This window comes from Sinorhizobium sp. CCBAU 05631 (assembly GCF_002288505.1).
GTDB lineage: Bacteria > Pseudomonadota > Alphaproteobacteria > Rhizobiales > Rhizobiaceae > Sinorhizobium > Sinorhizobium fredii_C.
This window is the reverse complement of sequence record NZ_CP023063.1, coordinates 113324-572821: the sequence shown is the minus strand read 5'-3', so window position 1 is coordinate 572821 and position 459498 is coordinate 113324. Positions and strand designations below refer to the sequence as shown.

General features: G+C 63.1%; 406 protein-coding genes, 6 tRNA genes, 11 pseudogenes and 1 riboswitch (2 of these 424 only partly in view). Of the genes and pseudogenes, 166 read left to right on the top strand and 257 right to left on the bottom strand.

The window, feature by feature from the left end; translation table 11 throughout:
* Positions 1 to 713 carry the 5' end (the start) of a DUF1217 domain-containing protein gene (locus tag SS05631_RS02690; RefSeq protein WP_037413335.1) on the bottom strand. Its footprint begins 1597 nt before the window's first position, so only the first 713 of its 2310 coding nucleotides appear in the window; its start codon is at positions 711 to 713; the stop codon falls past the left edge of the window.
* Positions 714 to 1027: 314 nt separating this feature from the next.
* Here SS05631_RS02690 and SS05631_RS02685 point away from each other — a divergent pair, with 314 nt between their 5' ends.
* The gene (locus SS05631_RS02685; protein ID WP_037413373.1) at positions 1028 to 1594 is read left to right on the top strand and encodes a DUF6101 family protein; all 567 of its coding nucleotides are present in this window, start codon (positions 1028 to 1030) and stop codon (positions 1592 to 1594) included.
* Between the two features lie 326 nt (positions 1595 to 1920).
* Here SS05631_RS02685 and ubiA read toward each other — a convergent pair whose 3' ends face one another.
* Both ubiA and SS05631_RS02675 read right to left on the bottom strand, forming a co-directional pair.
* Positions 1921 to 2880, bottom strand: coding sequence for a 4-hydroxybenzoate octaprenyltransferase (gene ubiA / locus SS05631_RS02680; RefSeq protein ID WP_037413334.1), 960 nt, complete (start codon positions 2878 to 2880; stop codon positions 1921 to 1923).
* A 57-nt stretch (positions 2881 to 2937) separates the two neighbouring features.
* A complete protein-coding gene (locus tag SS05631_RS02675; protein ID WP_037413333.1) occupies positions 2938 to 3750 on the bottom strand; it encodes a helix-turn-helix transcriptional regulator in 813 nt (270 codons plus the stop codon).
* Positions 3751 to 3860: 110 nt separating this feature from the next.
* Here SS05631_RS02675 and SS05631_RS02670 point away from each other — a divergent pair, with 110 nt between their 5' ends.
* The 5 genes from SS05631_RS02670 (at position 3861) to SS05631_RS02650 (ending at position 10529) form a co-directional block, all read left to right on the top strand.
* Complete coding sequence (locus SS05631_RS02670) at positions 3861 to 5054, top strand: MFS transporter (RefSeq protein ID WP_037413332.1); 1194 nt, start codon at positions 3861 to 3863, stop codon at positions 5052 to 5054.
* 105 nt (positions 5055 to 5159) lie between these two features.
* Positions 5160 to 6200 (top strand): spermidine/putrescine ABC transporter substrate-binding protein, encoded by a 1041-nt coding sequence (locus tag SS05631_RS02665; protein WP_037413331.1) that lies wholly within the window; start codon positions 5160 to 5162, stop codon positions 6198 to 6200.
* A complete protein-coding gene (locus tag SS05631_RS02660; RefSeq protein WP_037413329.1) occupies positions 6197 to 8587 on the top strand; it encodes a bifunctional diguanylate cyclase/phosphodiesterase in 2391 nt (796 codons plus the stop codon). Before SS05631_RS02665 ends, SS05631_RS02660 begins: the two co-directional genes overlap by 4 nt.
* A gap of 89 nt (positions 8588 to 8676) precedes the next feature.
* On the top strand, positions 8677 to 9948 hold the full coding sequence (gene purD, locus SS05631_RS02655) for a phosphoribosylamine--glycine ligase (protein ID WP_095677917.1): 1272 nt from the start codon (positions 8677 to 8679) through the stop codon (positions 9946 to 9948).
* A 101-nt stretch (positions 9949 to 10049) separates the two neighbouring features.
* A complete protein-coding gene (locus tag SS05631_RS02650; protein WP_037413326.1) occupies positions 10050 to 10529 on the top strand; it encodes a plant virulence effector HPE1-like domain-containing protein in 480 nt (159 codons plus the stop codon).
* A gap of 110 nt (positions 10530 to 10639) precedes the next feature.
* On the opposite strand, the gene SS05631_RS02645 is transcribed toward SS05631_RS02650, so the two are convergent.
* The 7 genes from SS05631_RS02645 to SS05631_RS02610 all read right to left on the bottom strand — a co-directional run bounded on the left by SS05631_RS02645 (position 10640) and on the right by SS05631_RS02610 (position 17949).
* On the bottom strand, positions 10640 to 11146 hold the full coding sequence (locus SS05631_RS02645; protein WP_037413325.1) for a DUF523 domain-containing protein: 507 nt from the start codon (positions 11144 to 11146) through the stop codon (positions 10640 to 10642).
* Positions 11147 to 11170: 24 nt separating this feature from the next.
* On the bottom strand, positions 11171 to 11683 hold the full coding sequence (locus tag SS05631_RS02640; protein WP_244412088.1) for a LysE family transporter: 513 nt from the start codon (positions 11681 to 11683) through the stop codon (positions 11171 to 11173).
* Positions 11684 to 11788: 105 nt separating this feature from the next.
* Positions 11789 to 12166 carry a cupin domain-containing protein gene (locus SS05631_RS02630; RefSeq protein ID WP_037413323.1) on the bottom strand — a complete coding sequence of 126 codons (378 nt, stop codon included), beginning with the start codon at positions 12164 to 12166 and terminating at the stop codon, positions 11789 to 11791.
* Positions 12167 to 12242: 76 nt separating this feature from the next.
* Complete coding sequence (locus SS05631_RS02625) at positions 12243 to 13166, bottom strand: AraC family transcriptional regulator (RefSeq protein ID WP_348225554.1); 924 nt, start codon at positions 13164 to 13166, stop codon at positions 12243 to 12245.
* A 20-nt stretch (positions 13167 to 13186) separates the two neighbouring features.
* Positions 13187 to 15352 carry a glycine--tRNA ligase subunit beta gene (gene glyS, locus SS05631_RS02620; protein WP_037413322.1) on the bottom strand — a complete coding sequence of 722 codons (2166 nt, stop codon included), beginning with the start codon at positions 15350 to 15352 and terminating at the stop codon, positions 13187 to 13189.
* An 89-nt stretch (positions 15353 to 15441) separates the two neighbouring features.
* The gene (locus SS05631_RS02615; RefSeq protein WP_037413321.1) at positions 15442 to 17376 is read right to left on the bottom strand and encodes a DUF2207 domain-containing protein; all 1935 of its coding nucleotides are present in this window, start codon (positions 17374 to 17376) and stop codon (positions 15442 to 15444) included.
* A gap of 24 nt (positions 17377 to 17400) precedes the next feature.
* Positions 17401 to 17949 carry a LemA family protein gene (locus SS05631_RS02610; protein WP_037413320.1) on the bottom strand — a complete coding sequence of 183 codons (549 nt, stop codon included), beginning with the start codon at positions 17947 to 17949 and terminating at the stop codon, positions 17401 to 17403.
* 294 nt (positions 17950 to 18243) lie between these two features.
* Between SS05631_RS02610 and SS05631_RS02605 the strand changes: the two genes are divergently transcribed.
* Positions 18244 to 18525, top strand: a complete 282-nt coding sequence (locus SS05631_RS02605) for a hypothetical protein (protein WP_037413318.1) — start codon at positions 18244 to 18246, stop codon at positions 18523 to 18525.
* Here SS05631_RS02605 and SS05631_RS02600 read toward each other — a convergent pair whose 3' ends face one another.
* The 5 genes from SS05631_RS02600 to SS05631_RS02580 form a co-directional block, all read right to left on the bottom strand.
* On the bottom strand, positions 18526 to 19488 hold the full coding sequence (locus SS05631_RS02600; RefSeq protein WP_037413317.1) for a glycine--tRNA ligase subunit alpha: 963 nt from the start codon (positions 19486 to 19488) through the stop codon (positions 18526 to 18528).
* Positions 19489 to 19596: 108 nt separating this feature from the next.
* Positions 19597 to 19788: a hypothetical protein gene (locus SS05631_RS02595; RefSeq protein ID WP_037413316.1), complete on the bottom strand. Its 192-nt coding sequence runs from the start codon at positions 19786 to 19788 to the stop codon at positions 19597 to 19599.
* A 107-nt stretch (positions 19789 to 19895) separates the two neighbouring features.
* Complete coding sequence (locus SS05631_RS02590; protein ID WP_037413314.1) at positions 19896 to 20762, bottom strand: S49 family peptidase; 867 nt, start codon at positions 20760 to 20762, stop codon at positions 19896 to 19898.
* 78 nt (positions 20763 to 20840) lie between these two features.
* A complete protein-coding gene (locus tag SS05631_RS02585; RefSeq protein ID WP_037413312.1) occupies positions 20841 to 21623 on the bottom strand; it encodes a tRNA1(Val) (adenine(37)-N6)-methyltransferase in 783 nt (260 codons plus the stop codon).
* A 49-nt stretch (positions 21624 to 21672) separates the two neighbouring features.
* A complete protein-coding gene (locus SS05631_RS02580) occupies positions 21673 to 21894 on the bottom strand; it encodes a DUF2007 domain-containing protein (protein WP_037413311.1) in 222 nt (73 codons plus the stop codon).
* A gap of 111 nt (positions 21895 to 22005) precedes the next feature.
* Between SS05631_RS02580 and SS05631_RS02575 the strand changes: the two genes are divergently transcribed.
* The 4 genes from SS05631_RS02575 (at position 22006) to moaB (ending at position 26480) form a co-directional block, all read left to right on the top strand.
* Positions 22006 to 23022, top strand: coding sequence for a polyprenyl synthetase family protein (locus SS05631_RS02575; RefSeq protein ID WP_037413309.1), 1017 nt, complete (start codon positions 22006 to 22008; stop codon positions 23020 to 23022).
* A 164-nt stretch (positions 23023 to 23186) separates the two neighbouring features.
* Entirely contained in the window at positions 23187 to 25019 is a 1833-nt protein-coding gene (locus tag SS05631_RS02570; protein ID WP_037413308.1) for a tetratricopeptide repeat protein, read from the top strand.
* Between the two features lie 4 nt (positions 25020 to 25023).
* Positions 25024 to 25935, top strand: a complete 912-nt coding sequence (locus SS05631_RS02565; RefSeq protein WP_095677916.1) for a 4-(cytidine 5'-diphospho)-2-C-methyl-D-erythritol kinase — start codon at positions 25024 to 25026, stop codon at positions 25933 to 25935.
* Between the two features lie 2 nt (positions 25936 to 25937).
* Positions 25938 to 26480, top strand: a complete 543-nt coding sequence (moaB, locus tag SS05631_RS02560; RefSeq protein ID WP_037413305.1) for a molybdenum cofactor biosynthesis protein B — start codon at positions 25938 to 25940, stop codon at positions 26478 to 26480.
* A gap of 282 nt (positions 26481 to 26762) precedes the next feature.
* On the opposite strand, the gene SS05631_RS02555 is transcribed toward moaB, so the two are convergent.
* Entirely contained in the window at positions 26763 to 27299 is a 537-nt protein-coding gene (locus SS05631_RS02555) for a glycosyl transferase (RefSeq protein ID WP_037413304.1), read from the bottom strand.
* Positions 27300 to 27472: 173 nt separating this feature from the next.
* Between SS05631_RS02555 and SS05631_RS02550 the strand changes: the two genes are divergently transcribed.
* Both SS05631_RS02550 and SS05631_RS02545 read left to right on the top strand, forming a co-directional pair.
* A complete protein-coding gene (locus SS05631_RS02550) occupies positions 27473 to 28630 on the top strand; it encodes a PA0069 family radical SAM protein (RefSeq protein ID WP_037413303.1) in 1158 nt (385 codons plus the stop codon).
* Positions 28631 to 28907: 277 nt separating this feature from the next.
* Entirely contained in the window at positions 28908 to 29606 is a 699-nt protein-coding gene (locus SS05631_RS02545) for a ribonuclease HII (RefSeq protein ID WP_037413302.1), read from the top strand.
* An 85-nt stretch (positions 29607 to 29691) separates the two neighbouring features.
* Here the strand turns inward: SS05631_RS02545 and SS05631_RS02540 are convergent, their stop codons facing one another.
* The 12 genes from SS05631_RS02540 to SS05631_RS02480 all read right to left on the bottom strand — a co-directional run bounded on the left by SS05631_RS02540 (position 29692) and on the right by SS05631_RS02480 (position 41559).
* Entirely contained in the window at positions 29692 to 30177 is a 486-nt protein-coding gene (locus tag SS05631_RS02540) for a F0F1 ATP synthase subunit B (RefSeq protein ID WP_037413301.1), read from the bottom strand.
* Positions 30178 to 30190: 13 nt separating this feature from the next.
* Positions 30191 to 30808, bottom strand: a complete 618-nt coding sequence (locus SS05631_RS02535) for a F0F1 ATP synthase subunit B (protein ID WP_037413300.1) — start codon at positions 30806 to 30808, stop codon at positions 30191 to 30193.
* A gap of 75 nt (positions 30809 to 30883) precedes the next feature.
* On the bottom strand, positions 30884 to 31111 hold the full coding sequence (locus SS05631_RS02530) for a F0F1 ATP synthase subunit C (protein ID WP_026612986.1): 228 nt from the start codon (positions 31109 to 31111) through the stop codon (positions 30884 to 30886).
* Between the two features lie 84 nt (positions 31112 to 31195).
* A complete protein-coding gene (locus tag SS05631_RS02525) occupies positions 31196 to 31948 on the bottom strand; it encodes a F0F1 ATP synthase subunit A (RefSeq protein ID WP_037413299.1) in 753 nt (250 codons plus the stop codon).
* Between the two features lie 59 nt (positions 31949 to 32007).
* Positions 32008 to 32367, bottom strand: a complete 360-nt coding sequence (locus SS05631_RS02520) for an AtpZ/AtpI family protein (protein ID WP_037413371.1) — start codon at positions 32365 to 32367, stop codon at positions 32008 to 32010.
* 288 nt (positions 32368 to 32655) lie between these two features.
* Complete coding sequence (locus tag SS05631_RS02515; protein ID WP_037413370.1) at positions 32656 to 33834, bottom strand: cell wall hydrolase; 1179 nt, start codon at positions 33832 to 33834, stop codon at positions 32656 to 32658.
* A 196-nt stretch (positions 33835 to 34030) separates the two neighbouring features.
* On the bottom strand, positions 34031 to 35932 hold the full coding sequence (locus SS05631_RS02510) for a potassium transporter Kup (protein WP_037413297.1): 1902 nt from the start codon (positions 35930 to 35932) through the stop codon (positions 34031 to 34033).
* 17 nt (positions 35933 to 35949) lie between these two features.
* On the bottom strand, positions 35950 to 36927 hold the full coding sequence (locus SS05631_RS02505) for a magnesium transporter CorA family protein (RefSeq protein WP_037413296.1): 978 nt from the start codon (positions 36925 to 36927) through the stop codon (positions 35950 to 35952).
* Between the two features lie 346 nt (positions 36928 to 37273).
* Positions 37274 to 38431, bottom strand: a complete 1158-nt coding sequence (locus SS05631_RS02495; protein ID WP_037413295.1) for an Mrp/NBP35 family ATP-binding protein — start codon at positions 38429 to 38431, stop codon at positions 37274 to 37276.
* Positions 38432 to 38891: 460 nt separating this feature from the next.
* Positions 38892 to 39647, bottom strand: coding sequence for a LuxR family transcriptional regulator (locus SS05631_RS02490; protein WP_086022718.1), 756 nt, complete (start codon positions 39645 to 39647; stop codon positions 38892 to 38894).
* A 155-nt stretch (positions 39648 to 39802) separates the two neighbouring features.
* The gene (locus tag SS05631_RS02485; RefSeq protein ID WP_037413292.1) at positions 39803 to 40543 is read right to left on the bottom strand and encodes an autoinducer binding domain-containing protein; all 741 of its coding nucleotides are present in this window, start codon (positions 40541 to 40543) and stop codon (positions 39803 to 39805) included.
* 203 nt (positions 40544 to 40746) lie between these two features.
* Entirely contained in the window at positions 40747 to 41559 is an 813-nt protein-coding gene (locus SS05631_RS02480) for an IclR family transcriptional regulator (RefSeq protein ID WP_037413291.1), read from the bottom strand.
* A gap of 124 nt (positions 41560 to 41683) precedes the next feature.
* On the opposite strand from SS05631_RS02480, the gene SS05631_RS02475 reads away from it, so the two are divergent.
* From SS05631_RS02475 to SS05631_RS02450, 6 genes are all read left to right on the top strand, one after another.
* Positions 41684 to 42454, top strand: a complete 771-nt coding sequence (locus tag SS05631_RS02475; protein WP_095677915.1) for an SDR family oxidoreductase — start codon at positions 41684 to 41686, stop codon at positions 42452 to 42454.
* Positions 42454 to 43371, top strand: coding sequence for a 2-dehydro-3-deoxygalactonokinase (locus SS05631_RS02470; RefSeq protein ID WP_037413289.1), 918 nt, complete (start codon positions 42454 to 42456; stop codon positions 43369 to 43371). The genes SS05631_RS02475 and SS05631_RS02470 overlap by 1 nt, the downstream gene beginning before the upstream one ends.
* Positions 43372 to 43385: 14 nt before the next feature.
* Complete coding sequence (locus SS05631_RS02465) at positions 43386 to 44024, top strand: 2-dehydro-3-deoxy-6-phosphogalactonate aldolase (RefSeq protein WP_037413288.1); 639 nt, start codon at positions 43386 to 43388, stop codon at positions 44022 to 44024.
* Positions 44021 to 44908 (top strand): SMP-30/gluconolactonase/LRE family protein, encoded by an 888-nt coding sequence (locus SS05631_RS02460; RefSeq protein WP_037413287.1) that lies wholly within the window; start codon positions 44021 to 44023, stop codon positions 44906 to 44908. The genes SS05631_RS02465 and SS05631_RS02460 overlap by 4 nt, the downstream gene beginning before the upstream one ends.
* 106 nt (positions 44909 to 45014) lie before the next feature.
* Entirely contained in the window at positions 45015 to 46739 is a 1725-nt protein-coding gene (locus SS05631_RS02455; RefSeq protein WP_037413285.1) for an IlvD/Edd family dehydratase, read from the top strand.
* 291 nt (positions 46740 to 47030) lie between these two features.
* Positions 47031 to 47654: a PRC-barrel domain-containing protein gene (locus SS05631_RS02450; RefSeq protein WP_037413283.1), complete on the top strand. Its 624-nt coding sequence runs from the start codon at positions 47031 to 47033 to the stop codon at positions 47652 to 47654.
* A 76-nt stretch (positions 47655 to 47730) separates the two neighbouring features.
* Here the strand turns inward: SS05631_RS02450 and SS05631_RS02445 are convergent, their stop codons facing one another.
* The gene (locus tag SS05631_RS02445; protein ID WP_037413282.1) at positions 47731 to 49272 is read right to left on the bottom strand and encodes a trimethylamine methyltransferase family protein; all 1542 of its coding nucleotides are present in this window, start codon (positions 49270 to 49272) and stop codon (positions 47731 to 47733) included.
* Positions 49273 to 49362: 90 nt separating this feature from the next.
* Here SS05631_RS02445 and SS05631_RS02440 point away from each other — a divergent pair, with 90 nt between their 5' ends.
* Positions 49363 to 50328, top strand: a complete 966-nt coding sequence (locus tag SS05631_RS02440; protein ID WP_037413281.1) for a LysR substrate-binding domain-containing protein — start codon at positions 49363 to 49365, stop codon at positions 50326 to 50328.
* On the opposite strand, the gene SS05631_RS02435 is transcribed toward SS05631_RS02440, so the two are convergent.
* On the bottom strand, positions 50304 to 51641 hold the full coding sequence (locus SS05631_RS02435; RefSeq protein ID WP_037413280.1) for an EAL domain-containing protein: 1338 nt from the start codon (positions 51639 to 51641) through the stop codon (positions 50304 to 50306). The genes SS05631_RS02440 and SS05631_RS02435 overlap by 25 nt on opposite strands.
* Before the next feature lie 311 nt (positions 51642 to 51952).
* Positions 51953 to 53677 (bottom strand): response regulator, encoded by a 1725-nt coding sequence (locus SS05631_RS02430; protein WP_037413279.1) that lies wholly within the window; start codon positions 53675 to 53677, stop codon positions 51953 to 51955.
* Between the two features lie 341 nt (positions 53678 to 54018).
* On the opposite strand from SS05631_RS02430, the gene mutL reads away from it, so the two are divergent.
* Complete coding sequence (mutL, locus tag SS05631_RS02425; protein WP_037413278.1) at positions 54019 to 55836, top strand: DNA mismatch repair endonuclease MutL; 1818 nt, start codon at positions 54019 to 54021, stop codon at positions 55834 to 55836.
* A 106-nt stretch (positions 55837 to 55942) separates the two neighbouring features.
* Entirely contained in the window at positions 55943 to 56176 is a 234-nt protein-coding gene (locus SS05631_RS02420) for a DUF2093 domain-containing protein (protein ID WP_037413276.1), read from the top strand.
* A gap of 5 nt (positions 56177 to 56181) precedes the next feature.
* On the opposite strand, the gene lpxK is transcribed toward SS05631_RS02420, so the two are convergent.
* The 6 genes from lpxK to SS05631_RS02390 all read right to left on the bottom strand — a co-directional run bounded on the left by lpxK (position 56182) and on the right by SS05631_RS02390 (position 61953).
* Complete coding sequence (gene lpxK, locus SS05631_RS02415; protein ID WP_037413275.1) at positions 56182 to 57228, bottom strand: tetraacyldisaccharide 4'-kinase; 1047 nt, start codon at positions 57226 to 57228, stop codon at positions 56182 to 56184.
* Between the two features lie 134 nt (positions 57229 to 57362).
* A complete protein-coding gene (locus SS05631_RS02410; RefSeq protein WP_037413274.1) occupies positions 57363 to 58067 on the bottom strand; it encodes an HAD family hydrolase in 705 nt (234 codons plus the stop codon).
* A gap of 14 nt (positions 58068 to 58081) precedes the next feature.
* On the bottom strand, positions 58082 to 59395 hold the full coding sequence (gene waaA, locus SS05631_RS02405) for a lipid IV(A) 3-deoxy-D-manno-octulosonic acid transferase (protein WP_037413273.1): 1314 nt from the start codon (positions 59393 to 59395) through the stop codon (positions 58082 to 58084).
* Positions 59396 to 59428: 33 nt separating this feature from the next.
* A complete protein-coding gene (locus tag SS05631_RS02400; protein WP_037413271.1) occupies positions 59429 to 59665 on the bottom strand; it encodes a DUF4170 domain-containing protein in 237 nt (78 codons plus the stop codon).
* A 58-nt stretch (positions 59666 to 59723) separates the two neighbouring features.
* Complete coding sequence (locus SS05631_RS02395) at positions 59724 to 60542, bottom strand: 3'(2'),5'-bisphosphate nucleotidase CysQ (protein WP_037413270.1); 819 nt, start codon at positions 60540 to 60542, stop codon at positions 59724 to 59726.
* Between the two features lie 64 nt (positions 60543 to 60606).
* A complete protein-coding gene (locus SS05631_RS02390) occupies positions 60607 to 61953 on the bottom strand; it encodes a TldD/PmbA family protein (protein WP_037413269.1) in 1347 nt (448 codons plus the stop codon).
* 152 nt (positions 61954 to 62105) lie between these two features.
* On the opposite strand from SS05631_RS02390, the gene SS05631_RS02385 reads away from it, so the two are divergent.
* Positions 62106 to 63962, top strand: a complete 1857-nt coding sequence (locus SS05631_RS02385; protein ID WP_037413268.1) for a monovalent cation:proton antiporter-2 (CPA2) family protein — start codon at positions 62106 to 62108, stop codon at positions 63960 to 63962.
* 27 nt (positions 63963 to 63989) lie between these two features.
* Here the strand turns inward: SS05631_RS02385 and SS05631_RS02380 are convergent, their stop codons facing one another.
* From SS05631_RS02380 to SS05631_RS02370, 3 genes are all read right to left on the bottom strand, one after another.
* Positions 63990 to 64874: a patatin-like phospholipase family protein gene (locus SS05631_RS02380; protein WP_037413267.1), complete on the bottom strand. Its 885-nt coding sequence runs from the start codon at positions 64872 to 64874 to the stop codon at positions 63990 to 63992.
* Positions 64875 to 64956: 82 nt separating this feature from the next.
* A complete protein-coding gene (rsmD, locus tag SS05631_RS02375) occupies positions 64957 to 65517 on the bottom strand; it encodes a 16S rRNA (guanine(966)-N(2))-methyltransferase RsmD (RefSeq protein WP_037413266.1) in 561 nt (186 codons plus the stop codon).
* A 6-nt stretch (positions 65518 to 65523) separates the two neighbouring features.
* Positions 65524 to 67365, bottom strand: a complete 1842-nt coding sequence (locus SS05631_RS02370) for a pseudouridine synthase (protein ID WP_037413265.1) — start codon at positions 67363 to 67365, stop codon at positions 65524 to 65526.
* A 72-nt stretch (positions 67366 to 67437) separates the two neighbouring features.
* Between SS05631_RS02370 and SS05631_RS02365 the strand changes: the two genes are divergently transcribed.
* Positions 67438 to 67887, top strand: coding sequence for a nucleoside deaminase (locus SS05631_RS02365; RefSeq protein WP_037413264.1), 450 nt, complete (start codon positions 67438 to 67440; stop codon positions 67885 to 67887).
* Positions 67888 to 67896: 9 nt separating this feature from the next.
* On the opposite strand, the gene SS05631_RS02360 is transcribed toward SS05631_RS02365, so the two are convergent.
* From SS05631_RS02360 to SS05631_RS02330, 7 genes are all read right to left on the bottom strand, one after another.
* The gene (locus SS05631_RS02360) at positions 67897 to 68376 is read right to left on the bottom strand and encodes a GNAT family N-acetyltransferase (RefSeq protein WP_037379067.1); all 480 of its coding nucleotides are present in this window, start codon (positions 68374 to 68376) and stop codon (positions 67897 to 67899) included.
* Positions 68377 to 68379: 3 nt separating this feature from the next.
* Positions 68380 to 69000, bottom strand: coding sequence for a hypothetical protein (locus SS05631_RS02355; protein WP_037413263.1), 621 nt, complete (start codon positions 68998 to 69000; stop codon positions 68380 to 68382).
* 132 nt (positions 69001 to 69132) lie between these two features.
* On the bottom strand, positions 69133 to 72042 hold the full coding sequence (gene ileS, locus SS05631_RS02350) for an isoleucine--tRNA ligase (protein WP_037413369.1): 2910 nt from the start codon (positions 72040 to 72042) through the stop codon (positions 69133 to 69135).
* A gap of 271 nt (positions 72043 to 72313) precedes the next feature.
* A complete protein-coding gene (locus tag SS05631_RS02345) occupies positions 72314 to 73297 on the bottom strand; it encodes a bifunctional riboflavin kinase/FAD synthetase (protein WP_037413262.1) in 984 nt (327 codons plus the stop codon).
* Positions 73298 to 73310: 13 nt separating this feature from the next.
* On the bottom strand, positions 73311 to 74159 hold the full coding sequence (locus SS05631_RS02340) for a TIGR01459 family HAD-type hydrolase (RefSeq protein WP_037413260.1): 849 nt from the start codon (positions 74157 to 74159) through the stop codon (positions 73311 to 73313).
* 118 nt (positions 74160 to 74277) lie between these two features.
* Entirely contained in the window at positions 74278 to 75636 is a 1359-nt protein-coding gene (gene chrA, locus SS05631_RS02335; RefSeq protein WP_037413259.1) for a chromate efflux transporter, read from the bottom strand.
* A complete protein-coding gene (locus SS05631_RS02330; RefSeq protein ID WP_037413258.1) occupies positions 75633 to 76460 on the bottom strand; it encodes a sulfurtransferase/chromate resistance protein in 828 nt (275 codons plus the stop codon). Before SS05631_RS02330 ends, chrA begins: the two co-directional genes overlap by 4 nt.
* Positions 76461 to 76725: 265 nt before the next feature.
* On the opposite strand from SS05631_RS02330, the gene groES reads away from it, so the two are divergent.
* The gene (gene groES, locus SS05631_RS02325; RefSeq protein ID WP_012706990.1) at positions 76726 to 77022 is read left to right on the top strand and encodes a co-chaperone GroES; all 297 of its coding nucleotides are present in this window, start codon (positions 76726 to 76728) and stop codon (positions 77020 to 77022) included.
* A 74-nt stretch (positions 77023 to 77096) separates the two neighbouring features.
* Entirely contained in the window at positions 77097 to 78734 is a 1638-nt protein-coding gene (groL, locus tag SS05631_RS02320; RefSeq protein WP_037413255.1) for a chaperonin GroEL, read from the top strand.
* A gap of 477 nt (positions 78735 to 79211) precedes the next feature.
* Here the strand turns inward: groL and SS05631_RS02305 are convergent, their stop codons facing one another.
* The 6 genes from SS05631_RS02305 to hisS all read right to left on the bottom strand — a co-directional run bounded on the left by SS05631_RS02305 (position 79212) and on the right by hisS (position 87781).
* Positions 79212 to 82007: an EAL domain-containing protein gene (locus SS05631_RS02305; protein ID WP_037413253.1), complete on the bottom strand. Its 2796-nt coding sequence runs from the start codon at positions 82005 to 82007 to the stop codon at positions 79212 to 79214.
* A gap of 268 nt (positions 82008 to 82275) precedes the next feature.
* Positions 82276 to 83493, bottom strand: a complete 1218-nt coding sequence (locus tag SS05631_RS02300) for an FAD-dependent oxidoreductase (protein ID WP_037413368.1) — start codon at positions 83491 to 83493, stop codon at positions 82276 to 82278.
* A 122-nt stretch (positions 83494 to 83615) separates the two neighbouring features.
* A complete protein-coding gene (locus SS05631_RS02295; protein WP_037413252.1) occupies positions 83616 to 84323 on the bottom strand; it encodes a glutathione binding-like protein in 708 nt (235 codons plus the stop codon).
* A 109-nt stretch (positions 84324 to 84432) separates the two neighbouring features.
* Positions 84433 to 85128, bottom strand: coding sequence for an ATP phosphoribosyltransferase (gene hisG, locus SS05631_RS02290; protein WP_037413250.1), 696 nt, complete (start codon positions 85126 to 85128; stop codon positions 84433 to 84435).
* Complete coding sequence (locus tag SS05631_RS02285) at positions 85125 to 86267, bottom strand: ATP phosphoribosyltransferase regulatory subunit (RefSeq protein ID WP_037413249.1); 1143 nt, start codon at positions 86265 to 86267, stop codon at positions 85125 to 85127. Before SS05631_RS02285 ends, hisG begins: the two co-directional genes overlap by 4 nt.
* A complete protein-coding gene (gene hisS / locus SS05631_RS02280; protein ID WP_037413367.1) occupies positions 86267 to 87781 on the bottom strand; it encodes a histidine--tRNA ligase in 1515 nt (504 codons plus the stop codon). The genes SS05631_RS02285 and hisS overlap by 1 nt, the downstream gene beginning before the upstream one ends.
* Positions 87782 to 88024: 243 nt before the next feature.
* Between hisS and SS05631_RS02275 the strand changes: the two genes are divergently transcribed.
* Together SS05631_RS02275 and SS05631_RS02265 are read left to right on the top strand one after the other, a co-directional pair.
* The gene (locus SS05631_RS02275; RefSeq protein WP_037413248.1) at positions 88025 to 88450 is read left to right on the top strand and encodes a hypothetical protein; all 426 of its coding nucleotides are present in this window, start codon (positions 88025 to 88027) and stop codon (positions 88448 to 88450) included.
* A 534-nt stretch (positions 88451 to 88984) separates the two neighbouring features.
* Complete coding sequence (locus tag SS05631_RS02265) at positions 88985 to 89353, top strand: DUF305 domain-containing protein (protein ID WP_037413246.1); 369 nt, start codon at positions 88985 to 88987, stop codon at positions 89351 to 89353.
* 37 nt (positions 89354 to 89390) lie between these two features.
* Here SS05631_RS02265 and SS05631_RS02260 read toward each other — a convergent pair whose 3' ends face one another.
* Entirely contained in the window at positions 89391 to 90038 is a 648-nt protein-coding gene (locus SS05631_RS02260) for a DNA-3-methyladenine glycosylase I (RefSeq protein WP_037413245.1), read from the bottom strand.
* 220 nt (positions 90039 to 90258) lie between these two features.
* Here SS05631_RS02260 and SS05631_RS02255 point away from each other — a divergent pair, with 220 nt between their 5' ends.
* Both SS05631_RS02255 and SS05631_RS02250 read left to right on the top strand, forming a co-directional pair.
* The gene (locus SS05631_RS02255; protein WP_037413243.1) at positions 90259 to 91005 is read left to right on the top strand and encodes a L,D-transpeptidase; all 747 of its coding nucleotides are present in this window, start codon (positions 90259 to 90261) and stop codon (positions 91003 to 91005) included.
* Between the two features lie 192 nt (positions 91006 to 91197).
* Entirely contained in the window at positions 91198 to 91893 is a 696-nt protein-coding gene (locus SS05631_RS02250; RefSeq protein WP_037413242.1) for a L,D-transpeptidase, read from the top strand.
* A gap of 212 nt (positions 91894 to 92105) precedes the next feature.
* On the opposite strand, the gene SS05631_RS30865 is transcribed toward SS05631_RS02250, so the two are convergent.
* The 5 genes from SS05631_RS30865 to SS05631_RS02230 all read right to left on the bottom strand — a co-directional run bounded on the left by SS05631_RS30865 (position 92106) and on the right by SS05631_RS02230 (position 97282).
* Entirely contained in the window at positions 92106 to 92258 is a 153-nt protein-coding gene (locus SS05631_RS30865) for a hypothetical protein (RefSeq protein WP_157213144.1), read from the bottom strand.
* Between the two features lie 600 nt (positions 92259 to 92858).
* Positions 92859 to 94151 carry a glycolate oxidase subunit GlcF gene (gene glcF / locus SS05631_RS02245; protein ID WP_037413240.1) on the bottom strand — a complete coding sequence of 431 codons (1293 nt, stop codon included), beginning with the start codon at positions 94149 to 94151 and terminating at the stop codon, positions 92859 to 92861.
* 56 nt (positions 94152 to 94207) lie between these two features.
* The gene (locus SS05631_RS02240) at positions 94208 to 94588 is read right to left on the bottom strand and encodes a membrane protein (RefSeq protein WP_037413239.1); all 381 of its coding nucleotides are present in this window, start codon (positions 94586 to 94588) and stop codon (positions 94208 to 94210) included.
* A gap of 46 nt (positions 94589 to 94634) precedes the next feature.
* Positions 94635 to 95846 (bottom strand): glycolate oxidase subunit GlcE, encoded by a 1212-nt coding sequence (glcE, locus tag SS05631_RS02235; RefSeq protein ID WP_037413238.1) that lies wholly within the window; start codon positions 95844 to 95846, stop codon positions 94635 to 94637.
* Positions 95843 to 97282 (bottom strand): FAD-linked oxidase C-terminal domain-containing protein, encoded by a 1440-nt coding sequence (locus SS05631_RS02230; protein ID WP_095677914.1) that lies wholly within the window; start codon positions 97280 to 97282, stop codon positions 95843 to 95845. The genes glcE and SS05631_RS02230 overlap by 4 nt, the downstream gene beginning before the upstream one ends.
* Positions 97283 to 97516: 234 nt before the next feature.
* On the opposite strand from SS05631_RS02230, the gene SS05631_RS02225 reads away from it, so the two are divergent.
* Positions 97517 to 98413: a LysR family transcriptional regulator gene (locus tag SS05631_RS02225; RefSeq protein ID WP_037413234.1), complete on the top strand. Its 897-nt coding sequence runs from the start codon at positions 97517 to 97519 to the stop codon at positions 98411 to 98413.
* Positions 98414 to 98430: 17 nt separating this feature from the next.
* Here SS05631_RS02225 and SS05631_RS02220 read toward each other — a convergent pair whose 3' ends face one another.
* The gene (locus SS05631_RS02220) at positions 98431 to 99705 is read right to left on the bottom strand and encodes a DUF3422 family protein (protein WP_037413235.1); all 1275 of its coding nucleotides are present in this window, start codon (positions 99703 to 99705) and stop codon (positions 98431 to 98433) included.
* 195 nt (positions 99706 to 99900) lie between these two features.
* Here SS05631_RS02220 and SS05631_RS02215 point away from each other — a divergent pair, with 195 nt between their 5' ends.
* The 6 genes from SS05631_RS02215 (at position 99901) to SS05631_RS02190 (ending at position 106360) form a co-directional block, all read left to right on the top strand.
* Positions 99901 to 100692, top strand: coding sequence for a FadR/GntR family transcriptional regulator (locus SS05631_RS02215; protein WP_037413232.1), 792 nt, complete (start codon positions 99901 to 99903; stop codon positions 100690 to 100692).
* A gap of 263 nt (positions 100693 to 100955) precedes the next feature.
* Entirely contained in the window at positions 100956 to 101462 is a 507-nt protein-coding gene (locus SS05631_RS02210) for an NUDIX hydrolase (protein WP_037413231.1), read from the top strand.
* Between the two features lie 200 nt (positions 101463 to 101662).
* A complete protein-coding gene (locus SS05631_RS02205) occupies positions 101663 to 103171 on the top strand; it encodes an inorganic phosphate transporter (RefSeq protein ID WP_037413229.1) in 1509 nt (502 codons plus the stop codon).
* Positions 103172 to 103181: 10 nt separating this feature from the next.
* Positions 103182 to 103919, top strand: coding sequence for a 16S rRNA (uracil(1498)-N(3))-methyltransferase (locus SS05631_RS02200; RefSeq protein WP_037413228.1), 738 nt, complete (start codon positions 103182 to 103184; stop codon positions 103917 to 103919).
* Between the two features lie 146 nt (positions 103920 to 104065).
* On the top strand, positions 104066 to 105439 hold the full coding sequence (locus tag SS05631_RS02195) for a glutamate--cysteine ligase (protein ID WP_037413227.1): 1374 nt from the start codon (positions 104066 to 104068) through the stop codon (positions 105437 to 105439).
* Between the two features lie 102 nt (positions 105440 to 105541).
* Positions 105542 to 106360, top strand: coding sequence for a DUF937 domain-containing protein (locus tag SS05631_RS02190; RefSeq protein ID WP_037413225.1), 819 nt, complete (start codon positions 105542 to 105544; stop codon positions 106358 to 106360).
* 372 nt (positions 106361 to 106732) lie between these two features.
* On the opposite strand, the gene SS05631_RS02185 is transcribed toward SS05631_RS02190, so the two are convergent.
* A complete protein-coding gene (locus SS05631_RS02185) occupies positions 106733 to 107029 on the bottom strand; it encodes a DUF1127 domain-containing protein (RefSeq protein WP_037413223.1) in 297 nt (98 codons plus the stop codon).
* A 207-nt stretch (positions 107030 to 107236) separates the two neighbouring features.
* On the opposite strand from SS05631_RS02185, the gene SS05631_RS02180 reads away from it, so the two are divergent.
* The gene (locus tag SS05631_RS02180) at positions 107237 to 108187 is read left to right on the top strand and encodes a LysR substrate-binding domain-containing protein (RefSeq protein WP_037413222.1); all 951 of its coding nucleotides are present in this window, start codon (positions 107237 to 107239) and stop codon (positions 108185 to 108187) included.
* A gap of 66 nt (positions 108188 to 108253) precedes the next feature.
* Positions 108254 to 109165: a hydrogen peroxide-inducible genes activator OxyR gene (gene oxyR / locus SS05631_RS02175; protein WP_037413220.1), complete on the top strand. Its 912-nt coding sequence runs from the start codon at positions 108254 to 108256 to the stop codon at positions 109163 to 109165.
* Between the two features lie 42 nt (positions 109166 to 109207).
* Here oxyR and SS05631_RS02170 read toward each other — a convergent pair whose 3' ends face one another.
* The 5 genes and pseudogenes from SS05631_RS02170 to SS05631_RS02150 all read right to left on the bottom strand — a co-directional run bounded on the left by SS05631_RS02170 (position 109208) and on the right by SS05631_RS02150 (position 114581).
* Entirely contained in the window at positions 109208 to 110083 is an 876-nt protein-coding gene (locus tag SS05631_RS02170; protein ID WP_095677913.1) for a dienelactone hydrolase family protein, read from the bottom strand.
* A gap of 121 nt (positions 110084 to 110204) precedes the next feature.
* A pseudogene (gene adhP, locus SS05631_RS02165) lies at positions 110205 to 111229 on the bottom strand (alcohol dehydrogenase AdhP).
* 196 nt (positions 111230 to 111425) lie between these two features.
* Positions 111426 to 111842, bottom strand: coding sequence for an MAPEG family protein (locus SS05631_RS02160; protein WP_037413206.1), 417 nt, complete (start codon positions 111840 to 111842; stop codon positions 111426 to 111428).
* A 78-nt stretch (positions 111843 to 111920) separates the two neighbouring features.
* Entirely contained in the window at positions 111921 to 113423 is a 1503-nt protein-coding gene (gene guaB / locus SS05631_RS02155) for an IMP dehydrogenase (RefSeq protein ID WP_037413216.1), read from the bottom strand.
* A gap of 190 nt (positions 113424 to 113613) precedes the next feature.
* A pseudogene (locus tag SS05631_RS02150) lies at positions 113614 to 114581 on the bottom strand (MBL fold metallo-hydrolase).
* A gap of 172 nt (positions 114582 to 114753) precedes the next feature.
* On the opposite strand from SS05631_RS02150, the gene SS05631_RS02145 reads away from it, so the two are divergent.
* Positions 114754 to 116163 carry a DHA2 family efflux MFS transporter permease subunit gene (locus SS05631_RS02145; protein WP_037413203.1) on the top strand — a complete coding sequence of 470 codons (1410 nt, stop codon included), beginning with the start codon at positions 114754 to 114756 and terminating at the stop codon, positions 116161 to 116163.
* Between the two features lie 89 nt (positions 116164 to 116252).
* Here the strand turns inward: SS05631_RS02145 and SS05631_RS02140 are convergent, their stop codons facing one another.
* The 3 genes from SS05631_RS02140 to SS05631_RS02130 are packed head-to-tail and all read right to left on the bottom strand — an operon-like array spanning position 116253 to position 118929.
* The gene (locus SS05631_RS02140) at positions 116253 to 116636 is read right to left on the bottom strand and encodes a VOC family protein (protein WP_037413201.1); all 384 of its coding nucleotides are present in this window, start codon (positions 116634 to 116636) and stop codon (positions 116253 to 116255) included.
* 2 nt (positions 116637 to 116638) lie between these two features.
* Positions 116639 to 117376, bottom strand: a complete 738-nt coding sequence (locus SS05631_RS02135; RefSeq protein WP_037413199.1) for an RlmE family RNA methyltransferase — start codon at positions 117374 to 117376, stop codon at positions 116639 to 116641.
* Positions 117373 to 118929, bottom strand: a complete 1557-nt coding sequence (locus tag SS05631_RS02130; RefSeq protein ID WP_172900162.1) for a Ppx/GppA phosphatase family protein — start codon at positions 118927 to 118929, stop codon at positions 117373 to 117375. Before SS05631_RS02130 ends, SS05631_RS02135 begins: the two co-directional genes overlap by 4 nt.
* Positions 118930 to 119225: 296 nt before the next feature.
* Here SS05631_RS02130 and SS05631_RS02125 point away from each other — a divergent pair.
* From SS05631_RS02125 to SS05631_RS02105, 5 genes are all read left to right on the top strand, one after another.
* Positions 119226 to 119299: transfer RNA gene (locus SS05631_RS02125), tRNA-Gln, on the top strand.
* Between the two features lie 65 nt (positions 119300 to 119364).
* Positions 119365 to 119688 (top strand): Rha family transcriptional regulator, encoded by a 324-nt coding sequence (locus SS05631_RS02120; protein WP_157213142.1) that lies wholly within the window; start codon positions 119365 to 119367, stop codon positions 119686 to 119688.
* Positions 119689 to 119822: 134 nt separating this feature from the next.
* Complete coding sequence (locus tag SS05631_RS02115; RefSeq protein ID WP_037413195.1) at positions 119823 to 120059, top strand: hypothetical protein; 237 nt, start codon at positions 119823 to 119825, stop codon at positions 120057 to 120059.
* Between the two features lie 544 nt (positions 120060 to 120603).
* Entirely contained in the window at positions 120604 to 121530 is a 927-nt protein-coding gene (locus tag SS05631_RS02110) for a ParB N-terminal domain-containing protein (protein ID WP_037413193.1), read from the top strand.
* A gap of 288 nt (positions 121531 to 121818) precedes the next feature.
* Entirely contained in the window at positions 121819 to 122187 is a 369-nt protein-coding gene (locus tag SS05631_RS02105; RefSeq protein WP_083853815.1) for a Bro-N domain-containing protein, read from the top strand.
* Here the strand turns inward: SS05631_RS02105 and SS05631_RS30860 are convergent.
* On the bottom strand, positions 122104 to 122391 hold the full coding sequence (locus tag SS05631_RS30860; RefSeq protein WP_050988146.1) for a hypothetical protein: 288 nt from the start codon (positions 122389 to 122391) through the stop codon (positions 122104 to 122106). The two genes, SS05631_RS02105 and SS05631_RS30860, sit on opposite strands and share 84 nt — an antisense overlap.
* A gap of 220 nt (positions 122392 to 122611) precedes the next feature.
* On the opposite strand from SS05631_RS30860, the gene SS05631_RS02100 reads away from it, so the two are divergent.
* Entirely contained in the window at positions 122612 to 123244 is a 633-nt protein-coding gene (locus tag SS05631_RS02100) for a recombinase family protein (protein ID WP_037413191.1), read from the top strand.
* Between the two features lie 105 nt (positions 123245 to 123349).
* Here the strand turns inward: SS05631_RS02100 and SS05631_RS02095 are convergent, their stop codons facing one another.
* From SS05631_RS02095 to SS05631_RS02085, 3 genes are all read right to left on the bottom strand, one after another.
* Positions 123350 to 124339: a DUF4062 domain-containing protein gene (locus SS05631_RS02095; protein WP_014327431.1), complete on the bottom strand. Its 990-nt coding sequence runs from the start codon at positions 124337 to 124339 to the stop codon at positions 123350 to 123352.
* 100 nt (positions 124340 to 124439) lie between these two features.
* Positions 124440 to 125462: a hypothetical protein gene (locus SS05631_RS02090; RefSeq protein WP_157213141.1), complete on the bottom strand. Its 1023-nt coding sequence runs from the start codon at positions 125460 to 125462 to the stop codon at positions 124440 to 124442.
* Positions 125463 to 125778: 316 nt separating this feature from the next.
* Positions 125779 to 127182 carry a DUF6538 domain-containing protein gene (locus tag SS05631_RS02085; protein WP_037413185.1) on the bottom strand — a complete coding sequence of 468 codons (1404 nt, stop codon included), beginning with the start codon at positions 127180 to 127182 and terminating at the stop codon, positions 125779 to 125781.
* Positions 127183 to 127376: 194 nt separating this feature from the next.
* Here SS05631_RS02085 and SS05631_RS02080 point away from each other — a divergent pair, with 194 nt between their 5' ends.
* The 6 genes from SS05631_RS02080 (at position 127377) to SS05631_RS02055 (ending at position 131159) form a co-directional block, all read left to right on the top strand.
* A complete protein-coding gene (locus SS05631_RS02080) occupies positions 127377 to 127547 on the top strand; it encodes a hypothetical protein (RefSeq protein ID WP_157213140.1) in 171 nt (56 codons plus the stop codon).
* Positions 127548 to 127888: 341 nt separating this feature from the next.
* The gene (locus tag SS05631_RS30855; RefSeq protein ID WP_141471723.1) at positions 127889 to 128086 is read left to right on the top strand and encodes a hypothetical protein; all 198 of its coding nucleotides are present in this window, start codon (positions 127889 to 127891) and stop codon (positions 128084 to 128086) included.
* A 671-nt stretch (positions 128087 to 128757) separates the two neighbouring features.
* Entirely contained in the window at positions 128758 to 129003 is a 246-nt protein-coding gene (locus SS05631_RS02070) for a hypothetical protein (RefSeq protein ID WP_037413178.1), read from the top strand.
* 282 nt (positions 129004 to 129285) lie between these two features.
* On the top strand, positions 129286 to 129495 hold the full coding sequence (locus tag SS05631_RS02065; protein WP_037413176.1) for a cold-shock protein: 210 nt from the start codon (positions 129286 to 129288) through the stop codon (positions 129493 to 129495).
* A 174-nt stretch (positions 129496 to 129669) separates the two neighbouring features.
* Entirely contained in the window at positions 129670 to 130029 is a 360-nt protein-coding gene (locus SS05631_RS02060; RefSeq protein WP_037413174.1) for a DUF6481 family protein, read from the top strand.
* Between the two features lie 86 nt (positions 130030 to 130115).
* Entirely contained in the window at positions 130116 to 131159 is a 1044-nt protein-coding gene (locus tag SS05631_RS02055) for a fatty acid desaturase (RefSeq protein WP_037413172.1), read from the top strand.
* Positions 131160 to 131265: 106 nt separating this feature from the next.
* Here the strand turns inward: SS05631_RS02055 and SS05631_RS02050 are convergent, their stop codons facing one another.
* The 4 genes from SS05631_RS02050 to SS05631_RS02030 form a co-directional block, all read right to left on the bottom strand.
* Positions 131266 to 131937: a hypothetical protein gene (locus tag SS05631_RS02050; protein WP_157213139.1), complete on the bottom strand. Its 672-nt coding sequence runs from the start codon at positions 131935 to 131937 to the stop codon at positions 131266 to 131268.
* Positions 131938 to 132256: 319 nt separating this feature from the next.
* Positions 132257 to 132550: a hypothetical protein gene (locus tag SS05631_RS02045; RefSeq protein ID WP_037413170.1), complete on the bottom strand. Its 294-nt coding sequence runs from the start codon at positions 132548 to 132550 to the stop codon at positions 132257 to 132259.
* Positions 132551 to 132860: 310 nt separating this feature from the next.
* Positions 132861 to 133493 (bottom strand): PQQ-binding-like beta-propeller repeat protein, encoded by a 633-nt coding sequence (locus SS05631_RS02035; protein ID WP_037413166.1) that lies wholly within the window; start codon positions 133491 to 133493, stop codon positions 132861 to 132863.
* Between the two features lie 49 nt (positions 133494 to 133542).
* On the bottom strand, positions 133543 to 134760 hold the full coding sequence (locus tag SS05631_RS02030) for a hypothetical protein (RefSeq protein WP_037413163.1): 1218 nt from the start codon (positions 134758 to 134760) through the stop codon (positions 133543 to 133545).
* Positions 134761 to 134851: 91 nt separating this feature from the next.
* On the opposite strand from SS05631_RS02030, the gene SS05631_RS02025 reads away from it, so the two are divergent.
* Complete coding sequence (locus tag SS05631_RS02025) at positions 134852 to 135649, top strand: thioredoxin family protein (RefSeq protein ID WP_037413161.1); 798 nt, start codon at positions 134852 to 134854, stop codon at positions 135647 to 135649.
* Between the two features lie 33 nt (positions 135650 to 135682).
* Complete coding sequence (locus tag SS05631_RS02020; RefSeq protein WP_348225553.1) at positions 135683 to 135964, top strand: hypothetical protein; 282 nt, start codon at positions 135683 to 135685, stop codon at positions 135962 to 135964.
* A 209-nt stretch (positions 135965 to 136173) separates the two neighbouring features.
* Here SS05631_RS02020 and SS05631_RS02015 read toward each other — a convergent pair whose 3' ends face one another.
* From SS05631_RS02015 to SS05631_RS02005, 3 genes are all read right to left on the bottom strand, one after another.
* Complete coding sequence (locus SS05631_RS02015; RefSeq protein WP_037413156.1) at positions 136174 to 139131, bottom strand: calcium-binding protein; 2958 nt, start codon at positions 139129 to 139131, stop codon at positions 136174 to 136176.
* Positions 139132 to 139345: 214 nt separating this feature from the next.
* A complete protein-coding gene (locus SS05631_RS02010) occupies positions 139346 to 139711 on the bottom strand; it encodes a hypothetical protein (protein ID WP_037413154.1) in 366 nt (121 codons plus the stop codon).
* Positions 139712 to 139800: 89 nt separating this feature from the next.
* On the bottom strand, positions 139801 to 140940 hold the full coding sequence (locus SS05631_RS02005) for a fumarylacetoacetate hydrolase family protein (RefSeq protein WP_037413152.1): 1140 nt from the start codon (positions 140938 to 140940) through the stop codon (positions 139801 to 139803).
* Between the two features lie 296 nt (positions 140941 to 141236).
* Here SS05631_RS02005 and SS05631_RS02000 point away from each other — a divergent pair, with 296 nt between their 5' ends.
* Entirely contained in the window at positions 141237 to 141629 is a 393-nt protein-coding gene (locus tag SS05631_RS02000; protein ID WP_083853817.1) for a hypothetical protein, read from the top strand.
* Positions 141630 to 141745: 116 nt separating this feature from the next.
* Entirely contained in the window at positions 141746 to 142309 is a 564-nt protein-coding gene (locus SS05631_RS01995) for an MgtC/SapB family protein (RefSeq protein WP_037413149.1), read from the top strand.
* 56 nt (positions 142310 to 142365) lie between these two features.
* Here the strand turns inward: SS05631_RS01995 and SS05631_RS01990 are convergent, their stop codons facing one another.
* The 3 genes from SS05631_RS01990 to SS05631_RS01980 form a co-directional block, all read right to left on the bottom strand.
* The gene (locus SS05631_RS01990) at positions 142366 to 142605 is read right to left on the bottom strand and encodes a hypothetical protein (protein WP_037413148.1); all 240 of its coding nucleotides are present in this window, start codon (positions 142603 to 142605) and stop codon (positions 142366 to 142368) included.
* Between the two features lie 153 nt (positions 142606 to 142758).
* Positions 142759 to 144012 carry an FAD-binding oxidoreductase gene (locus SS05631_RS01985; RefSeq protein ID WP_037413146.1) on the bottom strand — a complete coding sequence of 418 codons (1254 nt, stop codon included), beginning with the start codon at positions 144010 to 144012 and terminating at the stop codon, positions 142759 to 142761.
* A 302-nt stretch (positions 144013 to 144314) separates the two neighbouring features.
* A complete protein-coding gene (locus SS05631_RS01980) occupies positions 144315 to 144479 on the bottom strand; it encodes a DUF1328 domain-containing protein (RefSeq protein WP_012706940.1) in 165 nt (54 codons plus the stop codon).
* Between the two features lie 271 nt (positions 144480 to 144750).
* Between SS05631_RS01980 and SS05631_RS32470 the strand changes: the two genes are divergently transcribed.
* Complete coding sequence (locus tag SS05631_RS32470; protein ID WP_272939094.1) at positions 144751 to 144882, top strand: hypothetical protein; 132 nt, start codon at positions 144751 to 144753, stop codon at positions 144880 to 144882.
* A gap of 341 nt (positions 144883 to 145223) precedes the next feature.
* Positions 145224 to 145475 (top strand): YMGG-like glycine zipper-containing protein, encoded by a 252-nt coding sequence (locus SS05631_RS01970; RefSeq protein ID WP_037378934.1) that lies wholly within the window; start codon positions 145224 to 145226, stop codon positions 145473 to 145475.
* 98 nt (positions 145476 to 145573) lie between these two features.
* Here the strand turns inward: SS05631_RS01970 and SS05631_RS01965 are convergent, their stop codons facing one another.
* Complete coding sequence (locus SS05631_RS01965) at positions 145574 to 145765, bottom strand: NepR family anti-sigma factor (RefSeq protein ID WP_037413138.1); 192 nt, start codon at positions 145763 to 145765, stop codon at positions 145574 to 145576.
* Positions 145766 to 145935: 170 nt separating this feature from the next.
* Between SS05631_RS01965 and SS05631_RS01960 the strand changes: the two genes are divergently transcribed.
* On the top strand, positions 145936 to 146733 hold the full coding sequence (locus SS05631_RS01960; RefSeq protein WP_037413136.1) for a response regulator: 798 nt from the start codon (positions 145936 to 145938) through the stop codon (positions 146731 to 146733).
* Positions 146734 to 146736: 3 nt separating this feature from the next.
* On the opposite strand, the gene SS05631_RS01955 is transcribed toward SS05631_RS01960, so the two are convergent.
* The 9 genes from SS05631_RS01955 to rirA all read right to left on the bottom strand — a co-directional run bounded on the left by SS05631_RS01955 (position 146737) and on the right by rirA (position 155008).
* Positions 146737 to 147864: an AI-2E family transporter gene (locus SS05631_RS01955; RefSeq protein WP_037413134.1), complete on the bottom strand. Its 1128-nt coding sequence runs from the start codon at positions 147862 to 147864 to the stop codon at positions 146737 to 146739.
* 106 nt (positions 147865 to 147970) lie between these two features.
* The gene (locus tag SS05631_RS01950; RefSeq protein ID WP_080605498.1) at positions 147971 to 148141 is read right to left on the bottom strand and encodes a hypothetical protein; all 171 of its coding nucleotides are present in this window, start codon (positions 148139 to 148141) and stop codon (positions 147971 to 147973) included.
* A gap of 154 nt (positions 148142 to 148295) precedes the next feature.
* Positions 148296 to 148640, bottom strand: a complete 345-nt coding sequence (locus tag SS05631_RS01945; protein WP_037413132.1) for a RidA family protein — start codon at positions 148638 to 148640, stop codon at positions 148296 to 148298.
* A 182-nt stretch (positions 148641 to 148822) separates the two neighbouring features.
* A complete protein-coding gene (locus SS05631_RS01940) occupies positions 148823 to 149650 on the bottom strand; it encodes a dipeptide ABC transporter ATP-binding protein (RefSeq protein ID WP_037413131.1) in 828 nt (275 codons plus the stop codon).
* Positions 149647 to 150501: an ABC transporter ATP-binding protein gene (locus tag SS05631_RS01935; RefSeq protein ID WP_083853813.1), complete on the bottom strand. Its 855-nt coding sequence runs from the start codon at positions 150499 to 150501 to the stop codon at positions 149647 to 149649. The genes SS05631_RS01940 and SS05631_RS01935 overlap by 4 nt, the downstream gene beginning before the upstream one ends.
* Before the next feature lies 1 nt (position 150502).
* Positions 150503 to 151411 (bottom strand): ABC transporter permease subunit, encoded by a 909-nt coding sequence (locus SS05631_RS01930; RefSeq protein WP_037413129.1) that lies wholly within the window; start codon positions 151409 to 151411, stop codon positions 150503 to 150505.
* 10 nt (positions 151412 to 151421) lie between these two features.
* A complete protein-coding gene (locus SS05631_RS01925) occupies positions 151422 to 152426 on the bottom strand; it encodes an ABC transporter permease subunit (RefSeq protein ID WP_037413126.1) in 1005 nt (334 codons plus the stop codon).
* Between the two features lie 108 nt (positions 152427 to 152534).
* On the bottom strand, positions 152535 to 154130 hold the full coding sequence (locus SS05631_RS01920) for an ABC transporter substrate-binding protein (protein ID WP_037413122.1): 1596 nt from the start codon (positions 154128 to 154130) through the stop codon (positions 152535 to 152537).
* A gap of 413 nt (positions 154131 to 154543) precedes the next feature.
* Positions 154544 to 155008, bottom strand: coding sequence for an iron-responsive transcriptional regulator RirA (gene rirA / locus SS05631_RS01915; protein WP_037413208.1), 465 nt, complete (start codon positions 155006 to 155008; stop codon positions 154544 to 154546).
* A 186-nt stretch (positions 155009 to 155194) separates the two neighbouring features.
* On the opposite strand from rirA, the gene SS05631_RS01910 reads away from it, so the two are divergent.
* The gene (locus tag SS05631_RS01910; protein ID WP_037413120.1) at positions 155195 to 156238 is read left to right on the top strand and encodes a Fe(3+) ABC transporter substrate-binding protein; all 1044 of its coding nucleotides are present in this window, start codon (positions 155195 to 155197) and stop codon (positions 156236 to 156238) included.
* Between the two features lie 318 nt (positions 156239 to 156556).
* Positions 156557 to 157027, top strand: coding sequence for an acyl-CoA thioesterase (locus tag SS05631_RS01905; protein ID WP_037413207.1), 471 nt, complete (start codon positions 156557 to 156559; stop codon positions 157025 to 157027).
* Here SS05631_RS01905 and SS05631_RS01900 read toward each other — a convergent pair.
* The 3 genes from SS05631_RS01900 to SS05631_RS01890 all read right to left on the bottom strand — a co-directional run bounded on the left by SS05631_RS01900 (position 157024) and on the right by SS05631_RS01890 (position 160885).
* Positions 157024 to 158079: a M48 family metalloprotease gene (locus SS05631_RS01900; protein ID WP_037413118.1), complete on the bottom strand. Its 1056-nt coding sequence runs from the start codon at positions 158077 to 158079 to the stop codon at positions 157024 to 157026. The two genes, SS05631_RS01905 and SS05631_RS01900, sit on opposite strands and share 4 nt — an antisense overlap.
* Positions 158069 to 159187: a YjgN family protein gene (locus SS05631_RS01895; protein ID WP_037413115.1), complete on the bottom strand. Its 1119-nt coding sequence runs from the start codon at positions 159185 to 159187 to the stop codon at positions 158069 to 158071. The genes SS05631_RS01900 and SS05631_RS01895 overlap by 11 nt, the downstream gene beginning before the upstream one ends.
* A 201-nt stretch (positions 159188 to 159388) precedes the next feature.
* Positions 159389 to 160885, bottom strand: a complete 1497-nt coding sequence (locus tag SS05631_RS01890; RefSeq protein WP_037413113.1) for a CoA-acylating methylmalonate-semialdehyde dehydrogenase — start codon at positions 160883 to 160885, stop codon at positions 159389 to 159391.
* 129 nt (positions 160886 to 161014) lie between these two features.
* Here SS05631_RS01890 and SS05631_RS01885 point away from each other — a divergent pair, with 129 nt between their 5' ends.
* A complete protein-coding gene (locus SS05631_RS01885) occupies positions 161015 to 161896 on the top strand; it encodes a LysR family transcriptional regulator (RefSeq protein WP_037413111.1) in 882 nt (293 codons plus the stop codon).
* Positions 161897 to 161970: 74 nt separating this feature from the next.
* Here SS05631_RS01885 and SS05631_RS01880 read toward each other — a convergent pair whose 3' ends face one another.
* From SS05631_RS01880 to SS05631_RS01860, 5 genes are all read right to left on the bottom strand, one after another.
* Positions 161971 to 163098, bottom strand: a complete 1128-nt coding sequence (locus tag SS05631_RS01880; RefSeq protein WP_095677911.1) for an S-(hydroxymethyl)glutathione dehydrogenase/class III alcohol dehydrogenase — start codon at positions 163096 to 163098, stop codon at positions 161971 to 161973.
* Positions 163099 to 163191: 93 nt separating this feature from the next.
* The gene (locus tag SS05631_RS01875) at positions 163192 to 164121 is read right to left on the bottom strand and encodes an electron transfer flavoprotein subunit alpha/FixB family protein (protein WP_095677910.1); all 930 of its coding nucleotides are present in this window, start codon (positions 164119 to 164121) and stop codon (positions 163192 to 163194) included.
* Positions 164122 to 164146: 25 nt separating this feature from the next.
* Positions 164147 to 164893, bottom strand: a complete 747-nt coding sequence (locus SS05631_RS01870) for an electron transfer flavoprotein subunit beta/FixA family protein (RefSeq protein WP_095677909.1) — start codon at positions 164891 to 164893, stop codon at positions 164147 to 164149.
* 43 nt (positions 164894 to 164936) lie between these two features.
* Positions 164937 to 165539 (bottom strand): dimethylsulfoniopropionate lyase, encoded by a 603-nt coding sequence (locus tag SS05631_RS01865; RefSeq protein WP_037424070.1) that lies wholly within the window; start codon positions 165537 to 165539, stop codon positions 164937 to 164939.
* A gap of 49 nt (positions 165540 to 165588) precedes the next feature.
* Positions 165589 to 167625, bottom strand: a complete 2037-nt coding sequence (locus SS05631_RS01860) for an NADH:flavin oxidoreductase (RefSeq protein ID WP_037424067.1) — start codon at positions 167623 to 167625, stop codon at positions 165589 to 165591.
* A gap of 146 nt (positions 167626 to 167771) precedes the next feature.
* Here SS05631_RS01860 and SS05631_RS01855 point away from each other — a divergent pair, with 146 nt between their 5' ends.
* The 7 genes and pseudogenes from SS05631_RS01855 to SS05631_RS01820 form a co-directional block, all read left to right on the top strand.
* The gene (locus SS05631_RS01855) at positions 167772 to 168401 is read left to right on the top strand and encodes a TetR/AcrR family transcriptional regulator (protein ID WP_037424064.1); all 630 of its coding nucleotides are present in this window, start codon (positions 167772 to 167774) and stop codon (positions 168399 to 168401) included.
* Between the two features lie 15 nt (positions 168402 to 168416).
* Complete coding sequence (locus SS05631_RS01850) at positions 168417 to 169211, top strand: pyrroline-5-carboxylate reductase dimerization domain-containing protein (protein ID WP_095677908.1); 795 nt, start codon at positions 168417 to 168419, stop codon at positions 169209 to 169211.
* A 69-nt stretch (positions 169212 to 169280) separates the two neighbouring features.
* The gene (locus SS05631_RS01845) at positions 169281 to 170282 is read left to right on the top strand and encodes an ABC transporter substrate-binding protein (RefSeq protein WP_037424058.1); all 1002 of its coding nucleotides are present in this window, start codon (positions 169281 to 169283) and stop codon (positions 170280 to 170282) included.
* A gap of 91 nt (positions 170283 to 170373) precedes the next feature.
* Positions 170374 to 171261 carry a proline/glycine betaine ABC transporter permease gene (locus tag SS05631_RS01840; RefSeq protein ID WP_037424114.1) on the top strand — a complete coding sequence of 296 codons (888 nt, stop codon included), beginning with the start codon at positions 170374 to 170376 and terminating at the stop codon, positions 171259 to 171261.
* Complete coding sequence (locus SS05631_RS01835) at positions 171254 to 172291, top strand: glycine betaine/L-proline ABC transporter ATP-binding protein (RefSeq protein WP_172900161.1); 1038 nt, start codon at positions 171254 to 171256, stop codon at positions 172289 to 172291. Before SS05631_RS01840 ends, SS05631_RS01835 begins: the two co-directional genes overlap by 8 nt.
* A gap of 231 nt (positions 172292 to 172522) precedes the next feature.
* Positions 172523 to 173524: an Ldh family oxidoreductase gene (locus SS05631_RS01825; protein ID WP_037424053.1), complete on the top strand. Its 1002-nt coding sequence runs from the start codon at positions 172523 to 172525 to the stop codon at positions 173522 to 173524.
* A gap of 23 nt (positions 173525 to 173547) precedes the next feature.
* Positions 173548 to 173901 (top strand): annotated as a pseudogene (locus SS05631_RS01820) (FCD domain-containing protein); the annotation flags it as partial.
* A gap of 46 nt (positions 173902 to 173947) precedes the next feature.
* Here the strand turns inward: SS05631_RS01820 and SS05631_RS01815 are convergent.
* A complete protein-coding gene (locus SS05631_RS01815) occupies positions 173948 to 175009 on the bottom strand; it encodes a hybrid-cluster NAD(P)-dependent oxidoreductase (protein ID WP_037424050.1) in 1062 nt (353 codons plus the stop codon).
* 4 nt (positions 175010 to 175013) lie between these two features.
* The gene (locus SS05631_RS01810) at positions 175014 to 176252 is read right to left on the bottom strand and encodes an aromatic ring-hydroxylating dioxygenase subunit alpha (RefSeq protein WP_037424047.1); all 1239 of its coding nucleotides are present in this window, start codon (positions 176250 to 176252) and stop codon (positions 175014 to 175016) included.
* A 148-nt stretch (positions 176253 to 176400) separates the two neighbouring features.
* Here SS05631_RS01810 and SS05631_RS01805 point away from each other — a divergent pair, with 148 nt between their 5' ends.
* Positions 176401 to 177279 (top strand): LysR substrate-binding domain-containing protein, encoded by an 879-nt coding sequence (locus SS05631_RS01805; RefSeq protein WP_037424044.1) that lies wholly within the window; start codon positions 176401 to 176403, stop codon positions 177277 to 177279.
* A 70-nt stretch (positions 177280 to 177349) separates the two neighbouring features.
* On the opposite strand, the gene SS05631_RS01800 is transcribed toward SS05631_RS01805, so the two are convergent.
* Together SS05631_RS01800 and SS05631_RS01790 are read right to left on the bottom strand one after the other, a co-directional pair.
* Positions 177350 to 177426, bottom strand: a tRNA-His gene (locus SS05631_RS01800).
* Between the two features lie 262 nt (positions 177427 to 177688).
* Entirely contained in the window at positions 177689 to 178135 is a 447-nt protein-coding gene (locus SS05631_RS01790) for a phasin (RefSeq protein WP_037424041.1), read from the bottom strand.
* A 232-nt stretch (positions 178136 to 178367) separates the two neighbouring features.
* Between SS05631_RS01790 and SS05631_RS01785 the strand changes: the two genes are divergently transcribed.
* Positions 178368 to 181760, top strand: coding sequence for a PAS domain S-box protein (locus SS05631_RS01785; RefSeq protein WP_037424039.1), 3393 nt, complete (start codon positions 178368 to 178370; stop codon positions 181758 to 181760).
* An 81-nt stretch (positions 181761 to 181841) separates the two neighbouring features.
* A complete protein-coding gene (locus SS05631_RS01780) occupies positions 181842 to 183524 on the top strand; it encodes an iron ABC transporter permease (RefSeq protein ID WP_037424037.1) in 1683 nt (560 codons plus the stop codon).
* A 266-nt stretch (positions 183525 to 183790) separates the two neighbouring features.
* On the opposite strand, the gene SS05631_RS01775 is transcribed toward SS05631_RS01780, so the two are convergent.
* A complete protein-coding gene (locus tag SS05631_RS01775; RefSeq protein WP_037424034.1) occupies positions 183791 to 185743 on the bottom strand; it encodes an acetoacetate--CoA ligase in 1953 nt (650 codons plus the stop codon).
* Positions 185744 to 185910: 167 nt separating this feature from the next.
* Here SS05631_RS01775 and SS05631_RS01770 point away from each other — a divergent pair, with 167 nt between their 5' ends.
* Positions 185911 to 187731, top strand: a complete 1821-nt coding sequence (locus tag SS05631_RS01770; protein ID WP_037424030.1) for an AsmA family protein — start codon at positions 185911 to 185913, stop codon at positions 187729 to 187731.
* A gap of 3 nt (positions 187732 to 187734) precedes the next feature.
* Here the strand turns inward: SS05631_RS01770 and SS05631_RS01765 are convergent, their stop codons facing one another.
* The 5 genes from SS05631_RS01765 to SS05631_RS01745 all read right to left on the bottom strand — a co-directional run bounded on the left by SS05631_RS01765 (position 187735) and on the right by SS05631_RS01745 (position 193547).
* Entirely contained in the window at positions 187735 to 188556 is an 822-nt protein-coding gene (locus tag SS05631_RS01765; protein WP_037424027.1) for an ABC transporter permease subunit, read from the bottom strand.
* Positions 188557 to 188559: 3 nt separating this feature from the next.
* Positions 188560 to 189471: an ABC transporter permease subunit gene (locus SS05631_RS01760; RefSeq protein ID WP_037424024.1), complete on the bottom strand. Its 912-nt coding sequence runs from the start codon at positions 189469 to 189471 to the stop codon at positions 188560 to 188562.
* Positions 189472 to 189475: 4 nt separating this feature from the next.
* Positions 189476 to 190618: an ABC transporter ATP-binding protein gene (locus SS05631_RS01755; RefSeq protein WP_037424111.1), complete on the bottom strand. Its 1143-nt coding sequence runs from the start codon at positions 190616 to 190618 to the stop codon at positions 189476 to 189478.
* Between the two features lie 121 nt (positions 190619 to 190739).
* Positions 190740 to 191834, bottom strand: coding sequence for a polyamine ABC transporter substrate-binding protein (locus SS05631_RS01750; protein WP_037424021.1), 1095 nt, complete (start codon positions 191832 to 191834; stop codon positions 190740 to 190742).
* 303 nt (positions 191835 to 192137) lie between these two features.
* On the bottom strand, positions 192138 to 193547 hold the full coding sequence (locus tag SS05631_RS01745; protein ID WP_037424017.1) for an XRE family transcriptional regulator: 1410 nt from the start codon (positions 193545 to 193547) through the stop codon (positions 192138 to 192140).
* 229 nt (positions 193548 to 193776) lie between these two features.
* On the opposite strand from SS05631_RS01745, the gene aceA reads away from it, so the two are divergent.
* A complete protein-coding gene (gene aceA / locus SS05631_RS01740; RefSeq protein ID WP_037424014.1) occupies positions 193777 to 195066 on the top strand; it encodes an isocitrate lyase in 1290 nt (429 codons plus the stop codon).
* A 140-nt stretch (positions 195067 to 195206) separates the two neighbouring features.
* Entirely contained in the window at positions 195207 to 195446 is a 240-nt protein-coding gene (locus tag SS05631_RS01735) for a hypothetical protein (RefSeq protein WP_037424011.1), read from the top strand.
* 180 nt (positions 195447 to 195626) lie between these two features.
* Here SS05631_RS01735 and SS05631_RS01730 read toward each other — a convergent pair whose 3' ends face one another.
* On the bottom strand, positions 195627 to 196502 hold the full coding sequence (locus tag SS05631_RS01730) for a LysR family transcriptional regulator (protein ID WP_037424009.1): 876 nt from the start codon (positions 196500 to 196502) through the stop codon (positions 195627 to 195629).
* 74 nt (positions 196503 to 196576) lie between these two features.
* Here SS05631_RS01730 and SS05631_RS01725 point away from each other — a divergent pair, with 74 nt between their 5' ends.
* Positions 196577 to 196783 carry a hypothetical protein gene (locus tag SS05631_RS01725; RefSeq protein ID WP_234820320.1) on the top strand — a complete coding sequence of 69 codons (207 nt, stop codon included), beginning with the start codon at positions 196577 to 196579 and terminating at the stop codon, positions 196781 to 196783.
* A gap of 88 nt (positions 196784 to 196871) precedes the next feature.
* Here SS05631_RS01725 and SS05631_RS01720 read toward each other — a convergent pair whose 3' ends face one another.
* The 3 genes from SS05631_RS01720 to SS05631_RS01710 form a co-directional block, all read right to left on the bottom strand.
* A complete protein-coding gene (locus SS05631_RS01720; protein ID WP_037424107.1) occupies positions 196872 to 199397 on the bottom strand; it encodes a HAMP domain-containing methyl-accepting chemotaxis protein in 2526 nt (841 codons plus the stop codon).
* A 337-nt stretch (positions 199398 to 199734) separates the two neighbouring features.
* Entirely contained in the window at positions 199735 to 199875 is a 141-nt protein-coding gene (locus tag SS05631_RS31285) for a hypothetical protein (RefSeq protein ID WP_086022794.1), read from the bottom strand.
* 225 nt (positions 199876 to 200100) lie between these two features.
* On the bottom strand, positions 200101 to 201285 hold the full coding sequence (locus tag SS05631_RS01710; RefSeq protein WP_037424007.1) for an NAD(P)/FAD-dependent oxidoreductase: 1185 nt from the start codon (positions 201283 to 201285) through the stop codon (positions 200101 to 200103).
* 225 nt (positions 201286 to 201510) lie between these two features.
* On the opposite strand from SS05631_RS01710, the gene SS05631_RS01705 reads away from it, so the two are divergent.
* The 5 genes from SS05631_RS01705 to edd all read left to right on the top strand — a co-directional run bounded on the left by SS05631_RS01705 (position 201511) and on the right by edd (position 208551).
* On the top strand, positions 201511 to 202947 hold the full coding sequence (locus SS05631_RS01705) for a glutamine synthetase family protein (protein WP_037424005.1): 1437 nt from the start codon (positions 201511 to 201513) through the stop codon (positions 202945 to 202947).
* A 16-nt stretch (positions 202948 to 202963) separates the two neighbouring features.
* Positions 202964 to 204250, top strand: a complete 1287-nt coding sequence (locus SS05631_RS01700) for an FAD-binding oxidoreductase (protein ID WP_037424002.1) — start codon at positions 202964 to 202966, stop codon at positions 204248 to 204250.
* 170 nt (positions 204251 to 204420) lie between these two features.
* Complete coding sequence (gene zwf, locus SS05631_RS01695) at positions 204421 to 205896, top strand: glucose-6-phosphate dehydrogenase (RefSeq protein ID WP_037423999.1); 1476 nt, start codon at positions 204421 to 204423, stop codon at positions 205894 to 205896.
* Between the two features lie 9 nt (positions 205897 to 205905).
* The gene (gene pgl, locus SS05631_RS01690; protein WP_037423996.1) at positions 205906 to 206604 is read left to right on the top strand and encodes a 6-phosphogluconolactonase; all 699 of its coding nucleotides are present in this window, start codon (positions 205906 to 205908) and stop codon (positions 206602 to 206604) included.
* Positions 206605 to 206730: 126 nt separating this feature from the next.
* Entirely contained in the window at positions 206731 to 208551 is a 1821-nt protein-coding gene (gene edd / locus SS05631_RS01685) for a phosphogluconate dehydratase (RefSeq protein WP_037423993.1), read from the top strand.
* A 39-nt stretch (positions 208552 to 208590) separates the two neighbouring features.
* On the opposite strand, the gene SS05631_RS01680 is transcribed toward edd, so the two are convergent.
* The 6 genes from SS05631_RS01680 to SS05631_RS01655 all read right to left on the bottom strand — a co-directional run bounded on the left by SS05631_RS01680 (position 208591) and on the right by SS05631_RS01655 (position 215812).
* Positions 208591 to 209001 carry a hypothetical protein gene (locus tag SS05631_RS01680; RefSeq protein ID WP_083854240.1) on the bottom strand — a complete coding sequence of 137 codons (411 nt, stop codon included), beginning with the start codon at positions 208999 to 209001 and terminating at the stop codon, positions 208591 to 208593.
* A 261-nt stretch (positions 209002 to 209262) separates the two neighbouring features.
* Positions 209263 to 210351, bottom strand: coding sequence for a sn-glycerol-3-phosphate ABC transporter ATP-binding protein UgpC (ugpC, locus tag SS05631_RS01675; RefSeq protein ID WP_037423990.1), 1089 nt, complete (start codon positions 210349 to 210351; stop codon positions 209263 to 209265).
* 19 nt (positions 210352 to 210370) lie between these two features.
* A complete protein-coding gene (locus SS05631_RS01670; protein ID WP_037423987.1) occupies positions 210371 to 212026 on the bottom strand; it encodes an alpha-amylase family glycosyl hydrolase in 1656 nt (551 codons plus the stop codon).
* Between the two features lie 28 nt (positions 212027 to 212054).
* The gene (locus tag SS05631_RS01665) at positions 212055 to 213203 is read right to left on the bottom strand and encodes a carbohydrate ABC transporter permease (protein ID WP_037423984.1); all 1149 of its coding nucleotides are present in this window, start codon (positions 213201 to 213203) and stop codon (positions 212055 to 212057) included.
* A 1-nt stretch (position 213204) separates the two neighbouring features.
* Positions 213205 to 214212 carry a sugar ABC transporter permease gene (locus tag SS05631_RS01660; RefSeq protein WP_037423981.1) on the bottom strand — a complete coding sequence of 336 codons (1008 nt, stop codon included), beginning with the start codon at positions 214210 to 214212 and terminating at the stop codon, positions 213205 to 213207.
* A gap of 241 nt (positions 214213 to 214453) precedes the next feature.
* Positions 214454 to 215812: an ABC transporter substrate-binding protein gene (locus SS05631_RS01655; RefSeq protein ID WP_037423978.1), complete on the bottom strand. Its 1359-nt coding sequence runs from the start codon at positions 215810 to 215812 to the stop codon at positions 214454 to 214456.
* Between the two features lie 297 nt (positions 215813 to 216109).
* On the opposite strand from SS05631_RS01655, the gene SS05631_RS01650 reads away from it, so the two are divergent.
* Entirely contained in the window at positions 216110 to 217141 is a 1032-nt protein-coding gene (locus SS05631_RS01650) for a substrate-binding domain-containing protein (RefSeq protein ID WP_095677905.1), read from the top strand.
* A gap of 15 nt (positions 217142 to 217156) precedes the next feature.
* Here the strand turns inward: SS05631_RS01650 and folD are convergent, their stop codons facing one another.
* Positions 217157 to 218056 carry a bifunctional methylenetetrahydrofolate dehydrogenase/methenyltetrahydrofolate cyclohydrolase FolD gene (gene folD / locus SS05631_RS01645; protein WP_037423972.1) on the bottom strand — a complete coding sequence of 300 codons (900 nt, stop codon included), beginning with the start codon at positions 218054 to 218056 and terminating at the stop codon, positions 217157 to 217159.
* 354 nt (positions 218057 to 218410) lie between these two features.
* Between folD and SS05631_RS01640 the strand changes: the two genes are divergently transcribed.
* Positions 218411 to 219394, top strand: a complete 984-nt coding sequence (locus SS05631_RS01640) for a glycosyltransferase (RefSeq protein ID WP_037424105.1) — start codon at positions 218411 to 218413, stop codon at positions 219392 to 219394.
* Between the two features lie 7 nt (positions 219395 to 219401).
* Here SS05631_RS01640 and SS05631_RS01635 read toward each other — a convergent pair whose 3' ends face one another.
* From SS05631_RS01635 to SS05631_RS01455, 37 genes are all read right to left on the bottom strand, one after another.
* Positions 219402 to 219968 carry a hypothetical protein gene (locus SS05631_RS01635; RefSeq protein ID WP_037423970.1) on the bottom strand — a complete coding sequence of 189 codons (567 nt, stop codon included), beginning with the start codon at positions 219966 to 219968 and terminating at the stop codon, positions 219402 to 219404.
* Positions 219968 to 220336, bottom strand: coding sequence for a hypothetical protein (locus SS05631_RS01630; protein WP_037423967.1), 369 nt, complete (start codon positions 220334 to 220336; stop codon positions 219968 to 219970). The genes SS05631_RS01635 and SS05631_RS01630 overlap by 1 nt, the downstream gene beginning before the upstream one ends.
* A gap of 67 nt (positions 220337 to 220403) precedes the next feature.
* Complete coding sequence (locus tag SS05631_RS01625) at positions 220404 to 220949, bottom strand: rod-binding protein (RefSeq protein ID WP_037423965.1); 546 nt, start codon at positions 220947 to 220949, stop codon at positions 220404 to 220406.
* 100 nt (positions 220950 to 221049) lie between these two features.
* Complete coding sequence (locus tag SS05631_RS01620; RefSeq protein ID WP_037423963.1) at positions 221050 to 221463, bottom strand: hypothetical protein; 414 nt, start codon at positions 221461 to 221463, stop codon at positions 221050 to 221052.
* 6 nt (positions 221464 to 221469) lie between these two features.
* A complete protein-coding gene (fliR, locus tag SS05631_RS01615; RefSeq protein WP_037423960.1) occupies positions 221470 to 222222 on the bottom strand; it encodes a flagellar biosynthetic protein FliR in 753 nt (250 codons plus the stop codon).
* Complete coding sequence (flhA, locus tag SS05631_RS01610) at positions 222219 to 224306, bottom strand: flagellar biosynthesis protein FlhA (RefSeq protein WP_037423958.1); 2088 nt, start codon at positions 224304 to 224306, stop codon at positions 222219 to 222221. Before flhA ends, fliR begins: the two co-directional genes overlap by 4 nt.
* A gap of 161 nt (positions 224307 to 224467) precedes the next feature.
* Positions 224468 to 224734 carry a flagellar biosynthesis protein FliQ gene (gene fliQ, locus SS05631_RS01605; RefSeq protein ID WP_037423956.1) on the bottom strand — a complete coding sequence of 89 codons (267 nt, stop codon included), beginning with the start codon at positions 224732 to 224734 and terminating at the stop codon, positions 224468 to 224470.
* Positions 224735 to 224891: 157 nt separating this feature from the next.
* Complete coding sequence (gene flgD, locus SS05631_RS01600; protein ID WP_037423953.1) at positions 224892 to 225332, bottom strand: flagellar hook assembly protein FlgD; 441 nt, start codon at positions 225330 to 225332, stop codon at positions 224892 to 224894.
* Entirely contained in the window at positions 225323 to 225772 is a 450-nt protein-coding gene (gene flbT, locus SS05631_RS01595; protein WP_012706881.1) for a flagellar biosynthesis repressor FlbT, read from the bottom strand. Before flbT ends, flgD begins: the two co-directional genes overlap by 10 nt.
* Entirely contained in the window at positions 225769 to 226116 is a 348-nt protein-coding gene (gene flaF, locus SS05631_RS01590) for a flagellar biosynthesis regulator FlaF (protein WP_014327358.1), read from the bottom strand. The genes flbT and flaF overlap by 4 nt, the downstream gene beginning before the upstream one ends.
* 37 nt (positions 226117 to 226153) lie before the next feature.
* Entirely contained in the window at positions 226154 to 227206 is a 1053-nt protein-coding gene (locus tag SS05631_RS01585; RefSeq protein ID WP_037423950.1) for a flagellar hook-associated family protein, read from the bottom strand.
* Positions 227207 to 227208: 2 nt separating this feature from the next.
* A complete protein-coding gene (flgK, locus tag SS05631_RS01580) occupies positions 227209 to 228639 on the bottom strand; it encodes a flagellar hook-associated protein FlgK (protein ID WP_037423947.1) in 1431 nt (476 codons plus the stop codon).
* A gap of 21 nt (positions 228640 to 228660) precedes the next feature.
* A complete protein-coding gene (locus SS05631_RS01575; protein ID WP_037423945.1) occupies positions 228661 to 229881 on the bottom strand; it encodes a flagellar hook protein FlgE in 1221 nt (406 codons plus the stop codon).
* 87 nt (positions 229882 to 229968) lie between these two features.
* Positions 229969 to 230640, bottom strand: a complete 672-nt coding sequence (locus tag SS05631_RS01570) for a response regulator transcription factor (protein ID WP_037423941.1) — start codon at positions 230638 to 230640, stop codon at positions 229969 to 229971.
* A 272-nt stretch (positions 230641 to 230912) separates the two neighbouring features.
* Positions 230913 to 231464, bottom strand: a complete 552-nt coding sequence (locus SS05631_RS01565) for a lytic transglycosylase domain-containing protein (RefSeq protein ID WP_037423938.1) — start codon at positions 231462 to 231464, stop codon at positions 230913 to 230915.
* Positions 231415 to 232896, bottom strand: a complete 1482-nt coding sequence (locus SS05631_RS01560; RefSeq protein ID WP_037423935.1) for a flagellar hook-length control protein FliK — start codon at positions 232894 to 232896, stop codon at positions 231415 to 231417. Before SS05631_RS01560 ends, SS05631_RS01565 begins: the two co-directional genes overlap by 50 nt.
* Positions 232893 to 234215, bottom strand: a complete 1323-nt coding sequence (motC, locus tag SS05631_RS01555; RefSeq protein ID WP_037423932.1) for a chemotaxis protein MotC — start codon at positions 234213 to 234215, stop codon at positions 232893 to 232895. Before motC ends, SS05631_RS01560 begins: the two co-directional genes overlap by 4 nt.
* A gap of 5 nt (positions 234216 to 234220) precedes the next feature.
* Positions 234221 to 235423, bottom strand: a complete 1203-nt coding sequence (locus SS05631_RS01550; protein ID WP_037423929.1) for a MotB family protein — start codon at positions 235421 to 235423, stop codon at positions 234221 to 234223.
* Positions 235420 to 236073: a hypothetical protein gene (locus tag SS05631_RS01545; protein WP_037423926.1), complete on the bottom strand. Its 654-nt coding sequence runs from the start codon at positions 236071 to 236073 to the stop codon at positions 235420 to 235422. Before SS05631_RS01545 ends, SS05631_RS01550 begins: the two co-directional genes overlap by 4 nt.
* Positions 236074 to 236445: 372 nt before the next feature.
* Positions 236446 to 237408 carry a flagellin gene (locus tag SS05631_RS01540; protein ID WP_037423923.1) on the bottom strand — a complete coding sequence of 321 codons (963 nt, stop codon included), beginning with the start codon at positions 237406 to 237408 and terminating at the stop codon, positions 236446 to 236448.
* Between the two features lie 302 nt (positions 237409 to 237710).
* On the bottom strand, positions 237711 to 238628 hold the full coding sequence (locus SS05631_RS01535; protein ID WP_037423920.1) for a flagellin: 918 nt from the start codon (positions 238626 to 238628) through the stop codon (positions 237711 to 237713).
* Positions 238629 to 238931: 303 nt separating this feature from the next.
* Positions 238932 to 239852 (bottom strand): flagellin, encoded by a 921-nt coding sequence (locus tag SS05631_RS01530; protein WP_037423917.1) that lies wholly within the window; start codon positions 239850 to 239852, stop codon positions 238932 to 238934.
* 248 nt (positions 239853 to 240100) lie between these two features.
* The gene (locus SS05631_RS01525; RefSeq protein WP_014761109.1) at positions 240101 to 241009 is read right to left on the bottom strand and encodes a flagellin; all 909 of its coding nucleotides are present in this window, start codon (positions 241007 to 241009) and stop codon (positions 240101 to 240103) included.
* Between the two features lie 283 nt (positions 241010 to 241292).
* Positions 241293 to 242030, bottom strand: a complete 738-nt coding sequence (gene fliP, locus SS05631_RS01520) for a flagellar type III secretion system pore protein FliP (RefSeq protein ID WP_037423914.1) — start codon at positions 242028 to 242030, stop codon at positions 241293 to 241295.
* A 7-nt stretch (positions 242031 to 242037) separates the two neighbouring features.
* Entirely contained in the window at positions 242038 to 242529 is a 492-nt protein-coding gene (locus tag SS05631_RS01515; RefSeq protein ID WP_037423911.1) for a flagellar basal body-associated FliL family protein, read from the bottom strand.
* 35 nt (positions 242530 to 242564) lie between these two features.
* Positions 242565 to 243275 carry a flagellar basal body L-ring protein FlgH gene (gene flgH / locus SS05631_RS01510; RefSeq protein ID WP_037423909.1) on the bottom strand — a complete coding sequence of 237 codons (711 nt, stop codon included), beginning with the start codon at positions 243273 to 243275 and terminating at the stop codon, positions 242565 to 242567.
* The gene (locus SS05631_RS01505) at positions 243272 to 243811 is read right to left on the bottom strand and encodes a MotE family protein (protein ID WP_037423907.1); all 540 of its coding nucleotides are present in this window, start codon (positions 243809 to 243811) and stop codon (positions 243272 to 243274) included. Before SS05631_RS01505 ends, flgH begins: the two co-directional genes overlap by 4 nt.
* Positions 243808 to 244923: a flagellar basal body P-ring protein FlgI gene (locus SS05631_RS01500; RefSeq protein WP_037423904.1), complete on the bottom strand. Its 1116-nt coding sequence runs from the start codon at positions 244921 to 244923 to the stop codon at positions 243808 to 243810. The genes SS05631_RS01505 and SS05631_RS01500 overlap by 4 nt, the downstream gene beginning before the upstream one ends.
* Positions 244920 to 245429, bottom strand: coding sequence for a flagellar basal body P-ring formation chaperone FlgA (flgA, locus tag SS05631_RS01495; RefSeq protein ID WP_083854238.1), 510 nt, complete (start codon positions 245427 to 245429; stop codon positions 244920 to 244922). Before flgA ends, SS05631_RS01500 begins: the two co-directional genes overlap by 4 nt.
* Before the next feature lie 17 nt (positions 245430 to 245446).
* On the bottom strand, positions 245447 to 246235 hold the full coding sequence (flgG, locus tag SS05631_RS01490) for a flagellar basal-body rod protein FlgG (RefSeq protein WP_014761102.1): 789 nt from the start codon (positions 246233 to 246235) through the stop codon (positions 245447 to 245449).
* A gap of 11 nt (positions 246236 to 246246) precedes the next feature.
* On the bottom strand, positions 246247 to 246582 hold the full coding sequence (locus SS05631_RS01485) for a flagellar hook-basal body complex protein FliE (RefSeq protein WP_037423901.1): 336 nt from the start codon (positions 246580 to 246582) through the stop codon (positions 246247 to 246249).
* Positions 246582 to 247001: a flagellar basal body rod protein FlgC gene (flgC, locus tag SS05631_RS01480; RefSeq protein WP_037423898.1), complete on the bottom strand. Its 420-nt coding sequence runs from the start codon at positions 246999 to 247001 to the stop codon at positions 246582 to 246584. The genes SS05631_RS01485 and flgC overlap by 1 nt, the downstream gene beginning before the upstream one ends.
* A 5-nt stretch (positions 247002 to 247006) precedes the next feature.
* Positions 247007 to 247387 (bottom strand): flagellar basal body rod protein FlgB, encoded by a 381-nt coding sequence (flgB, locus tag SS05631_RS01475; protein WP_037378607.1) that lies wholly within the window; start codon positions 247385 to 247387, stop codon positions 247007 to 247009.
* Between the two features lie 180 nt (positions 247388 to 247567).
* Entirely contained in the window at positions 247568 to 248119 is a 552-nt protein-coding gene (locus tag SS05631_RS01470) for a hypothetical protein (protein WP_037423895.1), read from the bottom strand.
* A gap of 2 nt (positions 248120 to 248121) precedes the next feature.
* Positions 248122 to 249522 carry a flagellar protein export ATPase FliI gene (gene fliI / locus SS05631_RS01465; RefSeq protein WP_050988341.1) on the bottom strand — a complete coding sequence of 467 codons (1401 nt, stop codon included), beginning with the start codon at positions 249520 to 249522 and terminating at the stop codon, positions 248122 to 248124.
* 71 nt (positions 249523 to 249593) lie between these two features.
* Positions 249594 to 250319, bottom strand: coding sequence for a flagellar basal-body rod protein FlgF (flgF, locus tag SS05631_RS01460; RefSeq protein ID WP_037423892.1), 726 nt, complete (start codon positions 250317 to 250319; stop codon positions 249594 to 249596).
* 1 nt (position 250320) lies between these two features.
* Complete coding sequence (locus SS05631_RS01455) at positions 250321 to 251100, bottom strand: DUF1217 domain-containing protein (RefSeq protein ID WP_037423889.1); 780 nt, start codon at positions 251098 to 251100, stop codon at positions 250321 to 250323.
* 182 nt (positions 251101 to 251282) lie between these two features.
* On the opposite strand from SS05631_RS01455, the gene motA reads away from it, so the two are divergent.
* The 6 genes from motA (at position 251283) to SS05631_RS01425 (ending at position 256514) form a co-directional block, all read left to right on the top strand.
* Positions 251283 to 252161: a flagellar motor stator protein MotA gene (motA, locus tag SS05631_RS01450; RefSeq protein ID WP_037378598.1), complete on the top strand. Its 879-nt coding sequence runs from the start codon at positions 251283 to 251285 to the stop codon at positions 252159 to 252161.
* Between the two features lie 5 nt (positions 252162 to 252166).
* Complete coding sequence (locus tag SS05631_RS01445; protein WP_037424100.1) at positions 252167 to 253114, top strand: FliM/FliN family flagellar motor switch protein; 948 nt, start codon at positions 252167 to 252169, stop codon at positions 253112 to 253114.
* Positions 253115 to 253168: 54 nt separating this feature from the next.
* Entirely contained in the window at positions 253169 to 253741 is a 573-nt protein-coding gene (gene fliN / locus SS05631_RS01440) for a flagellar motor switch protein FliN (protein ID WP_037423886.1), read from the top strand.
* Between the two features lie 27 nt (positions 253742 to 253768).
* On the top strand, positions 253769 to 254800 hold the full coding sequence (fliG, locus tag SS05631_RS01435; RefSeq protein WP_037423883.1) for a flagellar motor switch protein FliG: 1032 nt from the start codon (positions 253769 to 253771) through the stop codon (positions 254798 to 254800).
* Between the two features lie 188 nt (positions 254801 to 254988).
* Positions 254989 to 256071 (top strand): flagellar biosynthesis protein FlhB, encoded by a 1083-nt coding sequence (gene flhB / locus SS05631_RS01430; protein ID WP_037423880.1) that lies wholly within the window; start codon positions 254989 to 254991, stop codon positions 256069 to 256071.
* Positions 256068 to 256514, top strand: coding sequence for a hypothetical protein (locus SS05631_RS01425; RefSeq protein ID WP_037423877.1), 447 nt, complete (start codon positions 256068 to 256070; stop codon positions 256512 to 256514). The genes flhB and SS05631_RS01425 overlap by 4 nt, the downstream gene beginning before the upstream one ends.
* A gap of 197 nt (positions 256515 to 256711) precedes the next feature.
* On the opposite strand, the gene SS05631_RS01420 is transcribed toward SS05631_RS01425, so the two are convergent.
* From SS05631_RS01420 to SS05631_RS01325, 20 genes are all read right to left on the bottom strand, one after another.
* The gene (locus SS05631_RS01420; protein WP_037423875.1) at positions 256712 to 257452 is read right to left on the bottom strand and encodes a helix-turn-helix transcriptional regulator; all 741 of its coding nucleotides are present in this window, start codon (positions 257450 to 257452) and stop codon (positions 256712 to 256714) included.
* Between the two features lie 10 nt (positions 257453 to 257462).
* Positions 257463 to 258200 carry a helix-turn-helix transcriptional regulator gene (locus SS05631_RS01415; RefSeq protein WP_037423873.1) on the bottom strand — a complete coding sequence of 246 codons (738 nt, stop codon included), beginning with the start codon at positions 258198 to 258200 and terminating at the stop codon, positions 257463 to 257465.
* Between the two features lie 839 nt (positions 258201 to 259039).
* Positions 259040 to 260719, bottom strand: coding sequence for a flagellar basal-body MS-ring/collar protein FliF (gene fliF, locus SS05631_RS01410; RefSeq protein WP_037423872.1), 1680 nt, complete (start codon positions 260717 to 260719; stop codon positions 259040 to 259042).
* Positions 260720 to 260922: 203 nt separating this feature from the next.
* Positions 260923 to 261315, bottom strand: a complete 393-nt coding sequence (locus SS05631_RS01405) for a hypothetical protein (protein ID WP_037423870.1) — start codon at positions 261313 to 261315, stop codon at positions 260923 to 260925.
* A 61-nt stretch (positions 261316 to 261376) separates the two neighbouring features.
* Positions 261377 to 261931, bottom strand: coding sequence for a chemoreceptor glutamine deamidase CheD (gene cheD / locus SS05631_RS01400; RefSeq protein ID WP_037423868.1), 555 nt, complete (start codon positions 261929 to 261931; stop codon positions 261377 to 261379).
* Positions 261928 to 262317, bottom strand: a complete 390-nt coding sequence (locus SS05631_RS01395) for a response regulator (RefSeq protein ID WP_012706841.1) — start codon at positions 262315 to 262317, stop codon at positions 261928 to 261930. The genes cheD and SS05631_RS01395 overlap by 4 nt, the downstream gene beginning before the upstream one ends.
* Entirely contained in the window at positions 262317 to 263369 is a 1053-nt protein-coding gene (gene cheB / locus SS05631_RS01390; protein ID WP_037423866.1) for a protein-glutamate O-methylesterase CheB, read from the bottom strand. Before cheB ends, SS05631_RS01395 begins: the two co-directional genes overlap by 1 nt.
* Positions 263366 to 264274: a protein-glutamate O-methyltransferase gene (locus tag SS05631_RS01385; protein WP_037423864.1), complete on the bottom strand. Its 909-nt coding sequence runs from the start codon at positions 264272 to 264274 to the stop codon at positions 263366 to 263368. The genes cheB and SS05631_RS01385 overlap by 4 nt, the downstream gene beginning before the upstream one ends.
* Positions 264271 to 264738 (bottom strand): chemotaxis protein CheW, encoded by a 468-nt coding sequence (locus SS05631_RS01380; RefSeq protein ID WP_037423861.1) that lies wholly within the window; start codon positions 264736 to 264738, stop codon positions 264271 to 264273. Before SS05631_RS01380 ends, SS05631_RS01385 begins: the two co-directional genes overlap by 4 nt.
* Positions 264739 to 264742: 4 nt before the next feature.
* Positions 264743 to 267037, bottom strand: a complete 2295-nt coding sequence (locus SS05631_RS01375; RefSeq protein WP_037423858.1) for a chemotaxis protein CheA — start codon at positions 267035 to 267037, stop codon at positions 264743 to 264745.
* 19 nt (positions 267038 to 267056) lie between these two features.
* A complete protein-coding gene (locus SS05631_RS01370; protein ID WP_012706836.1) occupies positions 267057 to 267422 on the bottom strand; it encodes a response regulator in 366 nt (121 codons plus the stop codon).
* A 4-nt stretch (positions 267423 to 267426) separates the two neighbouring features.
* The gene (locus SS05631_RS01365; RefSeq protein ID WP_037423855.1) at positions 267427 to 267720 is read right to left on the bottom strand and encodes an STAS domain-containing protein; all 294 of its coding nucleotides are present in this window, start codon (positions 267718 to 267720) and stop codon (positions 267427 to 267429) included.
* A 30-nt stretch (positions 267721 to 267750) separates the two neighbouring features.
* A complete protein-coding gene (locus SS05631_RS01360; protein WP_037423852.1) occupies positions 267751 to 269358 on the bottom strand; it encodes a globin-coupled sensor protein in 1608 nt (535 codons plus the stop codon).
* Positions 269359 to 270006: 648 nt separating this feature from the next.
* Positions 270007 to 271404, bottom strand: coding sequence for an FGGY-family carbohydrate kinase (locus SS05631_RS01355; RefSeq protein ID WP_037423848.1), 1398 nt, complete (start codon positions 271402 to 271404; stop codon positions 270007 to 270009).
* A 1-nt stretch (position 271405) separates the two neighbouring features.
* Positions 271406 to 271720 carry an L-rhamnose mutarotase gene (gene rhaM / locus SS05631_RS01350; RefSeq protein ID WP_037423845.1) on the bottom strand — a complete coding sequence of 105 codons (315 nt, stop codon included), beginning with the start codon at positions 271718 to 271720 and terminating at the stop codon, positions 271406 to 271408.
* A gap of 10 nt (positions 271721 to 271730) precedes the next feature.
* Entirely contained in the window at positions 271731 to 272735 is a 1005-nt protein-coding gene (locus SS05631_RS01345; protein WP_037423842.1) for an ABC transporter permease, read from the bottom strand.
* On the bottom strand, positions 272735 to 273715 hold the full coding sequence (locus SS05631_RS01340) for an ABC transporter permease (RefSeq protein WP_037423839.1): 981 nt from the start codon (positions 273713 to 273715) through the stop codon (positions 272735 to 272737). Before SS05631_RS01340 ends, SS05631_RS01345 begins: the two co-directional genes overlap by 1 nt.
* Positions 273712 to 275223 (bottom strand): sugar ABC transporter ATP-binding protein, encoded by a 1512-nt coding sequence (locus SS05631_RS01335; protein ID WP_037423836.1) that lies wholly within the window; start codon positions 275221 to 275223, stop codon positions 273712 to 273714. The genes SS05631_RS01340 and SS05631_RS01335 overlap by 4 nt, the downstream gene beginning before the upstream one ends.
* Before the next feature lie 262 nt (positions 275224 to 275485).
* Positions 275486 to 276475, bottom strand: a complete 990-nt coding sequence (rhaS, locus tag SS05631_RS01330) for a rhamnose ABC transporter substrate-binding protein (RefSeq protein ID WP_037423833.1) — start codon at positions 276473 to 276475, stop codon at positions 275486 to 275488.
* A 124-nt stretch (positions 276476 to 276599) separates the two neighbouring features.
* On the bottom strand, positions 276600 to 277412 hold the full coding sequence (locus tag SS05631_RS01325) for a DeoR/GlpR family DNA-binding transcription regulator (protein WP_037423830.1): 813 nt from the start codon (positions 277410 to 277412) through the stop codon (positions 276600 to 276602).
* A gap of 199 nt (positions 277413 to 277611) precedes the next feature.
* On the opposite strand from SS05631_RS01325, the gene SS05631_RS01320 reads away from it, so the two are divergent.
* From SS05631_RS01320 to SS05631_RS01290, 6 genes are all read left to right on the top strand, one after another.
* Positions 277612 to 279711, top strand: a complete 2100-nt coding sequence (locus SS05631_RS01320) for a bifunctional rhamnulose-1-phosphate aldolase/short-chain dehydrogenase (RefSeq protein ID WP_037423827.1) — start codon at positions 277612 to 277614, stop codon at positions 279709 to 279711.
* 13 nt (positions 279712 to 279724) lie between these two features.
* Positions 279725 to 281017 carry an L-rhamnose catabolism isomerase gene (gene rhaI / locus SS05631_RS01315; RefSeq protein ID WP_037423824.1) on the top strand — a complete coding sequence of 431 codons (1293 nt, stop codon included), beginning with the start codon at positions 279725 to 279727 and terminating at the stop codon, positions 281015 to 281017.
* A gap of 152 nt (positions 281018 to 281169) precedes the next feature.
* On the top strand, positions 281170 to 281424 hold the full coding sequence (locus SS05631_RS01310) for a GlsB/YeaQ/YmgE family stress response membrane protein (RefSeq protein WP_037423821.1): 255 nt from the start codon (positions 281170 to 281172) through the stop codon (positions 281422 to 281424).
* A gap of 166 nt (positions 281425 to 281590) precedes the next feature.
* Positions 281591 to 281779, top strand: a complete 189-nt coding sequence (locus tag SS05631_RS01305) for a hypothetical protein (protein WP_037423818.1) — start codon at positions 281591 to 281593, stop codon at positions 281777 to 281779.
* Positions 281780 to 281858: 79 nt separating this feature from the next.
* Positions 281859 to 282320 carry a YbaK/EbsC family protein gene (locus SS05631_RS01300; RefSeq protein WP_037424097.1) on the top strand — a complete coding sequence of 154 codons (462 nt, stop codon included), beginning with the start codon at positions 281859 to 281861 and terminating at the stop codon, positions 282318 to 282320.
* 503 nt (positions 282321 to 282823) lie between these two features.
* Positions 282824 to 283810 carry a GlxA family transcriptional regulator gene (locus SS05631_RS01290; protein ID WP_244412290.1) on the top strand — a complete coding sequence of 329 codons (987 nt, stop codon included), beginning with the start codon at positions 282824 to 282826 and terminating at the stop codon, positions 283808 to 283810.
* A 10-nt stretch (positions 283811 to 283820) separates the two neighbouring features.
* On the opposite strand, the gene SS05631_RS01285 is transcribed toward SS05631_RS01290, so the two are convergent.
* From SS05631_RS01285 to SS05631_RS01270, 4 genes are all read right to left on the bottom strand, one after another.
* Positions 283821 to 290897, bottom strand: coding sequence for a hypothetical protein (locus SS05631_RS01285; RefSeq protein WP_037423810.1), 7077 nt, complete (start codon positions 290895 to 290897; stop codon positions 283821 to 283823).
* 398 nt (positions 290898 to 291295) lie between these two features.
* A complete protein-coding gene (gene glf / locus SS05631_RS01280) occupies positions 291296 to 292453 on the bottom strand; it encodes a UDP-galactopyranose mutase (RefSeq protein ID WP_037423806.1) in 1158 nt (385 codons plus the stop codon).
* 40 nt (positions 292454 to 292493) lie between these two features.
* The gene (locus SS05631_RS01275; RefSeq protein WP_037423803.1) at positions 292494 to 293747 is read right to left on the bottom strand and encodes a hypothetical protein; all 1254 of its coding nucleotides are present in this window, start codon (positions 293745 to 293747) and stop codon (positions 292494 to 292496) included.
* A gap of 30 nt (positions 293748 to 293777) precedes the next feature.
* On the bottom strand, positions 293778 to 295832 hold the full coding sequence (locus SS05631_RS01270; protein WP_037423800.1) for a hypothetical protein: 2055 nt from the start codon (positions 295830 to 295832) through the stop codon (positions 293778 to 293780).
* Between the two features lie 715 nt (positions 295833 to 296547).
* Between SS05631_RS01270 and SS05631_RS01265 the strand changes: the two genes are divergently transcribed.
* Positions 296548 to 301611: a hypothetical protein gene (locus SS05631_RS01265; protein WP_095677904.1), complete on the top strand. Its 5064-nt coding sequence runs from the start codon at positions 296548 to 296550 to the stop codon at positions 301609 to 301611.
* Positions 301612 to 301783: 172 nt separating this feature from the next.
* Here the strand turns inward: SS05631_RS01265 and SS05631_RS01260 are convergent, their stop codons facing one another.
* The gene (locus SS05631_RS01260) at positions 301784 to 302269 is read right to left on the bottom strand and encodes a BA14K family protein (RefSeq protein ID WP_037423794.1); all 486 of its coding nucleotides are present in this window, start codon (positions 302267 to 302269) and stop codon (positions 301784 to 301786) included.
* A gap of 417 nt (positions 302270 to 302686) precedes the next feature.
* Between SS05631_RS01260 and SS05631_RS01250 the strand changes: the two genes are divergently transcribed.
* Positions 302687 to 303133: a VOC family protein gene (locus SS05631_RS01250; RefSeq protein ID WP_037424093.1), complete on the top strand. Its 447-nt coding sequence runs from the start codon at positions 302687 to 302689 to the stop codon at positions 303131 to 303133.
* A 348-nt stretch (positions 303134 to 303481) separates the two neighbouring features.
* Positions 303482 to 304705, top strand: coding sequence for a bifunctional alpha/beta hydrolase/OsmC family protein (locus SS05631_RS01245; protein WP_037423792.1), 1224 nt, complete (start codon positions 303482 to 303484; stop codon positions 304703 to 304705).
* 186 nt (positions 304706 to 304891) lie between these two features.
* On the opposite strand, the gene SS05631_RS01240 is transcribed toward SS05631_RS01245, so the two are convergent.
* The 3 genes from SS05631_RS01240 to SS05631_RS01230 all read right to left on the bottom strand — a co-directional run bounded on the left by SS05631_RS01240 (position 304892) and on the right by SS05631_RS01230 (position 308663).
* A complete protein-coding gene (locus tag SS05631_RS01240) occupies positions 304892 to 306292 on the bottom strand; it encodes a carbohydrate ABC transporter permease (RefSeq protein ID WP_037423790.1) in 1401 nt (466 codons plus the stop codon).
* The gene (locus tag SS05631_RS01235) at positions 306289 to 307377 is read right to left on the bottom strand and encodes a sugar ABC transporter permease (protein WP_037423788.1); all 1089 of its coding nucleotides are present in this window, start codon (positions 307375 to 307377) and stop codon (positions 306289 to 306291) included. Before SS05631_RS01235 ends, SS05631_RS01240 begins: the two co-directional genes overlap by 4 nt.
* Before the next feature lie 62 nt (positions 307378 to 307439).
* Complete coding sequence (locus SS05631_RS01230) at positions 307440 to 308663, bottom strand: extracellular solute-binding protein (protein ID WP_037423786.1); 1224 nt, start codon at positions 308661 to 308663, stop codon at positions 307440 to 307442.
* Positions 308664 to 309060: 397 nt separating this feature from the next.
* Here SS05631_RS01230 and SS05631_RS01225 point away from each other — a divergent pair, with 397 nt between their 5' ends.
* The 5 genes from SS05631_RS01225 to SS05631_RS30845 all read left to right on the top strand — a co-directional run bounded on the left by SS05631_RS01225 (position 309061) and on the right by SS05631_RS30845 (position 313637).
* Entirely contained in the window at positions 309061 to 309897 is an 837-nt protein-coding gene (locus SS05631_RS01225; RefSeq protein ID WP_050988340.1) for a TIGR02587 family membrane protein, read from the top strand.
* Positions 309894 to 310340: a TIGR02588 family protein gene (locus SS05631_RS01220; protein WP_037423785.1), complete on the top strand. Its 447-nt coding sequence runs from the start codon at positions 309894 to 309896 to the stop codon at positions 310338 to 310340. The genes SS05631_RS01225 and SS05631_RS01220 overlap by 4 nt, the downstream gene beginning before the upstream one ends.
* A gap of 227 nt (positions 310341 to 310567) precedes the next feature.
* Entirely contained in the window at positions 310568 to 312361 is a 1794-nt protein-coding gene (locus SS05631_RS01215) for a cation:proton antiporter (RefSeq protein ID WP_037423782.1), read from the top strand.
* A 69-nt stretch (positions 312362 to 312430) separates the two neighbouring features.
* The gene (locus SS05631_RS01210) at positions 312431 to 313144 is read left to right on the top strand and encodes a DUF6065 family protein (protein ID WP_037423779.1); all 714 of its coding nucleotides are present in this window, start codon (positions 312431 to 312433) and stop codon (positions 313142 to 313144) included.
* 127 nt (positions 313145 to 313271) lie between these two features.
* Positions 313272 to 313637 carry a hypothetical protein gene (locus SS05631_RS30845; RefSeq protein WP_157213199.1) on the top strand — a complete coding sequence of 122 codons (366 nt, stop codon included), beginning with the start codon at positions 313272 to 313274 and terminating at the stop codon, positions 313635 to 313637.
* A 35-nt stretch (positions 313638 to 313672) separates the two neighbouring features.
* On the opposite strand, the gene SS05631_RS01200 is transcribed toward SS05631_RS30845, so the two are convergent.
* Entirely contained in the window at positions 313673 to 314467 is a 795-nt protein-coding gene (locus SS05631_RS01200) for an anti-sigma factor (RefSeq protein WP_037423776.1), read from the bottom strand.
* Positions 314464 to 315006: an RNA polymerase sigma factor gene (locus SS05631_RS01195; protein ID WP_037424086.1), complete on the bottom strand. Its 543-nt coding sequence runs from the start codon at positions 315004 to 315006 to the stop codon at positions 314464 to 314466. The genes SS05631_RS01200 and SS05631_RS01195 overlap by 4 nt, the downstream gene beginning before the upstream one ends.
* A 135-nt stretch (positions 315007 to 315141) precedes the next feature.
* On the opposite strand from SS05631_RS01195, the gene SS05631_RS01190 reads away from it, so the two are divergent.
* The 3 genes from SS05631_RS01190 (at position 315142) to SS05631_RS32600 (ending at position 317846) form a co-directional block, all read left to right on the top strand.
* On the top strand, positions 315142 to 316524 hold the full coding sequence (locus SS05631_RS01190; RefSeq protein ID WP_037423773.1) for a S8 family serine peptidase: 1383 nt from the start codon (positions 315142 to 315144) through the stop codon (positions 316522 to 316524).
* A gap of 799 nt (positions 316525 to 317323) precedes the next feature.
* Entirely contained in the window at positions 317324 to 317533 is a 210-nt protein-coding gene (locus tag SS05631_RS01180) for a cold-shock protein (protein WP_037378482.1), read from the top strand.
* Between the two features lie 58 nt (positions 317534 to 317591).
* Positions 317592 to 317846, top strand: coding sequence for a hypothetical protein (locus tag SS05631_RS32600; protein WP_037423767.1), 255 nt, complete (start codon positions 317592 to 317594; stop codon positions 317844 to 317846).
* Positions 317847 to 317913: 67 nt separating this feature from the next.
* On the opposite strand, the pseudogene SS05631_RS01170 reads toward SS05631_RS32600, so the two are convergent.
* Positions 317914 to 318411: pseudogene (locus SS05631_RS01170) on the bottom strand (DUF4334 domain-containing protein).
* A pseudogene (locus tag SS05631_RS31280) lies at positions 318368 to 318683 on the bottom strand (MBL fold metallo-hydrolase); the annotation flags it as partial. The pseudogenes SS05631_RS31280 and SS05631_RS01170, both read right to left, overlap by 44 nt.
* 244 nt (positions 318684 to 318927) lie before the next feature.
* Between SS05631_RS31280 and SS05631_RS01165 the strand changes: the two are divergent.
* On the top strand, positions 318928 to 319413 hold the full coding sequence (locus SS05631_RS01165; protein ID WP_037423764.1) for a GNAT family N-acetyltransferase: 486 nt from the start codon (positions 318928 to 318930) through the stop codon (positions 319411 to 319413).
* A gap of 297 nt (positions 319414 to 319710) precedes the next feature.
* On the opposite strand, the pseudogene SS05631_RS01160 reads toward SS05631_RS01165, so the two are convergent.
* Positions 319711 to 320003: pseudogene (locus tag SS05631_RS01160) on the bottom strand (acetyl-CoA C-acetyltransferase); the annotation flags it as partial.
* Positions 320004 to 320196: 193 nt separating this feature from the next.
* Between SS05631_RS01160 and SS05631_RS32595 the strand changes: the two are divergent.
* A pseudogene (locus tag SS05631_RS32595) lies at positions 320197 to 320274 on the top strand (transcriptional regulator); the annotation flags it as partial.
* A 337-nt stretch (positions 320275 to 320611) separates the two neighbouring features.
* Positions 320612 to 321922, top strand: coding sequence for a sorbosone dehydrogenase family protein (locus SS05631_RS01155; RefSeq protein WP_037423761.1), 1311 nt, complete (start codon positions 320612 to 320614; stop codon positions 321920 to 321922).
* 346 nt (positions 321923 to 322268) lie between these two features.
* Here the strand turns inward: SS05631_RS01155 and SS05631_RS01150 are convergent, their stop codons facing one another.
* The 4 genes and pseudogenes from SS05631_RS01150 to SS05631_RS01135 all read right to left on the bottom strand — a co-directional run bounded on the left by SS05631_RS01150 (position 322269) and on the right by SS05631_RS01135 (position 330852).
* Positions 322269 to 322985 carry a carbohydrate ABC transporter permease gene (locus SS05631_RS01150; protein WP_037423758.1) on the bottom strand — a complete coding sequence of 239 codons (717 nt, stop codon included), beginning with the start codon at positions 322983 to 322985 and terminating at the stop codon, positions 322269 to 322271.
* Positions 322982 to 323875, bottom strand: a pseudogene (locus SS05631_RS01145) (sugar ABC transporter permease). The gene SS05631_RS01150 and the pseudogene SS05631_RS01145 overlap by 4 nt, the downstream one beginning before the upstream one ends.
* Before the next feature lie 33 nt (positions 323876 to 323908).
* A complete protein-coding gene (locus SS05631_RS01140) occupies positions 323909 to 325138 on the bottom strand; it encodes a sugar ABC transporter substrate-binding protein (RefSeq protein ID WP_037423755.1) in 1230 nt (409 codons plus the stop codon).
* 176 nt (positions 325139 to 325314) lie between these two features.
* Complete coding sequence (locus SS05631_RS01135) at positions 325315 to 330852, bottom strand: trifunctional serine/threonine-protein kinase/ATP-binding protein/sensor histidine kinase (RefSeq protein ID WP_037424083.1); 5538 nt, start codon at positions 330850 to 330852, stop codon at positions 325315 to 325317.
* Positions 330853 to 331318: 466 nt separating this feature from the next.
* On the opposite strand from SS05631_RS01135, the gene SS05631_RS01125 reads away from it, so the two are divergent.
* The 14 genes and pseudogenes from SS05631_RS01125 to acpP all read left to right on the top strand — a co-directional run bounded on the left by SS05631_RS01125 (position 331319) and on the right by acpP (position 343756).
* Complete coding sequence (locus SS05631_RS01125) at positions 331319 to 331789, top strand: hypothetical protein (protein WP_037423752.1); 471 nt, start codon at positions 331319 to 331321, stop codon at positions 331787 to 331789.
* Between the two features lie 156 nt (positions 331790 to 331945).
* Positions 331946 to 332164, top strand: a pseudogene (locus tag SS05631_RS01120) (ATP-binding protein); the annotation flags it as partial.
* 248 nt (positions 332165 to 332412) lie between these two features.
* Positions 332413 to 333792, top strand: coding sequence for a hypothetical protein (locus SS05631_RS01115; RefSeq protein ID WP_037423750.1), 1380 nt, complete (start codon positions 332413 to 332415; stop codon positions 333790 to 333792).
* 382 nt (positions 333793 to 334174) lie between these two features.
* Positions 334175 to 334378, top strand: a complete 204-nt coding sequence (locus tag SS05631_RS01110) for a cold-shock protein (protein WP_037423747.1) — start codon at positions 334175 to 334177, stop codon at positions 334376 to 334378.
* A 1081-nt stretch (positions 334379 to 335459) separates the two neighbouring features.
* On the top strand, positions 335460 to 335879 hold the full coding sequence (locus SS05631_RS01105) for a CopG family transcriptional regulator (RefSeq protein ID WP_037423744.1): 420 nt from the start codon (positions 335460 to 335462) through the stop codon (positions 335877 to 335879).
* Between the two features lie 30 nt (positions 335880 to 335909).
* Positions 335910 to 337169 carry a PHB depolymerase family esterase gene (locus SS05631_RS01100; protein WP_037424077.1) on the top strand — a complete coding sequence of 420 codons (1260 nt, stop codon included), beginning with the start codon at positions 335910 to 335912 and terminating at the stop codon, positions 337167 to 337169.
* A gap of 329 nt (positions 337170 to 337498) precedes the next feature.
* Positions 337499 to 337813, top strand: coding sequence for a PepSY domain-containing protein (locus SS05631_RS01095; protein WP_037427789.1), 315 nt, complete (start codon positions 337499 to 337501; stop codon positions 337811 to 337813).
* Between the two features lie 36 nt (positions 337814 to 337849).
* Entirely contained in the window at positions 337850 to 338455 is a 606-nt protein-coding gene (locus SS05631_RS01090; protein ID WP_095677903.1) for a general stress protein, read from the top strand.
* A gap of 76 nt (positions 338456 to 338531) precedes the next feature.
* Entirely contained in the window at positions 338532 to 339323 is a 792-nt protein-coding gene (locus tag SS05631_RS01085; RefSeq protein ID WP_172900184.1) for an alpha/beta hydrolase, read from the top strand.
* A 202-nt stretch (positions 339324 to 339525) separates the two neighbouring features.
* Entirely contained in the window at positions 339526 to 340515 is a 990-nt protein-coding gene (locus SS05631_RS01080) for an AraC family transcriptional regulator (RefSeq protein ID WP_037425883.1), read from the top strand.
* Between the two features lie 59 nt (positions 340516 to 340574).
* The gene (locus SS05631_RS01075; RefSeq protein ID WP_037425885.1) at positions 340575 to 341783 is read left to right on the top strand and encodes an MFS transporter; all 1209 of its coding nucleotides are present in this window, start codon (positions 340575 to 340577) and stop codon (positions 341781 to 341783) included.
* Positions 341784 to 342429: 646 nt separating this feature from the next.
* Positions 342430 to 342735: a hypothetical protein gene (locus SS05631_RS01065; protein WP_037425886.1), complete on the top strand. Its 306-nt coding sequence runs from the start codon at positions 342430 to 342432 to the stop codon at positions 342733 to 342735.
* A 456-nt stretch (positions 342736 to 343191) separates the two neighbouring features.
* Complete coding sequence (locus SS05631_RS01060; protein ID WP_037425977.1) at positions 343192 to 343377, top strand: hypothetical protein; 186 nt, start codon at positions 343192 to 343194, stop codon at positions 343375 to 343377.
* A gap of 124 nt (positions 343378 to 343501) precedes the next feature.
* Complete coding sequence (acpP, locus tag SS05631_RS01055) at positions 343502 to 343756, top strand: acyl carrier protein (RefSeq protein ID WP_037425887.1); 255 nt, start codon at positions 343502 to 343504, stop codon at positions 343754 to 343756.
* 275 nt (positions 343757 to 344031) lie between these two features.
* Here acpP and SS05631_RS01050 read toward each other — a convergent pair.
* The 3 genes and pseudogenes from SS05631_RS01050 to SS05631_RS31745 form a co-directional block, all read right to left on the bottom strand.
* A pseudogene (locus SS05631_RS01050) lies at positions 344032 to 344232 on the bottom strand (hypothetical protein); the annotation flags it as partial.
* Positions 344233 to 344284: 52 nt separating this feature from the next.
* On the bottom strand, positions 344285 to 344725 hold the full coding sequence (locus SS05631_RS01045; protein ID WP_037425891.1) for a GcrA family cell cycle regulator: 441 nt from the start codon (positions 344723 to 344725) through the stop codon (positions 344285 to 344287).
* Positions 344722 to 344965 (bottom strand): annotated as a pseudogene (locus SS05631_RS31745) (hypothetical protein); the annotation flags it as partial. The pseudogene SS05631_RS31745 and the gene SS05631_RS01045, both read right to left, overlap by 4 nt.
* A gap of 188 nt (positions 344966 to 345153) precedes the next feature.
* On the opposite strand from SS05631_RS31745, the gene SS05631_RS01035 reads away from it, so the two are divergent.
* Positions 345154 to 345435 carry a hypothetical protein gene (locus SS05631_RS01035; protein WP_037425896.1) on the top strand — a complete coding sequence of 94 codons (282 nt, stop codon included), beginning with the start codon at positions 345154 to 345156 and terminating at the stop codon, positions 345433 to 345435.
* A 353-nt stretch (positions 345436 to 345788) separates the two neighbouring features.
* Here SS05631_RS01035 and SS05631_RS01030 read toward each other — a convergent pair.
* The 10 genes from SS05631_RS01030 to SS05631_RS00985 all read right to left on the bottom strand — a co-directional run bounded on the left by SS05631_RS01030 (position 345789) and on the right by SS05631_RS00985 (position 351900).
* Positions 345789 to 345864 (bottom strand) — tRNA-Phe (locus SS05631_RS01030).
* Between the two features lie 206 nt (positions 345865 to 346070).
* Positions 346071 to 346283 (bottom strand): DNA gyrase inhibitor YacG, encoded by a 213-nt coding sequence (gene yacG / locus SS05631_RS01025; RefSeq protein WP_037425901.1) that lies wholly within the window; start codon positions 346281 to 346283, stop codon positions 346071 to 346073.
* A gap of 6 nt (positions 346284 to 346289) precedes the next feature.
* On the bottom strand, positions 346290 to 346910 hold the full coding sequence (locus tag SS05631_RS01020; RefSeq protein WP_037425905.1) for a Maf-like protein: 621 nt from the start codon (positions 346908 to 346910) through the stop codon (positions 346290 to 346292).
* A gap of 41 nt (positions 346911 to 346951) precedes the next feature.
* On the bottom strand, positions 346952 to 347170 hold the full coding sequence (infA, locus tag SS05631_RS01015) for a translation initiation factor IF-1 (protein ID WP_014327290.1): 219 nt from the start codon (positions 347168 to 347170) through the stop codon (positions 346952 to 346954).
* A 178-nt stretch (positions 347171 to 347348) separates the two neighbouring features.
* Positions 347349 to 347810, bottom strand: a complete 462-nt coding sequence (locus SS05631_RS01010; protein WP_037425909.1) for a low molecular weight phosphatase family protein — start codon at positions 347808 to 347810, stop codon at positions 347349 to 347351.
* Between the two features lie 11 nt (positions 347811 to 347821).
* Entirely contained in the window at positions 347822 to 348298 is a 477-nt protein-coding gene (locus SS05631_RS01005) for a UPF0262 family protein (protein ID WP_037378456.1), read from the bottom strand.
* Entirely contained in the window at positions 348295 to 349599 is a 1305-nt protein-coding gene (hisD, locus tag SS05631_RS01000; protein WP_037425913.1) for a histidinol dehydrogenase, read from the bottom strand. The genes SS05631_RS01005 and hisD overlap by 4 nt, the downstream gene beginning before the upstream one ends.
* Positions 349600 to 349632: 33 nt before the next feature.
* Positions 349633 to 350073, bottom strand: coding sequence for a DUF2948 family protein (locus SS05631_RS00995; RefSeq protein ID WP_037425980.1), 441 nt, complete (start codon positions 350071 to 350073; stop codon positions 349633 to 349635).
* A 156-nt stretch (positions 350074 to 350229) separates the two neighbouring features.
* Positions 350230 to 351522 (bottom strand): UDP-N-acetylglucosamine 1-carboxyvinyltransferase, encoded by a 1293-nt coding sequence (gene murA, locus SS05631_RS00990; RefSeq protein WP_037425916.1) that lies wholly within the window; start codon positions 351520 to 351522, stop codon positions 350230 to 350232.
* Between the two features lie 159 nt (positions 351523 to 351681).
* Positions 351682 to 351900 (bottom strand): hypothetical protein, encoded by a 219-nt coding sequence (locus SS05631_RS00985; protein WP_037425919.1) that lies wholly within the window; start codon positions 351898 to 351900, stop codon positions 351682 to 351684.
* Between the two features lie 258 nt (positions 351901 to 352158).
* Here SS05631_RS00985 and SS05631_RS00980 point away from each other — a divergent pair.
* Positions 352159 to 352233, top strand: a tRNA-Thr gene (locus SS05631_RS00980).
* 598 nt (positions 352234 to 352831) lie between these two features.
* Positions 352832 to 353038, top strand: coding sequence for a hypothetical protein (locus tag SS05631_RS31740; protein ID WP_050988378.1), 207 nt, complete (start codon positions 352832 to 352834; stop codon positions 353036 to 353038).
* A gap of 164 nt (positions 353039 to 353202) precedes the next feature.
* Here the strand turns inward: SS05631_RS31740 and SS05631_RS00970 are convergent, their stop codons facing one another.
* Positions 353203 to 355467, bottom strand: a complete 2265-nt coding sequence (locus tag SS05631_RS00970) for a PBP1A family penicillin-binding protein (protein ID WP_037425921.1) — start codon at positions 355465 to 355467, stop codon at positions 353203 to 353205.
* Positions 355468 to 355712: 245 nt separating this feature from the next.
* Here SS05631_RS00970 and SS05631_RS00965 point away from each other — a divergent pair, with 245 nt between their 5' ends.
* Entirely contained in the window at positions 355713 to 355859 is a 147-nt protein-coding gene (locus tag SS05631_RS00965) for a hypothetical protein (RefSeq protein ID WP_083854307.1), read from the top strand.
* Positions 355860 to 356247: 388 nt separating this feature from the next.
* On the opposite strand, the gene SS05631_RS00960 is transcribed toward SS05631_RS00965, so the two are convergent.
* The 4 genes from SS05631_RS00960 to SS05631_RS00945 all read right to left on the bottom strand — a co-directional run bounded on the left by SS05631_RS00960 (position 356248) and on the right by SS05631_RS00945 (position 360104).
* Entirely contained in the window at positions 356248 to 356460 is a 213-nt protein-coding gene (locus SS05631_RS00960) for a hypothetical protein (RefSeq protein WP_037378445.1), read from the bottom strand.
* 264 nt (positions 356461 to 356724) lie between these two features.
* The gene (gene pncB / locus SS05631_RS00955) at positions 356725 to 358029 is read right to left on the bottom strand and encodes a nicotinate phosphoribosyltransferase (protein ID WP_037425925.1); all 1305 of its coding nucleotides are present in this window, start codon (positions 358027 to 358029) and stop codon (positions 356725 to 356727) included.
* A 66-nt stretch (positions 358030 to 358095) separates the two neighbouring features.
* Positions 358096 to 358695, bottom strand: coding sequence for a bifunctional nicotinamidase/pyrazinamidase (gene pncA / locus SS05631_RS00950; RefSeq protein WP_037425928.1), 600 nt, complete (start codon positions 358693 to 358695; stop codon positions 358096 to 358098).
* A 221-nt stretch (positions 358696 to 358916) separates the two neighbouring features.
* Positions 358917 to 360104 (bottom strand): polysaccharide biosynthesis/export family protein, encoded by a 1188-nt coding sequence (locus tag SS05631_RS00945; RefSeq protein WP_037425932.1) that lies wholly within the window; start codon positions 360102 to 360104, stop codon positions 358917 to 358919.
* Between the two features lie 404 nt (positions 360105 to 360508).
* Here SS05631_RS00945 and SS05631_RS00940 point away from each other — a divergent pair, with 404 nt between their 5' ends.
* From SS05631_RS00940 to SS05631_RS00920, 5 genes are all read left to right on the top strand, one after another.
* Positions 360509 to 368008, top strand: a complete 7500-nt coding sequence (locus SS05631_RS00940) for a type I polyketide synthase (RefSeq protein ID WP_095677901.1) — start codon at positions 360509 to 360511, stop codon at positions 368006 to 368008.
* Positions 368005 to 369420 carry an aminotransferase class I/II-fold pyridoxal phosphate-dependent enzyme gene (locus tag SS05631_RS00935; RefSeq protein ID WP_037425938.1) on the top strand — a complete coding sequence of 472 codons (1416 nt, stop codon included), beginning with the start codon at positions 368005 to 368007 and terminating at the stop codon, positions 369418 to 369420. Before SS05631_RS00940 ends, SS05631_RS00935 begins: the two co-directional genes overlap by 4 nt.
* Before the next feature lie 43 nt (positions 369421 to 369463).
* The gene (locus SS05631_RS00930; protein ID WP_037425941.1) at positions 369464 to 370267 is read left to right on the top strand and encodes an SDR family oxidoreductase; all 804 of its coding nucleotides are present in this window, start codon (positions 369464 to 369466) and stop codon (positions 370265 to 370267) included.
* 99 nt (positions 370268 to 370366) lie between these two features.
* Complete coding sequence (locus SS05631_RS00925; protein WP_037425943.1) at positions 370367 to 371962, top strand: LTA synthase family protein; 1596 nt, start codon at positions 370367 to 370369, stop codon at positions 371960 to 371962.
* A gap of 1 nt (position 371963) precedes the next feature.
* Entirely contained in the window at positions 371964 to 373295 is a 1332-nt protein-coding gene (locus SS05631_RS00920; RefSeq protein ID WP_037425946.1) for a capsule biosynthesis protein, read from the top strand.
* On the opposite strand, the gene SS05631_RS00915 is transcribed toward SS05631_RS00920, so the two are convergent.
* The 7 genes from SS05631_RS00915 to SS05631_RS00885 form a co-directional block, all read right to left on the bottom strand.
* Positions 373265 to 374275, bottom strand: a complete 1011-nt coding sequence (locus tag SS05631_RS00915; protein ID WP_037425947.1) for a KpsF/GutQ family sugar-phosphate isomerase — start codon at positions 374273 to 374275, stop codon at positions 373265 to 373267. The genes SS05631_RS00920 and SS05631_RS00915 overlap by 31 nt on opposite strands.
* 268 nt (positions 374276 to 374543) lie before the next feature.
* The gene (locus SS05631_RS00910; RefSeq protein WP_037425948.1) at positions 374544 to 374750 is read right to left on the bottom strand and encodes a hypothetical protein; all 207 of its coding nucleotides are present in this window, start codon (positions 374748 to 374750) and stop codon (positions 374544 to 374546) included.
* Between the two features lie 502 nt (positions 374751 to 375252).
* Positions 375253 to 377787: a protein translocase subunit SecD gene (secD, locus tag SS05631_RS00905; protein ID WP_037425951.1), complete on the bottom strand. Its 2535-nt coding sequence runs from the start codon at positions 377785 to 377787 to the stop codon at positions 375253 to 375255.
* A gap of 98 nt (positions 377788 to 377885) precedes the next feature.
* Positions 377886 to 378293, bottom strand: a complete 408-nt coding sequence (locus tag SS05631_RS00900; protein ID WP_037425953.1) for a hypothetical protein — start codon at positions 378291 to 378293, stop codon at positions 377886 to 377888.
* Positions 378294 to 378449: 156 nt separating this feature from the next.
* Positions 378450 to 380063: a 5-guanidino-2-oxopentanoate decarboxylase gene (locus tag SS05631_RS00895; protein WP_037425955.1), complete on the bottom strand. Its 1614-nt coding sequence runs from the start codon at positions 380061 to 380063 to the stop codon at positions 378450 to 378452.
* Positions 380060 to 381250, bottom strand: a complete 1191-nt coding sequence (locus SS05631_RS00890) for a pyridoxal phosphate-dependent aminotransferase (protein ID WP_037425957.1) — start codon at positions 381248 to 381250, stop codon at positions 380060 to 380062. Before SS05631_RS00890 ends, SS05631_RS00895 begins: the two co-directional genes overlap by 4 nt.
* Before the next feature lie 18 nt (positions 381251 to 381268).
* Positions 381269 to 381883: a TetR family transcriptional regulator C-terminal domain-containing protein gene (locus SS05631_RS00885; RefSeq protein WP_037425982.1), complete on the bottom strand. Its 615-nt coding sequence runs from the start codon at positions 381881 to 381883 to the stop codon at positions 381269 to 381271.
* A gap of 266 nt (positions 381884 to 382149) precedes the next feature.
* Between SS05631_RS00885 and SS05631_RS00880 the strand changes: the two genes are divergently transcribed.
* The 8 genes from SS05631_RS00880 (at position 382150) to SS05631_RS00845 (ending at position 389852) form a co-directional block, all read left to right on the top strand.
* Positions 382150 to 382923 carry an ABC transporter ATP-binding protein gene (locus tag SS05631_RS00880; protein WP_037425985.1) on the top strand — a complete coding sequence of 258 codons (774 nt, stop codon included), beginning with the start codon at positions 382150 to 382152 and terminating at the stop codon, positions 382921 to 382923.
* A gap of 36 nt (positions 382924 to 382959) precedes the next feature.
* Positions 382960 to 383742: a transporter substrate-binding domain-containing protein gene (locus SS05631_RS00875; protein ID WP_037425959.1), complete on the top strand. Its 783-nt coding sequence runs from the start codon at positions 382960 to 382962 to the stop codon at positions 383740 to 383742.
* 61 nt (positions 383743 to 383803) lie between these two features.
* A complete protein-coding gene (locus tag SS05631_RS00870) occupies positions 383804 to 384529 on the top strand; it encodes an ABC transporter permease (protein WP_037425961.1) in 726 nt (241 codons plus the stop codon).
* Positions 384526 to 385350 (top strand): ABC transporter permease, encoded by an 825-nt coding sequence (locus tag SS05631_RS00865; protein WP_037425963.1) that lies wholly within the window; start codon positions 384526 to 384528, stop codon positions 385348 to 385350. The genes SS05631_RS00870 and SS05631_RS00865 overlap by 4 nt, the downstream gene beginning before the upstream one ends.
* Before the next feature lies 1 nt (position 385351).
* Positions 385352 to 386521 carry a M20 aminoacylase family protein gene (locus SS05631_RS00860; RefSeq protein ID WP_037425965.1) on the top strand — a complete coding sequence of 390 codons (1170 nt, stop codon included), beginning with the start codon at positions 385352 to 385354 and terminating at the stop codon, positions 386519 to 386521.
* 267 nt (positions 386522 to 386788) lie between these two features.
* Entirely contained in the window at positions 386789 to 388204 is a 1416-nt protein-coding gene (locus tag SS05631_RS00855; protein ID WP_037425967.1) for a cytochrome ubiquinol oxidase subunit I, read from the top strand.
* A complete protein-coding gene (cydB, locus tag SS05631_RS00850; RefSeq protein ID WP_037425988.1) occupies positions 388194 to 389198 on the top strand; it encodes a cytochrome d ubiquinol oxidase subunit II in 1005 nt (334 codons plus the stop codon). Before SS05631_RS00855 ends, cydB begins: the two co-directional genes overlap by 11 nt.
* 348 nt (positions 389199 to 389546) lie before the next feature.
* The gene (locus SS05631_RS00845) at positions 389547 to 389852 is read left to right on the top strand and encodes a chorismate mutase family protein (RefSeq protein WP_037425973.1); all 306 of its coding nucleotides are present in this window, start codon (positions 389547 to 389549) and stop codon (positions 389850 to 389852) included.
* 12 nt (positions 389853 to 389864) lie between these two features.
* On the opposite strand, the gene galE is transcribed toward SS05631_RS00845, so the two are convergent.
* Positions 389865 to 390899 (bottom strand): UDP-glucose 4-epimerase GalE, encoded by a 1035-nt coding sequence (gene galE, locus SS05631_RS00840; protein ID WP_037425975.1) that lies wholly within the window; start codon positions 390897 to 390899, stop codon positions 389865 to 389867.
* A 255-nt stretch (positions 390900 to 391154) separates the two neighbouring features.
* Between galE and SS05631_RS00835 the strand changes: the two genes are divergently transcribed.
* Entirely contained in the window at positions 391155 to 392177 is a 1023-nt protein-coding gene (locus tag SS05631_RS00835) for an IS110 family transposase (protein WP_037427716.1), read from the top strand.
* Between the two features lie 249 nt (positions 392178 to 392426).
* On the opposite strand, the gene SS05631_RS00830 is transcribed toward SS05631_RS00835, so the two are convergent.
* Both SS05631_RS00830 and mscL read right to left on the bottom strand, forming a co-directional pair.
* Positions 392427 to 393593, bottom strand: coding sequence for a pyridoxal phosphate-dependent aminotransferase (locus tag SS05631_RS00830; protein WP_037420394.1), 1167 nt, complete (start codon positions 393591 to 393593; stop codon positions 392427 to 392429).
* A 106-nt stretch (positions 393594 to 393699) separates the two neighbouring features.
* Positions 393700 to 394128: a large conductance mechanosensitive channel protein MscL gene (gene mscL, locus SS05631_RS00825; RefSeq protein WP_037420397.1), complete on the bottom strand. Its 429-nt coding sequence runs from the start codon at positions 394126 to 394128 to the stop codon at positions 393700 to 393702.
* A 236-nt stretch (positions 394129 to 394364) separates the two neighbouring features.
* Here mscL and SS05631_RS00820 point away from each other — a divergent pair, with 236 nt between their 5' ends.
* Positions 394365 to 397871, top strand: a complete 3507-nt coding sequence (locus SS05631_RS00820) for a PAS domain-containing hybrid sensor histidine kinase/response regulator (RefSeq protein WP_037420400.1) — start codon at positions 394365 to 394367, stop codon at positions 397869 to 397871.
* Positions 397872 to 398075: 204 nt separating this feature from the next.
* Here SS05631_RS00820 and SS05631_RS00815 read toward each other — a convergent pair whose 3' ends face one another.
* Together SS05631_RS00815 and SS05631_RS00810 are read right to left on the bottom strand one after the other, a co-directional pair.
* Positions 398076 to 398723: a response regulator transcription factor gene (locus tag SS05631_RS00815; protein ID WP_037420404.1), complete on the bottom strand. Its 648-nt coding sequence runs from the start codon at positions 398721 to 398723 to the stop codon at positions 398076 to 398078.
* Positions 398724 to 398800: 77 nt separating this feature from the next.
* A complete protein-coding gene (locus SS05631_RS00810; RefSeq protein WP_037420407.1) occupies positions 398801 to 399232 on the bottom strand; it encodes a hypothetical protein in 432 nt (143 codons plus the stop codon).
* A gap of 119 nt (positions 399233 to 399351) precedes the next feature.
* Here SS05631_RS00810 and SS05631_RS00805 point away from each other — a divergent pair, with 119 nt between their 5' ends.
* Together SS05631_RS00805 and SS05631_RS00800 are read left to right on the top strand one after the other, a co-directional pair.
* Positions 399352 to 399699 (top strand): DUF952 domain-containing protein, encoded by a 348-nt coding sequence (locus SS05631_RS00805; protein WP_037420410.1) that lies wholly within the window; start codon positions 399352 to 399354, stop codon positions 399697 to 399699.
* The gene (locus SS05631_RS00800; protein ID WP_037420413.1) at positions 399696 to 400784 is read left to right on the top strand and encodes a quinone-dependent dihydroorotate dehydrogenase; all 1089 of its coding nucleotides are present in this window, start codon (positions 399696 to 399698) and stop codon (positions 400782 to 400784) included. Before SS05631_RS00805 ends, SS05631_RS00800 begins: the two co-directional genes overlap by 4 nt.
* Here SS05631_RS00800 and SS05631_RS00795 read toward each other — a convergent pair.
* The 3 genes from SS05631_RS00795 to SS05631_RS00785 are packed head-to-tail and all read right to left on the bottom strand — an operon-like array spanning position 400760 to position 402948.
* Positions 400760 to 402127, bottom strand: coding sequence for an MATE family efflux transporter (locus tag SS05631_RS00795; RefSeq protein ID WP_037420416.1), 1368 nt, complete (start codon positions 402125 to 402127; stop codon positions 400760 to 400762). The two genes, SS05631_RS00800 and SS05631_RS00795, sit on opposite strands and share 25 nt — an antisense overlap.
* Positions 402128 to 402175: 48 nt before the next feature.
* Positions 402176 to 402679 (bottom strand): CAP domain-containing protein, encoded by a 504-nt coding sequence (locus SS05631_RS00790; protein ID WP_037420419.1) that lies wholly within the window; start codon positions 402677 to 402679, stop codon positions 402176 to 402178.
* Between the two features lie 2 nt (positions 402680 to 402681).
* Positions 402682 to 402948, bottom strand: coding sequence for a DUF6460 domain-containing protein (locus tag SS05631_RS00785; protein WP_037420422.1), 267 nt, complete (start codon positions 402946 to 402948; stop codon positions 402682 to 402684).
* Positions 402949 to 403093: 145 nt separating this feature from the next.
* On the opposite strand from SS05631_RS00785, the gene SS05631_RS00780 reads away from it, so the two are divergent.
* The 4 genes from SS05631_RS00780 to pdeM all read left to right on the top strand — a co-directional run bounded on the left by SS05631_RS00780 (position 403094) and on the right by pdeM (position 408356).
* Complete coding sequence (locus tag SS05631_RS00780) at positions 403094 to 404032, top strand: class I SAM-dependent methyltransferase (protein ID WP_037420425.1); 939 nt, start codon at positions 403094 to 403096, stop codon at positions 404030 to 404032.
* Between the two features lie 104 nt (positions 404033 to 404136).
* Positions 404137 to 404772 (top strand): YitT family protein, encoded by a 636-nt coding sequence (locus SS05631_RS00775; RefSeq protein WP_037420429.1) that lies wholly within the window; start codon positions 404137 to 404139, stop codon positions 404770 to 404772.
* 72 nt (positions 404773 to 404844) lie between these two features.
* A complete protein-coding gene (locus SS05631_RS00770; protein WP_037420432.1) occupies positions 404845 to 407400 on the top strand; it encodes a ligase-associated DNA damage response DEXH box helicase in 2556 nt (851 codons plus the stop codon).
* A gap of 230 nt (positions 407401 to 407630) precedes the next feature.
* Positions 407631 to 408356: a ligase-associated DNA damage response endonuclease PdeM gene (gene pdeM, locus SS05631_RS00765; RefSeq protein ID WP_037420435.1), complete on the top strand. Its 726-nt coding sequence runs from the start codon at positions 407631 to 407633 to the stop codon at positions 408354 to 408356.
* A 62-nt stretch (positions 408357 to 408418) separates the two neighbouring features.
* Here the strand turns inward: pdeM and SS05631_RS00760 are convergent, their stop codons facing one another.
* From SS05631_RS00760 to SS05631_RS00745, 4 genes are all read right to left on the bottom strand, one after another.
* Positions 408419 to 408655: an Lrp/AsnC ligand binding domain-containing protein gene (locus SS05631_RS00760; protein WP_037420438.1), complete on the bottom strand. Its 237-nt coding sequence runs from the start codon at positions 408653 to 408655 to the stop codon at positions 408419 to 408421.
* 253 nt (positions 408656 to 408908) lie between these two features.
* A complete protein-coding gene (locus tag SS05631_RS00755; RefSeq protein ID WP_037420441.1) occupies positions 408909 to 409712 on the bottom strand; it encodes a TIGR02186 family protein in 804 nt (267 codons plus the stop codon).
* The gene (locus tag SS05631_RS00750; RefSeq protein ID WP_037420514.1) at positions 409712 to 410638 is read right to left on the bottom strand and encodes a sulfite exporter TauE/SafE family protein; all 927 of its coding nucleotides are present in this window, start codon (positions 410636 to 410638) and stop codon (positions 409712 to 409714) included. Before SS05631_RS00750 ends, SS05631_RS00755 begins: the two co-directional genes overlap by 1 nt.
* A 384-nt stretch (positions 410639 to 411022) precedes the next feature.
* Entirely contained in the window at positions 411023 to 414697 is a 3675-nt protein-coding gene (locus tag SS05631_RS00745) for a peptidoglycan-binding protein (RefSeq protein ID WP_037420517.1), read from the bottom strand.
* Positions 414698 to 415116: 419 nt separating this feature from the next.
* On the opposite strand from SS05631_RS00745, the gene SS05631_RS00740 reads away from it, so the two are divergent.
* From SS05631_RS00740 to SS05631_RS00720, 5 genes are all read left to right on the top strand, one after another.
* Positions 415117 to 416913 carry an acyl-CoA dehydrogenase C-terminal domain-containing protein gene (locus tag SS05631_RS00740; RefSeq protein ID WP_037420445.1) on the top strand — a complete coding sequence of 599 codons (1797 nt, stop codon included), beginning with the start codon at positions 415117 to 415119 and terminating at the stop codon, positions 416911 to 416913.
* A gap of 110 nt (positions 416914 to 417023) precedes the next feature.
* Positions 417024 to 418232, top strand: coding sequence for an acetyl-CoA C-acetyltransferase (locus tag SS05631_RS00735; RefSeq protein ID WP_037420451.1), 1209 nt, complete (start codon positions 417024 to 417026; stop codon positions 418230 to 418232).
* Between the two features lie 20 nt (positions 418233 to 418252).
* Positions 418253 to 420466 (top strand): FAD-dependent oxidoreductase, encoded by a 2214-nt coding sequence (locus SS05631_RS00730; RefSeq protein WP_037420454.1) that lies wholly within the window; start codon positions 418253 to 418255, stop codon positions 420464 to 420466.
* Positions 420467 to 420627: 161 nt separating this feature from the next.
* On the top strand, positions 420628 to 420924 hold the full coding sequence (locus tag SS05631_RS00725; RefSeq protein WP_037420456.1) for a hypothetical protein: 297 nt from the start codon (positions 420628 to 420630) through the stop codon (positions 420922 to 420924).
* Between the two features lie 247 nt (positions 420925 to 421171).
* Complete coding sequence (locus tag SS05631_RS00720) at positions 421172 to 421753, top strand: threonine transporter RhtB (protein WP_037420459.1); 582 nt, start codon at positions 421172 to 421174, stop codon at positions 421751 to 421753.
* Positions 421754 to 421765: 12 nt separating this feature from the next.
* On the opposite strand, the gene SS05631_RS00715 is transcribed toward SS05631_RS00720, so the two are convergent.
* On the bottom strand, positions 421766 to 422239 hold the full coding sequence (locus SS05631_RS00715; protein WP_037420461.1) for an SRPBCC family protein: 474 nt from the start codon (positions 422237 to 422239) through the stop codon (positions 421766 to 421768).
* 157 nt (positions 422240 to 422396) lie between these two features.
* Here SS05631_RS00715 and SS05631_RS00710 point away from each other — a divergent pair, with 157 nt between their 5' ends.
* The 5 genes from SS05631_RS00710 to SS05631_RS00690 all read left to right on the top strand — a co-directional run bounded on the left by SS05631_RS00710 (position 422397) and on the right by SS05631_RS00690 (position 425966).
* The gene (locus SS05631_RS00710; RefSeq protein ID WP_037420522.1) at positions 422397 to 422915 is read left to right on the top strand and encodes a helix-turn-helix domain-containing protein; all 519 of its coding nucleotides are present in this window, start codon (positions 422397 to 422399) and stop codon (positions 422913 to 422915) included.
* 162 nt (positions 422916 to 423077) lie between these two features.
* Positions 423078 to 423731, top strand: coding sequence for a helix-turn-helix transcriptional regulator (locus SS05631_RS00705; RefSeq protein ID WP_037420464.1), 654 nt, complete (start codon positions 423078 to 423080; stop codon positions 423729 to 423731).
* Positions 423732 to 423743: 12 nt separating this feature from the next.
* On the top strand, positions 423744 to 424607 hold the full coding sequence (locus tag SS05631_RS00700; protein ID WP_037420467.1) for a thermonuclease family protein: 864 nt from the start codon (positions 423744 to 423746) through the stop codon (positions 424605 to 424607).
* Positions 424608 to 425018, top strand: coding sequence for a tellurite resistance TerB family protein (locus SS05631_RS00695; RefSeq protein ID WP_037420470.1), 411 nt, complete (start codon positions 424608 to 424610; stop codon positions 425016 to 425018).
* 135 nt (positions 425019 to 425153) lie between these two features.
* Positions 425154 to 425966: a sterol desaturase family protein gene (locus SS05631_RS00690; RefSeq protein ID WP_037420473.1), complete on the top strand. Its 813-nt coding sequence runs from the start codon at positions 425154 to 425156 to the stop codon at positions 425964 to 425966.
* Between the two features lie 49 nt (positions 425967 to 426015).
* On the opposite strand, the gene SS05631_RS00685 is transcribed toward SS05631_RS00690, so the two are convergent.
* The 3 genes from SS05631_RS00685 to SS05631_RS00675 form a co-directional block, all read right to left on the bottom strand.
* Positions 426016 to 426867 carry a transporter substrate-binding domain-containing protein gene (locus SS05631_RS00685; RefSeq protein ID WP_037420525.1) on the bottom strand — a complete coding sequence of 284 codons (852 nt, stop codon included), beginning with the start codon at positions 426865 to 426867 and terminating at the stop codon, positions 426016 to 426018.
* A gap of 124 nt (positions 426868 to 426991) precedes the next feature.
* Positions 426992 to 427066: transfer RNA gene (locus SS05631_RS00680), tRNA-Gly, on the bottom strand.
* A gap of 94 nt (positions 427067 to 427160) precedes the next feature.
* On the bottom strand, positions 427161 to 428258 hold the full coding sequence (locus tag SS05631_RS00675) for a 2'-deoxycytidine 5'-triphosphate deaminase (RefSeq protein WP_037420476.1): 1098 nt from the start codon (positions 428256 to 428258) through the stop codon (positions 427161 to 427163).
* Between the two features lie 75 nt (positions 428259 to 428333).
* Positions 428334 to 428412, top strand: a riboswitch (SAM riboswitch).
* Positions 428413 to 428454: 42 nt separating this feature from the next.
* On the opposite strand from SS05631_RS00675, the gene SS05631_RS00670 reads away from it, so the two are divergent.
* Positions 428455 to 429639: an O-succinylhomoserine sulfhydrylase gene (locus SS05631_RS00670; protein ID WP_037420479.1), complete on the top strand. Its 1185-nt coding sequence runs from the start codon at positions 428455 to 428457 to the stop codon at positions 429637 to 429639.
* Between the two features lie 51 nt (positions 429640 to 429690).
* Here SS05631_RS00670 and SS05631_RS00665 read toward each other — a convergent pair whose 3' ends face one another.
* Positions 429691 to 430305 carry a CDP-alcohol phosphatidyltransferase family protein gene (locus tag SS05631_RS00665; RefSeq protein WP_037420482.1) on the bottom strand — a complete coding sequence of 205 codons (615 nt, stop codon included), beginning with the start codon at positions 430303 to 430305 and terminating at the stop codon, positions 429691 to 429693.
* 111 nt (positions 430306 to 430416) lie between these two features.
* Between SS05631_RS00665 and apaG the strand changes: the two genes are divergently transcribed.
* Positions 430417 to 430809, top strand: a complete 393-nt coding sequence (gene apaG / locus SS05631_RS00660; RefSeq protein ID WP_012706741.1) for a Co2+/Mg2+ efflux protein ApaG — start codon at positions 430417 to 430419, stop codon at positions 430807 to 430809.
* Between the two features lie 114 nt (positions 430810 to 430923).
* On the opposite strand, the gene SS05631_RS00655 is transcribed toward apaG, so the two are convergent.
* The 3 genes from SS05631_RS00655 to SS05631_RS00645 form a co-directional block, all read right to left on the bottom strand.
* Positions 430924 to 431919, bottom strand: a complete 996-nt coding sequence (locus SS05631_RS00655) for an Hsp33 family molecular chaperone (RefSeq protein ID WP_037420485.1) — start codon at positions 431917 to 431919, stop codon at positions 430924 to 430926.
* 404 nt (positions 431920 to 432323) lie between these two features.
* Positions 432324 to 433241, bottom strand: coding sequence for an ornithine carbamoyltransferase (gene argF / locus SS05631_RS00650; protein WP_037420488.1), 918 nt, complete (start codon positions 433239 to 433241; stop codon positions 432324 to 432326).
* A 49-nt stretch (positions 433242 to 433290) separates the two neighbouring features.
* Entirely contained in the window at positions 433291 to 434490 is a 1200-nt protein-coding gene (locus SS05631_RS00645; RefSeq protein ID WP_037420532.1) for an aspartate aminotransferase family protein, read from the bottom strand.
* A 414-nt stretch (positions 434491 to 434904) separates the two neighbouring features.
* Here SS05631_RS00645 and SS05631_RS00640 point away from each other — a divergent pair, with 414 nt between their 5' ends.
* Positions 434905 to 435423, top strand: coding sequence for a GcrA family cell cycle regulator (locus tag SS05631_RS00640; RefSeq protein WP_037378329.1), 519 nt, complete (start codon positions 434905 to 434907; stop codon positions 435421 to 435423).
* An 84-nt stretch (positions 435424 to 435507) separates the two neighbouring features.
* Here SS05631_RS00640 and phoB read toward each other — a convergent pair whose 3' ends face one another.
* From phoB to phoR, 7 genes are all read right to left on the bottom strand, one after another.
* Positions 435508 to 436191, bottom strand: coding sequence for a phosphate regulon transcriptional regulator PhoB (gene phoB, locus SS05631_RS00635; RefSeq protein ID WP_037420492.1), 684 nt, complete (start codon positions 436189 to 436191; stop codon positions 435508 to 435510).
* Positions 436192 to 436236: 45 nt separating this feature from the next.
* On the bottom strand, positions 436237 to 436950 hold the full coding sequence (gene phoU, locus SS05631_RS00630; protein WP_037420495.1) for a phosphate signaling complex protein PhoU: 714 nt from the start codon (positions 436948 to 436950) through the stop codon (positions 436237 to 436239).
* 46 nt (positions 436951 to 436996) lie between these two features.
* The gene (gene pstB / locus SS05631_RS00625; RefSeq protein ID WP_037420497.1) at positions 436997 to 437812 is read right to left on the bottom strand and encodes a phosphate ABC transporter ATP-binding protein PstB; all 816 of its coding nucleotides are present in this window, start codon (positions 437810 to 437812) and stop codon (positions 436997 to 436999) included.
* A gap of 13 nt (positions 437813 to 437825) precedes the next feature.
* Positions 437826 to 439148 (bottom strand): phosphate ABC transporter permease PstA, encoded by a 1323-nt coding sequence (gene pstA, locus SS05631_RS00620; RefSeq protein ID WP_037420500.1) that lies wholly within the window; start codon positions 439146 to 439148, stop codon positions 437826 to 437828.
* A complete protein-coding gene (gene pstC, locus SS05631_RS00615) occupies positions 439145 to 440629 on the bottom strand; it encodes a phosphate ABC transporter permease subunit PstC (RefSeq protein WP_037420503.1) in 1485 nt (494 codons plus the stop codon). Before pstC ends, pstA begins: the two co-directional genes overlap by 4 nt.
* A gap of 86 nt (positions 440630 to 440715) precedes the next feature.
* Positions 440716 to 441750: a substrate-binding domain-containing protein gene (locus SS05631_RS00610; RefSeq protein ID WP_037420506.1), complete on the bottom strand. Its 1035-nt coding sequence runs from the start codon at positions 441748 to 441750 to the stop codon at positions 440716 to 440718.
* 191 nt (positions 441751 to 441941) lie between these two features.
* Positions 441942 to 443204 carry a phosphate regulon sensor histidine kinase PhoR gene (gene phoR / locus SS05631_RS00605; RefSeq protein ID WP_037420509.1) on the bottom strand — a complete coding sequence of 421 codons (1263 nt, stop codon included), beginning with the start codon at positions 443202 to 443204 and terminating at the stop codon, positions 441942 to 441944.
* A 333-nt stretch (positions 443205 to 443537) separates the two neighbouring features.
* Between phoR and ppk2 the strand changes: the two genes are divergently transcribed.
* Positions 443538 to 444440 (top strand): polyphosphate kinase 2, encoded by a 903-nt coding sequence (gene ppk2 / locus SS05631_RS00600; RefSeq protein ID WP_037420512.1) that lies wholly within the window; start codon positions 443538 to 443540, stop codon positions 444438 to 444440.
* A gap of 18 nt (positions 444441 to 444458) precedes the next feature.
* On the opposite strand, the gene SS05631_RS00595 is transcribed toward ppk2, so the two are convergent.
* Positions 444459 to 445613, bottom strand: a complete 1155-nt coding sequence (locus SS05631_RS00595) for a biotin transporter BioY (RefSeq protein WP_095677900.1) — start codon at positions 445611 to 445613, stop codon at positions 444459 to 444461.
* Between the two features lie 270 nt (positions 445614 to 445883).
* Here SS05631_RS00595 and SS05631_RS00590 point away from each other — a divergent pair, with 270 nt between their 5' ends.
* Both SS05631_RS00590 and SS05631_RS00585 read left to right on the top strand, forming a co-directional pair.
* Complete coding sequence (locus tag SS05631_RS00590) at positions 445884 to 446894, top strand: nitronate monooxygenase family protein (protein ID WP_037420549.1); 1011 nt, start codon at positions 445884 to 445886, stop codon at positions 446892 to 446894.
* A 76-nt stretch (positions 446895 to 446970) separates the two neighbouring features.
* A tRNA-Thr gene (locus tag SS05631_RS00585) sits at positions 446971 to 447046 on the top strand.
* Between the two features lie 49 nt (positions 447047 to 447095).
* On the opposite strand, the gene SS05631_RS00580 is transcribed toward SS05631_RS00585, so the two are convergent.
* The 5 genes from SS05631_RS00580 to SS05631_RS00560 form a co-directional block, all read right to left on the bottom strand.
* Positions 447096 to 448037 carry a phosphatidate cytidylyltransferase gene (locus SS05631_RS00580; RefSeq protein ID WP_037420552.1) on the bottom strand — a complete coding sequence of 314 codons (942 nt, stop codon included), beginning with the start codon at positions 448035 to 448037 and terminating at the stop codon, positions 447096 to 447098.
* Between the two features lie 7 nt (positions 448038 to 448044).
* On the bottom strand, positions 448045 to 448656 hold the full coding sequence (locus tag SS05631_RS00575) for a lysophospholipid acyltransferase family protein (protein WP_037420555.1): 612 nt from the start codon (positions 448654 to 448656) through the stop codon (positions 448045 to 448047).
* The gene (locus SS05631_RS00570) at positions 448653 to 449318 is read right to left on the bottom strand and encodes a CDP-alcohol phosphatidyltransferase family protein (RefSeq protein ID WP_037420558.1); all 666 of its coding nucleotides are present in this window, start codon (positions 449316 to 449318) and stop codon (positions 448653 to 448655) included. Before SS05631_RS00570 ends, SS05631_RS00575 begins: the two co-directional genes overlap by 4 nt.
* 128 nt (positions 449319 to 449446) lie before the next feature.
* Complete coding sequence (locus SS05631_RS00565; protein ID WP_037420562.1) at positions 449447 to 452143, bottom strand: sensor histidine kinase KdpD; 2697 nt, start codon at positions 452141 to 452143, stop codon at positions 449447 to 449449.
* Between the two features lie 77 nt (positions 452144 to 452220).
* Positions 452221 to 453396, bottom strand: coding sequence for an AI-2E family transporter (locus SS05631_RS00560; RefSeq protein ID WP_095677899.1), 1176 nt, complete (start codon positions 453394 to 453396; stop codon positions 452221 to 452223).
* Between the two features lie 391 nt (positions 453397 to 453787).
* Here SS05631_RS00560 and SS05631_RS00555 point away from each other — a divergent pair, with 391 nt between their 5' ends.
* A complete protein-coding gene (locus SS05631_RS00555) occupies positions 453788 to 455488 on the top strand; it encodes a long-chain fatty acid--CoA ligase (RefSeq protein ID WP_050988274.1) in 1701 nt (566 codons plus the stop codon).
* 234 nt (positions 455489 to 455722) lie between these two features.
* On the top strand, positions 455723 to 457348 hold the full coding sequence (pgi, locus tag SS05631_RS00550) for a glucose-6-phosphate isomerase (RefSeq protein WP_037420568.1): 1626 nt from the start codon (positions 455723 to 455725) through the stop codon (positions 457346 to 457348).
* Between the two features lie 54 nt (positions 457349 to 457402).
* Here the strand turns inward: pgi and SS05631_RS00545 are convergent, their stop codons facing one another.
* The 3 genes from SS05631_RS00545 to pyrC all read right to left on the bottom strand — a co-directional run.
* Positions 457403 to 458329, bottom strand: coding sequence for a carbohydrate kinase (locus tag SS05631_RS00545; RefSeq protein ID WP_037420571.1), 927 nt, complete (start codon positions 458327 to 458329; stop codon positions 457403 to 457405).
* Positions 458330 to 458371: 42 nt separating this feature from the next.
* Entirely contained in the window at positions 458372 to 459070 is a 699-nt protein-coding gene (locus SS05631_RS00540; protein ID WP_037420573.1) for an orotate phosphoribosyltransferase, read from the bottom strand.
* A gap of 62 nt (positions 459071 to 459132) precedes the next feature.
* Positions 459133 to 459498: the 3' end of a dihydroorotase gene (gene pyrC, locus SS05631_RS00535; protein ID WP_037420575.1), read on the bottom strand. The gene runs 672 nt beyond the window's last position; 366 of the gene's 1038 nt are visible here — the last part of the coding sequence; its start codon lies beyond the right edge, outside the window; the stop codon is at positions 459133 to 459135.

The following is a 459498-nucleotide window of genomic DNA, read 5'->3' as shown; positions in this document are numbered from 1 at the left end:
GTTACCTTGCTCTCGAGCTCCGCCTCTTCCTCGTCGGTGAGGTCTCCCGCGGCCAACTGTGCTTCCGCCGCTGCCTTGGCGGTCTCGAGTTCAGTAAGCTTGGGAGCAATCACCGTATTCTCGTAGCTGCTCGCATCGCCGGAACTGCTGGAGAGGACGCTGCGGATCGTCTGGCGGGAGTAGGTGCTCTCATCGATGCCGAAAGCCGTGAAGATATAGGCTCTCAGCCGATCGTTGTTGAGGAGCTGATCGACGCTGGTGATCTTGTCGATCATGACGTAGTAGTAGCGGGTCTCCTCCTTCTGCGTCTCCGCGAGGTTGAGAATGCTCGTATCGTAGAGGCCGATGATCTCGTCGAGCTGTGCCTCGGTCTGCGACACGGCGGTCCCGCCGCTAAAGCTGTAGGCGAGAGCGAATTCTCGATAGCGATCGTCCGTCAAGCTGTTGGCGAAGCTGCTCGTGTCGGAGAGGTCGCTTTCGAGTACCTTTCGCATGAAGGCCACCGAATCGATCATGTCGCCGAGGCCAAATGCCGTCATCGCGTAGGAATAGAGCCGGTAGTCGTCGAGGAAGTCGTCGACCGAGCTCACATTGCCGATGTTGTCCTTGTAGTATTGCGTGTCGCGCGCGACGACCGTCTGCTCCGAGACGCGGCTCAGGCTGACCTTCATGTCCCGCGCGATGAGATTGTAGTCGAGATAGGTCGAAACCATGCGCGCTGCCCCGCCAGCAAGGATCGGGGACAGCCGGCACGCGACATCCCCGATGGTTATTCCGTCCGAAACTGGATCAAAAGGCTTGTGCGTGGCTTTTCGGCCGACCCGCAAAATCCCGGCGATTTCGTTGACGAAGGAGAAACCTTGCCGCCTCGGCTTTTGCTAACCATCGGGAGACGCAAAGTTTTTTTAACCGCGATTTTTAAGTCGTCCGGAAGAGCGGCCGCCTATCCTCCAGCCCATAGAGGACGAAAACGTCCCGAGAAGAAGACCGGGAACCGGCTCTCAAGGAAAACAAGGGCGAAATGAAAATGCGCAACACACTCTCTCAACCGGCGTGGGTAGGAAATACGCTGCGGCTCGATCCGAAGCGATTTCCGCAGCAGGCGACCTACGTGCTACGCGGCGATGTGGGCAATGTGAGCATCAGCCTCGACCAGCGTGGCGCTGTCCTGCGCAAGGTGCTACCATCCAGCGGCCTGCCCCTTTCGATCGCCTTGCCTGCGCGAGCTTTCAAGGGTGTCGCAGCGCGGGCCATCGACCACGGCGACGGGGAGGTAACTGTGACGCTCGAGCTTCATCACGACGATCCGGATCTTTGCATCCCGCTGCTCGTCGCGCATGATCTTTCTGATATCGCGGCCGACTGGCGTGCCTGGGCGGATGCCTATCGCATCCCAATGCTGATGGTCGAAGCTGATGGTGTCGCCCGGCCGCTGGAAGAACATCTCGGCGAAATCCGCACCGCGCCGGTAAAGCCGCGCCGGCGCCACTCCTTCTTTGCCGAGCGCCGGCCGCGCTTCCTCGTGCGCCGCTCCACCGGCAAGCTCGGCGTGCAGATGAAAATCGACGGCCGCGAGATCATCGCCAGGTCCTGACCGCCTATCTCCATCTCCAGTGCAAAAGCCTGCCAATCCCTGCGGCCGGCTTATGTTATCGCGGGAGAACGTACACGCGGCCGCGGCAAATGTTACGGTGGATACAGCGGTCTCGGCCTTCATCATGCCACAAGCGGCACATAGCCAAGGCAACGAATGAAGGAGATACCGATGCGCAAGCACCTGCTCGCCACCCTCGTCGCCCTTTGGGCCGCTCTTCGTACCCACATCGCGGCCAAGCGGCGCAAGGCGGACGCCGAAGCAAGTTGGGCGTGATCGCCCTATCCGTTGAACAAGATGTCCTCCGGGCCTTCCGGAGGATTTTTTCATATCAGACGCAGGAGAAGCGCCAGCATCAGCCCGGCAAAGATGATCAGCCCGACGACGCTGTTGAACTTGAAGAGGGCCAGGCACTGCTCAGGATCGTGAATGTTCAGCACCAGGATCTGGTAGGCGAGCATAACGGCCGCTACGACCAGTCCAGCAAAGGCGAAGAATCCCGCGCCGGCCGCCAGGAATGCGAAAACCATCAGGAGAACGGTCAAGGCGTAAAGCCCTATCAGCCAGGGCCGCGGATTGTCGCCGAAGCGGCGTGCGGTCGAGCGGACGCCGATCAGTGCATCATCCTCCCGGTCCTGATAGGCGTAGATCGTGTCATAGCCGATTGTCCAGGCGATTGCCGCGGCGTAGAGCAGGATGGCGGCGAAGGACAGCGAGCCGAATTCCGCCGACCAGCCCATGATGGCGCCCCAGGAAAAAGCCAGGCCGAGGAAGAATTGCGGCCAGTCGGTGAAGCGCTTGGCAAATGGATAGATTGCCACCAGGCCCAGCGAGGCGATGCCGAGAATGATCGTCAAGGCGTTGAACTGCAGCAGGATCACGAGGCCCACCACCGCCTGTAGCACCATGAAGACCTTCGCCTGGGCGCGCGTCACGCGTCCGGACGGCAGCGGCCGCGATCGGGTGCGCGCCACTTCCATATCGATCTCGTGATCGACGATGTCGTTATAGGTGCAGCCGGCGCCGCGCATGGCGATCGCCCCGGCGATGAACAGAAGGACGTGCAAGAGGAAGCGAGCCGTGGAGAAACTGCCGAGCGCGGTTGCGGCGCCGGCCGCGAGTGCCGCTGACCAGAGGCATGGCCACATCAGCAATTGCCAGCCGATCGGCCGGTCCCAGCGGGCGAGCTGCGCATAAGGCCAAAGCACCCGCGGCAGCACGCGGTAGACCCAGTTCTTCGACGGTGCATCGTGCACGCGGCCGGAATCGATGGATGAGCTGTTCATGGTCCCTGTTTGGCCCCGCTGAGCAAGCCGGTCAAGCGCCCGCATGATCCGTTGCAGTCAGGCATTACGGGCGCGCAGGTAAAGGCTCGGCGGTGCACCCAACATGCGGCGAAACATGGTAGTAAAGGCCGCGACGTTCTCATAGCCCGCATCGAGAGCGACGGTGGTGATCGGCTCGCCGTCGGCGATGCGCGGCAGCGAGGCGAAGATGCAGGCCTGCTGGCGCCAGGTAACGAAGCTGATGCCCGTCTCGCGACGGAAGAATCGCGTGAAGGAACGTCGGCTGATGCCGATGCTGTCGGCCCATTGATCGATATTGGCGGCCGCCGAAGGCGCCTCCAGGAATTTCCGACAGAGGCCGGCAAGGGCACGGTCCTGCGGAAAGGGCAGGCCCAGCGGCCGCTCGGCGAGGCGCGGTATTTCCTCGAGCAACAGCTCGACGATCAGCTGCTCCCGCCGTTGGGAGGATGTCTCGTTCTCGATCCGGACCAGTTCGTCGATGAGGCTGCCGGCCAAGGCCGACACCTCCAGCACCAGAGGCCGGCGCGCCCGGCTCATCGCCGCGATATAGATGGAATGCATCCGAACGTCGCTGACCATCTCGGCCGAGTGCTCCATCCCAGAAGGAATGAGCAGGGCATGGCCGGGAGGGATCATCCATCGCCCGTCAGCCGTGTGCACGAGGACCACGCCGGAGCGGGCCCACCAGAGCTGCGTGCGCGTGTGGCTGTGCGGAGGCACGAACAGCCCGCAGCCATAATCCTTGCCGATCGCCACCACCGGGGCATTCGCCATTTCTATCCACTCCAGACTCCTGAAGTGATCCATGTCCGGTAGTTCCGGCAGATGTCCTCTGTCGTATTTCGGCATTTGGCCCACTCGCGAAAGAATTCGACCAAATCACAAAAGCAGGCCAACAGCAAGACGTCTAGAGATGGAGGAAAAGGCTCCCGCAGCGAGCCACGCGGAAGGAACACCTCATGTCTTCGGTCACGGCTGGCAGCATCAATCCGGAAAAGACGGCCTTCTCCGTCATTCTTGCCGTCAGCTTCTGCCACATGCTGAACGACATCATGCAATCGCTGCTGACCGCGCTCTATCCGTTGCTCAAGGCCAACTACGCACTGGATTTCGTCCAGATCGGCCTCCTGACCTTCACGTTCCAGGTGACTGCCTCTATGCTGCAGCCGGCGGTCGGGATCGTCACCGACCGCTGGGCCCTCCCCTACACCTTGCCGGCTGCCATGCTGTCGACCTGTTCGGGCCTTCTCCTCCTCGGCCATGCCGATCACTTCTGGATGCTGCTGCTCGCGGCGAGCCTCATCGGCGTCGGTTCTGCGATCTTCCATCCCGAATCGTCGCGCGTCGCGCGGCTTGCCTCGGGTGGTCGCCACGGGCTGGCGCAATCGCTGTTCCAGGTCGGCGGCAATGCCGGCAGCGCGCTCGGCCCGCTCCTTGCCGCCTTCATCGTCCTGCCGTTCGGCCAGGGCAGCCTCGGCTGGTTCTCGATCGTCGCCATAACAGGCTTCTTCGTGCTGTCCTGGGTCAGCACCTGGTACGTGCGGCATCGCCGCTCGACCATGAGCCGTGCGGCGCCGAGCCGGACCCTGCCGCTGCCCAAGGCCCGGGTCCTCTGGACGGTCGCAATCCTCGTCCTGCTGACGGCGACCAAGAACGTCTATCTCGCCAGCGTCTCCAGCTATTTCACCTTCTTCGTCATCGAAAAGTTCGGCACCAGCGTGCAGCAGGCTCAACTGATGCTGTTCCTTTTCCTCGGATCCGCGGCGGCCGGGACCTTCCTCGGCGGACCGATCGGCGACCGCTACGGTGCCCGTTTCGTCATCTGGCTCTCGATCCTCGGCGTCATTCCCTTCGCGCTCATGCTGCCCTATGCGAACCTGTTCTGGACGGGCGTGCTCAGCGTGGTGATCGGCCTCGTCTTTTCGTCGGCCTTCTCTGCGATCGTCGTCTTCGCGCAGGAACTCGTTCCCGGCCGCGTCGGGCTCATCGCCGGCGTCTTCTTCGGTTTTGCCTTCGGCTTCGGCGGCATGGGTGCGGCGGTGCTCGGCATCTTCGCCGACAGCCATGGCATCGAATTCGTCTACAAGATCTGCTCCTACCTGCCGCTGCTCGGTATCTTCACGGTGTTGCTGCCGAAAATACCGTCTCGATAGTCGGCGCACCGCGAAGAGATGCATGGCTCGCGCTGCCCGTAAGCATTCCTAAATTATTGCCGGTTACCGTCTGCCAGTGGGGGTTGAAGGGCGAGGGGCCAAGGAATGAGAAGGCGCGCGGCTACATCCGTCTTCCTGGCGACGTTGCTTTGCGCGGCCGCAAGCCGCGCCGAAACGCTGAACCTGCTGATCTGGGAAGCCTATATCGACCAGGGTCTGATCGACCGCTGGACGCAGGAGACCGGTGTCGAAATCCGCCAGATCAATTTCGACAGCGACGATGCCCGCGACGAGATCCTCGCGGATCCCAGCAACAATGTCGATCTTGTCGTCGTCGATGAGAACGGTGCGCATCTTTTCGGCAAAAAGGGCGTGCTCGAGTTGCTTGATGAAGCAAATTTGCCCGCCCTCAAGGACTATGCGCCCAAGTGGCGCGATCGCTGCTCCGGACGCGGACTGCCCTATTTCTCTGGAACGGTCGGCATTCTCTATCGCTCCGACGTCATCGCACAGGCGCCGACCTCCTGGCAGGATATGATGCGGCCTGCAGTGTCGCTCAAGAAGCACATCGCGATGTTCGACGACCATACCGAACTCTTCGTGCCGCCTCTGATGCTGCTCGGCGCATCCATCAATGCGAGCGAAACGGGAACCTTGAAGGCCGCCTTCGATCTTCTGAAGGCACAGGCGCCGGCCGTGCTGACCTACGATTATGTCATCACCGCCATTCAGGACCAGGCGACGGGCAAAGAGATCCATATGGCACTCGGCTACAGCGGCGACCAGCACGTCCTCAACGACAAGGTCGGCACGCCGGGGTTGTGGCGTTATTCGGTCCCGAAGGAAGGGACGCTTTCCTGGCTCGACTGTGTTTCGGTCATGGCCAGTTCGCCTCGCAAGCAGCGTGCCCTGGAGTTCCTCGACTTCATCGGTTCGCCGGAAGGCGCCGCCGCCAACGCCGTTGCCTTGACGATGCCGACCACGAGCAGCGCGGCGTTGAAGATTCTGCCGGAAGCGATGCGCTCCGATCCGGAGATCTATCCGCCGGCCGCGACCCTGGCGAAGAGCCAGTACCAGCAGGAACTTTCCATCCCGTCGGTCCAGGCACGCCGACGCATCATCAGCACTCTGGCGAATTTTCAGTGACCCTCAGCAAGCGCGCACTTTTCCTCATCTTCCCCGTCGTGCTGCTCGGCTACATCCTCGCAGCGCTATCGGTCTATGTTGCCCAGGAGCGCTCCATTCAGGCGCTGGAGAAGGCGAAGCTCTCCCAACGGCTCGAGCACGCAGCCGCGGTTTTCCAGAACGAGGTTCAGCGCAGCAAGAGTTTTCTCAACGCGCTCCTGAACGGAGACGTTCTGCACCAGTTCGTCGCCGAGACCGACGAGCGATATCGCGTCACGGCGCTCGGGGCTCGCCTGCAGGAAAGCATCAAGTCGCTGTCGGAGGACCCGATAGCCTACATCTCCTTCGCCGTCCTCAACACCCGAAACGAGGCCGATTACTATTACGAGAATAGTTGGGATCCCTTTGCCGATATCGACGAGCCGCAGCGCGATCTTGCCAGGAGGTTGATCGCCGGCAAGCGGCTCAGCGACTTGACCTATCTTGAGCCCACCGGCGACAGGCCACGGATCGTCTATTCCCTCTTTGTCGACCCGGTCACCTTTGGTCGTCCCTTGCCGAGCAACAAGGCCAATGCATTGCTGATGCAGATCGCCATCCTGCCGGACCGGTTCCTGGCAATGCAGGCTGCTCTGAAGAAGGAGTATGGGGCCGACGTCGTTCTCCAGCCATGGCCGCTCGCCGCCACGGACAAGCTTTCAGCCAGCACGCCGCTCGGGACGCAGCTCTATGCCACGATCGTCGTTCCGGACGCCTATTTCGAGGCTCAAGTGTGGCGCCGAAAGGTGCTGCTTGCTTGCGGTGCTCTCGCCATGAGCCTAGTTTCGATCTTCCTGATCGTGCTGTTGATCAGACGTTTCATCACAGGACCGATCGCAAGCCTCGATGCGGACGTCACGGCGGTCATGGCCGGCGAGCGTGACGACATCAGGGACATGGACGAGGCGGGCGAGATCGGCCGGCTGACACACAATATCCGCGAGCTTCACAGCCAGTCCGCCCATTCCCTGCGTCTCGTGCAGCAAAGCTCATGGGCCGACACGCTCACCGGCATCAACAACCGCGGTCGCTTCAACACGCTTGCGGCCGGCGTCGTCGACCAAGTGATCGCTTCCGGCGAGAAGTGCAGCCTGCTGTTCATCGACATCGACAATTTCAAGTTCGTCAACGACAAGCACGGCCACGACGTCGGCGACGACCTGCTCAAGACGCTTGCTGGACGAATTGGGCAAACGGTGGAGACGATCACCCGGCGGAGACAGCTGGAGCCTGCGGTCCTCGCCCGCCTTTCCGGTGACGAATTTGCGGTTCTGGTGCGGTCGAACCCCGGCAAAGGCACCGTCCGGGAGATCTCGGACGCGATCCTGGCCCTCTTTGACGGAGGCTTCGAAGTTTCCGGAAAGCGCTATCCGGTGACGGCAAGCATCGGCGTGGCGATCTGCCCGGACGATGCGACCAACATCGCCGAATTGATCTCCAATGCAGATGCGGCCATGTACCAGGCGAAGTCCGGCAGCAGGAATCGCTCCTCCCGTTTCTCGCGTGCGCTCCACGACAAGCGTACACGGCTCCGCCAGATTCAGGAGGAACTGCGGGGGCTCAATCCCGACGAGCAATTCCATCTGGTCTACATGCCGATCGTCAACGTACGCGGCCAGGTCACCGGCTGTGAGGCGCTGCTGCGCTGGAACTCGCCCGTCCTCGGTGCCGTGACGCCCGACGAATTCGTACCGATCGCCGAAAGCTCCGGTCTTTTCACCAAGATCGATTGGTGGGTGATCGACAGGGCGATGTCCGACTGCCGCCAGTTGAAGGCCCTTTTCGGGCAAGACACGGTCGTGGCGATCAACATCTCTTCGGCGGAGCTGCATTCGCATGCGCTCGGCGACTATCTGTCGGATTGCGCAGCCCGCCATCAACTGGAAACGCGATCGATCGACATCGAACTCACCGAGACATTCGCAGTCAAGATCAGCGATCAGCTCCGGCAGAACATCGACGAGCTGCGCCACAAAGGCTTCCGCCTGTCGATCGACGACTTCGGTGCCGGCTACACCTCGATCCAACAGATCATCGACTACGCCGCGGATACGATCAAACTGGACCGGGCGCTGGTGACCAACCTTACGGCCTCGCACTCCCTTTCCGTGCTCAAGGCGGTGATCGCACTCTGCCATGCCAAGGACATGGCAGTGATCGGCGAAGGCGTCGATACGCCGGAAAAACTCGCCATGCTCACCGCAGCCGGCTGCGACCGCTTCCAGGGCTACCTGATCAGCAAGCCGCTCTCGCTCGACGATCTGGCCATCTGGGCGCTGACCCGGACGGCGCAGCACGTCAAGGACCGGCCCGCCGACGAGCGGTCCGGCAGCGCGCGCCGGAGCCCGAGCCGCGAAGCGCTCCGGTGAATCTTGAGCGCAGCGCCGGTTTTCCCTTGACCTTGCCCCGCCCGGCGTCCTAACCGCAGCGCATCAAGGCGCTGACGGCAGGGATGGCAATGAAGGTTCTTCTGATCGGATCGGGCGGACGCGAGCACGCGCTTGCATGGAAAATCGCGCAGTCGCCGCAGCTTACCGCGCTTTACGCGGCACCAGGCAATCCCGGCATTGCCGAAGAGGCGACGATCGTCGCCCTCGACACCGACGACCACGCAGCCGTGGTCGACTTCTGCCGCGAGAAAGCGATCGACTTTGTGGTGGTCGGCCCGGAGGCCCCCCTCGTCGCCGGCCTCGCGGACGTGCTCCGTGCCGCCGACATCGCCGTCTTCGGCCCCTCTGCCGCTGCCGCCCAGCTCGAAGGTTCCAAAGGCTTCACCAAGGATCTTTGTGCCAAGTATGGGATCCCGACCGGCGCCTATAGGCGCTTTACCGAAGCCGAACCCGCGAAGGCCTATGTCCGCGAACAGGGCGCTCCGATCGTCATCAAGGCTGACGGGCTCGCCGCCGGCAAGGGTGTCACGGTAGCGATGACCCTCGACGAGGCGCTCGCCGCCATCGACGAGTGTTTCGCCGGCGCCTTCGGCTCCGCCGGGGCGGAGGTCGTCGTCGAAGCCTATCTCGATGGCGAGGAGGCAAGCTTCTTTTGCCTCTCGGACGGCGAGACCGTGCTGCCGCTTGCCTCGGCACAGGATCACAAGCGCGTCGGCGACGGCGATACGGGACCGAACACGGGCGGGATGGGCGCCTATTCGCCCGCTCCGGTGATGACGGCCGAGATGGTCGAGCGGACGATGAAGGAGATCATCGAGCCGACCGTGCGCGGCATGGCCGAAAGCGGGCATCCATTCACGGGCGTGTTCTTCGCCGGCCTGATGATCACGGCGAAGGGGCCGGAACTCATCGAATACAATGTCCGCTTCGGCGACCCGGAATGCCAGGTGCTGCTGATGCGCATGAAGAGCGACCTCCTGCCACTGCTCTACGCGGCAGCGACGGGAACGCTCGCGGGCAAAGAGACCGAATGGCACGACGAGGCGGCCTTGACGGTCGTGATGGCCTCGCGCGGCTATCCGGGGGCCTATGAAAAGAACACGCCGATCGCGGCCCTGCCCGAGGCATCCGCCACGACAAGGGTGTTTCATGCGGGAACTGCGCTCAAGGACGGCCGCCTCGTCGCGACCGGGGGCCGCGTGCTGAACGTAACGGCGCTAGGACGGACCGTCAGCGATGCAAAAAACGCCGCCTATACAGGCGTGAACAGCGTTTCCTGGGAGAACGGCTTCTACCGCCGCGACATCGGCTGGCGGGCGCTCGCACGCGAGAAGGCGTGATTGCCCGGGATCGCGGCGTGATTCAATTTTTACCAATTCTCCTGACGGGAAGGTAAGGGAGAACTCGTATTCTTCTCCTCGATACTTTCGAGGAGAAACCGATGCGTTCACTGCTGATCACCGCCGCCCTGACATTTGCCGCCGGCACGGCGGCAGCGTCGTCGGTCGAGGACGTAGCCTCCGGAGCGGCCGTCAATTCCAGCGTCGCGACGATTTCCTGCGCGCAGTGCCCGCCGCTGCAACCCAAGAAGAAGGCCTCCTATGTCGTGCCGGAGCTGGCACCCGGTACCGCCAAGCTCGAGCTCAAGGAGATCGATGGCGAAATGAAGGCGCTCCGCACCGAAGCCTGGCTCGGAGGATCGCCGGTCGTCTTCGTCAACAAGGCCTCGGAGGACGTCATCAGGGCCGCGTCCATGAAGACGGCCCCCGCGCCCACAGTCGCCGCAGTCGCCGACATCGACCGGACGGCAAAGACCGCCGCGGTCGGGGTCGTGTCGCACGCCGAGCCGGTCAGCGCCTCGATGACGGCCAGCGGTTCACAAGAATTTGATCCGTCGGGCTTCGAACTTAGATTAGATTGACACCATATACATAGAGTTCCCTGCCCCATCGGCCGGAATATTCAGGCTGACGGGCGTTTCGCTGCAATGGCGAAAGGTTGCGCCCCTGAGAGAAGCAGGGGCGTAATCTTTTATGGGACGGCCTCATCCTCGCGGGCAAGTCTCTCGACAAGCATCTCGATTTCGCGGTCGGAGAAAACCTCGATGCCGTTCTGGCGAAGAAGCGCGGCAGTCACCCCCTCGCCTTTGACGCGCGCGCCGCTGAAGCTGCCGTCATAGACGAAGCTGGAGCCGCAGGACGGGCTGCCGTCGATCAGCAGTGCGAAGCGACAGTTGGTGGCAAGCGCCAGGGCGAGCGCGTTTTCCGCACCATGGCGAAACGCCTCGGTGACATCGCCGCCGGTCTTTTCGACAACCCGCCCGGCGCCGGAAAGGATGGCCGCACCGCTCCTGCCTGCCTCGATCTCCGCCGGCGGGCGCGGAACCGGCATGCCTGCCGACATCTCGGGACAGAGCGTCACGAGCCGCCCCTCCGCGCGCCACTGCTCGATCGCCGGATGACGGAGCGGTTTCGCTGCGCCGTCATAGCGCACAGCATGGCCCATGAGACAGGCGCTGACGAGGATCTTGGCGGTCATGGCGCGTTCATAGACCTCCGGGTGCTAACGCTCAAGGGGCGAGCTGAGCAGCAGCGGAGCAAGCGATAGAAGCAGCAGAAGTGCAAAAACGATGTTGGCTATCCGCGCCTTCCGCGGATCCCGCAAAGCCGCTGCAATGGCCGCGCCGAAGGCAAGCCAGGTCGTGTTCACCGTTACCGCGACGATCGCCAAGACCAGGACTTTTGCAGCGGTCGTGTATGCCCCCTGCTCTGCGTCGACAAGGCTTCCCACATAGAGCGAGCCGATCGCCCCGTAGGCCTTGGGGTTGGCGATAGCCAGTGCAAAGCCGCCGAGGAACGAGGGACGGTGCGATCCTTGCTCACCGGAGCCGACCGGCGGCGCGGTCGCAATGCGCCAGGCAAGGTAAAGCATGTAGAGCCCGCCAAGAACCATTGTTGCCGTCTTCATTCGCGGCAGCCCGAGGACGATCACAGTCGTTCCCGTCGCGATCAGCAGGACCACAGCGATCGTGCCGGTATTGATGCCGGGCGGCATAGCGGAAGCTGCGGACGACACCGTGAGCCGCCGCCATGCCGGCGATGCTGAGCGTCGCCGGGCCGCGGCTGCCCATCAGCGGCAAGGCCGCAAGTGCAAGAAGCGCGAGGTCACGGACCATCGCATTCAGATCCACATATCATTCGCAGCGGTGCGTTCGCCGCCCGACTGCCCGGTGTTTACCGTGCCCCTCGGCTCGATGAGCAGCATTTTCACCTCACTTGCCGCATAGGGTTTGTGCTCGACGCCCTTGGGGACGATGTACATTTCGCCCGCCCCGAGCGTGACCGAACCGTCGCGAAAGTCGATCCGGAGCGTGCCGTCAAGAACGATGAAGGCCTCGTCGGTTTCAGGATGATCGTGCCAGATGAAATCGCCCTCGATACGGACGATCTTAAACTGGTAGTCGTTGAGTTCGGCGATCACGCGCGGCTGCCACTGATCGGCGAACTTCGTGAGCTTCTCGGCAAAATTGAGCGGCGCGTAGGTGCTGGATAGGGTCATGGCTGCGTTCCTTAGGCTGTTTCGGCCGGGACTACAGCAGTTCAGGCAACCGGGGTCTTGAACGATCGTGCAGGAATCAGGTGCGCGGCGGGATTTCTAAAGGCGCCGGCCCCGCCATGCGCAGCCAACGGCCCGGCGAGACGCCGAAGGCCTTCTTGAAATGGCGGCTCATATGCGCCTGATCGGCAAATCCGGCAGCAAGGGCGGCCTCAGCCGCCCCGACACCGCGCCGGAGGTCGGCCTTCACCGCATCGAGGCGCCGCTGCACCAGATAACGATAAGGGCTCGTCCCGAACAGCCGGCGGAAGTCACGGCTGAGTCCCCAGCGATCCCGGCCGCTGATCGCCTCCAGACGCTCAAGCGTTACGTTTCCCTCGGGCAGATCATGGAGGTAGACGCGCGCGCGTTCGGCGGCGCCATAGTCGAGCGCCCCGCCAGGCTTTGCATGGCCGCCCGCAGCCGCCTCGAGCGCATGGGCAAGCTCGAAGAGGCCGTCTTCGAACTCCAGGGCATCGATGCGGGTGTCCGTCGCCGGCAAGAGAGCGTGAACCGCGGCGAACAGGCGCGGATCGGACGAGATGCCGCCTTTTATGAACGGCAACGGCCGGCCGCCGAGCACCGCCTGGATGGCGGCCGGCTCGATATAGATCATCCGGTAGCGGAATCCTTCCTCGGCACCGGCCTGGCCGTCATGCAATTCGTCGGGATGCAGCACCATCGTTGCGCCGGGAAGGCTGGTGCGCTCCGCGCCGCGATAACGAAAACTCTGAACGCCTGTAAGCGTCTGGCCGACGCCATAGGTATCGTGGCGGTGCGGCTCGTAGGCCCGTCCGGCAAAGAAGGCTTCGATGCGCTCGAAGGGAACCGCATCCTCGGCGAGGGCGATCCAGTCGCCACGTCGGCTCAGGCCCGGAGGCTCGATGGCACCTGCACCTGCGCTCGGATGGTGGTTCGTCATCCTGCACAGATAGGGAAGCGCCTGTCGGTTGTCGACAGGCACCTCAGCCCAACCGAAAGCACCTATCCGGAAATCTTCGAAAAGTCCGCAACCTCGCCGGTCGCCGAGCGGATCAGCCCCAGGAGCGCCAGCCGGTTGGCACGGATCGCCTTGTCCTCGTCATTGACGAGCACGTCGTTGAAAAACACATCGACCGGCTCGCGCAATTTGGAGAGCGCCGCCATGGCGGAGCGGAAATCCTCCTTGACGATCGCTTCGCGCGCATCGCCGGAGGCAAGCTTGATCGAAGCGTGCAGGGTCCGCTCCGCATCGAGGCTGAAAAGTTTCTCGTCCACCGCGTCTGCGACTTCGGTGCCCTTCTTCTCTTCGGCCGCGAGGATCTGCGTGGCGCGCTTGGTGCCGGCAAGCAGGTTCCTGCCCTCCTCGGCCGTGATGAAGGCAGTGAGTGCTTCGACACGGCGCGCGATCATCAACAGGTCGTCCGCATCCGACGTCAACACCGCGTCGATCAGGTCGTAGCGCGCCCCGAGATCGCGCAGATAGACCTTCAGGCGATCATGGAAGAAGGCGAGAAGGTCTGCGGCAATATCGCCGGCCAGTTCGGGGCGCTGCGCCCTCTGGGCTTTCAGCGCGATGTCGAAGAACGGCAGCAGCGGCAGACGCGCCTTGCCTTCGAGAACGAGCCGGATGACGCCGAGTGCGGCACGCCGCAGCGCATAGGGATCCTTCGAGCCGGTCGGCTTCTCGTCGATCGCCCAGAAGCCGACGAGCGTATCGAGCTTGTCGGCAAGCGCAACCGCCACCGCCACGGGATCGGTCGGCACCCGGTCAGAGGGACCTTGCGGCTTGTAATGGTCCTCGATCGCATTGGAGACCGCCGCGTCCTCGCCCTGCAGAACCGCGTATTTGTGGCCCATGATGCCCTGCAGCTCGGGAAACTCGCCGACGGCCTCGCTGCGCAGATCCGCCTTGGCAAGCACGGCGGCGCGCGCCACCAGAGCCTGGTCGGCGCCGGTGACCTCGGCAAGCGCCAAGGCGATCGAACGGATGCGGAGGACGCGCTCGCCCTGCGTTCCGAGCTTGGCATGGAAGGTGACGTTCAGCGCGTCGAGCTTGGCCATGCGTTGGTCGAGCGGCTTCTGAAGATCGAGCTCGAATTTTTCGGCGGACGGCTTCAGCGTCTCGAGATCCGGCAAATCGCCCTGGTCGCGTTTCCAGAAGTGCGCCGCGTCGGAGAGGCGCGCTCGCACAACCTTGCCGTTGCCGTGGACGATTTCCCTGCCGCCGTCCTTCGCCTCGATATTCGAAACGAGGATGAACCGGTTCGACAGCGTTTCCGCGCCCGGCTGCCGGGTCACGAAACATTTCTGATTGGTCTTGATCGTCAGCCGGATGATCTCGGAGGGAATCTCGAGATAGCTCTCCTCGAAGCTTCCCATCAGCACCCTCGGCCATTCGACGAGACCTGCCACTTCCTCAAGCAGGCCCTCGTCCTCGACCAATTCGAGCCCGTTGGCAAAGGCGACGTTACGCGCGTCAGCACCGATAATCTCCTTGCGGCGCTCGGCGTCGAGTACGACCTTCGCCTTTTCGAGCTTGTCGGCATAGTCGGCGAAGCGGCGCACGGTGATCGCCTCGGGTGCGTGAAAGCGGTGGCCGTAGGTGACGTTCGAGGCGACGATACCGTCGACCTCGAAGGGAATGACCCTTGTCTCCTCGGTTTCAGCCCCGAAGGTGCAGATGACCGATTGCAGGGGCCGCACCCAGCGCAAGCTGCCCGGCCTCGCGGAGGCGGCACCGGAGCGCATGGACTTCGGCCAGGGGAAGTCGCGAATGATCGTGGGCATCACCTCGGCGATGATGTCTTCCGCGTCGCGGCCCGGCTTGACGATATGGGCGACGTAGAATTCGCCTTTCTTCGGATCGCTGTGGACATGGGCCTCGCTGATGGAGGAGAGGCCCGCGGCACGCAGAAAGCCTTCGATCGCCTTCGCGTTGGCGTCGGTGCGCGGCCCCTTGCGCTCCTCGCGGACATCGGCGGAGCGCGCATTGAGGCCGCGGATGTCGAGCGTCAGCCGCCGCGGCGTCCAATATTCGCGTGCCCCCTCATAGGTGAGGCCCGCCTCGACCAGTGCGTCAGTCACGAGCTTCTTCAGGTCGCCGGCCGCCTTGCGCTGCATGCGGGCAGGGATTTCTTCGGAGCGCAGTTCAATAAGAAGATCGGGCATCAATCGAGACTTTGTTCTATTCCGGTGGGTGGCTCGACTTAGCAAGCCGGGGCGAAAATGTCATCAAGTGCGGCGAGGAAATTGGCCTCCTACCAGCCGCCGCCACCGCCACCACCACCGCCGCCGCCGGAAAAGCCGCCGGAAGAGAAGCCGGAGGACGAACTCTTGGGCGGAGGCGGCAGCGATGACGTCATGGTATCAGCCATCGAGCCGGCGAAGCCGCCGATCGTGTCGGAGAAAGATCCGGGGCCGAAAGAATCGCCCTGATACCAGCTCGGCTGGTAGGCGGCGGCTGCCGCCCCTCCGGCTGCCGCCAGCAGCCAACGATCGAACGTCTCGGTCCATGGCTTCTCGACGCCGAGCGCCACAGCATAGGGCAAGAGCGTCTCGAAATGCCGCGGCGACATTTCCGGCGCGCCCTGCATGTTCAGCCGATCCTGCTCGGCAAGCGTCATATATTGCCGGAGCCCATCAATACCGTCCATCATCCGGCTGCCGAGCGGCGTCGGCGCTCCCATCAGGTAGTAGAAGAGGCCGTTGACGAGCACGATGCCGCCGACCGCGAAAAACAGCGGCAGGTCGTCCGGTTCGGTTGCCGAAATGAAGAGGACCGCCAGAATGCTCGAAAAGACGGCGAACAGGACGAAGCCGATGAAGGCCAGCGCGACGATCGACAGGATGCGCCGCATGAGGCTCGCTCCGCGCCTCAGGGACTTGCCGACCGAAACGGCAAAACCGGAGACGAACACGGCGAAAAACACCGGGACGATGAGAAAGGGAATGGTCTCTTCGCTGAGGTGGCCGAAGATGAAAAGCCCCGCCAGCGCAACGATCGAAAGCACCGCGCCACCGATGATGTAGCCGATATTGGCCCGGTAGTATTTGCCGCGGTGCTCGCGCTCCATGGCGCTGCGGAAGCTGGAACCGGCGGCTGCCACCGCCTTGCCGTTCGCCCGATCGATCTTGAGCGTGCCGCCGGCCGCCTTGACCGCCTTCATCAGCGCCGCCTCGCCCGCCGGGAGCTTTTCACCGCCGCTCTTGCCCGTCGCCGAGACGACGATGGCACTCTTCAGATCGTCGAGGACGACATATCCCTTCACCGCCAGGTCGAGCACCGCAGCCGAGAGCGCCGTCCAGCCCTCGCCGGAAAATCCCTTGTTGTCGATGTAATTGACGAGGGCCGGCGAAATGCCGTCCGGCGGATCCCAGCGCGGAACCATCACGCCGCGGGCGGGATCGCGCCCGACGCGCAGCCAGGCCCGCCCGTAATAGAGGCTCACGACGACAAGGCCGGCGCCGGCGATGACAAGCGCCAGGTGGTCGCGCAGCCACCAGATGTTCTGCTGGGAGGCACTCGGCTGGTCGATGCTGCCCTTCGGCAGCTTGATCGCGATGGTCAGGCCCTCCTGCGGTCGAAGCCTGCGCGTGGTGGCAAAGAAGACCTCGCCTCCCTCCTCGACCGCGCGCGCGTCCTTGCCGGTGGCGCCGTAGCCGCCGGTAAAGACGTCGAGCGCCTGGGCCACGACGCCATCCGGCAGAGTCACGGTGGCGGTCGCCTCCTCGATCGGGAAGGCCCATCCGGTACCGGTGACGTTCCAGTAGAGCTCGTCGTGATCGTTGAAGAAGCGTATCTGGCGGCCGGTCTCATAGGTGATCTGAAATATATGCTCGCCGCGCGGCAGGAAGACCTCGGCATTGCCGGTATAGATGCGGATGCCGTCGCTGATCGATTCGGTCCGGTACTCCTCCTGCTCGCCATCACGTTCGACGGATACGAGCTTGAAATCCGCCCGGACGCGGCGGCCGTTCGGGTCGATAAAGGTTAGCGGAAAGTCACGATAGATGCCGCGGCGGATCTGTTTGCCCTCGACATTCGCGGTTATCGTTTCGGTCACCGTGAGGGTGCCGTCCTTGGCGACGTCGATGACCGAATGATAGGACGAGATGATCTCTTCCGCCGCAGCCGGGCACGATGCGGCGAGCACGATAAGCACGAAAGAAAGCGCCGCCAGAAGCCGCTTCATCGGGATTTCCTCTTCCGGACCGTCTCAAAACTTGACCGACGGCACGGCGCGATCCGCTTCGTTGGTGATCTCGAAATAGCTGGCCTTGGCAAAGCGGAAAGCGCTGGCGATCAGGTTGGACGGGAAGCTTTCGACCTTGACGTTGAGGTCCCGGGCGGCACCGTTGTAATAGCGGCGCGACATCTGGATCTCGCCTTCGATCGATTCCAGCGAGCCCTGTAGCTCGGCGAAGTTCTCATTCGCCTTCAGATCCGGATAGGCTTCTGCGAGCGCAAAGACACGGCCGAGCGCCTGCGAGAGCGCCCCCTCGGCTGCCGCTCGCGCGGCGACATCGCCCTCGGGGACAGCCTGGGCCCGGTTGCGCAGGGCGACGACTTCCTCGAGCGTCGTCTTCTCGTGTGCCGCATAGCCCTTCACCGTCTCGATCAGGTTGGGGATGAGGTCGGCGCGGCGCTTCAACTGCACGTCGATGCCGGACCAGGCCTCTTCCGCCATCTGCCGCGCCTTGACGAGGCCGTTGTAGACGAACACCAGGTACAGGATCACGGCGACCCCGATTGCCAGCCCGATCATGAAATACCCTCCTTCGAAACCCGCGGGAGGTTAACACCGACTCCGCCTGCGAGATACTGGACGCGCATGCAAAATGCGCAGATTTCCCCGCTCCAATTCCAAGGCATGTCCGCGGCCGAACCGGCTCATCCGCACGATTGCCGACCACCAGCCGGGGCCTGTCAAAAGCGCCGCCTTGCCCCTTCTCGATGTAGCGACGTCGCCAGGCACCGAGTTGTTCCGCGGGTAACGGCACGATGGCCGCCGATGGCCGATACTCAGATCATCAAACAACCACAGCACGCAGACAGGACCATGGGCTCGCTCGCCACTTTCATCAACGTTGTCGCCTTTACGGCGCTCTTCGCTGCCCATGCGAGCGCAGCCCCGGTCGAGAGGCCGACCGGCGTTCGCCGCGCATTACAGATCTATGCCGGCGAGTTGACGAACAGCGCCTCGATGAGGCTGGAGCCGATGTGGCGGCTCGATGGCAGCGAGTTCTTTTGCCTGCAGAACATGGTGTCGGCTTCCGGCGCGCGGACCTCCGAGAAGAGGCACGCCACCATGCCATGCGGCCGAAAGATCAGGCTCGCCTGATCAGGCCGCGTCTCTCGCTGCGTTCGCACCCCCAGCGTCGGTCAGCAGAAAGGCCTCTCCACAGGCTTTGGCAAGCGTGCGCACCCGCAGGATATAGCTCTGCCGTTCGGTCACGGAGATGACGCCGCGGGCATCCAAGAGATTGAAGACGTGGCTCGCCTTGATGCACTGGTCATAGGCGGGGAGAACGCATTTGTGCAGGCGGTTGTTGCTGGCGTCGCCGGGCGCGCCGGCGGCGAGCAGCGCCATGCACTCCTTCTCGGCGTCGATGAAGTGCTGATGCAGCATCGCCGTGTTGGCATATTCGAAATTGTGCCGCGAATATTCCTGCTCGGCCTGCAGGAACACGTCGCCATAAGTGATCTTCTCGGCACCCTCGCGGCCGTTGAAATTCAGGTCGTAGACATTGTCGACGCCCTGGACATACATCGCCAGGCGCTCAAGGCCATAGGTCAACTCGCCGGAAACCGGCGAGCACTCGATGCCGCAGACCTGCTGGAAATAGGTGAACTGCGAGACTTCCATGCCGTCGCACCAGCACTCCCAGCCAAGCCCCCAGGCGCCGAGCGTCGGGCTTTCCCAATCGTCCTCGACGAAGCGGATGTCGTGCAGCAGCGGATCGAGGCCGATCGCTTCCAGCGAGCCGAGGTAGAGTTCCTGAAGGTTGGACGGATTCGGCTTCAGAAGAACCTGATATTGGTAGTAGTGTTGGAGCCGGTTGGGGTTCTCGCCGTAGCGGCCATCGGTCGGGCGGCGCGACGGTTGGACATAGGCCGCCCGCCACGGCTTCGGCCCGAGCGCGCGTAGCGTCGTCGCCGGATGGAACGTACCGGCCCCAACCTCCATGTCATAGGGCTGAAGCACGGCGCAGCCCTTGTCGGCCCAGTAGTTGTGCAGCGTAAGGATCAGGGCCTGAAAGGAACGCTTCGGGTTCATATGGTCCGGCAGGGAGGCAGTGGTCATGGATCACGTCCGAATTCATCGAAATCTTGCCGGGACAGGTGCCATGCCGCAGGTCAAGGGTCAAGCGCCTTGGCCGGACGGCAGATCGGTCGACGAATTCGGCAGACCTCACTCGTCCTCGCGCTTCAGGCGGTATTCCCCGGTTTCCGGATCCTTGATGAGCGTCCCGTTGGCCCCGGTCTGGCGCTCCCGGCGCAAGCGTTCCTGTTGACGCGTCACTCTTTTGGCATCAGCTATGAACTTGCGGTAGCCGATCCAGGCGATCAGGGCAATGATCAAGAGCAGAATGATCTGCGGCATGGGTTCTCCTCTGCTCCTCCTTGGATCAGACGGAATGTCGGACAGGAGATGCAGCAGCTTTTGTTACAGCGGCCTTGCACGTCTGACCAGATGCCGGAGCCATTCTCTCATAGGCCGAAGCGTGCCCAAAGCGCCCTTTCCTCAATTGCCTCGATAAGGCCGGCAGCGGCCGAGGCCGCCAAGGGGGCGGCGATCGATCCATCCACCGCCGCGCCGGGCTGGCGGCGTCCGAATAGGCTGCGGCTCGGCTGAATGAGCTCCAGGCGGGCTTTCTCACCATAGCGCCGCCTCACTTCGCCGCGCATGTCGCCGAGACCATCGACGAGGCCCAGTTCCTGGCCGCGGCGCCCGGTCCAGAACAGACCCGAAAATATATCGGGATGGTCGGCAAGCAGCGAGCCGCGGCGGGCCTTGACCAATTGGATGAAGGTATCGTGGATGTCCAACTGGAGACTCTTGAGGAACTCGACGTCGCGCTCCTTTTCCGGCTGGAACGGGTCGAGCACGACCTTGTTCTCGCCGGCGGTATAGACGCGCCGCTCGACGCCGACCTTCTTCAGGAGCTCCGGAAAGCCGAAGCCGCCGGACACGACGCCGATCGAACCGACGATCGAACTCGGATCGGCGATGATCTCGTCGCCGGCGAGCGCGATCATGTAGCCGCCCGAGGCAGCGACGTCCTCGACGAAGATCAGCACGCGCTTCTTCTTCTCCTCCGCAAGATCGCGGATGCGCTGATAGATCAGCCGCGACTGGACGGGCGAGCCGCCGGGCGAATTGACGGAAATGGCAACGGCGGGCGCCTCCTTGACGGAGAAAGCCTTTTCCAGAAGGGGCGCCACGGTCCCGAGATTGAGGACCGGACGGAACTGCCCGCCCCCGGACATGATGGTACCGTGAAGCCGGATCGTCGGAATCGCAACCCCGTCCTTGCGAAAACGCCTTGGCATCAGTTTTCTGAAGAATCCGGCCATTTCAACTCCTGCCCGATACGAACCCGAACCTGCATGTATGCATTGGCGCCGCAAACGCAATGGCACGCTTGCCGTTAATCATCGGCGGTGATAGGCGGCGCGGCCATTGTTGAGATCATCGACCTCCGGCGCGAAACGGTGCGTCCCTTCGGCATGCATGATCAGCGGCGCCCGAAGCACCAAACGCTTGCGACTCTGCTTGATGGCCGTCACCAGGATCCTTACCGCATTCTCGCCGGCACGCGGCAGGAGCGGCGTGATTTCGATGCCGCCAAAACGGCGGCCGCAGGCGGCAAGGATCTCGGCGATCGATTCCGGACGGGCGATCAGCGAAAGCTGTCCGCCGGGTTTCATGATCGCCCCGGCCGTCTTGATCCAGGTCTCGAAGAGATCGTCGCTCATCGCATGCGCCTCCGCCTTGAGGCGATCGGGCGTCCTTCGGTCGGCAGCATCGTTGAACGGCGGGTTCATGATCACATGATCGAAGGCATTGTCCGGAAGGCCGGCGGCGGCACGCGCCTTGCCGTTCAGCGAAACATCCGCCTCGAGGACCGCGACCCGCGCCGCGAAGCGCGCGTTCTCCGGCAGCGCAAGGCTGCGGCGGGCAAAGTCCGCCATGATCGGCGAGCGCTCGAAGAGCAGGACCTCTGCCTCTTCGAGCCGCGAGGCGACCGCCATGCCGGCAGCACCCGCGCCCGCACCAAGATCAGCGACGCGGCAAGGCCGCCCGCACGAAACGAGTGCCGCAAGCAGCATCGCGTCCATGCCGGAGCGATGGCCCTGGCCGAGCGGCTGGATCAGATGAAATTTCCCGCGGTGAAAGGCGTCCACGGTTTCCGCCGTCGTCGTCCTCGTCGTCATTGCAGCAACGACGCCTCGAACCGGCGGCCGCTGGCCGGCAGGCCGGGAGTCATTGCCGCAGTTCCTTTTCCAGGCCGGCATCGATGAGAATACGCCGGGCTCTGTCGGCGTCCTCATCGGCCACCAGAAAGCGGCGTGGCAAGAGGCCGAGCGAGCCTTCGAGGATGCTCATGTCCCGATCGGCAATCAGGCATGCAATGCCGGCATCCTTCATCAGGCTTTCCGCAAAGGAGAGCAGCACGGCGTCGTTGGTGCGGATCAATTCCTTCATTCGTCTCAATGATCCCGTCTTAAATTGCACCGGGCGAGGCAATTCGCCTCTTGCCGCCCGAAGTCCCGCTTTCTATTGTCAGACCCGACAACGAAGCAGGAGTCCGGGGCGTTGGGCGTAGTGATACCGCTGGAAGACAATAAAAACAAACAGGCTTCCGTGAAGCCGCTCGTCGACCTGACGGCGTCCGACATGGAGCGCGTCAATCAGCTCATCCTCTCCAAAGCCGGCTCCGACGTGCAGATGATTCCGGAGGTCGCCAACCACCTGATTTCCTCCGGCGGAAAGCGGTTGCGGCCGATGCTGACGCTCGCTGCAGCCTCGATGTTCGGCTACGAGGGCGACGCCCATGTCAAGCTCGCAACAAGCGTCGAGTTCATGCATACGGCGACGCTGCTGCACGACGATGTCGTCGATGAAAGCAATCTTAGGCGCGGCAAGTCGACGGCGCGGACGATCTGGGGCAATCAGGCGAGCGTGCTCGTAGGCGACTTCCTGCTCGGCCAGGCGTTCCGCATGATGGTCGACGTCGGCTCGCTCGACGCGCTCGACGTGCTGTCGACCGCCGCGTCGGTGATCGCCGAGGGCGAAGTGCTGCAGCTCTCGGTCGCCAAGAACATGGAGACAACCGAAGACGATTACCTGCAGGTCATCCGGGCCAAGACCGCGGCGCTTTTTGCCGCCGCCGCGGAGGTCGGACCGATCGTCGCGAGCGCCAGCCGGTCCGACCGCAATGCGCTGAAATCCTACGGCATGAATCTCGGCCTCGCCTTCCAGCTGGTCGACGACGTTCTCGACTATGGCGGCTCGTCGAGCGATCTCGGCAAGAATGTCGGCGACGACTTCCGCGAGGGAAAGATCACCCTTCCGGTCATCCTTTCCTACCGGCGCGGCACGCCGGAGGATCGAGCTTTCTGGCGCGAAGCGATCGAAGGCGGCGCCAGCGATGCGGCCAACCTCGACAAAGCCCTCGGCCTCATACGCCGCTACGGCGGATTGACCGACACGATCGCCCGCGCCCAGCACTATGGAACGATTGCGCGCGACGCTCTGGCGCCGTTGCCGGCCTCTTCCTGGAAGTCCGCCTTGATCGAGGTGATCGACTTCTGCATCGATCGGCTCAGCTGAGCGCCGGCCGAGGAGCAATATTCTCCGCGGGAGGAATTTCTTGCCGCGTTGCGCCAAAAAAGCCATTCTATTCTTCAAGACTTGCGTTCGGCAACTTGCGATCGACTCCGGAACAACCAGCAGAGACGCGGCGAGCCGAGACGATCGGCAACGAAAGGTTTGACATGCGGCATAATACATTCCTTCGCCTGCTCGGCGGAGCGGCAATGCTGGCTCTTCTGTGCGTGACCGGAAGCCACCAGGCATTCGCTGAAGACAAGGCGGCCGTAGAGGATGCCCGGCCTTTCGACGTCAGGAGCGTCAACACCTTCGCCGGCGCCTTCCTGGCTGCACGGACGGCCGACGTCGATCGCGACTTCGCAACGGCGACGGAGCTCTACCGCATCGCCCTGCGCTTCGAACCGGACAATCCCGAGGTCAAGCAGCGGCTGATGATCACGCTGCTGATGAGCGGCAAGTTCGATGAAGGGGTCAAGATCGCCGACGCGTTGAAAGCCGATCCGGCCGTCGAGCGGATCACGACGACCGTGCGGGCCATCGAGGCGATCCGCAAGCGCGAATATCGCAGCGCCCAGAAGCTCCTGAATTATCAGGGCCCGAACGATCTCGATCGGCTGATGAGCACTTTGCTCTCCTCCTGGGCGCGGGCCGGCCAGGGCAGGCCCAAGGAGGCCGTCGCGCAGATCAAGGCGCTCGAAGGGCCGGAGTGGTTCCGGGTGTTCAAGAACTATCACGCCGGCGCGATCGCCCTTGTGGCCGGCGACAAGGCAACCGCCCGTGCCAGGCTGAACGACGCCATTCTCGACCGGGAAGGCGGCAGTGCCGCACCGGATACCTTCATGCGCGCGGTCGAGGCGCTGGCCCGCTTCGAGGCCCGCGAGGGCAACAAGCAGAAGGCGCTGGATACGGTTGCCGTCGGCGAGAGCATGGTCAACAACTACACGCCACTCGAGGCGCTCAGGGAGAGCATCGAAAAGGGCGAGCACCAGGAACAACAGGTGCGCAACGCCGCGCAAGGGGCTGCCGCCGTCCTCTTCTCGATCGGCGGCGCCCTCAACCGCGAGGGAGCGGAAGACATCGTCACGCTTTATCTTCAGACCGCCCGCCACCTGGATCCGGAAAGCGCCGATATCCTGGTCATGCTCGGCGGCATCGCCGAAAATCTGAAGAAGCAGGAAGAGGCGATCGCGCTTTACAAGAGCGTGCCGGCAGATTCCCCGATGCGCCGCATCTCCGAGCTTCAGCTCGGCCTGGCGCTGGCCGACGTCGGCAAGGTCGACGAGGCGAAGAAGCACCTCCAGGCGCTGATCGAAGTCGATCCGAAGAACATCCGCAACTATCTCGCCTATGGCAGCGTGCTTTCCGACGCCAAGGCCTACAAGGAAATGGGCGAGCTTTACGACCGCGCCGTCGAGGCGATCGGCCCGGTGCCGAAGCGCAGCGATTGGACGGTGTTCTTCCAGAGGGGGATCGCCTATGAGCGGCAGAAGGTCTGGGCGAAGGCGGAGCCGAATTTCCTGAAGGCGCTTGAGCTCAATCCGAACCAGCCGCAGGTCCTGAACTATCTCGGCTATTCGTGGGTCGACATGAACATCAACCTCGACAAGGGCTTGGAGATGATCCGCAAGGCGGTCGAGCTGAAGCCCGACGACGGTTACATCGTCGACTCGCTCGGATGGGCCTATTTCCGCATGAACCGCTTCGACGAGGCGGTGACCGAATTGGAGCGCGCCGCCGAGCTGATGGCCGGCGACCCGACGATCAACGACCATCTCGGCGATGCTTATTGGCGGGTCGGTCGCAAGCTCGAGGCCGTCTTCCAGTGGAACCAGGCTCTCGAAATGAAGCCCGAGGAAGCGGAAGTTCCGAAGATCAAGGCCAAGATCGAGAAGGGCCTGCCGCCGCTCAAGCAGAACGTTCCAGCCGCGGCGGACGCCAAGGAGACGCTGCCGAAAAAGCCGGGCCCCGAGCTTGCCGCGCCGGACAAGAAATCCTGACGGCATGCAGGCGGACGGCATCGCCGGTTTCGCGCTGACCCGCGTGGCGCCGGCCAAGATCAATCTCGCACTGCATGTCGTCGGTCAGCGCGCCGACGGACATCATCGTCTGGAAAGCGTCGTCACTTTTGCGGAGTGCGGCGACCGGGTGGCATTCTCGCCGGCGGATGCCGACCGCTTCACTCTGTCTGGTCCCTTCGCGCGCGATCTGCCGGTTTCGGCGGAAGGCAGTACGGGCAATCTAGTGCTGCGGGCCCGCGACCTCTTGCGGCGGGAGCTGACCGGACGCGGCGATGCTGCGGGGCCCGTGCATCTGCACCTGGAGAAGAACCTGCCGATCGCGTCGGGCATCGGCGGAGGCTCGGCGGACGCGGCTGCGACGCTACGGGGGCTGCTTTCCCTGTGGAGAGCAGAGATCGCCCCGGAAGGGCTCGCGGAGCTCGCGCTCGAACTTGGTGCCGATGTGCCCATGTGTCTCGACGGCGGGCCGCTGCTTGCGCGGGGGATCGGCGAAGAGCTTGCCCCGCTTGCCGATCTGCCGTCCTTTGCGATCGTCCTCGTCAATCCGCTCGTTGCCGTCTCGACCCCGGTCATCTTCCGAATGCTCGCCGAGAAGCGCAACCCTCCCCTCACCCTTCCGCAAGGCGCCCGCACGGCGGCGGACTGGCTGACGGCGCTTGCCGGTATGCGCAACGATCTGGAGCGACCGGCGCAAACCCTGGAGCCGACGATAGAGGGGGTGTCGGCTGCGTTGCGAGCCGCAGAAGCCAAATTGGTGCGTATGTCCGGTTCGGGCGCCACCTGCTTCGGCCTCTTCGACAGCGACGAAAGGGCGGCTGCGGCGGCACAGCGCATTTCCGCCGGTCATGCCGAGTGGTACGTTCACGCTACCCGAACCGCGGGGATGAGAGATTAGGTATGCCCGGCATCGACGAAACACGTTCCTTCATTCCGGTTCGGGTCGCGGTCCTCACGGTTTCCGATACCCGCACGCGCGCCGACGACAAGTCGGGCGACACGCTCGAGGCACGCATCCGCGACGCCGGACATCGGCTCGAAGCGCGCGCAATCGTGCCCGACGACCGCCAGAAGATCTACGATCAGGTAAAGGCCTGGACGCTGGATGCGGCGATCGACGTCGTCATCACCACCGGCGGGACCGGCTTCACCGGCCGAGACGTGACGCCCGAAGCGCTGGAGCCGCTATTCGAGAAACGTATGGATGGGTTCTCGGAAGTGTTTCACCGGATCTCCTACGACAAGATCGGCACGTCGACAATTCAATCGCGGGCAACGGCCGGCGTTGCTAATGCCACTTTTATCTTCGTGTTGCCCGGCTCGCCCGGCGCCTGCAAGGACGCCTGGGACGGAATCCTGAAACAGCAGCTCGACTACCGGCACATGCCCTGCAACTTCGTTGAGATCATGCCCCGGCTTGACGAACACCTGAAACGCGGCTGACCCTGTTCCGTTTGGAACAGCCACGCATGGTTGAACTCGCTAGATTGCTACTCGTCAGCTCACCGGAACAATGCACCTAGCGAGCATTCGTACAAGGCGAAGCGAAGACGCCTCTTTCCGTTTTCCCCGTGGAAAGAGCTAGAGAGTCACACGACATGATGCCCCACCACAAGGAGATGGAGCAGCATGGCAAGCCCTTTCCTAGGCAAGGTCATTTGAGAATCGTTTCAGGGGGTGCCGCAAGGCACTTCCCTCTTGTGTGGCTGCAGCACTTGGACTGTTTCAAATAGGCGCGGCCAAAGATCGATTGCCGAGAGCAACCCAGGCCGGAACGATTTCGGTCGCCAGCTTGCGGACTGCCCGGGCATTGGCGATGTCGCTGAGCTGCATATCGGCACGCGCGACAGCCACGGCATCCTGCTTGCGCAGCAGAAACCCGGTTTCCAGCGGCGCGGCCCGTTGCGACAAGCGCTTGAAGAACGGACGCCTGTGCATGCGCGATGGTGAAAACCGGGCCGGATCCTTGTTGAGCGCCAGATATTCGATGAGTTCGTCCACCCAGCGCCCTATCGGACGGGCCCCCGGCTCGAGCAGCATCAGCCAATCACCGCGCGCGGAACGGACCACATCGGCGAGGTCCCATTCGGCGCAGAAGCGGCAGCCGGCCGCATCGGCGACGTGTACCGAGCCATCTCTCGAGCCGTGATCCAAAATGATCACGTCGCTGACGAGCCCCTCGACGGCCCCGGCGACGAGCACGGACAAGGTCTGCGCGAGTTCCGCCTCGTTGTCGCGTGTCTCCATTATGATCGTCAGCATACCGTCTCCTAGCGCATAGCTGCATCAAATACCATAATTCTTAAGGGAGGTTAGCTGCTTCCCTCGGCCATTCCCGACCTACAGCGATATTTGTTCTTGCTTTGTTCGTTTCGATGCGCTAGGAAAATAATCAGAGCGGAACGAAGTCGCAAATCGGTTCCGAGGAGATTTCCATGACCGAGCTGCCTCAACTCAGGCAGGGTGCCTTTGCGCCCGGCAATAGCGCAGAGCTGGCTGAAGCGATCGTCACCGGTACGGGTGCCAGAATAGACGTCGATCGTCGGCGGGGACGCGGTGCCGCCCTCAACATGAGCGGACGTTTCGAACCGCGGACGCGCGAAGTGTTCGACGACGGCTGGCAGACGCTTGAGGAATTGCCGCCGTTCAGGACGGAAGTTCAGGTCGAAAAACCCCGCAACGTCATCACCCGCAACGAGTCGCCGGACATCTCCTTCGATCGTTCCATCAATCCTTACAGAGGCTGCGAGCACGGCTGCATCTACTGTTTCGCGCGGCCGACGCATGCCTATATGGGGCTCTCGGCAGGGCTTGATTTCGAATCGAAGCTCTTCGCCAAGCCGGACGCGCCCCGCTTGCTGGAACGGGAATTGGCGAGGCCGGATTATAAGGTGCGGCCGATCGCGATCGGCACCAACACGGATCCCTATCAGCCGATCGAGAAAGAGTGGCGCATCATGCGCCAGATCCTCGAGGTGCTGAAGGCCGCCAATCACCCGGTGATGATCGTTACCAAGTCGGCCCTGGTGACGCGCGACATCGATCTCCTCGCACCGATGGCGGAAAAAGGTCTGGCGCGCGTCGGCATTTCCGTGACCACCCTCGACCGCAAGCTGGCGCGTGCCATGGAGCCGCGGGCATCGACACCGCCAAAGCGGCTCGAAGCCATTCGCGCGATCTCTGAAGTAGGCATTCCCGCCGGCGTGATGGTGGCACCAATCATTCCCGCTCTCAACGATCATGAGATAGAGCGGGTGCTCGATGCCGCGAAAACGGCGGGCGCTACGGAAGCAAGCTACGTTCTCCTACGTCTGCCGCTGGAAGTTAGCCCGCTCTTCCGTGACTGGCTGCTCAGAAACTATCCGGACCGCTACAGACACGTGATGTCGCTCGTCCGCTCGATGCGCGGCGGCAAGGATTATGACGCCGAGTTCGGCAAGCGGATGAAGGGCGCCGGTCCCTATGCCTGGCAGATCGGCCGCCGCTTCGAACTTGCCGCCAAGCGCCTGGAGCTCAACCTCACCCGTCGCCAATTGCGGCACGATCTCTTCGTGCCGCCGCTGGGAATGGGAGTGCAGCTGTCGCTGCTTTAATGCATGTCGCCCAAAAGTGTGCAGCGGTTTTGGGATGACGACATGCACAAAAACAAAGACCTAAAGCGCGCCGCGTGAATGCGTTTGAACGCGACGCGCGTTAGGAGGGTGCGAGACGAGCCGCGAATGTGTGGGGGAGCGAAAAGACCCTCTCATCTCATATTCAGTTCCGGCGCCACCCTTGCCTCAGGATGGCGCTGGCTTTCCTCCCGGTTTACCGCCGCACACGTACCGGGGGGCTTGAAGGGAATCGGGCGAATATGCGAGGGTCCCCCGCATGTCACGTCGCAAGTCGTCCGATTCCCCGCTTTTTCAACTTGAGCCGGTGCTTCCGGACTTCAGCTTCGAAATCGCCGCCAAGCGGGATGGTTTTTGGCCGGTCGCCGGCGCCGACGAAGCCGGCCGCGGCCCGCTTGCCGGTCCGGTGGTGGCAGCAGCCGTCATCCTCGATTCCGAGGCCGTGCCGGCCGGTCTCAACGACAGCAAACTGCTGACGGCCGAGCAGCGCGAGGCCTTGTTCAACGAGATCATGGCGACGGCGACCGTGTCGATCGCCTCGTCCTCGGCGGCACATATCGACGCAACCGACATCCTCAAGGCAAGCCTCGACGCCATGCGCCGCGCGATCGACGGCCTGTCCGTGGCGGCGCGCTTCGCACTCATCGACGGCCGCGACGTTCCGCAGGGCCTCGCCTGCCACGCGAAGGCGATCATCAAGGGCGATTCCCGCTCCGTGTCGATCGCTGCCGCCTCCATCGTCGCGAAGGTCACCCGCGATCGCATGATGGCCCGCGCCGACGCGACCTTTCCCGCATACGGCTTTGCCATGCACGCAGGCTATGCCACGGTCCGGCACCGGAACGCCATCGACAGCCATGGACCGTGTTCGCTGCATCGGATGAGCTTCCGCCCGTTTCGGCAGGAGCAAGAGCAACCCATGGCAATGAGCGCCGAACCGCTCGAAGTCAGTTCCTGACGAAGAACCCCTTCCCTAGTGCCCGTGCCAAAGAAAAAGCCCCGCCGAAGCAGGGCTCTTAATGCGCGAAGTGTAAATTCGGAGCTTAGTTCAGGCGTCCCTTGACCTCGCCGAGCGCCTTCTGGAAGAGGGCGTCCTGTGCGCTCGCGTCGGTCTTGGTCGCAAGCACTTTCTCGGCTGCGCTGATCGCGAGATCGACGGCTGCCGCGCGAACCGCGTTGATTGCGTCGCTTTCGGCCTGCTTGATCTTCTGTTCGGAAAGGGCCGTACGGCGGGTGACGTAGTCCTCGGTCTTCTGCCTGGCTTCCGCCGCCAGCATCTCCGCCTCGCGCTGGGCGGCAGCGACGATGTTGGCGGCTTCCGCCTCGGCATCCTTGCGCTTGCGCTGGTATTCGGCAACCAGGGCCTGGGCTTCCTCGCGCAGGCGCTTGGCTTCCGCAAGTTCGTTGCCGATCTTGTCGGCACGCGCGTCGAGCGCTTCGGCGATCTTGCCCGGCACCTTCAGATAGGCGATGAGAGCGAAGAAGAGGATCAGGCCGACGAGGGCGTAGAAAGTCGCATCAAGTGCCATTGTTCCCTGCCCCTCAGTTGCCGGCTGACGCCTTGACCGCCGCAGCGATCTCGGTCTTCGTGACGTTGCCGCCAATCAATTGTTTGACGACGGCCGTGGCCGTCTCCTCGGCGATAGCGCCGACATCGGCAAGCGCCTTGGATTTGATCTCGGCGATGCGCGCTTCGGCAGCGGTAATCTTCTTTGTGAGCTCGGCCTCCACGGCCGCGCGGTCGGCATTCGCCTTGCTCTTGGCGTCTTCGCGGGCCGTGTCGGCAATCGAGTGGCCCTCGGCCTTGGCATTCGCCAGTTCCTGCTCGTAGGAAGCGATCGCGGCATCGGCCTGGCCCTTTAAGCGGGAGGCTTCATCGAGATCGTGGGCGATGCGGTCATGGCGCTTTGCGAGAATCCCGCCAATGCGCGGAATGATGACCTTCGACATCAGGAGATAGAAAAGCCCGAAGGTGATCGCCAGCCAGAGCAGCTGCGAAGCGAAATGAGTCGAATCGAAGGGCGGAAACACGCCGGAACCATGCTCGCCTTCGTGGGCCACACCCGTTTCGGTGTGCACCTCACCGGCCGCAGGGGCATCGTGTGCTTCGGCGCCTTCAGTGGTGGTTGACTGCTGGGCATAGGCCGCGGTCACAAACATGCTCACCTCCAAGGTGCACTTAAAGATATGCGCGGCCGCGAACCCGAGGGACCGCGGCCGAAGCTTCAGCCGTTATTAGACGGCGAAGAGGAGGAGCAGGGCTACGAGCAGCGAGAAGATGCCCAGAGCTTCCGTAACGGCGAAGCCGAATACGAGGCGGCCGAACTGGCCGTCAGCAGCCGACGGATTGCGCAGAGCGCCAGCGAGATAGTTGCCGAAGATGTTGCCGAGGCCGAGAGCCGTGCCGGCCATACCAAGGCATGCAAGACCTGCACCCAAGAACTTTGCTGCTTCCGCGTCCATGATTGACTCCTTCGAATGGTGTTGCGGCTTAGGATTTGCGCCCCGGGCGGCTGAAGCCGACCGGAAGCGAGCGACTGTTATTCCTTAGTGGCTTCCCGGGTGGACAGCGTCGTTGAGGTACATGCAGGTCAGTACCGCAAAGACATAGGCCTGGAGGAAGGCGACGAGGAACTCAAGACCGGTGAGAGCGACGGTCATGATGAGCGGCAGGATCGCGCCACCGATGCCGAGCGCACCGAAAGCGCTGAGCGAGGCGACGAAGCCTGCGAAGACCTTCAGCGTGATATGGCCGGCCAGCATGTTTGCGAAGAGACGGACCGAGAGGCTGATGGGCCGGGATAGGAAAGAGATGACTTCGATCGACACCACGAGCGGCAGCAACGCGCCCGGCACGCCGTGCGGCACGAAGAGCTTGAGAAAGCCCAGACCATGCTTGTAGAAGCCGTAGAGCAGGACCGTGCCGATCACGAAGACGGCGAGAGCGAAAGTCACGATGATCTGGCTGGTGACGGTGAAGAAATACGGGAACATGCCGAGCAGGTTCGCCGTCAGGATGAACATGAACAGCGAGAAGACCATCGGGAAGAACTTCATCCCATGGCTGCCCGCCCCTTCGCGAAGCATCGAGGCGATGAACTCGTAGGACAGTTCAGAAACCGACTGCATGCGCGTTGGGATGACGCCGCGCTGAGAAGTCGTCAGGTAGAGAAAGCCCGCGGCAGCACCGACGGTCGCCACCATGAACAGCGACGCATTGGTGAAGGAAAAGTCAATTCCGCCAATCTCGATCGGGACAATCTTGTTGACCAGGAACTGGTGGGTCGGATCGTTTGACACCGCGCTTCTCTTTCGTTCTGCCCGCCCGCAAGCGGAAACCGTGTTTTCCGGTCGGCGCCTCAGGCGCCGTCACCGTCCTTCTTGCTATCATCAATACCGCCTCCGCGCTGGTCGGGTGTCGCCACCAGACCGGCAGAACGCAGCACATTCAAAACACCGGCACAGAAACCGAGAAGCAGGAGGACGATCATGCCCCACGGCCCTGTACCCGCAAAATGGTCCAAAAGATAGCCCAGGAATGCCCCGACCACGATGCCGGCGATGAACTCGCTGGAGAGCTTCATCGCTGCTGCGTAGCCTTTGCGGCTCTCCGCGCTTCGAACCTCCGCCTCGTCCGAAACATCCACGCGCTTCGACGCGATGTCCTCACCAAGGCGCTTCAGCCGCGCTTCCAGACTTTCTTCCGGCTTCTCCGTCACATGGCTCCCCTTTTGCAGCCCCACGCGGTCGAACGCGATCTCGGTCATACAAACGGCCGGTGCTCAAGCCACGGTTCGGCCCCATTTGAAGTCGCGCGCAACATAGTTTTAGGCACCCGCATAGTCAAGGCATGCGGGGGCATAGAGGGTGGACAATGTTTGCAAGGTTTTTCAACGGCTTAATGGAAATTTGCGGCACCTGCGACAAAGCTGCACCGGGAATCGCCCTCATTCATCGGAGCCGCTCTTCGCCTCACAGGCGTGACTTGTGCGGAATCCTGTGGCCGATCAACTCCAGCCGCCGCCATAGGTCCGATAGAAGATGTGCAGACCGATCTGTCCCACGCGTTTCATGGTCTTCGCCCAGGCGGGCTTCACATAGGTGGCATGGTAGTGTGTCGCAGAACCGACTTCCGGGAGCCAGATCTTTCCGGCGGTGACCGCCATCGCGACCTCCTTTGCGGTCTTCCAATGCGAACGCGAATAGATGAGATCACGGATCATGTCGCAGGCGAAGGAGAACTGGCAGCGGTTGCGCCAGGCCTTGTTCTGATAGACGACGCCGCAGATGGTCTTCGGGTAGGTGGGATTGCGCACCCGGTTGAGAATCACTTGGGCGACTGCCGCCTGCCCCTTCACCGATTCGCTGCGCGCCTCGAAGTAGATGCCTTCGGCAAGACAGGTCTGCTCCTCCTTGCCGAACACCGTCGCCGGCAAGGCCGTCGCCGCCCAGGCATGATCGTCGGGGGAGATGTCCGGGATGAACCGTCCACCGTTCTTGTCTTGGCGAAGGATCGAATCGAAAGGCGATTCACGCGCATAGTCCGGCTCCGGCCGGACGTAGGCAGTGGCGAGGATGTCGGCATCGCGGTTGGTCACGAGCTTGGCAAGCATGGGCGAAACGCCCGGGTCCGGCCGCGGCGGCTTCCTGCGGTAGAAGGCCGTGGCGATCTCGATCTCCTTGCCAATGATCTTCGGCTTGGCGAAGGCCATCTTCTCCGCCCCGTCGAAATCAGGCTCCATCAGGAAGCTCGTGCGCTTCAGGATCGAGCCGGCGCTGAAGTCCTTCGGCGGCGTTACCGGCGTGACGGCGACGATTCGGCCCTTCTTCAGCTTGCGGGTGACGCGGTCCTCGTCGGGAGTTCCGCCCTGATGCTTCGATTCGGCCGTCAGGGCCACGCGCCTGCCATCGGAGAGCGTCATGCCGGCGCCGCCGTCGAGCCCGCCGGTCGTGATCGGATCGGCAAACACCATGTCGACGTCGTGAAGCGATCCGGCCGGCGACCGGGTCAGATACATGCGCCAACGCTCGCCGCCCCGGTTGATGCCAGAAAGAAAGGTGGCGAGATCGGAATAGGCAGCGACCGACGGAAAGCCTAAGAAAATGGCGAGGCCGATGATGGCCGGGGCGCGCCAGGCGGAGAAGGACAGGCGAAACTTGCGACGCGACTGCTTACTCCTACGCATCATACCGCTCCACGCAAATCTTACTGGCGCACGCGTTCTCGCAAGCCGGCTCTAATTTGAAACCGGCCTGACGACGACATGCAGGGACGCTAAGATCTTGAAGCGTCCGGACGGTTGCCCGGGGTCGCTTCGTTCGACCTCGAAAATGAAGCATTAACCTTGATGTTTGGTTAATGCGGCTGAGTGGCGAAGCTCGTCAAATGATCACGTGGGAGCCGAGTTCGACGACGCGGTTGGTCGGCAGGCGGAAATAGTCGGAAGGATCGATGGCGGCATTGGCGAGCGCGATGAAGAGGCGATCCTGCCAGTGCGGCATGCCCGACTGGGCGTCGGGCACGAGCTTGCGGCGGCCGAGATAGAAGGAGGTCGACATGATGTCGAACTTCAGGCCGGATTTGCGGAAAAGGCCGAGCGCCTGGGAAACGTTCTGCGTTTCCATATAGCCGAACCGCATCTCGAGTTGGGTGAAGCGCTCCGACAGCGGCAGGACGCTGACGCGCTCTTCCTTGGGCACTTTCGGGGTGTTGGCGGTGCGGACCGTCAGGATGAAGTTCTGCTGGTGCAGGACGTGGTTGTGCTTGATGTTGTGCAGGAGGGCGGCGGGCGTCGAATCCGGATCGCTGGTCAGGAAGATCGCCGTGCCCGGTACGGCGACCGGCCCGTGCTCGCTCTTGCGTTCGATCGACTTTATGAAGCTCGCGAGCGGAATGTCGATATGGCGGGTCTTGTTGTGGAGGATCTCCGTGCCGCGCTTCCAGGTCCACATGACGATGATGAAGGTCGCCGCGATCAGGATCGGCACATAGCCGCCGTCATGGATCTTCAGCATGTTCGCGCCTAGGAAGACGAGCTCCAGCGTGAGGAGCGGCAGCAAAGCGGCGGCGGCCCACCAGCCGGACCAGTTCCAGCGCGCGCGCAGAAACTCGAAGGCGAGCATCGTCGTCACGACCATGGCGCCTGTCACGGAGATGCCGTAGGCGGTCGCAAGCGATTCCGATGAGCCGAAGACGAATACGAGTGCCATGACGCCGAACATCAGCAGCGTGTTGACATTGGGCAAATAGATCTGGCCGGTGTGGGTTTCGGACGTATGGAAAATCGCCATGCGCGGCAGGAAGCCGAGATGGATCGCCTGGCGCGTCAGCGAGAAGGCGCCGGTGATCACCGCCTGGCTTGCGATGATGGTCGCTGCGGTCGCAAGTATGACGACTGGGAGCAGCGCCCATTTTGGGAACATCAGGAAGAACGGATCGGACATGGCCTCCGGATGCTCGAGCACGAAGGCGCCCTGGCCGAGATAGTTCAGGGTCAAGGCCGGGAAGACGATGGTGAACCATGCCCATTGGATCGGCCGGCGGCCGAAATGGCCGAGATCGGCGTAGAGCGCTTCCGCTCCCGTCACCGTCAGGAACACGGCGCCCAGCACAATGATGCCGACATAGCCCTCAGTGAACAGGAATGTCACCGCATAAAAGGGGTTGAAGGCGGCGAAGATCGACAGATCGTCGGCGATATGCACGAGGCCGATCCCGCCCATGACGAGGAACCAGACGAGCGTGATCGGCCCGAAGAAATTCGAGACGGCCGCCGTGCCCTTCGACTGGACGGCGAAGAGAAGCAGCAGAATGACGACGGCAATGGGAACGACATAGTCCGAAAGCGCCGGCGTCACCAGTTTCAGGCCCTCGACAGCAGAGAGGACCGAGAGCGCCGGCGTGATCATCGCGTCGCCGATGAAGAGCGCCGCCCCCGCGACGCCCATGAAGAACAGAATCGGCGCGTGACCGTTGGCTGTCTTCATCAAAAGAGCGAGCAGCGAGAGCGTGCCGCCCTCACCCTGGTTGTCGGCCCGCAGCAGGAAGAGCACATATTTGATCGTCACGATGATCGTCAGCGACCAGATCATCATCGAGATCAGGCCGATGATCTCCGCATCCGTGACGCCGTCATGGGCGACCGGGCGCAGCGCTTCGCGGAAAGCGTAGAGCGGGCTCGTGCCGATGTCGCCATAGACAACGCCGATCGAGCCAAGCCCAAGCGCAAGCAGGCGGCGCAGGTTCTCGGATCCATGTGCGGCAGGGGCAGACGACTGAGACATGGTATCCAACAGGCTCCTTAGAGCCAGCCTTTCCAGCGGAAGAAGAAAAACGGGATCACGGCCGAGAGCACCATGGCCGCGAGCGCCCAGGGATAGCCGAACTGCCATTCGAGTTCCGGCATCACGCGAAAGTTCATGCCATAGACCGAAGCAACCAGCGTAGGGGGCAGGAGGACGACCGAAGCGATCGAGAAGATCTTGATGATGGCATTCTGCTCGACATTGATGAGACCGAGCGACGCATCGAGCAGAAAGGTAATGTTTCCCGAGATGAAGGCCGCATGTTCGGAAAGCGACTGGATATCCCTGGAGATCGAGCGGCAAAGCTCGCGGCTGTCCTTGTCCTCCTGCACTTCCGGCACGGTGTAGAGGAAGGTGAGCAGCCGCGACAGGGAAGCGAGGCTATCGCGCGTCTTCGCAACCAGCCTGTGGTGGCCCGCCACATCGCGCAGGCGAGCTTCGAGAAATTGCGGCGGCCGGCGCCGGCCCGCAGCCCTGTCGCCGAACACCTCGATCGACAGGTCATCGATCTTGACGACGGCCTGCTCGAGAATTTCCGACGTCCGGTCGGTGATCGTTTCCAGCAGCCGGGTCAGCAGCACCACGCCGTTGCGGCAGCCGTTGGGAATCCGATGCAAGCCCGCCTTGAAGAGGCCGAAGGCGCGCGGCTCCGCGTAGCGGATCGTCACCAGTCTGCCTCCGGAAAGGATGAAGCCTACATCCGTCAAGCCGGGAATCTGGGTTTCGCTGCGATAAACCAGCGACGCGGTCATGAAGACGGCGCCCCCTTCGACATAAAGGCGGCTCGACGGCTCTATGCCCTTGAGATCGTCGCGGGTCGGAATGGAAATTCCGAGCAGCCCCTCCATCATGTGTTCTTCGGCCCTGGTCGGCTCGACGAGGTCGATCCAGACGATCTCCGGGCGCAGGGCGGCTGGCGGTTCGGCCGTCGTAAGGGCGACGGCTTCGCCATTGACGCAATAGCCTGAGATCATGCGGCCGCCTTTTGGGTGGGACCGACAGGAAAGAACGATGAAGGATTGAAACGATCAGCCGCCACAGGATTTCCACAATGCCGATTCATCTGATGCAGACTTCCGCCCCACGACATCTCCCCTTGGCTGAAATCTCCGGTGAGGGAGGGTGTGCGCCTGCCTCTGCGCGAGCGGCAAGCCATATGGCGCAACACTCGGGCAAAATCAATGCTTTTTGCAGATGCCGACCTCGGCGGCACATTACGCCTCGTTGCGAACGGTGCCGGACCCTACGTCATATTTTCCGCAAGCGGTACCTTCCCGCGAAAGAAAAAATAGCGCGGTCTGGTTCTGCCCCACCGATGGTCTATTCGAAGACGATGTTCGGCATCGCCCGGCCTTTGTTCGCCTTCCCGGCCGAGAGCTGTTTCCAGACCCGTTCGGCGATGCTGCGGTAGTTTCGCGCGACCTCACCATCAGGATCGGACACCACCAGGGGTGTGCCTGCATCCGAGGTTTCCCGGATTCCCATGGTGAGCGGGACTTCGCCGAGGAAGGGCACGCCGATGCGTTCGGCCTCCTTGCGGGCACCGCCATGGCCGAAAATATCGTAGCGCTTGCCGGTGTCGGGAGCGACGAAATAGCTCATGTTCTCGACGATTCCGAGCACCGGCACCTCGACCTTGCGGAACATGGTAATTCCCTTGCGCGCATCGGCGAGCGCCAGATCCTGCGGCGTCGACACAATAACCGCGCCGGCGAGCGGCACTTGCTGGGCCATCGTCAACTGCGCATCGCCAGTGCCAGGAGGCATATCGACGACGAGCACGTCGAGTTCGCCCCAGGCCACCTCGCGCAGCATCTGCAGGAGAGCGGACTGGATCATCGGTCCGCGCCAGATCATCGCGACCTCCTCGTCGACGAGGAATCCCATCGACATCACCGGCAGTCCGTAATTTTCCATCGGCCGGATAAGCCGCCCCTCGATCTGCTGCGGCCGGCCGGAAATCTTCAAGAGGCGCGGCATCGACGGGCCATAGATATCGGCATCGAGCAACCCGACCTTGAGACCGTTCGCCTGAAGCGCCAGGGCCAGATTCACCGAGGTCGTCGACTTGCCGACGCCGCCCTTCCCCGAGGCAACCGCGATGATCGCGCCAACGCCCGGGATACCTGCTTTGGCCGGCGCGCCGCCGGCCGGCCGCGGAGCATGCGCGTGAGCCTGCCCGGAAGGCGGCGCCGGCCGCTGTACCGGGGTCGCCTGAGCCGCCGCCTTGCGGTCCGCAGTCAGCGCGACCATGGCCGCCTTCACGCCCGGCATCTCCCGAACGACTCGTTCGGCAGCGGCGCGCATCGGTTCGAGCTCCTTCGCACGATCCGCCGGCACGGTAATCGAAAAATAGGCCTTGCCGTCGGAGATGAACACATCGGAGACCAGGCCCAGATCGACGATGTTGCCCTCCATGTCCGGGCCGCGCACGCTCCGCAGCCTTTCCAGCACCATTTCCCTGGTCACGTCCGGCATCTCGCCCTCTTCTCTCTGCCGCGCCGGCTATTCACCGCCTGTTGGGACGGGACGGTGCTGCCCACGCTTACAATGCGATCCCTTCGAACCGAGTCCGATCCGAGAGTCCTTGTGCAGTAGATAATCGAGGCGAGGCACTTCGCCAATGTTGGAATTGAGAAAATGAAGGGCCGCCAGCCTATCACCCGTGTCCGTACATCCGGGATCACGGGCGGTGGGCGGCGGCCCTTTTCGCGACCTTCTTGGGCGCTGTTCTTTTTAGTCCCCTCTGTGGACCAGCAATGAACAAGCAGAAACCGTGCCAGTTTCAAACGGCGGGGATAAAGCTGCGATTTCCACGGAAATAGGCGAAGCGACGCGAGACGCAGGCCGCGTGTCCGCCCAAATCCTGGGCATGCGTGCTTTTGGGCACAACACTTTGACCGCAATCGAGCAGCTGTCCGTAACGGCGGGCCGAAGGCTAGCTAATATAGCCCTTCTTCATCGCCTTCACGACCGCCTGCGTGCGGTTGACGGCGTCGAGCTTCTTCGTGACATGGTTGAGGTAGTGATTGACGGTGTGCTCGGACAGGCCCAGGATCCCGGCAATTTCAGCACTTGTCTTACCGGCTGCGGTCCAGCTCAAACACTGGATTTCCCGCTCAGACAGGGTCGTGTTGCTGTTCTTCCAAACCGAACCGATCTCGGCGAGCCGGTTATAGACGTGGATCGCGATCATCTGCAGTTCCATCGCCGCGGTCATCGGCAGATCGGCCGCCGGGCCCATGAGAATGACCGCGCCGCGGCCGCCCTCGGCATCATGGACAGGGAAATAGTTGGCCTGAAAGATGCCGTTTTCGCGCAGCATCGCGATGTAGTCCCCGGCAGACGCCGGCTTGCCGCCCTCGCTCTCCCAGTCTTCGAGGGTGATCTGGAACGGCGTCGTGGTCTCCCGCAACCGACGAACGCCCGTGCTGAAACGCAGCATCGACAGGCTGTCATATTTGTTGAGAAGCTCGGCCGGCATGTTGGAAATGACGGTGGCGGCGGAAAGCCGCTCCATGTCGATCGGCGGGATCGAGCAGATGAGGAACGTCTTGAAGCCGAAAATATGCGTAATCCGCCGCATATAACGGATGATATCGAACTGAGTCTCCAGCCTTGCGATCTCAGACGCGAAATCACCGCCCCGGGGTAGATCGATGTCAGTCATCCCGGTCGTCATCGTATCTTGCATTCGCGCGTTCCATGACATTCATCAAGTATCAAATAGCCTGAGCCGCGCATGATTGCCAACAGGTGATCGGCAATGGTCTCCCTTCGCCGCCAAAAGGCTGTGTATTACGTTTCGCGCGGCGGGACGCACGAGGGGCAGGAGCGAGGCTTGTTCTTTTAATTGATCAGGCCGGCCCGCATCGCCTTGGCGACCGTCTGCACACGATTGACCGAATCGAGCTTGCGGGTCGCGCGATTCAGATAGTGGTTCACCGTGTATTCGGAAAGCGCCATGATTCGCGCCATCTCGACGGTCGTCTTTCCGGCCGCAGCCCAGCGCAGACATTCGATCTCGCGTCGGGAAAGGCCGCCCGGCCGGCGCCGGTCGCGCGTTCTGATCTCGGAAAGCCGGCTATAGAGCAGCCCCGCCCAGAAATTGAGGGCCTGCATTTCGTCGCTCGAGACCACCTCCCGGTCTCCGCCAAAGGCAATGGCAGCGCGACCTCCCTTGGCGTCGTGGACGGGAAGGTACAGACCGCGCGGCATGCCAGCCTGCTCGAAAACACTGACGGCGGCCTCGCCCTTGCCGTCCATGCGCCTGCGCGCCAGCAAATGCGCATCATAGGTGAAGGGGATGGTGCTCCGGCGCAGCCGCTGGATAACGGGGCTTCCCTCGATCAGGCCGGCGCTATCATAGCGCCGTAGGAATTCGGCGGGCCAGGACGTGAGCAACGCCTGAGCAGCCAGGCTGTGACAACCGGAGTCGGGAATGGCCAAGACGATGAAGCCGCGGAATCCGAAAGCGTCCGAAATCTGGTCCAGAGCGCGCCTGACATCGTCTTCATTGCCGAGCGCCCCATCGATCGAGCGGCCATCGGGAAGGATCAGTGAATTGATGTCCGCGTTGAAATCCATCATCGTTCCGCTGGCCTCCCACAACCTGTTCACGCCGTTGGCGAGTCCGGTCGGTTCACCGTCCTAATCCGCTCTTGGCGCTTCCGCCAAGGAACACATCCCGCGCGAAACTGCAACCAGTCGTGGAGGCGGGAGTAGCCAGTTGAAGCTAGCGATCTATAGCCGCCTCGTCCAGTCGAAACTTCTAATTTACCGTAAAGCGATGCTTAGCGGCCGCCTCGGCCGGGTCCCAACCGGATTCGGGCCTCCTCCTCGACCTTAGCGGCGGCCTTGCGAACATCCGCCGCCCAGGCCGCCAATTGCGTCATCGTGACGCGATAGGAAGGGCCGGTTACCGAAATACCGGCTACCAATTCGTGCTCCGGAACGACGATCGGCGCTGCCACGCAACAGATCTCGGCTTCATGCTCCTCGCGGTCGAAGGCATGGCCTTCGCGGCGAATCTCTTCAATTTCCGCAAGCAGCGAAGCGGCCGAGCGATGCGTGCGCTCGGTGAACGGGACGAACTGCATCCTTGCCGTGACTCGTTCCAGCGCGCCATGTCCAAGCGACGACAGGGCCGCCTTGCCGATCCCTGTGCAATAGGCCGGCGAGGCCTTGCCGATCTGCGAGCTCATGCGGACCGTCTGGCGGCTTTCGACCTTGTCGACATAGATGATCTCGGTGTCGCGCAATATGCCGAGATGAACCGTTTCGCCAGTGAGTTCATGCAGACGCAAGAGGTGCGGCTCGGCAATGTCGCGAAACTGATTGCCGGACCAGGAGCGATAGGCAAGCTTCAAGAGGCGCAATCCCGGCTCGTAGGAAAGATCGCTTCGCTGCACCAGCAGGCCTTCATCGACGAGGTGCCCAAGCAGCCGATGCAACGTGCCGCGCGGCTGGCGGACGGATTGCAGGATGTCGGTGAACCGCTGGGGCCGGTCGGCCGCCGCGACGGCCTCAAGCACCGCCATTGCCTTCCCCAGCGTGCCGGTCCCCGGCCCTTCGCTTTCCTGCTCGCTCACGATCTTCGCTTCCATTTCATCCGCTTTCGCCCGCTTGCCACCTTGACAGGATAAGACCCGCAGCGCGATAATTCCAGAAAATAAAGAGCTATTCCACATATTGGAACAATTTTTCTGAGAAAGAGGGAGAGAACGATCGATGACGCTGCCGAGCAGTCAGTTCCCCGACTTGCGCGATCGCGGCGTCCTGGTCACCGGCGGGGCCTCCGGCATTGGAGCGGCGCTGGTGGAGGGCTTTCTGCGGCAGGGTGCGCGCGTCGCCTTCATCGATATTGCCGAGGACGCGGGCCGCGCGCTTGCGGACAGGCTTGCCGCCGAAATCGGACAGAGGCCGGAATTCGTTCGCGCCGATCTCCGGGACGTCGAGCAGGCAAGAAGCGCCGCGGATGCAGCCGTCGCGGCGCTCGGCCCCATTCGGGTGCTGATCAACAACGCCGCCCGGGACGACCGGCAGCCGCTCGAGGAGGTGACAAGGGAAAGCTGGGACGAAAGCCTCGCCGTCAATCTCAGGCACTTCTTCTTTCTCGCCCAAGCGATTGCGCCGCACATGCGGCAAGCGGGTGGCGGATCGATCATCAATTTCTCGTCGATCGCCTTCATGCTGAACATGCCTGAAATGCCGGCCTATGCGACGGCAAAGGCCGGCATTATCGGGCTCACCAAGTCGCTCGCCGGGAAACTCGGGCCGGACAATATCCGCGTCAATGCCATCCTGCCCGGCATGATCGTCACCGAACGGCAGAAGCGGCTCTGGCTCACGCAGGACTCGATCGCCCGGATGCAGGAAAGGCAGTGCCTGAAACGCGTTCTGGCTGCCGAGGATCTCGTCGGCCCTTGCCTCTTTCTGGCCTCGGATTGCTCCGCGGCGATGACGGCACAGAGCATGATTATCGATGGAGGCGTGTTTTGATGACGGCAGGCTACTATGCCGCGGTGGACTGGGGGACCTCGAGCTTCCGCTTGTGGGTCATCGGAGAGGACGGGTCGGTGCTCGCCGAACGCCGCAGTGCGGAGGGTATGACCACCGCAGCGGAAACCGGGTTCCACGCCGTCCTCGACAGCCATCTTACCGCCGTATCGGCATCTGCCCATCTGCCGATCATCATCTGCGGCATGGCCGGCGCCCGGCAGGGCTGGAAAGAAGCGGGCTATCTTGAAACGCCGGCAACGCTTGGCGCCATCGCGGGAAATGCAATCGCCGTTCCGGACGTGGATCGCGACATTCGCATCCTGCCAGGCCTGGCGCAACGCAACGATCGGCATCCGGATGTCATGCGCGGCGAGGAGACGCAATTGCTCGGGGCAGCCGGTATGCTCGACAGCGGCCGGCACCTGGTGTGCATGCCGGGCACCCACAGCAAGTGGGTGCGGCTGTCGGGTCAGACGGTCGACGGTTTCTCCACCTACATGACCGGCGAATTGTTCGACGCCATCTCCAAGCATACGATCTTGAGCCATGCCGTGGCCGGGGTGGATGCCATTGCTGCCGACAGCGCTGCCTTTTCCGAAGCCGTCACCCAGGCACGGGAAAAACCGGCGCTGGCGACGAACCTCCTCTTTTCCGTCCGGGCGGGACAATTGCTTCATGGTCTGAGCGCGGCCGACGCCAAGGCTCGCCTGTCCGGCACGCTGATCGGCCTGGAGATCGCCGGTGCGCTCGCTACGGCGGGCCCGGTGGACGGCATCTGCCTGGTCGGCTCGGGAAAACTCGGCACGCTCTATCGCGCGGCGCTTGAAAGCCAGGGCCTCGCAGTCCGGCTCATCGACGCCGATGAGGCGGTGCGGGCCGGCCTTTCAACCGCTGCCCAGGCTATTTGGCCCCTTTGACGGAAGAAAAGAAGATGAACCGCATTCCCCTGCCCCCGATGAAATATCCGCTGATTGCGATCTTGCGCGGATTGAAGCCGGAGGAGACCGAGAGCGTCGTCGGCGCACTGATCGAAACGGGCTTTACGGCGATCGAGATCCCGCTGAATTCGCCCGACCCGTTCCGGTCCATCGAAACGGCGGTGAAAATGGCGCCGGTCGACTGCCTCATCGGCGCCGGCACGGTGCTGACGACGGGTGACGTCGAGCAGCTCGACGGCGTCGGCGGCCGCCTGATGGTCAGCCCCAATGTCGAGTCGTCGGTCATCCGGCTCGCCGCGGCCAAGGGCATGGTGACGATGCCGGGCGTCTTCACCCCGACGGAGGCACTCGCGGCAGCGGCTGCGGGCGCCAGCGGCCTGAAATTCTTCCCCGCCAGCGTTCTTGGGCCTGCCGGCATCGCGGCCATCCGCGCAGTGCTTCCGCACGACATCGAGATCGCCGCGGTCGGGGGCGTCTCGGAGGCCAATTTTGCCGACTATGCAAGGATCGGCGTGCGAAGCTTCGGACTCGGCTCGAGCCTTTACAAGCCGGGAATGAGCGCAGCGGATGTCAGGCAGCGGGCGGTGGCAACGCTGAAAGCCTATGATGCCGTCTATGGAGGCCAAGAATGACCGACCTCGTCGCCTTTTCTGGCCACATCCTCTGCGACTTCGCTTCCGAACTCGGCGAGGGCCCGACCTACGACCCCCGCGCCGACACCGCCTGGTGGTTCAACATCAAGGGCCAGGAGTTGCACGAGCTCCATCTCGGGAGCGGACACAAGACCATTCATCCCCTGCCCTTTCTCGGCAGCGTGCTGGCCACCATCGACCCCGGCCGGCAGTTGATCGCCTCGGACCAGGGGCTTTTTATCCGCGACACGGCAAGCTTCTCGCTCAGCCCGTTCGCCGCAATCGAGGACAAGCCGGGCAACCGCTCCAATGACGGGCGCGTTCATCCCTCCGGCGCTCTCTGGATCGGCACCATGGGACGGAAAGCCGAGACGCATGCGGGCGCGATCTATCACGTCGCCGGCAACCGCATCACAAGGCTCTACGGCAATATCACCATCCCGAACGGCATCTGCTTTTCGCCGGATGGCGCCACCGCCTATTTCACCGACACCGACGTCAATCACCTGATGCGCGTCGCCATCGATCCGGCGACGGCACTGCCGACCGGCGATCCCGTCACTCTTTCTGACGAGAGTGCGGCACCGGGCGGGATCGATGGCTCGGTCTGCGATGCCGACGGCTTGATCTGGAACTGCCGCTGGGGCGCCGGTGCCGTCGAAGTGTACAAGCCGGACGGACAGAAGGTCGCCCGCTATGCGGTGCCGGCGACGCAGCCGAGTTGCCCCGCTTTCATCGGTGCGCGGGCGGACAGGCTGCTGGTCACTTCCGCCTGGCAGGACCTCGACGACGCGGCACGCTCCGCCGATCCCAACGCCGGCAAAACCTTCGAGCTCGGCATCGACGTCAAGGGCCGCTTCGAGCCGGCGTTCCGACTTAGCTGAAGGATGCTTCATTCGGCGCCCGATCGCGAACAAAAGCTGGCGGCGCCGAGAAAAAGTCATACAATTAATCCATGCGGTGAATCGCGCATGGAAAGGGAGTGCTCGGATGAGCGATAAGAAAAAAGAACTGAGGAGCCGGCACTGGTACGGTGGCACGCACAAGGATGGTTTCATTCACCGGTCCTGGATGAAGAACCAGGGCTTTCCGGATCATGTCTTCGACGGCCGGCCGATCATCGGCATCTGCAACACCTGGTCCGAGCTGACGCCCTGCAACAGCCACCTGCGCATCCTTGCAGAAGGCGTCAAGCGCGGCGTTTGGGAGGCGGGCGGCTTTCCGGTCGAATTTCCGGTCTCGTCGCTCGGCGAAACCCAGATGCGGCCGACGGCCATGCTGTTCCGCAACCTCCTGGCGATGGATGTGGAAGAGGCGATCCGCGCCTACGGCATCGACGGCGTGGTGCTGCTCGGCGGCTGCGACAAGACGACGCCGGGCCAGTTGATGGGGGCGGCCTCCGTCGACCTGCCGACGATCGTCGTCTCCTCCGGTCCGATGCTCAACGGCAAATGGAAAGGCAAGGACATCGGCTCGGGCACCGATGTGTGGAAATTCTCCGAAGCGGTGCGCGCCGGCGAAATGAGCCTGCAGGAATTCATGGCAGCCGAAAGCGGCATGTCGCGGTCGCCCGGCGTCTGCATGACCATGGGCACGGCGACGACCATGGCGTCCGTGGTGGAGGCGATGGGCCTCTCGCTCCCGACCAATGCGGCGCTGCCGGCCGTCGATGCGCGGCGCATGGCGCTGGCGCACATGACCGGCAAGCGGATCGTCGACATGGTGCACGAGGATCTCAGGCTGTCGAAGCTCCTGACGCGGCAGAACTTCGAAAACGGCATCATCGCCAATGCCGCCGTCGGTGGATCAACGAATGCCGTCGTTCACCTGCTGGCGATCGCCGGGCGCGCCGGTGTCGATCTCTGTCTGGAGGACTTCGACCGCGTCGGCGGCCAGGTCCCCTGCATCGTCAACTGCATGCCGTCCGGCAAATACCTGATCGAGGACCTCGCCTATGCGGGCGGCCTGCCGGCAGTGATGAACCGCATTCAGCACCTGCTGCACGCCGATGCGCCGACGGTGTTCGGCGTACCGATCAGCAAATATTGGGAAGGTGCCGAGGTCTATAACGACGACGTCATCCGGCCGCTCGACAATCCGCTCCGCGCCGCCGCGGGTATCCGGGTGCTGAAGGGCAACCTTGCGCCGAACGGCGCGGTGATCAAGCCATCGGCGGCAAGCGAACACCTGCTCGCCCATGAGGGGCCGGCCTATGTCTTCGAGACGATCGAAGACCTCAAGGCGAAGATCGACGATCCGGATCTGCCGGTCACCGAGGATACGGTTCTCGTGCTCAAGGGTTGTGGTCCGAAGGGCTATCCCGGCATGGCCGAGGTCGGCAATATGCCGATCCCGCGCCGGCTCGTCGAAAAGGGCGTTCGCGACATGGTGCGCATCTCCGATGCGCGCATGTCCGGCACCGCCTTCGGCACCGTTGTGCTGCATGTCAGCCCTGAAGCCAACGCCGGCGGGCCGCTGGCGATCGTCAGGACCGGCGACCGCATCCGGCTCGATACCATGAAGGGCGAATTGAACCTGCTGATCAGCGAAGAGGAATTCGCAAGCCGGGTGGCGGCCTGGCAGCCGCCGGAGCAAAAATGGCAGCGCGGTTACTACAAGCTCTACCACGACACCGTGCTGCAGGCCGACAAGGGCGCCGACCTCGATTTCCTCGTCGGCAACAGCGGCAGCGAGGTGCATCGCGAGAGCCACTGACCCTTCTATGGCCACCGATGATGAGCGCCGCGTGCCGACCTCGGCACGCGGCGCTCTCCGTTCCGCCCGCCATTGGTTTTGCTTGCCGCGGGCGGTTGGCATTTACATAAAAAGAGATTTATACCGGTGGATGAACAGGCTCGATGCTGAGACAACCAGCGGCTTTATATTTTCATTTTATCCGGAACAGTTTTCGCTGCCGGACGTTGCTTGAGTACCACCGGCGCAGCGCAAAACACCGGAAAATAGGGGCTGCGCTTAACCGACAACGTCAACGAAAGGCAGACTGATATGATCGACAAATTTATATCTTCCGTTGCCGCCGGCGCGCTTCTCGTGGGCGTTGCCGTCGCTCCGATGAGCTTCGCGCAGGAAACCACCACACCGCCGGCCCCGGCGCCCGAGACACAGGTGCAGCCTGCTCCTGCCACTCCGGCACCGGCTGACCAGGCACAGACACCGGCTCCTGCGGACAAGACGACCGACATGGCAGAAGCTGGGTCCTATCTGACCGAACAGGCGGACGACCAGATTTCCGCTAACACCTACATCGGTCAGTCGGTCTATAACGCCAATGATGAAAGCATCGGCGAGATCAACGACCTTATCATTAAGAAGGAAGGCGGCGTCGCTGCGGCTATCGTCGGCGTCGGCGGCTTCCTCGGAATCGGCGAGAAGAACGTTGCGGTTCCGTTCGAAAGCATCGAAGTCACCGAACAGCCTGACTCGGATGCCCTCAAGCTGACGACGACCGAAACGGCCGAATCCCTGAAGGGTGCGCCGGAATTCAAGACGAAGTCGCAGTTGATGGCTGAGCGCAACGCGGCGCAGCCCGTCGACACGTCGACGACTTCGGCAACGGGAACGACTCCGGCTCCGGCACCGGCACCCGCCGAACCGGCACCGCAGCAGTAACCACGCTGCCGGTCGCAACCGACACAGAAGCGGCGCTCACGGCGCCGCTTTTGTTTTGAAACTCCACGCTTATGATTCAATACCAAGCGTCGGGCATACCGGCCTTGCGCCTCGCCACGTAATCGACGAGGGCTTCGTCGATCGCCGCATCCAAGGGCGGCGCTTCGTATTCGGCAAGCGTCTTCTTCCAGAAACGATTGGCGCGTAGCGCCATGTCGGTTTCGCCCTGCTCGACCCATTTCTCGAACGGCTCGTTATCTGAGAGCGCGCTGTCCCAGAAGGCGGTCTGATAGTTGCGCATCGTGTGCTCGCAGCCGAGGAAATGACTTCCCGGACCCACTTCCGTAAACGCATCCATGGCAAGCGAATTGTCGTCGACGACGACGCCTGCGAGATAGGAATGCAGCGCGCCGCAAAAGTCTGTATCCATCACGAATTTCTCGTAGGACATGGCCAGCAGGCCGTCGACAAAGCCGGCCGAATGCAGGATGAAATTGGCGCCGCAATGGACAGCCGACAGCATCGACATGACGCCTTCCTGCATCGCCTGGGCGTCCGGCCGCTTCGAATTGGAGAAATTGCCGGCGCAGCGCAGCGGCAGGCCCAGTCGGCGGGCGAGTTGGCCAACCACCATGCTGCCGATCGCCGGTTCCGGCGTGCCGAAGGTCGGCGAGCCGGAGCGAAGCGACATCGACGAAAGGAAGTTGCCGAAGATCACCGGCGCGCCCTTGCGTTCGAGCTGCGTCAGCGCGCAGCCGGCCAGCGTTTCGGCATAGGATTGGGCGATGGCGCCGGCATTGGTGACGGGCCCCATCGCACCACCGAGAATGAAGGGCACGATGACCGCCGCCTGGTTGGCGCGGGCATAGGCACGCATCGACCTGGTCATCGTCCCGTCCCAGACGAGCGGCGAGTTGACGTTGACGTTGCCGAGGATCACGCAGTTGTTGTCGACGAATTCGGCGCCGAAGAGAATCCGGGCCATCTCGATCGAATCCTCCGCACGATCCTCGGCGGTGATCGAACCCATGAAGGCGCGGTCGGAATATTTGATATGGCTGTAGACCATGTCGAGATGGCGCTTGTTAACCGGCACGTCAACCGGCTCGCAAATCGTACCGCCGGAATGGTGCAGCCAGGGACTCGATTGGGCGAGTTTGACGAGATTGCGGAAGTCCTCGATGGTGCCGTAGCGCCGGCCCTTGTCGATATCCGTGACGAACGGCGAGCCGTAAGCCGGCGAAAAGACGACGTTCCGGCCGCCGATCTCGACGCTGAGGGCGGGATTGCGGGCGTGCTGGGTGAATTGCGACGGCGCCGAGCGAACGATCTCCTTCAGCATTCCGGGTTCGAAGGTGACGCGGACGCCCTCGATCTTCGCACCTGCGCGCCGCCAGTGCTCGAGCGCCACCGGGTCGTCGCGAAATTCGATACCGACCTCGGCGAGAATGCGATCGGCGGTCGCCTCGACCCGCTCGAGGCTCTCCTCCCCGAGGATGTCATAGGTCGGTATATTGCGGACGATGTAGGGAACGCCAAGTTGCCTGCCGCCCCGCCGCTGCGGCCGTCCGCTTCGTGTTCGCCTCGGAGCATCGCCAGTCGCACTCGCCAATGCCATCGCCGTTCTCCCATGATTTGGGATGATGGTATTTGCGGCAAACACCGTTGTAACGCTGGAAAAATTCCACGCATGATATAAGTAGCGCTTATGGAAAACATGCGCCGCCTGCTGCCGTCCGCCGCCAGCCTCATCATCTTCGAGGCCGCCGGCCGTCATCAGAACTTCACCCGCGCCGCTGCCGAGCTTGGCATGTCGCAGGCGGCGGTCTCCTATGCCGTAAGGAGCCTTGAGGACCAGCTCGGCGTTTCGCTCTTCCATCGGGTGCACAGGGCCGTCGAGCTCACCGAGGCCGGCGAGAGGTTCCATGCCGACGTGTCGGTCGGCCTGGCGCGCATCCAGAAATCGGCCGAAGACATTCGCGCCAAGGGCCGCGAGACGAATGTGACGCTGGCTGCCTCGACGGCCTTCGCCTCCATGTGGATGTTGCCACGCCTCAATCGGCTGCGGGAGGATCTGCCGGAGATCGACCTTCGCATTCAGACGGGCGTTCGTGATCTGAACCTCGACGAGGAGCCGATACCGCTGGGCATTCGCGGCGGCGACCCGGCCCAATGGCCGCGCTATCACGCGGCATTGCTCGCCGACGAGGTGATCACTGCCGTAGCGACGCCGGCCTATGTCGAGGCGCATGGCATGCCGAAAAAGCCGGCGGACCTCCTGCGGCACAGCCTCATCCACCTCGAAGAGCCGGTCAGGCGCGCCTGCGACTGGACCGAGTGGTTCGCAAGCGCCGGCCTTGCCTATCCCGCACAAGGCAAGCGGCTGGCGATCAACGACTATGTTCTGGTGATCCAGGCCGTGCTCGCCGGCGAGGGCATCGCCCTTGGCTGGGACCATCTGATCGCCGGGCAGGTGCGCTCAGGCGCCCTCGTTCCGGTTGCCGGCCACGTGCTGCGGACCGGTCAGGCCTTTTACGTCGTGTGGCCGCGGTCGCGCGAACTCAACAGCCAGGCCGGACGCATTCGTGACTGGCTGCTGAAGGAAGGCGCACGCGACCGTGCTGACGATGTGGCGGGCCGCGACGACGGTCAGCGGGCTACAGCGTCGCGGTGACGGTCGGAGAGATAGCGCATGGTGGCGACCGCATCGGCCGGCTTGCCGTAGAAATAGCCCTGCCCCATGCCGCAGCCGAGCGCTTTCAGCTTCAGCACTTCGGAGATGTCCTCGATGCCCTCGGCGACGACCTCGAGTTCCAGCCCTTCGCACATCGAGACGATCGCCCTGACGATGTGTTCCGAAGCCCGATCGGCCGAAATCCGCGAGACGAAGGCGCGATCGATCTTCACCTTGTCGAAAGAGAAATCGCGCAAGCGGCAGAGGCTCGACTGACCGGTGCCGAAATCGTCGAGCGACACGCGCACCCCGGCGGACCGCAATTCGGAGACGATCTTCTGCGCCACATCGGCATCCGCCATCACGGCGGTTTCGGTGATCTCCAGTTCCAGGCGGCGCGGGTCGAGGCCGACCTTGTTGACGATCGCCAGGAGACGGCCGCTCGTCGCCGGGTCCATCAATTGCGCCGATGACAGGTTGAAGGAGAGAAACAATTCCTTCGGCCACGCCAGGGCTGTCTGTGCCGCCTTGCGCAGCAGCATTTCGGCGAGCGCCTCGATGAAGCCGCGCTCCTCCGCCAGCGGCACGAACACGGAAGGCGAGACATAGCCGAAATCCGGATCGCACCATCTGGCAAGCGCTTCGAAACCAACCACGCCGTCGTTGCGAAGGTCCACGATCGGCTGGAAATGGACATCGATCTCCTCGGCGATGATCGCGTTGCGCAGAGCCTGCTCAAGCTGCGTCGCCCGCTTCATCTCCTGGGCGATCTCATGCGAATAGACCGTGATCTGGCCGCGGCCACGCCGTTTCGAACGGTAAAGCGCCGTGTCGGCGCTTTTCAAGAGTTCCTCGAACACCGCACCGGCAAACGGATAGACGGCAAAACCGAAGGAGGCGGACAGCCGAACCGTGCGGTCGCCGAGATCAAATGGCGCAGAGAGGATTTCCTTCAGCATCTGGCCGAGTTTCTCGGCACCCTTGCGCTCGAAGACGAGCGGCAGCACCAGTGCGAACTCGTCGTCGGCCGTGCGGATCACCGTCGCCCCTTCCGGAACGCAGGCCGACAATCTCTGCGCGACCTGGCGCAGGATCCGATCGCCGGCCTCCGGCCCGAAAAGATCGTTGATCGGCTTGAAGCCGTCGAGATTGGCAAGGCCGATGGTGAACGGAGCCGGATCGCTGGCGCGTTCGGCGGCAAGCTCACAGACCTTGTGCCGCAACTGCTCTGCATTGCCCAGCCCGGTCAGCGGATCGACGAAGGGCAGCCTGTCGGGACCGCGACGGTCGATGGCCAGTTCGGCGACCATCATCGCGCTACGCCCCCGGCCGGAGCGCGCGCCCGTGCCGCACGGAGCACGTCCCGTCGATCGCAACCGAAGTCCGACCGGGGGAATGACTGTTTGGCCGACATGCTCATGTCTTCGATGCTCAACTCTTGCAGCCTTGGGCGACAGCTTCGCGCGGTGAACGCGCGAAAATTGGTGCTATGCCAGCGACTGGGCAGTTTCTCCCGGATGGTGGTGCCGATGAAGGCAACCGTGGAGCAAACGATGTCAATCGGCGGTTAACAATCCTATATCGGCTGATCGTCAAATCTGGGGTCGAGCCCGTCGTGTGCCGATCAGGCCGTCAGCCGCGCATGGGCGGCACGCAGATATTTGCGCAGCAACGCTTCGATCATGTCCGGACTGATCGGCTTCATGATGTGATCGTCCATTCCCGACGCTTCGCATTGCTGAAGGTCGATGTCGAGGGCTTGCGCAGTAACGGCAACGATCGGCGTGCGGCGTCCGATCTGCCTTTCCGCGTCGCGGATGGCAACTGCGGCTTCGAAGCCGTTCATTACCGGCATGGATATGTCCATGAGGATGAGAGCCGGCTGCAGCTCGTGCCAGAGATCCACCGCTTCCCTGCCATTGGCGGCAATCCGATGCGAGACTCCGAGGCCGTCCAGGATCTGGGCGAAGACGAACTGGTTGATCTGGTTGTCCTCGGCAACGAGAACCTCCACTTCGGGTGCGCCTGTCCGGACCGTCGCATCACCTTCGAAAGAGACTTCCCAATCGGCTTGCGGAAACTGCGAGCGCGGCGGCTGCCGGTCGGTGCTGGCCCGGAAGATTTCGCCGAGCAGGGCAGTTGCATCAGCGTCCGCAGAAACGTCGAGCACCGGGCAGGTCTTCCATCCCGCATGGACCGCATCCCTTGCCGGAAATACCGCGTCCATCACCAAAATATCGAGCTTCAGGCCGTGATCCTCGGCGGCGGCCGCAAAGGCTTCGAGCTCGCCGCGGTTTCGTACGGCGCAGGCATCGAGGCCAGAGCCGCGTAAGCGTGCGACGATCCGCGCCTCCATTTCGCTGTCCGCCGTCGCCAAGAGCACCCGCAGGCCGCGGGCCGGCAGCGTCTCGATCATCGAGCCGGTTTCAACGAGCTGCTGGACGTTCAGCGCCCGGAACGGATCGTAGAAATTCTGCGCCGGCGTGAAGATGCTGTAGTCGCGGATCTGCAGCCCCGAATTGCTGCCGCCATCGTCCGCGCCATGATACCAGGCGGCTATGTCGGTCACGTCGTTCATGCAGGTGACGACGAAGTGGCGCCCGGGCACGCCGACGCGATACTTGCGCGTCACCACCCACAAGTCGCTGCCATCGGCGCGAACGATGTGCTCCGCCTCGGAATGCGGCCGGCCGGTCGCCAGCACCTGCCGATCCGACTGCTCGAAGCGTTCGGCAAGCTCCGCGTCCACGACGTCCCAGGCCGACCGACCGAGGATCGCCTCCGGCGCCACGTCGTGAATGGCGCAGAAGGCACGGTTCGCGGCGATATAGTTCAGATTGCGATCCTTGACGCAGATGGGATTGGGTTGCGCATCGAGGATTTGCTCGGTGAGTTCGACCCGTTCCAGGTCGGTTTGCAGCTGTTCCTCGCGCTTCTTCTGATCGGAGACATCGCTGATCGACAAGATGCCGATGCCGCTCGACAGGCGGCGCTTGCGCAGGCAGACCCAGCGCGTACGACCCGCCCGTTCGACGCTTTCGTAGCGCTCACGCCAATGGAGGCCCATCTGTTCGGCGATCCAGTCCTCCCGGTTCGCACGCCGCCGGCTGTTTTCGGGCAGCGTTCCCGGGCGCAGGCCCGTATCGTAGACCGCTGCGAGAAAGTCGCGAAGCCGCGTCCCGGGCTTCAACAGGTGAGGCTGGACGGGGAAAAACTGCAACATCGAGGCGCTGGCATAGAGGATCGTGTCGTCCCGTCCGCAGACGAGCAAGGCCAGGCCAAGCGCATCGCAGCTCGACTCAAGAACGATCCTGCTGATGTCCGCGCCGCCCGACGCCACATCGTTCATTACTCTGCCCTCGTCTCGCCGACTGCATGGGTGTTGCAGCACCCGCGTCCTTAAGTGGCGCTGCAGCGGCGGTTTCGTTTCGGGACATGCTGGCTGGCCGTTCGTGGCACTCTTCGAGCGGGAATCGAGCGGCGTCCAGCAACGCCGCGGTGCTCCAAAGAACAAAACCCGTGATCATTCAGGTTGTTGTGGAAAATCGCAGCAGAACGTTAAGGCGGAATTAAATCGGCATCCGATTTCTGCCGATCTGCCTGGGGACGAGCACCGATTCCGGCTTTCCTCCAGCTGAAGACGCGTGAGGGGCCCTTTCCCTCTGCCGTCGAATCCTGGAAAATGGGGCCATGGCCATCAAGGAACTCTCGGAAACGCTCATCAACCAAATCGCCGCCGGTGAAGTCATCGAGCGGCCGGCCAGTGCCGCCAAGGAGCTGATCGAAAATGCCCTCGACGCCGGCGCAACCAGGGTCGAGATCGCCACGGCCGGGGGCGGCAAGACGCTGCTCCGGGTGACCGACAATGGCAGCGGCATGTCGCCCGCCGATCTCGAACTGGCGATCCGCCGGCATTGCACCTCCAAGATCGCCGATACGCTCACGGAGATCCGCACGCTCGGTTTTCGCGGCGAGGCGCTCCCCTCGATCGGATCCGTGGCGCGGCTGTCGATCACCACGCGAACGGCGGGCGCGAGCGAGGGGGCGGCGATTTCGGTGACGGGCGGCAGGACCGAGCCGGTCCGCCCCTCGCCTGCCAATGTCGGGACCGTCGTCGAAGTGCGCGACCTCTTCTTCGCTACGCCGGCGCGGCTTAAGTTCATGAAATCGGAAAAGGCCGAAGCCGCGGCGATTTCCGAAGTGGTCCGCCGCATGGCGATCGCCTTTCCGAAGGTGCGGTTCGTGCTGTCCGGTGCGGACCGGTCGACCCTGGAATTCCCGGCGACCGGCGACGACCGGCTGGCGCGCATGGCGCAGGTGCTCGGCAAGGACTTCCGCGACAACGCCATCGAGATCGATGCGGAGCGCGAAGAGGCGAGGCTGACGGGATTTGCCGGGGTGCCCACCTTCAACCGCGGCAACTCGCTGCAGCAATATGCCTTCGTCAACGGCCGGCCTGTGCAGGACAAGCTGATCCTCTCGGCCATCCGCGCCGCCTATGCCGAAACCATTCCGCAGGGGCGCTATCCGGTCGCCGTGCTTTCGATCCTGCTCGACCCGGCCTTGGTCGACGTCAATGTCCATCCGGCCAAATCGGACGTGCGCTTCCGCGACCCCGGGCTAATCCGCGGGCTTATCATCGGCGCGATCCGCGAGGCTTTGGCGCGCGGCGGCGACCGCGCAGCGACAACCGGCGTCCAGGGAATGATGCGCGCCTTCCGGCCTGGAGCGTACCGAGCCGAACCGCAGCGAGCGCAGGCGCCCTGGACGGCCGCCGCCTCGCCCTACCGGCCGACTGGGTTCGGCGAACCCGCCCGCGGCTTTGCCGAGGCCCCGCAAGCGGCGTTTGCGGATTTTTCGCAGCCATCGGCGCGCGCCGCCGCGCCGGCCGCCGAGGCGAAGGGCCCGAACGGCACGGGCGAAGCCGCCTTTCCGCTCGGTGCGGCACGCGCGCAGCTCCACGCGAATTATATCGTCGCCCAGACCGAAGACGGTCTCGTCATCGTCGACCAGCATGCCGCGCATGAACGGCTCGTCTTCGAGGCGATGCGGACGGCGCTGCACTCGCGGCCGGTGCCGGCGCAAGCGCTGCTCATTCCGGAGATCGTCGATCTTGCCGAGGACGATTGCGACCGGCTGATGGCGCATGCGGAGGAATTCCTACGGCTCGGCCTTGCGATCGAGCGCTTCGGATCGGGCGCGATCGCGGTGCGCGAAACGCCGGCGATGCTCGGCGAGATGGACGCCTCAGGACTGGTGCGGCAGCTTGCCGACGAACTGGCCGAATGGGACACGGCCAACGGGCTTGCCGGCCGCCTCGAATATCTCGCTGCGACGATGGCCTGCCACGGCTCCGTCCGCTCCGGCCGGCGCATGCGGACGGAGGAGATGAACGCGCTGCTGCGCCAGATGGAGGCGACGCCCGGATCGGGGCAGTGCAACCACGGGCGGCCGACCTATATCGAGCTCAAGCTCGCCGATATCGAAAGGCTTTTTGGACGGAGTTGACATTGCGGCGTCGCGGCCATGTTAGCGGCGGATTTCGAATTCGACTGGTCTTTTGGCGACCGGCGGGATAGATCAGGGAACGGGCATTGACGAGGCAAGCACGCAAATGATGAACCGCTTTGACGGAAATTCCTCTCGCGAAGCGAAAATTCGTTATCTCGATGGCGACTTTCAGATCGTGCTGGCCGGCTCGCATGTCATCTGTGCCACGACCGGCAAGGCTATCCCGGTGGACGAGCTTCGCTATTGGAGCGTGGTGCGGCAGGAGCCTTACATCGACGCCGCCGCCTCCCTTGAAGCCGAACGGCGTGCCGGGGCGCTGCCCGCACGACAGCCCTGAGGCATCTATTTCAAAGCCTTCCCGGTCGCATGCAGTTTGCGTGCCCGCGCCGCGACAAGCGTAGCCTCGATGATCTTGGCGGGCGCTGACGGATCGTCGAAACGCACCTCGATCTCGATGACCCGGCTGTTGGCGGCGAGTTCCGCCGCTCGCCCTTGGCCGGGCTCGAGGCGGACCATGTCCTTGGCCGTGGTCACCAGCGTGTAGCCCCGGCTTGCGGCATGATCGATGAGATCGGCGATCTCGTCCTCTGAAAAATGGTGATGATCCGGGAAACTCCGCGTCTCCTCGACGATTGCACCCGTCTCCCGGACCGTGCGATAAAACTTCTCCGGGTCGGCAATGCCCGCCCAGGCCAGGACCGTGACGCCGGACAGCGATTGATCGTCAAGCCGCACCGTGTCCCCGACATAGACGGCCTTGCCGGCGCGCGCCGCACGGCGGATCAGGCGATCGGCGGCCGGACCGTGGCCAATCTTCAGAAGCGCAGTGGCGTGGCGAAGCTGGTCGGCGATCGGCGCCCTGACCGGCCCGGAGGGCACCAGATGGCCATTGCCGATGCCGCGGACGGAATCGATCACCAGCAGGGCGAAATCGAAGGTGAGGCGAGCGCTCTGGAAGCCATCGTCCATGATGATGATGTCGGCGCCTTCGGCGGCGAGCCTGCGAGCGCCGTCGACGCGGCGGCGGCACACGACGGTCAGGGCCTCTCGCGCAAGCAGCAGTGGCTCGTCGCCGACGTCCCGGGCCCGGTGATGGGCGGGATCGACGACTGTCGTCACGTCCAGGGAGCCGCCATAGCCGCGGCTGAGGAAACCCGGCTTCAGCCCCCGCGCCTTGGCCGCCTGCGCCAACGCAATTGCGGTCGGCGTCTTGCCGGCGCCGCCGACGGTGAAATTGCCGACGCAGATCAGCGGTACGGGCGGCATAGCGCGGCGCGCCCGGTCCATGCGGATGGCGGCGACGCGGCCGTAGACCCAGGAGAAAGGCCACAGCGCGTAGGCCCGCCAATCGGCCTTTGTCCACCAGAACGGAGGCGCTTCGGAAACCATTTGAATATGCTGCCTCCGCGGCTCTTGCTGCTCCATGCGCCGCGAGGCGCTCCTGACCCGTCTCTCGCCGGCCATGGGCCGACGACGCCACAAGAGACTTCAGAATGCGAAAAAAGGCAAGCCGGTCAACGGAGTCAGAGCACTGCTTCAAGCTCGGTGATATCGGCCAGGCAATGGTCGGAAGCCCCGGCCAGCGACTGACGCGAGCCGGTGCCGGTCAGAACCGCAATGGTCAGGCCGGCGCCGGCAGCGCGGCCCATATGCATATCGTGATTGTTGTCTCCGACCACAGCCACCTGCTGAGGCGTCAGCCCGGTCGCGGCGCAGAAGCCGAGCACCATGCCCGGCTGCGGCTTGACGCCGTAACCGCTGTCGTAACCGGCAATGTAGTGCAGATAGGTCTCGAAGCCGAAGCGCTTCGCCGTCTCGCGGATGGAGCGCTCGTTGTCGCTCGAGGCGACGCCGAGACGGTAGCCCTTCGCATGGAGGGCAGCGAAAAAGGCGCCGAGGTCGGTCACCGGCACCGCATAGTCGGCGGAGCTCGCAAAAAGGCCGTCGAACAGCGCCGTCAGTTCTTCCACGGTGAACGGCGCGCCGGCCTCGACCATGCCGGTCGCAATCTCGACCGTGTTGCCGGCCGCGAGCAGGCTGTCGGGTGCGACGTGGCCCGTATCCGGGTCCATGCCGCCGGCCCGAAGCAGAATTCTTGCGAGCGCATCGTCACCCCTGGCGGCAATTCGCGCCAGTTCGTAGTTCACGGGAACCCAGCTCTTCGCGTAGTCGAGAAGCGTGCCGTCCTTGTCGAACAATATTCCGGCGATGCCGTTGCCCGCAGCCATGGTCCCATCCGTTTTCAGCTCTCGACGCGCGGCTCCAGCCGCGCCTTCACCACCAGCGGGTTAATATAGGGCTCGAGCCCCCTCATCGTCGCCGTCAATGCGCCCCGCATCTGTTGCACGGTCTCAAGCCCCGCGTCGATCATCGAGCGACGCATGTCGTCGTTGCCGAGCAGGTAGTTGACTCCCTTCGCCAGCATTTCGACGTCGCGGACGATCTTGGCGCTGCCGTTCATGGCAAGCATCTGGTAGGTCTCGCGGAAGTTCTGGACGTTGCCGCCCGAAAGTACCGCGCAACCGAGCATGGCCGGCTCCAGCGGATTCTGCCCGCCCTCGGCAAAGAGCGAACGGCCGACGAAGGCGACCTCGGTCAGCCGCAGATAGAGCCCCATCTCGCCGATCGTGTCGCCGAGAAAAATATCGACGTCCGGCGTCAGGCGATCGCCCCGCGTCCGGCGGGCAACCTTGAGCCCCTTGGCGGCCAACGCCGCTTCGACGGCATCGCCGCGCTCGGGATGGCGCGGTACGACGATGGTCAAGAGGCCGTTGCGCGGCTTGAGCGCGTGATGGACAACCCCGGCCGCCTCTTCCTCGCCCTCGAAAGTGGAGATTGCCGCCCACGTCTTGCGCGAACCGATCTGCTGCGCATAGTCGCGAAGCGCCTGCGGGTCGTGCGGCGGCGCGTCGGTATCGACCTTGAGATTGCCCGAGACCATCACCGGCAGCGCGCCAAGCGTGCGGAAGCGCTCCGCATCGATATCGGACTGGGCGATCACGAGCGCCAGGTTCTCGAACAGCGCATCGGCAAGCGACGGCCGCTTCTTCCAGCGGGCGAAGGTCCGGTCCGACAGCCGCGCATTGACCAGAACCTGGGGAATGTGGCGCCGACCCAGTTCGACGATCGTCATCGGCCAGATTTCGGATTCGGCGATGATCGCCAGATCCGGCTGCCAATATTCGAGGAAACGGCTGACGGCCGGCTTGAGATCGAGCGGCACATATTGATGGATGACAGCCTTGCCGAGGCGCTCGGCTACCACCCGCGCCGAGGTGGTCGTCCCGGTGGTCAGGACCACGGCAATGCCGCGGCGGCGGATTTCCTTTATCAGCGGGGTTACCGCGACCGTTTCGCCGACGCTCGCGGCATGAAACCAGACGAGCGGCCCGGGCGGGCGCGGCGCGCTTGCATGGCCGTAGCGCTCGCGGCGACGGGCCGGATCCTCCTTGCCCTTTGCCGCGCGCAGGGCCAGGTAGGGTCCGACGAACGGGTAGATCGCCGTGCCGAGCCAGCGATAGGTGGAAAGCGCAAGCCGTGCGCGCAGGCTGCTCATCAATGCTCGCCCTTACCCGCGCTCACAAAGACATCAATCATTTTCCGGGTCGAGCAGCCGGTGCATGTGGACGATGAAATAGCGCATATGGGCGTTGTCGACGGTCATCTGCGCCTTGGCCTTCCAGGCTACATGGGCGCTCTCGTAGTCGGGGAAGATACCGACGATATCGAGGTTGTTGAGATCGCGGAACTGCACGTCGGTGAGCGTCGTCAATTCGCCGCCGAAGACGAGGTGCAAGAGCTGCTTCTTCTCGGTATTCTGAGCCATTGTGTTCCCATTGTTCTTTGAGACGTCGGCGTTGGTTTGCGGCATTAGCACCCAAAGGTCAATGGGCGTCGAACGGCTTGGAGGCGGCGAGCAATGCAGGCAGCGCCGACCCGGATCCGGCCCCGAGAACTCCATGACTGACAATGGGGCGATTGTAGGACAGAGGCATACCGTCGAGGCCCCGGAGCGCCCCGCCGGCGCGTGCCAGAACGAGATCGGCGGCGGCCAGATCCCAATCATGCGCGTTCTTCTTGACGATCGTGCCGTCGATGCGGCCGTCGGCGATCATCGCCAGGCGGTAGGCGAGCGACGGCACGTGCGGCACGCGCGCCAGCCGATCGCGATAGGGGGCGGCAAGCCTCCCGGCGATGTCCTCGGCCATCGCCACCTGCAGCCGCTCGTTCGGCAAGGGGTCACGGACGCTGATCGCCGCATCGTTCTTGCGCGCCTCCCCGTCAAGGGTCGCCTGGTAGATTTCTCCGAGTGCCGGCGCATAGAGCACGCCCGCCGTCGGCTGGCCCCGGTGAACGACCGCAACACTGACGCACCAGAGGTCCTTGCCGGAGATGAAGGCACGGGTGCCGTCGATCGGATCGACGACGAAGACGGTGTCGCGGGAAAGGCGCGTCGCGTCGTCGTCGGTTTCCTCGGAAAGCCAGCCATAGTCCGGCCGGGCGGCGAGCAGCCTTGTCTTCAGAATATCGTTTGCGGCGAGGTCGGCCTCGCTCACGGGGGAGCGGCCCTCATTCTTCCAGCGGACGTCCACGGTCTTTCGGAAATAGCCGAGCGCCGTATCGCCTGCTGCCACCGCTGCGGCAAGGATGAGCTTGAGATCCTCGTCCCAGCTGGGTCGGGTCTGGAGGGCTGCTTCTGACATTCGACTCCTTCAGCGCCGGGACGATTCCCCGCGCCTCCAACTGGCGGAACCTACGGTCCCGCACTCAACTTCCGGCAAGCGTCATGCCCTCGATCGCGAGGGTCGGTGCGGCCGTACCGAACTTCCTGTCGATGTCGTCGGCAGGCGTCAAGGCCATGAACATGTGCTTGAGATTGGAAGCGATCGTCACCTCCGAGACGGGGAAGGTGATCTCGCCGTTCTCGATCCAGAAGCCGGAGGCGCCGCGGCTGTACTCGCCGGTCACCATGTTAACGCCCTGGCCGATGAGCTCGGTGACGTAGATTCCCGTGCCGACGCCGCGGATCAGGTCGTCGCGGGAAATCGTGCCCGGTTCGAGGGCGAGGTTGGTGGAGGCCGGATTGACCGCCGGGCCGCCACGGACGCCGCGCCCGTTGGTTTCCAGCCCCAGTTCACGCGCCGCGGACGTCGAGAGGAACCAGTGCTTCAGCACGCCATCCTCGACCATGGACAGCTTCGAGCCGGAGACCCCCTCGCCGTCGAAGGGGCGCGACGACGAACCGCGCACGATCTGCGGATCGTCCGTGACGGCAATGCCGGCCTTCATGATCTGCTTGCCCATCATGTCCCTGAGAAAGCTCGTCTTGCGGGCGACCGAGGCGCCATTGATGGCGCCTGCCAGATGGCCGACGAAGCCGCGAGCCATGCGCGGATCGAAGACGACGGTCACGTTCTTGGCGGTAGCGACCTGCCGCGGGTTGAGGCGCGCCACTGCCCGCTCGCCGGCCACCCGTCCGATATCGTCGGCGCCGCGGAGTTCGTCGAAATAGAGCCGGCTGTCATAGTCGTAGTCGCGCTCCATCCTGGTGCCTTCGCCGGCGATGGCGCTGACGGAGCGGCCGAACCGCGTCGCCATATAGGAGCCTGAGAACCCGTGCGACGTCACCAGCACGAGCCCGCCCATGCCGGCGGAAGCGCTGGCGCCGCTCGAATTGGTGACGCCGGACACGGAAAGCGCTGCCGCCTCGGCTGCAAGCGCCGCTTCGGTGAGCGCCTCGCTCGAAACCTCGCGCGTGTCGAAAAGATCCAGGTCCGGATAGGATCTCGCCAGGCGATCGGGATCGGCGAGCGAGGCGTAAGGATCCTCCGGCGAGGCCTTGGCCATCGCCACCGCGCGCTCGGCCAGGACTTTCAGATCGAAGCCCGGATTGGCCGAGACGCTGGCGACACGCCGCCCTACGAAGACCCGGAGCGAAAAATCGTCGCTTTCGGAGGCCTCCGTCGCCTCGACCTTGCCGAGCCGCACCGAAACCGAGCGGGAGCGGCCGCGTACGACGACCGCGTCCGCGGCCTCCGCACCGGCCTGCCGCGCACGGTCCACCAGTTCGGCGGCGCGTTTCTCGAGGATGGCGGAATCGATCGTCTCGGACATGATTAGGCCTTTCATTCCTGCCCCATTTATTGTGCACTGGAGCATGCATCAAGGGCATCACGATGATTCCCCTCTCCGCATAGTATGACATTCCGCCTCGCCGCGCCCGCCAAGGGCAGGTTCGAGAGCCTCCATGATGAAAGCCGCGCGCAATGCAGACACCGATCCTCTACACTCAGGCGCTGATGTTGCTCGCCGGCGCCGTCGTTGCTGCGCCGCTGTTCAAGCGTCTCGGGCTCGGCACGATTCTCGGCTATCTCGCGGCAGGCATCGTGATCGGCCCGGTCGCCCAGTCGATTACCGAGGGCGAAGAGATTCTTCACGTATCGGAACTCGGCGTCGTCTTCCTCTTGTTCATCATCGGCCTTGAGTTGAAGCCGTCGCGACTGTGGCAGATGCGGCGCGACATTTTTGGCCTGGGCACGGCACAAGTGGTGGCGACAGGCCTCGTTCTGTCTTTCCTCATCGAGTTCTTCGGCCTGCTCCCTTGGGCCGGCAGCGTCATTGCCGGCTTCGGCCTGGCGCTTTCGTCGACGGCCTTTGCCATGCAGATCCTCGAAGAGAACAACGATACAAACACCCGCTACGGTCAGCGCGCCTTTTCCATCCTCCTGCTCCAGGACCTGGCGATCGTTCCGCTACTCGCCTTGATCCCGTTGATGGCGACGCGCGCGCCGGAGGCGACAACAACGCCGTTCGAAGACTTCGCGATTGCGATCGCCGCGATTGCCGCTCTCTATGCGGCTGGCCGCTATCTGCTCAATCCGCTGTTCCAGGTGATCGCCCGCACAGGGGCCCGCGACGTGATGATCGCCGCCGCGCTGCTCGTCGTCATGGGAGCGGCGACGATGATGCAATTGGCCGGCCTTTCGATGGCGATGGGCGCGTTCCTTGCAGGTGTGCTGCTGGCGGAATCCTCCTACCGCCATGAACTCGAGGCCGACATCGAGCCGTTTCGCGGTATCCTTCAGGCGCTGTTCTTCATGGCGGTCGGACTGTCGCTGCAACTCGGCGTCGTCGCCGAGAACTATCTCTTGATCCTTGTCGCCGTGCCGCTGCTGATGGCGGTGAAAAGCCTGGTCCTCTACGGCCTTTGCCGCGCGACCGGTTCTCACCACAATGATGCGGTGCGCATCGGCCTGCTGCTGCCGCAGGGCGGCGAATTCGGCTTCGTGCTCTTCACGGCCGCCGCTGTTGCCGGCGTCTTCACCCAAGGCCTCGCCTCCCTGCTCGTCGCAATCGTCACGCTTTCTATGGCCTTGACGCCGGTTGCAGCGCTCATTTCGAGGCGGCTGCTGCGCGAACAGGATGATCTGGAAGACGAGATGGAGGAGAATTTCGAAGGCGCCGGCGCCGACGTCCTGATGATCGGCTTTTCGCGCTTCGGGCAGATCGCCGCTCAGATCCTTCTGGCCGGCGGCCGCGACGTGACGATTATCGACCATTCCGCCGCACGCGTCCGCCAGGCTGCGACCTTCGGCTTCCGCATCTACTTCGGCGACGGTACGCGCCTCGACGTCCTGCGGGCGGCCGGCATCGAGAAGGCGAAGATCGTCGCGGTCTGTACCCAGAAGAAGGAGATCACCGACAGGATCATCAGCCTCGTGCAGGCGGAATACCCGAACGCCCGGATCTTCGCGCGTTCCTACGATCGCCTGCATACGCTGGAACTGCGCGCCCAGGGCGTCGAATACGAGTTGCGCGAGACTTTCGAGTCCGGGCTGCTGTTCGGCCGCAAGACGATCGAGGCGCTCGGCGTCAACGGCGAGGAGGCGATCGCCATCATGGACGACATCCGCCGCCGCGACGAGGCGCGGTTGGTGCTGCAGGAGGCCGAGGGCATCACGGCAGGCCGCCACATGCTGCATTCAGAGCCGGTGCGTCCGGAACCGCTGGTCAAGCCGAAGCGGGACGTCAACCACACGGCGGAGACCGAGGAGCGGATCCTGCCCCAGCTTCCGGCGGCAGAGAATGGACGAGCCGGCGAAACGCTGGCCGGTGCCGACTGAACCGGAACGCGGTGGGGCGGGCGGAAATCAGCGATTCGCTTGCCATTGCTCGATCCGCTCGGAGAGCGCCCGCTTCAAATGCTCCTTCGTGGCAGCCGTCGCCGCGAGCACCTCGCGGGCACGCAGGAAATCCAGGGCACGGAAGCGGCCGACATCCGGGCGGAGCAGAATGTCGGGGGCGCCGGCCTTCATCTTCATGGCGATGATCGACTGCATCATCAACTGGCTCGCGCCGAACAGGGTGTCGATGCGGCTCGGAATCGTCTTGCCGTCCCCATCGGGACCGCCGACGACATCGACGGCGATGACGATGTCGGCGAGGTCACGCAAGTGGTCGAAGGGAACCGGATTGTACATGCCGCCATCGATCATCACGCGGCCCTCAATCTTCACCGGCGTGAAGATCGCCGGCAGGGCGCAGGAGGCGGCGATCGCTTTGTGCAGGTCTCCCTGTTCACAGACGCGCTCGGTTTGCCCGTAGTAATCGGTCGCGGTGACTTTCAGCGGTATCAGCAGGTCGGAAAAGTGTGGCGGGATCGCCTCCGGCAGAAAGGCTTTCAGCACCCGTTCAATGTTGAATTGTCCGAGGCGGAAGCCGCTCGACACGGCTTCCGACAGGCTGCTCGGCCGAAGCTGCCACAGCCGGTTCAGAATTTCGCCGCGATTGCCGACGGTCGCAAACGTGTAGTCCCGGATCTCCTTGCCGGTCATGCCGGCCGCCATGCCCGCGCCCATGATCGCGCCGATCGACGAGCCGGCGATCGCCGCAGGCCGGATCCTCATCTCGTCCAGCGCCGCGATGACATGGATATGAGCAAAGCCGCGGGCACCGCCCCCGCCAAGCGCAAGCGCGATCGTCGGCTCGTCCCTGCCGTCGGGCCTGTTGCGCTGCGCAGATACGTGCTGCTCCATCGATGCTCTCCGTTCCGTCTGCGCCGCTACAGCGGTGCCAAAGGGCGGGATCAGGCGGGTCTCACCGCCCGCCCAACTTAGATCAGGCGCCTAGAAATCGGTAGAAATGCATTCGCGTATCGCCGAAGGCGCGATCGTCGAGCTGCTCGAAGGCTGCGGACAAACGCGGCCGCACGTCGCTCCGCTCTTCCAGCACCACGAGAGCGCCGGGGACGAGCCATCCGCCGGCCACGGCCGACTCCAGCGCACGTTCTCCGAGACCTTTTCCATAGGGCGGATCGGCGAAGACGAGATGAAAGGGCTCCATCGTGCCGACCGAGCCGAGATCGACCGCATCGCGGCGAAAGATCTTGGCGCGGCCTTGCAAGCCGAGCGTTTCGATATTGACGCGGATGAGCCCGCGGCCCTCGACCCCCTGTTCGACGAAGAGCGCCTGGCGGCAGCCTCGCGACAGGGCCTCGAGTCCGACTGCACCCGTGCCGGCAAAAAGATCGAGGACCCGGGTGCCGTCAAGCGCCTCGGGATAGCTGTGGCCGAGAATGTTGAACAGGCTCTCGCGCGTCCGGTCGGTGGTCGGCCGGATGTCGTTGGACTTGGGGCTCGCGAGCGTGCGGCCCCGAAACTCTCCGCCGACGACGCGCACGGCCGGTTACTTCCCCTTGCCGCGCGGCCTGCCGCCGCCCGTGCGACCGCCGGGCTTGCTGCCGGCAGGCTTGCCTCCACCCGGTCTGCCGCCACCGGGCTTGCCGCCGCCAGGCTTGCCGCCACGCGGACCACCGGAACGCTGACCGAAGGACTTCCCTCCCGCCGGCTTGCCGCTGGCAGGCTTTCCACGAGGATTGTCGCCGAAGGGGCGATCTCCGCCTTCGCGGCCCTCGCGGACATCGTCCTTGCGGCGGCTTGTCGGCGGCTTCTCCGAAAATGCGCGATTGTCGCCGGCGGTCCGTGCCGGACGCTCGCCACGAGGGCGCTCGCTGCTCTCGCGACGCGGCGGGCGATCGCCGTGATCCCGCGATTTCCGCTCGTTGGGATCGAAGGGCCGGCGCCGCTCGAAACCGCCGTCGCGGGCATCGTCTTTGCGGCGGACCGGTTCGCTGGCGCTGATCCAGTCGCCATCCTCATCGGCGCGTTTGACCGGCGGACGCGGGGCGCGGTCCGGCCGAGCAGCACCCTTGCCGGCACTTGCCTTGCGGTCGGGATCGAACTTTGCCGAAGTCTTCGTGGCCGCGCCATCCTTCGTGCGGCCGTAACGCTTAGTCTTCGGCGCACCCTCCGGGCGCTCGCGACGGGCGGGTTTCGGCGAAGCATCGTCCTCGGCCGCCTTCGGCTTCTTTTCGGCGACTGGGCGGGCACCCGGGGCCATCCAGACATTCGCCGTGCGGCTGCGTTTCGCCGGCGCCCGGGCCGGGCGATCCTCGAATTTTTCGCGGGGACGATCGCGGCGATCGCGGGAGCGGCCGTCGTCACGCTGGGTATCAAGGCGAGCAAGCGCCCGTTCGCGCTTGTCCTCGGGCTTTTCACGCCAGGCGCCGCGTTCCGGCTTGCCCTTTTCAGGAATGTCCTCGCTGTGGACCTCCCTCTCCTCTGCGGCGGGCTGATCATTGTAGAGCGGCGCGTCGAAATTCGCCTTCGCTTCCGCGATCAGGCGCGGACCGAGCTGATCCCTGAGCGTGCGGCCGCGGATTTCCTGGACGTGCCCCTCGGGCAGTTCGCCGAGTTGGAACGGGCCATAGGAAATGCGGATCAGGCGGTTCACGTCGAGGCCGAGCGCCCCAAGCACGTTCTTGATCTCGCGATTCTTGCCTTCGCGCAGGCCCATGGTGATCCAGACGTTGGAACCCTGGACCCTGTCGAGCGTCGCCTCGATCGCACCATAGAGGACGCCGTCGACGGCGATGCCATCCTTCAGACGATCGAGTTCCTGCTGATCGATGTCGCCATGGGCGCGGACGCGGTACCGCCGCAGCCAGCCGGTGGCCGGCAATTCGAGCGCGCGCGCCAGCCCGCCGTCGTTGGTGAGGAGCAGCAGGCCCTCTGTATTGATGTCGAGGCGGCCGATCGACAGCACCCGCGGCAACTCGTCCGGCAAGTTGTCGAAGACGGTGGGACGGCCTTCAGGGTCGGCGTTGGTCGTTACCAGGCCGGCCGGCTTGTGATAGAGCCACAGGCGCGTCCGCTCGATGCCGCGGATCGGATGGCCGTCGACCTCGATCCTGTCGGCAAGCGTCGCATTGACAACCGGGGTTTCGAGCACGACACCGTTAAGCTTGACGCGCCCTTCCATGATCATCCGCTCGACGTCGCGGCGCGAGGCGACGCCGGCGCGCGACAGGATCTTCGAGATGCGTTGCGGCTCGTCGGCGCCGACGTCGGCTCCCGGCGCCGCGCCCTTGCCGGGCCGTGCCACGTTGGCCTTCTTCTCGCCTGAAGGAAAATTGCCTTTCCGACCTTTTCCCTTGCCGGGCCCGGTGGACTTGTCTTTGGATGTCATTTCTGTTGCCTGCCTTTTGCGGCTGTCCTATCAGGTCGAAGGCCACGGGTTAAGAGAAATTATGAGCAAGTGATGGCGGAAACGACGCGCTACATGGATGCGGCGCTAGACGAGGCCCGGAAGGCGGCGGCGCGCGGCGAAGTGCCGATCGGCGCCGTCGTCGTGCTCGACGGCGAAGTCGTCGCTGCGGCCGGGAACCGCACGCGCGAATTGCGGGACATTACGGCCCATGCCGAGATCGAGGCGATCCGCCAGGCGGCGGCCGCCGTCGGCGACGAGCGGCTCTCCGGCGCCGATCTCTATGTGACGCTCGAACCCTGCACCATGTGCGCGGCGGCAATCTCGTTTGCCCGCATACGCCGCCTCTACTACGGCGCCGAGGACCCGAAGGGCGGCGCCGTCGAAAGTGGCGTCAGGTTCTATGGCTCGCCGACCTGCCATCATGTGCCGGACGTCTATTCCGGCCTCGGCGAACGCGAGGCGGCCGAGCTGCTTCGCGGTTTTTTCGCCGCCCGACGATGATAGCAACAGTCAGCTGGAGGCGAGCGCCTCAAGCTCCTTGCCCGTCAGCCGGTAGCGCGTCCACTCCGAGAGCGGCTCGGCGCCGATCGCCTCGTAGACACGGATCGCCGGCTCGTTCCAATCGAGAACGCTCCACTCGAAGCGGCCGCAGCCCTCGGCAAGCGCGATACGGGCCAGGTGCTTGAGCAGCATCTTGCCCGCTCCCGAGCCGCGGTGCTCGGGCGTAACATACAGATCTTCAAGATAGAGACCCTTGCGCGCCTGCCAGGTCGAATAGTTGTAGAACCAAATGGCGAAGCCGGCCGGCGCGCCATCGACCTCGCAGATGATCGCCCGGCTGACCGAGCCGGTCCCGAAGAGCGAATCCGTCAGAAGTTCGACAGTCGCCTCGACCTCGTCCTCGGCCTTCTCATAGATGGCGAGGTCGGTGATGAAGCGCAGGATCGTTGCCGCATCGGCCGGGACCGCATCGCGAATGCTGATGGCCATGGCTTAGAACGGCCAGTACCACTTGCTGCCACTGTTGGCGACTTGCGCCGCCTTCTTGCGCCGGCGCTCCTTGTCCTTCTCCGGCTCGCCGAGATCCGTTTCCGAGGCCTCGGGCAGCCGGCGATACTCGAGCGGCGGGTCGCTCAGGAAACGGCGCTTGTCGGAATAGGCGCCCATCTCGATCTTGCGGGCCTCGCGATAGGCCGCCTGCTGCTCCTTGGCAGAAAGACGGCGGCCGTTGGCGCTTGCCTTGGCAAGCGGCGAGACGTAGTTCGGATTGTTCTTGTTGGCGTCGGCCTCTTCGCGCAGGCGCTCGCGCACCTCCTCGGGGGACTCGACCCACTCGGGATTGGTTTCGCGACTTGCGAGCGACTGCTGCGGCTGGATGAGCGAAGCCTGCTCTCCCTGCGGCGGCAACACCAGGCCGGCGCGCGGCTGGTACTTGACAGGATCCTTTTTCGGCGGCGCCAGGCTGATGGCGCTGCCGAGATCGTCGACGAGCTGTTCGCCGGCCGTCTTGTCCGTGCCGTAGGTCGGGCCGCCGATACAGCCGGAAAGCGCCAGGCTCCCCGCCACGACAGCAGCAATGCTCGCAGACACCCGCAACGCTCGCGTCATTTCCATAAAGTTCCCTTAAGCCCCGCCGCACCGCGCCCGCCGCGGCCATTAAACGCCCCCATGGCGGAAAATTCCGCCAAATTTCGGGCAGGTTGTACCGGATGAATGCGCCAAGCGCAATTCACCCGGGACGTTCCATCACGCTTTGAAGCCAAGTTCCCTCAGTGCGGCGGCGTCGCGGGCCGACACTTCCGGATAGAGCGGATCGGAGCCGACATCCGTGGTGATCCGCCAGGAGCGAGCGCATTTGCGGCCTTCGGCCAGCCTCGGCACGACGCTGACCTTCGCCACTTCCGGCAAGGTAAACGCGCCTTCCGGCCCCTCGGCGTCGTCGATCCCGATCGCCGAGGTGATGCAGATCTCGGCAAAATCCTGGCCGTCAAGGGCGGCCTTCAGATCCGGATCGGCGACGTGGACGAGCGGAGCGGCTTCCAGGGAGGAGCCGATGCGCTTGTCCTTGCGCTCGATCTCGAGCGCGCCGGTGACGACCTTGCGCACTTCGCGGATCTTCCGCCATTTCTCGGCCAGCGCATCGTTGCGCCATTCCGCCGGCACAGGCGGGAATTGCTCGAGATGCACCGAGAGGGCTTCCGGGTTACGGGAAAGCCAGGCTTCCTCGGCGGTGAAGGGCAGCATCGGCGCGAGCCAGGTCACCAGGCAATCGAACAGCGTGCGGATGACGTGCAGCGCGGCGCGGCGGCGGAGCGACGAAGGCGCATCGCAGTAGAGCGCGTCCTTGCGGATATCGAAATAGAAGGCCGAAAGTTCGACATTCGAGAAATCGATCAGCGCGCGGGCGATCCGCTTGAAGTCGAAGGCGTCGTAGCCTTCGCGCACCAGCCGGTCGAGTTCGGCAAGGCGATGCAGCATCAGCTGCTCGAGCTCCGGCATCTCGGCAAGCGCGATCACTTCGCCCTTGTCGTGGGCGAGCGTGCCGAGCATCCAGCGGACGGTGTTCCTGAGCTTGCGGTAGGCATCGATGTTCGTCTGGATGATCGTCTTGCCGAGGCGCTGGTCTTCCCAGTAGTCGGTGGTCATCACCCACAGGCGCAGGATGTCGGCGCCGGCATCCTTCATCACTTCCTGCGGCGTGACCGTGTTGCCCTTCGACTTCGACATCTTCTCGCCCTTCTCGTCCATGGTGAAGCCATGGGTGACAACGGCGTTGTAGGGCGCGCGGCCGCGGGTCGCGCAGCTTTCCAGCAGCGAGGAGTGGAACCAGCCGCGGTGCTGGTCGGAACCCTCGAGATAGACATCGGCCGGCCATTTCAGATCTGGACGGTCTTCGAGCGTGAAGGTGTGGGTCGAACCGGAATCGAACCACACGTCGAGGATGTCCATGACCTGGTTCCAGCGGGCATGGTCGTGGTCGTTTCCGAGGAAGCGTTCCTTCGCTCCCTCAGCGAACCAGGCATCGGCCCCTTCCTTCTCAAAAGCCTCGAGGATCCGCGCATTGACGGCGTCGTCGACGAGGATTTCACCCTGCTCATCGGCGAAGACCGCGATCGGCACGCCCCAGGCGCGCTGGCGCGACAGAACCCAGTCCGGGCGCTGCTCGATCATGGCGCGCAGGCGGTTCTGGCCGGCGCCCGGGACGAAACGGGTTTCGTCGATGGCGTTGAGCGCCCGCGAGCGCAGCGTCGTGCCGTCGCCGAAGTCCTTGTCCATATAGACGAACCATTGCGGCGTGTTGCGGAAGATGACCGGCTTCTTCGACCGCCAGGAATGCGGATAGGAATGCTTCAGGCGTCCGCGGGCAAAGAGCGCATGGCGGGCGATCAGCGCCTTGATGACGCGATCGTTGGCGTCGCCCTTCTTGCCCTTGTCGTCGATGACGCGACCGGCGCCGCCTTCGGCGTCCGGGCCGAAGCCGGGCGCATCGGCGGTGAAATAACCGGCATCGTCGACGGTGAAGGGGATCGCAGAGGAGATGCCGCGCGCTTCGAGTGCCCGGGCGCCGTCCATCCAGGCATCAAAGTCTTCGCGGCCGTGCCCGGGCGCGGTGTGGACGAAGCCGGTGCCGGCATCGTCGGTGACGTGTTCGCCGTCGAGCAGCGGCACCTTGAAGGCGTAGCCACCGCCGAGGCCGTGCAGCGGGTGCAAGCAGGTGACTGCCGCAAGCTCTTCGGCTTCGATGTCGCGGATGAAGCTGAAGGTGACCTTTGCCTTGGCGGCCGATTCCTCCGCGAGGCGCTTGGCGAAGATCAGCTTTTCGCCCGGCTGCGGACCGTAGTCGTTTTCGGCCGTCGCGACTTCATAGAGGCCATAGGCATAGCGCGACGAATAGGCGACCGCCCGGTTGCCGGGAATCGTCCAGGGCGTCGTCGTCCAGATGACGACAAAGGCGCCGGCAAGCGCATCCGGGCCCTCTATCACCGGGAACTTCACCCAGATCATGTCGCTTTCGACGTCGGCATATTCGACTTCGGCCTCGGCGAGCGCGGTGCGTTCGACAACCGACCACATCACCGGCTTCGAGCCGCGATAGAGCTGGCCGGCCCGTGCGATCTTCATCAATTCGCCGGCGATACGCGCTTCTGCATGGAAGTTCATCGTCGTGTAGGGATTGTCGAAGTCGCCTTCGATGCCGAGGCGCTTGAATTCCTCGGTCTGCACCTGGATCCAGCCGCTGGCGAAATCACGGCATTCCTTGCGGAACTCGTTGACCGGGACGTCGTCCTTGTTGCGGCCCTTCTCGCGATATTTCTCCTCGATCTTCCATTCGATCGGCAGGCCGTGGCAGTCCCAGCCCGGGACGTAATTGGCGTCGAAGCCGCGCATCTGGAACGAGCGGTTGATGACATCCTTGAGGATCTTGTTGAGCGCATGGCCGATATGGATGTTGCCGTTCGCATAGGGCGGGCCGTCATGCAGCACGAACTTGTCGCGGCCGGCAGCGGAGGCGCGAAGCTTCTTGTAGAGCTCCATCTTCTGCCAGCGGGCAACGAATTCCGGCTCCTTCTGCGGGAGGCCGGCGCGCATCGGAAATTCGGTCTGCGGCAGGTAGAGCGTCGAGGAGTAGTCGATCTTTTCAGCGGTCTCTGTCATGGTCTTTTGCATTCGTCTTTTCCGCGCGGATTGTCACGCAGGCGGAAGGGTTCGGTCTCTCGAAGATGACTGGAAGGGCGTGAAACGCCGAAATCCCGGACCTCCCGGCACGCTCTAGCGCGCGCGGAAAGCCGGGCCAATAATTCGCTGATCGATGGTCAATCGACGATGCCTGATCATAATGGCCGGTTGTTTAAGGCGTTTTCGCCCTTTTGAAAAGGTCCGCGAGCGCAGCAGGGCGCGATTCTTTAGGCCCGGTGCACCCGCCGCTTCAGACGAAATTGATATGGCGGTCGATGTCGCTCAAGGGCCGCACGCCGGAAAGAAGGGCGCGCGCCTCCTTCTCGTCCTCCCTCATCTGCACCATCAGGGGCTCGAGCCCGTCGAACTTCACTTCGTCGCGAAGGTGGCCGAAAAAGGAGACGGCGCAGACCTCGCCGTAAAGGTCGCCGGAGAAGTCGAACACGAAGGTCTCCAGCAGCGCTTCACCGTCGCTGTCGATGGTCGGGCGGCGGCCGAAGCTTGCAACCCCGTCGTAAAGCGAACCATCCCAGCGGCGGAACCGCACCGCATAAATGCCGCTCCTGAGTTCGACTTCGGCCGGCAGGCGCATGTTGGCGGTCGGATAGCCGAGCGTGCGCCCGAGCTTCTTGCCGCCGATCACCTCCGCTTCGACCGTGTAGCGGTAGCCGAGCAGGCCGGCGGCATGCGCGACGTCGCCTTCGGCAAGCAAGGAACGGATGAAGCTCGAGGAAATGACCGCGGCGTTCTCGTCGCGGAAGGCATCGACCAGCGTCACGCCGAAGCCTTCCTGGGCGCCCGCCGCCATCAGGAAGGCCGGGCCGCCCTCGCGTCCCTTGCCGAAATGAAAATCGAAACCGGTGACGACGTGCGATGCGTGCAGCCATTCGCGGAGAATGCGATGGATAAAATCGGACGCCGAAAGCTCGGAGAAGGTCCGGTCGAAGGGATATTCGATCACCGCGCCGAAACCCATCCCCTCGAGGATGCGAGCCTTCAGCGGCGCAGGCGTCAGGCGGAAGACGGGCTGGTCGGGCCGGAAGACGGTGCGCGGATGCGGTTCGAAGGTCAGCACAAGGCCGGGAACGCCCCTGCCCTTTGCCTCGTCGAGCGCGCGGTTCAGCACCGACTGATGGCCCCGGTGGACGCCGTCGAAATTGCCGATCGCGATCACGCCGCCGTGGAGGCGCTCGGGAAGCGGATCACGGGTCTCGTTGCGATGAAAAACCGTCATTGCCGTCTCCCTGTCAGGCGAGCCGGGGCATCCAGCACTTCGGCGTCGCCCCTTCCTTTTTCAGGAAGGCGGCAAGCTTCGCCTCGTCGGTGCGGCTTTCGTGCATGTATTCCAGCGCGTGGATGCCGGCGCTGATATAGAGCAAATCGAAACCGGCGTCCTGCGCCCCCTTCACGTCGGTCGGCATGCCGTCGCCCACGGCGATGACCCGCGCGAGATCGAAGGCACCTCTCACCACCTTCGCTTCGGACAGCGCGGCACGGTAGATCGCCTTGTAGGGCTTGCCGGCAATGCGCGCCTCGCCGCCGAGTTCCTCGTAGAGCTTGGCGATTGCGCCCGCACAGGGGATCAGCCGATGGCCGCGTTCCACGACGAGATCGGGATTGGCACAGATGAACGGGATTTTCCGATTGGCAAGCCCGCTCAGCGTGGCGCGGTAGTGTTCGGGGGTTTCGGTCTCGTCGTCGTAGAAGCCAGCGCAGACGATCGTCTCGGCCTCTTCCGCCGAAACGATCTCGGTGCCCAATCCTTCGAGCAAGGGCAGATCGCGATCGGCGCCGATGAAGAAAATCCGCTTCTCGGCCGAGGCGATCAATGCCCGCGTGACGTCGCCAGAGGTGACGATCCGGTCATAGGCTTCATCGGGAACGCCGAGGCCGCGGATCTGCACCTTGACACTCGGATGCGGCCGCGGCGAATTGGTGATGAGGACGACCGTCACCCCTTGAGCGCGTGCCTCGGCAAGCGCCTCGCAGGCGGAGGCGAAGGCCTGAACGCCATTGTGAAGCACGCCCCAGACATCGCAAAGCACCACGTCGTATCGGCTGGCGATTTCCCGAAAACTGTTGATCCTGACGGCCATCCTGGCTTCCTACAAACTCGGCTTCCCGGCTGACATCGCAAGGAAGGACCAAGAATACAAGCCTCGCCTACAGAAAAACGCCGCAGTTCCCAAGATAGGCGGCGACAAATGCCGCCAATCAGACAAGCATCAGCAACCAGCCGGCCACCGCACAGATCGCGAGCGTCTGGAAAATGCCGCGCTTCCACCAGAAAAGCGAAACGGCCGCAATGACGGTCAAGAAAAGAGCAGCAGGGTGAAGCGTCGCCGGATCCGGATAGGGAAGCGAGAGCGGGCCGCTCTCCAATCGCTCGACGCGGCCAAAGAGGACATGAAGGCCGAACCAGACGGCGAGGTTGAGGATAACGCCGGCGACCGCCGCCGAGATCGCCGACAGGGCACCGGAGAGCGCCGCATTGGCGCGCAGCCGCTCGACATAGGGCGCGCCGAGAAAGATCCAGAGAAAGCACGGAACGAAGGTCACCCAAGTCGCAAGCGTCGCGCCAAGCACGCCCGACGTCAGCGCATCGACACCGATCGGCGCACGGTACGCCCCCATGAAGCCGACGAAGGCGAGCACAAGCACCAGCGGTCCCGGCGTCGTCTCCGCCAGCGCCAGGCCATCGACCATCTCCCCGGGGCGCAGCCAGTGATAGGTCTCGACCGCCTGCTGTGCGACATAGGCAAGAACGGCATAGGCGCCGCCGAAAGTGACGACCGCCATCTGCGAAAAGAAGAGGCCGATGTCTGTGTAGACATTCGGTCCGCCGATGATGGCCGCGATCAGGAGGAAGGGCGCCAGCCAGAGGGCGCCCCATACGGCAATGACTGCCGCCGCCCTCCCCCAGCTTGGCTTTCCGTGGGGGTAATCGGCGCCGATAACGGAGGGAAGATCGGGAGCCTTCGCTTGATGCGCGGCCGCTCGCCGCGCCGGCGCATGGCGGGCAGCGACATAGCCCGCGACGCCGGCCGCGAGGACCACCAGCGGAAAGGGCACGGCGAAAACGAAGAGCGCCAGGAACGCCAGGATGGCGAGCCATCGATCGAAGCCGGTTTTCAGCGCCCGGCGGGAAAGCCGGATCAGCGCCTCGATGACGATCGCCAGCACCGCGGCCTTAAGGCCGAAGAAGAGGCTCGCAAGCCAATTGGTCTCCTGGAACAGGGCATAGGCGGACGAGAGGCCCAGGATGACAAAAAAGCCCGGCATCACGAAGAGCGTGCCCGCCACCACCCCGCCGCGGACGCCGTGTAGGAGCCAGCCGATATAGATGGCGAGTTGTTGCGCCTCTGGGCCGGGCAGCAGCATGCAATAGTTGAGCGCGTGCAGGAAGCGGCTCTCCGAGATCCAGCGGCGCTCCTCGACGAGTTCCCGGTGCATGAGCGCAATCTGTCCGGCCGGCCCGCCGAAGCTCAACAGACCGATCCTCGCCCAGACCTTCGCCGCTTCGGCAAAGGCCGGATGGGCGGGCGCGAGGCTCGCCGATGTTTGTTCGTTCACGTCCGCTTCCCCTTTCCGCCGTGCGATAGCCAGTCGTGCTTCTCCTCTCTCGCATCGCGCGCCCAGCGGTAGAGCGCGTCATAAAGGGTCATGCCTGCCTCTAGCTGTTCGAGGTCGTCGGCATACATGCGCGAGAGACCAAGCGACACTGCCAGCAGGCCGGCCGCTTGCGGTTCGAGCTCATGCCTGTCCGTGTCGGCACCGCGGACGATCCGGGCGACGTGCTCGAGCGCGGGAAAGGAAAGGCGGAATTCCTTGACCATCGTGTCGAAGGTGCAATCGTCGCCGCGGTGGCTCCAGAACACGCCTTCGATGTCGAACGGCGTTGCGTCGAAGCGTTCGCCGACCGCCTCGACCTCGGCCGGCGAGACGTAGAGGAACCTGGCGCGCGGATCGACGAAGCGGCGGATCAGCCATGGGCAGGCGATGCGGTCGATCTTCGGCCGGGATCGCGTCACCCACACCGAGCCGCCCGAAGGGTCGGCATTCGGCAGGCTCGCCACCGGGACGAGAGGCAGACCCGCCTCGCGCCACGCTTCGAGACCGCCTTCCAATATTTCCGCAGACGCGCCGGCGTGCCGAAGCCATGCGGCAACGCCTTCGCTGAGCTTGCCGCCGTGCTTGCAGAGCGCGACGACCCACTGTCCTTTGTATTCGTCCGCCCATTTGGGCGCATCGGCGTGCGTCCGGTGGAACGACGACGGTACGAGATGGGGATCGGCGGTGAAATCGTCCTCATCGCGAACATCGATGAGGACGGGAGCTTTCGGCGTGCCGACCAGCCGGGCAAGTTTTTCAGGAGAGATGGAGTTGAACGAGGCCATGATACGACGTCCTTGATAGCTGTTGGACGCGAAATTCCAGCATGACGCCTCGTGGGGCATTCGCTTACCCCATAGATCCATCAAACAAAAAACGGCATTTCATGTCAACGCTCGCGGCCGGCAAAAAAATCTCGAAGCCGATCCTTGACTCGTTCGGTAGCCAGCCTTATCTCGGCGGCGCTAGCACTCTTTAAGCAGGAGTGCTAACACCCATCCACCGGATCGATGAACGATCCGCAATGTCATTTGATCGAGGGATTAGACAATGGCAAGCACCAACTTCCGTCCGCTGCACGACCGCGTTGTCGTCCGCCGCGTCGAGTCTGAGGAAAAGACCAAGGGCGGCATCATCATTCCGGACACCGCGAAGGAAAAGCCGCAAGAAGGCGAAATCGTGGCTGTCGGTTCGGGTGCCCGTGACGAAAGCGGCAAGGTTGTTCCGCTCGACGTCAAGGCTGGTGACCGCGTCCTGTTCGGCAAGTGGTCCGGCACCGAAGTCAAGATCAACGGCGAAGACCTTCTGATCATGAAGGAAGCCGACATCATGGGCATCATCGGCTGATCGGCCCGCAACCCCAACTTCCGTAATTTGAAACCGGGTGCGTCCCGGAACTTCGAAACCAGGAGCTTTCAAAAATGGCAGCTAAAGAAGTCAAGTTCGGCCGTACCGCGCGCGAAAAGATGCTGCGCGGCGTCGACATCCTCGCCGATGCGGTCAAGGTGACGCTCGGCCCGAAGGGCCGCAACGTCGTTATCGACAAGTCCTTCGGCGCTCCGCGCATCACCAAGGACGGCGTTTCGGTCGCCAAGGAAATCGAACTCGAAGACAAGTTCGAGAACATGGGCGCCCAGATGGTCCGCGAAGTCGCTTCGAAGACCAACGACATCGCCGGTGACGGCACCACGACCGCAACCGTTCTCGCCCAGGCGATCGTTCGCGAAGGCGCCAAGGCCGTTGCTGCCGGCATGAACCCGATGGACCTGAAGCGCGGCATCGACCTCGCCGTCACCGAAGTCGTCAAGGACCTGCTCGCCAAAGCCAAGAAGATCAACACCTCGGCAGAAGTCGCCCAGGTCGGCACGATCTCGGCAAACGGCGAAAAGCAGATCGGCCTCGACATCGCTGAAGCGATGCAGAAGGTCGGCAACGAAGGCGTCATCACGGTTGAAGAGGCCAAGACCGCCGAGACCGAACTCGAGGTCGTCGAAGGCATGCAGTTCGACCGCGGCTACCTGTCGCCCTACTTCGTCACCAACCCGGAAAAGATGGTCGCAGACCTCGAAGACGCTTTCATTCTCCTGCACGAGAAGAAGCTCTCCAATCTTCAGGCGATGCTCCCGGTTCTCGAAGCCGTCGTTCAGACCGGCAAGCCGCTCCTCATCATCGCTGAAGACGTCGAAGGCGAAGCTCTTGCAACGCTCGTCGTCAACAAGCTGCGTGGCGGCCTGAAGATCGCTGCCGTCAAGGCTCCGGGCTTCGGCGACCGCCGCAAGGCCATGCTCGAAGACATCGCCATCCTGACGGGCGGCACGGTGATCTCCGAAGACCTTGGCATCAAGCTCGAAAACGTCACGCTCGACATGCTCGGCCGTGCGAAGAAGGTCTCGATCTCCAAGGAAAACACGACGATCGTCGACGGCGCCGGCCAGAAGGTCGACATCGAAGGCCGCGTTGCCCAGATCAAGGCCCAGATCGAAGAAACCACTTCCGACTACGACCGTGAGAAGCTGCAGGAGCGCCTTGCCAAGCTCGCTGGCGGCGTTGCCGTTATTCGCGTCGGCGGTGCGACGGAAGTCGAAGTGAAGGAAAAGAAGGACCGCATCGACGACGCCCTCAACGCGACGCGCGCTGCCGTTCAGGAAGGCATCGTACCGGGTGGCGGTGTTGCCCTGCTGCGCTCTTCCGTCAAGATCACCGTCAAGGGTGAAAACGACGATCAGGACGCCGGTATCAACATCGTTCGTCGCGCTCTGCAGGCTCCGGCCCGCCAGATCGCGGAGAACGCTGGCGATGAAGCCTCGATCGTTGTCGGCAAGATCCTCGAGAAGAACACCGACGACTTCGGCTACAACGCTCAGACCGGCGAGTATGGCGACATGATCGCCATGGGCATCATCGACCCGGTCAAGGTCGTCCGCACCGCTCTCCAGGACGCAGCCTCGGTTGCGGGCCTGCTCGTCACCACCGAAGCCATGATCGCCGAGCTGCCGAAGAAGGACGCTCCGGCCATGCCGGGCGGCATGGGCGGAATGGGCGGAATGGACATGATGTGATAAGGCGACAGCCTTAGCGCAGGTGATCCATCCGGATCGGAAGGGCGGCTCTCGAGCCGCCCTTTTTGCTTTTCACGATTTCGTCGGCGAGGATTCCTTCATGCCATTCGCCTCGCTCGGCAAGCGCCGCCGGGCACCACCGGGCGTTCACACTCGGCGGCAAGCCGACGACTTCATGCCAGCGCCGAATGGCTTGCATTGGAGCTGCGCCTCTTGTGGAATCCTTGCTACGGTCGGAGGCACCCCCTCTGCCCTGCCGGGCATCTCCCCCACAAGGGTGGAGATCGGCAAGTGGCAATGTCCCGCCATCAAATATCCTTACATGGACTTTGCGGGTCCCTTTATTTCGGCATAGGCACGCTGGGCGTGGGGCAGAGCGGCGTTTTCCAGCCAATCTCCCTCCTTATGGGGGAGATGCCCGGCAGGGCAGAAGGGGTACCAATCCCACTCTCCCGCTTTCGCCGTTTGCCGAACGCGTCAGGCGGCCTCGGTCCTGACCCCAACGACGGAACCGATCGGCGCCGGCCGCCCGAGGAGATAGCCCTGCGCCTCGTCGCAGCCTTCGGCAATGAGAATGTCGAGCTGCTTCTGGGTTTCCACCCCTTCGGCGAGCACCGGTACCTGGAGGCTGTGGCCGAGGGCGAGGATGGCGCGAATAATCGCCTTTGCCTGGGGGCTGCCTTCGACCTCGGACATGAAGCTCTTGTCGAGCTTGATCTTGTCGAAGGGGAACGACCGCAATGTCTCCAGCGAGGAGTAACCCGTGCCGAAATCGTCGATGGCGATCGTCACGCCAAGCGCCTTGATCTCGCGCAGCGTCAACAGCGCGCGCTGCTTGTCGTCGATAATCGTCGATTCGGTAATCTCGAGCTCGAGCCGTTTCGGGTCGAGCCCGGTTTCGACGAGGATCGCATGGACGAGGCTGACGACGTCGCCATTTGCCAGCTGCACCGGCGAGAGGTTCACGGCGATCTTGTGCTGGCTGTCCCAGGTCGCCGCTTCACGGCAGGCCTCGCGCAACACCCATTCGCCGATCGGCAGAATGGCGCCGCATTCCTCGGCGAGCGGGATGAATTCGCCTGGCGATACCATGCCGCGTTCCGGATGGTTCCAGCGCAGCAGCACTTCGTAGCCGATCACCTCTCCGCTCGTCACTGATTTCTGCACCTGGTAGTGCAGTGCCAGCTGGTTCTTCTCAACCGCTTCCCAGAGATCGTTCGCCAGCGCCCGGCGGCCGCGTGCAGCCTCGTCCATCGAGACCTCGTAGAAGCAGATCGTCTGATTGAGCGCCGCCTTCGCCCGATACATCGCGAGGTCGGCGTTGTTGATCAGCGTGTCGGCGGTTTCCGCATCCTGCGGGTAGATGGCCACACCCATGCTGCCGCCGGATTTCAGCTCGAAATCGCCGAAGCGCATCTCCTCATGCAGGCACCGCTCGATCCGCCGCAGGAAGTCATTGAGTTCAGACAGGTCTTCGAAGCGCTTGACCGCAGCGAACTCGTCTCCGCCGAAGCGGGCGACGAATTCGCCCTCTTGCAGGTGTTCCTTCATCCGCTGCGCGATCGTCACCAGTACGAAGTCGCCAGCCGCATGTCCGTGCAGGTCGTTGACTTCCTTGAACTTGTCGAGATCCATGCCGACGACCGCCACCTTGCGCGAAAACCAGACGGCCGCGTCGAGTTCCTCGTCGAGATGGCTGTTGAACTGCAATCGGTTGGGCAGCCCGGTCAGGCTGTCGTGACGCGCGAGGAAGGAAATCTGCTCCTCGGAGTCGAGCCGCTCGGTGATGTCCTCATAGGTGGAGACCCAACCGCCATCGGGAAGCGTGCGGTGCTTGGACAGGATCGAGCGTCCGTTCGACAATTTTTCGACCAGGTCGCCGCCGCCCTTCGCCACGATGTCCAGCCTATGCCTCTGATAGGCCTCGTTCGCCTTCGCCTCCGCGACCACCGGATCCGCATAGGTGCGGTCAAATGCACGATTGAGGACTTCCCGGAAGGTCATGCCCTTGCCGGCCATCGATTCAGGCAGATCGAAGATCTCGAGGCAGCGCCGATTCGAAAGCAGCAGGCGGTCGGCACGATCGAAGAGACAAATGCCTTGGCTCATGTTTTCGAGCGCGATGTCGAGATTCTTGCTCACCTCGGCGATCCGATCGGCATCCTCCTTCTGCTTGGTGATGTCCTTGGCGATCTTGATGAAGCCGGCGTGCTCGCCGTCCTCGCCGATGATCGGGTCGATCACCACATGCGCCCAGAAGCGGGTGCCATCCTTCCGGTAGCGCCAGCCCTCGGTTTCATATTTCCCGGCGTCAAGGGCGATGCGCAAGGCGCGCCCCGGCAGGTTCGCCGCACGATCCTCGGGCGAGTAGAAGCAGGAGAAGTTTTTGCCGATGATCTCCTCGGCGGAATATCCCTTGTTGGCCTCGGCGCCGGCATTCCAGCTTGCCACGCGTCCGTCGACATCGAGCATGTAGATGGCATAGTCCCTGACGCTGCGCACGAAGCGGGAAAACTCCTTCTCCGATGTGGTGGCGAGGATCTCCGCCTGGCGTGCGAAGCCGGCGGCGATCAGCACGGCGGATAGAAGAAAGAAGGCGGTTCCGGCAAGGACGAAGGCCAAGAGATGCGGCTGGATCATGCCTTCCGGGGTTTGGGTCGTCGCGAACTCGACTTCGATCGTAACCGCGCCCATCGCGGTGAAGTGCAGCACGACGATGCCGAGCGTCATCGCCAACGTCGCGGCCATCTGTGCCCTCAGCGACTGGTCGGCCCGGTTGATCGCAAGAAGGGCACCCATGTCGAAGAGCACGCCGGCCAAAATCGATGCGACGACGAGCATCGAATCCCAACGAATGAACCCGGGCACTTCGAGGGCGGCCATGCCGAGGAAATGCATTGAGCCCACACCGGCGCCGAGCACCAGGCCACCCAGCAGCCAAGCGGGACGGCCGTTCCAATAGGAGGCGATCGCCAGAGCCGACGTCGTCAGCAGGATCGCGGCCACCAGCGACAATGCCGTCAGGCTGGCCTGGTAGCCGAGGACGACTCCCGGGTCATAGGCGAGCATGGCAATGAAATGGGTCGCCCAAATGCCGAAGCCGCTGGCAATGCCTGCGGCCGCCACCCAGATCGCCTGCGGCCTGCCCTCGGAGATACGGGCCCGCTGAAGCAGCGTCACGGCGCCAAAGCTGGAAAGGAAGCAAACCACCGCCGCCAGTGCAACCAACCGCAAGTCATGTTCCACGACGAGGCACGAAAGAATCCTAAACATTGCAGGTCGCCCAAATACACGCATTCGCCCGCTCGGCGCCTGTGTTCCACGCCGGGTCGCTATGTGTTCGCTTTAATCCCTTTAAGGAAGGATGAAATTTACCGGGACCACCGCCGCTTTCGAAGCGAACATTGCTGAGTTGCGTTAATGAATCGCCAAGCTACCGCAAGCTTATCGTAGGAGGTGCGCGCCATTCGAGGAGCGGCAAAGACACGTGGAGTCGTTCCGCGAACGGTACGTTCATGGCAAGGAGATCGCCCTTGCGCCGCTATGCGAGCAAGGATCTGAGATCGACCTGCGGATCGGCCAGTAGGGCCCGATTGGGCGTTACGCCCGCTTCGAGCAGCTTCTTGCCCGTCACGTAGGCCTTCGCGTCGTTGATGGCATCGACGGCGATCAACTTGCCCTGGCGGAAATACCAGACGGAGACGCTGCCCTCGCGCTGGCCCGGGCGAACCAGGGTTTCGTCGTGGCCAAGCCCGAAGCCGGCGATCTGCAGCTTGACGTCGTACTGGTCCGACCAGAACCAAGGCTTCGGATTATAGGGCTCGGAACCGCCGGCGAGAACGGCTGCGATCGCTTCCGCCTGGTCGACGGCGTTCTGGACCGATTCGAGACGAATGCGCATGTCCTGCCAGGGCAAGACGGCGCAGTCACCGATCGCGAAGATCGCCGGGTCGGATGTCCGGCCGTGGCTGTCGACGAGGATGCCGTTCGCGGTTTCGAGGCCGGCATCATGGGCCAGGGCGTCATTCGCCGCCACGCCGATGCCGACGATCACCAGGTCGGCCGGAATGACCGAGCCGTCGGAGAGCTCCGCCGCGGACACGCGCCCGTCTTCGCCGATCAGCCGGTGAAGGCCCATGCGCTCGCGGATATCGACCCCATGCGAGCGATGGATCTCGCGGACGACCGCAGAGGTCGCGGCCGAAGCGACGCGCTGCAGGATGCGGTCCGCCATTTCTATGACTGTGACCTCCAGCCCGCATGTACGGGCGACCGCCGCCGCCTCCAGGCCGATATAGCCCCCGCCGATCACCAATACCCGCCGCCCCGGCTGCATCTCCCCGGCGAGCCGGTCGGCGTCCTGGAAATCGCGCACCACATGCACGCCTTCGAGATCGCCGCCAATCGAAGCGGGCAAGCGGCGCGGCGTGGCACCGGTTGCAAAGGCCAGCGTTTCATAGGGGAGCCTCGAGCCGTCGCTGAGCGTGACTTCCTTCGTCTTGCGGTCGACCCGCGTCACCATCGTCGACAGGCGAATGTCGATTTCGTGCTCCGCATACCAGGCCTCCGGCCGATAGAGCAGCCGGTCGAGAGTCATTTCGCGCAGCAGGTATTTCTTGGAAAGCGGCGGCCGCTGATAGGGCAGGCTCGACTCGGCGGCGACGACAGTAATCGGACGCATGTCCTGCAGGGCGCGAAGCTTGGCAATCAAGGCGAAAGCGGCCTGACCGCCACCCACAACAACAAGTCTTCCCGACACCATCTCCACCCGTCTCAACGATCAATTCTTCGAGCCGCGGAAGCCGCACAGGCTTCCGCATTGGCTCGCTAACCCGTAACCCTCCGGCCCGAGTCCAGTCAACTCGAGCCGAAAAGGCGACGCTATTCCTTGCGCGGAATTTCCATGCCCTTCTGCGCAGCCGGACGCGCCAGGCCGCGGTCGACCCAGGCCATGACATTCGGGAAGCTCTTGTACTCAAGCACTTCGGCGCCGCCATAGAACTTGCGCGCGCCTTCGACCCAGGGATAGGTGGCGATGTCCGCAATGGTGTATTCGTCGCCCATCAGCCACTCACGGCCCTCGAGCCGCGTTTCGAGAACGCCGAGCAGGCGCTTTGCCTCGTCGCGATAGCGCTCGACCGGATAGGAATTGTCGGCGACCTTCTCGGCGGCGAACTTAAAGAAGTGGCCGAACTGGCCGAGCATCGGCCCGATGCCGCCCATCTGGAACATCACCCAGCAGAGCGTCTCGTAGCGCCCGGCCGCATCGGCCGGAATGAGCTTGCCGGCCTTTTCCGCGAGATAGATGAGGATCGCGCCGGATTCGAAGAGACCGATCGGTTTGCCGTCCGGTCCGTTCGGATCGATGATCGCCGGGATGCGTCCGTTCGGGTTGAGTGACAGGAATTCGGGCGACTTCTGCTCGTTCGCGTCGAAAGCAATACGATGCGCCTCATAGGGCAGCCCGAGTTCTTCCAGAGCAATCGAGATCTTCACGCCGTTCGGCGTCGGCAGCGAATAGAGCTGGATGATGTCGGGATTCTTCGCCGGCCAGCGGCTTGTGATCGGGAAGGAGGAAAGATCAGCCATGAGGTGCCTTGAGGTGGGATGGAAAGTTAAGGTGGTCTGCCACCCCTAGATAGGTCGCGCTGGTTGCATTTGTCAGACCCCGGTCGAAAATTCCGACCGTGCGGTGGCTTCAGAGGACCGAACGCACGGATGAAATGATCCGATCGATGACGGGATTGCCTTCATGGGAAGCCTTGCGAGCCCGCACGAGGCAGGCTTCGGAACGCAGGATCACCCCGTCCGAGAGGATCTTCAGGTGGTTGGCCTTCAAGGTGGATCCAGTCGAGGTGATGTCGACGATGATGTCGGCCGAGCCGGAAGCGGGCGCACCTTCGGTGGCGCCCAGGCTTTCGACGATGCGATAGAGCTGGATGCCGTGGCTGCCAGAGAAGAACTGCTGGGTGAGCCGCCAGTATTTGGTGGCGATCGCGAGCCGGCGGCCGTGGCGGGCACGAAAGTCGGCGGCCACATCGCCGAGGTCGGCCATGGTATCGACGTCGTACCAGACTTCCGGCACCGCGACGACGACATCGGCCTGGCCGAATCCGAGCCGGGCGACGAATTCGACGCGTGCATCGGCGTCGGCGATGCCTTCGCGCACCAGGTCCTCGCCGGTAACGCCGAAGTCGACCGCGCCGCTGCCGACCTCGCGGGAGATCTCGGAGGCCGACAGGAAGGCGACCTCGACGTCATCCGAACCCTCGACGCGGCCGCGATAGGAGCGGTCGTTGCCGACGGCGACGATCCTCATCCCGGCGCGCTCGAAGATGGCCGAGGCGTCGTCCTTCATCCGGCCCTTGGACGGCAGCGCAATGGTTATCGTCATTTCGCGCCCCCTGCGGCAGCGATGGCCCGTTCGATCCGGTCGAGCCAGAGAGAAAAGCCAACGGCCGGAATGTGCTCGCGGGCGCCAAGCAGCGTCAGCAAGCGATCGAAGCGCCCGCCGCCGGCGAGAACCGCCGGTGCTCCCTCGGCCTCGATCTCGAAGACAAGGCCGGTATAGTAGTCGAGCGGGCGGCCGAAGGCGGCACGATAGCGGATCAGACCGAGATCGGCGCCCGCCTTTGCGACGGCGGCGACGCGGGCGTCGAACAGCGACAGCGCGCCGTCGATCTTCAATCTCGATTTCTTCGCGAAAGCGTGCAGCGCCGCCGGAGCTTCGGCAAGCGGCAGGTCGAAGGCGAGGAACTCGCGCATGACGGCGAGTGCTGCCTTGTCGAGCCGCGTGGCCGCAAGCTCCATCTTCTCCTTCAGGCGGCGGGCGATGTCGCGCGGCGAACGGCTGGCATTGGTGGAATAGCCGGTCGCCTCCATCGTCTCGGCGAGATGGGCGACGAGCCTTTCCTGGTCGTCGAGGATTCCCATGATGGCGAGCCGCTCGACTTCGGGGCCGAAGACGCCCGCGGATTTGGGATCGGCAAGCTCACCCAGGAGCTTCTGCAATAGTTTCTGATCGCCGAAGGCGTGGATCAGCCGCTTCTGCCAGCCCCCCGGCAGTCCGCAGGCGGCAATCACCGCCTCGAAGACCGATTGGTCGCCGAGCGTCACCTTCAGCCGCCGATCCGGCAGCCGGTAGGCAAGCACCAGCATAGCGTCGCCGATCGCCCGCGCATCGGCGCCGGCCGTGTCGGCATCGCCGAGATCCTCGATGCCCGCCTGGTAGAACTCGCTCGAGCCTTCGCGGCGCTGCCGGAACACCTCGCCGAGATAGGCGTAGCGCTGCGGCGTGCCGGTCGCCGTCTCGATATGGCGGAGGCAGACGGGAATGGTGAATTCGGGGCGCAGGCAGAGGCTCTCGCCGGTCTCGCTTTCGGTCATGAAGATGCGCCGGCGCAGATCCTCACCAGCCATGTCGAGAAAGGGCTCGGCCGGCTGGATGACCGGCGTGTCGACGCGCAACGTCTTCAGCCGCTCGAAATCGGCAAGCAGCTCGCCGGCAAAGGCGGGAAGGTTGATCAGCGGCATCAGCCTGCCCTTTTCCGGTCCTCGGCCTGCTCTGCGAGAATTTCGCGAACCTTTGCGACGAGCTCACTCTCCGGGACGGAGACCTGGGCGACACGCGCCTCGCGCCAGGCGGCATTGTCCTCGATCTCGCCGGAGAGCCGCTTGCCCTCGATCAGGTCCTTGATCTGAACGACGCCCGAAGCGCGCTCGTCGCCGCCCTGGATGATGGCGATCGGCGAACCGCGCCGGTCGGCATATTTGAGCTGGTCGCCGAAGTTCTTCTTGTTGCCCTGGTACATCTCGGCGCGGATGCCGGCATGGCGCAATTGCTGCACGAAGCGCTGGTAGCTGCCCATGCTGTCGAGGTCGCGGTCCATGACGCAGACGACGACCGGCGCGACCACCTCCTCGACCCCGAGCTTGCCGAGATTCTTCAGCGCCGTCATCAGCCGCGACACGCCGATCGAGAAGCCCGTTGCCGGCACCGGCTGGCCCATGAAGCGCGAGACGAGACCGTCATAGCGGCCGCCGCCGCCGACCGAGCCGAAGACGACCTTCTCGCCCTTCTCGTTAGTGACGGCAAACTGCAGTTCGGCCTCGAAGACCGGGCCGGTATAATATTCGAGGCCGCGCACGACCGAGGGGTCGATCTTGATGCGATCCGCGTCATAGCCGGCGCTGAGCACGAGGCTGCGGATCGTGTTCAGCTCCTGGACGCCCTCCGCACCGCGCGCGGTGCCGGCGACGAGCTCGGCGAGTTCATCGGCGCTCTTCGCATAGTCGCTGATACCGACGAAGAAGAGGATCTTGCGGATCTGCTCTTCGTCGAGCCCGGCACCCTTGGTGAAGTCGCCGCTCTCGTCCTTGCGCCCCGCGCCCAGAAGCAGGCGCACGCCGTCCGGGCCGAACTTGTCGAGCTTATCGATGGCACGCAAAACCGTCAGCCGCGCATTCGCCTTGTCATCGCCGCCGAGCCCTATCGCCTCGAGCACGCCGTCCAGAACCTTGCGGTTGTTGACGCGGATCACGTAATCGCCGCGCGCAATTCCGAGCGCCTCCATCGTGTCGGCCATCATCATGCACATCTCGGCATCGGCCTGGACGCCGGCGGCGCCGACAGTATCGGCATCGAACTGCATGAACTGGCGGAAACGGCCCGGGCCCGGCTTCTCGTTGCGGAACACGTAGCCGGCGCGATAGGTGCGGTAGGGAAGCTGTATCTCGTTGAAGTTCTCCGCCACGTGCCGGGCAAGCGGCGCCGTCAGGTCATAGCGCAGGCTCATCCATTGCTCGTCGTCGTCCGTCAGCGAGAACACGCCTTCGTTCGGGCGGTCGCTGTCGGGAAGAAACTTGCCGAGCGCATCGGTATATTCGAACAGCGGCGTTTCGACCGGATCGAAACCATAGCGCTCGTAGACTTCGCGGATCTTCGCGATCATCTCGTCGACGGCGCGGATATCCGCCGCCGAACGGTCGACGAAGCCGCGCGGCAGGCGCGCCTTGAGCTTCTGCGGTTTCTTCGGTTTGTCGTTCATGGAAGGCATTCCGGGCTGTAAAGCTTGGTCGGTGCCTTCCCTACCGGATCACGTCAAGGGCGGCAAGGGTAGCGACCGACAAAGGGGCGACGGGCCGGCAGCCGGGAGGGCGGCGGAACAAGGCCGCGCGCAAAAGCGTTCCGTTTCGAATTACGATCACTGCGTCGTGATTGTAAAATTCTCTCTGCACCCTTATAAGTTAAGCCGATCGAAACAAGGGCTTCAAACGGAGACTTTCGCAAAATGCTGACTGTCATGACGCCCGGCGCGGCAGCGATAAAACCGCTCAATCCGGAAACCCACGGAGCCTGGACCCGCGTGCTCGCGAAGGCAGGCTATATGATCGACCCGTGGCGTTGTGACGTGGACAGCGGCGCCTTTGTGGTCGGCCTGCAGACCCTTTCGCTTCTTGGCCTGAGGCAGAACCCCTGCGGCATCATCGATCTGGTGCGGGCCTACGACCCGAAAGACCGGGCAACGATCCTCAGCATTCTGGAAAAGGCGACCGCGACGTCCTCGTCCTTCTGCTTTTCTGCGATGGTCCGCCGTCCGGGCGGAAGCTCACGTCAGCTTTGCTGCATCGGAAACTCGACGATCGGCGAGGCTGCGGGAGGTTCCCTGCAAGGCGTCTTCGCGGTTCCCCGCAACGGAGCGGCGTTGCCGGCCTGACGCGAGGTGGTCGCGGCTCGGCGATTTCCTCTTGCCCCCTTCATATTCGACGCCCAGTAACCTATCTTGCCGGCATGCTGCGTTGGCTCGCCCTCATTCTCCTGCTTCTATCCGCTCCGCTCGGCGGAGCCCTTCCCGCGATCGCCCAGGCGCGCGACCTGGGCGCGATGGCGGACAGCGCACATCATCACCCGACCTCCAATATGGTGAACCACGCCTCCACTGGCCGTGACGGTCATTGCGTCCAACGGAGCCATTGTCCGAGCCCGGCGAAAGCAGACCACCCGGCGCTCTGCTCCGCCTGCGTCGCGATCCATGCGGCGCCGCCCGGGTTCATGCGATCCGCGACGTCTTCGACGCGGCTTTCGCCGCAGCGACAAGCGCCGCTGCTCGACCAGGCCGTCAAGCCCCTGTCCCCACCGCCCAAATGCAGCCTTTCCATTTAGCGCCGGCGCCTCCGAGGGACGCGACGACGTTCCCTCGCGCGGCCCGCAAGATCTCCTGAATTCCCATTAGGATGGAAAGGTACACACCATGTCCCTGAAAAGGACCCTCGCCGCGTGGACGGTCGCCGTATTGGTCGGCATGCCGGTATACGCCCAGGAAAACCATCAAGGCATGCACCAGGACGCGACGGCTGCCGACATGGCACCGTCGAGCAAGGCCTTCGCTGAAGCGAACGCCAGAATGCACAAGGATATGGACATCGCCTTCACCGGCAATGCCGACGTCGATTTCGTGCGCAGCATGATCGTTCACCACCAGGGCGCGATCGACATGGCAAGAGTCGAGCTCGAGCACGGCAAGGACGAGGCGATCCGCAAGCTGGCGGAAGACATCATCAAGGCCCAGGAGGCCGAGATCACAATGATGAAGGAATGGCTCGCCGGGCACGGCGGCTAGCGAAGCCGGCCCTCCCCGCCTCCAAAACCGGGGAGGGTCACTCCGGTCGGCTATGCAGCGGCCTGGCGAATTGCCGCCGCATCTCGTCCACTTGCGCGCGGCAGAAGCAGCCTTCGAGGTGGTCGTTGACGAGGCCCATGGCCTGCATGAAGGCATAGACGGTCGTCGGGCCGACGAAGGTCCAGCCGCGCTTCTTCAGATCCTTCGATATCCGGACGGAGGTCGGTGTGGTCGGATTGGCGATCAGCGTCGCGTAGTCGACAACCTTCGGGCGCTCGCTTCCATCCGGCTCGTGCGCCCAGAAATAGGCGGCAAGCGAGCCGAATTCCGCCCGCAATTCCTTTGCGCGGCGCGCATTGTTGATGGTCGAGACGATCTTGCCCCGGTGTCGCACGATGCCGGGGTCGCCGAGGCAGCGCGCGATGTCCGCCTCGCCGAATTCGGCAACCATGTCAAAGTCGAAGCATGCGAATGCCGAGCGGAAGGCATCGCGCTTCCTGAGGATCGTCAGCCAGGAAAGGCCCGACTGGAAGCCCTCCAGGCAAATCTTCTCGAATAGCCGGCGATCGTCGGTCACCGGGCGGCCCCATTCCTCATCGTGGTAGCGGCGGTAGTCGTCGAGATTGCCGTGCCAGGCGCAACGCTGCAACCCGTCATCGCCGATAATCAAACCCTTCGCCGACATCACCGCTCTCCCGCCTTGTTTCTCTTTTGTTCCATTTACCATTTGCAAACCAGATTCATAAAGCCGGGAATAACCCTACCCAAAGCTTTATCCACATCGCAGCATTTTATCGAAGCCATGTTTACCCTTCGGTGGCGGAGGAGTGCGAGCATCGCGCCATTGCAAGTGCAGCCGCTGCGCTGCCCATGATTTTTTCGGCGTTAGGTAGCGAGTCCGTCCGATGATGAAGAAGTTCCTTTTGCTTGCCACGTGCCTTGTCTGCACCCTCCCCGCCGGCGCCGGCGCTTGGGACCGATATCAGAACCGGCCGCCGGTCGTCGTCAGCCCGGATCTCACTGCCCCCTGGGTGATGCAACTGACCGGCGAAGGGGTGCGCCCGGCCGTCTACCGGCCGCAGACCCCGGCCGCCACCCGAAAACAGGTGGAGCGTCGCCAGATGAAGCGCCGGCTGGAAACGACGGCCGTACAGCCTGCCGCGGTGCGCCCGCAAAGGCCGGCGAAGGCGCAGCTCGATCCGCAATTCCTGCCGCAGATGGTGGCTTACGAGACGAGCGAGAAGCCGGGCACGATCGTCATCGACACGAACAACCGCTTCCTCTATCTCATCACCGGCGACAGCCAGGCGCGTCGCTACGGCGTCGGCGTCGGAAAACCGGGCTTCGAATGGGCCGGTGAGCACAGGATCACCCGCAAAGCCGAATGGCCGAACTGGACGCCGCCTCAGGAAATGATCGCCCGCGAGGCGGCCAAGGGTCACTATCTGCCCGCCCGCATGGACGGCGGTCCGCAGAACCCGCTCGGCGCCCGCGCCATGTATCTCGGCTCGACGCTCTACCGCATCCATGGCACCAATGCCCCCTGGACGATCGGCTACGGCGTCTCCTCCGGCTGCATCCGCATGCGCAACGAGGATGTCGTCGATCTTTACGAGCGCGTCAAAGTCGGCACCAAGGTTATCGTGATATAGCAGCGGCCGACCTATAGAATATTATTCAGGCATGCTCCTTATTGCTTAGGCGAGGTCGTGATCTAAAAGCAACAGCCGTTCCCTGCGATACAAGTTACGGCCTTCGTCGTGTACTATGGAGTCTATCGCGGGCTTGCACTTGCGTCTAATTCACATAGCTTGCCCGCAAAGAGGGTTCAGAGGGAATCATACATGAGACTTCATGCCACCAGGCTGGCCGCGCTCACCGTTGCGGCCGCTGCTTTTCTCATTGCCACAAACGCGTGCGCGTTTACTCCGGCCGACATTGCCGGTGCAAAGGTCAAGCGCTCCGATGTGGTGCTGGCTGCCCAGCCGAAGAAGCCGCCGCAGAGATATTGGCGCACCAAGGTACGGTTCCGCACGAACGAGGCGCCCGGCACGGTGATCGTCGACACCAACAACAAGTATCTCTACTACATCGACGGGCCGAACCGCGCGACGCGCTATGGCATCGGCGTCGGCCGCGAGGGCTTCGGCTGGTCCGGCGTGGTCAAGGTGGGCCGCAAGGCCGAGTGGCCGGCCTGGACGCCGCCGGCGGAAATGCGCGTGCGCGAAGCGGCCAAGGGGCGCATCCTGCCGATCACGCAGGAAGGCGGCATCGACAACCCGCTCGGCGCCCGCGCTCTTTATCTCTACAAGGGCGGCCGCGACACGATCTTCCGCATCCACGGAACGAACCAGCCCTGGACCATCGGACAGAACATGTCGTCCGGCTGCATCCGGATGATGAACGAGGACGTCGAACACCTCTATGACCGTGCACCGATCGGCACCAAGGTCATCGTCATCGGTCCGGGCAACAAGGCAGGCGATGTCAGCTTCGACGACCGCGGCGTCGACATTTTCCGCCAGATTTTCGGCGGTTGACGATAGAGACTATTCCTCACGTCGGCGGATTCGCTTCTCACCCCGACCCTCTCGCCGTTCTGACGGGGAGAGGGGATTGAGGCCGCGTCACGTGTGCTCGTTTTCCGCCGCGCCGCGTGAGCCGCCGCCCCGGAAAGCCCAGAAACAATATAATCGACCGACGACGACTATAGGCGCAGTAGTCCACTAAAGGTCGACAATTCGCCCCGGCATCACAGCAGTCCCGACGCGCGACCCGCGATCACGAGTACTGCAAGGATGACGACATATTTGACGGCTGGACCTGTCGCGTTACCTTCGAACAAGCCGAAGAACAGCTTGACGTACAGCCGCTCGTGATCGGGATTCTTGGGGATCTTCGGCATCAGCGCTCCTTTTTCACACCAAAAGCAAAAAAGTCAGCGCCCTTGCGAAGCAAGTAACAGTGAATCGGCTTGGGTTGGCAAGGGGTGCTATGTAACCCAATATAGTACCAAGAGAATTTCTGTGGCTCATTGGATTTGCGCCTGCGCATCTGCGCTCCTGCTTTCGTTGAACGTGAAACAGGAAGAACCCTGCCCGTTTTCAGGTCTAGTGTAGCTGTGCAACAGTGTCGTTGATCGCCCGTCCGCCCATGCTTTTTGGCAGTTGTTCACACTGATTCACAAAGGGCAGTGGCAAAGAAAAAGGCGACCTAAGCCGCCCTTACCTATTGCCGTGATGTCGTGCTGCTGATTCGGTTCAAATGGCCTCACACACGCGCGTTATCGTAGCATGACTGACACCCATGGACTTCGCCAAGGATCGGAAGGATGCTCCATTCCTGACCGTGCACGAGCTTCCTCTTTCTCCTGATCGGTAAGCGAATTTCGGGCGACCAAGCGTCTTGCCTTGCCTCTCAGCTCATGCAAGTCCGGCATTGGTCCCTTCCTTCGCCCCGCCTGCTCAGAGAAGGTGGCCGGAAGGCCGGGTGGGCGGCCTACCGCTCATATCCCGGCCGGCTTCGGACCCCCATAGGCCCAGTCGAGCAGCTCAACCGTATGCACGATCGGGATATTCGTGCCGCTGGCGATCTGGGTGATGCAGCCGATATTGCCGGTGGCGATGACGTTCGGCTTGGTCGCCTCGATGTTTCTCACCTTGCGAGCCTTGAGCCTTGCCGATATTTCCGGCTGTAGGATGTTGTAGGTGCCGGCCGAGCCGCAACAGAGGTGGCCTTCCGCCGGGTCGCGCACCAAAAAACCCGCCCGTTTCAGGAGCTGCTTCGGCGCCGCGGTTATTTTCTGGCCGTGCTGCATCGAGCAGGCGGAGTGATAGGCGACGGTCAGGCCGCGCGCGCCCTGCTCCGGCAGGTCCAGCCCCGAAAGATATTCGGTTATGTCTTTCGCCAGGGCGGAAACTCTCGCCGCCTTCTCGGCATAGGCGGCGTCCAGCCGCAGCATGTGGCCGTAGTCCTTGATCGTCGTGCCGCAGCCGGATGCGGTGATGACGATCGCATCGAGGCCGTCCTCCTCGGCAGCCTTCAGCCAGACATCGACGTTGCGCCGGGCGGCGGCGAGCGCCTGCTCCTCGCGCCCCATGTGGTGGACCAGCGCGCCGCAACAGCCCTCGCCCGCGGCAACGACGACCTCCACCCCCTGGGTCGTGAGCAGACGGATCGTTGCTTCGTTGATCCCGGGCCTCAGCACGGGCTGGGCACAGCCGGCGAGCAGGGCAACGCGGCCGCGCGGCGTGCCCTTGGCCGCGTAAACGGCAGGCCTCACCCCGTCTGCGGCCGGCACCGCACGCGGTGCGAGATCGAGCATGACGCCGAAGGTCTTGAGCCAGGGAACCCGCTTCAGCAGCCCCGCAAAGGGGCGTGCGAGCCCCGCCGCCCTGAGCGCCAGCCGGAAGCGCGAAGAATAGGGCAAGGTCGCAGCAATGACGGCACGAGCGAAGCGATCCTTGAACGGTCGTCTGTAGGTCTTCTCGATGTGGATCCGGGCATGATCGACGAGATGCATGTAGTCGACGCCCGACGGACAGGTGGTCATGCAGGAAAGGCAGGAGAGACAACGGTCGATATGGGTGACGGTTTCGGTATCGGCCGCTCGCCCGTTTTCCAGCATGTCCTTGATGAGATAGATCCGTCCGCGCGGACTGTCGAGTTCGTCGCCGAGCAGCACATAGGTCGGACAGGTGGCGGTGCAGAAGCCGCAATGGACGCATTTGCGCAGGATCTTTTCCGATTCGGCGACATGCGGGTCGGCGAGTTGCTCTGGCGAAAAATTTGTCTGCAACCGGATACTCCACTCTCAATTCTCAAACGGCAGTTCCTGAACGGAGCCGCCACGCCTTAGATGAGCCAGCTTTCGGGATCGGTGATCGGCTCCTCGCGGGCGGCTTTCTGAAGCCCTATGACACAGCGCACGACGATCCAGACCGCCGTCGCGACGAAGCCGAGCACGCCGATGAGCAATACGGACAGAAGTGCCGAAACGACGGCGAACAGCAGGGCGATCCAGAAGGTGCGGATCGCCCAGATGTAGTGCGTTCTCGCCCAGTCTTCGGCCTTGTCCCGATTAAGGTAGGCGAGCACGATGCCGACGAGCGGAGTGATGCCGATGGCGAAGCCGACCAGATAAAGCAGGTAGATGATCTGGATGTTGACCTTGCCCGGCTCCAACCAGCGGTCGGTGTCGCGGGAAAGCGGCGTCTGCGGACCCGGATCACTCATCGAATTCTCCTCTCGCCTGCAGCGAATTGCAACAGCCCGCCTGCGATCAGGCGACAGCCGCCAGCCGTCCCGGATTGAAGATCCGCGCCGGATCGAACGATGCGCGCACGCGTTCTGCAAGTTGGGCCACCGCGGGAGCCTGCGGCTCGAAGGCGGGTATCCGGGCGCGAGCTTCGCCGTCGGCTCGGACGAGCGTCGCATGGCCCCCGCCTAGCGCGTGCACGTAGCGGCGCACGAGTTCGGCCTCGGCTTCCGCCTCCATGCGCAGCCAGACTAGGCCGCCCTGCCAATCGTAGAATGCATCGACGCCTGTTTGGAGACGCAGCGCGGCAACGAGCTGGTGCCCCGCCGATGGGGCGACCGAGACACGCCACAGCGGTCTGGCCGTGCCGCCGGCATAGGGCTTCACGTCGCGGATCTCTGCCCAAAGTGCCTTCGTCTGCCCGGCGTCCAGCGTCGAGGCCGAGCCGAAGCGCGACAGCGCCGCGACGAGCTTCTCGGCACGCATCTCCACAGACGCCGCCAGACCTTCGAGCCTTAGGACGGTAGCCGCTCCCTCCGGCAGTGCACCATCGATAAAGCGGCCCCGCACGCTTTCGGGCAGATGCGCCGCGCCCGACACCTCCACCGGCTGTGCCATCGCCTCGGCCATGACGGCGGCTGCCTCCGCATCGTTGAGACCCTCGACGACGACGGTTGCGGCCGCCGGCGGCACCGGCAGTACCTTGAAGGTGACCTCCGTCAGAATTCCGAGCGTTCCGCAGGAGCCCGCCATCAGCTTGACGAGATCGAGCCCGGTGACGTTCTTCATCACGCGGCCGCCGGCCTTGATCAGCTCGCCGCGGCCGTTGACGAAACGCACGCCCAGCAGGCTGTCGCGGGCAGCCCCGGCGACATAGCGGCGGGGACCGGAGACGTTGGCGGCGAAGGTGCCGCCGATCGTCGGCTCGCCCGTCGTTCCGAGAATGCCGCGATGGTCCATTGGTTCGAAAGACAGCATCTGGCCCTTGGCTGCGAGCGCCGCCTCCACTTCGGCAAGCGGCGTCCCGGCGAGCGCGCTCATGGTCATCTCCGCCGGATTGTAAGTGACGATACCGGAGAGACGTCGCGTCGAAAGCGTCCGGTCGGCACGGACAGGATTGCCGAGCCCGGATCGCGTGCCGCCGCCGACAATGGCAAGCGTGACGCGTTCGGCCGCTGCGGAGCGCACCACGGAGGCGATCCCCTCTTCGCTTGCCGGTTCGAAATGGACGATCATGCCTGAGGCCGTCCTTCGAGCGGAAATACCTTCGAGGGATTGAGGAGCCATTGCGGATCGAAGGCGGCGCGCACCGCCATCTGCTGATCGAGATCGGCCTTGTTGTACTGATGGCGCATCAGGTCGCGCTTTTCGATCCCCACCCCATGCTCGCCCGTCAGGCAGCCACCCGCGTCGACGCAGAGCTTCAGGATGTCGTTGCCAGCCGCCTCGGCGCGGGCCGCATCCGCCGGATCGTTGATGTTGTAGAGGATCAACGGATGCATGTTGCCGTCGCCGGCATGGAAGACATTGGCGACACGCAGCCCGTAGCTGGCGACGATCTCGCCGGTCCTGCGCAACACATGCGACAGCTGGCTCAGCGGAACCGTGCCGTCCATACAGATATAGTCCGCGACCCGGCCGGTGGCACCGAAGGCGGATTTTCGGCCCTTCCAGATCAGCGCCGCCTCGAGCGCCGACTGCGATTCCTTGATCGTCACGACACCGTGACGCCGGGCGATCTCGATGATGCCCTGGAGCATCGCCTCCATCTCCGCCTCGGACCCCTCGACCTCGACGATCAGCAGCGCCTCGACGTCGAGCGGATAGCCGGCATGGGCGAAAGCCTCGCAGATCTCGATCGCCGGCTTGTCCATGAACTCGATCGCGACCGGAATGACACCCGACCCGATGATGTCGGCGACGCAGGAGCCGGCCGCCTCCGACGCGGAGAAGCCGAAGAGCACGGGCCGCGCACCCTCGGGCTTGGCGATCAACCGGACCGTCGCCTCGGTGACGATGCCGAGCTGGCCCTCGGAGCCGCAGACAAGGCCGAGCAGATCATAACCTGGCGCGTCGAGCGCCTTGCCGCCGAGGTCGATCACCGTGCCGTCGAAGAGCACCATCTTGACGCCGAGCAGGTTATTGGTGGTCACGCCATATTTCAGGCAATGGGCGCCGCCGGAATTCATGCCGATATTGCCGCCGATCGTGCAGGCGAGCTGCGAGCTCGGATCGGGCGCATAGAAGAAGCCGTCGGCACCCACCGCCTCGGAAATGTTGAGGTTGGTGACGCCCGCCTGCACCGTCGCCGTGCGGTTGAACAGGTCGACATCGAGAATGCGCGACATCTTCGACAGACCGACGACGATGGCGTCCTCCTGCGGGATGGCGCCGCCGGAAAGCGAGGTGCCGGCACCGCGCGGCACGACCGGAATGCCATAGCGGCTGCAATATTTGAGGACGGCGGCGACCTGCTCCGTCGTCTCCGGCAGGACGACGGCCAGCGGCAGGCGGCGATAGGCAAGAAACGCATCCGTCTCGAAGGGTTTCAGGCCACGCTCGTCGCTGATCAGGCAGCCGTCGGGCAACAGGTCGGCGAGGTCGGCGATGATCTCGCCGCGGCGATCGAGGACGGCCTGCCTGGGCTTCAGGAACCCGATCGTTTCCGGCATGAACTCCTCCAGCCAACGCGCAACAAAGTGGTAAATTTTCTTTACCACCAAAGTGGAGGCTGGGAAAGCACGGTCGCTTCTCGTCGCTCCCGTGTCCCAACCTCTTAGAATCGATCACGTTTGTGCTCTGAATCTTAGAGCATCTTGTCCAGTTTGTGAAAGCGGAATGCACTATGACCGGCATTTGGCAACTGCTAATCATCTTTTCGTTCTTGGAGAAAACGGCCGGAATTCATGACGAATCTTGGGGATCTCGAAGTCTTCGCGCGGGTGGTTTCAACCGGCAGCATGTCGGCGGCCGCCCGCGCGCTCGGCCTCTCCGCGGCGGTGATCTCCAAGCGCGTCAAGCGGCTCGAGGAGAGGCTCGGCACGCGCCTCTTGCAGCGCACGACGCGACAGGTCTCACTGACCGAAGCAGGACAGGGCTTCTATGACCGCGTCCTCGGCGTCCTCGCCGGGATCGAGGAGGCGGAAGCCTATGCTTCGGGGCGCTCGTCGCAGGCTCAGGGAACTTTGCGCATCACGGCGCCCACTTCGTTCGGACGCATGCATATCGCGCCGCACCTGACCGGGTTCATGAAGGACCATCCCGACCTCAAGCTCCATATCGTGCTCAGCGACGAGTTCAGCGACATCGTCGCCGACGGCTTCGACCTCGCCATCCGGATCGGTGAACTCAACGATTCGAGCCTCGTCGCCCGCAAGCTCGCACCGGTCCGGCGGCTGCTCTGCGCGGCCCCGGACTACATCGCTCGGCACGGCGCACCCAAGGAGATCGGCGATCTCGCCGAGCACATCTGCCTGCCGGCCCATAACAATGAGAGCTGGAAGCTGGAGGGCCCGGGCGGTTCCCTCGCCTACCGTCCGGAAGGGCCGCTTGTCACCAATTCGTCGGAGATCATCCGTGCCGCAGTGATCGCCGGAGCGGGGATTGCGCTCCGCTCCACCTGGGACGTCAGCGCGGAGTTGCGCAACGGGCGCCTGGTGCAGGTGCTGCCGGAATGGGAAGGGTCGCAAAGGCTGACGCTGTCGGCCGTCTATCCGAGCCGCCAATTTCTGCCCGCCAAGGTTCGGCTCTTCGTCGACTTCCTCGCCGCCCTCTATGGCCCCGTTCCCTACTGGGAGCAGTAAAATCCGACAGGGCGCCGTCACTTGTGCGCACTCTCCTCGTGATGGCGGCGGATCCGGCGGACGATCAACCAGACGCCGAGAACCGCGAAGGGCACCGCAAGGCCCGTCAGCACGCCCGGATCGACCGGGATCGCGTGGCTAACGGCCTTGGCGAGATAGCCGAACAGCCCGACGACGTAATAGGAGATCGCAGCGACGGAGAGGCCTTCGACGGTCTGCTGGAGGCGCAGCTGCAATTTCGCCCGCCGGTCCATCGAATTGAGCAGCGCGCTGTTCTGCCGTTCGAGTTCGACATCGATCCAGCTTCTGAGCAACGCCGTCGCACGGGCGAGCTTGCGCGACAGGTTCGCCTGACGCTCCTCGACCGACTGGCAGGTGCGCATCGCTGGCGCCAGCCGGCGCTCGAGGAAGGTGCCTATCGTCTCGTAGCCGGGCACCGGCATTTCGGAGAGCGTCCGGATGCGTTCCTGAACAATGCCGTAATAGGCGCGGCTCGCGCCAAAGCGATAGAGGCTGAGCGCTGCGCCGGCTTCGAGGTCGGCGGCAAGCCGGGTGATTTCCGCCAGCATTTCGTCCGCTTCCTCACGGACATTCTCCTTCATCCGTTGGGTGACGGCGGTCAGGCCATCCTCGGTCCGGCGGATTTCCGGCGACAGCGATTGCGCCAGCGGCAGCCCGAGCATGGCCAGCGTGCGGTAGGTCTCAATGTCGAGCAGGCGCTGGATGAGGGCCCCCGTGCCCGCCTCGGTCAAACCCCGGTCGAGGATGAGGATCTGGGTGAGCCCGTCGCCGTTCTGCCGGAAGTCGGTGAGCAGCACCGCCTGACCGTTCTTTGTCTCGCTGTAACAGAGGCTCGTCGGGTCGAAGGCCTGGATCGCCTCGCGGGCTTCCGGCGTATCCGGTCGGATCTCCAGCCGGATGCCGGAAATCAGCAGGCCCGGCGGAGAGAAGCCGTCGCCGAAAGGATGGATCGCCACCTCGCCGCCGAAGCGCTCCGGCGCCGGCGCGTCCCAGAAATAAGTCGAGAACTCGGTGTGGCGCTCCCAGCGCAATGTCCCCTGCCCCCAGGGCATGGCGTGGTGGTTTGCATCGCGGCCGGGCGGCGCGATGCCGCGAGAGCGCGACAGTTCCGAGAGCACGGCGTGATCGACGACGGAGCCGCCTTCGGTGATGAAGGCCAGCTGAAAGATGACGCGTGGCGTCGTCACCAGCGCATAGGGTCGAGAATGAACTTCGCCGAGCACCTGGGCGCGCAAGGCCGCCGCTGGAAATCCAAAACTTGCCTTCGCCATGAAGCGCTTCATCCCCCTCACGCGTTCATCACCTTTTACTTATCAACCGGGGGAGCAAAAAGAACAGGACGCATTGACGCAGTTTGACTTTTATCAGCCGCGGCCGAGCGAGTTGACAATCGATTTGACCACTCGATGGGTCCTGCTAGATTGCCGCGCCAGGCGGGAGAGCATTCCGTCTCCGGGAGATTTGCGGTGACCGAAGACCAGAGCGAGCTCTATGCGCGTATCAACCACAGCCGAACCGCGGACGAGGTCGTCCAGCAGATCGAGCTTCTGATCCTGGAAGGCGTGCTGCGCGACGGGGACCGGCTGCCGGGCGAGCGGGAGCTCGCAAAAAGGCTCGACGTGTCTCGGCCGATCCTGCGCGAGGCGCTCAAGGAGCTGGAAGGCCGCGGATTGCTCGAGAGCCGCCACGGAGGTGGAACCTTCGTCGCCGATGTCGTCGGCCAGATCTTCTCGAAACCGCTGATCGAGCTCATCGGCCGTCACCACAAGGCGACGCAGGATTACCTCGAATACCGGCGCGAGCTCGAGGGCCTGACGGCGGAACTCGCCGCGACGCGCGCCACGGATTTCGACCGGGACCTTCTCACCCGCATCATCGAGCGGATGCGCGCGGCGCATGCGAGCGGCAATTTCGACGACGAGCTCGAAGCCGATGTCGAGCTGCACAACGCCATCGGCGAAAGCGCCCACAACATCATCCTGCTACACACGCTGAGGGCCTGCTACCGGCTCCTGACCCAGGGCATCTTCTTCCATCGCAGCTCGGTCTTTAACGCACCGGGCGCGCGCGACCGGCTGCTTGCCCAGCACGAGGCGATCTATGCCGCCATCATGGCGCACGACCCCGAGGCCGCCAAGGTGGCCGCGCAAAGCCATATCGACTTCGTCGCCGCCGCCGCCCGCGATGCGGAGCGCAGCGGCGAGTGGGCCCGCATCGCGCGACTGCGCCTCAAGCAGCGCGACCGCGCCGGTTCCTAAGGGAAACGTCACTTGGCGGGTATTGCTTGTCGCCAGGTCCACGCCCCGAAGTTCTTGAACCGAGTTAATTGAATACGACCGGGAATGTCGCTTTCTGGCAGGCGATGCGCGCAATCATTATATGTATCCACGACGCTGCCCCGCTCACGGAACCGCAACGCTTCTTATCCGTTATTGATCCGCTGACGTCATTTACACGCAATGCAGGGGCGCCATAATTTGAATGGTTATTTCAACCTGATTCGACAGGAGTATCGAGCCCCTTGAACCTCTTGCACCGGCTGGCATCTGATGTGCACTTGATGCTGCGCCGACCGGCGCGCATGCAATATGCCGCGCTGTGCTACCGCATTCGCAGGAAGACGAAGAGCCCGGAAATTCTCCTGCTCACCAGCCGCGACACGGGCCGATGGATCATTCCCAAGGGATGGCCGATGCAGGGAAAGTGGGCGCACGAAGTCGCTGAGCGCGAGGCCTATGAAGAGGCGGGCGTGAAGGGGAAGGTGCAGAAGGCCGCCATCGGCTCCTACGTCTATCAGAAACGCATGGACCACGGCCTGAAGATTCCCTGCAAGGTCCAGGTGCACGCCCTCGAAGTCGACAGTCTGTGCAAGAATTTTCCCGAGAAAGGCGAGCGGAAGCTCGAGTGGGTCGATTGTGAGGAGGCGGCCAGGCGCGTCGCCGAAGCCTCGCTGAAGGAACTCATCCTCGGCTTCGGCAAGCGCATGGCCGCCGCCCAGCCCCCGGAGCCCGCAGCACCCGAAGCCTAAAGCGCGTCGCCTTCAAAAGCATGCATGCGCCGCGCTCAGCCCGCTGATCTTGTGCGTGCCGTTATCCCAAAATCGCTGCACTCTTTTGGGCGACAGCCCAAAGCCGCTTGGTGCGCCCTAGCTTCGCCGCCCCTTTCAAACACCGCTTGAATATGCCGCCGCGCACCGCTACTGGCGAATGTGACAAGGGAGAAACATTTGTGGCCAAGCCGCGCCTGCACCTCGAGAAGCTGACGATCGATAAGGATCTCGACAAGGTCAGCCGTGCCGAGGAGGCATCGCAGCATGTGATGCGCAGGCTTGCCGCCCCGGGTCTCGGCCTGCTCTTCCTGATCCTCAGCATGGTATTCGCAGCCAGCTATTTCACCGGTGCGTCAGGGCTGGCCATTGTCGTGGCGGGGGCCGCGATCGCCGCCTACATGGCCATGAACATCGGCGCCAACGACGTCACCAACAATGTCGGAGCCGCGGTCGGCGCAAAGGCGATGACGATGGCGACGGCACTTGCCATCGCCGCCGTCTTCGAAATTGCCGGAGCCCTGATCGCCGGGCGGAAAGTGACGCTGACCATTGAAGCCGGCATTATCGACGGCGCCAGGCTGGTCAGCCCTGACACGCTCGTCTGGGTGATGATGGCGGCGCTGCTGTCTTCGGCCGTCTGGATCAACATCGCCACCTATGCGCGCGCCCCGGTCTCGACCACTCACTCGATCGCCGGCGGCATCATCGGCGCGGGCCTCGCGGCAGAGGGCCTGGCGAGCGTGAAATGGTGGGCGATCGCCGGGATCACCGCGAGTTGGTCGATCTCTCCCCTGCTCGGCGGCGCGATCGCCGCCCTCTTCCTGGCGTTCCTCAAGGAATTCGTCATCTACCGCGACGACAAGATCGAGGCGGCGCGGTACTGGATGCCGATCGTGCTCGGCGTCACGGCAGGTTCTTTCACGGCCTATGTGGCGATCTTCGGGTTCGTCCATCTGCAGGTGATTTCTCTCTGGACCGCCCTCCTCATCGGCACCCTCGCCGGCATGACCTGTTTCGGGCTGTGCAGGCCGTGGATTCATCGCCAGTCCGTGGGGCTCGACAACCGCAACCAATCGCTTCGCAAGCTGTTCCGCCTGCCGCTCGTTTTCTCCGCCGCGCTGCTCTCCTTCGCCCACGGCGCCAATGACGTGTCGAACGCCATCGGACCGCTGTCGGCGATCGTCTCGGCCGTCAACGGCACGATATCGGCCGCCCGGTCGGAGGCGCCCTTTTGGGTGCTGCTGATAGGCGCCTTCGGCATCGCTCTGGGCCTGCTGCTCTACGGCCCGATCCTGATCCGCGTCGTCGGCGAGGAAATCACCCGCCTCAATCCGATGCGCGCCTTCTGCGTGGCGCTGGCGACGGCGGTCACCGTCCTCCTGGCATCGGCGCTGGGTCTGCCGATCAGTTCCACGCACACAGCGGTCGGCGCCGTTTTCGGCGTCGGCTTCTTCCGCGAATGGTACATACGCCATTCGCAGCGCCGGCTGGAATATATCCGGCGGAGGACCGGCCAATCCGACTTCATGGGCGAGGCGATCGAAACGAATTTCGCCGAGGTGCGCCGCCGCCGGCTGGTGCGCCGTTCCTATTTCCTGACGATTGTGGCCGCCTGGGTAATCACCCTTCCGGCCTCGGCGCTCCTTTCGGCACTCGTCTACCGCCTCCTCGCCGGCCTGTTTTTGTAAGGGCAACAGAATGCGCGCCAATTTCCGCATGCAGCGACTGTTCGTCGAAAGCCCGCTCCACACGGGGGCCAGACACGAGGCCACGAAGGAGCAGTTCAACTATCTCGTCAACGTGCTGCGGTTCGGCGAGGGCTCGTCGGTCCTGGTGTTCAACGGACGGGACGGCGAATGGCGTGCGGAATTGTCCCTGCCGTCCCGCAAACACCTCGTTCTGACGGCAAGCGAGCAGACACGTCCGCAGCCTGCGCCCGCAGACCTCGTCTATCTGTTTGCCCCGCTCAAAGTGGGGCGGCTCGACTATCTGGTCCAGAAGGCCGTCGAGATGGGCGCCGGCGTGCTGCAGCCGGTGATGACCCAGCATGTGCAAGGCAAGCTCGGCAATCTCGACCGCCTGCGCGCCAATGTAATCGAAGCCGCGGAGCAATGCGGCGTTCTCGGCATTCCTTCGGTGGAGCCGCCGCGAAGGCTCGAAGAGCTTTTGGCGGACTGGCCGCGCGAGCGGCGCATCATCTTTTGCGACGAGGGCAATGAGAGCCAGAACCCGCTGCCGGTCCTCGATAAGATCAGCGAGCGCCGCCTCGCCCTGCTGATCGGTCCGGAAGGCGGCTTCTCGGAAGCCGAGCGGGTGCTGCTGCGCAGCCTCGACTACGTCACCGCCATCCCGCTTGGCCCGCGCATCCTGCGAGCCGATACGGCAGCCGTGGCCGCGCTCGCGATCATTCAGGCAACGCTCGGCGACTGGCGATGAAGCCCTCGATCGGCACCGGCACCGGCACGGAGTTTTTTTGACGGCATCTTGAAAGAAATTGACTTGCACCGCACTTGATTACGGTTCAAGCACCCTCCATCCAGTCCTGCTGCCGGCGGGATCCCGCACATACGAAGAAGACGAATATGGCCCGAGACACCACCGACCAGACGCCGGTCACCTCCGTCGCCGACCTGACCGCCTACCTCGCGTCCGGATCGAAGCCGAAGGAGAAGTTCCGGATCGGAACGGAGCACGAGAAATTCGCCTTCTTCAAGGCAGACAACAGCCCCGTGCCCTATTTCGGCGAGGCGAGCATCGAGGCGCTTCTGAAGGGCATGGCTCAAAGGAACGGCTGGGAGCCGATCCTCGACGAAGGCAACATCATCGGACTTGCCGACCACGGCGGCAACGGCGCAATCTCGCTGGAGCCGGGCGGCCAGTTCGAGCTTTCCGGTGCGCCGCTCGAGAACCTGCATCAGACCTGCAAGGAATCGAACCAGCACCTCGCCGTGCTTCGCGAAATCGCCGAACCGCTCGGCATCCGCTTCCTCGGCATCGGCGGCAGCCCGAAATGGACCTTCGAAGAGACGCCGCGAATGCCGAAATCGCGCTACGCGATCATGACGCGCTACATGCCGAAGGTCGGTACCAAGGGCCTCGACATGATGTACCGCACCTGCACGATCCAGGTGAATCTCGACTTCTCCTCCGAGGAGGACATGCGGCGCAAGATGCACGTATCGATGAAGCTGCAATCGCTCGCCACGGCGCTCTTTGCCAGCTCGCCTTTCACCGACGGCAAGCCGAACGGGCTGCTTTCGTGGCGCGGCGACATCTGGCGCGACACCGACAACCGGCGGGCCGGCCTGCTGCCATCCGCCTTCAAGGCGGACTTCGGCTTTGTCGATTACGTCGAATGGGCGCTCGACGTGCCGATGTATTTCGTCGTGCGCGACGGCCATTATCATGACTGTACGCATGTCACCTTCCGCCAGTTCATGAACGGGGCTCTGAAGGATGAGATCGCCGAGTGGCAGCCGAATATGGGCGACTGGACCAACCATCTTTCGACCCTTTTCCCCGACGTCCGGCTGAAGCGATTCCTCGAGATGCGCGGCGCCGACGGCGGACCTTGGCGACGGATTTGCGCGCTCCCCGCCTTCTGGGTCGGCCTGCTCTATGACGACCAGGCATTGGCGGACGCCGAGGCACTTACAAGCGACTGGACTTACGACGAGGTTCAGGCGCTGAGGGATGCGGTTCCCGCCGAGGGGCTGGCCGCGAGGTTCAGAACGGCGTCGCTCTTCGACATCGCCCGCGAGGTGCTGACGATTTCGCGCGCGGGGCTGAAGCGGCGCAACCGTCTGAACGGCGACGGCATCGACGAGAGCCATTTCCTGGAGCCGCTCGACGAGGTCCTGGCGAAGAAGGCGACGCTCGCCGAGGACCTGCTGGCCCTCTATAACGGCCGCTGGAACCGTTCCGTGGATCCCGTCTTCACGGAATACCAGTACTGAGGGGCGAAGCGCGTCCCCGTCCCTAGACAAAAAGCGGTTTCCAGACCCTGGATTCCCGTTATAGTGCAATGACATGCGTCGCTCGCCCGGGAAGGAACCGCCATGGCACCGCTTTTTGACATGTTCGCACAGGCGCAGAACGGCCAGGCGATCGAGCTGATGGCGAAGCAGTTTGGTCTGGCCCAGGAGCAGATGACCAAGGCGACGGCGGCACTGTTGCCGGCCTTCTCCACGGGCTTCAAGCGCAACACCGCCAATCCCTATGATTTCGGAGCGCTGCTGACGGCCCTTTCGACCGGCAATTATGTCAAGTATTTCGAGGACATGCGGCAGGCCTTCACGCCGGAAGGAGTGGCGGCCGGCAACGACATCCTCGGCCAGCTGTTCGGCTCGAAGGAGATGTCGAGGGCGATCGCCGCTCAGGCGGCGCAAATCACCGGCATCGGCCAGGAAGTCTACAAGCAGATGCTGCCGGTGATGGCGAGCACACTGATGGGCGGCCTTTTCAAGGAGACCACCAGCCAGGTGAACGAAGCGCTCGCCAACAATCCGATGATGACGCTGATGCGGCAATGGATGGAGGCGACCGGCCTCGCCAGGAAGCCCGAGCCTCAGCCAAACCCGTTCGACAATCCCTTCACTCAGGCGATGCAAGGCTTCTTTGGCGTCGGCAAGACGCAAGAGAAGCCAAAAACACCCGATTTTTTCGCCGACAATCCCTTCTTCAAGGCCTATCAGGACATGTTGCGCGGCAGCAGCGCGGCGGCCGAAAAGCCACCCCAGGAAAACCCTGCTTTTGCTCAGTTCTCGCAGATGATGAACAGCATGTTCGACAGCGGACTTGAGATGCAGAAGGAATATCAAAAGAATATCGACGCGCTGTTCGAGAGCTATCAGAAGCGCTCAGGCGGCGAGGCATGATTTTGCCCCTCACCCTCCCCCCGTTCTGACGGGGAGAGGGGACTCTGGCGTCGCCACGAGGCTCCTTCGCCCCGCTCGCGGGGAGAAGGTGGCCGGCAGGCCGGATGAGGGGCAAACGCCTTCCCGAACTTGCTTTTTCCCCAGAAAAAAAGCCCGGTACATGTCTTGGCATGTACCGGGCAAGCGGCAGGGTCTATTGGCTCATACCCTGCGGGGAACGCATCGATGATCAGCATCACCGTAGCTGGAATTTCGCGGCATGATACGCGCGATGGCGGCAGGCTTTCGCCGGATCATGCCGCAAATGACGCATCCTGCAGAGTTGCGGGCCTGTGCAGACGCGCGACGCGGGGCGGACGCGCCACGGGAATGTCAATCGTGGCGGACACCCCGGTAGAAGAGGTTCGCCCGATTTCTCGACGCGCGCGTCAGGAAGCAGCCAGGACTGTCGAAGAAGGACGAGGTCGTGGCCTCGTGCAGATCTTCGCGTTTCAGCCCCATGTCGAGCAGTTGCCGATCGTCGAGATCATGCAGACGCGCAATCTGGCGGCGGTCTTGGTACAGGCGCCAGACACCCGTCAGCACGCCGATGACCGTTGCCGAACGGGACGCAAGCGACGGCTTGCCAGCAGCGAGGTCGAGATCGAGGGCGTGTTGGGTCGTGCGCATGACAAAACTCCTTTTTCGGGCACGAAGAGGCCTATGCCACTGCGCGGAGGTCACGCGCAGGGGCAGGCGGGAACGATGTGGTTGATCGGCGGTGAAGTCGCCGGGAGGATCGACGTGATTTGCACGCTATGAATCGCAAATCCTTATTGATCAGTCCAACGAATGTTTCTAATGATATTCATCAAACAATTTTATGGGTAACCGGCCATGTCCGCACCGCTCGACATCGATCAGTTGCAAACCTTCGTCGCCATCGCCGACACGGGCAGCTTCACCAAGGCGGCCGATCGCGTCTTCAAGACCCAATCGGCGGTGTCGATGCAGATGCGCCGGCTAGAGGAACGCATCGGCAAGCCGCTGTTCATGAAGGACGGGCGCGGCAACCGCTTGACCGTCGAAGGCGACAGGCTCTTGAATTTTGCCCGGCGGATGATCCGCCTCAACAACGAGGCGATCGCCTCCTTCGACGACAACAGGCTTGAAGGCACGCTGAGGATCGGCACGCCCGACGACTATGCCGACCGCTACATGCCCGAAATCATCGGCCGCTTTGCGAAGACCCACCCGAATGTCGAACTCTACATAGTCTGCGAGCCCTCGGCCGATCTCGCCGAGAAGATGGCAAAGGGCGACCTCGACATCGCGCTCGTCACCCACAATCCGCGGGTTCGGCCCTCCGACGTGGTGAGAACCGAGCCGCTCTGCTGGGTGAGTTCAATCAACCATCCGCTTCCGGAAAATGCGCCGATCCCGCTTGCTGTCGGACGGCGCGACTGCGTTTGGCGCCAGGCCGCCTGTGCCGCGCTCGATGCGACCGGCCGCGAGTATCAGATCCTGTTCACAAGCTGGTCGTCGACGGTCGTCGCTGCCGCGGTGCTTGCCGGGATGGCGGTCTCGGTGCTGCCGGAGTCGGCGCTTCGTCCCGGCATGAAGGTCTTGACGCTCGCCGACGGATTCCCGGCTCTCGCGCCGGTGCAGATCGGCATCATGAAGCGGCCCGGACTTTCGCCCTCGCTGTCGAACGCCATCACCAATCACATCACCGCCTGCCTCGACAACATCACGCCGATCGCGGTCAATGACGACCTCGACAACGACATCAAGGGCTATCCGCGCTATCCGCGCCTGAGGCAGAGCCATATGCTGCCCGGCTGGTAAGCGGGCTCACGAACTGCATAATCTGCAATTGTGCTGCTAGCTGCTTTTCAATAAGCATGTCCTATCATGCTGACGCTTCGCCAGATGCGCTATTTCGATGCGCTCGCCACGGCCCGCCATTTCGGCCGCGCGGCCGAGCTCGCCCATGTCAGCCAGCCGGCCCTTTCGGCGCAGATCATGGAGATGGAAGAGCATCTCGGGGTCAAGCTCGTGGAGAGAAGCCGCGGCGGCGTGTTTCTGACCGTCAAGGGCGAGGACGTGCTGGTGCGGGTCCGGGCGATTCTGGCCGAAGTCGACCGGCTGGAGGAGAGCGCCCGGGCGAATTCGGGAACGCTCGAAGGGCGCATCCGCCTTGGCGTCATCCCGACGCTGGCGCCCTATCTGGTGCCGCAGCTCATTCCCTATCTGCGGGCGCGATATGCGGATATCGAAATCGAGCTCAAGGAGTCGCTGACCGACAGGCTGGTCGCCGACCTTGGTGACGGCCGCCTCGACGCTGTCGTCGCCGCGCTGCCGATCGATGCCGACGGCATCGCCACGCGCCCGCTGTTTTCGGACCGGTTTTTCATGGCCGTGGCGGACAACGACCGCAACGTGCTGATGTCGCCGATGACGGAGGAGCAGGTCGATATCTCGCAACTGCTGCTGCTCGAGGAAGGCCATTGCCTGCGCGACCAGGCATTGGCCGTCTGTAACACCGCCGGAAAACGGCAGTTGATGAGCTTCGGCGCCACCTCCATGGCGACGCTTCTGCAGATGGTGGCGAACGGCATGGGCATGACGCTCATTCCGGAGATTGCTATACCGAGCGAGGCGGCACGCAACGCGATCCGCATCGTACCCTTCGCCGATCCCGGCCCGGCGCGCGAGATCGGCCTTATCTGGCGCCGCAGCAATCCGCGCCGGCGCGACATGGACGCGCTGGCAGAAGCGATCGTCGACTGTGCCCGCTCGATATCCAGCGGGACCGAGGGGTAGGGAGAACGGCCAGCGATCAGCCCACCCCGGAACTCGGCGCGATCAAGCGAGTTTCGTCTTCAGGAACTCGATCGTCCGCCCCCAGGCGAGATCGGCCGCCGCCTTGTCGTAGCGGGCGGCCGAGGTGTCGTTGTTGAAGGCATGGTTGACGCCCTCATAGACATGGATCGTGGCGTCCTTGCCGTTTTCGGTCAGGGCCTTGCGGTAAGCCTCGATGCCGGCATTGATGCGCTCGTCGAGCCCCGCATAGTGGAGAAGCATGGCGGCCTTGATCTTCGCCACATCCTCGGCCTTCGGCTGGGAGCCGTAATAGGCGACGCCGGCCTTGAGGTCAGGCGAGTTCACCGCCAGGCGATTGACCATGCCGCCGCCCCAGCAGAAGCCGATCGCGCCGACATTGCCGGTGCTTTCCGCATGTCCCTTGAGGAAGGCGACGGTCGCCACCGCGTTGGAGTTGGTCTCACCGGCGTCGAGCGCGCTGATCATTTCGCGCGCCTTGTCCTCGTCGCTCGGCGTGCCGCCGTCGGGCGACAGGAAATCCGGAGCGAGCGCGACGAAGCCTTCGAGGGCGACGCGACGGGCGACATCCTTGATATGTGGGTTGAGGCCGCGATTCTCATGGATGACGATGACCGCCGGGAGTTTTCCGGATGCGCTGGCCGGCTTGACCAGATAGCCCTTCATCTCGCCATCGGCACCGGGATAGGTGATGTCCTCGCCTTTGATCCGCTCGTCCGTCGCGGCGACCACCTCGGCCTTGGCGCTGTTGGCGGCCAGCATCGGGGCGATTGCCGCGGCGGCCGCCGCCGAACCGGCAAGAGCCGTCAGCCTCTCCATGAAGCGACGGCGATCCAGGGTCAGATGGGTGTATTCGTCATAGGCATCGATCATTGCCTGGGTGATCTCAGGCTTGTTCATGACGCTCTCCTCCGGCGTTTTTCCGAAGGCTGCGCAGTGATAGCCGCGCCGCCCGCCGACAGGATAGGTCAGCGGGCGGCAGGTACACGTCAAAACTGCGTTACTTGCTGTGATCGATGCCTCAACTCAGGTCGAGAACGATGCGGCCGTCGATCTTGCCTTCTTCCATGCGCTCGAAGATGGCGTTGATGTTTTCGATCTTGTCCCAGGAGAAGTGGGCCCCGACCTTGCCCTCGCCGGCAAATTCCAAGGCTTCCTCAAGATCCTGGCGGGTGCCGACGATCGAGCCGCGCACCGTGATGCGCTTCAGCACCGTGTCGAAGACCGGCAGGCAGAGCTGGCTCGGTGGCAGACCGACGAGGGCCATGGTGCCCTTTGAACGCAGCATCCGGTAGGCCTGCTCCATCGCCTTTGGCGAGACCGCCGTGACCAGCGCCCCGTGGACACCGCCGGTCCGCTTCTGCACCTCCTCGACAGCGTCACCCGCTCGTGCATCGACGACGAGGTCGGCGCCGAGCTTTTCGGCAAGCGCGACCTTGTCCGGGAAGATGTCGGCCGCAGCAACATGCATGCCCATGGCCTTTGCATATTGCACGGCCATGTGGCCGAGGCCGCCGATGCCCGAGACGAGAACCCATTCGCCGGGTTTCACCTCCGTCTCCTTCAGGCCCTTGTAGACCGTCACACCGGCGCAAAGCACCGGTGCGGCCGGACCGAACTCCAGTTTGGCGGGCAGCCTGCCGACGAAATCCGGATCCGCCAGGCCGTACTGGGCAAAAGTACCGTCGACCGTATAGCCGCTGTTCTGCTGGCTCCCGCACAGCGTTTCCCAGCCGGTTCGGCATGGCGTGCAGCAGCCGCAGGCCGTGTGCAGCCATGGGACGCCGACGCGGTCGCCCTCCTTCAGCCGCGTGACGCCGGCGCCGACTTGGCGACGTAGCCGACACCCTCATGGCCGGGGATAATGGGCGGATTGGGGCGAACTGGCCAATCGCCCTTGGCGGCGTGCAGGTCGGTGTGGCACACGCCCGTGGCCTCGTATTTGATCAGGACCTGCCCCGGTCCAGGCTGCGGTATGGGCAATTCCTCGATCACAAGCGGATTGCCGAATTCGCACACCACGGCGGCTTTCATCATTCCGGCCATATCGATCTCCTCCGATGTTCAATGTTGGCATGGAAATTGTGCCAGCGCCGCATTACCCTCCGCCAAAGCAGCGCGTTGACGGATGCAAGCTTAGCGGCAGGGCCGGCCGGGGTCCCTTGACGCTCATCAAGCGCCGGACGTTTCGAGCAGGAGATTGTCTCCGAGCTGAGACAGTCGGACCGACTGACGGCGATCGTCAGTTCATCGCCATCCAGAGGGCGAGCCAGGCCCACATGGCTGCAAGCATGACAAAGCCGGCCAGGAAGAGAGGGCCGCGATGGCGGAGCCGGTTGCTGGTCACATGAACGAACGCGTGCGCGTAGCGGAATCCGACGAACACCCAGGCAAGGCCCACCGCCAGAAGATTGTCAGCTGCGGTGATGTAGAGAAGCACGCAGCAGGCATGGAAGAGCACCGGCAGTTCGAACTGGTTGGCGATGCTGTTACGCACGACCAGGCTCTCGCTCGGCTCTCCCCGGTTCTCGCGAAACTCAGATGGCTCCGCCTTGCCGGCGCGCACAACCGCAGATCGGCGCGTCGAGAGGAGCGCATAGAGCGCGAAGACCAGCGCGACATGGGCGACCACGGGCCAGAATATCTCGAACCCCGTCATCGGTGCTCCGCTTCAAAGTCTCGAATGGAACGCTTGAGGAAAGAAAGTGGGACGCCGGACGGCGTCCCAGGGAAGATATCAAGCGGCGCCCGGATAGTTCGGGCTCTCGCGGGTGATCGTCACATCATGGGCGTGGCTCTCGCGAAGGCCGGCGCCGGAGATGCGCACGAAGGTGGCGCGCTCCTGGTAGTCCTTGATCGTCGCGCCGCCGACATAGCCCATCGACGCCTTGAGACCGCCGGCGAGCTGGTGCAGCACGCCGCCGACCGGCCCCTTGTAGGGCACCTGGCCCTCGATGCCTTCCGGCACGAGCTTCAGCGTGTCGCGGACTTCCGCCTGGAAATAGCGGTCGGCCGAACCGCGCGCCATGGCGCCGACCGAACCCATGCCGCGGTAGGCCTTGAAGGAACGGCCCTGGTAGAGGAAGACCTCGCCGGGGCTTTCCTCGGTGCCGGCGAGCAGCGAGCCGACCATGACGGCAGACGCGCCGGCGGCGATCGCCTTGGCGAGGTCGCCGGAATATTTGATGCCGCCGTCGGCGATCACCGGGATGCCCGAGGCCTGCGCCGCCTCGACGGCCGCCATGATCGCGGCGAGCTGCGGCACGCCGACGCCGGCAACGATACGGGTGGTGCAGATGGAGCCCGGACCGATGCCGACCTTGACGGCATCGGCGCCGGCGTCAATCAGAGCCTTGGTGCCGTCCGCCGTTGCAACATTACCGGCCATGATGCGGACCGAGTTCGACAGGTTCTTCACCCGGCTGACCGCGTCGAGGACGCGCTGCGAATGGCCGTGCGCGGTGTCGACGACGATCAGGTCGACACCGGCGTCAATCAGTCGCTCGGCGCGCTCGAAGCCGTCGTCGCCGACGCTGACCGCAGCGGCGGCGCGAAGCCGTCCCTGGGAGTCCTTGGAGGCGTTCGGGTTCAACTGCGACTTCTCGATGTCCTTGACCGTGATCAGGCCGACGCAGCGGCCTTCCGGATCGACGACCAGCAGCTTCTCGATCCGGTGCTTGTGCAAGAGGCGCTTGGCCTCCTGCTGATCGACGCTTTCCTTGACGGTGACGAGGTTTTCCCGCGTCATCAGTTCATAGATCTTCTGCGCCGGATCGGACGCGAAGCGGACGTCGCGGTTGGTCAGGATGCCGACGAGGCGGCCCTGCTTCTGGCCGCCGCTGCCGCCGTTCTCTACGACCGGAATGCCGGAAATGCCGTGCGCCTTCATCAGGCCCAGCGCGTCCGCCAGCGTCGCGTCCGGTCCGATCGTCACCGGATTGACGACCATGCCGCTTTCGAACTTCTTGACCTGGCGGACCTCTTCGGCCTGTTCGGCGGGCGTCAGATTGCGGTGGATGACGCCGATGCCGCCGGCCTGGGCCATGGCGATCGCGAGTCGCGCCTCGGTGACCGTGTCCATGGCGGCCGAAAGAATCGGCAGATTGAGATCGATATCCTGGGCTATGCGGGTCGCGATATTCGTCTGGCCGGGCATCACCTCGGAATGTCCCGGCTGCAGCAGGACGTCGTCGAAGGTCAAAGCCTCCAGACCGGTTGCCGTTTCGATGATGCGCGCCATGGCCAGTTCCTCTTCGAATATACGAAAATCCCCGGGGACCATCAGCGACTTGTCCACCGGGTGACTTCAAAGCTTGTCTTGGAAGTTGGCGAGGGCTCGTAACACGGATATGTCAGAATGGAAATAGTCGGGGCCCGGAAATTTCCCGGGCCCCGCATATTTGTTGTTGCAGAGCAACAAAGCGCCGGATTCAGATGTCGAACTGGTAGGTTACCGGCACGAAGCGGTAGCCCTGGTCCCGCCGCTCGACGAAGCCGACCGCGGGAAAAGGCATGTGATAGCCGATGAAGGGCAGCCGATCGGTCGCGATCATATCGAACACCTTGCGCCGGGTGGCGCCGGCGGCCGTCTTGTCCATGTCGAAGCGGACTTCCCAATCGGGCCGCTGCAGCGACAGGACATAGTGGTTGGCGGTGTCCGCGGTCAGGATCAGCGCCTTGCCCTCCGATTCGAGCCTGTAGATCATGTGCCCCGGAGAGTGGCCGAAAGCGGCGATGGCGCTGATCCCCGGCACGACCTCGGCGCCGTCGGCGACGAAGGTGGTCCTTTCCGCCAGCGGCACGACCTTGGCAAGCACCGCCTTATGACCGTTTTCGGCGGGCGTGCCGACACGGGCCTGATCCTTCCAGAAGTCGAACTCCACCTGTCCGGTCACATAGCGGGCATTCGCAAAGGCCGGTTTGCCGCCTTCCACAAGACCTCCGATGTGATCGCCGTGCATGACGACGACCGAGACCTGCTCCGGCGTATAGCCTGCGGCCCGGATGCCGTCGGCGAGCCTTCCGGTCCCTGCCTCCCGGCCGCCTTCGCCGAGCCCCGTATCGAACAGCACGATCTCCAATCCGGTATCGACCAGCACCGGCGAGAAGCCGTTGATGAAGCCGGAGGTCGGCAGGAAATTCTGCTCGAGTAGCGCGGATACCGCCTCCGCCGGCTGATTGGTACCATAGGTTTCGTGCGGATTTTGCGAGGCGCGCGTGCCGTCGCTGATCACCGTCACCTTGAAGGTGCCGAGCTTGAAGGCCTTGAAAGCCGCGTCATCCGTCATGGCACCCTTTGCACTTTCCTGAGCATTGGCAATTCCACTTAACAGGCCCGGCGCCGCCAAGGCAGCCGCTCCCGCTCCGACAGGGTTCGGCGCTTCAAACTCTGTGTGATGATGATCGCTCCTGTAGATTGGCGCTGCCCTTGCATGCCAGCAGGCAAGAAGTAGCGGCCTTGACGGAAAAGGTCAGCCGGATCACAGGCATTTGATCTGCAATCGCCGGTTTGCCTCGACAAAGCCATCGGGACCGTCTACCGGACGCCGACCCCGCATCCAAGGTCTCTCATGAACCGCATCGTCCCGATGATCCTGGCCGTCGCTCTTTTCATGGAGCAGATGGATTCCACCGTCATTTCGACGTCGCTCCCGGCGATCGCGCATGACATCGGCGTCGGGCCGATCACGCTCAAGCTGGCGCTCACCTCCTATATGGTTGCGCTCGCAATCTTCATTCCCTTGAGCGGCTGGATGGCGGACCGCTTCGGCGCCAAGCGCATCTTCCGCACGGCGATGCTCGTGTTCGTCGCCGGATCGGTGTTCTGCGCCGTCGCAGACAGCTTGGTCGCCTTCGTGCTGGCGCGCTTCCTGCAGGGCATGGGTGGCGCGATGATGACGCCGGTCGCGCGGCTCGTGCTGGTGCGCGGCACGCCGCGCAGCGAGCTCGTCTCCGCCATGGCGCTGCTCACCATTCCGGCTCTCGTCGGACCCTTGGCGGGCCCACCGCTCGGCGGCTTCATCACCACCTATTTCTCCTGGCACTGGATCTTCCTGATCAATGTGCCGGTCGGCATTGCGGGCTATGTGCTTTCCGGCATCTACCTGCCGGAGATGGAGCGGCAGAACCCGCCGCCGGTCGACATTCTCGGCTTTCTGCTCGGCGGCATCGCCGCCTCGGGCATCGTCTTCGGACTTTCGGTCATCAGCCTGCCGGCCCTGCCGCCGGCGGTCGGCATCGCTTCCGTCGCGGCCGGCATTGCCGCGACCTTCCTTTACATCTTCCACGCGCGCCGCCATCCGGCACCGGTGCTCGACCTCGGGCTGTTTCGCGACAGCGCCTTCCGCGCCGCCTCGATCGGCGGCACGGTCTTCCGCATCTCCGTCGGCGCCGTTCCGTTCCTAATGCCGCTGATGCTGCAGATCGGCTTCGGCCTCAATCCGTTCCAGTCGGGGCTGATCACCTTCATCGGCGCCGTCGGCGCGATCACCACGAAATTCTTCGCCCGCCGCGTTCTCGCCTTTGCCGGCTTCCGCACGACGCTGATCATTGCCGCCATCATCGCCGCCGGCACCACCTTCGTGAACGGCTTCTTCACGCCGGCGACGCCTTACCTCGTCATGCTCACGATCCTGCTCATCGCCGGCTTTGCCCGCTCCTTCTTCTTCACCAGCGTCAACGCACTTTCCTTCGCCGACATCGACGACGCCGACGCCAGCAAGGCAACGTCGATGAGCGCCGTGCTGCAGCAGATCAGCCTTGCGCTCGGCGTGGCGGTGGCGGGCGCGATCCTGGAAATCCGAACCGCGATCGGCAGCGGACCGCTGGCGCTCGACGACTTTCACATCGGCTTCATGATCATCGCGGTCGCCAATCTGCTGGCGGCGATCCCGTTTTTGACGATGGCGAAGAATGCCGGCGCTTCCGTCTCCGGCCATCGAAAGGCGCTGCGGGAAGCCGAGGCGACGGCCGGTAAGTAGCTCTCTAATCAGACTGCGCTATGGGAACATCGCAGAGGGGGGCGGGTCCACCTCGATTGTCTTCTCAGACGGGCCGTACGTATCCTGCCCTATTCCGGCCGCTCGCAGACGGCGGCAATCTTGTTGCCATCGAGATCGCGGACCCAGGCGCCATAAAAATGCGCGTGGAACGGCCGCAGCCCCGGCGCGCCCTCGTCGGTGCCGCCGTTTGCAAGCGCCGCGGCATAAAAGGCATCGACGGCGCCTCGTGTCTCGGCCACGAGCGCGATGCTCACGCCGTTGCCATAGGTGGCAGGCTCGCGATTAAACGGGGTGACCACCCAGAAGCGGACGCGCATATCACCATCGGCGCCGTAGCCGATCTCGGTATCGTCCCACCGCTGGCGGCGGTAGCCGAGGGTTGGGAGCACGCCGTCATAGAACGCGCCGGCGCGTTCGAGGTCGTTGGTGCCGACCGTCACGTAGAGCAACATGCCTATTCCGCCGCCTCTTCTTCGGCTTCCGTCTCCGTGCCGGCCTTCTGCCGACCCTTGAAATCCTTGGCGAGCAGGAACATCTCGACCGATTCAGCGCGCGACGAGGCCGGCTTCACATGGATGACCTGGCGGAAATTCTGCTTCAGCATGTTGAGAAGGTCGCGCTCCGTACCGCCCTGGAAGGTTTTTGCCAGGAAGTGCCCTCCCTTGGCGAGCACGTCGACCGCAAAATGCGCCGCCACTTCACAGAGATGCATGGTGCGCAGATGGTCGGTCTGGCGATGGCCGGTGGTCGGCGCCGCCATGTCGGAGATGACGAGGTCGGGCGTGCCGCCGACCGCCTCCTTGAGCTTTTCCGGCGCTTCGGGGTCGAGGAAATCCATCTGCAGGAAGCGGACCCCCGGGATCGGGTCCATCTCGAGAAAGTCGATTGCGGCGACGCGCGGATCCGCATCGGTCGAATTCGTCACCTTGGCAGCGATCTGCGACCAGCTGCCGGGTGCGGCGCCGAGATCGATGATGCGCCGGGCGCCGGCCAAAATCTTGTGCTTCTCGTCGATCTCCAAAAACTTGAAAGCCGCCCGGGCGCGATAGCCCTCGAGCTGGGCGCGCTGCACGTAAGGGTCGTTGATGTGCCGTTCAAGCCAACGGCGCGAGGATGCCTTGAGCTTGCCCTTCTTCACCTTTTGGCCGAGCTTGCGGCCGCTGCGGTTGCCGCCGATCGGAGATTTCGTCATGCCTTGTTCCCTTCGTGGGATCTCTGCCGCTCTTCGCTCGCCAGGGCCGAGCCGCGCTGCTGGTAGCGACGCGGACGCCCGCGCCGCCAGGCCCCGTCATCGGCCATCATGTCGGTCAGCAGACCCTCTCTGAGCCCACGGTCGGCGACACGCATACGGTTCGACGGCCAGCGGCGGCGGATCGCCTCGAGGATGGCGCAGCCGGCAAGTACCAGATCGGCTCGGTCCGGACCGATGCAGGGATTGGCGGCCCGCGCGGCGAAATCCCAGGAGAGCAGCCGTGCCTGCATCGCCGAGACCTCCTCGTCGGAGAGCCAGAGACCGTCGACGCGACGCCGGTCGTAGCGCGGCAGGTCGAGATGGACGCCGGCCAGCGTTGTCACCGTGCCCGACGTGCCGATCAGGTGGAAGCCGCTGCCGGAGGCGCTTTCCAGCGCTTCGACCGAGGGGCCGTCGAACCGGTCGAGCATGCCTTCGACCTCGCGCACCATCGTCTCGAAGCTATCAGGTGTGACATGCTCGCCGCCGTGGCGTTCGGACAGGGTAACGACGCCGACGGGCAGCGAGGTCCAATGGGTGATGTGGTTGGCAAGCCGGCTCGAGCGGTTGTCGCCGATGCGGATCACCGCGATTTCCGACGAGCCGCCGCCGATGTCGAAGAGGACGACCGACTTGGTCTCGCGATCGACGAGCGAGGAGCAGCCGGAAACGGCAAGCCGCGCCTCGGTTTCGCGGTCGATGATTTCGAGATCGAGGCCGGTTTCCTCGGCAACGCGCTTGAGGAAGGCCTCGCCGTTTTCGGCGGCGCGCGCCGCCTCGGTGGCGATCAGCCGACGTCGGCGAATCGACCGGGCACTGAGCTTGCCGGCGCAGATCTTCAACGCTTCGACGGAGCGTTCCATCGCATCGTCGGAGAGCCTGCCGCTGGCGCCGAGGCCCTCGCCGAGCCGGACGATGCGGGAAAAGGCGTCGACGACGCGGAACTGCCCCGGCCGGGTCGGCTGGGCGACCAGCAGGCGGCAATTGTTGGTGCCGAGATCGAGCGCCGCATAAAGCGGCGCCGGTGGCTCGCTGGGCGCAAGATAGGGAGCGCGCACCTCGTCCTTGCGCGGCTGCTGCGGCGCGGCCGGAACATCGCGCGAGGCTTGCCGGTCGGAGGTCAGCGGCTTGCCGCTGGAAGCGAGCGGCCGCCCCTGCAGGCCACGCCTTTGACGCGCCTTCTTGCCGCGCTTCTGGCCCTTCTTGTCGGTGATCGGTGGCTCGTGGGTGGCGGCGCCGGAAACGCCGGCGGCAGCCTGACTCTGCGGCCTTGCGGCCTTCGAACGGCGGCGCCGCTTGCGCTTGCGCGCCGGCTCCGCTTCGTTCAGTGCTGCGGGACGCCCTGCCTCTCCGGAAATCCCGGATGGGCTGGCAATTGCAGACGGCGAACCGGACGGCTTGCGCCGCCTCCGTTTCCCCTTGCCGCCGCGCGGCACAAGCTTATGCGCCTCGCCACGACCTGCTGCCGACGCCCCGGATTCAGACGGCGTTGCGCCGTGTTCGGGGTCTTTCACTTGTCTCAACCATCGCGCCGCGCGAAGCCTTCCGGCCGCTCAAGGCGCTCTCTCGATTTTGCGTTGGCGCGACTGTACCAGCGCCGCCCTTTTTCGCCAAACTTTTTTTAAGGCTCGAATTCGCCCCAATTCTCCGCCGCCTTGCGGGCGAAGGCCGACGCTCCGCATCGTGGTGACCGACGGATCGCGCCTTCACCACAGGCCGGCCGCATTTTTTTGCCAAAAGGTATTTGCATCGGCGGTTCTTTTGTTTATAAGCCCGCCACACCGACGCGGGCGGCCACGCCTGCAGGCCTTGGGGAATAGGTTAACGGTAGACCAGCGGACTCTGACTCCGTTAGTCCTGGTTCGAATCCAGGTTCCCCAGCCATCTCTCAATAGCGTATAGAAATCAATCGGTTACTGGGCGGTGCGTACCTCGGTTTGTACCGCACTTTGTACCTCAAATTTGCGCGCCCCCTCGTCACCATCAAGAACTCCACCGTCGTCGCCAACAGCCGGGACGTAGCGGCCTACTTCGGGAAGGAACACTTCAACGTCCTGCGGGACATCCGCGCATTGGACATGCCCTCAGATTTGAAGGCATCTTTCTTCATCCCCGTCACCTTGCTCGACCGTTATGACCGCGAGCTGGACGGTTTCGACATGACCCGCGATGGCTTCTCGCTTCTGGCGATGGGCTTCACCGGGGCCAAGGCGCTGCAGGTAGTAAAAACTTCTGCTAACAACCCGGACAAGGATAGGTCGCTAACGCCTTGAGCGTCCGACTATTTCGTCAGAAGCTATCCACGGGTGAATAGTTAAGTACCTGAAATGACGCGATATTTCCCCTTGATTGACACGACAAATCACGATCTAAGCGCGCTCGCATTTCGCATTCAGGGAGTTTTCAGATGCGCCTTTCACTCGCCCTCTTCGGTCGCTCGATCACCGTTGAGGCTTGCGGCCTTTCCTATCTCTACATCGAGACCAACAGCCGAGAGTTCACGTATGATCGCCATCAGTGGTTCGAGCTTCCCGCAGCGGAGCGAGGCTCCCCGTCAGGTGAGTTCCGGCACTGGCTGCTGGAGAAGAAGCTGCCCTATCAGCCGCCGCTGATGTTGGACGAGCAGCTACCGAACGCGGCCTGACCGGTCCCCATCAGGTGACCTTCAAGGCCCCCGTTGAGCGATCTGCGGGGGCTTTGCTTTTTTGACCGACGTATCGACCGTGGAGAGGCGGGGACGGTTGGTCGAACACGAACAAGGGAAGGAACCACTCCGGGCGGGTTAAGGCCCGGTTAAATCAAACCAACGATTGCCCCACCCAATACGGAGAAGACCAGAGCAATTGGTTGCATTCATAGAAGGGCATCAACTTTTAATTACCCCTCACCTATGGATAGAAACGAACGCTCGATTACCACCACCATACGGATAGAAAGTTCGTCTGACCTCAGCTGGCCTCCAGTCAGCTCCCTTCAGTCTGGCGTAGCCAGCCTACCGCACCGCCGCGTCATGGCGACCCGACAGTCGGGAGTGCGGCGTGATCAGACTTCATCACATCCCTCATCGTTGGTCCTGCTTACGGTCTCCTCGTTCCTCTGGGTTCGGGGAGATCGTCTTTTCGGGGCACGACGAGGAGGCTCGCATTCAACAAGAACAAACCTGACCAACGAAACGAGGACGTTCCAGAATGGACGCACACGTAGACCACGGCGGCGACATGCTGCCGACCGACATTCATAGGCAATCCTTCGCCACGGCGCTTGAAGCCCTTCGTCGTGTCGAGAGGCAGACCAAGCAGGTTGAGGTTGAGCCTACTCACCTCGCTCAGCAGGACTTGAAGGAACTCACCCAGGTGTTTCAAATTAGGGACGCCACGGTGAACGAGCGCCATGTGAGCGACCTTATGAAGGTCTTATCCATCCACGGCACGATTGACCCTATCCGCGTCTGGCGATGTGGAGGGGCAGTCATCGTCATTGACGGTCACCACCGTCTTGAAGCCTACCGGCGATGGAAACGGAGCGCGCCTGTGCCTGTGCCGGTGAAGTTCTTCAAGGGCACGGTCGATGACGCCATCAGGTTCGCTGAAACGGCGAACAACCAGATCAATCTGCGGCTTACGTATCAAGAGCGGGCAGACTACGCATGGAAGCTTGTGGTTCATGCTGACGAACTCGGCAAGCTGTCCAAGACGCAGTTGGTCGCCCGCACAACGATCTCGAAGGGCACGATTGACACGATGCGGAAAGCCGCGCGTGAACTCGGCGCGAGGGCGAGGCAGATACGTAGCTGGTATGAGGCGCAGCAGGAGTGGAAGCACGGTCAAGGCGAAGATGATCGCGACTACAACAACAGTTGGCAGGAGGCCGAAGCGATGAAGATGGTGGATAGGCTCGGTGACGAGTTCGGCAAGACGCTGGCAAAGCGGCCGGAGATCACGGCCAAGGCGTTCCGCCACATTCTCGGCAGGATGACGCCTGACGTGGCTGTGCGGATGCTGGAGGAGTACGGGCTGCAGGTCACCCTACGCGATCAAGACGGAAACGAAGTTGATGATCCCGAAGACTTCGAGCCGCAGCAGCCGTCTGACCCCGATATGGACCTGCCTTTTTAGCACCAGACTGCCCAATGCTCAGGTGCCCAATCTGGGCAGGCGACCCCTCCTCCCATCAGGCGCATGCTCCCGCCACCGTCACTGCCATATCGGGGTTTGATCCTGTCCCGCTTGATGGCGGCGATGGAGGCTCCAAGGCGCGGTCTGGTGGGAGGGGGTCGGAATGTTAGAGCCACGAATTTCTGACCCCAGATCAGATAGAAGGAACCGCGCCGTCCCCCCGGTGGCCCCCTCGATTTCGCGCTCTGGACGCCTTCCGACCTCTCCAAACTCGTCCGCGTAGTCGAAATCGACGACCAGCCGTGGTTCGTTGCGGCTGATGTCTGCCGCGTCCTCGGGCTGGGTAATCCCACGATGGCGCTCGCCCCGCTCGGAAGCGATGAGAAAAGGCTCCATCGGATTGAGGGTATGCGCGGTTCACCCCCGAACTGCATCTCCGAGAGCGGCCTTTACCGTCTCATCATGCGCTCCGACAAACCGGAGGCACGCGAGTTCCAGGACTGGGTCACCCGCATTGTCCTCCCGCCGATCTGTAGGGATGGTGGCTATATCCTCGGTGAGGAGAAGGTGAGATTACCTGCTTTCTTCGTCGCGATACCGGAAGTACAGATCGTTGAACATCTTGTTTCTGGCCTTCAGCATCGATCGCTCGATTAGCCACACAAGCGCCCCCAAGCCAAGGGTCACGATGGTCGCAAGCTGCCGTCCAGCGCTTTCTTCTAAACCGACGATGCTGGCAGCAAGGCTGCACACAATGCCTGAAACGAAAATTACTGTTATTGTCGGCATCACAGGCGTCCATTTCCAATGTCGTTCATTGGTTTCTTTTTCTGCCCGCTCCCAAGCCTTGTCCGTCGCCATTATCGCCCCTCAGGTGTGAATTGAAGCGTCACACTATCCAAGGTTCGGGGGGCGGGCGAGCCGCAGCAGTCTTGCTCCACAGGAGAAAGTCGTTTGTCCGCAAGGGTATAGGACAGCGGACGCGCGGAAGGCGCAGTTGTTTTTGTCCGTTAGGGTTGACATGAAGCTTTCGGACATGCATTCATGTGGACAGCACTCTTACGGACAAATGGAGACCCGCATGGCAACCTTCCTCTACGCTCGCGTTTCGACCTCTGAACAGACCCTCAGCCATCAGCAGACGCAAGCCGAGAAGGCTGGCTTCTCCTTCGATCATGTCATTGCAGATCACGGTGTTTCGGGGGTGTCCGTCATGATGAAGGACAGGCCAGAAGGTAAGCGCCTTTTCGATATGCTGCGTGCGGGAGATACGCTCGTTGTTCGCTGGGTTGACCGCCTCGGCAGGAACTACGCGGACGTAACCGACACCATCAGGGAATTCATGCGTCGGGGCGTGGTCATCCGCACAATCATCAACAACATGACCTTCGACGGCTCGACCACCGACCCAATGCAGATGGCCGTGAGGGACGCCATGATAAGCTTCATGGCTGCGTCGGCACAGGCACAAGCTGAAGCCACGAAAGAGGCACAGAAGGCCGGAATTGCCAATGCTAAGGAGAAGGATGACGCTTACAGAGGGCGGAAGCCCAGCTATAGCCGAGATCAGTTTCAGACCGTCATCGACTTGGTCAGCAAGAGCATGAACGTGTCAGAGATCGCCCAGGCATCGAGCCTTAGCCGCCAGACGGTGTACAGGATCAAGGAAGACCCAGCCGCTGCGGAGAAGGCTTTGACACTATGGGGGCTGTGATTGCACGGCATCTGTTCCTGATGGGGCGATAATGCTTTTTCGTCGTCCCGCTGCCCTGTCCTCACGCAAAAAGGTCACCGCTAACAGACTGAGCGCTACAAATCGTCACCCTCCTGACGATTTCACCGTCCTCTCCTGAAGCATTAGAGCCATTCCCTCCGGTGTTATCTCCCACGTTAGTGTCTGTTGGGCTCCCTCCCCATTCACCACCAACCGAATAAGGCCCAGCGCCGCGAGCTGGGTTCTGATCGTCTTGAAACCCTCGTTCTCGACAGAACCATGAAAGGGGGACTTTACACCGATATGGGACAACAGCGCTTGCCCCATTAAGCGCCCCATCTCGCCGTCCTGTCGCGCCACCTGAAGATCAGGCGCAATCCCCACGAAGATCTCACGCCAGGTCAGAGACGCGTGATATCGTTTCGCGTCCATCCCGGCATAGTCCGTCAACTGGACTTGGAATTGCTCATCCAGCCCAGCCAAGCCCTCTATAACTGGCATTGCAGTGGCTTTCTGCTGCTGGAGTTCTTTCCGAAGCGCCTCCAGTTCTTTGAGCAGTTCGTTTTGCTCCTGCACCGCTTCGACAGAACTAACTTGATTGGCTCGCACCCACCCGATAGCTGGATAGGTCTTGATCGTTTTGTTGAGGCTCAGTGACACCAGGCCGGGAAGCTCTTTAAGATCAATCCAACTCCGAACCAGCCGGCCTGTCCGAACTTTCTCACGGAATGCATCCAATTTCGCCCGCAACGCCGGGTCGCTGTCCGTGAACTTTGCGGGTATCTCCTCGGGCTTTTCATGGACGAAGGCCAAGACCTTCAGCCCCTTCTCGATGGCGTAGTCATACTCCATCTCGGTGTAGCTGATGCCTTCCGCCGAAACCGACCCGTACCGCCCCCCAAGAATTAGGAGATAGTAATCGCAGTCATCAATGATGCGCTTGATGAACTGCATCTGTTCTTCATCCATCGCGGGAAACAGCTCCATGCCTGCCGGAATGCAGTCCATTTCCATCAAAGTTTGGAAGACCTTGCCTCTGGCCTCCTGAAGGTCCACGAAGGTTGAACTTACGAAAACTTGGTATCGCTTTTCCATTTGAAGCTCTTGTCAGCACTGATTGGTCACAACTTTTGAGTTTGATCGATCCAGTTATCCATTAGCAATAGGCTCGCCCTCAGGCCAAGGAGGCCCGAAATCACGCCTTTTTGATCGAAATAATGTCCTTGTCCGTCAAATGCAGAATGCTGGCGTCGAACCCTGATGCTTTGGCGGCAGTATAGAAAAGCTCGTTTGTTTTTTCATAATGCTCAATGATGACATCGAAGACATCGTTAGCAACATGGTCCAGCGCGATCGGACGGAAGTAGCGATACAGACCGTTTTCAAGGTCGATAGGCCGCAAGTGTCCCATTCTTTCAACTGCCTTATGGCCATACGTCCGCTTGTGGACAAACTCGTTGCGAAGGTCCGTTGCCTGCTTCAGCCAACCCGACACGCTCCATTTGTCCGAGGTATTTTCGCGCGGCGATACATACCCCCTCGCTTCCATAATCTTCAGGATCATCGACCCTTCGATGTCGGCGGTTCTAACGGCTTCGATTAGACGCCCCATCGCGTCGTATTTTTGATGATCTTTGCCCAGTTGGAGGGCAATAAAGGTTGCGAGGTAATCTCTCGCGGCACCCAAATGAAGGAAGAAGCTGTGGACCTGCGCGTATAGGACTTGGTCTCTCATACTGGACGATCGCGAGCCATCGATCTTACCGGCGGCCAGTTGGTTGGTCAGCTCTTGGTTATAGAACGACGACACTTGTTCAACGCTGGTATCAAGATTTCGGAGGCTGAGTGCGATTGATTGTGCCAGCCGCTCGGGTTCACTTTTAGCGTCTAAGATTGCTTCCATCTCCCCCGGCGATGGGTCTTGTTGAGCCTTCAGCGCTGTCTCGATCCTTGCCCGACTAAGGTTACGCGATACATTCCCCCAAACGTTAGCCGGACTTAGTGAGAAGTTGGATTGCCCCGGTATGAGTGGTGCCCAATGAGAATTGAACGCCCCGCCCATCCACTGAATGTGCTGGAACGCGACGAACTTCAGTCCTCTTTGTTTCATGAAGCGGCCCAAGTCCGATTTGGAATAAAAACCCTTAACGCAAGGCTTGCCTTCATGAAGGACCGGCAAAACGCGCCATTGGTCTTTGCCCGCTTCGGCTGATTGCACGCCCCCGCTCCAACTGATCATGAAAGCATGGCCGTCATCAAGTCGAGGGATGGGCTGCATGAGGTCCGCTGATAGCACTGGTCCGTTCTCGATATGTGTGTAGTAGCCTTGGACTGGACGTGAGTAAAAAACCGCGAATAAAGCATCTCGGTCCCCACAGTCAAAATCACGTAGTTCAGCTACCAGCGGGAACCCCTGCATTCAAGGTGCGTTGCTATATTTGTGCAACTTCTGAGAAACGTCGCCAAACGCAAGAATGCGTCTTTCGACTGCGATGAACAGACACGATGAGTGAGAAGCTACTAATGCAACCTCTTTAATTGGGCAACTTCACAGCCTCGACGCACGCCCTCAACTGCTCCTGCGTCAGCCCTCCGAGATACACCTTCGCGGCCACACTCTGGGGCTTTTGACCGACCACGATCTGGACGACAATTTCCGGCTGGTTCGCCTGATAGGCCTTGGTGATGAACCAGCGGCGGAAGGAGTGGAAGTTAACGAGGCCGCGCCGCTTGCCCTCCACCTTCTCACTCACGCCCCGCTTCTCGCGGTAGTACCCAAATGCCTTGACCGCTGGCATAGATCGTTCTTGGGCCTTGCCTCCCGGCACTGGGGGACACTCAGGAAAGAGATCATCATCAGGCTCCTTGCCGTTTGTGAGCGCCTTCAGCGTCTCCACCAAATCGGGATGGATCGGCACAAGCCGTGACGCCTTCTCTCGCTTCTGTGCCTTGAACCGGATGTTGCCATCGTCGGTGATGTCCTTCCGCTTCAAGCTGATGATGGCATCGATACGCGCCCCGGTGAGTGCCCCGATCAACATGACGGCCTTGAGGTATGGCTGGTTTGGTTCGCCTGTCAGCAGTGTGCTGATCTCGGTTTCGGTGAACGGGCGTTCCTTCTCATCCTCCTTAGGCTCTTCCTTCGGCAGCGACTGACCGGACCACGGCGAAGTTCCCTCTTCGATGTACCCGCGCACCTCCAGCCACTTCCAGTACTTTGAGAGGCAGGACAGGTACTTGTTGATCGTGCGGTTCGTCAGTGGTCGCTCAGTGCTGGAGGCCAGGTCACCGATAAAACGCCCAGCCCTCTTCCGAGTGATGGCCTCGACGGTGAAAGAAACGCGGTGGTCGTGGCACCAGTTTTCGAGCGCTTTCATAGCTCGCGTGCTGTCGCTCTTCGTCCTGGCATTCCACTTGACCTGTGAGTGGAAGAGCTCCAGCGGCTCATTCAGCGGCGTCTCCATCCCGAGAGCGATGCGAAGAAAGTCACCTGCCTTGGCCTCCTTGTGAGGGTCAAAGACGGGGCTGTCGGTCCCGGCATCGTAATCGATCTCCGCGCCTCTGATCTGCTCGGCTACCTGATAGATGCCCTCCTTCTCCAGTTCGTGCTGCTCGGTCCCTTCGTCGTGGGACTGAAGAACGCTTCGGAGGTCCAGCGCCAAGCTCGTTAAGTCCTGCTTAGTAGAAGCGCTCACGCTTGCGCCTTCGGTGGCCGTATGGCTGACGCGGCCAACCCGTGCAGCTTCGATCATCTGGAGGAACTCGGCAACGACCGCGTGCTTCCGCTTCGCTGCCTCTGCGTGGCTGTGGGTGTCGAGAGATCGCTTCAGGCGTGTCTTGCCCATCACCTTGATGAGATCACGCGGCACCGGGACGGAGACCCTCCAGCCCCCGTTGTTCATCTGCTCAAGGTAGTTGGGCGCTCTGGTGCGGGGCAAGGAATGTACCTCAAAGTGACCTGTTGTTCGTACCTTATCTCTATGAAATCGCTGCACTCTTTGCAAGATCAAAGACTTAGGTATGTACCCCCTGAGGGTCCAGGTTCCCCAGCCAATTCTTGCCTGTCCGCCACAAACCCCTTTTAGGGAACATTCTCTCAGTCGTGGTGTTATTCCTCTTTAGGAACGGCGACATGAAGAAGCCCCACAGGGACGTGGCGACGCATATCCGGCAGGTGATGGCAACCGACTCCAACGTCGCTTTTCTCCGATCACTTCCCGTGTTCACAGTCATCCCCAAACTCCCAAAGAATATAAGAGTTCTCCTTGAGCGGTTGCATGATGTGGAGAAAGCAGGGAAATGACCGTCCCTCACGTAGACGGCTTCGGAGGCCCCGTTGACACGGATGTTGGCCAGGGTCGGTATCACGCCGCGACGGTAAGCTGCCAGCAGTCCCGATCTGCGACGTTCAGATCAGGCACACTACAGTCTCTGCATGAAGGCCCTAAGGGCAAGTGTCGCCTGTTACCGGAGAACTAGGCGATCCGTTGCGTCATCACGAGAACATCTTTCGACAAGTAGCAAAACGGCCGGCGCCCTTGCGCTTGGCTGCTAAAGGGCGCATGTTCTCAACGTCAGCAGCCATTGTCAGGGCGCTGCTGCTTCGGGGCCTTGGTGTCCTGGCCCCAAAGAAAGGAGGACAGCATGTCTTCCGACCTCCACCTTCACATCGTCGCTCGTAATCTCGTCAGCGTCAGCGAATTTGGTTACGGCGAAAACGTTCGGCTTCAGCATAATGGTAAAGGCGAGCCAGCGGCAGCACCGCGCATCAAACGGTTCAACTTGGCAGCGCGAGCCGCCAGGCTTTCCTGCTTTCGTGGCGCAAAGCTTCGTCCTTGCTGAGTAAGAGTGCGCTGACGCCGCAGCGCAACCGATCATAAACCGAAAATTCAGGAGCATCAGATGGCCAAGGGCCAAGCTAGAAGCAATCGCGAAACGCGAAAGCCGAAAAAAGACAAGGCCGTGGCTCCGGGCGCGGGCCTACAGGGCACGACCGCAAAGTTTGCGAACAGCGGGTTAGGTCTCGGAAAGAAGCAGAAGTGACTCTCACGGAAGTAGAGGCGCCGGGCCTATAGCTTCTGCCGCGTCGGTGACGCCAAGGACGTTGCGCTTTTCGGCGGGCAGCAGTAGCCGTCTTGAATTGGACAGTACGCGTCACCACCTAAACACTGCGTTTCAGCTTTCGGCTACGTGATCCCCGGTTCGTCCGGGTGCTTGGCGACTCCCGATTTGCAACGTTTCGAACTCCGCCCATGGCAGGAGATAATCGCGCTACAAGTTATCCCGGCGCGCATCCAGTCTTAGGATACCCCTTATGAAAGACACGACCCGCCACGTGGCGGAAAGCCTATTTTCGCGCGCAATGCCCGAAGGCTCAAATGCTGCCAAGTTGCAGGAGATACGCGCCAGACAAGTCCGCAGGATGCGGGAACTCAGGCCAGTTGAAAGGCAGAGGCGCCTTGAAAAGCGTATGAGGACAGCCGACGCTTTGTTCGCCCCCAAGGAGCGGCTCCATGGCGACGTTTGATTACAGTGCCGGCGCAGGACTTTATCCATGTAAGACCGTGAGAAGAACGAGCCGCCTTCGATACAAGAGGTTTGAATCGGCCGCGGAAGCAATTCGCTTTGCGATCGAGGATATGCCGGTCGCGATGCTTCGCGGCTCCGTCCTGGAGGTCGACGAAGCCCGCTACGATGGTCAACAGATGCGGAGGCTTTACGAAGCCGATGCATACCCTCTGCCGCGGCGGGGCATGTGAAGTCACGATCTTCACGCACTTCCCGGCGTTCCCCTTTGCGTGGCAAAGGCGGCAGGGTGACTCATCCCCCGATTTCTAGCAAAGGTAGTATATCTGCGAAACTCAAAACAAGAAGTTGACGCGCCGGTCAAAAAGCTGTACTGGACACCATCGATACTTTGTTTGCCGATATTTGTTTTTGCTGCGCCTCGCGCTTCTTAACGAACTTCTCCTTTCAAAAGTCGAAAAATGCCCGCTGTGCGTCGCCCAGCGGTGATCAATATTGCTAAGAAAGGGTTCGTTATGACCACTGGCACAGTTAAATGGTTCAATTCCACCAAAGGCTTCGGCTTCATCCAGCCTGACGACGGCAGCGCCGACGTGTTCGTTCACATTTCGGCCGTCGAGCGGTCAGGGATGAACTCGATCGTCGAAGGCCAGAAGCTCGGCTTCGAGCTCGAGCGCGACAACAAGTCGGGCAAAATGTCCGCAGGCCAGCTCCGCGCTGCCTAAAGCTTTTAGCCGCCGATGACCACGGATGTACTGGCATGGCGGCAAGAAGTTCGAAAAGGCCAGGCGGATGTCTGGCCTTTTTCTGTTCTGAGGCTCTATTTGCCGGCACGACATCCGCCTTTTCTTTCCGAGAGCGTGACCGGCTCGTCACCAGCGAGAATTAAGGATTTTCCATTGAGACACCCGAACGACAATGGCTTTGCCGAGCGCCGTACTGCTGCGGCCGAAGCCAAGCGTCAGCTTCTGGCAAAATTCGCCGCCGCCCCCAAGGCAACCGACCCGGAGATGCAGGAGCGGCTTGCCGCCCGCGAAACAGTGGCGGTTGCACGCGAGGCTCGTCGCGCCGAACGCGAAGCGCTGAAGCGGGCGGAAGCCGCAGCAGCGATGGCGGCGGCCGAAGCCATGGAGCGGAAAGAAACCGAAGCGCGGCAGGCTGAAATTGCCGATCACGCTTCACGTGCCGTGGCGGCCGAGGCTGCCCGCAAAGCCGAGCGCGATCGCCGCTATGCGGCACGCAAGGCTCGTCAGGCCTGACACCTTCAGCCATTGCAACTGAAGCTCAGGCGCAAGGCCACAGCCTGGCAGATGATTTACGAGTCGAGGAACACGGACCAGTTTTGATGAATGCACATGTCTGCCCGCCGGCTTCGCTTGCCGAAAATGATGCCGCAGCTTGGTTGAAGACGCTTGCGAAATACCGTCAGCCCCGCATTGGACGCAGCGCCTTCGAGCTTCTTGTCACCATCGTCCCGCTCGCCGGCTTCTGGGCCGTCGCCTATTTTTCCCTCGCCAGCGGGTTCTGGTTCGGGCTCATCGCAATCATTCCGGCCGCAGCCTTCCTTCTGCGGCTTTTCATGATCCAGCACGATTGCGGCCACGGCTCGTTCTTCGCTCGCCGCGGCCTCGACGATTGGACAGGGCGTGCCATCGGCGTGCTTACGCTGACCCCATATGATTACTGGCGCAGGGCGCACGCCGCTCATCACGCCTCGGCCGGCAATCTGGACGAGCGGGGTGTCGGCGATATCGCCACGCTCACGATCTCAGAGTACCGTTCACTTTCTCCCATGAAGCGCTTGGGCTACCGCCTTTATCGGCATCCGCTGGTAATGTTCGGCATCGGCCCCGCGTGGCTCTTTCTCCTCAAGCAGCGCTTGCCGTTCGGGATGATGAGGGGCGGTGCGCTGCCCTGGATCTCGACGATGGCGACGAACGTTGCGATCGTGACAGGCGCCGCCTTGATGGCTTGGGCGATCGGATTCCTGCCCTTCCTGTTGATCCACCTGCCGATCGTGCTCCTGTCGGGCACGGCCGGCATCTGGCTCTTCTACGTGCAGCATCAGTTTGAAGAGACGCACTGGTCGGCCGGCGAGGATTGGCGTTTTCCCCGGGCGGCCCTACACGGTGCGTCCCACTATGACCTGCCGCTGGTACTGCGATGGCTGTCCGGCAATATCGGCATTCATCACGTGCATCACCTATCGAGCAGGATCCCATACTACAGATTGCCGGAGGTTCTGCGTGACCACCCACAACTCGCGCGTATCGGCCGCATCACGCTTTGGGAAAGCTTTCGGTGTGTTAGGCTTGTCCTTTGGGACGATAGAAACCAAAAACTCGTTTCATTCCGTGACGCCGCCGATGCCGCCGTTCACGCGCCATAACCACCCTTATTTGCTGAGCTTTAAGCCGAAACACCATAGCGCTTTCCAAATGAGCGCGCCGCGGTGCGGAATACACTCGGCTGAAGCCGCCTTTGTTCGGAGCTCGCTATTCCATGCTGCAGACGCCGCTGCGGAGCTGATACGGTCGGTTGCACTCCCAGGCGTTACCGGAAGAATCGAGATGCGCATTCTCAGGAAGCTTGACCTCTGAACACGTGGTTCCTTTCGATTCAAACCCGCGATCACACTTCCATTTCTGACCATAGGTCGTATCGACGAAGAATGCGTTTTTCGGAACTTGGACGGCAACGCAGGTTTCGCCCTTCTGTTCGAAACCACGATCGCAAATCCACTCGTTCCCGCTGGTCGTCAGATAAGCGTGCTCAGGCACGATCAACGCTACGCATTTGCGCCCGACATTCTGGTAACCGCGCTCGCATTCCCACCCCTGATTAAGGGCAGTGTCCGACAAAAACGCATTATCCGGCACCTCGATAAGCTCACATCCAGTGTCGTCGCGGCGATGCCCCCGCATGCATTTCCAGCGATCGCCATAGTAGGGGTCAAGATAGGCATTTGCAGGCACCCGGACGGCAAGGCACCGGTTGCCCTCTTCAGCGAATCCGTAGTGGCATTCCCAGCCCTTGCCATAGGATTTATTCGTTAGGAACGCGTGGTCGGGAGCCATCACTACAACGCAGGAATTGCCCTGTTTTCTGAACCCGCGATTGCACTCCCAGCCGGATCCGTAACGGCTTGCCTCGGCATTGGCGGGCACCCGCGGTGTCGCTTGGCCAAATGCGCTCGAGCTGAATAACAGAGTTGCTGATAGAAGGACGCTCATCCGGAGGGCAGATGTTGAGCAGTACGGTTGGGGCATGACTTTATCTCCGAAGGAGCCGGTGGGCCGTTATCTCGAGGTAGGTCCTGAACTGTCGGTGCCGATCGATGCCGGGGTCACCCGAAGGCGGTTGGCCACCGAGATCGAAATTCGGCTTGATCGATTTTCCAGATCTCCTCCCCGGGCATCTACAAGCGTCTTCCGGAGGGGCCGCAAAATGACGAGCGCGAGGAACCTCGCTCATCTCATGAGTCGCTCATCTCGTGTGGCGTTGCAGCTCGACCGGTAGACCTTGGATGGCGTAGCGGCCCAACTGCGATCCAGGCGGTTGCCTGTGCTTGCCGGCCTTGCCCAATTGATACTCGAGCTTCGCCGCTAGGCCCGACCGGGATTCAACACCCGCAAGCAACAGCTTAGTGACCAGCAATGTGGCAGTCTCAAAAAACCTCGGATCATCGACAAGAACATCCGCGCGATAGCCAGCTTCGTCTAAGACTGACCGGATCATTTCCCTATCGGAGGGCGATATATGGCGTATGGTGGAAGACATGGCGCCCTCCTTGATTGGGGCCAGGGTATCTAGCCCTCAAGCAATAGCGCCCGTGACATTTGCTACTGAAGGTTGGACCCTGCGCCTTTATTTCGAGAATAGCAACTGCCCTCAGGTTTCATTCAGTCAGCCTCGAAGCGATGCCATGATGACCATGAAGAAAATCGACGTCGCCGCGATCGAGGCCGCGTGAGGCGGTTGACGCTCACGCGGACTTCCGGTCCAATATGCCGCCAGGGCGGGCCGCTCCCCCCATTGTGGCACTTCGGCGGAGCGCCAATATCGAGCTGTCGGTAATCCGCGGCGGGCCTCACCGCGGCCGCCGCACCGCCCTCACCTTCCCGCTCTTTCCGCCACCGCAGAAGAACCGATCGCCGCCATCGGATTCCAGACCCGAGACGCCCATTCCGGCGGGCATGTCGAGGGCTTCCAACACCTTGCCCGTCTCAGGATCGACCCGCCTCACTTCGCTCTCGTCGCCCTCCCAGGTGCCGTGCCAAAGCTCGCCGTCGATCCAGGTGACGCCGGTGACGATGCGGTTGGATTCGATGGTGCGAAGGACCGCGCCGGTTTCGGGATCGATCTGATGGATCTTCCGGCCGCGGTGCTGTCCGACCCAGAGCGTTCCCTCCGCCCAGGCGAGCCCCGAATCGCCGCCGTTGCCTGGCGCCGGGATCGTCGAAAGCACGCGGCCGGTCCTGGGATCGATCTTCTGGATGCGGTCCTCGGCGATCTGATAGAGATGCCGGCCGTCGAAGGCCGTGCCGGCGTGGGCAGCGACGTCGATCGCGCGCACCGTATCGCCGCTTGCCGGATCGAAGGCATTGAGCTTGTCACCGGACGCGAACCAGACATGCTCGCCGTCGAAGGTGACGCCATGCACGTTGTCGGCGCCCTCAAAGGGTCCGTATTCGCGGAGAATTTCGGCCTGAGCGTGTTTCATCTGTTCATCCCATTCGATCGGTTGCAGCGGTTATCTTGATGCGCTGATCCTAGTCACCCGGCAGCGGGCCGGGGAGTAACAAGACTGTCGGGAATGCCGGCACCGGCGGGCTCATCCAGCGGCGCGCCCGGCCGCGGCCGAAGCACTGCACCTTGCCGGCGGCCACAAGCACTTCCAGGGCGCGCTGCACCGTGCGCGGGCTGCTACCAAGGGCGATCGCCAGCGCCGAGCTCGACCACGCCTCGCCGTCGAAAAGAAGGGCGAGCAACGCCGCGTGCCGCCCTTCGACGGGCGGCGCCAGCACCACGACCTCGCCTGTCCGCGGCGCCAGGGCAAAGCCGCGCTTCGTCGCCACCACCTCCGCCAACGTCCCAAGCTCCGCCCGAAGCCGGCCGATCTCGACGCGCAACCGGGCGCGATGCGATTCATCGGCATGCTTGGCCCGGAAGGCACGTGCAACGAGCACGCCTCTCGGCACATCGCCGGGCCAGGCTTCGCCGAGCGCGCGCGCCAGCGTGAAGAGGACCGGCCGCGTCGCGAGCGACACCGTCGCGCTTCCGCCCCGCACGACATGGCGACAGGCGTCCACCACAAGCGCTTCCGACGCCAGCAATGTTTCGACTTCCTCGAGCAGCAAGGGGTGCGCCGCGTCCCGGGCGATCAGCCGTGCCGCCGGAGAACCAAGGACGAGGGATGCGCTCTCGACCTCCGCCGCCAGTGCGGGGATATCGGCTTCGTGCGCAGCGTGCTCGGCGCGCGCAAGTGCTGCCCGGGCTGCTTTCGTCCTGAGGCGCCGGATTGCGATCCCGGCCACGACCAGCTCATAGGCGGCGCGCGCGGCGGGAGGAAGCGGTGCGGGGTCGATCTCACCGAGCGCGCGCTCGGCCTCGTCGAGCCGGCCGACCAGGAGCAGGCGCCGCACCTTGAGATTGCTCGCATGCGCGGCATTTACCCAGTCTCTATGCTTTTCGAGCGTCGCCCGCGCCGTGTCGAGCGCCTTTTCGGGCCAGGAGAGATCGCGCGAGACGAGGGCGATTTCGGCCTCGGCGACGACGCATCTGGCGCGGGCCACGGCCTCCCTTGGACCGAAGGCACGCCCGGCATTCTTGAGGAGGCTCTTTGCCCGGGCGAGGTCGCCGAGCTGCGCCATCGCGATACCCCTCAGCGCCAGCGCGGGCGGGTCGTCGCGCAGCGCCACCCGCTTCAAGGCGCCGAGCGGATCTCCCGTGGCAAGCGCGCGCGCCGCAGCGGTGATCAGCGAATCCATCGAAATCCCGTCACACTTGTAACTCCCGCCGCCTGGACATCCGCAGCTAGTCTAGCCGTAGACCCAACAAGCCGAAAGAAGGAGACGAGCGATGACGGAACACAGGACCGGGAGCCGCGAAGAATGGTTGGCGGCACGGCTGGAACTGCTGAAGGCCGAGAAGGAGCTGACCCGCCGGAGCGACGAGCTGGCGCGGCAGCGCCAAGCCTTGCCCTGGGTCAAGATTGACAAGGATTACAGCTTCGAGACCGACGCAGGCAGCGCCTCGCTCAAGGACCTCTTCCGGGGCCGCTCACAGTTGCTCGTCTACCACTTCATGTTTGGGCCGGACTACACCGCCGGGTGCCCCTCCTGCTCCGCGATCGCCGACGGATTCGACGGCATCGTCGTCCATCTCGAGAACCACGACGTCGCCTTTTCGGCGATATCTCGCGCGCCACTCGCCAAACTGGAGGCCTACAAGCGACGGATGGGCTGGAGCTTTCCCTGGGCATCCTCGAACGATGGCGACTTCAATCGCGATTTCAGCGTCTGGTTCACAGCAGACGAACAGCGCGAAGGCCGCATCGAATACAACTTCCGCCGCGAGCCGCCCGCACCCGAGCCGCTCGCAGGAAAGACCGTACAGGAATGGCAGTTGCGTGGTAGCGAGGGGCCGGTCGCCCAGATCGCCGCCATGACCGGAACGGACGTCGCCACCTATACGCGCGACAGGCCGGGCCTCAGTGCCTTCGTGCTCGACGACGGTGACGTCTACCATAGCTATTCCAGCTATGCGCGCGGACTGGACAGCATATGGGGCATGTATCAGTGGCTCGACCGTGCCCCTCTGGGGCGCAACGAGACCGGTGTCTGGTGGCGCCGAAACGACGAGTACGGCCGGGGCTGACCTCCAATGTTGCGCCACTCCAGCAGTTTGAACTTGTCGCCGGCCTCCGATTGCGGCTCTGGCGGCGACCCGGGCGGCAACACCACCGCCCTCGGCACGGCCGACGTTCTGTCCTTGGCGGCGGCGCCGACCTTCGCCGTCATGGCGCTTCTTGCCGGCGTTCTCGGCACTCCGCCGGACATGCTCTGCTCGTCCGCCGGCGATGCGCCAGCCGTAACCGGCATGGTCCCGATGTACGCGCTGATGAGCGCCTTCCATTCGGCGCCCTGGCTTAGACTGATCTCCGGCCGGCGAAGACCAGCCCGCCGGACGTGATGCGCCGACCTTCTCGACCGCGACTGCCAGCGGTTCACGAAGACAGTGCGCCTGGTGAGGGGCCGCCATGCATTTCGGCGGCCCCGGCAGCGATTCATCGGTCGTCTAGAGAGCATCCTGCGTTCAAGTGGAACCACTGAAAGCAGAAAGGATGCTCTAGATTCAAAGTGCTAGAGCGTCCTTTGCGCGTCCAAATAACGCGCGGCGCTCTAGACCAGAAGGAAGTCGGTGGCGGCAAGTGAGGTAACCTTGTCCAAGGTCGCCATGAGCACGGCATCGGCCTCGTTGCCGGTGCCGTCGGCGTCGTACCAGAGCCGGCCATTGTCCGTCTCGAGGAAGAACTGCGCGGCCGTGCCGGTCGCCTTGAGGTCGTTGCCGGAGTAGAGCACCAGCGCGGTAAAGCCGAACACATCCTTGTCGATGACAACCTTGTCCTCGCCGCGCTTGAAGTCGGTGATCTGGTCGCCGGAGCCGATCGCATCCCCGGTGACATAGATGAAATGGTCCGCGCCCGATCCGCCCGTCAGCAGGTCGCCGTGGGCGCCGCCTTCGAGCTTGTCGTTACCGGCGCGGCCGTCGAGCCGGTCGTCACCCATTCCACCCTTCAGTGTATTGGCGACGCCGTTGCCGAGGATTGTGTCGTCTTTATTCTGCCCGACCACGTTTTCTATGCTCACTAGCGTCAGCCCCGTCGCCACGCCGCCGTTCTTCGCATTATTGTCCAGGTCGATGATGACCGCGCGGTCGGACACGATGTCGAATTCCAGCGTGTCGACACCGGAGCCGCCATCGAAATAGTCGGTGCCGGTCTCATCACTGAAGCGGTCGAAGGTGTCGTTGCCCGCATCGCCATAGAGCCTGTCATTGCCCTTCCCGTCGATCAGATAGTCATTGCCGCCGCCTCCCCTGAGCCCGTCGTTTCCGAGCCCACCGTCGAGATAGTCGATTTGCGTGCTGCCGGTCACAGTGTCCTTGCCCGAACCGCCCACATATTCGAGCGCCTCCATACCGGTGAAGGACGTGTTGGCGTTCACCTTGACGAGGCCGCTGCCGAAGACGAAGGACACGTCGAACGTCTCTTCGCCGAACTCGATGACAGCTCGGTCGAAGCCATCGCCACCGGAGGCATAGTCGCCGGCATTCATGTTGAGAATGTCATTGCCCTTCTCGCCATAAAGGCTGTCGGCATTGCTGTCCTTGATGCCGCCGCTGCCCCAAAGCACGTCGTTGCCATCGCCGCCATAGAGCTTGTCGGCGCCGGTCCAGCCGGTCAGCTCATCATTGCCGCCAAGACCTTTGAGCGTGTCGTTGCCGCCCATGCCGTTGAGATCGTCGTCAAGGTTGCCGGCCGTCAGCGTGTCGTGACCCTGACCGGAAATGAAGTTGACCACTTCGACGTTTTTTACCGTGACGTCGCCGTTGACCAGCGTCGCGTTTGCGGAAAGCACGAAGGACAGGTTCTTCGTGCTGTCATATCGGCTGATCCACAGCGTATCGGTTCCCGATCCGCCGTCGACGGAGAACCGACCCGCCGTCGAGCCGCCCGCGTAGTTGACGCTCAGTTGGTCGCCGCCCGCGGCGCCGAGCATGATCGTCAATGCCGTCCCCGTCTCCGCCTCTGCGGAAATGTAGTCGTTGCCGTTGCCGCCATCGAGCCTATTGGTGCCGCCGCCGTTGTCGATGATGCGGTCGTCGCCGTCTCCGCCCGAGACGGTGTCGCTGCCGCTGGTGCTGTAGAAGCTGTCGCCGCCCTTGCCGCCGGTCAGCCTGTTGTTGCCGCTGCCGGCGTCGACGTTGAGATATGCCGCGGTGCCCGCCGATATGACGTCGCTGCCGTTGCCGGTGTCGATGGTGAAGCTCTCGCCGTCGGTGACGACCGTTCCATCGGAAAGCTTTGCGGTTGTACCGGAAACGGTGAAGGTCAGTCCGCTGTGGATGTCGGCACGATCAATCCAGACCGAATCGTTGCCGCTGCCGGCCTTTACCGTGTCCTTGCCGCCGCTGCCGACGATCAGGAGGTCGTTTCCCTCGCCGCCATCGAGACTGTCGCTGCCGAGGCCGCCATCGAGATGATCATTGCCGCCGAGGCCGACGAGCGTGTCGTTGCCTGATTTCCCTGAAAGCGTATCGGCGCCGGTCCAGCCGGTGAACCTGTCGGCCGTGTCCGAGCCGTAAATCGTGTAGGCTTCAAAATTGATTATGGTGGTGCCGTTGGAAAGCGTCTGCTTGGTCGAGGAGGACTTGGCGGTGAAGGTTCCGGAGAGACCGCTCAGCTCGACCTCGTCGTAGCCGACGCCGCCGTCGAGCACGTCCTTGCCGTCGCTTGCCCAGCTTTCGATGCTGTGCCGGATCGTATCGTTGCCTGCGCCACCCAGAACCGTGTCGTCATCGCCGTCGCCGGCGAGATAATCGTCCTCCGAACCGCCGTCTATGACATCCCGGCCGGAGCCGCCGGAGATGGTATCGGTGCCGCTTTCGCCCTTGATGTTGTCATTGCCGGAATGGCCGTAGAGATAGTCGCCACCGGCGCCGCCGAGCAGCGTGTCGTTGCCCTCGTCGGCGGAAAGCCAGTCGATGCCATAGCCGCCGGAGAGATAGTCGTCGCCCGCATCCCCCAGCACAGAATCATCGCCGTTGCCGCCATAGATCCTGTCGCTGCCGGCTCCTCCCTCGAGCCAGTCCTTGCCAATGCCGCCATTCAGAACGTCAGCGCCGGCGCCGCCTTCGAACCAGTCGTTCCAGCGACCGCCAGTGAACGTATCGGCGAAATTGCTGCCCGCGAGTTCCAACCTTTCCACATTAAGGATGGTGGCGCCGAGAACCGCCTTCGTCACAATCGAGTCGAAGGCGGCAAAGGAGACGCCCTTGCTCGATCCGCTGAAATCGATGCCGAGCACGTCGAAGCCGAGGCCGCCGTCGATCTTGTCGCCAAGCAGGCCCGCGGGGCTCTGGTTGAGAATTTCGTCGTCGCCGGTGCCAGCCTTGATCGTGTCGGCGCCAAGACCGCCATCGATCATGTCCGAACCGGAGCCGGTGCTGATGAAATTGCTGCCGCCGTCGCCGTTCACCGTCTGGTCGCCGACGCCGGGTATGGTATACCCGGCGGCCAACGGATCAAGCGCGAGCATCGCCCGAGGCGGCGCTATGGACTTCACTTTCTTGCTCATGGCTCCCTCGACAGCTGGGTTGCTACGCCGATCTGGCGTGACCATTAGCTAATCTGCGGGAGAGCCGGGAGTTGTTCCTGCGGGAACAGGTCTGCAATCGATAGGTTGTAGCCGCGGGCGTCTGCAGCAGCGTCGACCATGGCGGAGTGCACTTGGCAGCGACGGTTCAGTGCTTGGGCTTGGCGGAGCCGCCTCAGCCCGCAAGTCCCCTCCGTCAGTCCGCCGAATAGAACTGCAGCGTAAACACGTTGCCCGAGATTTCGTCGGCGAGTTCCCGGGAGAACTCCAGCGGCACGCAGTTCTCGAGCGCCGCCGTCGCGGCGGCGACGAAGGCCTTGCGCTGGTCTGCGTCTCCGGTGACGCGGATCGCCGTCGGCTGAGGCGGGCCCATCAGCGTGCCGTTGCCGCGGAAGCCGAATTTGAGCGTGACGAAGGAATCCCTGATGCCGGCGGGAGGAGTCCAGCATTTGCCGAGCGCATTGCTTACCTCCTCGATGGTCCGCAACGGTTCGGCGCGCAGCGGATGCGCCGCGACTGCGACGAACAGGCTAACCGCGGCCAACCCGAAGGCGACTTTCATTTCGACCCCCAGCCCTGAATGAACGATCAATCCAGCCGCCAGAGATTGCGACGGACGGCGCCCGGATGCAATCGCCCCATCTCCTCGCGCTAAAGCAAGCCGCGTTTCGCAAGATTGCGCATCAGCGATGCAGCTCCGAAGGTCCAGGGCGGGCAATCGGTGGAAAGGCGAACCGTGTTGACGAGGCTGCCGAGGGCGGGGCTCGAGATCGTCACGACGTCGCCGATTTTGTGCGTGAAACCCTGGCCCGGCTCGCCGCGATCCTCGACCGGAGCGAAGAGCGTCCCCATGAACAGCATAAGCCCATCCGGATACTGGTGGTGCGGGCCGATCGTCTGGGTGACGAGATCGAGCGGGTCGCGGCTGATCTCGCGCATCGTGCTGGCGCCCTTAAGGCGGAAGCCGTCCGGGCCCTCGATCAGCAGATCGAGATCAGCGCTGCGCACGTCGTCAATCGCATAGGTCTCGTCGAAGAGGCGGACGAAGGGGCCGACCGAACAGGAGGCGTTGTTGTCCTTGGCCTTGCCGAGAAGCAGCGCCGAGCGTCCCTCGACGTCGCGCAGATTGACATCGTTGCCGAGCGTCGCACCCTTGGCGCGCCCGTCGCCGGAAACAGCAAGGACGATCTCCGGCTCCGGGTTGTTCCAGCGCGAAATCGGATGCAGGCCGACCGCAGCGCCAAAGCCGACCGCCGAGAGCGGCTGGGCCTTGGTGAAGACCTCGGCATCGGGGCCGATGCCGACCTCAAGATATTGCGACCAGACGCCCTCATCGATCAGCGCGGATTTGACATCGGCTGCCTCCGGCGAGCCGGCCTTCAGGTTTCTCAGGCTGTTGCCGATAATCGCCGTCATCCGCGTGCGGATCGTCTCGGCCCGTGCGGCGTCGCCTGCAGCGCGCTCCTCGATGACACGCTCGATCATCGAGCGGGCGAAGGTGACGCCGCAGGCCTTGACCGCCTGAAGATCGCAAGGGGCAAGAAGATGGACCTTGTCCCGGCCCGGCTCCGTCTTGGCCATGACGGCGTCGACGGAGCCGATGGCCTCTCCGGAGGCCGAACGGACATGGGCGACGGGATCGGAAAGCTCGAGGAGGTCGCGCATCGTTGGCACCGCCTTCGAGGTGATGTCGATCAATTCTCCCGCTCGGACGGTCACAAGGCTCGGCCCTTCGACGTCCGGGCGCCACGCACGTCCGACGAAGGTTCCATTTTCATAGCTCGTGGTCATTCGTATGCCTCCCGTGCTTGCCCGTCCGGTGCATTCCCGTTTCAGTTCTTGCAGTCGAACGCGCGCTCTGTAAAGGACCTTCTACCAGCACAGGTGTGTGTTTCAAAAGGACCGCAACGGAACCTTGCAATATTTCGCGCGTTTAATGTTGCAGCGCCTCTCCATCCACGATGGTGAGGCTCTAAATTATACTTGCGATGGTCGAACGCCCCTCCTTAAGTCCTCGCTGATTTGGGGAATCATAGCCGCCAGATGCTGGCGCCGAAGGGACGATGGCCAGAAAGGATGATACTGCCATGGACCCAAACGACCAGTTGAAGGATAGACCTCCGGTCGATCCGGTTACAGGACAGCCAGCGCCGCGTCCCGAAGTGCATGAGGAGCGCGCCGCCCGAAGCACCTGGCCGTTGCTCGTCATACTGCTTGCCGGTCTCGTGCTTGCGCTGATTGCTTGGTTGCCGGCCGAACTGACCAGGGATGCGGAGGATACTCCCACCTCCTCGACGACGACCACGACGGAGCCCGCGACCGACCAACCCGCCACAAGCGGAGAGGCAACACCGCCCGCCGCAACGCCAGGGGGAACGACACCCGCTGAAACGCAACCTCAGCCGACTACCCCGGCGCCGGCACCGGCACCTGAAGGAACGGCACCGCAGCCGCAGACGCAGACGCCTCCGGCCCAGTGACCGGAACGCGACGATTTCGGGCGGAGAGGAGGCTCTCCGCCCCCCTGATCTGAGTTCCGCCGCTCCGGCGCAGTGTCGCCTTGGCTTTGCAATCCACTACCGCGATCCGCACATTCATGGACCAGATCCTTGCCGACATCCTCGTTGGGACTCGCACCCCCTATCCGGTCATATTCGCACGGTTGGGCGGAGCAATCTTGCTTGGCGCCCTCATTGGCATCGAACGGGAGAAACGCCAGCGCCCCGCAGGTCTCAGGACGCATATCCTCGTAAGTCTCGCTTCGGCGATCTTCGCTGTAGTCGCGGTAGAGAGCGTGCACATGACGAGCTTGTCGGGCCCGGAGGTCCGCATCGATCCGATCCGCGTCGTCGAAGCGGTAACCGCAGGCGTCGCCTTCCTGGCTGCCGGCATGATCGTGTTCTCGAAGGGCGAGGTCAAAGGTCTGACGACGGGCGCCGGCATGTGGCTTGCCGGCGCCGTCGGCCTGTCGATCGGCTTCGGCTTCTGGTTGATTGCTGCCTTCGCCGCGGTGGCCAGCCTCATCGTCCTTTTCATCCTCGGCCGCATGGAGGTGGCGCTGCAATGGAAGGCGCCCGAAGGTGAAGAGGACGGCGCCAGGGAACCTCGCCGAAAAGACGCTGCCGGGGCACCTTCGGGATCGGGCGAACGAAGTCGATGAGAGAATAGTCTGTGGCCTACGTGGCCGAGCGAGATGAGCGCTTCGGCCTGTCAAACCTAGCAGGCGCTGACCATCGTTTCACTGCCCCCAGTCGGCACCGGCCCTGCCCCGACCGGCTCCCTCTGCCGCAAGACATGCAGCGAGGCGACCGCTCGAAGCGCCTCCTCGGAGGTCGCAAAGATCCGACCATCGAGAGACCACACGCTGTATTTAACCGCCACGAAACGCAATTGCCCATTGTCTGGGATCAGCGCGCCCACGGCCTCGCCGGCGAATTTGATCGTCTGCTTTTTCATTGAAGCGGCCCTCCCTCGCCCGCCGGCTGGGGGCGGCTGGCTGCAAGGCAAAGAACGGACGCACCGAACCTTTCCTTTCAGCCGCGGGAGAAACACGCCTCCGCCGCTTAAGTTCCACTGGAGCAAAAAAATCGCTCCGGAAGGCCGAGAAATTTACGCGAGGAAGCGGTCTGGCCTGTAGGGCGCAAGGTCGATCACCGTCTTCTGGCCCGTGATCGCTTCTGCAAGCGCGCGACCGGTGACCGGGCCGAGGGTCATTCCGTGATGGGCATGCCCGAAAGCGAACCACAACCCCTCGTGCCTGGGGGCCTTGCCGATGATCGGCATCATGTCGGGCGTGCAGGGTCGAGCGCCGATCCATGGCTCCTCGTCGCGCCGTTCGGCGAGCGGGAAGAATTCGCGGGCGACGCGCTCCGCGCGGGTCAGCTGCACGGGCGTCTTCGGTGCGTCGCGGAGCGCGAATTCCGCCCCTGTCGTCAGGCGGATGCCGCGGAGCATCGGCGCCAGGAAATAGCCCATTTCCTCGTCCAGCACCCAATTGTTCAATTGTGCACCGTCCTTGGTGCCATAGTGCATATGATAGCCGCGCTTGACCGCAAGCGGGAAATGATAACCCAGCTTGCGCGTCACCGTGTCGGCCCAGGGGCCGAGGGCAACAACCACCTGGCGGGCTTCCAGCGGACCTTCCGGCGTCGCGACGCGCCAGCCGGGCCCCTCGAGAACATGTTCAAGCGTTGCGGCATCGCCCGAGAGGAGCCGGCCGCCGAGCGACTGGAAATAACCGAGATAGGCCTTGTTCAGGCTGTGCGGGTCGCGGATCGACCAGGGATCCGTCCAGCGCAGCCCGCCGGCCAGTTCCACCTGGATCGAGGGCTCCATGGTCTTCAGCTCGCTTGTCGAGAGCTTCTGGTGATTGACGCCGAACCCGGCCGAGAGCCGTTCAGCATCCTTGTAGGCGGCGTCGCGCTCCTTCTCGGTGCGGAACACCTTCATCCAGCCGTCCTTGCGGATGAGGTCGCCGGCGCCGGATGCGTCGATCAGATCGCTGTGCTCGGCGATCGAATTCTCGATCAGCGGAGCGTAGAGATGGGCGATCCGCTGATGCTGGGTGAAGCCCGAGTGCCACCAATACCGCGCCAGGAAAGGCACCAGGCTCGGCAGCGCGCGAAAGTGATAGCTGGCATCGATGGTGTTGTTCAGCGCGTAGCGGAAAAGCGCACCGAAATCATGCGGGAAGCCATAGGGGAAAACCCCCTCCCGCTGGATCAGGCCGGCATTGCCGTAGGAAGTCTCCTCGCCCGCGCCGCGACGATCGAGAAGCACCACCGATTTGCCGCGCCGCGCCAGGTGAATGGCGGTCGAAATGCCGACGATCCCGGCGCCCAATACCACTATGTCAGTCTTCATAGACGATGCCCGTTCCTTCGCCCCGTTCGATCCATGCGTCACGCATTTAGCTTTCCCTATCTCGGGAAACCTTGGCAGCAGGACCCGAGACAGAGGGCGCCCGGGCTCGTCGACAAAGTTCGAGTGATTTCATGAGCGTCGCCCCCGATGATACACGCATGAATAGCCAAGCGCGCCAGGCGGGGCAAGGGACGGCAAAGCTGCCAAGGAAAAGGGTGAGGCTTGAAGCCTCACCCTTTAAAGCAAGATATGTCTTGGGATCTGGCGCGGAGCGCAAGCGATCCGCTCCGTAAAGACTCTCGTCAGGTTCGTCGGAAGAGTCCCATGACAAGCGAGACCACCAGGAAGATCAGGAACAGGAAGAACAGGATCTGGGCGATTCCCGCCGAGGTGCCGGCTATGCCGCCGAAACCGAGAACGCCGGCGATGATGGCGACCACAAGAAAGATGAGGGCATAGTAGAGCATTTGCTATCTCCTTGCCTTGGAATTGGAATCCAAACGCTCTGCCGCTCGGCTTTGTTCCGGTTTCGCGCCAGCGCCCGTTAACCAGCCGGAAACCATATGTTTAGCCAGGGACAGGAAAAACAATCCGCAATTGCGTCGCGGGTCATTACGACCGGAACCTTCGCCAGGACTTGGCGTTCTCCGGAAAACAGAGTTCCTCAGGCAAGATATGAAGATACCTTCGCGACATATACTCAAGACGGTGACAGAGATCACCCGGCCCGAGACGGATATGAGTGTTCATAATCTGCACATCGGCAGGACTTTGCGCGATCTCGAAATGCACACGGAAGAAAAGGGCAACGAGCGGCTTCAGGCGCTGCTTGAAAACCTGGAGCAGTGTGAGGGCAAGCGCCACAGCTAGGCGCGACCATTCTCCTCAAGAAACGTTGTGACGCAGCTCAGATTCCGGCCCCAGGCAGGACGGCGGCAACAACCGAGCGTAGCACGTCCCGGCCACGCGGAACAAAAGGCGTCAGACGGCGTTCTGACAACGATAACGCGCGCCGCAACGGCGGCAGTACAAGGGAGTCGCGAATTGCAAGCCTTCGCCGCGCCTGTCCTGATGGTTCCGGCAGAAGCCGATTCTCCCGCCTTATGGTGGCTGCCGACCATCTCGAATTTATTCCTTGAGAGCTTCATTCCGCGCCGTTTAACCGCCGCGCGCCCATTTTTCGTTCAACCAACCTCGGATAGGAAAGCACCATGAAGAAGATCCTTCTTGTCGCCAGCGTAATTCTTCCCCTTGCTGCTTCGTGCACGCAAACGGAAAGGGGTGCAGCGATCGGCGCCGCTTCAGGCGGCATCATCGGCGGGGCCATTTCGAACGATGTCCGCGGCGCCGCGGTCGGCGCGGCGGTCGGCGGCGTAGCTGGCGCGCTGATCGGGCGCGCGAGCGAGCCCGGCTATTGCGTCTATCGCGACCGCTACGGCCGCCGCTATACCGCGCGTTGCTGATGCGGCCGCCGCGAAGCGGATCGATTTCGCGTCGACAGCTTCGCCATTTCCGTCGAGGCACAGGCCCTCTCGAAAGCGAGGGCCTGCCGGATCCTTCGTCAATCGTCCGACTGCGCCCTCTCGGCCTCGTCGAGGCGCCGGAGAAGATCGATAAATTGCTGTGGCACAGCCTCGGACTCGACAGCCTGATAGAGCGCTCTCAGGCGGGACACCACGATGCCATTGACATCGCTTTTCGTGGCTCCGGTGGCCGATTTGCCTCCCGGACGACGGTTGGATTGATCGTTCATTTTTCAGTCCCGGATACCGAAGGCTCAAATCCTCCGGCGGTTTTCCATTCGTATCTCGTCGTCTGCAATCCGTTTCTTGAATTCGCAAGACGCGCGCACAACATTGACGTATCCTGCGTCATGCCACCCCATTAGTGCGACTTTATGCACAATATTTTAGGAAGGCCTAAATGTCACTTTCCACCAGGATTGCGCCACATCTTCCTTATCTCAGGCGCTACGCGCGCGCCGCTACCGGCTCGCAAGCGGCAGGCGATGCCTATGTCGCAGCCACCTTGGAGGCATTGATCGAAGACATCAGCCTTTTCCCTTCGGCGTCCAACGACCGAATCAGCCTCTACAAGCTCTTCTGCTCGCTGTTCGACAAGCTGGAGGTCGACCGGGCCAATTTGACCTCTCCCTTTGCCTGGGAACAGAAGGCCGCCGCCAATCTGTCGCTGATCGCGCCCGCGCCGCGACAGGCATTCCTGCTCGTCTCCGTCGAAGGCTTTTCGAGCGCCGAAGCGGCGGAAATCATGTCCGTCGACCAGGGCGCCTTCGCCAAGCTCCTCGCCAGTGCGTCGGAAGAGATTTCCCGCCAGGTGGCCACCGACATCATGATCATCGAAGACGAGCCGCTTATCGCCATGGACATCGAGGACATGGTGACGAGCCTCGGGCACCGGGTGACGGGCATCGCCCGCACGCATCGCGAGGCGATCGACATCTATCGCCAGACGTCGCCCAAGATGGTTCTCGCGGATATACAGCTGGCCGACGGGAGCTCCGGTATCGACGCGGTCAACGACATCCTGACGCAGGCGGCCGTTCCGGTGATCTTCATTACCGCCTTCCCCGAGCGGTTGCTGACGGGCAACAAGCCGGAGCCTGCCTTCCTCGTAACGAAGCCCTTCAATCCGGAAATGGTCAAGGCGCTGATCAGCCAGGCGCTGTTCTTCGACGAACAAGCGCACGCACGCGCGCGCTGACCTTCAGCCCGGCAGTTGCGGTTCGGGCGTCGCCTCGCGCAGCTGCTCGAAAATGGTCATGGCGATCAGCGAGAGCGGCATGGCGAGGATCGCCCCGACCGCGCCCCACATCCAGGTCCAGAACAGAATCGCGACGAAGATCAGGAATGGATTAATTTCAAAGCGTCGCCCCAGAATCGCCGGCACGACCAGATTCTCCATGGCGAGATGAATGAGGAAGAAGCCGGCGGCCGGCGCGAGCGCTGCGACCAGGGCATCATGGATCATCAGGCCGCCCACGAGCAGCGACAGCGTCATGAACGTGACCCCGAGATAGGGTATGAAGCTCGAAACGAAGGCGAAGAGTCCCCAGAGCGGCGGCATCGGCAAACTGCCGATCAGCGCGATCATCATCGTGAAGCCGCCCAGCGCCAGGTAAATCAGGCTCGCCGTGGAAAAATAGCGCGCCAGCCCGTCTTCGATGGCATTCATGATGCGGATCGCGCTCAAGCGCCCCTCGCGACTCGGAAATGCGAGGATGATGGTGCTGCGCAAGTGGACGCGGCCGAGCAGGAACAGCACGAGGGCGGCCAGGAAGATCAGCGTCTGGATCAGCGCCGGCGTGACGCTCGCCGCGGCGGCGCCGAGGATCGGGCCGGCATTCTTGACGATGACGTCCGCGAAGGCGGCGGCGCCGATGCTTCGCTCAAGCGCAATCCGTCCCCACTCGAAGCGCTCGATGAAGGGCAGCACCCGTTCCACTACGCCTTCGGCCAATCTCGGCGCCTCGCGCGCGACTTCGGTGATCGGCCCCAGCAGCGCATTGACGAGCGAGGATAAGCCGAGCACGAAGAACAGCGCCAACAGGAGGCCGCCAAGCATCGGCGGAAGACCGAAACGCGCCAGCTCATCGGCTGCCCGGCCGAGCACGATGCCGACGACGATGGCGAAGGCGATCGGCATCAGGATCGCCGCCATCGTATAAACGGCTGCAGAGCAAGCCAGGACGAACAACCCGACGATGCTCCCGGCAACCACGAGATCCATGCCGTCGCGCTTCTGGGCAGCCGCCTTCGTCGCCTCCGCCAAGGCGATTTCCTTGTCGGCATTGCGCTTGCGGTTCCGGACAGCCGCTACACTTTTGGCGTCCATCGACACGCCTCTTCAACCTGCTCTGCCGCTGCCTCGCTTCTTTCCTGAGTGCGGCAAGAGGAAATCATGGGCAGTTCGCCGCCTCTCGATCTCGACGGCCGCGCGGTCAATGCTTTTCGGGAGGGAAGATGTGGAGCGTCACGGAAAGCAGCCCCAGCCCTACAAGGATTATCAGCAATGTGTAGGCGACCTCCTCCGACGTCCGCGGGAAAAGGCCGAAGCCCAGAATCACCCCGGCGATCAGCAGCAAACACAGCCGCGGCAGCCAGTAGACCATGGGCGATTCCTCCACATGCGGTTTGATCCACAAAAACGCTTCGAGGAGGAGAATCGTTCCGGCTGTGGGTATCGGCAGCGCACAGCAAAACGCCGCCGGGCCGTTCAGCCGGCGGCGTTCAAAATAGAGACATGAAGCGGTGTGACGCGACGCCTCAGAGCGCTGCCGTCACGATAACCTCGACGAGGTATTCCGGCGTTGCGAGCTTGGCTTCACCGGTGGCGCGGGCAGGCGTGTGGCCCTGCGGCACCCAGGCATCCCAGACGGAATTCATCTTGGCGAAATCCGCCATGTCGGCGAGCCAGACGGTGGCCGAGAGGATGCGCGTCTTGTCGGTGCCGGCGAGCGCCAGCAGACGATCCACTTCGGCGAGCGCCTGCTTGGTCTGGGTGACGACATCGTCTCCAGCGTTGCCAACCTGGCCGGCCAGATAGACCGTGTTGTTGTAGACCACGGCCTGACTCATCCGCGGGCCGGTTTCAAAGCGCTTGATTTCCATATTCGTCATCCTGGTGTTGGGCCGAACAAGTGATTGCCGGCCAATTCGGCTGCCCGCCGCCAGGGCCGGAATTCAAGTGGCGGCGCCGAAGCTCTACACGATCGGAATGAGAACGCCAACAAGCCGCGCTTCCGTGCGAGACGCGGCTTTCTGGGTTTTTTACTCGGCTCGGTCGGAGCCGCTCAGGCGGCGCTCTTGCGGGCGAGCCGCGCCTTGATGCTCGCAACATCGGCACGCGGCGTGGCCGCGAACAGCGTCTTGGTATAGCTGTGCTGCGGATTGGAAAACACCTCGTCCCGGCTGCCGTATTCGACTGCCTCGCCGTAATACATCACCATCACGTCGTCGGCGATGTAGCGCACCACCGAGAGGTCGTGGCTGATGAAGACATAGGTGAGCTTGAACTCGTCCTGCAGATCGGCAAGCAGGTTCAGGACCTGGGCCTGGACGGATAGGTCGAGCGCCGAAACGGGCTCGTCCAGCACCAGGAGCTTGGGATTGAGCATCAGAGCGCGGGCGATGGCGATGCGCTGCCGCTGACCGCCGGAGAACATGTGCGGATAGCGGTTGTAGTGCTTCTCCTCCAGGCCGACCTTCTTCAGCATCGTCATCGCCCGCTCGCGCCGCTCGGCTGCGGGAACTTTGGTGTTGATCACCAGCGGTTCCGCAAGGATGTCGCCGATCTTCTGGCGCGGATTGAGCGATCCGTAAGGATTTTGAAAGACGATCTGCACCTTGCGGCGCATTTCCGTGGTCAGGCCATCGCGTGCGATGTCCACCTTATTGCCATCGATCAGCAGCTCTCCGGCGGTCGCCGGGTCGATCAGGGTGATGATGCGGCCGAGCGTCGACTTGCCGCAGCCGCTTTCGCCGACGATCGCGAGGGTCTTGCCCTCGTCGACGGTGAAGCTGACGCCCTTCAGCGCATGGACGGTCCGCGCCTTGCGGAACAGGCTGCCGGGGATGTGATAGTCGCGCACCAGGTTGCGGGCTTCGAGAACGTGGGTCATCGAGCGGCTCCCTCGAGCGTCTGCTGCTCATTGAAAAGTTCGGAAATCGTCGGCAACCGGTCCCCCGTCGCGTTTTCCGGAAGGGCGGCGAGAAGCGCCCGCGTGTAATTGCTCTTCGGCGATTCGAACAGCGACAGCACATCCGCCTCCTCGATCTTACGACCCTTGTACTGGACGACGACGCGATCGGCCGTTTCGGCGACGACACCCATGTTGTGGGTGATCATGATCAGGCCCATGCGGTATTCCTGCTGCAGTTTCATCAGCAGGTCGAGGATCTGCTTCTGGATCGTCACGTCGAGCGCCGTCGTCGGCTCATCGGCGATCAGGAGCTTCGGATTGCAGGCAAGGGCAATCGCGATCATCACGCGCTGGCACTGGCCGCCCGACATCTGATGCGGAAAATGCCCGAGGCGCTCGCCCGGATCGGGAATGCCGACGGCCTCGAAGAGCTCGATGGCGCGCCTGCGCCGCGCCGTCCGGTCGAGGCCCATATGGATGCGCAGCACTTCCTCGATCTGGAAACCGACGGTGAAGCAGGGATTGAGGCTCGCAATCGGCTCCTGGAAGATCATCGCGATGTCCTTGCCGACGATCTTGCGGCGCTCGGCCGACGGCATTTTCAGGAGATCCCGCCCGTTGAAGGCGAGCTTGTCGGCCGTCACCTTCGCGGTCCAGGGCAGAAGCCCCATCGCCGCGAGCATCGACACGGACTTGCCCGAACCGGACTCCCCGACAATCGCCAGGACCTCGCCCTCATGAACCTTGAGCGAAACGCCGTCGACGGCTCGGAACGGCCCGGTAGCCGTCTGGAATTCGACGACGAGATTTTCGATTTTAAGAAGCGCCATGTCAGGACCTCTTCAGCTTGGGGTCGAGAGCATCACGCAGTCCATCGCCCATCAGGTTGATTGCCAGAACGGTCAGGAGGATCGCGAGACCCGGAAGCGTCACGACCCACCAGGCCCGCAGAATGAATTCGCGGGCTTCTGCAAGCATCGTTCCCCATTCCGGCGTCGGCGGCTGCGCGCCCATGCCGAGGAAGCCGAGCGCCGCTGCGTCGAGGATCGCGCTCGAAAAGGAGAGCGTCGCCTGAACGATCAGCGGTGCCATGCAATTCGGCAGGATGGTCCTGAACATCAGCCTCAGGTGCCCCGCCCCGGCGACCTTTGCGGCGACGACGTAGTCGCGGGTCTTCTCCGACATCACCGCGGCGCGCGTCAGCCGGACGAAATGGGGCTGGAAGACGATGGCGATGGCGATCATCGCATTGGTGAGACCCGGCCCCAGTACCGCCACCAGGACGAGCGCCAGGAGCAGCGACGGGAAGGCCAGGATGATGTCCATGATCCGCATGATGACGGTGTCGACCCATCCACGGAAATAGCCGGCGATGACGCCGACCAGAATGCCGCCGCTCAGCGACAATGTGGTCACGATGACGCCGACGAACAGCGAGAAGCGCGTGCCGTAGATGAGGCGCGAAAGCATGTCGCGTCCAACGGCGTCGGTTCCGAGAAGGAACTCGACGCGCCCCCCCTCCTGCCAGAAGGGCGGCAGCAGTACCGCGTCGCGGAACTGGACGGTCGGATCATGCGGTGCCACCAGCGGAGCGCAGATCGCCAGCACTACCAGGAAAAGAAAGAAGAAGAGGCCGATGACGGCGCCGCGGTTCTCCGAGAAATAGTACCAGAATTCGGCGAGCCGCGCCCGGCGGGACGGGTCGGTCGATATGGCGGTTGTTGCGGTAACTTCGGTCATATCGCCCTCCTCAATGCCGGATGCGCGGGTTGATCAACCCGTAGAGCATATCGACGGCGAGGTTTACCAGCATGATGACGCCGGCGATGATCAGCAGCCCGCCCTGGATGACGGCGTAATCGCGCCGGAACACCGAATCTACCATCCACTTGCCGATGCCCGGCCAGGAGAAGATCGATTCGGTCAGAATTGCGCCCGCCAGCATCACGCCGATCTGCAGGCCGATCGTGGTCACGACCGGGATCATCGCATTGCGCAAGGCATGGATGCCTACCACTCGAAAGGTCGGAAGCCCCTTGGCGCGCGCGGTGCGGACATAATCCTCCGAGAGCACTTCGAGCATCGCCGAACGGGTCTGCCGCGCGATGACGGCGAGCGGAATGGTGCCGAGCACGATCGTCGGCAGGATCAGATGACTGAAGGCCGATTGGAACGCCCCCTCCTGCCCCGACAGGAGCGAGTCGATCAGCATGAAGCCCGTGACCGACGGAAAGAAGAACATCAGCGAGATGCGCCCGGACACCGGCGTCCATTGCAGCATGCCGGAGACGACGATGATCAGCAGCAGCCCCCACCAGAAGATCGGCATCGAGAAGCCGACGAGCGCCGTGCCCATGATCAGCTGGTCGAGGATGGAACCGCGCTTGATCGCCGCAATCACGCCGGCCGGGATACCGACGACGACGGCAAAGATGATGGCGCACAGCGACAGCTCGACGGTTGCGGGAAAGAGCTCCATGAATTGGTCGATCACCGGCTTTTTGGTGACGATCGAGGTGCCGAAGTCGCCGCGGACGACACCCCAGAGATAATCCAGGTACTGCACGACGATAGGGCGGTCGAAGCCGAGCTGGTGAGAAATCTCGGCGTGCCGCTCCGGCGACATCACCCGTTCGCCGGAAAGCAGCGCCACGGGATCGCCCGGAAGCAGGCGGATGAAGGAGAAGGCAATGATCGACACCCCGATGAAGGTCGGGACCAGCACTGCCAAGCGCCCCAGCAAGAATCGAAACATAGTCAAACCTCATGCCATCGTAACCGCGGCCTCGTTGCTGCGGCACCGGCAAAAAGGAAGAGGGGCGTTCGCCAACGGCAAACGCCCCCTTCGGGTCAGTCGGTAAGATTACTCTACAATATCAACGCCGTCGAAAGCAAAGTCGCCGAGCGGGCTCTGCACGAAGCCTTCGACGTTCTTGCGCATCGGGACGATGGAGAGCGAGTGGTCGAGCGTCGCCCACGGCGCTTCGCGCTTGAAGACGACTTGCGCCTCTTCGTAGAGCTTGGTGCGCTCTGCGACGTCGGACGCTTCCTTGGCCTTGGTGACCAGATCGTCGAACTCCTTGTTGCACCACTGAGCGCGGTTGTTGCCGCCGACGGCGTCGCAGCCGAGCAGCGTGTCAAGGAAGTTGTCCGGGTCGCCGTTGTCACCCGTCCAGCCGAGGATCACCGCACCGTCGCGGTCCTTCGCCTTGGACTTCTCGAGATATTCGGCCCACTCGTAGGTGACGATCTCGACCTTGACGCCGATCTTGGCGAAGTCTGCCTGCATCATCTCGGCAGCGCGACGCGCGTTCAGCATGTAGGGCCGCGCGACGGGCATCGCCCAGACCTTCATCGACAGGTCCTTGACGCCGGCGTCCTCAAGCATCTTCTTTGCCACTTCCGGCTCGTAGGTGTCCTCTTCGAGATGTTCGTTATAGGACCACATCGTCGGCGGGATCGGGTTCGTCGCCGGCGTAGCCTGCCCCTGGAAGACGGCGTCGACGATCGCCTGCTTGTTGATCGCCTTGTTCAGCGCCTTGCGCACTTCGACCTTGTCGAAAGGCGCCTGCGTGGTGTTGTAGGCGAGATAGGCGACGTTGAGGCCGGCCTGTTCCACCACCTTGAGGTTCGGATCAGCCTTCATCGCCTCGACGTCAGCCGCGTTCGGATACGGCATCAGGTGGCATTCGCCGGCCTGAAGCTTCTGGAAGCGGACGGCCGCATCGGTCGTGATCGAAAAGACCAGGTCGTCGATCTTCTGCTTTCCGCCCCAGTAGTCCGGGTGAGCCTTGTAACGGATGACGGCATCCTGCTGATAGGCGACGAAGGAGAAGGGACCGGTGCCGAGCGGCATCTGGTTCAGCTGGTTCATCTTGCCTTCGGCCTGCAGCTTGTCGGCATATTCCTTCGACATGATCGAAGCGAAGGGCATGGCCAGGTTGGCGAGGAAGGGAGCTTCTTTCCGCTTCAGCTTGATCTTGACGGTCATGTCGTCGACCTTCTCGATCGACTCGAGCAGCTCGGGCAGCCCCATGCCGGCGAAGTATTCCCAGGAACCGCCGGTTACATAGCCGTGCCACGGATTGTCGGACTTCCACTGGCGCTCGAGCGAGAAGACGACGTCGTCGGCGTTCAGTTCGCGGGTCGGGGTGAAGAACTCGGTCGTCTGGAACTTGACGCCGGGACGAAGCTTGAAGGTGTATTCGAGGCCGTCGTCGGAGATCGTCCAGCTCTCGGCGAGCCCCGGCTCGGTTTCCGTCGTGCCCTTCTTGAACTCGAGCAGGCGGTTATAGACGGTATGCGCGGAAGCGTCGAACGTTGTACCGGCCGTGTAGAGGCCGGGGTCAAAACCCTCCGGCGAGCCTTCCGAGCAAAAGACGAACGTTTTCGACCAGGCAGTGCCGGCCATCAGCGTGGCGAGCGCCGTCGCTGCGAAGAGAGTCGTGAGCTTTTTCATGAGCTTGCTTCCCAGATTTGTTTTTTGTTCTCGTATTGTTTTCGACCGCGGCGAGAGTTTTTCCATCCGGTCAAGAACGGATGGAACGACATTTGGCGTCGCATTGCAATAACTCGCTTAAGAAATTTGTCTATGCGAAAAATTCTTCCACAGGTAGAGGCTCGGCCCCGGCAGCGAATCGGTCTTCCGGCTGCGCCTGTCGCGTGTCGATGAGCCCTCCCCTACAGGCCCGCGCGTCTTATCAGACGCACAAAGGACCCTGTAGCACTTTGAATTGCTGCATGTTTTGTCCTCAAATCGGCACGACTCGAGGACACATGCAGTAAGACGGGGATGCGGCGGAAGAAGCGAGGAGAAGACGCAGAAAAGCGCGGAGAAGGGGCTCCGCGCTTCACATGTCGAACCGGTTTTTTTCAGGCGGCAGAGGGCTGCGGCTGCGAACCGGTGTCCAAACCCAGAAGGAAGTTGATCTGCGGTCGCGCCTTGACGAGATCGTCGATCGTATAGCCCTCGAGTACCTCGAAGAAGGCGTTCAACGCTTTGCGCAACGCGGCATTGAGGCCGCAACTGTCGACCAGAGGACAGTCGACCTCCCCCGCCTCGAAGCATTCGGCCATGGCGAAGCTGTCCTCCGTCACCTTGACCACGTCAAAGAGGCTGATCTCCGAGGCCGGCTTCGGCAGCCGAACGCCGCCATTGCGGCCGCGCACGGTTTCCACCAGACCCGCCTTGGTCAAGGGCTGCAAGATCTTGAACAGAAACAGCTCGGAAACACCGTACGCTTTGGCGATTTCAGGAATGCGGCTGAGCTTCTCGCCATTCGCAGCACAGTACATCAGCATGCGAACTGCGTAGTTTGTTTGCTTCGTCAGACGCATCATTCACTCCGGGATCGAGAAATTCGTCCCTCTCATATAGGACGGAACGTAGTTTGGAACAATTCCAAAACATGAAAAATTCACGAAGGCTTTACTTCGCCGTTTCGCCGTTGACTGTCGCTGTCGCGCGGTAGAAATATGACCCGCCTGGTTAACTTATAAGCACCACCAAACGGAGAGAACACCATGCTTGCCTCTAAAACGCTGATCGGCACCCTGTCGGTCGCGGCGGCGTTCCTTGCCTTGACGGCGCCTGCCCGCGCCGATGGCGAGGTCAACATCTATTCGTACCGCCAGCCCGATCTTATCAAGCCGCTGCTCGACGCCTTCACCAAGGAGACCGGCATCACCGCCAATGTGCTCTTCCTCGACAAGGGCCTCGTTGAGCGCATCCAGGCGGAGGGCGCGAACTCTCCGGCCGATGTGATCCTGACCGTCGACATCAGCCGCCTGACCGAGGCGAGTGACGCCGGCGTGACCCAGCCGCTCATCAACGAGACGATCAACAAGGACATTCCGGCGCATTTCCGTGACCCGGACGGCAACTGGTTCGGCCTGACGACCCGCGGCCGCGTCATCTATGCGTCGAAGGAACGCGTGCCGCAGAACGACATCACTTATGAGGAGCTCGCCGACCCGAAATGGAAGGGCAAGTTCTGCACCCGCGACGGCCAGCATTCCTACAATGTCGGCCTGTTCGCCTCGATGATCGCCCACCACGGCGAGGCCGAGACGGAAAAGTGGCTGACGGGGCTCAGGGACAATCTGTCGAAAAAGCCCGATGGCGGCGACCGTGACCAGGCAAAGGCGATTTTTGCCGGCGAATGCGATATCGCGCTCGGCAACAGCTACTATGTCGGTCTCATGCTGACCAACGAGAAGGAGCCCGAGCAGAAGGAATGGGCTTCGGCCATCAAGGTCCTCTTCCCGAACGCGAAGGACCGCGGCACGCATGTCAACATCTCCGGCATGGCGCTCGCGAAGAACGCCCCGAACAAGGACAACGCCATCAAGCTGATGGAATTCCTTTCGGCCGGCGAAGCGCAGAAGATCTATGCCGAGCAGGTCTTCGAATACCCGGTGCTTCCGGGTGCCGAGCCGTCTGACGTCGTCAAGTCCTTCGGGACGATCAAGCCGGACACCCTGCCGCTTGCCGAGATTGCCGCAAACCGGAAGAAGGCGTCGGAACTGGTCGACAAGGTCGGCTACAACGATGGGCCGCAAGACTAGCGCATCGGCCCGAAAATCGGACCCGATTTTCGGAAAGCACGATGCGTAGATTTAAAGGCTTACAGCGTCCTTTGTGCGTCCTAAGGACGCACGGCACTGTAAGGCGGTCATTGCCATTGAGAGGAAGCAGCGGGCACAAGGCCCGCTGTTTTCGTTTAGGGCACTCGACAGGCAAATTTCCGCCGACCAACGCTTTCGCAGACGCATTGACGGACCGATCCAACCATAGGATTCTTGACCCCTCGATAGTAGCGCTCGGCTGGAACGGCCTTATCGGAGGGGAAATTGGAAGAGACGAATGACAAGAGCCAGTTGGAAATGGTCGTGTTGATGACCCCCGACATGGCGAATTTCAGCGGCAAGGTGCATGGCGGCGCGCTCCTCAACCTCCTCGATCGGGTCGCCTTCTCCTGCGCCTCGCGCTACTCAAAGCAATATGCGGTGACACTCTCCGTCGACCAGGTGGTTTTCCGCCAGCCGATCCATGTCGGCGAACTGGTGCACTTTCGGGCTTCCATCAACTATGCCGGCCGAACCTCGATGGAGGTCGGAATCCGGGTCGAAGCGGAGAACATCCGCACCGGCGAACGGAGGCACACCAACTCCTGCTATTTCACCATGGTGGCCGTCGACGCGGAAGGCCGGCCCACGAGCGTGCCGCCCTACCGCCCCGAGCCCGGCATAACGGAACGCCGCTACCGCGCCGCCGAGGTCCGGCGGGAACTGCGCCGGGAGTTCGAGGAACGGTTCCGGTCTGCCGGCTCCACGGCCGTTTCCGGCGGAGTTTAGCCCTTCCGCAGTTCGGCAATCAGCTCGAGGATCGCCTTGCGGCGCTCCGGCGTCCCGGGATGGGTCGAGAAGATGCTTGTGTCGGAATGATCGTCGAGCTTCGTCTCCAGCAGCTCGAAGAAGCGGACGATCGCCGTCGGATCGCGGCCAGCCTTCATCATCAGCTCGACGGAATGCCGGTCCGCTTCCGCTTCCGCGGCGCGCGAATAGGAGAGCGCGAGCAGGCCGCCTCCCTCCACCAGAACGTCTTCGGCTCCCGATCCGATATCGCCAGCGATCAGCATGATGAGTGCGGCAACCCCGGCCGCGCGATAGATCTGCCTGAGGCTGTGCTTGTGCTCGACATGGCCGATTTCGTGCGCCAGCACGCCTACGATCATCTCCGTGTCATTACCGGCAAGTTCGACGAGCTCATCCGTCACGATGAGGGTACCATCGGGCAGGGCGAAGGCGTTGGGACCCATCGGACCACCTTCGCGGAAGTTCAGCGTATAGGCCGCCTCACCCGCGGCCGAGAGCGCCGCGATACGCCGGAACCCGTCAACGATCCTGCCGCGCCGCGCCTCATCCAGCTTCGTTTCGCCAAGCAGCGTCCGATCCATGGTCTCGAGCGTGCTCGCCGACATGATCTGGGGCACGATCGGCGGCGTGACGGCGATGGCGACTTCGACGAGGGCCGGCAGCGCGTAGCGGTAGATCAACGCACCGAGCAGGATGGTCGCCGCGACGAAGGCGATCAGCCGCGGGTGGAAGCGCTCCAGCCAGTGGACAAGCCCTGCCCCGCTCCGGCCCTTGCGCGACAGGAAGCGGTCGATCGCGTCGTTGTCGTCGGTCTCGAAAAGAGAACCATCGGGGAAGGTGACCCGGCGCGGGATGCGGCCGACCCGCGCGGAGATCTCGATGGCCGAAAGGCTGCCCCCGGCGAGTTCCGCACCGGTTTCGTCACTGGCGACCAGCCGCTCCCCGGCCTCAACGAGGCCGGAGGTCACTGAGCGGCTCGACCCCGGGGGATGCCACTCGCCATGCGCAAAGGCCGAATTGTCAGAAGCCAAAGTCGAAGCCTTCGATATCCATGAATTCGGCACCGACCGCCGAGCCTTCCTGGGCGATCGCCGAGAAGATCTCGCCGACATTGCCCTCGAATCGGACGCCGGTGTGTTCGTTGACGTAGCGCGCCATCCGGACGGCGGCCCAGGGCCGCATCAGGCCGAGCGTTAGAAGCGTCACGACGACGTTCGAGATGGCGATCCAAGTGTAGCGCAGGCGCGAGAGATCGCTCAAGAGCCGGTGCTTGCCGTCGAAGGTGGTGGCGGACCAGGCGACATTGCGCACGCCGGCACGGTAGACCAGCGCCGCCACACCGAAGATCGCAAAAAACAGGATGTAGCCGAGCACCATCAGCGTGACGAGCGACATCTGCATCTCGGCCGGAAGCAAGTCGGGGCTCTCGATCGCCGTCGCAAAAAGCGCAATGTTGAGGAAGGCGATGAAGCCGACGATCAACAGCCCGAGAACAATGATCGCCGCCGAAATACCCCAGGACTTATAAATTACCCCGACCGAGGGTTCGGTGGAAAAGGCTCTTTGCCCGTAACGCAGATTGCTGCCGATGTAGCGATAGGTCCAGCGGCTGGCGAGCGGCGCAAGGATCCCGAGCGTCACCGCCGCAAGGAACGGGCCGACGATGAAGGCGAGAAAGGCGCCGCCGGCGCGGCCGACGAAATCGAAGCGGACATTGCGGTAGCTCGTCACCCGCGCGCTGAAGCGCAAGCCCCGGGCGACGAGCCACGGGACGAAACAGAGAAACAATAGAACGAGCGCGATGCCGGCGAACGGTGCGAAGGTCAGGAGCACGTTGTAGAGCACCAGATAGGCGAAGACGATGATCCGGCCGATCAGGATCTGCCCACCCCTGGCATGATATTCGAACCCGCGCCCGAGGAGCACTGTGTTGCCGTAGAAATAGCGATTGCGGCGCACCTTGGCCCAGGCGGAATAGATGCCGAGCGTGACGATCGTCAGCAGTATGTTGACGATCCAGATGCCGAAATACTCGCTGCCGCTGGCGGTAAATGACAGGCGCTGAAAATCGCCGTGACCGGCGCGCCCGAAACTGCCCTGCCCGACACTCTGTGCCGCCAACGGCTCAGCCAAAACCATGATCCATCCCCTCGACAAAACCATACGCCGCTTGCGCCGACTCCGCCATTCCGATTGCAGCCGGAAGCATCTAACGCAACGCATGCGCGAATCACCCGTCGACTGCACCGTCAAGCCCGACGTTAGTTGTGCCGCTGCGCGGAATGCAACAAAAAAGAGCCTCCCGGAGGAGGCTCTCAATGGGGGAGGATATTTTCTTTGTCAGCGCATCGTCGGGATCGAGAACTCCGCGCCATCCTTGATGCCCGAGGGCCACCGCTCGGTGATGGTCTTGGTCCGGGTCCAGAATTTGATCGAGTCCGGGCCGTGCTGGTTGAGATCGCCGAAGGACGAGGATTTCCAGCCGCCGAAGGAGTGGTAGGCAAGCGGAACCGGGATCGGCACGTTGACGCCGACCATGCCGATATTGATGCGGGAGGCGAAGTCGCGCGCCGCGTCGCCGTCGCGGGTGTAGATCGCGACGCCGTTGCCGTATTCATGCTTCATCGGGAGCGACAGGGCTTCCTCGTAGTTCTTGGCGCGCACGACCGAGAGAACCGGGCCGAAGATCTCCGTCTTGTAGATGTCCATGTCCGGCGTGACGTGGTCGAACAGGCAGCCGCCGATGAAATGGCCGTCCTCATAGCCCTGCAGCTTGAAATCGCGGCCGTCGACGACGAGCTTCGCACCCTGTTCGATACCGCTGTCGATGAGGCTGCGGATGCGCTGTTCGGCCTCCTTGGTGACGACCGGGCCCATATCGGCCTTTTCGTCCGTATAGGGGCCGATGCGCAGGCTCTCGACCATCGGCGTCAGCTTGTCGATCAGGCGGTTGGCGGTTTCCTCGCCGACCGGAACCGCGACCGAGATCGCCATGCAGCGCTCGCCGGCAGAGCCGTAACCGGCGCCGATCAGCGCGTTGGCGGCCTGGTCGAGATCGGCATCGGGCATGATGATCATGTGGTTCTTGGCGCCGCCGAAGCACTGGGCGCGCTTGCCGTTCATCGCCGCGGTTCCGTAGACGTAACGGGCGATCGGGGTCGAGCCGACGAAGGAGACGGCGGCGATGTCGGGATGAGTCAGGATCGCGTCGACCGCGCCCTTGTCGCCGTTGACGACGTTCAGGACACCGGCCGGCAGGCCGGCCTCGATCATCAGTTCGGCAAGGCGAATCGGCACGGACGGATCGCGCTCGGAGGGCTTCAGGATGAAGGCGTTGCCGCAGGCGATCGCCGGCGCGAACATCCACATCGGGATCATTGCCGGGAAGTTGAAGGGCGTGATGCCGGCGCCGACGCCGACCGGCTGGCGGATCGAGTACATGTCGATGCCAGGGCCGGCACCTTCGGTGAACTCGCTCTTCTGCAGGTGCGGAATGCCGATGACGAATTCGCAGACTTCAAGACCGCGGACGACATCGCCCTTGGCATCGTCAATGGTCTTGCCGTGCTCGCGGGAGAGCATCTCGGCCAGTTCGTTCATGTTCTCGTTCAGGAGCTGAACGAACTTGATGAAGACGCGGGCGCGGCGCTGCGGGTTGGTGGCGGCCCACTTGACCTGCGCGGCCTTGGCGCTCTCGACGGCGGCTGCAAGCTCCGCGTCGCTCGCCAGCGCCACGGTGCCCTGAACTTCGCCCGTTGCCGGGTTGAAGATGTTGCTGACGCGGCCGCTCTTGCCGGCGACGCGCTTGCCGTCGATGAAATGTCCTACTTCATACATCGGTGTTCCTCCTGTCTTGATCCTGGTTGGTCTTGATCTTGGGCGCATGATCGCACTACGATTTCAACAAATCAATTTCCGAAATTCAGTAACCGTTGTGCGAAAATTGAAGTTCACTGGAGCAGCTACATGGACTGGGACGACGTCAGGGTGTTTCTCGCGGTGGCGCGAACGGGCCAGATCCTTGCCGCGTCTAAGAGGCTCGGCATCAATCACGCGACGCTCAGCCGGCGCGTCACTGCGCTCGAAGAAACGCTGAAGACGCGGCTGCTCGTCCGCCGTCCGAACGGCTGCGAACTGACCGCCGAGGGCGAGATCTTCCTTTCCGCCGCCGAGCGCATGGAAACCGAAATGCTCGCGGCGCAGTCGCAGATCGGCCGGATCGACACGGCAATCGCCGGCACGGTGCGCATCGGCGCCCCCGACGGCTTCGGCGTCTCCTTCCTGGCGCCGCGGCTCGGACGGCTGACGGCGCGCCATCCGGAACTCAAGCTGCAGCTCGTGCCGGTGGCGCGCTCCTTCTCGCTGTCGCAGCGCGAGGCCGACATTGCCATCACCATCGAACGGCCCGAACAGGGGCGGCTCGTTTCCTCCAGGCTCACCGACTATACACTCGGCCTCTATGCATCGGCAGACTATCTTGCCCGCTACGGCACTCCGTCAACGGTCGACGACCTCAAGAACCACCGACGGATCGGCTATGTGGAGGACCTGATCTTCACGCCGTCGCTGAATTTCTCCGCAGAGATCATGCGAAGCTGGGACGCTTCCTTCGAAATTTCCAGCGCCACCGGCCAGACCGAGGCGGTTCGCTCCAGCGCCGGCATCGGCATCCTGCACAACTATATCGCCCGGCAATATCCGGAACTCACGCGCGTCCTGCCCGAGACGACGATCAGGCGCGCCTACTGGACGACCTATCACGAGAGCGCACGCGAATTGGTGCGCGTGCGCACCGTCGTCTCATTCCTGCAGGAACTGGTGACGGCTGAGCATCAGATTTTTGTGTGAGGAAATGGTGGCGGTCTCCACCTTATCTTGCCAGCGGCAACGGGCGAATTCACTGCCGCCGGCAATCGTCTGGCTCAGTAGACGACCACGCTTCTGATGCTCTCGCCCGAATGCATCAGCTCGAAGCCCCTGTTGATCTCGTCGAGCGGCATGGTGTGGGTGATCATCGGGTCGATCTCGATCTTGCCCTCCATGTACCAGTCGACGATCTTCGGCACGTCGGTGCGGCCGCGGGCGCCGCCGAAGGCGGTGCCCATCCATTGGCGGCCGGTGACCAGCTGGAACGGCCGGGTGGAAATCTCCTGGCCGGCGCCGGCGACGCCGATCACCACCGACTTGCCCCAGCCGCGATGCGAGGCTTCGAGCGCCTGGCGCATCACCTTCACATTGCCGGTGCAGTCGAAGGTGTAGTCGGCGCCGCCGATCTGGTCGGCGCCGCGCTTCGTCATGTTGACCAGATGGGCGACGATGTCGCCGTCGATCTCCGTCGGGTTGACGAAGTGGGTCATGCCGAACTTCTCGCCCCAGGCCTTCTTGTCGTTGTTCAGATCGACTCCGATGATCATGTCGGCGCCGGCAAGCCGCAGCCCCTGGATGACGTTCAAACCGATGCCGCCGAGACCGAAGACGATCGCGGTCGAGCCCATCTCCACTCGTGCCGTGTTGATCACCGCGCCGATGCCGGTGGTGACGCCGCAGCCGATATAGCAGATCTTGTCGAACGGAGCGTCCGGATTGACCTTGGCGAGCGCGATCTCCGGCAGCACGGTGAAGTTGGCGAAGGTCGAGCAGCCCATATAGTGGTGGATCCTGTCCTTGCCGATCGAGAAGCGCGAGGTGCCGTCCGGCATGACGCCTTGCCCCTGGGTGGCGCGGATGGCGGTGCAGAGATTGGTCTTGCGGCTGAGGCAGGACGGGCAGGCGCGGCATTCCGGCGTATAGAGCGGAATGACATGGTCGCCCTTCTTCACGCTCGTGACGCCGGGGCCGACATCGACGACGATGCCGGCACCCTCATGGCCGAGGATCGCCGGGAACAGCCCTTCCGGGTCGGCACCCGAGAGGGTGAAATCGTCGGTGTGGCAGATGCCGGTGGCCTTGACCTCGATCAGCACCTCGCCGGCCTTCGGGCCCTCGAGCTGAACCGTCATGATTTCCAGCGGCTTGCCGGCCTGAACGGCTACAGCGGCGCGTACGTCCATTTTTGGACCCTTCTCATTGTGGTGAGCTGCTTGTTCGGGAAAACGGACGCGCGCCTTCGGCAGCATCCGTTTGATGTTCTGGTTCAGGTCGCCTCAGAGCGCCTTCTCGAGCTCCGGCAGGACGTCGAAGAGATCGGCGACGAGGCCGTAGTCGGCGACCTGGAAGATCGGCGCCTCCTCGTCCTTGTTGATGGCGACGATCACCTTCGAATCCTTCATGCCGGCGAGGTGCTGGATGGCGCCGGAAATGCCGCAGGCGATGTAGAGGTCGGGGGCGACCACCTTGCCGGTCTGGCCGACCTGCCAGTCGTTCGGCGCATAGCCGGCATCGACGGCGGCGCGCGACGCGCCGACGGCGGCGCCGAGCTTATCGGCGACCGGCAGGATGACCTCCTTGAACTTCTCCGAGGAACCGAGCGCCCGGCCGCCGGAGATGATGATCTTCGCCGAGGTCAGCTCCGGCCGGTCGGAGGAGGACAGCGCGTCGGAGACGTGACTGGAAAGCCCCGGATCGGCGGCGGCCGAGACGCTCTCGATGACCGCTGAACCGCCTTCACCGGCGGCGGCGAACGAGGCGGTCCTGACGGTGATCACCCGCTTGGCTTCGCTCGTCTGCACCGTCTGGATGGCATTGCCGGCATAGATCGGCCGCCGATAAGTGTCGGCAGAGACCACTTCGATGATCTCCGAGACCTGGGCGACGTCGAGGAGGGCGGCAACCCGCGGCATGACGTTCTTGCCGACCGAGGTGGCGGCGGCAATCAGCGTGTCGTAGGAACCGGCGAGCGAGACGATCAGCGCCGCCAGCGGCTCGGCCAGGTTGTTGGCGAGCGAGGCGTCGTCGGCGACCAGCACCTTGGCGACGCCGGAAAGCTTGGCCGCCTGCTCGGCGACCCCTTTAACGCCTGAGCCGGCAATGAGCACATGCACATCGCCGCCGATCTTCGTCGCGGCCGTCAGCGCCTTCGCCGTCTGGTCGGAAAGGTGGGTGGTGTCGTGGTCAGCCAGAAGCAGAATGGCCATGATGGAAATCTCCCTTTCCTTAAACTTAAAGCACGCCGGCTTCGGACTTGAGCTTGTCGACGAGCTCGGCGACCGACTTCACCTTGATGCCGGCCTTGCGGCCGGACGGCTCTTCGGTCTTCAAGACCTTCAGCCGCGGTGCGGTGTCGACGCCGAAATCGCCAGGCATGTGTCTGTCGAGCGGCTTCTTCTTCGCCTTCATGTTCGGCAGCGAGGCATAGCGCGGCTCGTTCAGGCGCAGATCGGTGGTTACCACCGCCGGCAGCTTCAATTCGACCGTCTGCAGGCCGCCGTCGACCTCGCGGGTGACGTTGACCTTGCCGTCGCCGAGCTCGACCTTGGAGGCGAAGGTGCCCTGCGGCCAGCCGAGCAGCGCCGAGAGCATCTGGCCGGTCTGGTTGCTGTCGTCGTCGATCGCCTGCTTGCCGACGATGATCAGCCCCGGCTGCTCGGCTTCGGCGACACCCTTGACGATCTTGGCGACGGCGAGCGGCTCGACCTGGTCCTCGGTCTCGACGAGGATCGCCCGGTCGGCGCCCATGGCGAGCGCGGTGCGCAGCGTCTCCTCGGCCTTGGCCGGGCCGATCGAGACGACGACGACTTCGCAAGCCTTGCCGGCCTCCTTGAGCCGCAGCCCCTCTTCGACCGAGATCTCGTCGAACGGGTTCATCGACATCTTGACGTTCGCAAGCTCGACGCCCGAACCGTCCGCCTTCACCCGGATCTTGACGTTGAAGTCGACGACCCGCTTAACTGTGACCAAGATCTTCATGCTGGTTTTCCTAGTTCCTTGAGATGTTCTAGCTGAGGACTCGCTAAGCCGGCCCGTTCGCCAGCAGCACCCAGAAGGCAAAGAGCGGTGTGCCGACCGAGCGCATGGCGTGCCTGGTTCCCGGCTGGTTGTAGAAGGAGCCGCCGACGCCAGGCGAGAACCAGGCGCCCTGCCCCTGTCGGAATTCTCCCTCCGACAGGACGAGATAGACCTCTTCCGGCGGGTGATCGTGGTCGGGATAGCGGACGTCGGGCGCCATGAGAGTGACGCCGAACCATAGGTCCCGCCGCTCCTCGAGACCGCCGGGGCCGATGATCATCGCATTGGCGTGGCCCTCGAAGAAATTCTCGCTCTCCGAACCGTTATAATTTGTCCGGCGCCGCCATTCGAGCAGCGGTTCGATCGTCTTGAACCGATCGACCAAGCGGCGGAGCGCGTCGTGTTGTGTCTCGACGGCAAGCGCCGTGTCCAGATGGACGCAGACCGGCAGCCGGCTTCCGGGGCCGGGTCTTTGCACGCCCGGCACTTCAAGCGCGGAGAATATCTGCGCGATCGACCCGCGCGATTCCGTCGCCTGCGCGAACTGGTCGAATGCCGCGGAGGCGGCGTCGACGAAAGACTGAAGGGCTTCGCTTCGAGCTGTCATTGCGTATCCCTCGTGCGGCCGGCAGGCCGCTGGCGACCCAGCCCCGGCGTCAGATGTCCTTGAGAAGGCGAAGCGCGTCATAGATCGCCGCGTGGGTGTTGCGTGCGGCGACCGCATCGCCGATTCGGAAGAGTTGGAACTTGCCGTCGGCGTTGCGCCAGACGGTTTGCGGCCTACCGGCGATCAGCTGGTCGTGGGACATCTCGCCGAGATTGCTCGAGGCGGGCTTCAGCTCGAAATAGAGCTCGTCGAGCGGAATGGTGCCGTGGTTGATGACGACCTGATCGAAGGTCCGTTGTTTATTGACGCCGCCATAGTCGCTGCCGACATGGGCGACGAGTTCATTGCCGCTCTTCTCGACCGCTTCCAGCCGGTAGGTGACGGTCAAGGTCACGTCGAGCTTCTGCAGAGAGCGCATGTAGGGGACGAGGTTCATCGCCATGACTTCCGGCGCAAAGGAGCGATCGGGAGTCATGATCTCGACCTTGCCCCCTGCCTTGGCAATGAACTCGGCGGCCTGCAGGCCGGCATGGTCGCCGGCGTCGTCGAATATCAGAGCGTTGGTGCCGGGCTTGACGTCGCCCGAGATGATGTCCCAGGCGGAAACGACCAGCTCGTTGCCCTTCGACAGAATGTCCGTGTGGGGCATGCCGCCGGTCGCAATGATGACGACGTCCGGGTTTTCCGCCTGAACCGTATCCGCTTCCGCCCAGGTGTTGAAGTGGAAGGTCACGCCGTGCTTCTCGCACTGGCTCATGCGCCAGTCGATGATGCTTATCATTTCCCGTCGGCGTTCGCTCTGCGCCGTCAGCCGGATCTGGCCGCCCGGATCGTTGGCCGCCTCGAAGACGACGACCTCATGGCCGCGCTCGCCTGCCACGCGGGCCGCCTCCAGACCGGCCGGCCCAGCGCCGACGATCACAACCTTCTTGCGACGGTCCGCCTTGGCGATCGTGTGCGGCATCGTCAGCTCGCGTCCGGTCGCGGCGTTGTGGATGCAATAGGCGGCGCCGCCCTGATAGATGCGGTCGAGACAGTAGTTCGCCCCGACGCAGGGGCGAATGTCTTCCTCGCGTTTCTCGATGATCTTCCGGACGATATGCGGATCGGTCATGTGAGCGCGGGTCATCCCGACCAGGTCGACCTTGCCGGAGGCGATCGCATGGCGCGCGGTCGCGACGTCCGGGATTTTGGCGGCATGGAAGGTCGGGAAGTTTGTCGCCGCGCGAATCTCGCCGGCGAAATCAAGATGCGGCGAATTGGCCATGCCCTGGATCGGGATCACGTCGGTGAGGCCGGCGTCGGTATCGATATGGCCGCGGATGACGTTCAGGTAATCGATAAGCCCGCTTTCCTTGAGGCGCTTCGATATTTCCAGGCCATCCTCCCTTCCCGTTCCGCCGGGAAGACATTCGTCTGCCGTGTAGCGCACGCCAAGGATGAAATCCTCTCCGACGCGCGTTCGGATCGCCCTCAGGACGTCGAAACAGAAGCGCATGCGGTTGTCGAGCGAGCCGCCGTAAGGGCCGTCGAGTTCGTTCGTCAACGGCGAGGCGAACTGGTCGATGAGGTGCCCGTAGGCTTCGAGCTCGACCCCGTCCATGCCGCCCGCCTTCATCCGCTCGGCCGCATCGGCGAAATCCTTGATGATCCTTTCGATGTCCCAGTCTTCGATCTTCTTCGGAAAGGCACGGTGCGACGCCTCGCGGTGATGGGACGGCGCCACGACGGGCAGCCACTCACCCTTGTCCCAACGCGTGCGTCGGCCGAGATGGGTGAGCTGGATCATGATCGCCGCACCCTCCTCGTGCACGGCGTCGGTCATCTCCTTGATCCAAGGGACAATCTCGTCCTTGTAGGCGAGCAGATTGTTGAACACCGGCGGGCTGTCTTTCGAGACGGCCGCTGATCCGGCGGTCATCGTCATGGCCACGCCCCCCTTTGCCCGTTCCACGGTGTAGGCGCGATAGCGCTCCTTCGGCATGCCGTCCTCCGGATAGGCCGGCTCGTGCGCGGTCACGATGATGCGGTTGCGCAGCGTCAGGTGCTTGAGCTGATAGGGCTGAAGGAGGGGATCGTTCGACATCTGCCGGGCTCCGGTCTAGAAAATTCACCCCGAACGCTACGCGAGAATGTACATAGGTGTCAATATAGAAAACAATAAAGTCATTAACCTTGACATGCATGTACATTTTTCTTGTACATCCTCTCACAATTTGCTAGGAGATAACCATGGAGCAGGTCTCAAACGACAGCGGCTGGCGCGGATCGCAGGAGGGTTGGCTGGAAGCGGCCTACGAATCCCTGCTGGAAGCAGGCGTGGATTCGGTAAAGATCCTGCCGCTGGCAAAGAGGCTCAATCTCTCGAGAACAAGCTTCTACTGGTTCTTCAAGGACCGGGAAGAACTGCTCGCTGCACTCATCGGTCGGTGGCGGGACAGGAACACCGGCAATATCGTCAAACAGTCGGAGGCTTATGCGGAATCTCTCGCCGAAGCGATGCTCAACGTCTTCGATTGCTGGCTGAACAAGGAGCTGTTCGACTCCAAGTTCGAGTTTGCCGTACGCAGCTGGGCACTCCAGTCGGACGACATCCTGGCCGAGGTCCAGAAGGCCGACCAGGTCCGGCTGGAAGCCCTCAAACGGATGTTCATGCGTTTCGGTCATTCGGAGATCACCGCCGACGTCCGCGCCCGCACGACCTACCTGGTTCAGATCGGTTACATCTCGATGCAGACCCAGGAAGATGTCGCACTCCGTATGAAGCGCATCCCCGAATATATCGCGATCTACACGGGTCAGGTGCCGGAACAACGGGAGCTCGACCGCTTCTATTCCCGGCACGGCTACAAGCCCGACTAAGAGGTTAATGGAGACATGAGTGGCTCACTAAGAATTGGCATCATCGGAGGCGGCGGTTGGCTCGGCGGCGCCATTGCCACTTCGATCCTCGATGCTGGTCTGGTGCAGCCGCGCGATCTTTCCCTCTCCTATCGGCGCGAGCAACCGCACCGCTTTGCCGGTTCCTTCTGGACCACCGACAATCAGCGGCTGGCCGATCGCTCGGACGTTATCATTGTTTCGGTCCGACCCGCTGACTGGCCGCCGCTCAAGGTCGATGCCTATGGCAAGCTCGTGATCTCCGTCATGGCCGGTATTCGTTTGAGCCAATTGGCCGAACACCACAATACGGACCGGGTCGTCCGCAGCTTGCCCAACGCGGCGGCTGAGGTCGGCAAGTCCTATACCCCGTGGATCGGCTCCGGAGGCGTGAACGATCGAGATCGCGCCATCGTGTGCGCAATCTTCGATGCTTGCGGCACGCAGGACGAGGTCGCGAGCGAAAACGGCATCGACTACCTGACCGGCCTTTCCGGGTCCGGGCCAGCCTTCCCGGCTCTTCTGACCGACGCCATGATGCGCGATGCCGTGGCACGCGGCATCAAACCGGATGTTGCGCGACGGGCCGTTACCGCCGTTCTGGTCGGATCCGGGCGACTCTTCGAGAAGAGCGGCGAATGTCCCGCCGATACGGTGGAAGCCTTTGTCGGCTACCGCGGGACGACTGCTGCTGCAATCGAGGCGATGCGCGCCGCCGGCTTCGACGCTGCCGTCCGAAACGGGCTCGATGCCGCTTTTCAGAAATCGGTGACTATGGGAGAGCACTCCTGAGCCGATCGGATCTGGCGACCGCGGCAGGCCAGCTCCGTTAACGAACGCCGCCAAACAAAGGGAACGACAGTGAAAAAGCTCCTTGCATCAACCTGCCTCGCGCTTGGCGTCCTGGGAGGCGCGTCCGTCGCGAGCGCCGCGGAATGCGGATCTCTGACCATCGCGAGCATGAACTGGCAGAGCGCGGAAGTGCTCTCCAATCTCGACAGGTTCATCCTGAACGAGGGTTATGGATGCGACGCTGAAATCACCATCGGCGACACCGTCCCGACGATCACTTCGATGGCGGAAAAGGGCGAGCCCGATATCGCGCCGGAGGCGTGGATCGACCTGTTGCCCGATGTCGTGAAGAAGGGAACGGAAGAGGGCCGGATCGTGCAGGTCGGTTCGCCGCTGCCCGACGGCGGCGTACAGGGCTGGTGGATTCCGAAGTATCTGGCGGATGCCCATCCGGACATCAAAACAATTCCCGACATGTTGAAGCACCCGGAACTCTTCCCCGATCCGGAAGACCCGAGCAAGGGCGCGCTCTTCAATGGCCCTCAGGGCTGGGGCGGCACGGTCGTCACCTCGCAGCTCTATAGGGCGTTCGAGGCCGAGAAGGCCGGCTTCAAGCTCGTCGACACCGGCTCCGCCGCCGGTTTGGACGGCTCCATCGCGAAGGCATACGAGTCCAAGCAAGCCTGGGTTGGTTACTATTGGGCGCCGACAGCGCTGCTTGGCAAATATCCGATGGTCAAGCTGGAGCCGGGCGTTGCGGAAGACGCAGCCGAGTGGAAGCGGTGCATCACCGTGGCCGATTGCCCTGACCCGAAGCCGAGCGCCTGGCCGGTCGACACCATCGTCACGCTGGTGGCCAAGCCCTTCTCCGAGAAGGCCGGCCCCGAGATCATGGAATACCTGAACAAACGCTCCTGGAGCAACGACACCGTCAGCAAGCTGATGGCCTGGATGACGGACAATCAGGCGAGCGGCGAAGAAGGTGCCAAGCACTTCCTCGAAGAAAACGAGGACGTCTGGACGAAGTGGGTGACGCCCGAAGCCGCCGAGAAGATCAAGGCGGCGCTCTAAGCCACTGACGCGTGGGCGCGCCTTGGCGCGCCCCATTCCACAGCCGAAAAAATAAAAAAGCATGCGCGGCTTCTTTGAACCGGGGAACCGAATGGACTGGTTTTTTAAATTTCCGAGCGTGAACGACGACTCGCTCCGAGAGCTGAAAAAGCTCATCGACGAGGGATTCCGGGCGTTCACGCGCGCCTATGGTGATGGGATCGAGGTCTTCTTCTCGCCCTTGCAGCATTTCCTGATCGCCGCCGAGCGCTTCATGACCAAGACGCCCTGGCCGATCATCATGCTGATCATCCTTGTGATTGCCTGGGGTGCGAGCCGGAGCTGGAAGGTGGTGCTCGGCTGTCTCGTTACGCTGCTCGCCATCGGCTATTTCGACATGTGGGACGACACGATGCGGACGGTCTCGATGATCTTCGTCTGCACCGTTCTGTCGATCGCCGTCGGCATCCCGATGGGCATTCTGATGTCCCGTTCCGACCGCATGCAGCGGGTCGTGAACCCGGTGCTCGACGTGATGCAGACGATGCCGAGTTTCGTTTATCTGATCCCGGTCGTCATGCTGCTCGGCATCGGCAAGGTTCCCGGCCTGATCGCGGTGGTCATCTACGCCATCCCGCCGATGATCCGGCTCACCGATCTCGGCATCCGGCTGGTCGACAGGGACGTGCTCGAGGCCGCCGACGCCTTCGGCTCGTCGAGCTGGCAGAAGCTGAAGAACGTGCAGCTGCCGTTGGCGCTTCCGACGATCATGGCCGGCATCAACCAGACGATCATGATGGCGCTCGCCATGGTCGTCATCGCCTCGATGATCGGCGTACAGGGCCTCGGCCAGCCGGTGCTGAAGGCGATCGCCAACCAGTACTTCACCCTCGGCATTTTCAACGGCCTCGCCATCGTCGGCATCGCCATCATCTTCGACCGCGTCAGCCAGGCCTATGGCAAGCGGCTGCAGAAGCACAGGGAGGTTGTCCATGGCTGATCATCGCTTCGACGGCATCAAGATCCGCAACCTCTACAAGATCTTCGGCCCGAACGCCGCAAGGCATGTCGAGGCCGTGCGCAACGGTCTCTCGAAAACCGAGTTGAATGCGAAATTCGGCCATGTGCTCGGCCTCAAGGACATCAACATCGAGATGCCCTCCGGCTGCATCCAGGTCATCATGGGGCTGTCCGGTTCGGGGAAATCCACCCTGATCCGCCACATCAACCGTCTGATCGATCCGACGGCCGGCGAAGTGCTGGTGAACGGCGTCGATGTGGTCAAGATGAACGAGATGGAACTGCGCGAGTTTCGCCGGCACCAGACGGCGATGGTGTTTCAGAAGTTCGCGCTTCTTCCGCATCGCAATGTTCTCGACAACACCCTCTACGGGCTCGAGGTCCAGGGTGTCGAACGCGCTAAGGCGGTCGAGATCGCCATGCGCTGGATCGAGCGGGTCGGGCTGAAGGGCTTCGAGAGCAAGTACCCAAACCAGCTCTCCGGCGGCATGCAGCAGCGCGTCGGCCTCGCCCGGGCGCTTTCCAACGACGCGCCGGTGCTGTTGATGGACGAGGCCTATTCGGCGCTCGATCCGCTGATCCGCATGGACATGCAGACGGTGCTTCTCGACCTGCAGAAGGAGATCAGGAAGACCATCGTGTTCATCACCCACGACCTCGACGAGGCGCTGAGGCTGGGCGACCAGATCGCCATCTTGCGCGACGGCGAAATGATCCAGCAGGGCACCAGCCAGGACATCGTCCTCAGGCCGGCCGACGACTACGTGGCGAGCTTCGTCAAGGAGGTGAACCGCGGCCGCGTCATCCATGTGGATGCCGTCATGGCTCCGGTTGCGCCGGGCCGTCCGGTCAACGGTGCGACTCTCTTGGCAGGAAGTTCGATCGAAGACGCGATCAAGGTCCTCGCCCATGGTGACGCCAAGGATCTGACCATTGTGAACGCCGCTGGCATGCCTCTGGGGAGCGTTGACCTCAAGACATTGGCTTCGGCCGCCGTCACGAGCAACTGACCGGCTCCGGGAAACCATCATCACGGCGCACGACCCTCCACGCATCGGATCTGAACATCCGATGCGGAAGAAGGCGCACGCGCGGCGCTCGATGACGAATTCCCCGGCTGACCGGTTGATGCCGGGGCCGTTTGACCGGGAATTCCAACGCGCCGGATCGGCGACTGCGCGGCACGGCGGCCGGCCCCATATGCCTTCTACGAAGGACGAAAACAGAACTGGAGATTGAGAATGTCAGATGAGGTTTCACTCGGCTTGGCGGAAGCAGAGGAACTGGCGAAACGCGCTTGCCTGGCGGCAGGCGCCACGGAAGCCACCGCCCGCTCGCTCGTCGACGCAACCTTGTCGGCCGCACTCTACGGCCCTCCCATGCTTGGATTTCCCCACCTGGTGGATTATCTGAACAGCTTCCGCGAGGGGCGTATCAACTGCGATCCGGCACCGACCCTGCAACGCCCGTTTCCGGCGTGTTTCGTTTCCGATGCCGACCGGGGTATCGCACAGCTCGGCTTCGATCGCGCCTTCGAGGTTTTGGTTGGGACGGTGCGCCAATTCGGGGTGGCTGTCTTCACCCAGACGAACAGCTACACCGCCGGTGAACTGGGCTACTTCGTGCGAAGGCTCGCGGCGGAGGGAATTGTCGGGATCGCGGCGACGAATGCCAATGCAATGGTGGTCGCAAAGCCGGGCGGACCCGCCGTCTACAGCACGAATCCCATGGCATTCGGCTTTCCGCTCGGAGAAGGTTCGTTGCCGTTGATTATCGATCAGGCGTCGAGCGCGACCGCCTATGTCAACATCGTGGCGGCCGCTGCCGAAGGCCGCTCCATCCCCGAGGGCTGGGCCGTCGACGAAAATGGTGCGGACACCCAGGATGCCACGAAAGCACTCGCCGGTGCGCTCCTTCCCTTCGGCGGGCGCAAGGGAGCGAATGTGGCATTGATGGTGGAAATGCTATCGGCGGGGCTCTCCGGCGGGCCGTGGTCGCTGGACACGGCCGATTTCATGTCGGGCACGACGTCTCCAGCGGCGGGCTTGACGGTGGTCGCAATGATGCCGGGGCCCGCCGGCGCTGATCGTGTCGGACGAGTGCGCCAACAAGCAGCCCGGCTCCAGGGCCACGGCGTGTTCGTGCCCGGGGTCAGCGGCATCGAATATCCGCGGCCGCCGTCAGAGGGCCTTCGAATGCCGCGAAGTGTGTATGAAAACATCGTTAAAATCGCGGGCGCATGATCCCCCGGTTTAGCGGTCGGGCTGAAGAGACCTTCGAAAAGGCCCTCGCCTACTGCGACGCCTTCGCTAAGGAGACCGACGTCGCTCGATGGTCGGAACTAAATTGGCGGTTCCACAGCTGTCTCTACGAGGACGCTCAGCGGCCGTTCCTCGTCAACACGATCCGCTCCGTGAACGATCGGCTGGAACGATACCTGAGAGTTCAACTGACGCTGTCGAAAGGCCAGCAGACAGCTGACCGGGAACATCGGCAAATTCTCAATGCCTGCAGGGACATGGACGAGGAAAAAGCAGCGGACCTGCTGTATGCCCATATTATGAACGCCTGCAAATCCCTCCTGAAGCATCTTCCTGCAAAGAAGACCGCTGACAGGTAGCCGCCCCTTTCTTGTTGTTCTCTTTCGGCGCCGGCGGACGCCTTGGCTACGCTTCCACGGTCACGTGGCCCAGGGGTTTGGAGCAACAGGCGAGGATATAGCCCTCCTCGATATCCTCCTCCGTGATGCCGCCATTGTGCACCATGTGGACCCGGCCTTCCGTCTTGCGCACCTTGCAGGTGCCGCAGATTCCCATCGAACAGCCCGAGGGGATCACCAGTCCCGCCGCCTTTGCGGCCACCAGGATCGTGTCCGTCTCGTTGCACCGGGCGCTGATGCCGGAGAGGGAGAAGGCGATCTCGGCCTGGTTCTGCTGATCGGGGACCACATCCTCGGGAACATCTTCGGCGTGCTCGGGCTCTGCCGTGAAGCTCTCCTGATGGTAGCGGCTCATCTCGTAGCCGAGACCGGCAAGCGCCTCGCGCACGGCCCGCATGAAAGGTTCGGGGCCGCAGCAGAACACCTCGCGGTCGAGATAGTCCTGGGCCATCAGGCCCAGCATGATCTGGTTGAACATTCCCCGATAGCCGGTCCAGGGCCGGAAGGGATCGGGTTCCTCGACCACCCATTTCAGGTCGATGCCGACGATGCGCGAGGCCATGAGTTCCATCCTGTCGCGCAGGATGATCTCGGAGGGACGGCGCGCGAAGTTGATGAAGACGATATCCGGCTCCCGCCCAGAATCGTAAAGCCAGGTGGTCATTGCCACCATCGGCGTGATGCCGGAACCGGCGGAGATGAAGAGGTATTTCTCGGCCGGGTGATGCACGATCGAGAATTTTCCCGCCGGGCCGATGGCCCTGATGCGCATGCCCTTGTGCAGCTTGTCGAGCATCCAACGCGTGCCGATGGACCGATCCTGCGCCTTGACGGTGATCGTCAGCGCCGTCGGCCGCGATGGTGAGGAAGAGATCGTATAGGTGCGGTAGAGCGGCCCGCCGGGAGCGGGCAGTTCCAGCGTGACGAACTGCCCCGGATCATGGTTGAACAGCGCCCCGGAGGGACTTTGAAAGCTGAAGGTCACCACGTTTGGCGCTTCCGGCGTCCGGGTGACGCATTCGAGCGGTTCGGCATCGCCCCAGAAGCTGAGTGTCTTGAACTGGCTCATCCGCTCACTCCGCCGCCACCCGAAACGGCGCAACGGCGCGCTCGAGCCAGGCCGCATACCAGTCGACGAACTGCGTCACCCCGCTTTCCTGGCCCGGCGAATAGGGACCGGGAACATAGGCCGGAGAGAAGATCCCCTGCTGGTTGGTCTCGACGATCTCGCGATCTTCGTCATTGGTGGCGATCCAGACTTCCGTCAGGCGCTTGAGGTCGTAGTCGACACCTTCGACGGCATCCTTGTGCACGAGCCAGGTGGTCGTGACCTCGGTTTCCGTCGGGCTGATCGGCACGACCCTGAAGGTCAGCGAATGATCCGGCAGGAAGTGATTCCATGTCGACGGATAATGGAACATCAGGAGCGTGCCGGCGTCGGGCGGGGCAACCCGGCCAAGGTTTCTGGCGACGGCGGCCTTGCCGTCCATCGTATAGCTCAATGCCTTTTCCTGGAGCGGCATGCGTGCCAAACGGTATTGACCGTCACCAGCAAGGACGAATTGCGCCGGCGCGCCGGCGGCCGCGCAACGGTCGAAATGCACCTGCAGCCTCGGTGACACCCCGCCATCGGCCTGGACGCCGGCAACTTCCGGGTCGAGCGGGAAAGAGCGGCAGAGCGCCGGATGGTTCCTGCTGCAGTGATAGCACTCGCGGTTGTTCTCCCAAACCAGCTTCCAGTTGCCCTTCTCGACGATGGTCGAGGTGAAGGCGACCTTGGCATCCTTGAGTTCGTGGACCTCCAGATACGGGCGCGCCAGTTGTGCGAAAGGTTCGAAGTCCGGTGGCGTGTCGGACAGGCAGATATAGATCAGGCCTTCGAGATTGCGCAGGTTGACCGGCTTCAGCCCGAATTGCGACGCGTCGAACCCAGGTCCCATGTCGTTTGCCCAGATCAGTTTGCCGTCAAGCTCGTAGGTCCACTGATGATAGGGACAGACGAGCTTCGCCACCTGGCCTTCGCGCGCCTTGCAGACCAGCGACCCGCGATGACGACAGGAATTGTGGAAGGCGCGGATCTCGCCGTCACGGCCACGCACGATGATCACTTCATAGGCGCCGACGCGCAATGTGACGTAGCTGCCCGCCTTGGCGAGTTGGCAGGCCGGAACGGCATACAGCCACTCCTTGTAGAAGATGTGCTTGAGGTCGAGTTCATAGATCTCGCGCGAGGTATAGAAGGGCTGCTCCAGGCTGAAGCCCGCGACGCGGCGGGCAAGCAGTTCATGGACGGATGGCGAATTGACTGTCATGGGCTGATTCCAGGTGCGTAGCTTCAAACTGAGCTGAATTATTCTTGCCCATGAACCCGTTTGACAACGGCATAAAATTTCATCTTGAATTAGGTGAGCTAACCTCAAGCGTCTGCACACCGACAGGAACGATTCATCAGAGGTCCGGATGCCAAGCCCCTATGACTTCTCCTCCATGACCGCGCTTATCTGCTTCGAAGCGGCGGCGCGAAATGCGAGTTTCAAGAAGGCCGCGCAGGAAATGAATGTGACGCCGGCTGCCGTCAGCCACCAGATCAAGGCGCTGGAGATGGACCTCGGATGCAGCCTGTTCCTCCGCCACCACCGCGGCGTCGAACTCACGGAGAAAGGAGCGCTTCTGTTCATCGCGATTCAGCGGGGGTTCGAGACGATTTCCGAAGCCGTCACCCAGATGCGCGAGCGCCCGGAAACGGTCGACGTCACGGTCGGGACCACCACGGCTATCAGTTCGCTGTGGCTCACACCGAAGATCTCGGCCTTCTGGAAGATCCATCCCACCGTTACCGTCTCGCAGCTCGTCAGCGACGTGCCGGGAATGACCGGCCGCTGCGATCTGAGCATCCATTACGGCAATCCGCAGGGGACCGGAGTTGAATACCGCGCTCTCTTTCAGGACCACATCGTGGCTATGGGAACATCCCGTTTCGCCGCCGAGCATGGCATTACCAGGCTTGAGGATCTGGTTAAGGCACCGTTGATTCACTCGAGCAGCAAGGAAACAGGCTGGACAAGCTGGGACGACTGGTTTGCCGCGCTTGGATACCCGGAGCCCAAGGGCCGCAGTTTCTATGTCAACAACTACATGATCGCGCTTCAGGCTGCGCAGGACGACGTCGGGGCGGTGCTGGGCTGGGACGGGCTGGTCGGAAGCCTGATCGAGGAAGGACGGCTGGTGAAACTTGTTCCGGAAAGCATCCCCTCTCCCGTGGGCTTTTACCTTAAGATCCACCCGCGCGCTTCGTCGAAGGCGCGGCTTTTCGCGGACTGGCTTGTTGCAAGCGCTTGAGGTCCCGCCGAGGTGCCGAATGAACGGCCCGCTTGCTGGGAATTCGCGTCGCTGATTTTCGAAGGGGAAATGGTACGGTTGGGTGGTCTCGAACCACCGACCTCAGGTGCCACAAACCTGCGCTCTAACCAACTGAGCTACAACCGCACTCGGGGCGCGCGATCCAAATCGCTTGGGCCGTCGCGTTGGCGGCTCACATACGGTCACTTCAGCCGATTTGCAAGCCTTAACTTCAGATTATCAAGCAAAAAGACCGGATGGCAAGCACCCGGTCCCTTGAGCAAATTTGAACGGTCGTACAGCGCCGCGCGTCTTACCAGACGCGCAAAGGTCGCTGTAGCACTTTGAATTGCTGCATGTCTTGTCCTTAAATCGAGGTCGATTTAAGGAGACATGCAGTAGGGACCGATCAGGCCTTCTTGAAGGTGGAAACGACCTTTTCGGCGGCTTCCTTGCCAGGCTTGGCAACGTTCTCGGCGACCTTGCGGGTGGCTTCCTGCATCGTCTTGGCCTGCTCGACGGCGACTTCGGCCTGCTTGCGGATGAAGGCGGTCTGCAGTTCGACGAGTTCCGAGAGCGACTTCACGCCGAGCAGCGCTTCCATGTGCGAGAGCGAGTTCTCGGCATTGGTGCGCAGCGCGTTGATCGCCTTGAGGCCGAGCTCGACGGAGCCGGACTGGGCGCTTTCGAGCGTCGCTTCGACGGTCTTCGTTGCCTCTTCGGCGGCGGTCTTCATCTTGGCATAGGCGTCCTTCGACTGCGCGGCGCCCTTTTCGGCAAACTCGCGGAAGCTGTCGGCGAACTTCGTCGGGTCAAAGGAAAGGGAAAATGCGTCTTCGGTCTTCTTGGTAGCCATTGGTATGCGCTCCTTGGTGTGGCCCTCTTAAGAGGCGCCTTGGTGAGTGATGCCGGTCTTATAATCGATCTTGTTGTGCATTGCAACAAAATTGTGCATTGCACAAAAGCCGCCGCTGTTAACCTTGCGGGGCGAAAGGCGCGTGGAGAGCAGGACCGTCGCTAGACCCTCGCAGATGCGGCAGGTATTAATAGAGTGTTAACACGCAAGAGCCCCGTCAATAGGCCTGCCCATGCCCGCGAGACAGTATCCATTCATCGACATTGCCGTGCATGCACGGGTGCGGGAGCATTTTGCCCGCGGCGATGCGTCGGTTCTCTTCTCGAAGGATCTGGCGCGCGTCCTGTGGGCAAACGACCAGGGCGCCAAGCTGTTCGGCGTCGCTTCGGTCTACGACTTCATCGATAGTTCGCTCAATCCGAACGACCTGTCGCTGCGCCAGTTGCGCGCCGCCGCGGCGCAGCTTGCCGCCGTCGGCGACCGGCGCCAATTGTTGATCCGGATCGCGGCCGGCTTCCGCAGGCTGCCGCTTAATGCGACCGTGGAGATGATCCGCATCCGGCCGGGCGAGGACGCCGTTCTCTTCACCGCGCCGCACAACGGCAAGGCGCTTTCGCCAGAAGACCGCGCCGCCGCGATGATCGCGGGGCTGGACGGACCCGACACGCACATGGCCGTGCTAGACGACGACGGCAGCGTCATCGCCCAATCGCCCGGATTCGAGCATCTGGGCCTGTCGGACGACATCCGGCGGACGCTCGTCTCGGCGGTGGCGCGTGAGAAAGACCGGCTGATCAAGCGCCTCGTCGCGACCGAGAAGGGGCAATTGCCTGCTGCAATCGGCAGGATTTCCGACCACCCGGCTCTCCATCTTCTCTTCGCCGTCGAGGCGACCCTGGAGGCGCCGGATACCGGCGAGGCCACCGCCACGGACGGGCCAGACGCAATCGCCGTGGCTGCGGCAGAGGTCGAGACCGGCCAAGACGCCGCTTCGCCGGCCGCGCCGGACGAGCCTGCCGAATCTCCGGTGCAGGAAGATGCTTCGGAGACCGTATCGATAACCGAGCTCGGCGCAACCGAAGAGCAGCCGGCCGATACGACGCCGGTCGAGGAAGAACAGAGCGAACCGGCGCTTCAGTCCGGCGACGAGACTTCAGAGCCGATAGCGAGCGCAGGGACTCCCGAGTCCGGGCCGCAAGTGGCGACGTCGCACGCCGCCAGCGGCACGACTGCGGAGTCGGACTTCACCTTCACGCCGGGCAGCCGCGCCGTCCGCTTCGTCTGGAAAATCGATGCGGAGGGGCGCTTTAGCGAGATCTCTGAGGAATTCGCAGCCGCCGTCGGCCCGAGATCGGCCGGAGTGGTGGGCCTGACCTTCGCCGAGCTTGCGGACCGCTACGATCTCGATCCCGACCACAAGATCAACGCGCTTCTGCATCGCCGCGACACCTGGTCCGGCAAGACCATCCTGTGGCCGGTCGAGGGGACGAGCCTCAAGGTGCCGGTCGACCTCGCCGCCCTGCCGACCTATTCCCGTTCGCGCGAGTTCGACGGTTTCCGCGGCTTCGGCATCGTGCGGCTCGCTGACGCGGTCGAGGACGAAAGGGCGAGCGGCCTGGCGCTCGCCCTTGCGCCCCGCCAAGAGGAAATGACGGGCGAAGCTCCGGCCGAGGGCGTTTCCGACGCCGCTGGAGATCCGACGGAAGCGGAGTTGCAGGCGTCCGATTCGGCCGATGCCCCGCCGGGCGAACCTGAGGAGGGCGCGGCGGGAGACACGCCGGCGGCGGAAGACCCGTTTGCCGGCGAACGGCCCGCCCTTCGCATCGTCGATGCTCCGGTGCGCGCCCCCTCCGACAAGGTCATCGATCTCGATGAGCATCGGCCGGCGGGCTCCGGGGCGCTGACACGCGGCGAGCAGGCGGCCTTCCGTGAAATCGCGCGGCAGCTCGGCGCGCATTTCGTTGAGCCGACGCCGCCGCCGAGTGCGGTGCGCAGCGATGATGCGCGCTCGGCGAGCCACCTGACTTCGGCAGAAGACACCACCACCGAAAGCACGTCGGCGGATGACGCGACCGCCGCCCGGCTGGAGGAGACGGCTCCGACGACCGGCGGCGAGGCACCCCCTGCCCCGCGCGGCGGCGTCGGCATGAGCAGCGAAATCCTTGACCGCCTGCCGGTCGCGCTCCTCATTCATCACGGCGACGCGCTGCTCCACGCCAATCCAGAATTTCTGCGGCTGACCGGCTACCCGACGCTCGGCGCCTTCGAGCAGGAGGGAGGCCTGGAAGCCCTCTTCGCCTATGGCAGCGAATCCGGAGAGCGCGAGCCGGACGGGACGATGACCCTGGTGCGCGCCAATGGTCAGCTCGCTCCGGTCAGCGCCCATCTCCACTCGATCCAGTGGGAGGGGAGAAGCGCGCTGATGCTGGCGCTAAGCCCCGCCGTCACCCGGGCCGTCGAGACGGCCAGACCCGTGGCAGAGGCCCCGCCTGGGGCCGAGGCGCGGCTCAGGATGGAAATCGACGAACTCCGCTCGATCCTCGAGACGGCCACCGACGGCGTCGTGGTCCTCGGCCAGGAGGGCGATATTCGGACGATGAACCGCTCGGCAAGCGCGCTCTTCAACTATGACGAAGAGGAGATGCGCGGAAAGCCGTTTGCCGCTCTCTTCGCGCATGAGAGCCAGAAGGCGGTGATCGACTATCTGCACGGCCTTTCCGGCCATGGTGTCGCAAGCGTGCTGAACGACGGCCGGGAAGTGATCGGCCGGGAGGCGGGCGGCGGCTTCATTCCGCTGTTCATGACGATCGGGCGGCTCTCCTCCTCCAACGGCTATTGCGCCGTCATCCGCGACATAACCCAATGGAAGCGGACCGAGGAGGAACTGCGCAACGCCAAGCGTGCCGCCGAGACCGCGAACGCCCACAAGACCGAATTCCTCGCACGGGTCAGCCACGAGATCCGCACGCCGCTCAACGCCATCATCGGCTTTTCCGACATGATGGCGAGCGAGCATTTCGGACCGGTCGGCCACCCACGCTATATCGAATATGCCGGCGACATCGGCCGGTCGGGCCGGCATGTGCTCGACATTGTCAACGACCTGCTCGACATCTCGAAGATCGAAGCCGGGGAGATGGAGCTCGATTTCAGCGCCGTCGACCTCAACGAGGCGGTCTCCGAAGCGGTCTCGCTGGTGCAGCCTCAGGCCAACAGCCAGCGGGTGATCATCCGCACCTCGCTGTCCGGTTCGGTGCCGGAGGTCGTGGCCGACGGCCGCTCGATCAAACAGATCGCGCTCAACATCCTGGCGAACGCCATCCGCTTCACGCCGTCCGGCGGGCAGATCGTCGTGTCGACGTCTTATGAGACGAATGGCAGCGTCATCCTCCGGATCCGCGACACGGGCATCGGCATGACGCGCAACGAGCTCGACCAGGCGATGAAGCCGTTCCGGCAGGTGACGACCGGCGGGCGCAAGCGCGGCGAAGGTACCGGCCTCGGCCTGCCGCTGACGAAGGCGATGGCCGAGGCAAACCGCGCCCAGTTCGCCATCAGCTCCGCGCCCAACGAGGGCACGCTGGTCGAAGTGTCCTTCCCGTCGCAACGCGTCTTGGCGAACTGAGGGCCGATGCTGTAAGGAAATGTTGACCCGCGACAGCCAGTTTGGCTGCCGCCAGCAGCACCTTGCCCCGGAACGGATCGTTTGCACTTCACCGCCAAAAGCCTCAAGCGACGCCATGCCAGGTCGGGCATCGGACTGACGCATCGGCTGCTCGCAAGCTGGTCCGGCCTCGCATCGGCGATCGTGCTCATGCCGATCGCCGCCATCGCATGGCTTGCGGTGACCGGCGGCGGCGCGGACTGGCCGCATCTCATCGAGAACGTCATTCCCCGCGCCACCGTCAGAACGCTGATGCTCGTCGGGCTGACCGGCGCGGTGACCGCCGCCGTCGGCATCGTGACGGCATGGCTGGTGGCGACCTGCGAATTTCCGCTGCGCCGGCTCCTGTCCGCCATGCTCGTGCTGCCGCTTGCGATCCCGGCCTATCTCGCGGCCTATGCCTTCGGCGAGCTCTTGACCTTCACCGGACCGGTCCAGGGCCTCATCCGGGCGCTCTTCGGTTTTCAGACGAGCCGGGACTATTGGTTTCCGGATGTGCGTTCGCTCGGCGGCGCGGTGCTGGTGATCAGCTCGGTCCTCTATCCCTATATCTATCTTGCCTGCCGCTCGATGTTTCTGATGCAGGGCCGTGCGGCCGCCGACGTGGCCCGCACGCTCGGCGCCGGGCCGCTCAAGGTCTTCCTGAAAATCCAGATCCCGATGGCCAGGCCGGCGGTCGTGATCGGCCTGACGCTCGTCGCCATGGAAACGATGAACGACATCGGCGCGGTCGAATTTCTCGGCGTTCAGACCCTGACCTTTTCTATCTTCGACACCTGGCTCAACCGCGGCAGCCTTGCGGGTGCCGCGCAGATCGCCTGCATCATGCTTGTTTTCATCGTCGCGTTGATGATGGTCGAACGTGCCGCCCGCCGCAGCCAGCGCTTCGCCAGCCAGAAGACGACGGCGGCCGTCCACGACGCGGTGCGCCTCGAGCTGTCGGGCTGGAAGAAATGGACTGCAACGCTCGTCTGTCTCCTGCCTGTTCTTTCCGGTTTTGCCGTCCCCTTCCTGGTGCTCGGCAACTACGCATTGAAGCGGCTCGACCAATTTTTGGCGCCGCGCCTCCTCGACGCATTGCTGCACAGCGTCCTGGTCTCCGGCCTGACGGCACTCGTCGCGGTTTTCCTGGGTTTCGTCATGGCCTATGCGGCCCGCACCGGCCGCTCGCCGCTCACCGAAGCCGCCGGGCGGCTCGCCTCGTTCGGCTACGGCGTGCCGGGAACGGTGCTCGCCATCGGCGTGCTCTTTCCGCTCGCCGCCTTCGACAATGGCCTGGATGCATGGATGCGCAGCCTTTTCGGCATTTCCACCGGTCTCGTCCTCAGCGGCACCGGCTTTGCGATCGTCTATGCCTGCGCGGTGCGGTTTCTAACCATGGCCGAGGGAACGCTGGAAGCCGGCTTCCACAAGCTCTCGCCGCATCTCGACATGGCCGCCCGCGCGCTCGGCCGGACGGGCGGCCAGACCCTACGCTCGGTGCTTCTGCCGATGATGCGCCCGGCGGTGCTGACATCGGCGCTGCTCGTCTTCATCGAAACGATGAAGGAGCTTTCCGCGACCATCATGCTGCGGCCGTTCAATTTCAACACGCTCGCCACCCTCGTCTACGAGGACGCGTCGCGCGCCAAGGTAGAGGATGCTTCGGTCGCCGCGATGATCATCGTCATCTGCGGCATGATCCCGGTCATTCTGGTGTCGCGGTCGCTCGAACGCCGCTCATAGGACAGGCGCAAAAAAGAGGCGGCTCGCGGCCGCCTTTGAAGTCATGCTAACCAACAAATGCTCGAGAACTCGGGACGTCATGTCTGTGACAGCATCGCTGCTGCGGCACCGGCGCCTTGATGAACTGGCCTCCAGTTGGCTCGACCATGCTCCGGCAAACCTTAACAAGACCTTACCGCCAGACCCGACAATTTTAGGAAACGAACCGCAAGTCGGATTGCTTGGTTAATTCAGCGGGCGCGTCCAGGCTAACCGGCGCCGCCCCCTCAGGTCTTCAGCGCCTCCAGTCCGGCAAAGAGATCGAGCGCCTCGGGATTGGCGAGCGCCTCCTTGTTCTTGACCGGCCGGCCATGCACCACGTCGCGCACGGCGAGCTCGACGATCTTGCCGGATTTGGTGCGGGGAATGTCGGCGACGGGGATGATCTTCGCCGGCACGTGCCGGGGCGAGGCGCCGACGCGGATTCGCGCCTTGATCGCCTGCGTCAGCTCCTCGGTCAACGCAACCTCCGGCGCGAGGCGCACGAACAGGATCACCCGAACGTCGTCCTGCCAGTCCTGGCCGATGCAGAGCGCTTCCGCGACCTCCGGCATCTGCTCGACCTGATTGTAGATTTCCGCCGTACCGATGCGCACGCCGCCCGGATTGAGCGTCGCGTCGGAGCGGCCGTGGATGACGATGCCGCCATGTGGCGTCCATTCGGCAAAGTCGCCATGGCACCAGACATTGTCAAAGCGCTCGAAATAGGCGGCGCGATACTTGGCACCTTCGGGATCGTTCCAGAACATCACCGGCATCGACGGAAACGCCCTGGTGCACACCAGTTCGCCCTTCTCGCCGCGCACCGGCTTGCCCTCGTCGTTCCAAACATCGACGGCAAGGCCCAATCCCGGGCCCTGGATTTCGCCGCGCCAGACCGGCTTCAGCGGGTTGCCGAGCACGAAGCAGGAGACGATGTCGGTGCCGCCGGAAATCGAGGCGAGCTGGACGTCGGATTTGATCCCCTCATAGACGAAAGAGAAGCCCTCCGGCGAAAGCGGCGAGCCGGTCGAGGTCATCAGCCTGAGCGCCGAGAGATAGTGCGTCGTCGCCGGCGTCAGCCCGCCTTTGCGTACCGCATCAATGTATTTTGCCGAAGTCCCGAACACAGCGAAGCGCTCCTCGTCCGCAAAGTCGAAGAGGACGTTGCCATCTGGATAGAAGGGCGAGCCATCATAGAGGCATAGGGTTGCGCCGACGGCGAGGCCGGAGGCCAGCCAGTTCCACATCATCCAGCCGCAGGTGGTGAAGTAGAAGAGCCTCTCGCCTTCCTTCAGCCCGCAGTGGAAGCGGTGCTCCTTGAGATGCTGGAGAAGCGTTCCACCGGCCGAATGCACGATGCATTTCGGCACGCCCGTCGTGCCGGAGGAAAACAGGATGTAGAGCGGATGGCTGAAGGGCAGGCGCTCGAAGGCAAGCGGCTCGGCTTCGAAAGCGGCGATGAAATCGGCAAGCGTCACGCCGCCGTCAATTGCCGCTGCAAGTGCGGCGCTGTCGCCGGCATAGGGGACGACGAGGGTCGGCACACGAAGCGTCTTCGCCACGGCGCGCACCTTCGCGTCGACGTCTTGGCGCTTGCCGTTGTACCAGTAGCCATCGCAGGCGACGAAGAGCTTTGGACCGATCTGGCCGAAGCGGTCGAGAACGCCCTGTTCGCCGAAATCCGGAGAACAGGAGGACCAGATGGCGCCGAGCGAGGCGGTGGCGAGCATCAGCGCGATCGTCTCCGGCAAGTTCGGCATCATCGCCGCGACACGGTCGCCGACGCCGATCCCCTGCGCCTTCAGCGCCTGCTGCAGGCGTGAGACGAGACTGCGCAACTCGTCCCATGAAAGCCGATAGCGGACCTTGTCTTCGCCACGGAAGATCAAGGCGTCATCGCCACCGCTGCCACGCAACAGATTTTCGGCAAAGTTGAGTTTCGCGTCGGGGAAGAAGCGGGCTTCGAGCATCCGCTCGCCGTTGATCAGCGCTCGACCGCCGCGCTCACCGACGACGCCGCAATGCTCCCAAACGGCAGTCCAGAAATCGCCGCGCTCCGCCACGGACCAGCCGTGAAAGGCATCGTAGTCGGAGAACCTGCGGCCGAAGCGCGCTTCGCACCAGGTGATGAATTGCGCCATCGGGCTCCGCGCGAGCGTCTCGGCATCCGGAACCCACAAAGGTCGATCTGTTTGCATGCGTTCCTCCACTCCCTCTGCCCTGTTCTATACCATGCTGCAACGCAAAATAAACAGCGTGCACGGCAGCGCCACCTCCTTGAAGACGACATTTCCATGTCAGTTGCATTTGCCCTCTTCAAGGCCTATCCAGACGGTTTCACCAAGGGCGATGCCGACCGACCGAAATGTCCAGACCCATCCGGAAAATATCGCGCGTCTTGAGGCTGCGCCTGCAGCGTCGCCATTTCGTCTGGTCTGCCGCAGGCGGGGTCATTCTCGCCCTCGGTTACAACGCCGCCCTGCCCCTGCTCGTCTCGACCACCGGCGTGCGCGCAGCGATGGAGCGGACGCTCGACAGCTGGTCTGGCGGCAAGAGCAGGATCAACGGTGAACCGACCGTCCGGCTCTGGCCCGAACCGCTATTGACCTTGCCGTCGGCGACGATCGAAACCAGAGGGCCCGAACCCCGTCCGCTTGCCGAAATTGGCCGCATCACCGCATCGTTCAGTCCGCTTTCGACGCTTCTCGGCGATCCGACGCTGGAGGACATAAGCCTTGTCGATCCCGTCGTCACGATCGAGCGCCGGGCCGACGGCACGATCAACTGGCAAAAGCCGCATTGGCTCGCCCCGTCCGAAGCCGCCGCATTGGCTCAGGAAAGCCCCTTCGGCGACATCGCGATCGAGAATGGCCGGCTGATCGTGCTCGACCGAATGGCTGACGGCAGCGACATCGACATTCCGGGAATCTCCGGCACGATCAAGTGGCCCTCCTTTGCGGGACGATTGAGCACGCAACTGTCGGCACGGCTGAGCGGCGAAGAGGTCGCCTGGGCGTTCGTCTGCGACGATCCGCTCTCGCTCTTGGCGAAACGAAACGCGCCGCTGAAGACGTCGATCACATCGGCGCCGCTGACCTTCTCCTTCGAGGGCGTCGGCAAGCTTTCGTCCGTTCCCTTCGCGTCCGGCCATCTGCAGATGTCCGCAGCTTCCCTTCAAACGCTCACTGAGTGGTATCACGGCGGCTCGACAGCGACGCTCCCGCCGGGAGGGCTCAGCATCGACACCAGAGTGACCACCGGCGAGAAGACGCTGAAGCTCGACGAACTGGCATTCACCATGGGCGGCGCCAGCGCGACGGGCGTACTCGATATCTCCCTTACGGACGGCAAGGCGCCGAGCATAGAAGGGACGCTCGCCTTCGATCGCATCGACCTCAACGGCGTTCCCGTCGCCGCGCTTTCACCGCTTGGTCGGGACGACCGCCTTTGGCGTCTGGTGGAAAGCTTTGTCGCTGCCTGGCAAACGGACGTTCGCCTTTCCTCGCAGGAGGTCCTCGCCGGTCCCCTGCACCTGACCGACGTCGCCGCCGGAGTGTTGATCGATGGCAAGCGCGCCTCGCTCGACATCGGCGACAGCAACTACGCCAACGGCAGCCTGAGCGGCCGCGTCGTGCTCTCTGATGAAGGGCTGGACCATGGCGGCCGATTGCAGGCGCGCCTCAAGGACGCCGACTTCGGCGCAGTGCTCGGCAGCTTCGGCCTGAACGGTCCGGTGCCGGCCGGCCGGGGCATTCTCAGCATCGACATCGGTACCGATCATCCCGTCTGGGCCACGGGACTTGGCGACATATGGGGCGATCTCACCTTGTCGCTGGCGAATGGCAGCATCGCCGGCTTCGATGCCCACGCCTTCGCCGATCTCGTCCGCAAGGGCGAGTTCTTTTCGCTTTCTCAGGCGAATGAGGCGAGCTTCGACTTCCAGGTGGCGAACGTGAAGGCCAGCTTTGCCGACGGCACAGCGCGGCTCGACCGGGCCGATTTCACCGGAACGTCGGGAAACCTGTCCGTCGCCGGCGTTGTCCCCTATCGCAACGGCAGCCTCGCGCTTGCCGGAACGCTTCAAGCCGAGGCGCCCAGCGGCAATCAACCGGTTCGCTTCTTCGTCGGCGGCTCCTGGCCGAATGCGGTGATCTCGCCGCTTTCCGTTCTCGTCGCTCCGAAATAAGGCTCAGCCGATGGCCGCAATAGCGGCGCGCTCATCCTTTTCGCGCTGGACCTCCCGCCGCTTGGTGACGATCGATGCGACGACCACGCCAAAGGCGACGATACCGATCAGGATGGTGCAGATCGCATTGATCTCCGGCGTCACGCCGAGTCTCACCTGGCTGTAGATCTTCATCGGCAGCGTCGTCGCGCCCGGTCCGGTGGTGAAGCTCGAGATGACGAGATCGTCGAGCGACAGGGTGAAGGCCAGGACCCAGCCCGAAAATACCGCCGGCGCGATCACCGGCAGGGTGATCGCGAAGAAGGTCCTGACCGGGCTCGCGCCGAGGTCAAGCGCCGCCTCCTCGATCGATTGGTCGAAGCTCAATAGGCGTGACTGCACCACGACCGCGACGAAGCACATGGTGAAGGTGATGTGGGCGAGCGTGATCGTCCAGAAGCCGCGATCAAGCCCGATCGCCACGAATAGCAGCAGCAGCGACAGGCCGGTGATCACCTCCGGCATGACCAGCGGCGCATAGACCATGCCGGAGAAAAGTACGCGTCCGCGGAAGCGCGAATAGCGCACCAGCGCCAGCGCCGCCAATGTGCCGAGAACCGTCGCGCAGGTTGCCGACAGCAGCCCGACGCGAATGGTCACCCAGGCGGCATCGAGGAGCCCCTGATTGTGCCAAAGCTGGCTGTACCATTTGGTCGAAAAACCGGCCCACACCGTCACCAGTTTCGACTCGTTGAAGGAGAAGATCACCAGAAGCACGATCGGCAGGTAGAGAAAGCCGAAGCCGAGCACGACGGAGGCGATATTGAAGCGGGACCACTTTTCCATGTCCTATCTGCCCTCGCTATCGGCCTTGGCCTGGACATTCTGGAAATAGACGATCGGGATAACGAGGATCATCAGCAGGATGATCGCCACAGCCGACGAGACCGGCCAATCGCGATTGGCGTTGAACTCGTTCCAGAGCGTCTTGCCGATCATCAGCGTCTCCGATCCGCCGAGCAGGTCGGGGATGACGAACTCGCCGACGGCCGGAATGAAGACGAGCAGGCAGCCGGCGACCACGCCCGGCAGCGACAACAGGAAGGTGATGCGCCAGAAGGCGCTGATCGGGGTGCAGCCGAGGTCCTGCGCCGCCTCGATCAGCGAGTGATCCATCTTCTCCAGCGCCGAATAGATCGGCAGCACCATGAAGGGGAGATAGGAATAGACGATGCCGATATAGATCGCGGCATTGGTGTTGAGGATGATGAGCGGCTGGTCGATGACGCCGATCGCCATCAGGAACTGGTTCAGCAGCCCTTCGGGCTTCAGGATGGCAATCCAGGCATAGACGCGGATCAGGAAGCTCGTCCAGAAGGGCAGGATCACCAGCATCAACAGCATCGGCCGGATCGCGCGCGGCGCCCGGGCCATGCCGTAGGCGATCGGATAGCCGATCAGCAGCGTCAGGAAGGTCGAGATGGCGGCGATGACGACGCTCGACACATAGGCATTGAAATAGAGCGCGTCCTGGGTCAGCCAGACATAGTTGTCGACGGAGAATTCGCGGGCCTTCTCCAGCATGCCCGCCAGCCCGCCGGCCAGATCGAAGACCGGCGTATAGGGCGGCATGGCGACCGTGGTCTGCGACAGCGAGATGCGGAAGACGATGAAGAAGGGAATGAGGAAGAAGAACAGCAGCCAGGCATAGGGGACGATGATCACCAGACGGCTCATGAGGGCTGAGGCAAGTTTCGCCATGGCTTCAATCCTTCAGGACGACGCCGGCATCCTCGCCGAACGAGATCCAGACCTGCTGGTCGTAACCGAGCGGGTCCTCGACCGCGCGCACCGCGTTCAGCGACGACGCCTTGACGACCTTGCCGTCCCTAAGGCGGACGTGGAACACGGTCATGTCGCCGAGATAGCCGATGTCCCAGATCTCGCCCTCGGCCGCATTGACCGGAGCATGGGCGGGCGGCTGGCGGCTGATCCTGATCTTTTCCGGACGAACGGCGAAGGCGGCCTTTGCCCCATTTGCCGGTTTTTCGGCCGAGGCGATGCGAAGCGGAATGCCGCCGGTCGTTTCGATCCGAACGGAACCGCCTTCGGCCGCGGTCACCGTGCCGTCGAACAGGTTCACGTCGCCGATGAAGTCGGCGACGAAGCGCGAATTCGGCGCCTCGTAAATCTCGGCCGGCGTCGCCACCTGGACGACCTTGCCGTGGCTCATGACGGCGATGCGGTCGGCCATGGTCATCGCTTCTTCCTGGTCATGGGTGACGATGACGAAGGTCAGGCCGAGTTCCTGCTGCAGATCCATCAGTTCGAACTGGGTTTCCTCGCGCAGCTTCTTGTCGAGCGCGCCGAGGGGCTCGTCGAGCAGCAGCACCTTGGGCCGCTTGGCCAGCGAACGGGCAAGCGCTACGCGCTGCCGCTGGCCGCCGGACAGCTGATGCGGCTTGCGCTGGGCGAATTTCTCGAGCTTGACGAGCTTCAGCATCTGCCCCACCCGCTCGGCGATATCGGCCTTCGGCATGCCGTCCTGCTTCAAACCGAAGGCGATGTTGTTCTCGACCGTCATGTGCGGGAACAGCGCGTAGGACTGGAACATCATGTTGACCGGCCGCCGATAGGGCGGAATGCCGGCGAGGTTCTGACCGTCGAGAACGATCTCGCCGGACGTCGGCTGCTCGAAGCCGGCGAGCATGCGCAACAGGGTCGACTTGCCGCAACCGGATGCGCCGAGCAGTGCAAAGAATTCGCGCGTGTAGATGTTCAGCGACAGGTCGTCGACGGCGGTGAACTCGCCGAACTTCTTGGTAACGTTCTTGACGGAAATGAATGGCTTGGAGGCGGGGTCCGCCCATGGTGCGAAGGAACGCCGGATACTACCGAGAGACTTCATCATATAACCCCGAAGTGCCGCAATCGATGGAGGCGGCGCCGCCCCGCTGCCGGCTGAACCGCTCCCGAAATCCCCCTGAAGAAATTGCCCGGATTGAGGTCCGGGCAATTCTTTTCCGCTCCTACTGACCGGTTACGATCTTCGTCCAGAGCCTTGTCAGTACCCGCTGCTCCTTGGCCTCGAACGGAGTCGTGGTGAAGAGCTTCTGCATCACGGCGTCCGAGGGATAGATGGCCGTGTCCTCGAGCACTTCCTTGTCGAGGAACTGTTGCGAGGCCTTGTTGCCGTTGGCGTAGAAGACGTAGTTCGACGCCTTGGCGATGACTTCCGGCTTCATCATGTAGTTGATGAACTCGTGCGCTTCGGCGACATGCGGCGCATCGGCGGGGATTGCCAGCATGTCGAACCACATCTGCGCCCCTTGCGCCGGGATCGAATAATCGACCGTCACGCCGGCCTTCGCCTCGGCCGCCCGGTCGCGCGCCTGGAAGATATCGCCGGAAAATCCGACCGCCAGGCAGATGTCGCCATTTGCCAGCGCATTGATATATTCCGACGAGTGGAACTTGCGGATATAGGGCCGGACCTTCAGGAGCAGATCGGCGGCCTTTTCGAGATCGGCGGCCTCGTGGCTGTCCGGATCGAGGCCGAGATAGGTCAGCGCCGACGGCATGATATCGGTCGGCGAATCGAGCAGGTGAATGCCGCAATCCTTGAACTTCGCCGCGATCTCGGGATTGAAGATGACGTCCCAGTTCGGCTTCTCGTCGGTGCCGAGAATTTCCTTCATCTTCTCGACATTGTAGCCGATGCCGGTGGTTCCCCACATGTAGTCGACGGCATATTCGTTGCCCGGATCGTACTTTGCCGTACGCTCCATGATCACGTCCCACATGTTCGAAAGATTCGGCAACTTCGATTTGTCGAGCTTCTGGAACACGCCCGCGGCGATCTGGCGCTGCAGGAAGCTCGCAGTCGGAACGACGACATCATAGCCGGAGCCGCCGGCAAGCAGCTTGGTTTCGAGAATTTCATTGGAGTCGAAGACGTCATAGACGACCTTGATGCCGGTCTCCTTGGTGAAATCCTCAAGGATGCTGTCGTCGATATAGTCCGACCAGTTATAGACGTTGACGACCCGCTCCTGGGCGAAAGCGAGCGTGGCCGCTCCGCCTAGCATTGCGGCCGCCAAAGAGGCGACAAAGAGTTTGCGCATACAACTCCCCTTTTGATTGGCTCGAGACACGCCGCATCTTTCCGCCGCGGTTGCGTCCTGTGTTGATCGATGCGATGCCGAAGTTAGGCATGTTTCTCAGTAAGCTCAAGCGCTTTCGCACCGGCCAAATCGACCATCTCCCAAGTCGATTGCTTTTTCACAAGCACAAGCAAAATCCGAGGCTTATACGCCGGTCCGCACGTGCCCGGCCACGGGCCACGCCAGCTCCGTCCGCGGTCTGCCGTCGCGTTCCGCGAGACCAGAACGACCTGCTGTCGCAGGCGCCAGCAAAGCGCGAGCTCCTCATTGAAAATCGAACACGCTCAAGCCCGTCGCCATCTCGTCGAGACCGAGTGGCCGGGTGACGGGCGGCTCGGCGCGGGCCAGACAGCCCTGGCGCTCGCACAGGCGACAGACCGGGCCGACGGCGATCGCCGGCAGACGGGCGGCCCCATAGACCGTCTCCTGCGCGAAGCCGGCATCGCAGCCGATCAAGAGCGCGGTGCGCCTGACCCGCTCCTGAAAGGCCGCCTGGGGTCCCTCGACCGTCCGGGCGATGGTCAGGAACTCGCCGCCATCCGTCATCTCCACCCGGTCGACGAGGATCTGCCCCGGCACCGCGAAGGCGGCATGGATGTTGAGCTTCGGGCAGGCACCGCCGAAGCGGGCATGCGGAAAGCCCTGTGCGCCTGCGCGGCGCAGCCGATGGCCGGCATTGTCGATTTCCATCAGGAAGAAGGGAATGCCGACGGCGCCGGTCCGCTGCAACGTCGTCAGGCGGCTGGCCGCCTGCTCGAACGACACCTGGAAGCGTGCCCTCAGGAGGTCGATGTCGTATTTCGCCCGCTGGGCTGCGGCATGGAAGGCCGCGTAGGGCATCATCAGCGCATGGGCGGCATAGCGTGCAAGCTCGAAACGGCCGATGCGGCGCGCCTCCGCCGTGAAGAATTGAATCTGGTCGAGCTCCGCCACGATCGCGTCGTGACAGGCGATCGATGCGACCTCCATGGCGGTTTCGAGCGTTTGGTCGAAGGGCGACAGCCGCTCGGAAATGAAGAGGCGCATCGAGTGGCGATCGAATCGGCGGCGCAGGTTTGGCATGACGTGCACCGGCAAGGTCCGCACGACGAGACCGTGCTCTCTCTTCAGCCAGGCCCTCAGCACCCCCGCAAGGTCTTCGCCCGGCGACAGGCTCGCATGGAAGGCCTCCATGGCCTCTTCGATCCGGACAAAATGGTTCGGCCGCGCCTCAAGGGTCTCGCGGACCTCGTCGATCGGCAGCCGCGTGTCGGCAAGCGTCGCCATATGCCCCTGGCCGGCGAGGAGCTCCGCCAGGTCCTTCAGGCGCAATGCCTGTTCGCGATAGGCCCGATACAGCTTGACGACGCCGCCCGACACGTTGGGAGCGGCTTCGGTGACCTCGATCAGCTCCTGATCTCCCGGCAGTTCGCCGGCGAGCAGCGGATCGGCAAATACCTCGCGCAATTGCGTGAGGCTGCCGCCGGCTTCGCCCTGCAATTCGTCGAGATCCACCTTGTAGACCGAGGCCAGCTTGAGCAGCAGCTGCACGGTCAATGGCCGCTGGTTGCGCTCGATGAGGTTCAGGTAGGACGGCGAGATGCCGAGCGCCTCCGCCATTGCCGTCTGGGTCAGTTGAAGGCCGTTGCGGATTCGTCTGACGCGCGGCCCGGCGAAGATCTTGTTCTCGGCCATTTGTCACTCCCTTTACAGAAGCTCCACAGACGCTTCTTTGACAAGTTTTACAGCTTTACCGCTTCACCCTGTCAAACACAAGACAAGGTAACCCCTTTTGCGACGACAGAACGGCGATAGATGTGGCTTGTTTCTGCAGCGCAATGTAAAAATTGTCGTATCAGTTCACAAGTATTCAGCGAGCTAAGACGATAGTTGTAGAGCTCATGATGTTGACGAGGAGAAAAGCATGACTGTTTTTTACAAACTCGTTCCGAGCGCGCCACAGCGCCGCTTCGACGGCATCGAGCGGCCCTACTCCGCCGCGGACGTGCAGCGGCTCCGGGGCTCGGTCGAGATCCGTTATTCGCTCGCGGAGATGGGCGCGAACCGCCTCTGGAAGCTCATTCACGAGGAGAACTTCGTCAATGCGCTGGGCGCGCTCTCCGGCAACCAGGCCATGCAGATGGTCCGCGCGGGCCTGAAGGCGATCTATCTATCGGGCTGGCAGGTTGCGGCCGACGCCAACACCGCCTCGGCAATGTATCCGGACCAGTCGCTTTATCCGGCCAACGCTGCGCCGGAGCTCGCCAAGCGCATCAACCGCACCCTGCAGCGGGCCGACCAAATCGAAACCGCGGAAGGAAAAGGCCTTTCGGTCGACACCTGGTTCGCGCCGATCGTCGCCGACGCGGAAGCCGGTTTCGGCGGGCCGCTCAACGCCTTCGAGATTATGAAGGCCTTCATCGAAGCGGGTGCCGCGGGCGTCCACTACGAGGACCAGCTCGCCTCGGAAAAGAAGTGCGGCCATCTCGGCGGCAAGGTGCTGATACCGACCGCGGCGCATATCCGCAACCTGAACGCCGCCCGGCTCGCCGCCGACGTCATGGGCACGCCGACGCTGGTCATCGCCCGCACCGACGCGGAAGCGGCCAAGCTGCTCACCTCGGACATCGACGAGCGCGACGGGCCCTTCGTCGACTACGATGCCGGCCGTACCGTGGAAGGCTTCTACCAGGTGAAGAACGGGATAGAGCCCTGCATTGCCCGCGCCATCGCCTATGCGCCACATTGCGACCTCATCTGGTGCGAGACCTCGAAGCCGGATCTCGAACAAGCGCGCAAATTCGCCGAAGGCGTGCACAAGGCGCATCCGGGCAAGCTGCTCGCCTATAATTGCTCGCCGTCGTTCAACTGGAAGAAGAACCTCGACGACGCGACGATCGCCAAGTTCCAGCGCGAGCTCGGCGCCATGGGCTACAAGTTCCAGTTTATCACGCTCGCCGGCTTCCATCAGCTGAACTACGGCATGTTCGAACTGGCGCGCGGCTACAAGGACCGGCAGATGGCCGCCTATTCGGAGCTGCAGGAAGCGGAGTTCGCGGCCGAGGTGAACGGCTACACGGCGACCAAGCACCAGCGCGAAGTCGGCACCGGCTATTTCGACGCCGTGTCGCTGGCGATCACCGGCGGCCAGTCGTCGACGACGGCGATGAAGGAATCGACCGAGCACGACCAGTTCCGCCCGGCGGCGGAATGAGGGAAGGCGTGAAACGAAGACCGGGGCGCGCGACATCCCTGCCCGTTGCGCGCCCCGGAACACCGAAAATTCTCGAACCGCAAGCGGACAGGAAAATGGTTTCCGCCGCATCCGGCTCTAAGCTTTGAAGGAGCACTCCCATGACAGTTCAGACACGCGTCAAGGAACGGGCCGAGGAACAGTCGTCGGCCATGACCGCGGACCAGCAGGCGGCGATCCGCATGGTCGCCAACGACCTGCACCGCCTCAACCAGTCGGTCATGAAGGCCGTAGAGGCCGGCGTCTCGGTCGAACTGGTGCGCTCGGCACGCCATCACGGCGGCGACGGCAACTGGGGCGACCTGCTGATCCCGGTCGTCGTCACCCAGGGCCGGCCGTGACGGTGGCACTGGCCTTGGCGGCGGCCGCGCTCATGCTCGGCGCCGCACTCTGGCAGGAGATCGAGTGCCGCAGCAGGCAAGCGCTACAGGTTCGAGTTCTCCTTAGGAGATCTGGTAGACTGATCGACTGAACGGATAGCGTGGCGGCCGGTGAAATGCTGGCCACCACGCATTCTGCGGTCAGGCGGCACTCCGCCTCGGCCGCTTGCCGGCGAAGAGATCCGCATGGCTGCGGAGCAACCGCGTCAGCCGGTCCACGACGGTGCGGATGTCCCGCCGGTGGCGGTCCTCATTGTTCATGACGATCCATTGGCGATGCCGCAGCGGGCCGACCTCCTCGCCCGCTCGCTCCAGTTGCGGGTCGAGATCGCCGACGAAACAGGGGAGCACCGCCTTGCCGGCCCCGGCGCGGGCGAGGTCCAGGAGGGAGCGGGGGCGACTGACGGTAGCCACGATCCGGCCGGATGCATTTTCGTGCGGCCAGCGCAGATAGGCCGAGAGGGCGTCCTCTTCGGCGACGGCGACCCAACGGTCCGATGCGCCGGGGGCGTTCTTCCGGCAATAGGCGGCATAGGCGACCTCGCCCACCGGCCGCGAGGCGAGATAGGTCTCCTCCGGTTCGAAGGCGCGAATGCCGATGTCGCTCTCCCGGTAGGCGAGGCTCGCCCGCGCCTCGCCTATCGACAGCGAGATGGCAAAGGTGTCCCGTTCCGTGCAGATCGCCGGGAAGTTTTCGGCGATCAGCCACGATCCCCAAGTACCCGCCGCAATGCGCACGACCGTGGCGCCCTCGCCCTCCTTCTGCCAGCTTTCGACCTTGCGGGCCGCCGCTTCCATCTCCTGCAACTGCTCGAACAGGAAACGGCCGTCGGCCGTCAACCCGTAGCCGGTTTGGCTGCGGACGAATAGGGCGCGGCCTGTGCGCTCCTCAAGTTCCAGCATCCGCCGCCCGATCGTGGCGGGGCTCAGCCCCGTCGCCTGCGCGGCACCGGTCAACCCGCCGCCGCGCGCCACGGTCATGAAACAGCGATAGACGTCCCAATCCATGTTTTTCATGTCTGAAAAACGTATGAGGAAATCGGCTGTATGTAAAACAGTTTCAGCTGCATAAAAGAGGAGATGCCCACGAAATGAGGAGCATCACGATGGACATGATGGCAATGGCCCTGCTGTTCGACATGGCGTCGAAGAACCGCCGCTCTGACGAACAGGCCGAGCGGCGGTCGCGAGACCGGACGGGAAACCTCGCGGAACATCTGATCGGCGCGCTTTTCCGCAGGCCGCGGCCTCCAGCGAGGCACGGCGATTGCGAAGGTTTTCCGCGCTTTGTGCCTTGAAGAACTGACGCAAGACAAACAGGAACGCCGCGCAGCTTCGATGCGCGGCGTTCATCTGAAGCATTGTGGCGGGAACGCTCCGTCTGCGCTATGCGGCGTGATAAATCTGCCCGGCTCCGCTTTCCGGCTCCAGGCGGAACTGCTCGACCAGCATCATCAGCGTATCGGCCTGGGTCGCCAGTGCGCGGCTGGTGGCCGTCGCCTCCTCGACCATGGTGGCATTCTGCTGGGTCATCTGATCCATCTGGTTGACGGAACCGTTGACCTCGTGCAGCGCCGTCGCCTGGTCGCGGCTTGCGGTAGCGATCATCTCGACATGCTGGCTGACGGTGACGATCTGCGCGCTGATCGAGGCGAGCACCGCCCCCGTCTCCTTGACGAGCAGCGAGCCGGAGCTGACCTCGTCCGTCGACTTGTTGATCAGTCCCTTGATTTCCCTTGCCGCCTCGGCCGAGCGCTGCGCCAGTTCGCGAACCTCCTGCGCGACGACCGCGAAGCCCTTGCCCGCCTCGCCAGCCCGCGCCGCCTCGATACCGGCATTCAGGGCAAGCAGGTTGGTCTGGAAGGCGATGTCGTCGATCACTTCGATAATCTGCTCGATCTGACGTGACGCATCCTCGATGCGACCCATGGCGGCAATGGCATTCGCGACCACGGTCGCCGAATTGTCGGCGCTCCGCTTGGTTTCGGAAACCGCTCGGTTCGCCTCATGGGCGCGTTCCGCAGAGGAGCGCACCGTCGCGGTGATCTGGTCGACGGCGGCAGCCGTCTGCTCGAGCGAAGCGGCCTGTGCCTCGGTTCGCCGTGACAGCGCATCGGCGGAATGGTGCATGTTGGCACCGCTCTGCTGTATCCCCTGGGCATTGCCGCGGATCTGCGCCAGCGTGTCCTGCAGGCGGATGAGCGATCCGTTGAAGTCCTGTCGCAGTTGCTCCAGGCGGCCGTGGAAGGGCACCTCGATCTGCTGGGAGAGGTCGCCCTGGGCGAGCCGGCCGAGGCCGGCAGCAAGCTCGCTGACGGCGAGATCGATCTGCCGGTCGAGTTCGCGCTTATCCGCATCGTTGCGGCTGCGTTCGGCTTCAGCCCGGGCGCGCTCTTCCGCGCTTTCCGCCTCGATGCGCACCTTCGAGAGGGCGTTCTCCTTGAAGACGCCGAGCGCGCGCGCCATGTCGCCGATCTCGTCGCGCCGTGCACCGCCGTCGATCGCGGTATCCAGCCTGCCGTCAGCGAGCCGGCGCATGGCGGCAGTGATCTGTCCGATCGGCCGTTTCAGTGTAAGCGTCAGCGCGACCCCCGCAAGCAGGGCGATCACGACGCCAGCCACCGTGGCGGCCACAGAGATCTGATTGGCTTCCTCGCGCTCGGTGCCGGCGGCGACCTTCTGCTGCTCGGCAAATCCGGTGAGATCATTCCAGATCTCGTTGATCGAGGCGCCGGCCGCGTTGAATTCCGCCGTCCGCTTGTCGGTGATCTCGACCAGCGAAACGCCGTCCTTCTTCATCGCATTGATGATCGGCAAGACCGTTTCGGCCATCGCATCGAAGAAGCTCAGGTCCTTCGCGATGCCGCGCAAGGTCGTGAGGTTCGACTGAACGGCCAGAAACTTGTCCAGAAGCTTCTGGCGGTTCTCCTCGTTGGTGTTGCCGAGGAAAGCGGCCGTCGCGATTTGAATGTCGGTGATCGACACGGACAACCGGCGGGTGGCAGTCAGGACCGACTCCGTCGCAGCAATCTTGCCGTCGAGCTCCGCAAAGATCTGCGTCGCCTCTCGCATCTTGCCGACGGAGGCGGCCTCCAGGCGGAAGCTGGCATTACGGAAGCGATCGACGAATTTCGAAAGGTTGGCAAGCGTTTCGGGGCCGGCGGGCGCCCGGATCAGCGCGCCGATTGCGCCGGCGGCCGAATTGACCGTTTCGGCGAGTGACTTCTCGCCCTTGGGCAGCAGGGTGAAAATGTCGCGCTGGGTGCGGCCGAGCACCGGGAAGCGATCCTTTGCAACCTTCAGCTTTTCCTCGACCGTGATCGCCTTGCTGACCTCGGTGGCGAACTCGGTATAGAACCGGCTGGCACGCATGAGCTTCTCGGCGTTGCGCAGCATCGTCTTTGCCGCGTTTTCGTCCTTGCGCACCGCATATTGCAGCCGGTTTGTTTCGTCGTTGATCTTCACCTGCTCGGTCGCCAACTTCTGGAGATTGGCCTTCGTCGCCGCGCGCAGTTTCTGTTCCCCCTCGTGGAGCGTCCAGAGTCCGTCTATGCGGGCCTCGATATCGGTCGTGGCGCCGATCGCGGCGGTCAGTTCCGTCTCGCCGCTTGCGCCTGCGACCTGCGCCGCCGTGTCGGCCAGGACCTCCTTCTGCGCGGTGATCGTGTCCTTGACCGCCTTGCGGCTCTCCTCGGTGGTCTCGTGCAGGAACTGGTTCATTCCGGCATAAACATCCTTGAAGCCGCTCAGCGTCTGCAGGACGCTGTTCGAGATCTCCATGCGGCCCTGCAGCAGGCCCGAGGCATAGAGGCCGGTGATACCGACCGCCGTGATGCTGACGACGAACGGCAGGATGAAGAACAGAACCTTCGTCTGGATCTTGAAGCGGGCAAGAATCCTGTCAATGAACATGGAAAACACCTTGGCTCCCAGCGCGCGTTTGGCCTCCCCCATGGCAGCTGGCGTCCAAACAGGACACCGAAGCGCCACCCGATGCGCAAACAGGCTGATGTTTTTCGGAAATCATGCGGCGCACGCCGCCAGTCCGTCGGCAATCATTGCGGGACCCGCACCGCTTCTGCGGCGAGGACCTGACGGACTCACGTCATCCGCATAGTCGTTTTGAACGATTAAGATTCCTATAAGCGCGGCGTACGCCCGAGGCCCGGTCGAAACCGGCGGCGGTTACTTGCGCTCGCGTCCGCGGCAAACCGCCCGCGGAATGCGTTCGATGGAGGCGAATGAGAAATCAGAGGGAGGAAAAGATTGCCAAAGCGACGATCGCGAAAAGTGCAAGAGTGGCGGCGAAAGCGATCAGTTCGCCTTGCGCGCGGCTTTCATCGGCGCGGGCGATGGCAATAGCACGGGGACGGCGACGTTGCTGGCTCATGGCATCCTGTCCTTCCTGTTTGGCAGGACCGTTCGGGTCTTGCCATGCACTTCATGGTGCAACCATCCCGCGGCTGAGGAAAGGCCATGAATTGGAAACAGTCTGGTCTGCGTTCTGAGACCGTACCACCAGTCCTCGGCCGGCTGTGGAAGCCATTTGCAAAGCAGGTTCGACTATTTCCCTTAACAATGGCTGAAGAGGCAAATCACCATTTTTGCCTCCCGGTTACACGTCTTGACCGGCAGCAAAGCCGGATGCCCAGGCCCATTGGAAATTGTAGCCGCCTAGCCACCCGGTGACGTCGACGCATTCGCCGATGAAATAGAGGCCGGGGATGTTCGTCGCTTGCATGGTCCGCGAGTCGAGCGCGCGCGTGTCGACGCCGCCGAGTGTCACTTCGGCGGTCCGGTAGCCCTCGGTTCCGGCCGGCTTCAATGTCCAGGCCTGGATGGAAGCCGCGAGCGCGTCGATCGCCTTGTCCGAGAGATCGGCAAGCAGGCGCCCGGCGAGCTTTGCCTCCTCGGCAAAGAACTGCGCGAGCCTCCGCGGCAGTATGTCGGCCAGTGCCGTCTGCGCCGCCTGGCGTCCGCTGGTGCGGCGCATACCCTTCAGGATCGAGGCGATATCGATGTCCGGCATCAGGCGCAGGACGATCTCCGCGCCCTCGCGCCAATAGGAGGAGATCTGCAGGATCGCCGGTCCGCTCAAGCCGCGATGGGTGATGAGCACCGCCTCGCGGAAGGCCACCTTGCCGAAGCGCACCTCGGCATCGGCCGCGACACCGGCAAGCGCGCCGAGCTTCTCAAGCTGGGCCGGATCGAGCGTGAAGGGGACGAGTGCCGGCCGCGTCTCGACGACCGGCAGGCCGAACTGCTCGGCAGCTTTATAGGCAAAGCCTGTCGCTCCCATCTTCGGGATCGATTTGCCGCCGCTCGCAATCACCAGCGAGGCGGCATCGATCGTCCCGGCGCTGGTGGTGACGCGAAAACCCGAAGCGGTCCGTTCCACGGCCGAAAGCGCGGTCTCGAGCCGCAGCATCGCGCCTGCTTCCTTCATCTCGGCAAGGAGCATGCGGATGATGTCCTTGGCCGAGTGGTCGCAGAAGAGTTGCCCGAGCGTCTTCTCATGCCAGGCGATGCCGTGCCGCTCGACGAGCGATACGAAATCCTGCGGGCGGTAGCGGGCAAGCGCCGACTTGCAGAAATGCGGATTGTCGGAAAGGAAATTCTTGGGGCCGGTGTGACTATTGGTGAAGTTGCAGCGGCCGCCGCCCGAAATGCGGATCTTCTCGCCCGGCGCCTTGGCATGATCGACGACGACGACACGGCGGCCGCGCTTCCCCGCCTCGATCGCGCACATCATGCCGGCGGCGCCCGCGCCGATGATCACCACATCCTGCTTTTCGATCACGGAGAGCCCTCTTCGCGTTTCTCGCCTTCCTTTCCGGCGAGAGGCGAAAAGTCAATCGCGAAGCACTGCAGCGCCGGGCGTCTTTCAAAAGCGCAAAGGATCCTGCGGCAATTTGGGAGCTGTGGGCTTTTGTCCGCAAATCGCATCCGATTTGCGGAACATGCAGTAGCCAATTGGCAAAGGGCGGCTATGATGCGGGCTATCCTAAGCAGAATCCGGTGAATTATGTCTTCCAAGAGAAGCGTTGCCCAACAGACAGCAAAGGTCAGCAAGAGTACAGGAGTTCCCCTCGCCCTGCATTCCCCCCGAGGTGTCAAGACGTGGAAGGAGGCAGTCGACTGGCTGAAGATCCGCGGCATCGAGGACATCGAGTGCATCACCCCCGACCTTGCCGGGGTGCCGCGCGGCAAGATGATGCCGACGTCGAAGTTCACGTCCAACACATCGCTGGCACTGCCTTCGGCGATCTACCGCCACACGATTTCCGGCGAGTATCCGGAAGAGACCGGCCAGTTTCGCTATGACTCGCGCGACAGCGACATCAAGCTGGTGCCGGACCTTTCGACAATCTCCATCGTTCCCTGGGAAAGCGATCCGACGGCCCAGGTGATCTGCGATATCGTCGGCTCGCAGGGCGAACAGATCAGCTATACGCCGCGCAATGTCCTGAAGCGAGTCGTCGACCTCTACCGGCAGAAGGGCTGGAAACCGGTTGTCGCGCCCGAGATCGAATTCTACCTCGTCGCCCAGAACGATGACCCGGACTATCCGCTGCGTCCGCCGAAGGGCCGTTCCGGCCGCTCCATTCTCGGCGGCCAGGGCTATTCGATCGCTGGCATCAACGAATTCGACGAACTGATCGACGACATCTACCACTTCTCGGAAAAGCAGGGCCTGGAGATCGACACGCTGATCCACGAAGAGGGGCCGGCGCAACTCGAGATCAACCTCAGGCACGGCGATCCGATCGAGCTTGCCGACCAGGTGTTCCTGTTCAAGCGCACCATTCGCGAAGCGGCGCTGAAGCATGGCATCTACGCCACCTTCATGGCGAAGCCGATGCAGGGTCAGCCGGGCTCGGCAATGCACATCCATCAATCGGTCCTCGACATCGAGACCGGCCGGAACATCTTCTCCAACCCGGATGGCGCGCCCTCCAAGGAGTTCTTCTCCTTTATCGGCGGCATGCAGCACTATGTGCCGAAGACGTTGTCGATGATGGCGCCCTACGTGAACTCCTACCGGCGCCTGACGCCGGACATGTCGGCGCCGGTCAACACGGCCTGGGGCTACGACAACCGCACGACGGCCTTCCGCATCCCCGTTTCGGACCCGGTCGCGCGGCGCATCGAAAACCGCCTGCCGAGCTCCGATGCGAACCCTTATCTGGCGCTCGCCGCCTCCCTCGGCTGCGGCTATCTCGGCATCATGGAGGGTCTGCAGCCGACGCCGCCTTCGGAAGACACTGCGAATGACGGTGAGATCGATCTGCCGCGCGGCCTGCTCGAAGCCATTTCGCTGCTCGAATCGGCGCCATCGCTGGCCGAGGTCTTCAGTGCCGAGTTCATCGCCATCTATGCCGGGGTGAAGCGCGGCGAGTTCGAGACCTTCATGCAGGTCATCAGCCCGTGGGAACGTGAATTCCTGCTCCTCAACGTCTGACCTGAGGAGCATGCGGATGGAATGGCAAAGCCCGATCTCGCCCGGACTCTCCTGGTACGAGGCGACGGTCCCGGACCGGCCCAGCTATCCGGCAATGCCGGGATCGCAGAGGGCCGATGTCGCCATCATCGGCGGCGGCTATACCGGGCTGCAGGCGGCCTTCAACCTTGCGAAGGGCGGGGCCGACGTCACGCTGATCGACGCCTGCCGCCTCGGCGACGGCGCCTCGGGGCGCAACGGCGGCCAGTTCGGCACCGGCCAGCGCGCCTGGGCCGACGAGACGGAAGAGGTGCTTGGACACGAACGGGCGCAACTGCTCTTCGACATGGCGGAGAACGCCAAGCGCTACGTGCTGGATTTCGCAAGCGCGCACGGGATCGATATCGAGTTCGTGCCCGGCCAGCTCTCAGTCGGCCATAAGAGGAGCTTCGAGACCGACTATCGCCGCCATGTCGAGGCGATGGCGGAACGGTTCGGCTACCCGCACCTCTCCTTCATGGACCGGGAGGAAACCGCGCACCGGCTCGGCTCGCGCCACTACCACTTCGGCATCCGCGACACCGGCACCGGCCATATTCATCCGATGAAGCTGCTCGTCGGGCTCGCAAGGCAGGCGGCCCTTGCCGGTGCCAAGCTCTACGAACAGACGAAGGCGCTGAGGGTCGAGAAAAAGGACGGTGCGGTCGTTATCGAGACGAACCAAGGCACGATCACCGCGGACCGGGCGCTGATCGCCTGCAACGCCTATATCGGCGATCTCGAGCCGGTGACCGCCAGCCACGTGATGCCGATCCGCTCCTTCATCGGCGCGACCCCGGTGCTGACGAACCACCCGGAGATTCTTCCGGGCGGCGAGTCGGTCGACGATTCGCGGTTCGTCGTGCGCTATTTCCGCAAAACGAAGGATGGCCGGCTGCTGTTCGGCGGGCGCGAGGCCTATACCGCCGACAATCCGCGCGACATTTCCACCCACATCCGCCGCCAGATCCGCGAGATTTATCCTTCGCTTGCCGATATCGACATCACCCATGCCTGGGGCGGTTCGGTCGGCATCACCATGCCGCGCCAGCCCTTCTGCCGCGAGGTCATGCCGGGGGTGACGAGCATCGGCGGTTATTCGGGCCACGGCGTCATGCTCTCTAACTATTGCGGCAAGCTGTACGCTGACCTCGCACTCGGCAGGGCAACGGAACTTGACCTTCTCAAGGACTTGAAAATACCGGCGTTTCCAGGCGGGATTCGTTTTCGCTCCGCCCTCCTCTTCCTTGCCCTGAGCTGGTATGCCTTGCGCGATCGGCTTTAGAGCCGCATGGTTCCGGAGCGGGTATTGCCCAGGCCGACTCCCTAGGTTCATGCACAGAGTGTCATGCTTTGGAAGAATTGGGCAGATACGATTTTGTTGCGTTGCACCCTAGCGCTTTTAAATCGATTAGATTATATCTGCCCCTGACCTGAAACAGATCGAGACATGCCATGAGTAGCCAGATCATTCCTGTCGAACCGTTTGACTATGTCGTGTTCGGCGGCACCGGCGATCTTGCGGAGCGCAAGCTGTTGCCGGCCCTCTACCACCGGCAGATCGAAGGCCAGTTCACCGAGCCGACACGAATCATCGGCGCTTCGCGTGCTGCCCTTAGCCATGAGGAATATCGCAGCTTCGCGTCCGACGCGCTGAAGGAACACCTGAAGCCCGGCGAGTTCGACGAGGCCGAGGTGGCCAAATTCACCGCACGTCTCTATTACATATCTGTCGACGCCAAGTCCGAGCAGGGCTGGGACGATCTCAAGAAATTGCTCGAGGAAGGCAAGGATCGCACCCGGGCCTTCTATCTCGCCGTCGGGCCGGCAATCTTCGGCGATATTTCGGAAAAGATCCGAGACCACAAGCTCATCACCAAGAACACCCGCATCGTCGTCGAAAAGCCGATCGGTCGCGATCTCGCTTCGGCGACGGAGCTGAACGACACGATCGGCAAGGTGTTCCGCGAAGAGCAGATCTTCCGCATCGACCACTATCTCGGCAAGGAGACGGTGCAGAACCTGATGGCGCTGCGCTTCGCCAACGCACTCTACGAGCCGCTGTGGAATTCGGCCCATATCGATCACGTGCAGATCACCGTCGCCGAATCGGTAGGCCTGGAAAATCGCGCCGGCTATTACGACAAGGCCGGCGCTCTGCGCGATATGGTGCAGAACCATATTCTCCAACTCGTCTGCTTCGTCGCGATGGAAGCGCCGACCTCGATGGATGCGGAAGCGGTGCGCGACGAGAAGCTCAAGGTGCTCCGGGCCCTGAAGCCGATCACCGCCGCCAATGTCGAGCAGGTCACGGTTCGCGGCCAGTATCGCGCCGGCGCATCGGCAGGCGGCCCGGTCAAGGGCTACCTCGAAGAGCTCGAAGGCGGCGTCTCCAACACCGAGACCTTCGTCGCGATCAAGGCCGAGATCAGCAATTGGCGCTGGGCCGGCGTGCCGTTCTACATCCGCACCGGCAAGCGCATGGCCGGCCGCATGTCGGAAATCGTCATCACCTTCAAGCAGATCCCGCATTCGATCTTCGACCACAGCGCCGGGCGCATCTCCGCCAACCAACTGATGATCCGGCTGCAGCCGAACGAGGGCGTCAAGCAATCGCTGATGATCAAGGACCCCGGACCGGGCGGAATGCGGCTCAGAAACGTACCGCTCGACATGAGCTTCGCCGAAGCCTTCGGCGTGCGCAATGCCGATGCCTATGAGCGGCTGCTGCTCGACGTCATCCGTAACAACCAGACACTGTTTGTGCGCCGCGACGAGGTGGAGGCCGCCTGGCAATGGATCGACCCGATCCTCAAGGCCTGGGAAACGGCCGGCCAGCAGGTGCAGGGCTACACTGCCGGCACCTGGGGGCCGAGCCAGGCGATCGCGCTCATCGAACGCGACGGCCGCACCTGGAACGACACAATCTAGGACCGGCCCATGAGCGAGACCCTGCACACATACGAGAATGGAGCGGCCCTGGCGGAGGCGCTTGCCGATGCCGTCAGCGCCAGGCTCGCCGCAGCGATTGCGGCCCACGGCAAGGCGAGCATTGCGGTGTCCGGCGGCTCGACGCCGAAGGCCTTTTTCCGCGCGCTGGCCGGGCGCGACCTCGATTGGACGAAAGTGACGATCACCCTCGTCGACGAGCGGTTCGTACCGCCGGAAAGCGATCGCTCCAATCACGCGCTCGTCGCTTCGAACCTGCTTCAGGACAAAGCGGCCGCGGCGAAGTTCGTGCCGCTCTATCATGCCGCGGCGACGGCCGAGGCCGCCGCTGCGATCGCAAGCGAGGTGACCGCCGCGATCGCTGCGCCCTTCGACGTGGTGGTGCTCGGCATGGGAACGGACGGGCATACGGCCTCGTTCTTCCCCGGCGGGACACGCCTTGAAGAGGCCCTTGACCCGGCAACTCCCCGTGGCGTGGTCACGATGGAGGCTGACGGCGCCGGTGAACCCCGCCTCACCTTTACTTTCTCGAGCCTTCGGGATGCCGGATATCTCGTCCTACATATCGAAGGCGAGGGAAAAAAGGAGGTCCTCGCCCGGGCGCAAGCCGCGGGAGAAGAGGCCGAGATGCCGATCCGCGCCATGCTGAGGCGGGCGGCATCGCCGCTGCAGATCTACTGGGCGCCGTAAGGCGTCCGGACAGGAGACAGCAATTCAGAAGCGTTACAGCGACGCGCCGCCTTGGAAACATTGCCGCTGTAAGCCGATGACAGGATGAAGACCAAGGGGTCCGAAGACTCCGGAACAGGATGTGCCATGTCCGCCGATTCCCGCATTGCCGCCATTACCGCCCGTATCGTCGAGCGTTCAAAGCCCTATCGCGAACCTTATCTGGAACGCATCCGCAGCGCCGCGGCGACGGGACCGCACCGGAGTGTCCTCGGCTGCGGCAACCTGGCGCACGGATTTGCCGTCTGTTCCCCCGCCGAGAAGGACGCGCTCGCCGGCGACCGCGTCCCGAACCTCGGCATCATCACCTCCTATAACGACATGCTCTCGGCGCATCAGCCTTTCGAAACCTATCCGGCGCTGATACGCGAGGCGGCCCGCGAGGCTGGCGGTGTGGCGCAGGTTGCGGGCGGCGTGCCGGCGATGTGCGACGGCGTCACGCAAGGGCAGCCGGGCATGGAGCTGTCGCTCTTCTCGCGCGACCTGATCGCCATGGCAGCCGGCATCGGCCTGTCGCACAACATGTTCGATGCGGCCGTCTATCTCGGCGTCTGCGACAAGATCGTGCCGGGCCTGGTAATCGCGGCGCTGACCTTCGGTCACCTGCCCGCCATCTTCGTTCCCGCCGGACCGATGACCTCGGGCCTGCCGAACGACGAGAAGGCCAAGGTCCGGCAGCTTTTCGCCGAGGGCAAGGTCGGCCGCGACGAATTGCTCGAGGCGGAATCGAAGTCCTATCATGGCCCCGGCACCTGCACCTTCTACGGCACCGCCAACTCCAACCAGATGCTGATGGAGATCATGGGCTTCCACCTGCCGGGCGCCTCCTTCATCAATCCCGGCACGCCGCTGCGCGACGCGCTGACCAAGGAGGCAGCGAAGCGGGCGCTGGCGATCACGGCCATGGGCAACGAATTCACGCCGGCCGGCGAGATGATCGACGAGCGGTCGATCGTCAACGGCGTCGTCGGCCTGCATGCGACCGGCGGCTCGACCAACCACACCATGCACCTCGTTGCCATGGCGCGCGCCGCCGGGATCGCGCTCACTTGGCAGGACATTTCGGAACTCTCCGACGTCGTGCCGCTGCTCGCCCGCGTCTATCCAAACGGCCTTGCCGACGTGAACCATTTCCACGCGGCCGGCGGCATGGGCTTCCTGATCAGCCAATTGCTCAAGAAGGGGCTGCTGCATGACGACGTCCGAACCGTCTTTGGCCAGGGCCTCGATGCCTATGCGATCGACGTGAAGCTCGGTGTCAACGGCACCGTCCAGCGCGAGCCGGCGCCGGAGGAAAGCGCCGATCCGAAAGTGCTCTCGACCATCGACCAGCCCTTCCAGCATACCGGCGGGTTGAAGATGCTGACCGGCAATATCGGCAAGGCGGTGATCAAGATCTCCGCCGTCAAGCCGGAACGCCATATCATCGAGGCCCCCGCCAAGATCTTCAACGATCAGGCCGAGCTCAACGCCGCCTTCAAGGCGGGCAAGCTCGAAGGCGATTTCGTCGCCGTTGTTCGCTTCCAGGGCCCCAAGGCGAACGGCATGCCGGAGTTGCACAAGCTGACGACCGTGCTCGGCATCCTGCAGGACCGGGGCCAGAAGGTGGCGATCGTCACCGACGGGCGCATGTCCGGCGCATCCGGCAAAGTCCCGGCTGCTATCCATGTTACGCCGGAAGCAAAGGAGGGCGGGCCGATCGCCCGCATCCAAGAGGGCGACATCATCCGCATCGATGCGGTCAAGGGGACAATCGAGGTCAAGGTCGACGACATTGCCCTGAAAACGCGGGTGCCGGCTCGTATCGACCTCTCCGACAACGAGTTCGGGATGGGCCGCGAACTGTTCGCGCCGTTCCGCCAGATCGCCGGTGCGGCCGATCGCGGCGGCAGCGTTCTGTTTCACTGAGGCACCTGCGCCGTCGGAATGTGCCGACGGCTCTCGCCGTCAGCGATAGATGTCCAGCGTGCGGTTGCGATGGTTCGGATGGGTGCTGTAGACGAAGATCCGATTTAGGTCGCGATCGCTTAACAGCCGCAGGAACCGGGCCTCAATGAGGTTGTTGGCATGCACCCGCTTCAACAGGCAGCCGATCAGCGGAAGGCGGGCGCTCGGTATGTCGAGATAGAAATTCTGCGGCAGCTGGAACTTCGTCACGATGCCGATCACGGCGCTGCTTTTCGACAGCTTGATGATCTCGCAGCGGCGCGACGAGAGGTTCTGCATCCCCTTCTCGGTAAATTCAATTCGCGCGTCGTTCCGCGTGTCCTCCATCGGGAAATTAGCCTCTCGATCATACATGAACGACTCTTCCTTGTTGAGGAAGTGCCGTTGCATCTGAGGGGCCGGGCTGCGCATCAATTCACCTTTCGCATTCGAATTGCGGTCACGCTACCCAATGAAATTTAACAGAGGGTTTGGCGCCGCGGTGGAATGCGCATATTCCGTCCGAAAGCATCTATCAGCGGTACTGATGTTGGTGTGTCAGATGCCCCTCATCCGGCCTGCCGGCCACCTTCTCCCCGCAGGCGGGGCGAAGGGAGCTCGCCGCACTGCCTCAGTCCCCTCGCCCCGCTTGCGGGGAGAGGGCTAGGGTGAGTGGCATTCTCAGACATTACACTAAACGCGATAGCTGCGCCCGTCGGCGTCGAAAAGGTGAAGCTTCGACTTGTCGGCGGTAAAGCGCACTCGGTCGCCACGTCCGACCTTGAGGATGCCGGGGATCTTGGCGATGATCGGCTCGTTCTCGACGAGACCTTCGATATAGAGCAGCGTCACCTCGCCAAGCGCTTCGACGATGGCAATTGTTCCCTCGAACAGGAAATCCTGGCCGTCGGTCACCTCAAGGTCTTCCGGCCGCACGCCAAAGCTCGCCTTCTTGCCGTTTTCGGACGCGTTCGTCGGGATGTCGAGCGTCACGGATTTTCCGCCTGTAAGGTTCACCGTCGTCTGCGCGCCGGTGGCCGTGATCGTCGAGGGGATGACGTTCATGGCCGGCGAGCCGATGAAGCGGGCGACGAACAGGTTCGCCGGCCGCTCGTAGAGCTCGAGCGGCGCCCCGACCTGTTCGATGTGACCGAGAGAGAGCACGACGATGCGGTCGGCGAGGGTCATCGCCTCCACCTGGTCGTGGGTGACATAGATCATCGTCGTGTCGGCCATCCGCTCGCTGAGCTTGGCAATCTCGATGCGGGTCGCCACGCGCAAGGCAGCATCCAGGTTGGACAGCGGCTCGTCGAACAGGAAGACCTTGGGATTGCGGCAGATCGCCCGGCCGATCGCGACGCGCTGGCGCTGGCCGCCGGAAAGCGCCTTCGGAAGACGATCAAGGAATTTCGTGAGCTGGAGGATGTCGGCTGCCGACCGAACCCGGCGGTCGATCTCCTCCTTCGATTCCTTGGCGATCCGCATGCCGAAGGCCATGTTGTCGTAGACGGTCATATGCGGGTAGAGCGCATAGGACTGGAACACCATGGCGATGCCGCGTTTCGATGGCGGCACGTCGTTAACCCGCTCGCCGTCGATAAACATGTCGCCGCCGGTGATCTCCTCGAGCCCGGCGATCATCCGGAGCAGCGTCGACTTGCCGCAGCCGGACGGCCCGACGAAGACGACGAACTCGCCCTGTTTGATGTCGAGATTGATGCCGTGAATGACATCGACCGCCCCATAGGACTTGCGGATGTCTTTAAGCAGCAGGCCCGTCATTGCACCCTCCCCTCGGTTTCTAGGCCAGGCGCGCGAAGAACGCGCCCCAGGCCGGAAGACTGATCTTGTTGTCCCTTATATCAGAGATGAAGCCGTGACCGTCGAGCGGCTCGATCCCGTCGCTTGGCGATTCCGCGGCCGCAGGCTCGTCGCCCATATTGAACAGGCAGAAGAGCTTTTCATTGCCGTGGGTCCGGATGAAGCCGAGAAGCGGTGCCCGCGTCTCGACGAATTCGATATCTCCCTTGGCGAAGGCCGGATGGGCCTTCCTGAAATGGAGAAAACGGCGATAGTGCTCGAGCACCGAAGCCGGGTCGCCCTCCTGGATGGCGACCGCCTGCGGCAGGTGGGCCTCGGGAATCGGCAGCCAGGGCTTCGCGCTGCTGAAGCCGCCGTCCGGCAGGCTCTCCCACACCATCGGCGTCCGGCAGCCGTCGCGGCCCTTGAAATCGGGCCAGAACTGGATGCCGTAAGGGTCCTGGAGGTCCTCATAGGCGAGCTCCGCTTCCGGCAGCGCCAGTTCCTCGCCCTGATAGATGCAGACCGAACCACGCAGCGACATCAGCAGGCTGGCGAGCAGCTTGGCATGACCGGCGTGGTCGGCAACGCCGGAACCCCAGCGGCTGACGTGGCGGACGACATCGTGGTTGGCGAAGGCCCAGCAGGCCCAGCCCTCCGGCGCGACCTTCTCGAAATCGCGCAACACCTCGGCAACGCGTTCCGGGGTCAGCGGATCCGGCGCCAGGAACTCGAAGGCATAGCACATCTGCACCTTGTCGCCGCCCGAGGTGTATTCACCGGCGATTTCAAGACCGCGCTGGCTGTCGCCGACCTCGCCGACGGCGGCGATCGCCGGGAATTCCTCCATCACCGCACGGAAGCGCTTCAGAAAGTCCAGATTCTCCGGTCTGTTCTTGTCGTAGATATGTTCCTGATAGTTGTAGGGATTGACGGCAGGCGCGGTCGAGGCGTTGCGGCGCTCCGGCGCCAGCGCCGGGTTGTCCCGCAGCTCTCGGTCGTGGAAATAAAAATTGATGGTGTCGAGGCGGAAGCCGTCGACGCCGCGCTCCAGCCAGAAGCGCTCGACGGCGAGAAGCGCATCCTGCACATGCGGATTGTGCAGGTTGAGGTCCGGCTGCGAGGTCAGGAAATTGTGCAGGTAATATTGCAGCCGCGTCGGGTCCCAGGCCCAGGCGGAGCCGCCGAAGATCGACAGCCAATTGTTCGGCGGCGTGCCATCCGGCTTGGAGTCAGCCCAGACATACCAGTCAGCCTTGGCATTGCTGCGGCTGGAGCGGCTCTCGACGAACCAGGGGTGCTGGTCGGACGTGTGCGACAGGACGAGATCGATCATCACGCGGAGGTCGAGCCTATGGGCTTCCGCAATCAGTGCATCGAAATCCTTGAGCGTGCCGAAGATCGGATCGACATCCGTGTAGTTCGAGACGTCGTAACCGAAATCGCGCATCGGCGAGGTGAAGAACGGCGAGATCCAGATGGCATCGGCGCCGAGCGCCGCGACATGCGGTAGGCGGGCGGTGATGCCCTTCAGGTCGCCGATGCCGTCGCCGTTGGTGTCCTGGAAGGAGCGCGGGTAGATCTGGTAGATCACCGCGCCGCGCCACCAGTCCTTGTCGGCCGTCAGGATTGCGCCGGTCGTTTCGGTCTTGTCCATGCGAATTTGAAGTCCCTGTCTTGAAATGTCAGCCGCCCTTGACCGATCCCGCCAGCAGGCCACGCACGAGGTAGCGTTGCAGGGCGAAGAAGACGATCAGCGGTACGACGATGGTGATGAAGGCGGAAGCGGTGAGGATTTCCCAATTGCCGCCGCGGGAACCGAGGAGATTGACCAGGCGCCCGGTCAGCACCAGCGAATCCTCGCCGGCGCCGAGAAAGACGATGGCGACGAGGAGGTCGTTCCAGGTCCAGAGGAACTGGAAGATGGCGAAAGAGGCGAGCGCCGGGAACGACAAGGGCAGGATGATCTTGACGAAGATGTCGAAATCGCTGGCGCCGTCGACGCGCGCCGATTCCATGATCTCGCGCGGCAGGCCGGCCATGTAGTTGCGCAGAAGATAGATCGCCAGCGGCAGGCCGAAGCCGGTATGGGCGAGCCAGATGCCCATATAGGTCTTGGCCGGCACGCCGAAGAAGGCGCCGACGCCGTTATAGAGCTGCAAAAGCGGAATGAGCGACATCTGCAGCGGCACGACGAGCAGACCGACGACGACGGCGAGCAGGATGGCGCGCCCCGGGAAAGGCATCCAGGCCAGCGCATAGGCCGCAAAGGCGGCGATCAGGATCGGGATCAGCGTCGACGGTATCGCGACGGTCAGCGAGTTGAGGAACGACGTGCCGATGCCGGCCGCACTCAGCACCTCGATATAGTTGTCGATCGTGAAGCGAGGCGGTGTCGAGGCGGTATAGAAGATGCGCTGGCCGCGCGATCCTTCCATCTTCGTATCCGAGACGATTTCGAAGCCGCCGTCCGTCTGCACGGTCAGCCGCTCGCCGTCATTGAGCTCTGCCGTCTCGCCGGGTTTGAACTTCGCCGGCTCGCGGCTGGAAAAACCGAAGGCGGAAATCTGGCCGCCACCCTGACCTTCAAGCAGATTTCCGGAGATCACGAACTTGCCGTCCCGCTCGACCTGGTTGTCGGCCGAAGGGGCACGCGCCACGGCGTTGCGCGACGACGTGGCGAGCGCCGTCCACCAGCCGGAGACGGCGAGTTGGTCCTTGTCGCGTAGAGAGGAGATCAGCAGGCCGGCAGTCGGCATGGTCCAGAGGAGGACGAGGAGCAGGACCGAAAGATGAACGGCCCAGGTGAGCGGAGAACGCGTCGACGGGTTCATCTCAGTGACCTCCCGATTCCTTGGTCGCGTTGCGGATGTTCCAGATCATGATCGGAATGACGAGGATCATGATGACCACCGCGATCGACGCGCCGCGGCCGAAGTCGCCGCCGCCGCGGAACATCCAGTCGAACATTAGGTTGGCAAGCACCTGGCTCTGCCATTGGCCATTGGTCATTGCGAGCACGATGTCGAAGACCTTCAGGACAAGGATGGTGATGGTCGTCCAGACGACCGCTATCGTCCCCCAGATCTGCGGCACCATGATCTTGAAGAAGATCTGCCAGCCGTTGGCGCCGTCGATAACCGCCGCCTCGATCGTCTCCTCCGGAATGCCGCGCAGCGCCGCCGAGAGGATGACCATGGCGAAACCGGTCTGTATCCAGATGAGGATGACCATCAGGAAGAAATTGTTCCAGAATGGAAGCGTGATCCAGGCCTGCGGCTCACCGCCGAAGGCGACGACGATGGCGTTCAGGAGCCCGATCTGCTCGGAGCCGGCAGCCCGGTAGTCGTAGATGAATTTCCAGATGACGGCGGCGCCGACGAAGGAGATCGCCATCGGCATGAAGATCAGCGTCTTGGCGATGTTGCCCCACCAGATGCGGTCGGTCAGCGCGGCGATGATCAGGCCGAAGAAGGTCGAGAGCGCCGGCACGACCAGGAGCCAGAGGAAATTGTTGAAGATCGACTGGCGGAATTCACCGTCATTGATCATCCAGCTGTAGTTGCGCGCGCCGACGAAATTCTGGCCGCCCCTGTCGTGGAAGCTCAACCAAACGGATTGGACCACCGGATAGATGAGATAGATCGTCAGCGCGAACAGGGCCGGCGCCAGGAACAGCCACGGCCGGATCGCGTTAGTGATCCGCAAATTGCGGGAGGCGGCAGTGCCTGACAGCCCCTTCGAAGGGAAAATCCAATCGAGAATGAAATTGGTGGCCCAGAAATAGACCGCACAGGCCAGGACACCGGCTATCATCGTCACAATCGCAGCGACAAGCTGCATGACACATCCCTCCCCTCAAACGCCTCCGGAACCGGTCGCTCCAGGCGCATTGCACGATGGCGGCTTCCGCTTTTTATTGGGATACCCGCCTACAGCGGCGCGCGTCTCATCAGACGCGCAAAGGCCGCCGTAACCTTTGAGTTACTGCATGCTTAAATCGGCTGCGATTTAAAAATGCAGCAGGCAGGCTGATCCGAAGAGGAAAGGCGGCGGACGAGGCATTGGTCCGCCGCCCTGGAGACTACTTGATAGCGTCCCACGCCTTCTGGACACCAGCCGCGACGTCGGCCGAGGGCTTGCCGCCGACATAGTCGACCATGCCGGTCCAGAGCGCGCCGGCGCCGATCTTGCCGGGCATCAGGTCCGAACCGTCGAAGCGGAAGGTCGTGGCGTTGAGCAGGATCTCGCCCTGCTTCTTCAGCGGCGGGTTGCCGTAGACGTCGACATTGACGCTCTTATAGGGCGTCAGGAAGCTCGTCTGGGCCATCCAGACCTCATGCGCGATCGGCGTCTTCAGGAACTCGATGAACGCGCGCGCGGCCGGCGTATCCTTGGTGATCATCGCAAGCGTGCCGGCGCCGAGCACCGGATTGCCAAGCTCCTTCTTGCTTTCATAGGGCGGCATGTAGAAGAAGTCGGCATCCTCGCCAACCACCGTACCTTCCGGGAAGAAGGATGGAATGAAAGAGGCCTGGTGGTGCAGATAGCACTTCGGCGGCGAAGCAAAGAGACCCTTCGGGCTATCGCGGAAGTCGGTGGAGGCGACCGCCGCCGCGCCGCCGTCGACGAACTTGTCGTTTCGCGCAAACCAGCCGAATTCATCGATCGCGTTGATCACTGCCGGGTCGGTGAAGGGAATTTCGTTTTTGACCCACTTGTCATAGACTTCGGGCGACTGCGTGCGCAGCATCAGGTCCTCGACCCAGTCCGTCGCCGGCCAGCCGGTGGCGCCGCCCGATCCGAGACCGATGCACCAGGGCTTCTCGCCGTCGGCCGCGATCTTCTCGGTCAGAGCCTTCAGCTCTTCCATGGTCTTCGGCACTTCGTAGCCGGCGTCCTCGAAGTTTTCCGGGACGTACCAGACGAGCGACTTGACGTCGATCTTGTAGGGAAAGGCATAGAGCGCCGCCGTGCCGTCCTTGCCGTTATAGGTGGAGAGATCCACCCAGGACTGACCGGCGGCGTAGTTGTCGAGCAGCCATTGCTTGGTTTCGTCGCCGAGCGGCGTCAGGAGGCCCTTGGCGGCAAGGTCGGCAATCAGGCCTGGCTGGGGTAGGATCGCCACATCGGGTGGGCTGCCGGCCTGGGTGTCGATGACGATCTGCTGTTCGTAGTTTTCGGAAGAGGAATACTTGACCTCGACGCCCGTCGCTTCGACGAAATAGGCAAAGACGCTCTTGAACAGAGCCTCGTCCTCGCCGCGCCAGGGACCGAAGATCGTCAGCGTCTGGCCTTTCAGGTCGTGCCCGTTCTTGAACTCCTCGAAGCTTCCCCAATTGAACTTCGAATCCTCGCCCGGCTTGAACTTCAGGTCGGCAGCGCTGGCAGCCCCTGCAAGCAAAGCGAGCGCAGCGACGCCAATCAGCAATGATCTCTTCACGTTCGGTCCTCCCCAAAAAGAAACCCGGGCGCTGCGCCACGGGTGCATCGTCAAAGACACGTTATTCAAAGCGCTTTGAGTTTGCTAACACTCCATTGCCGCCAAGAAAGAGTCAAGAGCTTTCATCCGGCTGCGCGCTGCATTGCAACATTTTGCCCTGCGGCAAGGTTTTGCGGCGCAAAATGAAGGTTTCGAGCTTTTTCATAGGCGGGCCGGATGGTATCAGGACAAGTTAGCGCTTGCCGAAAGGGCAAAAAATAAAGCGAATATCCAAAGCGCTTTGAGAGGAAACCGGCCATGGCAGTGAATCTGAAGCAGCTGGCGGAGATCCTCGGCCTCTCACAGACGACCGTCAGTCGCGCACTCAACGGCTATCCGGAAGTTAATGCGGACACGCGGCAAAGGGTGCTGCAGGCGGTGCGGGAGACCGGCTACCGGCCGAATCGTGCCGCCCAGCGGCTGGCAACCGGCAAGGCCTATTCGATCGGGCTCGTCATGCCGATCGCGGCGGGCATCGATTCGGACATCCATTTCGGCGAGTTCCTCGCCGGCCTCGCAGAGGAGTCGGTGAAGCACGATTTTCATTTCGTCCTCAATCCGAGCGCACCGGACGACGAGGAGGCAACGTTCCGGCGGCTGGCGGCAAGCGGCAATGTCGACGCGGTCTTCCTCGCCTATATGCGCCCCAACGATCCGCGCATTCCCATGCTGAAGGCGCTCTCCATTCCCTTCGTCGTTCACGGCCGGTCGATCGGGGGGGCGCGCGATTACCCGTTTGTCGACATCGACAATACCCAGGCCTTCTACGACGCCACCAAGCTTCTTCTGCAACTCGGCCACCACCGGATCGCGCTGATCAACGGGCCGGACTATCTCGCCTTTTCCATCCGCCGGAAAAAGGGGGTGACGCGGGCGCTTACCGAATGGGGCCTCGGACTCGACGAAGAACTCGTCCATCATTCGGTGATGGCCGACGAATACGGCTATCGAAGCATGCAGCACTTTCTTGAACGGCCCAACCCGCCGACGGCGGTCCTTTGCTCCAGTACGGTGCTGGCGCTCGGCGCAGTGCGGGCGATCAACCGGGCGGGGCTCGCCATCGGCAGCGACATCTCGGTCATCGCCCATGACGACGTCCTGCCGATGCTGAAGCCGGAGAACTTCAGCGTGCCGCTGACGACCACCCGCTCATCACTGAGGGCTGCCGGCGCGCGCATCGCGACTCGGCTGATCGGGGGGATCATCGGCCGCGGCGACTATCCGGAACAGGAACTCTGGCGCGCCGAGCTGATCGTGCGCGCTTCGACCGGACCCGCCCCGGGCCGGTAGAGACGGACTTCGTCGTCAGAACTTCGGCGGCTTGCGACCGGCCCTGCGGTAGGCGGCGATGATCGTGTTCGCCATCAGCATGGCGATCGTCATCGGCCCGACGCCACCCGGAACCGGCGTGATGACGCTTGCGATCTTGGCGCATTCCTCGAAGGCGACGTCGCCGACGAGCTTCGTCTTGCCCTCGCCGCGCTCCGGCGCCGGGACGCGGTTGATGCCGACATCGATGACCAGCGCGCCGGGCTTCACCCAATCGGCCTTGACCATTTCCGGCCGGCCGACCGCCGCCACGAGAATATCGGCGTTGCGGCACACGGCCGGAAGATCCTTGGTGCGCGAATGTGCGGTCGTCACCGTCGCATGGGCGGCGAGCAGCAGCGCCGACATGGGCTTGCCGAAGAGATTGGAGCGGCCGATGACGACGGCGTTCAGCCCGGAGAGGTCTTCACCATGGGTGCGGCGCACGAAGACCATGGCGCCGGCCGGAGTGCATGAAACCAGCCCGCCGTCGAGATCGCCCGTCGCGACCTTGCCGGCATTGACGACATGCAGACCGTCGACATCCTTCTCGGGGAGGATCGACTGGATGATCGGCTCCGATTGAAGATGTTTCGGCAGAGGCAGTTGGACGAGGATGCCGTGGATCGACGGATCGGCATTGAGCTCGGTGACGAGCGCCGCCAGCTCCTCCTGCGAGGTCTCCTCGGGCAGCGTGTGCTGGACGGAGAGGAAACCGCATTCCTTCGCCATCCGGCTTTTCGCCGACACATAGGCATGGCTCGCCGGATCGTCGCCGACGATGACCACCGCGAGGCCGGCCCGGACGCCTGCCTCCGTCTCCAGCGTCTTGGTAGCGGATTTCACGGTTTCGATGACCGAAGCGGCAACGGCCTTGCCATCAATCACAGTCGTCACGGCGTATCTCCCGGTTTGTCCTCGACGCGCCACACTCTAGCTGGCGTCGCTTTGCGCAATTGCCTGCAAGCGCCCTATGCTGTCCCAAACGCATAAATGCAAGGGCTTGGAGGAACCGCAACGCCATTCGGCGCATTTCCTTGCACGGTTGCAAGGCCGGGCGTTCAGGCGACGGGCGCTTGAGAGTTCGGTCGCATGGCAGCAGCCCATTGGACCCAACCGCGAGCGATCGTCAGGCTCCGTCAGGATCATGCCCGCCAGTCACGCTCCGGCCGTTAACGTGATACACTCCCATTCCGATTCACGTTCGAAGATTTGTTTTATTGCTTGCCTTTAGCTGCGCGGGTTTTGTCGATGTCGCCGACCGGTGAGGATATTTCGATCCACTTCCAGAGCGAAAGGGAGAATACGGCGGATATCGAACTCGTCGTCGTGGTCCCGACATTTCGCCGCCCGGACCATCTCGTCAAGACGTTGAAGACCATCGTCTCCCAAAGGCCCGACGTTCCTTACGCGACCGTGGTGGTTGAAAACGACCCGGACGGTCTCGCCGGCGCCGAAGCGGCAAAGCGCTTTTTTCTCGAACACCGGTCGGATTCGACCGTGATCGTCGCCCATCGGCAGGGCCACAGCCATGCATGCAATGCCGGTTGGGCGGCAGCCCTCGACCACTATCAGAACCTGCGCGCGATAGCGGTGATCTACGACGATGCGGTTGCTGCTCCCGAATGGCTCGATGGCCTTGTCGCCGTTCAGGAGGGCCACGCGGCGGACATCGTCGGCGGCCCGCAGCTACCGGTCTTCGAGGATTCGGATGGGCAGAAATGGAAGTATCATCCCATCTTTTCGCCCCACTACGATGCCACCGGGCCGGTGCCGAGGCTTTATTCCGCCGGCAATGTCCTCATCACGCGAGCGGTGCTCGATGCCATGCCGCGGCCGTTTCTGAACCCGGCCCTCAATTTCGCCGGCGTCGGCGACGGGGATTTCTTCAATCGATGCAGGGCGAAGGGGTTCTCTTTTGCCTGGGCGGCAGAGGCCTGGGTGGCGGAAGCAGTTCCGCGAGACCACACCACCGCGTCCTGGATCCGCGCCCGCAGTCTCGAACAGGGGGCGATTTCGACGCTGCTCGAGCATCAGCGCGATGCGACCCTTGCCGGGCGGTTGCGAGCGCTCGGCAAAACCATCGGACTGCTCGCCGTGTCGCTGCCGCGCGGCCTCAAGCTATGGTCGGAAACGGGCCTTGCAATAGCAAGCCTTTATCCCTACCATTTGGCGGTCGGCCGACTGAGGGCCAGGATCGGCCCTGCGGACGAACAATACCGCGAAGCGAAATGAGTGGGCCTCAATGGCCGCTCGTCGCCTTCACGGCTCCTTCGGGGATCTTGTCGGCAGCGACCTTGCCGTTCCTGTCGACCACGGCAACGGGCTCTTTGTAGGGCCTGTCCTCGCCATTCGCGGCGCGGTTCATGTCGTCCTTGCCGAGATATTCGAGCTGTTCCACCAGGACTTCGGTGATGACCTCGCCACCCAGCTTCTTGTTGAGGCCGTCCTTGACGGCGACCCTGAAGCTCGGCAGGTCGAAGCTGCCGGTGTCGGCGACATCGACGAACCGCGAGCCGACGAGCATGTCATAGAGTTCGTCGGTCACGATCTGTCGGAGCGGTGCGTGGAGCTTCTTTATCCCCTCCCGCGTTGCCGAAAAAGACAATTTCGCCAGGAAGTAGCCCTGGACCGCGCCGTCCTCGATCACCGGGACGGTGATGATCTCTCCCGGAACATATTCCTCCGATGCCCGCCTGTCGGCCTCGGCGTCCGAGAGAACAGGCGCCGAGGCGTACTGCATCGAGAAATAGACGGATCCGAGCGTCACGGCGCAGACCCAAACCCCGGTGAGGACAAGCTTCAGCATCAGAAATCGCTATAGCGGAATTGCGCTTCGGTGTAGATGCCATCGGCATCGGCGTCCTGAGCGGCGGTCTTCAGAAGATCGACGACCGAGCGCACGGCTTCGAGATGCGCCTCGACCTTCTGGGCGTTAAGCTTCAGCTTCTGCCTGAGGTGGCGCGTCTGCGAAGCGAAGGAGGGCGAGATTTCGCCGGGCCCGGCGGCTCGATGCAACATTGTCAGCTCGTAAAGGCAGCGGCTCTTGTGCGCGTTCGACGTCTTGATGTCGAATTTCGGGTCCACGCCGATGCGGCTGTTCTCGTTGTCGATGATCATCTCCAACCGGCCGAGAACGTTCTGTATCCGCAGATCGTGGGATGCCACAGCTTCCATAAATCAACTCCCGAATTATGCGTTTCAGGGAAGGCAGCCTACAAAGGCGCAAGCCGTCCCGACCAAATCATGCCTGGTTCTTCTTCTCGTCGGCGGTCAGCAGCCCGGCATTGCGCTCGAATTCGTGAATCATGCCGGCGGCGAGGTTGCTCGTATCGTCGTCAAGCCGCGCATTGGCGCGTTCGGCCGGATCGCTGCCGACCATCCGGTCGGCTATGCCGATGCCGCCGCCGTCAGCCAGCACGTTGGCAATCTGCTCCGCCATCATGCCTTTCCAGACCTCGCCTGACGTGCCCTTGCCGAAGACGTTCTCGCTTTCGCTCGGCAGCATCGACTTGACGAAATTCTGCAGCACCATCGCCTCGAACTTGCGGTAGGTCTCCGGCACCTTCTTCGGTTCGACGCGGTTGCTGATGTCGCCGAGGCCGGTCGATCCTTCCGAGGAATTCAGCACCGAAACCGCAGCGGCGAAGCCCTTGCCGTTTTCCGCAAGACTAGTGGCCTGAAAGGCGGCGCGATTGGACTTGAGCCGTGCCTGCGCCTCCTGCACTTCCGCCGGATCGGCCGCGCGGACGACGTCCAGCACCAGATCGCTGGGCGGGGAAATAGCCATGTCAGATCCTTTCGAGGCGGCGGCCCTGCGTCTTGTCACACGGGGCAGCGCAATCAGTGCGAACCGGAGGACCTTTTCGACGGCCCGCCCGGATAACCCACTATCGCCCCTCAACCTTACCGGAAGCTGGCGCGTAACCGGCGACATGCTGATCGATGAGGTCGAGTACCTGATTGTCGTCCGCCTGGCGGTCTTCCGCCATGCGCGCCTCCTTCATGCTCTCTTCCAGCCGATCGCCCTTCGCACGCTCCTTCAGCATGCGCGCCTCGTGCACCTGCTGCATGCCGAGCAGCATCTGGTCCTTCTGCATCAGCCGGCCGAGCTGCGAGGCATAATGACCCGAGAAGACGCGGTGCATGGGATGGGCCGAGCCCATGGCATCGACGACGACATCGATCGTTTCGGCCAGCACGCCGCGCTGGCGGGCCGTCTCGGCAAGTTCGCTTTCGGCCATTCGCTCAAGGTGCCGCTGCACGGCGACTAGGCGCTTCAGTTTATCCGACCGCGATTTCATCGTTTTCTAGCCACCTTGCATCACCGGCGCGAAGCCGTCGGCAAACAGGCGCAGCATCGCCGCCACGCCGAGATAGAGCAGGAACAGGCCGCCCATGATCAGATAGGGCTGGGAAATGAAATAGACCGGAACCTGCGGGGCAAGCTTGTTGACCATGCCGATCGCCACGTTGAACAGCAGGCCGTAAATCACGAAGGGGCTCGCCAGGCGCAGCATGATCATGAAAGTCTGCCCGAGCGAATTCGAAAGCGTGATCAGCATGCCCTGCGGATCGAAGCCGATGCCGATCGGCATCGCACGATAGGACTGCGCGATGGCCTCGAAGATCACGTGGTGAAAGTCGAGCATGAAGAGAAGCATCAGGCCGGCGAAGCTGATCATGCTGGTGAGCTGGTTTTCCGCCGTTTCTTCGAGCACGTCGGTCGCCGGCGGCGGGTTGAAGCCGATCAGCATGGTGATGGCCGTCCCGGCAAATTGCAGGCCGAGCACGTAGTAGCGTGCCACGAGGCCTATGACGGCGCCGATGACGCTCTCGGTCGCAATGAGATAGATGTAGCTGTGGCCCTTGTCGGCGACCGCAGGATAGATGTCGGTCCACATGATCGGCAGGATGGCCATGGAGAGCGCGACGGCGATGAACAGCCGCACCTGCATGGGAACGCGCGCCGTCGAGAACCCCGGCATGATCATGATGCAGCCGCCGATCCGACAGAATGCCGCAAACAGCGCAAGCACCGTGCCCTCGGGATCGGTGATCATGAAAGCGCGCCGATGATCTTGATTTCCAGCCCCTTGGCGAGCTCGACATGGGAGAGCACGGGCAGCGTTGCGAAGAGGCGTTCGATGATCATGCGCACATATGAGCGGGATTCGGGCGAACTTACCAGCACGAAGGGCACGCCCCGGTCGAGATGTTCACGGATAACCTTCGTCGCCTGCTCGCTGAACTCCTCCAGGTGGCGCGGGTCGATGTCGAACTCGACGATCTCGCCCTTGGCGTCGCGCTTCAGCGCCTGGTGGAAGACCATGTCCCACTTGTTGCCGAGCCGGAGCACGCGCAGCACGCCGTTTTCGGCAAGATCGCCGCAGAGCTGCTGCGACATGCGCACCCGGACATGTTCGACGATCTGCTCGGTCTTGCGGACATGCGGCGCCAACTCCGCCACGGCTTCGAGAATGAGATGCAGGTTGCGGATCGAAACGCGTTCGGCGAGCAGCAATTTGAGGACCGCCTGCAGGCCGGAATAGGACATGTGCGAGGTGCAGATCTCGTCGGCGAGCTTGCGGTATTCCGGATCGAGCCGCTCGATCAGCACCTTCACGTCCTTGTAGGAAAGAAGCTGCGGCAGGTTGTTGCGGATCACTTCGCTCAAATGCGTCAGCACGACCGAGACGTTGTCGATCGGGTGGAAGCCCTCGCGCTTCAGGTCTTCCGTGAAGGTCTCCAGTATGGAAAGCGCCGGCATGCCGAAGGCCGGCTCGCGGATCTCGTCGCCGGGGACGCTGGGGCGGCGGCCGCCGCCGGTAACGACGAGCACTTCGCCGACGCGCACGGTGTTGGAGGCGACGGTCGTGCCGTGGATGCGGATGTGATAGGCCTTGTCCGGAATGGAGATATCGTCGGAAACCTTGATCTCCGGAACGACGAGCCCGTATTGCAGGGCGAACTTGCGGCGCATCTTGCCGACGCGGAAGGCGAGCTCCTGATGCGCGCCGAGCAGTCGGGTGGAGACCTGCTTGCCGAGCAGGAGCTCGATCTCCGCCGTTTTCAGCACCGATTTGACGGAATCCCTGTCGCTGTCCTTCGTCTGCTGCGCCTTCTCTGCCTCCTGGGCGCGCTTCTCGGCATTGGCCGCTTCGATCTGCCTCGGGATAGCCCATCCCAGGAAGGCCATGCCGCCGCCGAGTACCGCGAAGGGCACGAAGGGCAGGCCTGGCATCACGGAGAGGAGGACGATGAGGCCGGCCGCAACCATCAGCGCCCGCGGGTAGCCGCTCAACTGACCGACGACGGCCTGGTCGGTCGAGCCGGCGGTGCCGCCGCGCGACACGAGAAGGCCGGCGGCGAGCGAGACGATCAACGCCGGGATCTGCGAAACGAGGCCGTCGCCGACCGAAAGCTTGACGAAGACATCCGCCGCCTCGCCGATCGGCATGTCGTGGCGCAGATAGCCGATGATGATGCCGCCGAAGACATTGATCGCCGTGATGATCAGGCCGGCAATCGCATCGCCGCGGACGAATTTCGAGGCACCGTCCATCGCACCGTAGAAGGAACTCTCCTCCTCCAGCTCGCGGCGGCGGCGCTGCGCCTCCTTCTCGTCGATCAGCCCGGCCGACAGATCGGCGTCGATCGACATCTGCTTGCCGGGGATCGCATCCAGGGTGAAGCGGGCGCCAACTTCGGCGATACGCGTCGCACCCTTGGTGATGACGATGAAGTTCACCGTGATCAGGATGAGGAAGACGATCAGACCGATGACGAAGTCGCCGGACATGACGAGGCTGGCAAAGCCCGAGATGACGCCGCCGGCGGCGCCATGCCCCTCGTGGCCATGGGAGAGGATGACGCGTGTCGTGGCGATGTTCAGCGCCAGGCGGGTCATCGTCGAGATCAGCAGGATCGTCGGAAAGGACGAGAATTCGAGCGGCCGCTGAATCCACAGCGCCACCATCAGGATCAGCACCGAGAAGGCGATGGAGAAGGCCAGCCCGAAGTCGATGAGAACCGGCGGAATGGGCAGAAACAGGATCGACAGGATCATCACGATCCCGAGCGCGAAGCCAATGTCCCGGCTCTTCGGTGCGAGTTTCGGGATGGTCAGGGTCGCCTGTTGTGCCATGTCTCTTCCGTCTCGTCATGAGAGGCGGGCAGCGCGCCGCGCGGAGCTGCCCCAAACTATGACGGAAGATCTAGAGACCCAAGCTTGCGCGAGGGTGGTATTGGGATGGGATGAGGAAGGTACGCGCAGTTTTCCGCCCGCCGAATAAAGCGGCGAAAGTCTCAGAACCCCGACTGGATTCGTGAGAAGATGATGTCGGTGAAGATGGAGATCTGTGCACCGACGAACGGCGCCGAGATCGCCCCCGTGACCATCACCGCCAGGATCTTCGGCACGAAGGTCAGCGTCATTTCCTGAACCTGGGTCAGCGCCTGGATAAAAGCGATGACAACGCCGACCACCATGGCGGCCAGAACGGCGGGACCCGAGGCGACGATCACGGTCCAGATCGCTGCCTGCACGATATCGAGAGCGTCCGCCTCATTCATTCGCGTTTCGTCCTATCCTGCCGGCGCGCACGAGCAGCGGCGAAGCTCTTAGGTTCGAGGGTGATTCTTCAGAGGATTCTCAACAATCACCGGCGCCGGTCAAGCCAGGGCCAACTATGTGTGCGTGGTCCGCCGCCGCCGCTCTAAAGAGCAGGAATTACGTCCCCGAGCCGGACGAGGTCGTCGATACGGTGATGCCGGTCTCGATGGCGATCTCTTTGCCGCCGGTGGTGATCGCGATCACGCCGTCGGAGGTCACCTCGACCTCGGCGACGACCCCGCTCGTCTTGCCGTCACTGCTGGTGATCGTCTTGCCGATGTAGGTCGAAGCCTGGGTAAGACTTTCGCTCGCCAGCAGGCTTTCGAGATTGCTGTTCGTCTTGATCGATTGCTCGACCTGCGAGAAGGTCGCCAGCTGCGATATCTGCTCGGTCGCATCCATCGGATCGGTCGGATCCTGGTTCTGCATCTGCGCGATGAGCAGCTTCAGGAAGCTCTGATAGTTCAGGGTCGCGTCAGTCGCGTCGGTGCTGCTCGTCGAAGTTGAACTCGTCGTCGAGGTCGTCGAGGTGCTCGAGGATACTCCGCTTACCGCCATGGCGCGATCTCCTTGCGAATCTGGTCGATCGTGGCCGGCGTGATTTCCTGATTGTTCAGGATGCGCTCTTCAATCGGGTAAAGACCGCGGATCGCCTTCAGCGCTTCGAAGGCACGGCCCTGGGTGACCAGGCCGTCGATGCGCTTCAGCTCCGCCAGAACTTCCTCGTTCTTGAAGCAGGCGAGCAGCATGACGATCGACTTGCGGAACATGGCGGTCGACTGCTCGGCGCCTTCCGGATTGATCAGGATCATCTGGGCGATGAAGTAGAGCTGCCGCAACGGTGTCGTGGCGTCTTCCGGCTGCAGGACGTGGTTTTCCAGGAGGAAGGTAACGTCGTTGAGGAATTCCACGGCGACCTTGCGGTCAACGCGAAGCACCGCGCCGTTTACAAAGATTCGTTCGCCCGATTTCAGCGAGATACGCAGTGTGCTCTTCATTTCAGTCCATCCCTGATGATGGTGGTAATGTCAATTATGCCCTGGAAGTTGGAGGAGTCGCGTTTGCGGATCTTCTCCGTCTCGTTCAGTATCCAGATCCCGATCGAGATCAGATTGGCACGCAGTTCGTCGTTGAGCTGGTTATCCGGAGCGCGCAGGTCCTCGATGAAGCGTATCCAGACGCGTCGGGTGTAGTAGATCGCCTCGATCGCTTCCTTTGAGTATCCCTTCTGCTGCTTTGCCGCTTCTAGGAGCGCGATCGAGCGATTGAGGACTTGCCACTCGCGATCCTTGGAAACGGCTACGCCTTCCTCCATGATCTCGGCGTATGCAAACTGATACATTCAGACATCCTTCATGCTTGTCCTTATCCTCTTGTCATCAGAGGAAATCTATCAAACTCAACTGCTGGATCCTTCCGGTGAGGGTGTAGGACGTCTCCATCTGCGTCAGCAGCGTGTTCATCCGGGTCGACGCATCATAGGTGTCGACCCCCTCGAGATCGGTGATGTGGGTGTTGATGAGCTTGATCTGAACTTCGAGCGAGGTGTTCGCCTTTTCCACGCGCGCTTCGGAAATGCCTAGCGTGCTGCGTTCGGCGGTGATCCCGGTGATCGCCTGCTCGACATAGCCGAGTGCCGCCTCGCCGACATAGGCCCGGACGTCCGATCCGATATCCTCGTCCATCAGTTCCGAGGATATCACACTCGCAAGAGCGAACATGCGGAAGCCGGTCGTCGTCGCATTGGTCGAGCTCTGCACGACTTCGGACGTGCTGATGCGGCTCGTCATGTTCTGGCTCGAGGCCGCGGACCAATCGGTGGCCCACTGCGTGTCGTCCGTATAGAGTGGCTCGAGGGTGTTGGTGATGAAGTCTTCCATCTGCGCCTCAGTGAAGTCGCTCATGGAAGAGATGTCGTTGCCGGACATGTAGGTCGCGAGCGCATCGTCGAAGGTCGTCTTCGCGGCCGAACCGGTTGCGGCATAGTCTTCGAAAGGCTTCACATCGGTGTTGATGCCGGCAAACAGGAACTCGCCGTTGAAGGACGTGTTCGCCGAGGCGGTGAAAAGCGACATGGCGCTTTCGATCTCGGTCTTCTGGACCGACAATTGGTCGACGGAATCGTTGCCCTTGAAGGTGACGAGCGTATTGCGCACCTGCTCGGCAGCCTCCGCCATCGTTCCAAGGGCTTCCTGAGAGGACGCCAGCCGCTGCGTGACGACGGCGTTGGTATCGACCAGGGTTTCCAACCGAGCAAGCTCGCGCTGCAGGTTGACGGAGCGCGCCGTGGAGGAGCCGAGCTCGAGGCCGACATCCGCATGCCGGCCGGTCGAAACCTCCTCCTGAAGCTTCAGCAGTTCCTCCTGGCCCTGCTGAATGGTCAGGCGCATGGCATTCTGCACCGCCAGATTAGAAACGAAGGACGTCTTCATGATTACCTCACGGCTTCCAGAAGGGACGCCATCATGGCGTCCACGGTACTGATCAACTTGGCAGATGCCTTGTAGGACTGTTCGAGATCGAGCAGCAGCGAGAGCTCTTCATCGATGCTGACGCCGGTGACGTTGCCCAGCGCTTCCTCCGTCCGTGCCAGGAGAGCCGTCTTGTTGTCGTCGGCCGTCGAGGCAGCGCTGCGGATCTGCTCGAACCAGCCGATCGACGAGGCGGCGAATTCCATGATCGAACTGGTGCTGTCGAGCCCCGCCGCCGCGTCGAAATCAATGTCGCCGTCCATGGCGGTGATGAAGCCGTCGAGGAGATCGGTGTAGCCGGAATTCGGATCCGTGGCGCCGCCGGGGTTGGAGACGAGGCCGTTGAATCCGCCGTCGCGAAGCAGGAACGGATCGGTTTGCGCGGCGGCGTTGACAGTCAGCGACGCGGCGATGCCGGGCTCGATCGTCCCGTCGGCGGGAACCGTTCCGTCCGCCCAGGTGAAAAGGCCGGGGGCGCCGTCCTCCTGGAAGAGGCTGACCAGGCCGCGGGCCATCTCGTCGAGTTGCGACTGGAAGGTCGGCGCGATGTCGTCGCGGAGCTGCAAGAGGCTCGCGAGCTTTCCCTCTGCGGTCGTGTCGGCGCCGGCGCCGGCTGAAAGCGACACCCCGTCGACGAAGATGGCGTTTCCGGTCGTCGATGCATCGAAGGCCGAGGTTGCCGTGAACGTCACCTGCCGGGCTTGCGTCTCGAAGAGGACCGTTCCGTCCGAGGTATAGATGACCGTATCGTTGTCCGCCCTGGTGACGGTCGAAATGCCGACGAGCTCGGAGATCTGCTTCAGGAGCTTGTCGCGGTCGTCGAGCGCGGCCGAGGCGTCGGTGCCCGCCGCCGTCGCTTCCTTGACGGCGTTGTTCGCCGTTTCAAAACTGGCGAGCAGTGCATTCAGGTTGTCGACCTCTTCGGCGATCTGCTTGTCGGTATCGAGACGCAGGTCCTGGACCGCGGTCGCCGTCTTAGTGATCGAATTGGCAAGGTCCGAGGCGTCCGCGACGACGGTTGCGGCGATCGTCGAGTTGCCCGGTGTCGAGGCGAAGGTCTGCAGGCTGTTGCGGAAGGTGGAAAGGTAGGTCGATGGCGCCGTCTCGTAGTCGTTGCCGCCGAGCGCCGATTTCAACAGCTCGAGCCCGGAAAGCAGGCTGCTCTGCGCCGAGGATTGCGAGATGCTGGTGAGATTCTGCTTGAGCAGAGCCTCGTTCTGCGCCCGGTAGACGGAGACGATCTGGGCGCCGTCGGCCGTGGTTCCCAGCATGGCCATGCGGCGCGAGTAATCCGCGTTGCTCGCATTGGCGACGTTCTTCGACACCGTGGCCGTTTGCGAGGCCGTGGTGCTGAATGCTGATTGCGCAATTGCGATTGCCGAGGACAACGACATGCTGGGACCGTTTTCTGGGAATTACCGCTTCAGGTTGACAAGAACTTCGAGCAACTCCGAACCGGTCTGGAAGACCTTGGAGTTGGCCGTGTAGTTGCGCTGCGATTCGATCATCGACGTCAGCTCGTCGGCGATGTCGACATTCGAGCTTTCAAGCGCGCCGGAAAGGATCTCGCCAAAGCTGCCGGACCCGGCGAAGCCGGTGACGATGACGCCGGAATCGACGCCCTGCGAATAGACGTTACCGGATTCCGGCACCAGCTTGTCGGGGCTTTGGACATTGGCGAGAGCAATGCGATAGCGCGGCTCGAGCTCGCCGTTAGCATATTTGATGTAGACGACGCCGTCGGTGTCGATCTGATAGCCGGAAACCTTGCTCGGGGCGTTGCCGTCGATCTCGCCGCCGTCCGGCGTGAACGACGTGCCAAGCTGAGTCGTCTCGGAAAAGTCGATGACGATGTCGTTGAGCACAGCGCCCGTACCGGAAATGGGGTTGAGACCGGCCCCGGTCGGGTCCAGCGTCAGGCTTGCCGGCGAGGTAGTCAGGACGCCGTCGGTGTCGAAATCCAGCGTCGCAGTGCCGAGAGAGAGGGCCGAGGTCCTGTCGATGATCTCCAGTTCCCACTGGTTATCGGCAAGCTTCGTGTAGTTGAAATCCAGGATGCGGGTGTTGCCCTGGCTGTCGTAGACGATGAGGGAGGTCGTCGACACATCGCCGTTCGCGGCACCGGAAGGCAGGTTGGCGCCCATCGCGCCGGCGGTCGAGCCCGCCGCCGACAGGCCTTCCGAAGCGAGGTTGACCTCGGTCAGGCCATCGAAACCGTTGACGACGACCGTCGGATCCACGCCCGCTTCGTACTCGTAGCCCATCAGGGTGAAGCCGGCGGCGTTGACGAGATTGCCAGCGTCGTCCTGGACGAAGGCCCCGGCGCGCGTCAGGTACTCCTGGCCGTTGGCGCCTTGAACGATGAAGAAGCCATCGCCGTCGATCGCAAGGTCGCTTCCCGATGTCGTGTAGGTCGTCGAGCCCTGGTCGGAAATCGAGTAGCGCACCGATGTCTGGACCCCGCCGGAATTGTAGGAGCCGTTGCTGGAAGGCAGGATCATCGAGGAGAATTCGGTCGACGCCCTCTTGTAGCCGGTAGTGCTAGAGTTCGCGATGTTTTCAGCCACCGTGCTGAGGCGGTTGGCCTGGGCGTTCATGCCAGAGACGCCCGTTCTCATGGTACCGTAGAGACTCATAGAGGATCCTCGTTTCCTGCTTCAGTGGGAGACTAGAAGTCGGGCCTTGCGTGAACCTGTCTTGACCCGACCAGGTTGTGGTCCGGCTCAGTTCCAGTCGATGCAGTAGCCAAGGAAACGCTTGGAATCGATCGGGTCGAAGCCGAGCTTCTTGCGTAACTTCTTGCGCAACTTGCTGATGTGGCTTTCGACGACGTTCTCTTCGACGTCTTCGTCAAAGATGCCGTAGATCGCATTGAAGATCTGCGACTTGGATACCCGCCGGCCGCGATTGGCGACGAGATATTCGAGAATGCGCCGCTCGCGGCGCGGCAGCGCGAAGACTTCGCCGTTAATCTCCGGGTCGCGGCCGTCGGCAAAGACGCGGATCGGGCCGATGTCGGTGTAGTTGGCAATGGCCTTCAGGCGCCGACGGATCGCCGCGACCCGTGCGAGGATTTCCCGCGGATGGACGGGCTTGCGAACGACATCGTCGACGCCGCAGTCGAACAGCGCCAGGGTGTTTTCGAGCGACGGCGTGTCGCTCATGGCGATCACCGGCGCCTGGGAGCGATCGCGGATCGCCCGCGGCAGGCTGAAAGCGCTATCGCCCTGCCCGATCAGGAACGCCTCTACCGCATCGATGTCCGAATCGGCGGCGGTGTTCACCCATTCGCCGAATTCCTTGGGATCAAACCCGGTCGAAGGAATGCCCTCGCGTCCGAAAAGCGACGCGTAGCCATCCTTCACAAGCTCTCTTTCATCAACCACCACGATCATTCGTCCGCCTCCGAATCAGTATGGGTGTCTTGCTGATTGAGAGGTACGAATCCGGGGATTCACGAACAACTAGAGGAAGTTAATGGGAGATTTTAATAGTTGATTAAGGAATGCGTGCCGATTTGATCTATATCTAGTATGTCCCTGTTAACGCTGACACTAAATTCGTGTGGAAAAGTTAACGCATGGCAACAAATAGCGCTTGCGATCACAATCTGTTCGCATTGTCGCCACAATGCGGCAGCGGCCCGATTATCACAACCTTCGATTGATTATTGACAAAACTGCGCCGCGTTCGGCGTCCACTTTCCATAGCCCGTGGCGACGAGGTTCGCGATGACCCTGCAGACATATTTCTTCTGCGCCGGATCGTTGTTCGGCCCGGCGTGATAGCGGGCGACCGCCATCGTCCAGCTCTCGTGTCTGGCGCGCAGATTGGAGAGGAAGCGCGCGGCATAGTCGACATTCCGCCTGGGATCAAGCATTTCCTCCGGAGAGCTGAAATGCTCGCCGTGGAAGTGATAATTGATCTGCATGCAGCCGAGATCGATGAGCTTCGCCCCTTGCGCCCGCGCCGCGCCGAATCGGCTGAGGACATCCTGAACGCTCGTGCCGAAATAAGCCTTGCCCTCGATGTTCATGGCATAGGGCTGGAGCGACCCCTTGCGGCCGGTCTCCGTCAGCCCGACCGAGTAGAGGATTCCCGTCGGAATACCGTATTTCGCCGCAGCCGACGCAATCTCGCGCTCGCAGATGCCGGTGCTCGCAAGGGCGCTACATGTAGACGTCACCAGCGCGAGAATGCTCAACGCCGCCAGACGCATCGTCCGTTCCATCATTGCCCCACCATGTCTCGGCCTGTGCCGCCGCGCCTCCGTCTTGCTGCTGACGTCCCTGCCCGCTGTCTCCGCCGGTGCGCTCGCCGCCCGACTGGCCAAGCTGGGCCTGCGTCTGCGGATGCGAACCGCTGCCGCTCGAAGCATCGCCGCCGGCATTGAACACGACGTTCACCTGATCGACAGCGAAGCCTTGGGCGCGCAAGGCCTTCACTATCTCGCTCTGGTCGTCGCGCAACTGACGGAAGGCCTCGCCTGTTTCCACCTTGAGATCGACCTGCAGTTCGTCGTCCTTCAGGCGCAGCGTGGCCGTGACCGTGCCGAGTTCGATCGGATGCATCTGGATCTTGAGCGTGTTCAGCGTCTTGCCGGCGTGGTTCGACGCCTCCGGCTGCGCCAGGAGGGGGCTCGACTGGAGCGCCTGTGCCCATTCGCCGTCACCGGCAATCGCGCCGGCCACGGCGGCGGAGTTTGTATTCATCGCCACCCCGAGATAGCGGCGCGCCTCGAGGACGGTCACCGTCTCGGCCCTGGCACTGGCTGATGAATTGCCGTTCTCGACGGCGGTCGCTTCGCCGCCTGCCGAAATGGTCATCGAGACCGCCTGCCCCTTGCCGTCGGCGCGAGCCAGGCGGAAGAGGCGGTCCGATCCTGCGTCACCTTGCTGTTCGGTCCGTGAACCGTCTTCCGCTGTGGCGTCCGACAGGATATTCGACATCTCGGCCGCCGGGCCGGCGGTGCGGTCGACTGCAGAACGCATCGTCTTGTCCGTGATCTCACCACCGGCGCTGTCGATCTGCATTGCCTCCGGCGCATTGCCGCCAAGCAAGGTCAGGAGGTCGCTGACAGGGCCGTTGGCCGGCGCGCCGGAGGCGGCATTGCTATTCGACATCTGATCGGACGCCCCGGAACTCTCCGCTGCGCCAGTCTCCACGAGCCTGTGATCTTTCGGGCTATCCGTGGCCGTCTTGTCTTCGGGATCGCCGGCCTCTTCTCCCGCGATGGAAGCCGCCGAAAACTGCCGGTTTCCTTTGTCCCGAACAACCTTGAGCTCGGAGGATTGCTGGCCTTCCAGCAGCGCGCCGTTCGGATCGCCCTGAGCATGGCCTGGCGCCGAAGGCGTCGATAGCCGCCCGGTTCCAGTGACGGCGGCGCTTGCGATCAAGATGCTTGGCTTGCGATTGCCGATGGTGAACTCGGTACCCGCCGTTTCGGCGCCGTCCGGAAGCGCGTCAACTGCATCCGATCCGGCGTCCTGAATTGCACCCTGGGCAGACGCCTTCTGGCGGCCGGCATCGGCGACCACGCTCTCGAAGGCCCCAGGCTCCCCGGCAACCTGCTCGTTGCCGCCCTGCCGGGACCCGGATCGGGTTCCCAGCGCCGCGGCGGGAGCACGGAACGTCTCTTCAAGTGGCCTCATAGTCCTTCCTCCGCAAGGAGCGCATCGATCTCCTTGATCTTCGAGCGCCCATTGGCCACGAAACCGTCGACAGCCGGATCGGATGCCGCAGGGTGTTCGGCGCCAGTCGGCGGCTCGCCACCCGGCGCGGGCGCCTTCTCGGACGGCGACGTATGGGTCGCGTCGGCAAAGGGGCTCATGCCGCTTCCCGTTTCCCCCGCTTCGCGGCCTTCGGTCTCAGGGCCAGGGGGTGTCTCCGGTATAGGCAAGGACGCTTGCGCGGGGCTTTCATCCTGCGGTCGTCGCACAACCTCTTCCGCAATCGCCCTGGCGGCCTCCCTGAGGGCCCGGTCGCGCGGCGAGAGCTTGTCGTCCGGAATTGCCGCCAGCGTCTGTGCCGCCGTGAACACATCCTCGGAGGGTACGGCCGCGAGCCCCTCGTAGAAGCTCGCCAGCAGCAGCGATTGGCCGCCGCCGGCCCGTGCGAGCTCTTCGGCCCGGCCGGATGCCAGCCGCGCCAGCGTCTCGTTGCCGGCGATCGCTGCGCGCCTGGCGACGCGCAGATAGACCTCGCGTTGCCGCGCCTGATCCATGAAGCCGAGTATCTCGGCGACTCTCTTTTCGACCGCCTCGTCGAAATGCGCGACCGCCAGGTCGACGAAGACGTCGGCGAACTGGCTCGCATAGGGCGATGTCAAATAGCGGCGGGCATAGTTCAGCGCATAGCGGAAGCCCTTTTCCTGATCGCCTGCCTGGACCGCAAGCGAAACGGACCGGCGAAGCGCCGCCTCCTCTATGATCGTCCCGGGCGCCGTCAGACGCGCCCAGTCGTAATATCTCATCGCGGCGACCGGGTCCTGCTGCGACGAGGCGTTGCCGAGGATCAGAAACAGGTAGGGACCGACCCGGGAGTTCTTGTATTCGGGTGCCGCCTTGGAGAGGCTTTCGACGATCAACGGCCCCTTGCCGCGCAGATATTGCCTGAGGGAGTCGGTGACGCGGGCGTCGAAATTGCCCTCGATATCCCTGTCGGTGAGATATTCCAGCGTTTCCGGATTGCCGCCGCTCATCACGTAGACGAGCGCCGCATCGACGTTGCGGGGGTCGCGAAAAATCGCTTCGTCGGCCGCCCTCAGGCGCTTGTCGATCTCGCCTAGCATGAAACGCTGCATCTCGATCGCCGAGTGATCGCCGAGCACGACGGAATCCTGGACGTATTGAAGCGACCGGATCATCTTGAACGGCGCGAGCTCTTCCGTTTCGCTTGCGCGGGCCACGCCAAACGCGAGCGGAGCCGCAAGAACTGTTGTCGCCAGGATGGCGCAGAGCCGCTTCAGCATCTCTCTCAGCCCTGCCCCGCCTGCAGCAGGATCTCGATCCGCCGGTTGCCGGCGGCATAAGGATCGTTCGGCACCTGCAGGCGCCGGTCCGCAAAGCCGCTGATCTGATTAACGCGCTCTTCCTTGAGACCGCCGCGCACCAGCATGTAATAGGCGCTCTGGGCACGCGCCGCCGACAGCCGCCAATTGTCATAGGTGCCGTCTTTGAACGGACGGCCATCCGTGTGGCCGCGGATCGCCACGGTGCCCTGGCGCTCGGCGAGCAGCTTGCCGATCTTTTCCATGGCAAGGACGAGCTCCTTGCCGGGAACGGCGGAACCCACCGCAAACATCGGCGCGTCCGTCTGCTCGCTGATCGTCACCAGCAGGCCGCCCTCGGAGGGCGTCACCACCAGTCCCTCGAGAAGCCGCCCGGCCTCGCCGCCGACCGCCTTTTCGATTTCGGCCTTCAGGGCCTCGGCCCGCTTCTTCTGCTCCTCTGCGTCCGCTTCCTTCTTGAGTGGCACTTCGCCCTTTGCAGTCTCGTCCGCGGTCTTCAGCGCCTCGCCGGCCTCCGGCTTCTCACCGGCATCGGTCTCGGGGCCGCGCCTCTCAGCCGCCGCGACGTCGCTTTCGGCCGCATTGCCGGCGTCCTTGACCTCGACCTGCTTGGTCCAGAAATCCGGATCAAACGGATCGCGATAGGCCTCGCCGCCGTCGGCACCGGTCGCCGGGCCCGACTGGGCGGCACCGCCCTCGCCCTTGGCACTGATATTGGCCTGCTGGCCGACCTCCTTGGCGATTTCGGAGAGAACCGAATAGGGGTTCTCGAAGAAGTCGGCGTCGGAATATTTGGTCTCCTCGCCCGAGGTTGCCGTCAGCTGGTCGCCGGTCTTGGCCGAGCCGCCGGACTTCGCCTGCTCGCCATCCGCCTTCGACCGCTGCTGCGTCTCGTCACCCTGCGCATCCTTGGCCGGATTCTTCAGGCCCTTTTCCGCGGGCTTCTGGTCGGTGAGCTGCACCGGATTGAAATAGGAAGCGATTGCCGCCTTCGTTTCCTCGTTGGCGGCGTTGATCAACCACATGACTAGGAAGAAGGCCATCATCGCCGTCATGAAGTCGGCATAGGCGATCTTCCAGCCGCCGCCGTGATGGCCGTCGTGTCCATCGCCGGAGCGCTTGACGATGATGATTTCGTTCTTGCCGTTGTGATGGCTTTCTTCGCTCATGCCAGAACCTTCCGCACGGTTTCGGACCAGGCCGCCATTCTGGTCACCAGAACCGCTTCGCCCAGCTCAACCGTCAGATCGATGTCGTCGGCAACGACGTGCCGGAAAACCAGAGTGTCGTCGTCGAGATGCTGTTTCAGCGCTTCGAAGAGCACCGGCGATCCCTTGACGGTGATGGTGAGCCCCTCTCCCGCGCCGATGCCCTGCCTGACCATCACCGCCAGGTCTTCGACGGCGCGCTTGATGAGTGCCTCCTCCATGACCGGCGCGAGCACCCGCGCCGCCTGGTCGCCAAGCGCCAGGGCCAGCCGCTCGGTGATCTGGGAGAACCCGGCGGCGAGTTTCGAAGCTGTGTCTTCCGCCAGGCGATGCTTCACGGCATCGAGGTCCTCGGCGTGGCGCGCCTTGAGCTCGGCGATTTCCCGCTGATGCTCGAAGGCGAGCTCGGCGGCGGCCTCCGCGCGACCCTGCGCGAAAGCCTCGCGCCGCTCGGCATCGACGTCGAGTTCAGGCATGGCGGGCCTCTGGGCGGTCCGATCTTCGGCGGGGAAGTCCGCCTCGAGGTCCGGAAAATATTTCGGCGGCATGCGCGTGATTTCGATCTTCGGCGCGCTGAAATCCTTGAGATAACGGGAGAGCGACGCACTCATCGATGATCCCCCCGGCGGCTCGCAGCCAATGCCGGCGCACGTCCCCCGCCCGGCAGGGGGTGGCTCATGGTCCAGAAATCCAAAGCGCCTGACACGTCTATGATGTCTCCTTCGGCCCTTCCGCCCGAGACAGCGACAGGACCAGCATTCTCGATGCGCAACGGTTCGCGGTGGAGGACCCGAAGCGGGACCGGTGCAACGGCGACCAGGATCATCTTGGCCGGCAGCCGGCCGAGCAGACTGCGAGGAAAGGCTAGCCGGTCAAACTTGTGCGAAAATGAAGGTTGTTGGACCGCGCCAGGGCAACAGCGCGGTCCAACCAGTCCCGCCTGATGCCGATGACCGGCGGCACGGCGGAAGCGAAGATCTCGCTTACTCCTGGAACAATCTGAGGATGTTTTCGGAGTTGGTATTGGCGATCGACAGCGACTGGATGCCGAGCTGCTGCTGGGTCTGCAGCGCCTTCAGGCGCGTCGACTCCTCGTTCATGTCGGCGTCCACGAGTCGGCCGACACCCTTGTCGATCACATCCATGAGGTTGGCGACGAAGTTTTCCTGCATCTCGATGCGGCTGGTGATCGCGCCGAGCGTCGCGGCGGAATCGGTCAGCTGGCTGATGAGCTCGTCGACGACGCTGATCATGTCGTCCAACTCGTTATCGGTAGTCGTTTCGGAAAGCGCGATTTCCGTTCCGGTCGGCGGGCTGCCGGCGTCGATCAGGTAATATTCGCGCGCCGTTCCCGTCGGGCTAGAGGCAAGCGCATCCGCATCCACCGCCATCGTCAGCAAGCCGGCGCTTGCATCCTGGACGTCGACGAGAATTGAGCCCGAGGTGTCGTAATCAAGCGTCGTAACCGAGACACTGCCATCCGCGCTGCGATTGAAGGAGGCGACGATGGATTTCGTGCCAACCGCCGTAGCCGCGTCGTTGTAGAGCCAGTTCTCACCCGAGAAGGATGCCGACTGGGCGGCCGAGACCAGCTGGTCCTTGAGCTGCGAGATCTCCTTGTCGATCTTGCTTTTGTCGACGCCGGGTTCGCGTGCCGCGACCAGCTTCGCCTTGACCTCGCTCATCAGCTCGATGACGGTATCCAAGGCCGCATAGGCAGTATCGACCTTGGCCGCGCCCAGGCCAAGCGCGTCCTGGACCGTCGAAAGCGCCGCATTGTCCGACCGCATCGTGGTCGCGATCGACCAATAGGCAGCGTTGTCGGCGGCGGTCTCGACGCGATAGCCGGAGGACACGCGGCTTTGGGTCTCGTCCAGGTTTCTGTTGATCGAACGCAAGGTCTGCAATGCCGCCATGGCGGCAGCGTTGGTCATGATGCTGGTCATTGGCTATCGCCCCTGTCGATGGGAGATCGAAGACATTCCGGGTGTGACCGGCAGGGATGGTGCGGCATCATGCGCGCTGCCACCGTTTTGCCCTGGGTGACAGACCATCGTGTTTAACAAAGCGTTAATGGGAAATGGTTAACAAATGGTTAACGCGGTTAACCGCTTGTTAAGGCGGGTGAAGAAAGGGTTACTTCACCGTTCGAGTACCGGGGACATCGACAACGACAAAAGGCCGCGCAATAGTGGCGCGGCCTTGCGAAGATAGTGTGCTTGGAGCCTCAGAAGGCTGTGGACAGATCCTACTGGCGGAAGAGTTGGAGGATGTTTTCCGAGTTGGTATTGGCGATCGACAGCGACTGGACGGCGAGCTGCTGCTGCGTCTGCAGGGCCTTCAGGCGAGTCGATTCCTCGTTCATGTCGGCATCGACGAGACGTCCGATGCCCGAGTCGATCGAGTCGGTCAGCGCCGCGACGAACTCCTCCTGAAGGCCGATGCGCATGGAGATCGAGCCGAGTTCCGAGGCCGCGCTGGTCATCGCCTGGAGGCCATCTTCGACGAGCGTCAGAGCTTCGGCCATTTCGGCGGTGTCGAAGCCGGTGATATCGAGAGCATAAATAGAGACGCCGATCGTCGCACCACCGGTGGTGCCGAGAATGCCGTTGGTGTCCACGATGGCGCCGGCGCCATCACCGCCGAAGAGCAGATTGCCCGTCGCCGTATCGTCGAGTGTATAGGCTGTGGTCTTCACCGAAACGGTACCATCGGAGGCGCGCACGAAGCCCGAGACCACGCTCTTGACGGCCGCGTCGCCGGCAACCCAGTTTTCGCCGCTGAAGGAGGCAGACTCAGCGATCGACATCAGTTGCTCCTGCAACTGGTCGATTTCTTCCTGGATCTTCGTCTTGTCGACACCTTCTTCGGTGGCGGCGACGATTTTCGACTTGATTTCCTTGACGACTTCGATGGCGCTTTCCATCGCGGCATAGGAGGTATCGACCTTGGCAGCCCCAAGTCCGAGCGCGTCCTGGACGGCGGAAAGCGCCATGTTATCGGAACGCATGGTGGTGGCAATTGACCAGTATGCGGCATTGTCGGCTGCCTCGCCGACGCGCAACCCTGATGAAACCCGGCCCTGCGTCGTCTCCATATTGTCGTCGATCGCGCGGAGGGTCTGAAGTGCGGCCATCGCCGCCGTGTTCGTCAGGATGCTGGTCATGGTCTGCTCGCCCCTCGAATGGCATTAGAATGAATTGAGCATTCCGGATTGCCGCCGGGACGAATGATCGGCTTCATGCCTGTTAACCCGCTGGTCACCTTGGTTAACTCATTGTTTCGGTGCGGCCAGCTAACGGGAACATGGTTAACAAACTCTAAAGGCGAGTTAACAAAATTAACAAAACCTAACAATTTCCTTGCGCTGGAGCCCAAATGCGCGAAAGCCGCGCCTTTCGCAAGGCGCGGCTTTCTGAAGTGGCTCGACCTATGAGGGAACGAGTGATCCCTGGTCCGGTTCCGTCGATTAGCGGAAGAGCTGGAGAACGTTCTCCGAGTTGCTGTTGGCGATCGACAGCGACTGAACGGCGAGCTGCTGCTGCGTCTGCAGGGCCTTGAGGCGGGTCGATTCCTCGTTCATGTCGGCATCGACGAGGCGGCCAACGCCGGAGTCGATCGAGTCGGACAGCTTCGCGACAAAATCTTCCTGCAAGCCGATGCGCATGGAGATCGAGCCGAGCTCAGCAGCAGCGCTGGTCATGGCCGAGAGTGCATCGTCCACATCCGACAGCACGTCATTCATGTCCGCCGTCGCCAGAGCGCTGATATCCAGCGAGTAGACAGCGTAGCCGCCGGCGGAAGCGCCGGCGGTACCCAGGATGCCGGTTGCCGTATCGAGAGCACCCGTGCCGTCGTCGCTGAACAGCAGGTTGCCGCCGGTGACGCCGTCGACAAGCGCATAGCTCGTCGTCTTGACGGAGACGGTGCTGTCGGAGGCACGGACGAAGCCGGACACGACGGTCACAGTGTTGCCGGCGACGCCGCCGATCCAGTTCTCACCGCTGAACGAAGCGGATTCGGCGATCGACAGCAGCTGTTCCTGAAGCTGATCGATCTCTTCCTGGACCTTGGCCTTGTCGACGCCTTCTTCAGTTGCGGTCACGACCTTGGCCTTGATTTCCTTCACGACTTCGATGGCGGATTCCATACCGGCATAGGCGGTGTCGACCTTGGCGGCGCCGAGCCCGAGGGCGTCCTGGACGGCGGAGAGCGCCATGTTGTCGGAGCGCATCGTGGTCGCGATCGACCAGTAGGCAGCGTTGTCCGAAGCCTCGCCGACGCGCAGGCCGGAAGAGACGCGGCCCTGGGTCGTTTCCATGTTGTTGCCGATGCTCCGCAGCGTTTCAAGTGCGGACATGGCTGCGATGTTGGTAAGAATGCTTGTCATTTCTGAGTGCCCCTTAGTGGCTGATTAAGAAGGGACATTCCGGAGTACGCCGGCAAGCGACGGTCAGCATCATGCCTGCTAACCAATTAATTTTGTTGGTTAACCCGCCGTTTCGATGGTGCTAGGAAACAGCAAGATGGTTAAGGAATGCTGAAGTGGAATAAAAAATGCGAAAAAGCCGCGACCGACTTCGGTCGCGGCTCTTTTCCAGCGTTGCGGCACGGTCAGCCCCCGTGCCGGTTCGCCGATTAGCGGAAGAGCGACAGGATGTTCTGCGAGTCGGAGTTGGCGATCGAAAGCGCCTGGATCGCAAGCTGCTGCTGCGTCTGCAGGGCCTTCAGACGGGTCGATTCCTCGTTCATGTCAGCGTCGACGAGGCGGCCGATACCGTTTTCGATCGAGTCGCTGAGTTCGGAAACGAAGTCAGCCTGCAGATCGATGCGGGTCGACATCGAACCGAGCGAAGAGGCAGCGCTGGTCATCGCGGTGAGCGCGTCTTCGACGTCGGAGAGCGCTTCTCCGAGCGCGGTCGCGTCCATTGCAGAGATATCGAGGCCGTAGACATTGTTGCCGTTGGTGCCGTCGGTGCCGAGGATGCCGGTCGCGGTGTCGAGACCACCGGCGCCATCGTCGGCGAAGAGGAGCGTACCGTCAGCCGCATCAGTAAGGGCATAGCTGGACGTCTTGATCGAGACGGTGCCGTCCGAAGCGCGGACAAAGCCGGTGACGACGGTCTTGGTCGCTGCCTCGCCGGCAATCCAGTTTTCGCCGTTGAACGAGGCCGATTCCGCAATGCTCAGGAGCTGGTCCTGAAGCTGGTCGATTTCTTCCTGGACCTTTGCGCCGTCGACACCTTCTTCCGTTGCGGCGACGATCTTCGCCTTGATTTCCTTGACGACATCGATGGCCGCTTCCATACCGGCGTAAGCGGTATCGACCTTGGCGGCGCCCATGCCGAGGGCGTCGGTGACCGACGAAAGAGCTGCGTTGTCAGAACGCATGGTGGTCGCGATCGACCAGTAAGCGGCGTTGTCAGAAGCAGAGCCGACGCGCATGCCCGTGGAAATGCGGTTCTGCGTATCTTCCATGCTGGAAGAAATGGAACGCAGGGTCTGGAGAGCGGCGGTTGCCGAGCTGTTGGTGAGAATGCTTGCCATGATCGTTGTCCCTTTTACGAAATACTTTTGGGGGGACATACCGGGCTGAAGAGGTTACCGGTCACGACGATCCGGCATCATGCCACTCGGTTCCGCTCAGCTCGTGAAGGACACCAAACCCGTCGTGTGAGGACGAAATTCGCAGCCATTTCTTGCCAACACCTTAATCGGCGAGGCACCCCGAAGGCGACGCTAGAACGTAGTGAATCGCGCGTGAAATCCTATACTTAACGGACTGTTGCGGGGTCCCGGAAATGTCTTAACGAGGGACGCCGAGGCGGGCTCAGGTGAAGGAGCGCACCAGGCTGCCGACGAGCAGGTTCCAGCCGTCGATCAGCACGAAGAACAGGATCTTGAAGGGCAGCGAGATCGAGGTCGGCGGCAGCATCATCATGCCCATTGCCATGGTGATGGTCGAGACGATGAGGTCGATCACCAGGAAGGGCAGCATGATCAGGAAGCCGATCTCGAATCCGCGACGTATCTCCGAGATCATGAAGGCGGGCACCACGGCTCGCAGATCCACCTTGTCGTCGACGACGACGGTCTGGCCCTTTTCGCGGGCGATGTCGATGAAGAGCTGCAGGTCCTTGTCGCGGGTGTTGGCGAGCATGAACTCGCGGAAGGGTTCCGACATCCGCGTCAGCGCCTCGGTCTCGGAGATCTCGTTCTTCAGGAGCGGATCGATGCCGTCGCGCCAGGCGCGGTCGAAGGTCGGCGCCATGACGTAGAATGTCATGAACAGCGCCAGCGACACCATGATCATGTTCGACGGCGTGGTCGCAAGCCCCATGCCGGAGCGCAGGATCGCAAAGGCGATGACGAAGCGCGGAAAGCTCGTCACCATGATCAGGATACCTGGGGCGACCGAGAGGACGGTCAGGAGCCCGAAGGTGCGGATGATCCAGGAGGCGACCGAACCGTCGACCGGCGTGTTCAGAATATCGGCGGGAAAGCTCTGGGCCCCGGCAATTCCCGACATCGCCATCATGGCGACTATAAAGGCAGTAGTCCGGAGCATCAGCGAATCATTGGATGACGAAGGTTCGGAACATCACATTGGTTACGCGCCCGTCGGAGCGCAGGTCAACCCGTTCCCGGATGTCATCCCGGAGATATTGAAAGCCGCGCGGCCCCTGAATTTGCTGCAGCGACAGGGTCTTCAGATAGGCCGCGATGTCCTGGTGGATTTCTTCTGCGAGCGCGACGTCGGGCGCGCCCTTGAACTGCAGCGCGACCTCGATGCGGACCCAGTTTTCGGCCGGGTAGGCAAGGTTGGTGGTGATCGGCTCGAGTTGGACGATGCCGTTGGCTTCGGTGGCGATCTTCGGAAGACCCTCCTCGCCGGTGGCGTGCTCAGGCAGTTCGGCGGCAGCCTCCGGCTTCTTCGCCGGTGGCGGGGCCAGAAGGGCGCCGACGAACCAGCCGCCGCCGCCGGCAACGAGCGTCAGCACGGCGATCGCGGCAATGGTCATGACCAGCGACGGGGATTTCGGTTCTTTAGTGTCGGTTTCTTCCATCGTGCCGCTCCGTTCCGGTACTGGATGTCACCCGATCAGATCGGCGAGACGAGATCCACGACCTGTTGGCCCCATGGCGGCTGCTGCACTTCCATCAGCCGGCCGCGGCCGCCATAGGAGATGCGGGCCTCGGCAATGCGGTCATAGGAGATGATATTGTCCGCATCGACATCCCGCGGCCGGACGATGCCGGCGACGTTGAGGATGCGCAATTCGTGGTTGACGCGCACTTCCTGCGAACCGCTGATCAGCAGGTTGCCGTTTTCAAGCACCCCGGTGACCACGGCCGCGACGAGCAGCCGGAGCTTTTCGGAGCGCTCGGTCTTGCCGTCCCCTTCGGTCTTGGTGTTCGATCCGTATTTGAGATTGCCGGACCATTCGAAGTCGCTGGTCTGCGATTCGCCAGCGGCGCCGAGATTGAAGCCGCTGGAATTGGTGCGGCTGCGGTCTGTCTCGTTGTTGAAGGACGCCTTGTCGTCGATCTGGATGTCGACGGTCAAAATATCGCCGACATTGATGGCGCGGGCGTCCTTGAAGAGAGCGGCCTGCTGGTCGTTCCACAGCGAATAGCCGGCGGTCATCTGATGCGGCTGCTTCGGATAACTGGCGAGCTGCGGCGTCTGGGTGTATTGCAGGCCGCTGCCGATCGGGCTCATCGACGGCGCCTGGCCGATCTCCTTGAACGCCTGATTCTGACATCCTGCAAGGAGGCTTGCGGCCAGAAGGGCCGTCAGTTGCAGTCTCATGATGGCTCCTTCGAGGTGTTCGGGTCGCTGGCGCTGGAAATGATGTTGGTGAGCACCGCGGCCTTTTCGTCGCTCATCTCGCTGAGGATCAGCGAGGACTGGCGCGCCGGCAGCTTCATGACGATCGCAGCGGCGATCTCCGGGCGCACCATCTCGAGCTTGCCGGCGGCCGCATCGGGCTTCATCGTCTTGTAGATATCGACGAGCCCGAGTTCCGCCTGCTTCAGAAAATCGTTGCGGCGTTTCAGCCAGTCCTCGTATTCGGCCCGGCGCTTTTCCAGCGCCGCGATGCGTTCGTCGACACTCGCCTGCAAGGTTTCAAGGTCCTTGCGCTGCAGCAGATAGCGCTGGTCCCGCGCCGCGTCGGCGATATTGGTGCAGAACTGCTGGATTTCGTTCGTTGCACCGTTTTCGACCGGCGGCGCGGTGACGTCCTGTGCGAAGGCGCCCGGCATTGTCAGCATCAGCGTAGCCGCGGCCGCGGCCACGAGCGTACGGCGAGATGTGCCGAGAAGATGGGAGAGAGTTCCGGTCATTGCAGCACAAGCTCCGCCTGTAGGGCTCCCGCCGTCTTTATGCTCTGCAGGATCGCGATGATTCCGTCCGGCTTGACGCCGATGCTGTTGAGGCCCGCGACGAGCGAGCGAAGGCTCGACCCGTTGAGGATCGCGACGGTGCCGCCGTCCGCCTGCGCCTCGATCGTGGTATTCGGCTCGACCGCCGTCTCGCCGCGCGAGAAGGGCGCCGGCTGCACCACCGTCGGCGTTTCGGTCACCTGCACCGTCAGCGTGCCGTAGCTGACCGCGACTTCGTTGACGCGTACATCCTGGCCGATGACGATCGTGCCGGTCCGTTCGTTGATGACGACGCGCGCGGGCACGTCCGTTTCGACGACGAGATTCTCGATATCGGCCATCAACCGGGCGAGATCGGCCATTTTCGGCTTCTGGACGAGGACTGACTGGGAATCCATGGCTTCGGCGATGCGGCCGCCGAACTGCGCGGCGGCAAACTTGTTGATCGCCGCTGCCATGCCGACGGCGGTGGAAAAGTCCGGGTTGCGCAATTGCAGCACCAGGTTGAAGCCGTCCTTGAATTTCGACGGCAGCTCGCGCTCGATGATCGCGCCGTTCGGAACGCGGCCGGCCGTGGTCACGCCCTGCGACAGAGCGGCCGCGTCGCCCTGGGCACTGAAGCCGGTGACCACGATCGAGCCCTGGGCCACCGCATAGATCTGTCCGTCGGCGCCGGAGAGCGACGTCATGACCAGCGTGCCGCCGCGCAGCGACGTCGCGTCGCCAAGCGAACCGACGGTGACGTCGACGCGGCTGCCGGGACTAGCGAAGGGCGGCAGCGTCGCGGTAACGAGGACCGCTGCGACGTTGCGCGTCCGAGACTCGCCGCCCTGGGTCGAGATGCCGAGATTTTGCAGCATGGCGCGGATCGACTGGTCGGTGAACGGCGAGGAGCGCAGGCTGTCGCCGGATCCCTGCAGCCCGACCACCAAGCCATAACCGATCAGCTGGTTGTCCCGACCGGCCTGCAGCGAGGCCACGTCCTTGATGCGCGACGCGGCATAGGCGGGCGTCAATGTCGCCGCGAACAGCAAGGACACGGTCAGCAACCACTTACAAATGCGCACCATCATTTCGCCACCACATGGATCGTGCCGTCGGCCATCACCGTCCCGGACACGATGACACCGCTATCGATGTTGCGCGCGCGGATCAGTTCGCCGATCGCTGCGTCTTCAAGCGGCGAGCCGGCGGCGGTGATCGTCAGCCCGCCCTTGTTGAAGATCAGCCGAACCGTCGAGCCGCGCTCGACCGCGTATCGGTCGCGTAGCGCCGAGGTGAGGATCACCCGTCCCGGCAGAAGCGTGCGCTTCGTCACCTTTCCCTCGACCTCTTCAAGCGACCCGACATAGCCGTCGGTGATATCCGGATTGGTCACGTCGACCACTTCCAGCATGCTCGCCTCGATGGTTTCGCCGGGATAGATGGTCTGCTTCGGGATGACGGCGGTCGGCTGCTGTGCGGCAGCGAGCCCCGGCGACAGCAGCGCGGCGGCGATCGCCGCAGATGCGAGCGATCGCATGAAGCGCGCTTTTCGGCTCTCGACTGCTACCCTTGCGGCGGATCGGCGAAACATCATGTTTGCCCCTCTTCCCGTTACCTGAGGTTCTTGCTCACCGTGGCGGCCATTTCGTCTGCGGCCTGAATGACCTTGGAGTTCATTTCGTAGGCGCGCTGGGCCGAGATCAGGTCGGTGATTTCCTTGACCGGATCGACGTTGGACGATTCCAGATAGCCCTGCTTGACCTGCGCGAAGCCGGGATCGGCCGGCGTGCCGACGATCGGCTCGCCGGATGCCGCGGTCTGCTTGAAGAGGTTTTCGCCCTGCGGCTCCAGTCCGGCTTCGTTGACGAAATTGGCGATCGTCAGCTGGCCGATTTCCTGGGTCTCGGTCGCGTCGCCAATTCTGACGAGGACCTGGCCGGACGCGGAAACGGTGATCTCGGTCGCGTCCTGCGGCACGGTGATACCGGGAACCACCGTATAGCCGTCGATGGTGACGAGCTGGCCGGTCGCGTTGGTGTTGAAGGCGCCCGAGCGGGTATAGACCGTTTCGCCGTTGGGCGTTTCGACCTGGAACCAGCCGCGGCCGACAAGCGCAAGGTCGAGGTCGTTGCTGGTGTTGACGAGGCTGCCCTGGACATGGAGGTTGCGGACGGCGGCCGTCTGCACGCCGAGGCCGACGATCGCGCCTTCCGGCACGATTGCTTGGTTCGAGCGGTTCGGCACGCCTTGGGCGCGCTCCGTCTGGTAGAGCAGGTCCGAAAATTCCGCGCGCGCCCGCTTATAACCGGTCGTGTTGATATTGGCGATGTTGTTGGCGATGACTTCGAGATTCAGCTGCTGGGCATTCATGCCCGTGGCGGCGATGGAAAGGGCCTTCATGTCACGTTCCTTCAGATCTGCATGCGGGCGATTTCGAGATAGGCGGTGACGACCTTGTCGCGGACGGCGATGGCGGTCTGCAGCGACTGTTCCGCACTCATCACCGCATCGACGACCTCACGCGTGTTCGCCTCGCCGCGGATCGCCTGAAGCGACGCTCCTTCGGCCGATTTCATCGAGCGGATGGCGTCCGTGGTCATGGTGCCGAGGACTTCGGCGAAGCTCTGCGATTGCGGGGCGGAAGCTGCGGCGCCCGGCAGGGAAAGCGCGGTCGAGCCGGTCAGGCTGGTGCCCTCGGTCTCCTTCAGGTTCGAAAACGCGCCGACGGACTGAATTGCATCGATCATTATTGCGAAGCCCTCAACAGGTCGATTGTCTGGGAGATGAGATCGCGGGACTGCTTGATGGTCTGCAGGTTGGCCTCGTAGGCGCGATTGGCTTCGCGCATGTCCGCCATCTCGATCAGGACGTTGACATTCGGCATTTTCACCATGCCCTTCTCATCGGCCGCCGGATTGCCGGGATCGAACTCGATGCTGAAATCCGAATCGTCGGTGCCGAGGCGCTGGATCTCGACGAGCGACGCGCCGCTCGCCCGGTCGACTTCCGCCGCAAAGGAAATCGTCTTGCGGCGATAGGGATCGGCGCCGGGCACGTCGCCGGTGGAGCGGGCATTGGCGATGTTTTCGGAAACGACACGCAGGCGCGTCGATTCCGCCTGCAGGCCCGAAGCCGAAACCTTGAGTGCCGAGGTCAAAGGATCCATGGATGTTACTTCCGTACGGTCATGAGCATCATCCGGTGAAAGGATTTCACCAGCCCGGAATTGAGTTCGTAGTCGCGCTTGATTTCGCCCGTTTTCATCATTTCCTGCTCGATCGCGACGGTATTGCCGGACTGCTGCACGGCGACATCGTCGATCATGCTGACCTCGGTCACCTGCGCGGCATCGGGGCTCTCGGTGAAATGGGCGCGATGGGTCGCCGCCATCTGGATGCCGGTATTCTGGAGCACGGTTTCGAAAGGCTGGACGTCCTTGGCCTGGTAATGCGGCGTATTGGCATTGGCGATGTTGCCGGCAACGACATTCTGGCGGACCGTCAACCATTGGGCCTGGCGCGACGCGAGTTCGAAAAGTTGAATCGGATCCATCGAATACTCCTCATGAGATGAGGAGGACCCTAGGCGGGTAATCTTGCGTGGGACTTGTCGGGAACCTGGGACGAGGAACCAAATGCACGAATTCACGGCGGGGCCTTTTTGGCGGCGAAGCGCTGTCTCGCCGAATTCTGCCGTATGCGGCAGCTCCGAGCCGAGGTGCAACGCAGCGCTCTACCTCGACTCGAAGACCTCGCCCTTGGAGGTGATCATCACCCAGCGGCCGTTGCGCTCTTCGAAGGTGGCAAGCCGGCTGTTGTCCGGCAGGACCGAACCGACCCGGACGATATACATGCCGGTGGCGTCCTCGATGAGCGCTCTTCCATTGGCGACGTGCATCAGCTTGAAGCCAGACGGCTCGGGAAAGGGCTGTTCCAGGCCGGCTTCCGGCTCATGTGCGGCCGCCGCCGGTTGATGCTCCAGCCCGGGTACAGTCGCCGTCGTCAGCCGGTCGATCGCCGCGGCGGTCTCCTTGTCCATGTCGGTCATCGCCAGCGGCGAAACCGATACTACGCCGCGGCCGGGGCGCTCCGGCAGATCCCGCGTCGTTCCCTGCCAGAGCGGCGGGATCGAGAACTCATCCTGGTGCAGGAAGGCGTACCAGGGGAAGAAGGTCGCAAAGGCGGCCATGGCCAACCCGATCGCGCCGAGAACCTTGTCGGTCAACGGCATCTTGGCGTCGCGCCGGCGCTGATGGACGATTTCGTCCGCTTCGTTGTCGGTCATTGCTATCCCTTCGCCCGGATGCCTGAGGCGGGCTGGTTGCCCATGGCGGCTGCCTTCAGCGCATTGGCAAGGTCGGTGAAGGCGTCGGCGGCGGACCGCTCGCCGGGCGTCTGCTTGAGGACGTCATAGATGACGGGAACCTGTTTGATCGCCATGTCGAGGTCGGGGTCGCCGCCGGCGCGGTAGCCGCCGATCAGGCGCAGGTCGCGGGTCTCCTCGAAGCGATGAATGAGCGACTTCAGCCGCGCGACGAGCTTTTCCTGATCCGGCGTCCAGGCTTTTCTTGCCAGGCGCGAGATCGAGGCCAGCGGATCGATCGGCGGATAGCGCCCTTCCTCGGCGAGGCTGCGGTCGAGGACGATGTGACCGTCGAGAATGCCGCGGGCCGAATCGGCAACCGGATCATTGTGATTGTCGCCGTCGACCAGGATCGAGATGATCGCGGTAATCGTGCCGGCGCCTTCTGCACCGGGGCCGGCACGCTCGAGCAGGCGCGGCAATTCGGTGAAGACCGAAGCCGGATAGCCGCGGGCGATCGGCGGCTCGCCGGCGGCCGTCGCCACCTCGCGGATCGCATGCGCGAAGCGCGTCACGCTGTCGACGATCAGGAGAACGTTGTCGCCCTTGTCGCGGTAGTGCTCGGCGATCGTCACCGCCGTCAGCGGCGCCATTTTCCTCAGCATCGGGCTCTCGTCGCTGGTGGCGACGACGGCAACCGACTTGGCGAGATTGTCGCCGAGCGTATCCTCGATGAATTCGCGCACTTCACGGCCGCGTTCGCCGACCAGCGCAATCACCACCTTGTCGAAGGCGTCGGCGCGCGCCAGCATCGAGAGCAGCGTCGACTTGCCGACGCCGGAGCCGGCGAAGATCCCGAGGCGCTGGCCGAGGCAGAGCGGCGAGAAGATGTCGACGGCGCGCACACCGGTCTTGAACCCCTGTTCGACCCGCCTGCGGGTCATCGACGGCGGCGCGGTATTGGAGATCGAACGGCGAATATCGCCCTGCATCAGCGGGCCCAGACTATCGATCGGCTCGGCCAGCGCATTGATCGTACGGCCGCACCAATTGTCGGTCGGCGCGATGCGGAAAGCGCCTTTGCGGATGACGGTATCGTGGATGCCGATCGGATCGCCGGGCTCGATCGGGCAGACGACGACCCGCTCCGGTTCGACGCGCACGACTTCGCCGAGATGGGTGCCGGTCGCGCTCTTATGCGCCACGAAATCCCCGAGCCGCACATGCCGGGAAAGACCGCTGACGGTATAATGCCCCGGCGAGATCGTCTGGACATGGCCGCCGGGAGCGATCGAAAAATCGGGCTTGGCATAGCGCTCGACGAGGCCGGCAAGCGCCGCCAACGAGGTCGAAGCCGGAATGATGTCAGAGCCTTGTCTTTCCATGCAGATTCCCGTTGCGATCGGCCCGGCCCGGCTGTCTCGCCGGGAGCCGCTTCACACTTTCCTTCGTTCGCCTAGCGCTCGCCGCCCAGCGTCTTGATCGCCTCTTCAAGCGACCCTTCGCTGTCGCGCATCAGGGCCGTGACATTGTCGAAGGCGCGGGTCACCATGATGAGCTGCGTCATTTCCTGGACGGCATTGACGTTCGATTCTTCGAGGAAGCCCTGCATCACGCCGACATCGAAGCGGTCGACGACGGGCTGCGCTTGAGCGGCCGGCATCACAGCGCTGTTGTCATAGCGGACGAAGCCGCTGGAGAAATCCGCCTCGTAGAGGCCAAGCAGCGCGACCTGGGCGCCGTTCTGGTGGATAGCCCCGTCGGCACCGACGGTGATCTCGCCCGCTCCGCCGTTCAATTGGATCGGCGCACCGCCCGCATCAAGCACCGGATATCCCTTGAGGGTCACCAGTTCGCCCGTTTCCGTCAGCGTGAAGCGGCCGTCGCGGGTCAGCGCCGGGCCGCCGGGCGTGTCGATGTTGAACCAGGCGTTCCCCTTTATGGCGAAGTCGAGCGCAGAACCGGTCCGCGCCAGGGCGCCGTTGCTGGTGCTCAGATATTCCTCGCCTTCGGACACGTAGGAAACGCGGGTCGGCTTCGTATCGCCGAGCACCTGGTCGAACTTCACTTCCGTGGAACGGAAGCCGACCGTGTTGGCATTTGCGATATTGTCTGCAAGCGTGTTCAAGCGCTTCTCAAGCGCCATCTGCGAGGAAAGCGCCACATAGAGGCCGGTCTGCACGTCAGTGTCCCCCGAGTTTCAGATTGTTGATGGAGAGGAGCAGGTCGGGGGAAATTCCGTAGCCGCTCGAAGAACCGAAAACCGCAAGGGGATCGTAGCCGTCGGAAGAATTGCTGATCTCCCAAAGGGCGGTGAAGCGATCGATGAAGGCCGCGAGCTTCACCGGATCCTGGAAATCCTTGAGGTCGATTGCTTCCTCATAAGCTTCTGCCTGCCGATCGACGTCGGCCGCGGCAAATTCTTCGGGAAGCTGCAGCGCCGTCCGCACCACCTGTGCCAGCGCCTCGTCGGCAATGATCTCGTAACCGCTGGTGAGCAATGGCGCCGTGCGCTCGAAATAGAGCGCCAGCCTGACACCGGTATTCTCCTCGCCGGCATTCTGCTCCAGCGTCTGGCGCGTGTATTTGTCGACGACGCCCTTCTGCGCGCGTTCGAAGGAGGTGGCCGTCTCGCTATGCCGGGCGAAATTGAGCGATTCGACCAAGGCCTTGTAGCGACTGTCCGCCAGCTTGTTGGCAAAGGCGTCCTCGCTGTCGACACCCTCCGTCAGCACCTTGCGCATGAAGGCCTTGGCGAAGGCCATGTCCTCCAGCCCGTGCGCTTTCATCGCATAGTCATAGAGCCGGCTGTCGGCAAAGAACTCGTCGAGCGTTTTGATGCTGCCGATCCTGGAAAGGTAGTATTCCGTCTCGCGGGCCACCTGCGGCTCCTCGGAGACGCGCTCCAGCGAGCTCGTAAGGTCGGCGGTTATCAGCTTGTAGCTCGTATAGGTCGTGGTCACGATCGCTCGCCTGTCCGGAATGGCGGCCCGGCGCGATGGCCCGACCTTGCCGAATCCTGCCTCTATTGGCTTGCGCGAACCTGTACGGCGCGGCGGTCGCGAGCGGGCCTCACGGCCAGCCTCACGCAAGGAAGAAATTCTATTCCGTCGTAGGTAAATCACGATCGCGACAGGTATCGACAATGAACATCATCATCGGGCTTCTTGTGACTTTCGGCTGTATCCTCGGCGGCTACCTCGCCATGGGCGGTCACCTGGAAGTCCTCAACCAGCCTTTCGAGCTGATGATCATCGGCGGGGCCGGCATCGGCGGCTTCATCATGGCCAACTCGATGAAGGTGGTGAAGGATACCGGCAAGGCGCTCGGCGAGGCGTTCAGGCACAAGGTGCCGAAGGAGCGCCACTACCTCGACACGCTCGGCGTGCTCTACAGCCTGATGCGCGACCTGAGAACCAAGTCGCGCAACGAGATCGAGGCCCACATCGACAACCCGGAGGAATCGCCGATCTTCCAATCCGCGCCGACCGTCCTGCAGAACAAGGAGCTGACGGCGTTCATCTGCGACTATGTGCGGCTCATCATCATCGGCAATGCCCGCTCGCACGAGATCGAGGCGCTGATGGACGAGGAGATCCATACGATCACTCATGACAAGATGAAGTGCTATCACGCCTTGACGAGCATGGGCGATGCGCTGCCGGCGATCGGCATCGTCGCGGCGGTTCTCGGGGTGATCAAGGCGATGGGCGCCATCAGCGAGGCACCGGAAGTGCTGGGCGCGAAGATCGCCGCCGCACTCGTCGGAACGCTGCTCGGCGTCTTCCTCTCTTACTCGATCGTCGGTCCGCTCGTCGCCAACATCAAGGCGGTGCGCGAAAAGCAGAACCGGCTCTACGTCATCGTCAAGCAGACATTGCTTGCCTACATGAATGGCTCCGTTCCCCAGGTCGCCCTCGAATATGGCCGCAAGACGATCTCCGCCTATGAGCGACCGTCGATCGATGCGGTCGAGCAGGAGATGATGAACCCGGGCGGCGGCGGCGAAAGCAAGGCGGCTTGAACATCATGAATCCGAGCACCGCATCGAACGTCTACGCTTTCGACAAGAGACTGCTGGCGCGCATGACCGGCGCGCTCGGCGACGACAAGACCATCGGCCGCATCGCTCTCGATCTCGGCCATGTCTTCAGCGACCGGCTTCCCGATTTGCTCAAGCAGGAGACGCGACACGACATTGCCATCGGCTATGCCGGCTTCAAGATGGGGCTCAGGAACGAACTCATCGCCGAACTCGGAGAAGCGGTTCTGCTCAGCGACGTTTCGCTGCGCAACTGGTGCGCCGATTTCCAGATCGGCTGCGACAGCCCGGTTCTCATCACTCTCGTCGAAGCCCTGCTCGGCGCCGAGCCCACCGACATCGAGGAGCCGCTGCCGCGGGCACTCTCAAAGATCGAGATCGACGTGGCGGTGCCGGTGTTCGAGGCCATCGCCGAGGTCGTACGCATGGCGGTCAATGCGCCGGGCGGCTTCGAGCCGGTGGTCGACCGGCCACATAACGGTGCCGAACGGCTGCCGCCCGACCCGGCCATCGAGGACGTCTACGCCGCCTCGATCGACATGACCTGCGGGCTGGGGCCGGTGCTTTCCACCTTTTCGGTGATCGTTCCGCAAAGCGTGCTGCTCAAGACCCAGATCGTCCCGTCCCGGAGCGCCGGACAAAACGACAGTATGAAGACGGATTGGAGCGAGCAGCTCGAGGAGCAGATTCGCCGCTCGGCCGTGACGCTCGAGGCGCGCATCCAACTGGAAAACCTGACGCTCGATACGATCAGCCGGCTGCAGCCCGGAGACGTGATCCCCTTCCATGACGGCCAGGACGTGCGGGTCGAGGTCAACGCCAACGGTCGCGATCTCTATGTCTGTGAGTTCGGCCGGTCGGGGGCGCGATACACGGTCCGCATCAAGGACACGCACGGGTCCGAAGACGACATCCTTCGCCACATCATGAGTTAACCGGCCTCGCATCGCAGAATGCCTGAGGCAAGCTTCAACTGGAATAATCCGCACATGGTACGCAAGAAAGCAGCATCCATCGAAGAACAGGCCGCCTTTGCGGGAGACGCCGAGCTCGACCAGGCAATCGACGACCTGCGCGGCGTTCTCAAGCAGGACGGTGCGGCAACGGATTTCGGCGGCGATTTCGCTGCCGCCGAACCTTTTGGCCAGGCCGGGGATTTCGGCGGCGATCTCGGTGCCGGCGGCTTCGGCGGCGATTTCGCTGACACGTCCCTCGGCGGCGGTCTCGATATGGGTGCCGGTTTTGCCGGCAGCGATTTCGGCGGCGACGATTTCGGTGCTGCGTCAGGCGCTGCGCCGGGCAGCGGCATGGCGTGCAATATGGACCTGATCATGGACATTCCGATCAATGTCCAGATCGTCCTCGGCACCAGTCGAATGCAGGTCTCCGGCCTAATGGGCCTGACCGAGGGCGCAACGATCGCGCTCGACCGCAGGATCGGCGAGCCGGTCGAGATCATGGTCAACGGCCGGGTAATCGGCCGTGGCGAGATTACCGTACTCGAGGGCGACGTGACCCGGTTCGGCGTCAAGCTCATCGAGATAAAGGGCAGCAAGAAATAGCCCGATGATCGGGCGAGGGATGAATCCATGATGGATTTCGAAAGTTTCGAAGGGCAGGCACTGGCAACACCGCTCAGTCAGACGGAAAAGGCCGCCGCCGTGCTGCTCGCCATGGGGAAATCCGTGGCCGGTAAACTATTGAAATTCTTCACGCACAGCGAATTGCAGGCAATCATCGCCGCGGCCCAGTCGCTGCGCGCCATCCCTCCCCACGAGCTCGAGGCGCTGGTCAACGAGTTCGAGGATCTGTTCACCGAAGGCGCCGGCCTGATGGACAACGCCAAGGCGATGGAGAGCATTCTCGAAGAGGGCCTGACGCCGGACGAGGTCGACGGCCTGCTGGGGCGGCGCGCCACCTTCCAGTCCTACGAGGCAAGCATCTGGGACCGGCTGCAGGAATGCGATCCGGTCGCCGTTGCCGACTCGCTCGCCAAGGAACATCCGCAGACGATCGCCTATGTGCTTTCGATGATGCCTTCTAGCTTCGGCGCCAAGGTGCTGCTGCAGCTGTCGGACAAACAGCGCCCGGACATTCTCAACCGCGCCGTCAACATGAAGAATGTCAGCCCGAAGGCTGCCTCCATCATCGAGACGCGCGTCATCGAGATGATCGACGCGATGGAGGCCGAGCGCAATTCGCCCGGCCCGGCGAAGATCGCCGAGGTGATGAACGAACTCGAGAAGAAGCAGGTGGACACGCTGCTCGCCTCGCTGGAAACGATCAACACCGATTCCGCCAAGAAAGTTCGGCCGAAGATCTTCCTGTTCGACGACATTCTCTACATGCCGCAGAGAAGCCGAGTGCAGCTCTTCAACGACGTCTCGACCGACATCATCACCATGGCGCTCAGGGGCTCGGCGCCGGAACTGCGCGAATCGGTCCTCGCATCCGTCGGCGCACGCCAGCGGCGCATGATCGAATCGGACCTTGCGGTCGGCGATGCCGGCATTAACCCGCGTGACATCGCCATCGCCCGGCGCTCGATCACCCAGGAAGCGATTCGGCTTGCAGCCAGCGGGCAGCTCGAGCTCAAGGAAAAGGAATCGGAAGCCGCCTGATCGCGGATTCTTCCCAGGCGGGTCTCACCCCTTCCACTTGTCTGATTTCTGTTGAGCCGGCCGCCTTCTTGGCTTTCGGCTCTTGCGCATGAGGCACGCGCGGTCCACGACAAGGGTTGTGGAGCACGTCGGCCTCGGCCGATTGAGGGTGGCCGCGGCTCCTGGCCAGGATGGGAACTTCCTGTTTCATGTCGGAAGATCAGGACAAGGACAGTAAAACGGAAGCGCCGTCGGAGAAAAAACTCTCCGATGCGGCCGAGAAGGGCAATATCCCCTTTTCCCGCGAAGTGACCGCCTTCGCCTCGACCCTCGCGGTCTACATCTTCATCGTCTTCTTTCTTTCCGATGGTGCGGCGAGCACGGCCGAGGCTCTCAAGGACATATTCGAGCAGCCGGAAGCCTGGCGGCTCGAAACGGCAACGGATGCCGTCGGATTGATCTCGCACGTCATCCTGAAGTCGGCGGGCCTGGTCATTCCGATCTTCCTGCTGCTCATCATCTTCGGCGTCGGCTCGTCGATCTTCCAGAACCTGCCCCGGCCGGTGCTCGACCGGATCATGCCCAACATGAACCGCGTGTCGCCGATCGCCGGCTTCAAGCGCATTTTCGGCGTTCCAGGGCTGGTGGAGTTCGCCAAGTCGCTGTTCAAGATCATCGTCGTGTCGCTCATCGTCGTCCTGGTGCTGTGGAACGACTATTTCGCCACGCTCGATCTGATGTTCTCGGATCCGGTGACGATCTTCGCCACCATGACCTCCGACCTGAAGCAGATCGTCACCGTCGTGCTGCTTGCCACCGCGGTGCTGGCGATTGTCGATCTCTTTTGGACCCGGCATCACTGGTACAGCGAGCTGAGGATGACGAAGCAGGAGGTGAAGGAGGAACTTAAGCAGTCGCAGGGCGATCCGATCGTCAAGTCGCGACTGCGGTCGATGCAGCGGGATCGTGCCCGCAAGCGCATGATCGGCTCCGTGCCGCGTGCCACGCTGGTGATCGCCAACCCGACCCACTATGCGGTCGCGCTGCGCTACGTGCGCGAAGAAAACGATGCGCCCGTCGTCGTCGCCATGGGGCAGGATCTTGTCGCCCTGAAGATCCGCGAGATCGCCGAGAAAAACGGCATTCCGGTCTTCGAGGATCCGCCGCTCGCACGCTCCATGTTTGCACAAGTCTCGGTAGATAGTGTCATTCCACCGGTGTTTTACAAGGCAGTCGCCGAACTCATTCACCGGGTTTATGCAGTTCAGCCGCAACAAAAACGGGTGACATGATCTTGAAGAAGTGCGAATTCTCCGAAAAACGCGAAAGACTAGTGGCAGAGGCGATTCGTCCGGTAGCGACAGAACTGCGCCTGATCGACGCTGCGGACTTCATCGCGCTCCTGCGGTTCGAGTCCTATGCGAGCCTCGCCGATCTCGTGGAATCGGCGGCGGAACTCTACTTCCTGCCGGGGACGGTGAATTTCGGCCTTGGCGGCAACTACAATCTCGACTGGAACAGCTGCCCCGAAATCATTTTGGACCTCGAGTTGAAGCCCCGCGGCGTGACGGTCTATGCGCGCCTCGTGCTTGCCGGCGAAGCGGCCGGCATCGAGATCAGCCACATCAATTTCCAGCATCCCTCGACCGATCCGGACGAGAATACCGCCTTCCTCGCCAGGAGCCTGGAAGAGGCGAAATTCGTCAAATCCTATCCTCTGCCGCTAGCGAGTTAGTCGGGCAGCCGTCTCCTCAGAATCGCCCCTCACGCTAGCCCCATCTCCCCGCAGGCGGGGAGATGGGACGCGCCGGCATATTTGCTGCTGTTCCCGCAAGACCGGACGGCGCAGCGAGTCCCCCTTCGCCCCGCTTGCGGGGAGAAGGGGGCGGCAGGCCGGATGAGGGGGCAATTTACTGAAATGCCTCGCGAATTTTAGCTGATATAGCCGAGCCGTATGGCCTTGGCGATCGCCTGGATGCGATTGACCGAATCGAGCTTCGTCGTGGCGGCGCCGAGATAGGCGTTCACGGTGTGAACGGACAAGCCCATCTTCTCGGCGATTTCCTCGCTGATATAGCCGTCGCCGGCCATCTGTAGGCAAGCGATCTCGCGGTCGCTGAGGCTCTCGCCCTTGAACAGGCGTCGTTCGTCGGCCGCCAGCATGTCGGTCATCACCTGTGCGCAGCGGCCGTGCAAGTCGAGGATCTGTTCCGCCGGCGCGTCGATATAGCTGCCGGCGAAGACCACATAGCCGTTGCCCTGGGCGCCGAGCCGTATCGGGAAGGCGATGCCCGAATAGGAGAGCTGCCGCCCCTTCAGCCGCTGCGAGAAAAGCGCCGTGTCGGAAACGTCGGCTGCCTGATGCTCTCCCTGGCCGTCCCACAGCAGCGCCAGCGGCGATCGATCGAGGTGCTGGAGCAGTTCCTCGCCGTAGACCTTGAGAAGTTCATGCGCATTCGCTTCGGAAGCGGCACCCCAATTGTGCAGGACGCAGGTGAGCTTGCGCGTCGCCGGCATCCCTCTTCCATTGACGCGCAGGACGGCGAAATTCTTCGCATTGATCTGCCGCTGCATCGCCTGCAGCCGCGTGACCAGAGTCGCCGCACGTGCCGCGCGCGCGCTGCGGCCGAGCCGGGCATCGTCCGAGCGGTTCTCCGAATCCAGGTGCATCATCGTCGCGCTCCTATACCAGATTGTGCCGGACGGCGTGGGCGATGGCTTCCGACCTGGTGCGCGTCGCGGTCTTGCGCATGACGCTGGTGATGTAGTTGTTGATCGTGTTGCGGGAGATGCCGAGGATGACGGCGATCTCCTCGCTCGTCTTGCCTTCGGCAATCCAGTACAGGCATTCGAGCTCGCGCTCGGTCAGCTCGAAGTCCCGGTCCTGCCGTACTCCGCCATCGGCCTTGAAACTTGCGAGATAGCTTGCGAGCACGGCGATATCGCGCAGCCCTTCCTGGGAGAGGATGACGTCCTCGGGGAACAGCAGCATCAACGAGTAACGGGAGCGGCCGACATTGAACGAGACGGAGCAGTAGGAACGATTGACCCCGCGCGGCAGATCGATGTCGTCCGGCAGGACCTGGAAGCAGGGCTGCAGCGCCGCCAGGCATTTTTCCAACTCGGTCGTCCTGGCGTTTAGGCCGATGACGATGCCCGATAGACGCCGAACGACGTCGAAGGGCCAATCGGAACACAGGACGAAATCAAGTCCGCCGTCCTGCGACAGACCGTGGCGAGCGAGCAGGTAGTGGGTCGCTCCGACATATTCCGTCAGGATCGCCAGCCCGTTGGCGAGGCTGCTGCGCGCGGCAGCTTCCCCGAGCCTGCGGATCAATTGTTCACGCGATATGCCGCGACTGCTCATGCGCGGCGCGGCGGTCTGCAAAGACCAGGCCGCGCTAGTCTGTGTAATTTCCATGACTTTCAGCCCCCGTGCCGAATTCGACGCCCCTTGCGAGCTACGCTTGCCCTGCCGACAGCCACCGGAGCCGGCATTCCCACACGCAAACCGGAACGCGAATCAATATCTAAACTGTACATCGCCGCCCCTAAAAAAACACTGTGATTGAGACACAACTTGCTTACGCACCCCTAAGTAGAGCAGCTAGTCACCTACCGGTTTACCTCTGGTGGAGAGCGCAGGCGCACCCACCGGATTGCTTTAGTATCCACTTGATTTTTATTGGTATCTCACGGAACGCCAGCACCCATCTCAGCTCTCTTGCCTAACGCCAGAGACACGCCAAAGAGGTGGATACGGTCACTTCCCAGTGGTTTGTGGCGCCTTCAACGCCTCACGCGCATCGAATATAGAGGAACGGACTTTACTTTCGAACAGCGGCTGTTGCTAAAATGCACCAAGTCCGAACCGCCAGAGATGGCCACAGCACCTGTATAGATTCAAAGAAGAACCAACCTCTATTTCAATTCTTGATAGTTATATCTGAGCTAAGCTGAGTCATGGGAAAACAAGCGGCAGTCTACAGGTACAGATAGAGGGGCGGTGTCGACCCGTCCGAATCTAATATGGTTAAAATTTTCTTTAAATTTTTCGATCCGCACCTCACCTAGACTCGCACCGCCGACACGCATTCTTGCGACAGGTTAGGCGCTCCAGCCGATGCCAGGGAATTGACTCGAACACTATTTCCGCCGCCTCGTCACATCGCGGCAATGCGACCCGACGTCACTCCTGCCTCAGGGAAACGCGAAATCCCGCCGGTACGGCGGGATTGTCCGCGGCCTCCTCGAAGGATTTTAGGCGGCGCGGTCGAGGGACCATTTGCGGAGGATTTTTGCGGCCCGCTCCTCGCTGATCTCCACCATGCGCGCGAGCCGGCGCTCCGGGCCCTCCTTGACGCGGCGATTGAAGCCGTTGCTGTCGTCGCCGAGATTGAGCAGGTCGTCCGTGCTGTCGAAGCCGAAGTCCGAACCGAAGCCCTCCATGAGGGCGCCGCTTGCGGCACCGGCGCCAGCCGGAGAGAAATCCGGCAATTCGAGACCGGCGCCCTCGCCTTCGAGCTGACCGGATTGACCGCCAAAGCCCATCTGGCGGGCGAGTGGCCGCATGCCCAGCCAGACGACCAGGAAGGCGACGACGATGAAGGCCAGCGAGTTGATGATGCCGCCGAGATTGCGCGTCAGCATTTCCATGACGCCCGGCCCGGCCACCGGTTGGTCGAGCAATTGCGTCTCGACAAAATCCATCGCGTTCAGCGTGACGACGTCTCCGCGGTTCGGATCGACACCGGCAGCGGACGCGACAATCTTCTGCATGTCCTGGAGATAGGCATCGATCTTCGCCTGATCGGCCCCCTCGCCGACCATCGCTGCCAGGCGGCCGCGGTTGACCACGACGGCGATCGACAGCCGCTCGATCGCATAGCTGTTTTTGACGGTCGCGATCGTCTTGCTGTTGATCTCGTAGTTGGTCTGCTCTTCCTTCTTCTCCGCCTCGTCGCTCGACTGCTGGCCGGCGCCGCCGCGCGGCGCCGCCTGGGGCACGTTCTGCTGGACGGTCGCGGCGTTGTCCGGCTGCTGCTGGCTGGATTTCTGCTCTTCCTTGATGACCCGCGTCGAGCGCTCGACCCGCGATTCGGGGTCGAACACGGTCTCCTGGATCTGCTGGGCATCGGTGTTGAGCGAAGCGGTGACGCTGGTGCGGAAATTGTCCATGCCAAGGAAGGGCGCAAGCGAATTGTCGATCTTCTTCTCGAGATCGGACTGGACGTTCTGCACGACGCCGAGCGACTGGTTGAGGGCGCTGTTTGCCGGGTCGTCGCCCGAGGCAAGGAGCTGGCCGGTCGAATCGAGAATGGTGACGTCGTCGACATCGAGACCCGGGACGGACGAAGCGACAAGATGGCGGATCGACGAGGCGGCGCTCCGGCCGACGGTCGCACTCGCACGAATCATCACCGATGCGGTCGGCGTCTGCTCGACCTTGCGGAAGCTGCCCCGCTCCGGCATAACGATATGGACGCGGGCCGCCGCGATGCCGGAAATCTGCTGGATGGTGCGGGCAATCTCGCCCTCCAATGCACGAACGCGGGTCACCTCCTGCATGAAGGAGGTGAGTCCGAGCGAGCCCACATTGTCGAAGAGTTCGTAGCCGGCATTGGCGCTGCTCGGCAGGCCGCGCTCGGCCAGAAGCAGCCGAGCCTTGCCGGTCATGCCGACCGGCACCTGAATGCTGCCGCCATCCGCGCCGACCTCGAAGTCGAGATTCGCCTCGGCAAGCGCAATGCTGATCTGGGTGACATCGCTGCGCTCGAGGCCGACATAGAGCGTTTCATAGGCTGGCTTGTTGACGTAGATCGCAGCGCCGAGGACGAAGCCGATCGCGACGATGCCGGCCACCGCGAGCGCGATTAGCTTGCTCTGCCCGAGATTGCTCAGGTTTTTCGTGAACGTCGAGAATTGATCGAACAGATTCATTCTGTTTCCGCACCCAGTATCGCATGGCACCCTTGCCGGCACTCGACGGCATCATGCGAGGATCAAACATTCTGGTAAGCAGGTATCGATATGCGCGAATCTACCAGCCCCGGAAGCGAAGCTAGGCGGCGAAACTTGCGCGAACTTGACGGAGCAGAAGGATGATGGTCGAGGGGCGACTCAGGCGCCCATATCATCTAACGTCAAAACGCCTCGAAATCGCCCGCGGCCTTGGTGAGCGGCTGCGAGTGGCCGTGGCGTAAAAGGCCGCTGCCGAGCGCCTTTTTCATGTCGGCTAGCTTGACCAGGTTGACGGCCGTCGAGATGTCCACGAGGCACGTGTCGGGGATCGATGCGGTGATCGTGTCGATGAATTCGGCGAGGCCCCGGGTCTTCTGGACCGCAAGGTCGATACCCTGAAGGACCATCATCCTGTCGGCCGGATCGGCCGCGGATCCATCGTGACCGCCTGCGAGCTGCGGCTCGATCCGCTCGATGAGATAGGCGACGTCGTGCAGTTCGGTGACGATGCGCATCAACACGTCCGGCAGCGATTCTTCCGCGTGAGGCATATAGCTCTGGTGGTCGGTGTGCATCGTTTTTCTCACGTTGAAGGAAATCTTGGCGTCCGAGCCGCCAGCTCGCCCGACGGCGCGATTAGAAGAACTCGATCGAGCTTTCCACCGGCTTCGGCGCAGGCGCGGGCCGCTGGTCCTGATGGATGGCGCGCTGGGCTTCGACACCGGTCAGCGCGTATTGGCGGGCACGACCGGTGACCGGCCAATATTCCAGCTTGCGGCCATGCTCTCCGCCGGTGCTCTCGCCGACGACGCGGATGCCCTCGTCGAGCAGGAACTGCCGTGCAAAGGCGGCGTTCTGCTCGCCGACATTCGAGAAGCGCGCAATCGTCCTGGCTCCGCCGAAGATCTTCGCCTCGAGCCGATCGCGGCGCGCGCCCTGTTTCAGGAGGCCGTTGATCAGCAATTCCATGAGATGCACGCCGTAGCGCGTCGCGTCACCGGCCGAGGCCGGCGACGTCGAAGAGCCGGGCAGCAGGAAATGGTTCATGCCGCCGACGCCCGCCACCGGGTCGCGCATGCAGGCGGCCACGCAGGAGCCGAGAATCGTCGAGAGAACGACATCCGGATCGTTGACGACCTTGAACTCGCCCTGAATGACATGCACACGCCTGCCGGCAGCTTCCAACATTATTTCAGTGCCCCGAAGACCGCCTCGATCGCTGCCTTCATCTTTTCGATGGTGAACGGCTTGGCGAGAACGTTGTTGGCGCCGAGCGCGGCGGCCTTCTGGACGAGCGCCCTGTCGCCCTGAGCGGTCAGGATGATGAAGGCCGCCTTCTTGGTGTTCGGGTTCGAGCGAACCGCCTGCAGCAAGCCGAGACCGTCCATCTTCGGCATGTTGAAGTCCGAGATGACCAGGTGGTGCGGGTTTTGCGCCATGATCTTCATGCCCTGCTCGCCGTCGCCGGCGGCAGTAATCTGCTTGAAGCCCAGTTGCTGCAGGGCGTCGCCCAGGAGCAGTCGGCTCGTGACCTGATCGTCGACGATCAGAACCTTAATCTTTTCGGCGATGGACATTATTCGCTTCCTTCCTTCCGGGCTGCTGCCGTCTTCAATATCTCCTCCCCGATCGATCCGAGGGGGAGCTGCGTTTCGACAGCGCCCAATTCGTAAGCCACTCTGGGCATTCCATAGACGACACAAGTCTTTTCGTTTTGTCCGAAGGTGCGCGCCCCAGCATGCCGCATCTTGAGGAGGCCGGCCGCGCCGTCGCGCCCCATGCCGGTCAGGATCACACCGATCGAATTGCGCCCCGCCAATTCGGCAACCGAATCGAACAGCACGTCGACCGACGGGCGATGCCCGTTGACGGGTTCCCGGTCAACCAGCCGGCAGCAGGGCGCGGAGGCATTGGCGACCTGAAGGTGCCGGTCGCCGCCGGGCGCCAGATAGACCTTGCCGACCTCGAGACGGGCGCCGTCGGTCGCCTCCTGGACGGTCGGCGCGCAGAGCCGGTTCAGCCGTTCGGAAAAGCTCTTGGTGAAGGTGTGCGGCATGTGCTGCGTGATCACCGTCGGCGGGCAATTTGCCGGGAACTTTTGCAGGACGGCAATCAGGGCCTCCACGCCGCCGGTCGAGGCGCCGATCGCGATGATCTTGCGGCCCGCCTTGTAGTCGGACGCGCTGCTTACGGCCGGCGTCGATGCTGCCCGGTTGCTGGTGATCATCGATTTGCGCTGCGAGCGCGCCGCCGCCTTGACCTTGTCGACCAGACCGCCGAACGGATTCGGATCGCCGGGATGCGGCTTGCCAACGCAATCAAAGGCGCCGATTTCGAGCGCGGCGATCGTCGCCTCGGCACCCTTGTGGGTCAGCGTCGAGACCATGATGACCGGCATGGGCCTCAGCCGCATGATCTTGTCGAGGAACTCGAGGCCGTTCATGTTCGGCATCTCGATGTCGAGGGTGACGACATCGGGATCCAGCTGCTTGATTGCCTGGCGAGCCTCGAGCGCGTCGGCCGCCTGACCGACGACCTTCACCTCCGGATCGGCATTGAGCACGGCCGAGATCAGCCCGCGCATGGTGGGCGAGTCATCGACGACGAGAACACGGGCGGGAGCGTTCATGCCCGACCTCCATGGAATTTGCCGGTGTGGCGATAGGTGGTGACGCCGATATTGTCGAAGATCGTCTTGGCATCCCCCGAGACGCGCTCCGAGTGACCGATATAGAGATGGCCGCCCGTGTCGAGCACGCCCGCAAATCGCGACCAGATCTTCATCTGCGTCGGCTCGTCGAAGTAGATCACCACGTTGCGGCAGAAGATCACGTCGAAGGGCCCCTTGAGCGGCCATTGCGCCATCAGATTGAGCTCGTTGAAGGTGATCAGCCGCTTGACGCGGTCATCGATCTGCCACTTGCCGCGGCCGTTGACCTCGACCTCCCTGAACCATTGCTTGCGCATGGCGGGGCTTACCGTTTCGAGCGCCGTCGCGTCATAGGCGCCGGCGCGGGCGAGCGCCAGGATCTTCGGATCGATGTCGGTCGCGAGGATTCGGAAGTCATATTCGGCGGCATTCGGCAGCAGCGACAGCACCGTCAGCGCGATCGAATAGGGCTCCTGGCCGTCCGAGCAGGCGGCCGACCAGATGCGGACCCGGCCGCCGTTCTTCGCCCGGGCGATGAGGCCCGGCAGCACGTCGGTCTTCAGATGCTCGAAATGATGGTTCTCGCGAAAGAAGCGGGTGAAGTTGGTGGTCAGATGCGAGAGCATGTCGCGGCGCGCCGCAGCACCGGCCGGCGAGGCGACGAGCTGGCAATAGTCGCGGAAGCCCTTGAGGCCTAGGTTGCGGATGTGTTTCGACAGCCGCGAATAGACCAGCGACGCCTTGGATTCGTTCAGGTAGATGCCGGCATCCGCATAGATCATCGCGGCAATTTCGCTGAGGTCGCGGCGGGTCAGCGGATATTCGCCGGCCGCAAGGCATTCGTCCGGCGACAGCTTCTGTTCGAAAGTGGCCTGGGCCCTCATGCCGCTTCCCTTTCTTCTTGCGGGCAGACCTGGTCGAGTTCGACCAGGCAGATCATCCGCCCCTCGATTGCCAGGACGCCACGCGCGAAGCTCCTTTCGAAGTCCGACGCGATATCCGGGGTCGGCTGGATGTCGCCATCCGAGACGGTCAGGATGTCGGAGACGGCATCGACCAGAAGCCCCACCACCTGGCTCTTCACCTGGGCGACGATGATCACATGACGGACCGTCGGCTCGGCCGGCTTCATGCCGAGGCGGGCGGAAAAGTCGATGATCGGCAGCACCGCGCCGCGCAGGTTGATGACGCCGAGCATGTAGCTCGGCGCGTGCGGCATCGCGGTCGCAGGCGTCCAGCCGCGAATTTCGCGGACCGACATTACGTTGACGCAGAATTCCTGGCCGCCGGCGCGGAAAGCGATCAGCTCCCGTCCGCTAGTCGTCAGATTTTTTGCGACATAGGTCATAGTATTATCCGGCTGCAGCAAGAGACATTTCAGGTTTCAGGGAGTGTCCGCGCGAGGCGGCGACGATCGCGTCGACATCGAGGATAAGCGCCACGCGCCCATCGCCGAGAATGGTGGCCGCCGCAATGCCCGGCACATGGGTGTAGTTCGCCTCGAGGCTCTTGATGACCACCTGCCGCTGGCCCTGGATCGCATCGACCATCAGGGCGCGCTGGCCGCCGCCTTCGGACTCGACGAGCAGCGCCACCCCTTCGACCGGATTGGCCTGGATAGCGCGGAAGTTCAGGATGCGTCCGACGTCGACCAGCGGGCAGAAGGAGTTGCGGATCGAGATCAGCCGCTGGGAGGCACCGAAGCTGTGGATCGCCGAGGCCTCCGGCTGAAGTGTTTCGACGATTGCCGTCAGCGGCACGACGAGCGTCTGGTTGGCGACCGTCACCACCATGCCGTCGAGGACGGCGAGCGTCAGCGGCAGGCTCATCGTGAAGACAGAACCCTGCCCCGGCTTCGACGAGATGTTGATGCGGCCGCCGAGTGCCTGGATCGACCGCTTGACGACATCCATGCCGACGCCGCGGCCGGAAATGTCGGAGATCTTGTCTGCGGTCGAAAAGCCCGCGTGGAAGATCAGGTTGTCGATTTCCTCGTCGGATAGATTGGCATCGGCGGCGATCAGGTCGTTGTCGATGGCCTTCTGCCGGACCTTCTCGCGGTTGATGCCGGCGCCGTCATCGGCAAGCTCGATAACGATGCGGCCGGACCGGTGCTTCGCCGTCAGCCGGACCGTGCCTTCCGGGTTCTTGCCGGCGGCGACACGCTTTTCCGGCGTTTCGAGACCGTGGTCGACCGCATTGCGGATCATGTGCGTCAGCGGCTCGGCCAGCTTGTCGATGACCGTCTTGTCGACCTCGGTGTTCTCGCCTTCGGTGACGAGACGTACCGACTTGCCGGTCATGTCGGCGATTTCGCGGACGATTCGCGACATGCGCTGGAACACCGGCTTTACCGGCTGCGCGCGGATCGCCATGACGCTGTCCTGGATCTCGCGGGTGAGCTGCTGCAGCTCCTCGAGCCCCATATTGATCGACGACGTACCGTTGGTGTCGTTCTCGATGACGCTCTGCGACAGCATCGCCTGGTTGATGACGAGCTCGCCGACCAGGTTGATCAGGCGGTCGACGCGGTCGAGATCGACGCGGATCGTCGGGGTGGCAGCCGACGCGGCCTGCTGTGCTGCCGCCTGTGCCGCGGAGACCGGCGTTGCGCTCTTCGCGCTTTCGGCCGAAGCGCGTGCGGTCTGGGCCATCTGCAGGACGTTGCTCGCGGTCGCCGCGGCAGACACGGTCTCGTCGCGAGCCTCGCGCTGGGCAACGGCTTGCTCCTCGTCCTCGGAAGCCCCTGCCGTGGCCGGCGCCTCTTCATCGAGCAGCGACAGGTCGAACGGAACGGGCTGCATCGGCAATTCCTCGCCCGCATTGGCAGGGTCGCCGGCGAGCGTCACCTCGAGTTCGCAATCCCACTCGGCGAATTCGAAAACCGAACGGATCGCGTCTTCGCCCTTGTCGGTCTTCAGCGAGATCTTCCAGGCGAAATAGGCGGCCTCCGGATTCATGCTGCCGAGCGCCGGCAGTTCGTCCATGTCGCAATGGATGCTCATCTCGCCGAGGCGCGAGAGATCGCGCAAAAGCAGCGTCGCGTCATTGCCCTTGGCATAGAGCTCGGACTTCGGCCTGAAGAGGATTTCGAAGGTCGAGGGCCCGACCGCCGGAGGCTCGTTCGCCTCGAACTCGTCGAAGGAGAAGGCGACGGGCTGGAAGCCTTCCTCGTTGACCACCGGAGCGGGTGCGGGCGCCGGGGCCGGTGCGGCAACAGGCGCCGGCTTTGCCACCGGCTCGGCAGCGGCCGCCTGCGGCAATTCACCATTGGCGAGCGCCTCGAGCTCCTTGATCAGCTGACGGCTGCGCGCCTCGTCGACGCTGCCGCCGTCCCGGGCGGCATTGGTGAGATCGGCAAGCACGTCCGCTGATTTCAGCATGACCTTCAGGACGTCCTGGTTGGGCTCAAGCCTGTTGGATCGAACGCAATCGAGCGTCGTCTCGAAGACGTGCGCAAACGAGACGAGGTCATCGAGCCCGAACGCACCGGCGCCACCCTTGATTGAGTGGACAGCGCGGAAGACGGCGTTGACCGTCTCGGGATCGCGGTCGCCGTCATTGAGCTTCAGGAGACCCGACTCCAGTTCCGCGAGCTGCTCCTCGCATTCCTGGAAGAAGATCTCTTTGATTTCGTTCATATCCATTGGAGGCTACCCTCGGATCTCAGGCCGTTACGCGCTCGATGGCATCGATCAGCTTGGTCGGGTCGAACGGCTTGACAATCCAGCCGGTGGCGCCCGCCTGCCGCGCGCGGTTCTTCTTCTCGGCGTCGCTTTCGGTGGTGAGCACCAGGATGGGAACGGCACGGTAGCGGTCGTTCCTGCGCACGCCTTCGATGAAGCCGAAGCCGTCGAGGCGGGGCATGTTGATGTCCGTGACGATCACGTCGGGATTGGCCGTCTCCAGCACTTCGAGCCCTTCGACGCCATCTTCGGCCTGGATCGTTTCGAAGCCGGCATTGTTGAGGGTAACAAGAAGCATGTTCCGGATCGTCCGGGAGTCGTCCACAGTCAGAACTCTCTTCTTCATTTTCTCAAATCTCCTTTGCCATCAGGGGCGCGATGTCCACGCCGATGAGCTGTGTCGTTTTAACGAAAGCGTCCGACACCTTAGCAAAGGTGAAGGACATCCGGTCTTCTTCCCAACTTCTGGCTCCGGCCATCAGCACCTGTGCGCAGAGCGTTCCGATCCGCTCGACGGCGGACGCGTCGATGACGACCGGAGCGCCCTTGAGCGATAGCAGCCTTTCATGCAGCGCGGTCGCCTCGTTCAGGTCCAGCACCGGAGCGAGCTTCAGCGATTTCTTTGCGGTATTCTTGCTGGCCATTCTGTCCCTCGACTGACCTGTTCCCTGACCTTAGCGCCGCCATCCGGCGACCTGGCGCCCCGAGGCGGCGTCATCGCTGAACGGCATCGCTCGTTCGTCCTCGTCGACTTGCGGCAAAAGCGCGGACGGCTGGACAAAGGTCGGAGCCCTTAATCCCGCCTGGCGCTCGAAACGGAAGCGGCGGATCGTCTTACCGAGCTCCAGAATGGTGCCGTGGAGATCCTCGGTCGAAGCCGCCGCCTCACCAGCGACCGTCGCGCTTCGGCCGATCGCCGTCGAAATACCGCCGATCTCGGTCGCCGCGGCGGCCAGATCGCTGACCTGCGCTTCCGCCTCGCGGGCGATGCCGGAGACGGCGGCATTGATTGAGATGACCTGTTCGACGATGCTGCTGATCGCATTCTGCGTCTGACCGACGATCTCGACGCCGGCTTCGACCTGCGTCTTCGTGCCGTTGACGAGCTGCTTAATCTCGCGCGCCGCCTCGCCGGAGCGTTGCGCCAGCGCCCGGACTTCCTGCGCGACGACCGCGAAGCCGCGGCCACTCTCGCCGGCGCGTGCCGCTTCGATGCCGGCATTGAGGGCGAGCAGATTCGTCTGGAAGGCAATCTCGTCGATCACGCCGATGATCTGGCCAATCTTCTCCGCGGACGCCTCGATATCCGCCATGGCGGAGATCGCCTGACCGGCAATCTCGCCGCTGCGCTCCGCAGCACGGCGCGTTTCGCTCGCCTTGGCCTCGGCCTCGCTGATCCTGAACGAGCCGGAGCGCATGCGTTCGGTCATCGCCCCAAGCGCTGCGACCTGGCCGGTCAGGGCCTCGGCCTCGCTGCCTGCGGTGCCGGAAAACGCGTTGGTGCGGCTGCGAAGGCTTTCCACCATCCCTTCGGCCGCCGCTGCACGCTTGTCTCCGGACTGCAGAGCCTGCTGGATCTGGTCCAAGGCGGCATTCAGGCCGGCGGCGATCGGCCGGTAGACATCAGGTGTCTCCGTCGGCAGCCGGGCGCCGAGGTCGCCGTCGGCGAGAGCCTGCAGGAAATCCGAAAACAGCGCCGCTACTTCGGACTCGTCGCCCTTGCGCTGCTCGGAAAGCTGGCGCTGATGCTGCTGGCGGAGCGCGTTGAAGCGCAGCGACACGGCGATCTCGCTGTCGACGAAGGCAGCACGCACGAGAGCGGCGACGAGACGGCAAAGTTCGTTCCTGCGTGCCTTGCCGAAAGGAAGCTTGGGCCAGGCATCCTCGATTGCGCCGACGATGAGATGTTCCAGCACCACCGAATGGCTCGCGAGTTGCCAGCGCGGGTCGAGCCCCATGCGCGCTTCCGTGTCGGCGAGCACCTTGACGCGCTCGGCGTAGAGCCCGTCGAAACGGGCATCGGTCAGCACGTTCCAGTGGGAGGAATGAAGATCGTGCAGTCGGTCGAGCTGGCGATCGTTGTCGAAATGGCGAGCGGCGTCCGGTTTGGTCTGCAACCGGTGAAAAAGGTCGCGCAGCGCAAGCTCGATGCGCGGCGACAGGGCCTGGCGACGGTCCCGCAGAAGCGCACAGGCTCCCTCGTCGAGCCCGGCAAAGCGCAGGCGCTCGAGCAGACTGCCCGCCTGGCCCTTCCTTGCCTGATCTGACGCTTCCTGCTGCACGCTGTTCCCCGGCCTGATGCGTAGTCGAAACTTGCCTGAGGGAAGATGTGGCCCGTTGAGGGGCTATGGCCGGTCACGCCCAGTCGGTAAGATCGGCGCGCCTGAGCTTTCTCTATCGTCCATCCCGCAAGTAACGTCTGTGAGATTGCATACCGGACCGGAACCGGTACGGCGGTGCGGCATCATGCCTTGAGAGAAGCTGAGACTTCCTATTCCGACGTGTTGGACCATGTTTATGGTTAATTCCTTGCTTGAAGGTTAACGGTTTCCGGCCCGTAGTCGGAATCGCTAAAATGCAACCAACACGCTAATCGCCGCTGCTCCGCACTGTTTTACTGTGCTGGAGACAACAGGTTTTTAATCACAAGAGTTTAGAATTGCGGCTCTACTTGTCGTCCAGTATCGAAGCGAAGGTCATAGGCGCGAACCGCGCAAGCTGCACCGTCACAGGTACAGGCGACATCATGAAGATGCGTCCACGGGAATGAGCAATGATTGTTCTTGGAATTAGTGCCGCCACCATCGCAATCCTCGCAATGACCGCGATCTCGATCGTCATCAATCTCGAACATAGACGGGCGGCAAACCGCAACATTTTCTGACGCGCGGTCTTTCGACCAAGCCCAAGAATATCCGCCGGATTCTACTTCATCTATCGAGCGAAGATGCGCTTGCAGCCACATGCTCAGCGGTCAAGCGCTGCCATTTCCGTGCGTAACCGGCATAGCCTTCCGGAACCGCTTCCGAGAAGACTTCGGCACCCGTCCTGATCCGGGCGCCTGCGACGAGGCAGGCTGCACCAAGGCTCGTTCCGGTGCTGCTCAGGCTGTTGGCGAGCGCCGGCCGGCCGGTCGCAGCGGCCAGCATCCGCAGATAGGCGGCATTCGCGGCGAAAGGCCCTTCCACGACGATTTCTCCCCTGGCGCCGATGAGATCGAGGCAGGTCGCCGTCATCAGGGCGAGATGGAAGGAGACGGCGGCAAGTCGTTCGGGCGGGGCAAGGTCTGCCTCGTTCACCGTCCAACGCGGCCGTGCCGAGGGAAAAGGGCCGGAGCCGCCCAGAACCGACGGCAGCAGCATGTAGCCTCCCGCAAGCACGCGCGCTTCGGCTTCGGTCGAGGCCGGCGGCGGATTGTCGCCGACGAGCATCGAGAAGGCGCGGCCGCCCATGAAGCGGGCAGACGGCACCGGGTCGCCAAGCGCGTTGACATTGATCAGCGTGTCGCGGGTTTCATCGAGCTCCGCCTGCTCGCCGCCGATCGCCAGCATCACCACCCAGGTTCCGGTCGAGACGACGGAAAACGGTGCCCGGCGTGTCAAGAGGTGCGGCAGCAGCGAGGCGTTCGAATCGTGAATGCCGCAATAGACCGGCAAGCCGGATGGCAGCCCCGCGGCCGCGGCCAGAGGAGGCAGCAATCCGCCGATCACGTCGCCCGCCTTGCGCACAGGCGCGAACAGCCGCGCCCAACCCTGTGCCTCGACCAATGTCGAAAACGCCGCGGTTAGAGGGTTCCAGAGATCGGTATGACAGCCGAGCGAGGTCAGCTCGTTGGTGGCAACGCCAGTCAGGCGGTAGGACCAGTATTGCGCATAGGTGAGGATGGTCGCAACCTTGGCGAACTGCTCGGGAAACGCACGCTGCTGCCAGAAAAGCTGAGCACCGACATTGAGCCCCATCGGCAGGCGGGCCGACCCGGTTTCTGAAAAGGCTGGACGCGCCCGGCCATATTCCTCGGCGACCGCGTCCGGGCCGGCAAATTCGTAGTCGAGGACCGGCAGGGCGAGTTCGCCCGCTTGATCCAGCAGGACCGCTGTCGCCCCATGTGTTGTGACTGAAATCGCATCCACCGGATGTACACGGTGCAGCTCTGCAAGGCCCCCAAGAATGAACCGCCAGAGATGCTCGACGTCGAAGTGGGGATAGAGCCCCGCCTCCACGACGATGTTGGGCGTCTTGCGGACGGCGATCTCCTCGAAGCGCGCGAGGTCGACCAACGCGACCTTGGCGTTGGTCTTGCCGATATCGATGACGGCGACGGTCTTCATGTCAGCTGAGATGGAAGACGGTCTTGAGCGGCACGGCGACCGGCTCGTTGTCGGCACGGGTTTCCATGATGTCGGCCATATGGGCCCACCATTTCTGCATCACCTGGTGCGACGGCAGATCGGCCATCTGGTGATTGTCCGTCCGCCAGAGAACGCCGAAGAGCAGGTTCGTCTCCTCGTCAAGATGGATCGAGTAGTCCGATATCCCGGCGTCTTTCAGCAGGGCCACCAGCTCGGGCCAGATCGCGTCGTGGCGCGCCTTGTATTCCTCGGCCATGCCTGGATTGAGCCGCATGCGGAATGCGTATTTTTCCATGGGAGAAACCTCAATGCGCGAGACGGCGGCGGGCGCGCCGCCACAGGATCGGCAGGGCGATCACCGAAATCAGCAGCAGGCCGATGAAGATCGACATGACGATGCCCGGTACGTTCAACAGGCCGAAACCGAAGGTGACCATGCCCATGATCAGCGCCGCCAGCACGACGCCGGGTATGGTTCCCGAGCCGCCGAGAATGTTGACGCCGCCGAGCACGACCATGGTGACGACCTCAAGCTCCCAGCCGAGCGCGATCGAGGGGCGCGTCGAGCCGAGGCGAGAGGTGAGGCAGACCGAGGCGAGGCCAGCCATCAGGCCTGTCAGCAGGAACAGCGTGAACTTCACCCGCGCCACCCGCACGCCGGAAAAGAGCGCCGCTGTCTGGTTGTTGCCGATGGCATAGACGGCGCGGCCGAAATTCGTCTTGTGGAGCAGCACGCCATAGGCGACGGCGAGCAGCACGAAGAGCGTGAACTCGAAGGAGAAGACCCACCAGACATAGCCCTGGCCGAACCAGGCGAAGCTTTCCGGATAGCCGGTGAAGGCCTGGTCGCCGAGAATGATGAAGGACAGGCCTCGAAACAAACTCATCGTGCCGATCGTCACGACGATCGACGGCAGACCGAGGCCGGTGATCAGCAATCCGTTGATGGCGCCGCAGGCAAGCCCGACGGAAAGACCGATCGCGACAAGCGCCGGGGTATCGACGCCGAGTTGCACCGCATAGCCCATGGCCGTCGAGGCGAGCGCGATGATCGAGGCGACCGAGAGGTCGATCTCGCCCGAGATGATCACCAGCGCCATGGCAAAGGCGATCATCGCCTTTTCGGTAAAGTTGAAGGTGGCGTCGGAGAGATTCCACGGGTCCAAGAAATAGGGCGAGGCAAAGGAATTGCCGAGGAAGATGAGGGTAGCGACCACGATGAGCAGCGCCTCCCAGCTCTTCATCAGGCGGGCGCCGCCTGCCTCGAGGCGATCCGGGATATTGCGGGGAGAGAGTTGAGCGTCAGCCATCAGACCGCCTCCGCTTTCTTGAGAATGACCCGGCCCTTGCGCCGCTCGGCGCGGGCGTTGACGGCAACGGCAATGATGATGACCGTTCCGGAGATCGCCATCTGCGCGAAGGGCGAGATATTGATGACGGGAAGCGCGTTCTTGATGACGCCGAGGAAGAGCGACCCGAGCACGGCGCCGGCCACGGAGCCGATGCCGCCGGCGATCGAAATGCCACCGATGACGCAGGCCGCGATGATGTCGAGCTCGAAGCCGGCGGCGATGTCGACATAGGCGACCGCATAGCGCGACACCCAGAGATAGCCCGAAAGGCCGGCGAGCGCGCCCGACAGGCAATAAGCGAAGAAGCGGGTGCGGCCGACATCGATGCCCGTATAGACGGCGGCGTGCGGATTGCCGCCGACCGCATAGAAGGCCCGGCCGAGCGGCGTCCGGCCCATCACCAGGAACATGACCGCGATCATCAGCAGCGACAGCCAGGACAGTACAGGCACGCCGGCGAGATCGAGCCGCGGCAGCGCCTTGAAGGCGTCGCTCATCTCGTGGGCATTGATCCACTTGCCGTCGGTCAAGAGGAAGATCAGGCCGCGATAGATCGTCAGCGTTCCGAGCGTGACGACGATCGGCGGGATGTCGAGCTTCCAGACGAGCGTGCCATTGATCATGCCGAGCAGACCGCCGAGCGCCATGGCGGCAAGAATGATGAGCGGGATCGGCAGGCCGGGAAAGGCGGCGTTCAGCATGGCGGCAACCATGCCGCAAAGCGCCAGATTGGCCGCCATCGACAGATCGATGCATCGGGTGAGGATGACGGCCATCTGGCCGAGCGCCAGGATGATCAGGATCGACGTGTCGTTGTAGACTCGAGCGAGGTTGGAGGGTCCGACGAATGCCGGAAAGCGCAATGCGATCAAGGCGAGCAGCACGGCAATCGCGCCGACGAGCAGGATCTCGCGGTTCTTGAGGAGCTTGGCGATCATCCGGCCCTCCCGTTGCGTTGCGCTTCAATGCCCGCTGCCGCGCGCACCAGCTTTTCGGCAGTCAGTTCGGAGCGTTCGAAGCGGCCGGCAATCCGGCCCTCGCGCATGACGATGACGCGATCGGACATGCCCATGATCTCGGGGATTTCCGAAGACACCATGATGACGCTCAAGCCTTGCGCCGCGAGCTCGCTCATGAAGGCGTGGACGGCGGCCTTCGAGCCGATGTCGATGCCCTTCGTCGGCTCGTCGAGAATGATGACCTTGGGCTTCGTCGCCAGCCACTTGGCGATCACCACCTTCTGCTGATTGCCGCCGGAGAGCGTGCCGACGTCCTGATCGAGCGAAGCGGCGCGGAGATCGAGGCGGGATGTATACTCGCGCGCCAGCGCGAACTCGTTGGCGAGCTTCAGGAAGCCCGAGCGCGAGGTGTGGGAAAGCGACGGCAGGGTTACGTTCTGGAAGATCGGCATGCCGATGATCGCGCCCTGGCGGCCGCGTTCCTCCGGCACATAGACGATGCCGGCGCGGATCGCCTCGGCCGGACTGCGGATGACCAGCACCTCGCCATTGAGCCTGACGGCACCCGCCGATGGCCGGGTGATGCCGATCAGCGACTGCATGAACTCCGAGCGGCCAGCGCCGACCAGGCCGTAGAAGCCGAGGATTTCGCCGCGCCGCAGCTCGAAATTGATGTCCTCGAATTCGGTCGGGTGGCGGTAGCCGGAGACGGTCAGCACCGGATCGCCGATCCTGACGTCCTTCTTGGGATAGACGGAATCGACCGCACGGCCGACCATCATGCGGACGAGATCGTCCTGGTGAACGTCGGCAATCAGCCCCTCGCCGACCATCGTGCCGTCGCGGAAGACCGTGTAGCGGTCGGCGATCCGGAAGATCTCGTCGAACTTGTGGCTGATGAAGAGGATCGCCTTGCCTTCGGCCTTGAGCCGCTCGATGAGCGCGTAGAGCTCATGGATTTCCTTGTGCGACAGCGCCGCCGTCGGCTCATCCATGATCACGACCTGCGCATCGACGGACAGCGCGCGGGCGATCGCCACAAGGTGCTTCTTGGCGATGCCGAGATCGCGCAGCCGGATCGTCGGATCGAAATCCGCGCCGGCCCTCTGCAGCAGGGCCTTGGCATCGGCATTGAGCTTCTGCCAGTCGATGAAGCCGAAGCGGTTGCGCGGCGCGTGGCCGAGGAAGATGTTTTCCGCAACGGAGAGCTCGTCGAAGAGAACCGTCTCCTGATGGATCGCCGTGACCCCGGCCCTGGCCGCGGCAAGGGCGGTGGGGAATGTGGTTTCCGTATCGGCGACCCGGATCACGCCGGCATCGGGTTGATAGATGCCGGTCAGGATCTTGACGAGCGTCGATTTGCCGGCGCCGTTCTCGCCGATCAGCGCCGTCACCGAACCCGGATAAAGCGCGAGGGAGACGTCGGAGAGCGCACGCACGCCCGGGAAGGACTTCGATATGCCCTCGAGCGTGATGGCGGGCTTCATCCGCGATGTGGTTGGTTCCTGCAACAAGAGAGAGTCCACCAAGTCAGTCGGCCAGCCCATCGGGGCGCCTTCGATTGTCAGTTGCCCCTCGCCCTGGCCCTCTCCCCGTTTTGACGGGGAGAGGGGACCCCTTCGCAGTGCGCGGTTTGCGCCGGCGTTGGTGAGGGTGAGGGCGAGACGCGGCCGCTTGGTCCCTCCTCCCCGACAAACGGGGAGAAGGTGGCCGGCAGGCCGGATGAGGGGCATATACCGGTCGCGCCGATCAGAAGATCTTCGCAAATTCCTCGACGTTCTTGGCATCATAGACGAACGGGTCGGCCATGGCGCCTTCATTGTTGTCGTCGAGCTTGACGGTACCCATGCGGCCCATCTTCAGTTCCGCGCCGGGCTTGGCTTCGGCCCCGCCGATGAGATCATAGGCGATCATCGTTGCCGAATAGCCGAGGTCGATCGGGTTCCAGATGGCGAAGGACTTCGAGGCGCCGGACTTGACGTGACCGGCCATTTCGGAGGGCAATCCAAGACCCGTGACGTTGATCTGGCCGATCTTGCCCGCGTCGGTGACGGCCTGAGCGGCGGCGACGATGCCGACCGAGGTCGGCGCAATGATCGCCTTCAGGTTCGGATAGGACTGGATGAGGCCTTGCGTCTCGCGATAGGACTTGTCGGCTAGGTCGTCGCCATAGACGGTGGCCACGACATTGATGCCCTTGTAGTTGCCCTGGACCTTCTTCATCTCGGCAATCCAGGTGTTCTGGTTAGTGGCCGTTGCCGAAGCCGAGAGCACGGCGACGTCGCCGCCCTCCGGCAGGTTATCGGCGGCGAGCTTGATGATCATGTTGCCGATCAGCGGGCTCGACGACGGGTTGAGATGCATCAGCCGGCCTTCCTTGGCGACACCCGAATCCCAGGAAATGACCTTGATACCGCGGTCCATCGCCTTCTTGAGCGCCGGCACGAGCGCGTCGGTGTCATTGGCCGAAACCGCGATCGCATCGACCTTCTGGGCGATCAGCGAGTTGATCACCTCGATCTGCCCCTCGGCGGTCGTCGAGGTCGGACCGGTATAGATGATCTCGACGTCGCCGAGTTCCTTGGCCGCTTCCTGGGCGCCCTTGTTGGCGGCCTCGAAGAAGCCGATGCCGAGCGCCTTGACGACGAGGGCGATCTTCTTGTTCTCCGCATGGGCGGCGTTTGCCATGAGCGCCGCGGCGACGGCGGCCGTCACCATCAATGATTTCAGAACTTTCATCACTTTCTCCTCCCTTGGGCCTGCATCCGGACTGGATGCATCAATCCGACCCGACAACTTCATCTGGCGGTCTTGCTACCGGCTTGCCCGGTCAGGCCGCCTCCCTTTCCCCCTCACCACCCGCTCAGGCGGATGTCGAAGCAGTTTCCGCGTCGACCTTCGGCCTCGCATTGGCGATGACAAGGTTGACGCCAGCGCTTTCGAGCATCGAGGCATGCCTGTCCTCGATGCCCGAATCGGTGATCACAGTGGCGATGCGCTTGAGGCCGCAGAGAATGAGGCTCGAGCGCTTGTGAAATTTCGAGGAATCGGCGAGTACGACGAGCTCGTCGGCCTGGTCGATCAGCTTCTGCTCGGCCTGGATCAGCAGCGGGTCGGCCTCCATCAGGCCGAGCGGCCCGAGCCCCTGCGCCCCCATGAACATGCGGCGCGCATAGAAATTGCGCGTCACGTCGTTGTCGAAGGGGCTCAGGATGATGTTCTGCTCGCGGTAAATCGTGCCCCCGGAAAGCATCACCGTGTTTTTCGAGTGCTTGAGCAGGTGCTCAGCGATCGGGAACGAATTGGTAAAGACCTGCATCCGGCGGTTGGCGAGGAAATGCACCATCTGGAAGGTGGTCGTGCCGCCATTGATGATGATCGGCTCGCCGTCCTGGCAGAGCGCCACCGCTTCGCGGGCGATCGCCTGCTTCTCGAGCGCATGCAGGCCCTCGTTGACGCTGAAGGGCCGGCCTGCAAGGCCGACGAATTGCGGTGGGTTGATCGCCTCGGCGCCGCCGCGCACCCGGCGCAGCCGTTTCTGCACATGCAGCGCCGCCACATCGCGGCGGATCGTCGCCTCGGAGCTGCCAGTCAATTCGACGAGCTCGGGCACGGTGACGACCGGCTTTTCCTGCACTGCCGACAGGATGATCCTATGTCTTTCTTTCTCGTGCATGCGCTCCTCCGATGTTCTGCATGCTTCCATCAGTCTCGCGCATTGTCAATCAGTTTCAATCATCTTTTTTCATTGTGCGCTGCAGTATGAACGTTTTTGATCGTTTTTGATTGACATCTGCGCATCGAGCGTGTGATCTGATGCCATCGTATCGTCGCGGCCCGAGTGCCGGCGGCTAGCTTACCGGGAGGAATTCGAGATGCTCGACAAGCAACAGGGCGCACGCCTGGCCAATCTCTGGGACGACGCCAAGGCGGCGGCGATGAGCGAAGCGGAGCGGCTGCTCTACCGCTCCAATCTCCTCGGTTCCGACAAGCGCATTACCAATTACGGCGGCGGCAACACCTCCGCCAAGGTGATGGAAAAGGACCCGCTCACCGGCGAGACGGTGGAGGTCCTCTGGGTGAAGGGCTCGGGCGGCGACGTCGGCACGATCAAGATGGACGGCTTCGCCACCCTCTACATGGACAAGCTGCGGGCGCTGAAGGGCATCTATCGCGGCGTCGAATTCGAGGACGAGATGGTCGGCTACCTGCCGCATTGCACCTTCAACCTCAATCCGCGCGCCGCTTCGATCGACACGCCGCTGCACGCCTATGTGCCGAAGCCGCATGTCGACCATATGCACCCGGACGCGATCATCGCCATCGCCGCCTCCAAGAACAGCAAGGAACTGACCAGGAAGATCTTCGGCGACGAGATCGGGTGGCTGCCGTGGAAGCGGCCGGGCTACGAACTCGGCCTGTGGCTCGAGAAATTCTGCCTCGACAATCCGAAAGCCCGCGGCGTCGTGCTCGAAAGCCACGGCCTGTTCACCTGGGGCGACACGGCGAAGGAAGCCTACGAGACGACGATCGAGATCATCAACCGGGCGATCGCCTGGTTCGAGGCGGAAAACACCGCCCCCGCCTTCGGCGGAGAGGCGAGGCCGGCGCTCGGCGCTGCCGAGCGCGCGGCGATCGCCAAGAGGCTGATGCCAGTGATCCGCGGACTGATCAGCACCGAGGAGAAGAAGGTCGGCCATTTCGACGACAGCCAGTCGGTGCTCGACTTCGTGACCTCGACCGATCTGGAGCCGCTCGCCGCACTCGGCACGAGCTGCCCCGACCATTTCCTGCGCACCAAGATCCGGCCGCTGGTGGTCGACTTCGACCCGGCCCAGCCGGACGTCGAAAAGACGCTTGCCGGCCTTCCGGAGGCGATCGCCGCCTACCGTGCCGACTACGCCGCTTACTACGAGCGCTGCAAGCGCGCAGACAGCCCGGCGATGCGCGATCCGAATGCCGTCGTCTATCTGGTACGCGGGGTCGGCATGATCACCTTTGCCAAGGACAAGGCGACGGCGCGGATCTCCGGCGAATTCTATGTCAATGCAATCAACGTGATGCGTGGCGCCTCCGGCGTGTCGACCTATGTCGGCCTGCCCGAGCAGGAAGCCTTCGACATCGAATATTGGCTGCTCGAGGAAGCCAAGCTCCAACGCATGCCGAAGCCGAAGAGCCTCGCCGGGCGCGTCGCCCTCGTCACCGGCGGCGCCGGCGGCATTGGCAAGGCGACCGCCAACCGGCTGATGCAGGAAGGCGCCTGTGTCGTTCTCGCCGATATCGACGAGGCGGCGCTCGGGGCCGCCCAGAACGAGCTTGCGGCCCGCTACGGCAAGGATTTCGTCCGCTCCGTCGCCATGAACGTGACCAGCGAGGCCGCGGTCGAGGCCGGCTTCGGCGATGCGCTCCTTGCATTCGGCGGCCTCGACATTCTCGTTTCCAATGCCGGACTCGCTTCGTCGGCGGCGATCGAGGATACGACGCTCGCGCTCTGGAACAAGAACATCGACATTCTCGCGACCGGCTATTTCCTGGTGTCGCGCGAAGCCTTCCGCATCTTCCGCAGCCAGAAGGACGGCGGCAATATCGTGTTCGTCGCCTCGAAGAACGGCCTCGCAGCCTCGCCGGGCGCGTCGGCCTATTGCACGGCCAAGGCGGCCGAGATCCATCTTGCCCGCTGCCTGGCGCTGGAGGGCGCCTCGGCGCAGATCCGCGTCAACGTCGTCAACCCGGATGCGGTGCTGCGCGGTTCCAAGATCTGGACCGGCGAATGGAAGCAGCAGCGTGCGGCGGCCTACAAGATGGACGTGGACGATCTCGAGGCGCATTACCGCGAGCGGTCGATGCTGAAACTCAGCGTCTTCCCGGAAGACATTGCCGAGGCGATCTACTTCCTCGCCTCAGACATGTCGGCGAAATCGACCGGCAACATCGTCAATGTCGACGCGGGCAACGCCCAGTCCTTCACGCGCTGATTGGGAGCAAGCCATGACCAACATGATCAGCACGTCGGTGATCGAGGCCGAGAATGGCAAGCGGCAGGAAGCGCTCACGCGCGACTACGAAACCCTCGGCGAACGGCTTGCGCGGCGCGGCATCGACATCGACGCCATCAAGCGGAAGGTCGCCACCTACGGCGTCGCGGTGCCCTCCTGGGGTGTCGGCACCGGCGGCACGCGCTTTGCCCGCTTTCCCGGCCAGGGCGAGCCGCGCAACATCTTCGACAAGCTCGAGGACTGCGGCGTCATCCAGCAACTGACCCGGGCGACTCCGACCGTGTCCCTGCATATTCCGTGGGACAAGGTCGCCGACCTGGCGGCGCTGAAGGAAAAGGGAGCCTCCCTCGGCCTCGGCTTCGACGCGATGAACTCGAACACCTTCTCCGACGCCCCGGGCCAGGCGCATTCCTACAAATTCGGTTCGCTCACCCACACCGATGCCGCGACGCGCCGCCAGGCGGTCGAGCACAATCTCGAATGCATCGAGATCGGCCAGGCGCTCGGCTCGAAGGCGCTGACGGTCTGGATCGGCGACGGCTCCAACTTTCCCGGTCAGAGCAACTTCACCCGGGCCTTCGAGCGCTATCTCGACTCGATGAAGGTGATCTATGGGGCGCTTCCGGATGACTGGCGCGTCTTCACCGAGCACAAGATGTACGAGCCGGCCTTCTATTCGACGGTGGTGCAGGACTGGGGCACCAACTACATGATCGCCCAGGAACTCGGGCCCAAGGCGTTCTGCCTCGTCGATCTCGGCCATCACGCCCCGAACGTCAATATCGAGATGATCGTCGCCCGGCTGATCCAGTTCAAGAAGCTCGGCGGCTTCCATTTCAACGACTCGAAATATGGCGACGACGACCTCGACACCGGCTCGATCGATCCCTACCGGCTCTTCCTGGTGTTCAACGAATTGGTCGATGCCGAGACGCGCGCCGCGGAAGGTTTCAGTCCGGCGCATATGCTCGACCAAAGCCATAACGTGACCGATCCGATCGAGAGCCTGATGGTGAGTGCGACGGAAGTCGGCCGTGCCTATGCTCAGGCGCTCCTCGTCGACCGCCGGGCGCTCGACGGCTACCAGCAGGAGAACGACGCGCTGATGGCCTCGGAGACGCTGAAAGCTGCCTTCCGCACCGATGTCGAACCGATCCTGGCCGCGGCCCGCCTCGAAAATGGCGGTGCGATCGCGCCGGTCGCGACTTACCGGGCAAGCGGCTATCGGGCCCGGGTGGCGGCCGAACGGCCCGCTGTTGCCGGCGGTGGCGGCGGTATCGTCTGAATATCCGAGGTGCAGGCCACGGTTCGGCAAGGGTAGCCGGCCGCGGCCGGCATCCCTTTTGCTGAGAAAAATCATCCCCGATCGCAATCTCCCCTATCTGCCCGCAAGGGATGAGCTATGTTTCCTGCAGCCACAACCGAAAGGAAGCATTGATGGGCATTGAAAGCATTCTGGTATTTCTGATCGTCGGCGCCGTCGCCGGCTGGCTCGCTGGCCTGATCGTCAGCGGCTTCGGCTTCGGCCTGCTTGGCAACATCGTGATCGGCGTCATCGGCGCGCTGATTGCCGGCTATCTGTTTCCGGCCGTCGGCATTACGCTCGGCACGGGCATCCTCGCTGCAATCCTCCATTCGACCATCGGCGCGGTCATCCTGCTGGTGCTGATCCGGATCGTCAAACAGGCCTGAAATGGCGATTTCCGACGCGGGATTCACCTACCATCGGAACCGGTTTGAGGACAAAATCATTCAGCAATGACAAGTGCCACGGCGAATCCTTGTCCGGCTGACGGGGCGCTGGAGCGATCCGCGTAAGAGCCGCGGATCGCCACTCGATGAAGCTGCGGAGGGAAAGATGACCGAGTTCTATGCGGAAAAGATCGAAACCGCGCTGCAATCCTACATGAGCGATCATCCCGCCGCCTTGACGCGCCAGGACGCGATCTCCACGATTCTCGAAAACTGGTTTGCAAGCCACGGCTACCTGCCGCCGCAACAGGAGGGTTTGCGTCCGGAAGAACTTGACGCGTCGAACGACGACTGAAACATTCCCCTTCCTCAGCAGACCGTCGGCCGCATTCGCCGCGGATATCCTTTTTCCAGATCGCAGCACCGGCCTTTCGATGACCCTGACCTCCGTCAAAGAGTTCTTTTCCGAGCACGCCCCCGACATCGACGTCATCGAGCTCCCGCAGAGCACCGCCACGGTGGCGCTTGCGGCCGAGGGGCACGGGGTCGAGCCGGCACAGATCGCCAAGACGCTGGCGCTTCGCGTCGGCGACGACGTGATCCTGATCGTCACCCGCGGCGACGCCCGTCTCGACAACAGGAAATACAAGGCCCGCTTCGGCACCAAGGCGCGCATGCTCGGCTTCGGCGAGGTCGAAGCCGAGACCGGCCATCCGGTCGGCGGCGTCTGCCCCTTCGGCCTTGTGAAGCCGCATACGGTCTATTGCGATGAATCCTTGAAGGCATTCGACGTCGTCGTGCCCGCTGCCGGCGCAATCAACGCGGCCGTCCACATCAGCCCGCAGCGCATGGCGGAGCTGACCGGCGCGGAATGGATCGACGTGTCGGAGACCTGACCTTCCGGCCGCGGCGACCGAGATGCGGCCAGCATGCGATCCTATAAAACGGCGATTAGGACCATGAGCGAGCCGAACGAAAGCGCGGCCATGAGGCTCAAAAGCACCTTCATCATGTGCATTGTCATCTGCGTTGACCCTTGCCCCGCTTCCAATGGGAATAAGCGAAGGCGCAACTTGACGGCCCGTCGCCGACAACCGGCGTGCCGATCCCTCCCATCGACATTAAGAATTTTCCGACAAGTTGGTTAATAAGTCATCCTGTCAATGCGGATTAGCCCCCTTGTTCCAGATGCGAAGGAAAGCATTTACCCGGACCGTTGCTTGCGGGATAATTGCCGAATAGAAGCGGATTCAAACTTTGAAGGCGCGTCCCGAGACGCGCCTGACGATCGGGAGCCGGTGGGCATTCCCCGACCGGATCGGTACGGAACAGCGCGACGTTGCGAACGGCCCTCACGGAAACATCGGCAGCCGCCGGAAAGCCCCTTAAGGACAAGGGCGTGCTGCGTGTCGGATTCATTCTGGCGCGCAGCTTCACGCTTAGCGCCTTCTCGCTCTTCGTCGATGCGCTTCGCCTGGGAAGCGACGTGGAGGACAAGTCGGGGCGCGTCAACTGCGACTGGGAAGTGCTCGGCAGCACGAGGAACTTCGTCATGTCGAGTTGCGGCATCCAGGTGGCGCCGACCGCGCCACTGCGGCCGCCGACGGAGTTTAGCTATATCGCCGTCGTTGGCGGACGGCTCAACGTCGCCGAACCGCTGGACCGGGAAACGACCGACTATCTCCACCGCGCCGCGCGCGCCGGCGTGCCGATCATCGGCGTTTGTACGGGAAGCTTCGTTCTCGCCGAAGCCGGTGTGCTCGACGGCCATGCCGCCTGCGTGAGCTGGCTTCATCACAACGAATTCCGCGGCCGCTTCCCGGCGATCGAGGTCACCTCGAACCGGATCTTCGTCGAGGACGGCAATATCATCACCTGCGCCGGCGGCAGCAGCGTCGCCGATCTCGCGACCTACCTGATCAGGAAACATGTCGGCGAAGACGCCGAACGCAATGCGCTCGAAATCATGCAGATCACCCGTCGCCGCGAGGCGAGCGAAATGCAGCCGCGCAATCCGCTCGGCCCCGTTCCGGTGCAGGACAAGCGGATCAGCCTCGCGCTGATGGTCATGGAGCAGCATCTCGAAGATCTGATCGGCATCGACGACGTGGCCAATGTCCTCGGCATATCGCGCCGGCAGCTCGAGCGCCTGTTCCAGAACGAGCTCGGGGCGACGCCGATATCCGTCTATCTGAAGCTCCGCCTCGACGCGGCGATGCGCCTCGTCGCGTCCACCGACAAACCGCTGATCGAGATCGCGCTCGAAACCGGCTTCGAGAACGTCTCTCACTTCATTCGCAAGTTTCGCAAGGCCTTCTCGATCACGCCGGCGGCGGCACGCAAGCAACTCGCTGCCGCCCGCGGCGCGCCAGGCCGAAAAGGCTAAATGCTTTAATTTAGGTCGCCAGGTAGGCCGCAATCACTGCCGCTATCTGATCGGAGTTCAGGGCGTCCATCTGGGAGTCCACCAGGGCGTTCAGCTGGGTGCTTGACAGGTTCGAGATGTCGTCCGTGGACAGCCCCGCGACACCGGATGAACTGAACGAGGAGACATCTTCCGCCGAGAAAGTTGCCAGATCCTCGGTCTCCAATGCCGCGACCTGCGCCGAGGTCATCGCGCTGACCTGCAACGACGTCAAAGCCTCCGCCTGGTCGGTCTTCAAGGCGGCGACGACCCGCGTACTCAGCCCCGATATCGCGCTGGTGCTCAAGGCGGCTATATGATCAGTGGAGAAGAGAGCTATGTCTTCCGTGCCCAGGGCCGCCGCCTGTATGGCGTTGAGGGCGCCGATCTGCGCGGTGGACAAGGTGGCGATCTGGGCAGAGCTCAGCGCCGCCATCTGGTTGTAGCTCAGCGAGCCGACCTGGCTTGCTCTCAAGGCTGCGATCTCGTCCGTGGAGAGCGCTGCGACAAAACTCGTGGACAATCCCTTTATGGCGGCCGCGCTGATCGCCTGCAGCTCCTCGGTCGAGAAGGTTGCGAGGTCCTCGGTGGTGAGGCCCGCAAGCCCCTCCGCGCTCAAGGCGGCAATCTGATCCGTGGACAGCGCATCGATCTGCTCGGCGCTCATGGCTCCGATCTGGGCGCTGCTCAGGCCGGCGATGCTGGCGGTGCCCAGGGCGGCAATCTCGGCGGTGGAGAGGCCAACGATGAATTCCGTGGGCAGTCCGCTGATGGCGGCCGAGCTGATCGCCGCGAGCTCGTCGGCGGAGAAGCCTTCCAGGTCACCCGTGCTCAGCCCCGACAGCGCATCCGAGCTCATGGCGGCGATCTGGACGGTGGTAAGGGCCTCGACCTGATCGTCGCTCAAGGCACTCACCTGATCACTGCCGAGGCCGGCAATACCCGCCGTGCTCAGTGCGGCAATCTGTGCGGTGGAGAGTACCGCGAGGTCGTCGGTGCTCAGTGCCGCCACCTGCTTGGAGCCGAGACCGCCGATCTGCGCCGTCGACAGTCCCGCGATCTGGTCGGTGCTCAGTGCATTGATCTGGGCGGTGGAAAGGCCGGATATGCCGGCCGAGCTCAGGGCCCCGATCTGATCGACCGAAAGCGCAGCGATCGTGTCGGTGGACAGCCCCAAGACGGCAGTAGAACTGATTGCCGCTATTTCCTCCGTCGAGAAGGTCTCCAGATCATACGTGCCTAGGACGGCGATCTGTTTGGAACTCAGTGCGGCAATCTGGAGCGAGGTGAGAGCCTCGACCTGGTCGGTGTTCAAGGCGTTGATCTGGGCCGTGGAAAGGCCCGCGATGCCACCGGTGCCGAGCGCCGCGATCTGATCCTCCGAAAGCGCCGCGATCATGTCGGTGGACAGTCCCGCCACCGCACGCGAACTGATCGACGCGATATCGTCCGTCGAGAAGGTCTCCAGATCGTCCGTGCTCAGTGCGGCGATCTGCGTCGAACTCATCACCGCGACCTGGGCGGAGGTCATGGCCTCGAGCTGATCGGCATTCAGCACGTCGATATGGGCGGTGGAAAGGCCGGCAATTGCAGCTGTATCCAGGGCGGCAATCTGATCCGTGGAGAGAGTGGCAACGTCGTCCGTTCCCAGCACCGCCATCTGTTTGGAGCTGAGCGCGGCGATCTGGTCGGTCGAAAGCGCCTCGAGCTGGCTGGTGCTCAAAGCCTGGATCTGGGCCGTGGAAAGACCGGCGACGCCGGCTGTGCTCAAGGCGGCGATCTGGTCCGCCGAAAGCGCCGCCAGCGTGTCGGTGGACAGTCCCGCTACGGCGCTCGAACCGATCGCGCCGATATCCGCGCTCGAAAAATTCTCCAGATCGTCCGTGCTCAGCGCCGCAATCTGCGTCGAACTCATCACCGCGACTTGCGCGGTGGTCAGAGCCTCGAGCTGATCGGCGCTCAGTGCCTGGATGTGCGCCGTGGAAAGAGCCGCAACGCCGGCCGTGCTCAGCGCGGCAATCTGTTTCGTCGTAAGCGCCGCTATGTCGTCGGTGCCGAGCGCCGCCACCTGCTTGGAGCTGAGCGCCGCGATCTGGTCGGTCGACAGGGCCTCGAGCTGGTCGGCGCTCAGCGCACTGATCTGGGCGGTGGAAAGATCGGCAATTCCGGCCGCGCTCAGGGCGGCGATCTGGTCCGCCGAGAGCGCCGCGATCGTGGCCGTGGACAGCCCCGCGACGGCGTCCGAACTGATCGCCGCGATATCTGCGGTCGAGAAGTTCGCAAGGTCGTCGGTGCTCAAGGCGGCGATTTGCGTCGAACTCAGCGCCGCCACCTGGCTGGTGGTCAGGGCTTCGAGCTGTTCGGCGCTCAACGCATCGATCTGTGCGGTGGAAAGGGTCGCAATGCCGGCCGTGCCGAGCGCGGCAACCTGGTCCGCCGAAAGCGCCGCCAGGTCGTCGGTGCCGAGCACCGCAACCTGCTTGGAGGTAAGCGCCGCCACCTGTTCGGTCGAAAGCGCCGCGAGCTGTTCGGTGCTCAACACATTGAACTGGGCGGTGGTAAGACCGGCGACGCCGTCCGTGCTGAAGGCGGCGATCTGCTCCCCCGAAAGTGCCGCAATCGTATCGGTGGACAAGCCGGCTATGGCGCTCGAACTGAGCGCCGCAATTTCCGCGGTCGAAAAGCCCGCTATGTCCTCCGAACTCAAGGCGGCGATCTGCTTCGAGCCGAGAGCGGCGATCTGGGTCGCCGTCAGGGCATCGACCTGGCCCGAGCTCAAGATGGCGATGTCCGCGGTGCTGAGGCCGACGACACCGGCCGCGCTCAGGGCGGCGATCTGGTCGGCCGAGAGCGTCGCGACGTCGTCCGTGCTCAAGGCATCGACCTGCCTGGAGGTGAGCGCTCCGACCTGGGCCGTGGTCAGGGCGGCAAGCTGATCGGTGCTCAGGGCATCGACCTGCTTTGTGCTCAGCGCCGCAACGGCATCCGTACTCAAGGCGGCGATCTGATCGGTGGAGAAGGCAGCGATGACATCGGTCGACAGAGCGGAAATGAGATCGGCGCCAATCGCCGCGACGTCGTCGACGGAGAGTGCCTTGATGTCGTCTGCATCAAGGGCGGCGATTTGCTGGGACGTCAAGCCGCTGAGCTGCTCGGTCGACAGGGCGCCGATCTGGTCGGAACGCAGGACAGCCATCTGCTTGGTCGTCAGTCCCGCGACGGCAGCGGCGCTCAGGGCCGCGATCTGCTCGGTCGAGAGGGAAGCGATGGCAACCGTGGAAAGCCCCGCTATGGCGCTCGAGCCGATGGCCGCCATGTCCTTGGCCGAGAAGACCGCCACGTCCTCCGTGCCGAGGGCGGCAAGCTGCGTCGAGCTCAGGGCGCCAACCTGGGACGCGGTCAGCGCCTCCACCTGATCGGTGCTCAAGGCGGCGAGCTGCTTGGTGGTCAGTCCGGCAACGGCAGCGGTATTCAAGGCTTCGATCTGATCGGTCGAAAGCATCTGGATATCGCTGGTGCCCAAAGCGGTGACGTGCGCCGAACTCAAGGCGGCAATCTGCTTGGTGCTCAGGGCGGCGAGCTGATCGGTGCCGAGCGCGTAGACCTGTGCACTGCTCAGGCCGGCAATGCCAGCCGTGCTCAGAGCGGCGACCTGAGCGGTGGAAAGCGCCGCGACGGCGGTCGTGGAGAGGCTGGACACGGCATCGGAACTGATTGCCGCGATGTCCTTGGTCGAAAAGACCGCAATATCTTCCGCCGCCAGCACTTCGATCTGCGTCGCGCTCAAAGCGCCCACCTGTGTCGACGACAGGGCTTCCACTTGACCGGTGCTCAAGGCAATGAGCTGCTTTGTGGTCAGCCCGGTGATCGCCGCCGTGCTCAGGGCGGTGATCTGATCGGTCGAGAGAGCCGCAAGGTCGCTCGTGCCCAAGGCGGCGACCTGTGCCGAACCGAGCGCGGCGACCTGCTTGGTGCTCAAGGCGGCGAGCTGATCGGTGCTGAGCACGTTCAGCTGCGTGCCGCTGAGGCCGGCAATGCCGGCGGTGCTCAGCAGAGCGATCTCGTCGGTGGAAAGGGCGGCCACGACGGCCGTGGACAGTCCGGCCATCGCACTTGCGCTGATCGCCGCGATGTCCTTGGTCGAGAACACCGCTATGTCTTCCGTTCCGAGCGCCCCCAGCTGCGACGAGCTCAGCGCGCCGACCTGTGCCGCGGTCAGGGCTTCCATCTGGTCGGTGCTCAGGGCATCGATCTGCTTGGTGCTCAGCCCGGTGATCGCGGCCGTGCTCAACGCCGCGATCTGGTCGGTCGAGAACGTCGCAATATCGCTGGTGTCCAGCGCGGCGATTTGCGCCGAGCTCAGCGCGGCAACCTGCTTGGTGCTCAGCGCCACGATCTGGTCCGTCGAAAGGGCCTCGACCTGGTCGGTTGTCAGCTCGTTGATGCCGGCAGTGCTGAGCGCGGCGATCAGGTCTGAGGACAAGGCAGCGACGGTCTCCGTGCTCAGGGCGGCGACCTGCGTCGATTTCAGCGCCGCAACCTGTTTGGTACTCAAGGCAGCGACCTGGTCGGAGCTCAGCGTCGCCATCTGGTCCGTGCTCAAACCCGCAATCGCTGCCGTGCTCAGCGCGGCAATCTGCGTGGAGGACAGGGCGGCCACAACATCCCCCGACAGGCCGGATATGGCCTTGGAGCCGATCGAAGCGATATCGGCGGTCGAGAAGCTTGCGATATCCTCTGGCTCCAGGGCAGAGAGTTGGGTGGAGCTCAGAACGGCTACCTGTGTGGTGGAAAGGGCGGCGATCTGATCGCTGGAGAGGGCGTCGATCTGATCGGTGCTGAGGCGAGCGATCCCCTTCGTGCTCAGCGCCATGACCTGGTTCGTGGTGAGGGCTCCGATGAGATCTTCCGTCAGCCCCGCAACGGCGCTCGAGCTGATCGCGGCGATATCGGCGGTCGAGAATGCCCCTATGTCCTCCGCACTGAGGGCCGCGAGCTGGTCGGAGCCGAGGGCGGCAACCTGCGCAGAGGAGAGAGCCGCAACCTGATCTGAGGACAGGGCTTCTATCTGGCCGGCGGAAAGGCCGGCGACGGCTTTCGTGCCGAGCGCGGCAACCTGCACCGTGGTCAAAGCCGCGACATTGTCGGTGCTTAAGGCGGCAATCTGGGTCGAGCTCAAAGCTTTGAGCTGCGCGGTGGAAAAGGCCGCGGCCTGGTCGGTCGACAGGGCGGCGATCTGAGCGGTCGTCAGGCTGGCGACCGCAGTCGTGCTGAGCGCCGCTATCTGAGCGGTGGAAAGCGCTGCAATGGCGACCGCGCTGACGCCTGGCATGCCTTTGCTGGTGATCGCCGCGATTTCGGCGGTCGAGAACATGGCTATGCCGTCTTCCCCGAGTGCAGCAAGCTGCACCGAGCTCAGCGCTTTCACCTGGGATACGGAAAAAGCCTCCGCCTGCTCGGTCGACAGGGCGGCGATCTGAGCGCTCGTCAGGCTGGCGACCGTACTCGTGCTGAGCGCGGCGATCTGATCGGTGGAGAGGGACGCGATGACATCGGCGTCCAAACCTAAAATGGCTTTGTTGCTGATCGCCGCGATGTCGCCGGTCGAGAATGTGGCAACCCCCTCCGCGCCGAGCGCCGCAATCTGCTTGGCGTTCAGCGCCTTCACCTGCGTCACCGACAGCGCTTCGAGCTGGCCGGTCGTCAGGGCGGCGATCATATCGGTCGTCAGGCCCATGACGCCCTTGGTGCTGAGCGCCGCCACCTGGTCCGTCGACAGAGCCTCGAGGTTGTCCGTGCCGAGGGCGGCGACCTGCGCCGAACTCAATGTCCTCAGCTGTGCTGCCGAAAGCACCGCGAGCTGGTCGGAGGTCAAGGCGTCGCTCTGTGCGGTCGTCAGGCCCGAGATCGCACTCGTGCTCAGCGCCGCGACCTGAGCGGTCGAAAGGGCGGCGATCGCTTCCGTGCCCACGCCCTTGATGGCGAGGTTGGAGATCGCCGCGATTTCGGCAGTCGAGAATGTCGCGAAGCCGTCCGTGCCGAGCGCCGCAAGCTGTCTCGAATTGAGCGCCTTCACCTGCAGGGCGGACATCGCCTCGGCCTGGTCGGTCGACAGGGCGGCCACCTGCGCGGTCGTCAGGCTTGCGACCGCGGTCGCGTTCAAGGCGGCAACCTGGGCGGTGGAGAGCGCAGCAATGGCGTCCGTGGTCAGGCCCCATACGGCCTTGTTGATCGCCGCGATTTCGGCGGTCGAGAATGTCGCTATGGCGTCCGTCTCCAGCGATCCGAGCTGCGGGGCTGTCAGTGCCTTCACCTGTGAGACGGTCAGTGCCTCGACCTGGTCGGTCGATAGGACAGCGATCTGGCTAGTGGAAAGCCCCGAGATTGCCGAAGCGCTCAGCGCCGCGATCTGATCGGTGGAAAGCGCGGCAATATCGTCGGTGCCCAAAGCGTCGATCTGCGAAGCCTTCAGAGCCCCCACCTGGGCCGTGGTCAAGGCGGCGATCTGATCTGTGGAGAGGGCGGCGATCTGCGCGGTCGTCAGAGCGGCGACCGCACGCGTGCTCAAGGCGGCAATCTGATCGGTGGAAAGCGATGCGATGACGTCGGTCGGAAGGCCGGTTATGGCTTTGATACCGATGGCCGCCATGTCCGCGGTCGAGAAGGTCGCCAGATCTTCCTCGCTCAGAACCGAGAGCTGCAGCGCGCTCAGCGCTCCGACCTGGGTCGAGCTCAAGGCCTCCGCCTGCTCCGTCGACAGACCGTCGAGCTGCGTCGTGGTGAGGGCCGCAACCTGGCTCGTGCCGAAGCTTTCGATGTCGGATTGATCGAGAACAGCGAGTTGCTCGAGCGTCAAACCCACGATGGCGCTTGGAGAGATGGCGCTCAGCTGCCGGGAGCTGAGAACATCGACATCCTCCGTGTCCAGCGCCGCGATCTGCGCCGAAGACAGAGCGCTGATCTGCTTCGTCGTCAGCGAGGCCACATCCTCCGTCGTCCAGGCGGCGACGGCCGCCGTCGAATAGGATTTGATCAGGCTGGGGCTCAGGGACGAAACGATGGAGGTCATGCGTGAAAACCCTTGGGTTCTAAATAGTCTCTGTGTGCCGTCGACCGTCCCGAAAGAGCCGTCCTTGCCGCAGTCTGGCCTTGCAGCAACGGCCGGCATCGCCTCTCCGGCGACCATCGAGATCGGATCGTCAGGAGGCTCGACGGCGGTCCGCGCTGGCTGTGGGAGGGATAGGGCCGGCTGCCGGCATGGGCGATCTCATGGCTGCAATTGGGATCAGGTTGCCCCGATCATAGTCAGCAACCTTGTGTCTGTCTGACCTGCAGCACGATCACGCCTTCGTTGCACCGGAATGGATCGGGCGGCGACGCATGGACATCGTGAGATTCAGCCGTCTGCCGATCGGAGTGCCTGCAATCGGACTTCCGCCAGTACAACAATCGCCCCACCACCGCCGATCAGATCGGCGAATGCAGGAAGACCGGCATGGGCTGATTTTCCGCCTTGCGGGCAAAGTAGAGCCTCGCCGTATCGAGGGCCTCACGAATGGTCACGTCCATGTCGAGATAGCGATAGGTGCCGAGCCGACCGACAAAGGTGACCGCTGTTTCGCGGCTTGCACGCTCGACATATTGGGCCAGTTGTTCCTTGTCCCTGACGAGTCGGATCGGATAATAGGGGATGTCGTCAGGGCCGCATGCGCGGGAGAATTCGCGATAGCAGACAGAGCCGCTATGCTCCTCCCAGGGCGAGAAATGCTTGTGCTCGGTGATCCGCGTATACGGAACGGAGACGTCGCCGTAGTTCATGACCGCGCAGCCCTGGAAATCGCCGTCATACTCGAAACGGTCGAAGTCGAGCGTTCGGTAGCCCAACGGGCCGAATTCGTGATCCAGATAGCCGTCGAGCGAGCCGGAGTAGAACACATGCGCAAAATCGTCTTTTTGCGCCCGGACAAACCGCGACTTCAGGATCACATTGATGTTGGGATGGTCGAGAATGCGGCCGACCATGTCCGTGTAGCCGTTCTCCGGCATGCCCTGATATTTGTGCGCGAAGTAGTTGTCGTCGTAATTGAAGCGCACCGGAAGGCGTTTCAGGATGGATGCCGGCAACTCGGTCGGCGAGCAGCCCCACTGCTTTTGCGTATACCCCTGGAAGAAGGCCTCGTAGAGGTCCTTGCCGACGAAGCGAAGCGCTTGCTCTTCAAAGGTTTTCGGGTCCTCGATCGAGGTGTCCGCCTGGGCTTCGATGAAGGCGCGGGCCTCGTCCGGCCTGAAGGTCTTGCCGAAGAACTGATTGATCGTGTGAAGATTGACCGGCAGCGAATAGACCTGGTCCCCCGAGGTCGTCTTCACGCGGTTCTTGTAAGGCATGAAGGTCTGGAAGCCGTTGACATAGTCCCACACCTCCCGGTCGTCGGTGTGGAAGATATGCGGACCGTAGACATGGATCATGACTCCGGTGTCTTCGTCGCGCTCCGTATGGCAGTTTCCGGCGATATGGTCGCGCGCATCGAAGATCTCGACTTGGTGGCCCGCCTCGGCCAGCTCCCGGCCGATGACCGCACCCGACAACCCCGCCCCAACGATGCCGATTGTTCCGCTTGCACGCATTCGAAGAGGCTCCAGTCCCGTATTGAATTAGTCGAAGGTGCTACGCGGCGAGCGCGCTGCGCATCAACCCGTCATAGGCATCGATCAGGCGGTCGAGCGCCAGGCCCTGCTCCTGGGGGCCGAAGCTCAAATGGCTGACGGTGAAATCCGAATAGATCGCCGTCGGCCGCTCGAGCAGCATCGGCAGGTCGACGGTTAGCGCGCGCTCGTCGTCTCCCTTCGGCAGGGCCATGTGCACGAGGTCCTTGCCTAGCCAGGCGATGAAGTTGATCGATTGGCGTTCGGTCCATTCGACTACCTTGCTGGGCAAAGGCAGGTGCTTGCTGTTGGTCTGCAGGAAATAGTCGTGCAGCTCGTTGGCCCGTTCGGCGCTCTGCCAGAGGCTTCCTCCGAACCCGCCCGGCGGCCGTTCGAAGTGGCCAACCCCTGCCGGAATGGAGCCCGCTACCTGCTGCCAGTGCGCGCAGACGCCGTTGTTCACCACATTGGCAGACACGACGACATATTTCGGATTCGTTCGCCGGAATTCGATGAAGTCGCTGAGCTTTGCGAGATCCATGTAGACGATGTCGTCATCGCATTTCAGGAATATCGAATCGGAAAAGGTCTTCAGCCGCTTGGCGTAGTAGTCATAGGCCTGCCAGTAGGGCATCTGCTCGTTCGGATTGCCGACGAAACGATGGATGCGTGAGCGGACGTTGCCGAGCTCCAGATCTGCGCCCCAGCCGCCTCTGACCAGTATGGACGCGCCGGCCGACAGATCGAGCTCGGTCCAGCGGCCGATCGCGACATTGTTGACATGGAGCGACGGAACGCCGTCCGCATCGACGTTGAGGACGATCTGGTTGGCGGTGCCTGGCGACAGGATGCCCGGCGTGGGCCTGCTCCACAACGCCGGTACATCGTTGCGGTCGAAACTCCTGAGCTGGCCCAGCGGCAGTTTCCGCAGGACCGAGTGCGAATTGCTCCAGCCGCCGACGACCAGTTCGAAATAGTCTTCGCCGCTGCCATTCGGAACGATGGCAATGTGAAGGTCGTTGGTGATCGTCGCGCGGAGGCGCAGCGGCTGGTTGGGCGCTACCGATCCGTTGGACTGGTAGGGGGCGGCGGAGCCCATGTAGCGGACGGGCCCGAATTCGCGCGTGACCCACTCATGATCCTGCTGCGAGCGGGTGAAATCCCAGACATGCCACTCGTCTATGATCCCGGCATCCAAAGCGGAATGGATGTACCGGGTGAGGATTTCCATCCTTTTCTGTCGGCCTGCGAATGTGACAAGTATAACCGGAGCCATATCATCCTCACTGTCTGGAATTGGTGCCGCTCAGCGCGCGCCGGCCGCCGACGCTGTCCACAGGCGGGAGTCGAACGGGATCGGCGCAAAGGCGTGCCACTCGGCCAGTTTCTCGACATAACGCTGCCGATAGGCGGCACTGTCGACGAACTCCACGTTCTCCTTCATGATCTCCGCTCCGACCTCGTAGTAGATGTCGAGATTGCCGAGATCGGGCACAGGCGTTTCGCCGCGCTCGCACTCGCCCTGCATCTGCCAGAACAGTTCCTCGAGGCGCCGGACCAGCGCCGGGATGTCGCGCAATACGCTGGCGTCGCGCCGGCTCTCCAGCGCCTGGCGGACCGTGGCGAGGCCCTGACGGTCCCGCGCAAAGGCGATCGCCTTCTGGACGAAGTCGTCGGGTCCGTCGCAGATGAGCTCCGGGACGCCGGCCGCGGCAACGATGCTCGAGCAGAACCGCGATGCGAAGCCGTTCCCGGGGAATGTCAGCACCGGCAATCCCATGGTCAGCGCGTCGCCCGCGGTGGAATGCGCCCCGTAGGGGAAGGTGTCGAGGAAGAGATCGGCCAATTCGATGCGGGCCAGATGCTTGGGATTGGGAGCCTTCGAAGCGAAGATCAGCCGCTCGGAGGACACGCCGCGCTGCTCGGCCGCTTGCTTGAGGCGCTGATCGACATCGTCGCCGCCACCGAGCAGCCAGAGGTAGCTGCCGGGGGTCGCGGCAAGGATCGCCATCCAGCGGTCGAAGCAGGCGGCGGTGATCTTCTGCATGCCGTTGAAGCAGGCGAAGATGAACGCATCCTCGGGCAGCCCCGCTTCCGCCCGGCTCGGCCGCGGCGCGATCTGCCGCTTGCGGTCGACGGGCTGGTTGCACGGGATCCTCAGCACCTTTTCCGAATAGTAGATCTCGTTTTCGGGCGGGATGATCTGCTCGTCGGCAATGACATATTGGTGGAAGGGGCTGCCCATGGTGCCTGGGTAACCGCAGAAGCTGACGATCACCGGGGCCGGCCGATACGCGAAGATCCTGGTGCGGGCATGCTTCGTGTAGCCGTTGACGTCGACGAGGATGTCGATTTCGTCGGCGACGATCTGCTTTGCAGCGTCGCTGTCGCTGACTGCGGAAATGTCGCGCCAGCAGTCGATGGCGTCCATCATCCGCGTCTGCGTTGCGTCGCCCGTCCGTGCTTCGCCGCAGTAATAGGCATAGATCTCGACGCTATCCTTGTCGTGCGTCTCGAAGACTTCGCTGAGCGCGAAGCCGACCGCGTGATCGCGCAGGTCCGAGGACACATAGCCGACGCGCAATGTCTGCCCGGTGCCGGATTTGTGCCGAGGCTGAGGCTTCGGGAAGCCGCTCAAATCGGGGCGGCCGACAAGCGACTTGCAGTAGCGATAGGCCTTGGCGAGCTGGAAGACCGGATCGTCGGCATAGCAGGCGAGGGTCAAGGGCGAGAGCGCATCGAGCAGTTGCCGATGCGAAACATGCTCGGAGGGGACCAATGTCGGCCATTTGCATTGCCGTTGCCGCAGCGAAGTCCAATGCTGACCGGCCTCCGTCTTGTCGGGTCTGAGCTCGATCGCCTTCAACAGGGTGTTTTCCGCCTCTTCCATGAGGCCGGCATTCTCGAGCACACGGCCCATATGCTGGAGAACCATCAGCCGATGCGCAGCGCGCTCGGGCGTGATCTCGGAGGTCGCCTCGGAATAGACCTGCCATTGTTGGATCGCCTGTCCCGTCAGGCCGGCATCCTCCAGCGCGCGGCCGAGATTGATGTGGCCCTGGCCGAAGCGCGGTTCGAGCTTCAGGCAAGCGCGCAACGCATGAATGGAGCCGGCGAGATCGCCCAGCTGCCTGAGCGTGACGGAGTAGTTGAAATAAACGAGGTGAAGCAGCGGATTGGTATCGTTGTAGGCGATCCAGGATTTATAGAGTTCGGCGGCCTGTGCTCTCTGCCCGGCGGCATTGAAGCTTTCTGCAAACTGAAACAATTCCGTGAGCGGGAGCCGCTGCTGCCGCGCCCTTTCCAGGAAGCCAGCAAGCGGCGAAGCAGGATCCGAGGCAAGATGAGTGTAGATGGTCATGGAAATCCCACTGACAGGCGAGTTGGCGGCCGACTCTGAGAACATCTGCGAATGCTGTTTTAGGCCATTAACCCGACTAGCTTGCCTTGGGCTTGCGCCTCCTTGCGACTCGCGGGGGCGGGTTTGCTCCAACATCTGCCCGGTTCCTCGGCTTGGCACGTGAGCGCCCACGACCGGATCGACCCTCCAGGTCATTTTAGGTTTCGCTGAATATTGCGAACGGCCGCTTCGCTGTGTAGCGTCGCTTGGGACGTGCGTCTGCACCCGAATCGTCGCGTCTGCAGCCGGGGGCGTTCGGTCGAGCGTTGCGATCTTTGTTTGACCTGGCCCGTTAACTAAAACTTTAACTTTCGTAGCTAGTCGTAGTAACCGAGTACCGCAGTCAGCAACCGCCGGATGAGGCTGCGGCGAAGATGACGAAACCGATCCCGCCAAGGGAAAAGTTTCATTCATTGGCGTAGGAAATAGGACGCGCTCGTCCTGTCTGCATGAAGCTTTCCGAACGCTAGGGCTCACGCGAGCCATGTCCCTCAACCCGATATTCGCCCATCAGGACGGTTCGACAGCCGAAGCTGGTCTTCGCGTCCGGGTGGACGGGCGTCGCATGTGGTCGCACGCATCACGCGCTTGGACCCTCAAGGGTTCCCAGCGCTTGTCGCACGGTCGGCGCCAACGGGTTAACTCCACAAGCGATTAACTTTGAAGGCTCGCGTCCATGACTTCCATCATCTCTTCTCTGAGCGTCACGCAGATCAAAAATCTCTCGACCTCCGCAGTTGCCTCGCTGACTACGGAAGACGTCGCGGCTATGACCACTGCTCAGGTCAAGGCGCTTTCCTCGACCCAGATTGCGGCGCTCGATACGGAAGATGTCGCGATCTTCTCCACCGCACAGCTGAGCGCCATTGCCGCAACCTCGGTCGCCGGCATCAGCCTCGACCAGCTGGCAGCCATCGATGCGGCGAAGATCGCAAGCCTGGCGACGTCGCAGGTGGCGGCGCTCAGCTCGGCACAGATCGGCGGCCTGACGTCCGACCAGGCCGAGGCGCTGACCACGTCGCAAGTGGCCGCGCTCACCTCGACGCAGATCGCGGCGCTGGCCTCGGAAGATATCACCACCTTCTCGACCGCCGAGGTCGCAGCGATTTCCGCCACCGCGCTGGCAGGTCTCTCCACCGACAATCTCGCGGCACTGTCGACCGACCAGGCCGCTGCCCTGAAGACCACCCAGGTTGCAGCGCTGAAGACCACGCAGATCGCCGCCCTCACGTCGGACCAGATCGGCGCGCTCAGCACTTCGCAGGTCGCCGTCCTGAGCTCGACACAGGTAAAGGCGCTCTCCACCGACAACATCGCCGCCCTGTCCACCGACCAGGTCGCAGCGCTCAACTCGAAGACCGTCGCGGCGCTGACTTCGGCACAGATCGAAGCGCTGACTTCCGATCAGGCCGAGGCACTGACCACGGCGCAGGTGGCGGCGCTCACCTCGACGCAGCTTGCGGCTTTCGCCTCCGAGGATATCGCCGGCTTCTCGACCGTCGATATTGCAGCGATCACGGTCACGGCGCTGGGCGGTCTTTCCACCGATAATGTCGCAGCTCTCTCCACCGATCAGGCCGCAGCGCTGAAGACCACCCAGGTCGCCGCGCTGAAGACCGCCCAGATCGCCGCCCTCACCTCCGATCAGGTCGTGGCGCTCACCTCGTCGCAGGTCGGCGTCCTGAGTTCGACGCAGATTTCTGCACTCTCCACCGACAATGTCGCAGCGCTCTCCACCGATCAGGTCGCAGCGCTCAACTCCAAGACCGTCGCAGCTCTGAGCTCGGCCCAGATCGGCGCGCTGACCTCCGATCAGGTCGACGCTCTGTCCGCCGTTCAGATTGCCGCCTTCGATTCGGCCGATATTGCCGCGCTGGCTTCCGAGGATATCGGAACTTTCTCGACCTCGGAGATTGCGGCAATCACCGCGACCGCCCTGTCGGGTCTCTCTACGGATAATGTCGCCGCTCTGACCACCGATCAGACCGCAGCGCTGAAAACCAGCCAGCTCGCAGCACTGAAAACCACCCAGATCGCCGCCCTTACCTCCGACCAGGTCGTGGCGCTGACCTCGTCCCAGGTCGGAGCGCTGAGCTCCACACAGGTGGCGGCGCTCTCCACAGATAATGTTGCCGCACTCTCCACCGACCAGGTCGCAGCGCTCAACTCGAAGGCGGTCGCGGCTCTGACATCCGCACAGATCGGCGCGCTCACTTCCGACCAGGCCGAGGCTCTGACCACGGCCCAGGTGGCCGCGCTCACCTCGACGCAGATCGCGGCCTTCGCCTCGGAGGATATCGCCGCCTTCTCGACCGCCGACATTGCGGCGATCACCGTCACGGCGCTGGCAGGTCTTTCCACCGATAACGTCGCGGCACTCTCCACCGACCAGGCGGCTGCGCTGAAGACCACCCAGGTCGCGGCGCTGAAGTCGACGCAGATTGCCGCCCTCACCTCCGATCAGGTCGTGGCGCTCACCTCGTCGCAGGTCGGAGCCCTGACCTCGACGCAGGTCAAGGCGCTCTCCACCGACAATGTCGCCGCGCTCTCCACCGACCAGGTCGCCGCCTTGAACTCGAAGACGGTCGCAGCGCTGAGCTCCACACAGGTAGAGGCCCTGACTTCCGACCAGGCCGAAGCTCTCACCACGGCTCAAGTGGCATCGCTCAGCTCGACCCAGATTGCGGCCTTCGCCTCGGAGGACATCGGCGGGTTCTCGACCGCCGACGTTGCGGCAATCTCGGTCACTGCCCTGACCGGTCTTTCCACCGACAATGTCGCGGCACTCTCCACCGATCAGGCCGCAGCGCTGAAGACCACCCAGGTCGCGGCGCTGAAGACCGCCCAGATCGCCGCCCTGACTTCGGACCAGATCGTGGCCCTGAGTTCCTCCCAGGTCGCAGCGCTGACCTCGTCGCAGGTGTCCGCCATCAGCACCGACAATATCGCGGCACTCTCCACCGATCAGGTGGCAGCGCTGAACTCGAAGACTGTCGCGGCCTTGAGCACGGCACAGATCGGCGCGCTCAGCTCCACTCAGGTGGAGGCGCTGACCTCGGTTCTTGTCGGCGCGCTCAGCTCGACACAACTTTCTGCGCTCGCTTCGGAAGATATCGCAGCCTTCTCGACCGCCGACATCGCGGCGATCTCGGTCGCAGCGCTCGCCGGCCTCTCCACCGACAATGTCGCGGCCCTATCGACCGATCAGGCCGCAGCACTGAAGACCACCCAGGTCGCAGCGCTGAAGAGCACCCAGATCGCCGCCCTCACCTCGGACCAGATCGCCGCCCTGAGCACCACTCAGATCGGTGCCCTGACCTCGACGCAGGCCTCCGCGATCACCACCGACAGCCTCTCGGCACTGACCACCGATCAGGTCGCGGCGCTCAACACCAAGACGCTGGCGTCGCTTTCGACGGTGCAGATCGATGCGATGAGCTCCGATCAGCTCGAAGCGCTGACCTCGGCGCAGGTCGCCGCCTTGACCATGGCCCAGCTTGGCGCCCTGGCCTCGGAAGATATCGCGACCTTCTCGACGGCAGACATTGCGGCCATCACCGTCGCCGCCCTTGCAGGCCTCTCGACCGACAATGTCGCGGCACTGTCCACCGACCAGGCCGCTGCGTTGAAGACCACCCAGATCGCGGCGCTGAAAACCGCCCAGATCGCGGCGCTCACCTCGGACCAGATCGTCGCGCTCACCACGTCCCAGGTCGGAGCCCTGAGCTCGACGCAGGTTTCGGTGCTCTCCACCGACAATGTCGCCGCGCTCTCCACCGATCAGGTCGCGGCGCTGAACTCGAAGACGGTCGCGGCGCTCACCTCGACCCAGATCGACGCCCTGAGCTCCGATCAGGCTGAGGCTCTGACGACGGCGCAGGTGGCCGCGCTCGGCTCGACGCAGCTCGCCGCCTTCGCTTCCGAAGATCTGGCGACCTTCTCCACCACCGATATCGCGGCAATCTCGGTCACCGCGCTGACGGGTCTTTCCACCGACAATCTCGCGGCCCTTTCGACCGATCAGGCTGCGGCACTGAAGACCGGCCAGGTCGCAGCGCTCTCGACCGCCCAGGTCGGCGCGCTTACCTCGGATCAGGTCGTGGCGCTCACCTCGTCGCAGGTCGGAGCCCTGACCTCGACGCAGGTGAAGGCACTGACGACCGACAATGTCGCGGCGCTCTCGACCGATCAGTTCGCAGCGCTCAACTCGAAGAGTGTCGCAGCGCTCACTTCGGCGCAGATCGAAGCACTGACCTCCGATCAGGCCGAGGCACTGACCACGGCGCAGGTGGCGGCGCTCACCTCGACGCAGCTTGCGGCTTTCGCCTCCGAGGATATCGCCGGCTTCTCGACCGCCGATATTGCAGCGATCACGGTCACGGCGCTGGGCGGTCTTTCCACCGATAATGTCGCAGCTCTCTCCACCGATCAGACCGCAGCACTGAAGACCACCCAGGTCGTGGCGCTGAAGACGGGCCAGATCGCCGCCCTGACATCGGACCAGGTCGTTGCCCTCACCTCGTCGCAGGTGGCAGCCCTGACCTCGACGCAGATTTCGGCGCTCTCCACCGACAATGTCGCCGCGCTCTCGACCGATCAGGTGGCAGCGTTGAACTCGAAGACGGTCGCAGCGCTGAGCTCGGCACAGATCGGCGCGCTGACGTCCGATCAGGCTGAAGCCTTGACCTCCGCCCAGATCGCGGCGCTCGACTCGGCCGACATTGCGGCTCTGGCTTCCGAGGACATCGCAACCTTCTCGACCGCCGAGATCGCTGCGATCACCGCGACTGCCCTCGCCGGATTGACGACCGACAATGTCGCGGCACTGTCGACGGACCAGGCGGCAGCGCTGAAGACCAGCCAGATCGCAGCGCTGAAGAGCGCCCAGATCGCCGCCCTCACCTCGGATCAGGTGGCTGCGCTCACCACGTCCCAGGTCGGCACCCTGAGCTCCACGCAGATTGCGGTGCTCTCCACCGACAACGTCGCGGCGCTCTCCACCGACCAGGTCGCGGCGCTGAACTCGAAGACGGTCGCCGCCCTGAGCTCCACCCAGATCGACGCCATGAGCTCCGCTCAGGCTGAGGCTCTGACGACGGCACAGGTGGCCGCGCTCGGCTCGGCGCAGCTTGCAGCCTTCGCATCGGAGGATCTCGGGACCTTCTCGACTGCCGACATCGCGGCAATCTCGGTGACTGCTCTGACGGGTCTTTCCACCGACAATCTGGCGGCCCTTTCGACCGACCAGGCTGCGGCGCTGAAGACCACCCAGGTCGCAGCACTGTCCACCGCGCAGATCGGGGCGCTCACCTCGGACCAGGTGGCAGCGCTCACCTCGGCCCAGATCGCGGCGCTCACCTCGACGCAGCTGACCGCGCTCTCGACGGATAACGTCGCGGCGCTCACCACCGACCAGGTCGCCGCCTTGAGCACGAAGGTCATCGGCGCTCTGAGCTCCGACCAGATCGACGCGATGAGCACCGATCAGGTCGAGGCGCTGACCTCGGCCCAGGTCGCAGCGCTGGACTCGGCCGATATCGCAGCACTCTCCACGGATGACCTCGCGACCTTCTCGACCGCCGACATCGCCGCGATCAGCACGAGCGCACTCGCCGGCCTGTCCAGCGACGATATCCTGAGCCTCTCCAGCGACCAGTTGCTGGCCGTCACCACGGCTCAGGTGGATGCACTGGACGACTCGCAGGTGGAAGCGATCATCGCGGCATACCAGGCCATCTAGTCCAAGCCTGATTTGATCGAGCTAACGGCCCCGCCTCACCCGAAGCGGGGCCGTTGCAATTTGTCCGGAGCTGGAGTGGTGAACGCCAGGGGGCGCCGGATCTCGAAGGCGGTCATCGGCGGGGCCTGCCTAGGCTCACGTGCGTGGCATGAGGCTCCGTGGCGCCGTGTTATCAATAGTAAGGCGATACGCACGCCTGTCGCGGACCGTAATAGGGTTGGAACGTGTTGTCGTAAGCCCTGTAGGACCGATAACGCGCATAGCACCAGCGCGCATGCGCATTGCCGCCATAATAGGTCTGACGGTAATAACGCGGCGCGTAGTAGCGCGGCCGATAATAGGTCGGTCCGTAATAGCCCTGATCGTAATACTGATCGTAGTAGCCGGGCCCATAATACCTCGGCTGCGTCAACAGCCCGCCGATGAGCGCGCCGGCTGCGAGCCCTCCGAGCGCCCAGGCCCAGTCATCGCCACCACCACCGTTATGGTGATGCCCGTGGTACCCGCCCCGATAGCCACCGCGATAGCGCCTGTACTGGACCGGCTGCGCCTGCGCTGCCTCGACCTTCGCCTCGACAACGATTGGAAATGCCATGGCCGGCGGGACGCTTGTCAACGTCGTCGCGAGCGACAAGGCAACGATTGCTAGGCTCTTCATCGGCTGCGCCTTTCCATCTAAACCGCCGCATGTCGATTATAACGCGGAATGGAGATCGTCGCACTTTGTTTCCGGGAGACTGACGTCGCCGGCAGTCCACCGAATCGGTGTCCCGACAGTTCGGTCTAGGGAAAACGTAGCTCCCGGTTGACAGCCGAGCGGATTTACGTTGATATCAACGTTAGTGTGAGATCACCGGGCGGATCCGCCGCCACCACGGCTATGAACTCGCAGGTGCCGAAAGATGCCCGGGATTGCTCACTGCATGTCTCCTTAAATCAAACTCGGTTTAAGGACCCAGACATGCAGCAATTCAAGCGCTGCAGCGACCTTTGCGCGTCTGGTAAGTCGCGCGCCGCTGCAGGCCTGCCGTTTCCGTTCCAAATCCGAAATCACAACGACGAGAAGGACGCAATCATGAAGATCGTCACCAGCCTGAGTTTCCAAGGGCAATGCCGCGAGGCGTTCGAGTTCTACGCCAAGGTGCTCGGCGGCAAGATCACCGCCGCCCACTCCTACGGTGAAGCCCCACCGGACATGCCGATCAACGATCCCAAATACAAGGATTGGCTGATGCACTGCTGGCTGGAGGTCGGCGACCAGGCGCTGATGGGCGCCGACATGGACGTCGAATGGGCTCGGAACATCGACAAGCCCAAGAACGGCTTCGATGTCACTCTGCACACGCAGGACAAGGCCGAAGCCCAACGCTGGTTCGATCAGCTGTCCGAAGGGGGCAAGCCAGTCATGCCCTTTGGCGAGACCTTCTGGTCGCCCGGTTTCGGTTCCCTGATCGACAGGTTCGGCGTCCCGTGGATGATCAACGTCATTCCGTCGCCCGACTGGCGGCCGACGCAGGGCTGACTGCGATCCTACTGCGAGGACCTGAAAGCCAGGCTGGCCGGAAGCTGCTTCCGGCCCTTGAGCGCCGCGCTCGGTTACTGATCCATCTTGTGAACGACGAGCAGAAGCGCATAGCCGAGCAGATCAAAGGCGACGTCGGCGCGTCGACCCGACGCGTCGAAACTCTGGCCGAAATGAACAGCTACTGCATGTCTCCTTAAGTCGACCTCGATTTAAGGACAAAGACATGCAGCAATTCAAAGCGCTGCAGCGACCTTTGCGCGTCTGATAAGACGCGCGGCGTTGTAGGTAGTCTGTCGTCGTTGCAGGTGTAGAATGCTCCTTTCCGCGGAGCCAAGGAGCGTTACCATGCCTTTCAACACGCAACGGCACCAATTTGCCGGCCATTCCGGGGCAACACTGGCCGCCCGCCTCGATCTGCCCAACGGGAAATTGCGCGCTTACGCACTCTTTGCGCATTGCTTCACCTGTTCCAAGGATCTGGCGGCCGCGCGCCGCATTGCCGCGGAGCTTGCGCGCGAAGGTATCGCTGTCCTGCGCTTCGATTTCACCGGCCTGGGATCGAGCGAAGGCGAATTCGCCTCGACGAATTTCTCCTCCAATGTCGCCGACCTGGTTTCCGCCGCCGACTATCTCCGTCAACGCTATCAGGCACCGTCATTGCTGATCGGCCACTCGCTCGGGGGCGCTGCTGTTCTGGCCGTCGCCAATGACATTCCTGAGGTGTGCGCCGTGGCCACAATCGGCGCACCGGCCGATGTGGGTCATGTGCTGAAGAACTTCGGGACGAGCCTCGAGGAGATCGAAAAGAGCGGTGCTGCCGACGTCGAACTTGCCGGGCGTACATTCCTCGTTCGAAAGCAATTTGTCGAAGACGCACGTGAGCAGCGTATTAAGGATGCCGTTGCAAACCTGAGAAGGCCGCTTCTCATTCTCCACGCTCCCCTCGACGAGACCGTCGGAATCGAGAATGCTACCGAAATCTTCCGTGCGGCCAGACATCCAAAGAGCTTTGTGTCGCTGGATAAGGCCGATCATCTGCTCACCGATCCGGAGGACGCAGCCTTCGTCGGCCGGATCATATCGGGATGGCTGACCCGTTATGTCTCCGCTGACATGCCGCAGGGCGAGGAGCCGATTGAACATGCCCGTGTGACGGAAACGGGCGAAGGCAAGTTTCAAAACGCGGTTCAGGCTGGCGGCCATCGGCTGTTCGCCGATGAGCCCAAAAGAGTGGGCGGGCTCGATTCCGGGCCATCACCCTATGACTTCCTGTCGATTGCACTTGGCGCCTGCACATCGATGACATTGCGTCTCTATTCCGACCACAAGAAGCTTTCCCTCGGGCGAATTGGCGTTGACGTCTCGCATGCCAAGATTCATGCGGAGGACTGCGAGGAATGCACCGAAAGGGAACTCGGCAGCGGCAGGATCGATCAATTCGAGCGCGTCATTTCCATCGACGGCGGGATCTCCGAGGCGCTTCGCAGCAAGATCGAGGAAATTGCCGGCAAGTGCCCCGTCCATCGCACGCTCGAATCGATCGCGAAGATAAAAACCGTCGTGAAATGATAGGCGAGAGGAGGATTGCTTCAGGGGTGGAAGCCCGCTGAGAGTATGAGGCCTCGAGGTCACCAACAAAGGATAGCTTGGCAGTGCTAATGCATGTCGCCAAAAAGTGTGCAGCGGTTTTGGGATGACGACATACACAAAAAAACCTAAAGCGCGCCGCGTGAAAGCGTTTGAACGCGACGCGCTTTAGGCGGTGCCCCTGGTGAGCTCAGTCGAGACGATGTGCCGCTGGAAGAGCACGAAAAGGATAAGCACCGGCACGATCGAGATGAACGCGCCGGCCAGAACGAGTCCCCAATCGCCCTGCGCGCCCCCGAACGAGCGACGAAGGCTGAGAAGCCCGACCTGAACCGTCAGCGCTTCGGGCGGGCTGGTAATGAGGACGAGGGGCCAAAAGAAGTCGTTCCAGGCACCTTGGAAGGCGAGAATCGCGTTGACCAACAAAGCCGGCTTTGCGTTTGGCAGCACGATCTTCCAGAACACTTGAAAACGGCTGGCGCCGTCCACGATTGCCGCCTCCTCTATCTCTCTTGGGAACCCTTCAAAAAACTGCTTCATCAACAGGACATTGGCCGAGGCGACGAAAACGACGATCACGCTCCAGGGAGTGTTTAGAAGCGACAGGTCCCTGAAGATCAGATAATTCGAAACGAAAGTCACCTGCGCCGGAATCGTCATCGAGAAGAGCAATGCAGCGAAGATGAAACGGCTGCCCCTGAATTCGAGCCGCGCAAGTGCATAACCGCCAAGGCTGGCGACGACGAGCGTCAGGACCAGGCGTCCGGCGGCGATGGCGAAGCTATTGACCAGCCAGCTCCCGAACAGGCTTTTCCCGGTCTCCAGGTCAGCCGTCTCGTTTATCACCCGCCGGTAGTTGTTGAAGATCAGCCCGAGAACGCCTGGCGTGATGTTGTCCCAACTCAGGAGACGTCCGCGACGCTCGGACCGCGATGGCGAAATCGGACTTTCGACAAGCGTTTGAGAGGGCGGAGCGGTCAGATTGAGGGGCGTGCGTTCGATCCACGGCCGATCCTCGCGGTCGGTGCGGTAGGTGATCTCATAGACGAATGTCCGCGTCTGCCGCGCTTGCAATCCTCCCTCCTCATCACGAACCTGCATCATTGCCGAACTGGAATTCTTCAGCGCGATTGACGCGTAGTCCGCCGCGTAATGCCGCATGAGTGCAGCGGCGATGCCCGACCCCGGGCGGCGGCGCGGAATATCGGCCTTCGGTTCGACGATCTTGGTCCCGGCGGGCGCTGCGTAAGTGACACTGAAGTCCACTTCGGCGCCGGGAGACAGTCCTCCCCAGAAAGCGTCACCCGCACCCTCTTGCCCCAAGCGGGCGGCGGCAATCCACGCGGCCGGATTCAGCTGATCGAAATAGACACGGAACGGTCTCTCCAGCGGGTCGGCCTTCAGGCTCGCCATGAACGCGAGAACAAATGTCCCCATCATTATCGTCGCGACGGCAAGAAGGGTCAGATACAACCAGGCGCTGAGCGCAAGCTGCCGCCGGCGAAGCGCCCCAGACGGCAGAGGGCGGCGTGAGGGCGGGGCATCCGAAGCAACTTTCCTCACCATCATTCGGCCCGTTCCTTCACGCCGACCGACTTTTGAACGTAGACGACTGCGATTGTCAGAATGCCGAGGACCAGCGCCGCCGCACTTGCCATGCCGATCCTCGAAGAGGCGCCCGCCGGAAACGCGTTCTCATAGACGTAATATGCAAGCGTCGCGCGACTTGCCAGCGGCGCCGCATCTCCCAGAACCGCGACCTGGTCGAACATCTGCAGGGTGCCGATGAGGCCCATCGTGACGACGGCAAAGGTCACCGGCCTAAGCGCCGGCACGGTTATATGGCGAAATCGCTGGAAGGCGTTGGCCCCGTCGATCTCGGCCGCGTCGTACAAGGCGTTCGGAATCGATTGTAGCCCCGCCAGAAACAACAGCATCAGCGTCGGGACCGTCGTAAAGACGTTCATCAACGCCACCGACCACAGCGTGACCGGCATGAAGAGGAAACGCTGCTGGGTATTCAGCCAGGAAATACGCAGATCGTTATCGAAGACAGGCAGCAATCCCGCGAGGGCACAGGCGACGACAAGTGCCAGCGCGCTCGCAGCGGCGACGAGCAGAAAGAAGGGGTCGAAAATCGAAACGCCTTCATAGCGGCGCCGCGCGTTGAGAACGAGCGCACCCTGCACCGCAGCGACGCCCACGAGGAACAGAAGGATATGCCGGAGATAGGCAAGCACGATGCTGACGATCGCGGTCATGAAGCCATCTCTTTGAAAGAGCCAAAGAAAGATAAGCGTCATGGCCGCACTGGACATGATGGATGGCAGGTAAAACACGGTCCTGACAAGTCCCCTCGCTCGGACGGCGTGGTTCACGAGAACTGCCAGAGCAAGCGCAAGCGCGGTCTGAACCGTTGTGACGATGAGCGAGAAGCCGATCGTGTTGCGCAGGGCGGTCAGGAAAAGCTCATCGGAGACAAGCGCAGTGTAATTGGACAGCCCGACGAAGCTCGGAGTCTTGAACAGGTCGAAATCGGTGAAGCTGTAATAGGCTGTCCGGACGATCGCGTAGACGAAGAACAGCGCCATAGAGACCGTAAAGGGCAAGATGAAGAGCCAGCCGCTCCTCTCTTCCGACCTTGCTCGCGCCATGCATGCTCCTCCTGAGCGTGCCCTGCCGAACCAGCCGTCTCCTCTTTGCTCGAGAGCAACGCCTAATTCGCGAGCATCCGATCGAGGGCGCTTTGTGCCGATGCTAAGGCTGTGTCGGCGTCCGCCTCCCCGAGGATGACAGAATTGAGCGCCGCATTGATCGGCTGCATCCAACTCCCTCCGACCTTTCCGAAGAAATACGGCATGACGTGATCGTCCGACAGTCCTTCGAAAATCACTCGGCTTGTCATCTGTTCGGGCCGGTCCCCCCGCAGCCACGGGTTGTCAGCCAGGCCGGTCCGGCTCGGCAGGGCCAATCCTTGCTCCAGAACCCATTGCTGGGCCTCCTCTGAGGTCAGGAGCCCGGCCACCTTTATGGCAGCCTTGCTGACCTTGGAGGCCGCGTTGACGGTCCAACCGACGGTAAAGACGATATTGCCTCGTTTGCCGCTTTCGGGGTCCTTCGGCATTCGGACAGTCCCGAGGTTCATGTTCGGGGCACTGTCGCGCAGGGCGCTGATGATCCAGGCGCCCTCGATCGCTATGGCAGCCCGCTCGGACGCCAGGCACCCGCCGGCCCAGCTTTGCCCCGCGTCGGCGGCCAGGACGGCAGCCCCGGACTTCACGAGGCCGGTGTAGAAATCGAAAGCCCGACGGAAGCGCTGATCGAGCATCGTTTTTCCCCAGCTGTCGAAGGGGGTCCAGCCTGTCGACAATGCAAAGGCGCCGAAACGGGCATATTCCGGAACGAGACAGAGGCCATCGACCTCCGGAAGAGCCTTGTGCACGGCGACCAGTTTCTCCTGCAGCGTCTTCCATGTATCGCCGTCGCTCGGATAAGCAACGCCGGCATCATCGAAGATGTCCTTGTTGAAATGGACCGCCAGCGTGTTGAAGTCCTTCGGGATCGCGTAAACCTTCCCTTCATATGTGAACGCCTCGACGAGATTGGCTGCGAAGCCGGATACGTCCTGCGTTACCGGCAAGGCCTGACCGGCGCTGAACACGGAGCGCGCCCAGAAAATGTCGACGTAGAAAAGGTCTGGAGCGGTACCCGCCGACAGGCCGTTGACAATGAACTGCGAAAACTCGCCATCCACGGGCTCGTATTTTACCGTGATGCCCTCTTTCGCGAGCTTTTCGGCAAGAACGTCGGTCAACAGGCCGTTGACGATGGCGACCTCGGACCCGCCCCAACCGGATATCCGGACGGTGTCGCTAGCGAACGCCGGCAAGCCAGCGAGCATGGTCGCTGCAGCGAGAGCTCCCGCAGGACAAGACAGCATATCGGTCCTCCCTCCAATCAGGTGCCAGCAGAGCATATCGGTGGTGAGCCGATCTCACCTTGAGGTTCTAATCCGGTCAGGAAGGTGGCTTTTCGACGAGGGGCGAAGTTCCCGCCTCCTTCGGCATCTCAGAACGTCGCGCGAAAAGCGCAAACAACTGCCGCCCTGAAGAACGATTGGCTAAACGCCCCAGCATGCCGGTCTGTTCCGTCGACAAATCGGCAGTCGAACAACCCGATCGGCGACTATGTCCCAGCTTCATGAACGAAGGGCCGGAGACACCAAGAGAATTCTGCAGTGTTCCGGAACAGGAATGCGCAGCAAGCATTGTTTTCCCACCGGCTTGCACGAGCCGATACGCGTGCAAAATCGGCCAACGTCGTGAAAGGGGAACGGATTGGCGGCAACTGAAGTCATCGTCGGCCCAACGCTGCGCGAGTTCTGGATTGGTCTCGGTCGCGCCTTCGCCGGAGCATTGATCTTCGCCGTACCGGTGCTGATGACGATGGAGGCCTGGGCTCTGGGTTTTCATCTTCACCCTTTGCGGCTTGCGCTATTGCTGGCGGTCACCGTCCCGATGCTGGTGCTGTTGCACAAATATGGAGGTTTTCGCGAGACGGTGATGCTTCGCGATCGTATAGCGGATGCATTGGTGGCGCTGCTGGTTGCCGCATTCGCGGCGACAGCGGTTCTTTTGATCTTCGGCATCGTGAACGCGGAAATGCCGCTCCGGGAGGTGGTCGGAAAGATTGCCGTTCAGGTTGTGCCCGGCAGCTTGGGTGCATCGCTAGCGCGGGCCCAGTTGGGTCCAAGTCCATTGGAGGACAACGAGATTCCGGAGCCCGGTTACGCCGGAGAACTGTTTCTGATGGTCGTCGGAGCACTGTTCCTGTCGGTGAACATCGCACCGACCGAAGAGGTCGTCCTGATTGCCTACAAGATGAATCCCTGGCAGGAGGTCGCGCTGGTGATCGGAACGCTCGGCCTCATGCACGCCTTCGTCTATGAGCTCGAATTCCGGGGCACGCACAATCCGGAACCGGGCGCCGGCTTCTTCAGCATCTTCTTCCGATATGCGATCGTCGGTTATGCGCTGGTGATGCTGGTCAACGCCTACATCCTATGGACTTTCGGCAGAACCGATGGGGCCGGGCTTTCGGAAACGCTGAGCGCGGTCGTGGTTCTTTCGTTTCCAGGCGCATTGGGGGCGGCGGTGGCGAGGCTCATCCTGTGACAAAAAACTCCACAAAAGGCGACAGGCAGCAGAAGGCGCAGCGCGACGACGAGACGATCACGCGAAAACCGGGAACTTCCACTATCGAGTGGATCGTGGCCGGAGTGAGTAGCTTGGCGTTGCTTGTGGTGCTCGCATATCTGGTCACGGAAGGCCTGAGCGAGCCCAAGGGGACGGCCCAGCTCGTCGTGCTGCCGGTCGAGGTCACGTCCGCGAATGGCAGTTACGTGGTCGAGTTCGCCGCCGAAAATCGTGCGGGAAGGTCCGTTGCTGCGGTTGAGATTCAAGGTGAGCTTCGCAAGGGCGACGAGGTCGTCGAGGAGAGCAGCGCCGTGCTCGACTATGTTCCACAGCAGTCCGAGCGGAAGGGTGCCGTGATCTTCCAACGTGATCCCAAGGCCTATGACCTGCGCCTTTTCGCCCGTGGATACACTGACCCTTAAGCGTCCTCCTCCACCTCACTGGCCCAACTAACCAGCCTTGCAACGGCTCGACGAAACCACCATGCAGAGTTTGTTCCTATTGCTGAAAACCAACGGCAGGCCAGTTTGCCACGAGCATGGTTACGGCGTTGGCATTCAGCATGGCTGCGGCGACACTATCCCCTGAAATGAGAGTACTATCCTTGCAAGGAGTAAGCGCGGCCTGGCGCGGAACTTAAGAGCTGTCGATGACGCCGGAAACTGAAAACTACAAGGAGCTTCTGCTGTTTCTAGCGACGGCCGGCGTCATCGTGCCTTTGTTCGGGCGGTTGAAGTTGAGCCCGGTCTTCGGATTTTTGGCCGCCGGCATCGTGCTTGGCCCTTTCGGTCTCGGAGCACTTGCCAGAGACGTACCGTGGCTCTCGGCAATATCCATAACGGAAGTCGGGCAGATCACCCATCTGGCCGAATTCGGTGTTGCGTTTCTTCTCTTCATGATCGCGCTCGAGCTGTCGTGGAACCGCTTGCTGCTGATGCGCAGGCTGGTCTTCTGGCTGGGGGGATTGCAGCTTTTCGCCACGACAGCGATCCTGGCAGGCGTTGCGGGCCTTCTGGGTCAAACGCCAGCTTCAGCGGTCGTGCTCGGCAGCGCGCTGGCGATGTCTTCGACAGCGATCATTCTGCCGTCGCTTGTCGAGCGCAAACTGCTGAACACCGCGGTTGGACGCGCCGGCTTCGCCGTGCTGCTCTTTCAGGACCTCGCCGTGGCGCCGCTCCTGTTCATGGTGATGATGCTGGGTGCACGCGGGGGAAGTGGGCTCGGCGCCGGCTTGCTGTACGCGCTGGCGCCTGCCGCACTGGCGCTGATCGCGATGGCCGGGCTGGGTCGTCTGGTTCTTCGCCCCCTGTTCAAGCTGGTTGCGGCGACAAAAAGCGGCGAACTGTTCGTCGCTGCATGCCTCCTGGTCGTGATCGGCTCCGGCCTTGTCACGGCGCTTAGCGGCCAGTCCATGGCCCTGGGCGCCTTCATCGCCGGGCTGCTGTTGGCCGAAACCGAGTATCGTCGGCAGATCGAGGTGACGATCCAGCCCTTCCAGGGGCTTCTGCTCGGCCTTTTCTTCGTCTCTGTCGGAGCCCGTCTCGACCTATCGGAAATCATTGCGAACCCGATCCCTACACTTGGTGTCGCGATCGGCTTCTTCGCCATCAAGGCGGCCATCCTGTTCCCGATCGCGCGCCTGATGGGCCTGTCAAACCGGGGCGCCGGCGAGTTGGCAATCATCCTTGGTCCCGGCGGCGAGTTCGCGCTGATCCTTATCGGTGCCGCCGTTGCCGGCAATGCCGTCCCTGCTGAAGCCAGCGCCACGGCAACGGTCGCGGCGATCTTGACGATGATAGCAATTCCGTTGCTGATCCGCATCGTCGGCCGAGGTGCTGCCTATGCCAGGATGGATGAAGCTCAGTTCGCAGGGCTGACGCCACAACATGACGACGACCCCGAGCGCGTGATCGTCGTCGGTTACGGCCGCGTCGGGCAATTGGTCGCCGAGATGCTCTCACGGCATGAATTGAAATTCCTGGCGATCGATGCCGATCCCGTGCTGGTCGCCAGACAGCGAGCGCGCGGAGATACGATCTTTTATGGCGATGCCACCCGCATCGAGCTGCTTCGGCGTTGCGGAATTCAAAGCGCCCGCGCACTCGTCGTAACGATTGACAATCCCGACGCGGTCGAGTCGATCGTCCGTGCTGCGCGATCCGAACGGCCGGATCTGACCATTGTCGCCCGCGCGCGCGATGCGGTGCACGCGACGGAATTGTACGAGCTGAAAGTCACGGATGCCGTGCCGGAGAACATCGAGGCAAGCCTGCAGCTCTCGCAAGCCGTGCTCGTCGACATCGGCATTCCGATGGGCCTCGTGATTGCATCGATCCACGAGAAACGGGATGAATTTCGCAGGATGCTGCAGCCGATCGACGGCACCGGCAGGGAACGCCATGCCATTCGGGCCTCCGCGGTCGGAAAGTCGACTGATGCGTAGAATTTACCGGAGGGAATAGAAGTCGCGTCGCACCGTTTCTCCCGAGCCACTCGAACTGGAGAAATCGGAATGTTGAATATTTTGCAAAAGGAACCGCGGGTCATGCGCTTTCTCTGCCGGCCGGAAGACCAAGGCGTCATCGCGCCGCCTGTGCCGGCCAAGTCGGCCCTGCCGGATTGGTTCCGAAAGCTGCCGGCGATTGATAAAGACCACTTGTCGACCAACAACAATGGCCTAACCGCCAAGCGCTGCATGCCTTTTCTTGATGCGATGGCCGCCGGGTGGATTCTGCCGATCGCCGCCACCGTCAGGCTGGAGATCAAGGACGGCGGCCGCAGTGTCGAAGCAGGATGGGAGTTCGACCGCGTCATGGTCAGCAATCACGGGGCCCATCAGGTGGCGGGAAACCCACGTGAGCCCTCTCCCCCTTGCAAGTTTCACAACTACTGGTCAATACGAACGCCGCCTGGCTGGAGCTGCCTTTTCCTGCCGCCGCTCAACCGTCCGAGGCAGCCATTCGAATGCGTCGCGGGCATCGTCGACACCGATAGCTACGCCGCCAACATCCATTTCCCCTTCTTTGCCACGGCGCCGGACGGCCTCTATGTCATCGAGAAGGGAACGCCGCTCGTTCAGGTGATACCGTTTCGCCGAGTGGATGCAGCCGTGACGGCGGAAATTCGCGCCGAAACCCGACGGGAGGCCGTCGAGCGCGAGACGATCTACCGGAACACAATCGCCGGGCAGGGATGGTACCGAAAGGTGGCGCGCGCTGCTCGTTGAGGCGTTACAGCATGAATGAGCGGGGGCCGGCATTTTCCGGCCCCCGCTTCTCTTTGCGGTGCGTATTCAGCGCACGCGCCACAGCTTGCCGGGACGATAGTCCCGACCGGAGCTGTTCGAGCTCGAGTTGGACGAACTGTTCGAGGACGAGTTCGAGCTGGAGTTCGAAGAGCTGTTCGAAGAGGAGTTCGAGCTCGAATTCGAGGAGCTGTTCGAAGACGAGTTGGAACTTGAATTGCTCGATGAATTTGAACTCGAGTTGGACGAACTGTTGCCGGCAACGATGATCTCGCCGTCCGTGCGGCCGGTCGCGTGGCTGCTCTGCCTCTGCGGGTTCGCGCCATCAGGAAGGATCCGCGGGTGCTGGCTCGCCTCCGCGGCAGAGCCCACGAATGCCGCCAATCCGGCGGCGAGCGCGGTATTTACCCAATTCTTGATCATGCCAATTACTCCTCATCTAAACCGGACCGGTTTCTTCGGTCCGGTGGAGTAACGGGCGATGCCTGCCTCTATTCCACGGCGCGATTTTTAGTTCGCTTCGCGTCTTTTTTGGCGGAGATCGCCAAGTACCTTGCCTTCTTCGACTGCCTCGAGCGGCTGCCCGGCGCCGATCGCCGTCAGATAGGAGTCGAGCGTTTCGAGGGATGATGCCGGTGCATAGCCATCGTTGCCGCCTGGCGCGGCGACGGCGAAAGTCACGCGCCATTCGGCGCCGGCTAGGCAGGCAACGGAAACCACCGTCGAGCGGTCGGCCCAATCCACTTCGAATTCCCGGCAGACCGCCTTTGCATTGTCGCGGAATGTCGCAATGGCACGAAAGCGCTGGTCAGAACCCGGCAGTTGCCTTTCCGCACCGGAGGCGACCGTTACGAGCGCCTCGTCGAGCGCCGGTTTGCTCAGGGCCGCGAGTGGCAGCACATTGGATGGCGCCGCTTCGCCACCGCGGCCCAGCCAATATCCACCGAACCCGGCGATGAGGGCCACAACCGAGGCGGCGATGGGTGCGGCCCAGCTGCTTATCGGCCGATCGTTTGCGGCCCGATGCGGGAAAGACAGCACCCTGGGGCCCGATGCATTCTGCGCCAAAGCCTTTTCCGCGACCATCCTCTCGACGGCGGACTTGAGTTCGGCCGGCAAGGGTTCTTCGAGTAGCGGTTTCATGGCGGTCTTCGCCGCCTGACGCGTTTCGATGAATAGGCCCACCCGCGCGACAAGTTCGTCGTCGGTTTCCATTGCCCGCTCGACCTCAGCGGAGGTCTCGGCATCAAGCTCGCCGTCGGCGAAGCGCATCAGCGTCTCATCGGAGAAATCCGTCCTGGTCATTCCTCTACGTCCTTCATCACGTGAGAACGGGCGCTCTTTGTGGTTATTCCCGCAGTCTCGGCGAGACTCTTGCGGGCCCTCGCCAGCCGGCTCATTACCGTTCCTATTGGGATGTCGAGGACACCGGCCGTCTCGCGATAGGAAAGCTCCTCGACGCAGACGAGGATGAGCACCTCCCGCTGCTCCTCCGGCAACTCTCCGATCGCTTCCGCCACGGTCTTGAGCGTCAGGCGCGCCTCGGCTTCGCCCTCCCCGGACGAGCCGGCAATGTCCTGGCGTTCGGAGATATCGTCCTGAATGCCCGCGGTTTTCTGCCTGCGCACCTGGTCGATCCACAAATTGCGGAGGATGCGAAACATCCATGCGTCGAAGCGTGTGCCCGGCTCGAAGCGGTCGGCGCTTGCCAGCGCCCGTTCACAAGCCGCCTGAACGAGGTCGTCGGCGACATCACGCGAGCGGCAGAGCGATACGGCGAAGCGGCGCAGATTGGGCAGAAACGCTATGAGGCGTTCACCGACATCCTTCACCGCAACGCTCATGACCCCGAAACTCCGCAATTTGGACGAGAAATGGGAATAGATCGACGACTCAGCCGTTCCCATTCAATCTACAGGCACCCGCCCGTCTGTCCAAGAAATGCACTCTCGTGCTTCAAGCAAGATCGAGATTCTGAGATGGCGACCCCGCTGAGAAACATTCTGGTCATGTCCCTTACGGCAATCGCCCTCCTCGCGGGCGACGCCATGGTTTCCGGCAGCGAAACGACGTTGGAAATCCTCGGAGCCAAAGCGGCCCTGGCCGACGATGACAATGACGACGATGAGGGAGGCAGCAGATCTGGGCGCTCCGGATCCTACCGGTCCGGTGCAGGGTGGAACGGCGGCAGGAGCCTGCTCCCGTTCCGCGGCCTCTTCCCACGCCGACACATCGCCCGGCGCGCGCCTGCTCCCGCACCCGCCGTGCCGGCACGAGCACCGGATGAGATCGTCGGTTTCGGTTTCAGCGCGGCTCAACTCACGCAACTGGCCGAAGCGGGCTTCGAGGTCGTCGACCGCGGCACGGTGACGATGCTCGATAGCGAAATCGTCAAGTTTCGCATCCCCGCGAGGATGACCCTGGACGCTGCGAGAGCGCGGGCGCAGACCCTTGCGCCAGAGGCCAGCATCGACTTCAACCATTACTTCCGCCCGGAACGGGGCGCCGAGCATTGCGCGCGGGGGGACTGCCTGGCGCGCAGCGTCATCGGCTGGCCCTCGGCTTACGATCGACCGAGCGCTTGCAGCGGCACAGTTACGATCGGCCTCGTGGATACTGCCATCAACCCCGAGCACGACGCCTTCGAAGGAAGCGATATCGAAATCATCCGCCTTGCCGATGAAAGCTTGCCTCAGTCGGGGAAGCAGCACGGTACCGCGATCGCGGCTCTGCTCGTCGGGTCCACGACGAGCCGCACGCCCGGTCTCATTCCGGGCGGTGACCTGATCGCCGTGGATGCTTTTCACCGGGCCACGAGGCAAGACGACCGCTCCGGCGCGTTCGATCTGGTGCGTGCTCTCGACCTCCTTGCCGCGCGCGAAGTGCAGCTCATCAATCTCAGCCTCGCCGGGCCGCCCAATCGGCTGCTCGAACAGGTGGTGAAGAAGGCGGGCGAACGCGGCATCATCCTGGTGGCCGCAGCCGGCAATGGCGGCCCGAGAGCGGAGCCGGTTTACCCCGCCGCTTACGAAGAGGTCATCGCCGTGACAGCGACGGACAAGAGCAAGCGACCCTACAGGCGCGCCGGACGCGGCGACCACATCGACTTTGCTGCTCCCGGTGTGGCCGTCTGGACGGCGGCGTCGATCACCGGAGCTCGTCCGAAAACCGGCACCTCCTTCGCCGCACCGTTCGTCACCGCCGCGGTGGCGTTGATGAAGGCGTCGGAGCCGAAACTCAGCCCTGCGCTGATCCGCGAGAGGCTCGCCGGCAACGTCGAAGACCTCGGCGATCCGGGCAAGGATCCAGTCTTCGGCTGGGGCCTCCTGAACGCGCGGTCGCTCTGCGAAAAAGCTTCTTAGATCACTTGCTCGCTCTACAGCAGATTGCGCGACCGGGGGACTACCATCAACCCTCCTCGGGCAGCGTGCGCTCTCGCCTCCATTAATATGACTTAATATAAACCCCTAATTTTTTATTGATATACCCCTGCTATTGTGTAATCTCCTGTCTGCGAGGGCGGATATTTCGGGCATTTTTTAGTAAAATTTACGAAGTATACTTTTTCGCGCAAGAATATTTTCTTGCCTCGCTAGTTAATACTGGATATTTTGAGTGTTCAAATGAAAGGCCCTGCCCCGGGGCAGGGCCTTTCCCTGCTCAAGAGTGTAAATTCAATGAAGCCTTGCGACCGCAGACAGCTGGCCGGGCACTTCCGGTCACATTGAGAAGACCTGGAGCCGCGCCAGCGCGTGTTTGACCCCGTTGCCGCCGGAAACGGCGATAAATGAAAATGGAACGGTCTCGACATATTGGACCGGCCCAAGAGCTCATGGTTCCAGCCGTTCGGCCAAGCCTCCGCTCCCGAGCGTGGAACAAACCTTCTTGCTTGGACGTTTCCGTCAATCGAAGTACCCATCGTCAAGCGCGGTGAAATCGACCAGGTACTTCAGGAGACCGAAATGGATATCACGACGCTCTTAATCATCATCCTTGTTCTTATCCTATTGGGTGGCGGCTGGTACGGCCGGGGACGCTGGTACTAAGCAATTGACGAGTGACACTACATCTTATGCCGTTGCGCTCGATCGCGACTTCATGAAAAAATTAGCTTTCTCGGATCGCCTAGGGCGATCCTCTCTGACTTGAAAAGGACGCTACATGGCTTCTGGAACGGTAAAGTGGTTCAACAGCACCAAGGGCTTTGGCTTCATCCAGCCTGATGACGGCGGTCAGGATGTCTTCGTGCATATCTCGGCGGTAGAGCGTGCCGGCCTCTCCACTCTCAAAGACGGCCAAAAGGTAAGTTTCGAAATCACTCAGGACCGCAGGTCGGGCAAGAGTTCTGCGGACAACCTTCGCGCACTTTGATGTCGCGCGTCGTGATGACCTGGGCTTCAGCGTTCCCGACCTCACGAAGGAGAAGGCAATGAAAGATGTTGGCCGAAGTGATCCGTTCAAGCCGAGCAAGAAAGTCGCCTCGAACCACGCTGTCGATCAGGCAACTCTCGCCTGTCGGGCAATCATGGAACAGGAAGCGCTGGCGAGAGAGAAGAAAACGGCCCGACTGAGACAACTCAGGTTGGAGAGGGATGCAGCCGAGGCCGAGCTTGGCGAACGCCCTGCCGCAGCCGGGCGACCGCGCACGAAAAAGCCGTCCCCGAAAACGGATGCTCGGCGATAGGTGATTACTGCCGCGGGCAGCTATTCAGCTGGCAGTAATTCAAAGTGCTACCGTGACCTTTGCGCGTCTAATTGGATGCGTGGCGCTGTAAAGGCTCATCCACCCGCTCGAGTTCGAAGAAGTAGATCCGGTCGTCACCGCTGACCGTCATCGCCCCCATGATCCTTTGCTCATCGATCCGGCGAAAGTAGTCGACGATGGGCTGGTCGTCATAGATCATGGCGGCACTCACCACGCCGTATAACGGCATGGTCGTCAGCGAAGCCACAGGGCCCTTCGCCCGAAGTCCGCGCATGAGGCACGAAAACAGGTGTCTCGCGGCGCCCGTGCTGCCGATGTTTTGGAAACGAAGCGCCAAGCGAACTGGTATTCTCGCCGGATCGATGGCGATGAGCCGCCGCCGTCCCATGCGAAACAACAGTGCATTCGCGCATATCCGGCCTGAAACGCTTACCGAACCATCCGAGGTTTTCCAGCACACCGTCGAGCGGATGCCAGTCGGAATGCCACGCCCCCTCCAGGTCGGAAATCTCTTCGAGAGCGCCGACGTGGTCGAAGTGTCCATGCGTCATCACAATTGCGGCCGGCCGTGATTTTGCACCGAAACGTTCCTCGGCGGCCCGGGTAATGAGGCCGGTTCGTCCCCATCACTCCGGCGTCGATCAGAACCCACTTGCGGTCGCCGGCACCCGGGCTTCCGAAGAACACGACATTGACAATGCCAAGGCGCCGGTAAGCGACGTCGGAGCACAGCTGCAGAGTGCCGTCGTCATTTGCCGTGTTGCTCGGCGGGTTCTCGGCGCGACCATGTGGATCGAGCGGTACTTGCTGGGCCATTTCCATGCCTCCTTCCGCTGCACAGAGAGGTGTCGAACCATCGCCGATGGGATTGGTTCCGAAGGGTCGGGCGCTGGCCGCGTTTCGATCTCGGCAGCCGAGGAGCAACGCACTGTGGAGGGCACGAGAAATTGCAGCGCCTTACGATCACTACCCGTTGAAGTACATCAGCCATGAAGTAAGCTGCAACTCAAAATTTTATCCGCGCTCGGCCCATTCCAGCAACCGAAGCTCACGAGGACGCATGCCCCAATCACAGTCGCAGCCGTACGCAATCTCGGACTTGCGTGATCAGCCGGGCTTCTGCCCTACGGTTGCAGATCGTATCTGGCGGGCTTGGTGGCAAGGCGCCGGCCATCCGCTCGAACATGTAGCCGACCACATGCAGGAATTGCTGGACGAAGGAGCACTGCCTTTCGGGCTTGTTGCCCACGACGGGGCGACATATCTCGGATCGGCCCTGATCATCTTCTGCGACCTGGAGGAGCGTCCGCAATACGCTCCATGGGTGGCGGCCGTATGGGTCGATGCCGACCACCGGCGCCGGGGTATTGGCAGGGCCCTTGTCCGCCGCGCAGCCGAAGCGACGTTCGACCTGGGCCATGACGTCGCCTATCTATGCGCCTTGCCGGAAAAGCGCTCATTCTATGAGGCATTCGGCTGGCGTCGCGTGGAAGAAGATGTCGGCCCGCATGGGCTCACCGTCCTCACCTTTTCGCGGGGCGTCTAGCTCGGTCAAAGCCAGCCTTCCGCGCCCGGCCCACAGGGGCCGCAGGCGGGGAACGTGACGGAAGCCGCGATTGAGTCTAAAGCGACCGTCGCGTCAAGCTTGATCTTATGGCTCGATTGGATGTCCGACGGCGGACATTGGCGAGAGTTGATAGGCGAGCCGCCGAAACGCTGCCGACGAACAAAGCGTCTGGCCCGTCGAACTGCAATGCCGATGATATGCTCGCTTGCGCAGCAGCGAGCAATGTGCATCGCTGCTCCGCTGTGCGCTCGCCTCTGTGGGAGCAACGCGGAACTGCTAAAGGCGCTCGACGCACATGGCGACGCCCATGCCGCCGCCGACGCGAGGCCCGGAAAACGCCCCGCCGCTTCATCACGAAGAGCACGTGTTGAGGACGCGGGCGCCAGAAGCGCCGATCGGATGGCCGATCGCGATCGCGCCGCCATTGACGTTGACGATAGGGGATCCCAACCGAGGTCCTTGTTGACGGCGCAGGCCTGGGCGCGAACGCCTCCGTTCGCCTCCACCAGTTCCACGTCGTCGACCGCCCAGTCGGCCTTCTCCAGCGCGTTGCGGGATGCGGGGACGGGGCTGGGATGGCGATGAAGCCGCTGACCCGCCCACCATCGACATAGCCATTCGCGACGGCGCCTTGGACCAAGTCCTCCATCACTAGGCCGAGCCAGCCATCGCGGCTCTGATCGTCAGACGTTCGTCGTTGATGATGAGCGGGCTGTCGACGCGGACATGAGTTCGCGCCCGCCCTTCTCGAACTCCCAAACCGCGCGCATCGGCGTTCGGCCGCACACCATCGAATGGATCGAGAAGTCAGAAGCGTCAGGGACGATCCAGCTCAACACGCATCTAGACTCCATTCCAACCGCATCGTTCGCACATCGGAGACTTCTATCCAGATCTCACCAGAACTCCCGAAAATCGGAGGACGAGCCTTCCGCCGGATCGAGAAAACATTCGGCGATGTTTGCCAAGAATCCCCCATGCATAGTGTCCAAGGTCGCGGCAGAAGTTTGGCGTTGCCCGCCAGAATTTTGCCGGTCATGTCGAACTCGATGATGGCTTGCAATTTATGCACTGGGTCGAGGCCGGCTTTTGCGTCAGTGGCCCACAAACAATGCGGTTTGAGGATACCAACCCGCAGGAGCTTCGGGTAGGTTGCGCATCAAGGTTAGGAGGGCACATGGGCCTGTCAGATATTCTCGGTCGATTGGTCGCACTGATCGGCGCTGTGGCCATCCTTTTGCGGCGCCAGGACGGCGATTCTCTGGAACCGGCCTATGGCAGCGCCCCGACAATCCCGAGAGCCAAGCCGCAGGGCATTCCGACCCTGAAGATGCCGACAGCCAAGGGATGGCCCGCGGAGCAAATGCCGACTGCGGCGGCCGGGCTCAACGTGAACGCATTCGCGGCCGGGCTCAAACATCCCCGTTGGATTTACGTGTTGCCGAATGGCGACGTACTGGTCGCTGAGGCACTGAGCGAGCCGGGGGGCATTAAATCCGCCTTCGACTACGCCATGTTGAGCACAATGAAGCGCGCCGCCGCAGTGGGCGCAAGTCCGAACCGCATCACGCTGTTGCGGGATGCGGATGGCGACGGCGTGGCCGAAATCCGCACCGAATTTCTCGACGGACTCAATCAGCCGTTCGGCATGGCGCTTCTGGGCGATACGTTGTATGTCGGCAACACAGACGGGGTGGTTGCGTTCCCGTATGAAACGGGCGACACACGTATCAGCGGGACAGGCCAAAAGGTTACGTCCTTCAAGGCCGGGGGGCATTGGACGCGAAGCCTGCTTGCGAGTCGCGATGGACGAAAGCTTTTCATCGGCGTCGGTTCGCTCAGCAACATCGGCGAGCGCGGCATGGCGGCAGAAGAAGGACGGGCCGCTATCCACGCGCTTGACCTCGAGAGTGGTCAGCACCGCATTTTTGCCTCCGGTCTGCGCAACCCGGTGGGTATGGCGTGGGAACCAACGACGGGTGCGCTCTGGACGGTGGTTAATGAGCGCGATGGCCTGGGCGACGAGACGCCGCCCGACTATCTGACATCAGTGCGCGACGGCGGCTTCTATGGATGGCCCTATTGCTACTGGGGGCAGATCCTGGACGACCGGGTGCCGCAGGACCCGGCGATGGTCGCAACCGCCATAACACCGGACTATGCCTTGGGCGGACACACTGCATCACTTGGCCTTTGCTGGCTTCCCGCAGGCACTCTGCCCGGCTTCCCGGACGGCATGGTCATCGGGCAGCATGGTTCCTGGAACCGCAGCACATTGCGCGGCTACAAGGTTGTCTTCGTGCCGTTCGTGAATGGACGTCCAGCCGGGCCGCCGCGCGACATTCTGACCGGTTTCCTTTCGCCTGACGAGCGGTCGTCCTATGGGCGGCCGGTTGGAGTTACCATCGGCCCCGACGGCTCCTTGTTGGTGGCGGACGATGTCGGCGATGTGATCTGGCGCGTCACGGGCGAGGCGGAGCGCATGTGAAACGCGCATCGGTGCCGCGCTGGATGGGAATGCCCATGGCATCCGGATCACCGACGGCGGAGAGGCGTTTTCCTTCGCTGGTTGGCCGATTTGGACACTTCTCGACTACGGCTAATCGACGTATGTCCGTGTCGCGGGCATAGGGCCGGAGACCTCCTTGAGGGTTGAGCTCTGCGCTGGTGTGGCGCTTGGGAGGGTTAACTGGCAACCAGTTCTGCCCACGCATAGACGCAATCGCATCCTTGGGTTTGTGTTCAACACCCTACGCACCAGCGCCTATGTCGGTCCGGCTTGGATCTGCCGGAGTGCAAGTCAAGCTCGCCACGGTGGACTGAGGTGGGGTGGATCATTTCAGGGCCCCCGCGGTGAGGCCGGAGACGATGCCGCGCTGCAAGAGAACGGAGGCAGCGAGCATGGGAGTCACATAGATGGCCGCATAGGCCATAATGCTGTTCCATTCGTTGGTGTTCGGCCCCATGAAGCTATTGAGCCCGACGCTGGCCGGTTGCAGCTCAATTCTCTGGATCATCGACTTCGAATAGACGAACTCGCCGAAAGCCTGCATGAAGATCAGGATGGCGCCGACGAGGATGCCGTTGCGAGCGAGCGGCAGGACGATTCGAAAAAAGGCGCCGACGCGGGAACTGCCATCGACGAGGGCCGCTTCCTCCAACTCCTGCGGAACGCTCATGAATGTTGCGCGCACCAGCACTATGAAGAAGGGCATACTCTTGGCGACGATCGCGAGGATGACCGCCAGGCGTGGGTAGTCGAGCAGCCCGATCTGTGAAAAGCCAACAAAGATTGGTGTGATCATCAGTGATGACGGCAGGACTGCAATGACCAGCGAGTTCCAGATGTAACGCCTCATGTTGCGGCTGTGCCAGACTTGGCCGTAGATCTGCCACTGTGGGTCGGTCGGCCAAAAATCCGGAGGGTTGGCAAACATAGCCGAGCCGGACTTTAGCGCCGTGATGTACATCCAGTAGAGCGGGAATAGATAGATGGCGGCGAGCACCAGCGCCACGGCCAGCATCAACTTTTCGCGGAAGGTATCGGTCACCCCCGCACCTCGTGACGTGTGGAGCGGACGTAGACGATTGAGGCGAACATCACGAAGACGATCATGATCACGGAGAGCGTCGCTCCCTTGGCGAAATCGTACTGTCGGAACGACAACTCCCAGCCCAGTATTGCGTGACGTTGGACGAATTGTTCGGTCCACCGGAGGTGATCGCGGCGAAAAGATCGAACTGCTGCAGCGTGAAGATCAGGCCGAGCGCGATGACAGCGCCGATCGTCGTGCGCATCATCGGCAAGGTAATCGTCCAGAAGCGTTGCAGCGCGTTGGCTCCATCGAGCTCCGCCGCCTCATAGAGATCCTTCGGTATGCCCGAAAGCCCGACCGAAAGCAGGATCATGTTGAACGAGGTACCAAGCCAGATATTGGCGATAATCACCGCCCAGAGCGAACAGTGCGGATCGGAGCGCCAGAAGATATTGCCGTCGGTCACACCGATTTCCCTCAAGAAGAAGTTGAGGACTCCAAAATCGCCCGAGAGAATCCAGCTCCAGATCGCACCAACCACTAGGCCGGGCATCACCCAGGAGACGAGAAAGAGACCGCGAAGCCAGGACGCGCCCGGAAAATTCATCCAAAAGAAAAGTGCCAGCCCGAAGCCTATGACGAATTGGCCGGCAATCAAGGCGCTGACGAAGAGTGCCGTGTTAAGAAGAATTGGGCTGGTTTCCAGCTGCGCGAAGAGCTCCGTGTGAAGCCGACAAAGGGTCGTCCGAAGGTTCCAAGGCTGAACAGCTCCACTGATGGAAACTCATCAGAACGTTGTAGACGAGCGGTATGCCGGAAAGGGTGAGCAGGAAAGTGAGCGGCAGTGCAACGAGCGCAATGTCGAAGCCCTTACCATCGATGATGCTGGACAGGATTTTCTTCATGAGCGCCTCCACATCCGATAGGCACCCCTCCTTTCAGCCGAGCACGGCCTTTATCTTTTTGGCCGCTTGGTCGAGCGCTTCCCTGGAAGACATCTGTCCGGTTAGCGCCGCCTGGATCGCATCTTGGATTGCCTTGGAGATCTTCGGCCATTCAGGGTGCGGGCCACGAGGCTTGGCGTACTTGAGCTGTTCGAGAAAAACCTTGAGCGCGGCATCCTTGCGCGGCTGGCCGGTCTCGCGAATTGCGATATCGGTGCGGGCCGGGAGCAGGCCGAAGTCTCTGAACATGCGGTCATCCTGGGAGATCAAATACTCAAGCACCCCGAAGGCCTCTTCAGGGTGCTTCGTGCTGGCGAAGATCGCCCAATTGAAGTCCCCCATGGAGGAGGAGCGTTCGGCACCGTCTTCCGGTACCGGCAGCAACGTCACGCCCCAATCGAACTTCGCTTCGGCAACCATTCGGTCGAGCTCCCAGGGACCGGAAATCGCCATGGCCGCGTTTCCGGAATTGAACGTCCCGGTCGAATCCCACTGGCTGCGCGTCAGCGTATCCGGAGAAGCAAGCCTCTCCTCGAGGATCGTTTTCCAGGTATCGAGCGCCCTGACCGCGCCATCGGTGTTGATGATTTCGTAACTGGCACCGGCCATCTGTGCCCACGGCAGGAATTGGAAGGTGCCCTCCTCGCTCGCCTTGGCCGAAAAAGTTATGCCGTACACGTTGGCTGTCAGGTCGGTCAGCTTTCGTGCCGCGTCCACCAATTCAGCCCAGGTTTGCGGCGGCTTGTCAGGATCAAGGCCCTTCGCCTTGAACATGTCCTTATTGTAATATAGCGCGATCGTGTTCGTCGCCTTTGGAACGCCGTAATGCCTGCCTTCCCACATCGTGGAGGCGAGCGGGCCTGGGAAGTAGTTTTCCGGCTTGATTACCGTCGATTTCGCGATCATGTCGGTCAGATCCAAAAAGGCGCCGCGCGACGCGAACAGGACATGTTCAGGATTATCGACCGCGAAAATATCCGGAGCCTGGCCCGTGGCATAGGCGCGTAAGGCCTCGCTCACCAGATCGTCAAACGGGACCTCCCGGTACTCGATCTTGATGCCCGTATTAAGCTTGTTGTAGTCGGAGATCAGGTTCGACGCCGGCCGATCGTTATCGTGCGACCAGACGGAGATCGTCACGTCCTCGGCCTTGGCCGGAACATAGAAACACGAGACGGTAGCAAGCGCGAGAGCACCGAGCACGGCGACTTTGCGGATATCCATGGTCTCCTCCTCTTGGCTATCTTGATCCAGCCCCCTTTGGCCCCGATGACCGCGTCATGGAGGGGAATTCAACCCGGCCACGCCTCGGTCGTCTCGCGGTGGAGAGGGGCCGACGGCCTTCACTCTTTCGCAAGACTTGCACTGGCTGCGCGAGTTTCAGCCAGCCGTTCGTCCCATCAGTTTCCCAACACTGCCATTTGGTCGGTATGCTCTGCGCCAGCGGTTTCGTCCCGTTCGGGAGGCAGAGTGAACTGAAACACCGCCCCGCGAGGTTCATTCGCGGAGACCCACAGCCGACCGCCGTGAGCCTCGACGATCGAACGGCAGATCCCCAGGCCCATGCCCATGCCGCTGGGTTTGGTTGTGTAGAAGGCCTCGAAGAGGCGGTCTATACTCTGCGGGTCCAGTCCCGGGCCCGAGTCCTGTACCCTGACATCCACGCCTCCTGAGGCCTCTGTCTCGGTGCTGATCAGCAACTCGCGCTCCCCCTCACTAATGCCGCTCATCGCCTCGATGGCGTTCATGATCAGATTGAGGATCACCTGTTGCAGCTGGACGCGATCTCCTTCCACGGACGGAAGGCTCGTCGCAAATTCGGTCTGCAGCGAGACGCCTTGCCGGAGCACTTCGCTGCGGGTCAAGGCAATCACGTGGCGAATGGCTTCATTGAGGTCGAACTGCTCCTTGCGAGGCGGTTCCTTTTTAACCAAACCCCGGATCCGGCCAATGACGTCGCCCGCTCGTTTGGCGTTATCGACGATCCGGTCGAGCGCCTCACGCACTTCCTCCAAATTTGGCGGATTGGTACCCAGCCAGCGCAAAGCCGCCTGGGCGTTGGTGACCGACGCTGCGATCGGCTGGTTGACTTCATGGGCGATGGAGGCTGTGAGCTGCCCCATGGTGGCGACCCGGTTTGCGTGGGACAGTTGCCCCTGTGCCTCTCGCAAGGCCCCCTCGCTTTCGCGTAACGCCTCTGCCGCCCACCGGCGCTCGGTCAAATCGAGGACAAAAGAGACACCTTCTTTCCTGCTGTCTTCGAACAGCGCACTGCCGACCAGCACGGGCAAACGGCTGCCATCTTTGCGAAAGTACTCCTTCTCGAACGGGTGAACTGCCCCGGTCGCCTTCAGCTCTTCAGCGGTCCGTGCGTCGCGGTCGCGCCATTCGCCCGGGGTCAGGTCCGTCAAGCATAGCTGACCAGAGGCAAGATCCTCTTGGTCGTATCCGACCATGCGGAGAAACGCATCGTTTGCCTCCAGAATGCGAGCTTCCATATCCCAGATGACGATCCCGATGATATTGGCCTTGACGAGGCGGCGGATCTTGGCTTCGCGTTCTGCGAGATCGCGGTACAACCGGGTATTCTGCAATGAGATCGCTGCCTGAGAGGCGAGCAGCTTAAGCACTGCGATTCGCGCTGGCGCGAAGACCCGAGGGGCGAGGTTATTCTCAAGATAAAGCACTCCGGTCAGCTCACCCTGATTAAGCAACGGCAGGCAGAGAATGGAACGAGCATGGTGCTGACAAATGTAGGGGTCGGCGGAAAATGGGTTTTGAGCTGTTGCGTCGCCAAGAACCACGCTCTCGTTTGTGCGCAAGACATAATGAAGGACCGATTCCGGCAGCATCATCGCGGTCACGAACTTGTCGCGCAGCTGTACCACGACCGTGTCGCCGCCGGTCGTGGCTTCCGCCGTGATCCGTGACTCACCGCCACGCGATACAATCAATAGGCCGCGCTCGGCCCCCGCCTGCTCAATGGCGGTGCGCAAGACCGTGTCCATCAGCTTTTCAACGACTATCTCGCCCGAGATGGCTTGCGACACTTTAATCACCGTGGCGAGGTCAAGTTGTTCGATCGGCACTCCGATCGTCCTCTTCGGCCCGGGTGCTGGCTCATCCTCTCGCAGGTAGGGATACAATGCATCGAGTTGCTGCACCTTGCCATCAGCTCCCCAACGCAGGTAGCAGTGCCGCGCGTTTCGCAGATGGGCATGGGTATTGGTTTCGAAGCCGCGCGCCGCGTAGAAGCGCGCTGCCAGTTCGGAGGCGAGCGCCTCATTGTGGATCAAGCCGTTGTCGCGGGCAGATCGGATGGCCTGCTCGTAGAGACGCTCGGCCTCGAGCCACTGCCCTTTGAGGCGGGCGATCTCCGCGCCGAGCAGCGCGGCGCGGCTCGCGAAGTTGTCCGGGCAGTTCTCGGCCCACTCCTGGAGCCGGCGGTGGTGGGCTGCCAAGGCCTTGAGGTGGCGGGCTCGCTCCGCAGCGGGGGCCGCGTCGCAGAACGCGGCCCGTGCCAGCGCAGCGTAGAGATGGTATTCCGCCCGCTCGAAGATGGCTGGCGAGATCCAAAGAAGGCGTTCTGCTTTCGCCGCCGCCGCGACCGCTGCGGCGTGGTCGTGGGCGAAGACACGGGCCTGCAGCTTGCGGATCCAGTACAAGCAGGCTGCGATCGACAGGCGCGGATCCTCCTCCAGATGTTGTTCGAACCGGGTCTCATCGAACCCGGTATTGTTGAAGGAGCCGAAGATAGCGGTTTGGCCGCGGAGAGCCCGGACAAGCCCGACCTGCGCGGTGATGAGATCGACGACGAGACCGAACTTCGCTTGCCGCGCAAAGTCGAGCCCGGCTTCGGCCTCGCGCTGCACTTCGGCGAGCGGATTGCCGCTGGCGAGAAGTTGGGTGAGCACGTTGTTGCAGCTAAAGGCCGCGTAGGTCAGGTCACCGGCCTGGAGCGCCGTGTCGAAGGCGTGCCGTGCGATTGGACGGCCCCTTGGGAAGTGCCGCATCGGAGGCTTCGCGAGGTTCCCGAAGGCCAGGTAAACGCGGGCCTTGAGGCGGTCCGCGCCATTTTGCTCCACCATATCAAGCCCCAGCTCGCCTAAGCGGAACCCCGCCTTGTAGTCGCCGAAAAACAGTCCCAGTACGTTGCCCACCGCGGTGTAGGCGTAACACGAAGCGTCGCTGTTACCGTGCTCAAGGCTGAGATTTCCCATGCGGCCGATGACGAGGCACCGCAGGTTCTCGTCGGTGAACAAGGCCGGGGACACGAGCGAGGTAAGCACGTCCATTGTCGCGCACGCGACCGGATCGGTCATCCGGGGCAGGTCGAGCAGTGCGTCGATCGGACGGTCGCCGAGCTGCCGCCACATCCGCGCGTATTCCTGCCGGACGTCGTGCTTCGTCGGATGCGCCGACCAAGCGACGCCGACGCGGCGCAGGTAGTCGAGGCCGACAATGATGGCGCGGTCGCTTCGGCCGAGAGTCATGAAGAGGTCCACCCGCAGCCGGGTTACGGTGGCCAAGTCGGGCAGGCTGACGGCGCGGCTTGCCAGTTCGGCGAGGCGCGCCTCCGCTTCCCCCAGCGCGCCGGTGAGGAACTCGCACTCGGCCATGTGCAGCTCCAGCGCGAAAGCGAGCTCGTACCGGCGCTCCCAGCAGTCCTCCGGCAATAGGGACCGGCCGGCAGTGAGATAGGTCAGCGCCGAAGCGTAGGCAGTCGAGGCTTTGGCGCGCCGGCCAGCGATCAAGTTCAGTTCGGCAACCCACTCCCGCTCCTCGCCCGAGGCGATCAGCGCGATGCCCCGGTTGAGTTGGCCGACGATGTCGAAGACACTCTCCTCGACCTCCTCCGGCGGCGTGTGCGCGACCAGCCGCTGGCCGATGGTGAGGTGTGCAGCGGCCCGCTCGCCTTCAGGGATAAGCGTATAAGCTGCCTCCTCGACGCGGTCGTGCAGGAAGCAAAAGGCCCCATCCCTCCGGCATACCAACCCGGCTCGCTCCGCCTCCGATAGTGCTGCGTCCAGCGCAGCCTCGCTCTCCCGCTGGACCAGTCTGAGGGTGGCGATGTCGCCAACGTTGCCCAGACAGGCCAACTGCTGCAGGGCATCCTGGGTCGTTTCGGGGAGGCGGCGCAACTTGCTCAGCAAAAGGTCCACTACATTGTCTGTGTAACCCCTGGCGTGAATGCGCTCGAGATCCCAGGACCAGCATGCCTGCCCATGGTCGAAAGCGACTAGTCCTTCCTCGGCGAGTGCTGTGAGGAACTGGATGACAAAGAAGGGATTGCCGATGGTTTTTTCGAACACCAGCCGGGCCAGAGGCGCGGCACAGGCTGGCGCGCAGTGCAGCGCATCGGCAATGAGCCGGTCGAGAGCCTCAAGCCGCAGCGGCGCCAGCACAATCTCCTGCGCCGGCACGCCCAAGCTGCGGATCGTCGCCAGCCGCCGCATCAGCGGGTGCGCTGGCGTGACCTCGTTGTCCCGGTAAGCGCCGATAAGCAGCAAGTGGCGCAGCTCCGGCTGGGTCACCAAGTGCTCAAGCAGGTCGAGCGTCGCAGCATCAAGCCACTGCAGGTCATCGAGGAACAGCGCCAGCGGATGCTCCGGCTGCGCGAACACGCCGAGCAGGCGGCGGAACACCATCTGGAAGCGGCGCTGCGCGTCCTGCGGCGGCAGCTCCGGTAGCGGCGGCTGCGGGCCAGTGAGGAGTTCGAGCTCAGGGATGAGTGTCACCATGAGCTGGCCGTTTCGGCCAAGCGCCTCGCCAAAGGCTTCGCGCCAGGGCGCCAGCTCGGCCTCACTCTTGCCAAGCAGCGGGCGGATCAGCCCCTGCAAGGCCTGCGCCAAGCTGGCATATGGGATGTCGCGGTTGTATTGGTCGAACTTGCCCGAGGCGAACAGCCCGCGCGATGGCACTAGCACCTTCCGCAGCTCGCCGACGACGGTGGACTTGCCGATACCGGAGTAGCCGGACACCAGCACCAGCTCCGGGCCGCCACCCTGGACGATGCGGTCGAAGGCCGCGAGCAGGGCTTTGATTTCGCGCTCGCGTCCATACAGCTTCTCCGGGATCAGGAGCCGGTCCGGCGTGTCGTCTTCGCCGAGCGGGAAGGCATCGATGCGGCCCAGAACCTCCCACGCAGTGAGGCAGCGCCGCAAGTCGCGGCCCAGACCGGCGGCAGTCTGGTAGCGCTGCTCGGCCGTCTTCGCGAGCAGCTTCATGATGATCGCTGAGATGACGCCGGGCACGCCCTTTAGTCGCTCTGTGGGTGGCAAAGGCTTCCTGGCGAGGTGGCAGTGCACCCACTCCATCGGATCGGCCGCCGCAAACGGCAGTACGCCCGTGAGCATTTGGTAAAAGGTGATCCCGAGCGCGTAGAGATCGCTACGAGAGTCGACCGATTGGTTCATGCGGCCGGTCTGTTCCGGTGCCATGTAGGCGAGCGTCCCGGTGATGGTCTCGGGCGGGTCGGGTGTCTGCCGTTCGCAAGAGAGGCGCGAGGCAATGCCAAAGCCGATCAGCCGCACCTCTTCACTCCCGCCACTCACTAGAATGTTGGCCGGGTTGACGTCCTTGTGGACGAGACCGCGCTGGTGGACCTTGCATAGGGTCGAGGCGATGGCGATGGCGATTCGTAAGAAATCTCCGACCTTCATCGGGCCGTCGAGCAGCCGCGCGAGCAGCTCGCCGCCGGGATCCTCGAGGACCAGCATGGTCCGGCCGCGTTCGCGCACGAACTCCAGGGGCCGCACGGCCCATGTACCTTCCAGTTCTTCCTTCAGTTCATATTCGTGGGCGAGGCGATCGAGACTTGAGGGCGTCGGGTGCTCGCTGGCGGGAAATACGGTCAGCACAGCGTCCCACTGGCCGCCGGCACCCCGACGCCGTCCGCGGCACAGCACGCGTTCGCCATCCTCCCACAGGACCTTCAAGGTGCTCTCCATCAGCGCCGAACCGAGAGGATGGGTTCAACCGCCGGACTCGGTCGACAAGTTGGCGTTTCCCGACAGACTGTCAGCAACTTTGGCGCACAAAATTCGCCCGCCAGGTGGCCAGAGCAAGTATAAGAAAGATCATTACCACACATGACGTGGCCTGACGATGTCTTCCTACGACATCTCTTTCTGTGCAAATTCCGAGGCAATCCGCCCCCTGATTCCGAAATCATTCCGGCCTCTCATTCCGAATAATAGTCGCCCCCTGATTCCGAGATGATGCCGCTCCCAATTGGAGGGCTCTGAAGTGGGTCCCCTGCTGGTGTGAAGTTTCGTCCTTCGGCTGTCATGAGCGAAGGAACGGGATGCCAGCGGAGAGATTGGAGATGCGGCGTGTCCGCGAGACACTGAGATATCGCTTTAAGCAGGGGGCTTGGCCACATACGGGCGAGCGGCTGAGGCCATGCCTGTCGCTGAACAGGGCCTTGCATTAAATCCCGACTACGCATTTCTTCACTTCGCACATGGAATGGCGGCCGTGCGGCTCAGGAACGCCGATACGACGATTAGAGCCGTTCTTAGTCCTCACGATCCGTCTATATTTGCGTTCAAGACACTGCTCGGTATTGGCTTGATGCTGAGAGGCGAGCCCGATGACCTCTCAACGGCCCGGGTGCATCTACGGGAAGGCGCGTCCTTCGAACGCACAACCTATTATCCATTCATCGGAGCAGCGTTGCTCGGCCTCAGGGCGGGCAATACCGATGAAGTGAGGATCTGGATCTCTGATCCTTTGAAGAAGTTTCCAAACCTGAATGCGGAATACGTCCGAGAGGCGGCCCACCCATTCTATGAAGGCAGCCCTTACTGCGACTACCTCGACAGGTTGATCGAGCAGGGGCTGGGCTCCCCCCCCCGGGAGAGAAGCGTCTGATCGAAGAATAATCGCGTCACTTGGAAGACTCCTGTTCCCGGCTTCTATGCCGTGTTCAGGCAGAAATTCCACTTATATCCCCTGTCCAAATTTCCCGATCCAGCTCTGGCCGTTGCGTCGACGGCATTGGAAGGCTGGCGGAAGCAAACACCTCCGCAGGCGCGCTCCATCCGCTACCAGCTCACCATCGCCAAGCTGCCGCTCGCCAAAGAGAACGATGACTTCGACTTCGACGGCGCGCCGGTCAACGAAGAGCTGATCCGCGAACTCGCCACCGGCAACTTCCTGGCCGAACAGCACAACATGGTCCTCGTCGGCGGCCCGGCAACGGGCAAGTCGCATGTGGCCATCGCCATCGCCCGCGCTCTCATCCGCACATTTCGGCTGTTCGATTGAGTCAGCTTTGCGCCGATAAGCGACTTCGCCAAGGACAGATCGCGCCACCAGCCCCGACATTTACCTTCTTTTTATAGTTCAAATGACGAGTAGTCCTTACTGGACTTCACGTTTTGAAATGAACGGTCACTTAAAATGACTTCCTATTACGGGTCAGCGCGGTCATGTAACTGTTGAAGCTCGTCTGAGCCACCGCTCGACGACCAACGGACCAAAGAGCTGACAGCATGGAAAACCCGATCGCCTTGAATGGCCTTGCCGAAAACAGCGTCTTCCGTAAAGGTGATGTTTTCGTCCTCTTCGGCGAACTCTTCGGTCGCGGATACGCGACTGGCTTGGTCAACGAAGCTCGGCGGGCTGGAATGGAGATCGTAGGAATTACGGTTGGGCGGCGCGACGAGAACAACGCACTGCGGCCTCTAAACGCCGAGGAACTTTCTGCCGCCGAAGGCCGATTGGGCGGCAGGATTATCAACATACCTCTAATGGCTGGCTTCGATCTCGACGCTCCGGCAGGCGGCCCCACTCCGACGGATCTCCTCGCGACGATGACGCTGGAGAGCTGGCAGCATGACAGGCTCGACTGGGACTACATTGAGCTGTGTCGAGACATCGCCACCTCGCGGTTCACGAATTCGCTTTCACAGGTCATGGCCGTTCTCGATGGAATGATTGCCGACGGCCGCAATGTTTTTTTCGCCCATACAATGGCCGGAGGTATCCCGAAAGCGAAGGTATTCCTGGTCGTTGCCAATGGAATCTACAAGGGTGTTGGTCCCCGCCACATGTCATCGCAAGCCCTCCTCGACAGCGACATGGGCAAGCTCATCCTGCAGAATTTCGACGAAGTCTCCGCAATCACCTTTCGACATCTTATCGACTTCAGCACGGCGATCCGGGAGCGCGTAGAGGCATCGGGCGGTCAGGTCCGCTATACGGCCTACGGGTATCATGGAACGGCAATCCTGATAGACGGCAGCTACCGTTGGCAGACCTACACCAACTACACGCAAGGTTACGCCAAGATGCGGCTCGAATGCATCGCGGAGGATGCCTGGGCAGCGGGCGTCAAGGCAACCGTCTATAACTGTCCCGAAATACGGACCAATTCGTCAGACGTATTTACGGGTATCGAGCTTCCCCTGATACCGCTGCTGCTCGCCTTGAGGAAAGAGAACGGTGGCCAGTGGGCAGAGGACCAATGGCAGGCATGCCAGCAGCTTCTGGCAGACGGCTTCACGATGAAGGATGTTTTCCAGAAGATTACCGATATGCAGGCCAACGAGGTCATGCGTCCGTTTTACGACTTCTCGGCGTGGCCAATGGCGAACAGCCAAGCACAGTCCGATCTGACCATCGGCACGTCTAACGAGATCACACAGATGCATCGGGACAGCAAGGCGATGATCAGCGACCTCCTGAGTGCCCTCGTGGTGGAGGCGACGGGGCAGCTTATTTTTGGTGCATCTTCAGATCCCGCCGGTCCTGTCCGGTGGCTCAACCACGATATCGTGGCGCGCCGACTTAACGCTTCCCACCTGCAAAAGGAGTCTCCCGCGCCGTTAATCGCGCAAGGGGCGAAAGACTCGCACCTCGAGATGGCCTGAGGAGTCTTCGAGCGCATCAAAACAGACGAGTTTCAAGTGCTCGCCTTGAAGGGATCGAATCGACGGCGGCGGGAGACGGGGACTTCAACGACCGCAGGCGCCAGCGCGTTGATGCGGATGTTGTTGCAGAGAGCAAGGACGATCGCGATGGACGCCGGCGTTTGCGGCCGATTAGGCCGTTGGAAATGGGCATTCAAACGTTCGTATGCATGTAGCTAGTCTTCACCTTCGACCATTGTCACAAAGACTGGAGAGTCATTCGAGCAGCCAAGCCCAGGCTTCTGTCTGGTGCGCTATCACACGGAGGAAAGGTTGCATGCGAGCGCAGCGATGAATAAGCTTCGCCGGCAGCACGTAAGCCGCTTCGTTGACGAGGATAAAGATGGCGACTGGTACCGTTAAGTTTTTCAACCAGGACAAGGGTTTTGGCTTCATCACGCCCGACAATGGCGGGGCAGATGTATTCGTCCATGTGTCGGCGGTGCAGGGCTCCGGACCACTACGAGACGGAGAGAAGGTCAGCTACGAACTGGGCCAAGACCGTAAGACCGGGAAGTCGAAAGCCGAAAATGTCAGATCAGTTTGATCTGCAACTCTTCTCGCCCGAAGTAGACGATCAGCAACGTCGCCTGTTTCTGGCGGCGTCGGCGCTCTCGGCGCCAGGTGCAAGACGATCCAAAGGACGCTCGAAGACGAGCACGCAATCGATGACTTTCGACGACGACATCGTAGGGCTTCAAGGCGCGTCTGGCTCCTGAGAGCATAGGAATATAAAAACTGACGATATGCGTCGCGCCCACTTCCTCCCCGTACAGTCAGTTCGTATCGCGGCGTCCGACCGCTTCACGGTGGCGCTCCAGGGCGGCGGTCCAAACGTCCCTCGACATCAGCCTTCGGGAAGTTGGGCAAGCGCCGGCAGGAACTTGGAGAGTTCGTCGGACAACAGCTCCTGCCCGTCGCTCGTCATCGCGCCAGATACTCGCCACATATACCGCAGCCATGATCGTGCTGCCCCACGCTAGATTTAACCGCACCCTTCGACAGCAGAGGCACGCCTCGGCATCCGGCCGGGATGGTTTATCACGCTCGGGTGGCGGATCTCCATGTACGGGAATATCCCGCGCGACGAGGTTTAGCCGACCGGAAGAGGCGCGGTTCGGCCGCTCGCGCGCTTATGCACGAATGGCCAGGGCATCGTCGAAAACCCCGCCCGACACCCCCCGTCCGAACAAAGCACAGGATGCTGTACCTCATCGCTGCCGCGTCAGCAGGGGGAGGCAAACGCCAGCGATGCCGTGATCCACAAGATCAGCAGAGGGTCAGTTCTGGTCATCGACGTACCTTCCATGACTGCGGCGTTCCGTGCGAACGAAACTCCAGAGCTGCCCGGATTCAGGGTGTGCTTTGGAGGCCCCGTGCACCACGCCTGATGGGACCTCCAGGCGGCGTGGATTGGCGATCGTAGTTTGCCGGGTTGTTCAGCCGGCGAGTTCATCTCAACGCGCGGCAAGTCGCTCGCAAGTGTCCTGGAGCGGCGAAGGCCGAATGGGAGCGTGAGGAGTCTTCGAGGCTGATCGACGTGCAATTACATCGCTAACAAAGACATGGCTCTTGCAACCCGTCAATGAAACATCCATATACCATCCAGGTGGATGGTGGAGGATTCCATGAAAGACAATGTACACAAGTTGCGCGACAAGGGCGGCGAATCGGAGAAGATCACCATCAATCTCGGTTACGTCGATCTCGGCCGCATCGACCTTCTCGTGCAGGAAGGATTCTATTCCAATCGCACCGACTTCATCCGAACAGCGATCCGCAACCAGCTCGCGGCCGAAGCCGAGGCGGTCAAGCAGTCGATCGTTCGGCACACGCTCGAGCTGGGGCTGCGCGACTACAGCAGAGCCGATCTGGAAGCGCTCAAGGCGGCCGGCGAAAGGCTTCACATCAAGGTCGTCGGACTTGCCCGCTTCGCACCCGACGTCACGCCGGAACTTGCTTTGGCAACAATTGAATCCATCACCGTGCTCGGCGCACTGCAGGCCAGCACCGAGCTCAAATCAGCGCTGGCCGATCGCATCCGATAGAGCAGCGGCGTGACCAACAAGGACACCTCGATGAATGAAGATTTTGCCACGGCCATGCTCCGTGCGGTACGGTCCACGCGCGCCCTGAAGCTCGCCGAGGCGACACGCGTGATCCAGAATGCGCTGGCCGGTCAATTGGCCTTAGATACTCGCACCTCGACACCGGACATCACACCATCGCCGCCAAATCGGCGCTCCACCCCCTTTCCGATCGATCCGGATGCGGAGGTCATCGAGCCATCGGCAAAGCCTGCGGTGGAAGAGTCCGCCAATAGCGCTGGCGATGGCACCGCGTCGCGAAGGTTGCGGAATTCCTTGGGAGAAACGGTACGGATATTGCGCGAGGGGCGGTTGGCGTCCGGCGTTTTCGGATCGCTACATGACGTGAGCCTGCCCGGACTGGCAAAACGGGGGCCTCCGGCAGTTGTGCCGGACGGGGCACAGTTCCTGGCGCGATCCTTCACCTGCCCCGCGGGCTCGCGAAGCTACAGGCTCTACATTCCCGCATCCGCATCCGATCGGCCGCGCGGCCTTGTCATCATGCTTCATGGCTGCAAACAGGATCCCGAAGACTTTGCTGCAGGAACCGGCATGAATGCGGTCGCCGAGACGCACGGCCTGATGGTCGCCTATCCCCGCCAAAGCGGGGCTGACAACGCATCGTTCTGCTGGAACTGGTTCCGGCCCGCCGACCAGATGCGCGACGAGGGCGAACCCTCGATCATTGCCGGCATCACCAAGGAGATCATGGCCGAATTCGGCCTCGATCGCAGCCGCATCTTCGTGGCAGGCCTTTCGGCAGGTGGAGCAATGGCGGCGGTTATGGGCGAGACCTATCCCGATCTCTATTCCGCCGCGGGGATCCATTCCGGCCTAACCTACGGGTCGGCCAACGACGTCGTCTCAGCTTTCTCCGCGATGCGCGGCAATGGCGGGCTTGCATCCCATCCGAAGCGGCTCGCCAATGGACACCGGCTCCGGACGATTGTCTTCCAAGGGAGTGCGGATCGGACCGTGCATCCCTCCAACGCCGATCGGATCGTCGCGGCAGCCACGCCAACAGGCTCCGGATGGGCCGTCCGGAAAGAATCCGGCCGATCCGCCGGCGGGCGGACCTATCAAAGAACCACTGTCGTGGATGCCGCGGGACGGCCGGCGGTCGAATATTGGCTGGTGGAGGGTGCCGGCCATGCCTGGTCCGGCGGCCATTCCGCTGGTTCGTATACGGACCCGCATGGTCCGGACGCCTCTTCCCAAATGGTGCGGTTCTTCCTCGATGGGCAGAAGTAAAGGCGTCGACGTCGCTACAGCCGCAGCACTTGGTCCCGGGCTACTCTCGTCAGCCATCAGCAATTCCCTCCTTAGTCACCGCGTTTTGTCTGCTGAGTGCACCATAGAGTCCACACAACCATCAGACTCCTGCTTTCGGACAGTTAATGTTGGGCCCGTGCCTACCCTCACACTGACGATCGACGGCGCGTGAACGGCGCTCAACCCCACCTGAAAACCGCACCTGCTCACGGCCGTGCTCTGATTGTGAACGAGCACTCCGGAACCAATCTCCGGTCCACGAGTTCTTAGCGCGGGGATCAATTCAGGTCTTCGGAAGAGGTAAACACATGAAAAATCTGGCTTTTGCTGCGGCAGCGCTGCTGAGCGCTGTGGCCACGGCAGCGTTTGCGCAAACGACTCCGTCTTCGGAGGGCAATACGCCGGCGATCGCGACTCCCGACACGCAGAACCCGGCGGCGCCGGTTGAAGGCGCCAACAGCTTTACCGAAGCTCAGGCGAAGGAGCGGATCGAAGAAGCCGGGTACACCGACGTCAATGGCTTGAAGCTCGACGACAAAGGTGTGTGGCAGGCAACTGCCATGAAGGACGGCAAATCCGTGGCCGTCGCCCTCGATTATCAGGGCAACGTCACAGCGCAGTAATCGCCCGAAACGGGCTTTACCAAAAGGAGAACGATAATGCGAACCGTAACAGGGCTATTTGACGACTACGAAGATGCCCGCGACGCCGTCAGCGACCTCGAAGCCGCCGGCGTGCCCTCAGATGATATCAGCATCGTTGCAAACAATGCTGATGACCGCTACTCGACCGAAGGCTCGGACGCAGCCGAAGGCGCGGGAACTGGTGCCGGCCTCGGCGCCGTAGGAGGCGGGGTGGTCGGTCTGCTTACGGGACTTGGCTTGATGGCCATTCCCGGCGTTGGCCCTGTCGTCGCGGCAGGATGGCTGGCGGCTACCGCGGCCGGGGCGGCAGCCGGGGCTGTTGCTGGAGGCGCCGCCGGAGGATTGATCGGTGCATTGACGGATTCCGGCGTCGATGAGGAAGACGCCCATGTCTATGCCGAGGGCGTTCGCCGCGGCGGCACCTTGGTGACCGCAAGGGTCGATGACAGTCTTGCCCTCAAAGCAGAGGCCATCCTGCAGCAACGCAATCGCGTCGACCCTGCCGCCCGCAGGAGCATTTACGCGGGGGAAGGATGGACGCGGTTTGACGACAGTGCCGACCCGTATACTTTGGAGCAGGTTCGGCGCGAGCGCGAACGCTATCGCAGTATGATGCCGTAGGGCATCGGCCTCATCGCCCCTATCCGATTGGGGCGATGAGGCAGCGAGAGCAGCGGAGCCATCGGTGGACGTTGTCGTGAGCACCGCAAAACTGCTGTTGGTGTTGTTGACTGTGGCGACTATCGCCTATATGTCCCTCCTCGGCGTGACGTACATCTCCCAGAGAGCCCTCCTCTACCCCGGTGCGCGACAAGCGCCTGGGCACGCAAGCTGGGGCGAGACTGTCTATATTAGGACGCCCGACGGAGAGACGCTTTTCGGACTCTATAGCCGGGGCAAACCCCGCAAGCCGGCCGTGCTATTCTTTCTTGGCAACGCTGACCGGATCGACAACTATAGCTTTCTCGCCCAAGCGCTGGCCTCACGAGGCATCGGCCTGCTGGCAATTTCCTATCGCGGCTATCCCGGGTCGACCGGGACACCGAGCGAGGTAGGCCTACTCACCGACGGAGTTGCCGCATTCGACTGGCTTGCTGCAGGATCTGAAGGCCCGATCATTGTGCTCGGCCAGTCTCTGGGAAGCGGCGTCGCCATCGATACTGCGCGGCGCAGACCGGCTATCGCCGTCATTCTCGTTTCTGGCTACCTGTCGGTGCTATCGCTCGCTCAGACGATTTACCCCTACTTCCCGGTTGCACTCCTTATCAAGGATCCGTTCCGCTCCGACCTGAGAATAGCAGAGGTCAGGCAGCCGAAGCTGTTCATCCACGGTCGGCGTGACGCTGTCATTCCACTCTCTTCGGGCGAGGCGCTATATGAAATCGCACCCAAGCCCAAGCAAATGCTGATCTACGACGGTTTCGGTCACAATGATCTTTGGGACGCCCCCATGATCGACGACATTATCCGGTTCGTGGAGACGCTTTGACGACACTTAGCGTCAAGTAGGCGGCCGGACCTGGGTTGGCTACTCGACAACTCCGAACGGGTAATTCGGTTCGCTGAATACATGAAGCGTGCACGATCAAGAAGCCGCTGGGTGCATAGAGCGCGAAGCGGTCGCCACAATGCCGGTTGTATTCAACCACGGCCACCTTGCATTGCGGACGGGCGGCATCTAAATTGGGCAAATGCTTGACCGTTCGTCGCAATCCCCTTCGCCGCCAAATATCCCGATGGATGCGCTAAGCGAAGTCCTACGAGACTTTCGCTTGAGTGGCGTCAACTATGGCCGTTGCGAGCTGCGACATCCATGGAGCATCGCCTTTCCGCAACAATCGTCGCTTCGTTTTCACTTCGTGAGCCAGGGGCCGTGCTGGATCCATACGGAAACGCATGGCTGGCAGGAGTTGCACGATGGTGATCTGGTGCTGCTGCCGCAAGGCATCGCCCACCGGCTGGCCAGCGCGCCCGGTGTCGTCGACGACTCGCTCAAGAGTTGCCAGGTGACCAAGGTGGGTAGCAACGTCTGCGAAGTGGTGCGGGAGGGAACGGGTGAGACCAGCACCCTTTTCTGCGGCTCCATGGCCTTGGGCGCCGGTGCGCTTAACCCCTTGATCGCTTTGATGCCGTCAATCATCAAGGGCTGCGACGTGGCCGGCAATGACCCTATTGTTAGTCCCCTGCTAGCGGCTATGACAGCAGAGGCCGCACAGCCACAGATGGGCAGCGCAACCGTTTTATCGCGTATGGCGGACCTGCTCGTCGCGCGGCTCATCCGCTGCTGGGTTAATTGCAGCGGAGCCTCAACCACCGGCTGGCTCGCCGCCATCCGCGACCCGCATATCGGTCGCGTACTGGCCGCCATCCACCGCGACCCCGGCCATAACTGGACCCTCGACAGCCTCGCCGGTGTGGCAGGTCAATCACGCTCGATCTTCGCCGAGCGCTTCAGCGCTATTTTAGGGGAAGGTGCGGCACGTTATCTCGCTCGTCTGCGAATGCAGCTCGCCCGCGAGTTATTGGGGCAAAGCGGCATGTCAGTTGCCGAGGTCGCAACCCGTTTAGGCTATGAATCCGAGGCATCCTTCGCTCGGGCGTTCAAGCGCATCACCAACGTCTCGCCGGGCGTTGTGCGCCGCAGCATATCCGGACGAACGGACATAGATTTCGGATTTTAAGGTACATATGATCCCGCCAGACTGGTCTAAGAAGATCTCCAACCCTCGGAGATGCTTCAATGACGGATACAACATCACAGTTTGACAGCGCGCTGATAGACATTGATGCCGCTGAGCCGGTCGCCTGGAGCGCGGCCACCTGGTTTGCGGTCCTTTCGATGGCGGCTACGAGCTTTGCCCTTGTGTCGGCCGAATTCCTGCCGGCAGGTCTGCTGACTCCAATGGCAAGCGATCTCGGCATTAGTGAGGGAACGGCAGGACAGGTCGTCACCGCCACCGCTTCCGTTGGCGCCGTGACGGCGTTGTTGAGCAATGTTCTCATCGGCAGATTAAACCGCAAGACGGTGCTGGTCGGTCTTAGTGCCTTGGCGATCGGCTCCAATATTCTTGCGGCGCTGGCGACCGATTTCTGGCTATTGCTGTTGGGCCGGGCCGGATTGGGCATCGCGCTTAGCGGTTTCTGGGCGCTTTCAGTTGCCGTCGTGGCGAGGCTGGTCGGCACCAATGCGACGGGTCGGGGCATGGCGGTCGTCACCCTCGGCGTCTCGCTCGCCACCATTGCTGCGCCCTCGATGGGCGCGTTGATCAGCGACTGGCTGGGCTGGCGCAGCGCCATGGCCATGACAGCGGGGCTTGCCGCATTTGCCCTGCTGTTGCAGGTTCTTAGCCTGCCGACGCTGCCTGCGAGCACAAGCAACAGCGTTGCCGATGTCTTCCGGCTGACACGGCGGCGTGGTGTTCAACTGGGAATGCTTGCTATCCTTTTACTGATGACGGGGCATTTTGCCGGCTCCGTCTATGTGCGGCCCTTCCTCGAACAGGTGACGCTCCTTGAAACCTGGCCGATTGCCCTCGCGCTGCTCGGGTTTGGCATTGCCTCAGTGATCGGCAATATTGCCGGTGGCCGAATGGCTGACGCTGATCTCCGCACGGCGCTCATGGCCACCGCAGCGTTAATGGCGTTTGCCACCCTCGCTTTGGTGCTTTGGGGCGCGCATATCGTCGTCGCCTTCGGCTTCGCTACGCTTTGGGGCTTCGCTTTCGGCATGGCGCCGGTGGTGCTGCCTACCAATCTGTCCCGCGGGGCACCCGACGCGCTTGAAGCAGTGGGCAGTCTGATGGTCGTCTCTTTCCAGGTCGCCATCAGTATCGGCGCGGTGTTCGGCGGCTACGTCGTGGACAACTATGGCGCTACTGGGCCCCTAACCCTTACCGCCGCCCTTGCCGCATCGACCGTTGCACTGGCGCTGCTGCAGCCCCGCGGTTAATATTGCTCTCGCGGCGTAACCTGGCGCCTTGGCCTTGAGATGCCTGGATGCGGCAAAAGCTCGGCGCATCTGCAAGGTGTTCCGACATCGTACCGAGCGCGTGGGCGGTTCCTCGATCCCAGCTTGACTCGGAGTGTCACAGTTGAGGGTTGGACTTGAGCCAATTCTCGTCTGCAGCGCGCCCAAACGTCGCCATGCGATAGCGACGCGACCCAGATAATGCTCCCGCATTCTGACCAACCGCCTTGAGAGGATTAACCGCCGACCCGCCGATTTTAAGGTCAAAGTAGGTTGGCGGTTAAAATGACCACGCTCATTCCTTCATTTGACGGTTACGCCTCTTTGCTCGCGGGCTTGCGGACAGAATCCGAACAGCCCGCCTGAAGACGGCCGTCGCTGACGATGGGTTGTGCAAAGTTTGCGTTGACCGTTTCCGATGGGGAGGCGACACTTTCAACCTGCAACAAGGCAGGGAAATGATGGCCGAGCCAGACAGCTGGCGCCACATGGCAAGCGCGCCGAAAGACGGCTGTCGGATCCTCGTCACGATCCCATCGCCCGCGCTCCTGTCATGGGATCTCTTGCGTTTGCCGGCGGCTTGGGCGAACCTCTGATTCCCCATTTCGTGAACTGGCATGCGAAACCGATGAGCAGCAAAATTTCTGAGACTTTGACCGGCATGTACTTCACGGTCGACGCTCCCGATGGGAGTTACTCCACCGGTCAAGTGATCCGTCTCGCTGCCGAAGGACTCTATTTCGTTCGGTTCGACGGGAACGAGGTGACGTTACCCCTGGAGCTCGTGACCGTTGGCGAGATGCTGGATACTACCGAAGAAGAGTACAAGCTCTGGCGGTTCTTCGACACGATCGAGGAACGAGACACTTGGATTGAATGGCTGGACGCGCCGTCAAAGCCGCGGGTCATCTCGCTTGTGAAGCCGACCAATTAAGCAAGACGAAGATCAGCAACCAATCGTAGGTCATCTGCGGACCACCTGATCGAGCCGATAGCCCTTGGCTGCCCATTCGTTCAGCACCGAGGCTGGCGAGCTACCGGGCTGCTCTACGCCGACATGAAGGTGGAACTTACCTCGACCAGGCGCCGTTTATTGCGATCTCCTGTTGGTCCTTGGGTTTAGGACCTTCGTCACACCGAGTATGATGAGGGAGACGGCGAGATAGGCGAGTTGCATAAAAGATGGCCTCTGAATTGGATCTGGACAGCGACCGTCTTATGAAGCTGGCCTAGCCAAAACAAGATCAAAGCACCACGATCCTTCGCCATCGCGCTTGACGAGCACGACCCAATCATAAGTCGAAGGCGTTCAGTTTATTGACGAGATAGGGTTCATTAGTTGCCCCTGCTATACTTCGACGGAAGCTTTACGCTCGAAGAGGACAAACTCATGTGGCTCAAATTGCACGACAACAATGGACCTATCTTCATCAACATGGACAATGTCACGCACTTCCAGCGGGTAGAAGGACAGCGGCGAACCACCCTTACCTTCGTCGCCAACAGCGGGACCTGCGTGACGCACCAGGTTCAAGAGTCACCCGACGAGATCATGGAAATGCTGTGGGAAGAGTGACACAGGCCCCGCTCTTCACGGCAGGGAGGGAGTCCGATGAGTTGGTAGAAACGCGAAGAAGGCCTAGACGAGGGAAATTTCAGGATTACCTTCGCGTGACGCCTCACACCAAGAGAGGACACCGATGGGAAACTCCAGAGCCGAAGTTGCTGGCCGCGTAAGGGAAATCATCATCGAGCAATTGGGCGTAGATGCTGCCCTCGCTGTGGATGATGCGTCCATCGTCGAGGACCTCGGCGCTGACTCTCTCGAACTCGCTCAGATCGTGATGATGATCGAGGACGAGTTTGATGTCGAAATACCAGAAGAAGCGGCTGACGCGATTACAACGGTTGGAACCGCAATCGACTTCGTTGTAGCGTCGACTGCTAAGACCTAGCGCGCGAAACGCCGGGCTTATCTCCTAGACACAAAAAAGGCCGGGGCGAAACCGCACCGACCTTCCTCATCACCGCTTACCAAACCAGTGCCAGTACATCCGTGGTCAAAAGTCGAAAGCGATGCGGCAACTGCGAGCGGCGAGTCATTTCAGCGCTCATAGCAATGCCGATGCACGGGTGTATAGGTGCCGATTGTGTTCAAAACAAGTTCCGGAGACCGCGACCTGAATTTTGGGCGCTCTCCTACCGCCTTTCTCGGCGGTCCGGCCAATAAGCGCTTCTGGATGATCTTGTTCGTCCGATGGTGCTTAAGCTCGGCGTGGAAAGACGGCATGAAGATGTCGACGCCATCCTTGCGGCAGTTCCGCTCGATGATCGACTCCATGCGCCGGCTTTCCGGCAGGCGGCCGTCCGCTGCGGCCATCCGCTGATGACCTGGTGCAACCCTGATCGCATACCAACGTGATCTCTTCATGCTTGTCCCTCGTTCGTCAGTGTTGACGCTGCGCAACAATTCGCCAGCATGATCACCTCTGCTTCTTGGTGCGGTAGGTAGATAAGGATCTGGACTGATGGTGTTGGCAGTATTTCCCGGCAGCCTTGGCCGCGCAGAAAAGGTAGGGCCCGCCGTTGTTGAGGGGCCACTTGCATTCGCCGGGAAGCAAATCCACTAGATGCTTGGCATATGGCAAACGCTTCGCATCGTAATTGGAGACCGGGATTGGCTCTGCCTCGTGCGGCGTGTACAGCTTACGCGTTTCAACCTTCCTTGGAGGGCATGCGGCCTTTTCGGGCCTCGTACTCCTAGATCGTTGTTTCTCCGGGAAAAACGCGCGATTTCGAAATGCGATCCCGACAATCACGTTTCGGCTGACACCGAAGCGATTTGCGATCTGCGAGGCGGAAAGATCATCCCTCCAAAGTTTCGAGGCGGCCTCGATGTCGACGGGGCGGTGCTGGATAGTCATGCCGCTTGCTCCTCTTGCGTGGGCTCTGCAGAATCGACCTTTGCCTGCATCTTGCGGCGTAGGACAGCTGCTCAGCGCTGACTTCTTTTGCGTCGGGAAGTGCCAGCATCCGCGCGAGCTCGTCGGCGGCTCCGGTGAGATTGTCGTTTCCTGGACCTTCAGACGCGTGTGCATGGCGCTCCGGTTGACGCGGACTGCGATCGGGGACCAAACCTCGTCGATGGCCCACAGGAGGAGGGACTTCCTCAATTTGTGTGGTTCACTCGCCGTAGACACGATGCCGCTATGAGCGGGCATGCAAACCAAAACGAAATGGTCGCCCAGCGCAGGGGCTGGGTGTCGCGCTCACAGATGATGATGGTTGGGTTGTTTCCGCTGCCGGACCCGCCTGCGGCATTTGCCCTGCGGACGGCGGACCCGAAATCGGCATGGCTAAGGATCCGATGCTGATCGGCCTGATCGCCAAAGCGCATTTCTATCTCGAAGCGCTGACCGATGGCTCGGGCGCAGCCCACACCGAAGTGGCCAAGCGACTGGGCGTCCATGGTCCCGACATCAGCCGCATCTTGCCGACGGCCTTCCTCTCGTCCCGGATCACCGAAGCAATCCTGACGGGCCAGCAGCCCGCCGATCTCACCATCGCCAAGCTCACCCGCATTCTGGACATGCCGATGAGCTGGCAGGAGCAGCATGCCTTGTTAAGCGCCTGACGATCACATCGCAGCATCACCAGCGGAACATCGCGGCTCGCCTCCGGCGTCGGAAGCGGGCCGCAGGCTTTTGCATCGTCTCGCCTTCACGGTCCGCCAGGTCGCCAGCCAAGACGGCTGAAGGAACGCCGCGGGCCGGACAAGGGAAACAGTCGCAAGAAAAATGGCAGCCAAAATTAGAAATCATTTTGGCGGGCGGGAATGGCCTTCTGAGACCGGGCGGCGAAAAGCAGAGAATGAGACGCGAAAGCCAGAGAAAATGCCCGTTCACTCGACGAGAATATCGGCTATCTCGCGGAAATGTCGCGACAATTCTGAGATGGGATAGACTGTGCTTTTTGGGGAGGACTGAATGGTGCCCGGAGGCGGATTCGAACCACCGACACGCGGATTTTCAATCCGCTGCTCTACCAACTGAGCTATCCGGGCATCCTGCCTTCGGCAGCGGCTTTCGCTTTCGAAACCGTCGGGGCGCTTGGTTCGCCCCGGAAGCGAGCGGGGTTATAGCATCTTGTTCGGCGGTGTCCAGCACCAAATGACTCTTTTTCGAAGGAAATCCCCGGGGCGTGGAAAAGCCGTGAAAAGCGAAGGGATTCAGCAGGATCGGAGCAGGCTCGGCGCCTTGCGCCGCGCTGTCAGCGATCCTCATCGTCGTCGGCCTTCGACTCGTCGTCGGCGACGGGGATGGCGTAGGAGCCGGAAAGCCAGCGGTTGAGGTCCACGTTGCGGCAGCGCTCAGAGCAGAAGGGATAGTGCTCGCGCACCGACGGGCGGCCGCATTCCGGGCAGGGCCGAGTCGGGCGCAGGGGTTCGACATTCGAACTCTTCTTCTTGCCTTCGCCGCTCACCTGTCTTCAGCCTTCCAGCCAGCGACCGTGGACGTCGTACCCCTCGCCGATGAGGAGACTGACGGTCTCGTAGAGCGGCAAGCCTACCACATTGGTGTAGGAGCCGACGAGCTTGACGACGAAACTTCCGGCGATGCCCTGGATGCCGTAGCCGCCGGCCTTGCCGCGCCATTGGCCGGAGGCGAGATAGGTCTCGATGTCAAGGCCCGAAAGGCGCTTGAAGCGCACCTTGGTGTCGACGACCTTCTGGCGGAGCGTCCGATCCGGCGTAACGAGGCAGATGCCGGTATAGACACGATGGCTGCGGCCGGAAAGAAGGTGCAGCGCACTCGACGCTTCACTGACGAACTCCGGCTTCGGCAGGATGCGGCGGCCGACGCAGACGACCGTGTCGGCCGCGAGAATGTAGCTCCCGTCCCAGCCCGGCTCGCCCTTGATCGCCGCCAGCGCCGCCTTCGCCTTCTCGGCGGAAAGCCGGCGAGCGAGCGAGCGGGGGTGCTCGGCGCGCTTGGGCGTCTCGTCGAGGTCCATCGGCAACAGGCGCGCCGGCTCGATGCCGGCCTGCGCCAAGAGTTCGACGCGACGCGGCGATCCGGAGGCCAATATCAGCTTTTGGGTGACTGTCATGGAAACGAGCCGCGAATCCCGGAGGTTACCGCCGCTAACGCTTACTTAAAGCGGTAGGTGATGCGGCCCTTGGTCAGGTCGTAGGGGGTCATCTCGACCAGCACCTTGTCGCCGGCGAGAACGCGGATGCGGTTCTTGCGCATGCGGCCGGCCGTGTGGGCGATGATCTCATGGTCGTTCTCAAGCTTCACGCGGAAGGTCGCGTTGGGAAGCAATTCGGTGACCACGCCCGGAAATTCGAGGACTTCTTCTTTCGCCATAAAGGAGTGTGCTTTCTCATGTTCAAGAGCGGATGCGCCACGCATCCTTGAAAAATTTGCCGGAAACTACACAATCGCCATGGATTTGTGAACCCGCCTTGATGCCCGTTTTTTCTCGAATTCTACCCTGCGCTGCCGCTGTCGCCTTCATTCACGCAAAAGCGAAGGACGCCGGCCCTCAGCCGACCTTCTCGCGGCCGGCGAGCCGGCTGGCGATCAGGCCGGCGAGGTGGTCCCTGACGGCGCGATAGGCGCCGACGATCTGGTCGCGCGTGCCGGTCGCCACCGTCGGATCCGGCGTCGGCCAGTAGACGACGTCCACCGCCATCGAGCGGGTCAGTTCCAGCGCCTTGTGATGGGCCTCCGGCGCCAGCGTGACGATCACGTCGAAGTAGTCGTCTTCGAGCTCTTCGAGCGTGCGCGGCTGGTGGCGGCCGATCGACAGGCCGATCTCCTCGAGGACCACATCGACGAAGGGGTCGCGCTCGCCCTGCCGCACGCCGGCCGAGGCCACATAGGTTCCCTTCGGCAAAGCGGCTTTGGCGAGCGCCTCGGCGATCGGCGAGCGGATCGCGTTCATGCCGCACATGAACAGTATCGAGCGGGGCATCTTCGATCCTGGCTCGGCGATGCCGCTCATCTCCGCCTCCGTCAGCCGCGCCAATAGAGCACGCAGACCAGGGTGAAAAGGCGCCGCGCCGTGTCGAAATCCAGCCTGATCTTGCCGGAAAGCCGATCCATCAGCGTCTGCGAGCCCTCGTTGTGGATGCCGCGGCGGCCCATGTCGATCGCCTCGATCTGACTCGGCGTCGCCGTGCGGATCGCCTCGTAATAGCTTTCGCAGATCAGGAAATAGTCCTTCACGATGCGGCGAAAGGGGGTGAGCGACAGAATATGGGTGGCAACCGCATCGCCGCCGTCGGTCGAGATAGCAAAGACGAGCTTCGAGTCGACCAGCGACAGATTGAGCCGATAGGGACCGCCCGGGTGGCCGACCGGCTCGAACAGGTTCTCTTCCAGGAGATCGAAGATCGCAACCGCGCGCTCGTGCTCGACGTCCGGCGTCGAGCGGCCGATCGTCTCGTCCAGCACGACATCGCAGAGGCGCAGGTTGCGGTCGGCCCTCATCCGGCGTCCTCAAGATTGAGGCGGATGGCAACCGAGCGGGCATGGGCCTCCAGCCCTTCCGATTTGGCGAGCGCGATCGCCGCCGGGCCGAGAATGCGCAGCTGCTCGGGCCCGAGCCTGAGGATCGAGGTCCGCTTCATATAATCGAGCACGCCCAGGCCGGAGGAGAAGCGCGCCGAGCGCGCCGTCGGCAGCACGTGGTTGGAGCCGCCGACATAGTCGCCGATTACCTCCGGCGTGTGCCGGCCGATGAAAATGGCGCCGGCATTGCGGATCTTCGGCACCATCGAGTCCGGATCTGCCAGGGCCAGCTCGAGATGCTCGGCGGCGATCCGGTTGGCAAGCGGCACCGCCGTGTCGAGGTCCGGCACCAGGATCACGGCACCGAAATCGCGCCAGCTCGCCGCCGCCGTCTCGGCGCGCGGCAGCGTCTTCAGCTGCCGTTCGACCGCCTGTTCGACCGCCGCGCCGAAGGCGGCGTCATCGGTAATCAGGATCGCCTGGGCGCCGGCATCGTGCTCGGCCTGGGCCAGCAGATCGGCGGCGATCCAATCCGGATCGTTGTCGCCATCGGCGATCACCAGCACCTCGGAGGGGCCGGCGATCATGTCGATGCCGACCGTGCCGTAGACCTGCCGCTTGGCGGCCGCCACATAGGCATTGCCGGGTCCCATGATCTTCGCCACCGGCGCGATCGTCTCAGTGCCGTAGGCGAGCGCGGCAATCGCCTGGGCGCCGCCGATCCGATAGATCTCTTCGACGCCGGCAAGCCTTGCCGCCGCCAGCACGGCGGGGTTGATCGCACCGCCCCTTGTCGGCACGACCATGACGATGCGCGGCACGCCGGCGACCTTGGCCGGCAGCGCGTTCATCAGCACCGAGCTCGGATAGCTGGCGGTGCCGCCCGGAACGTAAAGCCCGACCGCGTCGATCGCCGTCCAGCGCGACCCGAGGCCGACGCCCATGGCATCCTCGTAGAGATCGTCCTTCGGCAGCTGCCGGCGGTGATGCGCCTCGATGCGGGTCGCGGCAACCTTGAGCGCGCCGAGCACCTCCGGCGCGACCGCGTCGATCGCCGCGTCGATTTCGGCCGGGCCGACCGCCATCGGGGTGGCGCCGAAATCCACGCCGTCGAAGCGGGCGGAATAGTCGGCGAGCGCGGCGTCGCCGCGGGCCCGCACGTCGTCTATGATGGCGCGCACGGCGGCGTTGACGTCCTCGGAGACCTCCCGCTTGGTCGTCAGGAAGGCGGCGAAGTCACGTTCGAAGCCGCTGTCGAGAAAGTTCAACCGGATTGCCAATGCGATGATCCTCTTGGTGGTGCGGCGCTCTGCTCAGTCGCCTTCGGGATGGCGCGGCCTGGACGCGGTTTCCCACGCCCCGCCGGTATCGGCAAGCTGCGCCTCGATGCATTCCACATCGAGCGCGATCGAGGCATCGCCGGCAAGCACGACCTCGACCGTGCCCTCGGGGCCCTCCCCCTTGATCAGGAAGCGCAGCGCCAGCAGATCGAGCACCGCTTCCATGTCGGCCCGGTCGAAGCCGAGCGAGCGCACGGCGCTGACGCATTTGAAGAGCAGCAGGGCGCGGCGCCGCTCGAAGCTCTTGCGCTTGCCTTCCGCCTTCTCCCAGACGAAGCGGTTGATGACGAGGGAAAACTGACGACGGCGCGGATCATAATGAATGCCGGCCACCTTGAAGACTGCGTCTTGCACATGAGCGGAAACGACCCTCAGGTCTTCCTCGTCGAGTGCCAGCAGCTTCAAAGCATCCATGCGATCCATCCCGTCCCATTCATGGCCCCACATATAAGCAGGTGGTCGCAAAGGACATAAGACGTCGCGTCCGAAACCGCAACGGTTTCAGGCGCGGGATTTTTGTGCATGTCGTGATCCCAAAACCGGCACACTTTTGGGCGACATGCATCCGGGTCAATCGCTGACGCGTTCCACATGGGCGCCGCAGCGCGTCAGCTTCTCTTCCAGCCGCTCGAAGCCGCGGTCGAGGTGGTAGACGCGCGAGACCATCGTCTCGCCCTCGGCGGCAAGCCCGGCGATAACCAGCGACACGGAGGCGCGCAGGTCGGTCGCCATTACCGGGGCGCCCTTCAGGCGGCTGACGCCCTCTATTTTCGCCGTCTGGCCGGACAGCGAGATCTTCGCGCCGAGCCGCGCCAGTTCCTGCACATGCATGAAGCGGTTCTCGAAGATCGTCTCGGTGATATGGGAAACGCCGCTCGACTTGGTCATCAGGCCCATGAACTGGGCCTGCAGGTCGGTCGGGAAGCCCGGGAAGGGATCGGTGACGATATCGACCGGCCGGATGCCGGCGCGGTTGCGCACGACGCGGATGCCGCTGTTCGTCTCGCTGATCTCGGCGCCGGTGCGGCGGATCGCCTCGAGCGCGGTCTCGAGCAGGCTCGAATCCGTGTCCTCGAGGATCACGTCGCCGCCGGTCATCGCCACGGCCATGGCATAGGTGCCCGTCTCGATCCGGTCGGGCAGCACCCGGTGGCGGGCGCCCGACAGCGAGCGCACGCCTTCAATGGTGATCGTGCCGGTGCCGGCACCGGTGATCTTCGCGCCCATGGCATTCAGGCACTTGGCAAGATCGGCGACCTCGGGCTCGCGCGCCGCATTGCCGATCACCGTTGTGCCGTTGGCAAGCGTCGCCGCCATCATCAGCACATGGGTGGCGCCGACGGAGACCTTCGGAAACACATAGCGCCCGCCGGTAAGCCCGCCTTCCGGCGCCGTGGCGTCGATATAGCCACCGTCGATCTCGATATTGGCGCCGAGCGCCGCCAGGCCCTCGATGAAGAGATCGACCGGCCGGGTGCCGATGGCGCAGCCGCCCGGCAGCGAGACGCGCGCCTTGCCTTCGCGGGCAAGCAGCGGCCCGATCACCCAGAAGCTCGCCCGCATTTTCGAGACGAGCTCGTAGGGGGCTGTGGTCGAGACGATGTTGCGGCTGGTGAAATGGATGGTGCGGGCGTAGCTCTCGCCCTGGCGCTCGCGGCGGCCGTTGACGGAGATGTCGGCGCCGTGATTGCCGAGGATGCGGATCAGCTGCTCGACATCGGCGAGATGCGGCACGTTTTCGAGCGTCAGCGTATCGTCGGTCAGGAGCGATGCGATCATCAGCGGCAAAGCGGCGTTCTTGGCGCCGGAAATGGGGATGACCCCGTGGAGTTGATTTCCGCCTACGATCCTGATGCGATCCATGAGACCTCTCGCACGGGCGCCGCCCGCTTTCTCGAAATTCCGGTGTTGCTGAAGGGCGTCTCTTAGTGGAGATGCCGCGAAATTAGAAGTGCCTTGAAATGCGTCTCGACAAGAAAGGGACGAAGCCGCCGGGTGCGCGGCCTTCATCCTCCGCCGCTACTATTCGTCCGATTCGTCCGATTTTGCGGCAGGCAGCCCGGATGTCTCGTCGGCGTCGCCGGCCCGGCGGGCCCGCGCCTGCTGCTTGCGGCGCTGGAGATTGTCGCGCAGCGTCTTCGCCAGCCGCTGCCGCCTCGCCTCGGCTTCGTTCACGCCCTTCTCAACACCGCTTCGCGGCCCCGGCGCGCGCTCCTTGTCGTCGTCGTTCTGCATGATCATGGATTAGCGCAAAAGCGGGCGCCCCGGAAGCAGCAAGAGGATTTCGGACCGAGAGAAATGCGAAAAAACAAAGGCGAATTTTCAGCCACGATCTAGCCCACCTTTTGAAACCAGCGGCATTTGCGATCCGATACCGGACCTGCCGCATGCCGGCATGTCCCAACCCGACCAAAAACTTCGAAATGCGGCTTGCGCTCTCCCGCAAGCTATGGCAATAGGCCCCTCGCTTGCTGCGGCGTACTCGAAACGCCGCCGGATGCTGCTATAGCTCAGGGGTAGAGCACTCCCTTGGTAAGGGAGAGGCCGAGAGTTCAAATCTCTCTAGCAGCACCAGTTTTCTCAATAAATCATCGTATTTGCAGAGCGGCACGGCTCCCGGGTTGAGGCCAGGATGAGCGGAGCGATTCTGGGTGACGTATTGTCGCGCAAAAGGTTCCCGCCGGATCCCTCAGTAATTCGCATGTGCCAGGACGCACATTGAGCAGCCCGCAAGATGTACTTTTCGCCGCCGATTTGGGAGATTTTCTCAAGGCCAAACGGGGGAGCAAAATGCGCAGTTACCACGTCGGAGAATAATCCCCCTCCGGTGTGCGCCACGCGGGGCCCAGAGCATCGCCGTATACCCTCCGGCAGCTCTGGGACTCGGCGCTCCGCGCCTCTGGGCCCCGTCCCGTGTGAGCGCCGCTTTGCCCGCCCGGCCTTATTAGCTTTGACTGCGTTCAATAGGTCGCCTGTGCCTCGGCGACTTGAGGGTGCCCGCGCGCACGGGACTTTAGGACCTTAGTCTTAGGAGGCCGCGACAAAGGTCTTAGCCCAATTTTTCCAACGGCTTAGCGGCATATTCTACCCCTTTGAAGGGGCCTGTAATCCTTGACTGTAACGTGTGCTGTGAGAACCTTTAGTCTGTGAGGTTGTAGTAGTAGGGGCAGTCATGGCGACAATGGTTCACACCGAAAACGTGGATAGGCGGACGTTCGATGACGACGACGTGGAGTTGGCGCTCGTCCTCGCCTGCGAATTGCTTGAGATGACGCGAGAATCGATAATCCGACTCATCATTCGCGAGTGGCTACACGGATACGGCTTTCTGCCAATCCAGGAATTGGACGAGGGAAGCGAGACAGAGCGTAGCGCATGATCGCGCGTCGCTTAGCGAAGTGTCGTGACACCTTCTCAACACGGAAGACTGCACTAAGCTTCACTGCCTCACCCCACCTGATCTGAGCTTTGGACTTGGGCGCACAGAAGAAGCTCAACCGACCGAAGACACTTCAGGCACGGCACTGCGCCGCCCTTCGATCTCTACTTCTCGCAAAGCCTCCGCGGTCCGTAATATGGCTGGAACGTGCAATCATCCGGTCGGAACGACCGATACGCCCTGGCACAGGCGCGGAAGTTGCAAGCTGGTGCCGAGCCCGCCACTTGTGCACCCGGCTCCTGCGGAGTGCCCTCGGCCAGTGCCGCGGTCATGAAATTCTTCCAGATTCTTGCCGGCAGCTTGCCGCCGGTGACGTCCTTCATCGGCGTTTCATCGTCGTTGCCGACCCAGACGCCGACGATCAGTGGTTCGGTGAAGCCGACGAACCAGGCGTCGCGGTGGTTCTGGCTGGTGCCGGTCTTGCCTGCGGCGAGCATGCCGATATCGGCCTCGCGGCCGGTGCCGCGCTCGACGACCAGTCGCAGCAGCGAGACCATATCCGACCGGTATTGGCTGATATCGGTGGTTGCCTCCCGGGAAGGACCGACGCGAAAGGCCTGCGGCTGGCCTTCCGCATGAAGGGATTCAATGCCCCAGGGCTCGATCGGCGCCCGGCCGGCCCTGACGGAAGCATAGGCACCGGTGAGATCGAGCAGGTTCACCTCCGAGGAACCAAGCGCAAGGCTCGGCGTATCGGCAAGCTTGGCGTCGATGCCGAGTTCCCGGGCAGAGGCGATGACCTCGTCGATGCCGACCTCCATGGCGAGCGCCACGGTCGCGGCGTTCAGCGACCGCGCAAAGGCCTCGGCAATGCTGACGACGCCGCTATAGCCGCCGCCGAAATTCTCCGGCGACCAGCCGTTGATTTCAATCGGCGCATCCTCCACCGGGTCGAACGGCGTCAGCCCACGCTTCAGGGCGGCGTAGTAGACGAACAGCTTGAAGGCCGAGCCGGGCTGGCGCATCGCCGAAAAGGCGCGGTTGAAGGTGCTCTTGGTATAGTCGCGGCCGCCGACCATGGCGACGACGGCGCCCTCCGGCGTCATCGCCACCAGGGCGGCCTGCGAGACGCCTGCCTTGGTCCCCTCGCGTTTCAGCGCGTCAGCGACGACCTTTTCGGCGATCGCCTGAAGCCGCGGCACCATGGTGGTCCTGACCTTGATCGTGCCGCGATAGGGGCCGGCGAGCTCGCGGGCGTCCTGCATGATCCAGTCGGCAAACCAGCTTCCCGAGCGGACCGCCGGGCTGGTCGGCTGCAGCTTGCCGAAGTCGGCGCGGGCGACCTTCGCCTCATCCTGAGTGATCCGGTTGCCCTTGACCATCGCATCGAGGACCAGTTCCGCCTGCTGGCGGGCGCCCTCCGGATTGGTGAGGGGATTGAGCTGCGAGGGGGCGCGGATGATCGCCGCCAGCATCGCCGACTCGCCGATCGAAAGCGCCGAGACCTCCTTGTCGAAATAGATGCGCGCCGCCGCCGGCACGCCGGTGGCGCCGGCACCGAGATAGATATTGTTCAGATAGCGGGTGAGGATCTCGTCCTTGCCGAGCTTGCGCTCCAGCCAGAAGGCGATCACCGCCTCCTGGATCTTCCGCTTCCAGGTGCGGTCGCGCTCGAGATAGAGGATCTTGATCAGCTGCTGCGTGATGGTGCTGCCGCCCTGCACGACCTCGCCGGCGCCGAGATTGGTGTAGAGCGCCCGGGCGATGCCCCTCAGATCAATGCCGGAATGCTGGTAGAAGCGTCGGTCCTCCCTGGCAAGCACCGCCTCGATCAGGTGCGGCGGAAAATCCGCGCGCGCCGCGTAGGATCCCTGGAACGGCCCCTGGCTCACCAGAGGCTTGCCATCGGCGGTTTCCAGCACGACGACCGGCTTCAGCGAGCCTTCGGCAATCTCGTTCCAGGGGACATCGCGGAGCGCCCAGGCGAAGACGACGGCCAGCAGCACGAACGACGTTACGGCCGCCGCCGCTGCGCTCCGCAGCAGGATAGCGCGACGGCCGGCCGGACGCTTCGGTAAGGCTGGGCGGTCTTCGGTTGCCGGGGCGCGCCGCGTCTTCAACCATTGGCCGACCGATCTGTCCGCCGAACCGGCGGCCTCGGCCTTGCCGCTCGAGCTCCGCCTCAACCGCTCGAGGGCGCCGCGCGCGGCGACGCCGGATGCCTCACCGGCCCGACGGGCCGCAACCGGCACTTCCTCGCCAAGCGCCCGGCCAAGTCTCGTCAGCGCACGGCCGAGCCCGGCGAATGCTCTCCTGGTTTTTGCAAATGCGTCGCCATCCGCGCGGCCCTGGTGATCTCGGCTCGGCACGGCTTCTTCCGGCCCCTGGTCCTCCGGGCCAATCTTCGACGCGGCATCGCTTTGCGCCATCCGTGGCCTCGATCGATCTATCACCCATGCGCAGAACGCATCGGCCGGCGAGTGGTTGCCAGAAACATGTCCAAAACATGGTGGCGCCGCATGATTGTTGCAGGCCGCCCGCCGAACCCCGTGCAGACATGGTTAACCATATCCGACGTTACTCGGGGAACAGCCGGCCCGCTGCCACAGGAATATCTCCATTTCACGCTTTGAAAGCCGCAGCGGCAATTCACGCCTTGTTGGAGGACATGGGGATGATCAAATCGGGGCTTGGCGCCACCATCGCCGTTCTCGTCGTGTCGATCGTGGTATCCGGCATCCTCCATGTCGCGCTGACCCAGCACAGGACACAGGCGAACGCCGCCGTCTCCGGCGAGATCACCTCGTCGATACCGCGGTGACGGTCGCAGTGCGCGACAGCAACCTGCTGCGCTTCTTCGATTGTGGTACCGCCGTGCCCCACCTTCGACCCTCATTCCTGTGCTTGTCACAGGAATCCAGCCAGCCAAGTCCTTGGCTGAAAGACTCTTGCGCGCCGCCGACGCAGCGCTGCTGGATACCTGTGACAAGCACAGGGATGAGGGCGGAAAGGCCGCCACCACCGTCCCAATTGCCGAGAGTCGCGTACTGTGACGTCTAAAGGATACACGGCACTGTAGGCGACGCGATGCTTCGACCCGCGCGCTTCGCTGACCGGTCTCTGAAGGCACACGCCCGCCTCCGTCCACAGCGGCGGCCCGTCGAACGGGACCAGCCGCACGGAACGCTGGATGATGCTGTCGCTGGGTCTTAGAAGGCGCGCTGGCGCGGCTCCGGGCGGAAATCTCCGAGTTGCGCAAGCAGCTCGTCGCAGGAGCACTTCCTCCTGTCCATCAAGTCGAGGATGCGGCGGGCGGCTCTGTTGGCCTCTGCTCCATCCTTGCCGACATTGTGCAGGGCGCACCAAACATCGAGTGCTCCGCGCATGACGTCGACGTCATCAGGCGAATAGGCTTGACGCACGAACCCCTCCCAAGGTGTACCTCAATGGGCGCATCATGGGGTATTCTGGGGGAAATACAAGAAAATAGTGAGGGACCCCAATAAGTCATATAATTGCGACATCGCGGCGCCGCTTTTCGATCGCCGCGGGTGCTAACCTCAGCTTGCCGTTCGCCGGTAACGGAAGCTTAAGATTTCAACCATTAGTATGATGCCGCGATGGTGGACAATCGCAATTCTCCTTCTTGAAACCGGCTCAGCCGGTTTCTTTTTTAGGATCATTGCTCACACCCGGACGCTCTGTTCGACGAAATCCTCCGTTCCGAAGAACTTCAGATAGCGCTGCACCTCGGCCGGGTCGCCGGTCGCCTTGCGCGGATTGTCCGACAGCTTGACGGCCGGACGGCCGTTGGCTTCGCTGACCTTGCAGACGATCGAAATCGGGTTGAGGCCGCTGATCTCGGTCGGCGCGCAACCGGCGAAATCATTGGTCAGGTTGGTCCCCCAGCCGAAGCTCATACGCACGCGCCCCTCGAAATGGCGGTAGGTCTTGATGATCGTGTCGACGTCGAGCCCGTCGGAAAAGATCAACAGCTTGTCCTGCGGGTCCCGGCCCATTTTCTTCCACCAGGCGACGATCTTCTCGCCGCCCTCGATCGGCGGGGCGCTGTCGGGCCGAAAGCCGGTCCAGTCCGCCACCCAGTCGGGCGCGTTGCGCAAGAAGGCGGCGGTTCCGAAGGCATCCGGCAGAACGATCAGCAGATTGCCGCCATAGAGCTGGTTCCAGTCCTGCAGCACCTTGTAGGGGGCGGCGGCGAGCTCCCGGTCGTTGCGGGCAAGGGCTGCGGCCACCATCGGCAGTTCGTGGGCGTTGGTGCCGAGCGCCTCGAGATCGTTATCCATGGCGAGAAGCACGTTGCTCGAGCCGGAGAAAGAGGCGCCGATGCCTTCCTTCAGCGCCTCCACGCACCAGCGCTGCCACAGGAAGCTGTGCCGGCGGCGGGTGCCGAAGTCGGAAATCCGCAGGTTCGGATAGTGCCGCAGTTGCTCGACCTTCGACCACATCTTGGCCTTGGCGCGCGCATAGAGCACGTCGAGCGTGAAGGGGCCGAGGCCCTTCATCGCGGCGCGCGAGCGCAGTTCGTTGATGATCGCCAGCGCCGGGATCTCCCACATGGTGGTCTCGACCCAGCGGCCGCGGAAGGTCAGCTCGAACTGGCCGTCGCGGCGCGACAGCTCGTATTCGGGCAAGCGGAACTTCGCGAGCCAGGAGAGGAATTCCGGCGAGAAGATCTGCTTGCGGCCGTAGAATGTGTTACCGGCTAGCCATATCATCTCCTTCTTGGTGAAGCGCAGGGTGCGGGCATGATCGAGCTGGTCGCGCAGTTCCTGTTCGTCAATTTCCTCGGCAAGCCGCACGGTTTTTGTGCGGTTGATCAGCGAGAAGGTCGCGTCGACATCCGGATAGAGCTGCCAGATCATCTGCAGCATCAGGAGCTTGTAGAAGTCCGTGTCCAACAGGCTGCGGATGATCGGATCGAGCTTCCAGGTGTGGTTATAGACCCGCCGCGCGATATCGGTCTTTGGCATCTGAGACTTCGCTCCTTCTGGATCGCCATGGGACCGCGGCGATCGATTGATCCTGCGCCGGCGTGGCTAGATCAGTTCAACGCCCGCGTCGCGCATGCGCCCGGTCATCGCGGCCAGCGATCCGTTCAGATCGATGCCGCGACAGGCACCGAGCACGACGGAGGTCGAAAAACCCTGGGCAACCGCATCGAGCGCCGAATAGGCGACGCAGAAATCCGTTGCCAGACCGCAGAGCGACAGTTTGGAGATGCCGCGCTCGCGCAGGTAGCCGGCAAGCCCCGTCGGGGTCCGATGATCGTTCTCGAAGAAGGCGGAATAGCTGTCGATGCCCGTGCGGAAGCCCTTGCGCACCACCAGTTCCGCCGGCGTCCATCGCAGGCCGGGATGAAAATCGGCTCCCGGACTTCCCTCGACGCAGTGATCCGGCCAGAGCGTCTGTTCGCCATAGGGCATCGTCACCGTCTGGAAAGGCGCCTTGCCGGGATAGCTCGAAGCGAAGCTCGAATGCCCGGCCGGGTGCCAGTCCTGCGTCAGGATGACGTGCGGCGCGGCTTCGATCAGGCGGTTGACGATCGGCACGATGTCATCGCCGCCCGCCACGGCAAGCGCGCCCCCGGGGCAGAAGTCGTTCTGCATGTCGATGACGATCAGCGCGTCTTCAGCCATGGGCCACTCCTCGCGATCGCCGACCGGCAGAGCCGGCAAATCGATTTAATCCTGCAAGATCAATCACAGAACGCGCGAGGCGGCAAGCATGTTCGCCGGCCGCTGCCGCTTCGGCACGAACTCATGCAAGCCGATCAAGGCAATCGATTCAAGGATGTTGCTGGCGGTGCCGCTTCGGTCGCGGGGAGCGTGGCGGGCAGGGGACTGCCCCCGCGCGGCCATCAATTGTTGAGATCGTTGATGTTGTCAGCCACGTTGACGCCGGAATTCGCAATGCCGATCGGCCGCGCGATGAACTCCATGAACTTCGTGATGTCGACCGACGGATGGCGCGAGGCGTAGATGACATCGCGGTTCTTGATCGGGAAGGTCTGTCCGACGATCAGGCTGTCTGGGTTCGTCATGTTGAAGCGGTAGACGATCGGATAGCGGCCGACCCTGTCGGGCTGCATGCCCTTGCTCAGCATGGTGTTGAAGCGCTCCCGGCCGAGCAAACTCATGACGATGTCCGGCTCCTCGTAGCGGAAGACGAAATAGCCCTTTGCATCGATGGTCCGATCCGACCCGCCGCCGGCGAGCGCCACCGCTTCCAGCAGGTTCAGGTCGTTGGCGCCGAACTCGACCCGCTGGTTGGCGCGCACCTGGCCGAGGACCGTGAAGGTGCGCGGGTCGCGGGTGACGAAGATCTGATCGCCCGGTTTCACATGGATGTTTTCCGACGGGCTCTCGATGATCGACTTCAAGAGAACCGTTCCGGTCTTCTTGCCGCGCACCAGCGTCACATAGGTCTCGTAGGGCTGCGCCGAGGGACCGCCGGCCTTGGCGATCACCTCGTTAATGGTTTCGCTGACAAGATTGAGCGGCACCACCGAGGGGCGGCCGACGGCGCCCGAGACGGTGACGATGCGCGACGCGGTCGACGTCGAGGTGACGATGACGTCCGGCTCGACGGCCTTTTGCTTCAAGGCGTCGAGGATCGCCTGGCGCGCCTGTTCCAGCGTCAGGCCGGCGAAGCGAACGGAGCCGACGTAGGGGATCGCCGCCTTGCCGTCCGGCTGGACGACGAGATCGATGCTCGTCTGTTTCGATTCCGTTGTGGAAAACAGCCCGTCGCTGCCCGCCTCGAAAATCGTGACTTTCAGCTGGTCGCCGACGCCGATCACCACCTGGCCGACGCCACCGCCGATGCCGAAGCGGCGGCTCAGCGTCGTCGCCACATATTCGGAAACGAGCCGCGCGGACTGGCCATCGATATCAATGATGTCGAAAACGGTGGCGTTCTTCCTGCCGATCTGCGATCCCGACTGGCCGGCTTCTGCGACGATATCGCTGGTCAGCGGCCCCTCGCCCGGTACAGCCTGACATCCCGCAAGCGCGGTACAAAGCAGAAGGGCAGTCACTCGTTTCACTACGATACTCCGTATTCGGCACAGCGATGATTCCGTTCAAAAATCTGCGCCGCATTCTTCCCGGCAGGAATCCGCCGGTCCCTGAAAAGCACAATCGCCGTTCCACAACAAGTCACCCGCCGTGAAGCGGGCCAAAATATTCGGCACTGCGCCTTTCCGGCCATACCGCCCTCGAAAACGGTTACGAGCTGTCGCCGTAATTGTGTTGGACGGGGATGGCAGGCCGTTTATCTAGTCCTTTGGGGTTGAAAGCTAGGCCCTATCAGTTAAAAGCTCCCTAATGCAGCAGGGGGTACAAAAAAGGGGAAAAGCGCCCAGCAAAAGTATCGCCGGTTGCAATTTTCGTTTGACGTTGCGATTGACTGGATCAATTTAACGGCAGTTCTCAGAGCGTTCGATCATACATGACTGTTGAAATCATAGGGCGTGCCTGCCTGGCACCTGGAGCGCAATCGCCGCAGGCGCTCTTCAAAATTCTCCGTCAAGGCATGTGCACCGTCTCCAGCGTGCCGGGCGACCGCTGGGACTTGGCGCGCTTCTGGCACCCGGTCATGGGAATGCAGGGCAAGACCTATTCCTTTGCCGCCGGCGTTCTCGACACGATCTACGATTTCGACCCGGCCGTGTTCGGCATGTCGCAGCGCGAGGCCATGTATATGGACCCGCAGCAGCGGGTGCTGCTGCAACTCGCCTGGCGCGCGCTGGAGGACGCGAATATCTCGGTCGCGTCGCTCAACGGCGAGAATGTCGGCGTGTATATCGGCGCATCGAGCCTCGATCATGCCAACCTGACGGTCGAGGACCCGGCGGCCGCCGGCCCCTATTTCATGACCGGCAACACGCTGTCGATCGTCTCCAACCGCATCTCGCATGTCTTCGGGCTGAGCGGCCCGAGCATGACGGTCGATACCGCCTGTTCCTCCTCGCTCGTCGCGCTCGACCAGGCGATGCGGGCGCTCAATGCCGGCGAGATCGACACGGCGATCGTCGGCGGCGTCAATATTCTCGCTCATCCGCTTCCCTTCGTCGGCTTCGCCCAGGCGCGCATGCTGTCGCCGGAGGGCCTCTGCCGCGCCTATGACAATGACGGCGCCGGCTATGTCCGCGCCGAGGGCGGCGTCGTCTTCGTGCTGCGGCGCTCCGACCGCGCTCGCCGCGAAAGAGACAGGAGCTATGCGAGGATTGTCGCCTCCGGCGTCAACTCGGCCGGCCGCACCAACGGCATCTCGCTGCCTTCGCGCGAGGCGCAGGCCAATCTGCTGAAGAGCATCTACGACGGCAACGGCATCGACGCCAACCAGGTGGCCTTCGTCGAAGGCCACGGCACCGGCACCAAGGTCGGCGATCCGGCCGAAGTGTGGTCCATCGGCACCGTCATCGGCGCCAAGCGCCGCGCGCCGGTGCCGATCGGCTCCATCAAGTCGAATATCGGCCACACCGAGCCCGCCTCCGGCCTGTTCGGCATGCTGAAGGCGGTGCTGGCGCTCGAGCACAACTACCTTCCGGCATCGCTGCATTTCGACACGCCGAACGAACATATCGATTTCGAGGGCCTCAACGTCCGCGTGACGGCCAATCCGATCGAGCTTCTGAAGAGCAAGCGCACCCGGCTCGCCGGCATCAACTCCTTCGGCTTCGGCGGCGCCAATGCGCATGTCGTCATCAGCGATCCGGATCCGGTCCCGCAGGAAAGGACGCAGGCGGCATCGGCGGGCCACGTGTTCCTTGCCAGCGCCCACACGCAAACGAGCCTCGAGAACCTGCTCAAGGACTACAAGGCGGCCTTGGCGGGCGCTTCCAAGGACGAGACCCGCGCCATCATCGCCGCCTCGGGTGCGAACCGCACCCATATGCGCCACCGTTTTGCGGCGCGCAGCGACCACCCCGAGGATATCGTCCGGGCGATCGCCAGCCAGCTGGAAAATCCCGGTTCCGATATCGGCGAAATCGGCGAGGCGCCGGTCAAGGATGCCAAGGTCGCCTTCGTCTTCTCCGGCAACGGCTCGCAATGGGCCGGCATGGGCGTCGACGCCTTCCGCGAAAACCTGCATTTCCGCCAGTCCTTCACCTCGGTCAGCGCGCTCTTCAAGTTCCACTCGGAAATCGATCTCAAGGACCTTTTGACCGATCCGGAGCTCGACAGGAAGCTCGCCGACACCAAGGTCGCCCAGCCGCTGCTGTTTGCGATCCAGGCTGCGCTTTCCGACTCGCTCGTGGCGATGGGTGTCAAGCCGGCCGCGGTGTTCGGCCACTCGGTCGGCGAGATTGCCGCAGCCTATGCGGCAGGCGCCCTGTCGCTGGTCGATGCCGTATCGATCGTCGCCAAGCGCTCGCTGCATCAGGACCTGCTGGCGGGCCAGGGCACGATGGCGGCCGTGATGCTCGGCGAAGAGGCGGCCAGCGCCTTTGCTGAGGCGCGCGGCCTCAGCGAAGTCTGCGTCGCAGCCGTCAACGCGCATAATTCGGTGACGATTTCCGGGCCGGCGCAGGAGGTCAGTGCCTTCCGCGACGCCGCCCGCAAGGCGAAGATCCCGGTTCAGATCCTCGACATCAACTACCCGTTCCACCATCCGATCATCGACCAGGCGAAAGAGGCGTTCCTCGCCGATATCCCCGATATCGCCCCGCGCCGGACGGAACTGACCTATCTGTCGACGGTCACAGGCAGCGCGCTCGACGGTACCGAGCTCGATCCGGACTATTGGTGGAAGAATGTCCGCGAGCCGGTGCGTTTCCAGGCGGCCACCGATGCGGCGCTCGCGCTCGGCTGCCGGCTGTTCATCGAAATTTCCCCGCGGCCAATCCTCGCCTCCTACGTCAAGGAGACGATCAAGCAGGCGGCGGTTCCGGCAACTGTCGTGCCGACCTTGCTTCGCGATGCCGGCGAGAGGGGTCAGGACCCGATCTCCGCGTCGATGGCGCGGGCGGTCGCCCATGGTGCGGCGGTCGACGGCTTGCGCGTCTATGGCAAGCGCGACGCCTTCATCGAGCTGCCGAGCCTGCCCTTCGAACCGGTCGAACTGCGCCCGCAGGCGACCACCGACGCGACCGACCTTTTCGGTCGCTCCGGCAAGCCCTACCGCCTGACCGGCTGGCGCGGCGACCCCAATAGCGGCAGCTGGAAAAACCATATCGACGGCCATCTTTTCCCGGATCTCGCCGAACATGTCGTCGACGGCAAGGCGATCCTGCCGGGCAGCGGTTTCATCGAGGTGGCGGTCTCCGCCGCGCAGCAATATTACGGCAGCGACGAGGTCGAGATCACCAATCTCGAGATCGTCCGGCCGCTCGAGCTCAGCGACAGCCGGATGATGGAACTCTCGACCATCCTGTCGCCGGAAACCGGCGACATCGAGATCCGGTCGCGCGAGCGCCTGTCGGAGGACGACTGGACGGTGCATGCGGTGGCTAGAAGCCGCAAGCCGATATCCGTTGCCAACGGAACGCGGCCCTCCTTCTCCGGTCTCGCCAAGACCGGCACCGTCACTCCGGAAAAGGCCTATGACACGGCCAGGCACTTCGGGCTCGACTACGGTCCACGCTTCCAATTGCTCGCCAAGGCGATCGCCTATGGGGACCGGCTGGTCGATGTCGAGCTGAAGGCTCCGGCCGGGCCGGGGCACCCCCTCGTCACCTACGCGCTCAATCCGATCTCCGTCGACGCGACCTTCCACGGGCTGGTGGCGCTCTTCGACCGCTTCACCGGCGACAAGGGCGGCGCGCCCTATATCCCGGTCCGTTTCGGTTCGGTGCGCGTCGTCAGTGCAGGCACGCCGATTGCGCGCGCGACGATCGAGATCGACCGTGTCAGCGCCAATTCGATCAAGGCCCAATTCCACTTCTTCGACGCAAGCGGCAAAGCGATCGCGCATTTCGACGATTGTCGTTTCCGCCGCACCTATCTGCGCAAGCACAAGACGCTCGACGGCCTGTCCTTCCACTACGAGACGGTTCTGTCCAATGTGATCGTGCCGGGCACGACACTTAAAGGCGCGGTGCCCGCGAAGCTGACGGAATCGGTCGCCGAAAGCGGCGTCGACAACGCGACGCTGCTCTTCAACGCGGCGATCTATCGCGCCTGTCATGAAATCGCGCTCAAGCTGGCGCGTGGCAAAGGCGCGGTCCAGGTCGCCGGCCTGCCGGGCGACTTCGCCTTCCAGTGCTTCCTGTCGAACTGCCTCTACGCGCTCGAGGATGCCGGGCTCTGCGAACATCAGGACGACAGCTGGAAAATCGCGCCGGAGTTCACGCTGCCGTCCGTCGAGGAGATCCTCGGCGAACTCTATGGCGAGCGTCCCGACCGCGCCGTCGAAGCGGTGCTGGTCAACAACGCCTATGCGGAAGCGCTGAGCCGCCTCGACCTGTTGCTGGCCAGAGCGGCGGGGAGCGAAACGGCGGCCTTCAACGCCGGCTTCATCAGCGAGGCGACGCTCGATCATCAGGCCGTTCACTCGGTGGCAAGCCGTTCGCGCATGGATCAGGTCCTCGGCATGGTCGAGCGCGCCCTCGCCGCACAGGTTGGCGGCGCGCGCCTGCGGATCGTCGAGTTCGGCAGCGTCTCCGCCGGCTTCACGCGGCGCTTGGCCGATCTGGCGGCACGGCATGGAACGACCCTGTCGGTCCTCGAGCCGCGGGACAATGCGCAACGCAATCTCGAGATCGCTTTCGAGGAAGACGCGCATGTGCGCATTCTGAAGAAGAGCGAATTCGCCGGGATCGGACCCTTCGATCTCGCCGTCAGCGCTTCGGACAACCTTTATCGATTGATCGAAGAGGAAGCCGATGTCCGCACCGCGCTTCGTTCGATGCTGCGGGAAAGCGGCGCGCTGGTTGCCGCCGTCAGTGCTCCGTCGATCTTCGGCGATTTTGCGCTCGGCCTCTCCGACGGCTGGTTCGAACGCAGCCAGACGGCGGAGTTCCCGATCGGCAGGCTCGCCGCGGTACCGCATTGGCAGAAATGTCTGGCCGATCTCGAACTTGAAAATGTCAGCGTCGGCGATCGCGAATGCCCGCACGGCAATATAATCCTGATCGAGGCGCGCTGCACCGCGACAGCGCGGCCGATGGCAAGGGAGTCTGGCGTTGGTCCCTATCTGCTGATCGAAAAAGACGCACGGCGCGGCTCCGGTCCTGCCGAGGCCATTCCGGTCGTCGTGTCGGGCGACATGGCTGCCGACGTCGTCGTGCTCGGGGCAGCGCTCGACAGGCTCGGCGAAAAGCCGGTCCGCGCGGTTTTCGTCTCTGCAACGGCAGATCCCGCCGGCGACGCCGACTCCGACTTGCTGCAGACGCAGGTGCTGGCGCTTAGCGCCTTTGCCGAAGCGCTGAAGCAGCGCCTCGCGAACGTGGAGCCGACCGGCGCCGGGCGTCCCCGCCTCGTGCTGGTGGCGCCGGGCGGCGCTCCGGTGGCTCAGACGGCAAGCTCGGGCGTCAATTCGGGACTGTGGACATTCGTCCGCGTGCTGCAGAACGAGTATGAGTTCCTCGACGTCCACGCGCTCGACCTCTCCGAACATTCCGGAGTAACCCGCGAGGAGTTGCTTGCCTCGGCGCTGCCGCTGCTCACCATTGAAGGCTCCAACCGCGAATGGCTGCTCGATCGGGCAGCGGGACTGATTTCGGAAATCCGGGCCGTCGCCGGTCCGGCAGTCAAGACCGAAGGCAAGACCAGCGCTTTCCCGGCTGCGACCATTCGCCAGCGCGTCAGCTCCCAGGTCAGCAGCATCGCCTGGGAAGAAACCGACGTGCCTAGGGCCGGACCGGGTGAGATCGTCGTCTCCGTCGCCGCCACGGGGCTTAACTTCCGCGACGTCATGTGGGCCATGGGCCTGCTGCCGGAAGAGGCGCTCGAAGACGGCTTTGCCGGCGCGACGATCGGCATGGAACTTTCCGGCCATGTGCTCGAAGTGGGCGAGGGCGTCGACGATCTCGCCGTCGGCGATGCGGTGATGGCGATCGCCTCAGCCGCCTTCTCGACGCATGCCGTTGTCTCTCGGGCGGGCGTCGCCAAGCTGCCGCAGACGATCAGCCCGGTGGCCGCCGCCACCCTGCCGGTTGCCTTCCTCACCGCCTATTATGCGATGGTCGAGCTCGGCCGGATTCGGGCGGGCGAGACGATCCTCATTCACGGCGCTGCCGGCGGGGTCGGTCTTGCCGCACTCCAGGTTGCCAAGCTGAAGGGCGCCACGGTCATCGCAACAGCCGGAACCCGCGAGAAGCGGCGGTTCCTGACGATGCTGGGGGCCGACCACGTCTTCGATTCCCGGACGCTCGGCTTCGTCAATGACGTTCGCGCCGTGACCGGCGGCGAAGGGGTGGACCTTGTCCTCAACTCGCTCTTCGCCGAGGCGATGGAGCAGAGTCTCGCCCTCGTCAAACCGTTCGGGCGGTTCTTGGAACTCGGCAAGCGCGACTATTACGCGGACAGCAAGATCGGTCTCAGGCCGTTCCGCCGCAATGTCAGCTATTTCGGCATCGACGCCGACCAGCTCCTCGTCAACCAGCCGGAGCTGACCAAGCGCATCTTCATGGAGATCGGTTCGCTGTTCGACGAGGGCCGGCTGACGCCGCTTCCCTATCGCGCCTTCGATTTCGACGAGATCGGCAATGCCTTCCGGCTAATGCAGAACGCCGGCCATATCGGCAAGATCGTCGTACTGCCGCCGGTCGCCGGCAAGCACGAGATCGCCGCCAAGCCGCGTCGCGGCATGAAGGTCGATCCTGACGGCATGCATCTGGTCGTCGGCGGCATCGGCGGCTTCGGCCTTGTCGCCGCCAATTGGCTTGTCGAGAAGGGCGCCCGCCACATCGCCCTCTGTTCACGCCGCGGCCAGCCGGATGCCGCCACGAGCGCGATGGTCGACCGCTGGAAAAAGGCCGGCGTGACGGCATCGCTCCACGCCTGCGACGTAACCGACGCCGCTGCCGTCGAAGCGCTCCTCGCGAACCTTCGGGCGCAGGCGCCGCTGCGCTCGATCGTGCACGCGGCAATGGTGCTCGACGATGCGTTGATCAGCAATCTCAACCGCGAGCGAAACCGACCGGTCATCGAGGTGAAGGCGAAGGGCGCGGCGATGCTCGACCGCCTGACGCGGAAGGATCGGCTCGACAACTTCATCCTGTTCTCCTCCGCGACCACCCTCGTCGGCAATCCGGGCCAGGCGAACTACGTCGCGGCCAACGGCTATCTCGAGGGCCTCGCCCGCGCACGGCGCGCCGAGGGGCTGGCCGGCCTGGCCGTCGGCTTCGGCGCCATCGCCGACGCGGGTTACCTGACGCAGAACGCCGACGTGAACGACCTTCTTTCCAAGCGCATCGGCAAGACGGCGCTCAAGGCGCAGATGGCACTCGACATGGTCGAAAGCCATATCGCCGCCGATCCGGGCAGCGTCGATGCCGCCGTGGTGATGATCTCCGAGATCGACTGGGCGGCGGCACGCAACTTGCCGGTTGCCAAGAACGCCCTCTTCGAGGTGATCCTGCGCAGCGCCGACCAGCACGCCTCCGGCACCGAGGGTACTAAGATGGACCTGGTGGCGATGATCGAGGGCAAGTCGCCGCAGGAGGCCGAGGATATCCTGTTCGATCTGGTGGCCGGCGAGATCGCCGCCATTCTCCGTGTCGCCAAGGATACGGTGACGCGCGGCAAGATCCTGAAGGAAATCGGTCTCGACAGCCTGATGGCGGTCGAGCTCGGCATCAGCTTCCAGCAGAATACCGGCTTTGACATGCCGCTCAGCGGCGTTGCCGACAACACGACCGTCGGCGACGTGGCGCGCAAGCTGTATGAAAAGGTCAGCAAGCGCGATCAGAGCGGCGATGCAGAACCGGCCGACGACAAGCTCGTCACCGAACTGACGCAACGCCATATCGGAGCAGTCAAGGAAAAAGCACTGAGCCAATGAGCAAGGACGGAAACGGCCAGACCTTCTCCAAAATGAACAGCAGCCTGAAGGAGAACCTGCTGGACAGGATGAGGAACACTCATCAATCCTCCGAGCGCAACCGCATGGCGCGCTCGGAGCGGGAGTTGCCGCCTGCCCCGCGCCGCCACCAGGCGCGCTTCGAAGACCTGCCGGAATTTAAGCAGGTGCAGGCGCAGAAGTTCGCGAGCGAGCAGCTCGGCATCGGCAATCCGTTCTATCGGGCGCACCAGACGGCCGCCGGCGCGACGACCGTGATCGACGGCCGCAAGCTCATCAACTTCGCGTCCTACGATTATCTCGGGCTCAACAAACACGCCCACGTGCTCGACAAGGCGCGCGAGACGATCGAAACCTTTGGAATTTCGGCGTCGGCGAGCAGGCTCGTGGCAGGTGAACGACCGGTGCATGTCGAGCTTGAGGAGCGGATCGCGCGCTTCTACGGCGTCGAGGCGGCCGTCTGTTTTGTCAGCGGCTATCTCACCAATGTGGCTGCCATAGGCTGTCTGCTGGGGCCGCAGGACCTCGTCATCCATGACGAATTCATCCATAACAGCGCTCTTGCCGGCATTAAGCTTTCAGGCGCCGCGCGCCGCCTGTTCAAGCACAATGATACGGCCGACCTCGAACATGTGCTGCGCACCGTTTCCGGCGACTATCGCCATATCATGGTGATCGTCGAAGGCATCTATTCGATGGACGGCGATGTCGCCAACTTGCCTGCACTTCTGAAGCTCAAGGCGGAATTCGGCTTCTGGCTGATGGTGGATGAGGCCCACTCGCTTGGCGTCCTGGGTCGGCGGGGCAAGGGTCTCGCCGAACATTTCGGAGTCGATCCGCACGAGGTCGACATTTGGATGGGAACCCTGTCGAAGACCACGTCGAGCTGCGGCGGCTATATCGCCGGCAGCGCGGCACTGGCGGCCGTCCTCAAGGCGTCGGCCGGCGGGTTCGTCTACAGCGTCGGCCTGGCGCCCGTTCTCGGCGCATCGGCCGTGGCGAGCCTCGATGTGCTCGAAGGGGAGCCGGAGCGTACCGCAGCACTGAGGCGCAACGGCGCCCTGTTCCTGAAACTCGCCAAGGAGGCCGGTCTCGATACGGGCTTGAGCGGCGGTTACTCGGTCGTGCCGGTGATCGTCGGCGATTCGCTCAGGGCGGTACAGCTCTCGAACGATCTGCTCGCCGCCGGCGTCAACGTGCTGCCGATCATCCATCCCGCCGTTCCGGAGGGCATGGCGCGGCTGCGCTTCTTCATCACCAGCGAGCATTCGGAGGAGCAGATCCGCCGCACTGTAGCGCTGACGGCCGAGCGGCTGAACGATCTCATCCAACGGAATTTCGGCCTCGGCGGGGTCGATATCGATCAGATGCTGAAGGCGCTCTCGGCGCGCTAGACATCGTGGCCGCGTCGAGCCGCGGCGCCAGGCAGGTTGCTGCATGACCCATGTGATCATAACCGGCGGCTCCAGCGGAATCGGCCTGGCACTCGCGGCGCTTTATGCGAGCCGCGGCGCGCGGCTGTCGCTCATTGCGCGCTCGCGCAATCTCCTGGAGCTCGCGGCTGAGAAGCTCGTTGCCAAGCATGGCGCTAAGGCCGCCGACATTCACATCGAAACCGCCGATGTCGCGAACGAGGCCAAAATCGACTCGGCGATCGGCCGCTGCGTCGAGGCGCTGGGCCCCTGCGACATTCTCGTGACCTCCGCAGGCATTGTCGAACCGGCGCCGTTTCTGGAAGCGTCGAGCGAGGCCTTCCGCCGCCAGATGGACACGAATTTTTCCGGCACCGTCAACGCGGTACGCGCCGTCTATCCGGACATGGCGCAGCGGGGCAGCGGTCACATCGTGATGATTTCCTCGGGTTCCGGACTTATCGGCATCTACGGCTACACAGCCTATTGCGCGTCGAAATTCGCGCTGCGCGGTTTTGCCGAGGCGTTGCGCAGCGAAGCGCGCTGCCATGGCGTCGACATATCGGTGGGCTTTCCGCCAGATACGGAAACGCCGCAGTTCGAGCGGGAAATCGCGGAGCGCCCGCCGGAGGCAAGCGTGGTGATGGGTGTCGTCCGCCCCTGGAGCGCCGAGGCCGTTGCCAGGAAGATCGCCGACGGCGTCGAAAAAAGACGGTTCGAGATCTATTTCGGCCTCCCGCTTTTCCTCCTCGGGCGCTTCGGCCCCGCCGTTCGGCCGCTGATCAACTGGTGGTTCGACCGGGCGATCGCGCGCTGCCGTGGACGGTGACCGTGGAGATCTCTGCCGCGCTTGTGCCTGCAGTGGTTAGCATTTAAGTGTCGGGCGGAGACCTGCTGGCGAGGTGCGGAAAGGCTCGAAGGTAACGGATTGGCGCTACTTCCCTTTGAATTGCACGACTATCCCGCAGCGTTGACGCTCGGCTGTTACCTGCTGTCCTGCGGGGTGATCTTCTTCACCGACCGCTTCGCCTTGCCCGCACGCGAGCGTCGGAAGAACGCCTCTCCGCATGGCCGCAACCAGGATATCATCGATGCGCTGGCCAGACTGCCAGTGATCGCGCTCGTCTTTGCCGGCTTCTTCGCGATCTCCTGGAGGCCGCTCTACGCGGCTGCCGGCGTAATGAGCTTCTTCATCATCTTCACCGGCATCTCCCGGGCGAAGTTCAAGTTCATCCGCGAGCCGCTGGTCTTCTCCGACATCGCGCTCGTCGCCGACGTGTTCAAATACAAGAGCATTTTCTATGCGACCTCGCTGAACATCCTGTTCTGGATCGTCGCCTTCCTCTACGTGTTCGGCGTCTCGGGTCTCTATATGTATCTCGAGCCGAGCATCCTGCCGGCGCGCGACAAGCTGTTCTGGGTCCTAGTGCTGATCGCGGTCGCCGCCGGGCCCTGGCTTCTGCTGTTCTACGGCCCGGTCAACCGTCCGACGGCCGCTCTCGTGCAGCGGCTGGTGGGCAAGAAGGTCAACGTCAAGATGAGCACGGTGCGCTTCGGCACCTTCGGCTCGGTGGTCTTCCATTTCATCGTCTGGCTTGGGGTCAAGCGCGAGAAGATCGTCGCAGAACTTTCCGAACGCCTTCGCGCCGCCGTCCATGAACTGATGGGCCATGAAGAGGCGCCGCTGATCGTCGTCTGGCAATCGGAATCCTTCATCGACATGCGGCATTTCGGCGTCGATACGATCAAGCTGCCGGCGATCGACAGGCTGCGCCAGCAGGCGGTGCAGTGGGGGCGGTTGAGCAATGTTTTCGAGGGTGGCTATACGCTGCGCACCGAATTCGCGGTGTTGAGCGGCCTCGTGCCGGACGATATCCATGTCGATGCGAGCTATCCCTATCTTCGCGCCGCCCATTATGCGGACGTCGTCTGGCCGGGAAAGCTAAAGCGCGCCGGCTGGCGCACGCATTTCATCCATCCCTATGACCGGACCTTCTTCCTGCGCCACAAGGCGATGCCGGTGCTTGGCTTCGACACGCTGACCATGCTCGACGCCTTCGCTCATGATGCCGCGCAAGACGGACTGTATGTTTCCGATGCCGCCCTGACGGCGAGAGTTCTGGAGGAGACGCGGAAGCTCGCCGACGACGAAAGCGGGCTCTTCTTCGTTGCCTCAATGGCCAATCACGGGCCCTGGGAACCCGGCCGCGTCGGAACGCTTACGAACCCGGTCGACATCTACCTGGCGATCCTGGAGCAGTCGGATGCTGCGCTGAGGAAGCTCGTCGACGGTCTCGACAGGCTGGACCGCCCGGTATGGCTCGTCTTCTACGGCGATCACGCCCCGCTTCTTAAGTCCTTCGCCGATCCCTTTCCCGACCCGCGCACGGACTATTTCATCGTGCCGCTTGCCAAGGCGCGTCCGGCAAATCACCGGCCCAAAGCGCCGCAGGACGAGGACCCGTGGAACCTTCTGCGTGCCCTGCTCAAGCACGCCAATCTGCACAGGGACGCGCTGCAATAGCATGACGGCAGGCACCACGATCCAGCAGCAGCCACGGCGGACATTCCTGTTCCTGCAGGGCCCGTCTTCGCCGATCTTCGCCAAGATCGCGACGCGGCTCGAGGCTTTCGGCCATACATGCCTGCGCATCAATCTCAATGCGGGCGACCAGATCTTCTGGCGGCGGGGCGGCGCGCACAACTATCGCGGCTCGCTCGCCGATTGGGGCGCCTATGTGGAATCATTCCTCCGTCGCCAATCCGTCAGCGATCTCGTCCTTCTCGGCGAGGAGCGTCCCTACCATAGAATCGCAATCGCTGCCGCGCGCCATGTTGGGATCGAAGTCTTCGTCGTCGAGATGGGCTATCTCAGGCCCGACTGGCTGACGCTCGAGCGAAGCGGCATGTCGTCCAATTCGCATTTCCCCGTCGATCCGGAACAGATCGTGCAAGCGGCGGCTGGGTTGCCGGAGCCGGACTGGCGGCGGCGGCACACGCAGACCTTCCTGGCCGAAGCGGCCTATGACCTCCTCTACAATCTACCGAATGTCTTCTTCTGGTTTCTTTTTCCGGGTTATCGCCGGCACGCGATCTTTCATCCGCTGGCGGAATACGCCGGCTGGGTAAGACGCCTGGCTGCAAGCAAGCGCCACCAGCAAGCCGCAGACGGGCTGGTCGCCTCGCTCACATCTGCATGCGCGCCTTATTTCGTCTACCCGCTGCAACTCGAGACCGATTTCCAATTGCGGGCGCACTCTCCCTTCAACAGCCAGAAAGAAGCGATTGCCGATATTTTAGCCTCCTTCGCACGCCATGCGCCCGCGACCAACAAGCTCGCCGTCAAGGTGCACCCGCTCGACAACAGCCTTATCCCCTGGCGCCGGATCATTGCCCATCAAGCGGCGGCCCTCGGGGTGGCCGAGCGCGTCATCTATCTCGACGGCGGAAATCTGGATCTGCTGGCGGAAAAGAGCGCCGGCATGGTGACGGTCAACTCGACCGCCGGGCTGCACGCCTTGAAGCAGGGAAAGCCGGTGAAAGTCCTGGGCAGGGCCGTGTTCGACATCGCGGGTTTGACGGACCAGCAGACGCTCGATTCGTTCTGGACAGCACCGCGGCCGCCCGATTCGGAGCTGAGCACGGCAATGTTCCGGCTGATGGCGGCCTCGATCCAGGTTCGCGGCAACTTCTACTCCGACGCCGGGACTGATGCCGGCGCCAAGGCCATCGCCGAGCGGCTGCACCGCAACACCGTCAACCAACCCGGCGCCTTCGTCGATCCGCCGCCCCGGCAAAGACCGGAAAAGAGGGCAGCCGCCTCAGATCAGGCGACGCCGGCGCGCAACAGGTCGTGAATATGCAGGATGCCTTCGGGCATCCCCGCCTCGTCGACGAGGAACAGCACCGTCACCTTGTGCTCCTGCATGAATTCCATGGCGGCGCTCGCCAGCAGGTCTGCCTGGACCACCTTCGGATGATGCGACATGACGTCTTCGACCGGCTGGCCGAGCAGGTCGCCGGCCATGTGCCGGCGCAGGTCGCCGTCGGTGATGACGCCAACGAGCACACCTGCTCCGTCGACGATGCCGACGACGCCGAAGCCTTTCGCCGACATTTCGATGACCGCCTCGCTCATCGGCCGGCCGATGGCAAGCAGCGGCATCTGGTCGGCTTGATGCGCAAGCTCGTGCACGAGCCGCAGCTGGGCGCCGAGCTTGCCGCCTGGATGGAAAGTCTTGAAGTCCTCGGCGGAAAAGCCGCGCCGCTCCAGGAGCGCAATCGCCAGCGCATCGCCGACGGCGAGCTGCAGCATGGCCGAGGTCGTCGGTGCCAGCCCGTGCGGGCAGGCTTCCGGCACTCTTGGAAGCACCAGGGCAATCTCGGAATTGCGCGCCAGGATGCTGTCGCGGTTCGACGAGATCGACACGATCGGCACCTTGAAGCGCTTGGCATAGGTGAGCATGTTGGCGAGTTCCGCCGTCTCGCCCGACCAGGAGAGCAGGATCAGCACGTCATCGGAGGTGACCATGCCGAGATCGCCGTGGCTTGCCTCGGTCGGGTGGACGAAATAGGCGGAGGTGCCGGTCGAGGCCAAGGTGGCGGCGATCTTTCGGCCGATATGGCCGCTCTTGCCGACGCCGGAAACGACGACGCGGCCATGCCCGTCACCAATCAACTCGACGGCACTGACGAGGCTTTGCGCAAAGTTTGCGTCCGCCGCCAGGTGCTCGGCGAGCGCCTTGATGCCGTTCGTCGCCGTCGTCAGCGTCCGGCCGATCGAGTCCAGAATGGCACTAGGGGAATGCCCCTCGGCCTTCACATTTCGCAAGCCCATAATCAAATCCGGTCCAGAAACGACATAACGGCGAGTTCGCCTCTCGCGTCCTCGCTCGGAATATAGAGCCAGATAAGCCCTTTCCTTCCGCAAACCAAGCCTCACTCCGCCGTCTATTGCCCAAACCGGCCACTTTTCGCAGCGCTCACCTCGGCGGACAGGATTTTCCACAGGCGCGTCCGGCGGCAGGAAACGCGCTTTGGCGTGCCCGCCCGTAATAGACTGCTTACGCTCCGCCTTGGATCATGGCTTGCGCAGCGGCGCAGAATCACGCCGCCGCGCCGATCTCCGGTTTGGGCGCAGTCCGGCCGGCCAGCAGGTGCCCTATGGCCGCACGCGCTTCGTCGGCAGAGCCGAAGCGCTTCGCGTCGAGATCCCAGACATGATACTTGACCGCCAGGAACTTGAACCGGTCCTGATCCGGGACCACGACACCAACGGCTTCTCCGCCATATTCGATAACTTGCTTGTTCATGCGAATAACGCTCCTCCACGCAGCGGGCGCGGATATTTTCAATTCTCGGCAATAGGTGAATTCGGCAGGTTCGACAGGTCACATTCGGCAAAGCGTGCGAATGAGACCTTTCACTGTTGCACGACAAAGGGAACGAGAGCCGCAGAAGGCGGCGGTCGAGACGATTCTGGACATGTCACTCTCCTTTGGCTAGGCGCGGCACAGAGCGCCGCGGCGTTTCATGAACAATGTGAGGCGGACTCCTTCCGCGTCACGGTCTGCAAACTAGAATAATCTACCAATTTGGTCAACTACAAAAGCGATATGGCGAAAAATAATTCTTCCCCATTCGCTTCCGCCTGCCCCGTAGACAATCCCGTTGCTCCCCTGCAGGAGCGCTTCCTATCTAGGTAGCGCCGAATCGGCCTGCAAGTGACGATTCGGATAAAGACAGCACTTTCGGACGAAAAAGGGGCAGCCCCTCGAGGCTGCCCCTGACTTGTAGGCGACAGGCGCGGCGGCGTCAGGCCGCCGGCGCGCCGGGCTGCTGCGCGCCGGAACGGCTCGCCTCGCGATCCTTCCACCAACGGCTGAGGAACAGCAGGATCGGTCCGCCGATATAGATCGACGAGGTCGTCGCGACGATGACGCCGAAGATCATCGGCCAAGCGAAGCTGCGCACCGCCTCACCGCCCCAGATCGCCATCGGCACCAGCGAAAGTGCCGTCGCCATCGAGGTGAAGATGCATCGTGCGATCACCTGGTTGATGCTCATGTCGATGAGATCGGAGAACGGCATCGACTTGTACTTGCGCAGGTTCTCGCGCATGCGGTCGTAGACCACGACCTTGTCGTTCACCGAGTAGCCGATCATCGTCAGCAGGGCGGCGATCGCCGTCAGGTTGAAGTCGATCCCCATCAGCGCGAAGAAGCCGACGGTCTTGGTGATATCGAGCAGCAACACGGCGATCGCGCCGACGGCGAAGTGCCATTCGAAGCGGAACCAGATGTAGAGCAGAATCGCCACCATGGCGAGGCCGACGGCGAGAAAGCCCGAACGCGCCAGCTCGCCGCTGACCGTCGGACCGACAACCTCGGTCCGCTCCATCGTCGAGTCCGGGATCGCTTTGGTTACCGCATCCTTGATCTTGCTCAAGGCTGCGGTCTGCTCCTGTTCGCCACCGGGCTGACGCTGGACACGGATGAGCACCGACTGGCCGCCGCCGAAGTCCTGCAGCGCCACCTCGCCGAGATTAAGCTCTTCGAGGCTGTGCCGCAGCGTCGGCAGGTCGATCTTGTCCTTCGACACCGCCTCGACCTGGATGCCGCCGATGAAGTCGATGCCGTAGTTGAGGCCCGGCGTGAAGAACAGGATGACCGAGCTGATCGACAGGAAGGCCGAGAAACCGATCGCTTGATAGCGACGCTTCATGAACGAGAAGGTCGGCAGATGCGGCACGCGTCCGAAGAGCGACGGGATCTCCAGCTTCTTCATCTTGCGGCGCACGACGACCTCACGCATTAGCAGGCGCACGACGGTGACCGAGGTGAACATCGAGATGATGATGCCGAGCATCATGGTGACCGCGAAGCCGCGGACCGGACCGCTGCCGAGCCAGAACAGGAGCACCGTGCCGGCAAGCGTGGTGACGTTGGAGTCGAGGATCGTCGCATAGGCCTTGTTGAAGCCGACGTCGAGTGCCTTCATCGCACCGGCGCCCGCTTCCGTCTCTTCTCGGATACGGGCGTTGATGAGGATGTTGGCGTCGACGGCCATGCCGATGCCGAGAATGATACCGGCGATGCCGGGGAGCGTCAGCGTCGAGCCGATCAGCCCGAGAACGCCGATCGTCAGGATGGTGTGGAGCACCAGGCCGACATTGGCGATCATGCCCCAGGCGCCGTAAAGGACGATCATCAGCGTCACGACGAGACCAAAACCGGCAAGGCCCGTATAGAGGCCCATGCGGATCGAATCGCTGCCGAGGTTCGGCCCGACCGAACGCTCCTCGATTATGGTGAGCGGCGCCGGCAGGGCACCGGAGCGCAGCAGCGCCGAGAGGACCGTTGCCTCCTCCACCGTGAAGTTGCCGCTGATCTGGCCGCGGCCGCCGAGGATCGGCTCGTTGATGACCGGCGCCGTCAAGACCTTGCCGTCGAGGACGATGGCAAAGGGACGGCCGACATTTTCGCGCGTGATGTCGGCGAACTGGCGGGCGCCGAGCGAGTCGAAGGCGAAATCCACGACCGGCTGGTTGGTGCGCTGGTCGAAGCCGACCTTCGCATCTTCGAGGCGTTCGCCGGAAATGGCGATACGGCTTTCGACCGGATATTTGTTGCCGTCGTCGGCGCCTGGCAGGATATCGACGCCGCGCGGAGCCGGCTGCGTGATGTCGACCGTCTGGTCGAGCATGTGGAAGCTCATCTGCGCGGTCGAGCCGAGCAGTTCGCGCAGCCGAGTCGGATCCTGGAGGCCCGGCAGCTGCACGAGAATGCGGTTCGAGCCGATGCGCTGGATCAGCGGCTCGGCGACGCCGACCTGGTCGACGCGGTTGCGGATGATTTCAAGGCTCTGCTCGACCGCTTTGGTCATACGGTCGGCAAGGCCTGCTTCGGTCATGGCGAGCGTGATCCCGTCGCCATTCGTCGTCACGTTGAGCTCGGCAGCGGAGCCACCGAAGCCAACGGTGCCGACGGGTGCGGCGAGTTCCTGCAGCTTCGGCAGCACCTTTTCGCGGTCAGCCGGATCCGCGACGTTCACCGTCACACTGTTGCCGCTGATGCGCGCCGAAGAGGCGGAGACGCGCTCGCCGCGCAAAACGCGGCGGGTGTCGTCGAGAAGCGAGTTGAGGCGCGCCTTCTGCAGCCCCGCCCCGTCGACCTCGAGCACGAGGTGCGAACCACCCCGAAGGTCGAGGCCGAGGGTGACCGGCTCGAAGGGAAGCACGGAAGCGAATTGCTCCCGCATGGCCGGCGTCAGAACGCTCGGCACCGCCGCGAGGCATCCGAAGATAATGATCGCGACATAGGCGAGAACCGCCCATCTGGATGTACGCATGTGGAAATTCCAAAAACGCCCGGACGCGCCTTGCGGCACTCATCGGGCTGGGTTTCATCGAGCCGGAGTGGACCTCCGCCGAATTCTCAATCGCAATTCTAGGCCGAGGGCGGTCCGCGGATGCGCTCGCTCTCATGCCGGGCGCCAGGCGCCCCTTCCTTGCGCGGGAAAACGAGGAGCCGAATGTCTTCATAGATCGGCAGGATCGCCGCTTCGGCCGCAAGGACCGCGGCCGGATCGCCGCCGAGCGCTAGCTTGCCGTCGGACCGCTCGCCGACGATGCGCAATTCCGGCAAGGCGACGGCGCGGGAGACCTGGCGGGCGGCGGGGCGATCGGGCGATCCGCTGTCTGGCGCGGACACGCTGCCGCTCTGCGCGCCCAGACGACCGGAAACGCCCTGCCCGACGGCGATGACCTGCATGGCAAAGGAAGCGCAGAACAGCCACAGCACGGCAAGAAGCCGGCCGGCCTGCATGTTTCTGCTGCCACCACCCAAGCGGTCCATCGAGGACGCGATCCCTTTCTCTCGGCACCTTGGCGCCCGCGAGATAAATTCAGCCCGATCCCACAAAGCTAGTCGAAGAACATGGCCGGATTCGAGCAGGCGCCCTTAACACCATCCCGTGCCGCAAAAGTCAAATCTGCGCTCGCCTGACACCGGTCAGCCGCCAGCGCCGGCGGTTTTCTCCTGGTGGATCTCTATCAGCGACGGACCCGGCCGCGAAGCGGCCTCCGCCAGCGCGCGCGGCAAGTCCTGGATATCCGTCAGCCGCTCGGCCGGGACGCCATAGGCCTTGGCGGTCAGCAGGAAATCCGGCGCCGACGGCTTCACACCTTGTGGGGTGACTCCGGTCTCGACCATGTGGGACTCGATCTCCCGATAGCCGTCATTGTTCCAGACAAGGAAGATCACTCTCGCTCCGGCATCGACCGCCGAGCCGATCTCCGCCAAGGAGAACTGGAAGCCTCCATCGCCGACAAGGCAGACGACCGGCTTCGCGCGGTCGGCAACCGCCGCGCCGATTGCCGCCGGCGGGGCATAGCCGAGCGAGCCATAGCCGGTCGCCGAATTGAACCAGGCGCGCTGCCGCGGCGCGTCGCAATAAAGGTTGCCGGCATAGACTGCTTGGGTCGAATCGCCGACGATCGTGCCGTCCGGAAGGGCCTTGTAGATCAGCTCGATGATACCGACCTCGGCCCGCATTTTCGGCGTCAGTTCTTTCAGGGCCGCCTTGCGCGCCGCATCGGCCCGCGACGCGCCATCCCTGGCGGCGGTGTGGCCGGGTAGAAAGCCCAGAATACCCGCCGTTGCCGCCCTTGCGCCGGAAAGGATCGACAGCGCCGCCTGCGGCCCCCGCGCCAGCTGCGCGGCGTCGATATCGGTTCGGATCAGGTTCTGAAGCGCCGGAAAGCCGCCATCCGCATAGAGGTCGTAGTCGGTCTGGCCCATTTCGGTGCCGAGCGCCAGCACGAGGTCGGCTTCGCGCAGCAAGGCGCGCACGGACTTGAGGCTCGGGCTTGCCGGCACGCGCAGCGGATGACCGGCCAGCATGCCGCGGGCGTTCACAGTCGTGACCACCGGCGCGCCGATCTGCTCGGCAAGCGCACGCACTTCCGCCTCCGCCGTCAGTGCGCCGCCGCCGCAGAGGATGACGGGGCGCGCGGCTTCGGCACAGAGGATCGCCGCCCTCTGCAGGGTTTCGCTGTCGGAGCGCGGGCGGGTCGCCGCCGCCGGCTTTGTCTCCCGGCTTTCGATCCGCTCGGCCATCACATCGGTCGGGATCTCGATATGCACCGGCCCGGGCCGGCCGGAAAGCAGCACCGCAAAGGCACGGTCGACGACAAGCGGCAGGTCGGCCGGATTGATGAGCGTGTGCGAATAGAGCGCCAGGGTCTTCATCATGCCTTGCTGGTCCGGCAATTCGTGCAGCAGGCCGCGGCCATGCCCCAGCGAGTCGCGCCGGTTGACGCCGGAAATGACGAGCATCGGGATCGAATCCTGCCGCGCCTGCGCCATCGCCGTGATCGTGTTGGTAAGCCCCGGCCCGGTGATGACCAGCGCCACGCCCGGCTTGCCGCTGACGCGTGCATAGCCGTCGGCCATGAAGCCGGCACCCTGCTCGTGGCGCGGCGTCACATGGCGGATCTTCGACGCCGAAAGGCCGCGATAGAGTTCGACCGTGTGAACGCCGGGAATGCCGAACACGACCTCGACGCCATTCGCCTCGAGCAGATCGACGAGCACCTCGCCGACGGTTTTCATTTCGGCACTCATGCGCGGCGCTCCCTTCGATCCGTGCAGCGTTCGGCAAGAGCGGCGATGCGCCGGCACGCCTCGTCGAGCCCCGCATCCGGTACGGTCAGGCTCACCCGGACGAAATCCTGCGCCTGCTCACCGAAGGAGGAGCCCGGCATCACTGCCACGCTTTCCTCCTCGAGCAGCGCCCAGGCGAAGGCTTCGCCCGAGAGACCCGTTCCGGCGACGTCGATCAGCGCGAACATTCCGGCCTCCGGCGGCAGAACCGAGACGCCCGGCGTCCGGGCGAGAGCCAGCGCTATCCGGCCGGCGCGCCGCCTGTAAGCCTCGCGCATCTGGCGCGCCGTGTCGATCTCGTGGGTCAACGCATAGGCGGTCATGTCGGCAATGAAGGGCTGCTGGCCGAAAAGCATCGTTTCCGAAACCGGCAGCAGGCGTTCCGTGAATTCCCCCGGCCCGACGGCCCAGCCGCTGCGGAAGCCGGGAGCGGCATGCGACTTCGAAATGGACGAGACGACCACGGTGCGGTCGGCCAGATCCGGATTGTCGAAGGGCGATGCGAAGACGGCATCGAAAACCAGTTCCTCATAGACCTCGTCGCAGACGATCCAGAGATCGTGGCGGCGCGCCACCTCGCCGATCACTGCGATTTCCGCTTCGGTCAGAACGGCACCGGTCGGGTTGTGCGGCGTGTTCAGAAGCAGGACGCGGCAGTCGGGCGTGACGGCCCGTTCCAGATCTTCCGCCCGCATGTGAAAGCCGTGTTCCGGTTTCAGCGGCACCAGGACCGGATGAGCGCCGGTCGCGCGGATGACGCCTTCGTAGGTGGCGTAGAGCGGATCGCCGACGAGCACGCCGTCGCCGGCTTCGGCCAAGCCCAGCATGACGGCGAAAAGCGCCGTCTGCGTGCCGGGAAAACAGAGAATGTTCGCCGCCGTCACATCGGCACGGCGGCGACGGTATTTTTCTGCAAGCGCGGCGACGATGGCGGGCTCGCCGCGGCCGTTCGAATAGCGGTAGCGCCCGGCATTCATGGCGCGCTGGCACTCGTCGAGCAGGGCACGGTCGGGCGGCAGGTCGGGCTCGCCAATGGTGAGCTCGATGAGATCAGCGCCGCTCGCCTTCAGCTGCCGCGCCCGGATGTGCAGCGACCATTTGCCGGAGCCAAGATCCGCCAGGCGCGAGGTGATCGACGCGTAACGCATGGTGATTTCTCCCGTCTGTTATTGTTCTAACGGCAGGCCGAGCAGCGCCTCGACCGAGGCCATGGCGATGCCGACCAGCTCGCCGTCGCGGAAAAGATCGCCGGCAAGACAGCCTTCCACCCACAGCCCGTCGACGAGGCCGTTGACCGCAATCGCGTAGCGGCGGCATTCCTCCGGGCCCGCCGGCCTGCCTTTCGCCGCGAGGAAATCGCTCAACAGAGCCTGGAGCGCGTTGCGAAAGGCGAGATAGCCCTCGCGATGGATTTCGGCGAGCACCGGATCAACGCGCACCTGGCTGATGAAGGCGGCCCAGAGCGAGACGCTGCGGCTGTCGGCGACCGGTTCGGTGAGGTTGATGGCAATGAAGTCCTTGAGCCGCGTCGTCGGGTCGCCCTCGACATTTTTCGCCTTTTCGGTGAGCGAGGCAATGACGGCGCGATAGGCCTCCGCCACCATCTGATTCTTCGAGTCGAAGTAATGGCGGACGAGACCTGCGGTCACGCCGGCGCGGACCGCGATCTGCCGGACCGTCGCGCCCTTGAGCCCGAATTCCGCTATGCAGTCGAGCGTCGCCTCGATCAGTTCCTGGCGGCGCTCGCCTTCCGGAGCGCGGTGAAAGCTGCGGCGGCTCATGGCCGCTCCCATCCGCTCTGCCCGATCGTCGGTGTCTGCCAGACGGTTAGGCTCATTGCGCGGCTCCTGCGGGGGTGTCGTTCTTAGATGAGGCGCCAAAAATTCAGCGGCGACGTTATTATACACTTGAATAATAGCGGCACAAGTGCAACGATGCCTCTCATGAAACAGCGTGACAAGCCCAAGATGCTGCACGAAAAGTCGACCAGGGGAACTGTTTTCATGCCTTCACGAGAAGCTCTGCGATGGACCGGAGACGTCTGTCGATGACGGATGCGGCCCAGGCAATCGAGGTCACCGACCTCCACAAGTGTTTCGGGCCATTGGAAGTGCTGAAGGGTGTGTCGCTCGACGCCCGGCAAGGCGACGTGATCGCCATTATCGGTGGCAGCGGCTCCGGGAAATCAACCTTTCTGCGCTGCATCAATATGCTGGAATTGCCCTCGGCCGGACGGGTCTCCGTCCATGGCGAAGAAATCCGCCTGAAACCGGACGGCAAAGGCGGATTGGTTCCCGCCGACCGCAAGCAGGTGCAGCGCATCCGCACCCAGCTCGGCATGGTCTTCCAGAGCTTCAATCTCTGGCAGCACATGACGATCCTCGAAAACGTCATCGAAGCTCCGGTCCACGTGCTCGGCAAATCCAAAGCCGAGGCAGTGGAGACGGCGGAGAGGTTGCTCAACCGCGTCGGACTATACGAGAAGCGCGACGCCTACCCGGCCTTTCTCTCCGGCGGCCAGCAGCAGCGCGCCGCGATCGCCCGCGCCTTGGCGATCCAGCCGCTGGTCATGCTGTTCGACGAACCGACTTCGGCGCTCGACCCGGAGCTCGTCGGCGAAGTCCTCTCCGTGATCGGCGATCTTGCGCGCGAGAAGCGGACGATGATCCTCGTCACACACGAGATGAAGTTCGCCCGCGACGTCGCCAACCATATCGTCTTCCTGCACAACGGCATCATCGAGGAACAGGGGCCGCCCGAGGCGATCTTCGGCGCGCCGAAATCCGAAAGGCTGAAGAAGTTCATCAGTTCGATTCATTGAATTCAGCAATGCTCAACAACCAAAAAAGGGAACAGCATGAAGAAGACATTGAAGCTCCTGGCGGTCGCCGCCGCCCTGTCGATCGCCGGCGCCGTTGCCGCTTCGGCCGAACAGGTCAAGGTCGGCATTGCAGCCGAACCCTACCCGCCCTTCACCTCGCCGGACGCGAACGGCAACTGGGAAGGCTGGGAGATCGAGTTCATGAAGGCGATGTGCGCCGAGGCGAAGCTTGATTGCGTGATCACCCCCGTCGCCTGGGACGGCATCATCCCGGCGCTGACGTCGAAGAAGATCGACCTGATCGTCGGGTCGATGTCGATCACCGCGGAACGCCTGAAAACGATCGACTTCTCCGACAAATACTACAACACGCCGACAGGCATCATCGGCGCCAAGGGCGAGGACTTCAAGCCGACGCCGGAAGGGCTCGCCGGCAAGACGCTCGGCGTGCAGGTGGCGACGGTGCACCAGGCTTATGCGACCAAGCATTTTGCCCCGGCCGGCGTGGAGGTCAAGGAGTACCAGACGCAGGACGAGGCCAACCAGGACCTCGCCGCCGGGCGCCTCGATGCGGTGCAGGCCGATGCGATCGCTCTCGACGCCTTCCTGAAGAGCGATCAGGGCAAGGAATGCTGCGATTATAAGGGCGAAGTCGCCCAGGACATCGACGTGCTCGGACCGGGCGTCGGCGTCGGGCTGCGCAAGGGCGAGACCGAACTCAAGGACAAGATCAACGCGGCGATCAAGGCGATCCGGGCCAACGGCACCTACGACGCCTTCTCGAAGAAGTATTTCGACTTCGACATCTACGGCGGCTAGGCCGTAGCCGGCCGGCAGCTTCAGCGCTGCCGGCCCTTGATCTTCGAGGAGCTGGGTGGCGATGGCCGCGGAACCCTTCATCAACTGGAGCCTGCTGGCGCTCGCGGCGCCCGGCTGGGGCGGCGTTCTGCTGCAGGGCTTCCTGCATTCGATCGAGATCGCCGTCGGCGGCTATGCGCTCGGCCTGCTGCTCGGCGTCGGCGGCGCCTTCGGCAAGCTCTATGGCGGGCCGGTGCTGCGCGACCTGCTCGAGTGCTATACGACCATCGTGCGGGCGGTGCCCGAGCTCGTCCTCATCCTGCTTCTCTACTATGCCGGCACCGACCTCCTGAACCAGGTCCTCGGCGCCATGGGAATCGGCACCGTCGATATCAGCGGCTTGGCAGCCGGCATCTTCGTCATCGGCGTCGTCCAGGGCGCCTATTCGACAGAGGTGCTGCGCGGCGCTATCAAGGCGGTGCCCGCCGGGCAGATCGAGGCGGCGCGCGCCTACGGCATGTCGCCGATGAAGGTTCTCAGGCGCATTACGCTCCCCGCGATGCTGCCCTATGCCATACCCGGCCTTGCCAATCTCTGGCTGATCGCCACCAAGGACACGGCGCTGCTTGCCGTCGTCGGCTTCAGCGAACTGACACTCGTCACCCGCCAGGCGGCCGGCACGACCAAGGCCTATTTCCTGTTCTTCTGCGCCGCCGGCGCGCTCTATCTCGCCCTGACGCTTATCTCCAATCTTTTCATCGGCATCATCGAGCGCCATGCCCGGCGCGGCTTCGCGGAGCAGCGATGACCGACGAAACCACCCACGCGCTCGCGCTCGCCCCCGAGGATCTTCCCAAGCCGGAGAACTTTCTCAAACCGCATCGCATCGTCCTGATGCTCCTCTTCGCCGGCCTCGTCGTCGCAGTCGCCGTCTTCATGCGTTGGGATTGGCTGCCGCGCTACTTGCCAAGACTCGGCTCCGGCATCCTCGTCAGCCTGGTCATGCTGTTCAGCACCGCACTCCTCGGCTTCCTGCTCGCCGTTCCCCTCGGCCTCGTCCAGGTGACGGGCCCCTGGTTCCTCAAGGCCCCCGCCCGCCTGTTCTGTACCGTCATTCGCGGAACGCCGCTGCTCTTGCAGCTCTGGCTGCTCTACTACGGCCTCGGCTCTCTCTTTCCGCAGTTCCCGGCGATCCGTCATTCCTTCCTCTGGCCCTATTTGCGCGAGGCATGGCCGTATGGGGTGGCGGCGCTCACGCTTTCCTTCGCGGCTTACGAGGGCGAAGTGATGCGCGGCGCCTTTGCCGGCGTGCCGCGCGGAGAATTGGAGGCGGCTCGCGCCTACGGCATGGGACGCTGGACGAAGTTCCGGCGCATCTGGCTGCCGCGGGCCGTCCATCGGGCGCTGCCGACGCTCAACGGCGAGACCGTGCTGCAACTCAAATCGACGCCGCTCGTCGCCACCATCACCGTGGTCGACGTCTATGCGGTGATCTCCAAGGTGCGGCAGGAAACCTATCTCACCTACGAGCCGCTGCTCCTGCTGGCGCTCATCTACATGTGTCTGACCGGCATTCTGGTCGTCGCCTTCCGCTATTTCGAAAACCGCATTCCCACCCGTGGTGCCTGAGATGAAAATTGCCGCTGCGATCAGCAATGCCTTGCCGGAACTCGTCACCATTCGCCGCGATCTGCACGCCCATCCGGAACTCGGGCTGGAAGAACGCCGCACGTCGGCCTTCATCGCCGGCCATCTCGAAGCGCTCGGCTACGAGGTGGCGACGGGACTGGCGAAAACCGGCGTCGTCGGCACGCTCAGGAATGGCAGCGGCCCCCGTTCGATCGGCATCCGCGCCGATATCGACGCCTTGCCGATCCATGAGGAAACCGGCCTCGACTATGCCAGCAAGACGCCGGGACTGATGCATGCCTGCGGCCACGACGGCCACACGGCGATGCTGCTCGGCGCCGCCCGGGCGCTTGCCGAACGAAAAAATTTCAACGGCACCGTCCACCTCATCTTCCAGCCGGCCGAAGAGAATTTCGGCGGTGCGAAGATCATGATCGACGAAGGTCTGTTCGAGAAGTTCCCATGCGACGCCGTTTTCGCGCTTCACAACGCGCCGAATCTCCCCTTCGGGCAGTTTGCATTGCGCGAGGGTCCGATCGGGGCCGCCGTCGACGAGGCACGGATCACCGTTCACGGCCGCGGCGGTCATGGTGCCGAACCGCAGGAGACGGCCGACCCGATCGTCTGCGGCGCCAGCATCGTCGTGGCTCTGCAGACCATCGTGTCGCGCAACATCCATCCGATGTACCCGACCGTCGTCACCGTCGGCGCCTTCCACGCGGGTTCGGCGAGCAACATCATTCCGGAACGGGCGGAGATCGTCGTCGGCATCCGCTCCTTCGATCCATCCGTTCGCGACGAACTGGAGCGCCGAATCCGGATGATCGCCGAAGCACAGGCGGCAAGCTTCGGCATGCGAGCGACCGTCGACTACCAGCGAAGCTACGATGCGACGATCAACCACAAGGCGGAGACGGATTTCGTCCGCGACCTCGCGATCCGCTTCGCCGGGGCAGACAAGGTCGTCGATCTCGCCCGCCCCTATATGGGCAGCGAGGACTTCGCCTATATGCTCAAGGAGAGGCCGGGGACCTATTTCTTCCTCGGGTCGCGGATGACCGGCGAGGAAAAGCCGCTCCACCACCCGGGCTACAATTTCAACGACGACCTGCTGCCGATCGGCGCGGCCTTCTGGACAGAGCTCGCCGAGGCCTATCTGGCGCGACCGTAGTCCTCCAGCGCATGTCGCCCAAAAGTGTGCATGGGGTTTTGGAACAACGACATGCACGAAAAAGATGGTCCAAAATGCCACAGGCGAAACATTGCTGCAGTGTGACAACGTGGCGGGCTGCCCGTTATTGACCTTTGGCAATTCTGCATCAAATTCAATCACACGATGAAGTCGAGCCGCCGCTCGATGAGCGAATGAATGATCGTGCGGGATGCAAGGGCTCCTGCACCTCCGCCCTCACCGCCCGGGCTGAAAGGATCGCGCCCCGTGTTTGAAGCCTTCGATGCGACAGTGCTTGCGCGCATTCAGTTCGCCTTCACGGTCTCGTTTCACATCATCTTTCCCGCCTTTTCCATAGGACTCGCGAGCTATCTCGCGGTTCTCGAGGCGCTGTGGCTTTGGAAGAAGGACGAGGTCTATCTCGAGCTCTTCAACTTCTGGAAGACGATTTTCGCCGTCGCCTTCGGCATGGGCGTCGTCTCGGGCATCGTCATGTCCTATCAGTTCGGCACCAACTGGAGCGTGTTCTCGGACAAGGCGGGCCCGATCATCGGACCGCTGATGGGGTACGAGGTCCTGACGGCCTTCTTCCTCGAGGCAGGCTTCCTGGGCATCATGCTGTTCGGCCTCAACCGGGTCGGTCCGAGACTGCATTTTTTCGCAACCGCCATGGTCGCGCTCGGCACGCTGATCTCGGCCACCTGGATCTTGTCCGCGAACTCCTGGATGCAGACCCCGGCGGGCTTTGCAATGAACGAAGCCGGACAATTCATTCCGGTCGACTGGTGGGCAATCATCTTCAATCCGTCCTTCCCCTACCGGCTCGTGCATATGGTGCTCGCCGCCTATCTGACGACGGCGTTCGTCGTCGGCGCCTGCGGCGCTTGGCATCTGTTGCGCCACACTGCGCCTCGGCGTGCCCGGACGATGTTCTCGATGGCGATGTGGATGGCAGCGATCGTCGCACCTATCCAGATTCTCGCCGGCGACCTGCACGGCCTCAATACGCTCGAGCATCAGCCGGCCAAGATCATGGCGATGGAGGGTCACTATCACAGCCATCCCGACGGTGCCCCGCTGGTGCTCTTCGGCATCCCCAATTCAGCGGAGAAGCGCATCGACTACGCAATCGAAGTGCCAAGACTCGGGAGCCTCATTCTGAAGCACGATCTCGATGCACCGTTCGCCGGCCTCGACTCGATTCCCGAAGAACTCCACCCTCCCGTCGGCATCGTCTTCTGGTCGTTCCGCGTGATGGTCGGCATGGGCCTGGCCATGCTCGGGATCGGCCTCTGGTCGCTCTGGTGTCGGTACCGTGGCACACTCGCCACCGATGCCTGGCTGCACCGCATGGCGGTGGCAATGGGTCCGGCGGGGTTTGTCGCGGTGCTTGCCGGCTGGATCACTTCCGAGGTCGGGCGGCAGCCCTATACTGTCTATGGCCACCTGCTGACGGCCAATTCTGTGTCACCGATCGAGGCTCCGGCCGTCGGCGCGTCGCTCGTCGCCTTCATCATCGTCTACTTCCTCGTCTTCGGCGCCGGCACCTTCTACATCCTGCGGCTGATGGCGCGCCTGCCGCGCGATACCATGCCGGAACTCGACGAGGGGCCGCTGCGCACGGCCGGCGTCACCCCTGGCCCGGCAGCGGCGAGACCCAATGGAGGCCCGCATGGCCATTGACCTGCCGTTCATCTGGGCCGCGCTTATCGCCTTCGCGGTGCTCGCCTATGTGGTGCTCGACGGCTTCGATCTCGGCGTCGGCATTCTCTTTCCGTTCTTCCCGGAGAAGCACGATCGCGACGTAATGATGAATTCCGTGGCACCGGTGTGGGACGGTAACGAGACATGGCTCGTGCTCGGCGGGGGCGGCCTGATGGCCGTCTTCCCGCTCGCCTATGCCACGGTCATGCCAGCGCTTTATGCGCCGATCATCGGCATGCTTCTCGGCCTCATCTTCCGCGGCGTCGCCTTCGAATATCGCTGGCGCACGCGACGCGGCGAGTTTTTGTGGAACTGGGCCTTTGCCGGCGGCTCGACGCTCGCAGCCTTTTCCCAGGGGCTGGCGCTCGGCGCGCTCATCCAGGGGATTCCGGTCGAAGACCGGGCCTATGCCGGCGGTTGGTGGGACTGGCTGACGCCGTTCTCGATCGTCACCGGCGCGGCGATCGTCATCGGCTACGCGCTGCTCGGCGCGACCTGGCTGATCATGAAGACGCGCGGCGATCTCGCCGAGCGTGCTCGCGCCATCGCGCTGAAATGCGCCTTCGCCACCGTGGCGGCCATGGGCATCGTCAGCCTCTGGACGCCATTTCTCGAGCCGGTCTATCTGCAGCGCTGGTTCGGCTGGCCGACGGCGATCTTCAGTGTCATCGTGCCGCTGCTCGTTCTCGGCTGCCTTTACCTGCTGCTCAAGGGCATCCAGCAGCGCCACGACCGCCAGCCCTTCATCGCCGCCCTCGGCCTCTTCCTGCTCGGCTATATCGGCATCGGCATCAGCTTCTATCCCTATATGGTGCCGCCGTCGCTCACCATCTGGGACGCCGCCGCGCCGAACGACAGCCTCGCTTTCCTGCTCGTCGGCGCGCTCGTGCTGGTGCCGATCATTCTTGCCTATACCGCCTATGCCTACTGGGTGTTCCGCGGCAAGGTCGATCCGGAAGAGGGCTATCACTGATGGGCGCGCTCGGCCGCCGGCTCCTCTGGTTCGTCTGGCTCTGGTTCGCCGGCGTCGCGGCGGTGAGCGTAGTCGGGCTCGCGATTAAGCTCGCGCTCGGCAGCTAATTAGGGAAAGCCCCGCTCAAGCTTGCGGACCTACCGTCTTCCTACACATCGGCAGGCAATCGCCGACGGAGACAGGACCGCACCCTACTCCCCAGCGATCGCCTGCCGAGGTGACCAAGCAGCGGGCTAGGCAACTCGCCACGGGCGCTGCGGCGGTTTTTCCCCTTCTCAGCCGGCGTCCGCTTTGCTAGCAGTTCGGCGCGATGGAACGGGGCGCGATCCGCCCCGGCAGGAGCCGGACATGCCAAAGACCCCCGCAGAATGCACGACGATGGCGGATGTGCGCGCTCAGATCGATCGGCTCGACCGCGCGTTGATGGCGCTCTTTGCCGAACGCTGGGGCTATATCGACCGGGCTGCCGAGATCAAGCGCCCGCTGTATCTCAAGGCAGACATTCCGGCGCGCGTCGCAGAGGTCCGGGAGAATGCCCGCAGGCACGCGATCAAATTCGGGCTCGACCCGGACTTCTATGAGCGCTTGTGGACACAGCTCATCGACCATGCGATCGCGCATGAGCGCAAGCTCCTCGGCGAAGACGAGGAGTAAGGCTCCGGCCCTTCAGCCGTTGGCGACAAGGCGTCCGTCGTCGCCGCGACCATCGTCGAAACTGTTCTTGCGACTGAGATAGCCTTCCCAATCGAAGGCACTCTGAACGATATGTTCGAGGCTCGCATGGGTCGGCACCCAATCGAGCTTCAATCGCGCGACGGTCGGATCGGCGACGACCTGGGCCGCGTCGCCCGGGCGACGCGGCCCGTAATCGATGCGGAAGTCGCGGCCGGAAACCTGCCGCACCGTGTCGAGAACCTGCAGCACGGAAAAGCCTTCGCCATAGCCGCAATTGCTGACCAGCGGACCGCCCCCACCGCTTAGATATTCAAGCGCTTTCCGATGGGCGGCAACCAGGTCGCTGACATGGATGTAATCGCGAATGCCGGTGCCGTCCGCCGTCGGATAGTCGGTGCCGAAAACATCGACCTTGCGGCGCCTGCCGAGCGCGGCTTCGCAGGCGACCTTGATGAGATGCGTGGCGCTGAAGGTCGACTGCCCCGCACGCCCCAGCGGATCGGCGCCGGCCACATTGAAATAGCGAAGCGCCACGTAACTGAAATCATGCGCCGCCGCCGCGTCCTCGAGCATGATTTCCGACATCAGCTTGGAACGGCCATAGGGGCTTTCCGGACGCAGGGCCGCCGTTTCCTTGACCGGATCCGGCGTCTCCTGGGTGCCGTAGACGGCAGCCGTCGATGAGAAGACGAAGCGGCGCACGCCGGCCTCTATCGTCGCGGCAATCAGGGTGCGCGTTTTCGCCGTGTTGTTCTCGTAATAGGCGAGCGGTTTGGCAACCGATTCCGGTACAACGGCCGAGCCGGCAAAATGGACGACCGCGTCGATCTCGTTCTCGGCGAAGATCCGCGCCAGCGCCGCCCGGTCGCCCACGTCACCGAAATAGAAGCGCGCCTCCGGCGCCACCGCCCAGCGGAAGCCGGTCGTCAGGCTGTCGAGCACGACGACGGTCTCTCCCGCGTCGAGCAGCGACCAAACCATATGGCTGCCGATATAGCCCGCTCCGCCTGTCACCAATATGGCCATGGCTGCCTTCCACCCCCGATTGAACCCGGGAACAGGAAAGACGGGCGATGCTTACGGAATTGGTAAATCGCGGCGCCGGCGCCGCTCTTCACCGGCTATTCCTGCGGCGGTGGTTAAGCACCCGCCACGGCAATCATTCGGATTTTATCGATCGGCCCGCAACGGACGAATCTTGATGATGTGGACGCCCCCGCGCCGGCGGTTGCCGCTATGATGCCGGCCAGTTACCCCGCAGCAATAAGAGGAGCGTTGACAATGCAGATCACGACCGTTGGATTGGATTTGGCCAAGAGCGTGTTTCAGGCGCATGGTGTCGATGAGGCAGGCGGCACCGTGCTGGTGAAACGGCTGCATCGCAAGCAGATGCTGCCCTTCTTCTCGAAGCTGCCACCCTGCCTAATCGGAATGGAAGCGTGTGGCACAGCGCACCATTGGGCTCGGACGCTCGCCGCCATGGGGCACGAGGTTCGGCTCATTCCCCCATCGTACGTGAAGGCCTATGTGAAGCGCGGCAAGAGCGACGCGCTGGATGCCGAGGCAATCTGCGAAGCCGTGCAGCGCCCGACGATGCGGTTCGTGCCTGTGAAGACGGTGGCGCAGCAGAGCATTCTCATGACGCATCGCGCGAGGTCGCTGCTCGTTCGCCAACGCACCATGGTCGCAAATGCGTTGCGGGCGCATCTGGCTGAACTCGGCTTTGTCGCCAATCCAGGCATTGCCAATCTGGCAAAGTTGGCGCAGCAAGCGCTGTCTGGCGAGAGCAGCTTGCCCTCCTATGCCCGGACCACGCTGGACATTCTGATCCGGCAGATCCTGGTGTTTACCGATGAGATCGCTGCGCTGGATCAGCAACTTCTCGCTTGGCATGCCGACAGCGAGGCCAGTCGCAGGCTTTCCGCTATCCCCGGCCTCGGCATAGTCACAGCCACGGCGGTCGCCGCCACCGTCACCGATCCCGAGCAATTCCGCTCCGGCAGGCAATTTGCCGCCTGGCTCGGCCTGACGCCGCAGCAGTGTTCGACCGGAGGAAAAACCCAGCTCGGCGGCATCTCCAAGCAGGGAGACCGATACTTGCGGAGGTTGCTCGTCGTCGGCGCCACCGCCGTTATCCGTCATACGAAGGACAAGGCAACGCCCCTGGCGAACTGGATCAGAAAGCTCCTGGAGAAAAAGCCGTTCAGGCTGGTCTCCGTTGCCCTCGCCAATAAACTCGCGCGGATCGCATGGGTCGTGCTGACCCGCAAGGAAGCCTATCGGGCCCATGAAATGATCGCCTGAGTTCAATCCCAGAGAACCGGAATTGGTAACGGCAGTCGATGATGTGTAACGATCGAGCCAATGGTGAGGCCAACCCGTCTGATTCAATGCGCTTCAAACGCGCGCCAGCTTGATCAGGGTCCTCATCGGCGGATTTCCATCAGGGCCAGCGGTCAAACTTCATACCGCACAAACAGGCCGGACATATGAAAGCAACCGATCAAACCACCCGACAAAAAGCCCTTGCCATAGGGGGCGTCCACATATGAATCAGCGGTCGAGGATATAGGTGCGCAGACGGTCCGCGGCCTCTGCGATCTGGGCCGGGTCACGCAGGAAGCAGGCGCGCATGAACAGCGACCCGCCCTCGCTGAAAGCCGTTCCCGGAGCCAGTCCGACCCCGGTCTTGTCGACGATGTCGATCGCCGCCCGGCGCGAATCCGTGACGCCGTCGATCTTCAGGAAGGCGTAAAGCGCCCCGTCGGGCTTCAGGGTCTCGACGCGATTGGTGGCAATCAGCGTGTCGCAGAGCAGGTCGCGATTGCGTCGGGCCTTGGTGACGTTGTCGTCGACGAAAGCGTCGCCTTCGTCCAGGGCGACGACGGCGCCGCGCTGCATGAATTGGGCGACCCCGGAGGTCGAATACTGGATCAGGTTCTCAAGCACTTGGCCCATGGCCGGCGGCGCCACGATCCAGCCGACGCGCCAGCCAGTCATCGCCCAGTTCTTGGAGAAGGAGTTGACGAAGAGGATGCGGTCGTCGTCCTCCATGATGTCGAGGAAGGACGGCGCGCGTCGGCCGAGATAGTAGTAGAGCGCGTAGATCTCATCGGCGATGATCCAGATGCCATGCCTGCGCGCCAGCGCCAAGATGGCCTTGAGATCGTCGGGCGACGCCGTCCATCCGGTCGGATTGGACGGCGTGTTGATGAACAGCGCCCGCGTCTTATCGCCGATCGCCGCCGCAAGGCGGTCGAGGCCGAGCTGCCATTTGCCGTTCTCGAAGCGCAGCGGCACCGAGACCGGCCGGACGCCGGAGAGGTCCGCGGCGGCGGCGAAATTCGGCCAGGCCGGGGTCAGGAGAACCATCTCGTCGCCGGGCGAAGCGATTGCCTCGATCGCAAGCTTGATCGCCTGCATGCCGGATCCGGTGACGTAGAAATTCTCCGGCGCGAGCGTCTTTTGGAAGCGGCGCTGATAATAGCGCACCAACGCCTCGCGCAGCGGCGGGATGCCGCGCTGCCACGTATAGAAGGTCTGGCCGGCCACCAGCGCGTCGGCCGCTGCCCGGCTGATGAAGTCCGGTGTCGGAAGATCGCCCTCACCGACCCAGAGCGGGATCAGGCCATCGCGACCACGGGCATAGTTCACCACTTCGACGATGCCGCTTTCGGGCGCCGCAAGAGCGCGGGGACTAAGGCTGGTCATGGTCGTCATCAGCGGCGGCCTCCTGAATTGCCCGCCGCTTCTAGACGTTTTCGCACCCGTGATCACACGATTTTCTCTGACGAACTTATCGATTTCTGTGATGATTTCGCTGCCGTCAGGCCCGCTGCTTCAAGATATCCCGTATTTCCGACAGCAGCCGCACATCCTCAGGCGGCGGCGCGGCCGGCTCCGGTGCCTTCTCTCGTTCCACCGAGGCGCGGATGCGGTTCACCCCCTTGACCAGCAGGAAGATGATCCAGGCAAGGATCAGGAAGTTGATGAACACCGTGATGAAGCTGCCATAAGCAAAGACCGCGCCCTGCTGGCGGGCTGCGGCCAGCGTCGGGGCGGTGACATTGGCGGAAAGCGGCAGAAAATAATTCGAAAAATCGAAACCGCCGCCGGTAATCGCGCCGACCACCGGCATGACGAGATCGTCGACGACCGAGGTGACGATCTTGGTGAAGGCAGCGCCGATGATCACGCCGACCGCCAGGTCCATCACATTGCCGCGGGCGATAAACTCTTTGAATTCGTTCAGCATGCGTCTCTCCGTAATATCCCCGTCCTTGAACGCTCGGCCGCGCCTGTCCCGCGCGGCAACCGCTGGTAGGAAACTAGACCAAAGCTCGGAGCGATGGAACCGCCGTTCGCGATCAAGGCGGGCAGCGGCCCGTGGCGCGCGACGGCTGCCCCGTCGCGTCTTGGACTTAAGACGCATAAAGCAGCCAATTCTCAATGGGATGGACTTGCCCTATGCTGCCCGTCGAGGAGTGAGGCATGCTTTCGGGTTCGGTCATTTTCGCCTCGGCCTTCGCCTATCTGCTACTGCTCTTCGCGGTCGCAAGCTACGGCGACCGGCGGGCCAGCAGAAGCAGGATTGCCAGCAAGGGCAGGCCGCTGGTCTATGCGCTGAGCCTGGCGATCTACTGCACCTCCTGGACCTATTTCGGCGGCGTCGGGCTCGCCGCCGAGCATGGGCTCGAGTTCACCGGCATCTATATCGGGCCGATCCTGATGTTCACGCTCGGCATGCCGCTGATCCGCAGGATCGTGCGGCTCGCCAAGACCGAGAAACTGACCTCGGTCGCCGATTTCGTAGCGGCGCGCTACGGCAAGAACCCGGCGGTGGCGGCGATCGTCGCACTGATCTCGCTGGTCGGCGCCATTCCCTATATTGCCCTTCAGCTCAAGGCGGTCTCGAGCTCGGTCGCCGCGATGATCGACACCAGCGACTACGGCATCGGCGCGGGCGAAAATTTCATCGACCTGCCGCTGCTCGTCACCCTCTTCCTCGCCTGCTTCGCGATCGTCTTCGGCACCCGCCACACGGATGCCACCGAGCATCAGGACGGGCTGATCCTGGCGATCGCGATGGAATCGGTCGTCAAGCTCGTCGCCATGCTGACGGCAGGCTTCTACATCGTCTTCGTCCTGTTCGACGGGCCGGCGAATCTGTTGGAGGCGGCCCGACAAAGTCCCGCCGTCCTTTCCGCCCTCGAATACCAGACGCCCGCCGCCCGCTGGATCCTGCTGATCGTGCTCTCCGCCTTCGGCATCATCATGCTGCCGCGGCAGTTCCACGTCACCGTCGTCGAAAACCGCACCGAGAACGAGCTGCGTACCGCCGGGGTGCTGTTTCCGCTCTATCTGATCGCCATCAACCTCTTCGTCCTGCCGATCGCCATTGCCGGCATCCTGACCTTCTCCGGCTCTGGCGACGCCGACCTCTATCTCTTGGCCCTGCCGCTCGCCAGCGACGTGCCGTTGATCACGCTCCTCACCTTCATCGGCGGCTTTTCCGCCGCCACGGCCATGGTCATCGTCGCCTCGGTGGCACTGTCGATCATGATCTCCAACGACATCGTCATGCCGGTCTTCCTGCGCCAGAGGCTCGGCACCCGCGGCACCCTGCAGGAGAGCGTGGCCGGGACGCTGCTCAACATCCGCCGCACCGCGATCTTTGTCGTGCTGCTGCTCGGCTACGGCTACTATCGCTCGGCAGACATGAGCTCCGGCCTCGCCTCGCTGGGGCTGCTCTCCTTCGCCGCCATCTCGCAGATGGCGCCGGCGCTCATCGGCGGCCTCGTCTGGCGGCAGGCAAACGCCCGCGGCGCGATTGCCGGAATGGTCAGCGGCTTCCTCGTCTGGGCCTATGTGCTGTTTCTGCCGAGCCTCGGCGGGCCCGACAATTCTCACGTGGCCTCGACGATCCTGAGCTTCCTCCTACCGTTTACGGATGTTTTTTCGGGGCCGCAGTCCGACCCGCTCGTCAATGCGTCGGCCCTCAGCATGCTAGTCAACGTCAGCGCCTATGTGCTCGGCTCGCTGACCCGGGCGCCGAAGCCGCTCGAGCGCTTCCAGGCCGGCGTCTTCATCACCCGCCGATCGCGCACGGAACGGGCCTTCCGCGGCCGCAAGACGAAGGTGACGGTACGCGACCTAAAGACTACGATCGCCCGCTACATGGGCGAGGAGCGCATGCAGCGCTCGTTCCACACTTATGAGCAGCAATCCGGCCGCTGGCTCGACGAAAACGCCTCCGCCGACATGGCCCTCGTCCATTTTTCCGAGCAATTGCTTGGCAGCGCCATCGGTTCCTCCTCGGCCCGGCTGGTGTTTTCGCTGGTGCTGCAGCGAATGGACGACACCTCTTCGGACACCGCTTGGCTGCTCGACCAGGCGAGCGAGGCGCTGCAGCATAACCAGGACATGCTGCAGACGGCGCTCTCGCAGATGGACCAGGGCATCGCCGTCTTCGACAATGCCAGCAACCTGATCATCTGGAACCGCCGTTTCCGGGAGCTGCTCGATCTGCCCGAGGCGGCCGGCCAGGTCGGCTTCCCGCTTGCCGACATCGTGGCGATCCTGGCGCGCCGCGGCGACATCCGCAAAGACTATGAGAAGACGCTGGTCGCCAATTTCCTGACGCTCGACAAGCCGTTCCTGCTGGAACTTGGCAACGGCGCCCGTATCGTCGAGGTGCGGACCAACGCCATGCCCGACAAGGGCATCGTCACCACCTATACCGACATCACCCCGCGGGTCGCCGCCGACATGGCGCTGAAGCAGGCGAACGAAACGCTGGAACTGCGCGTCGCCGAGCGGACGAGCGAGTTGACGCGGGTCAACAAAGAACTTGGCGAGGCGCGCGCCGCCGCCGAAGACGCCAATATCGGCAAGACCCGCTTCTTCGCGGCCGCCGGCCACGACATCCTGCAGCCCCTGAACGCGGCGCGCCTCTACTCCTCATCGCTCGTCGAGCGGCTCGGAGATTCCGACAACAGGGCGCTGGTCCAGAACATCGACTCCTCGCTCGAATCGGTGGAGGCGATACTCGGTGCCGTGCTCGATATCTCGCGGCTCGACACCGGCGCGATGAAGCCGCGGCTACAGGCCGTGCCGCTCGATGATCTCTTACGGCGGATCGAGACGGATTTCGCGCCGATGGCGCGGGCGAAGGACATAGAGTTCACGGTCATGCCAACCTCGCTTGTCGTGCGCAGCGACCCGAACCTCTTGAGACGCGTCGTCCAAAATCTCGTTTCCAATGCGATCAAATACACGCTTGAGGGCAAGGTTCTCGTCGGCGTGCGCCGGCATAGGCAGACGGCAACGATCGAAGTGCTCGATTCCGGCATCGGCATTCCGGCGTCAAAGTTCCGCACCGTGTTCAAGGAATTCGCGCGCCTCGACGAAGGGGCGCGCACGGCCGCCGGGCTTGGCCTCGGACTTTCGATCGTCGACCGCATCTCGCGTGTGCTGAACCATCCGGTCAGCCTGCAGTCGGAGCCGGGAAAGGGCACCGGTTTCAAGGTTGCCGTGCCGCTCGATACCAGCGCCGCCGAACGGACAAGGCCGCAGCCGGTCGCCGCGCCGAAGTCGAGCGACGCGCTGAGCGGGCTGACTGTAGTCTGCATCGACAATGAACCGAAGATCCTCGAGGGCATGGCGCTGCTGCTGGGCGGCTGGGGCTGCACCGTCACGACGGCGGAATCGGTCGCCGCCTGCGACAAGATCGGCCCGGAACACCTGCCGCTGCGGCCCGATGCGATCGTCGCCGACTACCACCTCGGGGACGGCACCGGCATCGACGCGATCGCCTCCATCCGGGCGCGCTGGAGAGAGAGCATTCCGGCGCTGATGGTAACCGCCGACCGCACCCCGGAGGTCCGCGGTGCCGCCGAGCGCGACGGCGTCTCTCTACAACACAAGCCGGTGCGCCCGGCCGCCTTGCGCGCCTGGCTGACGCAGCTTGCCGCAGCGGCACGGGCGGCGGCGGAATAGCAATCGTTTCACTTGGTTACAATCCCTCATCCGCCTGCCGGCACCTTCTCCCCGTACGCGGGGCGAAGGGACGCGCGGCTCGCTCCCGGTTCCCCGAATCCGCCGGCGAAAGAAGCGAGACGTGGCGGCATGCCCCTTCTCCCCGCCTGCGGGGGAGAAGGTCGCAGCAGCGGGATGAGGGGCCAAACGCCGCAAGCGGGATCGCTAAGCCGCCGCGACGCTGCCGAGCTTGGAAAGCTGAATCACCGCTTGGGTGCGGCTGTCGACATTGAGCTTCAGCAGGATCGCCGAGACATGCGCCTTGATGGTCGCCTCGGAGACGCCGAGCTCGTAGGCGATCTGTTTGTTGAGCAGGCCCTCGGCGAGCATGGACAGGACACGCGATTGCTGCGGCGTCAGGGTCTGCAGGCGATGCAGGAGGTCGGCCATCTCCGGCTCGTATTCCTGGTTCCGGTCGTAGCCGACCGGGACGAAGATTTCGCCGGCCATGACCTTGCCGATTCCGTCGCGGATCTCCTCGATCCCGGCGGATTTCGAGAGGAAGCCCGCCGCGCCGAGATCGATGGCGCGGTGAATGGTCGCCGGATCGTCATGGGCCGAGACGATCATCACCGGCAGGCTCGGGAATTCGGCGCGTAGCGCAATCAGGCCGGACAGGCCGCTGACGCCCGGCATGGTGAGATCCAGAAGCATCAGGTCGGCATCGGGATTGTCCGCCGCAGCCTTGCGGGCAGCGGCGAAATCACCGGCCTCGACGACGGCGGGCGCGCCGCCCATGCCGCTCAGCGCCTGGCGCATTGCGCCGCGGAACAGCGGATGGTCGTCAGCAATGATGATGGTCATGTCGGGCATGATGACGCTCCCTCCCAAGAGCCCCGGAACCGATCGGCTTCGTCCTCCGCGTGCCACTCGGTGCTTGTTCACGACGTTCAGGTCTTGTCGGGGACCGATCCACCTTCGCCTGCGGGATCGCGACCCTCGAGTTCCTTCACGATATCCATGAACTTGCGCATCATTCTTTCCATGATGCTCATGGTCCGGTCAATCTCTTCGTCGGTCGGAAGATCGGGTTTCGCGGCTGCCGTCCCACTCTGCACGGCCTTTTCCAAGGCTTCGATCCGTTTCGTCAGAAGGTCGAGTTCCCGCTCGAAGGCGGCACGCTCGTCGGCGGCCATGCGGCAGACGAGCTCACCGTTCTTTTCCTGGCAGAGCGTGACCTCGCCGGTCTCCGTGTCGAGCCGGGCGAATCCCGTCTCAGATTTCTGCATGCTGTAGCGCCCCGGCGTGGGTGCCTGCGCTGCGGCCGGAAGGGCGCACCCAAGCCCCAGGCCGAAGACGAGCACCGCGATTACCTTCCTCATGACATCCTCTCCCTTGGAGACTGACGGAAATCCGCGTTCGATCAGGTGAACCGCGGTGGACACGCGCCGTTATTTGCGGCAAGGCCATGGCTCGGAATCATGACGACGGGCGGACAAAGATGAACGCTACCATATACAAGATCGTTCCGGCGCTTCTATGGCAGGAAGCCAGGCGGGCCGGACAATTCGCGGGCGCGCCCGTCGATCTCGCCGACGGCTTCATTCACTTCTCGACGGGCGAGCAGGTCGCCGAGACTGCGGCACGGCATTTCGAGGGCCAGACGGACCTTCTCATCGTCGCCGTCGACGCAGAAGCGCTCGGCGACAAGCTCGTCTACGAGCCGTCGCGCGGTGGCGCGCTGTTTCCGCATCTCTATGCGGCGCTGAGGCTCGACGCCGTGCTGTGGGAAAAACCGCTGCCGCTCGGCGCCGACGGCACGCATATTTTCCCCGAGCTTGCGCCATGACCGGTGCTCTCGAACGCCTGGCCCGCCGCGGCCTGTTCCTCCTAGATTCCGAAACCGCCCACGGGCTCTCGATCAAGGCGCTGAAGAGCGGCGTCGTGCCGGGCTGTGCCGCGCCCGCCGATGCCAGGCTCGAGCAGACCATTGCTGGCCTCGTCTTTCCGAATCCGGTCGGTATGGCCGCCGGCTACGACAAGAATGCCGAGGTGCCGGAGGCGCTGTTGAGGCTCGGCTTCGGCTTCACCGAGATCGGCACGGTGACGCCGCGGCCGCAGCAGGGCAATGATAAGCCGCGGATTTTCCGGCTCGTCGAGGACGAGGCGGTGATCAACCGGCTCGGCTTCAACAATGACGGGCACGGTGCGGCGCTGGCGCGCCTCCAGGGCTGCTCGCGCCAGGCGCTGATCGGCGTCAATATCGGCGCCAACAAGGACAGCGCCGACCGGATCGCCGACTATGTCGCCGGCATCCGCACCTTCCACGCCGTCGCCCGCTATTTCACCGCCAACATCTCCTCGCCGAACACGCCCGGCCTGCGCGACCTGCAGGCGCGCGAAAGCCTGGCGGCGCTGCTTTCGGCCGTGCTCGCCGCCCGCGACGACGAGACCGCGAAGAGCGGACGACGCGTTCCAGTGTTCCTGAAGATCGCCCCTGATCTGACCGAAGAGGGCATGGACGACATCGCGGCGGAGATGCTGGCGCACGATCTCGACGGTTTGATCGTCTCCAACACAACGCTGTCGCGCGAAGGTCTCAGGGACCAGCGGCAGGCCAAGGAGGCTGGCGGCCTTTCCGGCAAGCCGCTCTTCGAGAAGTCGACGGCGGTGCTCGCCCGCATGCGCAAGCGCGTCGGGCCGAACCTGCCGATCATCGGCGTCGGCGGCGTCAGTTCGGCGGAGACGGCGGCGGAAAAGATCCGCGCCGGCGCAGACCTGGTACAGCTCTATTCCTGCATGGTCTATGAGGGGCCGTCGCTTCCCGGCCGGATCGTCCGCGGCCTCTCGGCGCTCTGCGATCGGGAGAAGCTTGCCTCGATCCGCGAGATCCGCGACAGCCGTCTCGACTACTGGGCCGGGCGGAACGTCTGAGCGGCCCGCCGTGGCAGCAGCATCACCAGGAACAGGCCGCGCAGCAGCAGGAACAGGTTGAGCCCCGCCCACAGGCCGTGATTGCCGAAGACCGGCACGAGAACGGCGAGCGCCGCCCCATAGACGAGGAAGGCGGCCAGCATCATGTTGCGCATGTCGCGCGACCAGGTGGCGCCGATGAAGACGCCGTCCATCAGGAAGGCCATGGCGCCGGTGAGCGCCGTTATCGCCGCCCAGGGCATATATTCATAGGCGAGCGCGCGCACATCCGGCGCCGTCGTCAAAAGATCGACGAGAATGTTGCCGAAGGCGAGGAACAACATCGTCATCATCAAGGCGAGGCCCAGCGACCAAAACGCTGTCATTCTGAGCGCTCGATCGAAAGCCGGGCGGTAGGCGGCGCCGATCGAGCGGCCAGTCAGCTGCTCGGCCGCATTGGCGAGGCCGTCGAGATAATAGCCGGCGACCAGGAAAATGGTCATCAGCACCGCATTGGCCGCGAGCGTCACCGGGCCGAGGGACGTGCCGATCCGGGTCATCAGCGTGAAGGCGGCGAGCAGCACGAAGGAACGGATCATGATGTCGCGATTGAGACCGAACAGCGCCTTGAGCCGGTCGCCGGCAAAGATCGCCGCCCAGTCCGGCGCGTCCCTCTTGTCAAAACGGCCGTAGACGATCGCAAAGCCCGCAAGCGCGCCGATCAGTTCGCCCGCGACAGTCCCGATCGCAACCCCTGACACGCCCCAGCCGAGGACCAGTCCCAGCAAAATCGACAGCACGATATTGGTGCCGTTGATGATGGTCTGCAGCAAGAGGCCGATCGAGCCGTCGCCGCGACCAAGGGCGAATCCGAGGATGGCGTAATTGGCAAGCGCCGCCGGACCGGAAAGAATCCGATAGAGAAAATAGGTGCTTGTCACCGCCGCCACTTCCGGGCCGGGCGCCATCAGCCACAGACCAAGTGCGAGCAGCAGCGGCGACAACAGGACGATGGCGATGCCGCAGAAGAGCGCGATCACCAGCGAGCGCCAGAACACCGCCTGCTGTTCGCGCCGGTCGCCACGGCCATAGGCCTGCGCTACGAGGCCGGTGGTCGAGGCGCGCAGGAAATTGAAGGTGGTGAAGATCAGATCGAACAGGACGGCGCCGACCGCGAGGCCGGCGAGCATCTCGGCCCGGCCGAGCCTGCCGACGACGCCGGTGTCGACGAGGCCGAGGAGCGGCGTCGTCAGGAAGCCGAGCGTCATCGGCAGGGCGATCGAGAAAATCAGCCGGTTGGTGACGTCGAACGGACCCGCTTCGCGGGCAAGCCTTTCACGCTCGAGGCTTTCCATGGCAGACATCGTCGCTACCCCGCGGCCGTCTCCGCAAGGCGATCTTGGGGAATCAACTCAGCCGGACAGCACCATGGCCCAATAGGGTCGGTTTCCGGAAGCGCTATTTTGCGCCACCGCCACGCCCAAGCCGCGATAGCTGCCGAGCATATTTTGAAGGTGCTTCGGCGAATTGAACCAGGCTTCATAGGCGCGCTCGGCGTTGTTCTGGCCCATGGCGATGTTCTCGGCGGCCGGAAGAGTGACGCCATCGCCCTTCATCCGATCGGCAAAATCGTCGCGCCAGCCTATATTGTGCTTCATCTTGCCGGCGCGTGCCATGCGGGCGGCCTGGTGCATGGCGGCGACGGATGCGGCGGGATCGCGCGCGAGCGTCGTCAGCCCCCTGCCCTTGCGTAGCGAATTAACATAGCCGAGCGTCGCCTCGGTCTGGTCGCTGCCGGTGCCGTCGTCGGGCGTAAGGAGGCCGGAGGCCGAGCATCCGGCGAGGAGCCCAAGCGACATCACGGCACCGGCACGCAGAATGAGCCGCCTGCGCGGAAGAAAGAACTGGTCCTGCATGCTTAGCGCCGATAGCTGAAGAGACGGAGGATGATGAAGGCAGGAATGACCACGGCCGCGCCGAGCAGCAGGTAGTCGCCGACGCGCCCCAGCGCCGCGAAGCCGGTGAGCCAGAGGTCGACGACGAAGTCGCGGATACCATCGAGAAGGTCCATCGGGCGCCAGTCGAAAACGGTCATGACGAAGCCGACGAGGATCGACACGACGACGAGCTTGACCAGCACGCGCAGCGGTGAATCACCGAGAAATCTGTTTACGCCGTCCGACATCAGCGAAAAATTCTCCTGTTTCCATCCCACATAAGCCGCTCGGTCCGGCCTCGCAAGCCGCGCGAGTCGGGGGCCCTCAGATTCCGCTTGTGTTTTGCCGCGTCCGGCGCCAGAAGCGTCCGTCGCAAACAAACCCGTCACCCTCATGGCCGCAAACCAGCTTTCCTCCGGCGATCTGATCACCGATCGTCGCGCCGACTATGCGAAGATGCTCGCCGAAAGCGGCGACCACCAGGGCGCGGCCGAGCTTATGGCCCAAGCGCTGGAACTGGTGCCGAACTGGGCGGCCGGTTGGTTCCGGCTGGCGGACTATGAGGAGAAATCGGGCCGAAAAGAGGCGGCGGTCGCGGCCTTGCGCAACGCGCTTCGCCTCAACCCGGAGGACATTTTCGGCGCCAGCCTGAAACTGGCCCTGCTCGGTGCGGCCGATACGCCGGAGCAACCGCCGAGCACCTATGTGGAGCGGCTCTTCGACGACTATGCCGAGCGGTTCGATCAGGCGCTGGTCGAGAAACTCGGCTACAGCGTTCCAGAAAAGCTCGCGGCGCTGATCGAGCGTGCGATCGGCGGGCAAAAATTTCGTCATGTCACCGATCTCGGCTGCGGCACGGGGCTCTTCGGTGAGCGCATCCGCAGCCGCACCGCCTTTCTCGAAGGCTTCGATCTCTCGGCCAACATGCTGGCCAAGGCGGAAGGCAAGGCGCTCTACGACTGGCTGGGCCAGGCGGACCTGTCGCTGCAGCCGGACAGTTGCGGCCTCTTCGGCGAACTGGCGGAAGGGCGCGCGGATCTCGTCAGCGCCGCCGACGTGCTGATGTATCTCGGCAATCTCGAAAGCGCCTTCGCCATCGCGGAGCGGCTTCTGAAGCCGGACGGGCTGTTTGCTTTCTCCGTCGAGGACGCGGCAGACGAGCGCGACTTCCTGCTCCGGCCATCGCTGCGCTACGCGCACTCGGAAGCCTATGTCGCTTCGCTCTGTGCCGACTTTCGGCTCGAGATGATTGCCGTCGAACGGAGGGTCATTCGCATGGATGCCGGCCTGCCGATTGCCGGCATCCTGTTTCTCGCCCGCAAGCCTGCATGAACCGCAACGCTGACCTGCGAAAATAGGTCAGCAATGCTTACATATTTTTCTTGATTATTCCTGTGCGCCGCAGCAAATGGTGGAGCTCTTCGCGGGAGTTTACCATGGCACAGATGAGCAGCGTTTTCGGTCTCTGGAACACCAGCCCCACCAGGCACACGCCGGTCGAGGATGTGCAGGGCGTCTTTTCCGGCAGCCTCGTCGCCGCCCTCGGCCTCTATTTCCTGGCGAGTGCCGGACTGCTGACCGGAAGCACCGCCGGTGTCGCCTTCCTGCTGCACTATGCGACCGGCGTGAATTTCGGCCTCGCCTTCTTCCTGCTCAACCTGCCGTTCTTCTACCTGTCGCTCAAGCGGCTCGGTGCTGCCTTCTCCATCAAGACCTTCATCGCCATCGGGCTCACCTCGATCCTGGCCGACGTACAGTCGCGGCTTTTCGAGATCGGTCAGATCCATCCCGGCTGGGCGGCGCTTCTCGGCGGGCTGCTGCTCGGCTACGGTGTCCTGGCGCTCTATCGCCACCGCGCCAGCCTCGGCGGCGTCGGCATCCTCGGCGTCTATCTGCAGGAGCGCTTCGGCATCCGCGCCGGCCTCGTGCAGCTGTCGATCGACCTGGGGGTGCTGGCTGTTGCCTTCGCGGTCACGACGCCCTGGGTCGTTCTGTGGTCGGTGCTCGGCGCGGTCGTCCTCAACCTCTTCGTGGCAATCAACCACCGCGCCGATCGATATATCGCACTTTGAAGCTTGGTTGGCCTCCAGCAATCGCGGGCATGAAGAGGTACAGGCTTCTCTTTTGCCGCGTTTGATCTACCTTTGTTCCCCGTGAACAGGATCGATCCCCCATTGCCGGAAAGCAACGCCGTGACGTTGACCGCGCCTTTTCTGCGTTGGTTCGCCGAAAAGGGCTGGCGGCCGCGCGCCCATCAACTCGAATTGCTGTCGCGCGCCGAAGCGGGGGAAAGCACGCTGCTGATCGCGCCGACCGGTGCGGGCAAGACGCTTGCCGGCTTCCTGCCGTCGCTCGTCGATCTCACGCGGCGCGGCAAAGTACCGCCCGGCTCTGCTTTCGTCGGTATCCACACGCTCTATATCTCGCCGCTTAAGGCGCTCGCCGTCGATATCGAGCGCAATCTGATGAAGCCGGTCAACGAGATGGGCCTGCCGGTCAGGATCGAGAACCGCACCGGCGACACGCCGCAGGGTAAGAGGCAGCGCCAGAAGCTCAACCCACCCGACCTGTTGCTGACGACGCCGGAGCAGCTTGCCCTGCTGATCGCCGACGGCGAGGCTGAGCGCTTCTTCAAAAACCTGCGCTATGTGGTGCTCGACGAGCTGCATTCGCTCGTCACCTCGAAGCGCGGCCATCTGCTTGCCCTTGGCCTCGCACGGCTGCGCCGCTTGGCGCCCGGCTTGCAGACGATCGGCCTTTCGGCGACGGTCGCCGAACCGATGGAACTGCAGCGCTGGCTTGTCGGCCAACCTCCCGGCGAGCAAAGCCATGCCGGGTTGATCACCGTATCCGGCGGTGCAAAACCTGAAATCTCCATCCTGCGCGGCGACAACCACGTGCCCTGGGCGGGGCACTCGGCCCGCTATGCGATCCCGGACGTCTATGCCGCGATCAAACAGCACGGCACGACGCTGCTCTTCGTCAATACGCGCAGTCAGGCGGAGATGCTTTTCCAGGAGCTCTGGACGATCAACGACGACAACCTGCCGATCGCACTCCATCACGGCTCGCTCGACGTCGCCCAGCGCCGCAAGGTGGAAGCCGCGATGGCGGAGAACCGGCTGCGCGCCGTCGTCGCCACTTCGACGCTCGACCTCGGCATCGACTGGGGCGACGTCGACCTGGTCGTCCATGTGGGCGCGCCAAAGGGGGCGAGCCGGCTGGCGCAGCGGATCGGCCGCGCCAACCACCGCATGGACGAGCCGAGCCGGGCGATCCTCGTGCCGGCCAACCGCTTCGAGGTGATGGAATGCCAGGCCGCCCTCGATGCCAATTATATCGGCGCCCAGGATACGCCGCCGGTCGGCAGGGGCGCGCTCGACGTGCTGGCGCAGCACGTGCTCGGCATGGCCTGCGCCAGACCCTTCGACGCGGTCGAGCTTCATGACGAGATCACCACCGCGGCCCCATATGCCGATCTTCCCTGGGAAACCTTTGAGCGGGTCGTCGACCTCGTTGCCACCGGCGGCTATGCGCTTCGCACCTATGAGCGCTACGCCCGCATCCGCAAGACCAAGGAAGGGCGGTGGCGGATCTCCAACCCTATGGTCGCGCAGCAATACCGGCTGAATGTCGGCACGATCGTCGAATCGCCGATGCTGAACGTGCGCATGGTGAAACGGAATGCACGCGGCTCGCTCGGCCGCGGCGGCATGCCGCTCGGCAAGGTGGAGGAATATTTCCTCGAAATGCTGTCGCCCGGCGACACGTTCCTCTTCTCCGGCAAGGTGCTGCGCTTCGAAGGTATCCGCGAGAACGAGTGCCTCGTTTCGCAGGCCTGTTCCTTCGACCCGAAGGTGCCGAGCTATGCCGGCGGCAAGTTCCCGCTCTCCACCTATCTCGCAGCCCAGGTGAGAAAGATGCTCGCCGACCCGGCGCGGCGCGCCACGCTGCCGGACCAGGTGCGCGACTGGCTGGCGCTGCAGGGCGACATTTCGATGCTGCCCGGCGAGGACGAGTTGCTGATCGAGACCTTCCCGCGCGGCAGCCGCCACTACATGGTCACTTACGCCTTCGAGGGGCGGCTCGCCCACCAGACCCTCGGCATGTTGCTCACCCGCCGCCTCGACCGAGCCGGCCTGAAGCCGCTCGGTTTCGTCGCCACCGACTATTCGCTGGCCGTATGGGCGATCGACGATCTAGGCGCGGCGTTCCAGACGCGGGCGCCATCGCTCGCCGAGCTCTTCGACGAGGACATGCTCGGCGACGATCTGGAGGCCTGGCTGAACGAATCCTTCCTGTTGAAGCGCACCTTCCGCACCTGCGCGGTGATTGCCGGACTGATCGACCAGCGCCATCCGGGAAAGGAGAAGACCGGCCGGCAGGTCACCGTTTCGGCCGACCTCATTTACGACGTATTGCGGATGCACGAGCCCGATCACATCCTGCTCGAAGCGACCCGCAACGACGCGGCGGCCGGACTTTTGGACATTGGCCGCCTCGGCTCTATGCTCAAGCGAATCAAGGGACACATCACCCACCGCCAACTCGACCGCATCTCGCCGCTCGCCGTGCCGGTCATGCTGGAAATCGGCCGGGAATCGGTTCACGGAGAAGCGCAGGATTTCCTGCTCACGGAAGCGGCGGCCGATGAGTTGATCAACGAGGCAATGGGGATCGGGCACGGTGCAGGCGAATAGGAAAGCGGTATGAGAGAGACTCGCCGGCTTATTCGGAGTGGAGACCCCTCCCCAACCCCTCCCCACAAGAGGGAGGGGCTTCGCTGCGGCCCCGATTTGCCCCTTCCGACGGTTCTACAGGCGCTTGGAGCAAAGACGACGCGCGGAGGGCGCGGCAACCTAGCCCCTCCCCCTTGTGGGGAGGGGTTGGGGAGGGGTCTCGTCCTACATCCGAGAACGGCGGCGTGACGATGCATCGGCTTCTTCACGCGACCTCGGCTCCGGCAACGGGCGCCTTTTTCCAGGCCCGCGCGACGATCAGCGGCGTCGCCGGCATCTGCGATCCGCTCGGCGGCCTCTTTCTGCCCGACAGCCGGACATTGGTCGTCTCCGACCTCCACCTCGAAAAAGGCTCCGCCTTCGCCAGGCGGGGGATGATGCTGCCGCCTTACGACACGCTCGCGACGCTGCGCATCCTCGAGGCCGTCATTCTTCGCCATGATCCCTCAACGGTGATCAGCCTCGGCGACAACTTCCACGACCGGCGCGGATCGGCGGCAATGCCGGACAGCTTCCGCCAGATGATCGCCGCGATGGCCCGCGGCCGCCACTGGATCTGGATCAACGGCAATCACGATCCGGACGGCACCTCGGGACTGCCCGGCGCCTCGATGGACGAGCTGCGCCACGCCGGCCTCGTCTTTCGCCACGAACCGTCGATGGTGGACGGCGTCGGTGAGATCGCCGGCCATCTGCACCCCTCGGCAACCGTCAAGCGCCGGGAGCGTTCCATCCGGCGCGCCTGCTTTGCGACGGATGGCAGACGGCTGCTGATGCCCGCCTTCGGCGTCACCACCGGCGGGCTCGATCTCCGGCACCGGGCGATGAGCGGCCTGTTCGAGCGCGAGCGGCTTGTCGCCCACATGCTCGGCCGCGACCGGATCTATTCGGTGCGCTTTGCCAACCTCTTGGGGTAGAGCGGGTTCGAGGAAAAGTGTGCGCGGTTTTCCCCCCGCATCCCGCTCGCTATTGGAATCGATCAGAAGGCGTTAAAGGTGAGCGTCGTCAGCGAACGGGAAATACCCGGAACGCTGGCGATATTGTCATTGATGAACTTGCCGATGTCCTGGCCTTCCGCGACATAGATCTTCAAGAGCAGGTCGTAATCGCCGCTCGTCGAATACATCTCCGAGACGAGTTCCTTGCGGTAGATCTCATCGGCAACCTCGTAGGTCCGGCCGGGAGCGCATTGCAGTTGCACGAAAATCGGTTTCATGGGCTTCCTCTGCTTCCGGGAGTTGGCTCCCGACCATTCTACAGTGCCGCGCGTCTTATCAGACGCGCAAAGTCGCTGTAGCACTTTGAATTGCTGCATGTCTTTGTCCTTAATCGAGGTGGATTTAAGGACACATGCAGTAGCCGCCGCCGGCGCAAGGACCGGAGGGGCATGCTGATCTTCAGCCTCTCTTAAACCGCCACGGTACAAAAGTGAACGTGCCCGCGAAGCTATCGCCCGGCTTAGTTCTGCATCAATCCTTGCGGAAGAGCAGGCTCGCGCCCCATCCGGTGATCACCGCCAGCGTCACGGCAAGAAGGCCGTAGACGAGCGGCTGCTCGTGCGCTGCGCGGGTAATCGCCTGTTCGAGGCCGGTTTTCACCACCCTCAGCGGCAAGGCCTTGGCGGCGACGAAGAGGCCCTCGCGGAAGAGATAGGCGCGCACCACATGGACGCCGTTCGGAACGTTCGCCGGCAGGCGGACGGAAGCCTTGAAAAGGCTCGAGCTGATGAATTGCACGCCGCCCGGATCGCGCTGGTAGACGCCGCTTTCTTCGCGGATGCGGCGGAAGGCGTTGCGGAACTCGCCGAGGCTGCTGCCGTCGCCGATGAAGCCGAGCGGCACCAGCCGCATATGATCGACGCCGATGCCCATATTGGCGATGTCGCGCGGCGGCGCGATCGTCTCGATATCGCGCGTGCTCGACAGCGAATAGGCTTCCGGGACGAGCTCGAAGGTCATCGACTGGGTGTTGACCCAGATGCCGAAGACGCGCTCCTTCTTGCGCACCGTCGCATTGTCCTTCGGCCCCTCGAGGACGACGATGATGTTGTACTTGCCCTGGGCGAGAAGGTTCGCGTCGAAGCCGTCAATGGCGCCGAAGATCGTCAGGTCGGCACCGCGGAAATCGGAGGTGATGGAGATCTCGTCCGTCGAGATGCCGATCTCGAGCTTCTCGGGGAAGTCGCCGACCTCGCGCTCCAGAGACTGTGCCGATGCCGGCCAGGCGGCCGAAAGAGCGAGAACAAGCAGAACGAGACGGGCGAGCGAGCGCATCAGAAGCCGAACCCCGCTGAAACGACCGAGTAGATGTCCTTCGGCGGAATGATGAGCTCGATCGACAGGCGAATGCCGACGGCAAGCACGAGCAGCGCCAGCAGCGCCCGCAATTGTTCGCCGCGCAGCCGCTGGCCGACGCGCACGCCGTACTGGGCGCCGATGACGCCGGCAATCATCAGCACGAAGGCGAGCACGATATCGACCGTATAGTTGGTCGAGGCCTGGACGATGACCGTGTAGGCGGAGACGAAGACGATCTGGAACAGCGAGGTCCCGACGACGACGCTGGTCGGAATGCGCAGGAGATAGATCATCGCCGGCACCATGATGAAGCCGCCGCCGACGCCCATGACCGAGGTCAGGATGCCGATGCAGAAGCCGAGCGTGGCGACCGGGATGACGCTCAGATAGATTTTCGATTTCTTGAAGCGCATCTTCAACGGCAGCCCGTGGATCCAGTTGTGCTGGCCGGGCCGGCGCAATTGCGTGGGCTGGTTCTTGGCGGCCTTGCGCATGGCGATGATGCTCTCCCAGAGCATCAGCCCGCCGACCGAACCGAGCAAGACCACGTAGAGCAGCGAAATGACGAGATCGAGCTGACCAATGCTGCGCAGCAGCGAAAACAGCCAGACACCCACCGTCGCACCCACGAGGCCGCCGCAGAGCAGCACCGTTCCGAGCTTGATGTCGATCGTGCCGCGCCGGAAATGGGTGATCGCCCCGGAGATCGACGAGGCGACCACCTGGTTCGCGCCAGTCGCCACCGCCACCACCGGCGGAATGTTGTAGAAGATCAGGAGCGGCGTGATCAGGAAACCGCCGCCGACGCCGAACATGCCCGACAGGAAACCGACGGCCGCGCCCATGCCGAGAATGATGAGAATGTTCACCGACAATTCTGCAATGGGCAGATAGACCGTCACGGCCAAACCTCGATGTAACAACGGACCCGCAGGGCGGGTGAAAAATTGCAACTGCACAATTCCTAACCCGGAAACGCTTTAGGAATCGTGCAACGCTGGAGCATTCGCACGCCCGCTCGGAGCAAGGCACGGCGACGTGCTTCGAAGTGGCAAGAATTTCACCACGGGGACATTTGGCCGACCGCCTGCGTCCTCGACGGGACGCCGGACGGCACCCCGCTCATGCGCCCTCAGGCGGGAGCTGTCAACCTTTTCAGGGACATGGAGCCGCAGTTTGCACCCGCCGCCGATCACAAGCGATAGACGGCTTGTCCGGCGACGGGTGAGCGCGGCGAGCATGGCGCGGTCCACAGGAGAAACGTCGAGCAGACGGGCCTCCGGCTCTCACGAATTGCGCTTCAACAATTCCCTTACCAATTCATCGGTGATTTCACCGGTCGGCTCGTGACCGATCGACTTCTGGAATGCCTTGATCGCGGCAATCGTCTTCTTGCCGATCTGCCCGTCGGGGGCGCCGGCTTCGAAGCCGTTGTTGTTGAGAATGGCCTGGATGTTGCGAACCGCCTTCGTCATGTCGACGGAGGCCGTCTTCGTCGAGGGACCCACCCAGGCGTCCGGCACATCCACCGAATTCGCTTCGGCGTCGACCGGCTGCACCTTCCAGGCGTCGACTTTCGCCTTGGCGTTCGCAAGCTCCCCGGGCTTCATAGCCTTGGCGATCTCGTCGCGTTTTTCACCGGCGTCCTTGTCGCCGTCGCCCGCGGCGATCGCGAACCACTTGTAGGATTCCTCGAGGCTCTGAGCGACGCCGTTGCCGCGGGCATAGAGCACGGCGAGGTTGAACTGGCTGTCGCGGACCCCGAGATTGGCCGCCTTCTCGAACCATTTCACGGCTGCGGCGAGATCGGGCGCACCATCGCGGCCGCTGGCAAGCATGACCGCAAGATTGTGGCTCGCACTGGCATTCCCCGCCTCGGCAGCCTTCTGGTAGAGCGCCTTGGCCTTGGCCGCGTCGCGGGTTACCCCTGCCCCCTTTTCGTAGAGATTGGCGAGCCGGTAGGCCGCCGGAACGACGCCGGCATCGGCGGCGCGATGATACCACTTTGCGGCTTCGGCAAGATCTTCCTTCGCGCCGCGTCCTTCGGTGAAGCGGGTGCCGATCTCGTAATAGGCGAGGGGATCGCCGCCCTTTGCCGCAGTCACCAGAGCCGGCGGGCCGAAACCTTCGGGCAGAACGATTTCGTTCGCCTTCAGCGGGGCAAAAGTCGCTGCCGCGGGCGTGCCTGCGGTCGCCGGCTGGAATGTCGAGACCGGACTCGCCTGCGCCGGCATGACTGCCGCCTGCAGCATCGGTGCCCCGCCGGCCTCCGTTGCCGGAGCGGTCGCGGCAGCTTTCTCGGGCGCCGCGCCGGGAGCCTTCGCCGCAAGCGGCGGCGTGTCCGTCTTGCCGACCGGAGCCACAGCCACTGCCGGTTCGGCAGGCTTTGCCGCCGCGACGGCGGGAAGCGGCTTTGCAGCGCCCTCGTCGGCGGCCTTCGGCGCGGTTTCGGCTTCCGCCTTGCGCTCGAGCGCTGCGGCGGGCCGGACGTTTTCCACGTCCCGGCCCTTCAGCATCGTGCTGACCAGCGGATAGGACATGATCGCCAGCAGAACGGCGCCGACCGCCATCAGGATCGGACGGCGATGACGGGCAAGGGCGCCACCCATGGCAGACGGTCCCTTATTGTCCTTGGCGCTCTTCAGCGAATCGGCTTCCTCGACGGCCATCTGCGCCGCACGGCGTGCGGCAGCGATGAAGTCCGCCTTTTCGACGCCGGCAGCCGACTGGCCGCCGCGGGCCATTTGCCCGGCCCGCACCCGCTCGAGTATCTTTTTGACGTCCGGCACGCCGGAGCCCGGCTCGAGCAGCTGGTTGGCGTCCTCGGGCGCGAGCATTTCCGACGGATCGATCGAGGGGGCGGGCTCGACCATCTGGCGCGCCGGCGCGAGTGCCGTCTCGCTGCGCTTGGGGGAAAAGCGACGGGTCAGGCCGGCGAGCAGGCCAGCCTTTGCCGCGGGCGGCTCGACTCGAGTTTCGTCCCGCGCGACAGTCGCAACCTCAACGGAGGAAGACAGGTCGGCTGCGACTGCGACGACGGCTTCGCCTTCGGCCGCTGTTTCAACCGGCTGATATTCCTGCCGCTGACCGGCATCGCCGAAGGCGCCGCCGAATTCCGGCTGCACCGCCTTGGGCATCGGCGCGGCGCGCGCCGCGGCAGCAATTCCGGCATTCGGCTCCCGCTCTTCGAGCCGTTCCAATTTCTCGGCGATGTGGACGAGCGTGTCATGCAGGGCCTCGAAAGTGCGCGCCGTGCGTTCTTCGCTCGACCGGCTGAGCTCCTCCAGCGCCTTGAGGTCGTCGGCAAGCGCCGAGATTGCCGCCATGTCGGTGCCGGCCGGGGCCTGCGGCGTGCCGTTTCTGGCATAGGCCTCCATCACCGCCTCGGCGGCCTGCCGGGCGGCCTCGATGATATATTCGTCGCTGGTGGCGAGATAGTCTTCGAGCGCCGTCATGCGGCTTTCGAACTCGACCGGCGCTGCGCCTGCCGGCTCCTGATGCGACTGGCTGACGAGCGCCGAAAGATTGCCGATCTGCGCTTCGAGATTGCGCAGCGCCTCGCGATCGTCGAAGGGCGCCGCTTGCGTCTCCTCGAGGCGCTGCGCGATGTCGGCAAGCCGGTCTTCGAGCCGCTCGAAGCGCATGTCGGGCGCCGTCGCGCCGGCATGGCCGTCGAGATCATCGATACGGCGGGCGAGATAATCGAGCCGCTCGGCCAGGGCGTCGTTGACGCTGCCCTGGTCCAGGGCTTCGATCCTGCGCGAAATATCGGCGAGATAGTCCGTCAGTTCCGGCACCGTGTTGCGCTGGCCGTGCTCGAGCAACGCGGAAAGCTGGTCGAGGCGTTCCTCCAGCCGGGCCGCAGCCCTCTCCCCCGCGAGATCCTCGACCCGCGCCGTGAGCGCCTCAATCCTAGCGCCGAGGCCGGCGTCCGGGCGGGCAATGTTGTCGATCTGCCGCGAGAGGTCGCCGAGGCGGCTTTCCAGCCGGTTGACGAAGGCACTGTCGAGGTTCGTGGCCGTGCGGCCGGCGGCGACCGCACGGCTGATCTCATCGAGCCGCTGATCGAGCTCGGCGAACTGCGGGACGAAGCGTCTATCGTCCGGCTCCATCTGGCGCCCGAGCATCTCGATCGCCCGGGCGACCGCGACCAGCTTGTCCTCCAGCACATCGACGGCCGAGGCCGGGTTCAGCGTGCCGATCTGCGACTTGATCTCGTCGAGACGATAGGCGAGCGCCACAAGCTCGTCGTCCCGGTTTTGGTCGAAGGCGTTCAGCCGATCCTCGACGCCGCTCCAGCGGCTTTCCATGCGGCGCATGCTGTCTTCGCGGGCCAGGCCGTCGATCATCGCCCGGAGATCGTCGAATTCGACCCGCAGCGCGTCGACCTGCGCCGAGGGTGCCTGGCGTCCGAGCTGATTGATGCTGTCGGCAAGCCGCTGCAGATCGGTCCTGATATCGGCGGCGTAGCTGCGATCCTCGGAGGCTTCCGCCTTGATGCCGCGGATTTCGGAACGAAGGGCGTGCATTTCCCGGGCAAGCCCATCGCTGATGTCGCGCTTCAGATCCTGCCTCAGCCCGACGAGAGCCTCGGCAATATCGGCTGCCGCGGTGGGCCGCGACGGGTGCGCCGGCGCCGGCTGGGGGGACTGGTATCGCGGCTCTTCCGCAAGGCGCTGCGGCGCAGGGCGATCGGAGGCGCGCGCCGCAAGGCGCTCGCGCAACGGCGATCGCTCGCGCCCGGCGCTGAGCGCCCGCTGGCGTTCGAGGATTTCCGAGACGGCGTTGCTCGCCGGGGCTGCCGGACGCTCCGGCTGGCGCTGCTCACGGCTGACGCTGCTCATCAGGCCCTCGATGCGGGCCTCGAGACCCTCGATTGTACGGTTGAGGGCATCGAGCGACGGCCTGTCGCCATAGGACGGGTTGCCTGCGCGCTGAGGATTGGATCGCGATCCGTTCATTGTCTCTTCGCCCCTGTCGTCGACTATCATGGAAGCCGCGGAAGGGCGTTTAAGTCCGTTCCTCTTCAGCGGCCCAGCCGAAGCGGGCAAAGCCACAACGATGCGAGCCTTCCGGTTGCAGCTTTGACCATCTCACAGCCCACAATTCATTAAACGTGGTAAACAAGCGGTTAATCGTCGGGATCTTTTAACGATTTATCCATCTGCGCCCGTCCTAATCTTCCTCGTCAGGTCTCTTCCGGGCCGACAACCGCCTCTTTCCAGATTTTTGCCACGCGCCAGATTTTGACGTTTACGCAAACGTCAAAATTTTGTAGCATCCTGCCAATCGTGCGAGGCCGAGAATTTCGGCTCGCGCACAAACAGCTCGAATCGGGCAAGCCGCGGCCAGCCCGAGAGGATATCAAGGCGAGGAAAGAATGCCCATTTACAAGGCTCCGGTCGACGACACCCTGTTCATCCTCAACGACGTGCTCTGCCTCGAGCGCTACCACAACCTGCCGGGCTTTGCCGATGCGACGCCGGACATGGTGGCGGCAATCCTCGGCGAGGCCGCCAGGCTCGCCGAGGAGGAGCTGTTCCCAATCAACCTTTCCGGGGACCAGGAAGGCTGCACGCGTCACGAAGACGGCACGGTCACCACGCCGGCCGGCTTCAAGAAAGCCTTCGATCTCTATCGCGAGGGCGGCTGGCTGGGCCTCGCGGCGCCGGAGGAATTCGGAGGACAGGGCCTGCCCTATGCGCTTCATACCGCGGTCGGCGAATTCCTGTCCGCCGCGAACATGTCGCTGATGATGTATCCCGGCCTGACCCAGGGAGCGATCGCTGCCATCCTCGTGCATGGCTCCGAGGAGCAGAAGCGCACCTATCTGCCGAAAATGGTCGACGGCACCTGGACCGGCACCATGAACCTGACCGAGCCGCATTGCGGCACCGATCTCGGCCTGCTTCGCACCAAGGCCGTGCCGAACGGCGACGGATCCTACCGGATCTCCGGGCAGAAGATCTTCATCTCCGCCGGCGAGCACGACATGGCCGAGAACATCATCCACCTGGTGCTCGCCCGCATCGAGGGCGCGCCGGAAGGCGTCAAGGGCATCTCGCTCTTCATCGTGCCGAAGTTCAAGCTCAACGACGACGGCCAGCCCGGCGAGCGCAACGGCGTTTCCTGCGGCGCGATCGAAGAGAAGATGGGCATTCACGGCAACTCCACCTGCGTCATGAACTATGACGAGGCGACGGGCTATCTGATCGGCGCGGAGAACAGGGGTCTGAGCGCCATGTTCGTGATGATGAACGAGGCCCGCCTTGCCGTCGGCATGCAGGGACTGGCGATCGCCGAAATCGCCTATCAGAACGCCGCGAATTATGCCCGCGACCGCCTCCAGGGCCGCTCGCTTTCCGGCGTCAAGGCGCCCGACCAAAAGGCGGACCCGATCATCGTCCACCCGGACGTGCGCCGCACGCTGATGACGATCAGGGCCTTCAACGAGGCCGGCCGCGCCTTCACCCTCTGGACGGCGCTGAAGTCCGACATCGCCCACCGCTCCGACAACGAACAGGAGCGGCAGGCGGCCGACGACATTCTCGGCCTGATGACGCCGATCCTGAAGGGCGTGCTGACCGACAAGGGCTTCGACCACACGGTGATGGCGCAGCAGGTGTTCGGTGGCCATGGCTATATCGAAGAGCACGGCATGAGCCAGTATGTGCGCGACGCCCGCATCGCGATGATTTACGAAGGGGCGAACGGCATCCAGGCGCTCGATCTCGTCGGCCGCAAGCTGGCGATGAATGGCGGCCGCGCCGTCATGGCGCTGTTCAAGGAAATCGGCGATTTTTGCGAGGAGAACCGCGGCGACGATAGGCTCTCCGGTTACACCAAGGCCCTGAAGAAGGGCCTCAACGACCTGCAGGCGGCGACCATGTGGTTCATGCAGAACGCCATGGCGAAGCCCGACAATGCCGGTGCCGGTTCGACCGACTACATGCATCTCTGCGGCCTCGTCGTGCTCGGCTACATGTGGGCGAAGATCGCCAAGACGGCGGAGGATAAGCTTGCCGCCGGGGAAAGCGCGCAGGCGGACTATCTCAAGAACAAGCTGATCACGGCCAAGTTCTTCATGGAGCGCATCCTGCCGGAAACGGCACTGCGCAAGGTGCGCATTGAAACCGGCGCCGATACGCTGATGGCGCTGGACGCCGCCGCTTTCTGATTTCAGAGTGGAACTGGACGAGGAACGGCCTGCGGGGCGGCTTCCGCCCGCACTCCGTTCCAATTGATGATGCGCGGCCCGACGAGGCGCCGGCGAAAGGGAGATGAGACATGACGAAAGTCTTCGTTTACGACCACGTGCGCACGCCGCGCGGCCGTGGCAAGAAGGACGGATCGCTGCACGAAGTGCCGTCCGTCCGGCTCGCCGCCAAGGTGCTCGAGGCGGTCCGCGACCGCAACGGGCTCGACACGTCGACAGTCGACGACATCGTCATGGGCTGCGTCGATCCGGTGATGGATGCAGGCTCGGTGATCCCGAAGGCGGCCGCCTTCGAGGCCGGCTACTCGACGCGAGCGCCCGGCATGCAGATCTCTCGCTTCTGCGCCTCCGGCCTCGATGCCGTCAATTTCGGCGCCGCCAAGATCGCCCAAGGGGCGGATGACATCGTCATCGCCGGCGGCGTCGAATCCATGTCGCGCGTCGGTCTCGGCATGTCCGGCGGCTCATGGTTCATGGATCCCTCCGTCAACCTGCCGGCCTATTTCATGCCGCAGGGCGTCTCCGCCGATTTGATCGCCACCAAATACGGTTTCTCGCGCGATGACGTCGACGCCTATGCGGTGGAGAGCCAGAAACGCGCCGCGCATGCCTGGGAAAAGGGCTATTTCGCGAACTCGGTCGTGACGGTCAAAGATCAGAACGGCCTGACGATCCTCGACCGCGACGAGCATATGCGTCCCGGCACCGACATGCAGGCGCTCGCCTCGCTCAACCCCTCCTTCCAGATGCCCGGCGAGATGGGCGGCTTCGAGGCCGTCGCCATACAGGCGCATCCGGAAATCGAGCGGATCAACTATGTCCATCATGCCGGCAATTCCTCCGGCATTGTCGACGGCGCCGCGGCGCTGCTGCTCGGCTCGAAGGCCGGCGGCGAATCCATGGGGCTGAAGCCGCGCGCCCGCATCCGCGCCTTCGCCAATATCGGCTCCGATCCGGCGCTGATGCTGACCGGCCCGGTCGACGTCACCGAAAAGCTGCTGAAACGCGCCGACATGAGGCTATCCGACATCGATCTCTTCGAGCTCAACGAGGCCTTTGCCGCCGTCGTGCTTCGCTTCTGCCAAGCCTTCGACATTCCGCCCGATCGCATCAACGTCAATGGCGGCGCGATCGCGATGGGCCATCCGCTCGGCGCGACCGGCGCCATGATCCTCGGCACCGTGCTCGACGAGCTCGAGCGCCGCGACCTCAACACGGCGCTGGTGACGCTCTGCATCGGCGCCGGCATGGGCACCGCCACGATCATCGAACGCGTCTGATCCGTCCCGGGAGAGAGAATATGTCTTACACGAACTTCAAGATCGAAACCGACGCAGACGGCATCGCACTCGTCACCTGGGACATGCCGGAGAAGTCGATGAACGTCTTCACCCAGGAGGTGATGGAGGAGCTCGACGCGATCGTCGACCAGACGACCGCCGACACCGCCGTCAAGGGTGTGGTCATCACCTCCGGGAAATCGTCCTTCTCCGGCGGCGCCGACCTCTCGATGATCAAGTCGATGTTCACGCTGCAGGCCGAGGAGAAGAAGAACGATCCGGCCAATGCCGCGCAGAAGCTCTTCAATCTCGTCGGCCGCATGACCCGGCTCTTCCGCAAGCTCGAAACCTCGGGCAAGCCTTGGGTCTCGGCGATCAACGGCACCTGCATGGGCGGCGCCTTCGAGCTGTCGCTCGCCTGCCACGGCCGCGTCGCTTCCAATTCGAAATCCGTGAAGATCGCCCTCCCCGAGGTCAAGGTCGGCATCTTTCCGGGCGCCGGCGGCACGCAGCGCGTGCCGCGGCTCACCAACACGCAGGACGCGCTGCAGATGATGACCACCGGTTCGTCGCTGACCGCTGCACGCGCCAAGGCGATGGGTCTCGTGCACGAGGTGGTCGAGCCGGAGAAGCTGATCGAGGCCGCCAAGGCGATGATCAAGAACGGTTTGAAGGCCGTGCAGCCCTGGGACGAGAAAGGCTTCAAGCTTCCGGGCGGCGGCGTCTGGACGCCCGCCTCGGCCCAACTCTGGCCGGCGGCTTCCGCCATTCTTCGTCGCGAGACCTACGGCAACTATCCGGGCGCGATCGCCATCTTGAAATGCGTCTACGAAGGGCTGCAAGTGCCGTTCGATACCGGCCTCAAGATCGAGCAGCGCTATTTCACCGAAATCCTGCAGACCACCGAGGCGTTCTCGATGATCCGCTCGCTGTTCGTTTCGATGCAGGAACTCGGCAAGGGCGCGCGTCGCCCGGCCGGCGTGCCGAAGTCCGAATTCAAGAAGGTCGGCGTCGTCGGGGCCGGCTTCATGGGTGCCTCGATCGCCTATGTGACGGCTGCCGCCGGCATTACGGTCACCCTCATCGACCGCGACATGGAAGCGGCCGAGAAGGGCAAGGCGCATTCGGAAGGCCTGGTTAGGGATTCCGTCGGCAAGGGCCGGCTGACGAAGGAAGAGGGCGAAGCACTGCTCGCCCGGATCACGCCGTCTGCCGATTATGGCGACCTCAAGGATGCCGGTCTCGTCGTCGAGGCGGTGTTCGAGGACCGGCAGGTCAAGAAGGACGTGATCGAAAAGGTCGAGGCCGTCATCGCACCCGACGCGATCTTCGCCTCGAACACCTCGACGCTGCCAATCACCGGGCTTGCCAAGAACTCGAAGCGGCCGGAGCAGTTCATCGGCGTCCATTTCTTCTCGCCGGTCGAGAAGATGATGCTGACCGAAGTGATCCTCGGCAAGGAGACCGGCGACCGTGCGCTTGCCACGGCACTCGACTATGTCGCGGCGATCAAGAAGACGCCGATCGTCGTCAACGACACCCGCGGCTTCTACGTCAATCGCTGCGTCTTCCGCTATATCCACGAAGCCTATGATATGCTGATCGATGGCGTGCCCCCGGCGATGATCGAGAACGCCGCAAAGATGGCCGGCATGCCGGTCGGGCCGTTGTCGCTCAACGACGAGGTGGCAATCGATCTCAGCCAGAAGATCCTCAAGGCCACCGTCGCCGATCTCGGCGAAAAGGCTGTCGACCCGAGGCACATGGCGCTGGTCAACAAGCTGGTCGACGAACTCGACCGGCGCGGCCGCAAGAACGGCAAGGGCTTCTACGAGTATCCGGCAAAGCCGGCCAAGAAGTATCTCTGGCCGGGCCTCAAGGACCTCTACCCACAAAAGGCCGCCGACAAGGTCGATGTCGAGGTGTTGAAGCAGCGCTTCCTGGCAACGATCGCACTGGAAGCGGCCCGGACGATGGAGGAAGGCATCGTCACCGATCCGCGCGAGGCGGATGTCGGCTCGATCCTCGGCTTCGGCTTCGCACCCTATACCGGCGGCACGCTCTCCTATATCGACGGCATGGGCGCCAAGGCCTTTGTCGCGCTCTGCGATAAACTTGCCAAGGAGTATGGCGAGCACTTCAAGCCGACGCCGCTCTTGAAGGAAATGGCCGAAAAGGGCGAGACCTTCTACGGACGGTTCGACCCCTACGGTGCGGCGAAGAGGGCGGCTTAAGCCGCTCGTCCTGGCATATGAAAATCCAAGGGCCGGCCCACTGGGCGCGGCCCTTTTTTGTTGTGCTGGTTCGTGAAGCGGCACGCGCGTCAGCCCGACTAGTTCGCCTTGTCGGCCGCCACCTCGCTCGATCGTCCTTCGGAGGAACTGGAGGAACCGCCATGTCGAAGGACAACAAGATCATCATCGAGAACGTCATCCGCCCCGGCAAGACCAACGCGGTCGACATCGATGTGTATGCCGCTATGAAGACGGCATTGCTCACAGTCATCCCCTCCGAAGCGCCCGGCCTGACGCTGGCTGAAATCCGCGCGCGGATCTTCGCCCATCTGCCGGAGGAGAAATTTCCCGGAGGCAGGGGCGTCTCCTGGTGGTCGAAGACCGTGCAACTCGACCTCGAGGCAAAGGGAGCGATCGTGCGGGAGAAGACGCGACCGATCCGGCTGCACAGGGGCTGACGCCGCGTTTCGTTTCGCCCCGTCCGCAATGTCGTTTTGCGCGGGCCCCCCGCGGCCTGCAGAGCGACGCTCATGTGGGCTCGCTCGTGCCAACACCCTCCGTCATCCTCGGGCTTAACCGGGTCAAGCCCGAGGATGACGGAGCAAGGGGGACGCCGCGCCTATAAGCGCAATTGACCGGAAACAAGTCGCCAAGCTAGCGGCTGGGCTAAGTGCATCTGCAGTTATCGAAATCGAAGAACCAACCATGCCGCCGCTCTCCTTCGCACGCGCCATCCTGCTTCTGCTCGCAACGCCAGGGCCGACGAACACGCTGTTGTGGCTTTCCGGCGCGGCGGTCGGCATGCGCCGGTCCCTGCCCCTGCTTCTCGGCGAACTCGGCTGCTATCTGACGGTGATCGCCCCCGTGGCGGTGCTGGCGGCCCCGCTGCTTTCCGCCCATCCCGAGATCGGCCTTTTGCTGAAGCTTGCCGCCGCCTGCTGGATCCTCTTCATGGCGCATGCGCTCTGGACGATGAAGGCGCACAGCGCGAGTGAACGGCCGATCGCCTCCGGCCAGGTCGTCGCCACCACGCTCCTCAATCCGAAGGCGCTGGTCATTGCGCTCGTCATCATGCCGCAGCACGGGCTCTTGGCGATGCTGCCATGGTTTCTCGGCCTTGCGGCACTGACGCTGAGCGCCGGCGCGCTGTGGATCGCCGCCGGCAGCATACTCGCGCGCCTGCCGAGGCGGCCGGTCGGCCCACGTCTCCCGCGCCGCATCGCCGCTGCCTGCCTTGTCGCCTTCTCCTTCGGCATCGCCGGGAGCGCGCTCGCATCGATGCTATAGGCGATCCGCAGGTCAGGCGGCTTCGGCCTTCTCGCCAAGCTCGGCCGCCAGGAAACCGATCAGCTGCTCCCAGCCGCTGCGGCGATACTCGACCTGGTCTAGGCCATCGAGAAAAGCCGCCTGCTCGGTGAATATGACGCGCGTGCCGCTTCCTTCCGGCACCAGCTCGACCGTGGCGATGGATGCGGAAATCGGCCGTTCGTCCTTCGCCATCGTATAGGCCGAAATGATCCGCCGGTTCTCGACGATGTCGAGATAGACGGTCTCGTTGAAGTAGAAGGTCTTGCCGTCCTGGCTGAAGCGGCCGCTTTCCCGGCCACCGACGCGGAAATCGTGGCGGTATTCCGCCACCGGCCAGTTGTCGGCCTTGACGAACCAGCGGTCGTGCGCAGCAGGGTGGGCAAAGGCATGAAACACCCGCTCGGGGGACGCTTTGAAGACGCGCTCGATTGTGAAGCTTGCATGTTCGACGGAAGTCTGGGTCATCGCTTTCTCTCCTCCTCGGCGGCTTTGTGCCGGTGCGCCGCAAAGCTGATTGTATTATGAAAGCAGTTGCACTGTAGTGTCACTGCTGCAATAATGCAAGCGGTTTTGCAGGATGGGAATCGCCTATCCGCATCCGCCCTCCGGTAAAGAGACCAGAATGACTGACGACCACCGCTCGGCCTGCCCGATCAACCTTTCGCTCGAAGTCTTCGGCGACAAATGGAGCCTCCTGATCATCCGCGACATGATCTTCGGCGGCAAACGCCATTTCCGCGAGCTTCTGCGGTCGCAAGAGGGCATCTCCTCCAATATTCTAGCCGACCGGCTGAAAACTCTGCTTGAGATCGGCATGCTGACGAAGAGAGACGATCCGAGCCATAAGCAGAAGGCGATCTACAGCCTGACGGAGATGGCGATCGCCCTGGTACCAATCATGGCGCATCTCGGCGCCTGGGGTCGGCGCTACCTGCCGGTCAGCGAAGAACTGAGTATCCGCGCCCAACTCATGGAGGAAGGCGGCCCGGTCCTATGGGAGCGTTTCATGGACGAGCTGAGGGTCGAACATCTTGGCGCGCCCGGCGAGACGGAAGGTCCTACGGTGCGCCAGACGCTGCAGGCGGCCTATGAGAACGTCATGGCTCGCAAGGCCAAGGAACTCGTCAGGGCGGGCAAATAAGCCGTCCCCGGCCGCGCCCCTGCAGGCACAGGACTATTTTCCTGCTCTTCTTTACGGCCGATCCCGGCTTCGGTAAGGTACAATCAGGCTGAAGCGGAAGCGAAACAGTGTGCGGTTTTCAACCGTTGCGCCGCGTTTGCTGCACCGGCGGGGTGGATCGACATGCTTTCACATGACAGCATCTGGCGGGCGATCGATGCGCTGGCGGAGCACCATCAGCTCTCGCCGTCCGGTCTGGCACGCCGCGCGGGACTGGACCCGACCTCCTTCAACAAATCGAAGCGTCAGTCGCCCGACGGTCGCGATCGCTGGCCGTCGACGGAATCGATTGCGAAGGTCCTCGAGGCGACCGGCGCGACGATCGATCAGTTCATGGCACTCCTGCAATCCGGCAACGCTAGGCCGCCGCACTCTGGCCAGCCGGCCTCCGGCATTCCGCTGATCGGCTTCGCGCAGGCCGGCGCAGGCGGCTTCTTCGACGACGGCGGCTTCCCCGTCGGGCAGGGTTGGGACGAGGTCGAATTTCCGGTCGCGCCGCAGAGCAAATCCAGCGTCTACGCCTTGGAGGTCCAAGGCGACAGCATGCTGCCGCTCTATCGCGACGGCGACGTCCTGATCGTCGATCCGGGAGCGCAGGTGCGCCGCGGCGACCGCGTCGTCCTCAAAAGCCGCGAGGGAGAGGTGATGGCGAAGATCCTGGCGCGTCAGACGTCGCGCGGCGTCGAGCTTCTGTCGCTCAATCCCGACCACCCGAACCGCAGTTTCGAGATGAAAGACGTGGAATGGATCGCTCGGATCATCTGGGCCAGCCAATAGGAAAGCGTCGAGATGCGGCCGCAATTCATCTCCATCGCCGGCGGGCTCGCCGCCCTCGCCCTCTATACCGCAATCCTGCTCGGCGGGGCCGCCTCGATCCGCGGTCGTGAAAGCGCCGCCGCGCCCGATCTCGTGCTCGAGACGCCGGACGCCGCCATGATCGAGGAGCCGGCCGCGGAGCCGGTTCCGGCGGAGCAACCGCCAGCCGCGGCGGCGTCGCCGACCGCCGAACAGGAGGCGGCCGCCAAGACCTCCAGGACGCCGGTGCGACCCGTCGACCCAAATCTCTTCGCCATGCCGGAAGAGGGGCTTGCTAAACCGCTCGAGCGGATTGCGCCGCGGCCGCCTCTTTCGGCGCCGCCCGAAAAGAAGGCAACGCCGCTTGTCCTGCAGCGGCCCGTCGCCCTTGCCGCCGGTCTCGTCCAGACCGGCGACACGACACTGCAAATCAGCGACATCGAGCCGGAAAAAGCCGATCGGATCTGCGAGGGGGGCGGCAAGACATGGCCCTGCGGCATGGTCGCCCGAACGGCGTTCCGCAATTTCTTGAGGGGACGGGCGCTCGTCTGCTCTGAGATCGACGAGGAGCGCGAAGGCTCCGCCACCGCAAACTGCAGGGTCGGCAACATGAGCGTCGCCGAGTGGCTGGTCACGAACGGCTGGGCGATACCGATCCCGGGCACCGCCCTCGAAGCAAAGGCGGAGGCCGCCCGCAAAGCCAAGCGCGGCTTCTACGGCGGCGACCCGCGTGATCTGAGCCGGAGGCGGCTGGTGATCGACGAGCCCGCGGGCGCCGCGGACCTCGGCGAGACCGCGCGGGACTTGCAAGCCCCTGCGGGAACTCCTAACTGGGCTCCATCAATTTCAGGAGAATAGATGTCCGCGAGCCTCAGTCAGCACGAAGCCCTTGTCTATGTCATGGTCATGATGTCTGCCGTCGACAGGAGCATGAGCGACGACGAATTCGCACGGATTGGCGGGCTGGTGCGTTTCCTGCCGGCCTTCGACGGTTTCGAGGAAGACCGCCTGATCCATATCGGCCGCGAGTGCGCGGCCCAGCTCGCCGCGCCTGAAGGCCTCGACGTGACGCTCGAAATGGTTCGCGAATCGCTGCCGCAGCGCCACTACGAAACCGCCTACGCTCTTGCCGTCGAGATCGCCGCCGCTGATCAACGCATCCGCACCGAGGAAATCCGGCTGTTGCAGCTGTTGCGCGACCGTCTCGCCCTCGACAAGCTCACCTGCGCGGCGATCGAGCGCGGCGCGCTTGCCCGCTTTCGCAAGTAACGGCAACGTGTCTTTGCCCTTTCTCGGCAATGGTCATACCGTCGTCCTGTCGCCTCTTTCCTTAAAAGCCGCCTCTAAGAAGGAAGCGGCGATTCAAAGTGAACAAGCGGCCATAGGATCGGCGTGAAGAGTGAAATGCTTTTCCTTGGAATTGCTGAGCCGGTCTGGCGGCTCGGTGCCTTTGCGGTAATCTTCGCCGCGCTAGCAGCACTCGAACTGCTGCATCCGCGGCTCGAAAGGCCGGAACTGCTGCGGGCACTCAAGGCGCGTCGCTGGGCCACCAACCTGTCGATTCTTCTGCTCTCCTCACTGCTACTGCGCATCGTCTTTCCGGCCGCCGCGACAGGCGTCGCGATCTGGGCCGGCTTGCGCGGCTATGGCCTCCTCCCAGCACTCGGCGTGACGGCGCCGCTTGCCGGTCTCCTGGCTTTCGTCGCACTTGATTTTGCCGTCTGGCTGGAACACGTGGTGTTTCACAAACTGCCCATCTTATGGCTGATCCACCGGGTGCATCACGCCGACCCCGGGGTGGACGTCACGACGGCGCTGCGCTTCCACCCGCTGGAGATCCTGCTTTCGATGGCTTGGAAAAGCGCGGTCATCATCGCTCTCGGGGCGCCGGCACTCTCGGTGCTGGTCTTTGAAATCGTCCTCAATGCCGCCGCGATGTTCAACCACGCCAACCTGCGACTGCCGCCAAAATTTGACGGGGTCTTGCGGCTGCTGATTGTCACACCCGACATGCACCGCATCCATCACTCCGTGGAAAAGCGGGAAACGGATTCGAACTACGGCTTCAATCTCTCTCTTTGGGATCGACTGTTTTCGACCTATGTGGCACAGCCGGCAAGCGGCGACGACGGGATCGAGACCGGCTTAAGGGCCTTTGGACGCAGCGAGCCGACAAAGCTCGTCTGGTCGCTGATGCTGCCGTTCCGGCGCGGGTAAACGAGACGGGAGCAGGCCCTGCTTGCCAGCCGAGCCCGGCCGCTTGGCGTCAGTAGATGCCGTTCGGAAAATAGCGCAGGTAAATCTCTTCGAGCCTGCCGCTGCGCGAAAGCGCCAAGAGCGCATGGTCGATCGCCTGCGTCAAAGCGGGCTCGGTCGTGCGGTTCATGATCGTCAGCCCTTCGCCCAGAAAGCGCTCGGAAAAATAGGCGCCGTCCATCAGGGCGCAGCATCCCGCGGCGACGCTGCCGGAGACCCAGAAGGAGAGCTGCATGGCATCGGAGAAGGCGGCCGTCACGGCGCCCTCCCGCAGGGCGTTCAGTAGGGCCTGTCGGTCGGGGTAGGCTTTGGCCTCGAGCTTCGGGAAGAAGGCCTTCAGCATCGCTTCATGCTTCGTTCCGGCCACGGCCCCGACCGGCTTGCCGACGAGGTCGTCCGGTCTCTGAACCCCCTCGGCAGCCTTCCTGTTGAGGGCGAAACGGGCCGGCAGTTGCAAGAAGGCCCTGGAGAAGGCGAAACGCCGCCTTAGTTCCGGCGTCACGGCGATGCCGGCGACGATCGCCTCGCCCTGGCCCTGTTCGAGCGCCGGCATCAGTTCGGGATAGGTCACCGCCTGGATCTGGCATTTCGGTTCGATCTCCAGCTCGCGGCAGATTTCCCGGGCGAGATCGACGTGGAATCCCGAAAGCTTGCCCGACTGATCGATAAAATTGAAAGGCGGGAAATCGACCGTGGTGAGGAAGCGCAGCCGAGCCAGGCCGGTCAGATCGGGCTTGGCGATGCGCTCGCGGGCATCGAACAGCAGCGGCAGGTCCTTCGGCGCGCCGCCCGCCGCGGATGCGACGAGCACCGCCGCGACCGCCAGCAGCCCGATAGTTTTGTGAAAGGAAGCGCGCGTCATTACCATCCGATTCGCAAGCATTGAGCGGAACTTAGCGGGATGCTGCAGCGCTGACCATAGGCCGGCCCTCGGCAGGGCCGCGCATTCTTAAAGCCGGTCGGGCGAATACGGAAGGAAGGGAAAATGGAGCGGGTGATCGGGATCGAACCGACGACATCAAGCTTGGGAAGCTGGCGTTCTACCACTGAACTACACCCGCGTCTGAAGCGGAAATTTCCCCAATGGTCGCGATCTGTCAAGCGTCTAGATGATTCACTGCTCTATTGGAGCAGTGAATCATCCAGCTATTGGGCTCACTCGGCGCGAAAATGCTTGGAAAGCTTCAGGCCCTGCGCCTGGTAGTTCGAGCCGAGATCGATGCCGTAAAGACCTTCCGGACGCTCCAGCATGTGCTCGTAGATCAGCCGGCCGACGATCTGCCCGTGTTCGAGGATGAAGGGCACTTCGTGGCTGCGGACCTCGAGTACTGCGCGGCTGCCGCTGCCGCCGGCTGAGGCGTGGCCGAACCCCGGATCGAAGAAGCCGGCATAATGGACGCGGAACTCGCCGACCAGCGGATCGAAGGGCGTCATTTCGGCGGCGTAGAGCGGCGGCACATGAACTGCCTCGCGCGACACGAGGATGTAAAACTCGTCCGGATCGAGGATCAGGTCGTCGCGGCCGCGGCTATAGAGCGGCTCCCAGAAATCAAAAACGGCGTGCTCCGCCTTCTTGTCGACGTCGACCACCGACGTGTGATGCTTGCCGCGATAGCCGATCAGGCCGTCCGGGCCGGTGCCCTTGAGGTCGATCGACAGCGCAATGCCGCCGCCGGTGATGTTGGGCCGCTCGCTGGCGACGAGCACGTCGCTTTCGTGCAAGCCCAGCAGTTCTTGCTCGGAAAGAACGGAGTGGCCGACGCGGAAACGGATCTGCGAGAGACGCGAGCCGCGGCGAACGACGATCGGAAAGGTCCGCGGACTGATCTCGAGATAAAGCGGCCCGCTGTAGCCGGCGGGGATCTTGTCGAACTCCTGCGCCCTATCGGTGATGACGCGCGTGAAGATGTCAAGGCGACCGGTCGAACTCTTCGGATTGGCCGACGCCGACATGGTCTCCGGCAGCGTCAGGCTCTCCATCAGCGGCACGATATAGACGCAGCCGGTTTCCAGCACCGCGCCCTCGCGAAGATCGATGACGTGCAGCTTCAGGCGGTCGAGCTTGTCGGCGACGAGATGCGCCGGTCCCGGCATGAAGCTCGCCCGGACGCGAAACGCCTTGGATCCGAGCCGAAGATCGAGGCTCGCCGGCTGGATCTGGTCATCATCCAGCGGCTTCTCGCTCTTCAGACGTCCCGTGGCAAACAGCGCGGCAATTGCGCGGTCGGCCAAAATCCCTGTGTCGCGGCCCATTCCGATCCTCATTCTCAGTTGCCAGACAAAACCAAACTCCGGGAATTGACGCAAGCGCGGCCAGGCAGTATTGGAGCTTTATCCCGTGGTGATTTGGCCGGTCGGCTTGCAGCCACGTTAAACAAGTAGCTAAAAAGGCCGGGTGTCAAACCGGTCGTTTCGCGGCCGGTTTTTTTGTTCTGAAGGTGATCGTCGCATGAGCAAGACCTGGCGCCCGGCAACCCAACTCGTCCACGGCGGGACCACCCGCTCGCAGCACGGCGAGACCTCGGAAGCGATCTTCCTGACACAGGGCTTCGTCTACGAAAGCTCGGAAGCGGCGGAAGCCCGCTTCAAGGGCGAGACCGACGGCTTCATCTATGCCCGCTACGGAAGCCCGACCAACGACATGTTTGAGAAGCGCATGTGCATGCTCGAAGGCGCCGAGGATGCGCGCGCCACGGCCTCCGGTATGGCGGCGGTTTCGGCGGCGATCCTCTGCCAGGTCAAGGCGGGAGACCACATCGTCGCCGCCCGCGCCCTCTTCGGCTCCTGCCGCTGGGTGGTCGAAACGCTCGCTCCGAAATACGGCGTCGAATGCACGCTGGTCGACGGCCGCGAGCTTGCCAACTGGGAAAAGGCGGTGCGGCCGAACACCAAGGTCTTCTTCCTCGAGAGCCCGACCAACCCGACGCTGGAGGTGATCGACATCGCCGGCGTCGCCAGGCTCGCCGACCAGGTGGGCGCCAAGCTCGTGGTCGACAATGTCTTCGCGACGCCGCTCTTCCAGAAGCCGCTGGAGCTGGGCGCCCATGTCGTCGTCTATTCCGCCACCAAGCATATCGATGGCCAGGGCCGCTGCCTCGGCGGCGTCGTGCTTGCCGACAAGGAATGGATCGACGAGAACCTGCACGACTATTTCCGCCACACCGGCCCTGCCATGTCGCCCTTCAACGCCTGGACGTTGCTCAAGGGAATCGAAACGCTGCCGCTGCGCGTCAGGCAGCAGACGGAAAACGCCCGCCGCATCGCCGACTTCCTCGCTGAGCAGCCCCAGGTGGCGCGCGTCATCTATCCGGGCCGCAAGGACCATCCGCAGGCCGACATCATCGCCAAGCAGATGACCGGCGGCTCGACGCTGGTCGCCTTCGAGCTGAAGGGCGGCAAGGATGCGGCCTTCGCGCTGCAGAACGCCCTTGAGATCGTGCGGATTTCCAACAATCTCGGCGATTCCAAGAGCCTGATTACACATCCGGCGACGACGACGCACAAGAACCTCACCGACGAGGCCCGTACCGAACTCGGCATCTCGGCCGGAACCGTACGGTTCTCGGCCGGGATCGAAGACAGCGACGACCTTGTCGAGGATTTCGCCAAGGGACTGAAGTCGATCCGCGCCTGAACCGTCCAATTTCAGGTGACCTCAGCCGCCCGGCCCCGCCGGGCGGCTTTTTCATGACCCGTCACGGAAGGTGAGACGCGCGAGAACGATGCGCGACAGGGCAGTGTAGAGGCATAGGACGGCGAATATCGCCGCCAGCACAGGGAACCGGTGCGGAAACAGGCAGACGGCCACGAAGAAGACGATCGTCTCGGTCGCCTCCGCAAGCCCGGTGGTGAAGTAGATCGACTTCGCACCACGGATCTCGGTCGACAGTGCGCGCTTCTCGGCGATCGCGGCGAAGGCGAGGAAGCTCGAGCCGTTGACATAGAAAGCGAAGAGCAAGAGCCCCCCGGCAAACCCGTTGGCCGCCGGATCGGCGGCGATGAAGGCCAGCGGGATCGCGCCATAGAAGGCGAAGTCGAGAACGATGTCGAGAAAACCGCCGAAATCGGTCTTGCGGCTCGCGCGCGCCACTGCCCCGTCGAGGCCGTCGCAAAGCCGGCTCAGGAGAATGAGAGCCGCACCCGCCACGTAGTAATGCAAGGCAATCAAGACGGCCGCGGCAAGTCCAAGACAAAGGCCGGCGACCGTGACCGCATCGGCGCCCAAGCCCCGCTTTGCGAGGGCGGCGCCGAGCCGGTTCAGGATAGGATCGAGATGCCTGCGCGCCGCGCCGTCGAGCATATTCCCCTGCCTTGCGTGAAAATCGTAAGGACCCGTATAATCCTGCCGTTATTCTTCACGAAACCTTATCGCTGTATGATACTCGAGCAGTTTTGAAACAGGATGTCGAACATGTACCGTGCGCTGACACGCGACATAGAGGTCACGGTGGAGCCGTACTATCTCGAAGAACAATCGGATCCGGATGATAGCCGCTATGTCTGGGGCTACCGCATCGTCATCTCGAACCATTCCGAAATCGCGGTTCGGCTGATGACCCGCTACTGGCACATCACCGACGAGAACGGCCAGGTGGACGAGGTCAGCGGTCCAGGCGTCATCGGCGAGCAGCCGCTGCTCAATCCCGGCGACACCTACGAATATTCCTCCGGCTGCCCGCTCGACACCCCCTCCGGCGTCATGTTCGGCCACTACAGCATGGAGGCCGAAGACGGAGAGACCTTCAATGTCGCCATCCCCGCCTTCTCGCTCGATTCTCCCGGACTGGTGCGGACGCTGAACTAAAGCCCGTCGCGTTCAAACGTATTCACGCGGCGCGCCTTAGGTCTTTGTTTTTGTGCATGTCGTTATCCCAAAACCGCTGCACACTTTTGGGCGACATGCATTAGCCGCCCGCCTTTATTGAGATCGCACCTCGCTCGCCTCGAAGCGATAGTCGGTGGAGCAGAACTCGCAGGTGACCTTGATCTCGCCGTCCTCGATGCTGTGCTCGATATCCTCCTCGCTCAGTCCCTCCAGGACCTCGCGTATCTTGTCACGCGAGCAGCTGCAGCGATCGTAGACGGCCTGCGGCTGGTAGACGCGCACGCCCCGTTCGTGGAACAGACGATATAGCAGACGCTCGGTGCCGACGGTAGGATCGGTCAGCTCGTCGGAATCGATCGTATCCACCATCACCTTGGCTTCCGCCCAGAGATCGTCTTCCTCGAAGAGCAGGCTGGCGTCGCCGTCATCGCCATCGCCGCCAGGCAGATCCGGCTGGCGCATGCGCTCGGACGCCTCGGGCAGGAACTGCGCCACCATGCCGCCGGCGCGCCAGCGATGCCGCGGCTTGCCGTTTTCGTCCCGGTCGAGCAGTTCGGCGACGGCGAGGCGAACCTTGGTCGGTATCTGTTCCGATTGGCGGAAATAGACCGCAGCGATCTCTTCGAGCGTCGCGCCGTCAAGCGCGACAATGCCCTGGTAGCGCTGGGTATGGGCGCCCTGGTCGATGGTGAAGGCAAGGATGCCGTTGCCGAGCAGTTCGTGCGGCTGCGAGCGGCCGCCCTTCTCGGCGGCGGCAAGCGCTTCCTCGTCGTAGCGCGCATAGGCGCGGACCCGATCCGGGGTGGAGAAATCGGCAACGACGAGATCGACCGGCCCATCGCCCTGGGTCTGGACGATCAGCTTGCCGTCGAACTTGAGCGAGGTACCGAGCAGGACCGTCAGCACGACGGTTTCGGCAACCAGCCGCGCCACCGGCAGCGGGTAGCTGTGCCGCTCGAGGATAGCGTCGAGCATCGGGCCGAGCTGCACGGCTCGGCCACGCACGTCGAGGCCCTCGACCTGGAAGGGAACGACGTGGTCGTCACCGGCAAAATCGAACTCGCCAAGTCCCGGTGCTGTCTCTGTCATCGTTTGCTCCTTGCATGGATCACAGCGGCCAAGCAACCCGCCGTCGCCGTGATCGAACTTCCATCCTGCGGATGCAAGAGCAGCCGCGCACACCCTGCCGTTCGTTGCACCGCTGCGTCTCGATCGAGAGGCGCAACGTTCGCATGACACCGTGCATTGCTCGTGACATCGAGAGCGCCGATCGACGCACTCCGTCTCTAACTGCCGCTTATCCTATTTGATCCCGGCATGGACCGATTTGTCCAGCAGGCAAGCGCGGCTCCGGAAGCGCCCCGTATGCGGCGGATCCGCTGAAACGCGCTGTGGCGAGAAACGGCGCAGCGGCCGAACTCTCCCGCACATCGCCTAGATCGTGTCACCGCTCTCCGATTTCAATAGCCCGGCCTGGCCCTCGAACGGTCCCGTCAGACGGCACCCAGGCACCAGGCGAGGATCGACTTCTGCGCGTGCAGCCGGTTCTCGGCCTCGTCGAAGACGACCGACTGCGGGCCGTCGATGACCTCGTCGGTGACTTCCTCGCCGCGATGCGCCGGTAGGCAATGCATGAACAAGGCCTCCGGGGCCGCGTGCTTCATCAGCGCCGCGTTCACCTGATAGGGCTGGAAGACGTTGTGCCCGCGGGCGCGATGCTCCTGGTTCATCGACACCCAGGTGTCGGTGACGACGCAGTGCGCGCCGGCAACCGCCTGCTCCGCCTCATGGCAGAGCAGGATTTCGCCGCCATTGTTACGCGCCCAGTTCAGGAACTTGTCCTGCGGCTCGGAGCCGAGCGGCACGGCCATGTTCATCCGGTAGCCGAAGCGCGCCGAGCCTTCGATCAACGAGTGAAGCACGTTGTTGCCGTCACCCGCCCAGGCGAACGTCTTTCCCTTGACCGGCCCGCGATGCTCCTCGAAGGTCATGATGTCCGCCATGATCTGGCAGGGATGCGTGTCGTCGGTCAGCCCGTTGATGACCGGAACGGTGGCGTGCTCGGCCAATTCCAGAAGCCGGCGATGATCGGTCGTGCGGATCATGATGGCGTCGACATAGCGCGACAGCACCTTGGCCGTGTCGCCGATCGCCTCGGCGCGGCCGAGCTGCATTTCGGTCCCCGACAGGAACAGCGTCTCGCCGCCGAGCTGCCGCATGCCGACATCGAAGGAAACGCGGGTGCGGGTCGACGGCTTTTCGAAGATCATCGCCAGCATCTTGCCGGCAAGCGGTTTCTCGGCGGTTCCGGCCTTGGTCGCCGTCTTTCGTGCGCGGGCATCGTCGATGATCGTGCGCAGGTCGGTCGCGGTCATTGCCGAGAGATCGAGAAAATGTCTGGTGGCAGTCATAATGCTGTAGTTCCTGTCATAAACCGGTAATCGACCGTCCGTCGCGACCTCAGGCCGCGGCCGTTCCGCTCTTGGCGCGCACCGCCTCGGCGGCACGCTCGAGTCGTGCCAGCCCCTCGCGCGCTTCGGCGGGCGTGGTGATCAACGGCGGCAACAGCCGCAGCACGTTCTCACCGGCCGGCACGGCAAGCAGCTTCTCGGCGCGGATCGCCTTCAGGAAGTCGGCGGAAGGCACCTTTGCCTTGATGCCGAGCATCAGGCCGTCGCCGCGGATCTCCTCGATCACGTCGGGGAAGCGATCCTTGAGCGAGGCAAGCCCCTGGCGGAACACCAATCCCACGTCGCGGACATTCTCCAGGAAACCATCGGCCAGGACGACATCGAGCACCGCATTGCCGACCGCCATCGCCAGCGGATTGCCGCCGTAGGTGGAGCCGTGGGTGCCGGCCACCATGCCGGCCGCCGCCGCTTCCGTTGCCAGGCAGGCGCCGAGAGGGAAGCCGCCGCCGATGCCCTTGGCGACGGCCATGATGTCCGGCTTGATGCCCGACCATTCATGCGCGAAGAGCTTGCCTGTGCGGCCGACGCCGCACTGGACCTCGTCGAGGATCAACAGCAGCCCGAACTCGTCGCAGAGCGCGCGCAGTTCCTGCATGAATTCTTTCGAAGCGAGGCGAATGCCGCCCTCGCCCTGGATCGGCTCGACCAGGATTGCAGCGGTCTCGTCGTTGATCGCGGTCTTGACGGCGGCGATGTCGCCGAACGGCACCTGATAGAAGCCCGGAGCCTTCGGCCCGAACCCTTCGATGTATTTCTGCTGGCCGCCGGCGGCAATCGTCGCGATGGTGCGGCCGTGGAAGGCGCCTTCGAAGGTGATGATGTGGAACCGCTCCGGATGGCCCTTGGCGAAATGGTAGCGGCGCGCCGTCTTGATCGCACATTCGAGCGCTTCCGCACCGGAATTGGTGAAGAACACTCGATCGGCGAAGGTGACCGCCGTCAGCCGCTGCGCCAGGCTCTCCTGGCCGGGAACATCGTAGAGATTGGACACATGCCAGAGCTTCTCCGCCTGCGCTTTCAGCGCTTCGACGAGATGAGGATGGGCATGGCCGAGCGAAATGACCGCGACGCCGGCTGCAAAGTCGAGATAGCGGGTGCCGTCTTCGGCAATCAGCCAGACGCCCTCGCCTCGCTCGAAACGCAACGGCGCACGCAGATAGGTGTCGTAGAGCGGCGTTGTTGCGGCCATGATCAGCATCTCCTTCGTCATCGGCATCGCTGTCGGACGTATCGGCCCGACAAAAATCAAAAATGCCGCCTTTCGGCGGCGCAGGCACTATTCCCATATCGCGGCGCAATGTCAACAAAACCAAGGCTTGCAACAGTCGCGCCGGCCCGGATTCCGCACCGCGAAAAAATCCCGATGCGGGGCTTGCAAAAATGCAACTATCCGACAGCAAGTTGGGGAAAACTGCGAAATCGATTCGGCGCGATTCCGGCGACTCTTGCCACGGAGTCACCCGGCCGGTAGGTTAATATTCAATTACTAGACGCATGCGGCGGACCTAGTCACCAAAATAGTTATCGCGTTGTAACTCCGGGGCTTTTCCGGAGAACGGTGATGGATTCTGCCATCCCAACGCCGAGAACGGGGAGTGCAGACATGAACTGGACGGACGAGCGGGTTGAGAAGCTGAAGAAGCTATGGTCCGAGGGCCTAAGCGCGAGCCAGATCGCGGCGCAGCTGGGAGGCGTCAGCCGTAACGCGGTGATCGGCAAGGTTCATCGGTTGAGCCTGCCAGGCCGCGCCAAGGCCGGCGGAGCGACAGCGGCGGCTCGTCCCAAGCGGACGACCTCGGCGCCCCGCGCCCCGAACTACGCGGCACGCGCCGTGACCCGGACGGTTACCCGCGCTGCCGGCACGGCCGTGCTCAAGGAAGAGGTCGCCGTCGATCTGGTGGCGGAGCAGGATCTCGCACTCGACACCAACATTGTCGTGCCGATGTCGCGCCGGCTGGAACTCACCCAGCTGACCGAGCGGACCTGCAAATGGCCGATCGGCGACCCGCTCAAGGAAGAATTCCACTTCTGCGGCAACGACTCGCCGGAATCCTCCCCCTATTGCAGCTACCACGCTCGCCTCGCCTACCAGCCCTCGGCCGAGCGGCGCCGCGCGCGCTGATCGGTCGGAGCAATAACAAATAACGCATGAAGGGGCCCGTCGGGCCCCTTATCACTTTGGAACGCCGGAAGAGCAGCGCAAGCGTCAGCTTTCCAACGAATAGCCGGCGCCGCGCACCGTCCTGATCACATCGGGCATATTGGAGAAATTCAGAGCCTTGCGCAGCCGGCCGACATGGACGTCGACCGTTCGCTCGTCGACATAGATGTCGTGCCCCCAGACGCCGTCGAGCAGCTGCGAGCGGGAGAAGACGCGGCCTGGCGAGGCCATCAGGAACTCCAGGAGCCGGAACTCCGTCGGGCCGAGCCTCACTTCGCGGGTGCGACGATGCACGCGATGGGTTTCGCGGTCGAGCTCTATGTCGCCGCAGCGAAGCACCGTCGACAGCACTTCAGGCTTCGCTCGCCGGAGCATCGCTTTGACCCGCGCCATCAGCTCCGGCGTCGAGAACGGCTTGACGACGTAGTCGTCGGCACCGGTCGCAAGGCCTCGCACCCGCTCGCTTTCCTCGCCGCGCGCCGTCAGCATGATGATCGGCAGCCGCTCGGTCTCCGGGCGCTGTCGGAGACGGCGGCAAAGCTCGATGCCGGAGACGCCGGGCAGCATCCAGTCGAGGATGAGAAGGTCGGGCAAGCGCTCCTGCAGGCGGATCTCCGCTTCGTCGCCGCGAAAGATCGTATCGACCTCGAAGCCCTCAGCCTCGAGATTGTAGCGCAGCAGCACGCTGAGCGCTTCCTCGTCCTCGACAACGGCTATCTTCGGCAACATTCAGTTACGACTCCTTGCCTAGATTCATGATTGGCGGGTGTCCCCTCAGTCGGTGACGGATCCGAGCGTTGACGTCATGTCGTCCTTCGGCCGCTCGCCCTGCGGCTGGGCGCCCGTCGCCATGTAGTAGATGGTTTCGGCGATATTGGTGGCGTGGTCGCCGATACGCTCGATGTTCTTGGCGCAGAAAAGGAGATGCGTGCAGGGGGTGATGTTGCGCGGATCCTCCATCATGTAGGTCAACAGCTCGCGGAACAACGAGGTGTAAATCGCGTCGATCTCCTCGTCGCGTTCGCGGATGCTGTTTGCCTTCTCCGGCGAACGCGAGGCGTAAACGTCGAGGACCTCCTTGAGCTGGATCAGGGCGAGTTCGGCGAGGTGCTCGAGACCGCGCGCCAGCTTGCGCGGAATGCCGGAGCCGGCAACCGCGATGACGCGCTTGGCAGTGTTCTTGCCGAGGTCGCCGACGCGCTCGAGATCGGCGGCGATCCGGATCGACCCCATGATCTCGCGGAGATCCGCGGCCATCGGCTGTCGCTTGGCGATGGTGACGATCGCCTTTTCGCCGATCTGGCGCTCGGCGTCGTCCAAGATTGCATCGTCGGAAATGACCTTCTGGGCGAGCGCCAGATCGGAATTCACCAAAGCCCGGACGGAATCCGCCACCATCTGCTCGGCCTGGCCGCCCATCTCCGAGATCCGGCGCGTCAGATATTTAAGCTCTTCGTCGAAGGCTGTCGTTATGTGGGGGTGAGACATCTACGGTTCCTCGAGGGCGCACTCTTCGCGGTGGGTTTTCGGGCGATCAGCCGAAGCGGCCCATGATGTAATCCTGGGTGCGCTGGTCGTCCGGATTGGTGAACATCTTGTCGGTGTCGTTCTCCTCGACGAGATTGCCGAGGTGGAACATGGCGGTGCGCTGCGAGACGCGGGCCGCCTGCTGCATCGAGTGGGTCACGATGACGATGGTGAAATTGGCGCGCAGCTCGTGAATGAGCTCTTCGACCTTGGCCGTGGCGATCGGGTCGAGGGCCGAGCAGGGCTCGTCCATGAGAATCACTTCCGGGCTGACGGCAACGGCGCGGGCGATGCAGAGGCGCTGTTGCTGGCCGCCGGAAAGACCCGTCCCCGGCTCCTGCAGGCGGTCCTTCACCTCATTCCACAGGCCCGCCTTCCGCAGGCTCGTTTCGACGATCTCATCGAAATCGGCCTTCGTGCGGGCCAGGCCGTGGATGCGCGGCCCGTAGGAAACATTCTCATAGATCGACTTTGGGAACGGATTGGGCTTCTGGAAGACCATGCCGACGCGGGCGCGCAGTTCCACCACGTCGATCGACGGATCGTAGATGTCGTCCTCGTCGAGGGTGATCCGGCCGGTGACCCGGCAATTCTCGATCGTGTCGTTCATGCGGTTGAGCGTCCGCAGGAAGGTCGACTTGCCGCATCCGGAAGGACCGATGAGCGCCGTCACGGTATTCTCGCGGATATTCAGGTTGACGTCGAAGAGCGCGCGCTTCTCGCCGTAATAGACCGACACATCCTTACCGATCATCTTCAAGGGCACCGTGTTCATTTTCTGGTCCAGAGCCTTTTCGACTGCAGCTTCCGACATGATGTTCATAGTCCTTACCCCACTACCAGCGACGCTCAAAGCGACGCCGCAACAGAATTGCGCCGAGGTTCATGATGACGAGGAAGATCAGCAGGATGATGATCGCCCCCGAGGTACGCTCGACGAAGGCGCGCTCAGCCTCGTTCGCCCACATGTAGATCTGCACGGGGAGCGCCGTGGACGGTTCGAGCGGCGAGCCCGGATAGTCGACGACGAAGGCGACCATGCCGATCAGGAGCAGCGGCGCCGTCTCGCCGAGGGCGTGCGCCAGGCCGATGATCGTGCCGGTCAGGATGCCGGGCATGGCAAGCGGCAGCACATGGTGGAAGATCGTCTGCATCTTCGAGGCGCCGAGGCCGAGCGCGGCGGAGCGGATCGACGGAGGCACGGCCTTCAGCGCGGCGCGCGTCGCGATGATGATCGTCGGTAGCGTCATCAGGGTCAGCACGAATCCACCGACGAGGGCCGCCGAGCGCGGCATGCCGGCGAAATTCACGAAGACGGCGAGACCGAGAAGGCCGTAGACGATCGACGGCACGGCGGCGAGATTGTTGATGTTGACCTCGATCAGGTCGGTCAGCCGGTTCTTCGGCGCGAATTCCTCGAGATAGATCGAGGCGGCGACGCCGATCGGCAGCGACAGGACGAGGACGATCAGCATCATATAGGCAGACCCGACCAGCGCCACGCCAACGCCGGCCGCTTCCGGGCGGCTCGATGCGCCGAACGTGAAGATGCCGGTGTTGAAGCTCTTCTTCAGCACGCCGGCCTCGGCCAGCTGGTTCATCCAGGCGACCTGCTGGTCCTTGACCTTGCGCTTCGATTCGTCGACCGTGAGGTCGATCTGGCCCTTGAAGGCCGAATCGATGTTCGCGTCGGCGAGCAGCGTCACCGGGATCGTCTTGCCGATCACCGAAGGGTCGGCAACGACAATGTCACGCAGCTGCGTGCGGACGCTGTCGGAGACCATGTCGTTCGCCTGTTTCACAAGCGGCCGCTTCTTCGGGTCGATGCCGAGCTGCTTGACCAGGGCGTCGCGGACGAGCACCGGATAATTGGCGGTCATCAGTTGCTTCGGATCGGTCGCGCGCTCGTTCTTCGGGTCGATCACCTTTTCGGAAAACTCGATCGGCAGCGTGATCGTCGTCTGCTGGAAGGCCGTGTAGCCTTTCGAGACAACACTCCAGACAAGGACCGCCAGGAAGAACAGGCCGATAACGATGGCGCTGATGCCATAGGCACGGAACCGGCGCTCCGCGGCGTAGCGGCGCTTTATGCCGATGTCGCGGCGGCTTTCGGCGGGACGGGTCGAGACCCTTACCGTGGGAGAAGCAACGTCGGTCATTCGTACTGTTCCCGATATTTGCGCACGATGTAGAGCGCATAGATGTTGAGGCAGAGCGTGATGACGAAGAGTGTGATGCCGAGCGCGAAGGCGACCAGAGTCTGCGGCGAAGTGAACTCCAGGTCGCCGGTCAGCTGGTGGACGATCTTGACCGTTACCGTCGTCATCGGTTCGAACGGGTCGAGCTGCATGCGCGCGGCGACGCCGGCAGCAAGCACGACGATCATCGTCTCACCGACCGCGCGCGAGGCGGTCAGCAGCAGCGCTCCGACGATGCCGGGCAGTGCGGCGGGAAGAATGACCTTCTTCACCGTCTCCGAGCGCGTCGCGCCGAGCCCGAGCGAGCCGTCGCGCAGCGCCCGCGGCACCTGCGTGATGATGTCGTCCGACAGCGACGAGACGAACGGAATGAGCATGATGCCCATGACGATGCCAGCGGTCAGCACGCTCTGCGCCTGAATGAAATTCTGGTAGTTGCCGGTGATGAGGCCGTTCAGCTGCGTCGAGATGTCGCGCAGGAACGGGCCGACTGTGACGAGCGCGAAGAAGCCGTAGACGATCGTCGGGATGCCCGCCAGCACCTCCAGCAGCGGCTTCGCAATAGACCGCAGCCGCGGACTGGCATACTCGGCCATGTAGATGGCGGCGAACAGGCCGATCGGTACAGCAAACAGCATGGCGACAAAAGCGATATAGAGCGTACCGCCGAGAAGCGGCAGCAGGCCGAACTGGCCGGAGGCGCCCTCGCTGCCTGCCGCGGCGAAGCGCGGATCCCAGACCGTGCCGAAGAAGAACTCCATCGGCGAAACCATGCTGAAGAAGCGACCGGCTTCCGACAACATCGAGCCGATGATGCCGATCGTCGTCAGGATCGCGATCGACGAAGCGACGACGAGCGAGCCGAGCATGACGCGCTCGACCTGATTGCGGGCGCGAAAGCGGGTGGTAACGTTGCGGATTGCATAGAGGCCGCCGGCGATGGCGACGAGCAGCACGACGGCGCTCATCAGCCAGCGGCTGTAACCGCGCATCGTATTGAACTGCTCAGCCGCCTCGACCATGTACGGCTCGCCTTCACCGGCAAGCGCCACGCCCTTGGCGGCGAGCGTTTCGCGCAGATTGGCCGAACCGGTCTTGACTGCCTCGATTTCCGCGGTGTCGAGGCGTTTAAGCCCCGTGGCGACCGCCTTCACCTGGCCGAGCGCGAGCTGCACTGCCGCGTCGCCCTGACTTTGGACCGTATCAGGGAGCGCCGAGCGAACGGCGGAATCGACATGAAGCGGCGAGGCGATCAGCCATGCGGCAAGCACCAGGACCGCGGGCAGCACTGCCCAGATGGCGACATAGCTGCCATGGTAGCCCGGCAGCGAATGCAAGGTGGCAAGCTTGTTGCCGGACTCGGCAAGCGAACGGGCGCGGCCGGCAAAATAGGCAACAAATCCAACTAAAGCGATGATCAGGAGAAGAAGCGAGGTGCTCATCGGCACGTCTCCACGGCAGGGCCGCCAAAAAATCCAACTATGCAAGGTCCCGGCGCAGCGGAAAGCTGCACCGGGACCGGTCTTGATCAGAGCAGATTGCCAGCTTCGAAGGTCTTGCGGATTTCTTCGCGCTCGGCATCCGGAGCAGCAACCAGGCCGTATTCGGCAAGCGGGCTGTCGGGGCCGATCATCTGGTCGTCGACGAAGAACTCGACATATTCCTTGAGACCCGGAATGACGCCGAGATGCGCCTTCTTGACGTAGAAGAACAGCGGACGGGAAACCGGGTACTCGCCGGAGGCGATCGTTTCGGTCGACGGTACGATGCCGTTGACGGTCGCGACTTTCAGCTTGTCGGCGTTGTTTTCGTAGAACGACAGGCCGAAGACGCCGATGCCGCTCTTGTTGGAAGCGATCCGGGCGAGCGTCTCGGTGTAGTCGCCGTCGATGTCGACGGCGAGGCCGTCCTTGCGCACGGCAACGCACTTGCTGTGCTGCTGCTTTTCATCGCTGACGGCAGCCTTGATGACGTCCTGAGCGCCGGAGGCCTTGCAGCCCGCAGCGAGGATCTTCTCTTCGAAGACTTCGCGCGTACCATGCTTCTGACCCGGGATGTAGGCGGCGATTTCGGCATCCGGCAGCGAAGCGTCGACTTCCGACCACTTCTTGTAGGGGTTGGCAGCGAGCTTGCCGTCGACGACGACTTCAGCGGCGAGCGCCTTGTAGAGGTGCTCCGGCTTCAGTGCGATATCGGCATTGCCGGCGTCCGTCGCGAAGACGATGCCGTCGTAACCGATCTTGACTTCCTGGATCTCGGTCACGCCGGCTGCCTTGCAGGCCTCGATCTCGCTGTCCTTGATCTTGCGCGAGGAATTGGCGATGTCGATCGTGTCTTCGCCGACGCCCTTGCAGAATTCCTTCAGGCCGGCGGAAGAGCCGCCGGATTCGACGACCGGGGTCTTGAAGTCCGGGAATGCCTCGCCGAAGCTTTCGGCGACGATCTTTGCGTAGGGAAGAACGGTCGAGGAGCCCGCGACCTGGATCTGGTCGCGAGCGACAGCAGCGCCCGCGAATGCGGCGGATGCAACCAGCGCCGCTACACTGAGTTTAAGGATGTTCATTGATGTTCTCCCGGAATGGGCTCGTGTTGGTGCGCTAGCGATCAGCGCTCTCTCGCCGTTTAATCGGCTGCCCTAGTTAGCCGCCGATGGCTACAGGTTTTATGTCAATTGGGTGAAACATTTATGACAGGCTAAGTCATTGAAGATACTTGGGTATCTATGCTCGTCGCAGCCGACGCACGCTTTTTGTGTCAGAAGCGCACCGTGAAGATCGTGCGCTTGCCGACCTCCGAATGGATGAGCAGGCGCGCCCGGTGGCGGGTCAGGATGTGCTTGACGATCGCGAGGCCAAGGCCAGTCCCTTTCTTGGACCGGCTCGCCTCCACGTTAACCCGATAAAAACGTTCGGTAATTCGCGGCACATGCTCGGCCGGAATCCCCGGCCCATGGTCGGTGACCGAGACCTCTGCCTGACAACCCTCGCCGCCGGTCAGGCGCACCTCGACCTTCTTGCCTTCCTGGCCGTATTTGCAGGCGTTTTCGACGAGATTCTCGAAGACCTCGATCAGTTCGTCGCGATCGCCCCGGACGACGACCGGGCCCTCGGGCACCTCGAGCGAGATCGTCACGTCGAGATCGCTTGCCAGCGGCTGAAGGCTGTCGCGCACATGTCCGAGCAGCGGCACCAGATCGACCGGGTCTTCGGGAGCGATGTGCGATTTCAACTCAAGCCGCGACAAAGACAATAGATCGTCGACGAGGCGGCTCATGCGGGTCACCTGCTCATGCATGATGCCGAAGAATTTCTCCTGCGCCTTCGTGTCGTTCTTTGCTGGCCCCGACAGCGTCTCGATGAAGCCCCGGAGGGAAGCGAGTGGGGTACGCAGCTCGTGGCTGGCATTGGCCACGAAGTCGGATCGCATCCGGTCGATGCGGCGGGTCTGGGAAATATCGCGATAGGTCAGCAGGAAGATTTGCCCGCCGGAAAGCTCGCCGCCGATATCCGCCGGGGCGACGCGGACGACATAGACTGCATCCGAAGGCAGGCGTTCCGCATGTTCGATCTGATTGACCTTTCCCGTGGCGATGGTCTCGCGCACCATGTCGAGTATTCCGGGGGAACGCACCCGCGCCGAAAGATAGCTTTCCGGGGGAATCGCGCCGAAAGCCTTCTCGGCGGCTGCATTCTGGAAAAGGACGGTCTCGTCCGTGGCGATAACGAGAACGGGCATATCGAGCGCATTCAGCACGGGGATCAGCGCGTCGGTGCGCGTGTCGACCACCCTCGGGGCCGCCTCCGGCACCGGCTCTGACGAAGGGACACTTCGTTTGAGGAGCGCTGCTACGAGAACGAGCCAGAAGGCAAGCACCGCCAGCACATGGATACCGGCGAGGGCCGCAAGAATGGCAAGCAGGATCGAGAGGCCAAGAATCCAGCGCTCTGCCTTCAGCTTCGGCTTGAGGCCCTGCCAGAACACCTTCGCGCCATCCAAGACGATACCCTCGCTGTCCAATTGCCGCCTCCCGACCCATGAGGAATTGCAGCCACGTGTTAAGAACGTGGTGGTGACCCGCCAAGGTGGCGCGGCCCTGGCTGGAAATCGACGCAAGCGTTCCAGCCGTCCGCTTCGCCACAAGCTCAGAGATAGCGGCGCTTCATGACATGATTTTCACGACATGCTTGAATCTGCAATGCAATTGTGGCCTCCTCCATTGCATGCCTCCTCAAATCTCAGTCAATTTGAGGATAAAGGGCAGGCAGCGAGCAAAGTGCCTGCAGCGACGCCTGCGCGACTGAACAGATGCACGGCGCGGTAGTGGATTTCACATCAGCGGGAGGAAATCACATGGCTCTCGAACAGATCCCGAATGCGGGGGCACCCGGAAGCCGGGCGGTCGAGCTCGAGATCGGCGGCAAGACACGGGTCTTCGACATCGACAATCCGGAATTGCCGAAATGGATCGACGACGAAGCCTTTTCCTCCGACGACTATCCTTACGAGAAGAAGCTCGACGAGGAGGAATACGAAGAAACGCTGACCAGGCTGCAGATCGAGCTCGTCAAGGTGCAGTTCTGGATGCAGGCGACCGGCAAGCGCGTCATGGCCGTTTTCGAGGGGCGCGATGCGGCCGGCAAGGGCGGCGCCATCCATGCGACCATGGCCTACATGAACCCTCGTTCCGCACGCGTCGTGGCGCTCACCAAGCCCACCGAAACGGAACGGGGTCAATGGTATTTCCAGCGCTACGTCTCGACCTTCCCGACGGTCGGCGAATTCGTTCTCTTCGACCGGTCCTGGTACAACCGGGCCGGCGTGGAGCCGGTTATGGGCTTCTGCACGCCCGAGCAGTACGAGCATTTCCTCAAGGAGGCACCACGTTTCGAGAAGATGATTGTCAACGAGGGCATCCAGCTCTTCAAGTTCTGGCTCAATATCGGCCGCGAGATGCAGCTGAAGCGGTTCCACGACAGGCGGCACGATCCGCTGAAGGTCTGGAAGCTGTCGCCGATGGACATAGCCGCGCTGCCGAAATGGGACGACTACACCAGGAAGCGCGACCGGATGCTGAAGGAAACGCATACGGACCATGCGCCCTGGACCGTCATCCGCGGCAATGACAAGCGCCGCGCCAGGATCAACCTGGTCCGCCATATGCTGACGAAGCTCGACTATGACGGCAAGGACAAGGCTGCGATCGGCAAGGTGGACGAGAAGATCGTCGGCGCCGGCCCGGGCTTCCTCAGGTGAGCCGGGCGCAAGGCCCGATCATTGCCCCGGCAGCACACGGATCGCATAGAGATCCAGACTGTTGCCGTCGCCGCTGACATCGCTGTTGATCAGCAGCTTTCCGGAACTGCCCGGCGCGCGATCTTCGAAGCTGATCTTGAACAGCATGTCGACGCGCTCGTCATGGGCGGTGAAGCGGTGACGGCCGCAGGCGCCGAGTGCCCCGAAATCACATTCGACGGAGAACTCCGTCGTCTTGCCCGGCAGCGCCCGGACGCTCAGGGCAAGCGTCGAGGACTTGCCCGAGAGCTGGGCCAGCACATCGGCGGGAATGTCGATTGCCACCTCGCCCTCCTTCGACCCTGTCGCCGACGCCAGCCGGATGCGCTCTCCGCCGTCGTCGTCGAAAGGCTCGGCCGTGGCGCGAGTGCCAGGCCTGACGGCCGCCGCGTTCGCCGGCGTGAAGATCTCGATCCAGTCGTCGGAAAACCCCTCCTGCGCGCCGAGGGTCGGCAAGCCGGCCGCGCCGGGGAAGTCCTCGCTCTCCACCACGGCCGGAGGGTTGGCGACATTGGTGTCGCGCTCGGCGGGCGACTTCAACAGGTCGTTGGTCTGAACCCACCACACGCCCGCGCCGACGGCGGCGGCCAGCGTCGCGACAACCATGACGAAGGAGAGAAGCCGGCCGCGCCTGCGCTTGCGGGGACGCTTGTCGGTGACGCCGAGATCGGGGGCGGCCGTACCGGACCTCGCCGCCTCCGCAGATTTTCCGCCACCGTTGACCGGCGGCGTGGGGCCGTCGCGCTCCGGGCGGAGTGCGCCGAGCGCACCGAGGCCGCCGTCGCCCGCCGGACGCGCCTCCGGCTGGAGGCTCGGCTCCTGCCGCACCGTGGCGGCTGGCCCGGCTGCGACCTGCGCCGCCGCATCAGCTTTGCTTTTCACCTCTGCTAGGCTCACCACCGGTGTGGCGGCACGCGCCTTCAGGGCCGCGCGCTCCTCCGTCTCGATCGCGTGGATGACCGCCTCCAGCCGATGGCGCTGCCTGGCGATGACTTCCGGGTCCTCGATTTCCTGCTTCTTCAGGCCGTTTTCCAGCGCCTGGCGGGCCGACTGATAGATCCGCGCGCGGATCTCCGCATTGCTCCGCTCCGAGCGTTCCAGTGCATTCCTGATCGCCGTCTCGAGTCCGCTCACATCAAATCCTTCTGCACACCAGGCTTACGGGGCGAGTATCGGAAGGCCCTGCCTCTTCCCGCGGCACGCCGTTGGTTTTATTAACGATTGGGTAACCGCTGCTTTCGGAATCTGCAAGTCCGGCGGCGCTGCGGCCGGGTCTTGCACGGGGAAAAGGGCCCCTTGCCCCGTCAAAATGCGGGGCGGAAAACCTCTCTTTGCAAGCACGGCCTTTGCTGCTATCTACATTGACGTTTACGCAAACGTCAAAAAATGGGATGAGAGAGACCGATGCCGTTGCCGCCCATTCTTTCCAGAACGACGAGACTGCCGGTTCTCGGCGCGCCGCTATTCATCGTCTCGCATCCCAAGCTGACGATCGCGCAATGCAAGGCCGGTGTCATCGGTGCCTTCCCGGCGCTCAACGCCCGTCCGCAGGCACAACTCGACGAGTGGCTCGCCGAGATCACCGAAACGCTCGCCGAGCACGACCGCCAGCATCCCGACCGGCCGGCCGCGCCCTTTGCCGTCAACCAAATCGTGCACAAGTCGAATACCCGGCTCGAGCAGGACCTGATGCTTTGCGTCAAATACAAGGTACCGATCGTCATTTCCTCCCTCGGGGCCGTACCGGAGGTCAACGCTGCAATCCACTCCTATGGCGGCATCGTGCTGCACGACGTCATCAACAACCGCCACGCCAACTCGGCGATCCGCAAGGGGGCCGACGGGCTGATCGCGGTCGCCGCCGGCGCCGGCGGCCATGCCGGAACGCTGTCGCCCTTCGCCCTGATCCAGGAAATCCGCGCCTGGTTCGACGGGCCGCTGCTTCTCTCGGGCGCGATCGCCACCGGCGACGCCATCCTCGCGGCAGAGGCGATGGGCGCCGATATGGCCTATATCGGCTCGCCCTTCATCGCCACCGAGGAAGCCCGCGCCAGCGATGCCTATAAGCAGGCGATCGTCGACGGCAACGCCGCCGATATCGTCTACTCCAATTATTTCACCGGCATTCACGGCAACTATCTGAAGGCCTCGATCCGCGCCGCCGGCATGGATCCGGACAGCCTGCCGGAGGCCGACCCGTCGAAGATGGACTTCGGCAAGGCAACGGACGGCGCCAAGGCCTGGAAGGACATCTGGGGCTGCGGCCAAGGCATCGGCGCCATCCACGGGATCAGCCGGGTCGCGGAACTGGTCGACCGGCTGGAACGCGAATACGCCGCCGCCCGCGCCCGCCTCGGCCTGGCATCCTTGGCGGGCCTCGACGCGTCGAAGGAATTTTCAAGTTCTCGAAACTGATGACTTGAAATCCCGGCGCTTTGCGTTTATCAGCGCCTCACATTCGTTCCGCGGTCACGCTGCGGGGCGCTTTAATGCCGCTTTAGCTCAGTCGGTAGAGCACATCATTCGTAATGATGGGGTCACGTGTTCGAGTCACGTAAGCGGCACCATTTCTTCCCTGCATTTTTACTTGAAGTCGCCGCTGCGGCGCTCAGCCGCTCACGTATAAAAATACCGCGTCAGATGAAAAAACACCGGTGCGGCAAAGCTCAGCGAGTCCATGCGGTCGAGCACGCCGCCGTGGCCGGAGATCATCGTGCCCCAATCCTTGACCCCCATCGAACGCTTGACGGCCGAGAGCGACAGGCCGCCCAAAAAGCCCATGGCGACGATGGCGAGCGCCATGGCGGCAGCTTGAAGCGGCGTGAACGGGGTGATCCACCAGAGACCGGCGCCGGCGGCGACGGCGGAGAGGCCGCCGCCGACGAGGCCCTCTACGGTCTTTGAGGGGCTGACGACGGGGGCCACCTTCGTCCGGCCAAAGAGCTTGCCGAAGACGTATTGCATCACGTCGCTGAACTGCGCGACGGTGATCAGGAAGAAGAGCAGCAGGAAACCCTCGTTGGGACGGCCGGGGATGTCGAGCGTCAGCAGGGCCGGTGCGTGGCTGATGCAGTAGACGGTCAGCATCAGGCCCCACTGGATGCGCGAGACACGCAGCAGGAACTCACCGGCATCGCCCTTCAGCGCCGCAAGGCTCGGCAGGAGAAGGAAGCCGTAGACCGGCACGAGGATCGCGAAGAGCGCGTACCAGTCGGTCCAGATCAGCCAGTATTGAAGCGGCAGCAGCACATAGAAGGCGGCGACCAGCGGCAGGTGATCGGCGCCGCGCGTCGGCGTCAGCGATATGAACTCGCGCAGCGTGTAGAACGAGGTGAGCGCGAAGAGCACCACGGTCACGCCGCGGCCGAGACCGAAGCTCACCGCGAAGATCGCCACCATCACCCACCAGGCCTTGATGCGGGCGTTGAGATTGGCGACCGTCGCCCGGCCGTTTTCGGAGGTCACCTTGCACGACAGCACGAAGCCGATCACCGAGGCGATGCCGAGCAGCGCTGAGATGCCGCCGAAGAGGATGGAAAGCTTGTCGATCAAAGACATGGCGGCCTCATGGAACCCGGTCGGAGGCGAGCGCGCCGACGGCGGCGCGGGCGCGTTCGAGAAACGCGTCCTTCTCCTCCCCCGCCCGCCGCATGAGGGGCGCGCCGAAGCGAACGGTGCAGCTGATCGGAACGGGCAGGAAGGTTCCCTTCGGGAAGGCGCGCGAGGGATTGTCGAGATAGGTGGGGATCAGCTCGACCTCCGGGAATTCCTGCGACAGCCAGTAGAGGCCGCTCTTGAACGGCCCCGGGAGACGCTCGCTGCCGCGCGTTCCCTCTGGAAAGAGAACGAGCGACTCGCCGTCGGCGAGCACACCGCGCAAGGGGGCGAGCGCCGATCCGGGCGGGCCTTGCGTGGCGCGCTCGACGAGCACCGCATTCAACACCTTCAGCGCAATGTGGCGGCGGAGCTTGCCCCTGCCCCAATAGTCTGCGGCCGCGATCGGATGAGTGATCCCGCGCAGGGGTCGCGGTAGGGCCGACCAGATCAGCAGCGTGTCGAGATGGCTGGCGTGGTTGGCGAAATAGATGCGCTGGCGCGTGTCCGGCACGGCACCGATCCATTGCGCCTGGCCGCCGACGAGAAACCGGGTGAGGCCGATCAGCGACAGGTCGATCACGGCTTTGCGGCTCCCGGGATGCGCGAGACGATCGCCCTGGTGCGGGTCCAGCAGGTGAGAAGCGCTCCGACGAGGATGATCCATGCCGTGGCGTAGAGAACGAAACGCCCCGTTGTCAGCCAGGCTTCGCCGAGCGCCAGGAGGGAGGCGAGGCTCATGAGTGCCATGCGGTGCTGCTTGGCCATCGGTCCGCGAAAGTCCTGGACCTGGCCGAGCGAGCCGCCGAAGACGCGCACATAGGCCGTCAGGGCGGCCGCAAGCGCGCCGGCCCAGCCGAGCCAGCCGGCGCCGGCGGCGTAGCCAAGCGCCACGATCAGCAGCGTGTCGGCAATGCGATCGGGAAATTCGTTGTAGAGCGCGCCGACCGGCGAGCCGCGGCCGCCCTCGACCGCCACCATGCCGTCAAGCAGATTGCACAGAAGCCGCAACTGGATGCCGGCGACGGCGACGAGATAAAGCAACGGCCAGCGCGGCGCGAAGACGAGCGCTGCCGCGCCGACAGCGGCGAAGCCGATGCTCAGCAGCGAGATCCCGTTCGGCGTGATCGGCGTCTTGAGGAGCAGCGCCGTCAGGCGGCGCGCCAAGCCGCTGTCGCGCGCCGCAATGGGACGCCGATCCGCGCCCGGCCTCTCGGGCTCTGCGCCATCCGGAGCGACACTCATCTTTGTGGAATTCAGCCCCTACAAAATTTATGATTGCAACCTGTCATAAAACAACTTCGCGCCAAAGGCCATATGGCCGCCTCGCGACTGCGGACGGGGCAACGGCTTCAACGGCGGCCATGCCGGAGTCACCCGCGTTCCTTCTCCTGGGCCTCCGTTCCGGCCACCGGGAAGCGCATGGAGATCCGCGTTCCGCGGCGCCTGAGGGCCGGGCTCTCGGCCTTGATCCGCCCGCCCATCGCCTCCACGAATCCCTTGCTGATCGACAGGCCGAGCCCGGTGCCGAGCGAGCGTCCGTCCGGCTTTCCCTTGCGGAAGAACTTGTCGAAGACCTGATCGATATCGGCGGCGGCAATGCCCTTGCCGAGATCCGTCACCGACAGAACGACCTCGTCGCCCTCCCGCCGGGCATAGATGCTGACGGGTTCGTCACCGCCGAAGCGGTCGGCATTGTCGAGCAGATTGAAGAGGGCCTGCCCGAGCAGGACGCTGTCGCCGCGCATCAGGGGCAGCTCCGGGGCGATGCTGGTCTCGAAAACTCGGCCCGGAAAATATTTCCGCGCCCGTTCCACCGTATCGTGGACCACTTCCGCCACATCGACCCGATCGCGCCTGGCATTGATCGTTCCGGCCTCGAGCCGGATCATGTCGAGCAGGTTGGCAACGAAGTGCTTCAGCCTGCCGCTCTCCTCATCGATCGAGTTCAGCAGATCCTCCCGATCCGCCTGCGGCATTCCTTCGCCGAGTTTGCGGAGGTTCGCGACCGCGCCGCCGATCGCCGCCAAGGGGGTCGTGAGATCGTGGGACAGCGACGAGAGAAGCGCAGCACGGAACTTCTCTCCCTCAAGCTGGGCGGCCTGATCGAGGCTTTCACGCGACAGCCTCGCGCGATCGACGGCGATGGCGGTCTGGTCGAGGATCGCGGCAAGGGCTCGTTCCGCGTTGATGTCGAGAGGGTTGCCCTCCTGCAGAAAGCCGCAAACACCAACGACACCATGCGGGCTCATCAGCGGCCTGAACTGAAACGGGCTGTTCGGCAGCGTACCGGTCTCATTGCCTGCCGGCTCCTTCTTTTCGAACGCCCAGCGCGCCGCCATCATGTCGCTGACACTGAGTTCGGTGTCCGGAGGCCAAGCCACCCTCACGGCGATGTCAACGTCTTCCGGCAGCAACAGCACGGCATTGCGCTTCAATGTCGCGTGAATCTGGTTGGCCGCCGCCCACAACACGTCTTCGGCATTGGCAGTGCCGGAAAGCTTGCGGGAAAAATCGTAAAGCGCCTGCGTCGCCGTCGCCCGGCCTTTGGCGGTCTTTGCCTGCTCGCGGATGCGCGAGGCAAGCCCGCCGGCGAGCGCCGCTGCGGCCAGGAAAACGAAGAGCGCGAAAACCTCGTGCGGCTCGGCCACCGTGAAGGTGCCGACCGGCTCGATGAAGAAGAAATTGTATGCGACGACGGAAAACAGTGCGGCTGCCAGGGCCGCGAAGTAGCCGGCATAAACCGCCGAGGCGAGCACCGCGAGGAGATAGAGGAGCGAAATATTCTGCAGGATGATGACCTGCTCGATCAGCACGCCGAGCGCGGTCGCCAGCCCGACGGTGCCGGAGGCTATGCCGAAGGCCCGCCCCAATCCTTCCGGCAGCAATTGCCCGCTTCTCCGCCGCCGCTTTGCGGCGGGCTCGATCTTGCCCGTGACGAGGTGAATGCCGACACCCGCGACGCGCTTGGCCAGTGCATCGGGCAGGGAGGCACGGAAAAGGCTAAGAGGGAACCAGTGGCGGCGCGCGCCGATGACGATCTGCGTGGCATTCTCGCGCCTTGCAAGCTTCAGGATCTCCTCGACGAAATCGCTGCCGACGATGCGGCGCGTCTCCGCGCCCAATTGCTCGGCAAGGCGGAAGGTCTCGTCGAGCTGCCGCATCGCCTCGCCGTCGCCCGCTTCGCGATCCGCCCGTTCAATGGAAACGACGATCCAATCGGCATTGAGGCCGGAGGCGAGCCGGCTCGCCGTCCTCACCACCTTTTCCGATAGCGGATCCGGGCCGATGCAGACGAGGAGCCTTTCGCCGGCCGGCCAGGGACCCTCGATGGCGTTCTGCTTGAGGTAATCGACCATCTGGTCGTCGACCCGGTCGGCGGTCCGCCGCAGCGCAAGCTCGCGCAGCGCCGTCAGATTGCCGAGCCGGAAGAAATTGTCCGCGGCACGCCGGGCATTGTCGGGCAGATAGACCTTGCCCTCCTTCAGCCGCTCGATCAGTTCCGCCGGAGGCAGGTCGACCAGCAGGACTTCGTCGGCCCGATTCAGGACCGTGTCGGGAATCCGTTCGCGCACCGGCACGCCGGCGATCTGGGCGACGATGTCCGACAGGCTTTCGAGGTGTTGGATGTTGAGCGCCGTCCACACATCGATGCCGGCATCGACGAGTTCCTCGATGTCCTGGTAACGCTTCGGATGGCGACCGTCGCCGAGATTGGTATGGGCGAGCTCATCGACGACGATGATCGTCGGGCGGCGCGCCAAAGCGGCGTCGAGATCGAATTCGCTCAGCGTGCGGCCGCTATGCACGACTTCCCGGCGCGGCAGGACCTCCAGCCCTTCGAGCAGCGCCGCGGTTTCGCTGCGCCCATGAGTTTCGACGAGCCCGATGACGATGTCGGCGCCCTGTTGCTTGAGGCGTTGCGCCCGCATCAGCATGGCGAAGGTCTTGCCGACGCCCGGCGCGGCGCCGAGGAACACCGTCAGCTTCCCTCTTCCGCCCTGTTCGGCCAGAGCCAGCAGGGCATCGGGATCGGGGCGGTTTGCCAGATCGCGATCAATCTCGGACATGCAATCTCTCGAACTCGGTCGTTGGAGAAGGTTCGCTCCCAGAGACCATCCGTGACCGGACCCTCAACGTGCGGATCCTATTTCGCGGCGATGTCGACGCGGGAGATCGGCTTTGCCGCCGGCTCCGGCTGGTTCGCCACCTCGTGCATCCATTCCCGCCAGATCGCGACGAGCAGTGCCATCAGTACCGGGCCGACGAAAAGGCCGAGGAAGCCCATCGTCTTGACGCCGCCGACGAGGCCGAAGAAGGTCGGCAGGAAGGGCAGCTTGATCGGGCCGCCGACGAGCCTCGGGCGAAGCGTCTTGTCGACGATGAAGAGCTCCGTCGTACCCCAGGCGAAGAGCGCCACGCCGTGGAACGGCGAACCGCTCGCCACCAGATAGATGGACACCAGGGTGAAGCAGAGAGGCGCGCCGCCCGGAATGAGCGCCATGAGGCCGGTGATGATGCCGAGCGTCACCGGCGACGGCACGCCCGCCATCCAATAGGCGACACCGAGCACGATGCCTTCGCCGATCGCGATGATGCCCATGCCGGTTACCGTCGAGCTGATGGTCAGCGGCACGACGCGCGACAGGCGCTCCCAGCGCATCGGGAAAATCTGCTCGCCGAGACGATCGAGCTGCTTAGAAAACGACTGGCCGTCACGATAGACGAAGAACAGCGTGATCAGCATGAAGAGCAGCGTCAGGAAGGACTGGAAGGCGGAGGCTCCGATCACCAGGACGCCGCGGTAGATGTTGCCGATATTGGAGCCGCTGACGAGTTGGACCAGTTCGCCAAGCGCGCCGGGATGGCCCACATATTTCACCCATTGCTGACCAAGCCAGGCGCCCGCCACGGGGATGGTCGTCAGCCAGGCCGGCACCGGCGCTCCGTTGACGTTGGTCTCCACCGCCCAGACGAGCCAGTCGCGCACCTCGTCCACTGCATATGCCGCGGCGATCGAGATCGGCACGACGATGAAGGCGACGACGGAGGTGATGGCAATGGTCGCCGCAAGCGTCCGATTGCCGTTCAGTGCCTGAAGCAGCCGACGATAGATGGGCCAGCTGGCAAAGCCGATGACGACGGCGGCAAGCACCGGCACGACGAAGCCGTGAAAGAAATAGACGCCGGCGATCAGTACCAGGACGAGCAGCCAGCGGGCTGCCGAGATCGGCAGGACGAGGGCCGAGCGTGCATGGGCAGGCTGCCCGAAGAGCCGCGGCTCCACCGGGGGATTTTCTCGCTCACGATTGCCCAATTGCACCTGTAGTCCTCCGTCTTTCAAGAACCTTACAACAATCCCGCAGGCTTGCCAGCCCGTCTGCTGGGTCTATCCGCGCTTTCGGCTTGAAGGAGCCGGCGTCTCCAAATCATCGCGACGATCAAGGATCAATTCACACTTGCCGTGATCGCCTTCACCGGTCTAGCGGACGGACATGACAGGCAGATTTAGCCGTGACCGAGGAACGCTCGCGGCAAAATTCGCCATGCGCAGTCACGTCCGGATTGTTGACGTTTACGTCAAAGTTATATAATTCCGATTAGTGCTTGAAGAGACGCTGGAAAAGCAGCATCTTCGATCGGGAGGGAAGATCGGGAGGGATTTTTCTTCGCCGTGAGCAAGGCCGTTCGTTGCCACCAGAGGGAGAGAGATCATGGCGGAAGCAAGCATGCAGCAGGCGGGGTCCGGCGCGGGCAAGAACTGGGTCAAGTCCTATCCGCCGGGCGTGCCCGCCGACATCGGACCGCTCCCCTACCGATCGCTCGGCGAGTTTTTCGACCATGCGGTGGCGCAGCATTCCTGGCGCCCCGCATTCACCTCAATGGGCAAGTCGCTGACCTTCGCCGATCTCAACGTCCATTCGGGCCGGATCGGTGCCTGGCTGCAGTCGCTCGGCTTGGCGAAAGGCGATCGCGTCGCCGTCATGATGCCGAACATCCTGCAGAACCCGGTGATCGTCTACGGCATTCTCCGGGCCGGCTATACGGTCGTCAACGTCAACCCGCTCTACACGCCGCGCGAGCTCGAGCACCAGCTGGTCGATGCCGGCGCCAAGGCGATCTTCGTGCTGGAAAACTTCGCCCACACGGTCGAGCAGGTCGTCGCCCGCACCAAAGTCAAGCATGTGGTGGTCGCGACCATGGGCGACATGCTCGGGGTGAAGGGCCTCGTCGTCAATCTCGTCGTACGCCGCGTGAAGAAGCTCGTTCCGGCCTGGTCGCTGCCCGGCCACCTCTCGTTCCGAACGGTTCTAGCCAGGGGCGAGAAGCTTCAGCTTGCGAAACCCAATATCGGGCCGAGCGACGTCGCCTTCCTGCAATATACCGGCGGCACGACGGGCGTTTCGAAGGGCGCCACCCTCACCCATGCCAATCTTCTCGCCAACATGGCGCAGATGGAACTCTGGTTGAACACGGCCTTCCTGCGCAAGCCGCGCCCGGAAAACCTCACCTTCATGTGCGCCCTGCCGCTCTACCACATCTTCGCACTTACGGTGAATTCGCTGATGGGGCTTGCGACCGGCGGCAACAACATCCTGATCCCCAATCCGCGCGATATTCCCGCCTTCGTGAAGGAACTGGGCAAGTACAAGACCAACATCTTCCCCGGCCTCAACACGCTGTTCAACGCCCTGATGAACAATTCGGACTTCCAGAAGCTCGACTTCTCCTCGCTGATTCTCACATTCGGCGGCGGCATGGCGGTGCAGCGACCGGTCGCCGAGCGCTGGCTCGCGATGACGCACTGCCCGATCCATGAAGGCTACGGGCTCTCGGAAACCTCGCCGGTCGCTACCGCCAACCGGCTCGACACGGACGAGTTCACCGGCACGATCGGCATGCCGCTGCCTTCGACCGAGGTCGAAATCCGCGACGAGAACGGCAACGCGCTGCCGGCCGGCGAAATCGGCGAGATCTGCATCCGCGGCCCGCAGGTCATGGCCGGCTATTGGCAACGCCCGGACGAGACGGCGAAGGCGATTTCGCCGGACGGCTTCTTCCGCACCGGCGACGTCGGCTTCATGAATGCGGCAGGGCTGACGAAGATCGTCGACCGCAAGAAGGACATGATCCTCGTTTCCGGCTTCAACGTCTTCCCGAACGAGATCGAAGAGGTCGTGGCGACCCATCCCGGCATTCTGGAATGCGCTGCGGTCGGGGTTGCCGACCCGCATTCCGGCGAGGCGGTCAAGCTCTTCATCGTGCGCAAGGATCCGAACCTCACGGAAGCGGACGTCAAGCGCCACTGCGCCGAAAACCTCACCAACTACAAGCGGCCGCGGCACGTCGAATTCCGTGACGAACTGCCGAAGTCCAATGTCGGCAAGATCCTGCGCAAGGACCTGCGCGACTAGCATTGGGAGTGCCCCTCATCCGCCTGCCGCCACCTTCTCGCCGCAGGCGGGGAGAAGGGGCTCGCGGCATCGCCCACTACCAGAGTCCCCTCGCCCCACGTGCGGGGTTAGGGTGAGGGGCGGTTACAAGGGCTCGCCACTCGCTTTTTTCGCTGCAGTGCACACCTGCCCTTGATTTGCCATGTCTAAACCGACTAGCTATCGCAGCCGATTTCCGATGCAAGGAGCCCTGCGATGAAAGCGCTTGTCGAAAACCTCAAAGCCACTGCACGCGAGACCAATGCAGCCGACATCCGGGCCGCATTCGCGGCCGATCCGAAGCGCTTTTCGCGCTTCAGCACGAGGCTCGGCGATCTCCTCCTCGACTATTCGAAATGCGCCGTCAACGATCGGATTCTCGACGGTCTCGAGGCGCTGGCGAAGGCCGCAAGGGTCGAGGAAAAGCGCGACGCCATGTTCCGCGGCGACATCATCAACATCACCGAGGAACGCGCCGTCCTGCACACGGCGCTCAGGAACCGCTCGAACCGGCCGGTCCTCGTCGCCGGCAAAAACGTCATGCCCGACGTCAACGCCGTTCTGGACGCAATGGGCACCTTCGCCGGCGACGTCCGCTCCGGCGCCTTGAAGGGCGCCACCGGCAAGAAGATCACCGACGTCGTCAATATCGGCATCGGCGGCTCCGACCTCGGCCCGGTCATGGCGACGCTGGCGCTCGCCCCCTTCCATGACGGGCCGCGGCTGCACTTCGTTTCCAATGTCGACGGCGCCCACATCGCCGATACGCTGAAGCTGCTCGACCCGGAGACCTCGCTCTTCATCGTCGCCTCGAAGACCTTCACGACGATCGAGACGATGACCAATGCGGCCACAGCGCGTGCCTTCATCGCCGGCAAGCTCGGCGAAGCGGCGGTCGGTCACCATTTCGCGGCGGTCTCCACCGCCCTCGACAAGGTCGCCGCATTCGGCATCGACGCCGCCCGCGTCTTCGGTTTCTGGGATTGGGTCGGCGGCCGCTATTCGATCTGGTCGGCGATCGGCCTGCCGCTGATGATCGCCGTCGGAAGTGAGAATTTCGGCCGCTTCCTCGATGGCGGCCATGCGATCGACGAACACTTCCGCTCCGCACCGCCGCGCGAAAACATCCCGATGCTGCTCGGCCTGATCGGCTTCTATCACCGAAATGTGCTCGGCTATCCGTCGCGGGCGATCCTGCCCTACGACCAGCGCCTCTCCCGCTTCCCGGCCTATCTGCAGCAGCTCGACATGGAATCGAACGGCAAGGCCGTGACGCTCGACAGCACGCCCGTCGAATTCGCGACCGGGCCGGTCGTCTGGGGCGAACCCGGCACCAACGGCCAGCATGCCTTCTACCAGCTCATCCACCAGGGCACCGACATCATCCCGGCCGAGTTCATGATCGCCGCCAACGGCCACGAGAAGGATCTGCGCCACCAGCACCAGCTGCTGATCGCCAACTGCCTGGCGCAATCGGAAGCGCTGATGAAGGGCCGCACGCTTGCGGAGGCCAAGGCGCAGCTCACCTCGAAAGGCATGGACGAGGCAAAGGCGGACAGGATCGCGCCGCACCGCGTCTTCACCGGCAACCGGCCGTCGCTCACCTTCGTCTACGACCAGCTCGATCCCTTCGCACTCGGCCGGCTGATCGCGCTTTACGAGCACCGCGTCTTCGTCGAGGGCGCGCTCTTCAACATCAATTCCTTCGACCAGTGGGGCGTCGAGCTCGGCAAGGAGCTGGCGACCGGGCTGCTGCCGGTCGTCGAGGGCAAGGAGAGCGCCGAGGGGCACGATTCGTCGACCGCCGGCCTCGTTGCGGCACTGCTGCAGGCGGCACGCTGACGGACAGGGAAAAGGGCGCCAACCGGCGCCCTTTTTCACGCGGATTTGCTGGCGTCAGAGCCCGATTTCATATTTCCACGGCGGGTTGGCGCCGGCGCGCGACACGGTGACGGCGGCTGCCTTGGCGCCGAGGGCGAGCGCTTGGCGGACCGCCTCATCGCTCAAGTCTGCGACATGTTCCTTGGTCAGCAGATTATCGAGCTTCAGCGAGGCGAGCACACCGGCATCGAAAGTATCGCCGGCGCCGACCGTATCGACCACCGCGACGCGCTCGCTCGCCACTTCGACCTTGTAGTTCTTCGTATAGCCGACAGCGCCGTCCGCGCCCCTGGTGATCACCACCAGCTTCGGCCCGCGCTGCAGCCATTCGGCCGCCAGAGTGTCGTGGCTCCCCTCCATGCCGAACCAGGCGAGGTCCTCGTCGGAGAACTTGACGATGTCGGACATCGCCGCCATGCGGTTCATGCGGGCAAGATGCGCCTCCCGGTCCTTGATGAAGCCGGGCCGGATATTGGGATCGAAGGAGATCACCCGCTTTTCATGCTCGCGCTTCATCAGCGCCTCGTAGGTCGAGCCGCAGGGTTCGGGGATCAGGCTGATCGCACCGAAATGCAACGCCTCACAGAAATCGCCGAAGGCCGGCAGATGGTCGGTGGTGATCATCCGCCCGGCGGTGTTCTCGTCGAAGAAGGCGTAGCTCGCGTGGCCGTTGACGAGTTTCACGAAGGCAAGCGTCGTGTGCAGCGGCAGGGTCGCGCAGGGGCCGAAATCGACATTCGCCGCTTTCAGGGTCTCCCGCAGGATGTCGCCGAACATATCGTCGGAGAGCCCGGTGAAAAAGCCGGTCGGAATGCCGAGCCTGCCAAGCGCGATCGCCGTGTTGAAGATGGCGCCCCCGGCATAGGGGGCAAAGGCGCTTTCACCGGCCGCCGTCTCGCGCGGCAACATGTCGATCAGGGCCTCTCCGCAGCAAACGATCATCAACGTCCTCCCTTGAAAACTATTCCATAGACCAGCGTTGAATCACTGGGCAGCGAGTTCGCCGACACCGCCGTTGCGGGCCGACCAGGCGAGCGGCGCATTGAGGAAGGCTTCCACCTCGTTCAGCGTCTTCTCGTCGAACAGTGCTTGCTCGCGGGCAACGGCGAGCACATTGCGCCATGTGGCTATGTAGTGCAGGTCGACCCCCTTCGACTTCATGTTGGCCCGGGCTTCCGGGAAAATGTCGTAGTAGAAGAGCGCGATGCCGTGCGCGACGATGCCGCCAGCGGCGCGGATCGCGTCGATGAACTTGAACATGGAGCCGCCGGCGGTGGTCAGATCCTCGATCACCAGCACGCGCGCGCCTTCCGGCATATGGCCCTCGATCTGGGCATTGCGGCCGTGTCCTTTCGGCGCTTTGCGCACGTAGATCATCGGCAGGCCGAGGCGCTCGGCGAGCATGGCGGCAAAGGGGATGCCGGCCGTCTCGCCGCCGGCGACCACATCGAACTGCTCGAAGCCGGCCTCGCCGAGGATCGTCGCTGCAGCGAAATCCATGACCGCCGAGCGGATGCGCGGATAGGAAATCAGCTTGCGGCAGTCGATATAGACCGGGCTCGCCATTCCGGAGGAGAGCTTGTAGGGCTCGTCGGCCCGGAAATGCACCGCCTTGATTTCCCAAAGCATCTTGGCGACCAGCTCGGCCATCACCGTCTTGTCGGTGAACGCATTCGAAAACATGACCTCTCCTTCAGAAGCGTGACCCGAAGCGGCTTCCAGTCACGCGGCAAGACATTTCTCGATCAGACGACCGCCCAGTGGAGCGGGAACATCGGGTCGAAAACCGTGATCGGCCCGGCTTCGGTCTCGACCTTGGCGGGATAGCGGACCGCCTCTTCTGCCTTGCGCAGCGTGATCGTTTCCTCGTTCACTGGCAGGCCATACCAGGCGGGGCCGTTCAGCGAAGTGAAGGCCTCGAGCCGGTCAAGCGCCCCCTCCTCCTCGAAGACATGGGCAAGGCAGCTCAGCGTATTGACCGACGTGTAGATGCCGGCGCAGCCGCAGGCGCATTCCTTGAGGGGATCGACATGTGGGGCGGAGTCGGTGCCGAGGAAGAAGCGCACATCCCCCGTCACGGCAGCGGCGCGCAAGGCCAGGCGGTGCGTCTC

Excerpts from the sequence above, each read along its gene's own strand:
- SS05631_RS02260 (WP_037413245.1), bottom strand. The coding sequence starts at position 90,038 with ATGTCGGCGAAGGGTTTGATTATCGGCGATGACGGGTTGCAGCGTTGC.
- SS05631_RS01760 (WP_037424024.1), bottom strand. The coding sequence starts at position 189,471 with ATGGCGAAACTTGCCTCAGCCCTCATGAGCCGTCTGGTGATCATCGTC.
- SS05631_RS01730 (WP_037424009.1), bottom strand. The coding sequence starts at position 196,502 with ATGAAAAACATGGATTGGGACGTCTATCGCTGTTTCATGACCGTGGCG.
- flhB (WP_037423880.1), top strand. The coding sequence starts at position 254,989 with ATGTCGGAAGATCAGGACAAGGACAGTAAAACGGAAGCGCCGTCGGAG.
- pgi (WP_037420568.1), top strand. The coding sequence starts at position 455,723 with ATGAAAGCGCTTGTCGAAAACCTCAAAGCCACTGCACGCGAGACCAAT.
- SS05631_RS02055 (WP_037413172.1), top strand. The coding sequence starts at position 130,116 with ATGAATGCACATGTCTGCCCGCCGGCTTCGCTTGCCGAAAATGATGCC.
- SS05631_RS01395 (WP_012706841.1), bottom strand. The coding sequence starts at position 262,317 with ATGTCCATCGCCGAAAAGATTAAGGTTCTGATCGTCGACGATCAGGTC.
- SS05631_RS00725 (WP_037420456.1), top strand. The coding sequence starts at position 420,628 with ATGTCGAAGGACAACAAGATCATCATCGAGAACGTCATCCGCCCCGGC.
- SS05631_RS30860 (WP_050988146.1), bottom strand. The coding sequence starts at position 122,391 with ATGGCGACGGACAAGGCTTGGGAGCGGGCAGAAAAAGAAACCAATGAA.
- SS05631_RS02615 (WP_037413321.1), bottom strand. The coding sequence starts at position 17,376 with ATGAAGCGGCTTCTGGCGGCGCTTTCTTTCGTGCTTATCGTGCTCGCC.
- SS05631_RS01260 (WP_037423794.1), bottom strand. The coding sequence starts at position 302,269 with ATGAAGAGCCTAGCAATCGTTGCCTTGTCGCTCGCGACGACGTTGACA.
- SS05631_RS01335 (WP_037423836.1), bottom strand. The coding sequence starts at position 275,223 with ATGAAGCCCGCCATCACGCTCGAGGGCATATCGAAGTCCTTCCCGGGC.
- SS05631_RS01080 (WP_037425883.1), top strand. The coding sequence starts at position 339,526 with ATGCTTGACCGTTCGTCGCAATCCCCTTCGCCGCCAAATATCCCGATG.
- argF (WP_037420488.1), bottom strand. The coding sequence starts at position 433,241 with ATGACTGCCACCAGACATTTTCTCGATCTCTCGGCAATGACCGCGACC.
- SS05631_RS01045 (WP_037425891.1), bottom strand. The coding sequence starts at position 344,725 with ATGACTATCCAGCACCGCCCCGTCGACATCGAGGCCGCCTCGAAACTT.
- SS05631_RS02035 (WP_037413166.1), bottom strand. The coding sequence starts at position 133,493 with ATGAAACACGCTCAGGCCGAAATTCTCCGCGAATACGGACCCTTTGAG.
- SS05631_RS01270 (WP_037423800.1), bottom strand. The coding sequence starts at position 295,832 with ATGACCATCTACACTCATCTTGCCTCGGATCCTGCTTCGCCGCTTGCT.
- SS05631_RS00920 (WP_037425946.1), top strand. The coding sequence starts at position 371,964 with ATGACGGCAGGCACCACGATCCAGCAGCAGCCACGGCGGACATTCCTG.
- SS05631_RS00845 (WP_037425973.1), top strand. The coding sequence starts at position 389,547 with ATGCCAAAGACCCCCGCAGAATGCACGACGATGGCGGATGTGCGCGCT.
- SS05631_RS02030 (WP_037413163.1), bottom strand. The coding sequence starts at position 134,760 with ATGGATTCGCTGATCACCGCTGCGGCGCGCGCGCTTGCCACGGGAGAT.
- SS05631_RS01250 (WP_037424093.1), top strand. The coding sequence starts at position 302,687 with ATGAAGATCGTCACCAGCCTGAGTTTCCAAGGGCAATGCCGCGAGGCG.
- rhaM (WP_037423845.1), bottom strand. The coding sequence starts at position 271,720 with ATGGAAAAATACGCATTCCGCATGCGGCTCAATCCAGGCATGGCCGAG.
- SS05631_RS02595 (WP_037413316.1), bottom strand. The coding sequence starts at position 19,788 with ATGCCGCAGATCATTCTGCTCTTGATCATTGCCCTGATCGCCTGGATC.
- SS05631_RS01980 (WP_012706940.1), bottom strand. The coding sequence starts at position 144,479 with ATGCTCTACTATGCCCTCATCTTTCTTGTGGTCGCCATCATCGCCGGC.
- flgH (WP_037423909.1), bottom strand. The coding sequence starts at position 243,275 with ATGAGACTGCAACTGACGGCCCTTCTGGCCGCAAGCCTCCTTGCAGGA.
- SS05631_RS02220 (WP_037413235.1), bottom strand. The coding sequence starts at position 99,705 with ATGGCGAAGGCAAGTTTTGGATTTCCAGCGGCGGCCTTGCGCGCCCAG.
- SS05631_RS02465 (WP_037413288.1), top strand. The coding sequence starts at position 43,386 with ATGAACCGCATTCCCCTGCCCCCGATGAAATATCCGCTGATTGCGATC.
- SS05631_RS01060 (WP_037425977.1), top strand. The coding sequence starts at position 343,192 with ATGTGGCTCAAATTGCACGACAACAATGGACCTATCTTCATCAACATG.
- SS05631_RS00815 (WP_037420404.1), bottom strand. The coding sequence starts at position 398,723 with ATGCCCGACATGACCATCATCATTGCTGACGACCATCCGCTGTTCCGC.
- SS05631_RS00820 (WP_037420400.1), top strand. The coding sequence starts at position 394,365 with ATGCTTTCGGGTTCGGTCATTTTCGCCTCGGCCTTCGCCTATCTGCTA.
- SS05631_RS00790 (WP_037420419.1), bottom strand. The coding sequence starts at position 402,679 with ATGCAGGACCAGTTCTTTCTTCCGCGCAGGCGGCTCATTCTGCGTGCC.
- SS05631_RS32470 (WP_272939094.1), top strand. The coding sequence starts at position 144,751 with ATGAGTGTTCATAATCTGCACATCGGCAGGACTTTGCGCGATCTCGAA.
- SS05631_RS01680 (WP_083854240.1), bottom strand. The coding sequence starts at position 209,001 with ATGCGCAGCCCGGCCCCTCAGATGCAACGGCACTTCCTCAACAAGGAA.
- SS05631_RS01885 (WP_037413111.1), top strand. The coding sequence starts at position 161,015 with ATGGACTGGGACGACGTCAGGGTGTTTCTCGCGGTGGCGCGAACGGGC.
- SS05631_RS01835 (WP_172900161.1), top strand. The coding sequence starts at position 171,254 with ATGGCTGATCATCGCTTCGACGGCATCAAGATCCGCAACCTCTACAAG.
- SS05631_RS01990 (WP_037413148.1), bottom strand. The coding sequence starts at position 142,605 with ATGAAAAAGCAGACGATCAAATTCGCCGGCGAGGCCGTGGGCGCGCTG.
- SS05631_RS00685 (WP_037420525.1), bottom strand. The coding sequence starts at position 426,867 with ATGACGCGCGCTTCCTTTCACAAAACTATCGGGCTGCTGGCGGTCGCG.
- SS05631_RS02495 (WP_037413295.1), bottom strand. The coding sequence starts at position 38,431 with ATGCCGGACGTGACCAGGGAAATGGTGCTGGAAAGGCTGCGGAGCGTG.
- SS05631_RS01005 (WP_037378456.1), bottom strand. The coding sequence starts at position 348,298 with ATGAGGGCCGACCGCAACCTGCGCCTCTGCGATGTCGTGCTGGACGAG.
- SS05631_RS01905 (WP_037413207.1), top strand. The coding sequence starts at position 156,557 with ATGGTCGTGTTGATGACCCCCGACATGGCGAATTTCAGCGGCAAGGTG.
- SS05631_RS02485 (WP_037413292.1), bottom strand. The coding sequence starts at position 40,543 with ATGATGGATTTCAACGCGGACATCAATTCACTGATCCTTCCCGATGGC.
- SS05631_RS02345 (WP_037413262.1), bottom strand. The coding sequence starts at position 73,297 with ATGACGGTTTTTCATCGCAACGAGACCCGTGATCCGCTTCCCGAGCGC.
- moaB (WP_037413305.1), top strand. The coding sequence starts at position 25,938 with ATGCCCGGCATCGACGAAACACGTTCCTTCATTCCGGTTCGGGTCGCG.
- SS05631_RS00570 (WP_037420558.1), bottom strand. The coding sequence starts at position 449,318 with ATGAGTGTCGCTCCGGATGGCGCAGAGCCCGAGAGGCCGGGCGCGGAT.
- SS05631_RS01940 (WP_037413131.1), bottom strand. The coding sequence starts at position 149,650 with ATGACCCACGTTCTCGAAGCCCGCAACCTGGTGCGCGACTATCACATC.
- SS05631_RS00675 (WP_037420476.1), bottom strand. The coding sequence starts at position 428,258 with ATGGGCCGCGACACAGGGATTTTGGCCGACCGCGCAATTGCCGCGCTG.
- fliG (WP_037423883.1), top strand. The coding sequence starts at position 253,769 with ATGATGGATTTCGAAAGTTTCGAAGGGCAGGCACTGGCAACACCGCTC.
- SS05631_RS01745 (WP_037424017.1), bottom strand. The coding sequence starts at position 193,547 with ATGGCCGAGAACAAGATCTTCGCCGGGCCGCGCGTCAGACGAATCCGC.
- SS05631_RS01775 (WP_037424034.1), bottom strand. The coding sequence starts at position 185,743 with ATGCAAACAGATCGACCTTTGTGGGTTCCGGATGCCGAGACGCTCGCG.
- SS05631_RS01770 (WP_037424030.1), top strand. The coding sequence starts at position 185,911 with ATGTCCAGACCCATCCGGAAAATATCGCGCGTCTTGAGGCTGCGCCTG.
- SS05631_RS00705 (WP_037420464.1), top strand. The coding sequence starts at position 423,078 with ATGCTTTCACATGACAGCATCTGGCGGGCGATCGATGCGCTGGCGGAG.
- SS05631_RS31740 (WP_050988378.1), top strand. The coding sequence starts at position 352,832 with ATGGCGACAATGGTTCACACCGAAAACGTGGATAGGCGGACGTTCGAT.
- SS05631_RS00695 (WP_037420470.1), top strand. The coding sequence starts at position 424,608 with ATGTCCGCGAGCCTCAGTCAGCACGAAGCCCTTGTCTATGTCATGGTC.
- SS05631_RS01035 (WP_037425896.1), top strand. The coding sequence starts at position 345,154 with ATGGCTAAGGATCCGATGCTGATCGGCCTGATCGCCAAAGCGCATTTC.
- SS05631_RS01735 (WP_037424011.1), top strand. The coding sequence starts at position 195,207 with ATGACAGTTCAGACACGCGTCAAGGAACGGGCCGAGGAACAGTCGTCG.
- SS05631_RS01125 (WP_037423752.1), top strand. The coding sequence starts at position 331,319 with ATGCCTGTCGCTGAACAGGGCCTTGCATTAAATCCCGACTACGCATTT.
- SS05631_RS02650 (WP_037413326.1), top strand. The coding sequence starts at position 10,050 with ATGCGTTCACTGCTGATCACCGCCGCCCTGACATTTGCCGCCGGCACG.
- SS05631_RS01305 (WP_037423818.1), top strand. The coding sequence starts at position 281,591 with ATGACCGAGTTCTATGCGGAAAAGATCGAAACCGCGCTGCAATCCTAC.
- SS05631_RS02510 (WP_037413297.1), bottom strand. The coding sequence starts at position 35,932 with ATGTCTCAGTCGTCTGCCCCTGCCGCACATGGATCCGAGAACCTGCGC.
- SS05631_RS02470 (WP_037413289.1), top strand. The coding sequence starts at position 42,454 with ATGACGGCAGGCTACTATGCCGCGGTGGACTGGGGGACCTCGAGCTTC.
- SS05631_RS00835 (WP_037427716.1), top strand. The coding sequence starts at position 391,155 with ATGCAGATCACGACCGTTGGATTGGATTTGGCCAAGAGCGTGTTTCAG.
- rhaI (WP_037423824.1), top strand. The coding sequence starts at position 279,725 with ATGACCAACATGATCAGCACGTCGGTGATCGAGGCCGAGAATGGCAAG.
- SS05631_RS01880 (WP_095677911.1), bottom strand. The coding sequence starts at position 163,098 with ATGGACGTACGCGCCGCTGTAGCCGTTCAGGCCGGCAAGCCGCTGGAA.
- SS05631_RS00810 (WP_037420407.1), bottom strand. The coding sequence starts at position 399,232 with ATGAGGAAGGTAATCGCGGTGCTCGTCTTCGGCCTGGGGCTTGGGTGC.
- ugpC (WP_037423990.1), bottom strand. The coding sequence starts at position 210,351 with ATGACGGGCCTGCTGCTTAAAGACATCCGCAAGTCCTATGGGGCGGTC.
- SS05631_RS01355 (WP_037423848.1), bottom strand. The coding sequence starts at position 271,404 with ATGAAGACCGTCGCCGTCATCGATATCGGCAAGACCAACGCCAAGGTC.
- pstB (WP_037420497.1), bottom strand. The coding sequence starts at position 437,812 with ATGAACATCATGTCGGAAGCTGCAGTCGAAAAGGCTCTGGACCAGAAA.
- SS05631_RS01895 (WP_037413115.1), bottom strand. The coding sequence starts at position 159,187 with ATGGTTTTGGCTGAGCCGTTGGCGGCACAGAGTGTCGGGCAGGGCAGT.
- SS05631_RS00965 (WP_083854307.1), top strand. The coding sequence starts at position 355,713 with ATGATCAAATCGGGGCTTGGCGCCACCATCGCCGTTCTCGTCGTGTCG.
- SS05631_RS01265 (WP_095677904.1), top strand. The coding sequence starts at position 296,548 with ATGACTTCCATCATCTCTTCTCTGAGCGTCACGCAGATCAAAAATCTC.
- SS05631_RS00875 (WP_037425959.1), top strand. The coding sequence starts at position 382,960 with ATGAAGAAGACATTGAAGCTCCTGGCGGTCGCCGCCGCCCTGTCGATC.
- SS05631_RS01090 (WP_095677903.1), top strand. The coding sequence starts at position 337,850 with ATGCGAACCGTAACAGGGCTATTTGACGACTACGAAGATGCCCGCGAC.
- SS05631_RS01620 (WP_037423963.1), bottom strand. The coding sequence starts at position 221,463 with ATGAAATCGCGGTCGGATAAACTGAAGCGCCTAGTCGCCGTGCAGCGG.
- purD (WP_095677917.1), top strand. The coding sequence starts at position 8,677 with ATGAAGGTTCTTCTGATCGGATCGGGCGGACGCGAGCACGCGCTTGCA.
- SS05631_RS02140 (WP_037413201.1), bottom strand. The coding sequence starts at position 116,636 with ATGTTGCTCTACGTGACGGTCGGCACCAACGACCTCGAACGCGCCGGC.
- ubiA (WP_037413334.1), bottom strand. The coding sequence starts at position 2,880 with ATGAACAGCTCATCCATCGATTCCGGCCGCGTGCACGATGCACCGTCG.
- groES (WP_012706990.1), top strand. The coding sequence starts at position 76,726 with ATGGCAAGCACCAACTTCCGTCCGCTGCACGACCGCGTTGTCGTCCGC.
- SS05631_RS00540 (WP_037420573.1), bottom strand. The coding sequence starts at position 459,070 with ATGTTTTCGAATGCGTTCACCGACAAGACGGTGATGGCCGAGCTGGTC.
- SS05631_RS02600 (WP_037413317.1), bottom strand. The coding sequence starts at position 19,488 with ATGACCACTGCCTCCCTGCCGGACCATATGAACCCGAAGCGTTCCTTT.
- SS05631_RS01725 (WP_234820320.1), top strand. The coding sequence starts at position 196,577 with ATGAGGAGCATCACGATGGACATGATGGCAATGGCCCTGCTGTTCGAC.
- SS05631_RS00760 (WP_037420438.1), bottom strand. The coding sequence starts at position 408,655 with ATGAAACCGATTTTCGTGCAACTGCAATGCGCTCCCGGCCGGACCTAC.
- hisS (WP_037413367.1), bottom strand. The coding sequence starts at position 87,781 with ATGAACGACAAACCGAAGAAACCGCAGAAGCTCAAGGCGCGCCTGCCG.
- SS05631_RS00700 (WP_037420467.1), top strand. The coding sequence starts at position 423,744 with ATGCGGCCGCAATTCATCTCCATCGCCGGCGGGCTCGCCGCCCTCGCC.
- SS05631_RS02305 (WP_037413253.1), bottom strand. The coding sequence starts at position 82,007 with ATGTTTAGGATTCTTTCGTGCCTCGTCGTGGAACATGACTTGCGGTTG.
- SS05631_RS01525 (WP_014761109.1), bottom strand. The coding sequence starts at position 241,009 with ATGGCAAGCATTCTCACCAACAGCTCGGCAACCGCCGCTCTCCAGACC.
- waaA (WP_037413273.1), bottom strand. The coding sequence starts at position 59,395 with ATGAGCAGCCTGCGCGCACGGCTTGCGCTTTCCACCTATCGCTGGCTC.
- SS05631_RS01100 (WP_037424077.1), top strand. The coding sequence starts at position 335,910 with ATGAATGAAGATTTTGCCACGGCCATGCTCCGTGCGGTACGGTCCACG.
- SS05631_RS01420 (WP_037423875.1), bottom strand. The coding sequence starts at position 257,452 with ATGATGCACCTGGATTCGGAGAACCGCTCGGACGATGCCCGGCTCGGC.
- SS05631_RS00970 (WP_037425921.1), bottom strand. The coding sequence starts at position 355,467 with ATGGCGCAAAGCGATGCCGCGTCGAAGATTGGCCCGGAGGACCAGGGG.
- SS05631_RS01500 (WP_037423904.1), bottom strand. The coding sequence starts at position 244,923 with ATGATGGTGCGCATTTGTAAGTGGTTGCTGACCGTGTCCTTGCTGTTC.
- SS05631_RS01665 (WP_037423984.1), bottom strand. The coding sequence starts at position 213,203 with ATGAACCCGTCGACGCGTTCTCCGCTCACCTGGGCCGTTCATCTTTCG.
- SS05631_RS00665 (WP_037420482.1), bottom strand. The coding sequence starts at position 430,305 with ATGCTCGACGGCGCGGCGCGCAGGCATCTCGATCCTATCCTGAACCGG.
- SS05631_RS01445 (WP_037424100.1), top strand. The coding sequence starts at position 252,167 with ATGAATCCGAGCACCGCATCGAACGTCTACGCTTTCGACAAGAGACTG.
- SS05631_RS01545 (WP_037423926.1), bottom strand. The coding sequence starts at position 236,073 with ATGAGTGCGTCGCTCTCCCGTTATCTCAAGGATTTCAGCGCGCCGAAG.
- ileS (WP_037413369.1), bottom strand. The coding sequence starts at position 72,042 with ATGACAGAGACCGCTGAAAAGATCGACTACTCCTCGACGCTCTACCTG.
- SS05631_RS01245 (WP_037423792.1), top strand. The coding sequence starts at position 303,482 with ATGCCTTTCAACACGCAACGGCACCAATTTGCCGGCCATTCCGGGGCA.
- pdeM (WP_037420435.1), top strand. The coding sequence starts at position 407,631 with ATGCATCGGCTTCTTCACGCGACCTCGGCTCCGGCAACGGGCGCCTTT.
- flbT (WP_012706881.1), bottom strand. The coding sequence starts at position 225,772 with ATGAAGAGCACACTGCGTATCTCGCTGAAATCGGGCGAACGAATCTTT.
- glyS (WP_037413322.1), bottom strand. The coding sequence starts at position 15,352 with ATGCCCGATCTTCTTATTGAACTGCGCTCCGAAGAAATCCCTGCCCGC.
- SS05631_RS01920 (WP_037413122.1), bottom strand. The coding sequence starts at position 154,130 with ATGAAAAAGCTCACGACTCTCTTCGCAGCGACGGCGCTCGCCACGCTG.
- SS05631_RS02145 (WP_037413203.1), top strand. The coding sequence starts at position 114,754 with ATGAACCGCATCGTCCCGATGATCCTGGCCGTCGCTCTTTTCATGGAG.
- SS05631_RS01865 (WP_037424070.1), bottom strand. The coding sequence starts at position 165,539 with ATGACAGCTCGAAGCGAAGCCCTTCAGTCTTTCGTCGACGCCGCCTCC.
- SS05631_RS00800 (WP_037420413.1), top strand. The coding sequence starts at position 399,696 with ATGACCGGTGCTCTCGAACGCCTGGCCCGCCGCGGCCTGTTCCTCCTA.
- SS05631_RS01875 (WP_095677910.1), bottom strand. The coding sequence starts at position 164,121 with ATGGCCATTCTGCTTCTGGCTGACCACGACACCACCCACCTTTCCGAC.
- SS05631_RS00755 (WP_037420441.1), bottom strand. The coding sequence starts at position 409,712 with ATGCGCTCGCTCGCCCGTCTCGTTCTGCTTGTTCTCGCTCTTTCGGCC.
- SS05631_RS02225 (WP_037413234.1), top strand. The coding sequence starts at position 97,517 with ATGACGAATCTTGGGGATCTCGAAGTCTTCGCGCGGGTGGTTTCAACC.
- SS05631_RS02455 (WP_037413285.1), top strand. The coding sequence starts at position 45,015 with ATGAGCGATAAGAAAAAAGAACTGAGGAGCCGGCACTGGTACGGTGGC.
- SS05631_RS02545 (WP_037413302.1), top strand. The coding sequence starts at position 28,908 with ATGTCACGTCGCAAGTCGTCCGATTCCCCGCTTTTTCAACTTGAGCCG.
- SS05631_RS32600 (WP_037423767.1), top strand. The coding sequence starts at position 317,592 with ATGAAAGATGTTGGCCGAAGTGATCCGTTCAAGCCGAGCAAGAAAGTC.
- flgG (WP_014761102.1), bottom strand. The coding sequence starts at position 246,235 with ATGAAGGCCCTTTCCATCGCCGCCACGGGCATGAATGCCCAGCAGCTG.
- infA (WP_014327290.1), bottom strand. The coding sequence starts at position 347,170 with ATGGCGAAAGAAGAAGTCCTCGAATTTCCGGGCGTGGTCACCGAATTG.
- SS05631_RS02240 (WP_037413239.1), bottom strand. The coding sequence starts at position 94,588 with ATGAGTGATCCGGGTCCGCAGACGCCGCTTTCCCGCGACACCGACCGC.
- SS05631_RS01570 (WP_037423941.1), bottom strand. The coding sequence starts at position 230,640 with ATGATCGTGGTGGTTGATGAAAGAGAGCTTGTGAAGGATGGCTACGCG.
- SS05631_RS01195 (WP_037424086.1), bottom strand. The coding sequence starts at position 315,006 with ATGAGCGTTGCGGTGAAGGATGTCGGTGAACGCCTCATAGCGTTTCTG.
- SS05631_RS02185 (WP_037413223.1), bottom strand. The coding sequence starts at position 107,029 with ATGCGCACGACCCAACACGCCCTCGATCTCGACCTCGCTGCTGGCAAG.
- SS05631_RS00915 (WP_037425947.1), bottom strand. The coding sequence starts at position 374,275 with ATGGGCTTGCGAAATGTGAAGGCCGAGGGGCATTCCCCTAGTGCCATT.
- SS05631_RS01200 (WP_037423776.1), bottom strand. The coding sequence starts at position 314,467 with ATGACCAGGACGGATTTCTCCGATGAGACGCTGATGCGCTTCGCCGAC.
- SS05631_RS01670 (WP_037423987.1), bottom strand. The coding sequence starts at position 212,026 with ATGGACAAGACCGAAACGACCGGCGCAATCCTGACGGCCGACAAGGAC.
- SS05631_RS01855 (WP_037424064.1), top strand. The coding sequence starts at position 167,772 with ATGGAGCAGGTCTCAAACGACAGCGGCTGGCGCGGATCGCAGGAGGGT.
- SS05631_RS02200 (WP_037413228.1), top strand. The coding sequence starts at position 103,182 with ATGCGCGCCAATTTCCGCATGCAGCGACTGTTCGTCGAAAGCCCGCTC.
- SS05631_RS02110 (WP_037413193.1), top strand. The coding sequence starts at position 120,604 with ATGGACGCACACGTAGACCACGGCGGCGACATGCTGCCGACCGACATT.
- SS05631_RS02230 (WP_095677914.1), bottom strand. The coding sequence starts at position 97,282 with ATGCCGGAAACGATCGGGTTCCTGAAGCCCAGGCAGGCCGTCCTCGAT.
- SS05631_RS01635 (WP_037423970.1), bottom strand. The coding sequence starts at position 219,968 with ATGCTGAAGCTTGTCCTCACCGGGGTTTGGGTCTGCGCCGTGACGCTC.
- SS05631_RS02585 (WP_037413312.1), bottom strand. The coding sequence starts at position 21,623 with ATGACGACGAGGACGACGACGGCGGAAACCGTGGACGCCTTTCACCGC.
- SS05631_RS02180 (WP_037413222.1), top strand. The coding sequence starts at position 107,237 with ATGTCCGCACCGCTCGACATCGATCAGTTGCAAACCTTCGTCGCCATC.
- SS05631_RS01485 (WP_037423901.1), bottom strand. The coding sequence starts at position 246,582 with ATGATCGATGCAATTCAGTCCGTCGGCGCGTTTTCGAACCTGAAGGAG.
- SS05631_RS00900 (WP_037425953.1), bottom strand. The coding sequence starts at position 378,293 with ATGGACCGCTTGGGTGGTGGCAGCAGAAACATGCAGGCCGGCCGGCTT.
- SS05631_RS02170 (WP_095677913.1), bottom strand. The coding sequence starts at position 110,083 with ATGAACAAGCCTGAGATCACCCAGGCAATGATCGATGCCTATGACGAA.
- SS05631_RS01985 (WP_037413146.1), bottom strand. The coding sequence starts at position 144,012 with ATGAAGACTGACATAGTGGTATTGGGCGCCGGGATCGTCGGCATTTCG.
- SS05631_RS01550 (WP_037423929.1), bottom strand. The coding sequence starts at position 235,423 with ATGAGCGAAGAAAGCCATCACAACGGCAAGAACGAAATCATCATCGTC.
- SS05631_RS02675 (WP_037413333.1), bottom strand. The coding sequence starts at position 3,750 with ATGCCGAAATACGACAGAGGACATCTGCCGGAACTACCGGACATGGAT.
- SS05631_RS02460 (WP_037413287.1), top strand. The coding sequence starts at position 44,021 with ATGACCGACCTCGTCGCCTTTTCTGGCCACATCCTCTGCGACTTCGCT.
- SS05631_RS02590 (WP_037413314.1), bottom strand. The coding sequence starts at position 20,762 with ATGGCCGGATTCTTCAGAAAACTGATGCCAAGGCGTTTTCGCAAGGAC.
- SS05631_RS02605 (WP_037413318.1), top strand. The coding sequence starts at position 18,244 with ATGGGCTCGCTCGCCACTTTCATCAACGTTGTCGCCTTTACGGCGCTC.
- SS05631_RS02380 (WP_037413267.1), bottom strand. The coding sequence starts at position 64,874 with ATGGAGCAGCACGTATCTGCGCAGCGCAACAGGCCCGACGGCAGGGAC.
- SS05631_RS02420 (WP_037413276.1), top strand. The coding sequence starts at position 55,943 with ATGATGAACCGCTTTGACGGAAATTCCTCTCGCGAAGCGAAAATTCGT.
- fliN (WP_037423886.1), top strand. The coding sequence starts at position 253,169 with ATGGTACGCAAGAAAGCAGCATCCATCGAAGAACAGGCCGCCTTTGCG.
- SS05631_RS00880 (WP_037425985.1), top strand. The coding sequence starts at position 382,150 with ATGACGGATGCGGCCCAGGCAATCGAGGTCACCGACCTCCACAAGTGT.
- guaB (WP_037413216.1), bottom strand. The coding sequence starts at position 113,423 with ATGGCGCGCATCATCGAAACGGCAACCGGTCTGGAGGCTTTGACCTTC.
- flgC (WP_037423898.1), bottom strand. The coding sequence starts at position 247,001 with ATGGATCCTTTGACCTCGGCACTCAAGGTTTCGGCTTCGGGCCTGCAG.
- SS05631_RS01065 (WP_037425886.1), top strand. The coding sequence starts at position 342,430 with ATGAGCAGCAAAATTTCTGAGACTTTGACCGGCATGTACTTCACGGTC.
- acpP (WP_037425887.1), top strand. The coding sequence starts at position 343,502 with ATGGGAAACTCCAGAGCCGAAGTTGCTGGCCGCGTAAGGGAAATCATC.
- flgD (WP_037423953.1), bottom strand. The coding sequence starts at position 225,332 with ATGGCGGTAAGCGGAGTATCCTCGAGCACCTCGACGACCTCGACGACG.
- SS05631_RS02515 (WP_037413370.1), bottom strand. The coding sequence starts at position 33,834 with ATGCGTAGGAGTAAGCAGTCGCGTCGCAAGTTTCGCCTGTCCTTCTCC.
- SS05631_RS02445 (WP_037413282.1), bottom strand. The coding sequence starts at position 49,272 with ATGGCATTGGCGAGTGCGACTGGCGATGCTCCGAGGCGAACACGAAGC.
- apaG (WP_012706741.1), top strand. The coding sequence starts at position 430,417 with ATGTACCGTGCGCTGACACGCGACATAGAGGTCACGGTGGAGCCGTAC.
- SS05631_RS01935 (WP_083853813.1), bottom strand. The coding sequence starts at position 150,501 with ATGGCGCTTCTTAAAATCGAAAATCTCGTCGTCGAATTCCAGACGGCT.
- SS05631_RS01945 (WP_037413132.1), bottom strand. The coding sequence starts at position 148,640 with ATGGAAATCAAGCGCTTTGAAACCGGCCCGCGGATGAGTCAGGCCGTG.
- SS05631_RS02160 (WP_037413206.1), bottom strand. The coding sequence starts at position 111,842 with ATGACGGGGTTCGAGATATTCTGGCCCGTGGTCGCCCATGTCGCGCTG.
- SS05631_RS01115 (WP_037423750.1), top strand. The coding sequence starts at position 332,413 with ATGGAAAACCCGATCGCCTTGAATGGCCTTGCCGAAAACAGCGTCTTC.
- hisG (WP_037413250.1), bottom strand. The coding sequence starts at position 85,128 with ATGACGATAACCATTGCGCTGCCGTCCAAGGGCCGGATGAAGGACGAC.
- SS05631_RS01425 (WP_037423877.1), top strand. The coding sequence starts at position 256,068 with ATGATCTTGAAGAAGTGCGAATTCTCCGAAAAACGCGAAAGACTAGTG.
- SS05631_RS00580 (WP_037420552.1), bottom strand. The coding sequence starts at position 448,037 with ATGTCTTTGATCGACAAGCTTTCCATCCTCTTCGGCGGCATCTCAGCG.
- flhA (WP_037423958.1), bottom strand. The coding sequence starts at position 224,306 with ATGGCACAACAGGCGACCCTGACCATCCCGAAACTCGCACCGAAGAGC.
- pgl (WP_037423996.1), top strand. The coding sequence starts at position 205,906 with ATGAGCGAGACCCTGCACACATACGAGAATGGAGCGGCCCTGGCGGAG.
- SS05631_RS02550 (WP_037413303.1), top strand. The coding sequence starts at position 27,473 with ATGACCGAGCTGCCTCAACTCAGGCAGGGTGCCTTTGCGCCCGGCAAT.
- SS05631_RS01165 (WP_037423764.1), top strand. The coding sequence starts at position 318,928 with ATGCCCCAATCACAGTCGCAGCCGTACGCAATCTCGGACTTGCGTGAT.
- phoB (WP_037420492.1), bottom strand. The coding sequence starts at position 436,191 with ATGTTGCCGAAGATAGCCGTTGTCGAGGACGAGGAAGCGCTCAGCGTG.
- fliP (WP_037423914.1), bottom strand. The coding sequence starts at position 242,030 with ATGCTCCGGACTACTGCCTTTATAGTCGCCATGATGGCGATGTCGGGA.
- pncA (WP_037425928.1), bottom strand. The coding sequence starts at position 358,695 with ATGGCTGAAGACGCGCTGATCGTCATCGACATGCAGAACGACTTCTGC.
- SS05631_RS01625 (WP_037423965.1), bottom strand. The coding sequence starts at position 220,949 with ATGGCTATTTCCCCGCCCAGCGATCTGGTGCTGGACGTCGTCCGCGCG.
- SS05631_RS01870 (WP_095677909.1), bottom strand. The coding sequence starts at position 164,893 with ATGAAGATCTTGGTCACAGTTAAGCGGGTCGTCGACTTCAACGTCAAG.
- SS05631_RS01155 (WP_037423761.1), top strand. The coding sequence starts at position 320,612 with ATGGGCCTGTCAGATATTCTCGGTCGATTGGTCGCACTGATCGGCGCT.
- SS05631_RS02190 (WP_037413225.1), top strand. The coding sequence starts at position 105,542 with ATGGCACCGCTTTTTGACATGTTCGCACAGGCGCAGAACGGCCAGGCG.
- SS05631_RS02000 (WP_083853817.1), top strand. The coding sequence starts at position 141,237 with ATGGACCCAAACGACCAGTTGAAGGATAGACCTCCGGTCGATCCGGTT.
- SS05631_RS00710 (WP_037420522.1), top strand. The coding sequence starts at position 422,397 with ATGACTGACGACCACCGCTCGGCCTGCCCGATCAACCTTTCGCTCGAA.
- SS05631_RS00590 (WP_037420549.1), top strand. The coding sequence starts at position 445,884 with ATGCCGTTGCCGCCCATTCTTTCCAGAACGACGAGACTGCCGGTTCTC.
- rirA (WP_037413208.1), bottom strand. The coding sequence starts at position 155,008 with ATGCGTCTGACGAAGCAAACAAACTACGCAGTTCGCATGCTGATGTAC.
- SS05631_RS00690 (WP_037420473.1), top strand. The coding sequence starts at position 425,154 with ATGCTTTTCCTTGGAATTGCTGAGCCGGTCTGGCGGCTCGGTGCCTTT.
- SS05631_RS00985 (WP_037425919.1), bottom strand. The coding sequence starts at position 351,900 with ATGATCATGCAGAACGACGACGACAAGGAGCGCGCGCCGGGGCCGCGA.
- SS05631_RS01275 (WP_037423803.1), bottom strand. The coding sequence starts at position 293,747 with ATGGCTCCGGTTATACTTGTCACATTCGCAGGCCGACAGAAAAGGATG.
- SS05631_RS00655 (WP_037420485.1), bottom strand. The coding sequence starts at position 431,919 with ATGACAGAGACAGCACCGGGACTTGGCGAGTTCGATTTTGCCGGTGAC.
- SS05631_RS01995 (WP_037413149.1), top strand. The coding sequence starts at position 141,746 with ATGGACCAGATCCTTGCCGACATCCTCGTTGGGACTCGCACCCCCTAT.
- SS05631_RS00805 (WP_037420410.1), top strand. The coding sequence starts at position 399,352 with ATGAACGCTACCATATACAAGATCGTTCCGGCGCTTCTATGGCAGGAA.
- pstA (WP_037420500.1), bottom strand. The coding sequence starts at position 439,148 with ATGACCGACGTTGCTTCTCCCACGGTAAGGGTCTCGACCCGTCCCGCC.
- SS05631_RS01375 (WP_037423858.1), bottom strand. The coding sequence starts at position 267,037 with ATGGATATGAACGAAATCAAAGAGATCTTCTTCCAGGAATGCGAGGAG.
- SS05631_RS00645 (WP_037420532.1), bottom strand. The coding sequence starts at position 434,490 with ATGGCCGCAACAACGCCGCTCTACGACACCTATCTGCGTGCGCCGTTG.
- SS05631_RS00740 (WP_037420445.1), top strand. The coding sequence starts at position 415,117 with ATGCCCATTTACAAGGCTCCGGTCGACGACACCCTGTTCATCCTCAAC.
- SS05631_RS01650 (WP_095677905.1), top strand. The coding sequence starts at position 216,110 with ATGGCAGTGAATCTGAAGCAGCTGGCGGAGATCCTCGGCCTCTCACAG.
- SS05631_RS01230 (WP_037423786.1), bottom strand. The coding sequence starts at position 308,663 with ATGCTGTCTTGTCCTGCGGGAGCTCTCGCTGCAGCGACCATGCTCGCT.
- SS05631_RS00670 (WP_037420479.1), top strand. The coding sequence starts at position 428,455 with ATGAGCAAGACCTGGCGCCCGGCAACCCAACTCGTCCACGGCGGGACC.
- SS05631_RS01785 (WP_037424039.1), top strand. The coding sequence starts at position 178,368 with ATGCCCGCGAGACAGTATCCATTCATCGACATTGCCGTGCATGCACGG.
- SS05631_RS02410 (WP_037413274.1), bottom strand. The coding sequence starts at position 58,067 with ATGGCTGCGGGCAACGGCATCGCCGGAATATTGTTCGACAAGGACGGC.
- SS05631_RS01010 (WP_037425909.1), bottom strand. The coding sequence starts at position 347,810 with ATGAGCGGCATCGCCGAGCCAGGATCGAAGATGCCCCGCTCGATACTG.
- SS05631_RS02565 (WP_095677916.1), top strand. The coding sequence starts at position 25,024 with ATGCAGGCGGACGGCATCGCCGGTTTCGCGCTGACCCGCGTGGCGCCG.
- SS05631_RS02265 (WP_037413246.1), top strand. The coding sequence starts at position 88,985 with ATGTCCCTGAAAAGGACCCTCGCCGCGTGGACGGTCGCCGTATTGGTC.
- pncB (WP_037425925.1), bottom strand. The coding sequence starts at position 358,029 with ATGCCAAAGACCGATATCGCGCGGCGGGTCTATAACCACACCTGGAAG.
- SS05631_RS00895 (WP_037425955.1), bottom strand. The coding sequence starts at position 380,063 with ATGAGTGCCGAAATGAAAACCGTCGGCGAGGTGCTCGTCGATCTGCTC.
- SS05631_RS01535 (WP_037423920.1), bottom strand. The coding sequence starts at position 238,628 with ATGACCAGCATCCTGACGAACACGGCGGCGATGGCCGCACTTCAGACC.
- SS05631_RS00860 (WP_037425965.1), top strand. The coding sequence starts at position 385,352 with ATGAAAATTGCCGCTGCGATCAGCAATGCCTTGCCGGAACTCGTCACC.
- SS05631_RS02395 (WP_037413270.1), bottom strand. The coding sequence starts at position 60,542 with ATGTCAGAAGCAGCCCTCCAGACCCGACCCAGCTGGGACGAGGATCTC.
- SS05631_RS01640 (WP_037424105.1), top strand. The coding sequence starts at position 218,411 with ATGTCGCCGACCGGTGAGGATATTTCGATCCACTTCCAGAGCGAAAGG.
- SS05631_RS02450 (WP_037413283.1), top strand. The coding sequence starts at position 47,031 with ATGATCGACAAATTTATATCTTCCGTTGCCGCCGGCGCGCTTCTCGTG.
- SS05631_RS02390 (WP_037413269.1), bottom strand. The coding sequence starts at position 61,953 with ATGTCCGAGACGATCGATTCCGCCATCCTCGAGAAACGCGCCGCCGAA.
- SS05631_RS01815 (WP_037424050.1), bottom strand. The coding sequence starts at position 175,009 with ATGAGCCAGTTCAAGACACTCAGCTTCTGGGGCGATGCCGAACCGCTC.
- SS05631_RS01095 (WP_037427789.1), top strand. The coding sequence starts at position 337,499 with ATGAAAAATCTGGCTTTTGCTGCGGCAGCGCTGCTGAGCGCTGTGGCC.
- SS05631_RS02285 (WP_037413249.1), bottom strand. The coding sequence starts at position 86,267 with ATGCCGCTGATCAACCTTCCCGCCTTTGCCGGCGAGCTGCTTGCCGAT.
- SS05631_RS00730 (WP_037420454.1), top strand. The coding sequence starts at position 418,253 with ATGTCTTACACGAACTTCAAGATCGAAACCGACGCAGACGGCATCGCA.
- SS05631_RS02540 (WP_037413301.1), bottom strand. The coding sequence starts at position 30,177 with ATGGCACTTGATGCGACTTTCTACGCCCTCGTCGGCCTGATCCTCTTC.
- SS05631_RS02065 (WP_037413176.1), top strand. The coding sequence starts at position 129,286 with ATGACCACTGGCACAGTTAAATGGTTCAATTCCACCAAAGGCTTCGGC.
- SS05631_RS00930 (WP_037425941.1), top strand. The coding sequence starts at position 369,464 with ATGACCCATGTGATCATAACCGGCGGCTCCAGCGGAATCGGCCTGGCA.
- flaF (WP_014327358.1), bottom strand. The coding sequence starts at position 226,116 with ATGTATCAGTTTGCATACGCCGAGATCATGGAGGAAGGCGTAGCCGTT.
- edd (WP_037423993.1), top strand. The coding sequence starts at position 206,731 with ATGTCCGCCGATTCCCGCATTGCCGCCATTACCGCCCGTATCGTCGAG.
- SS05631_RS02530 (WP_026612986.1), bottom strand. The coding sequence starts at position 31,111 with ATGGACGCGGAAGCAGCAAAGTTCTTGGGTGCAGGTCTTGCATGCCTT.
- SS05631_RS02095 (WP_014327431.1), bottom strand. The coding sequence starts at position 124,339 with ATGGAAAAGCGATACCAAGTTTTCGTAAGTTCAACCTTCGTGGACCTT.
- SS05631_RS01210 (WP_037423779.1), top strand. The coding sequence starts at position 312,431 with ATGTTGAATATTTTGCAAAAGGAACCGCGGGTCATGCGCTTTCTCTGC.
- SS05631_RS00935 (WP_037425938.1), top strand. The coding sequence starts at position 368,005 with ATGAGCAAGGACGGAAACGGCCAGACCTTCTCCAAAATGAACAGCAGC.
- SS05631_RS00775 (WP_037420429.1), top strand. The coding sequence starts at position 404,137 with ATGGCACAGATGAGCAGCGTTTTCGGTCTCTGGAACACCAGCCCCACC.
- SS05631_RS02685 (WP_037413373.1), top strand. The coding sequence starts at position 1,028 with ATGCGCAACACACTCTCTCAACCGGCGTGGGTAGGAAATACGCTGCGG.
- SS05631_RS02665 (WP_037413331.1), top strand. The coding sequence starts at position 5,160 with ATGAGAAGGCGCGCGGCTACATCCGTCTTCCTGGCGACGTTGCTTTGC.
- fliQ (WP_037423956.1), bottom strand. The coding sequence starts at position 224,734 with ATGAATGAGGCGGACGCTCTCGATATCGTGCAGGCAGCGATCTGGACC.
- SS05631_RS00890 (WP_037425957.1), bottom strand. The coding sequence starts at position 381,250 with ATGCGTTACGCGTCGATCACCTCGCGCCTGGCGGATCTTGGCTCCGGC.
- SS05631_RS02195 (WP_037413227.1), top strand. The coding sequence starts at position 104,066 with ATGGCCCGAGACACCACCGACCAGACGCCGGTCACCTCCGTCGCCGAC.
- SS05631_RS01075 (WP_037425885.1), top strand. The coding sequence starts at position 340,575 with ATGACGGATACAACATCACAGTTTGACAGCGCGCTGATAGACATTGAT.
- SS05631_RS02135 (WP_037413199.1), bottom strand. The coding sequence starts at position 117,376 with ATGACGAAATCTCCGATCGGCGGCAACCGCAGCGGCCGCAAGCTCGGC.
- SS05631_RS01950 (WP_080605498.1), bottom strand. The coding sequence starts at position 148,141 with ATGGTCTACTGGCTGCCGCGGCTGTGTTTGCTGCTGATCGCCGGGGTG.
- SS05631_RS02630 (WP_037413323.1), bottom strand. The coding sequence starts at position 12,166 with ATGACCCTATCCAGCACCTACGCGCCGCTCAATTTTGCCGAGAAGCTC.
- SS05631_RS02100 (WP_037413191.1), top strand. The coding sequence starts at position 122,612 with ATGGCAACCTTCCTCTACGCTCGCGTTTCGACCTCTGAACAGACCCTC.
- SS05631_RS01345 (WP_037423842.1), bottom strand. The coding sequence starts at position 272,735 with ATGGCTGACGCTCAACTCTCTCCCCGCAATATCCCGGATCGCCTCGAG.
- SS05631_RS30855 (WP_141471723.1), top strand. The coding sequence starts at position 127,889 with ATGTCTTCCGACCTCCACCTTCACATCGTCGCTCGTAATCTCGTCAGC.
- pstC (WP_037420503.1), bottom strand. The coding sequence starts at position 440,629 with ATGAGCACCTCGCTTCTTCTCCTGATCATCGCTTTAGTTGGATTTGTT.
- secD (WP_037425951.1), bottom strand. The coding sequence starts at position 377,787 with ATGCGTACATCCAGATGGGCGGTTCTCGCCTATGTCGCGATCATTATC.
- SS05631_RS02005 (WP_037413152.1), bottom strand. The coding sequence starts at position 140,940 with ATGACCACGAGCTATGAAAATGGAACCTTCGTCGGACGTGCGTGGCGC.
- SS05631_RS02480 (WP_037413291.1), bottom strand. The coding sequence starts at position 41,559 with ATGGAAGCGAAGATCGTGAGCGAGCAGGAAAGCGAAGGGCCGGGGACC.
- SS05631_RS02385 (WP_037413268.1), top strand. The coding sequence starts at position 62,106 with ATGCAGACACCGATCCTCTACACTCAGGCGCTGATGTTGCTCGCCGGC.
- motA (WP_037378598.1), top strand. The coding sequence starts at position 251,283 with ATGAACATCATCATCGGGCTTCTTGTGACTTTCGGCTGTATCCTCGGC.
- SS05631_RS02370 (WP_037413265.1), bottom strand. The coding sequence starts at position 67,365 with ATGACATCCAAAGACAAGTCCACCGGGCCCGGCAAGGGAAAAGGTCGG.
- SS05631_RS00995 (WP_037425980.1), bottom strand. The coding sequence starts at position 350,073 with ATGGATGCTTTGAAGCTGCTGGCACTCGACGAGGAAGACCTGAGGGTC.
- SS05631_RS01660 (WP_037423981.1), bottom strand. The coding sequence starts at position 214,212 with ATGCAGCTTGTCGCTGCGATTGTGACGATGATAGCCGGTGTCCTGGCC.
- SS05631_RS02355 (WP_037413263.1), bottom strand. The coding sequence starts at position 69,000 with ATGGAAATGACGCGAGCGTTGCGGGTGTCTGCGAGCATTGCTGCTGTC.
- SS05631_RS01415 (WP_037423873.1), bottom strand. The coding sequence starts at position 258,200 with ATGGAAATTACACAGACTAGCGCGGCCTGGTCTTTGCAGACCGCCGCG.
- SS05631_RS01955 (WP_037413134.1), bottom strand. The coding sequence starts at position 147,864 with ATGGACGCCAAAAGTGTAGCGGCTGTCCGGAACCGCAAGCGCAATGCC.
- SS05631_RS02490 (WP_086022718.1), bottom strand. The coding sequence starts at position 39,647 with ATGCAAGATACGATGACGACCGGGATGACTGACATCGATCTACCCCGG.
- SS05631_RS01970 (WP_037378934.1), top strand. The coding sequence starts at position 145,224 with ATGAAGAAGATCCTTCTTGTCGCCAGCGTAATTCTTCCCCTTGCTGCT.
- cydB (WP_037425988.1), top strand. The coding sequence starts at position 388,194 with ATGGCCATTGACCTGCCGTTCATCTGGGCCGCGCTTATCGCCTTCGCG.
- SS05631_RS01235 (WP_037423788.1), bottom strand. The coding sequence starts at position 307,377 with ATGGCGCGAGCAAGGTCGGAAGAGAGGAGCGGCTGGCTCTTCATCTTG.
- glcE (WP_037413238.1), bottom strand. The coding sequence starts at position 95,846 with ATGATCGTCCATTTCGAACCGGCAAGCGAAGAGGGGATCGCCTCCGTG.
- SS05631_RS02670 (WP_037413332.1), top strand. The coding sequence starts at position 3,861 with ATGTCTTCGGTCACGGCTGGCAGCATCAATCCGGAAAAGACGGCCTTC.
- SS05631_RS00565 (WP_037420562.1), bottom strand. The coding sequence starts at position 452,143 with ATGTCCGAGATTGATCGCGATCTGGCAAACCGCCCCGATCCCGATGCC.
- SS05631_RS01405 (WP_037423870.1), bottom strand. The coding sequence starts at position 261,315 with ATGCACACCGACCACCAGAGCTATATGCCTCACGCGGAAGAATCGCTG.
- SS05631_RS01890 (WP_037413113.1), bottom strand. The coding sequence starts at position 160,885 with ATGTATGAAGTAGGACATTTCATCGACGGCAAGCGCGTCGCCGGCAAG.
- SS05631_RS00870 (WP_037425961.1), top strand. The coding sequence starts at position 383,804 with ATGGCCGCGGAACCCTTCATCAACTGGAGCCTGCTGGCGCTCGCGGCG.
- SS05631_RS01310 (WP_037423821.1), top strand. The coding sequence starts at position 281,170 with ATGGGCATTGAAAGCATTCTGGTATTTCTGATCGTCGGCGCCGTCGCC.
- mscL (WP_037420397.1), bottom strand. The coding sequence starts at position 394,128 with ATGCTGAACGAATTCAAAGAGTTTATCGCCCGCGGCAATGTGATGGAC.
- SS05631_RS01110 (WP_037423747.1), top strand. The coding sequence starts at position 334,175 with ATGGCGACTGGTACCGTTAAGTTTTTCAACCAGGACAAGGGTTTTGGC.
- SS05631_RS01285 (WP_037423810.1), bottom strand. The coding sequence starts at position 290,897 with ATGACCTCCATCGTTTCGTCCCTGAGCCCCAGCCTGATCAAATCCTAT.
- fliR (WP_037423960.1), bottom strand. The coding sequence starts at position 222,222 with ATGATCACCGATCCCGAGGGCACGGTGCTTGCGCTGTTTGCGGCATTC.
- SS05631_RS01910 (WP_037413120.1), top strand. The coding sequence starts at position 155,195 with ATGCTTGCCTCTAAAACGCTGATCGGCACCCTGTCGGTCGCGGCGGCG.
- SS05631_RS00715 (WP_037420461.1), bottom strand. The coding sequence starts at position 422,239 with ATGACCCAGACTTCCGTCGAACATGCAAGCTTCACAATCGAGCGCGTC.
- SS05631_RS00865 (WP_037425963.1), top strand. The coding sequence starts at position 384,526 with ATGACCGACGAAACCACCCACGCGCTCGCGCTCGCCCCCGAGGATCTT.
- SS05631_RS01105 (WP_037423744.1), top strand. The coding sequence starts at position 335,460 with ATGAAAGACAATGTACACAAGTTGCGCGACAAGGGCGGCGAATCGGAG.
- SS05631_RS01850 (WP_095677908.1), top strand. The coding sequence starts at position 168,417 with ATGAGTGGCTCACTAAGAATTGGCATCATCGGAGGCGGCGGTTGGCTC.
- flgA (WP_083854238.1), bottom strand. The coding sequence starts at position 245,429 with ATGATGTTTCGCCGATCCGCCGCAAGGGTAGCAGTCGAGAGCCGAAAA.
- SS05631_RS01340 (WP_037423839.1), bottom strand. The coding sequence starts at position 273,715 with ATGATCGCCAAGCTCCTCAAGAACCGCGAGATCCTGCTCGTCGGCGCG.
- SS05631_RS01215 (WP_037423782.1), top strand. The coding sequence starts at position 310,568 with ATGACGCCGGAAACTGAAAACTACAAGGAGCTTCTGCTGTTTCTAGCG.
- SS05631_RS02365 (WP_037413264.1), top strand. The coding sequence starts at position 67,438 with ATGGCGGAAACGACGCGCTACATGGATGCGGCGCTAGACGAGGCCCGG.
- SS05631_RS02080 (WP_157213140.1), top strand. The coding sequence starts at position 127,377 with ATGAAGAAGCCCCACAGGGACGTGGCGACGCATATCCGGCAGGTGATG.
- SS05631_RS02250 (WP_037413242.1), top strand. The coding sequence starts at position 91,198 with ATGAGACTTCATGCCACCAGGCTGGCCGCGCTCACCGTTGCGGCCGCT.
- SS05631_RS01325 (WP_037423830.1), bottom strand. The coding sequence starts at position 277,412 with ATGCACGAGAAAGAAAGACATAGGATCATCCTGTCGGCAGTGCAGGAA.
- mutL (WP_037413278.1), top strand. The coding sequence starts at position 54,019 with ATGGCCATCAAGGAACTCTCGGAAACGCTCATCAACCAAATCGCCGCC.
- SS05631_RS00910 (WP_037425948.1), bottom strand. The coding sequence starts at position 374,750 with ATGAACAAGCAAGTTATCGAATATGGCGGAGAAGCCGTTGGTGTCGTG.
- SS05631_RS31285 (WP_086022794.1), bottom strand. The coding sequence starts at position 199,875 with ATGAGCCAGCAACGTCGCCGTCCCCGTGCTATTGCCATCGCCCGCGCC.
- ppk2 (WP_037420512.1), top strand. The coding sequence starts at position 443,538 with ATGGCTCTCGAACAGATCCCGAATGCGGGGGCACCCGGAAGCCGGGCG.
- SS05631_RS00785 (WP_037420422.1), bottom strand. The coding sequence starts at position 402,948 with ATGTCGGACGGCGTAAACAGATTTCTCGGTGATTCACCGCTGCGCGTG.
- SS05631_RS01020 (WP_037425905.1), bottom strand. The coding sequence starts at position 346,910 with ATGACAGTCACCCAAAAGCTGATATTGGCCTCCGGATCGCCGCGTCGC.
- SS05631_RS00555 (WP_050988274.1), top strand. The coding sequence starts at position 453,788 with ATGGCGGAAGCAAGCATGCAGCAGGCGGGGTCCGGCGCGGGCAAGAAC.
- flgB (WP_037378607.1), bottom strand. The coding sequence starts at position 247,387 with ATGGATCCGATTCAACTTTTCGAACTCGCGTCGCGCCAGGCCCAATGG.
- SS05631_RS01180 (WP_037378482.1), top strand. The coding sequence starts at position 317,324 with ATGGCTTCTGGAACGGTAAAGTGGTTCAACAGCACCAAGGGCTTTGGC.
- SS05631_RS01705 (WP_037424005.1), top strand. The coding sequence starts at position 201,511 with ATGTCTTCCAAGAGAAGCGTTGCCCAACAGACAGCAAAGGTCAGCAAG.
- SS05631_RS02330 (WP_037413258.1), bottom strand. The coding sequence starts at position 76,460 with ATGGCCTCGTTCAACTCCATCTCTCCTGAAAAACTTGCCCGGCTGGTC.
- SS05631_RS02570 (WP_037413308.1), top strand. The coding sequence starts at position 23,187 with ATGCGGCATAATACATTCCTTCGCCTGCTCGGCGGAGCGGCAATGCTG.
- SS05631_RS01370 (WP_012706836.1), bottom strand. The coding sequence starts at position 267,422 with ATGAAGAAGAGAGTTCTGACTGTGGACGACTCCCGGACGATCCGGAAC.
- SS05631_RS02535 (WP_037413300.1), bottom strand. The coding sequence starts at position 30,808 with ATGTTTGTGACCGCGGCCTATGCCCAGCAGTCAACCACCACTGAAGGC.
- SS05631_RS02015 (WP_037413156.1), bottom strand. The coding sequence starts at position 139,131 with ATGAGCAAGAAAGTGAAGTCCATAGCGCCGCCTCGGGCGATGCTCGCG.
- SS05631_RS01320 (WP_037423827.1), top strand. The coding sequence starts at position 277,612 with ATGCTCGACAAGCAACAGGGCGCACGCCTGGCCAATCTCTGGGACGAC.
- SS05631_RS02475 (WP_095677915.1), top strand. The coding sequence starts at position 41,684 with ATGACGCTGCCGAGCAGTCAGTTCCCCGACTTGCGCGATCGCGGCGTC.
- SS05631_RS01750 (WP_037424021.1), bottom strand. The coding sequence starts at position 191,834 with ATGCGCAAACTCTTTGTCGCCTCTTTGGCGGCCGCAATGCTAGGCGGA.
- SS05631_RS01860 (WP_037424067.1), bottom strand. The coding sequence starts at position 167,625 with ATGTCGAACGATCCCCTCCTTCAGCCCTATCAGCTCAAGCACCTGACG.
- SS05631_RS01700 (WP_037424002.1), top strand. The coding sequence starts at position 202,964 with ATGGAATGGCAAAGCCCGATCTCGCCCGGACTCTCCTGGTACGAGGCG.
- SS05631_RS01365 (WP_037423855.1), bottom strand. The coding sequence starts at position 267,720 with ATGGCCAGCAAGAATACCGCAAAGAAATCGCTGAAGCTCGCTCCGGTG.
- SS05631_RS01505 (WP_037423907.1), bottom strand. The coding sequence starts at position 243,811 with ATGACCGGAACTCTCTCCCATCTTCTCGGCACATCTCGCCGTACGCTC.
- SS05631_RS01810 (WP_037424047.1), bottom strand. The coding sequence starts at position 176,252 with ATGACAGTCAATTCGCCATCCGTCCATGAACTGCTTGCCCGCCGCGTC.
- cheB (WP_037423866.1), bottom strand. The coding sequence starts at position 263,369 with ATGAACGCTCCCGCCCGTGTTCTCGTCGTCGATGACTCGCCCACCATG.
- SS05631_RS01300 (WP_037424097.1), top strand. The coding sequence starts at position 281,859 with ATGACCCTGACCTCCGTCAAAGAGTTCTTTTCCGAGCACGCCCCCGAC.
- SS05631_RS01380 (WP_037423861.1), bottom strand. The coding sequence starts at position 264,738 with ATGACCTATGTCGCAAAAAATCTGACGACTAGCGGACGGGAGCTGATC.
- SS05631_RS01515 (WP_037423911.1), bottom strand. The coding sequence starts at position 242,529 with ATGGAAGAAACCGACACTAAAGAACCGAAATCCCCGTCGCTGGTCATG.
- SS05631_RS02275 (WP_037413248.1), top strand. The coding sequence starts at position 88,025 with ATGCTGACTGTCATGACGCCCGGCGCGGCAGCGATAAAACCGCTCAAT.
- rhaS (WP_037423833.1), bottom strand. The coding sequence starts at position 276,475 with ATGAAAGTTCTGAAATCATTGATGGTGACGGCCGCCGTCGCCGCGGCG.
- SS05631_RS02295 (WP_037413252.1), bottom strand. The coding sequence starts at position 84,323 with ATGGCTGATCTTTCCTCCTTCCCGATCACAAGCCGCTGGCCGGCGAAG.
- SS05631_RS00830 (WP_037420394.1), bottom strand. The coding sequence starts at position 393,593 with ATGACGACCATGACCAGCCTTAGTCCCCGCGCTCTTGCGGCGCCCGAA.
- flgK (WP_037423947.1), bottom strand. The coding sequence starts at position 228,639 with ATGTCGTTGTCCTCGGCAATCGCAATTGCGCAATCAGCATTCAGCACC.
- SS05631_RS00720 (WP_037420459.1), top strand. The coding sequence starts at position 421,172 with ATGCCGCCGCTCTCCTTCGCACGCGCCATCCTGCTTCTGCTCGCAACG.
- fliF (WP_037423872.1), bottom strand. The coding sequence starts at position 260,719 with ATGAATCTGTTCGATCAATTCTCGACGTTCACGAAAAACCTGAGCAAT.
- SS05631_RS01965 (WP_037413138.1), bottom strand. The coding sequence starts at position 145,765 with ATGAACGATCAATCCAACCGTCGTCCGGGAGGCAAATCGGCCACCGGA.
- SS05631_RS02645 (WP_037413325.1), bottom strand. The coding sequence starts at position 11,146 with ATGACCGCCAAGATCCTCGTCAGCGCCTGTCTCATGGGCCATGCTGTG.
- SS05631_RS02555 (WP_037413304.1), bottom strand. The coding sequence starts at position 27,299 with ATGCTGACGATCATAATGGAGACACGCGACAACGAGGCGGAACTCGCG.
- SS05631_RS02610 (WP_037413320.1), bottom strand. The coding sequence starts at position 17,949 with ATGATCGGGCTGGCAATCGGGGTCGCCGTGATCCTGTACCTGGTGTTC.
- SS05631_RS01825 (WP_037424053.1), top strand. The coding sequence starts at position 172,523 with ATGTCAGATGAGGTTTCACTCGGCTTGGCGGAAGCAGAGGAACTGGCG.
- aceA (WP_037424014.1), top strand. The coding sequence starts at position 193,777 with ATGACTGTTTTTTACAAACTCGTTCCGAGCGCGCCACAGCGCCGCTTC.
- SS05631_RS00610 (WP_037420506.1), bottom strand. The coding sequence starts at position 441,750 with ATGAACATCCTTAAACTCAGTGTAGCGGCGCTGGTTGCATCCGCCGCA.
- SS05631_RS01140 (WP_037423755.1), bottom strand. The coding sequence starts at position 325,138 with ATGGATATCCGCAAAGTCGCCGTGCTCGGTGCTCTCGCGCTTGCTACC.
- SS05631_RS02255 (WP_037413243.1), top strand. The coding sequence starts at position 90,259 with ATGATGAAGAAGTTCCTTTTGCTTGCCACGTGCCTTGTCTGCACCCTC.
- SS05631_RS00885 (WP_037425982.1), bottom strand. The coding sequence starts at position 381,883 with ATGAGCCGCCGCAGCTTTCACCGCGCTCCGGAAGGCGAGCGCCGCCAG.
- SS05631_RS00795 (WP_037420416.1), bottom strand. The coding sequence starts at position 402,127 with ATGTCTGCCATGGAAAGCCTCGAGCGTGAAAGGCTTGCCCGCGAAGCG.
- SS05631_RS01565 (WP_037423938.1), bottom strand. The coding sequence starts at position 231,464 with ATGCGTCTGGCGGCGTTGAGCATTCTCGCGCTGGTGACGTCTACATGT.
- SS05631_RS00745 (WP_037420517.1), bottom strand. The coding sequence starts at position 414,697 with ATGAACGGATCGCGATCCAATCCTCAGCGCGCAGGCAACCCGTCCTAT.
- galE (WP_037425975.1), bottom strand. The coding sequence starts at position 390,899 with ATGGCCATATTGGTGACAGGCGGAGCGGGCTATATCGGCAGCCATATG.
- SS05631_RS02115 (WP_037413195.1), top strand. The coding sequence starts at position 119,823 with ATGCGCCTTTCACTCGCCCTCTTCGGTCGCTCGATCACCGTTGAGGCT.
- SS05631_RS02440 (WP_037413281.1), top strand. The coding sequence starts at position 49,363 with ATGGAAAACATGCGCCGCCTGCTGCCGTCCGCCGCCAGCCTCATCATC.
- SS05631_RS01630 (WP_037423967.1), bottom strand. The coding sequence starts at position 220,336 with ATGGAAGCTGTGGCATCCCACGATCTGCGGATACAGAACGTTCTCGGC.
- SS05631_RS01755 (WP_037424111.1), bottom strand. The coding sequence starts at position 190,618 with ATGAAGTCTCTCGGTAGTATCCGGCGTTCCTTCGCACCATGGGCGGAC.
- SS05631_RS02340 (WP_037413260.1), bottom strand. The coding sequence starts at position 74,159 with ATGGCCGTCAGGATCAACAGTTTTCGGGAAATCGCCAGCCGATACGAC.
- SS05631_RS02505 (WP_037413296.1), bottom strand. The coding sequence starts at position 36,927 with ATGATCTCAGGCTATTGCGTCAATGGCGAAGCCGTCGCCCTTACGACG.
- SS05631_RS30865 (WP_157213144.1), bottom strand. The coding sequence starts at position 92,258 with ATGCCGAAGATCCCCAAGAATCCCGATCACGAGCGGCTGTACGTCAAG.
- SS05631_RS02070 (WP_037413178.1), top strand. The coding sequence starts at position 128,758 with ATGGCGACGTTTGATTACAGTGCCGGCGCAGGACTTTATCCATGTAAG.
- SS05631_RS02010 (WP_037413154.1), bottom strand. The coding sequence starts at position 139,711 with ATGAAAGTCGCCTTCGGGTTGGCCGCGGTTAGCCTGTTCGTCGCAGTC.
- SS05631_RS01840 (WP_037424114.1), top strand. The coding sequence starts at position 170,374 with ATGGACTGGTTTTTTAAATTTCCGAGCGTGAACGACGACTCGCTCCGA.
- SS05631_RS00940 (WP_095677901.1), top strand. The coding sequence starts at position 360,509 with ATGACTGTTGAAATCATAGGGCGTGCCTGCCTGGCACCTGGAGCGCAA.
- SS05631_RS01560 (WP_037423935.1), bottom strand. The coding sequence starts at position 232,896 with ATGAGGCCACTTGAAGAGACGTTCCGTGCTCCCGCCGCGGCGCTGGGA.
- SS05631_RS02435 (WP_037413280.1), bottom strand. The coding sequence starts at position 51,641 with ATGATGGTCGCCGAACTGGCCATCGACCGTCGCGGTCCCGACAGGCTG.
- SS05631_RS00545 (WP_037420571.1), bottom strand. The coding sequence starts at position 458,329 with ATGATCGTTTGCTGCGGAGAGGCCCTGATCGACATGTTGCCGCGCGAG.
- glf (WP_037423806.1), bottom strand. The coding sequence starts at position 292,453 with ATGCGTGCAAGCGGAACAATCGGCATCGTTGGGGCGGGGTTGTCGGGT.
- murA (WP_037425916.1), bottom strand. The coding sequence starts at position 351,522 with ATGGATCGCATCAGGATCGTAGGCGGAAATCAACTCCACGGGGTCATC.
- SS05631_RS01385 (WP_037423864.1), bottom strand. The coding sequence starts at position 264,274 with ATGAGGGCCCAGGCCACTTTCGAACAGAAGCTGTCGCCGGACGAATGC.
- SS05631_RS01790 (WP_037424041.1), bottom strand. The coding sequence starts at position 178,135 with ATGGCTACCAAGAAGACCGAAGACGCATTTTCCCTTTCCTTTGACCCG.
- lpxK (WP_037413275.1), bottom strand. The coding sequence starts at position 57,228 with ATGGTTTCCGAAGCGCCTCCGTTCTGGTGGACAAAGGCCGATTGGCGG.
- SS05631_RS00640 (WP_037378329.1), top strand. The coding sequence starts at position 434,905 with ATGAACTGGACGGACGAGCGGGTTGAGAAGCTGAAGAAGCTATGGTCC.
- SS05631_RS02430 (WP_037413279.1), bottom strand. The coding sequence starts at position 53,677 with ATGAACGATGTGGCGTCGGGCGGCGCGGACATCAGCAGGATCGTTCTT.
- SS05631_RS02360 (WP_037379067.1), bottom strand. The coding sequence starts at position 68,376 with ATGGCCATCAGCATTCGCGATGCGGTCCCGGCCGATGCGGCAACGATC.
- SS05631_RS02045 (WP_037413170.1), bottom strand. The coding sequence starts at position 132,550 with ATGTCTTCCACCATACGCCATATATCGCCCTCCGATAGGGAAATGATC.
- fliI (WP_050988341.1), bottom strand. The coding sequence starts at position 249,522 with ATGGAAAGACAAGGCTCTGACATCATTCCGGCTTCGACCTCGTTGGCG.
- SS05631_RS02580 (WP_037413311.1), bottom strand. The coding sequence starts at position 21,894 with ATGAAGGAATTGATCCGCACCAACGACGCCGTGCTGCTCTCCTTTGCG.
- SS05631_RS01960 (WP_037413136.1), top strand. The coding sequence starts at position 145,936 with ATGTCACTTTCCACCAGGATTGCGCCACATCTTCCTTATCTCAGGCGC.
- SS05631_RS01925 (WP_037413126.1), bottom strand. The coding sequence starts at position 152,426 with ATGTTTCGATTCTTGCTGGGGCGCTTGGCAGTGCTGGTCCCGACCTTC.
- zwf (WP_037423999.1), top strand. The coding sequence starts at position 204,421 with ATGAGTAGCCAGATCATTCCTGTCGAACCGTTTGACTATGTCGTGTTC.
- SS05631_RS01190 (WP_037423773.1), top strand. The coding sequence starts at position 315,142 with ATGGCGACCCCGCTGAGAAACATTCTGGTCATGTCCCTTACGGCAATC.
- SS05631_RS01930 (WP_037413129.1), bottom strand. The coding sequence starts at position 151,411 with ATGACCGAAGTTACCGCAACAACCGCCATATCGACCGACCCGTCCCGC.
- SS05631_RS00735 (WP_037420451.1), top strand. The coding sequence starts at position 417,024 with ATGACGAAAGTCTTCGTTTACGACCACGTGCGCACGCCGCGCGGCCGT.
- SS05631_RS01805 (WP_037424044.1), top strand. The coding sequence starts at position 176,401 with ATGCCAAGCCCCTATGACTTCTCCTCCATGACCGCGCTTATCTGCTTC.
- phoU (WP_037420495.1), bottom strand. The coding sequence starts at position 436,950 with ATGTCTCACCCCCACATAACGACAGCCTTCGACGAAGAGCTTAAATAT.
- SS05631_RS01470 (WP_037423895.1), bottom strand. The coding sequence starts at position 248,119 with ATGACCGACAACGAAGCGGACGAAATCGTCCATCAGCGCCGGCGCGAC.
- SS05631_RS01585 (WP_037423950.1), bottom strand. The coding sequence starts at position 227,206 with ATGAAGACGTCCTTCGTTTCTAATCTGGCGGTGCAGAATGCCATGCGC.
- SS05631_RS01720 (WP_037424107.1), bottom strand. The coding sequence starts at position 199,397 with ATGTTCATTGACAGGATTCTTGCCCGCTTCAAGATCCAGACGAAGGTT.
- SS05631_RS02400 (WP_037413271.1), bottom strand. The coding sequence starts at position 59,665 with ATGGCTCAGAATACCGAGAAGAAGCAGCTCTTGCACCTCGTCTTCGGC.
- SS05631_RS01530 (WP_037423917.1), bottom strand. The coding sequence starts at position 239,852 with ATGACAAGCATTCTTACCAACATCGCAGCCATGTCCGCACTTGAAACG.
- motC (WP_037423932.1), bottom strand. The coding sequence starts at position 234,215 with ATGCTGAAGCGGCTCTGCGCCATCCTGGCGACAACAGTTCTTGCGGCT.
- SS05631_RS02025 (WP_037413161.1), top strand. The coding sequence starts at position 134,852 with ATGACGGAACACAGGACCGGGAGCCGCGAAGAATGGTTGGCGGCACGG.
- SS05631_RS01765 (WP_037424027.1), bottom strand. The coding sequence starts at position 188,556 with ATGGAAAAGTGGTCCCGCTTCAATATCGCCTCCGTCGTGCTCGGCTTC.
- groL (WP_037413255.1), top strand. The coding sequence starts at position 77,097 with ATGGCAGCTAAAGAAGTCAAGTTCGGCCGTACCGCGCGCGAAAAGATG.
- SS05631_RS01575 (WP_037423945.1), bottom strand. The coding sequence starts at position 229,881 with ATGAGTCTCTACGGTACCATGAGAACGGGCGTCTCTGGCATGAACGCC.
- SS05631_RS01240 (WP_037423790.1), bottom strand. The coding sequence starts at position 306,292 with ATGATGGTGAGGAAAGTTGCTTCGGATGCCCCGCCCTCACGCCGCCCT.
- SS05631_RS01540 (WP_037423923.1), bottom strand. The coding sequence starts at position 237,408 with ATGACCAGCATCATGACCAACGCTGCCGCCATGGCGGCATTGCAGACC.
- SS05631_RS00780 (WP_037420425.1), top strand. The coding sequence starts at position 403,094 with ATGGCCGCAAACCAGCTTTCCTCCGGCGATCTGATCACCGATCGTCGC.
- oxyR (WP_037413220.1), top strand. The coding sequence starts at position 108,254 with ATGCTGACGCTTCGCCAGATGCGCTATTTCGATGCGCTCGCCACGGCC.